Origin of the sequence: Candidatus Didemnitutus sp. (assembly GCA_019634575.1) — a bacterium.
GTDB lineage: Bacteria > Verrucomicrobiota > Verrucomicrobiia > Opitutales > Opitutaceae > Didemnitutus.
In genome coordinates this window covers 514,753-976,125 of record JAHCAY010000001.1, presented here as the reverse complement: position 1 = coordinate 976,125, position 461,373 = coordinate 514,753, and the positions used below count along the sequence as shown (strand labels likewise).

363 protein-coding genes, 3 tRNA genes and 1 pseudogene (2 of these 367 cut by a window edge) are annotated in these 461,373 nt (G+C 66.0%); 161 read left to right on the top strand and 206 right to left on the bottom strand.

Translation table 11 applies throughout. The features are described 5' to 3' along the window. The 6 genes in view from ftsA to KF715_04000 are tightly spaced (at most 42 nt apart) and all read left to right on the top strand, a layout consistent with a single transcriptional unit that may run on beyond the window. Positions 1-137: the 3' portion of a cell division protein FtsA gene (gene ftsA, locus KF715_04025; protein ID MBX3735836.1), read on the top strand. The gene continues 1,075 nt to the left of window position 1, outside the view; the window shows 137 of its 1,212 coding nt (coding positions 1,076-1,212); the start codon falls outside the window, past its left edge; its stop codon occupies positions 135-137. Positions 138-147: 10 nt separating this feature from the next. After that, entirely contained in the window at positions 148-1,446 is a 1,299-nt protein-coding gene (gene ftsZ, locus KF715_04020; GenBank protein ID MBX3735835.1) for a cell division protein FtsZ, read from the top strand. A 5-nt stretch (positions 1,447-1,451) separates the two neighbouring features. Next, positions 1,452-2,006, top strand: coding sequence for a serine hydrolase family protein (locus tag KF715_04015; GenBank protein MBX3735834.1), 555 nt, complete (start codon positions 1,452-1,454; stop codon positions 2,004-2,006). Positions 2,007-2,047: 41 nt separating this feature from the next. After that, positions 2,048-3,079, top strand: coding sequence for a GTPase ObgE (gene obgE / locus KF715_04010; protein ID MBX3735833.1), 1,032 nt, complete (start codon positions 2,048-2,050; stop codon positions 3,077-3,079). A 42-nt stretch (positions 3,080-3,121) separates the two neighbouring features. Beyond that, positions 3,122-3,610 carry a hypothetical protein gene (locus KF715_04005; GenBank protein MBX3735832.1) on the top strand — a complete coding sequence of 163 codons (489 nt, stop codon included), beginning with the start codon at positions 3,122-3,124 and terminating at the stop codon, positions 3,608-3,610. A 1-nt stretch (position 3,611) separates the two neighbouring features. Then, positions 3,612-5,339 carry a type II/IV secretion system protein gene (locus KF715_04000; GenBank protein ID MBX3735831.1) on the top strand — a complete coding sequence of 576 codons (1,728 nt, stop codon included), beginning with the start codon at positions 3,612-3,614 and terminating at the stop codon, positions 5,337-5,339. A gap of 12 nt (positions 5,340-5,351) precedes the next feature. On the opposite strand, the gene KF715_03995 is transcribed toward KF715_04000, so the two are convergent. Continuing rightward, on the bottom strand, positions 5,352-6,038 hold the full coding sequence (locus KF715_03995) for a histidine phosphatase family protein (GenBank protein MBX3735830.1): 687 nt from the start codon (positions 6,036-6,038) through the stop codon (positions 5,352-5,354). A 104-nt stretch (positions 6,039-6,142) separates the two neighbouring features. On the opposite strand from KF715_03995, the gene KF715_03990 reads away from it, so the two are divergent. Further along, a complete protein-coding gene (locus tag KF715_03990; protein ID MBX3735829.1) occupies positions 6,143-6,556 on the top strand; it encodes a GNAT family acetyltransferase in 414 nt (137 codons plus the stop codon). A gap of 12 nt (positions 6,557-6,568) precedes the next feature. Here the strand turns inward: KF715_03990 and KF715_03985 are convergent, their stop codons facing one another. Together KF715_03985 and KF715_03980 are read right to left on the bottom strand one after the other, a co-directional pair. Then, the gene (locus KF715_03985; protein ID MBX3735828.1) at positions 6,569-7,939 is read right to left on the bottom strand and encodes a DHA2 family efflux MFS transporter permease subunit; all 1,371 of its coding nucleotides are present in this window, start codon (positions 7,937-7,939) and stop codon (positions 6,569-6,571) included. A gap of 162 nt (positions 7,940-8,101) precedes the next feature. Then, on the bottom strand, positions 8,102-9,787 hold the full coding sequence (locus KF715_03980) for a hypothetical protein (GenBank protein MBX3735827.1): 1,686 nt from the start codon (positions 9,785-9,787) through the stop codon (positions 8,102-8,104). Between the two features lie 221 nt (positions 9,788-10,008). Between KF715_03980 and smc the strand changes: the two genes are divergently transcribed. From smc to KF715_03940, 8 genes are all read left to right on the top strand, one after another. Beyond that, entirely contained in the window at positions 10,009-13,866 is a 3,858-nt protein-coding gene (smc, locus tag KF715_03975) for a chromosome segregation protein SMC (protein MBX3735826.1), read from the top strand. A 379-nt stretch (positions 13,867-14,245) separates the two neighbouring features. Continuing rightward, positions 14,246-15,310: a LacI family DNA-binding transcriptional regulator gene (locus KF715_03970; protein ID MBX3735825.1), complete on the top strand. Its 1,065-nt coding sequence runs from the start codon at positions 14,246-14,248 to the stop codon at positions 15,308-15,310. A 199-nt stretch (positions 15,311-15,509) separates the two neighbouring features. Next, complete coding sequence (locus KF715_03965; protein ID MBX3735824.1) at positions 15,510-16,265, top strand: SDR family oxidoreductase; 756 nt, start codon at positions 15,510-15,512, stop codon at positions 16,263-16,265. A 7-nt stretch (positions 16,266-16,272) separates the two neighbouring features. Further along, a complete protein-coding gene (locus KF715_03960) occupies positions 16,273-18,468 on the top strand; it encodes a heparinase II/III family protein (GenBank protein ID MBX3735823.1) in 2,196 nt (731 codons plus the stop codon). Between the two features lie 8 nt (positions 18,469-18,476). Beyond that, positions 18,477-18,839 (top strand): cupin domain-containing protein, encoded by a 363-nt coding sequence (locus KF715_03955; protein MBX3735822.1) that lies wholly within the window; start codon positions 18,477-18,479, stop codon positions 18,837-18,839. Positions 18,840-18,842: 3 nt separating this feature from the next. After that, complete coding sequence (locus tag KF715_03950; protein ID MBX3735821.1) at positions 18,843-20,147, top strand: MFS transporter; 1,305 nt, start codon at positions 18,843-18,845, stop codon at positions 20,145-20,147. A 55-nt stretch (positions 20,148-20,202) separates the two neighbouring features. Further along, complete coding sequence (locus KF715_03945; protein MBX3735820.1) at positions 20,203-22,764, top strand: TonB-dependent receptor; 2,562 nt, start codon at positions 20,203-20,205, stop codon at positions 22,762-22,764. A 365-nt stretch (positions 22,765-23,129) separates the two neighbouring features. Beyond that, positions 23,130-24,083 carry an alpha/beta hydrolase gene (locus tag KF715_03940; protein ID MBX3735819.1) on the top strand — a complete coding sequence of 318 codons (954 nt, stop codon included), beginning with the start codon at positions 23,130-23,132 and terminating at the stop codon, positions 24,081-24,083. A 75-nt stretch (positions 24,084-24,158) separates the two neighbouring features. Here the strand turns inward: KF715_03940 and KF715_03935 are convergent, their stop codons facing one another. After that, on the bottom strand, positions 24,159-26,534 hold the full coding sequence (locus KF715_03935) for a CPBP family intramembrane metalloprotease (protein ID MBX3735818.1): 2,376 nt from the start codon (positions 26,532-26,534) through the stop codon (positions 24,159-24,161). Between the two features lie 21 nt (positions 26,535-26,555). Next, on the bottom strand, positions 26,556-28,460 hold the full coding sequence (locus tag KF715_03930; protein MBX3735817.1) for a tetratricopeptide repeat protein: 1,905 nt from the start codon (positions 28,458-28,460) through the stop codon (positions 26,556-26,558). 184 nt (positions 28,461-28,644) lie between these two features. Between KF715_03930 and KF715_03925 the strand changes: the two genes are divergently transcribed. Beyond that, the gene (locus tag KF715_03925) at positions 28,645-29,910 is read left to right on the top strand and encodes a serine hydrolase (protein MBX3735816.1); all 1,266 of its coding nucleotides are present in this window, start codon (positions 28,645-28,647) and stop codon (positions 29,908-29,910) included. Between the two features lie 142 nt (positions 29,911-30,052). Then, positions 30,053-30,613: a hypothetical protein gene (locus KF715_03920; protein MBX3735815.1), complete on the top strand. Its 561-nt coding sequence runs from the start codon at positions 30,053-30,055 to the stop codon at positions 30,611-30,613. A gap of 109 nt (positions 30,614-30,722) precedes the next feature. Here the strand turns inward: KF715_03920 and KF715_03915 are convergent, their stop codons facing one another. From KF715_03915 to KF715_03895, 5 genes are all read right to left on the bottom strand, one after another. After that, positions 30,723-31,208 carry a hypothetical protein gene (locus KF715_03915; protein ID MBX3735814.1) on the bottom strand — a complete coding sequence of 162 codons (486 nt, stop codon included), beginning with the start codon at positions 31,206-31,208 and terminating at the stop codon, positions 30,723-30,725. A gap of 36 nt (positions 31,209-31,244) precedes the next feature. Beyond that, positions 31,245-31,469 (bottom strand): DUF2132 domain-containing protein, encoded by a 225-nt coding sequence (locus tag KF715_03910; GenBank protein MBX3735813.1) that lies wholly within the window; start codon positions 31,467-31,469, stop codon positions 31,245-31,247. Between the two features lie 171 nt (positions 31,470-31,640). Beyond that, positions 31,641-32,324, bottom strand: a complete 684-nt coding sequence (locus KF715_03905; GenBank protein MBX3735812.1) for a hypothetical protein — start codon at positions 32,322-32,324, stop codon at positions 31,641-31,643. Positions 32,325-32,329: 5 nt separating this feature from the next. Beyond that, a complete protein-coding gene (locus KF715_03900; GenBank protein ID MBX3735811.1) occupies positions 32,330-32,986 on the bottom strand; it encodes a hypothetical protein in 657 nt (218 codons plus the stop codon). Then, a complete protein-coding gene (locus KF715_03895) occupies positions 32,983-33,420 on the bottom strand; it encodes a hypothetical protein (protein MBX3735810.1) in 438 nt (145 codons plus the stop codon). The genes KF715_03900 and KF715_03895 overlap by 4 nt, the downstream gene beginning before the upstream one ends. 1,060 nt (positions 33,421-34,480) lie before the next feature. Here KF715_03895 and KF715_03890 point away from each other — a divergent pair. Then, positions 34,481-35,590 carry a hypothetical protein gene (locus tag KF715_03890; protein ID MBX3735809.1) on the top strand — a complete coding sequence of 370 codons (1,110 nt, stop codon included), beginning with the start codon at positions 34,481-34,483 and terminating at the stop codon, positions 35,588-35,590. A gap of 179 nt (positions 35,591-35,769) precedes the next feature. Here the strand turns inward: KF715_03890 and KF715_03885 are convergent, their stop codons facing one another. From KF715_03885 to tadA, 3 genes are all read right to left on the bottom strand, one after another. After that, positions 35,770-36,810: a restriction endonuclease gene (locus KF715_03885; protein ID MBX3735808.1), complete on the bottom strand. Its 1,041-nt coding sequence runs from the start codon at positions 36,808-36,810 to the stop codon at positions 35,770-35,772. A gap of 27 nt (positions 36,811-36,837) precedes the next feature. Continuing rightward, complete coding sequence (locus KF715_03880) at positions 36,838-40,011, bottom strand: class I SAM-dependent DNA methyltransferase (protein ID MBX3735807.1); 3,174 nt, start codon at positions 40,009-40,011, stop codon at positions 36,838-36,840. A 566-nt stretch (positions 40,012-40,577) separates the two neighbouring features. After that, positions 40,578-42,779, bottom strand: a complete 2,202-nt coding sequence (gene tadA, locus KF715_03875) for a Flp pilus assembly complex ATPase component TadA (protein ID MBX3735806.1) — start codon at positions 42,777-42,779, stop codon at positions 40,578-40,580. A gap of 131 nt (positions 42,780-42,910) precedes the next feature. Between tadA and KF715_03870 the strand changes: the two genes are divergently transcribed. The 5 genes from KF715_03870 (at position 42,911) to KF715_03850 (ending at position 48,025) form a co-directional block, all read left to right on the top strand. Next, positions 42,911-43,375 carry a YraN family protein gene (locus KF715_03870; protein ID MBX3735805.1) on the top strand — a complete coding sequence of 155 codons (465 nt, stop codon included), beginning with the start codon at positions 42,911-42,913 and terminating at the stop codon, positions 43,373-43,375. 158 nt (positions 43,376-43,533) lie between these two features. Continuing rightward, on the top strand, positions 43,534-45,075 hold the full coding sequence (zwf, locus tag KF715_03865) for a glucose-6-phosphate dehydrogenase (protein MBX3735804.1): 1,542 nt from the start codon (positions 43,534-43,536) through the stop codon (positions 45,073-45,075). A gap of 115 nt (positions 45,076-45,190) precedes the next feature. Beyond that, complete coding sequence (locus KF715_03860; GenBank protein ID MBX3735803.1) at positions 45,191-46,153, top strand: glucose-6-phosphate dehydrogenase assembly protein OpcA; 963 nt, start codon at positions 45,191-45,193, stop codon at positions 46,151-46,153. A 211-nt stretch (positions 46,154-46,364) separates the two neighbouring features. Next, on the top strand, positions 46,365-47,108 hold the full coding sequence (locus KF715_03855) for a 6-phosphogluconolactonase (GenBank protein MBX3735802.1): 744 nt from the start codon (positions 46,365-46,367) through the stop codon (positions 47,106-47,108). 155 nt (positions 47,109-47,263) lie between these two features. After that, a complete protein-coding gene (locus KF715_03850; GenBank protein MBX3735801.1) occupies positions 47,264-48,025 on the top strand; it encodes a hypothetical protein in 762 nt (253 codons plus the stop codon). A 72-nt stretch (positions 48,026-48,097) separates the two neighbouring features. On the opposite strand, the gene KF715_03845 is transcribed toward KF715_03850, so the two are convergent. From KF715_03845 to vorB, 3 genes are all read right to left on the bottom strand, one after another. After that, positions 48,098-50,347 carry an acetate--CoA ligase family protein gene (locus KF715_03845; GenBank protein MBX3735800.1) on the bottom strand — a complete coding sequence of 750 codons (2,250 nt, stop codon included), beginning with the start codon at positions 50,345-50,347 and terminating at the stop codon, positions 48,098-48,100. A gap of 114 nt (positions 50,348-50,461) precedes the next feature. Then, entirely contained in the window at positions 50,462-51,895 is a 1,434-nt protein-coding gene (locus KF715_03840) for a 2-oxoacid:acceptor oxidoreductase family protein (protein MBX3735799.1), read from the bottom strand. An 87-nt stretch (positions 51,896-51,982) separates the two neighbouring features. After that, positions 51,983-53,398 (bottom strand): 3-methyl-2-oxobutanoate dehydrogenase subunit VorB, encoded by a 1,416-nt coding sequence (gene vorB / locus KF715_03835; GenBank protein MBX3735798.1) that lies wholly within the window; start codon positions 53,396-53,398, stop codon positions 51,983-51,985. Between the two features lie 316 nt (positions 53,399-53,714). Here vorB and sugE point away from each other — a divergent pair, with 316 nt between their 5' ends. The 4 genes from sugE (at position 53,715) to KF715_03815 (ending at position 60,055) form a co-directional block, all read left to right on the top strand. Beyond that, positions 53,715-54,032 carry a quaternary ammonium compound efflux SMR transporter SugE gene (gene sugE, locus KF715_03830; protein ID MBX3735797.1) on the top strand — a complete coding sequence of 106 codons (318 nt, stop codon included), beginning with the start codon at positions 53,715-53,717 and terminating at the stop codon, positions 54,030-54,032. A gap of 70 nt (positions 54,033-54,102) precedes the next feature. Then, positions 54,103-57,471, top strand: a complete 3,369-nt coding sequence (locus KF715_03825; GenBank protein MBX3735796.1) for an immunoglobulin domain-containing protein — start codon at positions 54,103-54,105, stop codon at positions 57,469-57,471. 75 nt (positions 57,472-57,546) lie between these two features. Next, positions 57,547-59,172, top strand: coding sequence for a VOC family protein (locus KF715_03820; protein ID MBX3735795.1), 1,626 nt, complete (start codon positions 57,547-57,549; stop codon positions 59,170-59,172). Between the two features lie 91 nt (positions 59,173-59,263). Continuing rightward, positions 59,264-60,055: a hypothetical protein gene (locus KF715_03815; GenBank protein MBX3735794.1), complete on the top strand. Its 792-nt coding sequence runs from the start codon at positions 59,264-59,266 to the stop codon at positions 60,053-60,055. Between the two features lie 18 nt (positions 60,056-60,073). Here the strand turns inward: KF715_03815 and KF715_03810 are convergent, their stop codons facing one another. Then, positions 60,074-61,366, bottom strand: a complete 1,293-nt coding sequence (locus KF715_03810; GenBank protein MBX3735793.1) for a tyrosine--tRNA ligase — start codon at positions 61,364-61,366, stop codon at positions 60,074-60,076. Between the two features lie 225 nt (positions 61,367-61,591). Between KF715_03810 and KF715_03805 the strand changes: the two genes are divergently transcribed. From KF715_03805 to KF715_03770, 8 genes are all read left to right on the top strand, one after another. After that, entirely contained in the window at positions 61,592-62,065 is a 474-nt protein-coding gene (locus KF715_03805) for a redoxin domain-containing protein (protein MBX3735792.1), read from the top strand. A gap of 64 nt (positions 62,066-62,129) precedes the next feature. Beyond that, positions 62,130-64,817, top strand: coding sequence for an aconitate hydratase AcnA (gene acnA / locus KF715_03800; protein ID MBX3735791.1), 2,688 nt, complete (start codon positions 62,130-62,132; stop codon positions 64,815-64,817). Between the two features lie 57 nt (positions 64,818-64,874). Continuing rightward, on the top strand, positions 64,875-65,390 hold the full coding sequence (locus tag KF715_03795) for an STAS domain-containing protein (GenBank protein ID MBX3735790.1): 516 nt from the start codon (positions 64,875-64,877) through the stop codon (positions 65,388-65,390). Positions 65,391-65,590: 200 nt separating this feature from the next. After that, a complete protein-coding gene (locus KF715_03790) occupies positions 65,591-67,021 on the top strand; it encodes a SpoIIE family protein phosphatase (GenBank protein MBX3735789.1) in 1,431 nt (476 codons plus the stop codon). Positions 67,022-67,282: 261 nt separating this feature from the next. Continuing rightward, a complete protein-coding gene (locus KF715_03785; protein ID MBX3735788.1) occupies positions 67,283-68,206 on the top strand; it encodes a hypothetical protein in 924 nt (307 codons plus the stop codon). Between the two features lie 10 nt (positions 68,207-68,216). Beyond that, positions 68,217-69,740, top strand: coding sequence for a hypothetical protein (locus KF715_03780; GenBank protein ID MBX3735787.1), 1,524 nt, complete (start codon positions 68,217-68,219; stop codon positions 69,738-69,740). 62 nt (positions 69,741-69,802) lie between these two features. Then, positions 69,803-71,017 carry a tryptophan synthase subunit beta gene (gene trpB, locus KF715_03775; GenBank protein ID MBX3735786.1) on the top strand — a complete coding sequence of 405 codons (1,215 nt, stop codon included), beginning with the start codon at positions 69,803-69,805 and terminating at the stop codon, positions 71,015-71,017. 64 nt (positions 71,018-71,081) lie between these two features. Continuing rightward, entirely contained in the window at positions 71,082-71,945 is an 864-nt protein-coding gene (locus tag KF715_03770; GenBank protein MBX3735785.1) for a YicC family protein, read from the top strand. A 53-nt stretch (positions 71,946-71,998) separates the two neighbouring features. Here the strand turns inward: KF715_03770 and lspA are convergent, their stop codons facing one another. From lspA to hemF, 10 genes are all read right to left on the bottom strand, one after another. Further along, positions 71,999-72,556 carry a signal peptidase II gene (gene lspA, locus KF715_03765; protein MBX3735784.1) on the bottom strand — a complete coding sequence of 186 codons (558 nt, stop codon included), beginning with the start codon at positions 72,554-72,556 and terminating at the stop codon, positions 71,999-72,001. A 61-nt stretch (positions 72,557-72,617) separates the two neighbouring features. Continuing rightward, positions 72,618-73,568, bottom strand: coding sequence for a TraR/DksA C4-type zinc finger protein (locus tag KF715_03760; GenBank protein MBX3735783.1), 951 nt, complete (start codon positions 73,566-73,568; stop codon positions 72,618-72,620). Positions 73,569-73,584: 16 nt separating this feature from the next. Beyond that, complete coding sequence (ileS, locus tag KF715_03755; protein MBX3735782.1) at positions 73,585-76,455, bottom strand: isoleucine--tRNA ligase; 2,871 nt, start codon at positions 76,453-76,455, stop codon at positions 73,585-73,587. Positions 76,456-76,630: 175 nt separating this feature from the next. Beyond that, on the bottom strand, positions 76,631-77,665 hold the full coding sequence (locus KF715_03750; protein MBX3735781.1) for a hypothetical protein: 1,035 nt from the start codon (positions 77,663-77,665) through the stop codon (positions 76,631-76,633). Then, the gene (locus KF715_03745) at positions 77,662-78,339 is read right to left on the bottom strand and encodes a response regulator transcription factor (GenBank protein ID MBX3735780.1); all 678 of its coding nucleotides are present in this window, start codon (positions 78,337-78,339) and stop codon (positions 77,662-77,664) included. Before KF715_03745 ends, KF715_03750 begins: the two co-directional genes overlap by 4 nt. A 115-nt stretch (positions 78,340-78,454) precedes the next feature. Next, on the bottom strand, positions 78,455-78,973 hold the full coding sequence (locus KF715_03740; GenBank protein MBX3735779.1) for a hypothetical protein: 519 nt from the start codon (positions 78,971-78,973) through the stop codon (positions 78,455-78,457). A 21-nt stretch (positions 78,974-78,994) separates the two neighbouring features. Next, a complete protein-coding gene (locus KF715_03735) occupies positions 78,995-79,600 on the bottom strand; it encodes a hypothetical protein (protein ID MBX3735778.1) in 606 nt (201 codons plus the stop codon). Between the two features lie 88 nt (positions 79,601-79,688). Continuing rightward, complete coding sequence (gene hemG / locus KF715_03730; protein ID MBX3735777.1) at positions 79,689-81,086, bottom strand: protoporphyrinogen oxidase; 1,398 nt, start codon at positions 81,084-81,086, stop codon at positions 79,689-79,691. A gap of 16 nt (positions 81,087-81,102) precedes the next feature. Further along, positions 81,103-82,128 carry a uroporphyrinogen decarboxylase gene (gene hemE / locus KF715_03725; GenBank protein MBX3735776.1) on the bottom strand — a complete coding sequence of 342 codons (1,026 nt, stop codon included), beginning with the start codon at positions 82,126-82,128 and terminating at the stop codon, positions 81,103-81,105. A gap of 114 nt (positions 82,129-82,242) precedes the next feature. Beyond that, positions 82,243-83,157 carry an oxygen-dependent coproporphyrinogen oxidase gene (gene hemF / locus KF715_03720; GenBank protein ID MBX3735775.1) on the bottom strand — a complete coding sequence of 305 codons (915 nt, stop codon included), beginning with the start codon at positions 83,155-83,157 and terminating at the stop codon, positions 82,243-82,245. A 407-nt stretch (positions 83,158-83,564) separates the two neighbouring features. On the opposite strand from hemF, the gene KF715_03715 reads away from it, so the two are divergent. Beyond that, complete coding sequence (locus KF715_03715; protein MBX3735774.1) at positions 83,565-84,272, top strand: hypothetical protein; 708 nt, start codon at positions 83,565-83,567, stop codon at positions 84,270-84,272. Positions 84,273-84,381: 109 nt separating this feature from the next. Here the strand turns inward: KF715_03715 and KF715_03710 are convergent, their stop codons facing one another. The 10 genes from KF715_03710 to KF715_03665 all read right to left on the bottom strand — a co-directional run bounded on the left by KF715_03710 (position 84,382) and on the right by KF715_03665 (position 97,635). After that, positions 84,382-85,713: an amidohydrolase family protein gene (locus KF715_03710; protein MBX3735773.1), complete on the bottom strand. Its 1,332-nt coding sequence runs from the start codon at positions 85,711-85,713 to the stop codon at positions 84,382-84,384. A gap of 252 nt (positions 85,714-85,965) precedes the next feature. Next, positions 85,966-86,550, bottom strand: a complete 585-nt coding sequence (locus tag KF715_03705; protein ID MBX3735772.1) for an HD domain-containing protein — start codon at positions 86,548-86,550, stop codon at positions 85,966-85,968. 101 nt (positions 86,551-86,651) lie between these two features. Then, complete coding sequence (locus KF715_03700) at positions 86,652-87,695, bottom strand: ROK family protein (protein MBX3735771.1); 1,044 nt, start codon at positions 87,693-87,695, stop codon at positions 86,652-86,654. Positions 87,696-87,752: 57 nt separating this feature from the next. Then, positions 87,753-88,007: a YecH family protein gene (locus KF715_03695; GenBank protein MBX3735770.1), complete on the bottom strand. Its 255-nt coding sequence runs from the start codon at positions 88,005-88,007 to the stop codon at positions 87,753-87,755. Positions 88,008-88,078: 71 nt separating this feature from the next. After that, complete coding sequence (locus KF715_03690; protein ID MBX3735769.1) at positions 88,079-91,438, bottom strand: hypothetical protein; 3,360 nt, start codon at positions 91,436-91,438, stop codon at positions 88,079-88,081. Positions 91,439-91,455: 17 nt separating this feature from the next. Further along, positions 91,456-92,253 (bottom strand): DUF2225 domain-containing protein, encoded by a 798-nt coding sequence (locus KF715_03685; GenBank protein ID MBX3735768.1) that lies wholly within the window; start codon positions 92,251-92,253, stop codon positions 91,456-91,458. Positions 92,254-92,392: 139 nt separating this feature from the next. Next, positions 92,393-92,953 carry a YdeI/OmpD-associated family protein gene (locus KF715_03680; protein ID MBX3735767.1) on the bottom strand — a complete coding sequence of 187 codons (561 nt, stop codon included), beginning with the start codon at positions 92,951-92,953 and terminating at the stop codon, positions 92,393-92,395. Next, positions 92,950-93,390 carry a hypothetical protein gene (locus KF715_03675; protein MBX3735766.1) on the bottom strand — a complete coding sequence of 147 codons (441 nt, stop codon included), beginning with the start codon at positions 93,388-93,390 and terminating at the stop codon, positions 92,950-92,952. The genes KF715_03680 and KF715_03675 overlap by 4 nt, the downstream gene beginning before the upstream one ends. Before the next feature lie 195 nt (positions 93,391-93,585). Further along, positions 93,586-94,353 (bottom strand): alpha/beta fold hydrolase, encoded by a 768-nt coding sequence (locus tag KF715_03670; protein ID MBX3735765.1) that lies wholly within the window; start codon positions 94,351-94,353, stop codon positions 93,586-93,588. Positions 94,354-94,590: 237 nt separating this feature from the next. Beyond that, on the bottom strand, positions 94,591-97,635 hold the full coding sequence (locus KF715_03665; protein ID MBX3735764.1) for an alpha-mannosidase: 3,045 nt from the start codon (positions 97,633-97,635) through the stop codon (positions 94,591-94,593). Between the two features lie 149 nt (positions 97,636-97,784). Here KF715_03665 and KF715_03660 point away from each other — a divergent pair, with 149 nt between their 5' ends. Next, positions 97,785-98,822: a LacI family DNA-binding transcriptional regulator gene (locus KF715_03660; GenBank protein ID MBX3735763.1), complete on the top strand. Its 1,038-nt coding sequence runs from the start codon at positions 97,785-97,787 to the stop codon at positions 98,820-98,822. Positions 98,823-98,832: 10 nt separating this feature from the next. On the opposite strand, the gene KF715_03655 is transcribed toward KF715_03660, so the two are convergent. The 7 genes and pseudogenes from KF715_03655 to KF715_03625 all read right to left on the bottom strand — a co-directional run bounded on the left by KF715_03655 (position 98,833) and on the right by KF715_03625 (position 108,870). After that, the gene (locus KF715_03655; GenBank protein ID MBX3735762.1) at positions 98,833-100,560 is read right to left on the bottom strand and encodes a glycoside hydrolase family 28 protein; all 1,728 of its coding nucleotides are present in this window, start codon (positions 100,558-100,560) and stop codon (positions 98,833-98,835) included. Positions 100,561-100,573: 13 nt separating this feature from the next. Further along, entirely contained in the window at positions 100,574-101,839 is a 1,266-nt protein-coding gene (locus KF715_03650; protein ID MBX3735761.1) for an MFS transporter, read from the bottom strand. A gap of 170 nt (positions 101,840-102,009) precedes the next feature. Next, positions 102,010-104,316, bottom strand: a complete 2,307-nt coding sequence (locus KF715_03645) for a TonB-dependent receptor plug domain-containing protein (protein MBX3735760.1) — start codon at positions 104,314-104,316, stop codon at positions 102,010-102,012. Between the two features lie 338 nt (positions 104,317-104,654). Continuing rightward, positions 104,655-105,677 (bottom strand): hypothetical protein, encoded by a 1,023-nt coding sequence (locus KF715_03640; protein MBX3735759.1) that lies wholly within the window; start codon positions 105,675-105,677, stop codon positions 104,655-104,657. 89 nt (positions 105,678-105,766) lie between these two features. Beyond that, positions 105,767-106,528, bottom strand: a complete 762-nt coding sequence (locus KF715_03635) for a flagellin (GenBank protein ID MBX3735758.1) — start codon at positions 106,526-106,528, stop codon at positions 105,767-105,769. A gap of 39 nt (positions 106,529-106,567) precedes the next feature. After that, positions 106,568-107,017, bottom strand: a pseudogene (locus KF715_03630) (flagellin). 173 nt (positions 107,018-107,190) lie between these two features. Next, positions 107,191-108,870, bottom strand: coding sequence for a peptide chain release factor 3 (locus tag KF715_03625; GenBank protein ID MBX3735757.1), 1,680 nt, complete (start codon positions 108,868-108,870; stop codon positions 107,191-107,193). A gap of 286 nt (positions 108,871-109,156) precedes the next feature. Between KF715_03625 and KF715_03620 the strand changes: the two genes are divergently transcribed. Next, entirely contained in the window at positions 109,157-110,323 is a 1,167-nt protein-coding gene (locus KF715_03620) for a class I SAM-dependent rRNA methyltransferase (protein MBX3735756.1), read from the top strand. 219 nt (positions 110,324-110,542) lie between these two features. After that, complete coding sequence (locus tag KF715_03615) at positions 110,543-111,343, top strand: esterase family protein (protein MBX3735755.1); 801 nt, start codon at positions 110,543-110,545, stop codon at positions 111,341-111,343. 202 nt (positions 111,344-111,545) lie between these two features. On the opposite strand, the gene KF715_03610 is transcribed toward KF715_03615, so the two are convergent. From KF715_03610 to KF715_03585, 6 genes are all read right to left on the bottom strand, one after another. Continuing rightward, complete coding sequence (locus tag KF715_03610) at positions 111,546-112,688, bottom strand: choice-of-anchor A family protein (protein ID MBX3735754.1); 1,143 nt, start codon at positions 112,686-112,688, stop codon at positions 111,546-111,548. An 89-nt stretch (positions 112,689-112,777) separates the two neighbouring features. Further along, positions 112,778-114,481: a hypothetical protein gene (locus KF715_03605; protein MBX3735753.1), complete on the bottom strand. Its 1,704-nt coding sequence runs from the start codon at positions 114,479-114,481 to the stop codon at positions 112,778-112,780. A gap of 342 nt (positions 114,482-114,823) precedes the next feature. Beyond that, positions 114,824-115,360: a hypothetical protein gene (locus KF715_03600; protein MBX3735752.1), complete on the bottom strand. Its 537-nt coding sequence runs from the start codon at positions 115,358-115,360 to the stop codon at positions 114,824-114,826. Between the two features lie 175 nt (positions 115,361-115,535). Next, complete coding sequence (locus tag KF715_03595) at positions 115,536-116,555, bottom strand: hypothetical protein (GenBank protein ID MBX3735751.1); 1,020 nt, start codon at positions 116,553-116,555, stop codon at positions 115,536-115,538. Between the two features lie 118 nt (positions 116,556-116,673). After that, positions 116,674-117,951, bottom strand: a complete 1,278-nt coding sequence (eno, locus tag KF715_03590; protein ID MBX3735750.1) for a phosphopyruvate hydratase — start codon at positions 117,949-117,951, stop codon at positions 116,674-116,676. A 108-nt stretch (positions 117,952-118,059) separates the two neighbouring features. Beyond that, positions 118,060-119,088 carry an ankyrin repeat domain-containing protein gene (locus KF715_03585; protein ID MBX3735749.1) on the bottom strand — a complete coding sequence of 343 codons (1,029 nt, stop codon included), beginning with the start codon at positions 119,086-119,088 and terminating at the stop codon, positions 118,060-118,062. Between the two features lie 112 nt (positions 119,089-119,200). On the opposite strand from KF715_03585, the gene KF715_03580 reads away from it, so the two are divergent. Beyond that, positions 119,201-119,623 (top strand): response regulator, encoded by a 423-nt coding sequence (locus tag KF715_03580; protein MBX3735748.1) that lies wholly within the window; start codon positions 119,201-119,203, stop codon positions 119,621-119,623. Beyond that, entirely contained in the window at positions 119,623-120,012 is a 390-nt protein-coding gene (locus tag KF715_03575; protein ID MBX3735747.1) for a response regulator, read from the top strand. The genes KF715_03580 and KF715_03575 overlap by 1 nt, the downstream gene beginning before the upstream one ends. Positions 120,013-120,294: 282 nt before the next feature. Here the strand turns inward: KF715_03575 and KF715_03570 are convergent, their stop codons facing one another. From KF715_03570 to KF715_03560, 3 genes are read right to left on the bottom strand one after another with little or no spacing between them, the layout of a single operon-like run. Next, positions 120,295-120,534, bottom strand: a complete 240-nt coding sequence (locus KF715_03570) for a hypothetical protein (protein ID MBX3735746.1) — start codon at positions 120,532-120,534, stop codon at positions 120,295-120,297. 15 nt (positions 120,535-120,549) lie between these two features. Beyond that, positions 120,550-122,013 carry an RNA polymerase factor sigma-54 gene (gene rpoN, locus KF715_03565; protein MBX3735745.1) on the bottom strand — a complete coding sequence of 488 codons (1,464 nt, stop codon included), beginning with the start codon at positions 122,011-122,013 and terminating at the stop codon, positions 120,550-120,552. 12 nt (positions 122,014-122,025) lie between these two features. Then, positions 122,026-123,027 carry a serine/threonine protein kinase gene (locus tag KF715_03560; protein MBX3735744.1) on the bottom strand — a complete coding sequence of 334 codons (1,002 nt, stop codon included), beginning with the start codon at positions 123,025-123,027 and terminating at the stop codon, positions 122,026-122,028. A 205-nt stretch (positions 123,028-123,232) separates the two neighbouring features. Here KF715_03560 and erpA point away from each other — a divergent pair, with 205 nt between their 5' ends. Together erpA and KF715_03550 are read left to right on the top strand one after the other, a co-directional pair. Next, positions 123,233-123,550, top strand: coding sequence for an iron-sulfur cluster insertion protein ErpA (gene erpA / locus KF715_03555; GenBank protein MBX3735743.1), 318 nt, complete (start codon positions 123,233-123,235; stop codon positions 123,548-123,550). Between the two features lie 21 nt (positions 123,551-123,571). After that, positions 123,572-123,769: a hypothetical protein gene (locus KF715_03550; GenBank protein ID MBX3735742.1), complete on the top strand. Its 198-nt coding sequence runs from the start codon at positions 123,572-123,574 to the stop codon at positions 123,767-123,769. Between the two features lie 25 nt (positions 123,770-123,794). Here KF715_03550 and ubiE read toward each other — a convergent pair whose 3' ends face one another. Beyond that, a complete protein-coding gene (ubiE, locus tag KF715_03545; GenBank protein MBX3735741.1) occupies positions 123,795-124,490 on the bottom strand; it encodes a bifunctional demethylmenaquinone methyltransferase/2-methoxy-6-polyprenyl-1,4-benzoquinol methylase UbiE in 696 nt (231 codons plus the stop codon). Between the two features lie 94 nt (positions 124,491-124,584). Between ubiE and KF715_03540 the strand changes: the two genes are divergently transcribed. From KF715_03540 to KF715_03530, 3 genes are read left to right on the top strand one after another with little or no spacing between them, the layout of a single operon-like run. Then, positions 124,585-124,953, top strand: a complete 369-nt coding sequence (locus tag KF715_03540; GenBank protein ID MBX3735740.1) for an integration host factor subunit beta — start codon at positions 124,585-124,587, stop codon at positions 124,951-124,953. A gap of 35 nt (positions 124,954-124,988) precedes the next feature. Continuing rightward, complete coding sequence (gene hisS / locus KF715_03535; GenBank protein MBX3735739.1) at positions 124,989-126,302, top strand: histidine--tRNA ligase; 1,314 nt, start codon at positions 124,989-124,991, stop codon at positions 126,300-126,302. Positions 126,303-126,340: 38 nt separating this feature from the next. Beyond that, the gene (locus KF715_03530; protein MBX3735738.1) at positions 126,341-127,138 is read left to right on the top strand and encodes an alpha/beta hydrolase; all 798 of its coding nucleotides are present in this window, start codon (positions 126,341-126,343) and stop codon (positions 127,136-127,138) included. Positions 127,139-127,281: 143 nt separating this feature from the next. Here the strand turns inward: KF715_03530 and KF715_03525 are convergent, their stop codons facing one another. The 5 genes from KF715_03525 to KF715_03505 all read right to left on the bottom strand — a co-directional run bounded on the left by KF715_03525 (position 127,282) and on the right by KF715_03505 (position 133,069). After that, the gene (locus tag KF715_03525) at positions 127,282-129,291 is read right to left on the bottom strand and encodes a M13 family metallopeptidase (GenBank protein MBX3735737.1); all 2,010 of its coding nucleotides are present in this window, start codon (positions 129,289-129,291) and stop codon (positions 127,282-127,284) included. Positions 129,292-129,409: 118 nt separating this feature from the next. Next, positions 129,410-130,600, bottom strand: coding sequence for a glycine C-acetyltransferase (locus KF715_03520; protein ID MBX3735736.1), 1,191 nt, complete (start codon positions 130,598-130,600; stop codon positions 129,410-129,412). A 133-nt stretch (positions 130,601-130,733) separates the two neighbouring features. Continuing rightward, positions 130,734-131,774: an L-threonine 3-dehydrogenase gene (gene tdh / locus KF715_03515; GenBank protein MBX3735735.1), complete on the bottom strand. Its 1,041-nt coding sequence runs from the start codon at positions 131,772-131,774 to the stop codon at positions 130,734-130,736. Between the two features lie 114 nt (positions 131,775-131,888). Next, a complete protein-coding gene (locus KF715_03510; GenBank protein ID MBX3735734.1) occupies positions 131,889-132,548 on the bottom strand; it encodes a DNA-3-methyladenine glycosylase 2 family protein in 660 nt (219 codons plus the stop codon). Further along, positions 132,545-133,069: a methylated-DNA--[protein]-cysteine S-methyltransferase gene (locus KF715_03505; protein MBX3735733.1), complete on the bottom strand. Its 525-nt coding sequence runs from the start codon at positions 133,067-133,069 to the stop codon at positions 132,545-132,547. Before KF715_03505 ends, KF715_03510 begins: the two co-directional genes overlap by 4 nt. A 173-nt stretch (positions 133,070-133,242) precedes the next feature. Between KF715_03505 and KF715_03500 the strand changes: the two genes are divergently transcribed. Continuing rightward, the gene (locus KF715_03500; protein ID MBX3735732.1) at positions 133,243-134,292 is read left to right on the top strand and encodes an EF-hand domain-containing protein; all 1,050 of its coding nucleotides are present in this window, start codon (positions 133,243-133,245) and stop codon (positions 134,290-134,292) included. Between the two features lie 25 nt (positions 134,293-134,317). On the opposite strand, the gene KF715_03495 is transcribed toward KF715_03500, so the two are convergent. After that, entirely contained in the window at positions 134,318-136,603 is a 2,286-nt protein-coding gene (locus KF715_03495) for a S9 family peptidase (GenBank protein MBX3735731.1), read from the bottom strand. A gap of 137 nt (positions 136,604-136,740) precedes the next feature. On the opposite strand from KF715_03495, the gene dgt reads away from it, so the two are divergent. Beyond that, a complete protein-coding gene (dgt, locus tag KF715_03490) occupies positions 136,741-138,012 on the top strand; it encodes a dNTP triphosphohydrolase (protein ID MBX3735730.1) in 1,272 nt (423 codons plus the stop codon). Positions 138,013-138,079: 67 nt separating this feature from the next. Here the strand turns inward: dgt and KF715_03485 are convergent, their stop codons facing one another. Continuing rightward, positions 138,080-139,762 carry a putative transporter gene (locus tag KF715_03485; GenBank protein MBX3735729.1) on the bottom strand — a complete coding sequence of 561 codons (1,683 nt, stop codon included), beginning with the start codon at positions 139,760-139,762 and terminating at the stop codon, positions 138,080-138,082. A gap of 170 nt (positions 139,763-139,932) precedes the next feature. Here KF715_03485 and KF715_03480 point away from each other — a divergent pair, with 170 nt between their 5' ends. Beyond that, entirely contained in the window at positions 139,933-141,198 is a 1,266-nt protein-coding gene (locus KF715_03480; GenBank protein MBX3735728.1) for a hypothetical protein, read from the top strand. Between the two features lies 1 nt (position 141,199). On the opposite strand, the gene KF715_03475 is transcribed toward KF715_03480, so the two are convergent. The 3 genes from KF715_03475 to opgC form a co-directional block, all read right to left on the bottom strand. After that, positions 141,200-141,697 carry a hypothetical protein gene (locus KF715_03475; GenBank protein MBX3735727.1) on the bottom strand — a complete coding sequence of 166 codons (498 nt, stop codon included), beginning with the start codon at positions 141,695-141,697 and terminating at the stop codon, positions 141,200-141,202. A gap of 113 nt (positions 141,698-141,810) precedes the next feature. Next, entirely contained in the window at positions 141,811-142,497 is a 687-nt protein-coding gene (locus KF715_03470; protein ID MBX3735726.1) for an HD domain-containing protein, read from the bottom strand. Further along, a complete protein-coding gene (gene opgC / locus KF715_03465; protein ID MBX3735725.1) occupies positions 142,481-143,635 on the bottom strand; it encodes an OpgC domain-containing protein in 1,155 nt (384 codons plus the stop codon). The genes KF715_03470 and opgC overlap by 17 nt, the downstream gene beginning before the upstream one ends. 147 nt (positions 143,636-143,782) lie before the next feature. On the opposite strand from opgC, the gene KF715_03460 reads away from it, so the two are divergent. Both KF715_03460 and KF715_03455 read left to right on the top strand, forming a co-directional pair. Then, entirely contained in the window at positions 143,783-145,915 is a 2,133-nt protein-coding gene (locus KF715_03460; GenBank protein MBX3735724.1) for a S9 family peptidase, read from the top strand. A 392-nt stretch (positions 145,916-146,307) separates the two neighbouring features. Continuing rightward, positions 146,308-148,443 carry a S9 family peptidase gene (locus KF715_03455; protein ID MBX3735723.1) on the top strand — a complete coding sequence of 712 codons (2,136 nt, stop codon included), beginning with the start codon at positions 146,308-146,310 and terminating at the stop codon, positions 148,441-148,443. A gap of 144 nt (positions 148,444-148,587) precedes the next feature. Here KF715_03455 and KF715_03450 read toward each other — a convergent pair whose 3' ends face one another. Next, positions 148,588-149,049, bottom strand: coding sequence for a response regulator (locus KF715_03450; GenBank protein MBX3735722.1), 462 nt, complete (start codon positions 149,047-149,049; stop codon positions 148,588-148,590). A 95-nt stretch (positions 149,050-149,144) separates the two neighbouring features. Here KF715_03450 and KF715_03445 point away from each other — a divergent pair, with 95 nt between their 5' ends. Further along, positions 149,145-149,609, top strand: a complete 465-nt coding sequence (locus KF715_03445) for a tRNA (cytidine(34)-2'-O)-methyltransferase (GenBank protein ID MBX3735721.1) — start codon at positions 149,145-149,147, stop codon at positions 149,607-149,609. Between the two features lie 174 nt (positions 149,610-149,783). On the opposite strand, the gene KF715_03440 is transcribed toward KF715_03445, so the two are convergent. From KF715_03440 to KF715_03420, 5 genes are all read right to left on the bottom strand, one after another. Further along, on the bottom strand, positions 149,784-150,098 hold the full coding sequence (locus KF715_03440) for a helix-hairpin-helix domain-containing protein (protein ID MBX3735720.1): 315 nt from the start codon (positions 150,096-150,098) through the stop codon (positions 149,784-149,786). 37 nt (positions 150,099-150,135) lie between these two features. After that, positions 150,136-150,858: a DUF3826 domain-containing protein gene (locus tag KF715_03435; GenBank protein MBX3735719.1), complete on the bottom strand. Its 723-nt coding sequence runs from the start codon at positions 150,856-150,858 to the stop codon at positions 150,136-150,138. 24 nt (positions 150,859-150,882) lie between these two features. Beyond that, the gene (locus KF715_03430) at positions 150,883-151,863 is read right to left on the bottom strand and encodes an ATP-binding cassette domain-containing protein (GenBank protein MBX3735718.1); all 981 of its coding nucleotides are present in this window, start codon (positions 151,861-151,863) and stop codon (positions 150,883-150,885) included. Between the two features lie 269 nt (positions 151,864-152,132). Beyond that, on the bottom strand, positions 152,133-153,113 hold the full coding sequence (locus tag KF715_03425; GenBank protein ID MBX3735717.1) for an ABC transporter ATP-binding protein: 981 nt from the start codon (positions 153,111-153,113) through the stop codon (positions 152,133-152,135). 10 nt (positions 153,114-153,123) lie between these two features. Next, positions 153,124-155,037: a hypothetical protein gene (locus tag KF715_03420; GenBank protein ID MBX3735716.1), complete on the bottom strand. Its 1,914-nt coding sequence runs from the start codon at positions 155,035-155,037 to the stop codon at positions 153,124-153,126. Positions 155,038-155,305: 268 nt separating this feature from the next. On the opposite strand from KF715_03420, the gene KF715_03415 reads away from it, so the two are divergent. From KF715_03415 to KF715_03375, 9 genes are all read left to right on the top strand, one after another. Further along, positions 155,306-156,295 (top strand): glycosyltransferase family 9 protein, encoded by a 990-nt coding sequence (locus KF715_03415; protein MBX3735715.1) that lies wholly within the window; start codon positions 155,306-155,308, stop codon positions 156,293-156,295. Next, positions 156,296-157,354: a glycosyltransferase family 9 protein gene (locus tag KF715_03410; GenBank protein ID MBX3735714.1), complete on the top strand. Its 1,059-nt coding sequence runs from the start codon at positions 156,296-156,298 to the stop codon at positions 157,352-157,354. 132 nt (positions 157,355-157,486) lie between these two features. Beyond that, entirely contained in the window at positions 157,487-157,975 is a 489-nt protein-coding gene (locus KF715_03405; protein MBX3735713.1) for an RNA polymerase sigma factor, read from the top strand. After that, a complete protein-coding gene (locus KF715_03400; GenBank protein ID MBX3735712.1) occupies positions 157,972-158,517 on the top strand; it encodes a hypothetical protein in 546 nt (181 codons plus the stop codon). The genes KF715_03405 and KF715_03400 overlap by 4 nt, the downstream gene beginning before the upstream one ends. Further along, positions 158,514-159,908, top strand: coding sequence for a hypothetical protein (locus tag KF715_03395; protein MBX3735711.1), 1,395 nt, complete (start codon positions 158,514-158,516; stop codon positions 159,906-159,908). Before KF715_03400 ends, KF715_03395 begins: the two co-directional genes overlap by 4 nt. Positions 159,909-159,993: 85 nt before the next feature. Continuing rightward, complete coding sequence (serS, locus tag KF715_03390) at positions 159,994-161,265, top strand: serine--tRNA ligase (protein ID MBX3735710.1); 1,272 nt, start codon at positions 159,994-159,996, stop codon at positions 161,263-161,265. A 173-nt stretch (positions 161,266-161,438) separates the two neighbouring features. Further along, positions 161,439-162,401: a tRNA lysidine(34) synthetase TilS gene (tilS, locus tag KF715_03385; GenBank protein MBX3735709.1), complete on the top strand. Its 963-nt coding sequence runs from the start codon at positions 161,439-161,441 to the stop codon at positions 162,399-162,401. A 94-nt stretch (positions 162,402-162,495) separates the two neighbouring features. Further along, the gene (ftsH, locus tag KF715_03380) at positions 162,496-164,502 is read left to right on the top strand and encodes an ATP-dependent zinc metalloprotease FtsH (protein MBX3735708.1); all 2,007 of its coding nucleotides are present in this window, start codon (positions 162,496-162,498) and stop codon (positions 164,500-164,502) included. Positions 164,503-164,764: 262 nt separating this feature from the next. Next, positions 164,765-166,132, top strand: a complete 1,368-nt coding sequence (locus KF715_03375) for a UDP-glucose 6-dehydrogenase (protein ID MBX3735707.1) — start codon at positions 164,765-164,767, stop codon at positions 166,130-166,132. 326 nt (positions 166,133-166,458) lie between these two features. Here KF715_03375 and KF715_03370 read toward each other — a convergent pair whose 3' ends face one another. From KF715_03370 to KF715_03325, 10 genes are all read right to left on the bottom strand, one after another. Next, positions 166,459-167,397: a hypothetical protein gene (locus KF715_03370; GenBank protein ID MBX3735706.1), complete on the bottom strand. Its 939-nt coding sequence runs from the start codon at positions 167,395-167,397 to the stop codon at positions 166,459-166,461. A 237-nt stretch (positions 167,398-167,634) separates the two neighbouring features. Continuing rightward, positions 167,635-168,870, bottom strand: coding sequence for a restriction endonuclease subunit S (locus tag KF715_03365; GenBank protein MBX3735705.1), 1,236 nt, complete (start codon positions 168,868-168,870; stop codon positions 167,635-167,637). Next, positions 168,867-170,465, bottom strand: a complete 1,599-nt coding sequence (locus tag KF715_03360; GenBank protein ID MBX3735704.1) for an SAM-dependent DNA methyltransferase — start codon at positions 170,463-170,465, stop codon at positions 168,867-168,869. Before KF715_03360 ends, KF715_03365 begins: the two co-directional genes overlap by 4 nt. Then, positions 170,449-170,664: a hypothetical protein gene (locus tag KF715_03355; protein ID MBX3735703.1), complete on the bottom strand. Its 216-nt coding sequence runs from the start codon at positions 170,662-170,664 to the stop codon at positions 170,449-170,451. Before KF715_03355 ends, KF715_03360 begins: the two co-directional genes overlap by 17 nt. Continuing rightward, complete coding sequence (locus KF715_03350) at positions 170,661-171,125, bottom strand: zeta toxin family protein (protein MBX3735702.1); 465 nt, start codon at positions 171,123-171,125, stop codon at positions 170,661-170,663. Before KF715_03350 ends, KF715_03355 begins: the two co-directional genes overlap by 4 nt. Positions 171,126-171,234: 109 nt before the next feature. After that, on the bottom strand, positions 171,235-173,619 hold the full coding sequence (locus KF715_03345) for a DEAD/DEAH box helicase family protein (protein MBX3735701.1): 2,385 nt from the start codon (positions 173,617-173,619) through the stop codon (positions 171,235-171,237). A 307-nt stretch (positions 173,620-173,926) separates the two neighbouring features. Next, the gene (locus KF715_03340; protein MBX3735700.1) at positions 173,927-175,192 is read right to left on the bottom strand and encodes a DUF1501 domain-containing protein; all 1,266 of its coding nucleotides are present in this window, start codon (positions 175,190-175,192) and stop codon (positions 173,927-173,929) included. A gap of 247 nt (positions 175,193-175,439) precedes the next feature. Further along, on the bottom strand, positions 175,440-176,936 hold the full coding sequence (locus KF715_03335; GenBank protein MBX3735699.1) for a DUF1800 domain-containing protein: 1,497 nt from the start codon (positions 176,934-176,936) through the stop codon (positions 175,440-175,442). 329 nt (positions 176,937-177,265) lie between these two features. Further along, complete coding sequence (gene alr, locus KF715_03330) at positions 177,266-178,420, bottom strand: alanine racemase (GenBank protein ID MBX3735698.1); 1,155 nt, start codon at positions 178,418-178,420, stop codon at positions 177,266-177,268. Positions 178,421-178,538: 118 nt separating this feature from the next. Next, entirely contained in the window at positions 178,539-179,222 is a 684-nt protein-coding gene (locus KF715_03325) for a peptidase M22 (GenBank protein ID MBX3735697.1), read from the bottom strand. A 229-nt stretch (positions 179,223-179,451) separates the two neighbouring features. Here KF715_03325 and tig point away from each other — a divergent pair, with 229 nt between their 5' ends. The 3 genes from tig to clpX all read left to right on the top strand — a co-directional run bounded on the left by tig (position 179,452) and on the right by clpX (position 182,780). After that, positions 179,452-180,774 (top strand): trigger factor, encoded by a 1,323-nt coding sequence (tig, locus tag KF715_03320; protein ID MBX3735696.1) that lies wholly within the window; start codon positions 179,452-179,454, stop codon positions 180,772-180,774. Continuing rightward, positions 180,771-181,391, top strand: coding sequence for an ATP-dependent Clp protease proteolytic subunit (locus tag KF715_03315; protein MBX3735695.1), 621 nt, complete (start codon positions 180,771-180,773; stop codon positions 181,389-181,391). The genes tig and KF715_03315 overlap by 4 nt, the downstream gene beginning before the upstream one ends. Before the next feature lie 78 nt (positions 181,392-181,469). Next, entirely contained in the window at positions 181,470-182,780 is a 1,311-nt protein-coding gene (clpX, locus tag KF715_03310; protein ID MBX3735694.1) for an ATP-dependent Clp protease ATP-binding subunit ClpX, read from the top strand. A 244-nt stretch (positions 182,781-183,024) separates the two neighbouring features. On the opposite strand, the gene KF715_03305 is transcribed toward clpX, so the two are convergent. The 37 genes from KF715_03305 to KF715_03125 form a co-directional block, all read right to left on the bottom strand. After that, complete coding sequence (locus tag KF715_03305; protein MBX3735693.1) at positions 183,025-184,092, bottom strand: M42 family metallopeptidase; 1,068 nt, start codon at positions 184,090-184,092, stop codon at positions 183,025-183,027. Positions 184,093-184,241: 149 nt separating this feature from the next. Beyond that, the gene (locus tag KF715_03300) at positions 184,242-185,639 is read right to left on the bottom strand and encodes an NAD(P)/FAD-dependent oxidoreductase (protein MBX3735692.1); all 1,398 of its coding nucleotides are present in this window, start codon (positions 185,637-185,639) and stop codon (positions 184,242-184,244) included. A gap of 47 nt (positions 185,640-185,686) precedes the next feature. Further along, positions 185,687-187,066: an exopolysaccharide biosynthesis polyprenyl glycosylphosphotransferase gene (locus KF715_03295; protein ID MBX3735691.1), complete on the bottom strand. Its 1,380-nt coding sequence runs from the start codon at positions 187,064-187,066 to the stop codon at positions 185,687-185,689. Between the two features lie 50 nt (positions 187,067-187,116). Continuing rightward, positions 187,117-188,298, bottom strand: coding sequence for a glycosyltransferase family 4 protein (locus KF715_03290; GenBank protein MBX3735690.1), 1,182 nt, complete (start codon positions 188,296-188,298; stop codon positions 187,117-187,119). 3 nt (positions 188,299-188,301) lie between these two features. After that, a complete protein-coding gene (locus KF715_03285) occupies positions 188,302-189,159 on the bottom strand; it encodes a glycosyltransferase family 2 protein (protein ID MBX3735689.1) in 858 nt (285 codons plus the stop codon). Then, positions 189,152-190,627: an O-antigen ligase family protein gene (locus tag KF715_03280; GenBank protein MBX3735688.1), complete on the bottom strand. Its 1,476-nt coding sequence runs from the start codon at positions 190,625-190,627 to the stop codon at positions 189,152-189,154. The genes KF715_03285 and KF715_03280 overlap by 8 nt, the downstream gene beginning before the upstream one ends. Beyond that, entirely contained in the window at positions 190,624-191,733 is a 1,110-nt protein-coding gene (locus KF715_03275) for a glycosyltransferase (GenBank protein MBX3735687.1), read from the bottom strand. Before KF715_03275 ends, KF715_03280 begins: the two co-directional genes overlap by 4 nt. After that, positions 191,733-192,890, bottom strand: a complete 1,158-nt coding sequence (locus KF715_03270) for a glycosyltransferase family 4 protein (protein MBX3735686.1) — start codon at positions 192,888-192,890, stop codon at positions 191,733-191,735. Before KF715_03270 ends, KF715_03275 begins: the two co-directional genes overlap by 1 nt. Then, positions 192,887-194,068 carry a glycosyltransferase family 4 protein gene (locus KF715_03265; GenBank protein MBX3735685.1) on the bottom strand — a complete coding sequence of 394 codons (1,182 nt, stop codon included), beginning with the start codon at positions 194,066-194,068 and terminating at the stop codon, positions 192,887-192,889. The genes KF715_03270 and KF715_03265 overlap by 4 nt, the downstream gene beginning before the upstream one ends. Positions 194,069-194,070: 2 nt before the next feature. Next, positions 194,071-194,913, bottom strand: coding sequence for an FkbM family methyltransferase (locus KF715_03260; protein MBX3735684.1), 843 nt, complete (start codon positions 194,911-194,913; stop codon positions 194,071-194,073). Then, entirely contained in the window at positions 194,910-196,406 is a 1,497-nt protein-coding gene (locus tag KF715_03255; GenBank protein MBX3735683.1) for a hypothetical protein, read from the bottom strand. Before KF715_03255 ends, KF715_03260 begins: the two co-directional genes overlap by 4 nt. Further along, positions 196,387-197,718, bottom strand: coding sequence for a hypothetical protein (locus tag KF715_03250; GenBank protein ID MBX3735682.1), 1,332 nt, complete (start codon positions 197,716-197,718; stop codon positions 196,387-196,389). Before KF715_03250 ends, KF715_03255 begins: the two co-directional genes overlap by 20 nt. Further along, a complete protein-coding gene (locus KF715_03245) occupies positions 197,715-198,347 on the bottom strand; it encodes a class I SAM-dependent methyltransferase (protein ID MBX3735681.1) in 633 nt (210 codons plus the stop codon). Before KF715_03245 ends, KF715_03250 begins: the two co-directional genes overlap by 4 nt. After that, on the bottom strand, positions 198,344-199,078 hold the full coding sequence (locus KF715_03240; protein ID MBX3735680.1) for a PIG-L family deacetylase: 735 nt from the start codon (positions 199,076-199,078) through the stop codon (positions 198,344-198,346). The genes KF715_03245 and KF715_03240 overlap by 4 nt, the downstream gene beginning before the upstream one ends. Next, positions 199,075-200,430: a glycosyltransferase gene (locus tag KF715_03235; GenBank protein ID MBX3735679.1), complete on the bottom strand. Its 1,356-nt coding sequence runs from the start codon at positions 200,428-200,430 to the stop codon at positions 199,075-199,077. The genes KF715_03240 and KF715_03235 overlap by 4 nt, the downstream gene beginning before the upstream one ends. Beyond that, positions 200,430-201,458 carry a glycosyltransferase gene (locus KF715_03230; GenBank protein ID MBX3735678.1) on the bottom strand — a complete coding sequence of 343 codons (1,029 nt, stop codon included), beginning with the start codon at positions 201,456-201,458 and terminating at the stop codon, positions 200,430-200,432. The genes KF715_03235 and KF715_03230 overlap by 1 nt, the downstream gene beginning before the upstream one ends. Then, entirely contained in the window at positions 201,455-202,252 is a 798-nt protein-coding gene (locus tag KF715_03225; GenBank protein ID MBX3735677.1) for an FkbM family methyltransferase, read from the bottom strand. Before KF715_03225 ends, KF715_03230 begins: the two co-directional genes overlap by 4 nt. Continuing rightward, entirely contained in the window at positions 202,249-202,905 is a 657-nt protein-coding gene (locus tag KF715_03220; GenBank protein MBX3735676.1) for a hypothetical protein, read from the bottom strand. Before KF715_03220 ends, KF715_03225 begins: the two co-directional genes overlap by 4 nt. After that, positions 202,902-204,161 carry a glycosyltransferase family 4 protein gene (locus KF715_03215; GenBank protein MBX3735675.1) on the bottom strand — a complete coding sequence of 420 codons (1,260 nt, stop codon included), beginning with the start codon at positions 204,159-204,161 and terminating at the stop codon, positions 202,902-202,904. The genes KF715_03220 and KF715_03215 overlap by 4 nt, the downstream gene beginning before the upstream one ends. Before the next feature lies 1 nt (position 204,162). Next, positions 204,163-205,113, bottom strand: a complete 951-nt coding sequence (locus tag KF715_03210) for a glycosyltransferase family 2 protein (protein ID MBX3735674.1) — start codon at positions 205,111-205,113, stop codon at positions 204,163-204,165. 5 nt (positions 205,114-205,118) lie between these two features. Then, positions 205,119-206,261 (bottom strand): UDP-N-acetylglucosamine 2-epimerase (non-hydrolyzing), encoded by a 1,143-nt coding sequence (gene wecB / locus KF715_03205; GenBank protein MBX3735673.1) that lies wholly within the window; start codon positions 206,259-206,261, stop codon positions 205,119-205,121. Between the two features lies 1 nt (position 206,262). Continuing rightward, the gene (locus KF715_03200; protein MBX3735672.1) at positions 206,263-207,486 is read right to left on the bottom strand and encodes a hypothetical protein; all 1,224 of its coding nucleotides are present in this window, start codon (positions 207,484-207,486) and stop codon (positions 206,263-206,265) included. Continuing rightward, complete coding sequence (locus tag KF715_03195) at positions 207,486-209,102, bottom strand: hypothetical protein (protein ID MBX3735671.1); 1,617 nt, start codon at positions 209,100-209,102, stop codon at positions 207,486-207,488. The genes KF715_03200 and KF715_03195 overlap by 1 nt, the downstream gene beginning before the upstream one ends. Then, a complete protein-coding gene (locus KF715_03190) occupies positions 209,099-210,034 on the bottom strand; it encodes a hypothetical protein (protein MBX3735670.1) in 936 nt (311 codons plus the stop codon). Before KF715_03190 ends, KF715_03195 begins: the two co-directional genes overlap by 4 nt. Then, positions 210,034-210,969 (bottom strand): glycosyltransferase, encoded by a 936-nt coding sequence (locus tag KF715_03185; protein ID MBX3735669.1) that lies wholly within the window; start codon positions 210,967-210,969, stop codon positions 210,034-210,036. The genes KF715_03190 and KF715_03185 overlap by 1 nt, the downstream gene beginning before the upstream one ends. Further along, entirely contained in the window at positions 210,969-211,802 is an 834-nt protein-coding gene (locus KF715_03180) for a methyltransferase domain-containing protein (protein MBX3735668.1), read from the bottom strand. Before KF715_03180 ends, KF715_03185 begins: the two co-directional genes overlap by 1 nt. A gap of 88 nt (positions 211,803-211,890) precedes the next feature. Further along, positions 211,891-213,678, bottom strand: a complete 1,788-nt coding sequence (locus KF715_03175) for a hypothetical protein (protein ID MBX3735667.1) — start codon at positions 213,676-213,678, stop codon at positions 211,891-211,893. Beyond that, positions 213,675-214,781, bottom strand: a complete 1,107-nt coding sequence (locus KF715_03170; protein ID MBX3735666.1) for an acyltransferase — start codon at positions 214,779-214,781, stop codon at positions 213,675-213,677. Before KF715_03170 ends, KF715_03175 begins: the two co-directional genes overlap by 4 nt. Continuing rightward, entirely contained in the window at positions 214,778-215,902 is a 1,125-nt protein-coding gene (locus KF715_03165; GenBank protein ID MBX3735665.1) for a glycosyltransferase, read from the bottom strand. The genes KF715_03170 and KF715_03165 overlap by 4 nt, the downstream gene beginning before the upstream one ends. A 4-nt stretch (positions 215,903-215,906) precedes the next feature. Further along, positions 215,907-216,851, bottom strand: a complete 945-nt coding sequence (locus KF715_03160) for a glycosyltransferase family 9 protein (GenBank protein MBX3735664.1) — start codon at positions 216,849-216,851, stop codon at positions 215,907-215,909. A 311-nt stretch (positions 216,852-217,162) separates the two neighbouring features. Beyond that, positions 217,163-217,834, bottom strand: a complete 672-nt coding sequence (locus KF715_03155) for a class I SAM-dependent methyltransferase (protein ID MBX3735663.1) — start codon at positions 217,832-217,834, stop codon at positions 217,163-217,165. After that, complete coding sequence (locus KF715_03150) at positions 217,831-218,424, bottom strand: class I SAM-dependent methyltransferase (protein ID MBX3735662.1); 594 nt, start codon at positions 218,422-218,424, stop codon at positions 217,831-217,833. Before KF715_03150 ends, KF715_03155 begins: the two co-directional genes overlap by 4 nt. Next, positions 218,421-219,344, bottom strand: a complete 924-nt coding sequence (locus KF715_03145; protein MBX3735661.1) for an alpha-1,2-fucosyltransferase — start codon at positions 219,342-219,344, stop codon at positions 218,421-218,423. The genes KF715_03150 and KF715_03145 overlap by 4 nt, the downstream gene beginning before the upstream one ends. Beyond that, positions 219,341-221,386, bottom strand: a complete 2,046-nt coding sequence (locus KF715_03140) for an FkbM family methyltransferase (GenBank protein ID MBX3735660.1) — start codon at positions 221,384-221,386, stop codon at positions 219,341-219,343. Before KF715_03140 ends, KF715_03145 begins: the two co-directional genes overlap by 4 nt. Continuing rightward, positions 221,383-222,621, bottom strand: a complete 1,239-nt coding sequence (locus KF715_03135; protein ID MBX3735659.1) for an ABC transporter ATP-binding protein — start codon at positions 222,619-222,621, stop codon at positions 221,383-221,385. Before KF715_03135 ends, KF715_03140 begins: the two co-directional genes overlap by 4 nt. A gap of 1 nt (position 222,622) precedes the next feature. Next, positions 222,623-223,456, bottom strand: a complete 834-nt coding sequence (locus tag KF715_03130) for an ABC transporter permease (protein MBX3735658.1) — start codon at positions 223,454-223,456, stop codon at positions 222,623-222,625. A 232-nt stretch (positions 223,457-223,688) separates the two neighbouring features. Further along, positions 223,689-224,234, bottom strand: a complete 546-nt coding sequence (locus tag KF715_03125) for a DJ-1/PfpI family protein (GenBank protein MBX3735657.1) — start codon at positions 224,232-224,234, stop codon at positions 223,689-223,691. Between the two features lie 157 nt (positions 224,235-224,391). On the opposite strand from KF715_03125, the gene KF715_03120 reads away from it, so the two are divergent. The 5 genes from KF715_03120 (at position 224,392) to KF715_03100 (ending at position 226,776) form a co-directional block, all read left to right on the top strand. Next, positions 224,392-225,288, top strand: a complete 897-nt coding sequence (locus tag KF715_03120) for an NAD-dependent epimerase/dehydratase family protein (GenBank protein MBX3735656.1) — start codon at positions 224,392-224,394, stop codon at positions 225,286-225,288. Positions 225,289-225,351: 63 nt separating this feature from the next. Continuing rightward, positions 225,352-225,660: a YbaB/EbfC family nucleoid-associated protein gene (locus tag KF715_03115; protein ID MBX3735655.1), complete on the top strand. Its 309-nt coding sequence runs from the start codon at positions 225,352-225,354 to the stop codon at positions 225,658-225,660. A gap of 82 nt (positions 225,661-225,742) precedes the next feature. After that, positions 225,743-226,339, top strand: a complete 597-nt coding sequence (gene recR, locus KF715_03110) for a recombination mediator RecR (GenBank protein ID MBX3735654.1) — start codon at positions 225,743-225,745, stop codon at positions 226,337-226,339. Between the two features lie 46 nt (positions 226,340-226,385). Then, positions 226,386-226,460 (top strand) — tRNA-Gly (locus tag KF715_03105). 121 nt (positions 226,461-226,581) lie between these two features. Then, entirely contained in the window at positions 226,582-226,776 is a 195-nt protein-coding gene (locus tag KF715_03100; protein MBX3735653.1) for a hypothetical protein, read from the top strand. Positions 226,777-226,866: 90 nt separating this feature from the next. On the opposite strand, the gene KF715_03095 is transcribed toward KF715_03100, so the two are convergent. From KF715_03095 to xseB, 3 genes are read right to left on the bottom strand one after another with little or no spacing between them, the layout of a single operon-like run. Then, a complete protein-coding gene (locus KF715_03095; GenBank protein MBX3735652.1) occupies positions 226,867-227,151 on the bottom strand; it encodes a hypothetical protein in 285 nt (94 codons plus the stop codon). A gap of 16 nt (positions 227,152-227,167) precedes the next feature. Beyond that, positions 227,168-229,087: a 1-deoxy-D-xylulose-5-phosphate synthase gene (gene dxs, locus KF715_03090; GenBank protein MBX3735651.1), complete on the bottom strand. Its 1,920-nt coding sequence runs from the start codon at positions 229,085-229,087 to the stop codon at positions 227,168-227,170. A 32-nt stretch (positions 229,088-229,119) separates the two neighbouring features. After that, positions 229,120-229,368, bottom strand: a complete 249-nt coding sequence (gene xseB, locus KF715_03085; GenBank protein MBX3735650.1) for an exodeoxyribonuclease VII small subunit — start codon at positions 229,366-229,368, stop codon at positions 229,120-229,122. A gap of 110 nt (positions 229,369-229,478) precedes the next feature. On the opposite strand from xseB, the gene KF715_03080 reads away from it, so the two are divergent. Beyond that, the gene (locus tag KF715_03080; GenBank protein ID MBX3735649.1) at positions 229,479-230,723 is read left to right on the top strand and encodes a M48 family metallopeptidase; all 1,245 of its coding nucleotides are present in this window, start codon (positions 229,479-229,481) and stop codon (positions 230,721-230,723) included. Here KF715_03080 and KF715_03075 read toward each other — a convergent pair. Continuing rightward, complete coding sequence (locus tag KF715_03075) at positions 230,720-233,353, bottom strand: response regulator (GenBank protein MBX3735648.1); 2,634 nt, start codon at positions 233,351-233,353, stop codon at positions 230,720-230,722. The two genes, KF715_03080 and KF715_03075, sit on opposite strands and share 4 nt — an antisense overlap. A 278-nt stretch (positions 233,354-233,631) precedes the next feature. On the opposite strand from KF715_03075, the gene KF715_03070 reads away from it, so the two are divergent. Continuing rightward, positions 233,632-234,543, top strand: coding sequence for an endonuclease/exonuclease/phosphatase family protein (locus tag KF715_03070; GenBank protein ID MBX3735647.1), 912 nt, complete (start codon positions 233,632-233,634; stop codon positions 234,541-234,543). 13 nt (positions 234,544-234,556) lie between these two features. Here KF715_03070 and KF715_03065 read toward each other — a convergent pair whose 3' ends face one another. From KF715_03065 to galK, 3 genes are all read right to left on the bottom strand, one after another. Continuing rightward, positions 234,557-235,231 carry a hypothetical protein gene (locus tag KF715_03065; GenBank protein ID MBX3735646.1) on the bottom strand — a complete coding sequence of 225 codons (675 nt, stop codon included), beginning with the start codon at positions 235,229-235,231 and terminating at the stop codon, positions 234,557-234,559. A 39-nt stretch (positions 235,232-235,270) separates the two neighbouring features. Further along, a complete protein-coding gene (locus KF715_03060; GenBank protein MBX3735645.1) occupies positions 235,271-235,741 on the bottom strand; it encodes a hypothetical protein in 471 nt (156 codons plus the stop codon). Positions 235,742-235,891: 150 nt separating this feature from the next. Next, a complete protein-coding gene (gene galK, locus KF715_03055; GenBank protein ID MBX3735644.1) occupies positions 235,892-237,049 on the bottom strand; it encodes a galactokinase in 1,158 nt (385 codons plus the stop codon). 125 nt (positions 237,050-237,174) lie between these two features. On the opposite strand from galK, the gene KF715_03050 reads away from it, so the two are divergent. Further along, entirely contained in the window at positions 237,175-238,599 is a 1,425-nt protein-coding gene (locus KF715_03050) for an exopolysaccharide biosynthesis polyprenyl glycosylphosphotransferase (GenBank protein MBX3735643.1), read from the top strand. A gap of 6 nt (positions 238,600-238,605) precedes the next feature. Here the strand turns inward: KF715_03050 and KF715_03045 are convergent, their stop codons facing one another. After that, complete coding sequence (locus KF715_03045) at positions 238,606-239,340, bottom strand: hypothetical protein (protein ID MBX3735642.1); 735 nt, start codon at positions 239,338-239,340, stop codon at positions 238,606-238,608. Beyond that, the gene (locus tag KF715_03040) at positions 239,337-240,152 is read right to left on the bottom strand and encodes an AAA family ATPase (protein MBX3735641.1); all 816 of its coding nucleotides are present in this window, start codon (positions 240,150-240,152) and stop codon (positions 239,337-239,339) included. Before KF715_03040 ends, KF715_03045 begins: the two co-directional genes overlap by 4 nt. Positions 240,153-240,262: 110 nt before the next feature. Here KF715_03040 and KF715_03035 point away from each other — a divergent pair, with 110 nt between their 5' ends. The 4 genes from KF715_03035 (at position 240,263) to KF715_03020 (ending at position 244,465) form a co-directional block, all read left to right on the top strand. Beyond that, positions 240,263-240,559 (top strand): septum formation initiator family protein, encoded by a 297-nt coding sequence (locus tag KF715_03035; GenBank protein ID MBX3735640.1) that lies wholly within the window; start codon positions 240,263-240,265, stop codon positions 240,557-240,559. Further along, on the top strand, positions 240,556-241,977 hold the full coding sequence (locus KF715_03030; protein MBX3735639.1) for a UDPGP type 1 family protein: 1,422 nt from the start codon (positions 240,556-240,558) through the stop codon (positions 241,975-241,977). The genes KF715_03035 and KF715_03030 overlap by 4 nt, the downstream gene beginning before the upstream one ends. Positions 241,978-242,072: 95 nt before the next feature. Beyond that, on the top strand, positions 242,073-242,453 hold the full coding sequence (locus KF715_03025) for a GxxExxY protein (protein ID MBX3735638.1): 381 nt from the start codon (positions 242,073-242,075) through the stop codon (positions 242,451-242,453). Between the two features lie 56 nt (positions 242,454-242,509). Then, on the top strand, positions 242,510-244,465 hold the full coding sequence (locus tag KF715_03020) for a phospho-sugar mutase (GenBank protein MBX3735637.1): 1,956 nt from the start codon (positions 242,510-242,512) through the stop codon (positions 244,463-244,465). A gap of 79 nt (positions 244,466-244,544) precedes the next feature. Here KF715_03020 and KF715_03015 read toward each other — a convergent pair whose 3' ends face one another. Continuing rightward, the gene (locus tag KF715_03015; GenBank protein MBX3735636.1) at positions 244,545-244,685 is read right to left on the bottom strand and encodes a hypothetical protein; all 141 of its coding nucleotides are present in this window, start codon (positions 244,683-244,685) and stop codon (positions 244,545-244,547) included. 172 nt (positions 244,686-244,857) lie between these two features. Between KF715_03015 and KF715_03010 the strand changes: the two genes are divergently transcribed. The 3 genes from KF715_03010 (at position 244,858) to KF715_03000 (ending at position 252,301) form a co-directional block, all read left to right on the top strand. Then, positions 244,858-246,582, top strand: coding sequence for a cation:proton antiporter (locus tag KF715_03010; GenBank protein MBX3735635.1), 1,725 nt, complete (start codon positions 244,858-244,860; stop codon positions 246,580-246,582). Positions 246,583-246,869: 287 nt separating this feature from the next. Next, positions 246,870-248,423: a hypothetical protein gene (locus tag KF715_03005; protein MBX3735634.1), complete on the top strand. Its 1,554-nt coding sequence runs from the start codon at positions 246,870-246,872 to the stop codon at positions 248,421-248,423. Between the two features lie 119 nt (positions 248,424-248,542). Next, positions 248,543-252,301, top strand: coding sequence for a choice-of-anchor D domain-containing protein (locus tag KF715_03000; protein ID MBX3735633.1), 3,759 nt, complete (start codon positions 248,543-248,545; stop codon positions 252,299-252,301). A 7-nt stretch (positions 252,302-252,308) separates the two neighbouring features. Here the strand turns inward: KF715_03000 and KF715_02995 are convergent, their stop codons facing one another. From KF715_02995 to KF715_02975, 5 genes are all read right to left on the bottom strand, one after another. Further along, positions 252,309-252,458, bottom strand: a complete 150-nt coding sequence (locus tag KF715_02995) for a hypothetical protein (GenBank protein MBX3735632.1) — start codon at positions 252,456-252,458, stop codon at positions 252,309-252,311. Positions 252,459-252,938: 480 nt separating this feature from the next. After that, positions 252,939-254,267: a pyruvate dehydrogenase complex dihydrolipoamide acetyltransferase gene (locus KF715_02990; GenBank protein MBX3735631.1), complete on the bottom strand. Its 1,329-nt coding sequence runs from the start codon at positions 254,265-254,267 to the stop codon at positions 252,939-252,941. Positions 254,268-254,324: 57 nt separating this feature from the next. Next, entirely contained in the window at positions 254,325-255,302 is a 978-nt protein-coding gene (locus KF715_02985) for an alpha-ketoacid dehydrogenase subunit beta (GenBank protein ID MBX3735630.1), read from the bottom strand. A 59-nt stretch (positions 255,303-255,361) separates the two neighbouring features. Continuing rightward, a complete protein-coding gene (gene pdhA / locus KF715_02980) occupies positions 255,362-256,459 on the bottom strand; it encodes a pyruvate dehydrogenase (acetyl-transferring) E1 component subunit alpha (protein ID MBX3735629.1) in 1,098 nt (365 codons plus the stop codon). A 174-nt stretch (positions 256,460-256,633) separates the two neighbouring features. Next, on the bottom strand, positions 256,634-257,140 hold the full coding sequence (locus tag KF715_02975; GenBank protein MBX3735628.1) for an NUDIX hydrolase: 507 nt from the start codon (positions 257,138-257,140) through the stop codon (positions 256,634-256,636). A 109-nt stretch (positions 257,141-257,249) separates the two neighbouring features. On the opposite strand from KF715_02975, the gene pilM reads away from it, so the two are divergent. Genes pilM through KF715_02955 form a run of 4 tightly spaced genes read left to right on the top strand, consistent with a single transcriptional unit; the run spans position 257,250 to position 263,432 of the window. Then, positions 257,250-258,857 carry a pilus assembly protein PilM gene (pilM, locus tag KF715_02970; protein ID MBX3735627.1) on the top strand — a complete coding sequence of 536 codons (1,608 nt, stop codon included), beginning with the start codon at positions 257,250-257,252 and terminating at the stop codon, positions 258,855-258,857. Between the two features lie 3 nt (positions 258,858-258,860). Continuing rightward, positions 258,861-259,805 carry an Amuc_1100 family pilus-like protein gene (locus KF715_02965; protein MBX3735626.1) on the top strand — a complete coding sequence of 315 codons (945 nt, stop codon included), beginning with the start codon at positions 258,861-258,863 and terminating at the stop codon, positions 259,803-259,805. Beyond that, positions 259,802-260,728, top strand: coding sequence for a hypothetical protein (locus KF715_02960; protein MBX3735625.1), 927 nt, complete (start codon positions 259,802-259,804; stop codon positions 260,726-260,728). The genes KF715_02965 and KF715_02960 overlap by 4 nt, the downstream gene beginning before the upstream one ends. Positions 260,729-260,735: 7 nt before the next feature. Continuing rightward, complete coding sequence (locus KF715_02955; GenBank protein ID MBX3735624.1) at positions 260,736-263,432, top strand: type II secretory pathway, component PulD; 2,697 nt, start codon at positions 260,736-260,738, stop codon at positions 263,430-263,432. A gap of 98 nt (positions 263,433-263,530) precedes the next feature. On the opposite strand, the gene KF715_02950 is transcribed toward KF715_02955, so the two are convergent. Further along, complete coding sequence (locus KF715_02950; protein MBX3735623.1) at positions 263,531-265,264, bottom strand: hypothetical protein; 1,734 nt, start codon at positions 265,262-265,264, stop codon at positions 263,531-263,533. Between the two features lie 290 nt (positions 265,265-265,554). Between KF715_02950 and KF715_02945 the strand changes: the two genes are divergently transcribed. Continuing rightward, on the top strand, positions 265,555-266,439 hold the full coding sequence (locus KF715_02945) for a 5'-3' exonuclease (protein ID MBX3735622.1): 885 nt from the start codon (positions 265,555-265,557) through the stop codon (positions 266,437-266,439). Between the two features lie 357 nt (positions 266,440-266,796). Here the strand turns inward: KF715_02945 and KF715_02940 are convergent, their stop codons facing one another. Continuing rightward, entirely contained in the window at positions 266,797-267,531 is a 735-nt protein-coding gene (locus KF715_02940; protein MBX3735621.1) for a response regulator transcription factor, read from the bottom strand. Positions 267,532-267,748: 217 nt separating this feature from the next. Between KF715_02940 and KF715_02935 the strand changes: the two genes are divergently transcribed. The 4 genes from KF715_02935 (at position 267,749) to rpsA (ending at position 272,207) form a co-directional block, all read left to right on the top strand. Next, positions 267,749-268,624 carry a carbon-nitrogen hydrolase gene (locus KF715_02935; protein MBX3735620.1) on the top strand — a complete coding sequence of 292 codons (876 nt, stop codon included), beginning with the start codon at positions 267,749-267,751 and terminating at the stop codon, positions 268,622-268,624. A 142-nt stretch (positions 268,625-268,766) separates the two neighbouring features. Further along, positions 268,767-269,825, top strand: coding sequence for an agmatine deiminase family protein (locus tag KF715_02930; protein ID MBX3735619.1), 1,059 nt, complete (start codon positions 268,767-268,769; stop codon positions 269,823-269,825). A gap of 43 nt (positions 269,826-269,868) precedes the next feature. Then, positions 269,869-270,339: a hypothetical protein gene (locus KF715_02925; GenBank protein ID MBX3735618.1), complete on the top strand. Its 471-nt coding sequence runs from the start codon at positions 269,869-269,871 to the stop codon at positions 270,337-270,339. A 206-nt stretch (positions 270,340-270,545) separates the two neighbouring features. Next, positions 270,546-272,207, top strand: a complete 1,662-nt coding sequence (rpsA, locus tag KF715_02920; GenBank protein ID MBX3735617.1) for a 30S ribosomal protein S1 — start codon at positions 270,546-270,548, stop codon at positions 272,205-272,207. A gap of 336 nt (positions 272,208-272,543) precedes the next feature. Here rpsA and KF715_02915 read toward each other — a convergent pair whose 3' ends face one another. From KF715_02915 to KF715_02895, 5 genes are all read right to left on the bottom strand, one after another. Continuing rightward, the gene (locus tag KF715_02915; GenBank protein ID MBX3735616.1) at positions 272,544-274,184 is read right to left on the bottom strand and encodes an HDOD domain-containing protein; all 1,641 of its coding nucleotides are present in this window, start codon (positions 274,182-274,184) and stop codon (positions 272,544-272,546) included. Between the two features lie 295 nt (positions 274,185-274,479). Continuing rightward, on the bottom strand, positions 274,480-275,571 hold the full coding sequence (locus KF715_02910) for an RNA polymerase sigma factor RpoD/SigA (protein ID MBX3735615.1): 1,092 nt from the start codon (positions 275,569-275,571) through the stop codon (positions 274,480-274,482). A 135-nt stretch (positions 275,572-275,706) separates the two neighbouring features. Further along, positions 275,707-277,140: an anthranilate synthase component I gene (gene trpE / locus KF715_02905; GenBank protein MBX3735614.1), complete on the bottom strand. Its 1,434-nt coding sequence runs from the start codon at positions 277,138-277,140 to the stop codon at positions 275,707-275,709. Positions 277,141-277,196: 56 nt separating this feature from the next. Continuing rightward, positions 277,197-278,837 carry a recombinase family protein gene (locus KF715_02900; GenBank protein ID MBX3735613.1) on the bottom strand — a complete coding sequence of 547 codons (1,641 nt, stop codon included), beginning with the start codon at positions 278,835-278,837 and terminating at the stop codon, positions 277,197-277,199. Then, complete coding sequence (locus KF715_02895) at positions 278,830-279,429, bottom strand: site-specific integrase (protein ID MBX3735612.1); 600 nt, start codon at positions 279,427-279,429, stop codon at positions 278,830-278,832. Before KF715_02895 ends, KF715_02900 begins: the two co-directional genes overlap by 8 nt. Before the next feature lie 228 nt (positions 279,430-279,657). Between KF715_02895 and KF715_02890 the strand changes: the two genes are divergently transcribed. Continuing rightward, complete coding sequence (locus KF715_02890) at positions 279,658-280,251, top strand: hypothetical protein (protein MBX3735611.1); 594 nt, start codon at positions 279,658-279,660, stop codon at positions 280,249-280,251. 51 nt (positions 280,252-280,302) lie between these two features. On the opposite strand, the gene KF715_02885 is transcribed toward KF715_02890, so the two are convergent. Beyond that, positions 280,303-280,677: a hypothetical protein gene (locus tag KF715_02885; protein MBX3735610.1), complete on the bottom strand. Its 375-nt coding sequence runs from the start codon at positions 280,675-280,677 to the stop codon at positions 280,303-280,305. Positions 280,678-280,828: 151 nt separating this feature from the next. After that, positions 280,829-281,059 (bottom strand): helix-turn-helix transcriptional regulator, encoded by a 231-nt coding sequence (locus KF715_02880; GenBank protein MBX3735609.1) that lies wholly within the window; start codon positions 281,057-281,059, stop codon positions 280,829-280,831. Positions 281,060-281,181: 122 nt separating this feature from the next. Between KF715_02880 and KF715_02875 the strand changes: the two genes are divergently transcribed. Both KF715_02875 and KF715_02870 read left to right on the top strand, forming a co-directional pair. After that, a complete protein-coding gene (locus KF715_02875) occupies positions 281,182-281,724 on the top strand; it encodes a hypothetical protein (GenBank protein MBX3735608.1) in 543 nt (180 codons plus the stop codon). Positions 281,725-281,900: 176 nt separating this feature from the next. Next, entirely contained in the window at positions 281,901-283,211 is a 1,311-nt protein-coding gene (locus KF715_02870) for a hypothetical protein (protein ID MBX3735607.1), read from the top strand. Positions 283,212-283,237: 26 nt separating this feature from the next. Here KF715_02870 and KF715_02865 read toward each other — a convergent pair whose 3' ends face one another. The 3 genes from KF715_02865 to glmS form a co-directional block, all read right to left on the bottom strand. Then, positions 283,238-283,489 (bottom strand): hypothetical protein, encoded by a 252-nt coding sequence (locus KF715_02865; protein MBX3735606.1) that lies wholly within the window; start codon positions 283,487-283,489, stop codon positions 283,238-283,240. 212 nt (positions 283,490-283,701) lie between these two features. Continuing rightward, a complete protein-coding gene (locus KF715_02860; protein ID MBX3735605.1) occupies positions 283,702-284,007 on the bottom strand; it encodes a hypothetical protein in 306 nt (101 codons plus the stop codon). Positions 284,008-284,558: 551 nt separating this feature from the next. Next, positions 284,559-286,415 carry a glutamine--fructose-6-phosphate transaminase (isomerizing) gene (glmS, locus tag KF715_02855; protein ID MBX3735604.1) on the bottom strand — a complete coding sequence of 619 codons (1,857 nt, stop codon included), beginning with the start codon at positions 286,413-286,415 and terminating at the stop codon, positions 284,559-284,561. A 66-nt stretch (positions 286,416-286,481) separates the two neighbouring features. Between glmS and KF715_02850 the strand changes: the two genes are divergently transcribed. Continuing rightward, positions 286,482-287,771, top strand: a complete 1,290-nt coding sequence (locus KF715_02850) for a glucose-1-phosphate adenylyltransferase (GenBank protein ID MBX3735603.1) — start codon at positions 286,482-286,484, stop codon at positions 287,769-287,771. 55 nt (positions 287,772-287,826) lie between these two features. Here the strand turns inward: KF715_02850 and lgt are convergent, their stop codons facing one another. Continuing rightward, on the bottom strand, positions 287,827-288,657 hold the full coding sequence (lgt, locus tag KF715_02845) for a prolipoprotein diacylglyceryl transferase (GenBank protein ID MBX3735602.1): 831 nt from the start codon (positions 288,655-288,657) through the stop codon (positions 287,827-287,829). A 56-nt stretch (positions 288,658-288,713) separates the two neighbouring features. After that, complete coding sequence (locus KF715_02840) at positions 288,714-289,769, bottom strand: HlyC/CorC family transporter (GenBank protein ID MBX3735601.1); 1,056 nt, start codon at positions 289,767-289,769, stop codon at positions 288,714-288,716. A 125-nt stretch (positions 289,770-289,894) separates the two neighbouring features. Here KF715_02840 and gcvT point away from each other — a divergent pair, with 125 nt between their 5' ends. From gcvT to KF715_02815, 5 genes are all read left to right on the top strand, one after another. Further along, on the top strand, positions 289,895-290,992 hold the full coding sequence (gcvT, locus tag KF715_02835) for a glycine cleavage system aminomethyltransferase GcvT (protein MBX3735600.1): 1,098 nt from the start codon (positions 289,895-289,897) through the stop codon (positions 290,990-290,992). Between the two features lie 70 nt (positions 290,993-291,062). Next, a complete protein-coding gene (gene gcvH, locus KF715_02830) occupies positions 291,063-291,446 on the top strand; it encodes a glycine cleavage system protein GcvH (protein MBX3735599.1) in 384 nt (127 codons plus the stop codon). Between the two features lie 61 nt (positions 291,447-291,507). Next, a complete protein-coding gene (locus KF715_02825; protein ID MBX3735598.1) occupies positions 291,508-292,614 on the top strand; it encodes an efflux RND transporter periplasmic adaptor subunit in 1,107 nt (368 codons plus the stop codon). Between the two features lie 3 nt (positions 292,615-292,617). Further along, the gene (locus KF715_02820) at positions 292,618-295,758 is read left to right on the top strand and encodes an efflux RND transporter permease subunit (protein ID MBX3735597.1); all 3,141 of its coding nucleotides are present in this window, start codon (positions 292,618-292,620) and stop codon (positions 295,756-295,758) included. A 44-nt stretch (positions 295,759-295,802) separates the two neighbouring features. Then, a complete protein-coding gene (locus KF715_02815; GenBank protein MBX3735596.1) occupies positions 295,803-296,294 on the top strand; it encodes a hypothetical protein in 492 nt (163 codons plus the stop codon). A gap of 194 nt (positions 296,295-296,488) precedes the next feature. Here the strand turns inward: KF715_02815 and typA are convergent, their stop codons facing one another. The 3 genes from typA to KF715_02800 form a co-directional block, all read right to left on the bottom strand. After that, positions 296,489-298,318, bottom strand: coding sequence for a translational GTPase TypA (typA, locus tag KF715_02810; GenBank protein ID MBX3735595.1), 1,830 nt, complete (start codon positions 298,316-298,318; stop codon positions 296,489-296,491). 1,505 nt (positions 298,319-299,823) lie between these two features. After that, positions 299,824-302,592: a sel1 repeat family protein gene (locus KF715_02805; protein MBX3735594.1), complete on the bottom strand. Its 2,769-nt coding sequence runs from the start codon at positions 302,590-302,592 to the stop codon at positions 299,824-299,826. A 20-nt stretch (positions 302,593-302,612) separates the two neighbouring features. Beyond that, positions 302,613-305,075: a PDZ domain-containing protein gene (locus tag KF715_02800; protein ID MBX3735593.1), complete on the bottom strand. Its 2,463-nt coding sequence runs from the start codon at positions 305,073-305,075 to the stop codon at positions 302,613-302,615. Between the two features lie 108 nt (positions 305,076-305,183). Between KF715_02800 and hrpB the strand changes: the two genes are divergently transcribed. Then, the gene (gene hrpB / locus KF715_02795; GenBank protein MBX3735592.1) at positions 305,184-307,772 is read left to right on the top strand and encodes an ATP-dependent helicase HrpB; all 2,589 of its coding nucleotides are present in this window, start codon (positions 305,184-305,186) and stop codon (positions 307,770-307,772) included. A gap of 59 nt (positions 307,773-307,831) precedes the next feature. Next, positions 307,832-308,584 (top strand): dienelactone hydrolase family protein, encoded by a 753-nt coding sequence (locus KF715_02790; protein ID MBX3735591.1) that lies wholly within the window; start codon positions 307,832-307,834, stop codon positions 308,582-308,584. A gap of 180 nt (positions 308,585-308,764) precedes the next feature. Here the strand turns inward: KF715_02790 and KF715_02785 are convergent, their stop codons facing one another. Then, positions 308,765-309,625 (bottom strand): alpha/beta fold hydrolase, encoded by an 861-nt coding sequence (locus KF715_02785; GenBank protein MBX3735590.1) that lies wholly within the window; start codon positions 309,623-309,625, stop codon positions 308,765-308,767. A gap of 221 nt (positions 309,626-309,846) precedes the next feature. Here KF715_02785 and ppc point away from each other — a divergent pair, with 221 nt between their 5' ends. Then, complete coding sequence (ppc, locus tag KF715_02780; GenBank protein MBX3735589.1) at positions 309,847-312,513, top strand: phosphoenolpyruvate carboxylase; 2,667 nt, start codon at positions 309,847-309,849, stop codon at positions 312,511-312,513. Between the two features lie 82 nt (positions 312,514-312,595). On the opposite strand, the gene KF715_02775 is transcribed toward ppc, so the two are convergent. The 3 genes from KF715_02775 to speA form a co-directional block, all read right to left on the bottom strand. Continuing rightward, positions 312,596-315,613 (bottom strand): DUF4982 domain-containing protein, encoded by a 3,018-nt coding sequence (locus tag KF715_02775; protein MBX3735588.1) that lies wholly within the window; start codon positions 315,611-315,613, stop codon positions 312,596-312,598. A 160-nt stretch (positions 315,614-315,773) separates the two neighbouring features. Continuing rightward, a complete protein-coding gene (locus tag KF715_02770) occupies positions 315,774-316,604 on the bottom strand; it encodes an alpha/beta fold hydrolase (protein MBX3735587.1) in 831 nt (276 codons plus the stop codon). Positions 316,605-316,665: 61 nt separating this feature from the next. Further along, positions 316,666-318,606 carry a biosynthetic arginine decarboxylase gene (speA, locus tag KF715_02765; GenBank protein MBX3735586.1) on the bottom strand — a complete coding sequence of 647 codons (1,941 nt, stop codon included), beginning with the start codon at positions 318,604-318,606 and terminating at the stop codon, positions 316,666-316,668. An 84-nt stretch (positions 318,607-318,690) separates the two neighbouring features. On the opposite strand from speA, the gene yajC reads away from it, so the two are divergent. From yajC to KF715_02745, 4 genes are all read left to right on the top strand, one after another. After that, a complete protein-coding gene (yajC, locus tag KF715_02760; GenBank protein ID MBX3735585.1) occupies positions 318,691-319,017 on the top strand; it encodes a preprotein translocase subunit YajC in 327 nt (108 codons plus the stop codon). Between the two features lie 85 nt (positions 319,018-319,102). Further along, positions 319,103-321,643, top strand: coding sequence for a protein translocase subunit SecD (gene secD, locus KF715_02755; protein ID MBX3735584.1), 2,541 nt, complete (start codon positions 319,103-319,105; stop codon positions 321,641-321,643). A gap of 81 nt (positions 321,644-321,724) precedes the next feature. Next, positions 321,725-323,440, top strand: coding sequence for a single-stranded-DNA-specific exonuclease RecJ (recJ, locus tag KF715_02750; protein MBX3735583.1), 1,716 nt, complete (start codon positions 321,725-321,727; stop codon positions 323,438-323,440). Positions 323,441-323,504: 64 nt separating this feature from the next. Continuing rightward, positions 323,505-323,581: transfer RNA gene (locus tag KF715_02745), tRNA-Arg, on the top strand. A gap of 328 nt (positions 323,582-323,909) precedes the next feature. Here KF715_02745 and KF715_02740 read toward each other — a convergent pair. From KF715_02740 to KF715_02695, 10 genes are read right to left on the bottom strand one after another with little or no spacing between them, the layout of a single operon-like run. Further along, a complete protein-coding gene (locus KF715_02740) occupies positions 323,910-325,538 on the bottom strand; it encodes a long-chain-fatty-acid--CoA ligase (protein ID MBX3735582.1) in 1,629 nt (542 codons plus the stop codon). Between the two features lie 37 nt (positions 325,539-325,575). Further along, positions 325,576-326,883, bottom strand: a complete 1,308-nt coding sequence (locus tag KF715_02735; protein ID MBX3735581.1) for a hypothetical protein — start codon at positions 326,881-326,883, stop codon at positions 325,576-325,578. Then, positions 326,883-328,592: a hypothetical protein gene (locus KF715_02730; GenBank protein ID MBX3735580.1), complete on the bottom strand. Its 1,710-nt coding sequence runs from the start codon at positions 328,590-328,592 to the stop codon at positions 326,883-326,885. Before KF715_02730 ends, KF715_02735 begins: the two co-directional genes overlap by 1 nt. 9 nt (positions 328,593-328,601) lie before the next feature. Further along, on the bottom strand, positions 328,602-329,870 hold the full coding sequence (locus tag KF715_02725) for an aminotransferase class III-fold pyridoxal phosphate-dependent enzyme (protein ID MBX3735579.1): 1,269 nt from the start codon (positions 329,868-329,870) through the stop codon (positions 328,602-328,604). Beyond that, positions 329,848-331,065, bottom strand: coding sequence for a hypothetical protein (locus KF715_02720; GenBank protein ID MBX3735578.1), 1,218 nt, complete (start codon positions 331,063-331,065; stop codon positions 329,848-329,850). Before KF715_02720 ends, KF715_02725 begins: the two co-directional genes overlap by 23 nt. A 2-nt stretch (positions 331,066-331,067) precedes the next feature. Then, positions 331,068-333,365, bottom strand: coding sequence for a TonB-dependent receptor (locus KF715_02715; protein ID MBX3735577.1), 2,298 nt, complete (start codon positions 333,363-333,365; stop codon positions 331,068-331,070). A gap of 15 nt (positions 333,366-333,380) precedes the next feature. Next, positions 333,381-334,226, bottom strand: coding sequence for an amidohydrolase family protein (locus KF715_02710; GenBank protein MBX3735576.1), 846 nt, complete (start codon positions 334,224-334,226; stop codon positions 333,381-333,383). Continuing rightward, positions 334,223-335,080 carry an amidohydrolase family protein gene (locus KF715_02705; protein ID MBX3735575.1) on the bottom strand — a complete coding sequence of 286 codons (858 nt, stop codon included), beginning with the start codon at positions 335,078-335,080 and terminating at the stop codon, positions 334,223-334,225. Before KF715_02705 ends, KF715_02710 begins: the two co-directional genes overlap by 4 nt. Further along, positions 335,077-335,730 (bottom strand): DUF1573 domain-containing protein, encoded by a 654-nt coding sequence (locus KF715_02700; GenBank protein ID MBX3735574.1) that lies wholly within the window; start codon positions 335,728-335,730, stop codon positions 335,077-335,079. The genes KF715_02705 and KF715_02700 overlap by 4 nt, the downstream gene beginning before the upstream one ends. A gap of 21 nt (positions 335,731-335,751) precedes the next feature. Further along, a complete protein-coding gene (locus tag KF715_02695) occupies positions 335,752-337,674 on the bottom strand; it encodes a hypothetical protein (GenBank protein MBX3735573.1) in 1,923 nt (640 codons plus the stop codon). 209 nt (positions 337,675-337,883) lie between these two features. Here KF715_02695 and KF715_02690 point away from each other — a divergent pair, with 209 nt between their 5' ends. The 13 genes from KF715_02690 to KF715_02630 all read left to right on the top strand — a co-directional run bounded on the left by KF715_02690 (position 337,884) and on the right by KF715_02630 (position 361,520). Next, positions 337,884-338,573, top strand: a complete 690-nt coding sequence (locus KF715_02690) for a FadR family transcriptional regulator (protein ID MBX3735572.1) — start codon at positions 337,884-337,886, stop codon at positions 338,571-338,573. Between the two features lie 141 nt (positions 338,574-338,714). Next, a complete protein-coding gene (locus tag KF715_02685) occupies positions 338,715-340,313 on the top strand; it encodes a long-chain fatty acid--CoA ligase (protein ID MBX3735571.1) in 1,599 nt (532 codons plus the stop codon). 280 nt (positions 340,314-340,593) lie between these two features. Then, on the top strand, positions 340,594-342,249 hold the full coding sequence (locus tag KF715_02680; GenBank protein ID MBX3735570.1) for a hypothetical protein: 1,656 nt from the start codon (positions 340,594-340,596) through the stop codon (positions 342,247-342,249). A 16-nt stretch (positions 342,250-342,265) separates the two neighbouring features. Next, positions 342,266-343,588, top strand: a complete 1,323-nt coding sequence (locus KF715_02675; protein ID MBX3735569.1) for an acetylxylan esterase — start codon at positions 342,266-342,268, stop codon at positions 343,586-343,588. A gap of 11 nt (positions 343,589-343,599) precedes the next feature. Continuing rightward, positions 343,600-345,009: an alpha-L-fucosidase gene (locus KF715_02670; GenBank protein ID MBX3735568.1), complete on the top strand. Its 1,410-nt coding sequence runs from the start codon at positions 343,600-343,602 to the stop codon at positions 345,007-345,009. Next, positions 344,972-345,694: an RNA polymerase sigma factor gene (locus KF715_02665; GenBank protein ID MBX3735567.1), complete on the top strand. Its 723-nt coding sequence runs from the start codon at positions 344,972-344,974 to the stop codon at positions 345,692-345,694. The genes KF715_02670 and KF715_02665 overlap by 38 nt, the downstream gene beginning before the upstream one ends. Continuing rightward, a complete protein-coding gene (locus tag KF715_02660) occupies positions 345,691-346,620 on the top strand; it encodes a FecR domain-containing protein (protein ID MBX3735566.1) in 930 nt (309 codons plus the stop codon). Before KF715_02665 ends, KF715_02660 begins: the two co-directional genes overlap by 4 nt. A 62-nt stretch (positions 346,621-346,682) precedes the next feature. Beyond that, positions 346,683-350,417 carry a TonB-dependent receptor gene (locus KF715_02655; GenBank protein ID MBX3735565.1) on the top strand — a complete coding sequence of 1,245 codons (3,735 nt, stop codon included), beginning with the start codon at positions 346,683-346,685 and terminating at the stop codon, positions 350,415-350,417. A gap of 72 nt (positions 350,418-350,489) precedes the next feature. Then, entirely contained in the window at positions 350,490-354,080 is a 3,591-nt protein-coding gene (locus tag KF715_02650; protein MBX3735564.1) for a choice-of-anchor D domain-containing protein, read from the top strand. A gap of 254 nt (positions 354,081-354,334) precedes the next feature. Beyond that, positions 354,335-357,160 (top strand): hypothetical protein, encoded by a 2,826-nt coding sequence (locus KF715_02645; GenBank protein ID MBX3735563.1) that lies wholly within the window; start codon positions 354,335-354,337, stop codon positions 357,158-357,160. A gap of 149 nt (positions 357,161-357,309) precedes the next feature. Next, a complete protein-coding gene (locus tag KF715_02640) occupies positions 357,310-358,242 on the top strand; it encodes an alpha/beta hydrolase (GenBank protein ID MBX3735562.1) in 933 nt (310 codons plus the stop codon). Next, positions 358,239-360,473, top strand: a complete 2,235-nt coding sequence (locus KF715_02635) for a GH92 family glycosyl hydrolase (GenBank protein MBX3735561.1) — start codon at positions 358,239-358,241, stop codon at positions 360,471-360,473. The genes KF715_02640 and KF715_02635 overlap by 4 nt, the downstream gene beginning before the upstream one ends. A 57-nt stretch (positions 360,474-360,530) precedes the next feature. Then, positions 360,531-361,520 carry an alpha/beta hydrolase gene (locus tag KF715_02630; GenBank protein ID MBX3735560.1) on the top strand — a complete coding sequence of 330 codons (990 nt, stop codon included), beginning with the start codon at positions 360,531-360,533 and terminating at the stop codon, positions 361,518-361,520. A gap of 34 nt (positions 361,521-361,554) precedes the next feature. Here the strand turns inward: KF715_02630 and KF715_02625 are convergent, their stop codons facing one another. Beyond that, complete coding sequence (locus KF715_02625; protein ID MBX3735559.1) at positions 361,555-363,480, bottom strand: hypothetical protein; 1,926 nt, start codon at positions 363,478-363,480, stop codon at positions 361,555-361,557. A 252-nt stretch (positions 363,481-363,732) separates the two neighbouring features. Between KF715_02625 and KF715_02620 the strand changes: the two genes are divergently transcribed. The 8 genes from KF715_02620 (at position 363,733) to KF715_02585 (ending at position 380,312) form a co-directional block, all read left to right on the top strand. Beyond that, entirely contained in the window at positions 363,733-366,024 is a 2,292-nt protein-coding gene (locus KF715_02620; protein MBX3735558.1) for a TonB-dependent siderophore receptor, read from the top strand. Positions 366,025-366,100: 76 nt separating this feature from the next. Continuing rightward, the gene (locus KF715_02615) at positions 366,101-368,029 is read left to right on the top strand and encodes a sodium:proline symporter (GenBank protein ID MBX3735557.1); all 1,929 of its coding nucleotides are present in this window, start codon (positions 366,101-366,103) and stop codon (positions 368,027-368,029) included. 3 nt (positions 368,030-368,032) lie between these two features. Beyond that, positions 368,033-370,933, top strand: coding sequence for a family 78 glycoside hydrolase catalytic domain (locus KF715_02610; GenBank protein ID MBX3735556.1), 2,901 nt, complete (start codon positions 368,033-368,035; stop codon positions 370,931-370,933). A 209-nt stretch (positions 370,934-371,142) separates the two neighbouring features. Further along, a complete protein-coding gene (locus tag KF715_02605) occupies positions 371,143-372,243 on the top strand; it encodes a LacI family DNA-binding transcriptional regulator (GenBank protein ID MBX3735555.1) in 1,101 nt (366 codons plus the stop codon). Between the two features lie 201 nt (positions 372,244-372,444). Further along, positions 372,445-373,308 (top strand): helix-turn-helix transcriptional regulator, encoded by an 864-nt coding sequence (locus KF715_02600; GenBank protein MBX3735554.1) that lies wholly within the window; start codon positions 372,445-372,447, stop codon positions 373,306-373,308. Between the two features lie 85 nt (positions 373,309-373,393). Then, a complete protein-coding gene (locus tag KF715_02595) occupies positions 373,394-375,997 on the top strand; it encodes a hypothetical protein (protein ID MBX3735553.1) in 2,604 nt (867 codons plus the stop codon). Next, complete coding sequence (locus KF715_02590; protein ID MBX3735552.1) at positions 375,994-378,153, top strand: beta-galactosidase; 2,160 nt, start codon at positions 375,994-375,996, stop codon at positions 378,151-378,153. Before KF715_02595 ends, KF715_02590 begins: the two co-directional genes overlap by 4 nt. A gap of 155 nt (positions 378,154-378,308) precedes the next feature. Then, positions 378,309-380,312: a right-handed parallel beta-helix repeat-containing protein gene (locus tag KF715_02585; GenBank protein MBX3735551.1), complete on the top strand. Its 2,004-nt coding sequence runs from the start codon at positions 378,309-378,311 to the stop codon at positions 380,310-380,312. Positions 380,313-380,426: 114 nt separating this feature from the next. Here KF715_02585 and KF715_02580 read toward each other — a convergent pair whose 3' ends face one another. Continuing rightward, positions 380,427-381,383: a helix-turn-helix transcriptional regulator gene (locus KF715_02580; protein ID MBX3735550.1), complete on the bottom strand. Its 957-nt coding sequence runs from the start codon at positions 381,381-381,383 to the stop codon at positions 380,427-380,429. 47 nt (positions 381,384-381,430) lie between these two features. On the opposite strand from KF715_02580, the gene KF715_02575 reads away from it, so the two are divergent. The 7 genes from KF715_02575 (at position 381,431) to KF715_02545 (ending at position 388,077) form a co-directional block, all read left to right on the top strand. Beyond that, positions 381,431-383,059: a fucose isomerase gene (locus KF715_02575; GenBank protein MBX3735549.1), complete on the top strand. Its 1,629-nt coding sequence runs from the start codon at positions 381,431-381,433 to the stop codon at positions 383,057-383,059. 2 nt (positions 383,060-383,061) lie between these two features. Then, entirely contained in the window at positions 383,062-383,808 is a 747-nt protein-coding gene (locus tag KF715_02570) for a class II aldolase/adducin family protein (protein ID MBX3735548.1), read from the top strand. Between the two features lie 160 nt (positions 383,809-383,968). After that, positions 383,969-385,246, top strand: coding sequence for a class II aldolase/adducin family protein (locus tag KF715_02565; protein ID MBX3735547.1), 1,278 nt, complete (start codon positions 383,969-383,971; stop codon positions 385,244-385,246). A gap of 163 nt (positions 385,247-385,409) precedes the next feature. Beyond that, positions 385,410-385,535, top strand: coding sequence for a type B 50S ribosomal protein L36 (gene ykgO / locus KF715_02560; GenBank protein ID MBX3735546.1), 126 nt, complete (start codon positions 385,410-385,412; stop codon positions 385,533-385,535). Positions 385,536-385,554: 19 nt separating this feature from the next. Next, positions 385,555-385,809 carry a type B 50S ribosomal protein L31 gene (locus KF715_02555; GenBank protein ID MBX3735545.1) on the top strand — a complete coding sequence of 85 codons (255 nt, stop codon included), beginning with the start codon at positions 385,555-385,557 and terminating at the stop codon, positions 385,807-385,809. 124 nt (positions 385,810-385,933) lie between these two features. Further along, positions 385,934-386,575, top strand: a complete 642-nt coding sequence (locus tag KF715_02550; protein MBX3735544.1) for an HAD-IB family phosphatase — start codon at positions 385,934-385,936, stop codon at positions 386,573-386,575. Positions 386,576-386,652: 77 nt separating this feature from the next. Next, positions 386,653-388,077 carry a putative Na+/H+ antiporter gene (locus KF715_02545; GenBank protein MBX3735543.1) on the top strand — a complete coding sequence of 475 codons (1,425 nt, stop codon included), beginning with the start codon at positions 386,653-386,655 and terminating at the stop codon, positions 388,075-388,077. A gap of 85 nt (positions 388,078-388,162) precedes the next feature. Here KF715_02545 and KF715_02540 read toward each other — a convergent pair whose 3' ends face one another. Further along, positions 388,163-390,043, bottom strand: coding sequence for a KUP/HAK/KT family potassium transporter (locus KF715_02540; protein MBX3735542.1), 1,881 nt, complete (start codon positions 390,041-390,043; stop codon positions 388,163-388,165). Positions 390,044-390,186: 143 nt separating this feature from the next. On the opposite strand from KF715_02540, the gene menB reads away from it, so the two are divergent. Together menB and KF715_02530 are read left to right on the top strand one after the other, a co-directional pair. Beyond that, positions 390,187-391,020, top strand: a complete 834-nt coding sequence (gene menB, locus KF715_02535) for a 1,4-dihydroxy-2-naphthoyl-CoA synthase (protein ID MBX3735541.1) — start codon at positions 390,187-390,189, stop codon at positions 391,018-391,020. Continuing rightward, positions 391,008-391,457: a GNAT family N-acetyltransferase gene (locus KF715_02530; GenBank protein MBX3735540.1), complete on the top strand. Its 450-nt coding sequence runs from the start codon at positions 391,008-391,010 to the stop codon at positions 391,455-391,457. The genes menB and KF715_02530 overlap by 13 nt, the downstream gene beginning before the upstream one ends. Positions 391,458-391,463: 6 nt before the next feature. Here the strand turns inward: KF715_02530 and KF715_02525 are convergent, their stop codons facing one another. The 10 genes from KF715_02525 to KF715_02480 all read right to left on the bottom strand — a co-directional run bounded on the left by KF715_02525 (position 391,464) and on the right by KF715_02480 (position 401,818). After that, positions 391,464-391,973: a zf-HC2 domain-containing protein gene (locus KF715_02525; GenBank protein MBX3735539.1), complete on the bottom strand. Its 510-nt coding sequence runs from the start codon at positions 391,971-391,973 to the stop codon at positions 391,464-391,466. Positions 391,974-391,984: 11 nt separating this feature from the next. Continuing rightward, the gene (locus KF715_02520; GenBank protein MBX3735538.1) at positions 391,985-392,365 is read right to left on the bottom strand and encodes a hypothetical protein; all 381 of its coding nucleotides are present in this window, start codon (positions 392,363-392,365) and stop codon (positions 391,985-391,987) included. 71 nt (positions 392,366-392,436) lie between these two features. Further along, positions 392,437-392,898, bottom strand: a complete 462-nt coding sequence (locus tag KF715_02515) for a hypothetical protein (GenBank protein MBX3735537.1) — start codon at positions 392,896-392,898, stop codon at positions 392,437-392,439. Next, positions 392,895-393,491 (bottom strand): sigma-70 family RNA polymerase sigma factor, encoded by a 597-nt coding sequence (locus tag KF715_02510; protein ID MBX3735536.1) that lies wholly within the window; start codon positions 393,489-393,491, stop codon positions 392,895-392,897. The genes KF715_02515 and KF715_02510 overlap by 4 nt, the downstream gene beginning before the upstream one ends. A gap of 37 nt (positions 393,492-393,528) precedes the next feature. Continuing rightward, complete coding sequence (locus KF715_02505) at positions 393,529-394,713, bottom strand: aminopeptidase (protein MBX3735535.1); 1,185 nt, start codon at positions 394,711-394,713, stop codon at positions 393,529-393,531. Further along, entirely contained in the window at positions 394,713-395,255 is a 543-nt protein-coding gene (locus KF715_02500; GenBank protein ID MBX3735534.1) for a hypothetical protein, read from the bottom strand. Before KF715_02500 ends, KF715_02505 begins: the two co-directional genes overlap by 1 nt. A gap of 93 nt (positions 395,256-395,348) precedes the next feature. Then, the gene (locus KF715_02495) at positions 395,349-396,581 is read right to left on the bottom strand and encodes a hypothetical protein (protein MBX3735533.1); all 1,233 of its coding nucleotides are present in this window, start codon (positions 396,579-396,581) and stop codon (positions 395,349-395,351) included. Positions 396,582-396,708: 127 nt separating this feature from the next. After that, positions 396,709-397,659: a ketose-bisphosphate aldolase gene (locus KF715_02490; protein MBX3735532.1), complete on the bottom strand. Its 951-nt coding sequence runs from the start codon at positions 397,657-397,659 to the stop codon at positions 396,709-396,711. A gap of 63 nt (positions 397,660-397,722) precedes the next feature. Next, the gene (locus KF715_02485) at positions 397,723-398,772 is read right to left on the bottom strand and encodes a hypothetical protein (protein ID MBX3735531.1); all 1,050 of its coding nucleotides are present in this window, start codon (positions 398,770-398,772) and stop codon (positions 397,723-397,725) included. 229 nt (positions 398,773-399,001) lie between these two features. Next, positions 399,002-401,818 (bottom strand): DNA topoisomerase 3, encoded by a 2,817-nt coding sequence (locus tag KF715_02480; GenBank protein ID MBX3735530.1) that lies wholly within the window; start codon positions 401,816-401,818, stop codon positions 399,002-399,004. A gap of 246 nt (positions 401,819-402,064) precedes the next feature. Between KF715_02480 and KF715_02475 the strand changes: the two genes are divergently transcribed. Then, positions 402,065-402,727: a hypothetical protein gene (locus KF715_02475; protein MBX3735529.1), complete on the top strand. Its 663-nt coding sequence runs from the start codon at positions 402,065-402,067 to the stop codon at positions 402,725-402,727. Beyond that, positions 402,727-404,241, top strand: a complete 1,515-nt coding sequence (locus KF715_02470; GenBank protein ID MBX3735528.1) for a hypothetical protein — start codon at positions 402,727-402,729, stop codon at positions 404,239-404,241. The genes KF715_02475 and KF715_02470 overlap by 1 nt, the downstream gene beginning before the upstream one ends. Before the next feature lie 73 nt (positions 404,242-404,314). On the opposite strand, the gene KF715_02465 is transcribed toward KF715_02470, so the two are convergent. After that, on the bottom strand, positions 404,315-405,946 hold the full coding sequence (locus KF715_02465) for a hypothetical protein (GenBank protein ID MBX3735527.1): 1,632 nt from the start codon (positions 405,944-405,946) through the stop codon (positions 404,315-404,317). 98 nt (positions 405,947-406,044) lie between these two features. Beyond that, the gene (locus KF715_02460; GenBank protein ID MBX3735526.1) at positions 406,045-407,121 is read right to left on the bottom strand and encodes an alanine--glyoxylate aminotransferase family protein; all 1,077 of its coding nucleotides are present in this window, start codon (positions 407,119-407,121) and stop codon (positions 406,045-406,047) included. 96 nt (positions 407,122-407,217) lie between these two features. On the opposite strand from KF715_02460, the gene lpxK reads away from it, so the two are divergent. The 4 genes from lpxK to KF715_02440 all read left to right on the top strand — a co-directional run bounded on the left by lpxK (position 407,218) and on the right by KF715_02440 (position 411,773). Beyond that, positions 407,218-408,453, top strand: a complete 1,236-nt coding sequence (lpxK, locus tag KF715_02455; GenBank protein MBX3735525.1) for a tetraacyldisaccharide 4'-kinase — start codon at positions 407,218-407,220, stop codon at positions 408,451-408,453. A 56-nt stretch (positions 408,454-408,509) separates the two neighbouring features. Further along, a complete protein-coding gene (locus KF715_02450; protein MBX3735524.1) occupies positions 408,510-409,628 on the top strand; it encodes an aminopeptidase in 1,119 nt (372 codons plus the stop codon). A gap of 75 nt (positions 409,629-409,703) precedes the next feature. Beyond that, the gene (locus tag KF715_02445; protein ID MBX3735523.1) at positions 409,704-410,699 is read left to right on the top strand and encodes an adenosine deaminase; all 996 of its coding nucleotides are present in this window, start codon (positions 409,704-409,706) and stop codon (positions 410,697-410,699) included. Positions 410,700-410,849: 150 nt separating this feature from the next. Further along, complete coding sequence (locus KF715_02440) at positions 410,850-411,773, top strand: RluA family pseudouridine synthase (protein ID MBX3735522.1); 924 nt, start codon at positions 410,850-410,852, stop codon at positions 411,771-411,773. A gap of 38 nt (positions 411,774-411,811) precedes the next feature. Here the strand turns inward: KF715_02440 and KF715_02435 are convergent, their stop codons facing one another. The 5 genes from KF715_02435 to KF715_02415 all read right to left on the bottom strand — a co-directional run bounded on the left by KF715_02435 (position 411,812) and on the right by KF715_02415 (position 416,410). Then, a complete protein-coding gene (locus KF715_02435) occupies positions 411,812-412,774 on the bottom strand; it encodes a phosphatase (GenBank protein MBX3735521.1) in 963 nt (320 codons plus the stop codon). 188 nt (positions 412,775-412,962) lie between these two features. After that, positions 412,963-413,685 carry a 16S rRNA (cytidine(1402)-2'-O)-methyltransferase gene (gene rsmI, locus KF715_02430; GenBank protein ID MBX3735520.1) on the bottom strand — a complete coding sequence of 241 codons (723 nt, stop codon included), beginning with the start codon at positions 413,683-413,685 and terminating at the stop codon, positions 412,963-412,965. A gap of 87 nt (positions 413,686-413,772) precedes the next feature. After that, on the bottom strand, positions 413,773-413,931 hold the full coding sequence (locus tag KF715_02425) for a hypothetical protein (protein ID MBX3735519.1): 159 nt from the start codon (positions 413,929-413,931) through the stop codon (positions 413,773-413,775). Further along, positions 413,928-414,809: a hypothetical protein gene (locus KF715_02420; GenBank protein ID MBX3735518.1), complete on the bottom strand. Its 882-nt coding sequence runs from the start codon at positions 414,807-414,809 to the stop codon at positions 413,928-413,930. The genes KF715_02425 and KF715_02420 overlap by 4 nt, the downstream gene beginning before the upstream one ends. Before the next feature lie 8 nt (positions 414,810-414,817). Next, the gene (locus KF715_02415) at positions 414,818-416,410 is read right to left on the bottom strand and encodes a glucose-6-phosphate isomerase (GenBank protein ID MBX3735517.1); all 1,593 of its coding nucleotides are present in this window, start codon (positions 416,408-416,410) and stop codon (positions 414,818-414,820) included. A gap of 127 nt (positions 416,411-416,537) precedes the next feature. Between KF715_02415 and scpB the strand changes: the two genes are divergently transcribed. After that, the gene (gene scpB, locus KF715_02410; protein ID MBX3735516.1) at positions 416,538-417,476 is read left to right on the top strand and encodes an SMC-Scp complex subunit ScpB; all 939 of its coding nucleotides are present in this window, start codon (positions 416,538-416,540) and stop codon (positions 417,474-417,476) included. After that, the gene (locus KF715_02405; protein MBX3735515.1) at positions 417,476-418,519 is read left to right on the top strand and encodes a Gfo/Idh/MocA family oxidoreductase; all 1,044 of its coding nucleotides are present in this window, start codon (positions 417,476-417,478) and stop codon (positions 418,517-418,519) included. Before scpB ends, KF715_02405 begins: the two co-directional genes overlap by 1 nt. A gap of 161 nt (positions 418,520-418,680) precedes the next feature. Here the strand turns inward: KF715_02405 and KF715_02400 are convergent, their stop codons facing one another. After that, positions 418,681-420,168, bottom strand: coding sequence for a TonB-dependent receptor (locus KF715_02400; protein ID MBX3735514.1), 1,488 nt, complete (start codon positions 420,166-420,168; stop codon positions 418,681-418,683). 170 nt (positions 420,169-420,338) lie between these two features. On the opposite strand from KF715_02400, the gene sppA reads away from it, so the two are divergent. Genes sppA through KF715_02385 form a run of 3 tightly spaced genes read left to right on the top strand, consistent with a single transcriptional unit; the run spans position 420,339 to position 423,219 of the window. Then, positions 420,339-422,180 (top strand): signal peptide peptidase SppA, encoded by a 1,842-nt coding sequence (gene sppA, locus KF715_02395; protein ID MBX3735513.1) that lies wholly within the window; start codon positions 420,339-420,341, stop codon positions 422,178-422,180. Between the two features lie 53 nt (positions 422,181-422,233). After that, positions 422,234-422,761: a putative Fe-S cluster assembly protein SufT gene (gene sufT / locus KF715_02390; protein ID MBX3735512.1), complete on the top strand. Its 528-nt coding sequence runs from the start codon at positions 422,234-422,236 to the stop codon at positions 422,759-422,761. A gap of 2 nt (positions 422,762-422,763) precedes the next feature. Continuing rightward, positions 422,764-423,219 (top strand): VOC family protein, encoded by a 456-nt coding sequence (locus KF715_02385; protein MBX3735511.1) that lies wholly within the window; start codon positions 422,764-422,766, stop codon positions 423,217-423,219. A gap of 9 nt (positions 423,220-423,228) precedes the next feature. On the opposite strand, the gene KF715_02380 is transcribed toward KF715_02385, so the two are convergent. The 8 genes from KF715_02380 to leuS form a co-directional block, all read right to left on the bottom strand. Continuing rightward, positions 423,229-424,347: a tRNA-dihydrouridine synthase family protein gene (locus tag KF715_02380; GenBank protein MBX3735510.1), complete on the bottom strand. Its 1,119-nt coding sequence runs from the start codon at positions 424,345-424,347 to the stop codon at positions 423,229-423,231. Positions 424,348-424,351: 4 nt separating this feature from the next. Next, on the bottom strand, positions 424,352-424,819 hold the full coding sequence (locus KF715_02375) for a bifunctional nuclease family protein (GenBank protein MBX3735509.1): 468 nt from the start codon (positions 424,817-424,819) through the stop codon (positions 424,352-424,354). Positions 424,820-424,889: 70 nt separating this feature from the next. Next, positions 424,890-425,729, bottom strand: a complete 840-nt coding sequence (gene lpxI / locus KF715_02370) for a UDP-2,3-diacylglucosamine diphosphatase LpxI (protein ID MBX3735508.1) — start codon at positions 425,727-425,729, stop codon at positions 424,890-424,892. A gap of 119 nt (positions 425,730-425,848) precedes the next feature. Next, positions 425,849-428,020: a polysaccharide biosynthesis tyrosine autokinase gene (locus KF715_02365; protein MBX3735507.1), complete on the bottom strand. Its 2,172-nt coding sequence runs from the start codon at positions 428,018-428,020 to the stop codon at positions 425,849-425,851. 8 nt (positions 428,021-428,028) lie between these two features. Then, complete coding sequence (locus KF715_02360; protein MBX3735506.1) at positions 428,029-428,646, bottom strand: polysaccharide biosynthesis/export family protein; 618 nt, start codon at positions 428,644-428,646, stop codon at positions 428,029-428,031. Between the two features lie 10 nt (positions 428,647-428,656). Beyond that, entirely contained in the window at positions 428,657-429,787 is a 1,131-nt protein-coding gene (locus KF715_02355) for an outer membrane beta-barrel protein (GenBank protein ID MBX3735505.1), read from the bottom strand. A 15-nt stretch (positions 429,788-429,802) separates the two neighbouring features. Further along, positions 429,803-430,711, bottom strand: a complete 909-nt coding sequence (locus KF715_02350; protein ID MBX3735504.1) for a FecR domain-containing protein — start codon at positions 430,709-430,711, stop codon at positions 429,803-429,805. Positions 430,712-430,815: 104 nt separating this feature from the next. After that, positions 430,816-433,413, bottom strand: coding sequence for a leucine--tRNA ligase (gene leuS / locus KF715_02345; GenBank protein MBX3735503.1), 2,598 nt, complete (start codon positions 433,411-433,413; stop codon positions 430,816-430,818). Here leuS and KF715_02340 point away from each other — a divergent pair. The 4 genes from KF715_02340 to KF715_02325 are packed head-to-tail and all read left to right on the top strand — an operon-like array spanning position 433,339 to position 437,750. After that, a complete protein-coding gene (locus KF715_02340; protein ID MBX3735502.1) occupies positions 433,339-434,763 on the top strand; it encodes a trypsin-like peptidase domain-containing protein in 1,425 nt (474 codons plus the stop codon). The genes leuS and KF715_02340 overlap by 75 nt on opposite strands. Beyond that, a complete protein-coding gene (locus tag KF715_02335) occupies positions 434,760-436,145 on the top strand; it encodes a PDZ domain-containing protein (GenBank protein MBX3735501.1) in 1,386 nt (461 codons plus the stop codon). The genes KF715_02340 and KF715_02335 overlap by 4 nt, the downstream gene beginning before the upstream one ends. A gap of 1 nt (position 436,146) precedes the next feature. Then, positions 436,147-436,752 (top strand): riboflavin synthase, encoded by a 606-nt coding sequence (locus KF715_02330; GenBank protein MBX3735500.1) that lies wholly within the window; start codon positions 436,147-436,149, stop codon positions 436,750-436,752. Next, complete coding sequence (locus KF715_02325) at positions 436,749-437,750, top strand: uracil-DNA glycosylase (protein MBX3735499.1); 1,002 nt, start codon at positions 436,749-436,751, stop codon at positions 437,748-437,750. Before KF715_02330 ends, KF715_02325 begins: the two co-directional genes overlap by 4 nt. A gap of 45 nt (positions 437,751-437,795) precedes the next feature. Here KF715_02325 and KF715_02320 read toward each other — a convergent pair whose 3' ends face one another. Beyond that, complete coding sequence (locus KF715_02320; GenBank protein ID MBX3735498.1) at positions 437,796-438,461, bottom strand: DUF1573 domain-containing protein; 666 nt, start codon at positions 438,459-438,461, stop codon at positions 437,796-437,798. After that, the gene (locus KF715_02315) at positions 438,458-438,814 is read right to left on the bottom strand and encodes an Hpt domain-containing protein (protein MBX3735497.1); all 357 of its coding nucleotides are present in this window, start codon (positions 438,812-438,814) and stop codon (positions 438,458-438,460) included. Before KF715_02315 ends, KF715_02320 begins: the two co-directional genes overlap by 4 nt. 153 nt (positions 438,815-438,967) lie before the next feature. Between KF715_02315 and metK the strand changes: the two genes are divergently transcribed. The 4 genes from metK (at position 438,968) to KF715_02295 (ending at position 442,876) form a co-directional block, all read left to right on the top strand. Continuing rightward, positions 438,968-440,185 carry a methionine adenosyltransferase gene (metK, locus tag KF715_02310; GenBank protein MBX3735496.1) on the top strand — a complete coding sequence of 406 codons (1,218 nt, stop codon included), beginning with the start codon at positions 438,968-438,970 and terminating at the stop codon, positions 440,183-440,185. Between the two features lie 12 nt (positions 440,186-440,197). Continuing rightward, complete coding sequence (ahcY, locus tag KF715_02305) at positions 440,198-441,634, top strand: adenosylhomocysteinase (GenBank protein ID MBX3735495.1); 1,437 nt, start codon at positions 440,198-440,200, stop codon at positions 441,632-441,634. Between the two features lie 76 nt (positions 441,635-441,710). Then, positions 441,711-442,073: a cupin domain-containing protein gene (locus KF715_02300; GenBank protein MBX3735494.1), complete on the top strand. Its 363-nt coding sequence runs from the start codon at positions 441,711-441,713 to the stop codon at positions 442,071-442,073. Between the two features lie 134 nt (positions 442,074-442,207). Beyond that, the gene (locus KF715_02295) at positions 442,208-442,876 is read left to right on the top strand and encodes an HAD hydrolase-like protein (GenBank protein MBX3735493.1); all 669 of its coding nucleotides are present in this window, start codon (positions 442,208-442,210) and stop codon (positions 442,874-442,876) included. Here the strand turns inward: KF715_02295 and KF715_02290 are convergent. The 4 genes from KF715_02290 to hpt all read right to left on the bottom strand — a co-directional run bounded on the left by KF715_02290 (position 442,855) and on the right by hpt (position 444,825). After that, positions 442,855-443,664 carry an ATP-binding cassette domain-containing protein gene (locus KF715_02290; GenBank protein ID MBX3735492.1) on the bottom strand — a complete coding sequence of 270 codons (810 nt, stop codon included), beginning with the start codon at positions 443,662-443,664 and terminating at the stop codon, positions 442,855-442,857. The genes KF715_02295 and KF715_02290 overlap by 22 nt on opposite strands. A 56-nt stretch (positions 443,665-443,720) precedes the next feature. After that, positions 443,721-443,811 (bottom strand) — tRNA-Ser (locus KF715_02285). Next, entirely contained in the window at positions 443,773-444,201 is a 429-nt protein-coding gene (locus KF715_02280) for a hypothetical protein (protein ID MBX3735491.1), read from the bottom strand. The genes KF715_02285 and KF715_02280 overlap by 39 nt, the downstream gene beginning before the upstream one ends. Before the next feature lie 51 nt (positions 444,202-444,252). Beyond that, the gene (gene hpt / locus KF715_02275; protein MBX3735490.1) at positions 444,253-444,825 is read right to left on the bottom strand and encodes a hypoxanthine phosphoribosyltransferase; all 573 of its coding nucleotides are present in this window, start codon (positions 444,823-444,825) and stop codon (positions 444,253-444,255) included. A 113-nt stretch (positions 444,826-444,938) separates the two neighbouring features. On the opposite strand from hpt, the gene KF715_02270 reads away from it, so the two are divergent. Together KF715_02270 and KF715_02265 are read left to right on the top strand one after the other, a co-directional pair. Further along, a complete protein-coding gene (locus KF715_02270; GenBank protein ID MBX3735489.1) occupies positions 444,939-446,015 on the top strand; it encodes an ABC transporter ATP-binding protein in 1,077 nt (358 codons plus the stop codon). A 7-nt stretch (positions 446,016-446,022) separates the two neighbouring features. Then, positions 446,023-447,657: an ABC transporter substrate-binding protein gene (locus KF715_02265; GenBank protein MBX3735488.1), complete on the top strand. Its 1,635-nt coding sequence runs from the start codon at positions 446,023-446,025 to the stop codon at positions 447,655-447,657. Here the strand turns inward: KF715_02265 and rpe are convergent. From rpe to KF715_02230, 7 genes are all read right to left on the bottom strand, one after another. Next, positions 447,649-448,308 (bottom strand): ribulose-phosphate 3-epimerase, encoded by a 660-nt coding sequence (rpe, locus tag KF715_02260; GenBank protein MBX3735487.1) that lies wholly within the window; start codon positions 448,306-448,308, stop codon positions 447,649-447,651. The two genes, KF715_02265 and rpe, sit on opposite strands and share 9 nt — an antisense overlap. Before the next feature lie 191 nt (positions 448,309-448,499). After that, complete coding sequence (locus KF715_02255) at positions 448,500-449,009, bottom strand: hypothetical protein (GenBank protein MBX3735486.1); 510 nt, start codon at positions 449,007-449,009, stop codon at positions 448,500-448,502. A gap of 15 nt (positions 449,010-449,024) precedes the next feature. Then, positions 449,025-450,077, bottom strand: coding sequence for an outer membrane protein assembly factor BamD (bamD, locus tag KF715_02250; GenBank protein ID MBX3735485.1), 1,053 nt, complete (start codon positions 450,075-450,077; stop codon positions 449,025-449,027). A 5-nt stretch (positions 450,078-450,082) separates the two neighbouring features. Further along, positions 450,083-451,069, bottom strand: coding sequence for a ketoacyl-ACP synthase III (locus KF715_02245; GenBank protein ID MBX3735484.1), 987 nt, complete (start codon positions 451,067-451,069; stop codon positions 450,083-450,085). A 12-nt stretch (positions 451,070-451,081) separates the two neighbouring features. After that, on the bottom strand, positions 451,082-452,110 hold the full coding sequence (gene plsX / locus KF715_02240; protein ID MBX3735483.1) for a phosphate acyltransferase PlsX: 1,029 nt from the start codon (positions 452,108-452,110) through the stop codon (positions 451,082-451,084). Positions 452,111-452,189: 79 nt separating this feature from the next. Next, on the bottom strand, positions 452,190-452,366 hold the full coding sequence (rpmF, locus tag KF715_02235; GenBank protein ID MBX3735482.1) for a 50S ribosomal protein L32: 177 nt from the start codon (positions 452,364-452,366) through the stop codon (positions 452,190-452,192). Positions 452,367-452,490: 124 nt separating this feature from the next. Beyond that, positions 452,491-453,525, bottom strand: coding sequence for an undecaprenyl-diphosphate phosphatase (locus KF715_02230; protein MBX3735481.1), 1,035 nt, complete (start codon positions 453,523-453,525; stop codon positions 452,491-452,493). Positions 453,526-453,608: 83 nt separating this feature from the next. On the opposite strand from KF715_02230, the gene trpD reads away from it, so the two are divergent. The 4 genes from trpD to KF715_02210 all read left to right on the top strand — a co-directional run bounded on the left by trpD (position 453,609) and on the right by KF715_02210 (position 457,819). Continuing rightward, positions 453,609-454,652 carry an anthranilate phosphoribosyltransferase gene (trpD, locus tag KF715_02225; protein MBX3735480.1) on the top strand — a complete coding sequence of 348 codons (1,044 nt, stop codon included), beginning with the start codon at positions 453,609-453,611 and terminating at the stop codon, positions 454,650-454,652. A gap of 3 nt (positions 454,653-454,655) precedes the next feature. Next, on the top strand, positions 454,656-455,993 hold the full coding sequence (gene glmM, locus KF715_02220) for a phosphoglucosamine mutase (protein ID MBX3735479.1): 1,338 nt from the start codon (positions 454,656-454,658) through the stop codon (positions 455,991-455,993). A gap of 156 nt (positions 455,994-456,149) precedes the next feature. Beyond that, on the top strand, positions 456,150-456,671 hold the full coding sequence (locus tag KF715_02215) for a hypothetical protein (protein ID MBX3735478.1): 522 nt from the start codon (positions 456,150-456,152) through the stop codon (positions 456,669-456,671). Next, positions 456,668-457,819, top strand: a complete 1,152-nt coding sequence (locus tag KF715_02210) for an MFS transporter (protein MBX3735477.1) — start codon at positions 456,668-456,670, stop codon at positions 457,817-457,819. Before KF715_02215 ends, KF715_02210 begins: the two co-directional genes overlap by 4 nt. Here KF715_02210 and KF715_02205 read toward each other — a convergent pair. Continuing rightward, positions 457,816-459,510: an iron ABC transporter permease gene (locus KF715_02205; GenBank protein MBX3735476.1), complete on the bottom strand. Its 1,695-nt coding sequence runs from the start codon at positions 459,508-459,510 to the stop codon at positions 457,816-457,818. The genes KF715_02210 and KF715_02205 overlap by 4 nt on opposite strands. A gap of 144 nt (positions 459,511-459,654) precedes the next feature. On the opposite strand from KF715_02205, the gene KF715_02200 reads away from it, so the two are divergent. Beyond that, positions 459,655-460,428 (top strand): transporter, encoded by a 774-nt coding sequence (locus KF715_02200; GenBank protein MBX3735475.1) that lies wholly within the window; start codon positions 459,655-459,657, stop codon positions 460,426-460,428. A 126-nt stretch (positions 460,429-460,554) separates the two neighbouring features. Next, on the top strand, positions 460,555-461,373 hold the 5' portion of the coding sequence (locus KF715_02195) for an Nramp family divalent metal transporter (GenBank protein ID MBX3735474.1). Its footprint extends 528 nt past the window's final position; only the first 819 of its 1,347 coding nucleotides appear in the window; it begins with the start codon at positions 460,555-460,557; the stop codon falls past the right edge of the window.

Below are 461,373 nucleotides of genomic sequence, written 5' to 3'. Positions count from 1 at the left end.
ACGAGTTGAAGGACCCGATGTTCAGCACCGTCCTCGGCGTCTTCCAATTCGGTTTCAAACACGCCTCGGAGCACCACGTGCCCGCCCGCCGCAAGGGCGGCAGCATCTTCGCGGGCTTGACCAAATTCTTCGGCTGAGGACTCGACGATGAACAACGAACTTCCCCTCGAGGCCCTCACGGATCGCGACATCGGCATCAAGCTCGTCGGCATCGGCGGCGGCGGCTCCAACGCCGTCGACCGGCTGAAAATGGAGAACCTCGACCGCCTCCAACTCGCCGTCATCAACACCGATTTCAAGGCGCTCAGTTCCTCGCCGGTGCAGGACAAGATTCTCATCGGCACCAGCGTCACGCGCGGCCTCAGCGCCGGCGGCGATCCGGTGCTCGGCTACCAAGCCGCCGACGCCGACCGCGAGAAGATCGCCGACGTCGTGCGCGGCAACGACCTCGTGTTCCTCGTCGCCGGACTCGGCGGCGGCACCGGCTCGGGCGCGACGCCCATCGTGGCGGAGATCGCCCGCGAGGCCGGCGCGCTCGTGATCGCGTTCGTCACGCTGCCTTTCAGCTTCGAGGGCGGGCGCCGCCGCAAGCAGGCCGAGGAAGCCCTCGACGAGCTCCGCAAGCAGTGCCACGCGGTCATCCCGCTCTCCAACGATCTGTTGCTGCAGGAGGGCACGGAGCAGACGAGCGTGCTCGACTCGTTCGCGCGCGCCGACGTGTGGATGGGGCGCGGCGTGAAATCCATCTGGGCCATGCTTTCGCAGACCGGCCTGATCAACGTCGACTTCCAGGCGCTGCGCACCGCCTTCCAGACGCGCGGCGGCAAGACGCTCTTCGGCCTCGGCACCGGCGAAGGCGAGAACGCGGCCGACGATGCGTTCGAGGATCTCAAGAATTGCCCGCTGCTCGCCACGCCCGAGTTCGCCCGCAAGGCTGACCGCCTGATGGTCAACATCACCGGCGGCGCCGACCTGAGCCTCACCAAGGTCAACCAGCTCATGACGGCCGTCACCGAGGAGTTCGGCCGCGAGGCACACGTGATCATGGGCGCGGTCATCGACGAGGCGTTGCAGGGCAAGGTCGAGGTCTGCGTCATCGGCGCGACCGACATCGGCGGCCGCACTTTCACTCGCGCCAAGCCGAACACGCCCGCGAAACGCCCCGAGCGCACGCCAGCCGCGAGCGAGAATGCGGAGGGTGAGTCCGCTCCAGCCAAGTCGGCCGCGCCCGCCGAACGCGAGCGCGCGGCGCGGTCCAGCAGCGCGTCCGCCAAAGCCGCGGTGCACGATCCGAACAAGCCGCAACAGGAGGAGTTCGGCTTTGGCGGCGTGGCCGAACCCGCGGCGAACCGCGGTTCGTTCGACAAGTCCGACCGCAATCTCTTCGAAGGCCAGGACCTCGACGTGCCGACCTACTTGCGTCGCGGCATCAAGGTGACGGTCTGAGCCCGATGTCCGGGAGCTTTCCGGTTTTGCTCGTGCCGGGTTACTCCGGCGGCGGACCGCGGCACTGGATGCGCGTCTGGCATGTGGCGAATCCGGAGTGGGCGCGGATGGCGCTGGCCGACTGGCTCTCGACCTCGCCGCAAGAGTGGGAAGAAGCGCTCGAGCACGCGCTCGCGGCGTTGCCCGGTCCCGCGGTCGTGGTCGCGCACAGTGTCGGTTGCATTACCGTAGCGCGCCACGCGGTGCGTTGCGGCGGCGGCAAGATCGCGGGCGCGTTCCTCGTTGCGCCGTCGGACGTGGAGCGCGCGCCGGATTTGCCGATGTTGCGTGGCTTCGGCCCGATCCCGCGCGAGCGCTTGGCGTTCCCAGCCCTGGTGATCGCGAGCACGGACGACCCTTACGCGAGCCTGACGCGGGCGACGGAATGGGCGGAAGGCTGGGGCGCGGAACTCCGGGTCTTGGAAAGGCTGGGGCACATCAACTCCGACTCCGATCTCGGGGCGTGGCCGGTGGGGCAGGCGCTTTGGCAGGAATTCCTCGGTCGCCTGTCGGGCGCCTAACTCCGCTTGGCAAGCGCGCGGGATTCTGCACCGTGGGAGGCATGTTCATCGACGAATGCACCATCAAAGCCCGCGCCGGCGACGGAGGCCGCGGTTGCGTGAGCTTTCGTCGCGAAAAATACGAACCGTGGGGCGGCCCGAACGGCGGCGACGGCGGTCGCGGCGGGCACGTCGTGCTGCGCGGCGACGACGACCAGAACAATCTCATCGATTTCAAATACAAGCCGCACTGGAACGCCGAGCGCGGCGAGCACGGCCAGGGCAAGGATTGCAACGGCCGCGAAGGCCGCAACGCGATCCTCCGCGTGCCGCTCGGCACGGTCGTCTACAATCTCGAGACCGGCGCGGTCGTCACCGAAATCCTCGAGGACGGCCAGGAGTTCATCCTCTGTCAGGGCGGCAAGGGCGGGTTCGGCAACACGCGTTTCAAATCCTCGGTGAATCGCGCGCCGCGCCAGCACGGCCCTGGCGAGCCGGGCGCGTTCGGCGAGTATCGCCTTGAGCTGAAGAGCATCGCGGACATCGGCCTCGTCGGTTTCCCGAACGCCGGCAAATCCTCGCTCACCGGCCTCATCACCAAGGCGCACCCGAAGGTCGCCGCGTATCCCTTCACCACGCTGCAACCGCAGATCGGCATCATCGAATACGAGGAGGAATACGACCGCCTCATCCTCGCCGACATCCCCGGGCTCATTGCCGGCGCGAGCGAGAACAAGGGGCTCGGCCACCGTTTCCTCCGCCACATCGAACGCTGCGCACTGCTGCTGATCATCGTCGACATGGCCGGCACCGACAACCGGGACCCGCGCGACGACTACAAGCAGTTGCTCAAGGAGCTCGAGCTCTACGACCCCGCGCTGCTCGAAAAACCGCGCCTCGTCGCCGCGAACAAGATGGACGAGGACGCCGCCGTCGCGAACCTCAAGAAGTTCAAGACGCGCTACAAGAAGGTGGAGCTCGTCCCGATCTCGTGCCTGAGCGAGGACGGCATTCCCAAGCTTAGGAAAGAACTGCTAAAACGCGTGCGGAAGCTGCGGAAAAAGCAAAAGGCATCGCCAGCGCCCGCGGCGTAACGCAACGTCGGCTCTCTCATGACGGAACATCGGCCCCTCCTCATGCGCGCCAACCGCCTCCTCGGCTCGGCGCTCGTCGAGCATAACCTGGTGAAGTTCGAGGACCTCGAAGCCGCCAACGAGCGCGTGCTCGAATTGGCGGGGCAGGGCGATCTCCGCCAGGCCTCGGTGCTCGGCATCCTCGCGCTGGAGCGGAAAGTCGTGCGCGAGGAGGACGTGCTGCACGCCGTGATGGAGGAACACCAGCTCGGCGTCGTCGACCTGCGCCACTACGATGTGCCGGACGACATCCGCAAGCACCTCGATCTCGGCATGTGCTGGGCCAGTTGGACCGTGCCCTACGACAAGGAGGAGGATTTCTGGCTCGTCGCGACGGCCTATTACCTGAGCCCCGCCGTGCGCACGGCCTGGGAAAAGAAGCTCGGCGGTCCCATCGTCTGGCACGCGACCACGATGGACGTGATCGCCGATTTCCTTGACCGTCAGCAAGCCGAGCGCGAAGCCGCCGCGCAGGCCCACCCCGCTTCCTGACATGCCGCTCGGACGCGTCCAGACCCACATCGTCGACAAGCTCGTCGAACTAGGCAAGCTGAGCGCCGAGGCGCGCGCGGCCGTCGTCAACCACCCGGACGACCTCAACGGCGACCAGCTCGACGCGCTGCTGCAGAGCGAGCACAAGGTCACGCCCTTCCCGCTCCACCTCGCGAAGTGCCGCGCGCTCGGCCTCACGCCGTTCAACGTCGGCCGCTACAAGCTGCACAACGCCACGTTCGAGAAGATCGATTTGGAGTTCTGCCAGAAGAACACGATCCTGCCCGTCGGCCAGGTCGGCGACATGCTGCTCGTCGCGTTCTCGAATCCCTTCGACACCCAGCTCGCCGCCAAGATTGCCGAGAAGACCGGCATGCGCGTCGCGCGCCTCCTCGGTGCGGAAAAGGACATCAAGGAAAAGCTCAAGAAGGACAACGCGCCCGAACAGGTGCAGTTCTCCGACGTCGTCGACCAGCTCGGCGCGCAATTTTCCGAGGACGAAGTCGAGATTCGCGAGGAAGACCTCACGCACGAGGACTCCGCGCCCATCATCCAGCTCGCCAACCGCATCATCGAGGACGCGTATTTCTCCGGCACGTCGGACATCCACATCGAGCCGCAGGAAAAGGACCTCGTCGTCCGCTACCGCATCGACGGCCTCACCCAGGAAAAGCTCCGTCTCCCGGCCAAGGTCACGGGCGCACTCGTCGCGCGCCTGAAGATCATGTGCAACCTCGACATCGCGGAGCGCCGCCTGCCGCAGGACGGCCGCATCGTCTTCAAGCAATACAACAAGAAGGGCGTCGACATCGACCTCCGCGTCTCCACCGCGCCGCTCAACCATGGCGAAGGCGTGGTCATGCGTATCCTCGACAAGCAGAAGTCCACGCTGCCGCTCCCCGCACTCGGCTTCACCGAGGAGAATTTGGCCAAATACCGCGAGTGCATCCGCCAGCCCTACGGCATGATCCTGCACTGCGGACCGACCGGCTCGGGCAAGTCGATGACGCTCTACTCGGCGCTGAACGAGATCAACACGCCCGACATCGTCATCCGCACCGCCGAGGACCCGATCGAATACACGCTGCCCGGCATCAACCAAATGCAGATGCACCGGCAGATCGGCCTGACCTTCGCCGCCGCGCTGCGCGCCTTTCTCCGTCAGGACCCGGACATCATTCTCGTCGGCGAAATCCGCGACAAGGAGACGGCGAACATCGCCGTCGAGGCCGCGCTCACGGGCCATTTGCTCATTTCCACGCTCCACACCAACGACGCCCCGAGCACCATCGCGCGCCTGACCGACATGGGCATCGAGTCGTTCATGGTGTCGTCCTCGCTCGTCTGCGTCTGCGCGCAACGCCTCATGCGCCGCGTCTGCAAGACGTGTCGCGTCGCCTACGAGCCGGACGGCCGTGAGCGCGACATCATGGAGCGCGCCATCGGCTGGACCGGCGGACACATTTTCAAACCCAATCCGAAAGGCTGCCCGAAGTGCGGTGGCACCGGCTACAAGGGCCGCGTCGGCATCCACGAGTTGATGGTGACGAACGAGGAATTGATCGAAGGCATCAACAAGGAGATGGAGACCGCGGAGCTGAAGAAGATCGCGATGCGCGGCGGCATGAAAACGCTGCACCAGGACAGCATCTACAAGGTGAAGGAAGGCCTCACCACGCTCGCCGAAGCGCTCAGCACCGTGCCGCAGGACATGGAGCTGCGCGGGTAGGGCGCGCTGGATTCAACGCCGCTCCGCTTGCGCCGGCAACGGCCAGCCCGGACCGTGTCCGCTCCAAGTCTGCTGCTCGCGCGGGATGTGCGAGACGTCATTGAACACCTGCAGGCGCGTGCTGCCGTCGGCGTTGATCTGGATGATCGTGACCGAGCAGTTGGCGATTTCCATTCTCGTCCAACGCGCGGGGTCGACGCCGAGCGCGCGGCAGACGAACCAGCGGATGACGTTGCCATGGCACGCGAGCACTTCGCTGGCCGCACCGGCCTTCGCGGGATGAGCGTAGCGTTGCCAAGCGCGCTCGAGCTGCGCCGTCGCGCCCGCGTCCACGTCCTTTCCTGCCACTCCGATTCCCGGCGGAGTGCATTCGTTGAGTGATTTGTCGCGGACACAAGCAAGGCCGAGCTGAGCAGCGATGGCATCGCCCGTTTCGCGCGCGCGGGTGAACTCGCTCGAGGTCACCGCGGCAAATTTGACCGGCAACGCTGCTAGGTAGGCGGCGACCTTCTCCGCTTGCGCGCGACCGGTGGCGTTGAGTGCATTGGCTGTTTTCGAATCTGCGCTCGCGACGTAGTCGTAGTAGCCGTGCCGCACGAGGTAGAGCGTGCGGGTTGCGGGCACCGTTTGCGCGACCGTCGTGAGCGTCAGCGCGAGCGCAGCACCGCAGGCGAACAGAAAGCGAAATAGGGAGGGCATGCCGCAGCGTCGCCCCGGCACCGCGTCGCGGCGAGGCCCAATCGCGCTTTGGGCTTTTGCCGTCACGAGAAAATCCGCACGCTCGCGCCGTGAAAACCGAGTGGATCATCCGTCGTTTTGAAACGCGCGACAGCGAGGCGGTCGTGGCGCTGTGGCAGGCGTGCGGGCTCACGCGTCCGCAGAATGACCCGCGCAAGGACATCGCGCGCAAGCTCAAGGTGAATCCCGAGTGGTTCCTCGTCGCCGAGCAGCGCGGCGCAATCGTTGGCAGCGTGATGGCGGGATATGAGGGACATCGCGGCTGGATCAACTATCTCGGCGTGGCGCCGGGATTGCAGCGCGGCGGACTGGGTCGCCGTCTGATGGAGGAAGCCGAGGTGCGCTTGCGCGCGGCGGGTTGCCCGAAGATCAATTTGCAGGTGCGGCCCGACAACAAGGCCGCGATCGCGTTCTACGAGCGCATCGGCTTCGCGATCGAGGGCGCAATCAGCCTCGGCAAACGACTCGAGCACGACTGAGCGCTCGGCGGTTCAAGCGGCGACGGCCTCGTCCTCGCCGGCGCGCGGGCGGTTGCTGACGTTATTGCCGTCGTCGCCGTGCAGACGCCAGAACATGAGCGAGGAAATCACGGTGAGACTGCCGAGCACCAGAAACGATTTGTGCAGGGCCGGGATGAGGAGCGCGCGGTCGGACTGCGGCGCGTGCCCGAGGAACCACGCGGCGCAGAGCGACGCGACGGCGACGCCGAACGAGAGCGCCATCATCTGCGCCGTGCTCGCGATGCTGGTGGCCATGGAGGCTTCGCGATCGGGAATGTCCGCGTAGACGAGCGAGTTCATGCTGGTGAATTGGAGCGCGGAGAAGAATCCCTGCGTGAACGCCAGCAGGAGAATCGCGAGGAGCGGCGTGTCTCCGTCCACCCTGGAGAACACCATCATCGTTACGCCGAACAAAACCGTGTTGGTGATGAGCACCTGACGGTGCCCGAAGCGTCCGAGAATTTTCTGACTGATGAGCTTCATCAGGATGGCCGCGAGCGCTTGCGGCATGGTGAGCAGACCCGCCTGCCACGGCGCGTAGCCGAGGCCGAGCTGGTAGAGCAAAGGCAACAGAAACGGCATGCCGCCCACGCCGAGGCGCGTGAGGATGCCGCCGAGCACCGCGAGTTTGAACGTGCGTGTCTTGAACAGCGCGAGCTCGAGCACCGGATGTTGCTCGCGGCTCTCGTGAAAGCCGTAGCCGGCGAGCAGCACGAGTGCGACCGCGAGCATGAACAGCACGGAGCCGGTCTGCATCGAGTGTTCGCCGAACACCTCGAGCACATACGACAGCAGCGCGATACCGCTGCCGAACAGCAGGAAGCCCGTGCGGTCGAGCGACGGCACGTCCGGATTGCGGAAGTCCGGCATGTGCCGCTTCACAAGCCAGAGGCCAATGAGTCCGAACGGCAGGTTGAGAAAGAAAATCGTCCGCCACGGCAGCCAGTGCACGATGAGTCCGCCGACGAACGGCCCGAGCAACGGGCCGATGAGTGCGGGAATGACGACGAAGTTCATCGCGGCCATCATCTCGGATTTCGGGAACGTCCGCACGAGCGCGATGCGCCCGACCGGCGTCATCATTGCGCCGCCGATGCCCTGCAGCACACGCGCGGCGACGAGCATCGGGATGTTGAGGGCGAAGCCGCACAGCAGCGAACCGAGTGTGAACGCCCACACCGCCCACGTGAACACTCGGCACGTGCCGAAACGGTCGGACATCCACCCGCTGACCGGGATGAACACCGCGAGACACAGCGTGTAGCTCGTCAGCACGGATTTCAGGCTCAGCGGCGCGACTTGCAGGCTCGCGGCCATCGTCGGCACGGCGGTGTTGAGGATCGTCGCGTCGAGATTCTCCATGAACAGCGCCGTGGCGACGATCCACGGGAGAAACCGTTTGGTCTCGGCGATATCGGCGGCGACGGTCGGGTTGCTCACGTCGGTTAGAAAATGCGCGTTCGCGGGCGCGGCAAGCCCACCGCGCCGACAGTAGCCGGGATTAACCGCCGCGCGGCTCACTTATCATTGGCGCTTCAATCGCTGCGCCCGCACTTCGGCGTCGGTCGGCTGGTCTTCCGGCGCCTCATCGACACGGGAGAGCGTGAAGAGCGGGCCATCGTGGACGGTGACGGCGTCTTCCGGCGTCGCACCTTCCGGACCCATGCCCGGCGGCGGCCCGAAGCTCGACGCACCGATCGCTCCGGGCGGTCCACCCCGGCCGTGCGGGACGCCGGACTTTTCACTCAGGTAATAGACATGCTCGTAGCGCTGCCAGTCCTCGCGACTCACGGCCATGGGCTGCGCGATGTGAGTGCGCAACGTCCAGGCGGTCCACCATTCGAGCCCGTGATGCGCGACGACGAGCGTGCGGTCGGGGGCGGCGATGAGCGGCGCGAGCGCACGCAGTTCGTCGCGCTGCTCGACGGTTAGGATCGTCCGTGCGCCGCGCCCGACGTAGAGCGCGCCGGTCAGCGCGGCGATGCAGCCTACGATGACGCCGAGCGCCACGCGCGGGAATCCGCGCCGGATTTGCGCGAACAGGAACGACGCTGCGATCGCCGCCGGCACGACGGCGATGAGCATGAGGCGCTCGGATTTCTGTTCGTCGAAAAATCCCCCGCCGAGCACGACTGCGCTCGCGCCGGCGGCGAGGGCCAGCGCGCGGTCGGCCGCCGGCAAGTGCCGCCAGCGCAGGAAGACGCCCAGCAGCGCGGCGAGACCTACGGCGATGAAAAGCACGCGCGGCGCCGCGCGCATCGCTCCGCCGGGGCGACCGGGCGCACCCGGCGGTGCGAAGCCGGGCGGCGGACCGCGATGAGCGCGGTCGGTTGCGTCGACGCGGCCATCGGGTGGCGCGAAACCCGGCGGCGGACCGAAGCCGCGGGCGCCGCGCGGGCCGCGGGTTTCGCTGGCCATACTGGAAGGCTCGGTGACGGCGCGCCAGAGTCGTTGCACGCGCGCCGGGTCGTAGCGGAAGGTCACGGCGGTCGCCGCGCCGAGCGCGACGCCGCCCGCGATCGCGACGATGAGCACGCGGCGTCGCACGCCGGCCGGTGCCGTGACGGTCGCGACGGCACCCAGCACCGCGAGGAAAACGAGCGCGGCGCCCAGCACCCCGACATGCGTCAGGCCCAACAGGACGAGTCCCGCCACGACGGCTGCGGCGCGCGCTAGCGTCGGACCGCTGAGGAACCGGTGCGCCGCCCACGCCGTGCCGGCGAGCCACACGAGCGCGAGCGAGTTCTTTTGGAAATCGCCCACCATCGACAGCGGTGCGGCGCTGGCGCTGGCGATGACGGCTGGTGCCAGCGCGGCGGTGAGCGACGGTCGTCCGTCCGCACGCTGCCAGCGCGCGCCGAGCCACGCGAGCGGCAACGCCACGAGCGGCGGCAGCACGGAGTCGGCGAATTTCACGGCGAATACGATCGCTTCGTCCTGCGGCCAACCTGTGAGCGCGGCCAGCAGGCGGGCGAGTCCGGCTTGCAGCCAGAAGGTCAGCGGCAGGTCCGGGATGCCGAGCCGGCCGTGTTCGAGCAGCGCGCGCGCTTGCACGAAGTAATACGCGCCGTTCATGCCCGGGGCGAGGGGAGTGCCGAACTGCAGCGTGGCGCGCGCCGCGATGGCGGCGGCGCAGAGCACCGCGAGGCCGGCCGGGGACCAACGGGCGAAGCCGCGGGAGGAAACGGTGGTGGCGCTGGAGGAAACCACAGGGAGAAAATTCGTTCGCGCTGTCAGACGCCGGCGGGCGCGCCAGGTTGCGTTGGCGCGGAGAAAATCTGCGTCCTGTCGCTCCCGTTGCGAGCGGCGCGGACCAACCGACGGAGGAAGAAAACGCGAGGCTTTTCGGCTGTGAATATCTTGTCCGGGTGGCCGTGTTTTTTCCGTTGCCGACGGTGAGGCCGGAGCCTCACTTATTCACTTTCCGCTCAATGCATCTCCGCGCGCTCAAGCTTAACGGTTTCAAGAGTTTTGCCGACCAGACGACCCTGAATTTCCAACCCGGCGTCACCGCCATCGTCGGGCCGAACGGCTGCGGAAAATCCAACATCGCGGACTCGATCCGCTGGGTGCTCGGCGAACAGAGCGCGAAGGCTCTCCGCGGCGGCAAGATGCAGGACGTCATCTTCGAGGGCGCGGACACGCGCAAGCCGTCGCAATTCTGCGAAGTCTCGTTGCTTCTCACCGAGTGCGAAAAGGCGCTCGGCAGCGAGTTCCACGAGATCGAGATCATGCGCCGCGTCCACCGCGACGGGCAGAGCGAGTATTACTTCAACGGCCAGCCGTGCCGCCTGAAGGACATCCACAAGCTTTTCATGGACACCGGCATTGGCCGGACCAGCTACTCGATCATGGCGCAGGGCCAGATCGACCAGATCCTGTCGTCGAAGCCCGAGGAGCGCCGTGTGGTGTTCGAGGAGGCCGCTGGCATCACGAAATACAAGAGCCAGCGCCGCGAGGCGATGAACAAGCTCGCGCTCACCGAGCAGAATCTCGCGCGCGTGTCCGACGTCATCAACGAAGTCGCCCGCCAGATCGGCTCGCTCCGCCGCCAGGCCGCGAAGGCGATGCGCTACAAGCGCCTCAGCTTCCGCCTCCGCCACCTCGCGCTTGCCCACGGCAATTACCACTGGATGCAGATGTCCACGGCGCTGGCCGAGCTCGAGGGCCGCGTCAGCGGGCTGCAGCACGACGCCGACACGCGCCGCGGCACGCTCGACGAGCGCACGCGCGCGCTCGATGAGCGCAAGGCGCACCGCTCCGCGCTCATGCAGCGCGTGCAGGACGCCCAGCAGGCGGTCTTCGATCTTCGCTCGCAAAAGGAGCAGGCCGAGAACGCCGCCAACATGGCGCATGTGAAGCGCCAGGGACTCGCCGAGCGCCTCGCCTCGAGCAACGACGACCTCGCCGAACTCGAGATGCAGATCCGCGAGCTCGCCTCGCAGGTCGACACCGGCGCGCAGGACAAGCAGATGCAGCTCTCGCTGCTCGGCAGCTCCGACGCGGTGTTCCAGGAGCGCAACCGTGAGCTCGCGGTTCTCGAAGGCGAACTCACGCGCGTCGAGCAGGCGCTCGGTCAGGACAAGTTTCATCTCCTCCAACTCGAGAGCGCGGTCGCGCGACACATCACCGAGAGCTCGTCGCTCGAGGTCGATGCCCGCACCAGCCAGCACAAATACGATCAGGTCGGCGCCGACCTCGAGGAAGTCCGCCAGGCGGTCGCGGCCGCCGCGCAGGCGCTGAACGAGGCGCGCACGCGCGTCGAGGAAGCTCGTGCCGAGCAGAGCCGCCAGAACAACGAGGCGCAAGCCGCCCACGTGGCGTTGCAGGACGCGACGAAGAATTTCCGCGAAGGCCAGCGCCGCCTGCAGGAGATCGACCGCAATCTCGCCCAGAAGACCGCGCGCCTGAAGCTGCTCCAGCAGCTCCACGAGAAGTGGGAAGGCTTCGGCGAAGGTGCGAAGGCGATCCTGCAGGGTCGTTTCGCGGCGATCTTCGGCGAGCAGAAATTCGTCCCGATTACGCAGGGACTCGAGGTGCGCGCCGAGTGGGCCAAGGCCGTCGAGGCGCTGCTCGGCTCGTCGGTCGAAGCCATCTCGGTCGCCGACGTCGACACCGCCCGCAAGATTCTCGCCCAGCTCGAAACCGACCAAGTCGGCAGCGTGTGCCTGCAGGTGCCCGGTTTCGTGGGCGGCGCCTCGAACGGCGAGCTGCCGGCCGGGCTCAAGCCCGCGACCGACGCCGTCGCCAACCTCGAGCCATCGCATCCGGCGGCGGCGCTCCTCTCGGCGTGCTATGTGGCCGACGACCTCGGCGCGTTCCTTGATTTCTGGAAGGCGAACCCGACCTTCAGCTTCCTGATGGTTGCGACGCCCCGCGGCGATCTCGTCGACCGTCGTGGTCTCATTTACGGCGGCCACCACAAGAAGCCCGCCAACTCGATCGTGCAACGCGAGGTCGATCTCCGCGAGACCGGCAAGGCCGTCGTCGCCGAGCAAGCCGCGCACGACGAGCAAAAGGCGCTGATCGAGAAGTTGAACACCGCCCTCGTCGAGGCGGAGCAGAATCTCGAACAGAAGCGCAAGGACGTGCTCGCCGCGTCGCAGCACGCCGCGTCGTTGCACACCGAGGAGAAAAACGCCCAACGCTCGCACGACGAGGCGGCGAATCGCCTCGGCCGCATGCAGAACGAGCTGGCGAACTTGCAGCGCGACCACCAGGAAGCGCTCGCCCGCCACGCCAAGGCGCAGGCGCAGCTCACCGAGGCCCAGGCCGAGGTGGAGGCGCAGAAGCAGAAAATCGCGCAGACCGAAGCGGAGATTTCCGGCAAGCGCGCCGAGCGCGACCAGAAGAAGGAATCCCTCGCGCAAGCCCGCCTCGAACTCGCGGAACGCCGCCAGAAGGTCGAAGTGCTGGATCGCGGCCTCTCCGAAATGGAGCGTCGCCGCGTGCAGCTCGCCGACCTCCACGACGAGCGCCAGATCGAGATCGAGACGTGGAACGAACAGGTTTCCCAACTCGAGAACGAGGCCGCCGGCCAGCGCGCCCGCGCCGAGGAAATCGGCACGACGCTCGCGATCGCGCAACAGAACGTGGAATCGGTGCGCAACGAACTCACGTCGATCGAATCCGAGATCAATTCCGGCGAGGCCGGCATGAGCTCGATCCGCACCGAAGCGGAGAGCGCGATGTCCGAGCTTTCCCGCACCGAGGTGAAGGTCGCCGAGACGCGCGCCCGCGTGCAGTTCCTCGTCGAGGAAGTGACGCACGAGTTCCAGACCGACGTCTCAACTCTCGATTGGAAAAAACTTCTCTGGCACTCCGACGACGAGCCGGAGGGCATGAAGGATCTCGACCTCGATGAAGAGGACGAGAGCGCCGCGGCCCCGGCCTTGCCCGCCGCCGCGCCCGCGGAGCCGGTCGTCGCCAGCGCCGAGGTGCCTGCGGACCCGAATGCCGCGACCGCTCCCGAAGCGGCCGCGAAGCCGGCGCGCCGGAAAAAGAAAAAGGAAAACAAGAGCGATCCGACCGAGGGCGACTTGGCCGCGCTCGAGAATACCGACTGGACCGCGATCAAGACCGAGGTGGACGCGCTGCGTCAGCGGCTGGGCTCGATGGGCGCGGTCAATCTCGTCGCGATCGAGGAATATTCCGAACTGAAGCAGCGCTATGAGTTCCTCAAGAATCAGGTCGATGACCTGACCAACGCGAAGACCGCGCTCCTCAAGGCGATCGACGACATCAACCACACGTCGCTCGAGCAGTTCAAGGTCACCTTCGAGCAGATCCGGAAGAACTTCGCCTACACGTTCAACATCCTGTTCGGCGGCGGCCGCGCGGAGATCGAACTTGTCACGGCCGAGGACCCGCTCGAGAGCGGCATCGAGATCGTGGCGCAGCCGCCGGGCACGAAGCTCAAGGGCATCACGCTCCTCTCCGGCGGGCAGAAGACGCTTACGGCCGTCGCGCTGCTGTTCGCGCTGTATATGGTGAAGCCGTCGCCGTTCTGCTTGCTCGACGAACTCGACGCGCCGCTCGACGAGTCGAACATTCACCGCTTCACGAACCTGCTGAAGCAGTTCGTCGACAGCTCGCAGTTCATCATCATCACGCACAACAAGAGCACCATCGCCGCCGCCGACGCGATCTACGGCGTCACGATGCAGGAGCGCGGCGTGTCCCGCACGCTCTCGATGAAGTTCGACAAGGTCAGCGGCGAGGCCGAGGCCCTGCCGACGACCGTCGCCGACGCCGTGCGCAACGCGAAGCCGAAGACGGTCGAGGCATAACGATTCGCTTCCGCCACGGCGCTCATGCGCCGCTGCGCGCGACCGGCGCAACGAGCCCGCGGAAACGCGGGCTTCTTTGTTCTGCCGTCCCCGCGTCGGCGCCACATTCCGCCCGTTCCAGCGCGAGCACCGCGGCATCGATTGTCACTTAAAGCGTGACCATCTCCGCCGAGTGCCCCAGCGGAATTGTAACCTATTAGGTTACAAATTCGGGGGGCGACTCACGTTGGCGACGTGAGTTGTTTCACTCGCTGTGGGGGCAGGTGTGGGTGAAACGAGGTGGATGGGGGAGTGCGCGTGTCTCGCGCGCGCCTCGGAGAAAAGACCGCGTCGCACACCTCGCTTGCCGTTCGACAGGCTTCTGGTATCAACGCATCCGATGGCGAGCAAACCGGTGGGACGAGTCACGATTCACGACGTCGCGAAGGCGGCGAACGTCTCCACGTCGACGGTGTCGCTCGTGCTCAACGGCAAACTCGACCGCATGCGTCCGGACACGCAGGAGCGCGTGCTGAAGGCGGTTGCCGATCTCGGCTACTCGACCAACGAAATGGCCCGCGCGCTGAAGACCGGTTACGTGCCGACCATCGGGCTCGTCGTGCCGACGGTGGCGAATCCGTTTTGGGGCGAGTTCGCGCGCTGCGTCGAGCACGCGGCGATGGCAAAAAATTACCAAGTGCTGTTGTGCAACGCCGAGGGCAATCCCGAGCGCGAACAGCGCTATGTGGAGTCGATGCTCGCGCGCGGCATCCGCGGCGTGATCCTCGGCTCGTCGCCGCTGTCACTGCGCCACATGGCCGGCGTGGTGAAGCGGGGCTTGCAGGCGGTGGCGTTCGACCGGTTGACCCTGAACGATGCCGGGCTCGAACTCGACAGTGTGCGCGTGGACAACGGTCTCGGCGCGAAGCTCGCCATCGAGCACCTCCTGTCGCTCGGGCATCGCCGCATCGCGTTCGTGTCCGGACCGATCAATTCCGCGAATCGTCGCGACCGCCTGGACGGGTATCGCGACACTTTGCGCTCTGCGGGCATCGTGCCGGACGCGCGCTTGGAGTGGACCGGAAACGCCAAGGCCGGAGACGACGAGGAGGTTGTCACCGAGATCGGGCGCGCTGCTGCGGTCGCGTTGCTGAAACAGCCGGAGCCGCCCACGGCATTTTTTGCGATCAACGACATGACGGCGGTCGGCATCTACGCCGGCTGCCGGGAGCTCGGATTGAGCATCCCGCGCGACATTTCGGTCGTGGGTTTCGATGACATCCACCTCTGCGAGATCATGGATCCGCCGATCACGACGGTCCGTCAGCCTTTGGTGGAGCTGATGAAATCGGCCGTCGAGCTCCTGATCGATCGCATGGAGGGGAAGCACGCCGAGCCGCCGGCACATCTGACGCTCACGCCGGAACTCGTGTTGCGGCGCTCGACGGGGCGTCCGGGTTTTTGACGGCGCAACGGAGCCTTGCATGCAGCTGGAAGCGTCTTATGGGCTGCATGTTGGGGAAACGATAGATGATTTCTGGAGGTGGCCTTGCGAGAAAAGTCAAACGTTACACTAAAACGATTGACTGAACCAAGCCAACCTCGCAACTTCCCCGCGTTCCCCGAAAAAGCTGTTCGTCACCTCGCATCAACCCCTCGCTCTCATGCTCGAACTCCAAGGCAAAACTGCGCTCGTCACTGGCGGCGCTCGTGACATCGGCCGGGCCACTTCGGTGCGCCTGGCGCAGCTCGGTGCGACGGTCGTCGTGAATTATCGCAGCAATCGCGAGCAAGCCGACGAGACGCTGCGCCTGATCGAGGCCGCCGGTGGCAAAGGCGTGCTCGCCCAAGGCGACATCGCAGTCGCGGCCGACGTGGCGCGCGTGGTGGAAACCGCCGGTCAGGCGGGCAACGGTCGCATCGATATCCTGGTGAATCTCGCGGGCGGGCTCGTCGCGCGGAAGACCATCGCGGACATGGACGAGGCGTTTTGGGACCAGGTGATGGCCCTCAACCTCAAGAGCGTGTTCCTCGTCACCAAGGCCGCGCTGCCGCTGATGCCGGACGGCGCGACGATCGTGAATGTCTCCTCGCAAGCCGCGCGCGACGGCGGCGGTCCCGGCGCGAGCGCCTACGCGACGGCCAAGGCGGGCGTCTCCAACTTCACGCGCGCGATGGCCAAGGAACTCGGCGCGCGCCGCATTCGCGTGAACTGCGTTTCGCCCGGCATGATTGCGACGCAGTTCCACGACACCTTCACCAAGCCCGAAGTGCGGCAGCGCGTCGCGGGCATGACGCCGCTCGGGCGCGAGGGCAGGGCGGACGAGGTCGCCGAAGCGATCGCGTTCCTCGCGTCGAGCCGTGCGTCGTTCGTCAACGGCGAGTCGCTCGAGATCAACGGTGGCATTTTCTTCGCCTGAGCGCGCCATGAAGCTCCTGCGCTCCGCCTTCGTTTTCAGCGCCGTGCTCGCGGCGCAGCTTGTCGCCTTCGCCGTCGGCACGCATCCGCGCCTGTTGCTGACACCCGCCGAAGTGAAGGATATCCGCGCGTCGCTGGGCCACGCGCCGCTGTTCGACCGGGCCTACGCCGAGGCGAAGGAGCGCGTCGAGCGCGCGCTCGCGGCGCCGATCCTGGTGCCGCAGCCGAAGGACGCCGCCGGCTTCACCCACGAGCGCCACAAGGCGAACTACGCCGAGATGCAGCTCGCCGGCTTTCTTTACCAGATCACCGGCGAGGCGCGCTATGCGGCTTTCGTGAAGGCGATGCTGGAAAAATATGCCGTGCTCTATCCGACGCTCGGCAACCATCCGGCCGCCGCCAGTTCGTCTCCCGGTCGCCTGTTTCATCAGAGCCTCAACGAGTGCGTCTGGCTCGTGCACACGTCGCAGGCCTACGACTGCATCTACGACACGCTCACGACGGACGAGCGGAAGAATTTCGAGACGCACATCTTCGAACCGATGGCGCATTTCCTCGCCGATGAGCGCGCGCACGAATTCGACCGCATCCACAATCACGGCACATGGGCCGCCACGGCGGTCGGCATGGCCGGCTACGTCATGGGCGACGACGAACTCGTCAAGAAAGCACTCTACGGTTCGAAAATGGACGGTAAGACCGGCGGCTGGTTCAAGCAGCTCGACGAGCTCTACGCGCCCGACGGCTATTACTGCGAAGGACCCTACTACGCGCGCTACGTCATCATGCCGTTCTACGTCTTCGCGCAGGTGATCGAGAACAACCAGCCGGAACTGAAAGTCTTCGCGCGCCGCGACAGCGTGCTGCGCAAGGCGGTGGATTCGCTCCTCCAGCTCACTTACCTCAACGGCGAGTTCATCCCCTTCAATGATGCGATGAAGGAGAAAACCTTCCAGTCGCCGGAGATCCCGCTCGCGGTCGACTGGGCCTACATCCACTACGGCCGCGACCCGCACCTGCTCGACATTGCCAAGCGCCAGGGCTCCGTCGCCCTCAATGCCGCCGGCCTCGCCGTCGCGCAGGCGCTCGTCGCCACGCCGCAGCCGCCCGCTTTTAAGTATCGCAGCGTCGCCTACGGCGACGGTCCGCATGGCGCCGACGGCGGCGTTGGCGTGTTGCGCGCGTCGTCTGGCAACAGCCAGTCGCTTGCGCTGCTGAAGTATTCCGCCTTCGGCATGGAGCACGGCCATTACGACAAGCTCAGCGTCATCTACTACGATCAGGGCCGCGAGATCCTCTCCGATTACGGCTCCGCGCGCTGGGTGAACGTTGAGCAGAAGTGGGGCGGCCGCTATCTGAAGGAAAACAAGTCCTACGCCAAGCAAACCGTCGCGCACAACGCCCTCGTCGTCGACCGCACCACGCAATACGGCGGCGACTACGATGCGGCTGAGCTCCAGCATTCCGACGCGCACTTCTTCGACGTGAGCAACGCGAGTTTCCAGATCGTCAGCGCGCGGGACACCACCGCCGTCAAAGGCGTCGCGATGCAGCGCACGATCGCGATGGTGCGCGATCCGAAGCTCCCCTTCCCGGTGCTCGTCGATGTGCTCCGCTCGACCTCCGCGACCGAGCACGACTACGATCTGCCGTTCTACTATCAGGGCCATTTCCTCTCGACGAACGTCCCGGTGAAAATCGCCACCACCGAGCGCAAGCCGCTCGGCAAATCCCACGGCTACGAGCATCTCTGGCTCGAAGGCGAGGGCGTCGCGACCGGCCCCGTGCAGTTCACCTGGATCAACGGCAGCCGCTACTACACGGTCACGTCGTCCGCCGACGCGAAGACGCAGCTCGTGCTCACGCGCATTGGCGCGAACGATCCGAATTTCAACCTGCGCAACGAAGCGGCCTTCATGCTGCGCACGCGCGCCGCGAATCACGTTTTTGCGAGCGTGCTCGAGCCCCACGGCGTTTGGGACGGCACGAAGGAGTTCACGACGGGCGGTTTTCCGACGGTGCAATCCGTCCGCGTCGTCGCGTCCACCGACGAAGGCACGGTCGTCGCCATCACGGGCAAGGATGGCCTCGCGTGGACGTTGATGATCACCAACCGCGCCGCCGATGCGCAAGCCGAGCATCGCATCGACGCGGACGGCCAAACCTACATGTGGACCGGCAACGCCGCACTCCGCCGCGACTGATTTTCCCGATGCATCCTCCGATGTTCGTTCAAAAGGAACAGCTCTTCATCGCCTTCGATTCCATCCCTTGGGAGGAGCAGGGCGGGGGAGTGCGACGCAAGGTGATGGCCTACGGCGACCAGCTGATGGCCGCCTATGTCGAGTTCACGGCCGGTGCTGTCGGTGCGCTTCACCGCCATCCGCACGTGCAGATCACGTTCGTGAAAGAGGGTGCGTTTCGCGTGCACATCGGCGGCGAGGAGCGCGTGCTGCGCGCCGGCGATTTCTACTACATCCCGTCCGACGTCCTCCACGGCGCCACCGCGATCGAGGCCGGCGTGCTCGTCGATGTCTTCTCGCCGATGCGCGCCGAATTCCTGCCGAAAAATTAGCTCATGCCGCAACGCACCCATCTCCGCTGGGGAATCATCGGCCTGATCGCGGTCGCGACCGTGATCAACTACGTCGATCGCACCTCGCTCGCGGTGATGTGGCCGAGCATCTCCGCCGACACCAACCTCTCGAAAAGCGACTACGCGAACATCGTTTCCGCGTTCATGGTCTGCTACGCGCTCGGGCAGGCGGTTTCGGGCCGCATCTTCGACCGCGTCGGCACGCGCTTCGGTTTCGTGCTCTCGGTGACGGTGTGGTCGATCGCCTGCGCCGGACACGCGCTCGCGCGCAGCCTCGCCACGCTCTCGCTCGCCCGCGGCGTGCTCGGCTTCAGCGAGGCGGGCAACTGGCCCGGCGCGACGAAGGCGGTCGCCGAATGGTTCCCGCGCCACGAGCGGGCGCTCGCCCAAGGCATTTTCAACGCCGGCGCGTCGCTCGGTGCGGTCGTCTCTGCGCCGTTGATCGCGCTGCTCTTCGCGCATTTCGGCTGGCGCGCCACGTTTGTCGTCGTGGGCGGCTTGGGGTTTCTCTGGCTCGCGCCGTGGTTGATTCTCGCCCGCTCGACGCCGGACAAGCACCCGTGGGTTTCGCCCGAGGAACGCGCGCACATTCTCGGCGAACGTCCCGCGAACACTCCGGCCGCTGCCGTCGCGGTGCCGACCGCGCCCGCGGCTTCGCTGCGCTCGCTGCTCGAATTTCGCGCGACGTGGGGCGTGATCGTTTCGCGTTTCTTTCTCGATCCGATCTGGTGGCTGTTCGTGAACTGGCTGCCGATCTACTTGGCGGATCGCTTCGGTTTCGATGTGAAGTCGATCGGGCTTTTCGCGTGGGTGCCCTACGTCGGCGCCGTTATCGGCAGCCTCAGTGGCGGCTGGATGTCCGGTCATCTCATCGGTCGCGGCTGGTCCGTCGATCAGGCGCGCAAACGCGTCATCTTGCTCGGCGGCGTGTTGACGCTGCCCGGTTTCCTCGCGGGGGCCTTCGCGCCGTCGCCGCTCGTGGCGGTGCTGGCCATCGCGGTCGTCCTCTGCGGATTCCAAGTCATGATTAACAACATCCAGACGCTCCCGAGCGACTTCTTCGCCGGTTCGTCCGTCGGCACCGTGGCTGGCGTCGGCGGCATGAGCGCGGTGTTCGGCGTGTTGGTTTTCTCGACCTGGCTCGTGCCGGCGCTGAGCCGCATCAGCTACGTCCCCGTTTTCCTCATGGGCGCGGCCCTCGTGCCCTTGGGTATCGCTGCGGTGTTCGGACTGTGCGGCACGATCCGCCGACTCGACACCTCGACTGCTGTTTCTGACCGGACCTGAGCGTCCAGTCGTTCTCCCCCAACCGAAAACCCGTGTGCTTCCGGCACCTTTCGCAATGACCACGAATACACCCCAATCCGTCAAACGTTCTACCGGACGTTCTACCACCGGCTGGCGCCTCGCCCTGCCGGTGTTCGCGTTGTTGTCCCCGCTCGCGTTCGCGCAGCAGGCCGCCCCAGCGCGCGACGACAGCGTCGTCACGCTGCCGACGTTCACCGTGTCGACCGACAAGGACGTCGGTTACCGCGCCGCGAACTCCGTCTCGGCGACGCGCATCGACACGCCGATCAAGGATCTGCCGTTCGCCGTCAGCGCGTTCACCGAGCAATTCATCAACGACCTCGGCGCGCTCGATCTGCAGGACGTGCTCCGTTACGCGCCGTCCGTCACCAGTGGCGACAAGAGCTTCGTCGCGGGCAACAATCGCTTCTCGATCCGTGGCTTCGACGGCGACGTGCCGCCGCAGCGTAACGGCTTTGCCGGCAACCGCAACACCGACAGCGCCAACGTCGCGCGCGTCGAAGTCATCAAGGGCCCGGCCTCGCTCCTCTACGGCCAGATCGTGCCCGGCGGCACCGTGAACTACATCACGAAGCGCCCCACGACCAAGCGTGCGTTCTTCAATTTGAAAACCTCCATCGGCGACCAAGGCGATTATCGCGTCGTCGCCGACGTCAACCAGCCCATCACCGACCGCATCGCCGCGCGCGTCATCGGCTCCTGGAATCAGGACCCGAAGTGGGCCGTCACCGGCGACACCCACACCTGGCTGGTCGCGCCGTCGCTCGCGTTTCAGGTCACGAAGAAACTCTCGCTCGTCCTCGACTACGAGAAACTCAGTCGTCGCGAAGAGCCGCCCGTCGGCATGCAGCCGAACGTGCAGATCGCCGGCTTCAACGCCGCGCCCAGCGCCTCGACCTTCGTGAAGGTCTCCGACCGCAGCTACCAGCAGGGCCTCTTCGACGCCGGCTCGATCAACCTCGGCTTCCTCGGCATGCCGCCGATCGATCGCGATTTCAATTATCAGGGCGACCACGACTACAAGAAAGCCGACTACGAGAACTTCAACGCCGAGATGAATCTCCAGATCGGCGACCACTGGGTCGCGCGCGCCAACTACAGCTGGAACGCCCGCAGCGTCCTCTACAAGCTCACCGGCCTCGCGCAGTGGGACGTCACGCCGACCGCCGCCTATCGCACGTCGACGACTTCGTATTTCGACTACCTCCACGAATACCTCGCGAACCCCAGCGCCGTCCTCAACGACCCGACGAAGACCGCGAGCGTGCTCCTCAACCGCCGCAAGCGCATCCAGACCAGCGCCGACGGTTACAACACCTACCAGGTCGATCTCTCCGGCAAATACGAGTTCGCCGGCATCAAGCTCAACCCGCTCTTCGGCGCCTATCGCCAATACTCGCGCAGCGGCGGCGGCATGACGCTCAGTTCCAGTTCTTCCTACGGCAACTACAGCGCCACCGACAACGCGCTGCCCTTCACGCCGTGGAACTACTTCGACCAATCCACTTGGGATCGCTCCGCCAACTACGACGAGTTCGCGCTCCCCGTCAGCAGCGCCGGCGGTTTCACGCGCGGACGCGAAGACGCCTACTACGGCGTCCTCACGGCGAAGGCGCTCGACGATCGCCTGATCTTCATCGGTGGCGCGCGCTACGACCGCTACCGCGCGGGCGGCGCTTCGGGTTACACCTATGACGTCAACAAGACCACGCCGCAGTTCGGCGCCGGCTGGCACATCACGCGCGACTCGCTGCTCTTCGCCAATTACAGCCGCTCCTTCCTCGTCGACGGCACCACGCTCACGATCGAGAACCCGAACTACAACCCGAACCTCCCGCTCAACACGTCGACCAATCCGCAGTCCATCCGCACGCCCGCCGCCCCGACGCGCGGCCTCGGCTACGAGTTCGGCTACAAGACCGACTTCCTCAACGGCCGCATTTCCGGCACCGCGACGTGGTTCCACCTCGAACGCGCCGACCGCATCGTCACCGTCCGCCAGCCCGTCGTCGGCCTCAACACCAGCGGCGTGCTCTCCACCACCGAAGTCACGTTCAGCAAACAAGGCACCGTCGACCAGAGCGAAGGCGTCGAATTCGAGTTCACCCTCTCGCCGCGCGACAACTGGCAAATCTACGCGACCTACACGTCGATGGACATCCGCACGACGAAGGTCACGCTGCCCACGCCGCGCCTCGCCACCGACCCGAAGGTCTCCGGCGACTACGCGTCCTACCTCTCCGGTTTCAACGAAGCCGTGCGCCTCCTCCTCGGCGCCACGCCCGAAGGCTCCGCCGAGCGCCTCGCCAGCCTCTGGACGCGCTACAGCTTCACCGACGGCTCGCTCAAGGGCCTGTGGATCGCTGGCGGCGGCAACTACACCTCGCAGAAAGCCCAGCGCACCGCCAACCCCACGCTCTTCCTCCCGGAATACACGCTCTTCGACGCCGCCATCGGCTACTCGTGGAAACGCAACAAGCAGCCGTGGGACGTGACGCTCAACATCAAGAACCTCACCGACGAGACCTACTTCCCGGCGAACCAATCCCGCGGCAAACCGCGCCAGTTCGTCCTCAGCGTCGGCACGACGTTCTGATGTTCTCCGACTGAACGGCGGCGGGCCGCAACCCGCCGCCCGCTCACTGTGTGCGCCATCCGCCAGCGTTGCCTTACCGTGCTCCCTGCGCGTTTCGCGACGCGATCTAGAACTACTACCCCGTTCGGGAAGTGCGCTTGCCCGGTAGCCCGCGACCTCCGGGCGCGGGAGTCAGAACGCGAGCATGCAAAATCCGTCCTCGGAGAGGCCGGGCTACCATGCTTCTTCCGAGAGAAAATAGGCACCTCACGGAGTAGTTCTGGGTGGGCACCGCCTTCCCCGGCGGCACCGCGAACGTGGCACGTGCTTCGCTGTCGCCGCCGGGACGTCGGCGACCATCGTGTGAACTGGCTTCTTTCCCTTCCATGATCACCCGTCCGCTCGCCTCGCTCTACCTGCTCGCCGCGCTCATCGTCGCGTTCACTGCGCCTCGTGGCGTCGCCGCTGCCGCCGAATCTCGCGTCATCCCGCTCTGGCCCGAAGGCGTGCCCGGCGCCTTGCCGCACGCCGGCGACGAATACGTGCAGGACGACCGCGTCTACAACGTCCAGGTCCCCACGCTCACGTATTTTCCCGCGCCCGCCGACAAAGCCGTCGGCACGGCCGCGATCGTCTGCCCCGGCGGCGGCTACGTGCGTCTCGCCGTGACGAACGAAGGCAACGGCATGGCCAAGTGGCTCAACTCGCTCGGCGTCTCCGTCTTCATCCTCAAATACCGGCTCAAGGAATACGGCCATCCCGCGCCGCTGCGCGACATGCTGCGCGCGGTCCGGCTCGTGCGTTCGCGCGCCGCCGAGTTCGGCATCGATCCGCACCGCATCGGCGCGTTCGGCTCGTCGGCTGGCGGCCACCTCGTCGCCTGCGCCGGCACGCTCTACGATCACCCCGACGGCAAGACCGGCGCCGCCCTCGATGCCATCAGCGCGCGCCCCGACTTCCTTGTGATGCAATATGCGGTCGTCTACACCGACGACGCGACGACTCACCGCGGTTCGCGCGAGGCGCTGCTCGGCAAGAACCCGACGCCCCAACTGCTCGACCTTCTCTCCGTCGACCGCCATGTCACGAAGGACACGCCGCCCGCCTTCCTCGTCGCGACGCAGGAGGACACCTCGGTGCCGCTCGAGAACTCGATCGCGTTCTACCGCGCGCTGCGCGCCGCCGGCGTTCCCGCCGAGCTCCACCTCTACGAGAAAGGCCCGCACGGCTTCGGCCTGCGCGCCGGCTACGGCCCCACATCCGAGTGGCCGCAGCGCGCCGCCGAGTGGATGCGCAGTCACGGCTGGCTCACGCCGCCGGTCGGGAAAGATCCTCACTGATTGCCCCGCGCCGGCGTTCCGGACACCTGCGCGGAACTCGTCCCCAAGCGCGGACTTCTTCCTCTGGCGGCGCGGCTAAACGCCTCCCCGTGTCATCACGAAGATGCACGCGAGCGCATTGTTGACGATGTGCACGACGATTCCCGGCAGCAAACCCCGTGAGCGTCGCACCAGCTCTCCGTTCACGAAGGCCAACGCAAAGAAAAACGGCGCGACGCGCATCTCCTCGTGCAACGCGAGGAACACGAGTGATTGGAACGCATTCGCGATCCAGAAGGGCAGGTGCTTGGCGAACGCGCCGAGCAAGATGCCGCGAAAGAGCGCTTCCTCGAAAATCGGCACGAACACCGCGACCAACGCGCAGAATCCCAGTGGTCCGAGCGTGCGATACGCCGTGCCGAAGAACTGCGTGCTCAATGGCGTGACTTCGGCCATGCCGAGCCCTTTCAGGCCCAACACCGTGATGTAGACGCCGAGACCGACCTTGAGCAGCAGCGCGAGTCCGCAGCCGAGCCCGCTGGCCTTGCCCCAGGACCAACTCCCCGGGCCGAGCAAGCTACCTTTGCGCGCGAGCAGCAGCAGCAGCGCCACTGTCGACAACGCCACGGACCACATGACGAATACTGGTCCCAGCAGCTCACGCGGTGCCAGCGCACGCACCGGAGGCCGCGCTTGTGCCTCGAGCACCCACGACCGCACCGTCGCAGGTTGGAACCACCAAATTCCGGCGAGCGCGCCGATCGCGACTGCTGCCAGTGCAAACCAAGCCGCGCGGAGGCCCCAGGGGGAAAGCGTCCACTCGGCGACACGTCCGCGAGCCCGCCGCCACAGTCCCCAGTAGTGAACCGGAGCCAGAACGACGAGTGGTAGCATCGCGGCGAGCAGAGTGAGAAATCCCAGCGCGAGAAACGATCCGACCTCGTCGAGGTGCCAGCCGGCCTGCGGATGCTTCAGCAGGAGCGACATCCGCTCGCGTGCGAACGGATCAGCTTCGAAACCGGCCGAGCGCAGCGCACGATAGGCGGTCGCCGCTTCCGCTCCGGTGCCATGCTCGAGTTCGAAGGCAAAGCGCTCCTGCGCGACGGTGCGTGCGTTCCATTTCTGCGTGGGGATGCGCGCATACGTCTGACGCGCGAGATCGATGCGCCCCGCGCGCGCGAGGAGTTTCGCGACTTCGGTGGTATGCACCTGCGCCGGGGCCGATTTTTCCAGGCGCTCCCACAATTCGATGCCTTCCGCTACCGCTCCCGCCTCCAGCAAGAGTTTCAGGCGCTGGTTTTGTTGCCACTCGGGGAGGTCGGCGAGGATGGGATGCAGCAGCACGGTCCGCGCCCCCGTGACATCGGATTTCTTCAAGAGACCGCGCGCATGGCGCAACGCGGCATCAGCCGTCGGGTTGGCCTCGAAGGCATTGGCGGCAAATCGGTCCTCCTCCGGTGAGCCCTCCGCGGCCCGCTGGGCGCGCAGCAGCCAGAATTGCGCGCGGTCGGATGCGTTCCACCCCGCGACGGCGGGCCACACGGTGTCGACCTTCTCATCGAATGCCTCCCCGTATGCCCGCTCCAACTGGTGGAGTTGCGTGGAGGGCGCCGCGGGGAAAGCGGTTTCGAGGTATGCTGTCGCTTCGGCGAGGTCCGATTCGGCGGAGGCGAACGTGAGATCCTCCGCGTAGGCGAAGCGCTCGATGAAACGCACGCGTTCGAGGGCGAGAAGCGCATCGTCGGGCCGTTCCGCGCAGGCCGCGGCGTAGCCGTGCACGATCTCGTGATAAGCCGATTCCTGTGCGTTCTCGATTTGCTTGATGAGTCGGACGTCACTGCCCCGCGAGAAGTCGAAGGCGGCGCGGGATGACGCGGCCGGAGGCGGGCGCGAAACAGTCAGACTCGCGGGGAGCGCGGGCCGGCCGGCGGCTGGAGCCGGGGTGGCGGTGCGATCCGCCACCGCCGGATTGCCGACCCGCCGCGGGACGTTGCGGTGCGCGGGATTGCTGACGAGCGCCAGCGCGATCAGGGCCCAGCAGGAGAGCAAGATGATGCACCGGCTCCTTCCGTTGCGGAAACGTCGGAAGAGCGAGAGAATGCCGAGAGGCACCGCGGGATAGAGCACCAATGCGCCGAGCAACATTCCGATGGTATAGGCCACGCCGCTGTTCTGGGGATCACGGTGAGCGGCATGCAGCACCACCACGGTCACCAGCAGGGCGGTCGCGATGGTGGCGGTGAGAAGCCACGGGCCGATCGCCTTGGGCGCGCCGGAGCCCTCCGGGTGTGGCTGCAGCGGCAGCGGCGGCGGCTCTTGGAGTGCGGAAGGCGCGAGCGTTGGCGGCCGCACAGTGCCGATGACCGGCGGCAGCCACTCGAAGTTTGGCGGCGGCGCCGCGGGTGCGGGCGCGGGATCGGCGGGTGGCGGGGGCGGAGGATTGCCGCGGGGCGCGGGATCGGTTTCGGGCATGGGCAGGGGAACCGGCGAACTTCAGGCGTAGCTGAGGGCCACGTTCTTTTGCACGGTCTCCATCATCTCGCGCAGCACCGCGTCGCGGTCGTGAAAGAGATCCCAGACGTCGCCGGCGAGCGGATCGGTGGCGGGGATGGGCACGCGTTGCACGAGGCGGAAGCGATCGTTCGGTCCCGGATGCGTGTCGTCCTCGGTGGTCGGCCGGTTGATGAGGTCCGCGAAATTTCTCTCCACCACGAGCGACGGCGCCGCGATGGAGTTGTCGTAGAGGTTCCGCAGCGGGCGCTTGTCCACCCGCGCGGCGGTGACCTCGAGGTCGGCGCGCGCCTCGAAGTCGACGGCGGCGCGGATCACGTGCCGGAGCCCGCCCTCAAAGGCCGCGGCGCCATAGGCCTGCGCCGCGACGCGGTCGGCCAACACCTCCTGCAGGCGGGTCGCGCCGTGGCTGATCCGCCGGAACAGGAAGTCGTAGAAGCGCAGGAAGTGAAACGCGGCGTTCAGCCACGTCGCCTGGCCGGCGCGGACCATCGCGTGCACGAACTTGATCATGTCATTCTGCACCCGCAGGGCGATGTCGCCGCCGGCGGTGTCGCGGTTGGCGAAGTGGCCGTATTCGTGCGCGAGGACGCTGCGGAAATGCTCCTGCTTGAAGTCGTTCAGCACGGCCGCGCCGATGACGAGCACGCGTTGGGCGCGGTTCTGCATCTTCTCGCGCCACGTGCCGCGCTCGTAGACGCAAAGGTCGGTGCCGACGGTGAGCCGGATTTCGTCGACCGGGCGGGTCTGCAGCCGGTGCGCGACGCTCTCGGCCAGTTCCCAGAGCCGGGGCGCTTCTTCGCGCCGGAGGGCGCGGCCCGGGTCGGTGGTGTTCACCTTCAGGAAGAGCGAGCGGCCCATCGCCCACACCGTCGCGACCGCGCCGATGACGATGATGATCGTCAGCTTGATCGGTATCGTGCCGAGCATCAGGAATCCGTAGACCAGGCCGCCGGACAGCCCGACGACGAGCACCGCCACGATCGGGAGCGAGACGTAGTAGTAGATGCCCGCGACGTTGAGCACGGCGCGGTAGAACTTCCGCAGGCGCAGTTCGCCGGGGTTCACCGGAACAGCCGGATCGGAGACCTCGATCTGGCGCAGCGTCGCGCGGGAGAGGAGGAAGCCGACGACGTAAAGCAGACCGAGTCCGCCCACCCACGCCACCACGGCCCAGAGGCTGACCTGCACCACGCGCCAGCCGAGGGCGCGCGAGCGGATGCCGGAGGCGAGAAAACGTTCCGCCGCTGCCGGGTCGAGTCCGAGTTCCTGGGCGCGGTGAATTTCATCCGAGGCGCGGATCCAGTGCTCGTCGATCGCAGCCACGATCGCGGCGAAGTAGTGGGCGGCGAAATCGTCAGGGTGGCGCTGGAGCAACGTCTCGGTCGCGGCCTTCGCCACCGCAGGGCGGTCGAGCTGGAAACCGAGCTGGGCGAGGGTGGCGAGCACGTCGCGGTCGTCGCCGCCCGGGAGCGTGCGGCACTCGAGGGCGAGTTCGAGGGCTCGTTCCCGCTCGGCGCGGGTGGCCTCGCCGTGGTCGGGATAGGCGAGCTCGCGGGCGAGCGAGATCAGGTTGGGCATCGTGCGCCGCACGGCGACTGCACGTTCGAGCAGCTCCATGCCTTCCTTGCGCCGGCCGAGGCGTGCGACCGCGGCGCCCAGGCGCCGCAGCGCGGCATCGAAGTCAGGCTGACTCGCGAGCACCTGGCGGTAAAGCGTCTCGGCCTTGGCGTAGTCGTCGGCGTCGAAGGCTGCGGTGGCGGCCACGAAGGTCTCGGCGGCGGCGGGCGCGGCGCGCCGCAGTTCCTCGACGATCGGTCCCTCGACCGCGGGATCGCGGGCGGGGCGGACCTGGGCGGCGGGGGCGTTGACAAGAGTGGCGAGCACGAGGCCCAGCCACAGGAGGCGGGTGTTTAGCGCATGCATGGGCGAGCCGCGCCGGCCCAGGCGCAATTCGCCGCCATGAAGCTGCACCGCGGCGCGGCTGGCAATCGCACAGTTTTGCGCCGACGCCGGTGCACACACTTCGCGCTTACCAAAGGCGCGCCGATGCGGTTGGCTGCACGGCATCATGCTGTGTGTCTCCGCCCTCCGTCGTCTCGCGGCGTGTTTCGCCGCGGTGGTCATGCTGTTTTCCGCGTCGCTCCGCGCCGCCGATCCCGCCACCCTCGGCTTCGATCCGGCGCGGCTCGCGCGGCTCGATGCGATGATCCAGCGCGAGATCGACGCCGGCAAACTCGCCGGCGCCGTCGCCATCGTGAAGCGCGACGGGCAGGATGCCGTCCTCAAGGCCTACGGCTACAGCGACGTCGAGAGCCGCCTCCCGATGCGCACCGACGCGATTTTCCGCGTCGCCTCGATGAGCAAGGCGTTCACGACCGTCGCCGCGCTCATGCTCTACGAGGAAGGCTATTTCCTGCTCAGCGATCCGATCAGCAAATGGATCCCCGAGTTCTCGCACTCCGTCGTCGCCGTGCCACCGCCGCCCGGTTCGCCGGCCGACGTGAAATACGTCACCGTGCCCGCGAAGCGCGGCATCACGATCCACGACCTGATGACCCACACCGCCGGGCTCACCTACGGCGATTTCCTTGCGAAGGAGGATTACCAAAAGGCCAGGTGCTATGGCTGGTATCTCGTGGACCACGACGAGACGATCGGCGACTTCGTGAAGCGCCTCGCGAAGCTCCCGCTCGCCACGCAGCCCGGCGAAGGCTTCGACTACGGCTACGGCAGCGACGTGCTCGGTTACCTCGTCGAGGTGATTTCCGGCCAGCCGCTGGACAAGTTCATCGAGGAGCGCATTTGCCGTCCGCTCGCGCTCAAGGACACCGGTTTCTATCTGCCCAAGGAAAAAGCCGACCGCCTCGCCGTCGTTTACGGCATCGTGAACGGCAAGCTCACGCGCATGGAGGACTCGACGCGCACCGATTTCATCGACGGCCCGCGCAAGCTCTTCTCCGGCGGCGCCGGCCTCGTCTCGACCGCGAGCGACTACGGCCGCTTTCTCCAGATGCTCCTCAACGGCGGCGAACTCGACGGCGTGCGCCTGCTCAGCCCGCGCACCGTGGCGCTCATGCACGTCAACCACACCGGCGATCTCTTCAAGTGGAGCACGCGCGCCTTCGGCCTCGGCTTCTGGGTCAACGAAGACCCCGGCAAGCTCGGCGAGAACATCGGGCAAGGCGCCTTCGGTTGGGGCAGTGCCTACTATCCCGAATACGCCGTCGATCCGAAGGAGCGCCTCGTGATGCTTCTGATGATGCAGCTCAAGCCCACCGACGGCGGAAACCTCAATCACCGCTACAAGCCCGTCATCTATCAGGCGCTGAAGTGAGGCGCGGCTAGGAGCATGTGCGCCGACGCACGGCACGAGCCGCACCAGTCGCCGGTTCGCCGTTTTCCGGCTTCCGCCCGCGCGGTCGTTCTGCGATGGCTGGGCTGCCCTCTGTAGTTCGTTCACCCCCAAAACTACCTCCATGCACCTCCTGTCCGCCCTCTGGTTGCCGGTGCTGCTCAGTGCAGTTGCCGTGTTCGTCATCAGCTCGCTCATCCACATGGTCCTCAAATGGCACGCCGGCGACTACGGCACGCTCGCCAACGAGGACGCCATCCGCGCCGCGATTCGCGCGGCCAATCCACCGCCTGGACGCTACGTCATCCCCGCCTGCGGCGACATGAAGGACATGGCGAGCGAGGAAATGAAACGGAAATACGCGGAAGGCCCCATCGGGCACCTGACCATCGGCCCGAACGGCCAGCCGAACATGGGAAAGTATCTCGGCCAGTGGTTCCTCTGGAGCCTCGTCGTGGCCGCGGTGGCCGGCTACCTCGCCGGCCGCGTGCTCGGCCTCGATCACAACCACGCCCGCGCCGCCGCGAAGCTGGTGGGAGCGGTGACCTTCATCGCGCACGGCTTCGGCACCGTGACGGAGTCGATTTGGATGATGCGGCCGTGGTCGAGTTCGGTGAAATACCTCGCGGACTCCGCGCTCTATGCGGTCGGCAGCGCGTTGGTCTTCCTGTGGCTTTGGCCGTAGGAAGCGGAGCGCGGCGCGAACCCCGCCCGTTCAGCCGCGCTTCCAGCCCACGTAGATTTCCTCCACCTTCGCGCGCGACTCCGGCGGGGCAGCCCGTCCGATTTGCCGCCTAGCTTGGCAATTCGCCTTGGCGCGCCTCGGCCTTCACTTTGGACCACTCTGTATTCGTATGGCTCTGCACGGCGGCGAGCAGAGCGCGGCATTTGAGCGCCGCCTCCGAGAATTTGCCGGCGCCGATCTGCCCTCGAATCTCATCCACCAGCTGCTGGATCAAGATGTCAGCCTCGTTGGGTTCGGTCGGTTGTAACAGCACTTGGATCCGGCGGCCTTGGGTGGCGAGCGCGATCAGAAGATCTTCGGCCTTGGTCGCTCCCGGCGATGGCGCCGCGGTCAGCGCGTCCGCGGTGCCGATAAACTCGGCGGTCGCGGTCCGCAGCTCCTGCACCCAGCGCAGACGCTCACCGGTTACGGTCACTGAGACGCGTTGGTGGCTCGCTGCGCGTCGAACGGCGAATAGGTTCCAGATGCTCACACCGAGGGTCAGTGTGCCGATGATTGCGACCCAGGCATCGATGGTCGTTTTTTCAGGGGACATCGGGCGATACTCCGAAAACAGACGTGCGGCGCAAGCTCACGCGCCGCGCTTCCAGCTGAAGTAGATTTCCTCCACCTTCGCGCGCGCCCACGGCGTTTTGCGCAGGAAGGTGAGCGACGACTTGATGCTCGGATCGAAAAGGAAACACCGCACCGGCACGCGCCGCCCCAACTCAGCCCAGCCGAATTCCGCCACGAGCTCCGTGAGCAATTTCTCGAGCGTGACGCCGTGCAGCGGATCGTGGGATTTGAATTCAGGCATGAGAGGGGGGCGGTAGCGAGTAGTGAGTAGCGGGTAGCGAGTAGACTCTCCGTCGCGGGAGCAAACCCGTAGCGACGAGCGCCGAGCGAGCCGACCGTCTGCGAATGACGAAAAGGACTCCGAGGTGCTCGCCGCCGTCCCCGGTGATGACATTGGCGCGGCGCAAAGAGCTCAACTGATCAGCAGCAAGCGCACGCCGCCCGGACCGAGCTCCGGCGCGCGATGCACGCACGGCGGCACCGGGTTGCCCGGATACTCCACGGCGATGCGCCAGAGATTGAAACACCCGAACGCGAACGGTTGTGCGCCCGGCCTCGCGGCGTAGTGCAGGTCGTAGGAGTGCTCCGCCAGGAACTCGCGGAAGCCGTCGTCGTCCGCGCCGCCGTATTGCCGGAGCAAGGCGGCGCGCGTGGGCGGATCGTCGACACGGCGCGTGGCGTCCTCGTTGCGCAGGCCTTCGCTCGTCGGGCCGAAATACGTGCACAGGTAGGTGTCGAGCGGCACCGGCGCCCGGTCGGCGTGCCACGAAAACACATCCGTCGCCACGATGGCGTCGGCATCGTCGTGGGCGGAACCGTTGATGAAGTTCAGCACCGGATCGAGCTGCCGGTCACGCAACAGCCGGAAGTCCGCCCGCATCGCGTCGAGGGCGAGACGTCCCGCCGCAGTCACGGGGAGCGCGCGCAATTCATCTGCCTCGAGGGTGTGGATGCCGGTTTCCTCGCGCGCGAGCCGCGCGGCGACTTCCGCGAAATCCCCCGGCAGCGAACGCGGCCAGCACAACGCGTTGAGCCCGTCGCACAGCGGCGTGCCGACCAGCTCGTCGAAACTGGAGACGTGGCGGAGATGTGACATCGATTTCAGGGATCGCGATCTCGCACCAAGCGATAGCGGTAGAGTTGTTCGTCCCAATATGCCAGCTCTGCACGCACCACGAGCTTCTCGGCGAACTCACCGTGCGGCAGCATGTAGTAGCACCGCACTTCAAAACGCTCCGGCGAGTCCTTTTCATGGCGCAAGGTGTATTCGAGAAACCAGATCGTTTCACTGAGCCGGCCGCCACTCTGTGCTGCGCTACCGGCCAACTGCGCCTGTTTCAAGAAGTCATCCAGCGGCAGCGGGTAAACAATCTCTTCAAGAGCTTTGGCGACGCGCGTGAGTCGATCGTCTGCGACACTGGCGGACGCGGATACTTGCAACATCGGCATGATAAAGTCGACGGCACCGCTATCGTCGTCGACTCGGAACCATGAATTCGGCGAGCCGTCAGGTGCCGTCGCATAGACTGTCCAGATGCGACGTCCTTTGTCCAAGCCCAGCGAGAAAGTCCACTGGCTGGTCGATGTAAGCGCATAGCTGCGGAGTTTGGCTTCCGACTGCACGCGGTCGGTGACCTGTGCGATCGTCATTCGCGAGCTGAGTCGCCCGGTCATCACGGGCGCGGGGCTTGGCACTTGGCAACCCGACAGCAGCGCCAGCCCTGCCAGCGCTCCGGCGGTCTTGAGCGGTGAGGTCATCGTGTCGGGGTCGCTTCGTAGGTCTCCACCACGCTCTCGCGCAGCAGCACGATCATCGTGAACACGCCGAGGGCCGTGCCGAAGGGGAACATCAGGCAACTGAGACCGGCGACCGCCAGCGAGAACACGCGCGCTTTCCGGCGCGCGATACACCGACCGGAAGCGAGCAGGAGTGCGCCGCCGCTCACCATGAAGAAGCCGCAGAAAACGTAGAACCAACGGAAAACCGCAAAGAACTGCGCGGGCGGCGGATTCCCGTTCTTTGCGGGCATCGACATCACCGCTTGCATGAGGGCCCAGTGCAGGCAGAGGAAGGCGATGCCGACGAGCGAGAGGCCCGCGAGCACGTAGTGAAACACGGCGAGCAATTTCAGATGATCCGCATCGATCTTGCGTTGATCGCGGAGGAGCGGAGGAAGGTTGGGGGAGTTCATGGAGGAACGGAGAAGGTCATCCGCCGGCCCAAGCGGTGCCCGCCAGCATCGCCAACGAAGCGGGGACCGCAAGTGCGAGGGCTGCGCGCTCGTCCGTTCCGACTGCGGCCGAGCGCCGGTCGTCGGTTAGATGCGGCGCGTGTCGCGCGGCTTTCGTGCCATCGCGTCGGGGCGGTTCGGTTCGCTCGGCTCGTATAGAGAAACGGCTCCGCCATGCGCGGCCCAGCTCGGCTCGGCGCAATTCTCTCCGCGCTACGGCAGAGTTCCTCGAGCGTGATGCCCGCCGAAGGATTGTTGGCTCGGGAGGCGTGGCTCGGCCGCGTTGCAAGGCCGGCCGCAGTGTGATGCGTTTGAGTCGACGCCGCGGAAGCGGCACCCGGAACCCCCGCCGATTCCCTCCAGTTTCAAGCTGTAGCTGGCGACGGCTGTGGCATTTAGGCGGGTCGGATAATTTGTGCGCAAGGCCGGCTAACTTTCTCTCAAGGAGAGACCCGATGGGCCGATGTTTCCCGCACGCTGAGTTCATCCTCCGATGGAACTACTGCGGTCGCGCTTCCGTTCGGGAAGAGAGGCCATGGGCAGCGAAAGTAATTTCACTCTCATGCGAACAAATCATTGGACCATTGCGCGCCGGATTGTCACCGGCGGCGCTCTCCTCATTGCACTCCTGCTCACGGTTGCGGCCGTGGGCTTCTTCTCCCTCCGTGCCGCCGCGGATCGGGCGGACCAGCGACTCGTCAACGATGCGGTGCCGGGAATTGTCTACGGCTCCGAAATGTTCGCGCAGTCACAGCGTCTGCAGGTTCGCGCCTTGCTGTTGGCGAGCTGCAAGGACCCGCAGGAAAAGCAGGAGCACCTGAAACACATGGCGCAGAATGCCGCCGAGTTCGACACCGCCTCCAAATCCTACGAAGCCGCGATCACCGATCCCAGCGATCGGGCGAATTTCGCCGACCTGCAAGTGAAGCACGCGCGCAACACGGAGGCCCGCCAAACCTACCTGAACCTGCTCGATGCGGGTAAACGGGAAGAGGCGGCCGAGTTCCTGCGCGTCACCTACATGCCGGCTTTCTTCGCTTACCGCGACCAGCTCGCGACGATGCTCAAGTGGAATCAGGACATCGCCGTAAAGGTCGGTAACGACATCCACGAGAGCGCGAACAACGCCGCCAACTGGGCCGGCAGCATTGCGCTCGGCGCGCTGGTCGTGGCAGGTGTTGTCGGCTGGATAGTGATTCGCGGCATCAATCGCGTGCTGCACGCCACGGCGCGAGCACTCGACGAAGCGTCGTCCCAAGTGGCGTCCGCGGCGGTGCAGGTTTCCTCCAGTTCGCAGTCCCTCGCCGAGGGCGCGAGCGAGCAGGCGGCCTCGTTGGAAGAGACGTCCGCCTCGCTCGAGGAGCTGGCGTCCATGACCAAGCGCAACGCCGAAGGCGCGACGGATGCGAAGCAAACCGCCAGCGCCGCGCGCAGCTCGGCCGATCGCGGCGCCGAGCAGATGCGTGCGATGCAGGCGGCCATGCAGGCCATCAAGCTGGCCTCGGAGGAAATCACCAAGATTCTCAAGACGATCGACGAGATCGCGTTTCAGACGAACATCCTCGCACTCAACGCCGCGGTCGAAGCCGCCCGCGCCGGTGAGGCCGGTGCCGGCTTCGCCGTCGTCGCCGAAGAGGTTCGCAATCTCGCCCAGCGCTCTGCGCAGGCAGCGAAGGAAACCGCCGCCAAGATCGAGGACTCCGTGACCAAGAGCGCGCAGGGCGTCCAAATCAGCACCGAGGTCGCGCGCAGCTTCGAGGAGATCCAAGGCAATATCCTCAAGCTCGACAGTCTCGTGGCGGAGATCGCCACCGCGTCGAGCGAGCAAAGCACCGGCATCGGTCAGGTGACCGGCGCGGTCTCGCAAATGGACAAGGTTACCCAGGCCAACGCCGGCAACGCGGAGGAAACCGCGGCGGCGGCCGAGGAGCTGAGCGCGCAATCGCAAGTCCTCAAGGAGAACGTCGGCGCACTGCAGGCTCTCGTCGGCGGTCGCGTCAGCGACGAGGCCCCGGCGTCCCGCCCAGCGATCCGGACCCCGTCCGCCCCGTCGCGCACGCGTCAACCTGCGATTCAAAAGCCGGCGCTCGGCACGGCCAAGGCGCCGGTCAACGATCCCCATTTCGTCTGATTGTTCGCAGACGAACGAAGCGGCAGGCGGCTCGTCCGCCTGCCGCTTTTCTTTGGCCCCGCTCAGTCTGCGCGGCGGCGCGCCAAAATCAGCCGCTCCAGCTCAACTCTGGCCGCGGAACGATCGGGAGCAGGCTGCGCGAGCATTTCCTCCTCCCGCGCAAAAATCATACGCGCAGGTCACTCTTCCTCTGCCGTCGCAACGGTCCAGACGCGCTTCAAGGGGAGCTCGGCGCGGATGTCTTCGTCGAGTTTGTCGTAGTGGGCGAAGATCGCGGCGAGCAGATCGTCCAGCGTCCAGAGGCGGACCTTGAAGAAGCTCGTGACCAGCTCGCGCTGGACGTTGGATTTGTAGCCGGAGCGCGATACGAACAGCCCTTCGTTGGCGCCGAATTTGGTGATCGCGCCGATCAATTTGTCGACCGTCGGACGATCGATCGCCGTGGCCCCCGATTTCACCTCGACGACGAGACGGTTGCCGCCGAATCCCATCGCGCCGTTGCCCGCCAGAATGTCCGCTCCGCCATCGGGTCCGGCAGGGCTGACATGCGTGGTGTAACCCTGAGCACGCAGCACCGCATCGACGAGGCGCGTGAAGTCGTGTTCCTTGAAACGCGCGGCGATCAACTTGGCGATCTGATCGCGACCCTGTTCCTCCAAATCCGCAAACGGCACGACCTCGTCCGTCTGGGTTTGCTCGGCGTCTTCGCCCTCGTAGCCGAGCAGCGGATCGGGTCCCCAATTGCTCTCGCGCATGGCTTGGATGCGCTCCTCGGCGTCGTTCCGCTTGATGCGGCAAATGGTCATGAAGGCTCCGAAGCTGTGCAGGAGGTCCTGGCGAAAGTGGGTGCGCGGCACGGCATCGCCGAGCCATTTGACGGCGCGCCAGTGGTAAAACGGCGCGGGGCCGTTCGGCTCGTAGCGGTAGTCGCCGGTGATCTCGCCGATGGCGACCGAGGGTTGCGCCTTCAACGGCAACACGACGAGGTCGCCTTTCTTGATCTCGTGCGCGAAGGGCCATACTTGGCTGACCCAGTTGTGCACCGTCTTGGGCTTCGCCCCGGGGTAAGCCTGGGTCATCGCCGCGAACAATGCGTCGCGATCCGGGAGTTTGGCGAGATTCGGGAGCTTGCGGTCCCAGGTGACGTAGACGCGGTTATCGACGCCGAATTTGATTTCGTGTTCGCCGTGCGAGCCGGCGCGGATGAGCCAGATTGCCATGGTGTGCGAGGGGGAAATTGTGCCGACTCAGATTAACTCGTCGTCGGATTTTTCGCGCTGGGGCTTGCGGGTCTTTGGTTTCGCAGTGGCGGCGGTCTCGGCGGCGGCACGCGAGAGATTCAACGCGAGGAGGCGTTCGAGAATTTGCTCGTCGCTGAGATCGGCGGGCCAGCCGTAGGCGGCGGCGACGGCGGCATCGAGTTTCTGATGCGCGTGGTCGAGCCAGGCGGGGCGCTCGTTATAGAGGGCGGTGAGCGTGCGCTTCTTCAACTCGGCGGCGCATTTCTCGTTGCGCGGTTCGAGGCGCGGGTAGCGGACGGTGCCGACGCCAGCGGCGTTGACGGTCGTGGTGTCGATGAAGCGCGACCACGGGCCGCCGACGGAGCCGGGGAATTCGAGCGTCACCGTCTTCGTCCACTCGGGCGGATTCAGCCAGCGCTCGCGGAGGTCGTTCAATTCCTTCGCGGCGGCGGCGATGGCGGCGCGGTGCGCGGCCTCGCCGTAGGGCGCGGCGGGTTCCTTGGCGAAGAAGTGGTGCGCGGACGCGGCCTCGGATTGCGGCGTGCTCTCGCCCTGCGGCAACGGATCCTTCAGCGCGAACGGGAAGGGGAAGGTCTCGAAGCAGGTCGTCGGCGTGTAGCGGAAACCGGATTCGCGTTCGCGAACTTGGGTGCCCTGTTTGCCTGCCCAAATCCTATGGTGTCGGGAGTGAAGAAATCCGAAAAGCGCGTCACCCGAATCCGCAAAGGCGAAGACCGCACTGTCCGGGAGCAATGGACGCTGCATCCAGACGAACAACTGATGCTTCGCGACGCGCGGCATGACCAAGAAGCGTGGCAATGGTGAAAGAGCGGCGTGGAGATCGGGTCGTGCCCGTTCATGCTGCCACCATGTTCCGACTGTGGTGCGGGATTTGGCTCTTTCCGGTTTCACGACCGTGAGCGCATGGGCGAATGGCGCTTTGTATTGCGCGCACCAAGATTCTTTCTTCCCCATCCCGAAGTCCACAATCCACATCGGAGCCAGTCGTCGGGTGACAGCCAATCCGTTGGCCCACGGAACCAGAACGTCGGAATTGGGCCTTCCGCTCGGGTTCGGTGCGAGAAGCCAGCTCTGCGCTGTGGAGTCGTCGATGTCGAACGAGCCGCCCTTGGTGTCACCCATGAAGGCGATGTCGGCCATCGAGGGCAGCCGCTGAGCGAGTGTCGTGTCGCCGGGTTGGGAGGTGAGATTGGAGTGGATTTGCGCCACAGCGGAGCCGTCGAGCTGACGGCTGGTCTCGCTGCCGTCGTCGAAGCCGACCAGCGAGGTATGGACATTTGCACCGTCGAGCACCCAATCACGGTCGCTGACGGCGAAGAAAATGTCGCCCGTCTCCTTGATACGCTTCAAGACCTCGCGGTTAGCTCCGCCGCGGATAGCTTGGGTGCCAAGCAGCCCGACGCGGCGGCATTCTTTTTTCTCGATCTGTTTTCGCGCCTTCTCGAACCAGTAGCAGCACAAGTCAGCTTGCGGTTCGACTCGGTGGTCGAATGTAGAGAACAGCGCTACAACGTAGTCGTCGCCAAGCATGCGACGTAGAAGCTTGCCGCCTTTCCATGGCGGATTGCCCACAATCACGTCGCACTTGGGCCATTCGCGCTCGGTGTAGAATTTCAGATTCGTATCGACGGTGTGCTCGTCGGCGCGAGCTTCCTTGAGGTTGCGGGGCTTGCGGCCGAAGTGAGGCTCGAGCAGCGCGTCCTCGTTGTGGAAACCGTCGAGGTTTTGCAGGACGGGCGTGCGGTCGTTTTCGAAGCCATTGTCGCGCCGCCACTGGAGGTAGCCGATCTGCACGGAGACCTGCGCGAGTTCGTAGGCGTAAGGGTTGATCTCGATGGCGCGGAGCTGCGACACGCCGACTTTCGGCGCGAGCTTGAAGCCGAGCTGCGTGGCGTAGGCGAGGACCTCCTTTTCGAGCGCGAGGAGGAGCTGGAGCGAGACGTAGAGGAAATTGCCGCTGCCGCAGGCGGGATCGAGCACGGTGGTGTCGGCGAGTTGCTTCTGAAACGCGGCCAGCTCGTCGCGCTGCGCGGGCGTGCCTTTGCCCTTGGCGTAGGCGTGAGCGAGCGTGCGCTTGAGCGCAGACCACTCGCGGCGCAGCGGGGCCATGAGCACGGGCTCCACGAGCGTCTTGATGTCGGCCTCGCTGGTGTAGTGCGCACCGAGTTGGGAGCGCTGCTCCGGCTCCAGCGCGCGCTCGAACAACGTGCCCATGATGCTGGGCTGGATGAACTGCCAGCTGTATTCGCCGGCCTCGGCGAGGAGCTTCAACTCGTCGTCGGTGAGTTCGAAGACGGTGGCTTCCTCGAAGAGATGGCCGTTGAAGTGGCGGATCTTGTCCTTCCCGAAAGTGCCGCCGGTGGCCATGACGGCGAAGAGGTTCTCCATCGTCGTGGCGAGGTGGTGCGGGTCGTCGAGGCCGCCCTTGAGGAGATTGGAGAAGAGATCGGGCGGGAGGAGGCCGGTGTCCTCGGCGAAGAAGCAGAAGACGAGACGATTCAGGAAGCGGGCGATGCGGAGATTTTTGCGCTGGGCAAAATTCATCTCGGCGCGCGTCTTCGCGTCGGCGAGTTCGACGGCTTCGCGCTTCTGGAGGGATTTGGCGATCTCGGCGATGTGGCGGGCGAGCGCCTCGGTGACTTCGGCGGTGGTGCGGACGGGTCGGAGCGACTCCGGATCGGTGAAGAGCGCGCGGAGGATGCGCCAGTTCTTCGGGTCGTCGATGCGTGTGAGGTGGAAGTCGTGGACCTCCTGCACCGTGCCGTTGAAATTGGTGCGGATGATGAAGTTTTCGAAATCGCAGACGACGAGCAGAGGCGGGTTGAGGAGCGACTCGCGGTAGCGCTGGAGCTGGCGGTAGGCCTCGTCGAGGTCCTTGTGCTTGCCCTTGTATTCCCAGGCGAAGGCGTCCTTGCGCCACACGTCGGCGAAGCCGCGTTTTTCCTTCGGAGCTTCGGAGCCGTCGGGCTCGACGGCGTAGAGTTCGAGGTCCTTGACGACGCGCTTCTGGAAGCAGAACCAATCGCTGCCGGTGGGGTCGGCCTCGGCCGGAGTGGGGAGGCCGAGAAGATGGCAGAGGTCGTTAAAGTGCTCCTGATAGGCGGAGGTCTCCTTGCCTTGGTAGCGGAGCCACTTCTTTTTGAATTCGGCGACGGTCATCGGATGCGGGGTGAGAGCAACGCGCGCACGCGCGGGAGGCAAGGCGGGAGCGCCGAGCGGAGGACGGCGAACCGATGACGGTGGGCGAACGCGAGAATGGCGGCGGGCGGGGCGGGGCATGACGGGAGCAGACGTTTCGCTCGGCGTGGCCCCGCCGGGCGTGGTGCGGTGGAAGTTTTCGCGCGCGGAGCGGGGGGGCGGCAAGGGGAAACCAGTAGCGGGTGGGGGCCGCGAGGTATTAGCGGGTAGCGAGTGGGTGGAGACGGACGGGCGGGGCGCGGAACGCTGGATGCAGAGGATTGCGGGCTGACGGCTTGCTTGATCGGGTCGCTGGCTCTCCCCGCTACGTGCGTGGCCGCCCCGCAATGGGGCGCGCGCAAGCGCGCTGCCTGCTGGACGGCGAATGGAGGACGGGGCGCGAAGGGCGATTGGGGACAACCGCACCTACCGGTGCTGAATTCCTGAACGCCGAAGGCTGAACGCTACGCTCGATGCTGAACGCAGAATGCCGAATGCTGTGCGCTGAACGCTGAATTCCTGATCGCTGACAGCTGAAGGCTGATCGCTTACAGGATCAGATCCGGCGGGACGTTGGCGAGGGCGTCTTCCATCGTCGTGAGGCCCATCTTCACCTTCAGCATCGAGTCCTGGTGGAGCGTCTTCATGCCGTTCTTCATCGCGACGCGTTTCAGCTCGGCGACTTCGGCTTCCTTGTTGATCGCCTCGGTGAGCTCCTCGGAATTTGTCATCAGCTCGTGGATGCCGACGCGACCCTTGTAGCCAGTGCCGCCGCAGATGTGGCAGCCGCCCGGGTTGGCTTTGAAAATTTCGGGCGCGTCGCCTTCGAGGCTGAGCGCTTTCTTGAGAATCTCCCACTCGCGGCCCTCGGGTTTGTATTTCACTTTGCAGTTCTTGCACACGCGGCGGAGGAGGCGCTGGGCGCAGACGCAGACGAGCGAGGCGGAAATGTTGAACACCTCGACGCCCATCTCGCCGAGACGCGCGACGGTGGACGGCGCGTCGTTGGTGTGGAGCGTGGAGACGAGCAAGTGGCCCGTGAGTGCGGCTTCGACGGCGATGCCGGCGGTCTCCTCGTCGCGGATTTCGCCGACGAGGATGACGTCGGGGTCCATGCGGAGATAGCAGCGGAGGGCGCGCGCGAAGGTGAGGCCGATCTGGCGGTTCATCTGCATCTGGTTGATGCCGCCGAGTGTGTATTCGATGGGGTCTTCCGCGGTCTGGATGTTGATGTCGGGCGTGTTGATCTCGCCGAGCGCGGAGTAGAGCGTCATCGACTTGCCGGAGCCGGTCGGGCCGCAGTGCAGGATCATGCCGTAGGGCTGGCGGATGCAGTCGCGGTATTTTTGGAGGTTTTCGTCGGAGAAGCCGAGGGCGGGGAGCGGCAGCGTGGATTTCTGTTTGTCCAGAATACGCATGACGACCTTCTCGCCGTGGTTCATCGGACCGGTGGCGACGCGAAGGTCGATGTCGATGTTCTTCTTCGTGTATTTCTTGAAGACGATGCGTCCGTCCTGCGGCAACCGGCGCTCGGAGATGTCGAGGTTGCACATGATCTTGAGGCGGGCGACCATGGCACCGACGACCTGCTTAGGGAGGCGGAGCTTCTCGATGCACATGCCGTCGATGCGGTAGCGGACCATGAGCTCCTTTTCCTGGGGCTCGATGTGGATGTCCGACGCGCCGGCGATGTAGGCGTCCTCGATGATGCGGTTGACGAGCTGGATGATCGGGGCGGAGTCCTCCTTGTCGAGTTCCTCGGCCTTCACCTCGGCGCTGCCGTCGCCGGAGTAGGCGCCCCCGATGAGGTCGGCGACTTCGGTGATGTCGACGTCGTCCTGCTCGACCTTGGGGCCGGCGGCGGCCTTGGAGTCCTTGAAGTGTTTCTTGAGCAGTTCCTCGAGGTAACTGGCGGGGATGACGCGCACGTCCTCGATGTGCAGCTCGCACGCGGTCTGGAACGACTCGCGCTTGGCGTAGTCGAGCGGGTTGGTCATCAGCACGCTGACGCCGGTGGGGCCGACTTTCTTGACGGGGAAAACCTGTTCGCGGCGGATGACGGCGTCGCCGATGACTTCGACGAGTTTTTCGTCGACCTCGCCGTCCTCGACTTTGGTGACGAGCGGGAGGTCGGTGAAGCGCGCGATGAATTTCGCGGTGTCCTCGGCGCTGAGCTGGAACTTCGGGTCCAGCATGCGCTGGATGAGCGTGGAGGAATACTCCGCGACTTCCTGCAGCATCCCGAGGTCCTTCTGCGTGAACTGGCCGTTGGTGCCGGCGGAGGGCTCCTTGTTGAGCACCTGGATGGCGCCGATGACGATGTTGGTCTTCAGCGGCACGGTGAGCATCGAGTGGACCTCGAAGCCCGTGTTCATGTTCTTGAGCGAAGCGGCCTCGGCGCCCTTGTTGCTGAAGAAAAGCGGTTCGCCGGACGAGATGACCTTGCCGACGTTGCCGGTGCCGGCGGGGAGCCGGAGCGCGAGGAGTTTTTTCGCGGTCTCCTTGAACTGGATTTCCTTGTCCTTGTCCTGGCCCCAGAGGGTGGGCGAATAGTAGACCTGTTTGAACGCGATCTCGCCACCCTCGACGAGGTAGAGCGTCATGGACTGGGCTTGGAGGGCCTCGACGACCTTGCTGGCGGTGAGCTCGATGACCGAGGCGACATCCTCGCGGCTCGGGGCCGGCTTCGAAATGACTTTGATGAGCAGCGAACGCCGAAGCGTGCCGGTGAGGTTGCTGGGATTGGCCATGTCAGGTCAGGTGACGCGGGAGCCGCGCGGGGATTAAGAGGCGGCGAGCTAAATCGCTCTTGCGTGTAGGTCAAAAAAACCGCGTCGTCGAGGGCGAACTACCCATGCTCGCGTGGCTCAACGATGTGTGGATGCGGATCGCGGCGCCGAGCGGAGAAACTCCCGCGGCCGCCGAGGCAGGGGCGCGTGGCGAGGCGGCGGCGGCGGATTTTTTGGCGAAGCGCCATGGCTTCGTGATCGTCGCGCGCAACTGGCGCAGCCCGCGCGACCGGCGCGACGAGATCGATCTCGTCGCGCGCGACGGCGACGTGCTCGTCTTCGTCGAAGTGAAGGCGCGCAGCGCGGACGCGCTCGTGCCCGGCTACTACGCCGTGGATCGCCGTAAGAAGCGCGTGCTCCAGCGCGCCGTGCACGCATATCTCAGCGCGTTGTCGGCGCCGCCGCGGACGTTCCGCTTCGACGTCGTGGAGGTGGCGTTGAGCGAGCGCTTGCCGCCGCAGTGTCTGCATTTCGAAAACGTGCCGCTCTTCCCGAAGGGTTACCACGTCGCGCGCCAGAGCGGATCGATCGATCAGGTGCGCGACAACGCGCGGTGACGCGCTCGCGCCTGAGCGAGGAGGGAGGCGCGCGCAAGCGCGCTGCCTACGAAGAGCCTCTGCGCCGCTGCGCGCCGTCCGGTCGCACGCGTCACACGCTCGTGTCATCGGGGAATAATTCCTTGGCGATTTTGACGCGGCGGCGCATGGTGCGACGCATGTCCGACCACGAACGGCATCCGTTCCTCCACGGCCTCAGTAAACACCGCGGCGCTCCGCCCACGGTGGTCGTCATCTTCGGCGCCTCCGGCGACCTCACGGCGCGCAAGCTCATCCCCGCGATCTACAACCTCGCGCTCGACGGCCTGCTGCCGGCGGACTTCTTCCTCATCGGCTACGGCCGCAAGCCGATGCCCGATGCGGAATTCCAGGCGCTGTCGGTCGGCGCGATCAAGGAATTCTCCCGCCGCGAACTGCGCGACGAGGTTTGGTCGCGCCTCGCCCCGCGCACGGTCTACGTCAGCGGCGGTTACGACGAGGCGGCGGCATTCGCCACGTTGGCGCGGAAAATTTCGGAGCTCGAAAAACAGATCGGGCAGGATGTGCAGACACTGTTCTACATCTCGACGCCGCCGTCGGTCTTCGCGCCGATCATCCAGAATCTCGGCACGAGCGGACTCGCCGCGCGCCACCTCGGACAAGTGACGCAGTCGAAGGTCATCATCGAAAAACCCTTCGGCAAGGACCTCGCCAGCGCGCAGGCGCTGAACCAGGAGCTGACGTCCGTGTTCGAGGAATCGCAGGTCTTCCGCATCGATCACTACCTCGGCAAGGAGACCGTGCAGGACCTGCTCGTGCAGCGCTTCGCCAACGCCATCTTCGAGCCGCTCTGGAACCGCAATTTCATCGACCACGTCCAGATCACCGTCGCCGAGGAAGTCGGCGTCGAGGCACGCGCCGGTTACTACGAGCAGAGCGGCGCGTTGCGCGACATGATCCAGAATCACACCATGCAGCTCGTAGCGCTCACCGCGATGGAGCCGCCCGTGTCGCTCGATGCCGAGGCGATCCGCGACGAGAAGGTGAAACTCCTCCGCGCGATCCAGCCGCTGCGCCTCGACGGTCCGCAAGCCGATGTCGCGCGCGCGCAATACGCCGAAGGCCTGCTCGCCGGCAAGCCGGTGCCCGGTTACCTGACCGAGAAGGACGTCGCGCCGACGAGCGCGACCGAGACCTACGCCGCGCTGCGCCTCAACATCAACAACTGGCGCTGGCACGGCGTGCCGTTCTACATCCGCTCCGGCAAACGCATGGCGCGCCGCGTCACGGAGATTGCGATCCGTTTCAAGCGCGCACCCGGAAACATCTTCGCCGAGTCGGACCGCTTCCAACTCGCCGCCAATACGCTCGCGTTCCAGATCCAGCCGGACGAGGGCATGAGCATGATCCTCAACGCGAAGATCCCCGGCCTCGAGACGCGCACGCAGCCGGTGAAGATGAACTTCAAATACGCGACGACGTTCGGTTCGAACACGCCCGAGGCCTATGAGCGGCTCGTGCTCGATGCGATGATCGGCGACGGCACGCTCTTCATCCGCGGCGACGAGACCGAGCGCTCGTGGGAGCTGATGACGCCGATCCTCGAACACTGGAAACAGCAGGGCCGCGCCGGCATGGACGCCTACAGCGCCGGCTCGTGGGGCCCGAAGGCCTCCGCCGATCTGCTCGCCGCGAATGGGCACAGCTGGAGAGAGCCGTGATGAGCCTCTGCCACCGCATCCTCTCCGTAGGGGCGCAGTCTTGCTGCGCCCTTGCCTCGAGCAGCGCTGTCGCGGGCGCAGCAAGACTGCGCCCCTACGAAACGCTCGGCCGCTGATGCACGCGATCTTCAACGCCCTGCCCGGAATAGAGGTGCCGGTCGGCGGCATCAACGCGGGTTTCCAGAAAATCTGGGCCGACACGCCGGCGAAGGACAGCCGCGCCACGCAGCTGAATCTCGTGCTGCATCTCGGAATCAACACCACGCCGGAGGACGCGGAGCAGCAATTCCGCACGACGGTCGAGTTCGCGCAACGTTACCCGTGCCGCGTCGTCGTGCTGTGTCCGGAGTCCGATTCCGCCGCGGAAAAACTTTTCCGCGCGAAGATCTACGGCGAATGCTTCCTCGGCAAATCCGGCAAGGACACGCGTTGCTGCGAGTTCGTCGTGCTCGCCTATCCGGTGGGCACGCACGACTTCCTGCAAAACCAAGTCTCGGTGTGCCTTTCGACCGACCTGCCGCTGTATTATTGGGCGCACCGGTTTTCGTCGAATCAGCGGCTCGCGGCCTACGATTACCTGCTGACGCGCTCGCGGCGCGTGCTGTTCGACAGCGCGGTCGTGCCGGAGGACGCCTTCACTTTCCCGTGGCCGAATCCCTCGGCAGTGCGCGATCTCGCGTATACTCGGACGCGTCCGCTGCGGCAGACGATCGGGCAATTTCTCAGCCGCTACGCGCCGGCCGACATCGTCGCGAGCCTGCGCGGCGTCACGATCCGGCATCGTCGCGATTTCGCGCCCGAGGCGGCGGCGATGAGCGGCTGGCTGAAAAAGGGCCTAGCGCGCTGCGGCGCGAACGCGGACGCGCTGACGTTCACCGTGACGGGGCAGGATTGCACGGGCTGCTTCTCGATCGCGTTCGATTACGGCACGACGGGGAAGCAGTTCGCCTGGTCGGCCGACCTCACGGATCGCGTGGCAGATTTCGAAGGCGATCTCGGCCACGGCCGCACGACGCTGACGGCGACCGCGCGCCTGCTCGAGCCGGCGGACGCGTTGAGCGAGGCGATGTTTTACTGAGCGGGGAGCGGTCAGCTTTCAGGAAGCAGGGGTAACGCTGTAGGGCGGGGTCTCCTGACCCCGCCGCGAACATGGCGACGGCGGCGGACGACGGCGGGGTCGGGAGACCCCGCCCTACAGGGGGGCGCTTACGCGGCGAGCGCGGAGCGAGCCGACGCTCTTGCCACTTGTTACTTGGCACTTCGAACTTTCCGCGCTGCTTTGAGCGCGGATGAAGGAACTCAGCTCCAGCTACGGTCGTGTGTTCATCGGCACGAAGGAAGATTGTTTCCGCACGGCGGTGTTCGTGGCGGAAGGTCAGCGCGGACAGACGCCGCCGAAAAAGCATTTCACGTGGGCGCTGACCGGCGGCTCGACGCCGAAGGAGTGGTATCAGTGGTGCGTGGCGAAGGACGCGCTGTCGCCGACGACGGTGGCGACGACGCACTGGTTCGTGAGCGACGAGCGCTATGTGCGGCCCGACTCCTTCGAGAGCAATTTCGGCAACGCCGACCGTCTGCTGTTGAAGCCGCTCGGCATCCCGCCGGACCGCAAGCATCCGTGGTCGACCGGCGTTCCGCCGGCGATGGCGGCGCTCGAATTCGGACGCATCAATGCGCCGTGGTTTGGCCGCGACCGGACATTCGACGTGTGTTTCGCGGGCATGGGCGACGACGGGCACACGCTGTCGCTGTTCCCGGGCAGTCCGTTGCTGCGCGACGATGGCGGAGCTTTTTTTGCCGCGATCGACGTTCCGGGAAGAGGCTGGCGACTGACGCTGACGCCGAGCGGATTGAAGGCCTGCGGGCTGGTTGTGATCATGGTGCTCGGCGCCGGCAAGGCCGACACATTGCACCGCGTGCTGGCGGGTGAATTCAATCCGCAGCAGATGCCGGCGCAGGTGACGAAGAGCATCCGCGACAAGGTCGTGTGGCTCGTGGACGAGGACGCCGCGGCGAAATTTCTGGCCGGGTGAGGCGGTCGCGAATCGTTGACGGCTGGGCGCTGCGGCGTCGCGGGTGAGCGCGCGTTCGCACGTGTTCGCGCTGCGCGGCCGAGGTTGGCACGTCCGTTGCAAGGAAGGTGTGGCGCGGGAATACCCCGGCAAATTTCTCCCCCTCAACTCCTCCAATGAACGTGTCCTCGTCTGGGTTTACCCTCTCCGAAACGACTTCAGCCCGAGCCGGCGACAGGCCGGAACGTCGGACCGATCTCGCCGAAGCTGCAAAAAATGCCGGAAGCGGCGAAGCGGCCGGCGCCGGCGGGCAGCAGGCCGAGTTCCGCGCTTGGATGGCGAAATATTTCCAACGCGGAATCAGCGATGACCGCCGGCAGGAGGTGGAGCATTACGCCGCGCAGTTCGAGCAGTTGATCCAACGCGCCGAGCAGGCCGACGCCGAGGCTGCGCCGGAGGAATTTCTGCGGGGGCTGTCTTCCGACGAACGAGCGGTGCTACAGCACATGCACGGCTTGGTGGACGCGATTGAACCGGGGAAACTGTCCAAGGAAGGTGCGGTCAATCTCCTGCGGTCACCGGGCAGCGCGCGGGACATTGATCGCGACGGCTTCCAGATGGTCGGAAAGGCGAAGACGTGGACCTTCCCGCCGCCTGACGCTCCGGCCTCGGTGAAGCAGGCGTGGGAGGACACCACGCGCGGATTGAGCGAATCGGACGTGTTTCTGCTGCAAGGGACTTTCCTGCCGATCTCCGTTCCGGGCTACGAGTCGCCGAGCGCGTATCAGGGTGCCGAGACGGACTACGTGGGTTTCGTGCGCCATGCGCTCGCGGCGGCGGAATACGGCCGGGCGTTCGACCAACCTTGGCAGGTCGAGACGCGCAATCGGCAAATCGTCCTGCTGCAGGACCTGATCTCCCACCTCGATTCGGCGTAACGCCGCGCGGCGACAGTCCGCGGTGTTGCGGACACGGCGCAGCGGACAACACGTCGCGCGCCGAGCGTGGCACTACAGCGTGCGCAGACCGAGCAGCGCCGTTTCGATGCGGTCGAAGGTCGGGACGTTCTCGGCGGCGAACGCGGCGCGATACGCTTCGTAGGCGGGACCGGCGTCGATGGCGACCGCGAGCGGTTTGCCGGCGACGCGGGCGAGCGCGGCGAGTTGCGACGCGAAGCGCGCGGCGGCGTCGCCGGCCGTGCCGAGCTTGCGCGTGAAGGGCACGAGGCCGACGACGAGCACGGCGCATTCGCGCAGCAGCAGCGCGGCGGCGGCGAGGTAGGCGGACTCGTCAGCCATGGGGGTTAGGTCGAGGGGCAAACGGGGACTGACGAGTCCGCCTAGATTTTTCGCGGCGAGCAAATGCGTGAGCTCTTCGGTGGCGGCGGTGCCCAGCGTGGCCGCGGGCAAGCCGGTGCCGAAGAGATCGGAGCCGTTCACGCTCTCGAAGCCGGCATTGGTGAGCAGCGCGACGGGACCTTTCGCGAGGCGCGGATACGCGCCGAGCCAGGCGAGCGCGGCGTCGAACTCGGCGATGTTCGCGGTGAAACGGACGCCGGAGCGTTCGAGGAGTTCGCGTTCGAGCGCGAGGTCGCCGGCCATCGCGCCGGTGTGGCTGGCGGCGGCGGCTTGTCCGGCGGCGGTGCGGCCGGCGCGGTGCAGCAAGACGCGCGCGCTGCGCGAGGTGAGGATGCGCGCGGCGGCGGCAAAAGGTGCGAGATGACCGGGACCGAAGCCTTCGACGTAGCACGCGACCGGGCCGGGTTCCTCTTCGTGGGCGAGCGCGGCGAGGACGTCGGGTATGGCGACGTCCATCTGGTTGCCGAGGGCGACGCCGAGGCCGAAGCGGAGCGACGGCTGACGCGAGCGACGGCAGAGCAGAAACGCGCCGCTCTGAGAAAGCAGGGTGAGTGCGCCGCCTGCGGTGGCGGGTGCGGCGAGTTTTTCGGTGGGGATGAACGACGTGTCGAGGTCGAGGGCGGGTGACCAGTGACCGAGAAAATTCGGGCCGAGCACGGCGGGCGTCCAGCGACCGGCGGCGCGCGTGTCGCGGAGCCGCGCGGCGAGTTTTGCGCCGAGGCCTTGCGTGTCCGCGCCGTCGCCGATGCCGCCGGCGACGAGAGCGACGCAGGTGGCGCCGCCGCCTTGGGCGATGAGCGCTTCGAGCGTGGTCGCGGCGGCGGGGGCGGGGAGCGCGAGGATCAGGAGATCGACCGGCGCGTCGCGGAGCGGGGCAACGTCGGGGACGCACGGGAACCCGAGGAAGGAATCGACGTGGGAAGGCGGAGGGCCTTCTGCGGAAGTCCGGCCGCTCTGAGGACGGGTTGCGTCGGCCGCGGGTTCATCCGGCTGCGACCCGCGCCCGGAGGTCGCGGGCCACCTTGCTTCGGCAGCTTGGCGTTTGATCAGAATCAGGTCGCCGGGTGGGAGCGCGTAGCGGCGGAGATTGTCGAGGATCGTGCGGCCGACGCCGCCTTCCTGGGCGGAGACACCGGCGAGGGCGATGCGGCGCGGCGCGCGGAGTGCGGCGAGAAAATCGGGCGACGGGGCGAGACGTTCGGCGGCGGGCGGAGCGTAGCGGCCCACGGCGTCGAGCGGGCGCGGCGTGCCGGTGGCGTCGAGCGCGACGGGATTCAGCTCGAGCAGCGCGAGACTCTCGGATTCGGCGAGCGCGGCGAGTTGCCAGAGCGATTCGAAGAACGCGCGCAGATCGTCGGTCGTCGTGAGCGGGTGCGAGTCCCGGAGCCGGCCGAGCCACGCGCGGCCGAGGAGGTGCTGCGAGAATTCCGTGAGCGCTTGCTCGGGCGTGACGACGTCGACGGGCCAGCGGCAGGGCGGGGCGAGTTCGGCGAGAGCGTTGGCTTGGAGGCCGCCGAAGCCGCAGAGCACGACCCAGCCGGCGTCGGTGCGCGAGAGGGAGACGAAGGCTTCGGAGGGGATGTCGCGGTTGCGCTGGATGGCGATGCGTTCGCAGACGAGCGCGTCGATCCACGCGAGGCCTTCGGCTTCGACGCGGCGGCGCATCGCGGCGGCTTCGTCGGCGAGGCGCGTGGCGTCGAAGGGCAGGAAGCGCACGCAACCGAGCTCGGACTTGTGCCAGAGTTCGTCACCGAGGCCTTTCAGCACGATCGGCTCGGCGGGGACGAAGGGAAGCGCGCCGCCGACGATGCCGTGGCGCGGCGCGCGGATGCCGGCGCGCGCGAGGAGTTCGTAGGCCTCGATCTCGCAGAGGAAGGGGGAGCGGGGCGGGGCGGTGAGCATCGGAGAGCGTGTTCTTTTCTCTTTCTCCTGATCTTTCTCCTTCGCTCGGGTGACGTGCGGTGCAGGGCGACGATCTGACGAAGGAGAAAGACTAAGAGGAAAGTGAAAGATCGATCAGACCGTGGCGGGCGTGACGGCGGCGAGGCCGGCGGCGTAGGCGGATTTGTTGAGCGGGAGGACGGCGGCCTTGTCCTTCAGCACGTGGGCGAGCGTCTCGATCAGCGCGTCGTCGGGGAGGAGCTTGGTGGCCGATTGGAGCGCGCCGAGGGCGACGACGTTTTTCACCATCGGCTTGCCGAGGTCGGCGGCGATCTTGGTGAACGGAATGCCGAGGATGTGGCGGCCGGCGGGCAGGTCGGTGGGCGCGACGGTGACGATCGTGCTGTCGTAGAGGATCGTGCCGCCGGGGACGACGGTGTGCGCGAATTTCGTGAGGCTCGGGGCGTTGAACGCGACGAGGACGTCGGGCTCGGGCGCGGCGGGGTTGAGCACTTCGGTGGCGGCGATGTGGACGTCGGCGTAGCTCGTGCCGCCGCGCGACTCGGGGCCGTAGGCCGGGATGTGCGTGGCGTCGTAGCCGAGTTCGATCGCGGCGCGGACGAGGAGCAGCGCGGCGGTTTGCGCGCCATCGCCGCCGGAACCGGCGAACTTGAAGGAGAGGTCGCGCTTGGCGACGTGCGCCGGCCACTCGGTGCGACGCTTCTCGGCGAGGGCGGGCTCGGCGCCGGCGAGGCCGAGGACTTCCTCGGGCACGTAGGAGGGACGCGGACCCTTGAACCACGGTTCGGTGGCGGCGCTGATGTCTTTCTTCACGCCGAGCGGGTAGACGGGCTCCATGTTTTCCTGCACCCATTTTTCGGCCTCGACGGGCGAGAGCTTCAGGTGCGTGGGGCACTCGGAGAGGACTTCGATGAACGAGTAGCCGCGGCCTTCGAGTTGGTTTTGCAGTGCCTTCTTGATCGCGCGGCGGGCCTTCACGCGGTTCTTGGCGTCGTAGAGGGCGACGCGTTCGACGTAGATCGGGCCGTCGAGTTGCGCGATGAGCTCGGCCATCTTGAGCGGCTGGCCGTGGGCGCGGCTGCGACCGTCGGGGCTCGTGGCGGTTTTCTGGCCGGTGAGCGAGGTCGGCGCGAGTTGTCCGCCGGTCATGCCGTAGATGGCGTTGTTGATGAAGATGACCGTGAGCGGCACGCCCATCTGCGCGATGGAGATGGTTTCGGCGAGGCCGATGGACGCGAGGTCGCCGTCGCCTTGGTAGGAGACGACGAGCGAGTCGGGTGCGGCGAGCTTGTGGCCGAGGGCGACGGCGGGCGCGCGGCCGTGCGCGGCTTGCGAGTTACCGGTGTCGAAGTAGTAATAGGCGAACACCGAGCAGCCGACCGGCGAGATGAAGATCGTGCGGTCCTGCGCGTCGAGTTCCTTGAGGATGTCGGCGATGTCGCGGTGGACGACGCCGTGGCCGCAGCCGGGGCAGTAGTGCGTGCTGTGGGCCTTGAGGCCTTCGCCGTGGGCGTGGCGCTCGAATTTTTCGTAGAATACACCGCTCATGAGGGACGGCGCCTGGCGGGCGCCAGTTGAAGTTTAAGTTGAAGTTGAAGCAACGGCGACGCCGACGGAGCGGCACCCTCCACGGGTTTAGGTGGCCGGGGTGCCGAGGAGTTGGTTGAGGATTTCGCGTTGCGAGGGGAGGACGCCGCCGTGACGGCGGACATGTTCGATGCGCGGCGTGGCGAAGCCGGCGTGGCTGAGCGCGAGGCGCAGCTCGTCCTCGAGCTGGCCGGGGCCGGCTTCGACGACGATGAGGCGCTTTGTTTGCGGCAGCAGATCGGCGAGCGCGCTGATGGGGAAGGGCCAGAGCGTGATCGGACGGAAGAGGCCGACTTTCAGGCCTTCGGCGCGGGCGACTTCGACGGCGCCCTTGGCCATGCGCGCGGGCGTGTTGCAGGCGACGATGACGACGTCGGCGTCGTCGCAACGGTAGAGGTCGGCGCGCTGTTCGCGGCGGGCGATGGCGGTGTATTTGCGGTTGAGGTGCTCGTTGCGTTTCTCGAGGTCGGTTTCGAGGAGCTCGATCGAGGAGATGAGATTGTGGCGGTGCTCGCGATCGCCGCAGACGGACCAGGAGGGCTTGCCGCGACGGAGCATCGTCTCGGGAAGTTTGATGACGCCCGTCATCTGACCGAGGTAGCCGTCGCCGAGGATCACGACCGGCGAGCGATAGCGGAACGCGAGCGTGAAGGCGTCGATGGTGAGATCGAGCATCTCCTGCGGCGTGCCGGGGGCGAGGACGATGGCGTGGGTGTTGCCGTGGCCGAGGCCGCGGCAGGCGAGTTTGATGTCGGCTTGTTCGGGGCCGAGATTGCCGAGGCCGGGGCCGCCGCGCATGACGTTGACGAACACGCCGGGCAGCTCGGCACCGATCATATAGCTGACGCCCTCGAGCATGAGCGAGAAGCCCGGGCCGCTGGTGAAGGTCATGCACGGCACGCCGGCGCCGCCGGCACCATACATCATGTTGACCGCGGCGGTTTCGGAGACGGCCTGGACGAAGGCGCCGCCGAGCTTCGGGAGAATCTTCGCCATGAGCTCGGCGCCTTCGGTCGAGGGCGTGATGGGATAGCCGAAGACGTGGCGGCAGCCGGCGAAGAGCGCGCCGATGGCGGCGGCGTAGTTGCCTTTGAGCACGAGCGGCTCGCAGGCCGGCGCGGCGATGACGGTGTCGCGTTCGTCCGCGGCGGGATCGATGGGGCGCGGCTTGGGGCCGAAGAGTTTCGCCGGATCCTGCAGGTCGAAATCGTCGCCGCGACCGGAGTGGTCTTCGTGCGCGCGCTCGGTCTCGGGGCGGAGGCCGAAGGGCTCGGGGCAGGCCTGCATGCAGAGCGAGCAGCCGTTGCAGGCGTCGAGGTGGAGCTCGACGGGGATGAGGCCGGTGGCGGGGTTGATCTCGGAGCCGGGTTCGATGCAGTGCTTGGGGCACGCGTCGACGCAGCGGAGGCAGCCTTTGCAATATTCCGGCTGAAGGAAGGGTTTCGGACGGGCGGGGGCGGTCATGGGGAGGGCGCCTGCGGCGCCGGTTGAAGTTTCAGGTTTAAGTTGAAGTGCTGGAACCTGGGGGCGGCGCGAGGCGGCGGGATTTTTAAGCAGTGTAGCCCGCGGAGTCGCGCGGCTCTGTGCAGGCTTTGCGCGACGATACGCAGAGCTTGGGCCGGGTGGTTACGCCGAAAGGATGAGGCGTGCGCGCGGCGCGGCGTGGCGCGAGGCAACGAGGATCGAGAGACCGGTATCAGCCGACGGTCGCGGGCGCGACGGGGGCGGGGCGCGCGCGTTGGCACTTGTTACTTGGGCCTGGTTGCTTCTTGTTCCGCGCATGCCTTGGCTCTGGCTCATCGTCGCCGGCCTGCTCGAGATTTCGTGGGCGGTCGGTCTGAAATACACGGACGGCTTTGCGAAGCTGGTGCCGAGCGTGGTGACGGTCGTGCTGATGCTGGCGAGCTTCTGGTATCTCGCGCAGGCGGTGAAGGGTCTGCCGCTCGGCACGAGCTACGCGATCTGGACCGGCATCGGCGCGGTGGGCACGGCGATCGCGGGTATCGTGCTGTTCAAGGAGCCGGCGACGGCCGCGCGGCTCGCGTGCATGGTGCTGATCGTGGCGGGCATCGCGGGATTGAAGTTCACGGCGCGCTGAAGGGAGGAGGCTGCAGTGTTGCCATGACGGGATAGCGGGTTCAGGTGCGTGGTTTGTCTAAAAATAAACCATGAGTCTCCTGCGGATGCTGTCTGGGGTTGAAGTCGAGCGCGTTTGCCGGTGGTGGTGCCGGATGGGGCGCGCGTTTTTGGGCGATGGACGATCGATCGCCGTGGCAGTGGTCGCGGCGCTGCCGACAGTGTTGGCCGCCCAAACGGCTCCGGCGATTACCCAAGCGCCTGCCTCGCAGTCGGTCGTGCAGGGGCAGAGCGCCACATTCACGGTCTCGGCGTCCGGCACGGCACCGCTGAGTTACCAGTGGTATCGCGGAGCGACGCCGATCACCGGAGCGACTGGCGCCAGCTACACGGTGACGAATGCACAGCCGGGCGATGCGGGCATCTACGCCGTCGAAGTGACCAACAGTGCCGGTTCGGCGCGCACCTACACGGGCTTCGGGGCCGCTTTTACCGCGGGAAATGGCTTGAGTCTGTTCACCGGTGCGGACGGGACGTTGTGGGGCGTCGGCTATAACGGACAGGGTCAGCTCGGCGATGGAGCGACCTCGCCGCGTTACACTCCGTGGCAGATGACGACGGGCGTCGTCGCGACCGCTGCTGGCAGCGGGCACACGCTGTTTCTCAAGACGGACGGGACACTGTGGGGCAGCGGCAACAACACAGCGGGGCAGCTGGGCGATGGCACCTCCGGCAGTCACTATGCGCCCATCCAGATCGCTTCGGGCGTCACGACCTTCGCGGCGGGAGCGAGCCACACCCTCTTTGTGAAGAGCGACGGCACGTTGTGGGGCACGGGCTATAACTACTACGGGCAACTGGGCGACGGCACGAGCAACAACCGCTACTCGCCGGTCCAGATCGCCACCAACGTCCGGTCGGTCGCGGGCGGCGGCAGCCAGACTTTCTTCGTGAAGACCGACGGGACGCTCTGGGCGATGGGCAACAATATCTACGGCACGCTCGGTGACGGTTCGACGACCACGCGGTATACGCCGGTGCAGATCGCTTCCGGCGTGGACAGCGTGAGCGCGGGGAATCTCCACGTCCTGTTCGTGAAAACGGACGGCACGCTCTGGGCTGCAGGCTACAACTACCCGGGCCAGCTCGGCGTCGGGAGCAACACGAGCTATGTCGCTACGCCGGTGCAGATCGCGGCGAATGTCTCGGCGGTCTCGGCTGGTTACGCATTCTCGTTGTTTCTGAAGTCCGATGGCACCCTGTGGGCCACGGGCGAGAACAGCTTCGGCCAGCTGGGTGACGGGAGCTTCACGCATCGATACCAACCGGTCCAGATCGCGACCGGCGTTGCTGCAGCCTCGGCGGGCTACAATCACTCGATTTTTCGGCGCACCGACGGTTCACTTTTCGCGGTCGGGCAGAACGCCTACGGGCAACTCAGCGACAACAGTCTCACGACCCGCAGCGTGCCGGTGCCCATCCTCAAGAGTAATGATGCCCCGGCGCTGTTGACCGTCCTGATCCCACCGACCGTCACCGTCATCTCCGCTCCGAGCTCGGTCGCGGCAGGAGGCAGCGTCACGATGTCCGTGAGTGCGGCCGGCACCGCGCCGCTCACTTATCAGTGGAAAAAGGATGGCGTCGATGTGACCGGTGCCACTGCGGCGACATACACGCTGTCTTCGGCCAGCATCGACGCCGCAGGCGTCTACAGTGTCGTCGTCACGAACGCCGCAGGCTCCGCCACCACGACGGTGACGACGCTCGGCTTCAGCGTGTCGCTGCTTGCGGAGCAGACGGCGATCGACGGCAAGGCAGTCGCCCTTCGTGCGCAGACCGGAGGACTTGGCTCCGTCGCTTGGCAGGTTTCGACCGACAACGGCGCCAGCTGGACCGATCTCGCCGACGGTGCGACCTACGCCGGCACACACTCGACGATGCTCGAGATCCTCAAACCGACGACGGCAATGAACAACCATCTCTACCGCTACGTCGTCACTCACGGCCAGACCGTCGCCACCAGCCCTGGCGCAAGGCTTACCGTGATCGCGAGTCCGCTCGGCTTGCCGACGGCCCTCGTGGTCGACAAAGCCGGCATTCTTTGGATCACCGACGCCGCCGCGCACACCGTGGCGAAGATCGGCGCCGATTTGCGGCTGTCTGCCGTCGCCGGCCAGCTCGGCCAAGCCGGAGCGAGCAACGGAGTCGGCACCGGTGCGCGATTCAACGAGCCAGGCGGCTTTGTCCTCGCCGATGACGGATCGCTCGTGCTCGCGGACACCGGCAACAACACGATCAGATCCGTCTCTGCCGGAGCGCTTGTGAATACGCTCGCCGGCACAGGCGCGGTCGGCGCGTCCGACGCCGAGAACGCGTTCGCGACTTTCAACGCCCCCGTGGGGATGAGCGCCGACCTTTCGGGCAACTACCTCGTGACCGACCAGTCCAACCACCTTGTGCGGATGATTTCCGCTGGCCGCGTCACCACGCTCGCCGGGCGTGCTGGTTCGCCCGGGTTCGCCGACGGCGCAGGTGCAGCTGCGGGATTGAATCTCCCCACCGGCATCGTCGTGCGCCGCGACACGTTCGGATCGATCGCGTGGAGCGGCGGCAACAACGGCTACGGCACCATCTTCGTCTCGGATCAGGGCAGCCACACGATTCGCGTCATCCTGCCCAACGGGCAGGTCGGCACTTACGTCGGTGCGCCCAGCAGCTCCGGCACCACGAACGGATCACGCACCGCTGCGCGGCTGAACAAGCCCACCGGCATGACGATGGACGGGGACGGCAATCTTTATGTCGCCGACACCGGCAACCACACGATTCGGAGAGTCGACACGACCGGTTTCGTGACGACTTTCGCCGGCACTCCGGGCGTGGCCGGACTCGCGGACGGGGCCTCGATGCAGGCGCTCTTCAACGCTCCCGAGGCGCTCGCATTCGATGGTGCGCGCAATCTCTACGTGGCCGACACCGGCAACGGAGCGATTCGCAAGATCACTCCCGGCGGCGTGGTTTCCACTCTGGCGGTGGTCGGCAACGTTCCCGTGATCGCGACGCAACCGGCCAGCATCAGCGTGAACACCGGCAGCTCCGCGACATTCTCCGTCAGCGCGACTGGAGAAGGCACGTTGAGCTATCAATGGAAGAAAAATAACGCCGACATCGCCGGGGCGACCGGCGCCGCTTACACGATCAGTTCGGTGGCGAGCAGCGATGCGGCGAGCTATTCGGTGGTGGTGACGAATTCGTGGGGCTCGACCACCAGCAACCTCGCCACGCTCACGGTGACAACGCCGAGCTCGCCGGCACCGGGAAGCGGCGGCAGTGGTGGCGGTAGTAGCGGTGGTGGTGGCGGCGGCGGCGGTGCGCCGAGCTGGCTTTTTCTTGCACTCGCAGGAGCGGCCACCGCATGGCGCATGCGATCGCCCAGGATGCAGTCGCGGATGCACGCCTGATCGCACAGTTGGGTCGTTGGACGAAGGCGTGGCTCCTTGCTTTCGCCGACTCGGGCGGTTTTCTGGGCGGTTCCCATGCCTGCTGTCCACGCCGACCAACTCGAGATGCAACACCGGCTCTTCGCCGAATTGTCCCGCATGTTTGGACAGGAGGTGCCGCTCTACGATCGCTCGCTGCTGGTGAATCGCGTGGTGAACGAGTCGATCTGCCAGTTGCTGGCACAGCTCTGGCGCGGCTTCGCGATCACGGCGGAACAACTGGAGAAAACCTGCGGCGAGCGGCACGGCGCGATCCGCATCGGCCGGCCGGACGAGTATCGCTGGGTCGGGCGGTTCTTCGCGCAGTTCGCGATGGAGCCGCACGCGTTCTACGACATGACGAATGTCGGTGCGAAGAGTCAGCCGATCGTCGCCACGGCGTTTCGCTCGCGGTCGCATCCCGAGCATCGCGTCTTCACGTCGCTGCTGATGACGGATTATTTCGACGCCGCCACGCGGGCGCGCGTCGAGGCGTTGCTGGCGCCGCGGCAGGTATTTTCCGCGCGCGCGAAGGAGCTGATCGAAAAAAGCGAGCGCAACGGCGGGCTCGCGTGGGCCGAGGCCAACGCGCTCATCGGCGAAGCGACGGAGCGGATTTTCAAGTGGACCGGGCGCGCGCGCGATCACGCGCTCTACACGGAGCTGAGCCAGGCGGGCTTCAAGATCGCGGCGGACATCGCGTGCTTCGAGTCGCACCACCTTAATCATCTCACGCCGAACACGCTGTGGATGGATCTCTACACGAGCGCGATGAAGTTCTGTTTCGGCGAACTCGGCGAGGCCGGCTTCCGGCAGCACGCGACGTTCGCACTCGGGCATTTTGTGGCGCAATGCGACCGCGACTACCTGCGTTTGCACTTCAAGCACCTCACGGCCGCGCAACTCGCCGCGCTCCAGCCGGCGCCGCTCGCGAAAGACGCGCTGGCGAGTTGCGTCGACGCGCTGGTGCAGCGGCTGACGCGCGACGATCTCAATCTCGCGCGGCAGAAGCACGCGGGTTTCAAGGACTCGACCGAGGGTCCGCCGACGAACGTGCCGGTGCTGCTGCGCCAGGATTCCTACAAGGCGCTGACGGAGCCGGTGCAGTTTGCGAATGCCGACGGCACGGTCGTGAATGCGACGCACACGGCGCGTTTTGGAGAAATCGAGCAGCGCTTCTACGCCACGACGCCGAAGGGGCGCGCGCTCTACGACCGATGCCTCGCGGCGGCGGATCACGCGAAGGCGGAGCACGCGGGACTGGCGAAGCAGGATTTCGCCGCCTACGAGCGGCTGGCGGCCGAGGCGTTCGCGCCGTTCCCGCAGACGCTGCTTGAGCTGGTGGAGCAGGGGCTGGTCTTCGCGCGGTTCAGCGCGACCGACGCCGGTCGCGCGGCGGCGAAAATGGGCCTGTTGAAGACGAGCGATCTCGTCGCGCTCGCGCGCGAAGGCTTCGTCGCGGTCGAAGGACTGCGCTACGAGGATTTTCTGCCGATCAGCGCCGCGGGCATCTTCGCGTCGAACCTCCAGCAATACGGCACGAAATCCACAGCGCACGCGAAGCCGACCTACACGCAGGCGCTGCTGGAGGAAATTCTCGGCCGGAAGATCATCGACCCGAACGAGACCTACGCCGCGATCGAAGCGGAGTCGCATGCGGCAACGTGGGCCGCTTTGGGTTGAGCCGGCTTATCGCCGACATCACACAGCCTTTAATCCGCGTCAGGTGTCGGCCAAGTGACCCCGGGAGGGCCTGGTTTTCGTTTCTTGGTTCGTGATAACTACGACACAACGGATCAGGAGGCATACGAGCCTCTGCCTATTTCCGCTGCTGCTTCTGCTGAGTGGCTGCGTCACAGCGAAGAAATACCGACTATCGGGCGCGGATGCGCCTCCGGCAGTTGCTGTTGACTGGCGCGCAGAGCAGGGTGGCGTGACAGTTCAGATTCAGAACGTAATCACGTTCAAGGGACCGGGATCATGGAAACAGGAAGCGCGTTGGGATGAGTATGCTGTGCGTCTCGGCAACACGTCCGCTGCGCCTGTTACGATCACTTCCGTCGAGTTGGTCGATCTGCATGGGCGGCCGCAGCAGCCTAGCACCGACCCGTGGGTCTTGGAGAAGGCGAGCTACACCAACTGGGAAAAATACGGCAAGACCGGTCTGAAACTCTCCGCCGGAGCTGGTGCGGTGATTCTCTATACCAGTGCCGCGACGGCCGCGGCGAGCGGATCCATTCTGAGTGGCGGAGCTGCCGCTGGCGGCTCTGTGGCAGCTATGAACATCCTGCCGGCCGTGGCATTGGTGGACATTACGGCGGTCGCGGTGATGAACCGTAACAATCGGAAAGCAGTGGAGACGGAGTTTGCCCGGCGGCGTATCGAGCTGCCACTCACGCTCGCGCCGCAGCAGCAGAAGCAGGGCAGCTTCTTTTTCCCGATGACGCCAGCGCCCAAAGAGCTGATCGTGCACGCCCGGGTCGGGAATCAGGAGATCGAGTTGCGCTTGCCGCTGCCCGCGCTCGCGAAGCTACACCTGAAACCTGACGAGAAAATGTCGCACTAACTGCGCGAGGCGACTGGCTCACCTCGCTGTGAGCACGGCGTAGGTGCGCTTGCCTTTGCGGAGGAGGAGATATTTGCCGAAGAGCAGGTCGGCGCTCGTGACGGCGCGCGTGTGATCGACGCGGACGTTGTTCAGGTAGACGCCACCGGCTTCGACGGATTTGCGCGCGGTGCCTTTCGAGGGTTCGAGGCCAGCGGCGACGACGAGGTCAATGATCGGCGAACCGGCACCGTCGAGCTTCGCGCGTTCGAGGTCCTTGGTCGGGACTTCGCCGACGACGTCGTGGAAGATTTCCTCGGTCACGCCGTCGAGCGAACCGCCGAAGAGGATCTCGCTGGCCTTGAGCGCGGCGGCGAGGGCGTCGGCGCCGTGGACGAGCGTCGTCATCTCGCGCGCGAGCGCTTTCTGGGCGGCGCGAGCGCCGGGGTTGGCGGCGAGCTCGGTTTCGAGGGCGGTGATTTCTTCGCGCGAGAGGAACGTGAGCGTCTTGAGGAGCTTGATGACGTCGGCGTCGTCGGCGTTCACGAAGAACTGGTAGAAGCGGTAGGGGCTGGTCTTCTTCGGATCGAGCCAGACGGTGCCGGTGGCGGTTTTGCCGTATTTCGTGCCATCGGACTTGGTGAGCAGCGGGAAGACGAGGCCCCAGACGGTGGTGCCGAGTTTCTTGCGGGTGAGCTCGGTGCCGACGGTGATGTTGCCCCACTGGTCGGTGGCGCCGACCTGGAGCTCGCAGTTGAGCGTCTTCCGCAGGTGGTAGAAATCGTAGCCTTGGAGCAGCATGTAGCTGAACTCGGTGAAGCTGATGCCGCTGGCGCGGTCTTCCATGCGGGAGCGGACGGAGTCCTTCGCGACCATGGAGTTCACCGTGACGTGCTTGCCGACGTCGCGGAGAAATTCGAGGAACGACATCGGGCCGATCCAGTCGCCGTTGTTGACGAGGCGTGCGGGATTGTTGGCCGGGGTCTTGGCGGCGTCGAATTCGAGAAACTTGGCGAGCTGGGCGCGGACGGCGGCGATGTTGTGCGCGACTTGCTCGGGCGTCTGGAGGTTGCGCTCGTCGGATTTGCCGGAGGGGTCGCCGACCATACCGGTGGCGCCGCCGGCGAGGGCGATGGGGTGGTGGCCGGCGAGTTGGAAGCGGCGGAGCGCGAAGAGCGGCACGAGGTTGCCGACGTGCAGCGAGTCGGCGGTGGGGTCGAAGCCGCAATAGAGGGCCAGCGGACCTTCGGCGAGGCGCTTGCTCAGTGCTTCGCGGTCTGTGCTGTCGGCGTAGAGGCCACGCCACTCGAGTTCGGCCAGGATGTCTTGCATGACGAGGGGCGAGTAAACGGGCGACGCCGCGCGGGAGGCAAGGGGAGAGTTGGCTATGCCGGAAGACAGGAACTTATGGGTGAGGCTGCGAAAAAAGTAAGCCGGCTCATATGGCGAAAAGGGGGTTGCCGCATGCTTGAGCGCGGCTCTACTTTCGCCCTTCTTTCGCGGCGGGTTCGCCTCACGGCGCCCGCTCACTCGAACACCCATCAACCCACACCCACCATGGCTCTCGCAGTCGGCACCAAGGCCCCGGATTTCACCCTCAAGACCAAGACCGCGGACGGTCTCAAGGACATCAAGCTCAGCGACCACTTCGGCAAGCAGCAGGTCGTGCTGCTGTTTTTCCCGCTGGCCTACACCGGCGTCTGCACGGCGGAGATGTGCGACATCTCGAACGGCCTTTCCGGCTACGCCGATCTCGGCGCGGCGGTCTACGGCATCAGCGTCGACAGCCCGTTCACGCATGAGGCGTGGGCCAAGGCCAACAAGATCACGGTCACGCTGCTCTCCGATCTGAATAAGAGCGTCACGAAGGCCTACGACGTGGTGTTCCCGAACCTCGCCGGCGTCGGCGACACGTCGGCCCGCGCCGCGTTCGTCATCGGCAAGGATGGCGTGGTCAAGTATGCCGAACAGACCCCGACGCCGAAAGACCTCCCGAGCTTCGACAAGGTCAAGGCCGCGCTCGCGTCCTGATTTTCCTCTGCGGCGCGCCCATCGACGGGCGCGCCGTTTTTCCGTCCACTTTCGATCTCGATCCATGAGCACCCTCCCGAATCCCTTCAACACCCTCCAGTCCTTCGACGGCGGCAAGAAGTTCTACTCGCTGCCCGCCCTCGAGAAGGCCGGTTTCAACGTCTCGCGTCTGCCCGTCAGCATCCGCCTCGTCCTCGAGTCCGTGCTGCGCAACTGCGACGGCAAGCGCGTGCTCGAGTCCAATGTGAAGGAACTCGCGAACTGGAAGCCCACCGAGGCCCGCACCGCCGAGATCCCGTTCGTCGTCGCGCGCATCGTGTTGCAGGACTTCACGGGCGTGCCGCTGCTCGTCGACCTCGCCGCGATGCGCTCCGCCGTCGCGAAGATGGGCAAGAACCCGAAGATCATCGAGCCGCTCGTGCCGGTCGACCTCGTCGTCGACCACTCCGTGCAAGTCGACTTCGCCGGCTCGGCCAGCGCGTTGCAGAAGAATCTCGACCTCGAGTTCTCTCGCAACCGCGAGCGCTACCAATTCCTCAAGTGGGGCATGCAGGCCTTCGACACGTTCAAGGTCGTGCCGCCGGGCATCGGCATCGTCCACCAAGTCAATCTCGAGTATCTCGCCAAGGGCGTGCTCAACGCGGGCGACGTCTACTATCCCGACACCCTTGTCGGCACCGACTCGCACACGACGATGATCAACGGCATTGGCATCGTTGGCTGGGGTGTCGGCGGCATCGAGGCGGAGGCCGGCATGCTCGGCCAGCCGGTCTACTTCCTCACGCCCGACGTCGTCGGCGTGCACCTCACGGGCGCGTTGCGCGAAGGCGTCACCGCCACCGACCTCGCGCTCACCGTCACGCAGCTCATGCGCAAAACGAAGGTCGTCGGCAAATTCGTCGAGTTCTTCGGCCCCGGCGCCGCGGCGCTGCCGCTGGTCGACCGCGCGACGATCGCCAACATGGCGCCCGAATACGGCGCGACGATGGGCTTCTTCCCGATCGACGCCGAGTGCGCCAACTACCTCCGCGCCACCGGTCGCGCCGAGAAGGACGTCGCGACTTACGAAGCTTACTACAAGGCGCAAGGCCTCTGGGGCATCCCGCAGAAAGGCCAGATCGATTACTCGCAAGTCGTCGAGCTCGACCTCTCAACCGTCGTCCCGAGCGTCGCCGGCCCGAAGCGCCCGCAGGACCGCATCGAACTCGGCAAGCTGAAGGAGAACTTCGTCACGGCGTTCTCGAAGCCGGTCACGGAAAATGGTTTTGGCAAAGCACCCGACGAGTTCGGCAAGCGCGTTGACGTCGCCGCCGACGCCGCCACCGGCAAGCTCGGTCACGGCTCCGTCCTCATCGCCGCCATCACGAGCTGCACGAACACTTCTAACCCGAGCGTCATGCTCGCGGCCGGTCTCCTCGCGAAGAAGGCCGTCGAGAAGGGCCTCAAGCCCAACTCGCTCGTGAAGTCGTCGCTCGCCCCCGGCTCGCGCGTCGTCACCGATTACCTGAACAAGACCGGCCTCACGCCGTATCTCGACCAGCTCGGTTTCCAGACCGTCGGCTACGGCTGCACGACCTGCATCGGCAACTCCGGCCCGCTGCACCCCGCGATCGAGGAAGTCGTGGTGAAAAACGACTTCGTCGCCGCGTCCGTGCTCTCCGGCAACCGCAACTTCGAGGCCCGCGTCCACCAGAACATCAAGGCCAACTTCCTCATGTCCCCGCCACTCGTCGTCGCCTTCGCGCTCGCCGGCCGCGCCGACATCGACATGTCCAAGGACCCGATCGGCAAGGGCAAGGACGGCGCCGATGTCTTCCTCAAGGACATCTGGCCGACCATCCTGGAAGTCCGCGACCAGATGCAGGCCGCGCTCAAGCCCGAGGTGTTCCGCCAGCTCTACACCGACTTCGCCGCGCAGAATCCGAAGTGGAACGAAATCCCGTCCACCACGGGTAACGTCTACTCCTTCGAGGCGAACTCGACCTACATCCAGGAGCCGCCGTTCTTCGCGAACTTCTCGATGCAGCCCGGCACGATCAAGGAGATCCGCGGCGCTCGCGCCCTCGGCATTTTCGGCGACTCCGTGACGACCGACCACATCTCTCCCGCTGGCGCGATTAAGAAGACCTCGCCCGCCGGCAAGTTCCTCCTCGAGAACGGCGTCGCGTTCGAGGACTTCAACTCCTACGGCTCCCGCCGCGGCAACGACCGCATCATGGTCCGCGGCACCTTCGCCAACGTCCGCATCAAGAACCTGATGCTCGGCGGCAAGGAAGGCGGCAACACGCTCGGGCCTGACGGCGCCGAGACCTCGATCTACGACGCGTCGATGGCCTATCAGGCCAAGGGCACGCCGCTCATCGTCCTCGCCGGACAGGAATACGGCACTGGCTCCTCCCGCGATTGGGCGGCCAAGGGCACGAACCTCCTCGGCGTGAAGGTCGTCGTCGCGCAAAGCTTCGAGCGCATCCACCGCTCCAACCTCGTCGGCATGGGCGTGCTGCCCCTGCAATTCAAGGAAGGCACCACCGCTCAGACCTTGAAGCTCGACGGCACCGAGACTTACGACGTCGTCGGCCTCAGCCCGGCCGTGAAGCCGCAGCAGGACCTCACGCTCCGGATCACCCGCAAGGACGGTTCGGTGCAGGATGTCGTCGTCACCTGCCGCATCGATACGCCCATCGAGATCGATTACTACCAGCACGGCGGCATTTTGCCCTACGTGCTGCGCCAAATCGTGACGAAGAATTGATTGCGCAACGAAGAGCGCGGCGGGAACGTCGCGCTCTTCCTCTTTTCCTCACTCCGGATGCCTGACTCCGCCAAACCCGTCTTTCTCGTCAACGCCTACTCGGACCCGGTGCTCGTCCGCATCGATGGTCGCGCGGCGTTCACGAACAGCGGCTGTCTCAAGGATTTCTTCAACGAGATGGTGCGACAGGGGAAGACCCGCTTCGCGCTCGATTTCCAGGCGTGCACGAGCATGGACAGCACCTTCCTCGGTGTCCTCGCCGGCGCCGCGTTGCAGATGCGCAAGCTCAGCCCGCCCGGCAGTCTGACGCTCGTGCGCGTCGGGGAGCGCAACCTCGAGCTCATCCGCAATCTCGGCCTCCACCGCCTCGCCACGGTCGACTCCGGCGTCGCGAATCTCGCCTTCGACGGTTCGACGGCGCAGGCGCTGACCGAGGCCAAGAAAAACGAGATCGAGAGCGCCAAGCTTGTCCTCGAAGCGCACGAAAACCTCGTCAGCGCGGATTCGGCCAATGCGGCCAAGTTCCAGGACGTGCTCGCCTTCCTGCGCAACCGGGTCGAGACCGGACGGTAAGCAGGCCCGTCTTCGCCCGGCGCGAAGGGGCGTTCGACCAGCCGAACGCATGGCTTCTTGAGGTAGCCCGTCCTCTCCGAGGACGGGTTTCGTATTTACGCGTCTTGGGACCCGCGCCCGGAGCTCGCGGGCTACCAGGTGCCGATCGCTGAAATCGGCTGGGCTTTGCGGCGCGGGGGTTTCAATTTGTCCGGACCATGATGTTGTTCCTCCTCGGCGCGATGGCCGGTGCGATGCTCGTCTACGCCTTCTATTGGCGGGCGAACCGCCAGGCGGCGCGGCTGGAGGAGGAGAAGACGTCGCTGCTCGAGGAGCGGCAGATCGTGCTCGATTACATGCACACGATGGTCGACGCGGTGGGCGAGCGGCTCTCGCGCGACGAGCTTTTCCAGCGCATCGTGCACGCCTCCATCCTCAGCACCGGCGCGCTCAGCGCGTGCATTTTCGAAAAGGGCGCAGACGACATGATGCGCGGCGTCGCGGTCGAGGGTCTCTTCCCGCCGCACCGGCCGATCCCCGACACGCAGCGCATGCAGATGGGCTCGCGCGCGAAGTTCATCGAGCAGGTGTTGCGCTCCGAGTCGTTCCCGGTGGGCGAGGGCATCGTGGGCCGTGTCGCGGCGACCGGGCGCGGCGAACTCGTCGTCAACGCGCCCGGCGATGCGCGCGTCGTGAAGCACGACGATCCCGCACTGGTGGTGCGCTCCGTCATCGCCGCGCCGATCATGGTGCGCGAAAACCTCATCGGCGTGCTCTGCGTGTGCAACGCGGCCGACGGACTGCCCTTCACCGGCACGGACTATTCGCTCGTGGAAACGCTCGCCGAACAGGCCGGTCTCGCGGTGCACAACGCCGATTTCGTCGCGCTCCAAGTCGAGAAGCAGCGCATCGATCTCGATCTCACGCTCGCGAGCGACGTGCAGCAGATGCTCCTGCCGCGCGAGATGCCGCTGGTGCCGGGCCTCGAAATCGACGCGCGCTACATGACAGCGCAGAAGGTCGGTGGCGATTTCTACGACGTGTTTCCGCTCGAGGGCGGTCGGCTGGGCGTCGCGGTGGCGGACGTCTCGGGCAAGGGCATTTCGGCGTCGCTGCTCATGGCGATCTGCCGCACGCAGCTGCGCGCGGTCGCGCCGCACCACGCGTCGCCGGCGGCGGCGTTGCGCGAGTTGAATCGCGGGCTTTCGCCCGACATCCGCGCCGGGATGTATGTGACGATGACCTACGCGATCATCGACGCGGCCCGGTCGTATTTGGTTTTCGCCCGCGCCGGACACGAGTTGCCGTTGCTGGTGCGGACGGTGGGAGCGGAGTTCTGGCACGAGTTTGTTGGTTCCGAGGGCATGCCGCTCGGGTTGGTGGACAGCGACGTGTTCGATGCCGTCATCGCCGACCGCGAAGTGGGCTTCGGCGTCGGCGGCACACTGGTCCTCTTCACCGACGGACTGACCGAAGCTCCGAACGAGGACGGTCGCGAGTTCGGCAATGCACGTCTCGCCGACACCGTGCGGGCCAACCGCGACCAATCCGCGGCCATCGTGAACACGGCAATCATGAAGGCCGTCAGCAGCTTCAGTCGCGGCGAACCGCGGGACGATTTCACGCTGCTCACGATTCGCCACCGCGTCTGAAGCGAGCCGGAGTGCGGCGGCAAAATGCGCGGCCTCGCGCATTGCTCCCTTTGTCTGCGGTGTCGTTGCGGGATGTCGCGCGCTGGGACACTCGGTAGGCATACCGCGGCGCACGCCGGACTCGGCGCTCGGTGATTGGCCGGCCGATCCTAGGCCCTAACGAATAGGGCCTAGTGGCCATGTGCACATGCGTGGTTTTCAAGTGGGGGGAAAACCTGCCACTTCTGCGGCAGGATGAATTTCACCCACGCTGCCCGCCGCATGGCCCGCATACTCCTTGGTGGAGTGGCGGTTTGGGCTGGCGCAAGCGTGGTCCGCGCTCAGTCGGCGATCAGCGTCACTTCGACGAGCTCCACCGGCTGGAACGCCTGGTATACCGGCGCGGGAGCGGTGATGACCGACCCGCAGAACGATCAACAGACAGGCCAGCATACGGACGACTATGTGGGCGACGCGACCCATTACGGCATGCAGCAGACCGCCGGCACGATCGGCGGCACTGACTACGTGGCTTGGCGGTTCCGCTTCGACGATTATTCCGGGGCGGACAAGTTCGGCGGCAACGGCGGCAATGCCGGCCTCGGCCTCGATCTCGATGGCAACGGCTCGGTCGATGTCATGATGGTGATGTCCGAAGGCTCGGGCAACGTGAACAACCGCGCGCGCACGGTCTACTTCGGCACGCCCGGGGCCGGCGCCAACACCGGTCCCAGCACGACGACGTGGACGATCGACACGAACCAAACCACGGCGGTCAGCCTCACGGTCAACACGACCTACGATCTTCAGGCCACAAACGACGGCTTCAATTTCGCCGGCACGCAGGACTCATGGCTGACCTTCGCCGTGAGCTTTGCGAACATGCAGGCCGGCATCCGTGCCTATGCAGGACCGGCGTTTTCGAATTTCGTCTACGACTACACGACCAAGATTTCCTACATCGCGTTCACCAGCACGCAACTGAACGCGCTCAACCAGGACCTCTTCGGCGCCAGCAAGGCCGCACTCACCAACGGCACACCGGAGAACACCGCGACCTGGGCGGACCTCGGCGCGATCACGCCGCAGATCGACGCCTTCGGCCGCGTGCCGGAGCCGGCAACCTACGCGCAACTCGGCGCGCTTCTGCTCGCCGGCGGAGTGGTCGCCTATCGGCGCCAGCGTCTCGCTGCGCGTCGCCGCTGAGTCGCGCAGCATGCTGCGACGTTTTTCCCGCTGGCTGGCCGACTGCGTGCGTTTGGTCGTAGCCGCGTTTTATTGGAACACCCGCAAGAGCGCCTACGTCCTGCGCGGGCGGCGCACTCGCTGTCCCTGCCAGAACGAAAGCGATCACGGACGCGGCCGGATGGTCGGCTGCGACGCGGTGCTCGGCTGGAACGAGCCGGAGCGCTTCCGGCGCGTTTGTCCGCTGCTCTTCGGCACCGACGAGGGCTGGGTGTGCTCCGTGCCGGCGACGCAGGTGCGGCCGTTCTGGGGCCGCGTCGTGCTGGGTTTGCTCGCAGTCGCGCTCGGAGCCTACATGGGAGCGACGCTCGTGGGCTTCACCGTGCTGCGCGTCATCGGCCGCGTGCCGGTGAACTATTGGCAGGTCGCGTTGCCTTCGCGCTGGCCGGAGATCCGGCCCGCGCAGGCGCAACGGATGTTGGAGCGGGCGAGCGAGGCATTTCTTGGTGGTCGGTTGAGCGAGGCCCACCTCGCGCTGTTGTCCGCGCAGGAGCGCGATCCGTCCAACTATCCCGCCTCGCTCATGCTCGCGCAGATCGCGATGTTCCAAGGCAGCTTCCTCGCGGCGGACGCGCAATTCGCGCGGCTGCTCACGCGGTTCCCGGCGAACGCGGACCGCACCGCAGTGGTCTACCACGATACGTTGCTCTCGCTCTATCGCCTCGCGCCACTCGTGGGCTTCAGCCTGGCGCGGGCACAGGCGGACCAGGCGCACGCCGCAGTGTGGGTGCGCGCGGCATTGTTGGGCGTGCGCGGAGCGGAGGCGGCGGAATTGGCGCGGCAGAAACCGGAATGGGAGCCGCGCCTCAAACTCCTCGCACCGCATGCGCAAACGCTGATGCGGGCCGAGCTCGCCGTGCGCGCGGGACAGCTCGCACAGGCGCGCGCGCTGCTCGCGTCGCCGTATCGCGGGCCGCACAATCCGTTCTACGTCCGATTCCAGGTGCTGCGCTGCGCGGAAATCGGCGACGCGGGGGCGGCGCAGACGCTGCTCGATTTCTACGGACCGGTGCTCGGGGAGTTCGAGCACGCGCTCACACAGTTCGAGCTCGCCGCCACGATCGGGGACGATGTCGGCACGGCTGCGATCTGGCAACGGTTGCTCAAGCTGCGCCTCGATCCGGCGCGTGCGGAGCGGATTGCGGCGGCGCTCATCGCACATCCGGACGCGCGACGCTTCCGGGATTTCAGCAACTGGACGCGGCGGGAAAATGCGCTCGCGGTCGCGGTGGACGGTCCGGCGATGTGGGTGGCGGGTGTTGTCTGCGGCGCGCCGGCCGAGGCGAAGCACTGGGAAAGTCACGGGCGGCAGCCGACGCTCGCGGGGTATCCGCCGATCCAGCGGATCGACTTCACGTCCCGCGACATCCTCGCGGAGACCTCCGCGTTGCACGTGTTGAACGTCCTTCCGCTGCCGCGCGAAGTCATCCTCGCGTTGCTGGCGCGCGTCGCTCCGCCCGAGGCCGCCGCACGCGTGTCCGCGCCGCAATCCTGAGCGACTGGCATAACGGGAAAACGCGTTTGCGTTTGCCGGTCCCGAGCCTACCCGTTGGCCCGATGTCCGCTCCCGTCGCCACGTCCGAAAAGCGCTTCCACCAACCCGACGCGTCGGGCCATTTCGGCGCCTACGGCGGCGTCTACGTGCCCGAGACGCTGATGACCGCGCTCGAGGAGCTGACCGCAGCCTACGCCGCGGCGAAGGACGATCCGAGTTTTCAGGCGGACTTGAAGCGGCATCTCAAGGAGTTCGCCGGGCGTCCGACCGAGTTGTATTTTGCGGAGCGACTGACGCAGCACTGCGGGGGCGCGAAGATCTATTTCAAGCGCGAGGATCTGCTCCACACCGGTGCGCACAAGATCAACAACGCGCTCGGCCAGGCGCTGCTCGCGCTGCGCATGGGCAAGAAGCGCATCATCGCTGAGACCGGCGCGGGCCAGCACGGCGTCGCGACCGCGGCGGTGTGCGCGAAGTTCGGTCTCGATTGCACGGTCTACATGGGCGCGGTCGACATGGAGCGGCAGGCGCTGAATGTCTTTCGCATGCGCCTGATGGGCGCGAAGGTCGTCGCGGTCGAGTCCGGCCAGAAGACCCTCAAGGACGCCGTGAACGAAGCGATGCGCGACTGGGTGACGAATGTGCGCAACACGCACTACATTCTCGGCTCTGCGCTGGGTTCGCATCCGTATCCGATGATGGTGCGCGATTTTCACCGCGTGATCGGTCTCGAATTGAAAGAACAGATCCTCGCGCGCGAGGGCCGGCTGCCGGACGAGATCGTCGCGTGCGTGGGCGGCGGCTCGAACGCGATCGGTGCGTTCTTCGAATTTCTCGACGACACCGGTGTGACGCTGACCGGCGTCGAAGCCGGCGGCCGTGGCATCCGCAAAGGCGAGCACGCGGCGCGCTTCGAAGGCGGCCGGCTCGGCGTGTTGCAGGGCGGCAAGACCTACATTCTCCAGAACGAGGACGGACAGATCGAGCTGACGCACTCCGTGAGCGCGGGACTCGACTACGCCGCGATCGGACCGGAGCACGCGTTTTATCGCGACCTCAACCGCATCCAATTCGCCTACGCGACCGACGACGAGGTGCTCGCGGCGTTCCAGCTGTGCTCGCGCCTCGAAGGCATCATCCCCGCGCTCGAATCGACGCACGCGCTCGTCTACGCCGTGAAGCGCGCGAAGGAGATGAAGCCCGGGCAAATCCTCGTCGTGAATCTCAGCGGCCGCGGCGACAAGGACGTGCAGCAGGTCCAGCGGATGCTGGGCTGATGGTGCCAGGCCGGCGGTTGGTTTTTGCTTTGGCCTTTCCGGATTTGGAGGTTGGAGTTCGGTCATGAATTCGATGACCGGCTTCGGCCGCGGATCCGCCCAGTTCGGCACACACGCGATCACCGTGCAGGTGAACTCGGTCAATCGGCGCGGCCTCGACCTCACGATGGCCCTGCCCGACGCCTGGGATGCGATGGAGTCCGCCGTGGCGGAGGCCGTGCGCAAAGTCGTCGTGCGCGGCAAGGTCCACGTCGTCGTGGAAGTGACCGGCGGATTCGAGGCCGGTTGGGACGAGGAGGCCATCACGGAAACGCTGGATCGGCTGCGCTCGCTGGCGCAGGCGCGCGGCGTGCCGTTCGCGCCGACGGCGGAGTTGCTCTGGGAGATCGCCAGTTCGCAGGGCGGCGGCGGCAAGCTCGGCACGGTGGAGCAGGCGTGGCCGGCGGTGGAGCAGGCGTTGTTGGCGGCATTGCGCGGGCTCGGGGCGATGCGCGCGAAGGAGGGCGAGGCGCTGCTGGTGGATTTTCTCGGGCGGATCGAAAAACTGCACGGGCACGTCGAGGCGATCGCGCAGCGTGCCCCGCATGTGGCGCCGGGCTACCGTGAGCAGCTGATGCAGCGCTTGCGCGCGGCGGGGCTCGAGCTGGACGTCAGCGACGAGCGCGTGCTCAAGGAGGTGGCGTTGTTCGCCGACCGTTGCGACGTGACGGAGGAAATCACGCGGCTGCGGAGCCATTTCGGCCAACTCAGGGAGCTGTTGCGCTCGGAAGGTGAAGTGGGCCGCAAGGCGGAGTTCATCATCCAGGAGATCGGTCGCGAGATTCACACCATCGGCAGCAAGGCGAACGACCTGCAAATCAGCCAGCGCGTGATCGAGTGCAAGAACGAGCTCGAGCGTGTGCGCGAGCAGATGGCGAACGTGGAATGAGGTAGGGCGGCGAGTCCCTTCGCCGCCGCTCGGAGCGGAACGGAGTCGGCGCCCTACCGCCCGGATTCCGCCGGTTGCTTCAACGACCAGAGAATGTAGCCGAAGACGCCGCACACGATGCCCATGTCGGCGACGTTGAACGACGGGTAGATGTAGCTGCCGAAATGGAAGTCGAGGAAGTCGACCACGTGGCCGACGCGGAGGCGGTCGGTGAGGTTGCCGACGGTGCCGCCGCAGAGTCCGCCGAAGCAGAGTTGCACGATGCCGTTGCGCAGCCCGAGCGTGTGGCGCCAGAAATAGATCGCGATCAGGGTCGCGACGGCGAGCAGGCCGAGCCAGTGGCCGCGACCGCTGAGAATGCTCCAAGCCGCGCCGGTGTTGCCGACGTGCACGAGGTTGAAGAACCCGTCGATAACCGGGACGTGCGCGGGTGGGCCGTAAGTCGGGTAGGGCAGACGCGCCTCAATCGCCAGCTTCGTGAGCTGGTCGAGCACGTAGACACCGAACGCGACAAGCCAGAGGCGGCGATAGGCGAGGGTGCGCTCGATTTTGGATTTCGGATTTTGGATTTGGGATTGGGCAGGCGCTATCGCGGGCTTGGTCACGGACATCGGAATGCCTGGATCAGAGCTCAATCTAAAATCGAAATACCAAAATCCAAAATCAGCCGCGTCACTCGTCGCCGCCGCCGTCGTCGTCGGAGGCTTTGCCGCCGCCTTCTTCATCGCCCGCGTCGCCGAACAGGCCGCCGCGCTGTTGCGAGCGGTGGGAGTGGCGTTCGACGTCCTTTTGGGCTTCGGCGGAGTAGCGGGTGAAGGGCACGGCGAGCAGGCGTTCCTTGGCGATGGGCTTTTGCGTGGATTCGCAGATGCCGTAGGTGCCGTCGTGGATGCGCTTGATGGCGGCCTCGATCTCGGAAAGGGCTTCCTGCTCGCTCGAAACGAGCGAGAGGGCGAAGTCGCGGTCGAAGGTGTCGGTGCCCGCGTCGGCCATGTGCTGACCGTAGCCGGAGAGGTCGCCAGAGTCGTCCTTCGAGGACTTCATCAGCGTGTCTTCGGTGTGCTCGCCGAGCTTCTCCATCACGTGGGAGCGGAGTTCGGTGAGCATCTTGTAGTAGCGGCGGTATTTTTCCGGGACTTCGTCTTCGTGGACGATGACCGGTTTGTGAGATTTCTTGCCGGGGGCGAAGCCGAGGATGTCGGCGAGCGAGGCGGCCTTCACGTGGTTCGGCTTGTGCGGCTTGTCGTGCTTGGCGTGGGCGTCGGCGATCTTGCCGGTGGCGGACTTGGCCGTCTTCGCGGTCTTTTCCGTGGAGGGGACGGTCGATTCGTTCTTCTTCGCGATCTCGCGGACTTCATCCAGCGAGAAGGAAATGGATTTCGCGGGGCCCGCGGATTTCCGCTCGAGAATCATGCGCTTCAAATCGGCCGCGCTCATCGCGCCTTTAGCCTTGGGCGCGGGGGCCGGGGCTGATTTGGAAGGCTCGGGCTTGGCCGCGGCAGGCTTGGCCGCGACCTTGGTGGGCGCGGGAGTTTTCTTGGCCGGGAGAGTTTTCGCCGGCTTGGCGGATTTCGTGGGAGTCGCTTTCTTCACAAGCTTTTTGGCGGGGTGCTTCTTGGCCATGGGGAGTTCGGGGGGGTCAGGAATTAAGAGCGTCGGCACAGCGAGGGCAAACCTCTCCGTGCGATGTGGGCGCGAGAGTCGGAACCCAGCGCCAGCAGCGCGGGCAGCGGACAAGGCCCTGTTGTCCGCTTGGTGCGATGGAGACGGCTAAGTCAACATCAGCCTTTGCTGAGGGGTGAACGTTGACACCCGAGACGATGAAAAGTTCAGGCAAGGATGTCTGATGATCTTTCAGAACACTGGCGTAGGGTGAAAACGGAGACGGCGACAGGATTACCGAGGCGTCTAACGATTTGCCGATCTGACCGGCAACCCGGAGCGGCTCTATACTTTCGGTGACCTGAGACCTTGCGCGGAGAAGAACAGCAAAATCCTCTTCCAGCTTGTTGTCCGTCCACTCAATGGGCGCGGTCGGCCAGTCCTGCAAATGGATCGAATCCTCGGCGTATTCCCTGCCCGTGGTGGCGAAGCTCCACGCCTCGTCGGCGGTGAAAGTCAGGACGGGCGCGAGGATTTTCACGAGGGTCGTGAAGATGGCGTGGATCGCGGTCTGCGACGAGCGGCGGAGCGGGTGCTTCGCGCCGAGCGTGTAGAGGCGGTCCTTCAGGATGTCGTGATACGTCGCCGAAAGCGTGACCGAGCAGAACTGGTTGCAGAGCTGGTAAACGCGGTGGAATTCGAACGCGTCGTAGGCCTGCGTGCACTCCGCGAGGAGCTTAGCGGTCTGGTGCAGTGCCCAGCGGTCGAGCGCGTCGAGTTGTGCGTAAGGCACGGCGTGCTGCGTCGCGTCGAAGTCGAACAGGTTCGAGAGCTGGAAGCGGAACGTATTGCGGAAAAGGCGATACGCCTCGCCGACGTGCTTGAGGATTTCCTCGTCGACCGGGATGTCGTCGCGGAAATCCTGCGAGGAAATCCAGAGGCGGATGACGTCGGCGCCGTGGTCCTTGATGTAGGCCTCGGCGGTCTGCGGCTTCTGGTAGGTCGAGCTTTTGGAAATTTTCTGGCGGTTCTTGTCGACGATGAAGCCGTGCGTGAGGACGGCCTTGTAGGGCGCCGCGCCGAACGCGATGACGCTCGTCCAGAGGGAAGACTGGAACCAGCCGCGGTGCTGGTCGCTGCCTTCGAGGTAGAGGTCGGCGGGCCAATGCGTGCCGCCCTGGCCGCGCTTCAGGACTGCGGCGTGGGTCGAGCCGGAGTCGATCCACACGTCGAGCGTGTCGCGGCCGCAGGTCAGCTCGGTCGTCGCCGGCCAGCCGGCGGGCAGCGAGACGCCGTCGAGGATCTCGGCGGCGGAAGCGGCATACCAGAAATTCGTGCCGCGCGTGGCGATCTTGTCGGCGACGGCGCGGATGACTCCGCCGTCGATGAAAGCCTGCTTGTTCGGGCCGTAGAAGGCGATGATTGGCACGCCCCACGAGCGCTGGCGGCTGATGCACCAATCCGGACGCGATTCGACGGCGCCGCGGATGCGGGCTTCGCCCCACGCGGGAATCCAGCCCTGCGTCTGTGCGATCTTCGTGATCTCACCGAGCGCGATCTGGCGGTGGCCGGCCTTGTCGAGCGAGACGAACCACTGGTCGACGGCGCGGAAGACGATCGGCGTCTTCGAGCGCCAGCAATGCGGGTATTGGTGCTCGTAACGCTGCTTCGCGAGGAGCGCGCCGGCGGCGTCGAGTTTCTTCAACACCGCGATGTTGGCCGGCGAGGTCTTCTTGGCGGCGAGGTCTTCGACGCTCTCGAGCGTCGTGAGGCCGACCATGTCGGCGGGCACCTTGCCGTCGTCGAGGTAGCGGCCGTCGTCGCCGACGGGGCAGTAGATCTCGAGTTTGTATTTGAGACCGGTGAGATAGTCCTCCGCGCCGTGGCCGGGCGCGGTGTGCACGCAGCCGGTGCCGCTGTCGGTCGTGACGTAGTCGGCCAAGACGATCGGCGAAGCACGGTCGATGAAGGGGTGGCGCGCCTGAAGGCCTTCAATTTGGGCACCATTACCGTTCCAAGCCCGATTCAGTATCGCGCTCTGAGGCAGCTCCAATTTCGCGGCGAGCAGCGTCGGGCCGACCAGTGAAAGGGCGATCAGTATTCGCTCTGGCCCGATATCGACGGTGGTGTATTGCACTTCCGGGTGCACCGCGATCGCGAGATTGGCGGGGATCGTCCACGGCGTGGTCGTCCAGATGACGACGAAGAGCGGCTTGTCGGTCGGCAGGCCGAACTTCGCAGCCTGATCGGCCGGCACGGCGAACTTCACCCAGATCGAGGGCGAGACGTGGTCCTTGTATTCAATTTCCGCTTCGGCGAGCGCGGTTTCGAACGGGATCGACCAGTAAACGGGTTTCTTCGAGCGATAGACGAGGCCCTGCTCCACGAACGCGGCGAAGGTGCGCAGGATGTCCGCCTCGAACGCGGGCGCCTTCGTCTTGTATTCGTTGGCCCAGTCGGCGAGGACGCCGACGCGCTTGAATTGCGCGGTCTGCTTCGCGATCCAGCTTTCGGAAAACGCGTCGCACTTCGCGCGCAACTCGGCGGTCGTGAGGTTAAGCTTCTGCTCCTGGATTTCGCGGCTGACCTTCTGCTCGATCGGCAGGCCGTGGCAGTCCCAGCCGGGCACGTAGGGCGTCGCGTAGCCGCGCATCGACTTGTAGCGGTTGACGAAGTCTTTGAGCGACTTGTTCAACGCGGTGCCGATATGGACGTCGCCGTTGGTGAACGGCGGGCCGTCGTGCAGCACGTATTTCTTCCCGGAGCTGGCGCGCTTGGCCTGGATGCGACTGTAGAGGCCGAGCTTGTCCCAGTGCTTAATTCGCTCCGGCTCACGGGACACGAGATTTGCCCGCATGGGAAAATCCGTCTTCGGAAGCAGGAGCGTATCTTTAAGTTCTTGGGCCATTTCGAGAAAAGCGCCGGACGCTACTCCACGCCGAAGGGGAGTCAAGGGGCGAGACGGGCATCGGTTTTCGTCTTTCGGCGAGCGATCTATGAGAGGAGAAATGCGGCTCGGAGCAGCAGGCGGGAAGGCCTCCGCAAAGGGCAAAGCTGTTCGCGGTGCACGCCGCCGTTGCACCCTAGCGGCCGGGCGAACGCAGGCGCAGGCTGGCGGCGAATTGTCCCTCGGCGGTCGGACCGGCGGTCAACTCGACGGCGAGTGCGGTCGCGAGCGCACGGGCGAGGCGCAGGCCGATGCCGTTGCCGGCCGATGTCGCGGCCGGACCGGAGCGCACGCGGTTGAGCACTTGGCAAATCGCGCTGCCGGCCTCGGTGCGGACGCGCACGACGATGGTGCCTTCGCCGTGGCGGAGCGCGTTGCTCAGGACCACGTGCAGCAACTGACGCAGATAACGGGGGTCGGCGTGCGCGGTGGCCTCGCTCGCCGCCCAGTCGATGCTGCGGTGCTCCTCGCGCGCGAGGAGCGCGTAGGCCTCCACGACGTCGCCGACCACTTCGCGCAAGTCGAGCGGCGCCGGCTGGGTTTGGAGCCGGCCCTGCTCGGCCGTGGCCAAGAGCAGGCATTGGTCGACATAGTCGGAGAGGCGCTTCAGTTCTTCCTGCATCGACTCCGCGAGCGTGGGCTCGATGCGACCGGCCGCCTCCTCGATCTGCAGACGCATCAAGGTCAGTGGCGTGCGCAGCTCGTGTGCGACCTGCGCCGAAAAATCCGAGAGCTGCTGGAACGAGGTCTCGAGGCGCACGAGCAGACCGTTGATGTTTTCGCCGATGGCGCGGATCTCGTGGTCGGCGCGCGTCACGTCGACGCGCGCTCCGAGATTGCGCGCCCCGATGCCCTGGAGCTGGCGGTTCATCTCCTCGACGGGCCGAAAGGCGCGCCGCGCGACGACATAGCCGGCCGCCATGGCCAGCAACAGCACCGGCGTGGCGTAGAGCAGCGAGAGCGACCACAGCTCGCCCACAATATCGGCGACCTCCGACTCGGAATAGCTGCCATGCAGCGCCCAGTCCGCGTTGCGCTCCTGGGTGCGTTCCCACTTCTCGATCCGCAACTCGTGGCGGAGATGGAGAAAGGTGACGCCGACGAAAACCACCATCACCGCAGCGACGCTCGCGGCGAACCACAACGCGACCCGGAGGCGCAGCGATTTCATGCGCCGGGCTCCCGCAGGGCGAAGCCGACACCGCGCACGGTCTGGATCAGCGGCGCGCAGCCGGGGCGATCGATTTTCTCGCGCAGGTATTTCACGTAAACGTTCACGATGTTCGTGCCGGAGTCGAAGTGCTGATCCCAGACGTGTTCGACAATGGCGGTTTTGCTCACGGGCTTGGGCGAGGAGAGCATCAGCAGCTCGAGCAGCGCGAATTCGCGATTGGTGAGTGCGATGGCGTCGCCCCCGCGGTGCGCGGTGCGGGCGCGGAGATCGAGCTCGAGATCGGCGACGCGCAGGCGGTCCACCGGTTCGGGGCGCTGACGCCGGAGCACGGCGCGCAAGCGGGCCAGCAGCTCGATCATCGAAAAGGGCTTCGCGAGGTAGTCGTCGGCGCCGGCGTCGAGGCCACGGACACGGTCTTCGAGTTCGTGGCGCGCCGTGAGGAGGATCGCGGGCACGTGACGGCCCTGGTGGCGCAGTTGCCGCAGGACGCTGACGCCGTCCAGTCCCGGCATCATGACGTCGAGCACGAGCGCGTCGTAGGCGTTGTTCTCCGCGAGCCAAAGCGCTTCGGTGCCGTCCGCCGCGACATCGACGGCGTAACCGACCTCCTCGAGGCCGCGCCGCACGTGAGCGGCGACTTTGGACTCATCTTCGGCGACCAAAATGCGCATGAGCGAACTTAGCAAAGGTGCGCGGACGAAGGCGAGCGCCGCGTCATGGCCGGCCGGTGCGGGGCGCACACATCACCCGTGACACCGGCCGGCATGAGCTGCGCGCAAAGTCCGCTCAATTGTCGTCGTCGTCGCGTCGCTGCGCGCGCGCGGGCACGGTGCTCTTGGCTGTGCCATCCGCCGTTGCCGGGGCGAGATTCACGCCCGCGCCGTGGCGATAGACGAGTTGACCGCCGTAGTGCCCGGTCTGCACCACAGAAAACGTTGCGGCCACCGCCACGACGAGGCTCGCCAAGCCCGCGCCGCGCGCGACGCGCGGCCAATGCAGCGTGGCGCCAGCGGCCGCCAGCGCGCAAACGCCGGCGACGATGCTGAACGCGAGAGTGCGATCAGCCCATTGCTCGTGCAGGTCGAGCACGGCGTCGACGCCGGCGACGTGCTCCACCGCTTCGCCATCCTCTTCGCCGGTGGCGAGGGCGGCTCCGGTGCCGGCGGCGCCGAGTGCGAGCAGGATCGCCGCGATCCAGCGGAGATGCCCGCGCGGCGTGAACACGGCAGGCAGGGCGACGAACGTGCCGAGCAGAATCAGCACGATCGGGAAGTGGACGAGGGCGGGGTGCAGCGGAGAGGGCATGGCGAGGGAGGCGAGGGTGGCTCAGCTGATTTTTTGGAACTTGGACGGATCCTCGCGGCAGACGGGGCATTCCTTGTTCGGGCGTGCGACGGTCGTGAAACCGCAATCGCGGCACACGTAATATGCCACCTCGGTCTTCTGACCGAGCGTGTCGAGGGCCTGTTGGAAGAATTTCGCGTGCTCCTTTTCGGCGGCCATCGCGGCGTTCAGCGAACGGACGGCCGGACGTGCGTCGTCGGCCTTGGCTTGGGCGATGAACGCGGGATACATCGTGTCGCGCTCGTAGCTCTCGCCGGCGATCGCGGCGCGCAGGTTTTCGGCGGTGGTGCCGACCTTGACCTCGTCGAGTTTCACGTCGTCGCCGGCGCCGCCCAATTTCTTGAGCGCGGAGCGGTGGCGTTCGCGGTGGATCTGCTCGGATTTCGCCGCGGCGCGGAAGAGCGTGGCGACCTGCGGATAGCCTTCGGCGTCGGCTTTCTGCGCGAAGGCGGCGTAGCGGTTCGCGGCGTTGGACTCGCCGGCGAAAGCCTGGCTGAGATTTTCGATTGTCGTGGCGGCGTGGGCGGCGGCGGTTAGGGCCAGCGCGGCCAGCGTGGAAGCGATCGGGCGGAGGAAGGTTGTTTTCATGCGCCCGCAGCATAGCGGGACGCACGTTAGAAACCCGTGCGATGCAGGTTAGACTTTTCTAATCCGCCGACTCGCCGCGGCGGCGGGCTTACGATGCGAAATCGGCGACGCGCTGCGCGAGTTTTTCGCCGCTCTTGCAGCAGTCCGGGAGCGAGATGCCGTCGCGGCACTGGCCGCCGATGAAGAGGCCGGGCGTGCGGTTTTCGAGGCTGGTCATGGTCTCGAAATGGCGCTCGTAGCCGATCTGGTATTGCGGGATCGCGCGCGGCCAAAAGGTGTGTTTCACGAACACGGGCTTGCCCTTCACGCCGACGAGCTCGCGCAGGTCGCGGTCGACGCGTTGCAAGAGCTGTTCGGTGCTGAGGCGTGCGTGTTCGGGCTGGCGCATGCCGCCGGCGAAAACGGTGAGGCCGACATGACCTTCCGGCGCGCGGCCAGGGAAGAGCGTCGACGAAAACAGGATGCCGAGGACATCGCGGCGCTCTTTTTCCGGGGTGAGTCCGCCGAAACCGTCGAGCGGGTGAGCGACGTCCTCGCGCTTGAAGCCGAGGAAGAGCGACGAAACGGGCGGGTGCGTGATGGTGTCGAGCGTGGCGAGCGGGCGCTCCGCGAGCGTGCCGAAGGTGAGATGCGCGAGGGCGGGCGCGGGGACGGCGAGCACGACGTAATCGAACTCACCGCCGCATTTCTCGGTGCCGCGCGAGCAGACGAGGCGATGCGGCTGCCCCGGGATGATGGTCTCGACGGTGGTGTTGAGCGAGACGGCGTCGGCGGGGAGTCGGGCGACGAGCGTGTCGGTGAGTTGCTGGAGACCGAGGCGGAAGGAGATGAGGGGCGCGGCACCTTTTTTCTTCGGCGCGCCCGTGGCGAGGCGTTTGGCTTTCGCGGCGGCCATGAAGCCGCGCGGCAGCGAGCCTTTGAGGCGTTCGGCTTCCCAGAGACTGGGGAAGGCGTTTTTGACCGAGAGTTTTTCGGGGTCGCCCGCGTAGATGCCGGCGACGAGCGGATTCACGGCGTAGTCGACGAGCTCCTGCGTGTAGTGGGAGCGGACGAGTTCGGCGAGGCTGACGTCGGTGTTGCGGATGCGCGGGCGCGAGAAGAGTTCGGTGAAGAGCGAGAGCTTGGTGCGAGCGCCGAAAATCGGCGTGGCGAAGAAGGAGCCGGGCCCCATCGGCACGGGCATGAACTTGCCGTGGCGGACGATGAAGCGCTTTTTCGCCGCCGGGTTCGCGATCTGGAGATCGGGCTCGAGGCCGATGTCGGCCACGAGTTTCTTGAGCTCGGGGGAACTGTATTGGACGGAGTTGGGGCCGGCTTCGGCCAGCCAGCCGTTCTCCCGGATCGTGCGGATGGAGCCGCCGGCCTGCGCGGAGCGCTCGAACACCCTCACGCGAAAACCGCGCTCGTGCAGCCGGTAGGCGGCAGTGAGGCCGGCGATGCCGGCGCCGATGATCGCGACTGATTTTTGCGGGTTCGAGGTGCTCATGACGAGGAGGGTAAACTCATTTCCACTGCGTGACGGTGTCGACGAGCGCTTGCATGCACTCGAGCTTTGCGGAGGGCATGATGCCGTGGCCGAGGTTGAAGATGTGGCCGTTTTGGCCGCGCATCGTCTCCAAGAGGCGCGTGGCTTCGCGGCGGACGATCTCGGGCGTGGTGTTCATCAGCACCGGGTCGAGGTTGCCCTGCAGCGCGACGTTGTTGGGCACGAGGCGGCGCACGACGCCGAGGTCCACGGTCCAGTCGACGCCGAGCACTTTCGCGCCCGAGAACGCCATGTCGGTGAGCTGCATCGGGCAGCCCTTGGCGTAGAGGATGACGGGGAAGCCCGGCGGCATCGCGGCGATGATCTGGCGCATCCAGCGGAGCGAGGCGGCTTCGTAATCCTGGCCGGCGATGATGCCGCCCCACGAGTCGAAGATCTGGATCGCGTCCGCGCCGGCGCGGATCTGCATGTGGAAAAACTCGATGACGGCGGCGGTGAGTTTTTCCATCAGCGCGTCGAAAAACGGGCGGTCGGTGAAGAACAGTTCCTTGATGCGTGAGAAATCCTCCGAGCTGCCGCCCTCGATCATGTAGGTGGCGAGCGTCCACGGCGAACCGCCGAAGCCGAGCAGCGCGCGTTCGCCCTTCAGCTCCTTCTTCACGAGCGCGAGCGACTGCGCCATGTAGTCGAGCCGCTCGGCGACGCCGGTGACGTTGAGGCGGTCGAGCTGGGCGCGGTTTTCGAGGCGATACTCCATCGCGATGCCGCCCTCGTCGCGGAACTTGTAGCCCTGGCCGAGCGCCTCAGGGATGACGAGGATGTCGGAGAAGATGATCGCGGCATCGAGGGCGAAACGGCGCAGCGGTTGCAGCGTGACCTCGGCGGCGAGCTCGGGCGTGCGCACCATCTCGAGGAAGGACGACTTGGCCTTGAGCGCGCGGTATTCGGGTAGGTAGCGGCCGGCTTGGCGCATCACCCAGATCGGCGGGCGGTCGAGCGGTTCGCAGGCAACGGCTTTGAGGAAACGTTCGCGGGAGGTCATGGATTTTTAACCACAGATGGACACAGAAGAGCACAGATCGGCGTAGTGCCGGATGAAGGTGTTATCTCGGTGTGCGTGGGAATACATCTGTGTGAATCGGTGTTTATCTGTGGTTCAGGTATGGTTCGCCCAGTCGTGGGGCTTGAGAAACACGTTGTAGAGTCGCGCTTCGGGCGAGCCGGGTTGCGGCTGGTAATCGTAGCGCCAGCTCACGAGCGGCGGCAGCGACATCAGGATGCTTTCGGTGCGTCCGCCGCTCTGGAGGCCGAAGTGCGTGCCGCGGTCCCAGACGAGATTGAATTCCACGTAGCGGCCACGGCGATAGAGCTGGAAGTCGCGCTCGCGCTCGCCGAACGGCGTGGCTTTGCGGCGCTGCACGATCGGCACGTAGGCCTTCAGGTAGGCGTCGCCGATGCTGCGCAGAAACGCAAAGCTCTCATTCGCACCGAGGGCGTTGAAGTCGTCGAAAAACACGCCGCCCACGCCGCGGGGTTCGTTGCGGTGCTTCAGGAAAAAGTAGTCGTCGCACCATTTCTTGAAGCGCGGATAGAGCTCTGGGCCGTGTGGAAAACACGCGTCGCGCGCGACGCGGTGCCAGTGCACGCAGTCCTCCTCGAAGCCGTAATAGGGTGTCAGATCGAAGCCGCCGCCGAACCACCAGGTCGCCTGCTCGCCTTCGCCGGCGATGAAGAAGCGGACATTCGCGTGGCTCGTGGGCACGTAAGGGTTGCGCGGGTGGATGACCAGCGAGACGCCCATCGCGTGGAACGGCTTGCCCGCCAGCTCCGGGCGATGCGCCGTGGCGGAGGCGGGCAGGGATTTGCCGGTGACGTGGGAGAAATTGACGCCCGCCTTCTCGAACACCGCGCCGTTTTCCAGCACGCGCGAGCGACCGCCGCCGCCTTCGGGACGCGACCAGCGATCCTCGCGGAACTCGCCGCCATCGTCTTCGCGTTCGAGCGTTTGGCAGATGGAGTCTTGGAGGGCGAGAAGGTAGCCGCTGACGGCGTTGAGATCGGGAACGGACATGCGTGGAAGAGGTTAAGAAAGCCGACCGCGAACGGCCGGCAACAACCTTATCCAACGGTAACAAAGCCGGGGCCGGGCGTGCCGCGCAACAGTTGCCGGGATTCGCGCGTGGTTTGTCGGGGGCGGGTCTGGTGGGTGGGCAGTGTGGGAGCGAGCTTGCTCGCGACTGGTTCGGACGAGTCGCGAGCAAGCTCGCTCCCACAGGAGCCGACAAAGCGCGGCGAGTGCGAGGTAGCCCGCGACCTCCGGGCGCGGGTTTGCGATTCGCGAACCGAGCACCCGCGCTCGGAGATCGCGGGCTACCGCGAGGCGCCGAGGGGGGACGCGCAACCGCTTGACGACTTTGCTAAAGTCAGGATTCGACACCGGCGGCGTCCGCCGATTCGCTGAACTTTCCGCCTCTTCCCATGCTCGCCACTCTCGCCGCGACCGGCTTCACGGTCGCCTTTTTCCACGCCGCGATTCCGACGCACTGGCTGCCGTTCGTGCTCGTGGCGCGGGCGCGCGGTTGGGCGCGCGGGAAGACGTTTGCGGTGTCGATGGCCGCGGGACTCGGACATGTGTTGCTGACCAGCCTGCTGGGGTTGGGGATCGCGTGGGTGGGCCAACACCTCGTGGAGCACTACGGCGAACTGTTTAACCGAGTCGCCGGCGCCGCGCTGCTGGTGATCGGCGGCTGGTTTTTCTGGCGGCAAGCACGCGGGGGCGTGCTGCACCATCACGCCGGTGGGCACCACCACGAGACCGAGCATTGCGGACACGCGGACGATCACACCCACATGGAAGAAGAGATTGCCGACTCGAAACTGGTGTCGCGCCAAGCGGGAGATTGGGCGGCGATCGGCGGGTTGTTCATGATGCTGACGCTCTCACCGTGCGAAGGCTTCCTGCCGGTCTATCTCGAAGGCGTGCATTACGGTTGGCGGGGCTTCGTGGTGCTGAGCGCGATCCTCGCGGCCGGCACGCTGATCGGCATGCTGCTTTTCACCTGGCTGACGCTCGTGGGCTTCTCGAAATTGCCGCTGCAGAAACTCGAGCGCTACGAAGCGGCGCTGCTCGGGACGATTTTCGCGGTGCTCGGGTTGATGATGCTGTTCATCGAGCACGGGCATTGAGGGTAGGGTGCGGACTCCGTTCCGCGCCGCGCTACCTTGAGGCTCGACCCGCGCCCGGAGGTCGCGGGCTACCGGGCGTAGAACGCGACGCCCGTCAGTTCGCGGCGTTTTACTCGAACTGCTTTACCGGTTGGCCGGCGATCGCATCCTTGTAGACCTCGCCGCCTTTCATGACGAAATCGATTTTCTCCAGCACGGTGACGTCGGCGAGCGGGTCGCCTTTGACGGCGATGAGATCGGCGTAGAAGCCGGGCGCGATCTGGCCGACCTTGGTCTGCCAGCCGAGCAGATCGGCGGCGGCGACGGTGGCGGACTGGATGGCCTGCATGGGCGTCATGCCCCACTTCACCATGTGGAAGAACTGTTTTCCGTTCCAGCCGTGCGGGTAGACGCCGGAGTCGGTGCCGTAGGCGATCTTGCAGCCGGCTTTCACGGCCTTGGCGAAATTCTCGCGCTGCGTGCGGCCGACCTTGCGCTCCTTCTCGATGATTTTGTCCGGGTAGCCCATGCGCGAATACTCGGCGAGGATGTAATCGTCGTTGTAGATGTCGGGCACGAGGTAGGTGCCGCGTTCGAGGGCGAGCTTGATGCCTTCGTCGTCGATGAAACTCGCGTGCTCGATGGAGGCGACGCCGGCTTTGATCGCCATCTTGATGCCTTCGGTGCCGTGGGCGTGGGCGGCGACCTTCCGTCCCCAGAGCGCGGCCTCGTCGACGATGGCCTTCATCTCGTCGAGCTGGTATTGCGGTGCGCCGACGGATTCCTCCTCGGACAACACGCCGGCGGTCGCGAGCATCTTGATGACGTCGGCGCCGTATTTGACGTTCTCGCGGACTTTTTTGCGGACCGCGTCAACGCCGTCGGCGACACCGTTGATGTCGCCCTCGAAGCGCACGTAGGGCGACATGCCGTTTAGGTCGCCGTGTCCGCCGGTCGCGCTGAGCGCGGGGCCGCTGGCTTGCATGCGCGGGCCGGCGACTTCGCCTTTCTCGATCGCCCGGCGGAGCGCGAAGTCGACGTAGTTGCCCGCGCCGACATTGCGGATCGTCGTGAAGCCCGCGAGCAGCGTGCGGCGCGCGTAGAGATGCGAGGTCGTTGCCTCGTCGATGGGGCTCTTACGGAAGATGTCCTCGTAGAAATTCTCCGGCTGGCCCGTGACGTGCGTGTGGCAATCGATCAGCCCCGGCAGCACGGTGGCGTTGCCGAGATCGATCAGGTGTGCGCCCGCTGGGAGCGTCGTCGCGGCCAGCGCGGTGACAGCGGTGACCTTGTCGCCGGTGACGGTGATGACCTGATCCGGCAACACCGTGCCGGACTTGGGGTCGATCACGCGCGCGGCCTTGATGTAGGTGACGGCGGGTGCCGCGGGAGTGGACGTTTCGGCGGCAAAGGCGGTGGTCGCGCAGACCGCGGCGACGAGGGGGGCAAGGCGGCGAAGCATGCGGGCACGAAATCGGATTGCGGGGGCGAGGCAAGCGAGCGGTTGAGACGCGGCTGCCGGCTGGTGCGAGCCGCATGCCGCGAGCGACCCGCGCCCGGAGGTCGCGGGCCACCGCGCAACGAGCGTCGGATTGCACGGAGCGGTGGGTGTCGGCGTCCCGGCTGACGCCAGTCGTCGCGGAGGGCCGGCAACGACGACCTTTGAGTGCGGGGCGCTAGAGTCGAGACGCGCGCCCAACTGCCGGATTCCAGCTCAGAGCGGTGGCGGGCGATCGCCGGCGGCGCGGGCCTGCGTTTCGGCGTCGAGGATTTCGCGGAGCTTCACGATCACCGGGTGGCCGGCGGTGTATTGCTGGCCGTAGGGCAAGTTGAAGGCGTAGTCGAAGGTCGCGGGGTTGCGGCCTTGGTTGTGCTGGAGGATCGTCTCGAGCTTATCGACGGCTTTCACGAACTTCGCTTCGGGCGTGGCGGCGGAGTTGTATTCGTCGAAGAGCGCGAGGAGGTTGGTGCGCACCGAGTCGGGCGCGTCGCCGAGCAACTGGATGAGGTCGCGGCGTTCCTGCTCGTGTTTCGGCGGCGCGCCGACTTGGAGCACGGCGGAGATGTCGCCGCTGACCGCTTCACCGAGGTCGTGCACGAGCGCGATGGCGAGCACGCGCTCGAAATCCAGCTCGGGAAACCACGGTTTCACGCTCAGCGCGAAGAGGCAGAGGCGCCAGGTGTGCTCGGCGGTGCTTTCCTGTTTGCCTTCCGAAGTCCACGAGGTGCGCGTGACGGTTTTCAGCCGCTCCGCGCGACGGAGAAACGCGAGCAGGGAGTGGATATCCGCGGTTTGCATGGCGGTGGATTGAAGGGCGTCGACGTCGCGCGGCAACCGCCGAGTCGGGGCGCGGCGACCTGACCGGCGGACGGGAGGGCGCGAGGCCCGCGCCAATCGGCTCAGGCCGGCGTGGGGAATGAGAGGCGCGCGACGAGCGCGGCGCCGATGGCTTGGGAGAGCTCGCCGAGGGTGGCGGGAACGATCTTGAGACGCGCCTTTTGCGGCTCCCACAGATAGGGCTCCGCGGCGGCGCGGATGCCCTCGAGGTAGCGCAGGCGGAAGGCGGGGGTGGTCGCGCCGGGATCGATCAGGCCGCCGCCGATGACGACGTATTCGGTGTCGAGCGCCATGAGGAGGTTCGCGATGTGCAGGCCGAGCGCGCGCGCCTGGAAGTCGAAGATCGCGAGGGCGAGCGGATCGCCTTGCTGCGCGAGACCGCGGAGCGACAGCGCCTTGTCCTTGTCCGGCGCGGGCGACGAGGCGAGCGGATGCTGCGGGAAGCGCGGCAGGAAGTGGGCGAGCAGTTGGGGCAGGCCGGAGATCGTCGTGTAGGCCTCGACGCAGCCCCAGTCGCGTCCGCAGCCGCATTTGAAGGGCGCAATGTTGCCGAGCAGGTGCAGCGGAGCGGGCATGTGGCCGCCTTCCATGCCGGAGATGGTGTCGCCGTCGAGTGGCGCGCCATCGATGCCGACGTAGGCGGCGCCGAGGCCGGAGCCGGGGGCGAGCATCAGCACGGAGGCTTTGCGGCCGGCGAGCACGCGGTGGGCCTCGCCCACGCCGCCGTAGTTGCCGTCGTTGCCGACGACGAGGGGCACGGGCCGGCCGGCGGCTTCGGCGAGGGCGGCGGCGTAGTCGTTGTGGAAATTCCACCCGAGGAACGAGCGCGGCAGATTGGCCGCCTGCCCCATGATGCCGTAACTGAGATAGGGGCCGGGAATGGCGAGGCCGACGGCGCCGACCTGATCCCAGGTGAGCTTGTTCTCGGCGAGGAAACCCTTTGCTCCCTCGATCCAGCCGCGCACGACGGCGTCGGTGCCGGCTTGGGAGTTCGTGGAGCTCTGGCGGAGCTGATGGGAGATGATGGTGCCGTCGGCAAAGATGCCGCCGGTCTTGGAGGTCGTCGCACCGCTGTCGGTGCCGAGATAGATTTTGGCCGTGCTCATGGGGGTGCGTCTAGTGGAGCGGAGCGGGGGAGCCGGCGCAATCTCCCGTTGCGTGCATCAGTGCTGGCAGACGTGGTGCGTGTTGACCGTGAAGCCTTCCTCGGTGCCGACGAACTTACCGCGGGCGGCGAGGAAATCGACGAGTTCGGCGGCGGTCATGCCTTCGGCCGAGCAGGTGTGGTAGCGCGTGCCGAAGCCGAATTTCCCCGTGAGGAAATCGGTGGCGGTGTCGCGGGTGAAAAGGCGACCGGAGGCGAGCATGGCATCCATCACTTCGTGGCCGTGGACGCTGGGAGTGAGTTGCGGGTGCATCCGCCATTCAAGCAGGCGCGCGCCGCCGCGGCTGCGCGCGCCTTGCCGAGCGCTGGCGGGATTTTGCGGCTTCAGGGCGCGGCGCAGGGCTCCTTGGTGCTGCCGGGATCGAGTCCGAGCCGGATCTCGCGCTCGTGGATGGCGGCAATGAGCTCGCGCAGGCGACGGCCGGAGGCCTCGGTGGCCTTGAGGAAATCGTCGCTGTTGCGATTGAGCTGTTTGAGGCGACGCCAGGCGATGACCTCGGCGCTGACGTCGTAGGCGGAGGTGACGAGATCGTCGGCGGCCTCGTAGAAGGCGATGGCGCGTTTCAGGCCCCACTTCTTTTCCAGGTAGTCCTTGATGCGCTTCTCGACCTCGCAGATTTCCATGATCTGCTTGATGCCCTCGACGATCTCCTCGCGCGTGAACTCCTCCTTGGACGCCCAGTCGGAGAAATCGCGCGTGGTGTAGGCGTCCTTGAAACGGTCGACGAGCCGCAGGGCGCGCTCGATCTTCGCGCGCTCGGCCGGATCGGTGACGGTGGCGAGTTTCTCCTTCAGGATGTCGCCGGGGAAATCGACGCTGAATTCCTCGAACTTCTCCTGCGCGCGCTTCAACGCGCTTTCATAGGCGTCGTTCGTGACCTTCTCCCACTCGGCACGCTGGTCGAGGTCGGATTGGATGGTGGCGTTGAAGCGCCGGAGTTGCGTCTGGATGCGGCAGAGCTCGGTGCGCAGCTGCGTGATTTCGCCGCGGATGCGGGCGCGCTCCTCGGGGTCGACGGCGGGCCGCGGCTTGGCGGGCGGCGCGGCGGGCGCGGCGGCGACCGGTGGAGGCTTCGGCAATTGGTTCCAGTCGCCGTTGCGCAGGAGCTGCACGACTTGGCGGGTGGGCAGCGGAAACTCGCGGATGGTAGCGAGGGTTTGCAGCTGCTTCAGATTGCCCTCGCCGCGATTCCACTGCTCCAAGGCTTCGGCGCGGGGCAGGTCGCCGACGCCGGTCTGGCGGAGGATTTTTTGGGCGCGCTCCATCAAGTCGATGTTCTGGCGGGTCTGCGCGAGCATCTCGCCTTGCAGCAACACGGCGTCGACCGGAGAAGGCGGGGAAGCCTCGGGGATGCCCACCAGCGCGGGGTGTCCGGTGAAATCGAAATCCCCGGTCATCGCGCGGGCGCTCTGGTCGGCGAGGGCGCGGGCGGACTCGAGGTCGCCCTTCGCGGCGGCATCGACGGCCGCGCGGCCGAGGCCGGCGCTGGCGAGGAGTTGTCCCGCCGCGCTGGTTTTCAACGCGGGATCGATGCCGGCCTGGACCCACCCGTTGCCGGCGTCGGGGCCGAAGTCGACGCCGCCGATGGCGACGAGACCGAAGAACGTCCGTCCGCCGGACGAGTCGAAGTTGCCGGTCCAGAAACCGCGCTGGAATTGCGCGGGCAGCGGGGCCACCGGCGCGGGCGGGAAGGGCGGCGCGAGCTTGGTGCCGCGCGCCTGGGCCCAGCGGACGAGCGCGAGGATTTTGGCCGCCTCGCGCAGGCGATGCAGCTCGGGCAACGCGCGCGCGTAGTCGGCGTAGCGGGTCGTGAGCATCGCGGCGTAGCCTTGCATCGCATCTTCGGCGAGGCGGCGCGCGGCAGTGGAGTTGCAGCGATCATGGCTCATGATCCGCGCGCGGACGCCGGGGCGCGCGTCGCCGAACGCGATCACGCTGCCGTCGGGCGCGGCGCTCAGCGGCACAGCTTCCGGCACGAGCCAGAAGCGCACGCTGAGGTCGCCCAATTCGTGGACATCGCGCTCGGCTTCGAGGCGGGCGCTGAATTGGCTGGGCGTGACGTGGCCGGGCACGCGCGTGGCGAGCTCGGGTGTCGTGCCGAGTGTCTTCAGCGTCCAGTCGGCCGCGAGGAAGGTGCGCGCCAGTTCGGAGGTGGGGGCTAGGCCGTCGAGGAAGACGGGTGCGACTTCCAGCGCGGGCATCCGGTGTTGGGCCTGGAGGAACGATTCCGAGAGCACGAGGCCGTTCAGCCAAGGCTCGATGATGCGTTCGCGCACGAGGTTGGCGTTCACCTCATCGGCCACGGCGCGAAACGCCGTGATGTCGCCACTCCGGCCGGCGCGGTCACCCGCGCTCTGCCAGCGTTGGCTGGGCACGCCGCAATTGCGAAAAATTGCTCCCCAGATGGCGACCTCGGCCTGGGCTTGCGCCTGTGACTCGGAGAGCGCGCCGGACTGTTTCTGCTGACGGATCGAGTTGATCGTGGGCAGCACGCCGAGCAGATCGAGCGCGATGCTCAGGCCGGCGGAGTCGTTGGCGGCGCCCGCGCGGACGAAAGTGGCGCCGCCCAGGCTACCGAGTTTGGTGTAGCAATAGGACCAGAAAAGCGCCCATTCCGGCGAGCCAGCCGGCGCCTGTCCGAGCATGCCGCGCACGCAGCCAGGGATCTCATCCGCCGACGCGCCGAGCAGCTCCACTCCGCGCGCCACGAAGCGGCGCCGGTCGGCTTCGAGGTTCGGGTTGGTGAGAAGCTGGTTGAAGATACCGAGCAGCCACGCCTTGCCGGCGGCGAGGTCGCTCAGGTTGGTCTGCATCTGCTGGTCGAACTGGCGGACGAACGCGGCGCCGGCGGCCTTCGAGGCGGCGGTCGGCTCCAAGCTGAACGAGGGCGCGGGGCTGCGCAGCGCATCATGCAACAGTGTCGAGTAGTCGATCGGTCCGGTCGCGAACGCCGGATCGTAGACGCCCGCAAACGCGAGTTCACCGGTGGCGGGATCGATGAAGACGCGCCGCAGGACGTTGATGCCGGTGCGATCGGCGGAGCGCGGCGCAAGCCCGGGAATCGTCCAGGGATCGGTGAGGTCGCCGCGGGCCAGCGTGACCGGCTGCTGGCTGGCGGCGAAGCGACGTCCACGCACCGCCTCGCGCTTTGCGTTCTGGACCTGAGTGGCTGCGGCTGCTGGCGCACCGCGGCCAGCAGCGGTGCGGCCTTCGCTTCCGGGGAGAGGCGGGCGGACGGGACGCGCGGAGTTGGCGGTCTCGCGGAGCGGGTAGAGGAAGAACTTCAGTTTCGCCTTCCCGCGCGAGAGGAGCAGCGACAGCGCCCCGTCCTGGTTCGTGGTCCACGCCTCGATCAGTTGCGACGCTTGCTCGAGTGAGTTGACGGGCTGGTCGTTGATGTGGGTGAGCACGTCGCCCGTCTTCAGTTCCATCTGAGCGGAACGCGTGCCGGCGTGGATCTTGTCGATGACGATGATGTCCGCGCCGCGGGAGCTGACGATTTTCAGACGCAGCCCGATGGTGGTGTCGGTGACGGTCAACCCTTCCGTCGCCGCCGGTGCGGTCCGTCCGCCGCGCTGGGCTGACGCGGTCGGGGTGGCGATGCCCGTGCCGAGCAGGAGACCGCCAAGGAGGAGAGTGCGGCCGACGACCGACCGCCACAAATGACGAGGCAGGGTTTTCATGAGAAGGGGTATCCGCCTCACCGCGGCGCGCGGGGCGGCTCGGCGCGGCCGTCATCGGGCGCGGCATCGCGCGCGGAGATGCGCCGGGCTTGCGCGGCAAGCGCGCGCGGGAGCCAGGGCAGCGCTTCGTCGTGCGCCGAAGAGATTTTCGCGAGGCGTTGCTGCGCGTCGTCGAAGCGGCCGAGGCGACGGCAGAGTTCCACGCCGAGATAGCGGGCGACGAGGCAGTCGGTGCGGCGTTCGGTTTGGTCGCGGAGATCGGTGGCCGCGCGGTCGAACCAGGTCAGCGCCCGCTCGGCGGCGCGCGCGTAGTCGCCCTGTTCGTCTTCCGCTTCCCAACTCGCGTGCAGATACGTGCGCCCGATCTCGAAGGGATCGGCGCGCAGTTCCTCGCGGAGGATCCCGAGGGCAAACCAAGGCGAGGCGGGACGCGCCTCGGTGCGGAAGCGTTCGCCGGCGACGATCTCGCGCAGGCGGGCGATTTCCTGAGCGGTGGGATACTTGGTGAAGAGGGGAAATCCGCATTGCGGGCAGCGTGCGAGCGCGGGCGGCTGGCTGATCGGCCCAATTTTTTTCAGGTCGAGTCGCTGGCCCTCGGCGTAGCCGGAGAAATCCTGCACGGCTTCGAATTCCGTGCCGTCGAGCGGACAGGTTTGGCGGACCACCGCGCGCTCGCTGGCGGCGGCGCTGACGAGACCGAGGGCAAGCAGGATGCGACCGACGATGCGTGCCGGCCACTGGGACGCGCGCGGGCGCGCCGGGGTGAGCGTGAACCGGGACGATCCGCCCGCAGCGGGCGCGCGATGCCGTTTCATCGCGGTAGCATACGCTGCGCGCGACCGGGCGGCTCCGCATATCGTGCGCTCACGGCGGAACGCAGCGCGCGTGATGCCGGGCATTAGTGCGAGCGGGAGGGCCGAACGGCCCGAACGGATCGGCGACGAAATCGGCCGGCTACTCGAGGCGTCGGCCGGCGGCGGAGGCGGCGATGAGTTTCGCGAGCCGGCGCGCGCGCGTCGCTTCCTGCTTGGCGGAGGCGACGTGGAAGGTGGCGAGGCGGCGGTAGCCGGGCGGCTGGGCGTTGAAGAATTTCCACGCGGCGGCGTGGGCCGCGAACTCGCGACGGAGGGCGGGTGGAAATTCGGGAGGGGTCACGCGCTCGAAGGAGTAGATGCCGGTCTTCGCGGGCGTGCGGGCGGCGAAGGCGGCGAGGCCGGCGGGGGCCATGCGGCCTTCGCGGGTGAGGCGCTCGACGTGGGCGACGTTGACGTTGCTCCAGGTGCTGCCGGATTTGCGCGGCGTGAAGCGCTGCATGTGGCTCGCGTCGTCGATACGGCGCATCACGCCGTCGATCCAGCCGAAGCAGAGCGCTTCCATGAGGGCGTCGTGATACGTGATGCCACGGTGGGCTTGAGCTTTCTTGTAGAGGCCGACCCAGAGTTCGGTGACGCGGGCGTGGTTTTGCTCGAGCCAGGCGCGGAAGGCGGCGGGGGTCCTGAAGAAACGGGGAGTCATTTCGCGGAGCGGCGGCGGCGCAGGCGCGTGGAGCGGGCGATTTTCGGGGCGCGGCGTTTTTTGGGCGGAGGCACGACGCCGAGGCGCGGATCGCGGCGACGGACGAGGGTGACGAGGGTTTGCGCGGTGCGCTCGAAGGACGCGGACGCTTCGGGAAGGTAAAGCCATTTGCCGAGGACCGAGTGCACGGCGAGGTCGGGAAAATCGGCGCGCAGGGCGGCGTGGTGCTCGCGGTGAGTCGGCACGAGCAGGCCGCGCCAAGGCTCCTCGCCGGTGCTGAAGCAGAGCACGATCTTGCCGTCGAGGTAGACGGCTTTGGCGCCGAACATGGCGCGGAGGACGAAGCCGGGCTCGCGCTCGAGCGGCTCCCACAACCAGGCGTGCGGATGGGCGGGACGCGGGGCGAACAGGCGGTCGGAGGGGGCGGGGCGGGGCATTTTTAGCGGGATTGTGACAACAGAGTGACGCGATTGCGGCGGCGCGGTGAACTCTCGCGCAGAAAGTGCGCGGACGCTTGAACGTTTTCCGGCGGTCGTGCGTCTTTCTCCACGTTCATAGTGTTTGCTTGGTGTTAGGGTGAAGGCCGCCTAGGGGTAGGCGGCCTTCTCATTTTCCGGGGTGCGAGTCGCGGATCAGCGCAGCGTGCCGAGGAGCTCGGCGGTTTCGACGGGTTTGTGCCACTGCGGGTTGTGGTCGGCTTCCATGATCGTGACGGGCCAGCCGCGGGTGCGGGCGCGTTCGGCGGATTTCCAGAAGGCGTCCTCCTCGGGCTTTTTGCCGGGGTCGACCGTGAGAATGTAGACGGTGGGGATTTTTTCGCGCGCAGGATTCTTGAGGGCGAGGGGATCGGTGAAGGTCTTGGCGGGGTGCGGCACGTCGTTGGGGTAAGTCCCGGCGGGCTTGGCCCAGGGTGGGACGATCATGCCGTCCTTGGTCATGCTTTTGATCCAATCGGAGATGCCCATGACGTCCTGGGCGCATTCGCCGTCGTTGGGGACCATGGCGTCGAGGTAGACGAGTTTCTTGATGCGGTCGGGGAGGCGATCGGCGACGCCGGTGACGACCATGCCGCCGTAGCTGTGGCCGACGAGGATGATGTCGTGGAGATTTTCAAAAAGGATGACGTTCACGACGTCCTGGATGTGCGTCTCGAGGCCGATGTCCTTCGAGGCGAGATGCGAGCGCTCGCCGAGGCCGGTGAGCGTGGGGCGGCGGACGTCGAAGCCCTTTTCGCGGAGGAGCGGATCGACCTTGGAGAACTGCCACGCACCGCCCCACGCGCCGTGAACGATGAGCATGACGGGTTTCGCGGCGGGAGCTGCTGCGACGGGAGCGTCGGCGGCGCGCAGGGTCGGGTGGACGGAGAGGAGGGCGAGGCAGGCGAGGAGGAGGATTTTCATTTTCGGCGATCTCGACGGAGGAAAGGAGCGAAGTGAGGCGCTGACGCAAGGCGGAGACGGGCTCCGAGCCGGTGGCGGAGAGGTGGAGATCGATCCACGCAGAGCGAAACAGGGCGTGCTGGCGCGGCGCGCATGATGGGCGCGCGGGATGCCGGCACTCAATGTCGGATTCGCGTCGTCCGCGCGCGGCCGCGACGCCGAGGGAAGGCGCTGAGCTGCTCGAGGCCGGCTGCCGAGTTAACGGCGCTCTTTCCGCGTCGGTGCTTCGAGGCGCACGCTGACGATTTCGTAGGGTCGGTAACGCCAGGCGGAGGCTCGCCCGGCGGGGCGGCCATCCAGGTGGCAGCGCAGTGCGCGCCACCCGGGCGCGAGGCGCAGGCGCGCGGTGCCGGATTGTCCGCTGACTTCATGCAGGCGAAGAACCCAAACACCCGCTTCGACCGGCATCGCCCAAGCGGGCACGAGCGTGGGCGCTTCCTCGATCGCGAGCAGACCCGCGGAGACGGGCGCACCGCGGTAAGCGATCGGCGACGTGAAAAGCGTATCGGCCAGTGCGGCGGGTTGCGCGGCGGTCGGCGCGCCGGCGTCGTAGGCGGTCAGCGCGAGACGGATCAGATGGCGACCTTGATCGGAGAACGGAGAGGCGGGAGCGTGCCGGCTCAAGCCGAGCGGCACGGCGTAGCGATGGTCGTCGGTGCCGGTGATGCGGGCGGCGCGCAGGAGCGAGACCGTCAACTCGCCGTCGTGGGCCGCGAAACCGTATTTCGCCTCGGTGACGAGCGCGAGTCCTTCGCGTTCGCCATCGTGGGCGACGGTCGCCCAGCGGCTCGCGGGGACCTCCCACTGGGCGTCGGCGGCGGGCGCACCGGGTTGCTGGCTGCGCAACACGCTGCCGAAGGGCGTGCCGAAGCGTGCCTGTTGGCCGCGGTAATCGGTCGGAAAATGCAGTTTCAACCACGCCTGCGATTCGCGCCAGTCGACCTCGGCTTCGAGGCGCAACACGGCGGCGCCCGCTTCGAGGATATAGCGGAGCGTCAGGCGACTCGCGCGGCCGAGCGCGCGAGATACGGCGAGCACGACCCGCTCGGGTCCGGTTTCTTCGGCGACGAATTGCGGCGGCGTGCGCACGGGGGCGCCGAGCGCGAGCGAATGCCGGTCGACATCCCACGCATCGTAGTTGGCGGGCACGTCGGGGCACAACATCGCCACGGCGGCCGGGCCGCGCAGCGCGATGCGACGTCCGCGCACGGTGAGGGCGCGGAGTTCGCCGTGCGCGTCGACTTCCGCGCGCACGAGAGCGTTGCTGAGCGTGCGGCCGACGAGGGAAGCGGGGGCCGGCGGCGTGCCGCGGTCGCTCCATGGCCGGCTGGCCAGGGGGGGCAACTCCATCCATTGGGCCGGCGTATTGTGCCGGCGCCGCACCCAACCGCTCCACGGTTGCGGCAAGGGATTGAACACGTGCCAGGCACCGCGGCCGCGCGTCAAAGCGGCTTGGGCGGCGCGATGCTGGGTCGCCGCGAGGCGGCGGAGCTCCGGCACGCCTTCGGCATACACTTCGGCCACCGAACTGCCCGGGATGTAGTCGTGAAATTGCGCGAACACGAGCCGCCGCCAGGTGTCGCGCAGATCCGGCGCGAGACCTTGTGCGGCTGCGACCGCTTCGCGCACCTGCAGGGCTCGCTCCAAGCCGCGAAAAGCGGCCTTCACGTCGCCGTGCGTCGTGAAGGTGCCGCGGTGATACTCGAGGTAGCACTCGCCTTGGAACACCGGCAACTGCGCGCGGCGTCGGGCGAGGCGGGAGAAGAAGGCTTCAGGATGGTCCCAGCTGAGCGCGGGCGTGCCGGCGAGGCGGCTGAGACGACGGGCGCGTTCGCACATTTCCTCGGTGGGGCCGCCACCGCCGTCGCCGAAACCGGTCGGGTGCAGGAACTCGGGATGGACGTCGGATTGGACATGTCCCTGCGCGTTGGCGCGGAGTTCGCCGAGGTCGAGTCGGTTGTTGTAGCCGGCGTTTTGGGTGACGTGCGCGACGACCTCGCTGCCGTCCGCGCCGCGCCAGATGAAGCTGCTGAACGGAAAGCGCGTGACCGCGCTCCAAGTCAGCTTGGTGGTGAAAAACCATTCGACGCCCGCGAGGCGCATGAGTTGCGGCAGGCACGCGCTGTAGCCGAACACATCCGGCAGCCAGAGCAGGCGGCTCGGTGTGCCGCGCAAGCGGCGGAATTCCTCCTGTCCGAGCAGGAAGCTGCGGGCGAGCGCCTCGCCGCAGGGCAGCTGCGTGTCGCTTTCGACTTCGAGCGCGCCGGTGAGTTGCCATTGGCCGCGCTGCACGCGCTCGGCGACGGCCCGCGCGAGGACCGGAGCGCGGCGCTCCAGCGCGCGGTGTCCGGCCGGTTGACTGGAGGCGAAGCGGAACTCGGGATACAGCGCCATGAGGCGATTCACGGTGGCGAAGGTGTGCACGGTTTTCGCCTCGCCGATCCGCTCCGGCCACAGCCAGACGAGGTCGATGTGCGCATGTCCGGTGAGGACGGCGTGGGCGAAGGTGCGTTCGGTCCGCAACTCGGCGAAGAGCGCCGCCAACGCGCGGCGCAGCGCGGGGAGGCCGCGGAGTTCGTGGGCGTCGAGTGCCTGATCGAGCAAGCGCAGGAGCCGGCGGTAGAGCGGTGTCGCCTCAGTGAGCGGAGGCTGGAGCCCGACGCGTGCGAGTTCAGCGGGCGGACGGGAGGGCTCCTGCGCGCGCAGGTGCAGCATGACATCGAAGGCCGCTTGCAGGTCCATGGCGGCGGCCCAGGTTTCTTCGTCTCGCGCCAGCAGACGCGCGCTGGTGAAGAGGCTGCCGCGCGGCGAAAGGCCGGTGGCATCGGGGTGCCAGATGGCGGTCTGGCAGCAATAGCTCTCGATCCAAGCCTCGCGCGCGGTCGCGGGCAGCGCCACCCGGCGATGAGCCACGTCGAAGCCGTAGTAGGGCGCGTCGTCGACCCACAAGGTCGCTTCGCCCTGATCGAGCCATTCCAGGTAGCGCGGCGCGGTCGTCGAGGTCGTCGGCAGCACGAGGCGGAACCAGCGTTGATCGAACAATCGTCCCCAGGCCTCGCCCGCCCGGACGGGGCGGAGCGGCTCGCGGCGGGCGGCGGCGAGGGAACGGTGTTCCGCGCGAGCCGGCGTGCCGTGAACGGCGAGGACGCGAGTCTCCCGCCAGATCTGTTCGTGCAGGCGACGCAGCGTGGCTTCGACGCGATTAGGGATCAGCTGGGGAAACGGATGGGGGCCGCGGGGCATGGCGAGAGTCGTTAAGCAGAGGAAATCACGGGCCGGACGGCAATCGTCGCGCGGGGCTGTGCGACGAGTTGCACATATTGGTTCGGCGGTGCGGACGGCAGCAGCAAGCGAAGCTTGGCAGGGGAATGGCCGCGCGGCACGCTGCGCTCATGTCCGCCGTCACCCTCGCCGATGTTGCCCGCGCCGCTGGCGTCCACAAGGCGACGGCAGCGCGTGCGCTCAACGAGGACCCGCGGATTACGTCGGAGACGAAAGCTCGGGTGAAGGCGGCGGCGGAGAAGCTGGGCTATCGGGTGAATCATCTGCTCGCGGCGTGGATGAGCACGCGGCGGCGCGGCGTGCCGGTGGCGAGCGCGACGATCGCCTATGTGACGGGGCATCCGACGCGCTACGGTTGGCGCCCGCCGCACTCGGACCTGCCGGATTTTTTTCCCGGCGCCAAAGCGCGCGCGGAAGCGGCGGGTTTCAAGCTCGAGGATTTCTGGCTCCGGGAGCCGGGGATGACGCCGGCGAGATTTGTGCGCATCTTGCGGGCGCGCGGCATCCAAGGCGTGCTGATCGGTCGGATGCCCGGCTGGGAGACGACGCTGATGGAATACGATTGGAGCGGCTTCTCGGTCGCGGCGCTCGGAATCTCGCTGAAGGCGCCGCTGTTTCACCGCGTGCGGGAAAATCATTTTCAGACGACGAGTCTTGCGGCGGTCCGGTGTTTCGAGCGCGGCTATCGGCGCATCGGACTGGCTTTCGACCGGGCGGACGACATCGGCCGGATGAACGACATGTGGGTGGGTGGTTTTCTCAGTGAGCAGGTGAAGTGGCCGCGGACCTGTTACCGCGTGCCGCCGCTGCTGAGTCCCACGTCGAATCGCGCCAGCTTCGAACGCTGGTTGAAGCGGCATCGGCCGGACGTGGTTCTGGTGAGTCAGGCCGATCCGGTGCGGGGCTGGCTCGCGGCGGCGCGACTGCACGTGCCCGGCGACGTCGGCTTGGTCGACCTGCGCTGCTACGATCCGGCGGCCGGTATCTCGGGGGTGCATTACGATATCGCGCGCACGGGCGCGGTCGGGGTGGAGACGTTGATCGCCTTGCTGCACCGGCAGGAGCACGGGGTGCCGCCGCGTCCGCAGGAGGTGCTGCTCGAAGGCGAGTGGGTCGAGGGCACAACGCTGCGTCCGGCGAAAGCGTAAGAGGGCGCGCTCATGGCGTCGGGCCGGCTGCAGGTGCGGGCAGCGTGCGGATTTTTTCGCGTGCTGCGGCGGGGAGTGCGAGCGAGTCGAGGCCGGTTGCGGTGGCGCCGGCGAGCACGATGGCGGGCGGCTCGTGGGAAACGGCGGTGATACTGCCGCCGACGAACGTGAGGTCGGCTGAGCGGTCGGCGACGAGGGCGGGGCGATAATCGGCCGCGGTTTGGATGAGGCGGACGTTTTCCAGGCGGACGCCGCGGGCGTGACGGACGTAGAGGCCCCAGGCGGGTAGTTCGCCGAACACGGAGAACTCGGGGTAGTTCTCGCGTTTTTCCGGCACGGTGCCGAGGGCGTCGAGCGGGACCGCGGCGCGGGTCGGATCGCCGCCGCCGGCGTAGCGGATGACAATGTTGCGGAGGACGACGTCTTCCACCGGGCGATCGGGCAGGCCGGCGATGGACGAGGGGATGACGTTGACCGGGAGTTTGAGCGGCGGGCCTTCGTGCGGGTAGCCGGCGTCGGGTTTCGTAGCAGGGACGTCGACGTCGAGGTCTTCGATCACGACGTGGCGGAGAGTGCCAGGAGCTTTGGCAGTGTTGCGTTGGCCGATGCGGAGAAACAGAGCGTTGCCGGTGTGGCGCGCCTGGATGCGGGAAATGCAGATGTCTTCGAGCACACCGCCGTCGACCGTCTCGAGCGCGACGGCGGAGCGATAAGTGTCGTGGATCGCGAGATCCTCGACGCGAATCCGCCGGAAACCGTGGTGGGACGCGGTGCCGAGCTTGAACGCGCTGGCGCTGCTGCGGATGCGGCAACGGCGGACGGTGATGTCCTCGCAGAGCTGGCCGGTGGGCGACGGGTCGGACTTAAGGCAGATGCCGTCGTCGGCGGCGTCGATGTCGCAGTCCTCGATGAGGACGCGGCGGGAGTTCACGAGATCGAGGCCGTCGTTGTTCCAGTAAGTGACGCTTTCGACGCGGACGCCGCGGATGGTGACGTCGTCGCATTCGCGATAAGTTTGGACCCAGTTGGCGGCGTGTCGGAGCGTGATGCCGGAGACGCGCACGCCGCGACATTGCCAGAATTCGAGGAGTTGCGGGCGGACGAACTCGTCGACGCGCCAGGTGGCGACATCCTCGCGGCTGCGCGGGGCGACGCGGGCGGCGAGCGTGCCGGCGCGTTGCATCGCGTGCGGGTCGATCCAAGGTTGCTGGTCGGTGCCGATGCCGGTGAAGACGCGCTCGCCCTCCTTGAGGCCGGGGAAGAACGCGAGGTGGTCGCCGGATTCGTAGAGGCGAATGGTATCGGCGGCGACGGCGGTGCCCTGGCCGTCGATGACGCCGGTGCCGGTGATGGCGACGTTGTCCTGATCGCGGGCGAGGATGAGCGCGGGCCAGTTGCCGCGGCGGTAGTCAGCGATGTGCGGGCTGCCGAGCAGGGTGGCGCCGGCGTCGAGGTGGAGCGTGACGCCGGAGAGAAGACGGAGCGAGCCGGAGAGATAGGTGCCGGCGCCGAGCGTGACGAGGCCGCCACCGGCGGCGTGGGCGGCGTCGATGGCGCCTTGGATCGCCGCGGTGTCGAGCGTCTGGCCGTCGGCGACGGCGCCGAAGTCGCGCGGCGACCAAGTGCGGGCGGTTGCCGCGGGGGAAGGCGGCGACTCGGAGGGGAGCGTGGCGTTTTCCGTGCTGGCGAACGCGATCGAAACTGAAAGCAGGGTGGGCAGGAGAAGACGCGCGAACATGTGGAGAAACGGGTCAGGCGGTGACGGGGCGCGCCCGTGCGGCGCGCCGGAAATGCCAGGCAAGCAGGCCGGCGGCGAGCGGGTGGAGGCAGGCACCGAAGTAGAAAGGCACGTCGTAGCCGAAGCGGTCGATGATCGTGCCGACGACGGCGTTGAAGGCGATCGAGGTGCAGCCGCCCAGTGCGCTCATGATGGCGATGGCGGAGGCAAGCGAGTGGCGCGGCACGAGCGCACCCATGAAGACGGAACTCATGTTGAGCCACGTGGCGCACATGACCCAGACGGCGGTGACGAGGGCGAGGGCGGGGAACTCACCGCGGACGAGCGGCAGGGCGAAGGCCGCCGGGGCGAGGGCAGTGGCCGCGAGAATAAGCATCAGACGCGCGCGCGGCGCGGGCCAGCCGCGGGCGACGAGCCGGTCGGAGAATGTGCTGAGCAACAGGGCCGCGCCCATGTAGATCAGGGGCGGAATCCAAGTAAGCTGGCCGACGCGGGCGAGGCTGAGGCCGACACGTTCCTGAAGAAAGGGGGTCTGCCAGTATTGGAAAAAGAACCAGAACGGGTCCGAGATGATGCGGGCGAGGATGAGGATGCGCACGGCGGGCAGGGCCCAGAGTTGCCGCAACCGTCCGAGGAGACCGAGATGGTCCGCGGTCGTGGGACCGGCTTCGGCTTCGGGCGGCGGCGGTGTGCCGGCGGCGCGTTGACCGAGCCACCAGGCGAGCGCGATGGTGAAACCGGCGAGACCGGGGATGAGGAACGACCAGCGCCAGCCGAGCGTGAGGGCGACGAAGGCGACGAACGGCGGGCTGAGAATGTAGGCGGTCTGCTGAACGGTGTTGGCCAGCGAGTAGGCGACGGCGCGGCGGGCGGAGGGGAACCAAGTGAAGATGGCGAGTGTGATGGCGGGCACGACGCCGGCCTCGGCAAGACCGAGCAGGAGGCGGGACGCGAAGAGTTGCCCGAGGCCGTGGGCGGTGCCGGCGAGCACGGTGGCGGCGGACATGCCGAGCGTGCAGAGGAGCAGCAGGCGGCCGGCGCCGAAGCGGTCGATAGCGCCGCCGACGAAGAAATACATCGCCGTGTAGGGCACCATGAACGCGGTCACGAGGAGCGAGTAACCGGAGTTCGAGAGGCCGAGCTCGGTGGCGAGCGTGGTCTTGAGGATGCCGAGGATGGCGCGGTCGCCGGCGAAGAGCGCGAAGATGAGGCCGAGCAGCGCGAGGAGGCCCCACGCGGCGCGGGGAGTGGAGCGGAGGGGAATGGGCGCGTGCGACATCGAGCGGTGGGGCGCTTCCGTCAGCCGGGTGTGAGCGTGGACCTGGGGGCGCGAGAGAAAGGGAGCGGAAGGTCAAAGGGACCGTCGCCGGTTGCACGACGACGGTCCCGCAAGGGCGTGGTAGAGTAAAGCGGTGAGTGGAGGCGTGGCCCCCGGGTTCACCGCCGAGCCTAGAATTTCCAGGTCACAGAGCCGGTGACGCTGCGCGGATTGCCGATGTAGACGAGGAAGCGGGTCTGGCTGGCGGCGTAGTCTACCTTGTCGAAGAGGTTGTTCACCGCGAGGCGGTAGGTGACCTTGCCGCGGGTGTAACTGAGGTTGGCGTCGGTCAGAGTGCGCGCGGGCAGGTAGAAGGAGGGCTGGTTGGGAATGATGACGGTGTCGGTGGAGGCGGAAGTGAGTCCGGAGGCTTGGTCGCCGGCGCGTTTGCCGAGGTAGTTGGCGCCGAGGCCGGCGGCGAGGCCGTCGAGCGTGCCGCCCTTGAAACGGTAGTGGATGAAGGCGGAGGCGGATTTCTCGGCGGCGCCGCGGAAGGGGACGCCGTTGGGGTCGCGATTGGTGCTGTCGTTGTAGTTGGCGACGAACGACAGATTTTTCGTGAGGCTGGCGAAGATCTGGTATTCCCAGCCCTTGGCGATGCGGTCGACGAGCAGAGCCGGGAGGAGAGTGGTGGGCGGTGGGCTGGTGAGGTTGGCGGGATTGGCGATGGAGTAGTTCGTCTGGTTGATCTTGTAGTGGGCGACCGAGAAGGTGAGGCGGTTTTCGAGGAACTGGGCTTTGACGCCGAATTCGTCCTGCTTGCCGACGGAGAAGCTGATGTCGCGGCCGTCGAGCGCGAGGCGATCGGCGACGGATTGGAAGTTGGTGGTGGGAACGGCGCTCTCCGAATGGCCGAAATAGAGGGAGATGTTCGGGAGCGGTTTGGCGACGACGCCGTAGTTGAACGTGGTTTCGTTGCCGGAGCCCGGATACATGCGACCCGCGATGCCCGTTTGGGCGGCGGTCGAGACTTTGGAGCCGAAATAGCCGCTGTAGGAAAGATTCGCGACGCCGGCGGAGGCGATGATCCGCTTTTGGAGAAACTCGGCCTTCTCGGTCAGATAGAACTGGGTGCGTTCGAGTTCGCGGCGGCGCGCGCTGCTGAGGGATGCGGCGGGCGTGGGTGCGGTGGTATTGACGACGAAGTTCGTGATGCTGAAGGGCTGGGCCGTCCAGTTGCGGGAGTCCTGATTCTGGTGCTCGAAGCCGTAGGCGAAGCCGGCCATCGTGGTGCTGTCGACCCAGCTGGCTTTGGCGAGGTAGACCCAGTCGTTTTGGAAATCGCGATAGCGGAGATGCTGGTCGGAGCTGGTGCCGGTGTGGTTGTAGGTGGTGCTGAGGGCGGGCGCTGCGGTGGTGGCGTAAGGCGCGGTGGTGGCGTAGATCAGGCCGCCTTCCCACAGACCGGTGAGCGGGTTGCGACTGCCGCCTTGCGTGTTCGGTCCCCAGACGTAGCCGGTGTCAGGCGTGTTGTCTTCGGAAACACGAGCGGCGACGCGGACGGAGAGATTGTCGGTGATGGTCGAGGTGAACAGCATCGTGCCGGTGTGGGATTCGATGTGCCGGTAGGAGTAGTCGTCCGACAAGGCGGGAGAGAAATCGAGCGGAAGGCCGGGCAGGACCTTGAAGCCGGTGTTGGTGCCGATGGAGGGATCGACGGGGATGCCCTCGAGGTTGGACGACTTGAAGTTGTAGTATTCGTAGCGGAGGGTGAGCTGCGCATTTCTGGCGATGCGCCAGGTGAGGGACGGCGCGAGGAAAAACGATTTCCGGGATGTGCGCGCGACGTAGCCGTCGCTGTCATGATAGGCCGTCACCAAGCGATAGGCGAAATTCTGGGCCTGGCCGAGCGGCCCGGTGGAATCGAGTTCGACCCGGTTCGCATCGTATTGTCCGGCCTGCACGGTGATCGAGTCGGCGTGGTGGAATTGCGGGCGCTTCGTGACGAGGTTGATCGTGCCGCCGGGGACGCCGGTCGGTTGGAGGAGCGCGTCGGGGCCTTTGATGACTTCCATGCGCTCGATGCCAGCGGTGTCGTAGTTGGCCTGGTCGGTCCATGAAAAGCCGTCGACGCGGCGGCCGTCGGATTGGAAGCCGCGGATGTTCACACGATCGAGCGCGTTGGGGATGGTGGCTTCGGAAACGCCGGCGACGTATTTGGCGGCGTCGAGCACGCGGAGCGCGCCGACGTCTTCGATGAAGTCGCGCGGGAGCACGGCGACGGTGGCGGGCGTGTCCATGACGCTGGTGCGAATACGGCCGCCGGAGGCGGACTCGTCGGCCTGGTAGCGGCCGGGCGCCCGTGTGGAAACCTCGAACGGCGAGAGCACGAATGTCTCTTCGGTCGGGGGGACGGTGGGCACGCTCGTTTGCGCGAACACAGGGGCAGCCAATGCAGCGGCGAGGAGCGCGCGTGAGGCGGTGAGGGTATTCTTCATGAGGAGTTGGGGGTTCAACTCGCGCGGCGCGCGAGGGGGATTCGAGCACCCCGCAAATCATCCAGGCGGCGCGACGGAGCAATCATCGCTCTGTGCGCCTCGTCGCATGGAGCGGCGCGAACGGTCGATCGCAAGTCGCCTGGCTCGTCCGGTGGCGGTGCAATCGTGGCGAGATGCCGCGGCACCGCGGTGCGTCGCGGCTGCGCATGGTGTCGGCGCGCGGCGCGACTCGGCGCTGTATTCGCTCTGGAGGCGCCACTGGACGGCTTTGAATTGCAGCGGGCCGACGGTGGCGCTCGGCGTCGGGTTGACGGAGAGGAGGGCGAGGGAGAGGGCTTTTATTTTTCGGCGATCTCCACGGAGGAAAGGAGCGAAGTGAGGCGCTGGCGCAGGGCGGAGATGGGCTCCGAGCCGGTGGCGGAAAGGTGGAGATCGATCCACGTGCCGGCGCGGGTCAGCTCGGCGCGAAGGTGGCACATGCGGGTGCCGGGTGAGAGCGTCTGGTGGTAGAAGATGACTTCCCAGCCGGCGAGCTGGGCGAACTCCACGCCTTGGGGCTTGAAGCCGTTTTTTGTGAGCGCGGCAGATTCGCCGTGCCAGAATTCTTTCAGGCCGTCGTAACGTTCCGCTGGCTCGAACCAACCGCTGGCGATGCGGGAAACGGTGCGGTCGGAGAGTTTGAAGTAGTTGGGTTTGGAGTCGGCGCTGTCTTCGATCATCTGCGCATCCGAGATCCGCAGCAGAAGTTTGCTTTGCGGCACCGTAAATTCGAATGGACCGGTGCGTGCGACAGGCTCGGCCGCGCGCACGGACTCGTCGCGATCGAAACGCATGCTGCGCACCATCGCCATCATGTCGCTGAGTTCGCTGCCGTCGGGGTCGTCGAATTGGAGCGTGATGACGACGAGCGCGCGCGGATCGAGGGCGGCGACGGCGTTGCGCATCGCCTTGAAGTTGCCGGGCTGGGGCGGTTTGCCCACGAGCGAGCGATCCGTGAGGTGGACGTAGTAGCCGACGCCTTGGGTCAGCGGCAGCGGCACAGGGGTGAATTTTTTCTCCACCGATCCGGAGAGATAGCTCTGCGCGACGCGTTGGAGGAGCTGCGGCAATTCGGCGGCATCCGTGGGCTTCATGCCTCGCTTGGCCGCGAGCGTAATCTGGAGCTTGGCCGCGGCGCCGGATTTCGGCTTCGCATTGAAGGCGTAACCGATTTCCTCGGCTTGTTTGCCGACCATCCTCCACGAGTCGGGCACATCGAAATGAATCGTGCCGTGACCGGGCCAGATGAAGTCGGTCGCGTGGCTGAGGCCGGCGAGGGCGAGGGCGCTCAGACCGGTGACAAGGAGGCGAGGGAGGCGCATGGTGAACGTGCGGAACGGCCCGCGCCGAAAATTGCGCGTGAAGACGCCTGCTTCAATGTTCGATTCGCCCGGCAACCCGGATACCGCGCTTAGCCGAGCAACTTCAGCGCCATCTGCGCGGACTGGTTGGCTTGCGACAGCATGGCCGTGCCGGACTGCACCAGAATATTGTAGCGGGCGAGCGTTGTGGATTCCTCGGCGACGTCGACGTCGCTGAGGCGGCTGTTGGCGGCCTCGATGTTGGCTTTATTGACGCGCAGGACCTCGTCGGCGAATTGGAAGCGCGACTGCTCCGAACCGTTGGTGGCGCGGAGCGTGGCGACCTGCTGGATCGCGTCGGTGACGTCCGCGAGGTCGAGCGTGCCGAGATCGGTCGCGGTCGCCACGGTGGAGGTCTCGCTCGCCGTGCTGGCGCCGGTCGTGACGGCGAAATTGCTGACCTTGCCGGTGCCGCCGGAGGTGTTTTGCAGGACGAGGCCGGTATTGTCGGTCAGGCCGGACATGGTTTGCGCGACCGAGCCTGAGCCGTCGAGATAAGTGGAGGCGCTGCCGGAACCGTCGAACACGATGCGGACCGAGTGCGCAGAAGTGTCGTTGATGAGGGCGCCGTAGCTCAGATCGCTCGCCACGCCGCCGCCGAGATAACCGAGCTGAACCTGCGACCCGGCTCCACTGAGTTGGACGGTGAAGGAGACTTCGAGGGCGCCGCTGAAGCTCTGCGACGAGCCGATGCCTGCACTGTTGCCGAGCGACAGCACATTAGCGGCGACCGAGGGCGATCCTATTTGGGTGGGCCAGTTGCTCAGGTCGGCGAAATTGTCCGAAAAGGTCGGAGTTGCGGCGGTGCCCATGAGGGCGGCGGCGCCGAAGCTCACGGTGGAGCCGCTGCTGCCATCGGCGGTCACTCCCACGGTGAGTCCGGTCGATCCGAAGAGGTCCACCCCGTTGAAGGTCTCGTTGCCCAGCGAGGTGAGTTGCGTCTGCAGTTCGCTGAACTCCGACTGATAGTTCGCGAGGTCGTCGCTGTTTTTGGTGGGGTCGGTGTAGAGCGTCTTGAGTTCGCTGATGCGGCTGAGGACTTTGCCGGCGACTTGGAGGGCGCCGTCCTGCGTCTGGAGGAAGGAGACGGCGTTGCCGATGTTGGCGGAGGCGGCGTTCTGGCGCCGGGCGGTGGCGGCCAGTTTCATGGACACGGCGAGGCCGGCGGCGTCGTCCTGCGGATTGACGATCTTCGAACCGCTGGAAAGGCGATTGAGGCTGCGCTGCAACGAGGTGGATGCGGCCGAGAGATTGTTCGCGGCCAGCGTTGCAGCATAGTTCGTGTTGATCACGACTGACATGGACTTCCTTGATCCGAGGGTGAGCGTGGATGCGGCATCCGTGCCGCGCGGAGTCACTCGTGCAACTTAGCGACGGGAAAATGATCGTCCGCGATTCACGCGGCTTTAGGTCGCGCTAATTTTTTTTAACTTCCGCTCAAGGGCGAGCGGTGCCGACCGACACTCGGTGGAGTCTACGCGCCCTGTTCGGGCGGCAAATCGAGCAACTTCAACTCGGGGTTTTTCTCGACGAAGTAGCGCGCGGTCCAGTCGTTCGGGAAAAGGACGACGGGATTCTCGAATTTGTCGGCGCCGAAGCTGACGCCGGTGGCGACGACGATGCGCGAGCTGTCGAAGCCTTTCGGGCCGCGCATCGTTTCGGGGATCACGACCCATTTGAGGACGGTCCACGGCGTCGGCGAGAGGCGCGACTCGGCGTTGTATTCGCTCTGGAGGCGCCATTGCACGACTTCGAATTGCAGCGGGCCGACGGCGGCGAGGAGCGTGGCGCCGGGGGGCGCGTTTTTCGCGGTGAAGGATTGGACGACGCCTTCCTGGAGAAGTTGCTCGAGGCCGGCGCGGTATTTCTTAGCGTCGCCGGCGGTCGGGTTCGAGATGTAGGTGAAGACCTCGGGCGGGAAGCGCGGGATTTCGTTGAAGAGAATCGTGCGGTCCTCGGTCAGCGTGTCACCGATGCCGAAGGCGTCGTGGCCGACGATGCCGATGACGTCGCCCGGCCAAGCTTCGTCGACGGTCTCGCGCTCCTGGCCGAAGAGCTTGTGCGAGGAGGAGAGGCGGACTTGTTTGCCGGTGCGCTGGTGCGTGACGACCATGTCGCGCTCGAACTTCCCGGTGCACACGCGCAGGAACGCGATGCGGTCGCGGTGCTTCGGGTCCATGTTCGCCTGAATCTTGAAGATGAAGCCGGAGAACTTCGGATAATCGACGGGGATGACGCGCGAGTTCTCTTCCGTTTTCGGTTCGGACGCGGCTTTGGCGATCTCTTCGAGTCCGACGCCGCTCACGGTCATCGCGCGACGCGGCGCGGGCGGGACGGAGTCTTTGAGGAATCCGTTCAGGAGGAGTTCGATGCCGAAATTGTTCACGGCGCTGCCGAAGTAGACGGGCGTCTGCTGGCCGGCCTGGACGGCGGCGAGGTCGAAGGGGTGGCCGGCACCGTCGAGCATCTCGAGCTGTTCGGTGACGGCGGCGTAGGTGTCGTCGTCGAGCTTGGCGCGGACGGCGGGGTCGTTGAGCGAGGTGACGTTGACCGGCGCCTGGAACGCGCCGCCGGGCACGCGCTCGAAGAGGTGCACCTGCCGCGTGCGGCGGTCGAACACGCCTTTGAACGACGGGCCGTTGCCGAGCGGCCAGATGACGGGCGACGATTGGAGACCGAGGACGCTCTCGAGTTCGTCGAGCAGCTCGAGCGGGTTGCGCGTCGGCCGGTCGCACTTGTTCATGAAGGTGAAGATCGGCACGCCGCGGCGGCGGCAGACTTCGAAGAGCTTGCGCGTCTGCGTTTCCACGCCCTTGGCGGCGTCGATGACCATGAGCGCGGCGTCCACGGCGGTGAGGACGCGGTAGGTGTCTTCGGAGAAGTCCTTGTGGCCGGGCGTGTCGAGGAGGTTGACGGCGCAGCCGGCGAAATCGAACTGGAGGACGGTCGAGCTGATCGAGATGCCGCGCTGCTTCTCGAGTTCCATCCAGTCGGAGGCGGTGGCGCGCTGGTTCTTGCGGTCCTTCACAGCGCCGGCGAGGTGGATGGCGTTGCCGTAGAGGAGGAATTTCTCGGTCAGCGTCGTCTTGCCCGCGTCGGGGTGCGAGATGATCGCGAAGGTGCGGCGGCGGGCGATTTCTTGGGCGGGCGACATTGCGGAGGACGGAGGACTGAAGTCTGAGGACGGATAGAAAAGAGGAGTCGGTCAGGAAACGGGGCGGCGTGGGGCGAGGGAAGCCTTTTTTGGGGTTACAAACGGCCGGCTCAAGGGAGGCGCTCGCCGAGCCGATTTCGGGACATGGACCCCATCAAGCAAAAGCTGTGGGCCGATCTGCGCGAGGTGCTCGCGGAGATCGCGCGCGCCTGGCATCTGAGCCGGCGGGCGCTGCGGTAGCATTTTGTGCTTCCGCGGGCGAGGGAACCGGCAACGATGCCGGGCTGTGCTCAACTCGCTCAAACTGAAACCGAACGCCAAGGGGCGCGTGCTCGAGGGACATCCGTGGGTGTTCGCGAACGAAGTCGAGGCGCTGTTGCCGGCGGAACACGACGGCGAGGTCGTCGAGTGCCGCGATCGCGCGGGACGGTTGCTCGGCACGGGCATCTATAATTCGAAATCGCAGATCGTCTGGCGGCGGCTCAGCCGCGAGCGCGTGGGGTTGGACGAGGCGTATCTGCGCGAGGCGCTGACGGCGGCGATCCGCCGTAGGGGCGCAGACTTGCTGCGCCCCTACATGCGCTTGGTCTGGTCGGAGTCGGACGGCCTGCCCGGTGTCGTGGCCGACCAGTTCGGCGAGGCGATCGTGCTGCAGATCCAGACGCTCGCGATGGACAAGCGCGCGGCGTTGATCGGCGACCTGTTGGCGGAGTTGACCGGCGCGAAGGAGATCATTTTCCGCAACGACTCGAACCTGCGCCGCCTCGAAGGTCTGGCGATGGAGACGCACACACGCAGCGGCGCGGCGTGGGAGCCGCGCTGGGCGACGATCGACGGTTTCGATTATTGGCTCGATCTGCAGAGCGGACAGAAAACGGGATTCTACCTCGATCAGCGGTTGCAGCATTCGGCGGTGGCGAAATACGCCGCGGGCAAGCGCGTGCTCGATGCGTTCTGCAACCAAGGCTCGTTCGCGCTGCACGCGGCGCGTGCCGGCGCGGCGCGCGTGCTCGGGCTCGACAGTGCGTTTGATGCGATCGGTCAGGCGAAGAAAAACGCGGAGCGCAACGGCGTGACCGCGGAGTTCGTCGGCGCGAATGTTTTCGACTGGTTCACGGCGCAGCGCGAGGCGGCGCCGGCGTGGGACCTGATCGTGCTCGATCCCCCGCCGTTCGCGAAATCGAAGAGCGCGCTCGAGAATGCGCTGCGCGGCTACAAGGAACTCAATTTGCGCGCCATGAAGGCGCTGACGCCCGGCGGCGTGCTCGCCACCTACACGTGCTCGCACCACATGCATGACACGGAGTTGCGGCAGGTGCTGGCGCAGGCGGCGAACGACGCGAAGCGTCGCGTGCATGTGCTCGAATGGTGTCACCAGCCGCCGGACCATCCGGTGCTGGCGACGATGCCGGAGAGCGAATACCTGCGCGGGTATATTTTGCGCGTGGAGTGATGGCGTTGGTTGGTGCGTGCTGGCGACCTTGGGTGCGTCTCGCCCGAGCGGGCGCGAGCAAGCTCGCTGCCTACGAGCTGACGCGAAGAGTGTGGGCGCGCTCGCGGCCGACATTTCGCGGCGCGAACTACCCGGCGCGGGCAGGCGATTTCCGGAAGGGGTTTGCGTGTCGCAGCGGGCGCTTGCGCGCGGCGAGCGGCTGGATTGAGTTTGCGGCCTATGCCTTGGGCCCAAGTTCACTGGCGCAGCGATGTGCTCGACAAGCAGACGGAGATGCAGGTGTTGCTGCCGCGTGTCGGTCGCGGGCCGTTTCCCGTGCTCTATCTGCTGCACGGCATCGGCGGCGATTCGACGACGTGGATTCGGCAGACGCGGATCGAGTGGTATGTGCGCGAATTGCCGCTGATCGTGGTGATACCGGACGGCTACCGCGGTTTCTACACCGACAACGATCATGGTCCGGCCTACGCGCGGCATTTCGGCGTGGAGCTGGTGAACTTCGTCGACGGCAATTTTCAGACGCGGCCCGAGCGGGCGGCGCGGGCGATCGGCGGACTGTCGATGGGCGGCTACGGTGCGTTGCGGCTCGGGCTGGGTTTCGCGGAAAAATTCTGTTCGGTGAACAGCCACTCGGGCGCGCTCGGGCGGTCGAATGCGGACTTCAGCCACGAGGCGGAGCAGGCGGGGCGGCATCGGGACAAGTCGCGCGAATTTCTCGCGGAGTTGCGGCGCATTTTCGGGACGAAGCCGAACGACACGGAGCACGACATCCTGCGGCTCGCGCAACGGGCGCAAAAGGCAGGCAACCTACCGCACCTGTTGCTCGATTGCGGCACGGAGGATTTTCTCCTCGAGGATAATCGCGATTTCCACCGGCAGCTCACCGCGGCTGGGGTCCCGCACGAATACCGCGAGCACAAGGGCGCGCACGATTACGACTACTGGGATCGGCATGTGCAGGACGCGCTGAAGTGGCACTGCAAGCATCTCGGCGTGGAGAAGGCGCCGATGTCGCGGTAACGGGCGCACGCGGGCGGGGAGAGTGGTCGCGGCGCGGCGTCGCGTTTTTTCGAGTTCGGCTGGATCGCCACGGCCCACTACGCGGGCCTCGCGATGACAATCCGGAATGATCGGGCGGCGATGCGCGAGCTTCTGTGGGACAGGGGAGTTGCACGCGCGCGCGCAACCTACATGCGGGCTCTGCGGCCGCGTTCGTGGTCGCTCACGAAGCGTCGGTGCGGTGCGAGCGGCGGCGGTGCCAGACGAAACCGACTCCGCCGAGGACGGCGATGAGGACGGCGTAGGCGCTCGGCTCGGGGACAGGCGAGAAGCTCACGGGCGCGGAGTAGCCGCCGGCGTAGTGGATCTCGGCGCTGGTTTGGGTGAGGCTGTTGCCGACGAATTGGCCGTTGAGGTAACGGTTGTTGCTCTGCACATCGACGAGCGGGGCGAGGATGCTGCCGTAGAAGTTCGTGCCGAGGTTGAGGATGTCGGCGGTGCCGCTGTTGCCGTCGGGGATGATGTTCCAGAGCAGATGGTCGTTGTTGGTGCCGCTGTTGAAATTGTTCACGCCGTCGAAGAGGATTTTGCTGCCGTCGGCGCTGGTGGCGTTGGTGACGTTGACGACGAAATACTGATCGGCGTTGAGGTTCGCCTGGATGTTGCTGAGGCGCTCGTTGTTCTGGTCGTAGAAGCCGTCGTTGTTGATGTCGTAGATGCCGTTGACGATCTTGCTGGCATCGATGTTGAAGACGACCACGCCGGAGCTGTTGCTGGTGAAGGTGAGCGTCTGGCCGGCGATGGTGGCGGTGCCGTTCACGGTCGCGGCGGCGAGAGTGGCGGAGGCGTCGATGAGCGCGCTCTGGGCGGTGGACCAATTCCAGCCGGCGGGGGCGGAGAGCGTGCGCGGGTCGACGTAGGCCTGGGCGTCGGAGGTGTTGTAACTGAGCGTGTAGGTGCCGTTGGTCAGCGCGCGCTGGTTTTGGTTGTTCTGCGGGTCGTAGGTCCAGGTGAGGGAATTGGAGAGGTTCGGCGTGGCGGCGTAGCCGCGGTTGAACTGGGCGTTGCCGGCGAGGATGATCTGGCCGTTCACGTAGAGCGACGGATCGGAGCCGATCGAGGGCGAGTCCTGCATCGCGATGATGGAGCCGTTGCTCACCGTGAGATTGCCGCCGACCGCGATGCCGCCGTCGGTGTGCGTGCCGTTGAGCGACAGGTTGCCGAAGGTGACGACATTGTAGTTCCGCGTGTAGTAATCGTAGGCGGCCAGTGCCTGTTCGCTCACCGTTTGGGCGTGCAGTCGCGTCGCGAGTCCGGTGGAGAGGACCACGGCGCAGACGAGGGCGACGCGACGCAGGAGATGCATTTCGGCCCCAAATAAAAATAGGGTGAAACCCCTGTCAATCTGGCAAGTGGTCGTTGTGTGCACGCGTTGAGCGAAAAGGAAGCTCCGTGCTATTTATCGACCTGTTTACCAAGTAACTTAAGCAAAGACCGCTCTTCGGGAAAAAGCTCCTGCGGCTTCTGTGTCATTATCTGGACGGCGGTGGTGTCGCCTCCGGCCAAGGCTCGGACGAGGATAGCCTCCGGAAGGTCGCGAGCGGCGGGGGGAAGAGCGGCGATGATGCGCTGTGCGGTCTCCGGCTGCGTGCGCGCGAGGATGAGCGCATGAGCGAGTTGGACGAGTGGTGTGGCCGGGGCAGCATTGGCCGGCGCAGCGACGCGCTGTTCGAGCGCGGTGTCGACTCGGCCGAGGGCGACGGCGGCGCGCACGCAACCGAAGAGGACAGCCGGGCGGTCGGGTTCGACGGCAAGCCAGGTGTGGTAGTGGGCCAACAATTTCGCGGTATCGCCGCGCGTGAAATAGATGTCGCGCAGCTCGCGGTTGGCCCACGGCGAGCGGGGCTGGCGTGCGAGGGCGGCTTTGGCGGCGATCTCGACGCTCTCGTCATCCTGCCAAAGCCGGGCGAGGCGCGCGAGGTTGCGGAGAGCGACGGGCGATTGTTCGGCGTAGCGGACGGCCTCCTGCCAGCGCGTGCGCGCCGCGCCGGGATGCTCGGCGAGTTGCTCGGCGTGCGCCGCGAGGGCGGCATCGATGCTCTCAGCCGGCCACGGGCCCCACGCTCCGGCGACGAGCAGTCCGCGCGCGCGGGACGCGTCGTTTGCGCGCGCTGCGAGATCGGCGGCGATTTCGCGCACGGCGGGAGCGGCGAGCAATTCGCCGGGCAACTGAGCGAGCCAGGCCAACGCCTCGTCCGTGCGGCGAACGGAAGCCATCCATTGTGCCACGCGGGAAATGTCCGCTTCGCCACCGGCGAGGGCGGCGCGTTGGAGTGTGGCGAGCAGGGCGGGCCACGGGTCGACCGCAGGGGCGGCGAGGTTGGAGCCGGCGCGCGCGTTGATCGCATTCACCACGGTGCCCGCGAAAGCGGGATCGCGCCGGCGCGCGGCGACGCGCAGAAGCTCGAGCGCGGCGCGCACGCGCACGCGCGAATTTTCGAGCAGCGCAAGCAGGGCGTCGCGGCCCGCCGACTGGTCCGCGGGGGATGGTTTCACAACTTGGAGGGCGGCCAAGTTGAACCGGATGTCCGCGTCGTCCGGCTGGAGGCGCGAGAGTTCGATCAGGTGGGCTTCGTAAGCGGGCAGGTCGTCGAGTTCGCGGGCGAGTTCGGCGGAAAGGCGCAGGTAGGACTCGCGCTGGGCGGGATCGCGCGCGAGCTCCTCGAGTGCGCGGCGCGTCGTCTCGGCGGAGCCGAAGCGGAGTGCGGCGGCGGCGAGGGCGGCGCGCGCCTGTGCGTCGTCGGGCGCGAGGGCGACGATGTTCTCGTGGGCGACGAGGGCGTCGCTCGCGCCGAGAGCGTCGAGCGTGCGCGCGACGCGGCGCCAGGTTTCCACATCGTCCGGAGCGATCTGCGTGGCGCGATGCAGTGCGAGCACGGCGCTGCGATAATCCTGCTGCTGCTCGAAGCGCTCGGCCTGCGCGAGGGCCTGGCGATGGCGCCAGTGGTTCACGTGCGGACGCGCGGCGACGTAGAGGACAGGAGCGCAAAGCGCGAGCAGCGCCAAGATCGCGAGGGTCTGCAAGCGGCGTTGCTGGCCGTAGGAGAGTTCCTCCCAACGGCGGTGCCAGCGGTGAATTGGATTCCTGGGGGCGGACATCGGAGCGACCGGCGACGGCGCGGGCAAATTGGGTGACGCATCGGCGGGCACCTGCAAGCGCCGAGATTTCTTCGCAGCGTGAATTCGTGTCCTGCGCGATCTTGAACGCGGTGGGATCGTCAGGACGGGCCGCGCGTTTCGCGTGGCGATCGGGATGCGACGCTGGCGCGAGGGCGATGGTTGTGTGTGGCTGGTGAGGCGGCGGAGAATTTGCCGCGATTCCGATGCGGCGGGCGAAAGGTGGGAAAAGAAAAGGCCGGGCTTCTCGCGAAGTCCGGCCTTCCCTTGGTTGCTTGGTGTGTGCGCCGGTGGCGGCCTAGGGAAGCCGCGGCCGGAATTCGTTCAACGCAGCGCGTCGTCGAGATTGCGACGGTAGGTGCGCTGGTCCTCCACGAGACGTTCGAGCATGGCGCGGTCGTCCTTGGTGAGCGGGGTGCGGAGGGTTTCGAGAATCTGGAGTTCCTTCTCCATCGAGTCGATGCGGACGGCGGCGACGGAGGCGCGTTGCGCGGTGGATTTGCCACCGAAGATCGCGGCGGCTTTCGCGACTTTCTCGCCGTTCAGCGACTCGTCGAGGTTGCTCTTCTCGAGCTGTTTTTTCTCGCGGGAAATCTGTTTTTCGAGGCGCTTGATGGTGACGTCGATCTCACGCAGGCGCTCGGCGCTGACGGTGAAGACGGGCATCTTCACGGTCTCGCCTTCGACTTTGAGACCGGCGGCTTTGGGGTCGGCGGGCTCGGCCGGTTTTGCGGCGGGCGAGGCGGGGGCTTTCTCGGCGGATTTTTCCGCGGAGGCGTCCGGCTTCGATTCAGCGGCAAAGGTGATCGTGGCGAAGGCCAGGACCGCGGCGCCGAGGGAAAGGATGCGTGTGGTGGGCAAGGGATCGTGCGGTTGAGTGTTACGGGGCGCGCGGACACCTTTGCGGCGTCGGGCGACAAAAGCAAGGCGTCCGGGACGACCGCAGCGCGCGACGATGTCGGTGGCTTTTCGCTCGCCGACAACAAAAAGCCCGCCGGAAACGGCGGGCGCGAATTAATCGAGGCTGAAGTCGAGTTTAGTTCGGGCTGGACGAACCTTGGTTCACCGGCGTTTCGACGGGAGCGGGAGCGTCGTTGATAGTCGTCGTGGTCGTCGGTTGGTTCGGATTGAGAATGGCGTTGAGCTGGGAGGCGTTGGAGGCATTGGCTTGGCCAAGCGCCGTGTTTTGGCTCGCCGCGGTGATGGTTTGGCTGACGCTGGTCGCGGCACCGGGCACGGCTGCCGTGACGGTCGGGGACTTGGCGGCGGCGTAGGCGTTGGCGAGCACACTGACGGCGGCTTGCGGCGAGGCTTGGTAGACGGTCGGAGTGGTGACAAGGTTCGCAACGCCGGTAGCGATTTGAGCCACAACAGCCGGCCCCGCATTTTGCGCGACGGGCTGCACCGCGATGCGGGCAGCAGTTTCAGCGACTTGGAGGGCTTGCGTCGGGCTCGACGAGGACACGCTCGAGGAAGACACCGCGGCAACGGCGGTGGCGGCGAGTTGAACGGCGGCGGCCGGATTGGTGGTCAAGACCTTCTCGGCGGTCGTCACTGCGGCGGTGGCGACGGAGGCGACGAGAGCGGAGTTGGCGGTCGTCTGGGCGGCTTGGAGGGTCGAGGTGGCGACGCTGGCGGCCAGCGCGGGCGCGACCTGTTGCACGGCCGGGTTGACGAAGATTCGGGCCGCGGTGGTGAGAACGGTTTGGGTCTGCTGCGGAGAAGACTGCTGCACTGTGGTCGCTCGCACCGACTGCACGGCGGCGCTGGCCACATTGATCGCCGTTTGGGGATTCGTGGCGACGAGGCTTTCGGCGGCGCTGATCACTGAGGCGGCGAGTGCGCCGGCTTGCTGCGGGTTGCCGCCGCTGAGGGTGCTGATCGCGGCCTGGACGGCGTTGGCGTTACCGCTCAACACCGCGGCGCGCAAGGCGGGCGGAAGGGATTGGACGCTGGGGGTCTGTGCCTGAGCGGCGACGGTGAACCCGAGAGCGAAGGTGAAGATTGCGATTCGAAGGATCGTGGATTGGCGCAGGTTGAACATGGAGTGGGACATTGGCGAAGCGGGAGCGTATCCCCGTGTCATCGACGGGTGGACTGCTTTTTTAAGGCGGAAATGAATGACCGGGCACTGTGAGTGCCCGGTCGAGAAGACGAGAGGACTCCGAAACGTCTCAGAGCTTGCCGCCGTAGATCGCGGACTTGCCGAGCTCTTCCTCGATGCGGAGGAGCTGGTTGTATTTCGCGACGCGGTCGGTGCGGCAGAGGGAGCCAGTCTTGATCTGGCCGGCGTTGGTCGCGACGGCGATGTCGGCGATGGTGACGTCCTCGGTCTCGCCCGAGCGGTGCGAGATGACGGCGGTGTAGTTGGCTTCCTTGGCCATCTCGACGGCGTCGAAGGTCTCGGTGAGCGAGCCGATCTGGTTCACTTTGACGAGGATCGAGTTAGCGGTGCCGGTCTCGATGCCCTTCTTGAGGAACTCGGTGTTGGTGACGAACAGGTCGTCGCCGACGAGCTGCACGCGGTCGCCGATGGCGTCGGTGAGCTTCTTCCAGGTGGTCCAGTCGCCTTCGGCGCAGCCGTCTTCGATGGAGATGATGGGATACTTCGAGGTGAGTTTCTTGTAGAACTCGACCATCTCGTCGCCGGTGAGGATCTGGCCGGAGGACTTCTTGAAGATATAGGACTTCTTGTCCTTGAGGTAGAACTCGGAGGAGGCGACGTCGAGGGCGAGGTTGATGTCCTTGCCGAGCTTGTAGCCGGCGTTCTTCACCGCGAGGGCGATGGCGTCGAGGGCCGCCTCGGCGGACTCGAGCTTCGGAGCGAAGCCGCCTTCGTCACCGACGGCGGTGGCGAGGCCCTTTTCCTTGAGCACCTTTTTCAACGAGTGGAAAACTTCGCAGCCCATGCGGAGGCCTTCGGAGAAGGACTTCGCGCCGGTGGGCATGATCATGAATTCCTGGAAATCGATCGGGGCGTCGGAGTGCGCGCCACCGTTCATGATGTTCATCATCGGAACGGGGAGGACCTTCGCGTTCGGGCCGCCGAGGTATTTGTAGAGCGGCTGGTTCAGCGCGCCGGCAGCGGCTTTGGCGGTGGCCATGGAGACGCCGAGGATGGCGTTAGCGCCGAGCTTCGACTTGGTCGAGGTGCCGTCGAGCTTGAGCATCGCCTTGTCGACGCCGACCTGGTCGGTGGCGTCCATGCCGAGGAGGGCGGGGGCGATCTTGGCCTTCACGTTGGCGACGGCCTTGAGCGTGCCTTTGCCGCCGTAGCGCTTCTTGTCACCGTCGCGGAGCTCGATGGCCTCGTGTTCGCCGGTGGAGGCGCCCGAGGGCACGGCGGCGCGGCCGAGTTGGCCGGAGGCGAGGCGAACGTCGACCTCGACAGTGGGATTGCCGCGGGAGTCGATGATCTCGCGGGCGGTGATGGCGGTGATGGTGGTATTCATCAGAAACAGCGGTAAGCAGTAAGCTTTAAGCGATAGGCTCGGAAGAGTTGAACGGACAAACCGGCAAAGTGCAGCAGGCCAGGCGCGGCGCTGCAATGCTGGCGTCTGTCAAGTGTGCGGCGGGCGCGCCAAGCCGATCTTGTAGAGGAAACGCTGGAAGGCGTTGGGCTCCTTGGGACGGAAATCGTCGGGCAACTGGTCCGCGTGGCCGTGGCGGATGGCGGCGCCGATGGGCGTGCCGCCGTTGTAGTTGCGGATGAGCATCGTGGTGCGGTTGAAAAACTCGCGCGGGATCTGGTTGAGGTGGCCTTCGACGGCGGCGGCGTGCAGCGGGGTGTCGCCGAAATCGTTGCGCGAGATGAGCAGGTCGATGCTGAGCGCGTGGGGCGGGATCTGGTTCAGGTAACCGGATTCGGCGGCGGCGTGGATGACGGTGTAGCCGGCCTTGGTGGCGAGGAGGAGATTGTCGTGCGTGAAGAGCGCGGCAGGAATCTGGTCGAGGTGACCGGAGATGGCGGCGGCGTGCAGGACGGTGTCGTGGTTGGCCGTCTTGGTGAGGAGGTTTTCCGCGGTGAGAAATTCGGCAGGAATTTGCTGGAGGTGGCCGTTGAAGACGGCGACGTGGAGGACGGTCTCGCCGGAGATGTTCGGCGCGGTGAGGGTGTCGCGCGTGATGAACTGGTGCGGGAAGCGGTCGAGCGTGCCGGCTTCGGCGGCTTCGTGGAGGAGTGTGTTGCCGTGATCGGTCTTCAGCAGCACGGTCTCGAGATCGAGCAGGCCGGCGGGAATCTGGTCGAGCGTGCCGGCGGAGGCCGCGAGGTGGAGCGGAGTGAAGCCGCTGTTCGAGCGCAGCAGGAGGAATTCCCGAGTGAGGAGCGCGGCGGGGATTTGGGTGAGGCGGCCGGCGCGCGCGGCGAGGTGGAGCGGCGTGTAGCCGGCGTCGTTTTTCAGCGTGAGCGTCGCAGTAGTCAGGACGCTGAGCGGGAGTTGATCGAGCGAGCCGTATTTGGCGGCGAGATGCAGCGGCGTGTTGCCGGAGGCGTTGCGCGCGGTGAGATTTTCCGGCGTCAACTGATCGGCTGGCACGAGGGGGAACGTGCCTTCGCGGGCGGTGGCGAAGAAGTCGGTTTGGGCCATGCGAGCTGGCGGAGCGAAACACGGCGCGGGAAGGGCAGGCAACCCAATTCCCGAGCGGCGGAGCCGTGTTTGGGTTTGCCAAGAAATTACGCGGCAACAACTCTGGGAGCCGATGACAGCCCCGACCAACGCTCCGTTCAACGCGGCGAAGAAAGGTGCGGTTCTGCTCGTGGACGACGAGCGGCCGCTGATCGCACTCTACGCGGAGGCGTTGGCGCCGTATTTCGAGTGCGATCTCGCCGGGTCGGCGCGCGAGGCGGGCTTCATGCTGCACAAGAAGCAATACAAGGTGATCGTGTGCGACCACCTGATGCCCGGCGGCAACGGCCTGAGTTTTCTCGTGCATGTGCGCGAGGAGTATCCGAACACGCAGCGCATCCTCGTCACCGGCTACATGAAGCCGGAGATGCTGCTGCGCAGCGTGAACGAGGCGGCGCTCTATCGCTACTTGCTCAAGCCGGTGTCGCTGCCGGAGCTGGTGAAAACCGTCCAGGAGGCCGCCAAGCTGCACGATCAGGCGGTCGCCGCGTCCTGATGTCCGAAGCCGCCACCAGGAAGCCGGTGGTGTTGCTGCTCGACGACGAGCTCGAGCTGCGAATGGTGATGGCGCGGATGCTCGAGGATCAATTCGAGGTCGAGGGCGCGGCCAACGTGGAGGAAGCGCGGATGCTGCTCGCGTCGCGGCCGTTCGATGCGCTCGTTTGCGACCACATGATGCCGGGCGCGATGCAAGGGTTGGATTTCCTTGTGCAGGCGATGACGGTGCAGCCGAATGCGAAGCGGATTTTGATGACGGGCTACATGAACCCGGAATTGCTCGCGCGCGGCGTGACGCTGGCGCAGCTCAGCGCCGTGCTGCTGAAGCCGTGTTCCGCGCAACACATCCGCAAGGCGCTGCATGATGCGTTGGGGTTGAGTGCGTGAGTGATCGGCGGTGACGGACGAGACTTGCGTTGATCGGCGTTTTTCTTCTCTGCGTTCTCTGTGACCTCTGTGTTTAAAGTGAGCCGGTAGCAGAGTGAATTGAACACAGAGGTCGCAGAGAGCACAGAGAAGACATCCCGTCCCTTAGGCTTCTGTTTATCATCGCACGCCCGACGCTGTCGGGCGTGGCGATCCAAGATCGCTGGATTGCTTCGTCGCTGCGTTCCTCGCAATGACAGCAGGGAAAATGAGTGTCTCGAGCTTGAGGGGCAGCGGGCTCAGTCACACTGACAGTATGAAATCCAAGACAAAGGACATGCAGCGTTTGCCCCAGGCGCCAATTGCTCCGCAGAGGCACGCGACCGGTAGCACAAAATATAGGCCCTCTCTTATCGCCGAAATGAGTCGGGTATCGGTGCTGTTGAGCATGCCGACAAGAAAGCCGACTATGGCGCCGATCAGAAAGCACCAACCGAATCTTACCCAGGCCTTGTCGGGCAGATCGCTGTGATGCTCTGGCATGTTAGCGCCTCCAGTTTAGTCGTAGCGGCGCCGCAGGTTGCTCGGGAGGAGGCCGAGTTCTTCGCGGTATTTGGCGACGGTGCGGCGGGCGATCTTGAGGCCTTTGCCGACGAGCACGCCGACGATGTCCTGGTCGCTGAGCGGGGCGCCGGGGTCTTCGCCGGCGACGATGTCGGCGATCATTTCCTTCACGCTCGTGTTGGCGACGGCTTCACCGGCGTCGGATTGGTAGCCGGAGGTGAAGAAGAACTTCATGTCGAAGACGCCGTGCGGGGTCTTCATGTATTTGTTCGCGACGGCGCGGCTGACGGTTGTCTCGTGCACGCCGATGATGTCCGCGATCTGCGTCATCGTGAGCGGCTTCAGTTTCGAGACGCCTTCCTCGAAGAATTCCGTCTGGTGCTTGATGATCTCGCGCGTGATGCGCTCGATCGTGCGCTGGCGTTGCTCGATGGCGTTGATGATGAATTTGCCCGAGCGGAGCTTCTCGCGGAGGTAGTCGCGCTCCTGTTTGTTGAGCGTGCCTTTCGCGATGAGATCCTTGTAGGTGTTCGAGAGGCGGAGGCGCGGAATGTAGTCGGCGTTGAGCTGGATTTTCCACTCGGTGCCTTCCTTCTCGACGGTGACGTCGGGGACGACGACGCGGTTCGAGTCGTCGGCGAAGCGCCGGCCGGGCGACGGGTCGAGCGTGCCGATTTCCTCGATGGCTTCCTGGATCGTCTCGGGCGGCAGGCCCATCTTGCGCGCAAGGTCGGGGATGCGGCGACGGACGAGGAGCTCGAAGTGATCGCGGATGATGCGGGCGGCGACGGATTTCTCGCGGCCTTTGTGCGCGAGCTGGATGAGGAGGCTGTCGCCGAGGTCGGCGGCGCCGATGCCGGGCGGATCGAAGGTGCGGAGAAGCTTCGAGGCCTGCTGCACGACGTCGAGCGGCAGGCCGGACATCATGGCGATGTCCGAGAGCGACGAGGTGAGGAAGCCGCGGTCGTCGAGCGAGCCGACGAGGAACTTCATCGCGGTCTTCACCTCGAAGGGCGCGTCGGCGAGCTCGGCTTGCTGGATGAGGTGCTCGGAGAGCGAGGTTTCGGAGGTGAGCGATTCGAGGAAGTGCTGGCGGCGCTCGTCTTCCTCGGGCGACATCTGGCGGACGCCGCCGGTGTCGCTGAGGTGATCGCGCCAGTCGTCGTTGAGTTTGCCGAGGATCTCGAGGTCCTTGTCTTTCGAAAAATCCATCGCCTCGGTGGCGCCGCCGTCGGCGGAGGCATCGGAGTCGGAGTTGCGCGTGTCGCGTTCGAGGCTGACGCCCTCGGTGGGGAGTTCCTCGAGCGTGGGGTTGGCTTGGAGTTCTTCCTGGATCGTGGCGCGCAGGTCGAGCGCGGCGACTTGGAGAATCTTCAGCGACTGCCGCATTTGCGGCGCAAGCACGAGTTGCTGCGTCTGCCGCTGCTGGAAGCTTTGTGAGAAACCCGGACCACTCATAGGCGCAAAAGATTACCGAAGGCGCTCAATCGGGGGCGGGGGTAGGGGCGGGGAGGACAGCTGGGGGGCGTGGGACGAAGCGGTCGGGGAGTAAAGTTCGCGCAGGTAGACCGAGAGTTTCTCGTTCGTGGGGCCGTAGCGGTCGCTGTAGAGGTAGAGCTCGAGATCGGTCATCATCTCGGCGGCGTTTTGATAGCGCTGGTTGCGCTCGCGGTGGAGGGCTCGCTGGAGGATGGCGTCGAGGCGCGGATCGATTTCGGGGCGCAGCGTGCCGAAGCGCGGCACGGAAAGTTGGAGGATGTTGCGGCGCGACTCGATGCGGTTGGCGGCGCGGAAGAGGTTTTTGCCGAGCAGTAGTTCCGATAGAACGATGCCGAGCGAGAAGAGGTCGGAGCGCGCGTCGGTCACGGCGTAGCTGGCGCCTTCGGGGGAGAGATACTCGTCCTTGCCCGGGATGACCTTGCCTTCCTCGTTATACATCAGGTCGAGGGCCTTCGCTATGCCGAAGTCCGTGAGCTTCACGTCGCCTTCGTGGGCGATCATGATGTTCTTCGGGTTCACGTCGCGGTGGACGATGCCGAGCAGGCGGCCGTCGGCGCCGCGTTTGGCGTGGGCGTAGCTGAGGCCGCGGCAGACGCGGGAAATGATGAACGCGGCGAGATCGACCGGCACGGGGCGCTTCAGCTCGGCGTGACGCTCGAGGAACTGCTCGAGGTTCACGCCGTTCACGTATTCCATCGTCATGAAATACTGCCCGCCGATCTGGCCGAGGTGGTAGGTCTGGACGATGTTGGTGTGGATGAGGTCGGCCACGAGGCGGGCTTCGCCGATGAAGTTCTTCTGGAATTCCTCGATGGCGGAGTATTCCTCGCGAATGAGTTTGATCGCGACGACCTTGCGGAACTGGCCGGCACCGCGCTGCACGGCTTCGTAGACGACGCCCATGCCGCCTTCGGAAATTTTGCGGGTCAGCTCGTAATGCAGCTCGTTGAAGATGTGCTTCAAGGAAGACACGAGCCTCAGAAAACCGGCCGCGCGCGAGTGTGGCAAGAACTCAGCTGCGAAATTTGCACGATTCCTGCTCAGGGGTTGACGCCGCGCGATTTTGCGCGCGGTGCGGGTCGCGAAAAAGCGCGTGCGGGTTACTTGAGGCAACGCGAGCGACGCTCGCGGCTGGCGCGCCGATTGACAGCGCGGACTTCGCTCCTACGTTGCGCGCATGATCACGCTGACGCCGCGCGCCGCGCAACAAGTCCGGAAAATGCACGCCGACCTCGGCGATGCCCAGAAGAAGCTTCGCGTTTTCATCGAAAACGGCGGCTGCTCCGGTTTCCAATACGGCATGTCGTTCGACGTGGCGAAGGACGGAGATCAGGAATTCGTGAGTGAGGGCGTGCCGGTTCTGATGGATCCGACGAGCCTCGTTTATCTCAACGGCTCGAGCGTCGATTTCGACGACGGGCTGCAAGGCAAGGGATTTGAGATCAAGAATCCCAATGCGCAGAGCACGTGCGGTTGCGGGAAGTCCTTCAACTGAGGCCGAAGTCGCGGGAGCTTAATGAAACGCATCGTTGGCCTCGTGGTTTGGTGCGCGTTGGCGTCCGCTCTTTTCACCGGCTGTCGTGGCGTGCGCTTCTCCGAATCGACCCGTCCCAAGATCGGCGAACGAAGTGAGGACGATCGCCAGCGGCAGGCGGATCAAAAGGCGATGCAGCTTGGCCAGAAGCCGGCGCCGGTGAATTACACCCGCGAGTGAACCGCGGAGCGTTACGGCCGCGACGTCAGACCTGCGCTTCGTGCAGCGCAACAATGCCGAACGTCAGCGGCGTCGCGCGCACGCTGCGGAAACCCGCGCGCATGATCTCGGCGCTCATCGCCTCGCGATCCGGGAACTGTTCGATCGAGCCGCAGAGATATTCGTAGGCGCCTCGATCGCCGGTCACGACCGCGGCGATGGAAGGCAGCACGAATTTGAGATACGTGTAGTAAACCGGCCGGAACCACGCGAACGGTTGCGAGAATTCGAGCACGAACAGACGGCCGCCGGGTCGCAGCACGCGCCGCATCTCCGTCAGCGACTTGTGGCGGTCGGCCATGTTGCGCAGACCGAAGGAAATCGTGAGCGCGTCGAATTGCGCGTCGCCGAGCGGCAGCGCCATGCCGTCGCCTTGGCGAAAATCGATCGGCTGCCAGCGCGAGCTGCCTTCGCGCTTCTTCACCGCCTCGTCGAGCATCGGCTGGCAAAAGTCCATGCCCGTGATGCGCACGCCGGGCGGCAAACCGTCCGCGAGCGCGAAAGCCACGTCGCCACTGCCAGTTGCGAGATCGAGGATGTCGCGCGGAGCGGTGTCGTGGACCCGGCGCACGAGCACGCGACGCCACCAGAAATCCACGCCGCCGCTCAGCAGGTGATTCGCGACATCATAGCGTCCCGCGATGCGGGAGAACATGGAGCGAACTGCGTTGGCGTCGGGCATCGAAATTAGGGTTAAGGCCTTACGCGGGTTTGCCGTTGACGCAAGCACGCGCTCATGAATTATTTGTGCCGTCAAACCTCAACCCCGCCACGCCATGTCGACCAACCTCACCAAACGCGAAATCGTCCTGGAGATCTACGAGAAGACTGGTTTCCCCCAGAAGCAGATCCAAGACACGGTCCAGATGACCCTCGACATCGTTATGGAAGCCCTTGCTGCCGGCCGAAATGTCGAGCTGCGCAACTTCGGCGTCCTCGAAGTCCAAGTGCGCAAAGCCCGCGTCGGGCGCAATCCGAACAAACCGGAAACGGAAGTCGTGATCCCCGAGCGCGCCGTCGTGAAGTTCAAGAGCGGCAAGATTTTGAAGCAAAAGATCAAGGCGCTCAACCTCGAGCAGCTCAAAGCCAACCCGCCTGCGCCGGCCTCGGCCGACGATGGCGACGATGACGAGCCGACGTCTTGACGTCGTGACGCTGCGTCCTCGCTCTTAACCGCTTCATGGCCGGTTTTCAGTCCCTTCCAGGCTTCCGGGAATTTTATCCGGAAGACTTCTCTCGTCGTCAGCACATCTTCCGCGTCTGGCGCCAAGCCGCCACCAGCTACGGCTTTCAGGAATACGACGCGCCCGTCCTCGAGCCGCTCGAGCTCTACACCACGAAGTCCGGCGACGAGATCGAGGGCCAGCTCTTCTCCTTCACGGACAAGGGTGGCCGCGACGTCTCACTGCGCCCGGAGATGACACCGACGGTGTGCCGCTTGGTTGGCGCCAAGGCCGGCGCGCTGAAGCGGCCGATCAAGTGGTTTAGCATCGCGGAATTTTATCGCTACGAGCGCGCGCAAAAGGGCCGCCTCCGCGCCTTCAACCAATTCAACGCCGACATCTTCGGCGAAGCCGGGCCCGAAGCGGAAATCGAACTCATCGCGCTGCTCATCCAGTGCATGACCGGTTTCGGCCTCACGAAGGACGATTTCTACGTCCGCCTCAGCGACCGCGATCTGTGGTTTTTCTACCTCGAGGCGCTCGGTTTCAACGACGCGCAATCGCGCGGCATCCTCGGCGCGATCGACCGCTACGAGAAGATGGGCGACGATGCCTTCAAGGGTTACGTCGAGGTGCACGGCGCGCTCGCCGACGACAAGAAAACGCGCGTGCTCGCGTTTCTTCAGATCAAGACGCTTGCCGACCTCGAAGTCGCGCTCGCGCCGTTCGCATCGGAAAAGCTGAACACGCGCCTCGCCGACTGGCGCAAGGTCCTCGGCGGCCTCGCCGCGATGGGCCTGAGCGACTTCGTGAGCGTCGACCTCGCTGTCGTGCGCGGTCTCGCTTACTACACCGGCTTCGTGTTCGAGGCGTTCGACCGTAAAGGTGACCTGCGCGCGCTCGCCGGTGGCGGCCGCTACAACGATCTCGTCAAGAAACTCGGCTACGCGGATCTGCCCGCGGTCGGTTTCGCCATCGGCGACGTCACGACCGGCCTGCTGCTCGAGCAGCGCGGTCTCGCGCCGACTTTCGTCAACGCGCCGGACATCTATGCCGTCATCGGCGGCGAAGCGGAACGCGCGGCGGCGTTCGCCGACATCCGCGCGCTGCGTGCGGCCGGTTGGCGCGTCGAGTATCCGCTCAAGGACGTCGCCTTCGGCAAACAGTTCAAGGCCGCCGCCGAGTCTGGCGCGAAGCTCGCGCTGATCTATGGCGGCGATGAACTCGCCAAGGGCGTGGTGAAAATCCGCGACTTGACCGATCGCTCCGAACGCGAAGTGCCACGCGACCGCGTCGCCGAGGCGGTGCGAGACGCGTTGGGCGGACACTGAGAGTCATGCGCCACTATTCGGGGGCGAATCCAGATCGCATGGCGCTGCACGACTATGGGAGAATTGGGTGCTGGCTCATCGTCGCGGGACTCGTGCTTTACGTCGCGCTCACGGCTCTCGCGGCCGGCATCGTCGACGGGATGCTCTATTATCCGGACTACGCCTCGCGCAAGGAACCGGCGAACGTGATTCGCATCCCGACGCCCGGCGGCGGCTCGCTCGCGGCGGTTTATCTGCCGAATCCCGCGGCGAAGCACACACTGTGGTTCTTTCACGGCAACGCGGAGGATCTCGGCTCGCTCGAACCGTTCCTGCGCGAGATGCACGCGCGCGGTTACGCGGTGTTCGCCTACGACTATCCCGGCTACGGTGTCAGCACCGGCAAGCCGAACGAGAAGGCAATCTACGCGGCGAACGCCGTCGCGGCGCGCTACCTGCAGGATAAACTGAAGGTGCCGCTCTCGCAGGTGATCCTCGTCGGACGCTCGCTCGGCGGCGGACCGGCGACCGATCTCGCCACGCGCGAGCCGGTCGCGGGGCTCGTGCTGCAGTCGACCTTCATGAGTGTCTATCGGGTGATGACGCGGGTGCGGCTGCTGCCGTTCGATCAGTTTGAGAACCTCCGCAAGATCGGGCGCGTGAAATGTCCCGTGCTCGTGATGCATGGCACGGCGGACGAGGTGATCGCGTTTCCGCACGGCGAGAAGCTCTACGCGGCCGCGACCGGTCGGAAGTCGCACCTCTGGATCGAGGGCGCGCAGCACAACGATTTCGTCGCCGTCGCCGGTGAGCGGTTTTGGACGGCGCTGCGAGAGTTCGATGCCTCGCTGCCGTGAGTCAGCGACGGTCGTTGGAGGGCGCGGCTACTGCCGCGCCGTTGACGTGCGAAGCTGGTGTGACGTCCGTGGCGCGGCAGTGAAGCGCCGCGCTTGGCAGCGGCGCCCACGATCGAGCGAATCCTTTCAGCGAGCCTCTTATCTCACCAAACTTCCGGCAACAGGTTCGCCGGACGCGGCTGGGCGAAGGCGTCGTAGAACTCGGGGAAGTTCGCCACCGGGCCGAGCACGCGCCACTTGATCGGGCTGTGCACGTCGGACTGGATGCGGGTGCGAATGTCCTCGGGGCGCTGGTTCGTGCGCCAGCCTTGGGCGAAGGCGATGAAGAAGCGCTGGTCGGGCGTGAAGCCGTCGATCGGCGCGAGGCGCTTGTTTGCGGTGGCGAGCTTGAACGCTTCGTAGGAGATGCGCAGGCCGCCGACGTCGGCGATGTTTTCGCCGAGCGTCTGCTTGCCCTCGATATGCAGGCCGGGGAGGGGCTCGAAGGCGTTGTATTGGGCGACGATGTTGTCGGCGAGTTTCTCGAAGCGCTGCACGTCGTCGTCGTTCCACCAGCCGTGGAGGTTGCCGTCCTGATCGTATTGGCGGCCTTCGTCGTCGAAGCCGTGCGTGAGCTCGTGGCCGATGGTGGAGGCGAGCGCGCCGTAGTTCGCCGCGTCGTCGGCCTTCTCGTCGAAGAACGGCGGCTGCAGGATGCCGGCGGGGAAACACATTTCGTTCAGCTGCGGCGAATAGTAGGCGTTGTTCGTCTGCGGGGTCATGAACCAATCGTTGCGGTCGACGGGCTTGCCGAGCTTTTCCAGGTCGCGGTGGTAGTTGAACGCCGACGCGGCGATCATGTTGGCGAGGTAGGAGTCGCGTGTGATCGTGAGCGCGCTGTAGTCCTTCCAGACGTCGGGGTAGCCGATCTTGCTGCGCATCGTCGCGATTTTTTTGTAGGCGGCCTGTTTGGTCGTCTCGCTCATCCAGGTCGAGGCGGCGATGCGGTTGTGCATCGCCTGAAGGTGAAACTTCACCATCTCGAGCGCGCGGGCTTTGGCCTCCGGGCTGAAGGCGCGTTTCACGTAGAGCTGGCCGAGGTCGAAGCCGATGGCACCGTCGGCGGCGGCGAGCACGCGCTTCCAACGCGGGCGCAGTTCGGTGCGGCCGGTGAGTTTTTTACCGTAGAAGGCGAAACTTTCGTCGACGAAGGCGTGGCCGAGGTAGTTGGCGGAATCGTGGAGCAGTGACCAGCGCAGGTAGGTTTTCCACGCGGCGAGCGGCTCGGACTTCGTCAGCTCGGCGAAGGCGGTGAAAAATTCCGGCTGTCCGACAAGCACGGCTTGCTCGCTCGCGGGCAACTGCGCCGCGGCGAAGAAGCCTTTCCAGTCGAAGCCGGGGACGGCGCCGTCGAGCTCGGTCAGCTTGAATTTGTTATAGTTTTTCTCGGGGTCGCGGAGGTCGACGAGCTTGCGCGAGGCGCCGGCGAGTTTCGTCTCGAACGCGAGGACGGTTTGCGCCGCGGCCTTGGCCTGCTCGGGTTGCTCACCGGCGAGGGCGAACATGCGCGCGATGTGCGCTTCGTAGGCCTGGCGGATGTCGACCGATTTCGGATCGGTGCGGAAATAGAACTCGCGCTCGGGCAGACCGAGGCCGCCTTGGGCGAAGGCGGGGATCATCGCGGTGCTGTCCTTGTCGTCGACGGTCGCGCCGAAGCGGAAGCCGCAGTCGGTGCCTTGGACGTAGAACTTGCCGAGGAGCGGGACGATGTCGGTGGGTTTTTCGAGCGCGTCGATTTGCGCGAAGTAGGGGGCGAGGGGACGGAGGCCGGCGGCTTCGATGGCGGCTTCATCCATGCCGGCGGCGTAGAAATCGCCGACGCGCTGGGCGATGGTGCCTTTCGGGCCGCTGGTCTTTGCCGACGTTTCGAGAATTTCCTTCACGATGGCGAAGTTCCGTTCGTCGATCTCCTGGTTGACGCCGTAGGCGGAGTATTCGCCGGGAATCGCCACCTTGTTGAACGCGCCGTTGGCGTAATCGTAGAAATCCTTCGCCGGATTGACAGCGAGGTCCATGTAGCTGCGGTCGACGGCGGTGATCGGTTTGGCGGGCGTTGCCGGCTGCGCGGAGGCGATGACGGCGACGAGTGCGGTGAGGGGGACGAGCGATTTCATAGGGTAATTTTGCGACGAGAAAAACGCACGGGCGCCGCGCTGTCACGCGGCGATTGCGCTGACGCGGCGAATGCAGGATTCGTCGCGTTTTTTTCGGGTCTGGTCGGACGCTGAACGCTCAGAGTCCGAGCTCGCGCTTGGTGGCGGCGAATTGCTCGATCGCGAACGCGAGGTCGTCCTTGCTGTGCGCGGCGGAGACTTGGGTGCGGATGCGCGCGGCGCCTTGCGGGACGACGGGGTAGAAGAAGCCGATCACGTAGACGCCTTTCTCGAGCATCTTGGCGGCGAATTTCTGCGAGAGCGCGGCGTCGCCGAGCATCACGGGCACGATCGGGTGCGTGCCGGGTTTGATGGTGAGGCCGGCCTTCGCGAGGCCTTCGCGGAAGAAGCGGGTGTTGTCCTCGAGTTTGTCGCGCAGCGCCGTGGAGCGGCCGAGGATTTCAAGGCACTTGATCGACGCGGCGGCGATGGTCGGCGCGATGGTGTTGGAGAAGAGATACGGGCGCGACCGCTGGCGGAGCAGATCGATGATTTCCTTTTTGCCGGAGGTGTAGCCGCCGCTGGCGCCGCCGAGGGCCTTGCCGAGCGTGCCGGTGAAGACGTCGACGCGGCCCATGACACCGCAGTGTTCGTGCGTGCCGCGGCCGGTCTTGCCCATGAAACCGACGGAGTGCGAGTCGTCGACCATGACGAGCGCGCCGTATTTGTCCGCGAGATCGCAGATGCCCTGGAGATTGGCGATGAAGCCGTCCATCGAGAACACGCCGTCGGTGGCGATGAGCTTGAAGCGGGCTTTGTTGGCGTCGGCTTCCTTGAGCTTCGTTTCGAGGTCTTCGAGGTTGTTGTTCTTGTAGCGGTAGCGTTGCGCCTTGCAGAGGCGGACGCCGTCGATGATCGAGGCGTGGTTCAACTCGTCGGAGATCACGGCGTCCTCCGCACCGAGCAGCGTTTCGAAGAGGCCGCCGTTGGCGTCGAAGCAGGACGAGTAGAGAATGGTGTCCTCGGTGCCGAGGAACCGGGAGATCGCGGCCTCGAGGTCCTTGTGCAGCTGCTGCGTGCCGCAGATGAAGCGGACCGAGGCGAGGCCGTAGCCCCAGCGGTCGAGGGAGTCGCGCGCGGCGGCGATGAGCTCGGGGCTGTCGGCGAGGCCGAGGTAGTTGTTCGCGCACATGTTGAGCACCTTCTGGCCGCTCGCGACGGCGATGTGGGCGGTCTGGTGCGTGGTGATGATGCGCTCGCGCTTGTAGAGGCCGGCGGCGTCGATCTCGCCGAGGGTTTTGCGGAGGTGGTCGTAGTAGGCGGAATTCATCGGTCAGGGTTTTGAACCACGAATGGACACGAATTGACACGAATGCCGGGCCCAGCGCGCAGGTGGCGATGGTCGGCTGTCTGTCATTCGTGTCTCTTCGTGTCCATTCGTGGTTAAGCAGATGGTTTTGGGTTTATTCCCAGTTCAGGACGATCTTGCCGGATTTGCCGGCGCCCATCAGCTCGAAGCCTTCCTGGAAATTTTCGACCGGGAAGCGGTGGGTGATGACGGGCGTAATGTCCATGCCGCCCTGCACGAGCGCGGTCATCTTATACCACGTCTCGAACATTTCGCGGCCGTAGATGCCCTTTATGTGAAGCATCTTGAAAACGACCTTGTTCCAATCGATCGCGACCTCGCCGGGCATGATGCCGAGCAGCGCGATGCGGCCGCCGTTGACCATGTTGTCGATCATCTGGCGGAGCGCCGCAGGATTGCCGGACATTTCCAAGCCGACGTCGAAGCCCTCGGTCATGCCGAGTTCCTTGTGCCAGACGTCGGCGAGGTTTTCCTTTGCGACGTTGACGACGCGAGTCGGATTGAGCTTCTGCGCCAGGGCGAGGCGGCCGTCGTTTACGTCGGTGATGACGATCTTGCGCGCGCCGGCGGCGCGCGCGACGGCGATGGCCATGCAACCGATCGGGCCAGCGCCGGTGATGAGCACGTCCTCGCCGACGAGGTCGAAGGAGAGCGTGGTGTGCACGGCGTTGCCGAGCGGGTCGAAGCACGAAACGACGTCCGTGTCCATCCCGGCGGGCACCTTCCAGACGTTCGATTGGGGAATCGTCACGTAGTCGGCGAACGCGCCGTCGCGGTTCACGCCCACGCCCTTCGTGTTCGGGCAAAGGTGGCGGCGGCCGGCGAGACAGTTGCGACAGTGGCCGCAGACGATGTGGCCTTCGCCGGTGACGAGCTGGCCGAGCGTGAAGCCCTCGACGCCCGCGCCGACATCGACGACGGTGCCGACGTATTCGTGGCCGATGATCAGCGGCGGCTTGATGGTCTGAGACGCCCACTTGTCCCATTTGTTGATGTGCACGTCGGTGCCGCAAATGGAGGTCTTCTTGATCTTGATCAGGACGTCGTTGACGCCGGGCGTGGGCACCGGGGCTTCGGTCATGATCAGGCCGGGACCGGCCGTGGGCTTCACAATGGCGCGCATTTTCGCGGGCATGGCAGGGGGTGGGTTGAGATTGCGGGTGAAGCTACGTGGCGCTCCCAGCGAAACAACCCCGAAGCGACCATCGCGGCGGGTTCCAAGCCGGTCTTATCGTGGGGGCTCGCGGCCTTAAATCTCGTCCGCGGTATCGATCGGCAATTCGAGCGAGCGCCACAGATACCAGCTCGCGACGCTGCGATACGGCTGCCAGCGGCGCGCGTGTTTCAGGATCGTGTCGGGTTTCGGGTCGCGTCGCTTGCGGTAGAGTTTTTGAAAGGCGAGTCGAATGGCGAAGTCGCCGGTCGGCATCACGTCGGGTCGTCCGAGGTGGAAAATCAGCAGCATGTGCACGGTCCACGGTCCGATGCCGCGCACGGTGGTCAGGCGTTCGATCAGTTGCTCGTCGCTCAACTTGGGTATTTCGGCCCACGCGGGCACGGTGCCGTCGAGGCATTTGGCGGCGAGGTCGCGGGCGGCGGCGAGTTTGGCGCGGGAGAGTCCGGCGGTGCGCAGCTGCTCGTCGGTGGCGTGCGCGAGAGCGGCGGCGGTGGGACCGCCATGATCTTCGAGAAGCTGCAGCACGCGCTGGTGGATCGTCGCCGCGGCCTTGGCATGCAGCTGCTGGTAGACGATCGAGCGGAGCAGCGCCTCGAACAGATTCGCGGCGGGCAGCAGTTCGAGGGCGAACGGGCCGACGCGTCCGATCACGTCGGCGAGCGGCGCGTCCGCCGCGCGCAAGTGCTCGACGGCCTCCGCTGGGTCGAATTGCAGCCGGTGGCGGCGGCTCATTCGGAAATCAGCTCCGCGCCTTCGAGCGCGAGCAGGCGGGTCTTGGTGCGCACGCCGCCGGGCGCGGAGAAGCCCGTCATCTTGTCGCTCGCCGACACGACGCGGTGGCAGGGCACGACGAGCGGCCAGGGATTCGTGGCGAGGGCGACGCCGACGGCACGCGCGGCTTCGTTGCCGAGTCCCATGGCCTTGGCGATCTCGCCGTAGCTTCTCTTGTATCCGGGTTTGATCGCCAGCGCGTGGAGGTAGACGGCCTGTTGGAAATCGCTCACGCGCGACCAGTCGATCGGCGCATCGGCGAAGTCCTGGAGTTTGCCCTCGAGGTGCGCCTGCACGCGCTCGATCAGACGGCGCAGCCACTCGGGGCGCGGTTCGTCGGCCGCCTTGCTGTGGGCCTTTTGGGCGAGATGCCGCTCGGTTTCCTCGACGTCGGCTTCGGGCAACTGAAATCCGGTCAATCCGTGCTCGTTCCAGGCGACGCCGCAGGTGCCGAAGGCCGTGGGGAAGAGCGTGTGGGGCATGGCGAGGCTGATAGCGCGCGCGAACATCGCGCGCAAGTCAGCGCCCGCGGTTTTACGGCGCGATGACGAAAATCGGGCGAGGAATTCGCCAGGCGCGGTCCGACAGGGACGAAGCGGGGGTTTCCCGATGTGGACGGGCGTAACTCCGGCATGGCCAGTGCGTCTCCTTTCGCATGGGTGGGCTGCCGCACAAGATCATCATCACGGGGACCGGACGCGCCGGAACCACGTTTTTGGTGCGGCTGCTCACCGAGCTGGGATTGGACACCGGTTTCACGCGCGAGAACTGGCGCGAGCACGTGCATGCGCACTGCTCGGCAGGGATGGAAAAGGATCTGACTGCGCCAGACGCGCCGCGCGTCGTGAAGGACCCGGATTTGTGCGAGCGGTTGCCGGCGATCCTGGCGGAGGGGCGCATCGTGGTGGAGCACGCCCTGGTGCCGGTGCGCGATCTCGCGTCGGCCTCGGCGAGCCGCGTGCGGATTGGGGCCGACGCGCCGGGCGGTATCGTCGGCACGGGCGACGCGCGGCAGCAGCCGGCGGTGCTGGCCGAGCGGTTTCACCATCTGGTCGAAACGCTCGTGCTGCACGACATCCCGCATACGTTCCTGGCGTTTCCCCGCTTCGCGTGCGATGCCGGTTACTGTTACGAGCGCCTGCGGTTTCTGCTGCCGGGTGTCTCGGCCGAGGAATTTGCCGTCGTGTTCGCGCGGGTGTCTGATCCGAAGCTGATCCACGATTTTCGCCAGAGCACGCCGAGCGGCGAGGTGGGACGTCCGTCGCGTGCGTATCGGTGGGGGGCGCGGCTGCGCAAGTGGCCGCGGCGTCTGGCGGTCGCGGCGGCGCTGGTGGCGGTGGGGGTGGCTGTGGGCGCCCGGCGGGCGCGTCCGCTGCCGTTGCCGCCCGTGCTCCCGACACCGGCCGCGCTGGCCGCGACGGAGAATGCGCGCACGGATTTCTTCGCGCAGCTGCATCGGGCGTTTTTGGCGGCCGACGACAATGCTGACGGCTATATTTCCGCTGACGAGCTGGCGTGGCTGGCGGCCATCGATCCTGCATTCGAACAGGAGCTGCAAGTTATCGAACACGGAGTGCCGATGAAGTGGGACCGTGTCTACGCGTCGTTCGACCTCAACCGCGACGGCCGCGTGAGCGAGCCGGAGTTCGTCGCAATGGTGGCCGGTGCCGATCGGCGGAGCGCGACCGGGAGTGCCGGGGAGTAGGGCCGCCGCTCAGGCGCGCGGCGGGTCAATTCTCGCCGATGTAGCGGCGGAAAAATTCTTCGTAACGCACAAGGCTATCGAGCCGCTGCTTCGGTTCGCCACTGCGGCTCATCTCGTGCGTGGCGCGCGGGTAGCGCACCGATTCCACGTCGCGGCCGAGCTGCTTGAGGCTGCGGAGAAGCATCTCGCTTTGCACGAAGCCGGTGCGGCGATCGTTGTCGCCGTGTTGGATGAGCAGCGGCGTCTTGATGTTCGCGACGTAGGTGAGCGGCGATTGCTCGGTGAGAATTTCGCGCAGGCCCGGCTCCCACGGATAACCGCCCCACGCGAGCGGGACGAGGCGCCAGGCGTTGCCTTCGCCGAAAAAAGTGAGGAGGTCGTAGACGCCCCGCTGCGCGACGGCGGCCTTGAAGCGTTGGTCGTGACCGATGATCCACGCGGTCAGATAGCCCCCGTAGGAACCGCCAGTAACGACTTGCCGCGCGGGATCGACGAACGGCTGCTTCGCCGCCTCGGCGGCGGCGGCGAGGACGTCGCTCGCCGGCCCTTTGCCCCAGTCGCGGTAGTTCGACGCCTGAAAATCCCGGCCGTAGCCGCCGGAGCCGCGCGGATTGGCGAACACCACGGCGTAACCGCGCGCGGCGAAGAACTGGAATTCGAGCCACATGCTGTCCTCGCCCGGGCCCCACATCGCGGAGGGGCCGCCGTGGATTTCGAGGAGGAGCGGGTATTTCTTGCCGGATTCGAGCGCGGTGGGCGCGAGCGTCCAATACTGCACGGTCTGGCCTTTGTCGTTGGCGAGCGTGTGCTCCGTGACCGCGGAAAGCTGGCGCTCGGCGAGCCACGCGGCGTTGTGGGTCGTGAGGGCGTGGTAGCCGAGCTTCGCGTTGGTGTCGCGGTAGAGTTCGGACGGATTTTCGGGCGTGGTGAGAACCTGAACGCAGCCGTGCGCGCCGACATCGTAGTCGCGCACGCCGAAGGTCGGCGATGCGGTGACGGTCTTCGCCTCGGTGCGGTCGAGGGCGACGTTGTAGAGTGGAAATCCGCCGCGGTCCGCCGCGATGAAGTAGATACTCTTGCTGTCGGGCGCCCACTTGAGGTTGCCGGCGCTGCGGTCGAGCTTGGCCGTGAGCACGCGATGCGCGCCGCCGGTGGCGCGCACGACGCCGACGGCGGCTTGCTCGTAGCCGAACAGGCGGCCGCGATTGATCGTGAACGCGACCCATTGGCCGTCGGGTGAAGGTTGCGGGTTGAGGACGGAGTGGTCGGCGACCTTCAGAAAATCGCGCACGCCGCCACCCGCAGCGTCGACGAGGTAGAGGCTGGCGGTGAACGAGCGGTCGGGATTTTCGTCGGGATCGGTTTGCGACGTGCAGACGATGGACTTGCCGTCGGGCATCCACTCGGCGCCGACGTAGCCGGTGTAGCCCGGCGTGAGGTCGTGTGCTTCGGCGCCTTCGCGGGCGTCCTGCACGAAGAGGTGCGTGAACGAGAAGTCGGGATTGATGTCGGACTCGCTCTGGAAATTCAGGCGGGCGAGCGCGCGCGGGTTGCCGTCGGCCTCGTTGCGGGCGAGCCATTCGCGACGCTCCTGGAGCGTGCCGTCCGCCTTCGCGAGGGCTACGGCGGACAGGTCCGTTTCAGATTGGGTGGCGGCGGATGATTTCGTCTCGGGTGCTGATTTCGCGGCGGGACCCTTCTTGGCGGCGGCGTAGTTCTGGGTGTCGTTGGCGCTGCGTCCGGGGCGTTCGACCGGCCATTTCGGTTGGGCGGGTTGGCCGGCTTTTTCCAGCGCGGCGCGGACTTGGGCGTAGTCCAAATTCGAGGTGAACAGAATGCGCGAGCCGTCGGGCGACCACTTCGGGGCGACCGCGCCGGTGTCGATCTTGGTGAGCGGTGCTGCTTCGCCGCCGGCAAAGGGCAGCAGGTGGATCTGCGGCTTGCCGTCGACCGTGCGCACGAACGCGATGCGGTCGCCTTGCGGGCTCCAGGCGGGCGCGGCGGCACTGCTGCCGTGAGTGAGCTGGCGCGGGGCGCCGGAGCCGTCGGCGGCGACGAGCCAGAGATTGGTGTGGTAAACCCAGTCGTCCTTCGCGTCCGGCTTGGGCTCGATCGAGCGGACGACGTAGACGATCCACTTGCCGTCAGGGGAGAGGGCGGGCGACTCCAGTTGTTTGAGCTTCAGCAGATCGGTCGCGCGGATGAGCGACTTGGCGGGCGGCGCCTCGGCGGCGCGAAGAACCGGGAGGCTCGCGACGAATGCGAGCACGCCGGCGACGACCAGCAAGCGGGGCAAAGTCAGACGTGGCATGGCGGGGCACTCTGCGCAGGCGGGCGGACGAGTCGAAGCCATTCTACGGTGGAGAACTTCGGCCTCGGCTGCCCGGCCCGGAGCCACGCCCTGTTTTCTCGTTGCGACCGGCGGGCCTTTGCGGGACGAAAGCGCGGATGCCGCAAAACAAGTTCTACAACGCCTTCGACGTGCAGGAATGGGGCGGGGGCCGGAAGCCCGACTATCGCAGCCCGTTCCAGATCGACCGCGACCGCATCATCCACGCGCACGCCTTTCGGAAACTGCAGTCGAAGACGCAGGTTTTTCTCAGCGGCGAATACGATTTCTACCGCACGCGCCTCACGCACTCGATGGAGGTCGCGCAGATCGGACGCTCGATCTGCCACTTTCTGCTCAGTCGCGGCGCGCCGCTGAAAGACGACTTTTTCATCGACTCCGACTTGGTCGAGGCGAGCTGTCTCGCGCACGACATGGGCCATCCGCCGTTCGGGCACTCAGGCGAGCGGACGTTGCAGGAGTTGATGAAGCGCCGCGGCGGCTTCGAGGGCAACGCGCAGACGCTGCACCTCCTCTGCGAGACGATTTACCAGAACGAGACCGGCGTGAAGGGCATGCAGCCGACCCGCGCGCTCCTCGACGGCATCCTGAAATACAAGAAGCTCTACACGGAGTTCGCGACGCCGCCGATCAACCACTTCATCTACGATCCGCAGGAGCCGATCCGCGAATGGGTCTTCGAGGGCAACCGCATCCCGGGCTCGCTCATGCGCGGCAACGCGCTGAACGAGTTCAAAAGCGTCGAGTGCCAGATCATGGACTGGGCCGACGACGCCGCGTATTCGCTCAACGACATCGTCGACGGCGTGCGCGCGGGCTTCCTCACCATCGAGCGCGTCGAGCGCTGGGCGGCCGGCGAGGAGATCGACGCCGCGAAGCAGCGCCACATGGACTCGCTCTTCGACGCGGTCCGCGCGGACCGGCTGGAGAACGTGTTCTCGCAGAAGATCGGCGCGTTCATCCAGGCGTGCCGCCTGAAGGAGCGCGACAATTTCATGGCCGCGAAGACCAACCGCTATGCGTTCGAGCTCGTCGTCGACGCGGCGGCGGTCGAGGAATCGATGTTCTTCAAGAAAATGGCGAACGACGTGATCTTCGAGAGCCCGCAACTCGAGCAGCTCGAGCACAAGGCGCGCGTCATCCTCAATGCGCTGTTCAACGCCATTTGGGAAAACTACGCGCAGCGCAGCGAACGCGTGATCACGATCCTGCCCGGCAACGTCAGCCGCCTGATCGACGCCGAGAAGACGCTCGACGGCAAGGCGCGCCGCATCTGCGACTACCTCGCCGGACTCACCGACGGCATGATCGTGCGCACGTATCGCCGGCTCTTCGATCCGGAGTTCGGATCGTTCCGCGACCTCAGCTGAGGCGATGCTCGCCGCAGTGGTCGGGTAGGGGCCGTTGCCCTCAACGGCCCCACACAGGCGCCTGGCTTCAACCGCCGTTCGCCACGCGCCAGAGGATGAACACGAGCAGTTGCGCGGTGAAAACGCGCAGCAGCATCACGAGCGGATAGACGGTCGCGTAGGCGACTGCCGGAGCATCGCTGCCGGTGGATTGCTGCGAGAAGGCGAGCGCCGGCGGGTCCGTCATCGAGCCGGCGAGCAAGCCGCACAGTTCGGTGTAGTTCACTTTCTTCCATGCGCGTGCCACGAAGGCCACGATCAGCAGCGGCACGATGGTCACGGCTGCGCCCCACGCGAGCCAGGTGAGACCGTTGCCGCCGAGCAATACGCTCACGAAACGCTCGCCGGATTTCATGCCGACCGCCGCGAGGAACAGGGTGATGCCCATCTCGCGCAGCATGAAGTTGGCGCTGGGCGGCAGGTGCCAGACGAGCGAGCCGGTGTTGGCGAGACGCGACAGGAAGATGGCGACGAGCAGCGGGCCGCCGGCGAGGCCGAGTTTCACGGCTGCTGGGAGCCCGGGGATGACGAGAGGAATCGAACCCACGACCACGCCGAGCACGATGCCGAGGAAGAAGGGGATGGGGTGCGGGTGTTCGAGTGCCTTGGTGGAATTGCCGACGGCCACCGCGACGGCGTCGAGCCCGCGCTCTTCGCCGACCGCCATCAGAATGTCGCCGAACTGGAGCTTGAAACCGGGGCTGGCGGAAAAAACCAGCGCGTTGCGGGTGACACGCGTGATGACCACGCTGTGCTGGGTCAGCACGTCGAGGTCGCCGATGGGTTTGCCGAGGACGGCCACCTTCGTGACGAGCAGGCGGCGGTTCGCGACGTGTCCTGGCACCGATTTCAGATCCACGCCGGCCTCGGCGCCGATGACGACGCGGAGCGCGTCGACTTCCTCCTCGGGGCCGACGACGTGCAACACGTCGCCGAGTGCGAGTTCGGTTTCCGGGCGCGCGACGTCCACCACGCCGCCGCGGGAGAAACGGGAGACGACGACGCGAGAGCCGCGCAGGCTCGGGATGGCTTCGATGCGGCGGCCGACGAGATTCGCGTTGCGCACCTCGAGGCTGCGGCCGGTCGGCGGCGGGACGTTGGGGCGGATGGCGGCCTCGGCCTCGCGGACTTCCTTGGCGACGTCGACGCGAAACACTTTTCGCACGAGCACCATGGCGATGATGATGCCGAGGATGCCGAACGGATACGCGACCGCATAGGCGAGACCTTGGATGGCGGTGGTGTCGGGCGGCGCGGCCATCTGCTTGAACGCCTCGCCGGCAGCCGCGAGCGAGGGCGTGTTGGTCGTCGCACCGGAGAGCAGGCCGACGCCGGCGGCGAGGGGCACGGTGTGCGTGAAGATCAGCGTCGCGGCGATGAGCGAGCCGCCGAGCACGATGCACGCGGCGAAGCCGTTGAGCGCGAGGCCGCGCTCCTTCAGCGAGGAAAAGAAGCCGGGGCCGATCTGCAGACCGAGCGTATAGACGAAGAGGATCAGGCCGAACTCGCGGACGAAATCCAGCACCTCATGGTTCGGCGCGAGCTTCAGGTGCCCGAGCAGCAATCCCGCAAAAAGCACGCCGGCCACTCCGAGGCCGACGCCGCGCACTTTCAGTTTTCCCAGGGCCGTGCCGACTGCGCCCGCCGCCGCGAGCAACATCACTGTCCGCGCTACCGAATCCTGGGTGAGAAGTGAGGTCAGGGTATCCACATTTTCCAGCGTAGCGCGGGTGTGTGGCGCCTCCTGTGCAGTTCTTGGCCAAACCCAAGCGTGCGCGCGCGCAACTGTGTCATGGTCGCTTCTGTGTCATCGGCAAGATAGTGCGCACATTTGCCAAACTCCGCCCCGTGCCGCTGCGTCGCGCGCGCTAGGCTGGGAGCATGGACAAGCGTGCTTTGTTTCTCGTGGGAATTCTGGGCGCCGCGCCGGCAGCGCTGAACGCGGCCGATGCGCCGGCGAAGTTCGTCGCGGAGGCGGCGGCACGCGTGATCTACGATTCCAACGTGTTTCTCCAGGATGGCGGCCCGCTGCTCGCGGGGGCGACCACGTCGGCGCCTGCGCGCGAAGGCGCGTGGGTGACGAGCACGGCGGCGGGTGTGGCGTGGATCGGTCGCGCGGGCGACGCGGGGAAGTTGGAACTCGGCTACCGCGCCGAGGTGTTTCGCTTCGACGGGCTGGCAACAGAAAATCACGACGACCATCGGGTGCGCGCGGCGCTGGCCGGCGCGCGCGGTGCGGCGACGTGGGATGTCGCGGTGAGCGAGTTGTGGACGAACGGCGCGCACCTCGCGCCGCTCTACAACGTCGTGGGCGGCGGTCCGGCGATCGGCGGCGAGCCGGTGCGCGCGCGCCGGTCGCAATCGATCTTCAAGGGTTCCGCGCGGCTGACCGTGAAGCAGACCGGCGGGTGGTGGCGCGCGATGGCGGCGGGGCTCGCGCAGGATTTCCACACGGGTTTCGCGAGCGGGTGCGCGTCGTATGTCGACCGCGCCGAATACTCGGCCGGGGCGGAATTCGCGCGGGAGCTGCGGCCGGGTTTGGCGTGGGTGATCGGCGCGAGGGCCGGCCGGCAGGAGCAGAAGGACCGGCCGCCGACGGTGGCGCTCAACTCGACGAACGATCTCGTGCGCGTGCTGGCGGGCGTTGAAGGCAGGTTGTCGCCGCAGTGGAAAATCGATTTGCGCGCGGGGCCGGATTTCCGGCGCTTCACCGCGGCGCAGCCGGCGGCGCTCGGGCGGAGTCGCGTGCCGCCTTACGTGGAGGCGGCGATCGCGTGGACGCCAGACGCGGCGGACACGGTGTCGCTGAGCGGGCTGCATCGGCTGTGGCCGGCGTCGAGCGGGCGTGGCGTCTACGAGGACTCGACGTGGGAGCTCGGTTGGAAACACGCGTTCGACCAGGTGTGGGCGTTGCGCGCAGCGCAGAAGTTCGCCGACGCCGACAACCACCGCGATGCGTATCCCGGCACGAAGGCGTGGCACGACCAGATCCTCACGACGACGTGCGCGGCGGAGTATCGCTGGAGCAAACACGTCGTGCTCGACGCCGCGATCGCACGCGAAGCGGGCGAGGGGTTGTTGCCTAATACGCCAGGCCGGGCCTACACGCGCGTGCTGTGTTCGCTCGGCGCGACGGGGAGCTGGTAAGTCAGGCGCCGCGGCGGCCGCGCACCAGCACGCCGGCGGTGTAGGCGAGGTAGTAGCCGGCGGTGACGCCGAAGATCAGCAGCGTGAGCGGGCTTTGGAAAAGCGGCGGGGGGGGCGCGCCAATTTCCGGCGGATTCGCGAGCAGGACCGTGAAGCGATAGACGAGGCGTCCGACGAACAGGAGCGTGAGTCCGATGCCGAGCAGGGCGTTCGGTGTGTAGAAGTTGCCCGCTGATGTCATTTCCCAGCGCGTGAGGCGCAGGCCGAGAACGGCCAGCGCGACGCCCACGATCAGGCCGCCGACCTCGGCTTCGAGCGACGTAAGAAAAGGTGCGGCGAAGATGGTCACGAGTCCGACGATGCCGGTATAGATCGCGAGCCGAACGGCGAGGCCCGCGGGGCGGAGCGGCTGGCGTCCGATGTTGCGACGCGCGCGCACGTAGATGCGCCAGACGACGAACGGAATGAGGATGGCGGGTGCGAGTTGCGTGGAAGTCATCGCGGCAAGACTAGACGGGGCGCGGGAACGGACTCAATCCCGGGCGGGCCGGAGGTCGCACGGGAGGCGCGAACGGAAATTTGCCGGGTTCGAGTGGAGCTCCGCCGATTCGCTCACGGGGCGGGAGTCTTGGCCAGGGCGCCGGTCGCGACGGCGGCGTCGAGTATCTGTTGCGCGTAGGCCCAGAGCGCGGTTGAGCCTTCGCGCGCGTGCTGGTTGCGGGCGACGACCTTGTCGTAGGTCACGCCGTGGTGGCGCCAGCGCTCGCCGCCGGTGAGGCAGTTGAGCAGCATGGGATGGAAGCGGTCGCAGGCCGCGGCGAATTTCGCCTCGGGTGTCGTGCGCGCTTCGAACTCGTCCCACAGCGCACGGAAGTCGGCCGCTTGGTCCGGCGGGAGCAGGCCGAAGATGCGCTCGGCGGCGCGGGCTTCGCGCTCGTGCTGGTCGGCCATGTGCTTCGTGTCGTAGGCGTAGGTGTCGCCGGCGTCGATTTCCACGAGGTCGTGGATGAGCGTCATCTTGAGCACGCGCAGGACGTCGAGCGGCTGGTGGTTCGAGTGCTCGGCGAGCGTCATGACCATGAGCGCGAAATGCCATGAGTGCTCGGCGCTGTTCTCGGCGCGACGGCTCTGGGTGTTGAGGGTCTGGCGGAAGACCTCCTTCAACTTGTCGGCTTCGATGATGAACTGCATCTGGCGCGCGAGGCGCTCGGCGGGCGAAAGTGGGATCACGGGCGCAGCGAAGCACGAAGTAGCGTCGGCTTCCAGCCTGCAACCGCGGCAATCAGCGCGGCGCGACATGCGCCATGTTGCGCGGCGGCGGCTTCGGCGCGGGGGCGCGGAGCAGCCGCGCGATGGCCGCCTCGATGCGGCGCGTGCGCTGCCAGTGCTGGAAGGCGGCGACGCCGAACACCGCGCCGAGCATCGCCGCCGTGCCGATGGCGCGGCCGAGCGCGGTCGTCGCGAAGAGTTCCGGATAGGTGGTGAGCGCGAGCGCCACGAGGCATTGCGCGGCAAAGGCCGGCAGGGCGAATTCGCCGACGAGGGCGAGCGGACGCCAGGTAAACGCCCCCGGAAAAACGGTGGCGGCGCTCGCGACGAGGTAGGCGACGAGCGCGAAGTCGGCCAGCCGCAGCGCGCCGAGCGTGGTCTTGTTGGTCAGCACGGCGAGTTGGTCGACGGGCAACGGAGCCGGCACGATGCCGTGCCGCACGAGCCACAGCGCCACGGCCGCCGCGAACGCCAGCGCGAGCGGCCAGGCGCGCGGCTCGAGCAGGCGCACGCCCATCGCCTTGTGCGCGCCGAGGACGGCGCCGGCGACGAAAAGGAATTGCCACGCGAGCGGATGCAACGCCCCGAGATCGATGCGTCCACCCCAGGCCCAGATGCCGCCCGAGGCGGATTGAGTCACCGCCCAGATAAGAAAGCTCAGGGCGAGCACGACGAACCCGCTCCCGCGCAGCGACGCGCGCAACACCCAAGGCAGCGCGAGCAGGAGCACGCAATACATCGGCAGGATGCCGAGCAGTCCGGGTTGATAGAGCAGGGTGAGGCCGAGCCAGACGGAGTTGAGCGGCTCGGTGACGAACCACGGCGGCAGATGCGGCGAGACGGCATGCGTGTAGAGCGTGTAGAGAAGCGTCCACACGAGCGCGACGAAGTAGGTCAGCAGATGCGTGCGGTAGACCGTGCCGGCGCGCCGCGCGCTGGCCGCGCACGCCGCGGCGAAGCCGCGCTCGAGCAGGCGGCGCGCATACACCCAGCCGGCGACGAGTCCGGACATGAACACGAAGCCCTCGGCCGAACTCACGAAGCCGAGCGCCTGGTCCGTCGCGCCGCGCAGGTCCGAGGCGATGTGATTTGTCGCCATCAGCACGACCAGCAATCCCCGCAACGAATCGAAGCGGCGGTCGCGGACATGGCCGGGCGTGACGGGCATGCCTCTCAGTGCGCGGCGGGGAACCGTTGGTTCCGCGCAATGTCGGTTCCGGGGAGAAAATCCCGCCGTTCGTCCCGGTGAAACGCGTTCGTCGCATTTCCCGGGCGCGGGCTTGCGAGCGCGCGGCTTTCCGTTTTTCTCCGCCGGATGCGATTCACCGCTCTTACCCCGTTGGCGGCGCTGGTGCCCGCGCTGGCCCTCGCCGCGAATTATCCTGTCAGCCAGACCGTCGAGCACATCGACGACTATCACGGCACCAAGGTCGCCGACCCGTATCGCTGGCTCGAGGACATCGACTCCGCCGACACGAAGGCGTGGGTGAAGGCGCAAAACGACTACACCGACGCGCAGCTCGCGCAGATGCCCGAGGTCGAGCAGGTGCGCCGCCGCCTGACCGAGCTGTGGAACTTCCCGCGCGCCGGCGTCCCGTTCAAGGAGGGCAAGTGGTATTTCTTCACCCGCAACGACGGCCTGCAAAACCAGTCGCCGCTCTACGTGCAGGAGGGACTCCACGGCACGCCGCGCGTGCTGATCGATCCGAACACGCTGGCGGCCGACGGCACCGTCGCGGTGACCGTCACGTCGCCTTCGCCGGACGGCAAATGGCTCGGCTACGGCCTCGCGCGCGCCGGTTCGGATTGGAACGAATTTTATCTGCGCGACATCGCGACCGGTCAGGACGCGCCCGATCAGATCAAATGGGTGAAGTTCTCCGGCATGAGCTGGTCGCACGACGCGCAGGGCTTCTTCTACACGCGCCTGCCGGAACCTCCCGGCGGCAACGCGAAGGTTTTTTCCAAGATCGAGAACCGCAAGCTGCACTACCATCGCGTGGGCACGGCGCAGAGCGATGACCCGTTGATCTTCGCGCTTCCCGAGCACCCCGAGTGGGGCTTCGGCGGACAGGTCTCGTCGGACGGCCGCTATCTCGTCATCGGCGTCACGCAGCCCGGCAAGCTCGGCAACTCGGTTTACTACATCGACCTCGTGGACGGGCACGCGCCGCAGCTCGGCGGCGCGGTGGTGAAGCTCGTGGACGAATTCGCCTCGAGTTACGGCTTCATCGGCAACGTGGGCCGCACGCTGTATTTCTCCACCAACGCCGACGCGCCGCGCGGCAAGGTGATCGCGGTCGATCTCGACGCCGGCCTCGCGGCGGCGAAGACGATCGTGCCGGAATCGACGGACACGCTGGAAGGCGTCCGCATCTCCGCGGGCAAGATCGTGGCGACCTACATGCACGACGCCGCGAACCGCATCGCGCTCTACGAACTCGACGGCAAATCCGCGGGCGAAATCGCGCTGCCGGGCCTTGGCTCGGTCACGAGCGTCTCCGGCAAGTTCAAGGACCCTGAGCTGTTCGTCGGCTTCGCGTCGTTCCTCGCGCCCGGCACCGTGCTGCGCCACGACCTCGCCAGCGGCCGGACCGAGACCTTCGCGGAGACGAAAGTCGGCTTCGATCTCTCGGCCTACGAGGTGAAGCAGGTGTTTTATCCGTCGAAGGACGGCACGAAGATCCCGCTCTTCCTCGTCCACAAAAAGGGCCTCAAACTCGACGGTTCCGCGCCCGGCTGGCTCTACGGCTACGGCGGTTTCAACATCTCGCTCAAGCCGTCGTTCGCGGTTCCGCCGCTCGTTTGGATCGAGCGCGGCGGCGTCTACGCGGTCGCGAACATGCGCGGCGGCGGCGAATACGGCGAAGCGTGGCACAAGGCGGGCACGAAGGAGCGGAAGCAAAACGTGTTCGACGACTTCATCGCCGCGGCCGACTGGCTCTGCGCCAACGGCTACACCTCGCACGCGAAGCTCGTGCTCGACGGTCGCTCCAATGGCGGCCTGCTGCTCGGCGCGGTCGTGAACCAACGCCCCGACCTCTGCGCGGCCGCCGTGCCGGCGGTCGGCGTGATGGACATGTTGCGCTACCACAAATTCACCGTCGGTGCCGCGTGGGCGAGCGACTACGGCAACTCAGATACCGCGGAAGGCTTCGCCTATCTGCGCGCCTACTCGCCGCTGCACACCGTGAAGGTCGGCGCGAAATATCCCGCCGTGCTCGTCACGACCGGCGACCACGACGACCGCGTCTATCCCGCGCATTCCTACAAATACACCGCGGCGGCGCAGGCCGGTGCGGCGGCGGGCAGCGGTCCGATCCTGATCCACATCGAAGCCAACGCCGGCCACGGCGGCTCGAGCGGCACGTCGCCGGTCTCGAAGACGATCGCCGACTGGGCGCTGCGCATGGGCTTCGGCGCGCACTTCGCGGGCTGGGGCAAATAACGCACTCGCGGTTCTCACTGGAGGGCGCGGCTACGGCCGCGCCGTGCGGCGAGGCGTCAGAGGTATTCGCGGCGCGGCGGTAGCCGCGCCCTCCCGGCAGGTGTTCGAGGTGGTCGCCGCCGTCCCCGGCGGCGACGAAGCGCACGAACGAGGCATGCGCCGCGCTCGCTCCGCATCTTCGGCACAAATTCCGGTTGCGACACGCGCCGCGCTGCGAGGCCGTGGCTTCGTTCACGGCGCGGCTACAGCCGCGCCCTTCCATGTGGTTTTCCCGGGGGGGATGGTGTGAAGACCGCACCATTCATCATGCAAATCGACCGCTTCATTGGGCCAAAGGGAGCAATCGGCCTCTTCGGCTTGCACCGGGCGCGGCGGTCCGTTGCCTAGGCCGTATGAAGTTGAAGGCCCTGGTTACCCTCGCGGCCGCGCCCGTGTTGGCGTTCGCCGCCCAGTTCGAATACCCCGCCAGCAAGACGGTCGACCAAGTCGACGACGTGCATGGCGTCAAAATCGCGGACCCGTTCCGCTGGCTCGAAGACGTCGACTCTGCCGACACCAAGGCGTGGGTCGACGCGCAGAACAAGATCACGTTCGACTTCCTCAAAAACCTGCCGAAGCGCGACGCCATCAAACAGCGCCTGCAGGAGCTGCTGAACTTCCCGCGCTACAGCCTGCCGGGCAAGACCGGCGGCCGTTATTTCTACACCTACAACACCGGCCTGCAGAACCAGTCGCCGCTCTTCGTGAAGGACTCGCTGACCGCCGAGGGCCGTCTCGTGATTGACCCAAACACGATGTCGAAGGACGGCACCGTGGCGCTGTCGACCATTGCGCCGTCCGAGGACGGCAAGTGGGTCGGCTACGGCATCGCGCGCGCCGGTTCGGATTGGAACGAGTTTCGCGTGCGCGACCTCGCCACCGGTCAGGACACCGAAGACGTGATCAACTGGGTGAAGTTCTCCGGCTTCAGCTGGGCCAAGGACAGCTCGGGCTTCTTCTACTCGCGCTATCCCGAGCCGCGCCGCGAGGGCAACCAGGTCTTCAGCGACCTCTCGAACCAGAAAATCTATTTCCACCGCCTCGGCACGAAGCAGGCCGACGATCTCCTCGTCTACGAGCGTCCCGATCAACCGAAGTGGGGCCTCGGCGGCGGCGTCACCGAGGACGGCCGTTATCTCATCATTAATGTCTCCGAGGGCACCGATCCGCGCAACCGCCTCTATTACCTCGATCTCCAGGACGCGAAGAAGCCGGTCGTGCAGGGCGAAGTCGTCCGCCTCATCGACGTGCTCGAGGCGAGCTATAACGTCATCGGCAACGACGGTTCCACGCTCTTTCTGCTCACCGACCTCGACGCGCCGCGCAACAAGGTCATCGCGATCGATCTCAAGAATCCCGACCGCGCGAACTGGAAGACGCTCGTGCCCGAGTCGAAGGACGTGATCTCCAACGCGGCCTACATCGGCGGCAAGTTCGTCGTGAACTACATGCAGGACGCCAAGAGCGTGCTCGCGGTTTACGCGAAGGACGGCGCGTCGCTCGGCAACATCGCGCTGCCCGGCATCGGCAACGTCGCCGGCCTCAGCGGCCGCGAGGACGAGAGCGAGATGTTCTTCTCCTTCGCGTCGTTCACGTATCCGACGACCAACTTCCGCGCCGACCTCGCCACCGGCAAGGTCGAGGTTTTCCAAGCGCCGAAGGTCGCGTTCGACCCGAGCGTCTACGAGACGCAGCAGGTGTTCTACACGTCGAAGGACGGCACGAAGGTCCCGATGTTCATCACGCACCGCAAGGGCATCAAACTCGACGGCTCGCATCCGACGCTCCTCTACGCCTACGGCGGCTTCAACATCTCGATGCTGCCCACGTTCTCGACCTCGAACCTCGCTTGGATGGAACTCGGCGGCATCTACGCCGTGGCCAACCTGCGCGGTGGCGGCGAATACGGCCGCGAGTGGCACCTCGCCGGCACGAAGCTGAAAAAGCAGAACGTCTTCGACGACTTCATCGCCGCCGGCGACTACCTCGTCGCGCAGCACTACACCTCGCACGACAAGCTCGTGATCAGCGGCGGCTCCAACGGCGGCCTGCTCATCGGCGCCGTCGTCAACCAGCGCCCCGACCTCGCCAAGGTCGCGTTTCCCGCCGTGGGCGTGATGGACATGACGCGCTTCCAGAAATTCACGATCGGTTGGGCGTGGGCGAGCGACTACGGCTCCGTCGACGACAGCGCCGAGATGGCCGCTTATCTGAAAGGTTACTCGCCCGTGCACAACGTGAAGCCCGGCGTCCGCTACCCGGCGATCATGGTCACCACCGGCGACCACGACGACCGCGTGCACCCCGGCCACTCGTTCAAATACGCCGCCGCGCTCCAGGCCGCCAATCCACAGAACCCGCTCCCGATGTTCATCCGCATCGAGACGAACGCCGGCCACGGCGCGGGCAAGCCGATCTCGAAGCAGATCGAAGAGACGGCCGACAAGTTCGCCTTCGCGCTCTACTACACGGGCGGCGCGGCGAACTGAGCGCGCTCAACGCCTCCGCCAAAACGAAGCCCGCCGCGAGGCGGGCTTTTTCATTGCCGTGCCGGACCGATGAGACGGCCTCCGTTTCGCGCCGAAAGGCGTTGTGGTGGGGATGCGGTGGCCGGCGTCCGCGGTCCGGGCGCTTCAGCGCACGAACGGGAACGGCGGACGCGAACCCATCCAGTAGCGGTTGATCTCCTCGGCGAGCGCGGTCCATTTGAACGGCTTGCGCACGACCGCCTTCAGCGCTGCCACGCGAGCCGCGCGCCCGACGCCCAGCTCGATTTCGTGCGCCGTGATCATGACCGCGGGCAGGTGCGGCTTGATCGCCTGCACGGCGGTGAGAAATTCCAAGCCGTCCATCCCCGGCATGTGGTAATCGGTGACGATCAGCCCGACGTTCAGTGTCGGCAGTGCGGCGAGCGCTGCGGCGGGACGCGAAAAGCTGTGCACCGGGCACGCGAGATGTTCGCCGAGCAGTTGCTGGAGCAAATCGATGTAGGCCACCTCGTCGTCGAGCAGCATCACACCCATGCCAAACGGCGCGCCGCTGTCGGACACGGCGGCCGACTGCGAATTGGGCGAGGGCGAGGACGCGGACTGCATGGGGATTGACGCGGCGGCCCCAGGCCCGGGCGCCGGGTGACAATGGGATGGAATATGCGCTTGGGGCTGGCCAGCCTAAATCCGCCCGCTGCGCCATGCTCCACGTCATCCTCTTCCAACCGCAAATTGCCCCGAACACCGGCAACATCGGCCGCATGTGCGCCGTGACGAAATCGCGCCTGCACCTCATCCATCCGCTGGGCTTCAAGATCACCGACGCGAACCTGCGCCGCGCGGGCATGGACTACTGGTTCTCGCTCGACGTGCACCAGCACGAGAACTGGGAGACCTTCAAGGCGAGTCCGGCCGCACCGCAGCGCCTGTGGCTGTTCACGACGCACGCCACCCGGACGTTCTGGGACGTGAAGTTCGCGGATGGCGACGGCCTGCTGATGGGCAACGAAGGGGCGGGCGTGCCGGATTGGCTGCACGCGGAGTTCGGCGACGAGCGCCGGTTGAAAATCCCGCACGCCAACGGAGAGCTGCGCTCGCTCAATCTCTCGACGGCCGCCGGCGTGGCCGCTTACGAGGCGCTGCGCCAGATTGGCCTGCCGAAGTAAGGCCTGCGCGGCGATGCCGCGGAGCGCCGAGCACCTGTGGGAGCGAGCTTGCTCGCGACTCCCGGCGCGGTCGCGAGCAAGCTCGCTCCTACAAAAGCGGCCTCGGGCGAAAAACGCGCGGAACGCGCTGCGCGATACTCCGCGCTGGGCGCTATCGGGAAACCGGCGCCCACCTCAATGGCGCGCGCGCTGCGCCTTCTTCACCGGCGCGTCCTGCCAGTTCCACCAGAGGAGCTTCTCCGGGCGCGGGCGTTTCGTCTTCGCGAAGTAGACCGCGCAGCGGAAGGTGTAGAGCACGCACCGATCCTGCTTCGACGCGGTCAAGCGCTCGAGCCCGCGGTAGAGTTTCTCGGGATCCTTTTTCTTCAGATCGGCGACGCGGCGGACGCCGAGCGAGTAGAGGTCGAGGGCGAGGCTCGGCCCGATGCCTGGGATGGTGCGCAACTCGCGCAACGATTCCTGACGGGCGGCGAAGGGATCGGTTTTCATGGCGTGGAATGTAGCCGAGTCCCCTGACAGCGGCCTGTCAGTTGGCTTTCGCGGGTTCGGGCGCCGGCGCGGCTTTCCTGGCCGCCTTTTCCGCCTGGACCTTCTGGACGTAGGCGCGGAACAACGCCTTCCAGTCGCGGCCGCGCGAGATCAGATACTGTTCGGACTTCGTCTTGTAGATTTCGAAGATGGCCGAGATCTGCGGCATGCTCTTGTAGTCGACGGCTTCCTCGCGCGCCTGCTGCAGAAAACCGAGGATGATCTTTTCCTCCTCTGCGGTGAGATCGGGCACGATCGCGTGGTAGCCCTTCAGGGTGAAGGCGACCTTGCCGACCGTGTATTTGTCTAGGATCGCCTCGACTTGCGCCTCGGTCAGGTCAGCGCGCAGGCCGGACATCAGCGCGGCGTGGACCGTTTTGGGCATGGCGCCGTCGGCGATCATCTCGCGGTCGAGTTTGCTGAGCGGTTTGCCCGTCGCGGGGTTCACGCCCTCGGGCACGGTGGTGTAGGGGTGGGCGTTGTGCCAGTCGCGGACCGTGGTGAGGTGCGCGGCAATGACGGCGCGGACGCGTTCGGATTTCGCCGGGTCGGCGAGGCCGAGTTCGCCCACCCAGGCAGCGGCGCGTTTGAGGATCGCGGGATCGGTTTTCGCGGGTGCGACGGCGCCCGGTTCCGCGGCGCGCAGGATGGCGGAGCCAACGAGCGCGACAGCGAACGCGACGAATTTCAATCCACGGGAGAACGGGCGGGAGATGTGCATCGCCGAGAGAGACGCCGGGCGGCGTCAGTCGATTTCACCGAGACGCACGCAGGCGGCGGTATGACCCGGTTCGACGGCCAGGAGCGGCGGGCGGTCGCGGAGACATTTCTCCTGCGCGTAGGGACAGCGCGGATGAAACGGGCAGCCGCCCGGCGGATGCATCGGCGAGGGCGGATCGCCCGCGAGCACGATGCGCTCGCGGCCGTCTTCGGGACGCACCGTGGGAATCGCGCTGATGAGCGCGCGGGTGTAGGGATGCCGTGGGCTGTCGATGACGGCGGCGGCGGGCCCGAGCTCGACGATTTTGCCGAGATACATCACGGCGACGCGGTCGCTGACGTGTTTCACCACCGAGAGATCGTGCGCGATGAACAGCAGCGTGAGGTTCATCTGCCGGACGAGCGTCGCGAGGAGATTCAGGATCTGCGCCTGGATCGAGACGTCGAGGGCCGAGACCGGTTCGTCGGCGATGATGAGCTGCGGCTCGAGCGCGAGCGCGCGCGCGATGGCGATGCGCTGGCGTTGTCCGCCGGAGAATTCGTGCGGGTATTTCCGCGAGAAGCGAGAGGCGAGGCCGACGAGCTCCATCAGGTGCGCGACGCGCGCGGGAATCTCGGCCGGTGGGCAGACCGCGTGCACACGCAGCGGCTCGGCGAGCGCGTCGAACACGGTCATGCGCGGATTGAGCGACGCGAACGGGTCCTGGAAAACCATCTGCATGCCGCGGCGGGCCGTTTTTACTTCCGCCGCGGAAGCCGTGGTCAGGTTCCGGCCGGCGAGAATCACGCTGCCGCCGGTCGTCGGCACGAGCTGCATGACCGTGCGGGCGAGCGTGGACTTGCCGCAGCCGGACTCGCCGACGAGACCGACGACTTCGCCGCGCGCGATCGTCAGCGACACGCCGTCGACGGCTTTCACCGTGCCGGTTTGCCGGCGCAGCAGGAAGCCGGACTCGACCGGGAAGTGAGTCTGCACGTCGCGGAGTTCGAGGAGCGGTTCAGGCATGGAGAAGGCCCACGGAATACACGGAACGCACAGAATCCGGTTTGGCCGGACGCTTGTCTGCCAGTGTGTTGAAAGTCATTCGAGAATCGCGGGTGGAGGGCGCTGCTCCGACCGCGGCGCGAATGTTCTCGGCGGCGACGCAGCGCCGGCTTCCATGGCTCATCCACGAGCTCGGCGGTGGCGTCGCGGTCGGTTGCTTGGATTCTTCGCTGCGCTCAGAATGACAGCTGCGGGAGATCATTTCCGTGTGTTCGGTGTGTTCCGTGGGTCTACAGCTTGAGTTCCCCGCGTTGCACACGCAGGCAGGCGCTTTCCTGTTCGGGGTGGACCGGCAGCAATGCGACCGGTTCGCGGTGGCAATAATCGACGGCGTGCGGGCAGCGCGGGGCGAACGGGCAACCGGCGAGCGGTTTCGAGAGATCGGGCGGCAGACCGGGAATCGTGTGGAGCGCCTCGCCTTTTTGCTGGAGCGCGGGAATCGAGCGTTGCAGGGCGTGCGCGTAGGGATGGCTCGGCGCGGTGAACAGCGTGCGCGTCGGCGCGCGTTCGACGATGCGGCCGGCATACATCACTTGCACGCGGTCGCAGAGGCCGGAGACGACTGCGAGGTCGTGCGTGATGAAGATCACCGCCATGCCGTGCTGGCGTTGGAGTTTCTTGATCAGCTCGAGAATCTGTGCCTGCACCGTCACGTCGAGCGCGGTGGTCGGCTCGTCGGCAATGAGCAACTCGGGATTCGTGATGAGCGCCATCGCGATCATCACGCGCTGGCGCATACCGCCGGAGAATTCGTGCGGGTATTGTTGGAGGCGGCGGTCGGGTTCGTTGATGCCGACCTCGTCGAGCATCGCGCGGGCGCGGGCGAGGGCGTCGGCGCGGCTGATCTTTTCATGGATGAGCAGCGGCTCGATGATCTGTTCGCCGATCCGCAGGTAGGGGTTCAGCGAAGTCATCGGATCCTGGAAAATCATCGCGATGCGCTTGCCGCGGATGGCGCGCGCTTCGGCGGGCGAGCAGTGCAGCAGATCGGTGCCGTCGAAAAGCGCACGTCCGCTCTCGATGCGGCCGGGCGGCTGCGGGATGAGGCCCATCAGCGAGTAACAGGTGACCGATTTGCCCGAGCCGGACTCGCCGACGATGCCGAGCGTCTCGCCGCGTTCGAGGGCGAAGCTCACTCCGTCCACCGCGCGGTAGACGCCGCTGCGCGTGTGGAAATGGGTGCGGAGATCGGTGACGGCGAGGAGGGGCAAGGAGCGGAGTCTAGAGCTGAGAGTCTAGAGCTGAGAGTTGAGAGCGCACGGCGGCGACGACAGTTTCGGGTCGAAGGTCGGCGAGCGAGCCGCCACCGGTGCACGGGCAGCCGGGCGGTTGAAGGAGAACGCGCGGCGCGTCGAAAACCGGGCCGGTGCGCACGGGGTTCGTCGGGCCGAACAAGCCGATGACCGGCACGCCGAGCGCGTTGGCGAGGTGCAGGCCGCCGGTGTCGTTGGCGACGAGCACGGCGCAGGCTTGGAGGCGTTCGGCGAATTCGACGAGGCCGGTCTTGCCTGCGAGATTTTCCACGCGTTCGCCGAAACCGGCGGCGATCGCGTCGGTGATCGCGCGGTCGTTGGGCGTGCCGAAGAGCGCAAATTTCCGGTCGGGCAACGCGGCGATGAGCGCACGCCAATGCTCCACGGGCCAGCGCTTTTCGGGCGTGTTTTCCGAGCCGCAGATCAGGCCAATTGGGGAAGCTGAGAGCTGAGGGCTGAGAGCCGAGAGCTTGAGCGGCGCGAGGTTGGCCGGCTGTTCGAGGCCGAAGCGGCGGAGAAAATCCGTCCAGAGCGTGAGTTGGTGATTCTGCGCCTCGTCGAAGTTGGACGGCAGTTCGAAACGGTGCGTGAGCAGCGGACGCGGGTGGCCGCGCCGCACGAGGCCGAAGCGCTGGCGCGCGCCGGTGCACCACGCCTCGAGGTCGCCGCGCGTGGAGTTCGTGAAGAGCAGGTAGCAGTCGGGAAATTCTGCGCGGGCGCGGCGGAATTCCGCGAAGTAGGCGAGACCGTCCGCCTTCGGCAGCGCGCGGTGGCGGTCGGCGAGCGCGAGTTTCTCGAGGAGCGGCAGGTAGGCCGCTTTGGCGATGAACGTGATCTCGGCGTCCGGTCGCGCGGCGCGGATCGCTCGGAGCAGCGGCAGCGCCATGACGACGTCGCCGAGCCAGTTGGGCAGGCGCACCCAGAGGCGCGTGCGGCGGGGCAGGGCGGCGAGGCCGCGCAGGCGGAGCTCGTCGGCGAGGAAGTTGCGCTTCTGCGCGAGACGGAAGCGCGCGTGCGGTGCGTCCTGGTTTTTCCAGCGCTGGTGGCCCCAGAGCCACGAGGTGCACTGGTTTTCGTCGGCGCGGAGTTTGTCCTCGAGCCAGCGGTTGAGCGCGATCGTCACGCCTTCGGGTGTGCCTTCGTGGACGAGGCGTTCGACGTGCAGCTCGACGCGCCAGAAGCCGAGGTAGCGCGGGTAAATGACGTAGACAACGGCGCCGAATTTCGTGGCGAGCAGGCCGGGCAGCTCGGTGGTAGAGCAGACGCGGTCGCAGAGCAGCGTGAGCGCGCCTTGGTCGCCGGCGTTCTGGTCGTGGAGGATGCCGATGAAGCCGTTGCGCCGGAGAATTTTCACCGCCTCCTGAAACCCCTGCTTGCGCGACAGCAACCGCATGCCGAAGCGCTCGCGCGTCTGCCGGATGAATTCATCCGCGGATGGATTGTCGATCGGCCGGAAGATCGACGCGAACTCCGGGAACGGTCCCTCGACGAGGAGCGAGAGCGCCGTCTGCGCTTCCCAATGCGCGAAGTGCGGCGAGCAGAACAGCGTGGCCTGCGGTTGGGCGCGATGCGCGGCGAAGGCGGCGCGGAGCGAGTCGGTGCCGCGCACGATCTCGCGCACGCGATCGGCGCTGAGATACGGGCTCGCGAGCGAGTAGAACGCCGTCTCGACGAACCGCCGGATGCACTCGCGGGCGGCCGCGCGGCGCCACTCGCCGCTGCGCTCGGGAAACGCGTGGTGCAGGTTCGCGTGCATGAGCCGGCGGCGGCTCGGCACGAGGTAATAGAACGCGACCGCGACCAGCCGGGTGAGCGCGCGCAGTGCGGCGAGGGGCAGGTGAGCGAGGACCCAGCCGGCGAATTGGAGCCCGAGCTTAACCATGGCGGACCGCAGCGCGCACAAATGCTGCGGGGGTGGTCGCCGCCGTCCCGGCGGCGACGAGCGCGTGAGTTTCGGCGCCGGCGACGGAACGTGCGCACCTGCCCGCTGGCGCCGTCGGGGACGTCGGCGCCCACCTTCCGATTGCGCGCGGCGACGCGGTGCTAAATTGCCTCAAATTTTTCCTGCTCAAGGTGTTTGAATTTGCCTTCGGCGAAGTCGGATGAAACCTAACTCGCGGGTGGTTGAAAGGAATTTCTCCACCGGCTCCATGCGCGAACTGCTCATCATCCAACCCGCCTCGCTCGCCGACATCGTGCACGGCTTGCAAGTCACGGCATCGCTGAAGGCCCAACAGCCCGACTGGCGCGTGTCGTGGATCGTGCGCGACGTCTTCGCGCCGCTGGTGCGCTCGAGCAGCGTGGTGGATCAGATCTTCGTGTTCCGCCGACTCGGCGGCGTGCGCGGGTTTTTCCAGCTCATGCGCGAGGTGCGCGCGCGGCAGTTCGACGTCGTGATGGATTTCCAGGGGCTGCTCCGCTCCGGCCTGATGGTGAAATGGACGCACGCCAAGCGCCGCCTTGGCCGCGCCGACGCGCGCGAGGGCGCGACCCTGTTTTACTCGGAAAAAATCTCCGCGCCGACGCCCGGGCCGCACCACCCGTTGGCAACGCTGTTGCAGTTCCTCGTGGCCGTCGACGCACAGCCGGAGCTGCACGGTCCGCTGCACTTCCGCGATTTCGGCAAGCTGAACCTCTCGTTCATGGAGAAGCGCAACGGCCTGCGTCCGGTGCTGATGTTCCCCGAGAGCCGCCGCGAGGACAAACGCTGGCCGGAGTTCGCGCAGCTTTCGTCGCTGCTCGTGCGCGAGGCCGGCCGCAAGGTCGTGTGGGCCGGCTCGCACTACCTGCCGTGCAAGGAGGCGTTCCCCGACGGCGCGTTCGTCAACCTCACGGGCAACACCAGCCTCAACTCGCTCGCGGCGCTCATCACGCACGCCGAGTGGGTGATCTCGAACGACACCGGCCCGCTCCAACTCGCCGCGGCGCTCGGCGTGAAAACGCTCGGCATTTTCGGGCCGACCGATCCGCGGCTGTCCGGACCGTATCCGCTGACGAGCACGTCTAATTTCTACATCCAGGCGCCGGTCGGCGATCTGCGCCTGCTCGCCGCGCGCGACGTGTTCGCGCGCCTGAAGCGCCGCATGGAGACCGAGAGCGGCCCCGCGCGCGTGCCGTCCCCGTCCGCTCGGACGAGCTGAGTGCAACCGACCGCCGCCCCGCGCCGCCTCTGCCTCGTGCGCCTCTCGGCGCTCGGCGACGTCGTGCTCGCCACCGCGCTCGTGCAGACGTTGCGGAAGAATTTTCCCGCCGCGCAACTCACCTGGATCACGAGCGGCATGACGCGCGAGCTGCTGCTCGGCCTCGAAGGCGTGGAATTCATCACCGTGCCGCGGCCGATGAAGCTGGGCGACTATCTCGCGCTGCGCCGGACGCTGCGCGGGCGCGACTTTGACGTGCTGCTCGCCGCGCAGGCGAGTTTCCGGGCGAACCTCGTGCACGCGTGCGTGCCGGCGCGCCGGAAAATCGGCTTCGATGCGCGGCGCGCGCGCGATCTGCACGGATGGTTCGTCGGCGAGCGCGTGCCGCCGTGCGACGAGCATCTCGCCGAGGGCTTCCTCGCGTTTGCCGGCGCGCTGGGCGTCGCGCCGGAGAATTATGTGCGCTCGCTCACGCTGCCCCTCGGTTCGATGGACACGACGGCGGCGCACGCGCTGGTCGGCTACGGCAGGTATTTCGTGATCAATCCCGCCGCGAGCAAGCCGGAGCGCAATTGGCGCGCCGAGCACTACGCCGCCGTCGCGATGCATGTCGCGCGGGCAACCGGCTGGCGCATCGTGCTCACGGGCGGCGCAGGCTCCGCCGAGAAGGCGCTGACGGACGCGGTGAGCGCGCAGTTGAAGGATATGCCGCTGCCTCCGCTCAATCTCGCGGGACGCACCTCGGTGCGCACGCTCGCGGCCGTGCTGGCCGGTGCCGAGGGTCTGCTCGCGCCCGACACCGGCCCGGTGCATCTCGCGGCGGCGGTCGGCACGCCGGTCGTGGGACTCTATGCGGTCGCGCGTTCGGCACTGACCGGGCCGTGGCCGGAGCGCCGGTTTTGCGTCGATCGTTACGCGGACGCCGCGCGGCAGTTCCTCGGCACCGCCGAACCCGGCTGGCACCAGCGGGTGCATGATGCGCGGGCGATGGACTTGATCACGGTCGAGGAAGTTTGCGCGCAGGTGGACCGATTGATCGCCGAACGCCGCGGGCGTTGACCGACGCCGCGAAGCCGCGTGCTCCGCGCGGAGCGATGGGCGCCGGAATTTTTTTCGCTCCGGCGAACTTTCGGCCCGTCTTTTGCGAGGTAGGGGAGTAGGAAAGCCCAACCTTTCTCCGCCCTGCGCTCGATGAACCCTGCACACCGCCAACTCGAAACCCTCTACCGGGAGACGGGCGCGAACCTGCTCGCTTACTTCCGCAGCCGGCCGACGCTGGCGTTGCAGGCGGAGGATTTGCTGCAGGACACCTTTGCGCGGGCCCTGCAACACCCGGAGCGGCTGGCCGCCGCGCTGTCGCCCCGCGCGTATCTGTTCGGCATCGCGCGGCACGTGGGGCACGACGCGCTGCGCCGGGCGGCGCCGGCAGTCGCGCTGACCGACGACGAGGAGTGGACCGCCGAAGTCGAAGACGCTCGGCTCGCCGACATGCGCGAGGCCGTCGGACGGTTGCCCGCGGCGCAACGCGAGACGCTGCTGCTGAAACTGCGCCACGATTTGAGCTACGAGGAAATCGCGGAAGCGCTCGATATTCCGATCGGCACCGTGCGCTCGCGGTTGCACGCCGCAGTGCACGCGCTGCGCGCCACGCTCAACCCCGCTTCACCCACGCGCCCATGAAATCCGAAGAACTCGACTCCCTGTTCATCGACCGCACCGCCGGCGAACTCGCGCCCGCAGTGGTCGCGCTGTTGGACGAACACCTCGCGCGCGATCCGTCCGCCGCCGCCCGCGCCGCAGAGTTGGACGCGACGATGCGCCAGGCTCGCGCTGCCGTTGCCGCACGGGCGACGGAGGTTCTGCCACCGCTGCGGGTGCTCGGAACCGCGTCCGCGAGTCCGCCACGGGCGTTGCGAGTGCCCGGCGGCGAATGGCTGCGCCTCGCCGCGGCGATCGTCGTGGGGCTTTCGGCGGGAACCGGTGTCGGCTTGAAACTGCGCACGCCGGACCGCGCCGCGATCGCGGTCGTGGCAACGGCCAGTGCCGCTGCGGATGCGTCCGCACCGGAGCGCGCGGAGCCGTCGTCGCGCTTTTGGTCGGCCTCGCGTCGCACGGCGGAGCTGTTGCAACCGGCGGCCCGCAAGTCCGGCGGGGCCACGGCGCGGTCAGCGCTTCAATGGCTGCCCTCGCGCGCCAACCCGATTTCGGAGGAAAAACCATGAAAACCGTTGCCTTGTTCGCCGGCGTTCGCCGGCTCTGTGTGCTGCCGCTCGCGGTCGTGCTACTGCTGCTTGCGGGATGTTTGGAGAAAAATCTCCTGTGGTCGCCCGACGGCCGTCGCGCGGTCGTCTTCGGTCAGGAAGGACTTTATCTGACCGACGCGGACGGTCGCCTGTCGCCGTTGCTCGTGCCCGGCGCCAACCTGGCGGCTTGGCTCGGCGACTCGCAGCAGCTCGTGGTCGCGCGCAGCCAGCGCGTCGGCTCGTGGGACGAAGCCGCCCGGCATCTCGGGGCCGAGCGCGCCGGAAAGTTTGCCGCTCAGGTCGAGCAGCTGTGGCAGAAGTCGCCGGCGGAGACGTTGGCCAAGGCGCGGCTGCAGAAGGTTTACAAAGCGGAGCCGGCTTGGTGGCAAATCTACCTGCGCGATCGTCATGGACCGGAGGTGCGTGCCCAACTCGACGCGGACACCTGGAACGCGTGGAAGACCGCGCAGGTCGAGGTGCACGAGTTGGTCATGGCCAAGATCGAAGGCGACACGCTCGTGACGGGTGCGGCGCTTTACGCCGGTGCCGGCGAGATCGAGGAGATCCGCGTCGCGGCGGGCGACCGCGCGATCGCCTGCGTTGCCAAGCCGGGTCTCGCCCCGGAACCGCAGGAAAACGAATTTCAGTTGTGGGTGGCGCGCTTGGGTTCGCCGAGCGCGCCGGAGTTGATCGCGACGCGTGTGGCGGCTTACCCGGATTGGACCGCCGACGGACGCGACGTCGTCTACGTGCAGGCGAACGCCGGCGCGGAGCACGACCAGTTGCGGCTGGGCACGCTGGTGCAGCGGCCGGTGTTCGATGCGGCGGGCGCTGGGCTGAAGGCGCCGGAGCCGCGGGAGCTCGCCGGTTTTGTGTTTTCGGAGCAGGCGCGGGTGCGGTGCCTGCACGATGGCCGGATTCTCTTCAACGCCGCCGAACTCAGCCTGCCGGTCGCCGCGGAGGATTTCGGCGACACGCGCGAGCAGCTGTTCGCGCTGGATCCGGCGCGGCAGGCCACGCTCACGCGTCTGGTGCCGCGCAAGCACGAGGCTAATCTGCCGCAATCGCTCGCGTTCTTCGAGGTCAGCCCGGACGAGAAGCAGGTGCTGTTCGGGGATTTTCACGGCGCGGTGGCGGTGCTCACGCTCGCGAGCGGCGACGTCGCCCAAGTGCAGGAAGCGGGCAAGGACAACTTGCAGGGGCAGCCGGTGTGGCGCGGCGCGGGCGAGTTCAGCTACACGCGCCGCGTCGCCGACCGGGCGGCCGTGCGCAAAGCCGAGATCGTGCTGCGCGCGGCGGACAAGGATCGCGTGTTGAGCGCGAGCTGGCCCGACGAGATGGTGAACCGGCTGTTCAGCGAGAAGAAGTAGCGCCGGCGGCGGACGGCCGGGGCGCGTTCTAGCTCCCAAAATCGCCTTGCTGGGGCGCGGCGTTCCCCGGTTAATCGTCGCTCCTATGCTCGATCCCAAAGTCCTTCGCGAAACGCCGGATGTCGTCCGCGCCGCCATTGCCAAGAAGCACCTCGACGTCGACCTCGACGCGGTGCTGGCACTCGATCACGCGTGGCGTTCGCAGCTCGGCGAGGTCGAGCAGCTCCGCGCCAAGCAGAAGGCGGCCAACAACGAGATGGCCGCGCTGAAGAAGGGTTCGCCGGAATTCCTCGCCAAGGTCCAGGAAATGAAGGCCGTCTCCGCCGAGGTGAAGGCGCGCGAGGAAGGACTCAAGACGGTCGAGGAGAAATGGCGTGACGCGATGCTCACGCTGCCGAACGTCCCGCACGCCTCCGTGCCCGAGGGCAAAACGCCCGAGCAGAACGTCGTTTTCGCCACGCACGGCGACGTGAACGCCGTGTCGCCCGCCGCGCAGCCGCATTGGGAGATCAAGGGTTTCGACAACCTGCTCGATTTCGGCCGCGGCGCGAAGGTCACCGGCGCGGGTTTTCCGTTCTACGTCGGCGACGGCGCGAAGATCGTGCGCGCGCTGTTGCAGTTCTTTTTGGATGAGGACGTGAAGGCCGGCTACACCGAGGTCGCGCCGCCGATCTTCGTCAACGCCGCCAGCGCCACCGCCACCGGCCAGCTGCCGGACAAGGAAGGGCAGATGTATGAGACGACGCCCGACCGGCTCTTCGCCGTGCCGACGGCCGAGGTGCCGCTGACGAATTTCTTCCGCGACGAGATCGTCGAGGAAAGCGCGTTGCCGATCAAGCGCTGCGCCTACACGCCCTGCTTCCGCCGCGAGGCGGGCAGCTACGGCAAGGACGTGCGCGGCCTGAACCGCCTGCACCAGTTCGACAAGGTCGAGCTGCTCAAGTGGGTGCATCCGACGCGCAGCTACGAGGAACTCGATGCGCTCCGCGACGACGCCGAGCGCCTGCTCCGGAAGCTCGAGCTGCCTTACCGCGTGCTGCTGATGTGCGGCGGCGACCTCGGCTTTTCCCAGTCGAAGAAATACGACCTCGAGGTCTGGGCCGCCGGCCAGAAGCGCTGGCTCGAAGTGTCCAGCTGCTCGAACTTCGAGGCCTTCCAGGCGCGCCGCGCGCAGATCCGTTTCCGCAATCAGGAAACCGGCAAACCCGAACTCGTGCACACGCTGAACGGTTCCGGTCTCGCTGTGCCGCGCGTGCTCGCCGCGCTGCTCGAGAACAACCTGCAGGCCGACGGCCGCGTGAAGATCCCGGCGGCGCTCGTGCCGTATTTCGGCAAGGAGTTCCTGAGTTTCAAGTAAGCGGGCATCCTGTAGGAGCCTGCTCGCAGGCGACCCACTCGCGTCCGTATCGCCTGCAAACAGGCTCCTACATGAAACGCCGCCGCAAACCCGCCCGCGCCCAGCCCGATTGGCCCGCCATCGCCGCGGCGTTCGTGCGGCGCATCGCGCACGGCGCGTTGCATCCGGCGGCGATGAATTACGCCCTCGCCGACTGGGAGCGCGAGAAGCGCCGACGACCGCACGTGAAGCACCCGCGGTGGGCGCTCGCGTTTTCCGGCGGCGCCGACTCGCTGGCGTTGCTGCTGATCTTCTGGGCGGAAGCGGAGGGGCGCTGGGGGCGGGAGTTCGTCGCGCTGCATTTCAACCACCGCCTGCGCGGGCGCGCGGCCGACGCGGACGAGAAATTCTGCCGCGAGGTCTGCGCCGCGCTCGGCGTGAAGTTCGTCAGCGCCCAGTGGGCGAACGCCGTTGCGCACGCGAGCGAGGCCGCCGCGCGCGAGGCGCGCCACGCATTTTTCGCCCGCGAGATGAAGCGGCGGAAGCTGCGTCTGCTCTGGCTCGGACACCAGCAGGACGACATTGCCGAGACGATGTTGATGCGCCTCGCGCGCGGCAGCGGCACGAGCGGGCTCGCGGCGCCGCGGCCGGTGCAGGAGCAGGCCGACGGGCGCGTGCATTTGCGGCCGCTGCTGACGCTGAAGAAGGCGGACATCGTGGCGGCGTTGCGCGCGAGCGGCGCCCGCTGGTGCGAGGACGCGACCAACGCGGGCGAGGCTTTCTGGCGTAATCGTGTCCGCCGCTCCGTCCTGCCCGCGTGGACGAAGGCCGCAGGGCGCGACGCGCTGGCCGGGGCCGCACTCGCGCGCGAACGTCTCGAAGAAGACGACGCGGCGCTTGAAGCGTGGCTCGACGCAGTCGCGCCGCTGCGCGGTCGCACGCTCGACTTGGCGCGGCTGGCGGGCAAGCCGTTCGCGTTGTGGCGACGGGCGCTGCATCGTTGGATGGTCGCGAACCAGCCGGCCACGGACCTTTCCCGCCAAGGTTTCGAACAACTGCTCGCCGCCCTCCGCCGCGGCCGGGACACGAAATTCAGCCTGGGCACGCAGGCTTTTGCGGTCGTCCGCGCCGGGAAACTGTCCCTGCGGCGGGCGTGAATTTCGTTCCGATTTCGGGACGAAATTCCTCCGGGCCTTCATTTGACTTATCCCAGGGGAACCTCCACGTTGCCCCTCCAGTCCCAAAACCCGAATGTCCGACTCAGACGACAACAAGAAACGCCGCCCCCTGAAGAACCTGCCGCCGGAGAGTTTTCAACCGAAGGTGCTCCTCATCTGGGTGGCGATCATCGGCGCCATCGTGGCGCTTTTCATGTTCAATCCGGGACGCGCACCGCAGCCGGCCTCGCTGAAGATGCAGCAGGTCGTGGAACTGGCGGAGCAGGGGAAGCTGCTCACCGGCACGATCCAGCCTGACCCGTCGCAAGGCCGCGACTGGTATTCGGTCGCCGGCAAGCTGAAGGAGTCCAGCCTTCGCACGGAAGCCGGCACGACCGACGCGTTTGTGGCGACCGGCCGGTTGACCGACGGTAATTTCGAGCGGCTTCAGCGCTCGCAGGCTTTCGTCGAAAAGCCCGCGACCACTGCGATGACCCAGCTCATCTACAACATCCTGCCGTTCGTCATCGTCATCGGTCTGCTCTATTTCCTCTTCGTCCGCCAGCTGCGCAACGCCGGCAAGGGCGCCCTCAGCTTCGGCAAGAGCCGCGCCAAGCTCCTCACGCGCGAGAAGGATCGCATCACGTTCGCCGACGTCGCCGGTTGCGACGAGGCCAAGGAGGAGGTCAGCGAAGTAGTCGAGTTCCTGAAGGATCCGAAGAAGTTCCAGAAGATCGGTGGTCGCATCCCGAAGGGCATCCTCATGGTCGGTCCTCCGGGCACCGGCAAGACGCTCCTCGCGAAGGCCATCGCCGGCGAGGCCGACGTGCCGTTCTTCTCGATCAGCGGCTCGGACTTCGTGGAAATGTTCGTCGGCGTCGGCGCGAGCCGCGTGCGCGACATGTTCGAACAGGGCCGCAAGAACGCGCCCTGCCTGATCTTCATCGACGAAATCGATGCGGTCGGCCGGCAGCGCGGCGCGGGTCTCGGTGGCGGCAACGACGAGCGCGAGCAGACGCTCAACTCGCTGCTCGTCGAGATGGACGGCTTCGACACCCAGGAAGGCATCATCATCATCGCGGCGACCAATCGCCCCGACGTGCTCGACAGCGCGTTGCTCCGCCCCGGCCGCTTCGACCGTCAGGTGGGGATCGATTTGCCCGACATCGTCGGCCGCGAGCAGATTCTCCGCGTCCATGCCCGCAAGATCGCGCTGGCCGACAACGTCGACCTCTCCGTCATCGCGCGCGGCACGCCCGGCCTCTCCGGCGCCGAACTGGCCAATCTCCTCAACGAGGCCGCGCTCCTCGCCGCCCGTCGCAACAAGAAGAAAGTCGACATGACCGATGTCGACGAAGCGCGCGACAAGGTCCTCTGGGGGCTCTCGCGCCGTCGCGTGATGGACGACAAGGAGAAGCGCGCCCTTGCCTGGCACGAGGCCGGACACGCCGTCGTGGGCGCCGTGCTCGATGACGGCACCATGCCCGTGCACAAGGTCACCATCATCCCGCGTGGCCAGAGCCTCGGCAGCACGACCTATCTTGCCACCAAGGACATTCTCGGCCGCACCAAGAAGCAGTATCTCGACCGCATTTGCACCTCGATGGCGGGCCGCATCGCCGAGGAATTCGTCACGAACGACATCAGTGACGGCGCCAGCGGCGACATCAAGCAGGCGACCAAGATCGCTCGCTACATGGTGTGCGATTTCGGCATGAGCGAGCTCGGCCCCATCGCGATGGGCGAGAACCAGGACACGGTCTTCCTCGGTCGCGACATTACCCGCTCGCAGCATCTCAGTGAGGACACGGCGCGCAAGATCGACCTCGCGGTCTCCGCGTTCGTCACCAGCGAATACCAGCGCGCGGAAAAGATCCTGAAGGATAATCGCGCGGCCTTGGACAAGATCGCCGAGGCGCTGCTCGAGCACGAGACGATCGAGGGCAAGCACGTCTTCGAAGTCCTCCAGCACGGTGAGATCAAGTCCCCCGTCGTTTCCAGCAAGCCCGCTCCGCGCGACGGTGCGGCTGCGAAACCTTCCGGCACTGCCGCCGCGTCCGATACTTCGGGAGCGCCGGCTCCTGCGCCGACGCCCGCCTGAGCGCGCGGGCGCTCCTGCGCCGCCTTCACCGAAGCCGAGGCCATCGTGCCTCGGCTTTTTTGCGCCCGTCGCGACGAGCGGAGCGGGAGCTCCCAGCTCCCGTTGCCTTCCGATGCCGAACCTGGGAGCCGGAAGCTCCCGCATCCTTTCAATGCCAGCCGCGGCGGCGGCGCGCCGTTGGCCGGCCTTGGGGGAGGCGGGTGGCCCGGGAAAATCGTCCTTGGATTTGCGCGGTGCGGCAGCCAACCTGCCTCTTTCCCCTATGAAAATCTGCTGTATCGGTGCGGGTTACGTTGGCGGGCCGACCATGGCCATGATCGCGCTCAAGTGCCCGGACATTCAGGTCAACGTCGTCGACATGAACGCCGCGCGCATCGCCGCGTGGAACAGCGACAAGCTGCCGATCTACGAGCCCGGCCTCGACGAAGTCGTGCGGCAGGCCCGCGGGAAGAACCTCCATTTCACCACCGATGTCGCCGGCAACATCAAGTCGGCCGACATCATCTTCGTCGCCGTCAACACGCCGACGAAGACCTACGGCGTCGGCGCCGGTCGCGCCGCCGACCTGCGTTACATCGAGTCCGTCGCCCGGACGATCGCGCAACACGCCACCGGTTCGAAGATCATCGTCGAGAAATCCACGATTCCGGTCAAAACCGCCGACACCATCCGCTCGATCCTCGCGTCGAACGGCTCCGGCCTGCAGGCGCAGGTGCTCTCGAATCCCGAGTTTCTCGCGGAAGGCACCGCCGTGCAGGACCTCATTTTGCCGGATCGCGTGCTCATCGGCGGCGAGCGCACGCCCGAGGGCGACAAGGCCGTGGAGTCGCTCGTCTCCGTCTACGCCCGCTGGGTGCCGCGCGAGCGCATCATCACGACCAACCTGTGGTCGTCGGAGCTCTCGAAGCTCGTCGCCAATGCCTTCCTCGCGCAGCGCATCTCCTCGATCAACTCCATCTCCGCCCTCTGCGAAGCCACCGGCGCCGACGTCGACGAAGTCGCCAACGCCATCGGCAAGGACAGCCGCATCGGCCCGAAATTCCTCAAGGCCTCGGTCGGCTTCGGCGGCTCGTGCTTCCAGAAGGACATCCTGAACCTGACCTACCTCTGCGAGTCCTTCGGCCTCCCCGAGGTCGCCGCTTATTGGACGAACGTGGTCGGCATCAACGATTGGCAGAAGAAGCGCTTCGCCGCCCGCATCGTGAAGGAGCTCTTCAACACCGTCGCCGACAAGAAAATCGCCGTGCTCGGTTTCGCCTTCAAGAAGGACACCAACGACACGCGCGAGACCGCCGCGATCAACGTCTGCCGCGACCTGCTCGCCGAGCACGCCAAGGTGTGCGTCTACGATCCCAAGGTCCCGTCCGACGAGATCGTGGCCGACGTGCTCGGCAAGAGCGGGTCCGACGCGCGCCTCAGCATCGCGCAATCGGCCTACGAAGCCTGTGCCGGCGCGCACGCCATCGCGATCGTGACCGAGTGGGACGAGTTCAAGAAACTCGACTACGCGAAGATCTACGCATCGATGCCGAAGCCCGCGTTCATCTTCGACGGCCGCAACATCCTCGACCTCGCCGCGCTCCGGAAGATCGGCTTCAAAGCCTCCGGCATCGGCAAACCGACGGAGTAAATCGCCCATCCGTTCCGCGGAATCTCCCGGTAGGGGCGCTTACTCTCAAGCGCCCTCAACTTCGGCCCACGAATCAAACAAGGCCGCGCAAGCCGACGCTGCTGCCGGTGGGGGGGCCGATGCAAAAGTCGCGGTGGAGTTTGCGCCCGCGGAACCGTCCTCCCTCGTGGCGCGGTCGTTCGCCGCGCACTTCCGCAGGGTCGGCGCGCGCGAGCGACGAGCAAAAATCGACGTGGCGCGCTCCGGCATCGTGCGGCTGCGCCATTAGGGATTCGTCGCGAAGGCAACGGCGGTCCCCGACCTAACGCTCGCGGCGGGCTTGGGGTTCAGCGAGCGGGCGCGCGTTTGTAGGTCTGGCGATGGACGGCCTCGCTCCATTTCGCGTCGATACCATCGAGCTCATCTTCGCGTTTCGAGCGGAGGAGGCTGATTGAGACGACCGCGTAGACCAAAGCGACGATTCCGATGATATAGGCCAGCCAAGTCTGCCAGTTTTGGCCGTTGTTATTCCCCACGACCCCGAAAACGGCGACGGTGAGGAAAAGAGCGATCAAGATCAGGTGACGCCGTTGAAGACGGTTGCTCAGCAGTCCGCGTTCGGCATCCCCGACGCCCCACCATTGTTCAATGCACTGGATGCCTTGCTGGAGAAACGGACGGGCGATGGCGGGGGCGTAGTCGTCGCATGCCTGCTTGGCCTGCTTCACCGCGTGGTCGACTCGCGACATCACGACGAAGAATCCGATGAAGTTGATCGCATAGGTGAGCGCGCCGGCGATCCCGAAGTAAAGCGGATGGAACAGCGCCGTGAAGCAGATCGAACACACCAGAAATATCTGGGTGATGATCGTGAGGCGGTGGTTGTTGTTGAGATTGTGCTTCTGTGTGGGGGTGACGAGCCACGTCCGCAGCGTTTCGAGATCCTTCTGGGGATTGGTCGCCCAACTCCAAAGATTGTAGCCGCCCGCCAGGATGGCGGCCCACTTCAGGAAGTTGATGCCGTTCGAGGTCGCATCGAACTTGAAGATGTCGAGGTGGAGTTTGTCGGCGATGGAGAGCCCGCCGGTGATGCCGAGAGTGCCGAGCACGAGGCCGATGGCCTTCCAGCCGTCGACGATCGCATGATCGGATGCGCCCTTGCCCACGCAGACGTCCACCGCGGGGAGCCCGAGCACCTCGCGCTGGAGGTAGGAATGATAGTCTCGGATCGAGCGCGGGCTATCGAAGGCCGGGGTGTCGGAACTGGCAACGGGGCTGGTGCTCATGACATCAGGTGGCGCGCGAAACTCCTACCCTGCCGCACCATGCCGCACAATGCTCCAGTGTGGATACCACGGCCAGTCGGCCCGAGTCGGGGCTCCCACACGGGAGAATGGGGCCGCTTCTTTTCGAGCGAGACGCGCGTGAATTGGCCCGGAGCAGGCGTCACGATCGAAACGGATCTCACTCAGTTGATGCCCGGCGTGTTCATGCCGCAATCCTACCAGGCCGCGGGGCAAAATCTAGGGGCGCCGCGGGGAAATATTCACCGTCGTCGCTGACCCGCAGAGCTCGCCCTTGAAGGCGCGGTCGAGGAGGGCGGGGAGGAGGGCGTCGAGTTCGGCGGCGGTCTCGGCTTGGTGGCGTTTCAGCGCGTCCACCTCCGCCTGCAACGCGTCGAGCTCGGCGACGATGCGGCGTTGGACGGGGAGCGGGGGAAAGGGAAGCTTCAGCGATTTGATGTTCGTGAGATTCAACCCGGGTTTTCCTTGTCCGTAACGCTGTCCCAGCAATTGGGATTGCCCGAATGGACTACGCAGCGCCCACAAAGCGAATTCAGGATCGATCGCACTCTGCGGCAGACGGCAAATCGCGACGTGCTGACTAACAAATCCAGGTTCGAGTCCTCCACGGAAGACGCACGCGCGGCCGACGGTCGCACCTGTAATCACAAGCATTAGGTCGCCGGTTTGGAGGGTGGCTGAGCGCCCTTGGTTGCCCGGAGGAGGAGTGATGAAAACCTTAGAGTCTTCGATTACCGAGCCAGATGGACCGATGTCTTGAGCACGATAAAAGCGAGCTCCTGAAGTCTCGTAGTGTTTTGCCCAATTGCGTGGGCCGCTGGTGACATGCGGTGAGAAACTACCGAAGTCTCGAGCTTCATGTTCGCGGCTCAGGCGCTCAAAGATTTTGCCGGCTTGATTCTGCACAAGCGCGTCGGCTTCTTCGGTGGCTTGGTGGCGGAAGGTGCGGGCTTCGTGGATTTGGGCGGCGAGTTCCTCGATGCGCGCCACCACCCGCCGCTGCTCCGCCAGCGGCGGTAGCGGGATTTCTGCCGCCTCGAACTGAGTTGGATGCAGGCTTTGGCGGCGAACATTCGTTCCGGAACTTTGACTGCCGATAGAACGCCAGTGGTCGGGAACCTTGAAAAAATAGCCGAGGAAGCGTTCGTCGATTCGATCTCGATGCAGCTCATACGCGACAAACGCACCGGACATGACACAGTTGTCTGCTTCGGCAGGAACGAGACCGAAAGCTCCTTCCCAAGCCATGATCTTGCAGTAGACGAAATCGCCCTGACGAACACGTTGGATTTTCGGTAGGGCGAACGTGGAGCCGAGTTTCCGTTCTCCGACGAAGATTCCACGTGCGAAACTGTAGGTGCCCGCAAAGGGATACTCTGTTAGCTCGTCGCGTGGCTCGAAACGCTCAACGCGCCGCAGCACCTCGCCAAGCCTCACTTTCGGCCACGCGCTCATTTGCCGGAGCGCGCGAGGAGTTTTTGGATGCGGCCCATGATCTCGGCGATGCGCTGTTCCTTCTGGAGAATGCTGGCGGCGAGCTGTTCGGGCGGGAGGTGCGTGATGTCTTCCTTCGCGCTCGGGTTCTTGCGGTCGAGGTTGCAGCCGGCGGCGAGGAGTTCCTTGGCGGAGACTTTCCAGGCGCGGTCGTTCTTCCGGCGTTTGTCCCACCACGCGAGGCAGTCGGCGAATTCGTCGAACTGGATGGGCGCGGTCTTGGTGTAGTTTTTCCGACCCTCGGGGAGCGGCTGCTCGTAATACCAAACGTGCTCGGTGGGGCCGGAGCGGTCGAAGAAGAGGATGTTCGTCGGGATGCTGGTGTAGGGCGCGAAGACGCCGTTGGGCAGCCGGACGATGGTGTGGAGGTTGAACTCGGTGAGCAGCTCCTGTTTGAGGCGGGCGCAGACGCCGTCGCCGAAGAGCGTGCCGTTGGGCACGACGACGGCGGCGCGAGCGGGGCCAAAGCCGGTGCGCGGCGCCTTGCGGAGCTTGCGCATGATGAGCTGGAGGAAGAGCAGCGCGGTCTCGGCGGTCTGCTTGTCCTCGGGGAAGTTGCCCTGAATGCCTTTCTCCTCCTCGCCGCCGAAGGGCGGGTTGGTGAGGATGACGTCGACGCGGTCCTTCTCGCCGAGCTCGGTGAGCTTGAAGCGGAGGGCGTTGCCCGGGTCGATCTGCGGGGCGTCGAGTCCGTGCAGGAGGAGATTCATCTGGCCGAGCAGATACGGCAGCGGCTTGGGCTCGCAGCCGTAGAGGGAGGTTTCCTGCAGGATGCGCCGTTGCTGCACGGTCTGCGCCTGCGGCTTCAGGTGTTCGAACGCTTCGACGAGGAAGCCGCCGGTGCCGGTGGCGGGATCGAGCACGCGCTCGCCGAGGCGCGGATCGGTGGCGCGGACGATGAAGCGCACGACGGCGCGCGGCGTGTAGAACTCGCCGGAGTCGCCGGCGGCGTCGCGCATTTCGCGGAGCATCGACTCGTAGAGCGCGCCGAGCGTGTGCAGTTCGTCGGAGGCGGTGAAGTGGATGGCGGCGATCTTGTTGACGACGTCGCGGAGCAGGTAGCCGCTGACCATGCGATTCTGCACGCCCTTGAAGACGGTCGCGATGACGTCACGGCGGTTGTCGCCGTTGCTGGAGGTGAGCCGGCGCAGGTAGGCGAAGAGGCCGGGGCCGCGCTTGCCGTCGGGGCCGGTGGCTTCGTCCTGGTTGACCCACTGAATGAGCGCGTCGCCGGTCATGCCCTGAGGGTTGGCGGCCCAATCGCGCCAGCGGTAAGGCGGCTCGATGGCGGGCTTGAAGCGGGTGCCGCGGAGCTCGGCCTCCTGCTCGCGCTGCGTCTCGAGGTCGTCGAGGAACTTGAGGAACATGATCCACGTCAGCATCGGCAACCGGTCGAGGTCGCCGTTGAGGCCCTTGTCCTTGCGCATGATGTCGCGCGCGGACTTCAGCAGGGAGCCGAGGGATTGGGCGGTGGTCGCGGCCTTCGCGGAGGCAGCGGCGGACGACGGAGCGGGCGAGAGCGAGGCGGCGGGAGCGGGCTTAGCGGCGCGGGGCATGAGGCTTCTTCGCGTAAGGGGCGGGAGATTCCTGGACGGCGGTTGCGGCCGCGGAGACGGGCAGCCACACGGCCTTGCCGTCACGCCAGACTGCCAGCGGGCGGCCCTGGCGTCGGTGCTCGTCGACGACTTTGGCGACGGCCGTGTCGAGGGCGCGGACGGCCTTCTGGGTGAGGGTGAGCGGAGAAGTTCTTTTCATCGCGACAGCGAGGACTGGATTTCAGAGTAGAGGAGTGAATCAACGACCGTCGTTTTTCCAGCTCGGTCTTTGAAAACGAGCCGAGGGACATCGGACGAGTTGTCGAAGAAGTGCACGGTGTCGCAGAGGGGGCGGTAGAGCGTGAAGAAGTTGCGCAGGCTGCGGTCGAAGCGGCGCCGCACGTCGTGCTCGGGCACATCGTGGCCGCCGTTTTCCACTCGGTCGCGAATACGCAGCAGCGCGAGATCGGGGTCGGGAATCCAGAGGTAGAAAAGATGGATTCTGAAGCCGCGGGCCCGCAGCCGGCGAAGGACTGGAACGTAGGTCCGACCCGAAAGCGTGGTCTCGAAGGCAAAGCCGGTGCGGGCAGCCTCGAACTCGACGATGCGCTCCAGAACCAGACGACCCGCCCGGACGAGGCTCGCGGCGGGGTCGAACGGCGACAGGCCGCGGGCGATCAAGTCGGCGTTGACGAAGTTCGTGCAGCGCGCGTGTCGCGGCAGAAACTCGGTCGCGAAGGTGCTCTTGCCCGCGCCGTTGGAGCCGGCGATTACATGGCAGTCCGGTGCCTTACGAGGCATAGAGCGAGTTCTGCAGCTCGGTGACGGCCGCGCGGAGCTTTTCCGACGAGCCGAAAAGTTTGATGATGTCGCCGATCTGGCCGTGCTCGGAGAGCGGCGGGACTTTGAGAATGTCCGGCAGCACGAACTGCGCGTCGCCGTGCTCGGCGTATTTCTCGAGCAATTCGTCGAGGACGGCGCGAGCTTCGGGCGAATAGCGCGCGAAGTAGTCGGGCTTGTTCTGTTTGAGCTGCTGGGCGCGCTCGCGGCGGGTGCGCAGCGGGGCGTTGAAGGCGAGATGGCAAAGCAGGTCGAACGGGTCGGCCTCGGGTTGCTTGGCCTGCGCGGCGAGTTCGTCGAAGCTGATGCCGCGCTCTTGCAGCTTGGCGATGATGTCGGCGCGTTGCGCGGGGTCGGCCCATTTGGCGCGCAGCTCCGGAGTGCTCGGCACGAGATCGCGGACTTTTTCGGCGGTATAGTCAACGTAGCGGACGACGCGGAGCTGCTTGCCGTCGGGATCGAGGTGATAGACGAGGTGCGCAGCGATCGCGACCTGACCGCCGTCGAAGTAGTATTTGCGGCGCTCGCCGCCGGGCGGAGGATCGATGATGACGCCGCCGTCGTCCGGCGGTGGTTCTTCGGAGCCGCCGTCGTCGTCTGGAGGGGTTTCCGGATACGGGCCTTCGAGGTCGCTCTCGCTGAGGCGCGCTGGCTCGCCATCGAAATCAGGATCGGCAAAGAGGCGCGTGGCCGAACCCGTGTAGTCGATGATGTTGAACCACAGCTTGCCGTAGTCGTCGCGCACGCGGGTGCCGCGCCCGATGATCTGTTTGAAATCGGTCATCGAAGACACGATGCGAGCCAACACGACGTTCTTGCAGGTGGGCGCGTTCACGCCGGTGGTGAGCAACTGCGAGGTGGTGAGAATGACGGGTGTTTGCGTCTCGATATCCTGAAATTTGCTCAGGTGTCCGCGCCCGATCGCGCCTTCGTCGGCGGTGACGCGGCAAACGTAGTCGGGATGCTTCGCGACGAGATCGGCGTTCAGGTTATTGAGCTCGCGACGCATCTCGTCGGCGTGCTCCTGATCGACGCAGAACACGATCGTCTTGGCGAAGCGGTCGGTGCGCTGGAGAAACTCGGTCAGATGCCGAGCGATGGCTCGGGTGCGGGCGCGGAGAGCCACGGCGCGCTCGAAATCCTGCGTCTGGTATTCCTCGTCCGGAATGGCGCGGCCATAACGATCGAGGTCGCCGGCGCTCGGGCGCCAGCCGGCGGCGTCCCATTCCGTGACGACGCGGTGCACGCGGTAGGGAGCGAGGAAACCGTCTTCGATGCCTTGGCGGAGCGAGTAGGTGTAGATGGGGTTGCCGAAATAGCGGTAAGTGTCGCGGTTGTCGTCGCGCAGCGGCGTGGCGGTCATCCCGAGTTGGGCCGCGGGCTCAAAATAGGTGAGGATATCGCGCCAGTTGGAATCGGTGCCAGCGCTGCCGCGGTGGCATTCGTCGACGATGATCAGATCGAAGAAATCGGCGGCGAACTCCTTGTAGAAGGCGCGCGTTCCCGGTTTGGTTTTGTCGGTGCGATTCGGATCCGGCGGCATGAGCGCCTGGTAAGTCGCGAAATACATCTCACGCCCGAGGTTCTTGACGCCGCCCTCGATCTTCCAGCGTGCCTCGCCGAACACCGCGAACTCCTTGTCCTTCGGGTCGTCGACGAGAATGCTGCGATCGGCGAGGTAGAGAATCTTCGGTTTGCGGTGCTCGCCCTTGCGATTCCAGCCGGTGCTCCAGAGCTTCCAGCAAATCTGGACTGCCACGGCGGTCTTACCGGTGCCAGTGGCGAGCGTGAGCAGTTGGCGACGGCGGCCGGTGACGATGCCGGCGACGGCGAGATTGACGGCGATTTCTTGGTAGTAGCGTTCGCCTTTCTTGACCTCCCGGTTCATCGGCGCGGCCAGCCGTGCGGCCGCGTCGTCGTCGGTGAGGTTCATCGCCGCGCGATATCGCGCCCAAAGTTCCGTGGGCGTGGGGTAAGCGGAAACGAAAGTCTCTTGGCCGGTGACGAAGTCGAACTCGACGATCTCGGCGCCATTGGTCGCGTAGGCGAATTTCAAGCCGAGCGTCTCGGCGTAGTCCTTGGCCTGTTGAAGACCGTCGCCGGCGGTCTTGTAGTCGGCTTTGGCCTCAACGACCGCGAGGGGCAGGTTGCGCTCGTAGCAGAGCAGGTAGTCGACGCGCTTGGGCGGCTTGCGGATGAAGCCTTTTCCAACCGGAACGATGCGCCCGTCGGTGATGCTGCGCTGTTCCGCGATGGTGTGCGGCGAGTTATCCCAGCCGGCAGCTTGGAGCATCGGCACGACCAATTTTCGACAGGTATCGGCTTCGTTCGACATTCGGGGCACGGGGGCTGCGACCTGCCCGGCTTGGCCCAGCCGAACGGTTCCGCACGGGCCAATTTCGGAAACGCTGGAAAAAGCCGCAAGGCGGAAGTCGGGGGCGCTCGGTCGGGTGGCGCGGCGATCGACCCGCGCCCGGAGGGCGCGGGCTACCGGGCGCGGTCTCGCGAGGGGAATCGAAACGCGGTTTGGGCGTTGCGGCGCGGCGCGAGGGGAGGGCGGTTGGGGGCAACCGCCCCTACCGGTTGGGCGCTGAAAGCTGACCGCTGATCGCTGGGAGCTGAGCGCTGAACGCTTCGCCACGTCACACGAACGTCAGCGGGGCGAATTTCGTGCCGAGGATTTTTTGCGAGTCGCAGGCGAGCCAGCGGTCGAGGACGGTGGCGTAGACGGCGCGGAAGTCGGTCGAGAAGGTGAGGTCCTGGTTGTGCTCCACGGCGAGGCTCGGGGCGGTGCCGTGCAGGCCGGACTTCACGTGCGAGCCGAGGACGAAGAGCGGCGCGGCGGTGCCGTGGTCGGTGCCCTTGCTCTCGTTCTCACTCGGGCGGCGGCCGAATTCGGAGAACGTCATCGTGAGCACCTGACCGTCGAGTTTCTTGCTCTCGAGGTCGCGCTGGAAAGCGGCGAGGCCTTCGCTGAGTTGCTTGAGCAGATTGGCGTGTGCGCCGGCTTGGTTGGCGTGGGTGTCGAAGCCGCCGAGCGAGACGTAGTAGACGCGGGTGGCGTTGCCGGCGGCGATGAGCGCGGCGACGTTGCGCAGCGAGCCGGCGAAGGCGTTGCCGGGATACTCGGCGCCGGGGCGGTAGTCGGCCAGGATTTGCTGGAAGCGTTTCTCGGTGACGAGCGCGTCCATCATCGTGTGGCGCAGGTAGCTCGTGTTGTCGTGCTCGTGGTCGTCGGGGCCGCTGGCGGCGACGGCCGGGCGTTGGAGCATGTTTTCGAGCAGCGCGAGATTTTCGCGGCCGCCGCGGCCGCCGCGCGCGCCGGCGGCAAGGTTGAAGGTGGCGTGGTTCTGCTCGCTGAGGAAGGCCTGCGGCACCTCGTTGCCGATGCTGACGGCGCACGGCGTGCCGGCCGGTGTGCCGGCGCAGGCGTTGTCGAAGTAGCGGCCGAGCCAGCCGGTCGCGAGCGTCTGGTCAGAGTTGGCGGCGGTTTCCCAGATCTCGGTCGAGCGGAAGTGCGAGCGGTTCGGGTTGGGGTAGCCGACGTTCTGCACGATGCCGAGCTTGCCGTCCTGGAGCAGCGCGTGGAGCGGGGCGCAGGCTTTGTGCAGGGCGATGCCGTGGCCGACGGTGAGGAGATCGGACTCGGGCAGGCCGAGCGTCGGGCGGAGGCGGCGGTAGTTGGGATCGGCGTAGGGGACGACGGTGTTGAGGCCGTCGTTGCCGCCGGCGAGTTGGACGAGGACGAGGATGGTGCGGTCCTTTTCCGCGACGGGCGCTTCGGCGGCGACGGACTCGACGATGAACGACGGCGCGAAGCGGCTGAACGCGAGCAGGCCGATGCCGCGGCTGGTGTAGCGGAGAAACTCGCGGCGCGTGGAGGGGAGGAACGGGTGCGGGTTGTTCATCGGGAAGAAAAGCTGGGAGCGGGGAGCTGGGAGCGAGAGGAGCGGGGAGGAACGCGTCGAAGTGAGAAATTCGGTTCAACCACGAATGGACACGAATAAACACGAATGAAATGGCGAGGGAACGGGCCGGAGCCGGGCGGTGCGAGGAGGCTTCTCGCGCGCGCATCTTGGCCTGTCGGTTCGGGATTCGTGTGAATTCGTGTCCATTCGTGGTTCCTTCTGGTCCGGCTGAAGCCTGACCGCTCGCTCAGCAGAGCTGGTAGTTGGGCGATTCGAGGAGCGTGGCGAGGGCGGTGCGGACGCGGGCGCGCGGGGCGGCGTTGCCTTTGGCGAGGAAGCCGGCGAGCTCGTCGGCGAGCGCGGGGTCGGCTTGGGACGGTAGCGCGAGGTCGAGGAGCGCGCGGGCGGCGGCGGCGGGCGGGAGCTTGGCCCACGCGTCGAGGCGCGTGGGGGCGAGCGTGAAGTTCGAGACGCCGTTGGTGGCGGCGACGTCGAGTTCGAAGAGCTCGTCGGCGTTGAGCGTGGACTCGTTGAGCGGGTTGAGCAGCGCGTTGGCGACAACGCGGCGCGTGGAGAGCGTGGCGGAGTTGATCCAGTTGCGGCCGCCGACCCAACCGCGGACGTTGGGCGGGTTGAACGGCATCTGGCCCATCGAGCGCAGCGCGCCGATGACTTGGCGCGCGAGCGGCGCGGGCGTGAGGTCGAGGTCCTGCGTGAGGCCGAGGAAGTATTGCAGCGGGCTCTTGATGAAATTGCCGCGGAATTCCTCGGCGTAGAAGAGGCGGCTGCCGAAGAAGGCGCCGAGGAGAGCGCCGAATTTGTAGCCTTGCTGCGCCCACCACGCGCCGAGGGCGTCGGTGTATTCGGCGGGGAGCGCGGTCTCGCTCAGGTAGAACTTCACCATCTCGCGCGGGATGAAGGTGCCGGCGGCTTTTTGGCGGAAGACGAGGTCGATGATGCCGTCGCCGTCGAAGTTGCCGGTCGTGCCGAAAACGGTCTTCGCGCCGGTGTCGTGCTGGCGGCGTTGGAAAATGAATTTGCCCGCAACCTGCCGATAGCCGGTGAAGGCGCGCGCGGCCTGCTTGATGTCGTTTTCGGTGTAGTTGCCTTCGCCGAGGGTGAAGAGCTCGAAGAGTTCGCGGGCGAAATTCTCGTTCGGCGCCTCGGCTTTGCTCTGCTGCAGGTCGAGGTAGAGGATCATCGCGGGCGAGCGGGACATCGCCTTTGCGAGGAGCGGTGCGGTCGAGAGCGCGGCGCGGCGGATCCAATCCTGGTGTTGGTAGAGGAGGGCGGAGTTCTTGACCTTCTCGGCGCCGACGACCCAGACGTCCTGGAGAAAGAGGCACCATTTTTCGAAGGGCGCATTCGCGGGCTGCGCGGCGAGTTGGAGCCACTGCACGGTCATGTCGGCGAGCGCCTCGCGGGAGCGCTCGCGGGCGTCCTGGGCGGCAAGGCGTTTTTGCTCGGCGTCGCCGCGGCCCATGGCGCGGAGGAGTTCGGGACCGTCGGCTTCGAGCTGGGCGATGAGGGCGGGCTTGGGGAACGCGACGGGGTGGGCGAAAGCGCGTTGCAGGGTCGCGGCGGGGCCGTCGTGGAGTGCGCGGGCGGTCTCGGCGGGCGTGGCCGACCAGCCGATGCGGCGGAGGAGGTGGCGGGCGGCGGCCTCGTCCCACTCGGTGGCGGGGAGGGGTTGCCAGGCTTCCTGAGGAGAGAGCGAACGCAGCGAACGAGTGGCGGTGGCCATGGGCGCGAGAGGTTGTCGAAGAGACGCGCGGGGGCGAAGAAAAGTTTCAGCGGAATAGCGCGAGCGTGGATGGCGGCGAGAGCGGCGCATGCCGCGAGGGAATTTTTGCCTTACCACGGATGGCACGGATGAAAGGCACGGATGGTGCGATGACGAGCGGGAGCGTGATCCGTAAAACCGTGGTCACATAGAACTCGGTCGGGTGGCACCAGGCGACGCGCTGAGAGTCTTGTGGGAGCGAGCTTGCTCGCGACGGGGAGCGTGTTTGGCGAGCACGGCGCAAATGTCGCGACCGAGGTCGCTCCCACAACGATCTGCGGCAGGCGGGTTCACACGCCCAACGCGGTCTTGTAGCGGCGGGCGACGCGTTTGGTGACGGAGGTGAGGGTTTCCCAGGGAATCGTGTCGGCGGCGGCGCTGAACTCGGCGAGCGTGATCTGGGCGTCGCCTTGGCGGCCGACGAGGACGACGGGATCGCCGGCGCGCGGTGGGACGGAAAGATCGGTGACGTCGACGATGGTTTGGTCCATGCAGACGCGGCCGAGGATCGGGCAACGTCGTTCGCCGACGAGGACGGTGCCGCGATTGCTGGCGGCGCGGGGCAGGCCGTCGCCGTAGCCGGCGGTGACGATGGCGACGCGCGAGGCGCGGGTGAGGCGGTGCGTGCGGCCGTAGCTGACGGTGGCGCCGGCGGGGAGGTTCTTCACGAGACCGAGGCGCGCGTGGAAGCTGAAGACCGGCTCGGTGTGCACGCGGGCGAGCAGGGAGTGCGGATGCGGGAGGACGCCGAATTGGAGGAGGCCGACGCGCACGGCGTTGAAGGGGCTGCCTTGGCCGGGCGTGGTCTCGAGGCCGGCGCTGTTGTCGGCGTGGATGAGCACGCGCGCGGGATCGAGGCCGGGGCAGTGCGCGAGAGCGCGGAGGAAAAGCGCGCGTTGGTCGGCGGTGAAGGCGGGATCGTCGTCGGCGCTCGCGAAGTGCGTGAACACGCCGGCGAGGCGGAGATGGGCGGAGTCGCGGATGGCGGCGTGGAGCTCGGGGACGCGGTCGGCCCAGACGCCGAGGCGGCCCATGCCGGTGTCGATCTTGAGGTGGACCGCGAGCGGTTTTCCGGCGGAGCGGGCGGCAGCGTCGAAGCGGTGCACTTCGTCGAGGCTCGAGACGGTGGCGGCGAGATCGAGTTCGGCGAGGAAGCGGTCTTCGTCGGGCAACGTGGCGCCGAGGAGGAGAACGGGAAAATCGGGGCTGAGCTCGCGGATGGCGGCGGCCTCGGCGATGTTGGCGACGGCGAGCAGGTCGGCGCCGGCGTGCATGAGGCGCGCGGCGGTTTGCGGGAGGCCGTGGCCGTAGGCGTCGGCCTTGACGACGGCGACGTAGCGGATGTGCGGCGGGAGCGAGGCGCGGATGAGGCGGAGGTTGCGCTCGAGCGCGGCGAGATCGATCTCGGCCCAGCAGCGCAGCGGGAGTTGGGCGGAGGCGGTCATCGTGCGGCGTCTGATCCGAGGCGGAAGGGCGCAGTGTTGCTGCGCTCGAACTGCGGCGCGTTCGCGGAAAGGGCGCAGCAAGGCTGCGCTCCTACGAGGGAAGCCGCGCCCGCTCGGTTCATTTCGGATGCGCGGTGGCGGCGCTGTGGACTTGCGCGGACCACTTCTTGTATTCGGGGGCCTCGTGCTGGAAGGCGTCGGGGGCGGCGGTGGCGGTGAAGAGATCGGCGTCGGGGTGCGCGGCGAGCAGCGCGGCGAGGTCGAAGGCGCAATCCTGCGCGGCGCGGGGCGATTGGCTCCAGACACGGAAGGCGGTGGGTTGCCAGAGCGAGGCGGTGCCGGCGGCGAGTTCGGCCGCGGGAACGCGGCGGAGCGGCGCGACGCGGTCGGGCGCGGTGAATTCGACCACGTGCCACGTGTCGCGTCGGGCGTCGGCGATGACGGCGCCGGCGTGGCCGGCGCGGGCGAGATCGCGGGCGAGGAGGGCGAGGCTCTGGAATTGGTAGGCGGGACGGGCGGCGAGGGTTTGCCAGGTGCGCAGGGCCATGGCGACCGTGCGCACGCCGAGCATGGAGCCGGGTCCGGTGTCGAAGACGAAGGCGCGGATGTCGGCGAGGTTCAGATCGGCGGCGCGGAGGAGGGCGTCGGCGAGGGCAAAGAGGGCCTTGCCCGCCTCGTCGGAGCTGGTGCGCCAGAGCGGCGGATGGTCGGCGCGGAGCAGGCCGACTTGGACCGTGGTCGAGGCGGCGTCGACGGCGAGGATACAGCCGTGTTGGGCAAGGAGTTGAGCGAGGTTGGCCATCAGCTCGGCGAACAATGGGGAAGGGGAGCGAGCGCTCCAAGCTCTCAAATCTCAAACTCCAAAAGGCCAAACGCCGAAATGTCGGCGGGGCGGTCGAGCGCTGGCGTCGGGAGTTTGCGGTTGGGGATTTTCCGGCGCTGGGCGACCGTTTGAAACGGCTCTTGACCGGGCTCGCGGCGACGACTTACCTCGACCTCTTTTCATTCAGAAAACGCCCGAATTTAAAGCCGTGAACGTTCAAATCACCGACACCAACGAAACCCGCAAGATTCTCACCGTGACGCTCGACAAGGGCGAGGTGGACACCGAATACAAGACGCTCGTCGGCGAGTTCGCCAAGCAGGCGAGCCTGCCGGGCTTCCGTCCCGGCAAGGCGCCGGCCGCGATGATCGAGAAGCGCTTCGCGAAGGAGCTGAAGGAAGAGTTCAAGGGCCGGGTGGTGAGCAAGGCTTACCGCCAGGGCCTCGAGGAATCGAAGCTCGATGTGATTTCGATCGTCGACGTGGAAGAGGGCGAGTTCGCCCCCGGCCTGTCCGCCGCCGTGAAGGTCACGGTCGACGTGCGTCCGGAGATCAAGTTGCCCGAGTATGTGGGCATCACCACCGAAGTCGCCTCGACCGAGCCGACGGACGAGGAGATCGAGAAGGTCATCGAGGGTCTCCGCAGCGAGCGCGCCGACTTCAAGGTCGCCGAGCGTCCCGCCGCGAAGGGCGACTACGTGCGCTTCGGCTACACCGGCACGCTCGACGGCCAGCCGTTGACCGAGGTCGTGGGCGACAAGGCGATCTACGCCGCCGCGCCGCAGACTTGGGAAGAAGTCGAAGGCGCCAACGAGGGATTGCTCCCGGGCGTCAGCAAGCTGATCGCGGGCCTCGCGAAGGGCGACAAGAAGGACGTGACGGTGACGTTCCCGGCGGATTTCGCCGCGGTGCCCGCGCTGGCCGGCAAGTCGGTCGTTTACGCGATCGAGGTGCAGGAAGTCCGGGAGCGCGCGCTGCCGCCGCTCGACGAGAAGTTTTTCAAGGACAACCAGGTCGACTCGCTCGACGCGTTGAAGGCCCAGATCAAGGCGAGCCTCACCGGCCGCAAGGAATACGAGAACCGCGCCAACCAGCGCCGCCAGATCACCGACGCGCTCATCGCGCAGGCGAACTTCCCGGTGCCGGAGAGCCTCGTCGCCAGCGAGCGCGACGGCGTGCTCCGCCAGTTCATCGAGGAGAACATGCGCAACGGCGTGCCGCAGGAAGAATTCGAGAAGAACAAGAAGGAGCTCTACGACAGCGCGTCGAAGGCCGCCCTCTCGCGCGTGAAGGTGCAGCTCGTCCTCGCGAAGATCGCCGAGGTCGAGAAGCTCAAGGTCGACGAGAAGGACCTCAATAATTGGCTCATGCGCGAAGCGATGCGCTCCGGTCAGAAACCGGACAAGCTCGTCAAGGAACTCGGCAAGGACCGCGAGCAGTTCCGCGCGATCCAGCAGCAGATCCTCTTCGACAAGTCCCTTGATTTCCTGGTGTCCAAGGCTACCGTCAAACCGGCAGCCGCCACCAAATGAGCTACTACGTTCCCATCGTCCTCGAAAACACCGGCCGCGGCGAGCGGTCGATGGACATCTACAGCCGCCTGCTGAAGGATCGCATCATCTTCATCGGCACCCCGATCGACGACGTGGTCGCGAACTTGGTGATCGCGCAGATGCTGTTCCTCCAGATGGAAGATCCGAAGAAGGACATCCATCTCTACATCAATTCGCCCGGCGGCGTCGTCACGGGCGGCATGGCGATCTACGACACGATCAACTTCCTCCAGTGCGACGTCGTCACGTATTGCATCGGCATGGCCGCGAGCATGAGCACGGTGCTCCTCGCCGCCGGCACGAAGGGCAAGCGCTTCGCGCTCCCGAACAGCCGCGTGATGATCCACCAGCCCAGCGGCGGCGCCGGCGGCCAGACGGCCGACATCGCCATCGCGGCCAAGGAAATCCTCCGTTGGCGCGAGACGCTCAACAACGTCATCGCCAAGCACACCGGCAAGACCGCCGACCAAGTCGAAAAGGATTCCGATCGCGACTACTACATGAGTGCCGACGAGGCCAAGGCCTACGGCATCGTGGACCACGTCGTCACCTCGACGCGCGACGCGCAACAGATTGCTGGCACCGCGACGGCATAAACCGCGCGGCATAAGGCAAGACTAGGCGGGAAAAATCCCTCGACTAAGCGGCTCTAGGGGCCGATACCTAATTACACCATGGCCAAATCGTCGCGCATGACCCTGTGCTCGTTCTGCGGCAAATCGCAGGCGGAGGTCCGCAAAATCATCGCGGGCCCAGGGGTTTACATCTGCGACTCCTGCGTGAACGTCTGCAAGACGATCATCGACCGCGAGGTGAAGTCCACCCCGGCCGACGCTCCGACGACCAACAAGCCGGCCTTCCGCCTGGTCAAGCCGTCGGAGATCAAGAAGGTCCTCGACGACTTCGTCATCGGCCAGGACCACGCCAAGAAGGTCCTCTCCGTCGCTGTCTACAATCACTACAAGCGCCTCAATTTCGACCCGAGCCAGGCCGCGCGCGATGGCATCGAGATGCCCGCGGAGTTCACCGACGTCGAGGTCGAGAAGAGCAACATCCTGCTCGTCGGCCCGACCGGGTCCGGCAAGACGCTGCTCGCCCGCACGCTCGCGAAGATCCTCGACGTGCCGTTCGCCATTTCCGACGCCACGACGCTCACCGAAGCCGGCTACGTCGGCGAAGACGTCGAGAACGTCGTGCTCCGCCTGCTCCAGTCGGCGAACTACGACGTCAAGAAGGCGGAGTGCGGCATCATCTACATCGACGAAATCGACAAGATCCGCCGCACCACGGAAAACGTCTCGATCACGCGCGACGTCTCCGGTGAAGGCGTGCAGCAGGCACTGCTCAAGATTCTCGAAGGCACCGTGTGCAACGTCCCCCCGCAAGGCGGCCGCAAGCACCCGAACCAGGAATACATCCAGGTCAACACCTCGAACATTCTCTTCATCTGCGGCGGCGCGTTCGTCGGCCTCGATCAGGTCATCAAAAAGCGCGTCGGCCATCGCTCGCTCGGTTTCCACATCAACGACAAGGACCACGAACTTTCGCCCGACGAGATGATGCGCTCCGTCGCGCCCGAGGATCTCGTGCGCTTCGGCATGATCCCGGAATTCATCGGTCGTCTGCCGGTCGTCTCCGTGCTCGACGAGCTGAAGGTCGAGGATCTCGAGCAGGTGCTGCTGAAAACCAAGAACGCGATGGTGAAGCAGTATTCGAAGCTCTTCGCGATGGACGGTGTGCAGCTCTCCTTCACGCGCGACGCCGTGCGCGCCATCGGCAAGAAGGCGATCGAGCTCAAGACCGGCGCCCGTGCACTTCGCGCCATCCTCGAGAAACTCATGCTCGAGGTCATGTATGAGCTCCCGCAGCGCGACGACGTCGTCGAGGTCGTGATCGATCAGGCCGTCGTCGAAGGCCGCAAACGGCCGACGCTCAAGAAGGCGTCGAAGAACTCGTCGACTTCCTCGAGCAAAGATGCGGCCTGAGCGCCGCAGAGCGCGAGAGTCAGGCAAACAAAAGGCGCGGTGAAAACCGCGCCTGATTCGTTTTGGGACCGGCCCTTGTCGCCGAACCGATGGCGTCAGAGTAGCGGGAGCTGGAAGCTCCCGCTACTCTGACCGGGTCTCCTCGCGAAGGTCGGCTCAACAGTCACAGACGAAAACGAAAAAGGGCCGGCGGAAGCCGGCCCTACTTGGCGCATCACGGAGTCGCGGTGGGTAACGCGACGCGTCACCAGTTGAAGCTCTCGTCCTTCTTCACCGACTTCGCGAACTCGACGAAGAGCTTCACGCAGTTCTCCACGTCCTCGAGGTCGACGACCTCGCTCGGCGTGTGCATGTAGCGCAGCGGAATCGAGACGAGGCCGCAGGCCACGCCGCCGCGGGCCATTTGGATGGCGCGGGCGTCGGTGCCGGTCGGGCGCGGGTCGGCCTCGAGCTGGTAGGGAATCTTCGCCTTCTTCGCGCATTCGACGAGGCGCGTGTAGACCTTCGGATTGATGTTCGGACCGCGGCAGATGATCGGGCCGCCGCCGAGCTTGGTCTCGCCGAAGCGGCGGTTGTCGCAGTCCGGATGATCGGTGGCGTGGCCGACGTCGACCGCCAGCGCGACGTGCGGGTCGACCGCGAACGCCGACGTGGTCGCGCCGCGCACGCCGATTTCCTCCTGCGTGGTCGCGACCGAGACGAGTTTCGCGCCGAGCTTCGCCTTTTCCTTCTTCAGACGGACGAGCGCTTCGCCGACGACGTAGGCGCCGACCTTGTTGTCGAAGGCCCGCGCGGTGCCGACGCTGCCGTGGATGAGTTCGAACTCATGGTCGTAGGTCGCGACGTCGCCGATCGCCACGCGCTTGAGCGCCTCGGCCTTCGAGCCGGCGGCGATGTCGATCCAGATCTCGTGCTTCTTCGGGACTTTCTTGCGGTCCTCGTCGTCCATCAGGTGAATCGCGCGTTTGCCGGTGACGCCTTTCACCGGACCGTTGGCGGTCTGGATGATGACGCGGCGGCCGGAGATGATGCTGAGGTCGTGGCCGCCGATGGTGTCGAAGTAGAGATAGCCGTCCTTGTTGACGTAGGTGACGATGAGGCCGAGCTCGTCGATGTGGCCGGCGAACATCATCGTCGGCGCGCCCTTGGCGTTCAGCGTGGCGTAGCGGCAGCCGAGGGCGTCGTTGGCGTAAGCGTCGGCGTGCGGCTCGACGAATTTGTCGTAGACGGCTTGGGCCTGCGCTTCGGCGCCGGAGGGCGACTTGGCGTGGAGCAACTCGGTGAGAAAAGCGGGAGCGACGTAATTCGACATGGCTCTACCTGTGTTTCAACGCGGCGCGTGCCGCAAAAGGAAAATCGCCGGAGCGAACCACGGGCGACAGGCCGTTCGCGCGCGCTTCGGGACAAAGCTGCGCCCCATGGAGGCCCGTTTTGCGGGCCGAACGGGCAACCGACGACAGCTCAACTCGGCCGGACTTTCTCCGCGATCTCCTCGAGCGGATAGGTGAGGATTTCCGCGAGGGTCGGGTGATACCACGGCGCGCGGAGCAGGTCGAAGACGGTGCTGCGCTGCGCCAGGGCGATGGAGAAACAGTGGATGAGCTCGCCAGCGTCCTTGCCGACAATCTCCGCGCCGAGGATGCGTCCGCGCTTCGGTTCGGCGATGACCTTCACGTAGCCGTATTTCGCCTCCATGAGGATCGACTTGCCGTGGTCGTCGAACGGGTAGGAGGCGGTCAGATAGTCGATCCCGTCCTCTTGGAGTTGCGATTCGAGCCGGCCGACGGTGGCGAGTTGCGGGTCGGTGAAGACGACGTTGAGCAGGAGAGAGTAGTCGATCGGCTTGATGCCCTTGATGCCGAAGGCATGGCGCACGGCCAGCTCGGCCTGCTGGATGGCGATGTGGACGATCTCGGCGGGACCGGAGCAATCGCCGGCGGCGTAAATGTGTGGTGCGGTCGATTGCTGCCAGCGGTTGATGACGATCTGGCCGCCCGGGCGGGTGCGGACGCCGGCGGCGGCGAGGCCGAGCTGGGCGGTGTTCGGCTCGCGGCCGAGCGCGTTGAAGAGGTGCGCGGCGCGGCGGACGATCCGCTTGCCGTCGTGTTGGAATTCCACGGTGGTGCCGCGCGCGTCCTGCTTGATCGCGGTGATTTGCGTGCCGGCGAAGAGCTCGATGCCTTCGTCGACGAAGGCGCGTTGCACGACGGTCGAGGCGGCTTCGGAGTGGTCGCGCAGGATGTTGCGGCTGCGTTGGACGAGCGTGACCTTCGCGCCCATGCGACTGAGGAATTGCGCGAGCTCGCACGCGACGATGCCGCCGCCGAGGACGATCACGCTCTTGGGCAGGAAATCGAGATCGAGCACGTCGTCGCTCGTCCAGAATTTGGCTTCGGCCAGCCCGGGCACGGGCGGCACGGCGATCTTCGAGCCGGTGCCGATGAGGAAGTAATCGGCGGACAGCCGCTGGCCGTTGGAGAGCTCCACGGTGTGCGCGTCGACGAATTTGGCGTAGGCGCGGTGGAGGTCAAATTTCCCGCCGGCCAGCGCTTGCTGCCGGTAGGCGGCGAATTCGCCGATGATCTTCACCTTGCGGGCGTGCACGGCCTTCATGTCGGCTTCGGCGCCGCGCACGCGCAGGCCGAACTTCGCCGCGTGGCGCGCGTGGTGGAGGATTTCGGCGCTGTAGAGCAGCGTCTTCGAGGGCATGCAGCCCTTGAGGATGCACAGGCCGCCGAGTTCCGGGGCGCCATCGACGATGGCGGCGCGTTGGCCGAGGGAGGCGGCGAGGCGGGCGGCGTTGAAGCCGGCGGAGCCGCCGCCGAGGCAGATGAGGTCGTAGGATTTGGTGCGAGCCACGGGAAACGGATAGTCAGCCGCGCGGATTATTCCAGCGCGCGACCGGTTCAGCGCCCCTTGCCGAAGAGCATTACGTGAATCGTCTTCAGCACGATCGACGCATCGAGGACGAACGAGAAGAACCGGATGTAGTAGAGGTCATACTCGAGCTTGCGCATCGTGTCCTCGAGATTGGCGCCGTAGGGATAATTGACCTGCGCCCAGCCCGTGATGCCGGGCTTCACGAGGTGGCGGAAGTGGTAGCACGGGATCTTCTGCTCGTATTCCTCGACGAGTTTCACCCACTCGGCGCGCGGACCGATCAGGCTCATGTCGCCGCGGAACACGTTCCAAAGCTGCGGCGCCTCGTCGAGCCGCACGGCGCGGATGAAGCGTCCGATCGGCGTGATGCGGTCGTCGTGCTCGCGGGTGTAGGGATCGCCGGCGTGGTGCACGCGCATGGAGCGGAGCTTGTAGGCCTCGAAGAGCACGCGGTTGCGCCCGACCCGGGTCTGGTGAAAGAAAATCGGTCCGCGATCGGTCAGCCAGATGATGGCGGCGAGGATCGGCAGCAACGGCGCGAACAGCAGCAGCCCGATGCCGGAAAGCACGATGTCGCTCAGACGCTTCATGCGCTCGAAGACCGGCTCGCGTGCGATCTGGAAACCTTCCTGGAAGAGCCACGTTTGGTTGAGCCGGTAGAGGGGAATCTTGCGCCAGTAGACCTGGTGGAAGAGCTCGAGGGTGTAGGTCGGCACGCCGGAGAAGCTCAACTGGACGAGGCGCTGCGCGACGGCGGAGGGGAGCTCGTGGCTGGATTCGCGCAGGATGATGGCGTCGATCTGCCCGGAGTATTCCTCGAGGTAGTCGACCACGTCGCCGAACGGCGGAGTCGACACGCTCTCGCTACGGGGGCGAGCGAGGGGGGAGCGAACGAACGTCTCGTGCGTGGCGTAGAGCACCGATTGCTTCATCGCGTTCTTCCGGCACTCCTCCTTGAAAGCGAGGCAGGCTTCAGGGCTGCCGAGGAAGAGGAAGTAACGCTGCTGTTCGCCTTGGTGGACGTTTTGGTAGAAAATCCGGCGATACCAGAGCGACACCGGGATGATCGCCAAATAGGAAACGGAGGTGACGAAGCGGCTGGATTGCAGCTCGAAACCCGCCGGGATGAACGCGTAGGTGAGCAGCAACGTCAGCAGCAGAACCCCGACCTGCGCGATCACGTGCAGCGAGGCGTAGGTGATCGACAGCATGTCGGTGCGCGCGCTGTAGCCGTCGATGAGATAGACGCCGAGGAAGTGAATCACCACCGGCAGGATCAGCGGTGCCACGATCCACTCGTGTCCGTAGCCGACGCCATACAGCCACGCCACGAGGTTGAACGACAGCGCGACGGCCAAGGCGTCGAGAAAGACGAGCGCGATCGTGACTTGGCGGGCCTTGGTCATGCGGTGACGGGAGCAGCTAAGCGGGCGGGAGTCGGTCGAGGCAACGTCGATTAAGCCCGGCCGACGAGCGAACCGAGCAGCCGCTCCCACTCAGCCAGGCGGGTGCCAAACGCGAATCCGCCGGTAAATTCGGCGCGGGCGGCGCTATGCAGGCGCGCGATCTCGCCGGGATCAGCCCGCCAGTCGCGAATCGTCCGGGCAATCTCCGCTGCATCGCCGGGGGCGAAAGCCCGGCCGGCGTGGCGGGCCAGCGTCGCGCATTGCGAGTCGGGCGCGCCGACGAAGATGACCGTGCGACCGGCGGCGAAGATGCCGGCGAGCTTGCTCGGGAAGACGCAGCGCTCGAAGCCCGGCCGCAGCGTCACGAAGTGCGCATCGGCTGCCGCGAGTGTCGCCGCGAGCCGCGCGCGCGGCTGCGGCGGCAGTAGGCGAACATTCGTGAGCGCATGGCGGGCGACGAAGTCCGCGACCTCCGGCCAGCGCGCGCCCGAGCCGCTGAGCACGAAGTGGATCGATGGTTCGTCGCGGAGCTGCAACGCGGTGGCGAGCAGCGTATCCATCTCATGCACGCGGCCGAAGTTGCCCGAATAGGCGACGACAAATCCGTCGCCGACCTGCCACTCGGCGCGCACCGTTGCGATCTGCGCCGCGGTGGCGGGCGTCTCGAGTTCACGCGGGGCCCAGTTGTTGGAAATCAGCGAGCGTTCGCGCGGCACGCCGGCGGCGCGCACGGCCGCGAGCATGTCGTCGCTCAGCACCACGCAGGCGTCGGACGCGCGCCACGCGGCGTTGCGCGCAAGCTGCAACGGCCAGAGCAGCGGCGCCGCCCAGATGCCGAGATGCCGCCACACGACTTCCGGGTAGATATCCTGAATCCATTGCACGACGTGCGCGCCGCGCGCTCGCGCGAGTCGCGTCGCGGCCACGGCGAGCAGCGGCGGATCGGTTTTCAGCACGACGATGTCGCCGGGCGAGACGAGCGCGGCGAGTTGCCGGCGTGCGGCCAGCAGAAAGTGCGAATAGCGTCCGACGCGCCCGGCCGGCTCGGCGCCGGTGCGATGGATCGTGATTTCCGGCGGCACGCCGGCGGCGGGTGTCGTGCCGCTGGCGATGACGTGCACGTCCCAGCCGCGCGCGCCGAGAGCGAGGGCGAGATCGGTGAGCAGCTGGGCGGTCGCCGCCTCGCTGGGCCAGAAGACGCGATTGACGAAGATGATTTTCCCGCGGAGCACGGGTCAGTTTTTCTCGCGGCGGAGCTCGGCGGCCTTGGCGGCGCTGAGGAATTCATACCAGCCCATCAAACGGCAAAAGACGAAGCCGCGATAACCGTCGAGAAAGCCGGCGCGCCAGACGTAGTGGTAGAGGAAGCGCAGCGTCGGACGGAACGGCAGGCGCCAGGCGAGCTGACGCAGGCGCCGCTTGCGCGCGAGTGCCGCGTCGATCGACGGATCGCGCGGGCCGCCGGAGACGGCGAGTTGCTGGCGCGCTTCCCAGTTGGAGTAGCGGTTGTGCTTCTCGACCCAAGTGGCGATGTCGGGGAAGGCGTAGTGCTCCATTTCGCCGCGCAGGTAGCCGGCGGTGCCTTCGAGGAGCACGTGCTCGTGGACCTCGTTGTCGCCGCTGCCGGTGTCGCCGGTGGCGGCGGGGCGTTCGTAGCGGCCGAGGCGATGGCGGAAGAAGCGCAGGTTCCAGCTCGGGTAGTAGCCGCAGTGGTTGAGCCAGCCGTCGAGAAACCAGAAACGGCGGTTCACGTAGTAGCCGGCGTGAGGCGGATTCGCGGCGGTGGCGATGGCGCGCATCTCGGCGGCAAGTTCGGGCGTGGCCCGCTCGTCGGCGTCGATGATGAAAACCCAGTCGTTGCGCCACGGCACTTGGGCGAGCGCCCAGTTTTTCTTTTTCGGAAATTCGCCGTTCCACGCGAAGTCGACCACGCGCGCGCCGGCGGCTTCGGCGATGGCGCGTGTGGCATCGGTGCTGCGCGAGTCGATGACCACGACCTCGTCGCAGAACGCGACCGAGGCGAGGCAGGCGGCGAGGTTGGCCGCCTCGTTTTTAGCGGGGATCAGAACGGAGATCGGGGCGCGGTCAGTCATTGACGAAAGTGCCGTCGCGCCGCTGGGCGAGGAGGTCGAGACGGGCGTAGGCGGCGGCGGTGTAGAGCGTGACCCAGAACGCGATCATCACGGACGGATTGGCGAAGGGGAATTCCACCCACGCATAGAGCAGCACGATGCCGCAGCCCGCGAGCAGGTAGCGCGGGACGGGCGATTCGACGCGGCGCCACGGGACGTTCCACAGCGGCATCGCGCCGAGGAGCAACAGCAGACCGGTGCCGGCGAAACCGACCTCGGCGAGCGATTGCAGCCAGTCGTTGTGCGCCTCGGCGTAGAACGGCTTCCAGCCGCCCGGGCCGGGATCGGGCGCGGAGTTGTAGATCATGAAGACGTTCGCGTAGGTCTCGAGACCCCAGCCGAACACGGGTTTCGCGGCCGCCATGTTCCACGTGTCGCGGTAGAGGCGCAGGCGCGAGTTCAGCGTCGCTTCGCCGTGGATCTCCTGCAACTGGCGCACGGTGGTCTGCGTGCGGACGGCGATGACCTTGCGGCTCAACGCGACGATGCCGACCGCGGCGATGAGCGTGACGAGCACGACGCCGGCGATGGGAATCACGAGCGATTCGTGATGTTCCCGGCGCGTGCGCACGAGCCGGAAGAGGAAGTGAACCACCGCTCCCATCACGAAGGCCGCGAGCAGCACCGAGCTCGAGCGCGAGCCGCTGAGCGGTGCGGTGGCGGCGAGCAACCCGGTCGCGACCGCACCGGAAAGGACGGGCGAATGCCAGAGGTCGCGGGAGCCTTCGCGGCGCAGGGTGTGGAAGAGCAGCGCGAGACACGCCGCGGTGTTCAGCACAGTGAAGGCACCCCAATGGTTGTGATAGATGAACGAGGCGAAGAAGAATTCGTTCGGGGATTTCACGCGGCCGAACCAGATGCCGTCGGAGTGGACGAGTTTTTGAAACGTGCCGAAGATCGCGAGCACGACGGCGTTGGTCCCGAACACCACGAGCAGACGGCGCAGGTGGCGGCGGCCCTGGATGACGAACAGAATGTTGTAGGCCGAGAGCACGATGCCGTTGAACTGCCACAACTCGCGCAGCGAGAGCTCGGGCCGCGCGCTGCTTGGCAGCCATGGCCAGCGCGGCGTCAGATGGCGGAACATCGTCTCGCCCAGATAAACGACCTTCTGTGTGCTGGGATTGAAGTAGCTGAGCAGCACCAGCGCATCGAACGCCAGCAGCGGCCAGAGGTGGCGCGACAAGGCGCGGGTGGCGTCGCCGCGCGACGAGCGGCGCCCCGCGGTCATCAGGAAAAGCGCGATGCCGATCGAGCCGAGCACGAGCAGCAGGTGGCGCGAGAACGGCGCCTGGCCGCCGTAGCCCCAGGAAATCGCGACCACGAGCAGCGAGACGTGGGCAACGACGACGCTTTCCCAAAGTCCCTCCCGGCGCGACCGGATGGGCGCGGGACGGAAGGTGCGTTCGTTGGCGGAGGCGGAAGTCATCGCGGCAAACTGGCGTAGAAATCGAGCAGCGTGCCGGCCGCGCTCGCCCACGTGAATTCGTCGGCCACCCAGGCGCGGCCGCGCGCGCCTTGGGCCGCGAGAGTTTCGGGAGCGGCGGCGAGTGCGCGCGCCAGCGTCGCGTCGAATCGCTCCCACGCCACGCAGGCACCGGCGTCGTGCCGGTCGAGGCCCTGCCACGGCGTCGTGTCCGTGACCAACGCCGGCACGCCGGCCGCGAGCGCTTCGGCGACGACGAGGCCGAAATTCTCCGAATGCGACGGCAACAGGAAAAGCTCTGCGGCCGCGAATGGCGCGGGACGTTCGCGGCCGTCGACCACGAGCACGCGCCCCGGCTCGGCCCACTGCGCGACCTCCGCGACCGAGTATTCCTCCGGCACGCCGGCGACGAGCAGCAGCCAGTCGGCGGGCGCGCGGGCGAGCCAGAGTTCGACGAGTTCGCGGAGGCGCTTCTTGCGGTGGAAACGCGAGTAGAACACGGCGACCCGGCGCTCGCGGAGCACGGGGAACTCGTTGCGCCACGCGGCGCGCGCGGCGGCGAGTTCGGCCGGGGCGGGAATTTCGACGCCGTTGGGCGCGACGCAGATCGGCTGGGTGAAGCCGCGGCGGCGGATGTCGTTCGCTTCGTCGGCGCTCGTGGCATGCCAGCCGGCGGCCGCGCGGAGCGCACCGGGATGCACGAGCCAGTCGGCGATTCGTTTGCGCCAGCGGCGGTGTTGCCAGGCCCATTCGGTCAGCATGCCGCGCGGCGAGATCACGAGCGGAGCGCCGTGGCGGAGCGCGGCGTCGTGCGCGTAGCGCAGAGTCAGCAACCACAGTGCGTGCGAGTGGACGACGTCGTAGCGCGTGGCGCGCAGATGGGCGGCGAGTCCGGCGGAGCGGCAGAGCCAGCGCGGCGCCTCACGGGGAAACACGGTGACCGGCGCGGCATCCTGCGGGCCGGCGGGCAGCATCGACTGGCCGGGCTCGAGCGTGGTGAGGAGCGCGGTCGGCGTGCGGGCGGCCATGGCGTTGGCGAGTGCGCGCACGGATTTCGAAGGGCCGCCGTGGCGGTCCTCGAGGCTGGGCACGACGTGACAGAGCGGCATCAGCGGATCAACGAGGCGAAATCTTCCAGCAGCGCGTCGGCGAAGACCGGGAAGTCGAAGCGCCGGACGTCGGCGCGCGCCGTGGCGGCGATTTGCTGGCGTCGTGCGCCGTCGCGCAGCGCGGTGCCGAGGGCGGCAGCGAGGCGCTCCGCGGCGTCGGGTGCGGCGTGGTCGAAGACGAAGCCGTTCTCGCCGTCGCGGACGAAGTCGCGGAAGCAGGCGAGGTTCGAGACGACGGGCACGGCGCCGGCGGCCATCGCCTCGGCCACGGCAACGCCGAACGTCTCACCCTCGGCGGCGAGGCTGGGGTAGCAGAAGACGTCCATCCGTTGGTAGATGGCGGCGAGCATGCGGTCGTTGAATTGCGGATCGAGGAGATGGAAACGCTTGCTCGGGAGCGCGACGGAGAGGCGTTGAAGCAGGCCGTTGCGGAAGGCCGAACCGGAGCCGCCGCGAGCCACGTCGGCCGGACCGCAAAGCAGGACGCTCCACGGTGGCAGATCGGATTGCGCGGCGAGGATTTTTGCCGCGTCGGCAAGCAGCATGAGGCCCTTTTCGGAGTGGATGCGTCCGACGAAGCCGATCGTGAGTTCACCCGGGACGCGCGGCGGCAGCGAGGCGGGCTCGGGTTGATGGGTCGAGAGCTGCGACCAGTTGATCGGGTAACCGGTGATGCGGATGGCATCGGCGAGCGCGGGATTTTCCTCGATGAGGCGTTCGCGGACGAGGCTGCTCGGGGCGAGCACGCGCGCGAGCGCACGGTAGCGGCGGTATTGGCCCTTGGGCATGCGGCCGCACATCACGACGACGCGACCGGAAGAGGGACTCCAGCGTCCGAGCCACATGGGCAGCGAGACGGCGTTGCAGATCACGATGTCGGCGGGCGGCAGGGCGCGGAAGGCGCGCCAGCTCCAGACGAAGTCGTGGAGGAGATTTTTCCAGAGCTGCGAACGATGGTCGTGGCCCGGCAGACGGCGATAGGTGACGCCGTCGAGTTTTTCGACGGCGGGGTGGCCGGTCCATTCGCGCGAGAGGGAAACGACCTCGTGGCCGCGCGCGGCGAACTCGCGGCCGAGGGCGAACCACGTTTTCTCGGTGGAGCCGCCGCTGATCGGGGGCACGGGAAGAAAGAAGCCGTTGACGATCGAGATCTTCATCCGCGAGGGGGCAGGCTCGCGAGGGCGGAGACGAGCCCGGCGGTGGTTTGCGGGTAGGTGTAATCGGCGACGCGCTCGCGGGCGGCTTGGCCGAGGCGATCGAGTTCCTCGCGCGGCGCGCGCAGGGCGGAACGCAGCGTCTCGGCGAGGGCGGCCGAGTCGTGGGCTGGGAAAACCCAGCCGGTCTCGCCGGGCGTGACGAGGTCGCGCTGGCAGCCGACGAGATCGGAGACGAGGCACGGCAGGCCGAGGTGCATCGCTTCGTTCACGGCGAGGCCCCAGGTTTCGTAGAAGCCGCGCGAGGGAAGGGCGAAGATGTCGGCGGAGAGATAGCGCGACGGCATCTCGGTCTGGTTGGCGAAGGGCAGGAAACGCACATCGCGGTCGCGGCGGGTGCGGGCGAGTTCCTCGAGGCGCGCGCGCTCCGGGCCGTCGCCGACGAAGACGAGGGCGTCCGCGCGGGTGCCGACGGCGTGGAAGGCTTGGAGCAGCTCGAGCGGTTGCTTGCGCTCGTGGAATTTGCCGGCGAACAGGACGACGCGGCGGCTGTCGAGCCCGAGCTCGCTGCGTAGGCGGGCGGCGGCGGCGCGCGTGGCGGCATCGCCGGCGTCGAAGCGCGCGGCGTCGACGGAGTGCGGCGCGAGGAAGATTTTTTTCGCGGGCACGCCGAAGGCGCGGAAGTAGTCGCGATTTGCCGCGCCGACGCTGGCGAAGGCGGCGAACTGGCGGAAGAGCGTGCCGAGGGCGAGGCGGCGCAGGAACGTGGGCGCGCCGCGGCCGAGGAGGTGCGAATCGCCGCGGAGGATGACGGGCACGCGCGCGCGGCGCGCCCACCAGAGGGCGCGGAGGTGCGAGCGCCAGTTGTAGCCGAAGAGCAGGAGCGCGTCGGGTTTCCAAGCGGCGAGCCGCGCGGAGAGCGCGGGGTTGTCGAGGCCGTTGAAATGATGGGTCCCGGGATCGCGGGCGACGTTGGGAACGAATTCGGATTCGTAGCCGGAAAGCAGGTCGAGGTCCCACTTGATGGTTTGTTCGAACTGGGGATCGCGTTGGGCGGTGACGCCGAATTCCCAGAGGTAGAACACGCGGAACTCGAGGACGCGTTGCGCAGCCATCCACTGAAACCACGGGCTGTAATACTGCACCGGGTGGGAGAGGACGATCGCGAGGCGGCGCGGCACGGTCAGGCGGGCGGGAGGAGGCCGCTGGAGGGGTGGATGAACACGGCGTTGTCGCCTTCGCCGGAGAGGACGCCGGCGGCGGGGACGAGGCGGTTGCGGCGCGCGACGTAGGGCACGTAGCCGTGGGAGCGGAGCGTTTCGCCGACGCCGGGGCCGGAGTCGCCCATGATCTCGGCGTGCACGGCGCCGATCTTGCCGGCGGCGAGGGCGCGGGCGGCGCCGGCGAGCGCGCCGGGTTCCGCGCCTTCCATGTCGAGTTTCCAGAGGTCGATGCGGTCGAGGCCGAGGCGCGCCATCTCGTCGTCGAGCGTCACGAGGGGAATCGCGTCGCCTTCGATGGCGTCGAGGCGGTTCCACGAGCCGTGGGTGGTGGCGTCGCCGACGGAGCGAAGGAACGCGGTGCCGGGCGCGGCGGCGAGGCCGTGCGAGCTGATGGAGACTTGGGCGAGGCGGTTGGCCTCGACGCAGCGCGTGAGCCAGGCGCGGGCGTCGGCGCCGGGTTCGTAGGCGAAGATGCGCGGCTGCGTGAGCAGTTGGGAGAAGTAGAGCGTGGTCTGGCCGATGTTGGCGCCGGAATCGACGACGGTGCGGATGCGGTCGCGGTTGGCGAGGAGCCAGCGCCAGAAGGCGTAGCCTTCGTAGTAGCCGTAGACGATCCAGCGGTGCGGCGGGGTGGCGAGGTCGAGTTCCCACGGGATGCCGGCGTTGGTCTCGATCCACGCGACGCCATGGCGGGCGAGGGTGCGGGAGAAGAGGCGCTCCATGAGGCCGAGTTTGCCGGGGAACTCCCACGGGCGCAGGCAGCGCAGCGGGAGAGGGAGAGGAACGAGCTCGGGGATTTTCATGAGCCGAAGGAGCGGATGAACATGGGCACGCCGAGGACGGCGACCAACGCTTGGAAGAGCGAGCTGAGCCAGATGCTGAGGGTGAGCTCGACCTGGAAGCTCCAGGCGATCAGCACGACGAGGAGGAGGCCGCCGTAGGAGACGAGCGGACTCTCGGAGCCCCAGCTGGTGACTTTTTTGAGGATGGAGCCGATGAGCAGCGCGAGCGTGCCGATGCCGAACAGGCCGAAGTTCGCGTAGGCTTCCGAGAGCATCCCGAAGCCGATGGTGGTTTTCTGGGTGTCTTCCTCGGTTTGGAGGCCGAAGTAGCGCGAGAGGGTGTTGGTGCTGATGTGGCCGACGGGTTTGTCGGGCCAGAAGAAGCGCGGCACGAATTGCCCGGGGATGTGCTTGTAGGTCTCGCCGTAGAGGTAGGGCTGGCGGTCCGGGCACGACGAGATGACGAGACACATGATGTGGAAGAGGGAGGTGCGCTCGAGGAGCTTGGTGGTGGAGGCCTTCTTCTTCTCCTCGTCGCTGGCGATGCTGATGCCGTTCTCGATCCACTCCGCGTAGAAGGAGGGCAGGTCGGTGATGCTGATGCCTTGGGCGTCGGGCGCCCAATATTTCGCGCGCAGCTCGGTCTTGCCGTTGTGGAGAATCGCCAGGAAGGGCACGACGGCGATGAGCAGTCCGAAGGGCAGGCGGCGCGCGGCGGAGACGTAGCCGAGCAGCGCGAGCACGACCATGGAGATGCCGCCGACGAGGAAGAGCGACGCACACTGCAGGATGAATTGGATGATGAAATTCGTGGCGAAGAAACTCATGTCGCGCCGGGCCAGCGTGCCGGCACCCCAACGGCGCGAGGTCAGGAACGTGGCGACGATGCCGATGCCGTAGAACGCGGCGCGCAACACACCCTCCGTTTCGGTGGGGATGAACTTGAAGAGCAGGTCGCGATAGAAGGTGCTGAGCGCGGTGTAGATCGTCGTCAGCGTCATGCCGTAGGCGAGGTAGCGGCTGAGTTTTTCAGTGACGATCGGTTGCGTCCAGAAATCGGTTTTGCGCGGCTCACCGCGCACGAGGAGATAGGAGAGGATCGCGAGGGTCTGAAACAGGATGACGCTGAGCGCGGCGGTCGTGATGATGTCCGGGTGATAGAGGCTGAGCTGTTGGTGGCCGCTGAGCAGCGGGATCGCGTAGGCGTTCACCGTGGTGAGCATGAACGTCTCGAAGATGGGGAACGGCTTGTTGTTGCCGCGGGCCCAGAGCAGGGCAGGGAGGCAGCCGAGTGCGAGAATGATGAGCCCGAAATAGAGATGCAGCGGGTCCTCGACGTGCGCGGACTTCGCGTAATACAGCGTGAGGAAGGCCAGGCCGATCAGGCCGAAGCGGAACAGGCTGGGGTCCTCGCGCTGGCCGGCAGGACGCGGGGCATTCAGGTAGTCGACGACCGCGGCGTCGGGTGACGGCTCGGGCGGAGGCGGAGGAGGTTCAGGATTTTGCGGGAGCATCGGCGGAGCGGGCGAGCGCGGCGTCGAACAGGGAGCATTGCCGGCGGGCGAGCGCGGCGGCGGTCAGTGTTTCGGCGAACCAACCATCGCAGCGGGGGGAATGCAATGCCGCGCGCTCGCCGGTGGCGGAGGCGCGGAAAACCGCGGCGACCTCGTGCGCGGGCTGGATTTCATGGCCGGGGCGCATGAGCGTGACGACGCGGGCGCATTGCAGACGTTCGAGGAGGCGGAGCAAGAGACTGCCGTCGTGCGCCAGCGCGAGGATCGGGCGCTCGGCGAGGTAATACGGGTAGAGCTTCGAGGGCGAATACGCGAGGTCGTCGGTGCCGAGCAGCAGCAAACCGTCGGCGGCGCGCATCAGGCGCAGCGACTCGAGGTAGCCGACGCGCTGGGGCATTTCGGCGACGAGGTCGCCGACGTCGTAGGCTTCGGCGAGATGTTGGGCCGATCGTGTCGCGCGGCTCGGGTCGGCGTAGGAGGTGCCGATGAGGTGCAGTCGGATTTTCGCGGCCAGTTCGGGTGCGCTTTGACGCAGCAGGCGCAGCCCGGAAAACAACACGCGCAGCGAATGGCTGAACGATGGCCCGAGGCTGCCGGTGACGACCCAGTTGAACTTGTCGGCGGGCAACTCGATGGAGAGCGGCGCAGGCGGCGCGGCGCGGAGGTAGTCGAAATCGGCTTGCGGCGCGCCGAACGGAATCACGGCGTGCGGCGGCAGCGCCTTGCGAGTGTAGCGGCGGCGCAGTTCGCTGAAGTAGTGGGGCGAGACGCTCATCAGGCCGGCCGCGTCGTAGAAGGTGCGCTCTTCGAAGAGCCAGGCGGTGAAGCGGGCGAACTGGTATTTCCAACCGCCGGGCGGACGCGGCGCGCCCGGGCGGTCGTAGTAGTCGCTGCGCCAGGGATCCTGCAGGTCGACGACGTAGGGCACGCCGTAGCGGCGGTGCCAGAGCCGGCCGAGCGGCGTGACGAGGTATTGCGTGGTCGTGAAGAAAACCAGGTCGAAGCGCTCGCGTTCGAGCAACGGGATGGCGGCGCGATTCAGTTGGGCGACGCAGCGGAGGCCGAGGTTGTTGATGCCGACCCAGCGCGTCACCTCGCGCGCGAAGGCGTCGCAGTAATGCACGCGCACATCGGTCGGCAGGCTGGGCAGCAGCGAGTCGTCGTGCCAGTCGGCGCGGTGGCGTGGGTTGACGGCGAGCACGACGGGTTCCCAGCCGTGGGCGCGATAGTAGGGCAGGCTCATGCGCACGCGCTGGCAATCCGGTGCGTTCACCGGCGGAAAATGCGGGCTGACGATGAGGACGCGTTTCACGAACGAGCGGGGCGCGGACGCAGCACGCGGACGTCCCAGATCTGCTTGCCGTCGGCGCTCATGACGGCGGTGGCGTGGATGGTCTCGCAGACGGTGGCCATGCGGCGCCATTGGGCGGCGTAGGCGCCGAAGCGGAAATGGGAGAGGAAGAACAGGCCGCCGGGGGCGAGGTGCCGCGCGAACGCCTCGAGCGTGGCCGCGGGGTCGTGCGCGTAGCCGATGCATTCGTTGAACGAGATGGCGTCGAACTCGCCATCGGGCCGCCACGTCTCGTAGTTGCCCTCGATGAATTCCATGCGGGCGAGGTTGAGCGCCCGCGCGCGGGCGACGGCTTCGGTCGAGAGATCGACGCCGAGAAAGCGTGCGAACGGATAGTGGCGAAACACGGTCGCGAGCCGGCCGCTGCCGCAGCCGAGGTCGAGCACGCGCGGCGTCGAGGGGAAGTGATGATTGATCGCGCCGGCGAGCACGAGGTTGCGCGGCAGTTCGTCCCAGCCGAAGAAGTGATCCCAGTTGCCCGAACTGTATTCGCGATCGAGCGCGTCCTTCGCGATGGGGCGACCGAAGCCGGCGGGGTCGCGGACGAGGCGTTGCAGGAGACGGTCTTTCAGGCGGGCGAGGGATGTCATGGGAGGTGGGTGCGATTGAAGTAGAATTCGTGCTCGGCGAGCGCGGCGGCGACGAGCGCGGCGGGCAAGGCGGCGGCTTGCGACGCGTGCGCCTGCCAGGCGCGGCGTTTCGCGTCGAGCCAGGGTGCGGTGGCGAGGCGGTAGTTTTCGCCGCGTCGCAGAAGTTGGCTGCGCAGACGAAGGGGATTCCACCACGCCCACACGGGGTATTCCCAAATCTGCAGGCTCATGCCGGCGAGCACGCAGGCCTCGCGGGCGAGCCAGAAGACCGCGTCGTGCTCCGTGCTGCCGCCGCCGAGGAAGGGAACGAGCACGCGCGCGGGGCGGTGGCGTCGGAGGACTTCGGCGAGCGCGCCGAGCACGCGCGTGCGCACGTCGGCTTCGAGGCGGTCGAGGTCGCCGTCGGGAGCGTCGAGGAAATCGGCGCATGCCGGCGGCAAGCCCAGGAAGCCGAGCGCAGCCAGAGCTTCGGCGCGGCGGTGCGCGGCCCGCGCGGGGCGGGTTTGGCCGGGCGCCCAGTCGGCGCTGGCGCTGTCGGAAACGAACACGACGTGCGTGGGCGTGCCGCGCGCGGCACGCGAAGCGAGCAACGCGCCGCAGCCGAGCGTCTCGTCGTCCGCGTGCGGGGCGAGCACGAGCAGCGGAGCGGAATCGGACGGGAGGACCCGGCTATTGGCGGCGAGGAGGCGGCGCAGCAGGCGACCGAGCTGGAGGCGCGCGAATTCCTTCACCGGGTGCCTCCAATGGGATTCGACAGGTAGTCGTCGATGTCGAAGTCGTCTTCGGGCGGCAAGGAGTCGCGGAGCACGCGATTGAAAATCCGCAGCTGGCGGATGGAGACGGCGGCGGCGGTGTATTCCGCCTCGAGGCGCGCGCGGTCGAGTGGCGGCAATGCGGCGGCGCGCTGCTCCGCGAGTCGCGCGATGGTTTCGGCGATGAGATCGGCGGCGGCGGTGGGTTGCGCCGGGTCGAAGGGAGCGAGCGCGGCGCCGCCGAGCTCGTGGATCTTCGCTTCGAGCACGCTGTCGCGCGGGGCGATGGCGAGGGCGGGCGTGCCGGAAAGCAGCGTGGGGTAAACCTTCGAGGGCGAGTAGGCGCGGTCTTCGGAGCCGAGGAGGAGCGCGATGTCGGCTTCAAGGAGAAGTTGGAGCGCGTCGAGGTAGCCGATGCGCGCGGGCCGCTCGTGGATTTGCGCGCTGATGCCGTGCTTGGCCGCGAGCGCGGTAGAGGTTGCCACGCCGGTGCCCGCCTGGGCGTAAGAGGTGCCGTAGAAGTAAAGGCCGACCCGGCGATCGGCGAGCCGCGTGCGCGCGATGCCGGCGAAGAGCGCATCGAGCGCCGGAAGCATGTCGGGACCGAGGCGGCCGGCGTAGGCGATCTTCAGCTCGGGCGTGTCGGGCAGGATGCGGGGCACCCGGGGCAAACGCTCGTGCACGAGCGCGAAATCCGCGTCCGGCGCGCCGAAGGTCACGACGCTCGCGTGGTGGGCGTCGAACCACGCATAGCGCCGCCGCAGCACCTCGATGTAGGCGGAGGAGACGCTGATCACGTGCGCACAGTTCCGGAGCGTCCAGCCTTCGAGCAGCTTGGCGGAAGCGTAGGTGAAGAGGTATTTCCAGCCGCCGGGCGGCTTCGGCGCGCCGGGCTGGCTGTAGTATTCGTTCAACCACGGGTCCTGCAGGTCGATCACGTAGGGCACGCCGAACTCGCGTTGCCAGAGGCGTCCGAGCGGACAGAGGACGAATTGCGTGGTGGAAAAATAGACGAGGTCGAACTTCTGCTCGGTGAGCAGACGGGTGCCGGCCTCGTAGAGAAACGGCAGCGAGCGCAGGCCGAGGTTGTTGATGCCGACGAAGCGGGTCCAGCGGCGCGAGAAGATCGGCGCGCGGACGATGTGGATGGGCTTGGGCAAGGTGGCGAGCAGGGCGGGCTCGAGCGGCGCCATGGGCTCGCGGTCGTCGACCGTGAGCACGACGACTTCCCAGCCCGCGTCGACGAAGTGCGGCAGGCTCATGCGCACGCGCTGCATGTCCGGGGCGTTCACCGGCGGGAAGTGGGCGGAGACGATGAGCAGGCGCGGCATCAGTGCACGAGGGAGCGGTAGACTTCCAGATAGCGCGGCGCGACGGTGGCGAGGCTGAAACGGCGCTCGACGTCGCGGCGGCACGCGGCGCGGTCGAGGTCGCCGAGACGGCCGACGGCGGCGACACCGTCATCCACGCCCGTGATGAAGAATCCCGTGCGGCCATCCTCCACGATCTCGGGCAAGGCGCCGCGCGCGCAGGTGATCACGGGCGTGCCGCAGGCGAGCGCCTCGGGGAAAACGATGCCGAACGGCTCGTTCCAGCGAATGGGCACGATCATCGCGGCGGCGCGGCCGAGCAGGTCGTTTTTGCGGACGTCGTCGACTTCGCCGATCCACTCGACACCGTCGCGGCCGAGGTGCGGCTCGACTTCGCGGCGGAAGAAATCGGCCTGCGGACCGGACGTCGCGTGATTGCCCGCGATGAGCAGGCGCAGACCGGCACGGCGCGCGATGGCGATGGCGAGGTCGGGGCCCTTGATGTCGTCGACGCGACTGAGAAACACCAGCGGCGCATCGGCGGGCACATGCGGCACGAAGGTGAATTTCTCCAACTCGACGAAATTCGGGATCGCCGTCCAATCGCCACCCTGCGGCCGGCCCATGCCGCAGATGAAATCGCTGCAGCCGGTGAAGCGCAGCGTGCGGCCGCCGAGGCGGGCGACGAGTGCGAGCTGACGGCCGCCGGTGTGGCGCTGGTAGGACATCACGACCGGCTGCCGTGTCGCGAGCGTCGGCAGCAGGTAACCGAGACGCGAGAAGCTGTGCACGACATCGGGGCGGAACTCGCGCACAGCCCGACGCAGAGCGAGGGCGTTGCGCAGCGTCGGCAGTGCGCCGGCGATGCGTTGATCGGGCCATGTGAAGAGTTTCTCCGCCGGCGCGGTGGAGTCGCGATGGGCGAGCAGCCCGGTCGCATGCCCGTCGGCGGCGTAGCGGCGGATGAGGGCGTCGACAATGCGCTCGATGCCGCCGTAGCCGAGCGGCGGCACGGGAATCATCGGGTCGCAGGTGAAGAGAATCCTCATGGAGTGGCGGCGGCGGGAATCCAGACCAGGCCGCGCGTGTCGGGCGCGTGCGAGTAGCCGCACGAAGTCAGGAAATTCGGGATGGCGGCGGGATCGAGGCCGCGTTGTTGCAGAAGGTTCGGGTGCAGCTCGAGGAAGAGCGCGCGGACGCGTTGCTCGCGGAAGATTTCCGGACTGCCGAGGATCGCTTCGTGCTCCCAGCTCTCGATGTCCATTTTGAGGACGAAGGGGCTGTCGATGGCCAAGCGGGCGAGGAAGGCGGAAAGCGTCAGAATCTCGATCGACTGCTTTTTCAGCGGGTAGCGCGTCGCGGTGACGAAGCCGGTCGAGCTGTTGTTCATGTCCGGCGCGAGCTGAAGTTCGGCAGTGCCGGCGTGGTCGGAAATCGCGACCGCATGCGTTTCGACGCGAACGGTGTTGAGCGCGAAATTGCGCTGTAGCACCGGTTGCAGACGGAGTTGAGGTTCGACGGCGACAACGCGGCCGGTTGGGCCGGTGAGGCGAGCGGCGGGCACGCAGATGAAACCTTCGTTCGCTCCGACGTCGACGAACGTGTCGCCGGGCCGGAGGAAACGGGCGAGGAGACTTTCGGTGGCGACGTCGTAGTGGCCGTGGGTGGCGACGCGCTGGCCGGCGTCGCTGGCCGGGTCGATCCAGAACGTGCCGGCGGGTGTCGTGATGACACGGCGGCGGAGGAAGAGCAGGCGCTTGATGGCGACGGCGAGCGGCGCGGGGCGCACGGAAAGGAGCGCGCGGCCGAGCCGCAAGGCGAAGGAATCGGCAATTGTGCTCATGGGCGTCCGGCGGCTTTTTTCACGAGACGAAGCAAGGTGGTGCGGTCGGCGGCCTCGGGCGGCGCGAGATCGGCGGCGATTTCCGCCTGGACGCCGTAGCGTGCGGCGAACGAAGCCGCGATCTCGGTCGTCGCGGCGGTCAAGTGCGCGGCGCGAGGCAGCATGGTGGCAAGAATGATGCGGACGGCGGAGCGGAGCACGGGATCGGCCGCGGGATCGGTCGAGGCGTCCGCGAAGAGCGCATCGAGGTCGGCGCCGAATTTCGCGTGCGTGCGGTCGGCCGCCGTGGCGGCGGCGGCGATGCCGGCGACGCGGTGGCCGATGTAGTAGTGCGCGTCGACTGCGGTCGCGGCGGCGGAGAGTGATGCGGCCTCGTCGCCGTGGACACGGAACGCGGTCTCGAAGGTGGCGAATGGAGCGAGCGGCAGCAGCCGGCGGGCAAGACTGCGGCGGAAGCCTCCTAAGCCGGCCGGAGCGGCAACGGCCGTGCGGTCCCACATTGCGTCGCTGCCCGGCGCGCTCGCGCCCTGGCCGTGCACGACGTGCACGCGATAGCCGGCGGCTTGCAGCGCGTCCGCCTGCTGCGCGACGCGCAGGGCGTCGGCGAGCGGCGCCGACGTGACGAGGCAGATCAACTTGGGGGCATCACTCATCCGAACAGTCCTCCTTCGCGCAGGACGGCGGCGAGGCGCGCGCGGTAGTCGGACCATTGCCAGCCGGCGGCGGTGCGCAGCGCGGGTTCGCGCATGGCGCGCAGCTCGGCGCGGTGGGCGAGGCACCAATCGACGCTGCCGGCGATGGCGGCGGAGTCGGCGGCGGGAATCAGCAGGCCGTTTTCATTGGCGCGCAGCAGGTCGGCGGCGCCGGCGGAAGTCGTCGTGATGACGGGCACGCCGCGCGACCACGCTTCGGTGACGACCATGCCGAAGCCATCGCACAGCGTCGGGAAGATCAGCGCGTCCGCGCGGTGCAGCGCGGCCATGAGTTCGCTGTGCGGCACCGCGCCGGCGAATTCGATGCCCTCAGGCACAGGTTGCACAAGACGGTCGGGCAGCGGGACGGAGCCGTAGACGCGCAGGCGGGCGTGGCGGCCGAGGCCGTGCGTGCGCCAAGCGTCGAGGAGGTAGTGCGCGCCTTTGCGGACGGAAAATGTGCCGGCCCAGACGAGCTCGAGCGGGCCGTTGCGCGTGCCGCCACTGAGGGCGAGTTCGCGGTCGACGACCGGTGGCGCGCCGTAGGGGACGACGCGGACTTTAGACACGTCGAGGCCGGCGGGCGCGAAGCTGTTGCGCGTGAACTGCGACGCGGCGACGACGAGATTGGAGCGTGTGAATTCGGCGTGGCGGCGCGCGATGCGACCTTCCTCGCGATCGGCGGTCCATTGGTGCCACGGCGTGATGAGCTCGGGGAATTTCGCCGCTTCCCGGTCGAGCAGCGCTTGCACGAAACGCGGCTCGGGCGCGGGCATGTCGTAGGCGACGCGGATGCCGAGGGCGTTGGCGCGCGTGATCGTGGCGAGCGAACTGTATTCGAAGGCGTAGACGCCGGTGAGCCCGGGATGGAGGCCGCGCGCGACGGCAGCGTCGAAGGCGTGCTCGGCGCGCTCCCAGACAAAATCGGTGAGGCGGCCATCGCGGTCGGCGCGGGCGGTGGCGACGCGCAGCAGTTCGCCCCACGGGCGCGAGACGACTTTTTCGAGCGGCACGGCGGAGACGGTGCGGCGGCGGAATTCGCGTTCGAGATCGAGGCCGACGAGGCGCCCGGCGGCGAAGGCGGCGCGCTGCGCGGCGCTGGAGGCGTCGTAGCGAATGCTCGTGATGTAGGAATCGAGCTGGCCGGCTTCGTGGAGCGCGCGCGCGGCTTGTTGCACGAACGGCGCGACCATCGGATGAAAAATGCGGACGCTCATGTCAGGCGCGGAAGCGGCCGGCGGCGACTTGCAGGCGGCGCGCCAACTTCCAGCCGATGAGGCGGCGGAGGAGTTGAAACGTGCCGCCGCCGAGCGGTTGAAACGCGGCACCGCCGAGGCTGCGGGCGAGTTGTTCGGCGTCGCGCACGAGATCGGGCGCGGCGGGGTAGTAATCGTAGGCGAAGCGCTGCGCGAGGTCGGCGGCGGCGCGGCGCATTGCGGGCGTGTCGGCGAGGAGCGTCATCTCGTCGACGATGAGCTGCACGGCGAGGTGGCCGGACTCGAGGTGGCGGCGACTGCGTTGCGCACTGAGGCTCGATGGGAGCGCGGAGCGGTAGAGCGAAACGGCGTCGGGACAGTAGGCGATGCGCGAGGCGGCGGTGACGATGCGGGCGAAGTATTCGCCGTCGTCGTTGAGCGAGAGGCGCTCGTCCCACGGGCCGGCGGAGTCGGCGATGGCGCGCGGCACGAGCCACGCGGCGGGATGCATCATGCAGTCGTGCGAACCGTAGCGGACGAGGTAATCCTCGGACGAGAGATCGGCGAAGAGCGGATTCGCATCGTGAAAGTGCGGCTGCGCGGGATCGGTGGTGAAGCGGCCCCAGCGCCCGGTGAGGACGGTGCCGGCCGGCTCGCGGGCGGCACGGGCGAGCTGGGCGGCGATCTTGCCCGGCGCGAGCAGGTCGTCGGCGTCGAGGAACTGGATGAACTCGCCGCGCGCGGCTTCGAGGCCGCGGTTGCGCGCGGCGGAGGCGCCGCGGTTGGGTTGCGCGATGACGGTGACGCCGCGCGCCTCGAAGCGCCGAGCGACGGCGAGGCTGTCGTCGGTCGAGCCGTCGTCGACGACGATGAGGTCGAGCGTCGCGCCGGTTTGCGCGAGGCAAGACTCGAGCGCGGCCGCGAGCCACGGCGCGGCGTTGTAGCAAGGGACGATGATCGAGACGGTCGGCACGCGCGTCAGGATTTGAACGCGAGGAGGGATTTCACGCAGCGGGCGGCGGCGGCGCCGTCGCCGTAGGGGAAGGTGGGCTTCAGCGCGCGGCGGGCGCGACGACTAGCGGCGAGCGCGGAGCGGACGGCGGGAAGGAGACGCGTGGGTTGGTGGCCGACGAGTTTCACGAGGCCGGTTTTCAAGCCTTCGGGGCGTTCGGTGGTGTCGCGGGTGACGAGCACGACTTTGCCGAGAGCGGGAGCTTCCTCCTGCACGCCGCCGCTGTCGGTGACGATGACGTGGCTGAGGTCGAGCAGCTGGAGAAACTCGGGGTAATTTTTCGGCGCGGTGAGCACGATGTTCGGGACGCGGCCGAGCATTTCCTCGACGGTGGTGCGGACGTTCGGATTCGGGTGAACTGGATAAAGGAAGAGCGCGCGCGGGTCGGCGGCGGCGAGGCGGGCGAGCGTGCGGCAGATTTGGCGGAGCGGCTCGCCGAAGTTTTCGCGGCGATGGCCGGTGACGAGCACGAAGCGGTGGCGCTTATCGGCGGCGAGGAACGCGGCGATGCGATCGCGGTCGGCGTCGGGCACGGGTGCGGTGCGGAGCCGCGCGACGCCGAGGAGGAGCGCGTCGATCACGGTGTTGCCGGTGACGACGATGCGCGCGTGCGGCAACGGCATCGCTTCGCGGCGGAGCGCGCGGGCGGAGGCGGCAGTCGGCGCCCAGTGGAGCGCGGCGATTTGGCTGATGAAACGGCGGTTGATTTCCTCAGGGAAGGGCGAGTCGATGCGATTGGTGCGTAGGCCGGCTTCGAGGTGGGCGACCTTGATTTTGAGGTAGAACGCGGCGAGCGCGCAGGCCATCGCGGTCGTGGTGTCGCCTTGGACGACGACCCAGTCGGGCTGCAGTTCGCCGAGGACACGGTGCAGCTCGGTCACGGCGCGACTGGTGAGCGACGCGAGCGACTGGTTGGGCTGCATGAGATTGATGTCAACGTCGGCGCGGATGTCGAAGAAACCGAGGATCGGCGCGACGAGGTCGGCGTGTTGTCCGGAGAGGACGACGGTGGTGCGGAAGCGGCGCGGGTCGGCGCGGAGCGCGAGGATGAGCGGCGCGAGCTTGATGGCTTCGGGGCGGGTGCCGAGGACGAGGGCGACGTGGATCATGTCAGGCGGGGAGGATTTCGCGGACGGCGGCGACGAGGCGGGAGCTTTCGGTTTCCCAGTTGTAGATGTCGGTCGCGAGAGACCACGCGCGGTCGCGGAGGGCGGTGAGGCGCCCGGGCGTGCCGGCGAGTTGGGTGAGCTGGTCGGCGAGCGTGAGCGGGTCGTCGTTGGAGAAGGTGAACGCCCAGCCGTCGTGCGCGGCGAGGAGGCGACGGTGCGCGGCGGTGTCGGTGAGCGCGAGGGCGCAGCCGGCCATCATGCCGGTGAAGACCTTGTTGCCGACGGCGAGTTGGTGGAAGAGCTGCGTGCCGGGCTGCGTGCCGAAGCAGATGTCGTGTTCGCCGGCGAGCGGCACCATGTCGCGCGGCGGGGCGCCGGGTGCGAGCGCGAGCGCGTCTGGGATGCGCAGCTCGGTGGCGAGAGTGCGGAGTTGCGCGAGGTAATCGGGACGTGGATTCGCGCCGCGGAGGGTAAGCCGCGCGGGGAAGGGCAGCGTGGCGATGGCGCGGAGAATCACTTCGGCGCAAGCGTGCGGGCCGACGGTCTGGCCGAACCAGTAGAGCGCGAGTGGTGCGTGCACGGGACGTGCGGCGGGCGGCGGAAGCGCGGCGCGTTCGGCGAGCGTCATGCAGTTGTGCAGGACGACGGGCGGACGCTGGAGGCGATGCAGCTCGGCGAGGCGATCCGCGGCGGCGTCGGACATCGTCGTGAGGAACGCGGCGCGCGGGAGGTGGCGGTCTTCGATCGCGCGGACGAGCGCGGTGGGTTCGTCGGTGCAATCGGAGACGAGATCCTCGACATCGACGGCGAAGCGCGCGCGGTGAGTCTGCGCGGCGGCGACGGCGGGGAGGACGACCATCTGCTGCTGGGCGAGGTAGAGGTCGGCGGGAACGGTGCGGGCGGCACGGGCGAGTTCGGGACCGAAGTAGCCGTAGGCGCGATTGCGGGCGAAGTCGGAGGAGAGCGGGAGTTTTTCCGCGAGGCGGCGGCGGAGGCGGGCGAAGCGCGCGTGGAGGCGGCCGCGTGGCGTGCGGCAGAAATCCAGCGCGACGGTTTTCCAGCGCGCGGCGGCGATGAGAGCGTCGTCGTGTCCGCGGAAGCGCGCGAGGTGGTCCGGATAGATGACGGTGACATCGTGGCCGGCGGCGGCGAGGCAGTCGGCGTTGCGCACGAGGCGCGGATTACTGCCGAGCTGATTGGGACCGAGAATGACGATGCGGGCCATCAGCGGGAGTCGGACGAACGCCGATAGAGGGTCGCGAATCCTTCCGCGGGCGAGGAGACGGCGTGCCAGTGGCGGCCGTCGGCGAGTTCGGTGGGCGGCACTTTGTCGCCGTAGAGACCGATGAACAACGGGGCGCGGCCGAGCGCCGCTGCCGGCGCCGGGCCCGCGGGTTGATAAGGCGAGCCGACGTGGCCGAGGAAGTGCAGCGCGATGGTCTGCGGGCCGCGGCGCCACACGGAGAAGTCGGTCGGGGCTTGCGGACGAAAGCCGGCGGCGAAGAGCTCACGGAGCGCGAGTTGCTCGGGGAGCCACCCGGCGAAATAGAGGGTTTCGCTCGACGAGCCTTCGACAAAGGAGCGGATTTCGGCGAGGCAGGTTTGCTGGTGGAGTTTTTCCTGGCGCCACGTCTCCGCGGCGAAGAGGTGGCCGGTGCGGAGACGGAAGCCGTCCTCGTTGGGAATCACGTCGCCGCCGCCGAGGACGATAGTGATGGTGCGAGAGCCAAGCGGAAGCGAGACAGAGAATGCGGCCGGCGCTGCAGAGAAGAAGCGCGCTTCACTCGGCAGCACGCAGATGCCGGCGACCGCATCGGCGGTCGCGGCGAGCGCGACGAGAGCGAGCGCGATGCGATGGCGGCGCGTGAGGAGGTCGGAGATCAAGAGCAACGCCGGCACGAGCGCGAACGGGATCGTGTAGTAGAGATATTTGGTGCTCACGAGCGCGTCGCGATAGGCGAGCGCAGAGGGGACGAGGCCGGCGGCGACGAGGGCGAGATGCGTTCCTTTTTTGCGCGCGACCAGTCCGACGACGCCCGCGATCGAGGCGAGCAGGAGCGCCGGCGAGAGCAGGGTCAGCAGCGCGTCGCGCGTCATGCGCAGCGTGCCGGAGTCGGCGGTGCGACCGGCGAAGGCGGTGACGGCGGCGGAGAGCGGAGCACCGCTGAGCTGGTGCAGGCCGAGAAAGACGAGAACGGCGACGCCGGCGGCGAGCGTGGTGTCGCGAAACGTCCTGGCACTCCAGCCGTCGTGAAGGGCGAGCAGCGGCAGCGCGGTGGGCGCGACGAGCAGCGCGTCACCGCGCAGCCAGCCGGCGATGCCGAGGCCAGCGCCGCCGACGAGCAGCAGCGGCAGTCGCGCGCGCCGGGCGAAGGGCACGAGTGAGAGAAGCACCACGCCGCCGGCCAGCGCGCTGGTGTTGAGGTAGCAGGCGGCGGAGACGGTTTCCTGGCAGGCGAGCATACCGAGGAGCGCGAAGACGAAGGGAATCGAGAGAGCGGCGGAGAGCAGCCATGCACCGGAGGCGGCAAAGAGCGTAGCACCCACGACGGTCGCGGTGGCGAAGACAGTTTGCGCGGAGACGCCCGTGAGACGGACGGCGGCGGCGAGCGCGTCGTAGGAACCCGGTTGAATGGGGAAAAGGTAGCGGCGCGCCAGCAGTGCGGGCGAGGACGAGACCATGCCTTCAACACCGAAGAGCACGCCCTGCTCGTCGCCCTCAACGGGCACGATGGGCCAGATGCCGCGGCTGGCGATGAGCACGAGTGCGGCGCACGCGATCCACGCGCTGCCGCGGAGGACAGCGGGCGAGGTGGATGAAGCGGGCGCGGAGACGTTCACGGGCGTTGCAGGGCGACGCGCCAGCAGTGGCGGAAGTAGGCGGGTTTCGAGTCGGCGACGTAATGATGCATCACGGCGCGGCACTCGACGGACTCGGGCGGGCGCGGCAGCAGCACGTGGTCGGCGGGGGGCGGCACGGCGCAGGCGCGGCCGGCGAGGTGCAGTGCGACGAGCGCCTGTTCCTGATAATAGTGCGTGCCGGCGCGGGCTTGAAGTTCGCGGCACCAGAATTCCATGCGCTCCCAGTCAATCTCGTCGCTGCGCAAGCCGAGCGTGCCGGTGTTGACGCGTTCGCTGACGCGCTGCCCGGCGAGTTCGTCGAGGAGCGAGAGCGGGTAGCCGTAGGCGTTTTCGATATCCTCGCCGCGGAGCGGAGTCGTGGGTGCGTCGTGCCAGTCGAGGAGGAAGCGCGGCTCGGCAAAGAAGAGGAGGTCGGAGTCGAGGAAGAGTTTCCAGCCGCTGAGGCCCGCGTGGAGGTCGGTGATTTTGCGCAGGAGCGGGAAACCGACGCGACGCGCACGGAGCGTCGGGAAACGTGCGGCGGGCAACGCGGCGTCGAGGCGCGCGGTGATGTCGGCGTCGGTGAGGAAACGCGTGTTCGGGAAGAGGCGGCGGAGCGGCGCGCGGAATTCCTCGGTGAGCGAGCCGTCGTCGAGAATGACAGGGGCGAGCGGGCGGCGCGCGTGCCGGGCGAAGGTCCAGAGGCAGAACGCGGTTTGATACCAGTAGCGGCGGCCGGTGAGGAAATGCAGCTCGACCGGCGCGCCGGTGGCGGGCGCGGGCAGCGGGAGCGTGTGCGCGGCAGCTTCCATCGCGGCGCGGCCGCGCGCGGTGCGCCAGACCTCCAGCGGTCCGCCTGCGTCGGCGACGCTCCGCAGGTAGCCGATCGGGCGGTGGTAGAGCTGGTAGGCGATTTGGCCAGGGAGCGACATCAGTGCAGTTGCGCGAGGCCTTCGAAGTGGCCGCAGGCGCCTTGCCAGCGGATGCGGGCGAGGTCGCTGGACCACGCGCGGTAGACGAACCAGGCTTTCAACTGGCGCAGCGGGACGGTCCACGACGCGATGGGCGGCCAGGGATTGGCGTCGTATTGATGGAGGACCTGCACCCACGAACGCGCGATGCCGCGGTTGAGGCGCGCGACGTAGTCAGGTTGCACACGGCCGCTCGGGATGAGGTGCGTGAGGACGAGGGCGGGAAAATAGCCGACCGACCAGCCGGCGCGCAGGACCGAGAGGACGATGTCGTTGTCGCCGCTGGAGGAGAGTTCGTTGCCGCGGCGGTCGGGCAGGCGCGCGGTGGAGTCGTCGGCGAGCCACGCGGCGAGCGCGGTGCGGCGCAGCGCCATGCCGGCGCCGACGGGAGCGCAGAGCGGGTATTCGTTGCGGCCCGTGCTCGGGTCGAAGAGCGCGGGGCAAATTTGCGGCGCGTCGCCGAGGTCGCGGCAGGCGAGCAGGCCGTCGAATTCCGGCTGCCACCACGCGGGGCGCGGCGACTCGAACTCGCCGAGGTTCTTGCCACCGGCGGCGCCGAGTTTCGAGTGTGCGGCGAAGAGCGCGACGACTTGGTCGAGGTAATCGGGCGCGAGAACGTTGTCGTCGTCCACGAGCACGAGCAATTCGCCGTGCGCCTCGGTGAATCCGCGCCGGCGCGCCGGCGTGAGGCCGAGCGATGGCTCGCGGACGATGCGGAGGTTGGCAGGTCCGAGCGTGGCGAGTTCGGCGGCGTCGAGCGCGGGCGCGGAGGCGTTGTCGACGAGGATCGTTTCCCAGTTTGCTGCGGGCATCGTCTGCGCGCGCAGGCCGGCGAGGGTGCGCGCGAGGCGGCCGTGGTGCGGGTTGTGCGTTGGAAGGACGACGGAAAGGAACATCAACGGGGCGGTGGGAAGCCGGGGCGATATGGCGCGGAGAGCTCGAGCATCTCGCGGAGCCACGCAGACGGATCATCGGCGCGCTGGCCGCGCATTCGCCATTTCAGGCCGCGGAGCCGACGGATGGTCGGATCGGTGATGCGCTCACGAAACGTGGGCGCCGCGGCGCGATAAAATTCCTCGGCGCGGGCACGGGCCTCGTCGTTGGTGAGCAGACGCCATTCGAAGGTGTCGGTCCACGCGAAGTGGATATCGTGAGCGGCACCGGCGTTCACAAGGCGTTCGCAGGCGAGGAGCGGGAGGGCGTAACGCGAGCGCGGCAGCGCGGCGGTGGCGGATTTCGGCGAGAGCTCGAGGCGTTGGCCGACGACGTCGAGAATCCAGTGGTGGTGCGGGTGTCCGCAGAGCGAGGTGATGCGGTCGCGCACGCCGATGGATTGCTCCTTGAGTCGCGTGGGCGATTCGATGACGCCGGCGCGGGCGACGCGGCGCATTTCGCGGAGGAGCGGTTCGGGCGTCGTGAGGTCCTCGACGGTCTGGCCGCAGAACGCGAAGTCGAAGAACTTGTCCGGCACCGGCAGACGGAAGGCCGGCGCGGTGAAGTCGGCCAGCATCCATGTGTCGGCGGTGAAACGTTCGCCGGGCAGCGGCGCGAGGTTCAGGCGGCCGAGGCGTGTCTGGTAGGGCATCGCGTCGGCGACGTGCGTGGCGCGCGAGAGCGGACAGAACCAGCCGCCGAGGTCGAGGACGCGCGCGTCCGGCGGGAGCGCTTCGAGGCGGGCGCGCAGGGAGGCGCTGCCGGAGAAGTTCGCGAGGGACGGCGAGTCGCTCATGTGCCGCGCAGGTGCGTGGGGCGCGTGCTGCTTTGCCAGCCAGCGGGGGCGTCGCGGCCGGTGAGGCGCAGGAACGCGACGAGGATTTTTAGGCCAATTTGGCGAATTGCTTGAGCCATGTGAGTTTCTCCTCGCGGGTTTTCTGGAAGGGATTGCGGAAGAGCTGGTCGTTGAGCACGAGCAGATCGATATCGGTGTTGAGGAAGCATTCCCACGCTTCGGCGGCGGTGCGGACGATCGGCTGGCCGGAGACGTTGAAGGACGTATTGATCAGGATCGGAACGCCGGTCTGCCGCTTGAAGGCGGTGAGCAGGCGGTGCATGTCCGGGTGGTTTTCGCGGGCGATCGTCTGGAGGCGCGCGGAGTAGTCGACGTGCACGACGCTCGCGATCTCGCTGCGCGGGAAATCGAGGCGCTCGCGGAGCGAGGCGAACTGCTCCGGCTGCGGCGTGCGGCGCGCGGGGACGAGGTTCGCGGTGTATTGCATGAAGTCGCTCGGCTCGTCGGTATCGAACCACTCGGCGCAATCCTCGGCGAGCACGAGCGGCGCGAACGGACGGAAGGATTCGCGGAACTTTACCGCGAGGTTGAGGCGCGATTGCATGCCCGGCTGGCGCGCGTCGGCGAGGATCGAGCGGGCGCCGAGGGCGCGCGCGCCGAGTTCCATGCGGCCGCGAACCCAGGCGACGATTTTGCCTTGGGCGAGCTGGCTCGCGACGAAATCGTCGAAGTCGCCGGTGACGGTGACGCGCCAGGGATTCGCCTCGGCGGGGATTGGGCCCGGCTCGCCGCCGAGATAGAAGCCGTTGTGCGCGACCTTAAAGAGCGAGCCGCGGCGTTCGCGCTCGAGCAGCAGCGCGGCGCCGAGGCCGGAGCCCATGTCGCCGCCGACGGGCGAGTTGAAGACGTTTTTGAAAATCTTCGCGGCGCGGAGCTTGCCGGCTGTGACGCAGTTTTGCGCGCAGCCGCCGCAGAACACGAGGTTCTCCTCGCCGGTCTCGGCGCGGATGTAGCGCGCCATCTTGAAGACTTCGTCCTCGAAGATCTGCTGGAGCGAGGTAGCGATGTCGATGTAGTCGTCAGTGAGCAGGTCCTTCTTGTCGCGCGCGGGCAGGCCGATGGCGGCGGCGACGTGCGGGAGTGCGCCGAGCAGGGAGAGCTCGTTGAACTGCACCGGGAATTTCAGGCGGAAGCCGCCGCGTTCGTCGGTGGTGAAGAGGCGCGAGAGTTTTTCGACGAAGCGCGGCGTGCCGTAGGGTGCGAGGCCCATGACCTTGTATTCGGAGCCGAAGGAGTGGAACCCGAGATACATCGTCACGAGCGTGTAGAACATACCGAGGCCGTTCTCGTAGGTTTGCTCGGCGCGCAGATCGAGGCGGCCGCCGTCGATCACGCCCATGCTGGCGCTGTAGTCCTCGCCCTTGCCGTCGACGCAGAGAAACGCGGCGCGCTCGAACGGCGAGGTGTGGAAACCGCCGGCGACGTGCGTGAGGTGGTGCCACGCGAAATGGAACTTCGCCGTCTGGAACAGCGCGCGGGCGGGATCGGTGAAATAGCCGGCGGTGCGTTCGGGGAGCAGGCGGCCGAGGGCGCGCGTGAAGGCGTTGCCGGGGCGCGTGGAGAGGTTGAAGAGGAGGCTTTGCAGCGGCTTCTCGGCGAAGACGACGTCGGTGACGTCGGCGGGTGTGACGCCGCCCATGGCGAGCGCTTCGGCAATGGCGCGGTGCGGGAACGAGCCGTCGTGCTTGAGGCGCGTGTGGCGCTCCTCTTGCGACGAGGCGATGAGGCGGCCGTCGATGAGGAGCGCGGCGTTGGCGTCGTGGCCGAGGAGGCCGCCGATGCCGAGGATGACGGAGCGTGAGGTGGGCGAACTCATGACTTGGCGGCGACGTTGCCGGACGGAGAGAGGGTAGGGTTGGCGCGGCCGACGTTGCCGCGCGCCGAGAGGAACCGTCGTTCGATCAGAAACCAGCTGGCGACGGCGCAGCCGAGCGAGATGACCAGCGATGCCGCCAAGAAAGTGAGGCGAGACCAACCGTCATAGTGGGCGGCGAGCACCTGTTGGACCGGAAACGAATAGATGTAGAGGCCGTAGGAAAAGTCGTGCGGCAGGCGCACGCGGGCCACGGCTCCGGCGAACACCACGGCGAGCGCAACGACGATTGGTCCGGCCAGATCGAAGCCGCCACCGCGCAGAAAAAACAGGAGAGCCGCGCCTAATCCCAGGGCGACGGCGCGCGACGGAACGAAATGTTCGCGCCAGGCGTAGAGCGTCACGCCGACCGCGAAACTGAGATAGATGTCGGCTGCGATGAACAGAATGAGCGGAGGGATCGCCGCACCGGCGGCGGCGACGCCACGAAAGCACAACAGAAGCGCGAGTCCGACCAACAAGAGAGCGCGGTTGGCTCGCAGAAGTCCGGTGGCGCCGACGACCGCGAGGCCGAGGTAGCAGAGGAATTCGGGACCGAGCGACCAAAGGCTGCCGTTGAGCAGTGCGAGTTCGGCGGGTTGATCTGCGACCACGCTGCCGATGGACGGCTGACGGATGTTGAGAAAGGCATTGCGCCACACGTAGCCGAAAGCGTCCGCCGGTTCGGACCACAGCGAGGCGAGCGGGATGCTGCGTCCGAGCGCGATGAGCGGTGCTGCGACGAAAGCGGTTGCAAGCAGGCAGACCCAGAAGGCGGGAAAGATGCGGCGCACGCGTTTCAGGAGAAAGGACCACACGCCGGACGTGCGGTCGCAGCTCGCGGCGACGAGAAATCCGCTGAGGCCGAAGAAGCCCAGCACGGCGATTTGTCCGATCGGCTTTTGGTAACGGAAAAACGCATCGAAGGGACTCGTGCGGTCGCCGACGAAGAGAAAGGAGTGACCTGCGATGACTGTCGCAGCCAGCAACAGACGGAGAAGATCGTAGGCGTTTTCTTCGCGATAGAGGCCCGGCGCGGGCGCAGACACAGGTCGGGTGACGCTCATACGAGGAGAGTCAGGTGGTCTTGCGGCAGATAGCGCGCGTGGGCGGCGGTGGCGGCGGCACGGCCGAGGGCGGGCCAGCTGGCGCGGGAGGGCGACAGAAGGGCGCGCTGGAGCGTGGCGGCGAGCAAGGGAACCGTGGGTGCGGGACAGAGGTAGCCGTTGACGCCGTCGGTGATCCAGTCGTTCGCGCCGCCGACTTCGGTCGAGAGGACGGGACGTTCGCAGAGCATCGCCTCGGGGATCGTCATCGGCACGCCGTCGTCGACTGAGGCGGAAACGAGGAGGTGATTCGCGGCCCAGATGTCGCGGAGATTTTTGACGTAGCCGCGAAAATGGACGCTGGCGGTGAGACCGAGATGCTCGGCAGTTGCGCGGAGGTAGGCTTCGGCTGGGCCTTGACCGTAGATGTTCAGTCGGAAATCCGGGCGCGGCGCCATCGCGGCGAGCGCGTGGAGAACGAGGTGGATGCCTTTGCCCTCGTCGAGGCGCGAAACGGTGGCGAGCTGCGCGAGCGGCGAGTCTGGCCAAGGCGAGACGTCGACGGGTTGCCAGCGCAGGGGGTTTTGGATGACGCGGGCCCGCGGCAGTGGGTCGAGCAGGTGGCGGCGCGTAACGGTGAGGTTGCGCGTCGAGACGAAGCAGACTTGCTCGGCGAGGGTGAGCGCGCGTTTGGCGGCGTGCCACTCGGGCTCGGTGAGCGAAGGGTTTTCTGCCTGCCAATTGGCGATGAGGCGGACGCGCGTCTGGTTTGCGGCGAACCAGTCGACCCAATCGTGGTGAAGGATGAGGTCGTAGGTGCCGCCGAGGCTGATGATGACGAGGTCGGGGCGGAACGCGGCGAGTTCGTCGACGAGGCCGTCGCCGGCGCGGCCGAGCGTGCGGCGAATTTTTCCGGCGACGCGCGCGCCGAGGGAATTCGGCACGGAGGCCGGGACGCGTTCGTGCAGCCGTGCGCCGGCGTCGACGAGTGCGGCGACGCGCGGGCTGGCGGCGACGACGGGCGAGACGGAGATCAGCAGTTCGTCGCCGCGGCGTTGGGCGGCTTCGGCGGCGTTGGTCCACAGCGTGTCGGCGCCGCCCCACGGGTAGCCGAGAATGGTGGAGACGAAGGCGATTTTCATGATCTCAGGCCGCGATGGCAAATTCGTCAGCGCGTAGCGGGCGCGGGTGTGCGGCGGCGAGTTGGGTGCGGACGGCGGCGAGGACTTGCTCCGGCGTGATGGCAGTGAGGCAGCGACGGTCGTAGTCGCATTGCGAATAGCGCCAGCAGGGCGCGCACGCGGGGCGATTGGCGAGATTCACATTGCAGGAATAGCCGGTGATCTCGGGCGGCTCGCGGCCGCCGTAGACGATGACGGCGGGGCACTCGACGGCGCGCGCGAGGTGCATCAGGAAGCCGACGAGGCCGACGAAGAGGTCGCAGCCGGCGAGTTCGCGTGCGGCGTCGAGCAGCGGAATGCCGCGGCGGTCGAGCGCGCCGGGGAGATCGGGATCTTGCGGGCTGCCGAGTTGAACGAGGTCGGCGAAGGCGGCGAGTTCGCGCGCGACGGCTTGCATGCGCTCGACCGGCCATTGCTTGTTGGCCATCGGGTAGCGCGCGGTGAGGCAGCTGGAGTGGATCGCAATGCGCGGGCGCGTCCGTTTCGGCAGCGGCGCGGGCGTGACGGCGGGCAGGTAGGGACGCAGCGTGACGTTGCCGGTGATGCCGGCGCGGCGGCAGAGCGAGGCGATGCTGGGCTCGTGCAGCGGGGCGTCGCGGTTCTCGGCGTGGAGGAATTCCTGATAAAAGAGCCGCTGTGGGCGCGAGCCGCTGAGGCGCGCCCAGGGAATGAGGCCGAGGTCGAAAGGGACGGTCGCGGTCACGTCGGCGTTTTGCGCGAAGAGTTCGGGCGATTGGCTGAAGAACCAGATGCGTTGCGGGCGACGGCGCTGGAGTTCGCGGGCGACGGCGGAGCAGAGGAGTTGGTCGCCGATGCCGCCGTAGAAGTAGAACAGGCGGTGCGGACGGCCGTGGCGGCGGACGAGCGAGAGCCAGCGGCGGAGTCCGGCGAGGTGGGAGCGAACGTCCATTCAGTCTAAAGAGTGCATTCCAATCCCGGCACAGAGGACAGAAGAGGCGGCACAGAGGTCACGGAGAATGAGTTTTCGAAATTCGCATGCTGCGTGATTCGCTCGCTAGTCTGATGAGAAACGTTTGGGACGATTTCGGATCTCCACACTCGGTGGTTCTCTGATTCGCCTCTGTGTTCTCTGTGCCTAGCATCGGAGTTTGGGTTCAGCACGGAAGGTGGATGGATCGCCACGGCCCGCGGTGCGGGCCGTGGCGATGACAAACCGATGGAAAGACGCGGGACAAACGGAGGGCTGGCTACAGGCTGGCGTTATTTCAGCAGCGGGAGGCCGCCGACGGGGCGCTGGACCATCGTCAGGCCGCAGTCGCGGTCGAGCGTGATGCACGGATAGCCGGCGCGGCGGAGTTCGTCGACGAAGCGCGGCACGCCCATGTCGTCGCGGTAGCGCGGGTCGTCGTGCTTGTGGAGTTCCCACGTGGTGTCGTGAAAGATCGTGACGGCGGACGGCGTGAGGAACGGCGAGAAGAGGTCCCAGTCGGCTTTCACGCCTTCGTAGGAGTGGTCGCCATCAATGAAGAGGAGGTCGATCGGGCGGCTCCAGTTTTTCGCGGCGGTGCGCGAATCGGCGCGGACGACTTCGACGTAAGGATCGAGGCCCATCGCGGAGACGTGGCGGCGGAAGACGTTCAGCGAGGCGTCGGGGCCGCCGCTGTCGTTCCACTCGGTCGAGGAATGCGGGTCGATGGCGTAGAGTTTGCCGCGGACGTTTTCGCGGAGCGCGAGGCCGATGTGGCAGGCGGACCAGCCGCGAGCGGAGCCGGTTTCGACAACGACATCGGGCGCGAGCGAGCGGACGAGGCCGTGGAGCAGCCACGCAGACGGACCGAGACCGGTGCGGTAGTCGCCCGTCGAAAGTTTATAGCGCGGCCACACCATGAGCAGGTGATGACGGAGGTAACGCAGACGCTCGGAGAGGTTCATTGGGTGGAGGGGAGTTTTTCGACGACGAGGTCCCAGGAGTAGATATCGACGTCGGGGTTTTCGTAGACGAGGCGCGTGCCGCCGATCTGCGTGAGCAGGCCCTTCACGTAATCGAGCGAGAAGTGCGCGTGGACGTGGTGCGGGTTGTAGGGCTGGCCCGTGCGGTTGCAGTGGGCGCGGAAGCGCTGCTCGTCGGGGCAGAAGATGATGAGACGGCCGCCGGGTTTGAGGACGCGCAGCCATTCGCGGAGGACCGACTCGGTGTCCTGAAAATCCTCGAGCAGGTGCGACGAGAAGATGAAATCGAGCGCGCCATCGGCGAACCAGACGAGGCGCGCGGCGTCGCCGCGGAGTTGCGCGGGGAATTGACCGACGGTGCCGTATTGGTTCGGCATGTCCATGCGGATGGCGGCGGGCGTGATCGGGTCGCCGCCGAAGCCGAGGTCGGCGCCGTCGCCGACGCAGTAGGGCGCGAGGCGCGCGCGGCACTTGGAGGTTTCGCTCGGCCAGCGGCGCGGCGGCGAGACGGTGCGCTTCAGCGCGTGCCACGCGGGGCGGAACGTGTTTTTGAACGAGTCGAAGAGGCTCATGGGTTGATCGGGAGTCGGGTCCAGCTGTCGGGGACGACGTCGCTCGAATTGTGGATGCTGTTGGCGAACCACGGATCGGGGGCGATGACGAGTTTTGTGGGCGAGGGGTTCAGCCACGCGGCCCACCAGGAAAAGGTGCTGTTCGCGATGGCGATGTGGTCGCAGAGCGACATGAGGCGGATCTTGTCCCACGGGTGCCAGTGATGGACGGCGCGGACGAAGACGTGCGGGCCGGGCACGCGGTATTCGCGTTCGATGGCGTCGATGTCGTCGGAGAAAATGTAGAGCGTGGCGTCGGGGCTGCGCTCGCGGAGGAGCTGGATGGCGCGGTCGTAGTAGGCCGGGCCGATGACGCCGATCTTCTGGTTGAAGGTCTGGTTCCGCGTGTAGTCGCCGCGGCGGAAGTGCACGGCGGCGGACGGGCCGCTGCGGATGCGCGCGGCCATCTCGGCGACGGCCGCCAGCGGCGGGAAGCGGAAGCTGAAGTGCAGGCGGATGTGATCAGCGACGGGCGCGAAGAATTTTTCCGACTGCCACCAGCCGGAGATCATCGTGTTGTCCGGGAGATCGAAGAACTCCGGGTAGAAGTGAAACGACTTCGCGTCGTGGAGCTGGCCGGTCGCGGTGTGGCGCGCGACGTAGTCGTTGAGCCGGAGGCGACGAGCGATCGGCAGCGCGCAACGTTCGGCGAAGGTGAGCGGGCGGCCGCAGAGGCGCGTGCTCTCGTCGGCGGTGGCGAATTGCTCGAGGATGTTGAAGCAGTGCAGGCCGTAGATGTTGTGCGCCTCGAACTCCTCGTAGTGGCGGAACCACGAGACATCGAGCTTGAGCACGGTGCGGCGCTGATGCGCGAGCGCGAGACCGGCGGCGTATTGGAACATCTGGTTGCCGAGACCGCCGTTGAGCCAGGTGATGATCATGGGTTGGGGTGGCCGAGGAGACGGTTTTTCAGGGCGCCGAGAGAGAAGCGGGCGCGGGAAAACGAATCGCCGGCGCGTTTGGCGATGAAGTAAGGCCAGACGCGCGCGTGGCGTAGGTTGACGTAGAAATGATCGCCCTCGCCGGTGCCATTGCCGAGCAGTTCGACGTGCGCGAGCGCGAACCCGTGCGCGCGCATGAAGGCGGCGATGTCGCGGTCGAGCGCCTGGCCGCGGTAAAGTTCGGTGGTGGAAACCTCGAGCCAGATGGCGGTGATGCGCGGGAGCATCTGCTCGGCGCCGCGAAGGACAAACAGCTCGGCGCCTTGCACGTCCATATGCACGAGGTCGATGGCGGCGAGGCCGCGCGCGGCGCAGAAGCGGTCCAGCGTGTCGGTCGGGACCTCGATGCGATCCTTGAATTCAATCCAGCCGTGCATCGGTGCGGAGCCGGAGGCGGGAGGCAGCAGTGAGCTGGACTTGTTGCCGTAGTTCCAATCTTCGCCGGCGAAGAGCTCGGGCGGCCGGCCGGACGAAACGTGGAAGGTGGCGGTGCCCGCGCGATCCGAAAGCGCGAGTGGCACGAGTTCGGCGCGGTCGGTGCCGTAGCGCGTGAAATTTTCGCGGGCGAGGGTTTGGTTGGACGGGAGCGCTTCGAACGCGAACACGCGCGCGGCGGGGAACAGGCGGCTGAAGCGGATCGAGTCCTCGCCCTCGCATGCGCCGATGTCGCAGATGACCCGCGCGGTCTGCGCGGGCACCAACCGCTGAAACTCCGTTGCGGCGGCACTGGGTTGGGCCAGGTAGGAGCCGAGATCGGGCGCCGATGCGGCGGGCAACGGCGGCGTCGTCACTGGAGGCGGCGCGACGAACTGTGGAGCCGGACCGGGGACGAGACGGTCCACGAGAGCCAGGTAGGCGGCGACGGATTTTTCCCAGGTGCGCTCGGCGTGGCGTTGGGCGGCGGCTTGGCGGAAGCGCTCGAGCTCGGGCTCGGGCATGCTGGCGGCGGCCGACAGTTGCGCGGCGAGCGAGTCGTCGTTGGCGGGGTCGAGCCAGAGCGCGGCGTCGCGGGCCATGTCGATTTGCGAGCCGAACTGCGCGCAGATGACAGGGCACTCGTAGCTGATCGCCGTGCGCACGACGGCGGAAGTAAGATAGTGACGCCCGGGCATGACGACCCAGTCGGCGGCGCAAAACAGGGCGCGGAGTTGCTCGTTTTCCAGAAACCCGGTGAGGAGCCGGACGTTGGCCGGCAGTTCAGCGGGAAGAAAATTGCGCGCGTTGGCGCTGGCGATCAGGAGATGGTGGCCGGCCGGGAGGCGGGCGAACGCGGTGACGAGATCGCGCGGGTTACGGCGGGCGGATGAGAAGCCGGCGTAGATGAAAACGCGGCCGCTGGCGGGCAGGCCGAGCGAAGCGCGCGCCGCGGTGCGCGGGATGGCGGTTCCGTGGAAGAGGTCGAAGCCGCCGAGACGGCACGTCGCGATTGCGGCGGGCGGCGGGGCGTCGATCTCGGCGAGGCAACTTTCCTCGTTCACGACCCAACCTTGGGCGTGGGCGAGAATCACGGATTTGATCGCGCGGTCGAGGCGGTGGGCGGCGGGCGGTTGGAGCCAGTTCGAGGTGAGGTCGTGGACTTGGTAGACGACGGGGCGATGGCGGAAGAGCGGGCGCAGGCGGCGCCGGGCGGCGGCGCGCAGCAGGGCATCGGCCGGGCTTCCGAGCCGGATCGTGGCGCGGGCGGCGAGGCGGAGCCAGCGCTGGCCGAAGTAGAGTTCGCGGGTGAGCAGCTCGGTCCAGTTGATGTGGACGAGGTCGACCGCGAGCTGGGCCGGCTGCAGCAGTTCCGAATTCGAGAGGCCGGATACGGCGCAGCCGCGCGCGCGGAGCATCGAGTTGAACTGGCGGAAGAGATTGTGGCTGGCACCGGCGCGGTTCGCATCGGAGGCGGCTTCGGGCTCGGGGAACATACCGATGCGCAGCGGTCCGCGGGCTGGCGCGGAGGCGTGTTCGGCGACGGAGGTGGCGGACGGAGTGGTCACTCGGGCCGGTGGAGCGGCGCGATGGAGGTCTTCATCGAGTTCAGCACGATGCCGAAGCCCGAGGTCAGCGGGAAGAAGCCGTGCGGTTCCTCGCCGGAGATGTCGATGCGGCCGGCGCTGATTTGCTGGATGGTTTGGTTTTCGGTGCTGAGGCCGAGGTTCATCGTGTAGCCGCCGGCTTGCAGCCAGACGGTCTGCTCGAAGGTGACTTCGTAGTCGCCGGCCGCGAGGTCGACGGGAGGCAGCCAGGCGGTTTGCACGCCGAGGCCGTCAGTGCTCATGAGGCCGAAGCCGGTGACGAATTTCGGATACGGGCGCGCGAGGTGGATGCGGATCTTGGCGCGCCAGCCCTGGCCGACGGAGAAGATGGTGTTCGGCCGGCCTTGGAGATCCTCGAAGCTCAGGCCGGTGACGTAGGCGCGGTCGCGCAGCTCCGGCGCGGGCGCGGGGATTTGGGTTTCGCTGCTGCTCGCGGTGTCGAGGTAGGCGTCGAGGACTTTGGCGACGGGACCGGCGGCTTTGAGTTGTCCTTCGCCGAGGAGGATGCCGGTGCGGCAGAGCTGGCGCACGGCGTGGATGTTGTGCGAAACGAAGAGGACGGTGCGGCCTTCGCCTTGCGCGACGCTCTGCATCTTGCCGAGGCATTTTTTCTGGAAGGCCATATCGCCGACGGCGAGGACTTCGTCGACGATGAGGATTTCCGGCTCGAGGTGCGCGGCGACGGCGAAGGCGAGGCGGACATACATGCCGCTCGAGTAGCGTTTCACCGGCGTGTCGAGAAAGCGCTCGATCTCGGCGAAGGCGACGATCTCGTCGAACTTCCGCGCGATCTCGGCGCGCTGCATGCCGAGGATGGAGCCGTTGAGGTAGATGTTTTCGCGGCCGGTGAGGTCGGGATGGAAGCCGGTGCCGACTTCGAGCAGCGAGGCGACGCGGCCACGGAGGCGGATCTTGCCGAGCGTGGGCTCGGTGATGCGGGAGAGGATTTTCAGCAGCGTGGATTTGCCGGCGCCGTTGCGGCCGACGATGCCGACGACTTCGCCCGGTTGGACGGAGAACGAGACGTCGCGCAGCGCCCAGAATTCCTCCTTCTCGAAGCTCGTGCCCCAGCGGTAGCGGCGCCAGAGCTGGCGCGCCTTGTGGTGGAGCGTGTCGCGCAGGCTGTCGTGCCGCGACTCGTGTTCGATGACGTAGCGTTTGCTGAGTCCGGTGACTTCGATGGCGGGAAGGCTCATGTCAGACGACGTCGGCGAATTGGCGTTCGGTTTTGCGGAAATACCACAAGCCCGTCACGAGCAGGACGAGCGCCACGGTGATCGAGACGGCGAGCCCGGGCAGGTGCACGTCGACGCGGCCGCCGAGCAGGCACCAGCGCACGCCGTCGATGACGCCGGTCAGCGGATTCAGCGCGAGCAAATCGCGCCAGTTGGGCAGCGTGTCGGTGCGGTAGCCGACGGGCGTGACGAACATGCCGACTTGCAGGATGAAGCCGGTGAGGAAGCGGAAGTCCCGGTATTTGACCGTCAGCGCGGTCAGCCAAAGACCCGAGCCGAGCGCAATGATGAGCGCGAGGAGCAGGAAAAGCGGGAGCAGGAAAATCTGCCAGCTAGGCCAGATGCCGAACGCGGCAATGGTCGGGATCGCGATCACGAGCACGATGCCGAAGTCGATCAGCGCGACCGCGAGCGAAGAGAGCGGCACGGTGAGACGCGGGAAGTAGACCTTCGAGATCAGGTGCGAGTTGCCGACGAGGCTGTTGCCGGCGCCGGTGAACGCGTTGGTGAAAAGCTGCCACGGCAGGTTGCCGCAGAGCACGAGGAGGAAATACGGGACGCCGCCATCGGGCATTTTTGCGAGCTTGGCGAAGACGAACGTGAGCAGCGCGGTCTGCACGACCGGCTGGATGATGGCCCAGGCGGCACCGAGCACGGCCTGCTTGTAGCGGACCTTGATGTCGCGCCAGGCGAGGAAGCCCATCAGCTCGCGATAGCGCCACAAATCCCGCCAATAGTGCTGTTCGACGCGGCCGGCCTCGATGGTGAGGTCAATGTTGGGAGCGGGTGCGGACATGGAGGAAATACGGTTGGTGCGAGCCCGACGTCAGCAATCTGCGTCGGCGCCGCTCGAGCGTCCAGCGTCTAGGAGTAATCCCCTAACAAAGCTTCGCCGCGTCACGTCCAGTGGGAAGCGGCGGAAATCAGGGGGGCATCGGTTCCGTAGGCCAAGCGGCCGGCCGGGGGCAGGCCGATAGGATGCAACCCCTAGCTCGCGTCGGAGGCAATGCGCTTTTTCGCGCAAAGCCTTAGAAACAAATGGCTTTGCTTATTTCCTTGGCTTTTTCGTCGCCGCCCAGCAAGCGGACGAGGTGGAGCCCAAAGTCGAGGGCGGTTCCGGCACCGCGCGAGGTGGTGATCTTGCCGTCGGTGACGACCCGTTCGTCGGCGAGGATTGCCGGGAGTTCGGCCGCGACGGAGAAGTGCGCGGTATAACGTTTTCCCGCGAGGAGGCCGCAATCGTGCAGCACGGTCGGAGCGGCGCAGATCGCGGCGAGCCAGTGGTTGGCGGCGGCGTGGCGCAGCACGCTTTCGCGCACGCGAGCGTCGGCGCGCAGGTGTTTCACGCCGGCACCGCCGGGCAGGAAGACGAGGTCGAAGAGCTGGTCGGTGACGGTGCCGAGCGCGACGTCGCCATGGGCCACGATGCCGCTGCGTCCGGTGGCGTGACGGTTGTCGTTCAAGGTGGCGACGGTGACCTCCACGCCGGCACGGCGCAGCAGATCGACCGGCGCGAACGCTTCGATTTCCTCAAAACCGTCGGCGAGCAACGTGAGCACGGTGGGCATGGCCAAGAAGTATCCAGGAACAAGGGTTAGGAACAAGCGGCGACTGCTGGAGTGCGGGAGCTCGGACCGAGGGCGGTGCACGTCGACGGCGAGCGTGGTTGCCGGAAAATCACGATGACTCTGTCTTGTTACTTGAAGCCTTGTCCCTTGATACTTCCGCGCGATGTCCTCCTCGGCGGTTCGTCACCTCGTCATCTTCGGTTGCGGCTACGTCGGCTCGGCGCTCGCGGAGGCGGCACTGGCGCGCGGGATGCGAGTGACGGCGTTGACGCGTAACGCGGAAAAGGCCGCGGCCTTGCGTGCGCGCGGCGTGGCGGTCGTCGAGGCGGATTTGGCGAGCGCAGAGTGGCATACGCGAATCGAGCGGGCGGATTTTGCGGCGAACACCGTCAGCGCGGCGGCACCGACGCCGGAGGGTTACCGCGCCTCGTATGTCGACGGCATGCGCTCGATCCTCGCGTGGGCGTCGCGCGCGCCGGTCGGCACGCTGGTCTACACGAGCAGCACGGGCGTTTATCCGCAGGGCGGGGGAGCTCGCGTGGACGAGAGCGCGCCGACCGAGAGCGCGTCGCCGACGGGGCGTGTGCTCGTGGAAGCGGAGAATCTGTTGCGCGGCGCGAGTGCGGCGACGGCCGCGCGGTCGTTCGTGCTGCGTTGCGCCGGCATCTACGGGCCGGGCCGGCACTATCTGCTCAATGCCCTGCGTGCGGGGCAGACGCGTTTTGGCGGCGAGCCGGGCTGCCGGATGAATCTCATCCATCGCGACGACATCGTGGCGGCGCTGCTGGCGTGCTTCATGGCACCGGCCGAGGCGGCGAGCGCGGTGTTCAACCTCAGCGATGGTGCGCCGGCGACGCGGGCGGAAGTCGTCGGCTGGCTGGCGAGCGCGATCGGCGCGCCGGAGCCGCAATTCGACGGCGCTGCTGCAAGCGCGCGCCAAGGCGGCGAACCGACGCCGGACCGCATCATCGTCGCGGACAAGATACGCCACGCACTGGGATGGGCGCCGGTGTTCCCGGATTTTCGCGCGGGCTACGGTTCGCTGCTCGGAAAACTCTAGCCTTGCCTCGCTCCGCGGCGCGCGGCGCAATTTCGGCTCTTTCATTTTCAACCCGAACTCACCATGGCCGGCGTAGGCAAATTGCTCAAACAAGCTCAGAAAATGCAGCGGCAGATCGAGGAGATGCAGAAGGCCCTCGAAGCGCGCGAGATCGATGTCTCCTCCGGCGGCGGCGCCGTGCAGGTGAAAATCAGCGGCTCGGGCAAGTTCCTCGCGCTGAAACTCGACCCCGAATTCCTCAAGGAAGAGCCGAAGCTCATCGAGGAAACCGTGCTCAACGCGGTGCAGGAAGCGGCCACGAAGGCGAAGGAGCTGAACGATTCCGAAATGCAGCGCATCTCATCGGCGTTCCAGATGCCGGGCATGTTCTGATTGCGGAGTTCGGAATGCGGAATGCGGATTTTTCGCTCCGCCAATCCACAGTCCGCAATCGCCAATCGCCAATCGCAATTCCATGACTCCCGCGCTCGAGCATTTGCAGAAACAGCTGAAAGGCTTGCCGGGAGTCGGCTATCGCTCGGCGGAGCGCATCGCGCTGCACCTGCTGGTCGAGAAACCGCAGAAGCTGCCGGAGCTGGTGAACGCGCTGCAGGCGGCGGCGAAATCCGTCCGGCGCTGCGCGAAGTGCGGCAACCTGGCGGAGGAGGAAGTTTGCCCGATTTGCGCCGACGAGCGCCGTGCCACGGGTCAGGTGTGCGTCGTGGAAAATGTGCCCGACCTTGCCGCCATCGAACGCTCGGGCGCCTATCGCGGCCGCTACCATGTGCTGCATGGAAAGCTGTCCCCGATTCGCGGCGTGGCGCCGGAAGACCTGAACTTGGGCACGCTGCTCGAGCGCCTCACTGCCGGCGAGATCAACGAGCTGATCCTCGCGCTCTCGAACGACGTCGAAGGCGAGGCCACCTGCCATTTCCTGACCGAGCGCCTGCCGAGCGGGGAAAGCGTCAAGGTGACGCGCATTGGTTTTGGCCTGCCGAGCGGCGGCGGCGTGCTCTACGCGGATGCCGTCACCCTGAAAAGCGCGCTGGAGGGCCGGCGCGACTATTCGTGACTTGCCCGCGCCATCTGCGCCGCTATGGCTTCAGGACCGTTCTTTCGCGGGTATAGTATATCGGCTATTATGCGGCTTTCCCAAAGCTGAGAGGAGGGTTCGACTCCCTCTACCCGCACCAAACCCCTTCGTTGCTCGTCGATTGAATTTTCCCCGGCCGTAGCCCGTCTCAAGGGCCTCCATTCGGCGGTGAGCATCGGTCACCCCAAAAATCGAAACTGGTCATCCTCCTCGTCACCCACATGAGAACACTGCGTCTTTGCGCCATCATCGTCCTCGGCATCGCTCTCGGCTACTTGGTCTCCGACGCAGCAGAGGGAAGGCGGGCTCCCTGTTGTGAAAAGGCGGCCAAGCAGGGCCACTCGTGCGACCACAAGTGCTGCATTGAGGCCGCGAAGCACGGCAAGAACTGCGAGAAGTGCGGCGGGAAGAACTGAGCCGCCTCCCTTCCCCTAGGGATTTCGAGCCGCGTGACATCACGCGGCTTTTCTTTTTGCCGCGCGGAGACGGTTCGGCCGCGCGGGTCCTTAGAAAATCAGAAGCGCAAGACCCGCACAGGCTGCCACCAGACAGCCGATTCCCCACCAGCGGTAGCCGCTGGCGGCCAGCGTGGTCGTGAGTGAAAGGGCGATGGCGACGAGCCAAATGAGTGCAGCAAATACCGTCAAGTGTCCCACGGGATGGATCACCGGCTTTCCTTGGTCGGCCCAACCAACATAGCAGTGCGCGACCACCCCGAGCACGGTGCATGCGAAGGCGGCGATCGATAGGAACGCGAGTCGCGCGGGATTCTTTCTGCGATGCTCTTTCATCGCGCGAGTCTAGTTCTCACACTTCCGCCTCTACCGTCGCCGTGCCGAGGCGTTTGTAGCGCTCCTTGATGCGGCGGACGATGTCATCGGTGCCGAGGCCGTAGTTGGCGCGGAGGATTTCCACGCTGCTGCCGTGTTCGACGAATTTGTCGGGCCAGCCGATGCGCTCGACGGCGGGATGGCAGTCGCCTTCCTGCAACGCTTCGAGCACCGCGCTGCCGAAGCCGCCGGCGACGACGTTGTCCTCGAGCGTCACGATCAGCGGGATGCAGGCGGCCTGCGAGAGCAGCAGTGTGCGATCGAGCGGCTTCACGAAGCGTGCGTTCACGACGCCGACGGAGAGGCCTTCCTCGGCGGCGATGCGATCGGCGACCTTGAGCGCTTCCTGCACCATCGGGCCGAGCGCCCAGATCATGACGTTGGACCCTTCGCGCAGCACTTCGGCGTGGCCGATCGGCACCGCGGCGGGTTGCGCCTTGATCTTTGCGCCGGTGCCGGCGCCGCGCGGGTAGCGGATGAACGCAGGCGAGGGGAGCTGCAGCGACGTGTGCAGCATGTCGGTCAGCTCGTCCTCGTCCTTCGGCTGCATGATGACGGCGTTCGGCACGCAACGCAGATACGAAATGTCGAAGAGGCCGTGGTGCGTCGGGCCGTCGTTCGGCGAGAGGCCGGCGCGGTCCATGCAGAAAGTCACGGGCAGGTTCTGCAGGCAGACGTCATGGATCACCATGTCGTAGGCGCGCTGGAGAAACGTCGAATAGATCGCGCACACCGGGCGGAAGCCCTTCGTGGCGAGGCCGGCGGCGAAGAGCACGGCGTGTTCCTCGGCGATGCCGACGTCGAAAAATTGTCCGGGCACTTCCTTGCTCAGCTGCGTGAGACCGGTGCCGCTGGGCATGGCGCCGGTGATGCCGAGGACCTTCGGGTTTTCGCGGGCGAACTTCGTCAGCGCGGAGCCGAACACATCCTGGTAGGCGGGCGGCGTGCCGGCGGCGCTCTTCACGCTCTCGCCGGTCGCGGGGTCGAACGGGCTCGCGCCGTGGAATTTTTCCGGGTGCGCGATGGCGGCTTCGAGGCCTTTACCCTTCTTCGTCAGAACGTGGACGAGCACCGGGCCGTCGCAGTTTTTCGCGAACTCGAGGTTCTTCACCAGTTCGTCGACGTTGTGCCCGTCGACCGGGCCGACGTAGCGCAGGCCGAATTTTTCGAAGAGGGACGAGTTGACGAAGAAGTCCTTCGTCTCGCGTTTCCACTTCAGATAAAACTGGTTCATCTCGCCGCCGTGCGGCAGGCCGAGGAAGAATTTCTCCACGTCGTGGTGGAGCTTGTTGTAGGTCGGGCTCGTGCTGAGCTTGTTGAGATACTTGGCGATGGCGCCGACGTTCTTGGCGATCGACCACTCGTTGTCGTTGAGGATGACGACGAGGCGCTTGGTGGAGCTGACGACGTTGTTGAGCGCCTCCATCGTCACGCCGCAGGTGAACGCCGCGTCGCCGCACAGGGCGACGACGTGCTCGCTGCTGCCGCGGAGGTCGCGCGCGGTGGCCATGCCGAGCGCGGCGGAAAGGGCGGTGCCGGCGTGGCCGGCGCCGAACGCGTCGTGCGGGCTCTCGCGGCGGTAGAGGAAGCCGGAAGCGCCATCGGTCTTGCGCAGGCCTTTGAAAAATTCGCCGCCACGACCGGTGAGGAGCTTGTGGACGTAGCCTTGGTGCGCGACGTCGAAGACGAACTGGTCCTCGGGCGTGTTGAAGACGCGGTGCAGCGCGATGGTGAGCTCGACGACGCCGAGATTGGGGCCGACGTGGCCGCCGTTTTTGGCGGTGACGGCGATGATGTCGTCGCGGATTTCCTGCGCGAGCTGCGGGAGCTGGGCGGGCGCGAGGGCCTTGACGTCGGCGGGCCCGGCAATGCGGTCGAGGAGGCGGGATGAGCTCATTCGGTTGACTGGGCGGGAAACAGCGCGGCGAATCACTCGCTGCGCGCGGGCTCGAACGACTCGAAAGTCGCGGTGCCGTCCTTCTGCTTTTTCAGCTTCTCGATCTTCAGTTCGGCATCCTTGAGGCGGGCTTCGCAGACTTTGAGCAGCTTCGTGCCCTCCTCATACTTGGCCAACAAGTCCGCCAGCGACACTTCGCCCTGTTCCATCGAGTCAACGATGGCTTCGAGGCGGGCGAGGGCCGTTTCAAAGCTGGGTTTGGCGTTCTTGTCAGATTCCACGACGGTCACTGTGCGTCGGGGCAAGGGCTTTTCAATCAATCTTTGACCCGGAGGGAGGTCCAACCGGTTCGGGCTCGCGCGGTCCGCGAAACCTGTTCTGCATCTTCACCATGCATGGGCTGCCGCTCGCGGTTACTGTCCTCCTTTCCCTGCGCCTCGCGGCGCAACTCGCACTCGAGTTCCTCAACCGTTCCGAGACGCGCCTGCACGCCGGCGTGCCGCCGGGACGGCTGACGGACATCATGGACGATGCGACCTTCGCGCGCGCCAGCGACTACACGCTGGCGAAGAGTCGGTTCGCGGCGGTGGAGTTCGTCTACGACGCCGCCGTGCTCGCCGCCGTGCTTTTCAGCGGGCTGCTGCCGGTGCTCTGGGCGAAGTTCGACGCGCTCGCGCCGGGCGCGGCGTGGAGCGGCGCGCTGTTTTTGGTCGTGACGTTTCTATTGCTCAGCCTGCCCGGTCTGCCGCTGGAATGGTGGGCGCAGTTCCGCCTCGAGGCGCGTTTCGGTTTCAACAAGAGCACGCTCGGACTTTGGGTCGCCGATCAGGTCAAAGGCTGGGCGCTGGGCCTCGCGCTCGGCTTCCCGCTCGCGTGGGCGTTGCTGAAACTCGTGACGTGGGCCGGCGCCTCGTGGTGGATTTGGGGTTTCGCGCTCCTGTTCGGCTTTCAGCTGTTGATGCTCGTGCTCTATCCGAAACTGATCCTGCCGCTCTTCAACAAGCTCACGCCGCTCGGCGAGGGCGAGCAGCGCGACCGTCTGCTCGCACTGGCGGATCGCACGGGCTTCCACGCCGAAACCATCGAGGTGATGGACGGTTCGAAGCGCTCCGGTCACTCGAACGCGTTCTTCACCGGCTTCGGTCGCTTCCGGCGCATCGTGCTGTTCGACACGCTCATCGCGCAGCTCTCCCAGGCCGAACTTGAGGCGGTGCTCGCGCACGAAATCGGCCACTACAAGCGCGGCCACATCCCGCAGCGGCTGATCACGGGCGCGCTGCTCCAGTTCGGCGGTTTCGCCGTGATTGCGTGGCTCGTGCAGGCGCCGTGGTTCAACACCGCGTTCGGTCTGCCGGCGGGCGCGCTGGCGCCGACGTTCCTGCTCTTTGCGCTGCTCGGATCGCTCGCGACGTTCTGGTTCTCGCCGATCGGCAACTGGATCTCGCGCAAGCACGAGTATGAAGCCGACGCGTTCGCGAAGGACGCGATGGGCTCCGCGACGCCGATGGTCGGCGCGCTGCACAAGCTCGCGCAGAAAAATCTCACGAACCTCACGCCGCACCCGCTCTACAGCGCCGTCTACTACTCGCACCCGACGATCGTCGAACGCGAGCGCGCGCTCACGTCCCGTCGTTAGAGCTGCGGCTGTCCGGTCGCGCGGGCGATCGCGGCGAGCAGCGACGCGGTCGTGTAGGGTTTGCAGAGGAAATGGGAAATGCCGGCCTGGGCGGCTTTGATCTGGTTGTTGTTGTCGTTCAGACCGCTGGCCGCGATCACCACGATCTGCGGGTCGATGCGGCGGAGCGCGGCGACGAGGGCCGCGCCGTCCATGATCGGCATCATCATGTCGGTGAGGACGAGATCGATTTCCTCGCGATGGCGATGAAACAGGGCGAAACCCTGCGCACCGTCGTTCGCCGTGATCACGCTGTAGCCGGCAAACTCCAGTGCGCGGCGGGTGACGTCGCGGATCATGTCCTCGTCCTCGACGAGCAGGATCGTTTTGCCGTCGCCGCTGAAAGGAGCCGCGGTTTCGTTGGCGACGGGATCGGAAGCGAGCGCGGCGGTGCTGGCGGGCAGATAGATTTTGAACACGCTGCCGTGGCCGGGCTCGCTGTAGACGTTCACGGCGCCGCCGTGGGCGCGCGTGATGCCGAGCACGGTGGAGAGCCCGAGACCGGTGCCCTTGCCGCGTTCCTTGGTGGTGAAGAAGGGGTCGAAGATTTTCTCGATGATCTCGCGCGGGATGCCGGTGCCCGTGTCCGCGACCTCGACCACCACGTAGCGACCGGGCGCGATGTGGTGGTTTATCCCGGAGAATTGCTCGTCCAGTTCGACGTTGCGGGCGGCGAGAGTGAGCTGGCCGCCCTCGGGCATGGCGTCGCGGGCGTTGACGCAGAGATTGAGGATCACCTGGTTGAGCTGTGTCGGGTCGGCGTGGACGAGCCAGAGGTCCTTCGCGCAATCGAGGCGGAATGTGATGTTGCGGGGGAAAGTGCTCTGCACGATAGCGGCGACTTCGCGGGCGACGTAGCGGATGTGCACCGAGACGCGCGCGCCTTCCTCGCCGCGGGCGAAGGACAACACCTGCCGGACGAGGGCGGTGGCGCGGGTCGAAGCTTGTCCCATCAGGTTGAAGATGCGGTGGTCCTCGGCGCTGCGCGGCGAGGATTTGAGCAGGTCGAGACCGACGACGATGGGCGAGAGAAGGTTGTTCAGGTCGTGCGCGATGCCGCCGGCGAGAGTGCCGATGCTTTCCATGCGTTGCGCGCGCAGAAACTTCGATTCCATCTCGCGGCGTTCCGTGATGTCGGTGTCGGTCGTGAGGATCGATTGGGGGCTGCCGTGTTCGTCGCGGAGCAGCGTCCAGCTGCAGTCGAGGACGCGGACTTTCCCGGACCGGGTCTTCTTCTCCACGTGGCCGAACCACGAGCCGGTGTGCAGGACGCCTTCGATGCCGGCGCGCACCAGATGTTCGTCGATGTGGAGCAGTTCGTGCAGGCGCCGGCCGATTGCCTCCTCCGCCGTCCAGCCGTAGAGGCGCTCCGCGCCGCGGTTCCAGAAGCGAATCACGCCCTCGAGGTCGCAGACGAGGATGCCGTCGTTGGTCTGGTCGAGCAGCGCGGCCTGTTGGGCGAGTTTCAATTCGCTGGCCCGCACCTCGGCGAGGCTGCGGTTGAGTCGCTCGAGCCCGGCGGCAAAAATGGCTGCGAGCACCGCGGCGGCGACGACGCACGCGACGATGAGGGCGAGAATGATCAGGCGCATCCGCTGGGCCGGTCCCGAGAACTCCGCTTCCTCGATGGAGGCGGCGATGCTCCAGCCGGAGAGCGGTTCGGGCGCGAACGCCGCGATCTTGCGGGCGCCGTCATTCAGGACGTAAGCCTCCACGCCGCTTTCCCCGCGCTGCATTTTCATCCCGAGGGTGAGGGCGCCGGGGACATCCTCGACCCTCTGCTTGAACGCCCGGGCCGGATCGGGGTGAATCACCAACAATCCCTGGCGGTCGATCGCAAAAGGATATCCCGTCTCCCCCAAGTGCTGGCTGCTGATCACGCCGGCGAGATGTCCGAGTTCCACCGATAAGCCGAGCAGGCCGACGAACTCTCCCTTGGAGTCGAGAATCGGCACGGCGACGACGACGATCGGCACCCCGCCAATTTTGGAATGGAGCGGGTTGCTCACGACCGGCTGCCGGAGGTTGCGCACGGCGCTGAAATAGGCGCGATCGTTGATGTCGATGGCGGCGTAGGCGTTGGCGGGACCGTCGCGGAGTGCCCCGGCGAAAGTGTGCCCGTCCGCGTCCGCGAGGAAGATGCCTTGGTAGTGATGGGCGGCGAGGCCGCGCAGAAGGGCCGAGATTTGGCGGTTGGCCGAGGCGAGTCCCTTGGCGTCGAGTTCGCCCGCATGCCGGCGCAACACGGCGGTGGCGATGGCGTCGACCTGGGCCAGGCTGCGCGCCGTTTCCAGGTGGCGCTGCATTTCGTTGTGCGTGAGATTGACGAGATCCTGCGCGACCTGCCGCAGGTAGTTGTGTCCCTGGCGCGTCAGCGTCCGCTGGACCTGCACGGGCAGAATATAGAGTGCGATGAGCAGCGGCAGCGTGCCCAGCACCAAGACCGTGACGAGTAGCTTGGCGCGCACGACGCCGCGCGTCGCGTGGCTGCCCATCAGCGCGCTGGCGAGGAGCAAAAGCACGCGGAATACCGCCGCTTCGGCGCGGCGGACAAGATGGACGGGCGAGTCGGATGTGGCCGGGGCGGGCATGACGCTCGCTCAGTCCGGGCGCGTGCGAATCCCGGGCGCGTGCAGACGCCGGGCACTGAAAATGGAAAAGGAGTGCGAGGACAAGGGCGGGGCGGGGGACGGATGTTGGCCACGCGCCTAGGCCCGACGCGCGGCGTATTCGGTTTTATCGGCCCGTTTGCCGTATCGGATTACGCACCCGTGGCGAAATGTTGTGTATTCCTTGCCCGGAAGGGCGCGGAGCGCCGTCGGGTGAAACGAAGTCGACGTGATCGCCGAATCGTCTTTGGCTGCCCGCCATGCTTTCCGCCACCCTTCTGCGTCGCTGCGTTCTGGGATTGCTGACGCTCACGTCGGCTGCACTCGCGTCCGCGCTCACCGTCGCGGCCTACAACGTCGAGAACTACAACATCTCCGACCGCATGGCCGACGGCGTCTACCGCAAGGCCTACCCGAAACCCGACAGCGAGAAGCAGGCGCTCGTGCAATCGCTCCAAGGCTTCGCCCCGGACATCCTCGCCGTCGAGGAGATGGGCGGCCCGCCGTTCCTCGCGGAGTTCCAGGCCGATCTCAAGGCCGCGGGACTCGATTATCCGCACGCCACCGTGCTCGAAGGCGCGGACACCGAGCGCCACGTCGCGATCCTCTCGAAGCTCCCCTTCAAGGACGTGAAGCGCCACACGCAGGTGCCGGTCAAATATTTCGGCCAGGCCGACGTGGTGAAGCGCGGCGTGCTCGAGGCGACGTTCGCGACCAGCGAGGGCGATCTCACGGTTTTCGTCATCCACCTGAAGAGCAAACGCACCGAGCGCCCCGACGATCCCGAGGGGACCTTGCAGCGACAGCTCGAGGCCGAGGCCGTGCGCGATCTCGTCTTCACCCGCTTCCCCGATTCCGCGGGGGCGAAGTTCCTCGTCTGCGGCGACTGGAACGACTCGCGCAACAGCAAACCCATTCGCGCGCTCGTCAAACGCGGCAACCAGCCGCTCGGCGAACTGCTCCGCGCCTACGATTCGCGTGGCGAGATGTGGACGCATTTCTACCGGGCCGAGGACAGCTACAGCCGCATCGATTTCATGCTCGTTTCCGCCGGCCTGAAGCCGTTCGTCGCCGGCAAAGGCAATGCGCGCATCCACGACGGCGCCGGCGTGCGTGACGCGAGCGATCATCGCCCCGTCTACGTGCAGCTGAATCTCGACGCCGCCAAATAATCGCGGCGCGCTCTCAATCAGCGAGGGCGGGGAACGCCTCCCGCCACACCCGCGCCCCATCGCGTTCGACGACTTCGCCGTGCCCCGGCACGATGCGGTCGAAGTCCCACGTCGCGATTTCCCGCAACGCCGCTGTGAACGCGGCGCGATCCTTGACGTTGATGCGTCCGAAGCGCGATTGGCGCGGCACGCCGCCGCCGATGTCGGCGAGCGAACCGACGAGCCGCGCGAGCAGGCCCGCGGGCGGCGGCACGTTGAACAGCGCGTCGGCGACGATCAGCGTGCGCGAGGCGCGGTGCAGAAAAATTTGTTCGTCCATCTTCGGCATGCCCGCGAGGAGCAGCGAGCCGAAGCCGGCCAGCTCCGGCGTGTCGGCGGCGATCTCGTGCAGCGGCCAGTTCGGATGCTCCGTGATCACGCCGCGATTGCCGAGAAACCGCGCGCTGGGAAACGCTTCGAAATAGTCGGGGAAAAACAGGTCGTGGAACCGGCTCGGCACGACGAACGCGGCGACATCGCCGAGCTCCCGCAGCGCGGCGATATTTCGCGGCGAACCGCGCAGCGGCGAGAACACGACGAGCCGGCCCGCCGCGTTGCGCGCGACGCAGGCGCGTCGGCCGACGGGAAGCCCGGCCAGCTTGAGCGGACTGTAGTCGGTCCAGAGCAGATCGGCGTGGAGCGCTTGCATGCCGACAGAGTCGCGTGCGCCCCGCCGTGAGGCAAGCGGTCAGCGAGGCGACGGCACCGGGACGGCCCGCCGCGCGGCGAGAGCGATCGGCACGCCGATGAGAAACGTGTGCACGATCAACCCCGTGATTGTCGCCGCCGGCGCGAAGGTCACCTTGCGCGGGAAGGCCGACAGCGGCAGCACCACGAGGTTCATCAGCCAGAAGATGAGGAAGCCGTAGATCGCTCCGCTCAGAAACGCGCGCCGCCCGAGCACCGCGACCTGCCCGCTCGCGAGCACGAACGCGCCGGCGAAAATCAGCGCGATGAGGAAATGCAGCGCGAGGCCGAGCGCCGCGGTGGTCGCGCCGCCGTTGAAGGCGTCCGCGCCGAGGAGACCGCTGGCCACGGACTGAAGCACTCGCGCCGGCGCGACGCCCCGCAGCGCCCAGAAACCGCAGGCATACGAAATGTCGCAGAATCCGGCGATGCCGCCGCCGATCAGAATCGCGCGCAAGCGTGGGGTGAGCATGCGCGCAACATGCGGCGCGGGGCGCGGCAAGGCGAGTGTGCTGCGACGACCATTGGGAAATCGCCGCAGATCAGCGCAGCGGCTCGGACGATGGCCGATAATCCGCCTCGAACGCGCGCTCGGCTCGGTTGCGGCGCGCGCGGGAACAGGTCACGTCAACGGAATGAGTTTCGCGCCGTCGCCTGTGTGCAGCTGGATCACTTCGGGCTGCGGGTGCTGGCGCGCTGCGTGCCGGGCGGCGATTTGCGCGGCCGCCTCGGCGTCGAAGCTGCGATCGGTCAGCGCCATGACGGCGCCGCCGAAACCGCCGCCGGTCAGGCGGGCGCCGTAGACGCCCGGCGCGGCGCTGAGCAGTTCGACAAGGGAGTCGAGCGAAGGCGTGCTGTTCTCGAAGAGCTCGCGCGAGCTGCGGTGCGAGGCTTTGAGCAGCTCGCCGACGGAGCGCAGGTCGCCCGCCTCGAGCGCGCGGACGACGGCGGCGACGCGGTCGTTTTCCGCGATGACGTGGCGGGCGCGCGCGGCCTGCGGCGGTGGCAGGCGATCGGCGCGGGCGTCGAAATCCGCGGGCGAAATCTGCGTGAGCCACGTCGCGCCGAGCGCGGCGGCGGCGGCCTTGCATTCCTGGTGGCGGGTGGCGTAGAGACCGTCGACGAGCGCGTGTTTTTCGAGGCTGTTGAACACCCACAGGCTGACCTCAGCCGGCAACGGCAGGAGCGAGAACGACGGCCCGCGGCAGTCGATGTGCACCAGCTGGCCGGCGCGGCCGAAGGCACTCGTGCCCTGATCGAGGATGCCGCACGGCACGCCGACGTGGATGTTTTCCGCGTGCCGGCCGATGGCGGCGAGCGTGGCGGGCGAGATCGCGGGTGCGCCGGCGAGCTGCAGCAGCGCGAGCGCGGTGGAGAGTTCGAGCGCGGCGCTGCTGGAAAGGCCGGCGCCGGTCGGCAGGTCCGAGGCGACGAGCAGGTCGAACGCGCCGGGGGCGGGCAGGTTGAAATCGGCCAGCGAGCGCCAGACGCCGCGCGGGTAGTTGATCCACGCCTCGGCGCCGGTGAGCTTCGCGCTGTGCGCGGCGGGAATCTCGATGGTCTGCCCGTCGACGCCGGAGGCGAAGCGGAGGCGTTGGCTGTCGTTCGCCGGCGCGGCGGCGATCCAGACGTAACGGTCGATGGCGGCGCCGATGACCGCGCCGCCGTTGTAGTCGGTGTGATTGCCGATGAACTCGATGCGGCCCGGCGCGCGGGCGATGACCTGCGGCGCGCGGCCGTAGCGTTGACGGAAGTTTTCCTGGAGCAGGGGGGCGTTCATCGGGGAGGGCAGCAAAATCGCGCCGCCGCGCACTGGCCAGCGGGAAGTGCGTGTCAGCGCGGACGCGGCGGCGGATCGACGCGGAAGCTTGCCGGGCAAGGTCCGCCGTGTAGCGTCCGCCGGGAATGCTGCTCAACCGTCACCGTGGGCTCGCGGAACTCCACAGCGCCGTTGCGTTGCTGTTGGTGGCGTTGTTTTTCTGGGTCTACGCGGAATTCACGATGCAGTTCCTGTCGGAGATCGTGCGGCTGACGCCGGAGACGGTGCTGATGCCGTATTTCGTGAGTGTCGTGCTCGGCATGTTGCTGGCGGGTCGGGCGGTGGGCGCGCGGGGCTGGCGGCTCACGGAGCTCGGTGCGGGTGGGGCGCTGGCGCTGGCGTCGCAACAGGTCGCGGTGGTGGCGTTGGTGGTGTTTGCGATGATGTTCGCGACGCAGGATCGGAGCATCAGCCGGCTCTTTCTCGGCACCTTTCTTGTTTTCATCTGGGGCGGGCTGGCGATCCTGCACGTCGTGTTGCCGCGCTGGCTGGCTGGGCTGGTCTACGGCGGGGGGGCGCGCATTCCGGCGCTCGTGCTCGCGCGGGCGGAGAACATGCCGGAGATCGAGGCGTGGCTGGCGGGGCGCAGGCATCTGGGCTTGGAGGTCAGCGGATACGTGTCGTGGCAGGCATTGCCGGAGGGCTCGGTGCCGCCGTTGCGTGGCTGGCTCGGTGCGAGCGGCGAGCTCGCGGAACTGATCCGGCGGACACGGGCGGGGCAGGTGATTTTTTGGGAGTTGCCCGCGGAGTCCGCGCTCGTGCGCGGCGCGGTGGAAGTCTGTCAGGCCGAGGGCGCGCGGGTGTTGCTGCGCCAGGACATCGATGAGCGGCTCGGACATCCGGCGGTCTCGGTCGAGGTCGGCGGACAGCACTACTTCACGCTCCACGACGAGCCGCTCGAGGAGCCGCTGAATCGGGCGATGAAGCGGGCGTTCGACCTCGCGGTGGCGTTGCCGGTGGTGTTGCTCGTGTTGCCGCCGCTGGCGCTGGTGGTGTGGCTCGTGCAGCGCCGGCAATCGCCGGGCCCGCTCCTGCACATCCGCGCGCGGGCGGGCGAGCAGCGGCAGCAGTTTTCCATGCTGAAGTTTCGCACCATGCACGTCGCGTCCGCGGATGAGCGCGCGGAATCGATGCAGGCGAGCCGCGACGACGCGCGCGTGTATCCCTTCGGCCGGTTCCTGCGGCGGCACAGTTTGGACGAGTTTCCGCAATTCTGGAACGTCCTCATCGGCGAGATGAGCATCGTGGGACCGCGGCCGGTGATGCCGTTGCTCGACGAAGAGTTCGAGCGGCGGGCCAAGGCCTACCGCACGCGGCACTACGTGAAGCCGGGGATCACGGGTCTGGCGCAAAGCGAGGGCTTGCGCGGGGAAATCACGAGCGCGGAACTGCTCGAGGAGCGCGTGCGTCGCGACCTGCACTACATCGCCGAATGGTCCATCTGGCTCGACGTGCAGATCACGCTCGCGACATTGCGGCAGGTTTTCCGTCCGCCGGGCTCGGCTTATTGAACGGGCCTAGAAATTCCGCGTGTAGGTCGCGCCGGCGGAGTCGCGGAAAGTGAGCGAGTTGGGCGTGGCGGCGATGAGCTTGATGCCGAGGGAATGGTCGACGGTGTCGCCGAGGCGGAAGACGCGGTCGTTCATCAACACCTTGGCGTCGCTGCCAGCGCCGGCGCGGATGCCGGTGACGCGGAAGCCCTCGATCGCCTCGACCATGCGGGTCGACGGTGTGGGCGGGTCGCTCTGGACGACGGGGGCGGGAGAGACTTGAGCCGGCGCTGGGGCTGGCGCGCTTGCGGCGGACGATGCGGGGTCGAGGGTTGAACCGGTCGACGGCGGAGCGGACGTCGGTGTGGTGGCGGCGACGGCGGGCAGCTCGATCTTTGCGACGGAAGTGGGTTCAGCGAGTTTTGCCGGTGCGGGAGTCGACAGCGTCTCCGCGGCGGGGGCGGGGGAATTGGCCGCCGGCACCGACGCAGATGTCGGCGAATCGGTCGTGCGGGGCTCGCGCGTGGCGGCGATGGCGGGAGTGGACGCCGGGCGGAGCCACAGGACGGTGCCGAGTGCGACCAGCACGCCGAGCAACGCCCCGGCGCCGAGGAGCAGAAATTTGGGATTGGGGCCCGCGCTCTTCGTGCTCGCGCGGGCGGTTTGGGCGCTGCCGCCGCCGGGCATCGGTGCGTTCGAGACCGAGGGAGTTTCGCCGCGCTCTCGCTGGGCTTTTTTCAGGGCGTCGTTGATCAGGCTCATTCGGTCAGGCGATCGAGGTCGCGCGAGGCGCGGCGGGCGTCCCAGTAGGTGACTTCATCGGAGTCGCGAATGAAGGCGGAGAGGAGCGACTTGTCACAAAGATTGTTGATGATGCGGGGAATTCCCCGGCTGTGGCGATAGAGGTGGCGCAGCGCCCATTTCGTGAAGTGCGGGCGGCCGGAGCTGCCGGCGAGCGTGAGCCGGTGCTGGATGTAGTGATCCATCTCCGGGCGGGTGAGCGGCCGCAGCTCGTAGTGGACGAGGATGCGCTGGCGGAGCTGGCGGAGTTCCTCCTGGGCGAGCTTCTCCTTCAGCTCGGGCTGGCCCATGAGGACGATCTGGAGGAGCTTTTGCTTGTCGGTTTCGAGGTTCGAGAGCAGGCGGACCTGCTCGAAGACTTCGAAGGAGAGATTCTGCGCCTCGTCGATGATGAGCACGATCTCGCGGCCGGCGGCGATGCGGGCGAGGAGCACCTGGTTCATCTGCGCCACGAGGTCGTTCTTGCTGCGCGCAGGGTGCGTCTCGCCGAGCTCGGTCATGATCGCCTTGAGCATCTGCGTCTCGGTCAGGCGCGGGTTGAGCACGAGTGCAGTGTCGTAGTGCTGCGGGTCGAGTTCGCTGAGGAAACGGCGGCAGAGCGTGGTCTTGCCGCAGCCGACTTCGCCGATGAGCACGATGAAGCCTTTCCGCTCGGTGACGCCGTATTTGAGGTGTTGCAGCGCTTCCTGGTGGGGCGGGCTCAGGTAGAGGAACTTGGGGTCCGGAGTGATGTGGAAAGGCATCTCCGTGAGACCGTAGTAACTCTGATACATCGGCCGGGGAGTATCCGGCCGGCCTCCGAAAACGCACGAAAATTCGCTGTGAACTAAGCTTCAAAAAGCGTTGCCGCGCGCCGCGCGCGCCCGCTTAGCTGACGGCCTTCTTGAACTGGAACAAGGTCATCACCTCCGTCTATGTGGCGCTGTTCGCGGGTGTGGCGATTTGGGCGGGACTCTTCTTTCTCGAGCTCTATCGCGATCTCTCGCTCCTGCGTGCGCAGGAGGCGCACAACCGCCGCAAGCTCGACGAGGCGGAGGCGAAGCTCGTGGAACAGCGCCACTACCTCGAACGCCTCCAGCACGACCCTGCGCTCGTGGAGGAAGTCATCCGCAAGAAGCTCGGCTACGTGCGCGAGGGCGAATTCATCTTCCGTTTCCCCGACGACAAACGCACGCCATGACGCAGCACGACGAACTCATCGCGAAATTCAACGCCGCCGGCCAAGGCCAGGTCTTCGCCTTCTGGGCCCAGCTGAACTCCGCCGAACGCGCCGCGCTCGCGGCGCAGGCGGCCGAGATCGATCTCGCGGAAATCGCGCAGTTGCATCGTTCGCTCGTCGTCGAGAAAGCGGCGTCGGCCGCCAACGTCGCCGGCCTCGCGCCTGCGCCTTATGAACCGCTCCCCGCGCACGGCGGCGATGCCGCAAAATGGGCGAATGCCCGCGCCGTCGGCGAAGCGGCGCTGCGCGCCGGACGCGTGGCGGCCTTCGTGGTCGCGGGCGGGCAGGGCACGCGCCTCGGTTACGACGGTCCGAAAGGCACGTTCCCGGTCACGCCGGTGAAACGGAAGCCACTCTTCCAGGTTTTCGCCGAAAAACTCCTCGCCGCCGGCCGCCGTTACGGGAAGCCGCTGCACTGGTTCATCATGACCAGTCATGCGAACCACGCCTCGACCGAGGAGTTTTTCGTGCAGCACCATTTCTTCGGTCTCGACCGCGGCCACGTGCATTTCTTTCGCCAAGGCCGGATGCCTGCGGTGAACTTCGAGGGCAAGATCCTCCTCGAGACGAAGAGCAGCATCGCGCTCAGCCCCGACGGCCACGGTGGCTCGCTGCGCGCGCTGCACCGCAGCGGCGCGCTCGACCTCATGGCACGCGAAGGCATCGACACGCTCAGCTATTTCCAGGTCGATAATCCGCTCGTGCGCTGCATCGACGCGGAGTTCGTCGGCTTCCACCTGCTCGCGCGCTCCGAGATGTCGAGCAAGATGGTGCCGAAAGCTTACGCCGAGGAAAAGGTTGGGCACTTCTGCGTGCAGGACGGTCGTCTCGTTGTCGTCGAATACAGCGACATGCCGATGGCGATGCAGCGCGAGACGCGGCCGGACGGTGCACTACGCTTCATCGCCGGCAGCATTGCGATCCACATCCTCGACCGCGAATTCGCGCGCCGGATGGCCGCGGGCGGCGCCGGCGTGGCGCTGCCGTTCCACCGCGCCGACAAGAAGATTCCCACCGTCGACGCGAGCGGAGCGCCCGTGAAGCCCGAGAAACCGAACGGCGTGAAGTTCGAGATGTTCGTCTTCGACGCGCTGCCGTTTGCGAGCAATCCGATCGTCATCGAGACGAACCGCGCGGACGATTTCAGCCCGGTGAAGAACGCCGAGGGCGTCGATTCCCCGAAGACCTGTGCCGAGGACCAGCAGCGGCAATTCGCGCGCTGGCTGAAGGCTGCGGGCGCGAGTGTCGCGACCGATGCGAGCGGCCTGTCGACGCAGAAGCTGGAAATCTCCCCGCTGTTCGGCTACGACGCCGACACCGTGAAGGCCTCGTGGCAGCAGCGACCGGTGGCGATCGCGAACGATCTTTACCTCGAGTGATTGGGTTAAACACAGAGGTCGCAGAGAACACAGAGGTCGGAATTGTGTTCGAGACGGTTGATCGGCATTGGGTGGAGGTGCGGGCTGCCACCAACATGAATCCCATCAACGAACTCACTGAGAAAATCATCGGCGCAGCCATCGAAGTTCACCGCGCCAAAGGTCCGGGGCTGCTGGAATCGGCTTACGAAGGTTGTTTGGCGCGCGAACTGTTTCTGCGCGGCCTGGCATGTGCGCGGCAGGTGGCCGTTCCACTGACCTACAAAGGTGAGATCATCGATGTGGCGTTTCGCGCCGACTTGATCGTTGAGGATACAGTGTTGGTCGAGCTCAAGGCGATCGAGACAGTGCTTCCCGTTCATCGAGCCCAGGTGCTTTCCTATATTCGAGAGACCGGCCACCAAATCGGTCTGCTCATCAACTTTCACGTCCCGCGACTCGTCGATGGCGTCACTCGCCTGGCGAACGATCGCTAGCTTCTCTCTGTGTCCTCCGCGTCCTCTGTGTTAAATAACTAGATCAATTTCATCTCATGAGCACTCCGCTGTCCTCCAAAGTCCAAGCCGCCGCGCAGGCGGGTCAACTGCTTCCCAGCACCGTCGAGAATCTCACCGCGTGGTGGCAGGGCGGGCTGCCCGCTTGGGCGCAGCAGAGCATGGCCGAGCTGATCGAGCGCGAGCAGTGGCCTGAATTGAACGACCGCTTCTACCGCTACCTCGAGTTCGGCACCGGCGGCATGCGCGGGCGCACGATCGGCACGGTCGGCGCGAAGGCCGAGACGGGCACGCTTTCCGCCTCCGGTTCGCCGGAGCACGCCGGCGTGGGCGCGAACATGCTGAATGACTTCACGCTCGTGCGCGCCGTCGTCGGCCTGCACCGCTACGTCGCGGAGTATCTCGCCGCGCAAAAGAGCGCCGCGAAGCCGCGCATCGTGATCGCACACGACGTCCGCCATTTCTCGCGCCACTTCTGCGAATTGGCGGCGTCGACTTGGACGCGCCTCGGTGGCGAGGCCTACATTTTCGACGGCCCGCGCTCCACGCCGCAGCTGAGCTTTTCGGTGCGCTGGCTGAAGACGCATTGCGGCGTGGTGATCACCGCGAGCCACAATCCGCCCCACGACAACGGCTTCAAGGCCTACTTCGACGACGGCGCACAGGTCATTGCGCCGCACGACAAGGGCATCGTCACCGAGGTCAACGCCGTGCCGCTCTCCGCGGTGGGCGAGTTCCTCACCGCCGACATCGCCAAGGTCACCACGCTCGGCCGCGACGCCGACGAGGCCTACCTCAAGGTCGCCGCGCAGGCCGCGATCGACCACGACATCGTGCGCCAGGCGAACCTCCGCGTTGTCTACACCAACATCCACGGCGTCGGCGGCGTCTCGACGATGCCGTTGCTCACCTCGGCCGGCGTGCAGGTCACGCAGGTGCCGGAGCAAGCGGCGTTCGACTCGCGTTTCCCGACGGTAAAGTCGCCGAATCCCGAGAACGCAGAAGCGCTCGCAATGGCGGTCGCGCTCGCCGAAAAGGGCGGGCACGACGCCGTGCTCGCGACCGACCCCGACAGCGACCGCATGGGCGTCGCCGTGCGCAATCGCGCCGGCAAACTCGAGCTGCTCTCGGGCAACCAGGTCGGCGCGCTGCTGGCCGACTACCGCGTCTCCAAATACAAGGAACTCGGCTGGATTCCGAAGGAAGGCACGCCGAACGCGTGTCTCGTGAAGACCTTCGTCACGACGCCGCTGCAGGACGCCGTCGGCAAGGCGCACGGCGTGAAGGTCATCAACACGCTCACCGGGTTCAAGTGGATCGCCGGCAAGATGCGTGGCTACGAGCAGAAGCTCACCGCCGCGATGGGCACGGGCTTCGACTACGACGCCACGCCGTTCCGCGAGCGCGCGAAGCTGCTGCAGCAGCACAGCACGTTCTACCTCTTCGGCACGGAGGAAAGCTACGGCTACCTCCCGAACGATTTCCTGCGCGACAAGGACGGCAACGCGGCCTGCCTGATGTTCGCCGAGCTGTGCGCGTGGGTGAAATCGCGCGGCCTCACCGTGCCGGAGTATCTCGACGAGATTTATCTGCGCTGCGGCTTCTACCTCGAGGGCGTGATCAACATCTACTACGAGGGCGCGAGCGGTGCGGCGAAGATCAAGCGCATCCTCGACACCTACCGCGCCAGCCCGCCGAAAAATTTCGGCAGCGTCGCCGTGACGCGCTTCCAGGATTTCGGCCGCGAGAAATTCTTCGACGCGGACGGCGAACAGATTCCGGCGCAAGACCTCTACCTCGTGACGCTGGCGAACGGCTACTCGTTCGCCGCGCGCGGCAGCGGCACCGAGCCGAAGATCAAGTTCTACCTCTTCGGCACCGAGCCGGTGAAGGGCGCTGCAGACCTGCCCGCCGCGAAAGCCAAGGCGCGGAGCACGCTCGATACGCTGCGCGCCGCAATCGAGGCCGATGCGCGCCAGCGCGCCGAGGGCTGAGGTTCCGGACGTTCGATGGCAATTCCTGAGGCGGCGCGGCGGCCAAACCGTCGCGCCGGCGGGCTGCGGGCGCGGTGCGCTACAGCAATCCGATCACGAGACCGACCATGCCCACCAACAGGGCGAAGCCGAAGGCGAGACTGGTGAAGGCGGTTTTGAGCCGCTCGACGTTCTCGGCTTCGACCCAGGCATTCTCGTGCGCTGCGAGCTTGTGGAACATACCACACCTCGCATCGACACGACGGCGTCGAACTTGAGTGGCGTTGCCTCGCGACGATGGGCGCGGCTGGGCAATCCATCCGCGTCGCGCCCCGCGGTCGGATGCGCAAGCTCGGGGAATTCCGGAGCGTTTGCTGTTGTCACTCTCGTCCGAGGCTTTGAGGTCGGGGGCGATGCACGAAATCTCGCTCATCACGACCATCGCGTTCGGCCTCACCGCCGCGCTTTTCTGCGGCTTGCTGGCGAAGCGTGTCGGCGTGTCGCCGATCGTGGGCTATCTGATCGCGGGCATGATCGTGGGGCCCTACACGCCGGGTTTCTCCGGCGATGTGGGGCTCGCGCTGCAGTTGGCGGAGATCGGCGTGATCCTGCTGATGTTCGGTGTCGGCCTGCATTTCCATATCGGCGATCTGCTGGCGGTGCGGGCAATCGCGATTCCCGGCGCGCTCGGGCAAAGCGCGGCGGCGACGCTGTGCGGCGCGCTCGTGGCGGTCTGGCTGGGATGGACGTGGAACGCCGGCATCGTGCTCGGCATCGCGATCTCGGTGGCCAGCACCGTGGTGCTGCTGCGGGTGCTGATGGACGCAGGAGCGGTCGAGACGACCGAGGGACGCGTCGCGGTGGGCTGGCTGGTGGTGGAGGACATCATCACGGTCATCATTCTCGTGTTGCTGCCGGCGCTCGCGACGCCGGCGGGCGAAACAGTGAATGCGAAGGCCGTGTTGCTCAGCGGCTCGATCGCGATCGGCAAGCTCGCGGGGCTCGGGGCCATCATGGCCGTCGTCGGTGTGCGCGTGGTGCCTTGGCTGATGCTGCGTGTGGCGAGCCTGCGGTCGCGGGAGTTGTTCACTTTGACGGTGCTCGTCATCGCGATGGCGGTGGCGACGGCGGGCTATCTGGCGTTCGGCGCGTCGATGGCACTGGGGGCGTTCCTGGCGGGCATGGTGGTGGCGCAGTCGAAGCTCAGTCATCAGGCCGCCGCGGATGCGCTGCCGATGCGCGATGCGTTCGCGGTGCTGTTCTTCGTGTCCGTAGGCATGCTCTTCGACTGGCACGCGATTCTGCATGCGCCGTGGCTGATCGTGGGCACGCTCGCGGTCATCCTGGTCGTGAAGCCGTTCGTGGCGCTAGTGATTGTCCTGGCGGGAAAAAACTCCCTGCGCACCGGCCTCGTCGTGGCCGGCGGTCTCGCGCAGATCGGCGAGTTCTCGTTCATCGTCGCCGAGGCGGCCAAGAAGCTCGGCATCCTGCCGGGCGAAGGCCACCACGCGATCGTCGCGGCGGCGATCGTCTCGATCAGCATCAACCCGTGGCTGTTCACGCAATTTCAGCGCGTGGAGGACTGGGTGAATCGCTGGCCCACGTTGCGCGACTGGTTGAACCGGCGCGCGGCGGCGAAGGGGGCGTCGGCGAATCTCAAGCATCTCAAGCGCGTGCACGATGCGGCTGAAGTGGTGATCGTCGGCTATGGGCCGGTCGGTCGCGCGATCGAGCACCGCGTCGAGGAAATCGGCCTTTCGCACCTCGTGATCGAGATGAGCGTGGACACCGTGCTCGCGTTGCAGGGGCAGGGGAAGCGCGCTCTCTACGGCGACGCGACCAACAGCCAGATTCTGGAGGAGGCGGGCATCCGGCACGCGACCTACCTCGTCGTCACGCTGCCGGACGCCGCGGTCGCGTATGCGATTCTGAATGCCGCGCGGGCACTCAATCCGAACATCAAGAGCCTCGTGCGCGCGCGCTATTTGAACGACCGCGATTTGCTGGAGCCGGTGAATCCCGACGCCGTGTGCTACGACGAGGCGGAGGCGGCGACGGCGCTCTCGATCCTGCTCCGCGCGCACGCGCGGGCGGACGGTCTGCGACCGGAGAAAAAGCCGGCGCCGACCGAGGGTTGAGGCGAGAGGCGTGTTTCAACACGACACGCGCGGGAGCGGTTTGCCTGATGGCGCGGGAGCATTTCGGCGATGGCGCCGGTGAAGAGGAAATCCGAGGCGCGGCAGATCGTTGAACATTTCGCGAGGAACTGATGAAGTGCGTGGCTCGGCGCAGCGGGGCTGCGCATGCTAATAGGGCCGTTTGCGCCGCAATGTCTGCGGAGACGGCATGCGAGGTGGGTGTATCATGCGACTGCGGCTGCGTCCGTGCGGGTGTGAACGGGCGTCGTGCTCCGCAGACTCGCTTTATGAAAACGATCCGGCTGTTTCTCGTCCTGATCCCGCTGGCAGGCGCGCTGCTGTTGCGTGGCAACACGGCGCCCACGCCGGTGATCAACTCGGCGGTGATGCGCGCGGGCACGACCCTGCTCGACGTGAATTTCCGGGTGAACGATCCAGACGACGCGACAGTGCAGGTGCGCGCGCTGGCCTTCATCGACGGGGTGCGCTCGTTCGCGAAGGTGATCAAGCCCGTGACGTTCGTCGAAGGCACGGCGAGCAAACTCGGCGACGCGATCGCGACCAACACGAATCATGTGCTGACCTGGGACGTGGGAGCGGAGTGGGCGACCGATCTGGGGCAGTTGAAGTTCGAGATTCTTGCGCTGGATGCGCGGGGGCTGCTGGCATTCGATTGGATCACGATTCCGGCGGCAGGCGGGCATGCTGCACTGACGATCAGCAAAGACGCGCCGACGAGTGCGAAGGTGCTCGATGCGCTATTCTGGCTGTATGCCTCGGGGGATCCGGGACTGAGCTTGGCGGGAGGCATCCTCACTGGCACGGCGGCGGCAGGCAATTTTTCGGGGTTGCAGTTGGTCAACGGGGCGACGGTGCAGACTTACGCGGCGCCGTATGTTTTCAAAAAAATGAACCTGGATCCGGCAACCTACATGGAGGTCGCCTATGCAAGTGGCGATGCGCGTGCGGGCCTGCTCACCACGGGCGGATGGCACGCCGCAAACCGGGCCTACGCCGGCATCAGCATTGTTTACGCGTGGGGGAACAACAACTCCAGTCAGGCGACGGTCATCCCCGGGCTTACCACCGCGATCCGGACTGCAGCTTCCAGTCACAGCTTGATTCTCATGGGCGACGGAACCGTCGTCGCGTGGGGATCCAATTCTTACGGGCAGGCTACGGTTCCGGCCGGTCTCACGGGGGTGACGGCGATCGCGGCGTCTGGCCACAGTTTGGCGCTGAAAAGCGACGGCACTGTGGTGGCGTGGGGCTACAATAGCAACGGTCAGTCCACGGTGCCTGCCGGTTTGAGCGGTGTGACGGCGATTGCCGCGGGCGGGACGCACAGTCTGGCCTTGAAGAATGACGGCACCGTGGTGGCGTGGGGGAACAATGCCAACGGCCAAACGACGGTTCCGACTGGACTGACCGGCGTCACCGCCATCGCGGCGAGCGCCTACACGAGCTTCGCGCTGAAGAGCAACGGCACGGTGGTGGCATGGGGCGGCAATTCGCAGGGTGAGGGCGTGGTGCCGGCGGGACTGTCCGGGGTCGTGGCCATCTCATCGGGAAACCTGCACTGCCTCGCGTTGAAGGGTGACGGGACTGTGGTGGCGTGGGGCTGGGGGTATTATGGGCAGACCGCCGTTCCGGCCGGATTGACCGGCGTGATCGCGATCGCGGCGGGTTCCGGGCATAGTGTGGCGTTGAAGAGTGACGGCACGGTCGTGGCCTGGGGCTACAACGACAATGGTCAGTCCACCATTCCAAGCGGGGTCGATAGGATAGCTTTCATCGCCGCGGCAGGGCACAATCTCTTCCTGCGCGGCCGGGCGCCCTGAGTCGCCGTCGTCTTGGCGCCGCGAACGACATGGGCACGAACGTGATTCCTCGCTGGCTACTCCGCTGCGGCGCGGTGGTGGGGCTGCTTCTGCCCCTGTGGCCTTTGCACGCGGCCCTCGTGAACCACGTCGAAACGTCCGTGAACGATGCGGACGGGACCACGATTGGCGCCGTGGCGTCGAACCAATACCTCGAGCTCAACGCCACCTATTCCACCGCGACGGCGGCGGCCAGCTGGTCGAGTTATCGCTTCACCCACTGGACCGACAGCGGCTCGCCGGAGGCGATTTATCGCGACGCGTGGGGTCGCTCGGTGAATCCTGCGAGCTTCGTGCTGCTCGGCGCTTCCACCGCGACGGCGCACTACCTGCCGGCAACGCGCGACACTGACGGCGACGGCGTGCCGGACTGGTTCGAGATGGAATACTATGGGACGCTGGCCAACGGCGCGGCGTCGGACACCGATGGCGACGGTGTCACTCTTGCCGGGGAATACGCCGCCGGCACGAATCCGCTCTACGGCAACAGCACCAGCGAGGGCGGCGTGGCGACGGCGGATACGGCGCTCATCACCTGCAATCTCGCGGGCTACGCGACCTACACATTACGCAGCGTGCCGGCCGGGACTGTGAGCCAGTCAGCGGTCGTGCCGCCCGGCACGGTCGTCACGACGAGCGATCTGGCGGGCAACACGGCGTTCGGCTACTGGACGCTCGACGGCGTGCGGCAACAAGATGCGTGGGGCGTGGCGCGCACGCAAATCACCTTCACCGTGACCACGAGCGACCGCGAAGCCGTGGCCTACCTGTTCACCGGCGACACCGACAGCGACGGCGTGCCGGACGCGTTCGAGCAACGCTACTACGGCTCGATGACCAACGGCGCCGCCTCCGACACCGACGGCGACGGCGTGACGCTGTTGGCCGAATACACCGCCGGCACGAACCCGCTCTATGGCAACAGCGCCTCGGAAGGCGGTGTCGCCTGGACCGAAACGGCACTCATCACCTGCAATCTCGCAGGCTACGCGACCTACACGCTGCGCAGCGTGCCGGCCGGAACGGTAAGCCAAAGTGCGACAGTGACTCCGGGCACGACGGTCACGTCGCCCGATCTCTCCGGCAATGCGACCTTCGGCTACTGGACGCTCGATGGCGTGCGACAGCAAGACGCGTGGGGTGTGTCGCGCGGGCAGATCAGCTTCACGGTGACCGGCGCTGATCGCGAAGCCGTAGCCTACCTATTCACCGGTGACACCGACAACGATGGCGTGCCGGATGCGTTCGAGCAGCGCTACTATGGCACGCTGGCCAATGACGCGGCCTCAGACTCCGACGGTGACGGCGTGACGCTGCTGGCCGAATACACCGCCGGCACGAATCCGCTCTACGCCAACAGCACTTCTGACGGCGGCGTCGCGTGGGCCGACACGGCATTGCTCACGCTCGATTTGCAGGCCGACATCGTGCTCGAGCAGCCGGTCGGGACGGCGCTGGCGGACGGAGGGGCGCGGGATTTCGGCGACGTGCCGGTGGGGCGCACTGCGGACCTGACCTTCACAATTCGCAATGCCGGCGGTCGCCCGCTTGCCGCTTTGGCTGCGGCGCTCGACGGTGCGAACGCGGCGGAGTTCAGCGTGGTCACGGCGTCGTTGCCGTCGCTCGAGCATAACGGCTCGACCACGCTGATCGTCCGCTTCGCGCCCGTCTCGCTCGGCGCGAAGTCCGCAGCGTTGCACCTTGCCAGCAACGATCCGGACGAGAGTCCGTTCGACGTCACGTTGAACGGATACGGCGTGAACAACCCGCCGACGATTGCGCCGCTTGCCGCGCGCGACACGGCGCGCAATACGCCAGTGAGTTTCACGATTGAGATCGGCGACATCGAAACGGCGGTCTCCGCGCTTGTGGTATCCGGTGCATCATCCAATCCGACATTGCTGCCGGACGCAGCGATCGTGTTCGCCGGCACCGGCGTCCGCCGCACGGTCACGCTCTCCCCAGCGGCCGATGCCACAGGCGTCGCGCACGTCACGATCACCGTGAGCGACGGCGCTGCGACCGCCGAGGCGGCGTTCGATCTCACTGTAGTCGCATATCCGCCGGGTGCGACAGTGCTGGCGGCGGACGATGTGACGTCGAATGCGGCGACGCTGCACGGCACGGTGACGGCAAGCGGCTTTCCCGTCGCGGCGCGTTTCGAGTGGGGCGCGACAAGTGCTTACGGCCAGACGGCGACGGCTTCGTTGACGGCGCCGGACGGCGCGGGCGCGCAAGCGGCGAGCGCAACGCTGGCGGGATTGGAGCCGTGGACCGTCTATCATTATCGGCTCTTGGTTCTCGGCAGCCAAGGCACGGCAACCAGTGCCGACGCGACGCTGCGCACCGCGGGCGTGGCACCGTCGATCAGCGGGCAACCGGCACCGCAGACCGCGATGGTCGGAGGCGAGGCGAGTTTCGCGGTGACCGCCTCGGGCGTGCCGGCGCCGAGTTATGCGTGGTGGAGGGACAGCGTCGAAATTCCCGGTGCGACTACGGCGACGTTGCACCTGACGGATGTGCAAATGAGCGACGCGGGCGCCTATCGCGTGGTGGTGTCGAATGCCGCCGGCAGTGTGACGAGCGACTCTGCCACACTGACCGTGAACCGTCGCGCGCAGAGCATCGCCTTCGATGCGATTCCAAACGCGAAGCTGGGCGACGCGGCGTTTGCGCTGAGCGCGACGGCGAGCAGCGGTCTGGCGGTGAGTTATGCGAGTTCGGACCCAACGATCGCGACGATCGCGGGCAACCTCGTCACACCGGTGGGAGCCGGCACCGTCACGATCACGGCCAGCCAGCCCGGCGACGCGACGTATCTGCCGGCGGCCGACGTGAGCCGCAATTTTGTGGTGAGCGGTGGCGATGCCGTCGTGACCGCACTGGTTGCCGCTGATTTCAGCGGCAGCGCAGGTGCGACGCCGGATGCGGCGCTGTTTGAGTGGAGTGGCGACGTGGCGTTGAACGGCGCGGGTCAGTTGGGATTGTCGACGAATGTCGCGAACACCACGTGGCTCCGCACGCGCGCCGGCAAGGCAGTGGCGGTGGGCGACACGCTGCTGCTACGCTTTCGCGCGTATGCCTACGCGGAGAATTGGTATCCCGGAGTGTATGGCGACCAGCAGCCGCGCGGGCTGCGCGTCGGCACCGATCCGAACAATGCGATCGAGTTCTACTCCGCCGCGCGCACCTTGCTCGGCATGCGCGTTGTGAGAAACGGCGTGCCAGCCAGCCTGACGAGCGCGTTCCCTGCGGGCGTGGACTCGATGCACGAGTATGAGATCGCGGTCACTGCGACGGAGGCGACGTTTAAGGTGGACGACATTGTGGTCGGCACGCTCGCGGGCAGTCCGCCATCGGACGTGCTCAATGCGTTCTTCTCCACCTACGATGGTGGTTTGGGCAACGTGCCGGTGACGATCGACAGTTTGCTGCTGGCGGCCAACGCGAGTGGCTACGACTTGTGGCGCATCACGAAGTTCAGTGCGGCGGAGCTGCTCGACGAGAGCCTGAGCGGGCCGGGCGCGAGTTACTCCGGCGACAGCTTGCCGAATCTGGTGAAATACGCCCTCGGGCTTGACCCGAAGCAGCGTCACGCCGGACCGGTGCTGGCGCTGAGCGTTGTGGCGGGCGAGTGGAGATGCACGTTCCAGCGTGCATCCGACACGACGGATGTGAGCTGCGCGGTCGAGGTGTCAGCCGATCTCGCGGGTTGGTCGACCAACGCGGTGAATTTGCAGAAAGTGGCGACCACCGCCGGCGTCGAGACGTGGCAGGCGAGCGCGCCACTCAACGGGACCCCGCGGTTGTTTTTCCGACTCCGGGCAACGCGACCGTGATCGCCGCTCAGTGGGAGACGATCGCGTAGATGGCGAAGCCGATTCCGCCGGCCAGGGCCGCCACCAAGACGAGCGTGGCGAGCACAAGCTTGGTGCGCTCGCGTCGATCGGATTCGATCCAGGCGTTGTCGGATTTACGACGGAAAGGCGGCAACATGGGGGCGAAGAAAAGTGAAACCTCGCGCGACGGAAAAGCTTTTGCGTCGTCGACGTCAATTTTCACGGCGAGTTTGCCAATGCCTGCAATACGCGCTCATCGATTCCCGGTGTCGACTCGGCTGATAAGGCGTGCGGGTCGGCGCTCATTGCTGCGGCTTATGTTTTTTCGGACGTGTGCGAGTGCTAGCGGGCAATGCTCGCTTGGCGTTGGGCAGTGGCGCCGCGCGCTTGGCCGGACGCGCACGCGCGTTGCTTCGACGACACTGGTTTTCAAGACGACCGACGTGGCTCGGCGGGTTGGAGATGAGTTCAAGTGCTGTGATCGGCCTGGTCGTGGCGCGATGCCGGAGGCGAGCGGCCGCAAACATCGGCGAAGGCGCTGGCGTGCATTTGTCGCGGCGAGGTTGTCGGTGGGCGGCGACGACAAAAAAGGCGCGCCGGGGCGGCGCGCCTGAAGATGCGGGAGCAGCGGTGCGGCTCAGACGAGCAGCAGCGCGGGCTTCTCGAGCAGGTCCTTGATCGCGGCGAGGAATTGCGCGCCGAGCGCGCCGTCGACGACGCGGTGGTCGCACGAAAGCGTGAGTGTCATCGTCTGGCCGACGACGATCGCGCCGTTCTTCACGACCGGCTTGGTGACTGTCGTGCCGACGGCGAGGATCGCGGAGTTCGGCGGGTTGATGATGGCGGAGAACTTCGTGACGCCCATCATGCCGAGATTCGACACGCAGAACGTGCCGCCGGTGAACTCGTCGGGCTTGAGCTTCTTTTCCTTGGCGCGTTTGCCGAGCGGTTTGGCCTCGGCGCTGATCGCGAAGACGGACTTCGTGTGCGCGTCTCGGATGACCGGCGTGATGAGGCCGTCCTCGATCGCCACGGCGAACGAGACGTGCGCGGCGCCGAAGTATTGGATGCCGGTGCCGGTCCACGAGGCGTTGACGCACGGGACGCGGCGGAGCGCCTCGGCGCTGGCCTTGAGGACAAAGTCGTTCACGGAGAGCTTCACGCCTTCGGCGGCGAGGCCTTCATTGAGCTGCGCGCGCACGGCGAGCAGCGGCTCGGCGTCGACTTCGATCTCGAGGTAGAAGTGGGGGATGGTCGTCTTGGCTTCGAGCAGGCGCTTCGCGATGGTCGCGCGCATGTTCGTGGCGGGGACGGTGCGGTCTTCCTGTAGCGGGCCGGTGCGCGACGGCGTGCCGCCGGTGAACGATTTTGTCGCCAGCGAGCTCGCTCCCACGGACGGAGCAGACTTGGTCTGGAGAAGCGCAGGATTCGCGACGGCGGCGAGGACGTCGGCCTTCACGATGCGGCCGTGCGGACCGGTGCCGGCGAGACCGGCGACGTTGAGGTTGTTTTGCGCGGCGATCTTCTTCGCGAGCGGGGAGATTTTTATGCGACCTTCCGGCGCGGGAGCGGCAGCTACCGAAACGGGTGCCGGAGCCGGAGCCGCGACTGGAGCGGGCGGTGGAGCGACCGGCGTCGGAGCCGGAGCAGGAGCTGCAGGAGCCGGCACGGCCGCCGCGGGAGCGGCGGCTTTGGGCGCGGCACCGGCGGGAGCGTCGACCTTTTCGCCGGGCTGGCCGACGGCGCAGAGCGGGGCGCCGACGGCGATCTGCGAGCCGGCGGGGGCGAAGATCTTGATGAGCGTGCCGTCGAAGAACGACTCGAGTTCCATCGTCGCCTTGTCGGTTTCGACTTCGGCGAGCATGTCGCCGGACTTCACGGCGTCGCCTTCCTTCTTGAGCCACTTGACGAGCGTGCCCACCGACATGGTGTCGGAGAGCTTCGGCATATCGATAATGTTGGCCATGGCGGGGCGCGCGCTTCGCGCGCGCAGTTGAAGTTGATAGTTGAGGTTTAAGTTGAGTCAGCGGAGTGCTTCGAGGGCCGCGTTGAAGATGCGGTCGACATTCGGGAGCTGGAGTTTTTCCAGCGGCGGACTGTAGATCGCCGGCGAGTCGATCGAGGTGAGGCGCTTGATCGGGGCGTCGAGGTCGTCGAAGGCCTTTTCCGCGATGATGCAGGCGAGCATGGCGCCGACGGAGCAGAAGGGCTTGGACTCTTCGACGATGAGGACGCGGTTCGTTTTGCGGACCGAGTTGAGGACGGTTTCCTCGTCGAGCGGCCGGATCGAGCGGAGGTCGACGACTTCGGCGTTGATGTTGTGCTTTTCCTTGAGGAGGTCGGCGGCCTTGAGGGCCATCTGGATCGGGCGGCCGTGGCCGACGATCGTGAGGTCGGTGCCGGCGCGCTTCACGTCGGCCTTGCCGAGCGGGATGAGGTATTCGCCGTCCGGCACTTCGCAGGACTCGCCGTAGAGCATGGTGTTTTCCATGAACATCACGGGGTCGTTGTCGCGGATGGCGGACTTCATGAGGCCCTTGGCGTCGTAGGCGTTGGACGGGACGACGACCTTGATGCCGGGGTGGTAGGCGGCGATGCCCTCGGGCGTGTGCGAGTGCGTGGCGCCGACGTTGGTGCCGCCGTTGGCGGGGCCGCGGAGCACGATTGGGCAGTTGATGAGGCCGCCGGACATGTAGCGGATGTTGGCGGCGTTGTTGAAGATTTGGTCGAAGGCGACCGAATAGAAGCTGAAGAACATCAGCTCCATGATCGGGCGCATGCCGAGCATGGCGGCGCCGACGCCCATGCCGATGAATCCGGCTTCGGAGATCGGCGTGTCGATGACGCGTTTCGGGCCGTATTTGGCCAACATGCCTTCGGAGACCTTGTAGGCGCCGTTGAACTGGCCGACTTCCTCGCCCATGAGCACGACGTTCTCGTCGCGCTCGATTTCCTCGCTCATGGCGTGGCGGAGGGCTTCGCGGTAAGTGATAACTGGCATTGCTGCGGAAAAGTTGAGAGTTGAAAGATGAGAGTTGAGAGCGGCGGACTCGCGGCGGCTCAGTCGAAGAACAGGCTGCCGACGGATTTGCGGTCGGCGGGATTGTCCGCCTCCCAATACACGTGCTTCTTGATGTCCTCGACGGTGGGGAAGGGGCTCTGCTCGGCGAATTGCGCGGAGGTCTCGGCCTCGGCGCGGGCGGCTTCGTCGATCTGGCGGATGAGCACGTCATTCAGGACGCCTTCGGCCACAAGCGTGCGCTCGTAGGTCATGAGCGGGTCCTTGGTCGCCTTGTATTCCTCGATTTCCTTCTTCTCGCGGTAAGTGGTGTCCGGGTCCGCGACGGAGTGGCCGCGGTAACGATAGGTGCGGATCTCGAGCACGCTCGGCTTCGACTCGTCGTGGGCGAGCTTGAGCAGGCGGGCGAACTTGTCGCGGATTTCGAGGACGTCGTGGCCGTTCTCGGAAATTTCCCAATTCATCCCGTAGGCCTCGGCGCGCTGCGCGAGCGACGGGCCGGCGGACGAACGCGCCTGGCTCGTGCCCATCGAGTAACCGTTGTTCTCGACGACGAAGATCACCGGGAGATTCCAGAGCGCGGCGAGGTTGTAGGCTTCGTGGACCGCGCCTTGGTTGACCGCGCCGTCGCCCATGAACGCCATCGCGGCGCCCTTGCGGCCCTTGTATTTCAGCGCGAAGGCCAGGCCGGTGCCGAGCGGGATCTGCCCGCCGACGATGCCGTGGCCGCCCCAGAAATTGCGCGTCGGGTCGAAGTAGTGCATCGAACCGCCTTTGCCCTGCGAGCAGCCGGTGACTTTGCCGTAGTTCTCGGCCATGCACTCGTTCATGCCCATGCCGACGGCCAGCGCGTGACCGTGGTCACGATAGGCGGTGATGATATGGTCATCCTTCGCCATCACCGAGGCGCAGCCGACGGCGATCGACTCCTGGCCGATGTAGAGGTGAAGGAAACCGCCGATCTTGCCCTGCTGATAGGAGCGCAGGCAGCGCTCCTCGAAGCGGCGGATGCGAACCATGTCGCGGTAGAACTTGAGCAACTCATCCTGACCGAGCTTCGCGTTCACCGGAGCTTGGCGGGAGTTGTAGGCGGGTGCGCCCTCGTCGGGCTTCTTGGGTGTGGTGGCTTTCTTGCTCACAATTAGTTCGAGTTTGAAATGATTTTCGGACGCCAAGGTCCTAAGTTGGGGATGCGCGCAGAAACACAAGCGAAACTTCGGGCGCGGCAGCTTATTACACGCCGAGCCTCAACCTCGCGCGCACCGGGGATCGACGGACGAGGCTCGACGCACCGCGAGGCGCGAGCCGCGCCCTCAGCGAGCGCCGGTAATCTGCTCAACCGTGATCGCAATCGGCGACACCGAACAGTCCGCGCGCAGCGAAACGAAGGTGTGGCGATACTGATCGTAGATCGGCCACAGCGCCTTCGCGTCGGTCTCCGGAATCTCGAGCGTCTTGATCTGCTCGCGCGTCCAGAAGGCGAATTTGCCCTCGGTGATGTCCGGCGGCAGCGCTTCGAGCGGCAGCTTGCAGTTGAACAAAAACATCAGCCAGTGGTTGTGGCCTTGATAGGCTTTCTCCGCGATCATCGCGAAGAGGTGCAGATCGCGGTCGCGCACTTTCAGGCCGACCTCCTCCTCGATCTCGCGCACCGCGCACTGGAACGGCGACTCGCCGGTCGCCATCTCGAGCTTGCCACCGATCGGCGACCACACGCCGAGGTTCGGCTGCTTCGCGCGCAGCATGAGCAGCAACTCGCCGGCGCGGTTCTCGAGAAACACGAGCACGCTGATCTTGTAGGGCAGGGCGGTGGCACTCATCGGGCGAACCTCATCGCCCGCGCGCCGCCCGCGCAACCAGATTGTCGCCTTGCCACGCACTCTAGCCTTGCCGCTCCGAAACGCAGCGGAACACTCGGCGCTGAACCCGATGCGCTCCTCGCGCGTAGCAGTCCTCGATTGTGGCGCCAGCCACGTTGCCGCTGGCGTGTTTTCGCGCAGCGGCGGGAGGCTTCGTCTCGAGCAATTTGCTTGGAAGGCCTTCTCGATCGCTTCCGGCCGCGAGGAGGAATGGCACGATGCGCTCCTCGGCGCGCTCGGGACGGTGGCGATCCAGCTGCGCTACCGTGGCCCGGTGACGGTCGTGCTGCCCGGTCATCTCGTCCTGACCAAATTCATCAAGACCCCGCGCGTCGACGCCGCAAAACGCGAGAAGGTCATCCGCTTCGAGGCGCAGCAGAACATCCCCTACGCAATGTCGGACGTGGCGTGGGACCACGTCGTCACCGGCGAATCCGACCTCGACCTCGATGTGATGCTTTGCGCGGCGAAGCTCGAAGCGGTCGACGCCCTGTGTGCCGCCGTCGAGTCGGCCGGACTCCAGCCGCGCGTGCTCGTGCCGGGCGTCCTGGCGCTGCGCGCCGCGCTCGACTCGCGCGCCGCGACCGAGCCCACGCTTTACGCCAACCTCGGCGCGCGCTCCACGACGCTGCTCTTGGTGGAGAACCGTCGCGTCCACGCGCGCACGCTCGCCATGGGCGGGCAACACGTCACGCAACAGCTCGTCGAAATCCAGGACTGCGACTGGGCCGACGCCGAAGAGTGGAAGACTTCCGGCCGCAACGCCGCCGTTGTCGCTCCCGCCGTCGAATCCTTCGCCACGCGGCTCGGGCAGGAAATCACGCGCTCGGCCGTGCACTTCAAGCGCCAGTCGGGCGCCGCGAGCCCCACGCGCATCGTGCTCACCGGTGGCGCGGCGCGCGCGGCCGGTTTGCCGGAGTTGCTCGGCGCGCGGGCCAATGTGCCGGTGGAAATCTTCGATCCGCTTGCCGCCGTGGAAATCCAGCGCGCGGCCGCCGACGCGGGCGTGGCCGACGTCGCGCTGCACCTCGCCGATCTGGTCTGCGCCGCCCAACAGCAACTGGCGGGCGCCGCGCCGACGGCCAACTTGCTCCCGCCGCGCCTGCGCACGCGCGAGGATACGCGGCGCCGTCAGCCGTGGTTCGCCGTGGCGGCCGTGCTGGTCGCGGCCGCGTTCGTGGCGCCACTGCTTTACTACCGCGAATGGGAAACGGCGCTCCGACACAAGATCGTCGCCGTCGACGCCGAGATCGCACCGCTCCGCGCCCGCGAGGCGCGCAACCGCGCCAATCTCGAGCAACTCGCCGCGCTGCAGGAACAGGTGAAGGCGCTCCAAGGCATCGCCGCGCGCCGGGCAAACTGGCAGCAGCTGTTCGCGGACCTGCAGGACCGCTTCGTCAAGGTCGAGGATGTCTGGCTCGAGCGCGTGCAACTTGCCTCCGGCGCCGCCGACGCGAACGCGCCGCTGCGCATCGCCGTTTCCGGTCGCATGCTCGACCGCACCAACCCGCTCGCGAACGTCAGTCCCGACATCTACCGCCGCGTCACCGAGCTCCTCACGAGCGTCGTGGACTCGCCCTATGTGTCGGCGGTGGAGAACGAGCGCTTCGACAACCGCCAGCCCGGCATCCTGCATTTCGACGTCGTGCTCGTCGCCGAGCCGGCGCGTCCGCTCTGAGCCATGGATGCGTTGAAAAAGCACCCGCTCTTCGCCGCGATTCTCCTCGCGAGCGTGGTCGCGTGCGTGGCGCAAGGCTGGTTGATCTACACGACGCGCGAGCGGGCCAAGCGCGCCGCCATCCAGCTCGAGGCCAAACGCCAGGAACGCGACTGGCTCGCACGGCAAAAGCCCGCGCTGAGCGAGGAGAACGCCCGCGCGATCGAGGCCGATGTTGCGACCGCGACGAAGCGCGTCGCCGAGCTCCGCGCCACGCTCACCGGCAAGGCCTGGCTGCCGACGCCGCCCGCGCGTCCGATCGACGCCTATTTCACCCTCGCGACTTTCACCGAGAAAATGCGCGCGCTCGCCGTCAACCAGCAGGTCGGCCTGCGCGCCGAGGAGCGTTTTGGCTTCTCGACCTACGCCAACGAAGGCCCCGAATCCGATCTGCTCGGCGCTGTGCATCGTCAACGGGTCGTCATACAGCATCTGCTCGAGACGCTCTTCGAAGCGCGCCCGACCACGCTCGTTGCCGCCGTGCGCGAGCGCCCGCTGACCGACGCGCAACGCGCCGCCCGTCGCACCGCGGCGGCGAACGCGAACGGTGCGGAGGCTTCTTCCGGCAGCGCGCGGAGCGCGGGACAACTCGCGGATTTCTTCGAGCCCGACGCACGGCTGCGCTTGCAGGCGCCCGGTTTGGCCGAAGGCGAGTTGTATCGCGTGGAGTTCACCGGCCAGACGCAGGCGTTGCGCGCGTTCCTGAATTCGCTGTCCGCTTCGCCGCTGCCGTTGTTCGTGCGCGCGGTCGAAGTCGAGCCGTCGGCGGAGGTTTCCGCGGCCGCTGTCGCCGCGGCCACCGCGCCGTCCGCCGCGCCCGTGCCGCTCGTGACGCAGAATTTTTCAAAGTTTGCCGTGGTGGTGGAATGTGTTGATGTCCTCCCGGTTTCCTCCGCTCCGTCGTCATGACTTTGCCCCGCTTCGTCTCGTTCGAAAAATCGCTCGCGTTGCTGGCTCTCGCCGGCGTCCTCGGTTCGGCGGCGTGGTGGTGGCAGCAGCAGCCCACCTTGCGCCGCCTGCGGGTCGAGCGCGTGGGCACGGATCTCATCGATGCACCGTATGCGACCGCGGCGTTGCCCGCGCTCGACGCGGTGCCGGCCGCGTGGCGCAAGCCGGCGGCCCAGTCCTCGGGCGGCGACTGGATCTACGAGCTCTTCACCCCGCCGGTGATCTATTACCACGCGACGGCGCGGGCGTTCACCGTGACGCCGCCGAGCTATCTCGCGGAGAAAAACAACCTGCCGTTCGGCCTCGAGCTGCTCGCGGTGAAGCGCGAGCCGTTCCGCCTGCAACTGGTCGGCTACGTCGGCGCGCCGGGCGACATCGTCGCGGCGTTCGTCAGCCAGCAGACGCCGGAGACGCTCCTCGCGCGCACGGGCAGCCGTTTCGAGCAGCTGGGACTCGCCTTGAAATCGTTCGAGGTGCGCAAGGTGAACCTCGCCCCCGGCGCCGAGCAGCCTGTCTACGACGTCGCGGGCGTGGCCACGCTGCGCGACGAGCGGACGGGCGCGGAGGTCACGCTCGATACGCGCGGCCCGAAGCTCACCGACACGCCGCTGGCGGTGCTCCGCGCCGTGACCGACGCGAAGGCGAAGCCGCGCACACTGCACGTGGGCGACACGTTCCAGCAGGATGACGCGACGTTCCGCATCGAACACATCCAGCTCGATCCACCGGAAGTCGTCGTCGCCAAGCAAACCGCCGGTCTGCCTTACCCCGAGACGCGCGTCCTGAAGCCCGAAGCGACCGCCAAGACGCCCAGCCCCGCCGCGACCGCGCAACGTTTCCGCGGCACCGCCCAGCCCGGCGTCGCCGAGGCCGCCCGTCCCTGATTTTCGCATGCCCCGCCGTTTCCTCGTCCTGTTCGCCGCCGTCGCCCTCCTGGCCGGCGGAGGTCTCATCGCCCGCCAGTCCGACACGAAGCCCGACGCTTCGGAGACCAAGATCCGCCTTCTTTCCGATGCGCTCCGCGCCCGCGACAGCGGCAACATCGCCGAGGCGCGCGCCAAGCTTGAGGAGCTGGCCAAACTCACGCCCGGCGACGCGACCGTCACGCGCCTGCTCGCCACTCTCGGCCAGGTGGCGGAAACGAAAGTCATGGTCAGCGGCGGCGTGGTGACGCCCCCGAACGAGGCCGAACTGCTTGCCGCCGAGGAAGAGAAGAAACTCGACCAAACCCTTGCCGCCGCACACGAGAGCGTCCGAGTCGCCCGCGGGCTTGCCACCGACCAGCAATTCAGCGCGGCCCTCGACAAGCTCGCGCAAGCGCGCCGTTCCCTCGCGGAAAATCCCGCCACGCAGGCCACGCTCACCGAGATCGACGTGGCGGGCGCGGAGATCACCCGCGCGCGCGACGAGCATCTCGCTGCCGTCGCGGCCGCCGCGGCGAAAAAGCCGGTCACCGCTGCCGCACCGAAGAGTGAGCCCGCCCAACCGGAGACCCCCGCACCCGAGCCGGCGCCCACGCCGCGCAAGGCGGCGAAAAAGGTCGTGGTCGCGTCCGCGCCGGCTGCGGAGCCCGTGCCCGACACCGAAGTGCAGGCCCTCGTCAAACGCGGGCGCAGCCAATATCTGGCCGGCGACCCGTCCGCCGCCGCGCAGACCTTCGCCCGCGTGCTCGAGTTGGAGCCGGGCAACGCCGACGCCGAAAATTTCATGCGCCGCATCGCCGCCGACACGGTTGACCGCAACGTCGACCGCACCCAGACTAGCGCGCAGTTGCTCAACGAAGTCGCGCGCGCGTGGCAGCGCCCGGGTGTCTACAAGGAGCCGCCACCGGGCGCCGCGCTCGGCGACGGACCGTCGCCATTGCTCGAGAAGCTGAACAAGATCGTGCTCCCAAGCGTGAATTTCAGCGGCATGGAGCTCGGCCGCGTGATGACGACGCTCAGCGTCGTGTCCGAGGAATTCGACCAGAGCGGCACGGCACCGAAGGGCGTGAACATCGTGTTGCTCGACCCGACCGGCGCGAACCCGGTCGTGAACAACATCAACCTGCGCAACCTCTCGTTGAAGCGCGTGCTCGACCTCGTGACGCAGTCGGTCGGCTACCAATACGAGGTGCAGGCCGACGCCGTCATCGTGCGTTCCGGCGGCGAGCAGACGACGCTCGACACGCAGTTTTTCCCCGTGTCGCGCTCGACGGTGCTGCGCATGACAGGCCGCGGCGGCGAGGTGAACGGCGGCGGCGGCAGCGATCCGCTCGCGGGCGGCGCGAAGACCGCCGCCACGTCTTCTTCGAGCAACGTGGAAGGCGAGGGACAGTCGATCCGCAATTTCCTCCAACTCGCCGGCGTGAGTTTCGAAGGCACGCCGGGCAGCACGCTCGCGTTCGACGGTTCGCAGCTGATCGTGACGCAGACCGGCCGCAATCTGGAGCGCATCCGCAACATCCTCGCGCGCTACAGCGACGTGCGGCAGGTCGAGATCGAGGCGAAGTTCATGGAAGTGCAGGACGGCGCGCTCGAGGAACTCGGCGTTAACTGGAACATCGGCAAAAAGGCGACACAGCACAGCGGGGCAAGCGTGACGAACTACACGACGAGCAATCGGTCGCTCGAGAGTGCCTTCACTAATAGTGTGAGCACAACGCAGGGGCAGATTTCACGACCGTCTTCTCCCGGAGTCTACCGCGACAACAACGCCAACGGTGTATTCGACGACGGTGACACGCTCATCAGCGAGCCAACCGACGGTATCAACTTGCCGATTCAAAATGGCGCGCCCGCTATCCCCGGGACGAACAATCTAGGCAAAGGCGCGAACGCACTTGCCGCGATCACCGGTATCCTCGGTGAATTCAATGTGAACGCCGTCATCCGCGCGCTCTCCCAGCGCAGCGGCACGGAACTCCTCAGTGCGCCGAAGCTCACGGTGCTCTCTGGCAATCCCGCGACGATCACGGTCGCGCAGGAACTGCGCTATCCGCAGTCGTATGGTCAGGTGCAGAGTCAGGTCGGCACCGGTAGTGCGAGCGGTGGCGGCTCGGCGGGCGTGACGATCACGGCGGGCACGCCGCAGGAATTCACGACGCGCAACATCGGCGTGGAGCTGAAGGTGACGCCGACGGTCGAAGAGGACGACTACAGCATCAGCCTCGACCTGAATCCGAAGGTGACGGAGTTCGAAGGCTTCGTCGAATACGGCGGCCAGAGCGTCGCGGTGTCGGGCAGCACGACCGTGACGGTGCCGTCGGGTTTTTATCAGCCGATCTTCGCCGTGCGCGAGTTGACGACCAAGGTGACGATCTGGGACGGCGCGACGCTCGTCATGGGCGGGCTCACGCGCGAGGACACGCGCAAGACGAACGACAAGGTGCCGGTGATCGGCAACCTGCCGGTGCTCGGGCGACTGTTCCGCAGCAACGGCGAGAGCGCGCAGAAGCGCAATCTGCTCATCTTCGTGACGGCGAATCTGGTCAGCCCCGGCGGCTCGTTGAAGAAGCAAGCCGTGCGCGGCGCGCCGGTCGGGACGATTTTCCAGAACCCGACCATCGTCACGCCCGCCGGCGCCGCCGGCCGCGAGGCGAAGAAGTAACGCCAGCCCGTGCGGGGCCGGACCGGTTTCGAGCGCGTCGGTAATCGTGTGCGCGGCGAAGTCCGGTCCGGCGTGTGCGAGCGCGGGGCGCGCGCGGATCAGACGTTTTGGGCGAGCGAGCCGGAGCAATTCAGGCCGCCGCTGCCGTTGGGCCAGAGGAAGAGGAGGCCGTTGCCCTTACTCGCGCCGCCTTGCACGCCGTAAGGCGTGCCGGAATTCGCGGCGTGGTGAATGCTGAAGACATTGCGGACGTTGCCGTGGCAGACGACCACCGTGCGGTTGGGCGGATACGCGGGCGCGCCGGAAGTCACGCCCGAGATGGTGAACGTGTCGCAGTAGTTGTTTTCGAGGCAGTAGATGTGGACCGCGTCGGTCAGGCCCGAGCCGTCCGCGCAATGCAGTCCCGTCAGTGTGACGGCGCAGCAGTCGATGAAGTTGGCGTGCACGCCGGTGGTCGTGCCGACGTTGCCGCCGACGGAGTAGATGTTCGAGATGGTGAACGACGAGACGTTCTTGCCGGAGCCGAGGTCACGGCCGTGGAGGCGAATCGCGTCCTGACAGCCGTTGACGTAGAAGTTGCTGACGGTCCAGCCGGAGACGTCCGAGGAGCCGTTGCTGCGTCCTTCGGCGAGGAGTCCGATGGTGTCCTGTTGGGTGCCGATGCTCGAGGTGGTGTCGATGAATACGTTGGTGATGAGACCTTCGTGGACCGGACCGTAGCGGGAAGACAGGACGATGGTGGAGGCGGTGCCTCCGCCGTCGTAGGTCGGGAACGGCCCCTGACCCTTGAAGCTGCAACTGTCGATGTGCAGCGAGGTCTGCGCGCCGCCGCTCGGGTTGGCCTGCACGATGCAGCAGGGGCGGACGGTCTTGCCGGCGCCGTTGCCGGCGCTGAAGAAGCAGTTGCTCACGCGGCCGCCGCAACTCTCGACGAGCAGCTGGCAGCCGTCGAGGTTGGTGGTGACGACGCCGCTGATCTGGGCGAAGCCGTTGCGCAGATGCAGGCACGCGTCGTTGGTGAAGGCGCTGAAGTGCAGGTTGGTGGCGCGGAGATTGCCGTCGCGGAGGAAGACGCAGTCGTTGGCGTTCGGCGAGCCGTTGCCGTTGATGAAGCCGATGTCATGCAGGCCGGTGTTGCCGGCGATCTCGATCATGCCGGAGTTCGACATGACGTTGTAGAAGATCGTCGAGGACGGACCGTCGCCTTTCAGCGTGAGGTTGCCGGGAGCGTTGGCGGCGAGGGCGAGTTTGCTGCCGAAAACATAGACGCCGGCAGGGAAGTAGAGCGTGCCGAATCCATTGGTCGGCAATGCGGCCGCGGCGGCGGCGAGGTAGGGAGTGACGTTCGAGGCGTAGTCGGGGATGGCCCCGAACCAGCGCACGTCGAGCGTCGTGGAGATTTCGTTGTAGGTTGTGCCGGGCCCGATGCGCCAGAGCCGGCCGGTCGATTGGCCGTTGAGTTGTATGATCGTCCCGGAATTGTCGGTGGTGGTGTCAGTGGCGTGCCACGCGAAGAGTCCGCCGCCACCGTCGCCACGGAAGAAATAGCCTTCGAGCACCACAATGGCGCCGTCATCCCAACCGGTGGGGCTGAGCGCGCGCATACTCGCCATGGTGAGCGCGGTCGCGGCGAACTCGAGGAGCGAACCGCCGGCCGGACCGGCGGCGGCGGCGCGGTTGCCGAAGGCCGTCAGCCCGAGGAGCGCGGCGCCAGCGCCCATGAGACGCAGCGAGTCGCGGCGGGACGGGAAGGCCGGCTCACCGGTTGGCTGCGGAGCGGGTGATGCGGAGGCCGGGACGTTTTGATCGGAGGATGGTATCGATGGATGCATGGTCGGTATCTCAGTTTTGGCGCGCGAAGCCGTGTCGCCGCGCGCGCGTGGGTTTTGGTTGTTTCGGCGGAGCCGAAAAGAACGGGAGGTGACCGATCACGCACCAGGCACGGACTGCCGTGATGGCGTGTGACGTGAAGCAAGACAGCCGGATTTGAAATCTCCGCCAGTGCTTGGTTTCCGCCGTCGTTTTTTTGCGGAAAATTGATAACCGAGTGAGGGATGCCGCTCAGAGCGCGCGCGGTGGATACCTCTTGAATTTACCGGGCGACGCCGACAGCAGTTGTCGCATGGCGAAATGGCTGCTGCTGGATGGCTACAACCTCGCATTCCGCGCGTTCTACGGGATGCCGGAGCTGACACGTGCGGACGGGTTTCCGACGGGCGCGTTGCACGGCTGGGTGAAGAGCATCTGGCGCCTGCAGGATCAGGAGAAGCCGGACTTCACGCTGTGTTTCTTCGATCTCGGCGGCGCGCAGGACCGGCTGGCGCTGCATCCGGAATACAAGGCGCACCGCAAGGAGACGCCGGAGCCGCTCGAGAGGCAGATTCCGGTGATCAAGGAGATCACGCGCGCGATGGGCTTGGTCGGCATCGAACTCGACGGCGTGGAGTCGGACGACTTGCTGGCGTCGCAGGCGCACGTGCTGGCGGCGGCCGGGCACGAGGTGTTGATCGTGAGCGCCGACAAGGATTTCGCGCAGTGCGTGAACGAGCGGATCAAGATCCTGCTGCCTCCGCCGACGGCGAACCCGAAGCTCGGCTGGCGCGTGCTCGACGCGGCCGGGGTGGTGGAGAAGTTCGGCGTGCCGCCGGCGAAGATCGCGGAGTATCTCGCGATCGTCGGCGACGTGTCGGACAACATTCCTGGCATCGACGGCTGCGGACCGAAGACGGCGACGAAGTGGCTGGAGGAGCACGGCTCGCTTGAAGGACTGATCGCGGCGGCGACGACGCTGAAGCCGGAACGGTTCCGCGAGCAAGTCGCGGCGCGCGCGGAGGATTTGCGGCGGAATCTGAAGCTGACGACGCTGCGCACGAGTTCGCCGATGCCGTGGGTGGAGCCGGGCGAGCCAGACACCGCGAAGCTGCTTCCGCTGCTCGAATCGATGGAAATGCGCTCGACGCTGGCGGAAGCGCAGAAGCGCTACACGGGACAGCAGGAGTTGTTCTGAGGGGCGGCTGAAGTCGGTGTGTGTCGAATCGCGAGTTCAGCGCGTGCCGCGAACGGACGTTGTGTTTAACCACGGATAACACGGATGGCACGGATCACGTTGCGTGTGATGGGGCGCGATCTTGCGGCGTCCGTTCGGTTCGTGGGCGTCGGCCGGCGCGGCACATGATTTCACCGCGAGGCGCGAACTGTATGCTTCCATCCGTGAATATCCGTGCAATCCGTGGTGAAAACAGGCGGCCTAGCGCGGCGGTGGCAGATTCGCACGCCAAGCTCGCGCATGAAAAAGGCCGGTCGGAGACCGGCCATACTTGAACTTCAACTTCCAACTTCAACTTGCGTGAAGCGCGTGCGCGCCTCAAGCGGCCGGTGGCTCGAAGATGTAGCCGATGCCGTGGACGGTCTTGAAGCTGTCGAGTGTCAGGCCGTTTTTCGCGAAGGCGGCGCGGACTTTCACGATGTATTGGTCGAGGGAGCGGCTGCGGACGTCGGCGTGGATGCCCCACACGGAGTGGATCAGCTCCTTGCGCGTGATGACGACGTGGCGGTGCGTGTTGAGGTAGGCGAGGATGCCGAGTTCCTTGCGGCCGATCTTGTGCGCGACGTTGTTGGGGAATTCGATTTCGAGGCGGTCGGGGTGGACCTTGGCGCCGAGGAACTCGAAGGGCTGGTCGACCGTCTTGACGTTCTTGGTGAGGTTGAAGTCGGTCTTCGATTCCGCGCGGCGGAGCACGGCGTTGATGCGTGCGACGAGTTCGGCGTAGCTGAAAGGCTTGGTGACGTAGTCGTCGCCGCCCATGTTGAGGCCTTTGACCTTGTCGGCTTCGGCGGCGCTGCCGGTGAGGAAAATCGTGGGGACGTGGATGTCGTGCTGCTTGAGCGTGGAGAGCAGATCGAAGCCGGTCGTGTCGGGCAGATTGAGATCGAGGAGGAGCAGGTTGGCGAAGTTGCGCTCGAGGAAGCGCAGCGCGGGGGTGGCGCGGTCGTAGGGCTGGGTTTGCATGCCCGCGTCTTCGAGGTGCTGGCAGATCAGCGAGCAGAGCTCTTTTTCATCTTCGACGACGACGATCAGGGGACGGGGAGCAGCGCACATGGTGTGAGGTGACAGGTTGCGGGCCGGCGGGTAGGGATGTCCGGCGTGGACAGCACCGGCTGGGGAAGCCTTTTACAATTGCACGGTGACTTGTCAAAACCTTGTTCGTCACGGGGAAAGTTGCGCATTTCCGCGCAGAGTTTACTTGTGTTCGGGCGGTGCGGACCGTTCCCTCCGCGCAATCATCGGCACACGCCGCCACTCGAAATTTTTTGCGATGAAAGTCACGCTGGGTCTGCTCCAACACGCCTGCTCCGTCCATCCGGCGGAGAACCTCAAGAAGACGCTCGCGCTCGCCGAACAGGCGGCGAAGAAAGGCGCGAAGATCATCTGCACCCAGGAACTGTTCCGCTCTCAGTATTTCTGCCAGGCGGAGAACCACGACTACTTCAAGCTCGCCGAGCCGATCCCCGGACCGAGCACGGCGGCGTTTCAGAAGATCGCGAAGAAGCACAAAGTCGTGATTGTCGCGTCGCTCTTCGAGAAGCGTGCGAGCGGTCTCTACCACAACACCGCGGTGATCATCGACGCGGACGGCTCGCTCCTTGGCATCTATCGCAAGATGCACATCCCGGACGACCCACTCTACTACGAGAAATTCTATTTCACGCCGGGCGACACCGGCTTCAAGGCGTGGCAGACGAAATACGGCAAGATCGGCGTGCTGATTTGCTGGGACCAATGGTATCCCGAGGGCGCGCGCCTCACGGCGATGGCCGGCGCGGAGATTCTTTTCTACCCGACGGCGATTGGCTGGCATCCGAAGGAAAAGGCCGAATACGGTGCGAACCAGCACGGCGCATGGGAGACGATCCAGCGCGCCCATGCAGTCGCGAACGGTTGCTACGTCGCCGCGGTGAACCGCATCGGCACCGAGACGCCCGAGGGCGGCGACGGCATCGAATTCTGGGGCCAGAGCTTTATCGCCGGCACCAGCGGCCAAATCCTCCAGAAGGCCAGCGTCGATAAGGAGGAAATCATCCTTCAGGAAATCGATCTCGAAAAGGTCGACGTTACGCGCACCCACTGGCCGTTCCTGCGCGACCGCCGCATCGACGCCTACGGCGATCTCACGAAGCGTTTCCGCGACTAAGGAACGCCGTCGCCAACCGAACCCTTCCGCCCCTGACGAACGCGCGCGGATTTTGCCGCGCCCTCGCCCGATGCCCGCCAAGAAATCCAAGAAAACAGATCCAAAACCGAAGATCGAAACGCCGGCTTCGCTCGGCTTTCGCATGCCGGCGGAGTGGGAGCCGCAGGACGCCATCTGGCTTTCGTGGCCGCACAACTACGATTCCTGGCCGCGCCAGTTTCGCCCGGTGCCGTATGCCTTCGCGCGATTCGTCACGCAGATCAGCCGTTTCGAGGAGGTGCGCATCAACGCCGCCGCACACCTGCACAAGCGCGCGCGACGTTTCTGCGAGAAGGCCGGCGCCGATCTCTCGCGCGTCACGTTCTACGATCACCCGACGAATGACGCATGGTGCCGCGATCACGGTCCGATTTTCGTGAAGAACGATGCGACCGGCGAGGTCGCGCTCACCGATTGGACCTACAACGCGTGGGGCGGCAAATACCCGCCCTACGATCTCGACAACCAGATCCCGTCGAGCATCGGCGCCAAGCTCGGGTTGCGGCGCTTCGAAAATGAGATGGTGCTCGAAGGCGGTTCGATCGATGTGAACGGCGAAGGTCTGTTGCTCACGAGCGAGCAGTGCCTCCTGAACAAGAACCGCAACCCGCACCTCTCGCGCACGCAGATCGAGAAGAACCTGAAGGATTTTCTCGGCGTGAAGCAGATCCTTTGGGTCGGCGACGGCATCATCGGCGACGACACCGATGGACACATCGACGACATCACGCGTTTCTACAAGTCCGACGGCTTCATCACCTGCGTCGAGCCGAACGACCGCGACAAGAACCACCCGATCCTCGCCGAGAATCTCGAGCGGCTGAAATCGTTCCGCACGCCGGCGGGCGGCAAGTTCTCGATCGTCGAGCTGCCGATGCCGAAGCCCTTCGCGTTCCAGCGCCGACGCGTGCCGGCGAGCTACGCGAATTTTCTCATCATCAACGGTGCGGTGCTCGTCCCGACGTTCCGGCAGAGCGTGCGCGACGCGCAGGCACTGGAGATCATCGCGAGCTGTTTCCCGGGTCGCCAGACGATCGGCGTCGACTGTTACCACATCATTTGGGGGCTCGGCACGCTGCACTGCCTGTCGCAGCAGCAGCCCGCCGCCGCCAAGGCGACCGCAGACAAGCCTGTCACGGGAAAACCGGTCGCCGTAGCCTGAGCGCGCGGCACCACGGCGCGACGAACTTGTCCCAATCGACTCCATGAAAACTCCGCTCGCTCTCGTTCTCGTCGCGTTCCTCGGTCTGCTCGCCGGTTGCGAGTCGCTCGAATCACGCGTGCGCGACCGCTTTGCCGAGGTGCCGCCGAAGACGCAGGTCGTCGACGGCGAGGCGCGCGCGGTCTACGCGGCGGTGCAGGCGGCGTTCAAGCGGCTCGACTTCAATCTCACGCGCTCGTCGATCACTGACCTTCGCGTCGAAGCCGCGAGCCGGATCAACACGAGCGTGGCGTTCGCCGACTCGCGGCAGCTCGTGGCGCAGGTGACGATCGCTGACGTCGGCCCCGCGCAATCCGAGGTCAGCATGCGCCTGACCGAGCAGGTCGAGGCCCAGGGGCTCGGCGGACCGACCGAACGCGCGCTGCGCGAGCATGGCTTCTACGAGACGTATTTCGCTGTCTTGCAGCAGGTTTTGGCCGAGCAGAAGGCTGCGCCGGCCGGCCGGAAAAACTAGATTTTTCCGCTTGCGGGGCGGGGGAGCTTTCGGGACTTTCGTCCCCTTTCGCGGCGTTCTTCGTCACAGCCGGTGCTGCCGCGGCACTCCCACCGGCCTTAGCCAGAAACAATCAACCCACGGATCCGCAAGGGTCCACCGCTTGGAAGGCGTGCGGCGTCGGAGTGCGACGTGCGTCTTCGGCACACAGTCAAATGAGTTCGTTAATGGAACAGCTGCTCGAGCAATCCTCCTTCGACAAGTTGAAGGAAGGCACGATGGTCCCGGGCACGATCACCGAAATCCGCGCCAACGAAGTTATCGTCGATATCGGCGGCAAAGCCGAAGGCGCCATCCCGGCCAATGAATTCTTCGACCTCGGCGAGCTGCAAGTCGGCTCCGCGATCGAAGTCCTCCTCGAAAAGCTCGAGGACAAGGAAGGCAATCCCGTCCTCTCCTACGAAAAGGCTCAGCAGAAGAAGAATTGGGAAAACATCCTCACGCGTTGCAACGAAGGCTCCATCGTCTCGGGCCGCGTGAAGGGCAAGGTCAAGGGCGGCCTCCTCGTCTCCATCGGCGTGGACTCCTTCCTCCCGGCCTCGCACATCGACATCCAGCCGCCGAAGAACCTCGATCAGTATCTCGGCCAGACCTACGACTTCAAGGTCCTCAAGATTAACCACGAGCGGAAGAACATCGTTCTCTCCCGTCGCGAGCTTATCGAAGAGCAGCGCCACAACAAGCGCCGCGAGCTCCTCGAGAAGCTCCAACCCGGCCAGGTCCGCAAGGGCGTCGTCAAGAACATCACCGACTTCGGCGCGTTCATCGACCTCGACGGCATGGACGGCCTGCTCCACATCACCGACATGTCCTGGGGCCGCATCGGCCATCCCTCCGAAATGCTCAAGCAGGGCGAGGAGATCGAGGTCATGGTCATCGACATCAACCGCGAGAAAGAGCGCGTTTCCCTCGGCCTCAAGCAGACCAAGAACAACCCGTGGGACAACATCGACCACAAGTTCCCGGTCGGCGCGAAGGTCCGCGGCAAGGTCGTCAACCTCGTCCCCTACGGCGCGTTCATCGAACTCGAGCCGGGCGTCGAAGGCCTCGTCCACATCACCGAGATGTCCTGGACCAAGCGCATCACCAAGCCCTCCGAACTGCTCAAGGTCGGCCAGGAGCTCGACGCGGTCGTCCTCGGCATCCAGAAGGAAGAGCAGAAGATCTCGCTCGGCCTCCGCCAACTCGAGCCCAACCCGTGGGACATGGTCCGCCACAACTATCCGGTGGGCGCTCGCGTCCGCGGCAAGGTCCGCAACATGACCACCTACGGCGCCTTCATCGAACTCGAAGAAGGCATCGACGGCATGGTGCACGTCTCCGACATGAGCTGGACCCGCAAGGTCAACCACCCGTCGGAAGTCCTCAAGAAGGGCGACGAAGTCGACGCCATCGTGCTCGACGTCGATCCGAACCAGCAGCGCATCAGCCTCGGCATGAAGCAGCTGATGACCGATCCGTGGACCGACATCGATGCGCACTTCCGCATCGGCGACGTCGTCCAGGGCACCATCTCGAAGATCGCCAACTTCGGCGCCTTCGTGGAGCTCAAGGACGGCATCGACGGCATGGTGCACATCTCGCAGATCAAGGAAGAGCGCGTCGAGAAGGTGAAGGACGAGCTCAAGCCCGGCCAGCAAGTCACCGCGCGCGTCGTGAAGATCGACCGCGAAGGCCGCCGCATCGGTCTCTCGATCAAGGCCGCCAACTACTCGGCCGAGCAGCTCGCGCAGGAGACCGCTTCCTACGAGCAGTTCACCAAGCAGAGCAGCGGTTCCGACCTCACGAACCTCGGCGATATCTTCGACGAGGCCGCGAAGAAGGAATAACCTCCTCCGCTTCGCGACTCTCGCGAAACACTCTCAAGGCGCCCGCAGCAACGCGGGCGCCTTTTTTGGGGGCCGGAAAATTACCCGGATTGTCCTCCACGGCCCTCCCGCGCCGCGTCGATCCGTAGGTGCACTTGCAAGACAGCCCGCGATCGCCGAGCGGGGTTGCCTGACACACCTTGCGTATCCCGAGTGCCAGCGACGACCGAACGGAGCAGCCCGATCGTGTTTTCGAGAATCAACGCCGCCGCCGGAAATCCCGGTGGCCGCGAGCGCCAGCGAGCGGTTGGCGTTTCCATTCGCTGGTGTCGCGGCTACGGAGTCACTGCGACCGCCCTAAGCGTCGGAATGGAAGCGCTGCTGCGCCTTGCAGACGAACGCGATTGTCGTGCGGATCGCATGCACGTGATACGAAGGCAGAGTGATTTGGCACGCATCGGGCCAGCCGATGAGCAGCACACCTTGCGGGTGCACCGCGTCGGTGAACGGGAAGAGCACGAAGGCGCCGAGTTCAGCCTGTCCTTTGAACCACGCGGGGAGGTAGGTCGCGATCTTGGGATCGTGCGCGTGGTGGATGTTGACGTTTTCGTTGCGCTGTAGGCAGACGCCGAACACGGTCCGGTCGCCGCGGTGGAGCAGGGGCGGAGTTCCGCTGCGCGCGAGTCGTTCGTGGAATTGCCCGAAGCCCTCGCTCAGCGGGAAGCCGGTGTGCTTCGGTCGGTGCAGGAACAGCAGGGATTCCGTCGAACCGAGGCCGGCGCAGATGACGGCGAGCATCGTCTCGCGCAATTTCGCGCGGGTCATGCCCGGCTCGGCTAGGCGACCGGCCAGCAGCTTGATGCTCGCCTGCCAGTCGTAGTCAGGGAGTTTCAACGCGGCGAGCGAAGGCTCAGGTGCCGCGACAGGGCGAGGCGCGGGGGGCGAGGCCATGCTCGGGTTCGCCGACTGCGGGGTGCGCTCGGTGGATGGAGTCGCGGTGGCGGGCGCCGTCGAGATCGGGGGCGCAGTGGAAACGTTGGCGCTTTCGAACGGCGGAGCGGTCGGTGCAGCTGCGGCCGCCGGCGCGGCGGCGGCGGCGGCGGCTTGCGCCTGTTGAGCGGCGATACGCTCCGGATCGATCGAGTTGCGGCACGAGCGCAGTCGCGAGATCGTCCGCGTGGGCAGATTGCGCAGGCGGAAGGTGCGCACGATGTAGTCGAGCTGGTGCGTGGCCGCTTGCATCAAACCGTGCAGCTCGTCGCCGAGATCCGGGAGTGCGTTGCCGAAATGCCGGACCAGCTCGGCAGAGCGGTTGGCAAATTCCTCGATAGGTATTTGGGGGTCGCACGCAAGATCGGCGAGACGATCGGCGCATTCGCAGACGGCGAGCATCTGTTCGTCCGGTCGCTGCTCGAGGGCCGCAAGCGCCTCCGACGGGAGCGAGCGGAGCGTGACGAGAATTTCCTCGGGCAGGTTCGCGGCTTGCAGCAATTGGTAGCCGAGTTCGAGCGGAGTCAGGCCGAAGACGCGACGGTAGTTCTCATCCTCCGATCCGTCCTGCTGCTGTGCCTGCTTGTAATCGTCGAACATGCAACTCGCCATCACGATATGGCCGAAGCTGCGCATACAGCCGCAGACGAAGGCGCGGTCCTTGTCGAGCAGGCTGCGTTTGGCGGCCATCGATTGCGCGAGGCAGCCAGCGGTGAGTGCTTGGACTGTGATGACGCGCTGCTCTTCGGCGGTTTGGCCGCGGGCGGCCTGTTCCGCCATCATCAGCGACATCGCGACGGAGCGGATGCGTTCGAATCCGATCACGTGGATCGCCTGGATGACGTTGGAAACGGCGACAGCGTTGGGGTTGTAGTAGTAGGTGTTCGCCGCGGCGATCACCTTGGACATCACGATGGGATCGTTTTGGATCACCTCGGCCAGCTCCATGACGGAGACCTCGTCGGTGTTGCCGGAGAGTGTGTTCAGCAACTTGACGATTTCGGGCAAGCAGGCGATGCGCGTCGTCTGCAAAGCAGCGGAAGCGCGATCCAAAGTTCGTGCGGCGAGTTCGGTCACCATCGGGGGCTGGTCTTCACTGTTCTTCGTCTTTGATGCGTTGGACTTTAGGCAAATACCTCATCACGCAGCGGGATACGGCCGAAATCGTCGGAAAATTGTGCTGTGCGCCGCGGGTTTCGCGGCTGGCGCGCTGCTTGACTGCGGTGTTTCGGCAAACCGCGCGCAAAAAAGGCGCCTCCGTTTGGGGAGGCGCCTGCAGCAGCGGGAGTGGTGCGGTTATCCGTCAGTCGTTGGTCTTGCCGTTGCGGGCGAGGTAGTCGCGGATGGTTTGGGCACGTTCCTCGGCGCGGGTTTCCTGATCGATCTCGTCGGCGGTGCGCTGCTTGTCGTGCTTGGCCATCTGGCGGCGGATCTTGGAGAGCGCGAGATACTCGAGCTGGCGGATGCGCTCGCGGGTGACTTTGAACTTTTTGCCGACTTCCTCGAGCGTGAGCTCGTCCTTTCCGTCGAGACCGAAGCGGAGCCGGATGATCTCGGCCTCGCGCGGTTCCAGGGAGTCGACCATGGCGCGGAGATTTTCGCGGAGGTTGCGTTCGCCGAGGTCGGCGTCGGGCGCGATCGTGCTTTCGTCGCCGACGAGGTCGCCGAGCGTGGCGGAGTCGCTGTCTTCGCCGACGGGCGCATCGAGCGAGGCCGGGCGCACGCTGACGGTCTTGAGCAGGGCGATCTTGTTGATCGGCATCTGCATCTCGTAAGCGATCTCCTCGTTCGTAGGCTCGCGACCGAACTCGTCGGTGAGCGCGGCGATGGTGCGGCGCATGCGGGCGATCTTGTCGACGAGGTGGACGGGGAGGCGGATCGTCTTGGACTGGTTGGCCAAGGCGCGCTTCATGGACTGCTTGATCCACCAGGCGGCGTAAGTGGAGAGCTTGCCGCCCTTGGCGGGATCGAAGCGCTCGACGGCCTTGATGAGGCCGAGATTGCCTTCGGAAATGAGGTCCATGAGCGGCAGGCCCATGTCCTTGTAGTCGTAGGCGATTTTCACGACGAGGCGGAGGTTCGCCTTGATCATGTGGTCGCGGGCGGATTTGTCGCCGCGCTTGATGCGGGCGGCGAGCTTGATCTCCTCCTCGATGGTCAGGAGCGGCGTCTGACGGATTTCGTTGAGGTAGAGTTGGAGATTCGAGCGTTCGTCGCGACGGTCGACGGGGGAGGCTTTGTCGAACTCGGACTGGGCCGCCGTCGGCGCGGGTTTGATTTCGGGACGGACCGTCAGACCTTCGTCGACGGACGGGATTGAAACAGTCTGAACGCGCACTGAGGCGGTTTCTCCGACAGCCGGCGCAGCGGGGAGGAGCTTTTTGCGATGAGGCATGGCGTGGATGGATTGAGACACAGTGGTCATTTCAACCGGTGTCCTGCACATTAGATGCCGGACCCCGCGTGGAAATTCCCAGCGTGGCTGTTTGACCCGAAATACGGGTGTCTGTGCCGCTCGGACGCGCTCCGACTAGATTTTTTCGGCCAAGGCGATGGCCTTGAAGAGGGCCGAGGCCTTGTTGATCGTCTCCTGATACTCGGTCGAGGGCACAGAATCGGCCACGAGGCCGGCACCGGCTTGGACGTGCACTTGCCCATCCTTAAGCAGTGCCGTGCGGAGGGTTATGCAGGAATCCAGGTTGCCGTTGTAACTGAAATAGCCGAGGGCGCCGGCGTAGGTGCCGCGTTGGGTGCCTTCAAATTGGGCGATCAACTGCATGGCGCGGACTTTCGGCGCGCCGCTGACCGTGCCAGCCGGGAAAGTTGCCCGCATGAGGTCGAAGGCGGAGCGTTCTGGCGCAAGTTGTCCCTCCACCTGTGACACGATGTGCATCACGTGGGAGTAGCGTTCGATGGTCATGAACTCGGGCACCTTCACGCTGCCGTAACTGCAGACGCGGCCGAAATCGTTGCGCGCGAGGTCGACCAGCATGAGGTGCTCGGCCTTCTCCTTTTCGTCGGCGAGCAGGTCCTTTTCGAGCGCGGCGTCCTCCTCTGGCGTTTTGCCGCGCGGGCGAGTGCCGGCGATCGGGCGGATCTCGGCGTGGCGCCCGGTGAGGCGGACGTGGACCTCGGGAGACGCACCGACGAGCGAGAACTCGCCCGTCTCGAGGATGAACATGTAGGGCGAGGGATTGACCGTGCGGAGCGCGCGGTAGAGATCGAGCGGGGTCTTGCTGAATGCGCGGGTGAAGCGCTGCGAGAGCACGATCTGGAAGATATCGCCGGCGCGGATGAACTCCTTCGAATCCTCGACCATCTTCTCGAAGCTGGCCTGCGAGTGATTGCCGGGCGGAACGGTGATGTGGTCGGCCTCGCCGAATTCAGCCGGAGCGATCGGGCAGGGGGCGCGCAAGACCGCGCGCAGGCGTTCGATTTCCGCCACTGCGGCGTCATAGGCGGCTCCCGCATCGGCCGCGATGTGGGCGTTGACGATCAAGCGCAGCGTCTGGCGCGCGCGGTCGAACACGACCAGCGAGTCGCAGAGCATGAACCACATCATCGGCACGCCGAGCTCGTCGCGCGCCGCCAGCGGCACCGTGCGTTCGACGCCGTGGATGAACTCGTAGCCGAGGTAGCCGACCGCGCCGCCGGTGAACGGCGGCAGCCCCGGCAATTCGACGGGGCGGTATTGCTTCATCTCGCGTTCGAGTTCCTGCAGCGGATCGCCGTCGCCGGCCCGGGCGGAGATGATCTTGCGGGGATTGCAGCCGACGAAACTGTAGCGCGAGAGGTGTTCGCCGCCCTCGACGGATTCGAGGAGGAAGGCCGGGCCTTTGGCGCGCAGCTTCGCGAAGGCCGAGACCGGGGTCTCGAGATCAGCGAGCAATTCGGCGGTGACCGGGATGACGTTGCCGCGCGCGCTGAGCGCGAGGAATTCGGAGCGGGGAGGGGCGACGCGCATCACTTCACTCGACGGTAGTGGAGTAGTTTCCCTGTAACATATGCCCTCCGAGGCAATTAAGCTGAGGTGTTTTTTTTAGCGTCATCTTCGTCTACAGGTATGTCCACCGTCTCGGTCCCGCCGGTTATCGCGCCGCCCTTGGAACGAACCTTGGGGTCAAGGTAATGGAATTTCGCTCCGTGATACGGCTGCTTGAACGTGATCGTCAAGCGATGGCGGCGGGTATCGACGGTTGTGACAGAAATCGTCTTGATGACGCCGTCTAGAACCTTCCGCCGCTCTTCACCTTTGAGGTCACGCTTTTTTGCGAGGTCTTCGCTGTATTCGGTCAACCAATTAACCCACTTAACTTGGGCTCTCTTGGCCTGAATCTCAGCGATGAGTTTTGACCGATCCGCCTCTAAGCCCAGTTTCAATCCAGTGATGTCATGGACGATTTTGGCAACCTCTTCGGGTGATTTCTGGCTGGCCGTGTCCCCAGATTGGACAGCCAGGATGGCTGTGGCGTAGCCCTCGATTTCACGATCAATCCCGCGCAGCTTCTTTTCCAAGCGATTTGCCTCACGCATTCGCTCACCGTAGGATTGTTTCTCGGTGAAAATCTTCTCTTTGAAGTGGGACTTGAACAGCTCCGACGTGCTTAAGACGTCCATGACTGTCTTCCAAATTAGGTCATCGGTCTCCGCAATTTTGAGGTAACGACCGTTCGAGCATTTTCGAGCCTGAGTGGGATCGAGGTTTGCATGATTCCGCTCCCGCCTCGGGCAGTAATAGACCGAGCGATACTGTTTGGCGTAGGTCCGCCCGCTAAGTTGGCATCCACAATGCCCGCAGAAAAGTAAGCCGCGGAGCAGATAAAAATGCTTTTGACTGCTCTCTTTGACCCGATGGACCGAGCGCTTTTTTTTCGCCTCGGCAACCGCCTGCGTGAGAGATATCGGTAGGATCGGATCACAGGTTGAAGAAATCACCTCGCCCGATTTTTTGTCGGTGACGACGTAGTGCCCCGAGTAGTGGGTATTGGTCAGCAAAGCTTCGATGGAAGCCGAACTCCAAACTGTCTTTCTCCGGCGTGTCGCGACGCCGTTTTGCAGCAATTTCTTCCTGATCTCGTTTACCGTCTTACCGTCGCGGTAGCTTTCAAAGATAAACTTCACCCACTGCGCTTCGTCCTTGTCGGGAACCAAACGTTTGTTTTGGACCGTGTAGCCGTAGGGAGGAGGACCTCCCATCCAATAACCTTGGCGGATTCTGTTCAGCTTCCCAAGCCGACTACGTTCTGTTCGGAGCGCGTTGTCGTATGCGCTAATCTCAGAGAGCACGCCGAGTATCAATTTGTCGGTCGGGTCCGACATATCGAATTCTCCGCTGGTGGTCCACAGGGTCACGTTCTGGGCCACCAGTTTCAGGCGGATTAGACTCCATGCCGCTTGAGTTCGTGCTAGGCGGTCGGTGTTGAAGACCCAGATGTGTTTCGCCTTTCCAGCGTCAACGGTTGAAAGAAGCTGCGTCAGGATGGGGCGATCTGCGAAGTTGTCATCGTTGCTGGAACCGCTGCCCTCGTCCCAAATCTTTGGGGTCATTCCGAGCGCCTTTGCGGCCTTTTCACCCATTCCTCGCTGGGTCTCTAGCGACGTGCCATCTTGCGCCTGCGATACCGAGCTTACCCGGGTGTAAATGTGAAGCGTCTCAGACAAGGTTCACCACCTTCCGCTGGCACTCTGTGTCGTGCTCAATGTATCGCTGCGTGGTTTGAAGGTTACGGTGACCAGCCATCAATTGGATGTCCCTGAGCGATCCACCGACGGAACCGATTCGCCGCGCCGCGTTCGTGATGAAAGTGCGTCGCCCTGAATGGGAGGAGCATCCGACGTAACCCAGATCTCGATACCAGCGGAAAAACATGTTCACCACTGCCTGCGGGCTTGTCCGATTGGACCGCTCAGACCGGACGACGAACCACGAGGCAAGATCGAATCCCGGAGCGTTCCGCTGCCTGTCGTATAGGCCCTGCAAAGCGTCCTTGAGATTGCGATTGAGCGGAATCACCCGCCCAGATTGGCCTTTCGATGCATCGTCGGTCAAATGGATCGCGTCGGCTAATTGCCCGTCAGGGTTCACCAGCATGGACCAGCGCAGACAGGCTATCTCCTTCGACCGGAGACCGGCTTTCACCGAGAGAAGGAATACCGCTCGGTTGCGGATGCCGTTTCGACGACGAGTTAGATAGGCAAGCATGGCTTCGGTCTGCTTGTCCGTGACGATCTTCGACTGTTTCCCAAGGGACATGGTAGGATAAGTTGAGGTTATGTTCTGTTCTCATCCTATTATTCCATAATCAGTTACGGAGTGAATCCCGAAGTGCTCCAATCGAGCCCATTGGCTGCCAAGGGACTAGGGAATCTGATTATCTTTTGGTAATTCGATAACCAGTGGACTCAAGGGCGGCCGATAAAATCGCACGGAAAATGCGCGAATTTATGACATGGGGCCGAGGCCGAAGCTAATTACTAGTGTATGAGTATTACCCAAACAGTTCGTGAATTAGCTCCCCAAGAAATTGGGGTTTTTGAAACCGCGCGGGCGCTTGAAGGCATCCGCTGTGCTACGTTCCGTGAAGAAGAAGCCATGACGGAAGCGTTCGAGGCTGCATCCGAATGGGCCCACCTACGTGGATCGAGCGACTATCGCCCAAATACAGAGGAAGATGAAATGTCGCCGGGGGAGGACGCCTTCATCGAACGCCTGATTTCCTACTGGCGATACCTCGAAGAGGAGAGGTGGGAAGAGGATTGGAACCTGACCAAGGCGATCAAAGCCCTCCACGCGGTTCCGGCGATGGACTGGGTCTACGGTTTGGGGTTTAGCTCATTCAGTCCGCGCGATCAACTTCGAGTGAAAGCCTTGAAATTTTTTCAGGCGGCGAAGGAATGCGGTCCCGATAACTGGGATTACTGCGCCCAGGAATGCCGCGATATTTTGAGCGACCCACTGTGCTCGGAAGCACTTCCCCCGGACGACATCCGAAAGGTGATCGAACTCGCGGTCGCCGCATACGAACAGGAACTATTCGATCTCCTTCCCTCATTGGTCGCGCGACCTGCGGCATAGTCAATCACCACCCGTCCCCCGATGCCATCGACGTCGAGTCGGTGGCATTTTTTATTGCTCGTCCGAGTCGTCCTGTTCGAGTTTCCGACGCAAATGGTGGTCCCTAGGCAACGGATCTATTGGCCGGTCCTTGTAGGCTTCAATCTGCTCGTTGGTCAGTCCGATTCTCTGAGCTATCCCCAACTCGATCGCTAGTCGTCTTCTGAAAGGGTGGATCATCTTCCGAATCGCCTTCGCCTTAATTTGCGAGATACGTCCCGGACTCACGCCGAACGCCTCGGCCAATGCCTGTCGACTGTGTTCATCTTGGAGACACAGAATCTCGCGTTCAGCCATGCCTAGTTCGAATGCCTTTTTCCAGAGGGCACCGATCCTGATTGTTTCCCTCCTGCTCATTATTTTCTTCTCTGGGGTTCGCTTTTTCATGCGCTTCGATCTCCGACAAATGGAAGAGAACCGCGCCCCGTTAGCCCCCGGGGCGTGGCTCTGGCCCACAGGATAAAGCGACCGTTACGAAGCCCGGTCAAGTCGCGACTGAGTTTCGGGAGAGTGCTCGTCGTCGCACCGTCCCACTCGGTCACAGTCCGGCGGTCGAAAACAATTTCGACGGTTTGATTTTTAGGCCGCGGGCAATCTTCAAAATGTTTTCGAACGAAATGTTTTTCTCACCGCGCTCAACTTGCCCAATATAGGTTCGGTGGAGGTCGCACAGTTCCGCGAAGTCCTCTTGGCTGACATCAAGCGCCTGTCTGTGTCGGCGAATTCCTTCGCCAAGCAGCCGTAGGTCTTGGGTCACCGCCTTCTCCATTGGTTCCCCATTCTAGTTTGGTGACGCCTATGAATCGACAGCCGTTAGATAGCATTTTAAGGTTTACGAATCTCACGTGTCGCCCTATTCGTTCTCGGGAAACCGAATCCCAGCCCCCAAAAATGAGCAGCCTGACCAAATGTAAGACCTGCGGAAGCGAGATGGCCTCCGACGCCAAGAACTGCCCGAAGTGCGGAGCACCAAACAAAAAGGGAGGCTGCCTTCGGTTGATCATGTATGCAGGCGGTGGGTTCATCGCGCTGTGTGTTGTTGGCGCGATTTTCAGCGGTGGAGGCGGTGACAGTGGCTCCAAGAGTTCTCCGGCTGCCGCTGTTCAGCCCGCTACGGCCCCGGCCCCAAAACAGGACTCGCTAGCCACGATCGACGCGGAGACGCTCTACAAGGCCTACGAGGCGAACGAGGTGGCCGCCGACGAGCAGTTCAAGGGTAAGACAATCAAAGTGTCGGGAGTGATTAACGACATCGCTAAGGACATCATGGACAATCCCTATGTGATCCTTGGTGACGACATCGGTGTCCAATGCACATTCCCGGACCGCGAAGACTACCGAAAGCGCCTAGCTCAGCTGAAAAAGGGTGAAAGCATCACCGTGACCGGGACAGTCGAGGGCAAGATGCTCCACGTTCAACTAAAAGTCCGCTAAGTGCCGCGGCGACACTCTGAGGCATCTCAGGAGTGATTTGAGCGTTCGGGTATTGGATTACCCCTTCGAATTGTTTCGGTTCACTGAGAAGGGACAGAATGGGAACGGAGGGCATGCTGCGTCCGCTTGTCCTGTTTCCAATTGAACCTCGGGTTTCCTAGGGTAGTCTCGCTCGCGTGGTCGTTTTCTTAGACACCAACGTATTTCTTCACTACCGACGGTTCACAGAGATCGATTGGTTAGCTGTGGCTGGGGAGCGGCAAGTGACCATCACCTTTCCGCCGATCACGCTGCGAGAGCTCAACGAAAAGAAGGATGGCGGTGCCAGTCAGAAGATCAAACGCCGCGCTCAGGCTGCGTTAATGGACATCGAAAGATTATTCCGCTCCGAGCTGCGGGCCACGATAAGGGAAGGCGTATTTGGGGAATGTATCACCTCGGAGCCGCAGATCGATTTTGCCGCGCATCAGTTGCGAACCGACATTCAGGACGATTGGTTGATCGCATCGGTGCTTGAACAGAAACGGCGAGACGGAACGCAGCACTACGTGTTGGTTACGGCCGATCTTGGCCTAAAATTGAAATGCCGTGCTCACAAGATCGAGGTGCTTCAGTTGTCCGACGACTTGAAATTACCCGAGGAGGAGGACTCTGAAGCGAAACGAATCCGGTTGCTCGAAGCCGAAGTTCTCGCGCTGAAATCTACGATTCCGGAGTTGAGCCTTTCATTCGTTGATGGAACGTCTCTCTTAAGACTTAGCTTTAAGGAGGAGATGCCCTTCGACGAGAGGAATGCCATCGAGCTGCTCGAAGAGGCGAAGCGGACCCATAAAAAGCTTCGTGTCCGGGAAGAGAGTTCGGCTGAACCAGAGACCGTGTCGATGCAGGTTGCGAAGTTTTTGGAGCAGCTGCACGGCTATCACCCGGAGGACGCCAAAAGATACAACGAGGACTTGGAGGAATATTGGGGTTGTTTCATTGAGAACAGAAAAAAGCAGCATGCCTATGAGAACTATCTGCGCCGAAGCTACCCGATAAAAATAGGCGTAAGCAATGATGGCACCGCGCCGGCGGACGATATAGTTGTTCACATGCATTTTCCCGACGGGTTCTTTCTTTGCGAAAAGAATGAATTTCCCGAGGCACCCGACCTGCCGGCCCCTCCCGACCTCCCGCTTAAACCATCTGAGAAGTGGCAAAATCTTTCCCTTCCGGTAGCTTACCCTTCGAACCTAGCTGCATTGCGGGACGCGCCTGTGGTCGCACGTATGGACGCGAAGAGATCCCTCCGCATTAGAAAGACGAACAGCTTCGACGTGGATTTCAAAGTTCGAAAGTTAAACCACGGGTTTACGGAGGAGTTGAATGAAATGATCCTCACTCTGAACGCGCCGGCGACGCGGACCTCGTTCCAAGTGGATTACGAAATCCACGCGGCCAACTTGCCGAAGCCTCGGCGTGGTTCATTGCATATAGTCATCGAGTAACGTTAGGCGGTGTAACCTGGCGGTGGTCACGAAAGCGGGAGTCCAGTATTTGGATCGATTAGCAGGCGGCGCGGTTCGGCGCGGTTCGTGTCGAGGCGGTGTTTCATCCGCTCGAGTTCGACCGTCTCCCAATGGTCCAGTTTGAGGAATTGAGTCACGAAACGGACGAGTTCCGTGGACATCCGGGTTCGTCTACGGCGGCAGGTGTCGCGGAACTGGATTTTAAGGTCCGAAGGGATGCGAAAATTCATCAGGAGCATTGGTGTGGCGTCAGTCATCTTAGGTTCTCGTCCGTTGTTTTTCGATGTGGTCGATTTGGGTCAGGTGTTTTCAGAAATGATCAGGTTCGGGCAGTGAATGGATTTGATCCTGTCTGATGTTCGTCTGGTGATCTCTGGATTGGTCTGAGGAATTGGGTAATAAGATTCCATCAAGGATTCGCGTGAGTGATTCCTTGGCGGCTGGGAGATGGAGCAGGAGCTTTAGCCCGTCAGTTCCAGTGATAGGTCGCCCAGTCTATGCCATCGCTGGCGGTCTTGGTCTTGCTGATGTAGTCCGTCCAACCGTGGTCTATCTGCTGGTGGACGTGAGTCTCGAAATACCCGAAGGGCGTTTTGCGCCATTCGGTTTCGATGAGCCGCTCGAAAAGCTCGGGCGTGTCGGGATATGGGTTTTGAAGAACGAGGTGGTAATGGAGGCGGCCAGTGGATGATCGCTCGATGACCGGAATGACGCGGAGACGGACTCCATGCCGCTGGAACCGTTTGCCGAATACGGCATAGTTCAGGCGGTTCATGAAATGCCGGAGGTTTTGGGACGCTCGAATCTCATCGAGCCAAATGCCTTCGTTATGCTGCTTCATGGTGAGTGAGACCCCAAAGCAGTCGCCCAACGGCAAGGTGCGAAGGTGAGCGCTTAAACCCGCGCGGAGCGCCCCTGAAAAATCTCCATTTCCTCGAATTTCCATAAACACGCTGTATTTATGCAATCCGAGGCTTTGAACGTTAGATAAGGTATGTTAATACAGCAAATTACGAATTTTGACGGAAACGGGGTGCAGAGACTGTCACGATCACTTTTCCGCGCCGTTTTTTCCTCAGAAGCAGCTTCCGCCGGGTCACCTCGACGAGTTTCGCGTAGTAGGTTTTGCCTCGCGGGGTCTTTATCCCGAGGCGATTCAAGTAAGTTGCGATTTCGGCGGGGCCATACCCATGCCAGTAAAGGCTTAGTATAATGTCGTGCCTCTCTTGGTTGGCCTCGGAGATGTAGTTCAGACCGAGGTGCTGTGCCTCGATCTGAACCTCGAATTCGCCAGTCGCGCCCTCGATTGAGGGTGTTATAGGGAAATCACTCCACTGTAACGGATTTCGCCAGGTTGCGCGGCTTGTCGACGTCGCGGCCGAGTTCGACCGCGATGTAATAGCTCAGCAGCTGGACGGGGATGGTGGCGACGATCGGCAGGACCGCCTCGTGGCACTCGGGGATCGGAATGATTTCGTCCGCGAGGCCGTCGGGCAATTTGCAGGCGTCGGTGCAGACCGCGATGATCTTCCCCTTGCGGGCTTTGATTTCCTGCATCGAGGAGACGACCTTGTTGAACATCTCGCCGCTGGAGACGAAGAACACGGAAGGGCAGTGCTCGCTGATGAGCGCGATCGGGCCGTGCTTCATTTCCGCGGCCGGGTAGCCCTCGGCGTGCACGTAGGAAATTTCCTTCAACTTCAACGCGCCTTCGAGCGCGATGGGGAAGAGCGACAGGCGGCCGAGGAACAGCATGTCGTGGTAGTGCGCGTAGCGTTTCGCGATGCCGCGGATGTGATCGGCCTGTTTCAGGGCGGTGCGGACGAGGTCGGGCGCGCTTTTGAGCGCTTGGACGATCTGCGCGCCGTCGCTGAAACTCATGTCGCGCATGCGGCCGATATAGAGCGCGAGCATCGCGCCGATGAGCAGCTGCGAAGTGAAGGCCTTCGTCGAGGCGACGCCGACTTCGGGGCCGACGTGCTGGTAGATGCCGCCATCGGCCTCGCGTGCGATGGTGGAGCCGACGACGTTGTTAATCGCGAGGACCTTGTAGCCCTTGCGCTTCGCTTCGCGCATGGCGGCGAGCGTGTCGATGGTCTCGCCCGACTGGCTCATGGTGAAGAAGAGCGTCGCGGGATCGAGCGGGGTGTTGCGATAGCGGAACTCGGAGGCGTAGTCGCATTCGACCGGCACGCGGGCGAAGCGCTCGATCTGATGCTCGGTGACCATGCACGCGTGCAGCGCGGTGCCGCAGGCGAGGAATTGGAAACGCTCGTAGCTGCGCAGCTCGCTCGCGGTGATATTGAGTCCGCCGAACTGGGCGGTGCTGCCGTCCTCGGAGAAGCGTCCGCGCATCGTGTTCTCGAGCGCCGTGGGCTGCTCGAAAATCTCCTTCTCCATGAAATGGGCGTAGCCGTTCAGCTCGGCGTCGGAGATCGACCAGGTGACCTTGTCGATGACCGGCGAAACGTCGCCGGCGTTCAGGGTCGTGATGGCGAAGTTCTTCGGCGTGAGGTGCGCGATCTCGCCGTCCTTGAGATAAACGACGTTCTGGGTGCGGCTGACGATTGCGGCGACGTCGCTCGCGACGAGGCTCTCGCCGTCGCCGATGCCGAGGATGAGTGGCGAGCCTTTGCGGGCGGTGACGAGTTCACCGGGAACGTCGAGGGCCATGACCACGATGCCGTAAGTGCCCTCGGCGTGACGGAGCGTCTTGCGCACGGCGGTGACGAAGCGGCTTTCCGTCGGATCGGACGGGACCGGCTCCTTCGCGTAGTGGTAGGCGATGGCGTTGCAGAGGACCTCGGTGTCGGTCTCGGACTTGAAAGTGAAGCCGCGACCGGCGAGGAATTTTTTGATCGAGACGTAGTTCTCGATGACGCCGTTGTGGATCAGGGCGATCTTGCCGTCGCTGCTGAGATGCGGGTGGGCGTTGGCGTCGGTGACGCCGCCATGTGTCGCCCAGCGGGTGTGCCCCATGCCGTAGGTGCCCGTGAGGCGGAGCTTGGCGGCCTCCGGTTCGAGGCCGGCGACGCGGCCGATTTTCTTCGCGATGGCGAACCCTCCGTCCTGCCAAACGGCGACGCCGGCGGAGTCGTAGCCACGATATTCGAGGCGCTTCAGCCCCTCGAGGATGAGGGGGGCTGCTTTGTTTTTTCCGACGTAGCCAACGATGCCGCACATAAGGGTTTAATTTGTCTGGCGATTTGAGAAGTCGCCGGAATGATAAGCAAGGCCTTTAGCTCTACCATGTCTGACTCCAAACGGGTTTTGTCCGTCATCATGGGCGGCGGTCGCGGCACGCGGCTGTTTCCCCTCACCAAGGAACGTTGTAAGCCGGCCGTGCCGCTGGCGGGGAAGTATCGCCTCGTCGATATTCCGATCAGCAACTGCATCAATTCCGGCTACAATCGCATCTTCCTGCTCACACAGTTCCTGACCGCTTCGCTGCACCGGCACATTCAGAAGAGTTTCCACTTCGACGCGTTCAACGGCGGCTTCGTCGACATCCTCTCCGCCGAGCAGACGGAGAAGAGCAACGCGTGGTATGAGGGCACCGCCGACGCCGTGCGCCGCAACCTCGTTCACTTCAACAGCCACCGGCACGAATACATCCTCATCCTCTCCGGCGACCAGCTCTACCGGATGGACTTCGCGAAGATCGTGCAGCAACACATCGAGACGAAGGCTGACGTCACGATCGCCGCGATCCCGTTTGCGACCTCGAAGGTCGAGGGCCTCGGCCTCATGCGCGTGGCGGACGATCTCACCATCTCCGAGTTCGTCGAAAAGCCGAAGGACCCCGCGATCATCAACGGTCTCGCGATGAGCGATGCGCTCGAGGCTCGCCTCGGCACGAACAAGACCGGCGAGAAGCGCTGCCTCGCGTCGATGGGTATCTACGTGTTCAGCCGCGACGTCCTCGCCCGCGCGCTCGACAACTCGATGAAGGATTTCGGCAAGGAAGTCATCCCGACCCTCCTCGGCAAGGCCAAGCTCTGCAGCTACATCTTCGAGGGCTACTGGGAGGACATCGGCACCGTGCGCGCGTTCTTCGAGGCCAACCTCGCGCTCGCGCAGCCGCTCCCGCCGTTCAATTTCTTCGATCGCAACGCCCCGATCTACACGCACGCGCGCTACCTGCCGGCGTCGAAGATCAACCATTGCGACATCGACCACGTCGTCATCGGCGACGGCTGCATCGTCACCGATTCGCGCCTGCGCCACTGCCTCATCGGCATCCGCTCCATCCTCGGCGAAAACTCCGATCTCGAGGACGTGGTGATGATGGGCGCCGACTATTACCAGACTGACGTCGAGCAGGAAGCCGATCGCAAGGCCGGCCGCCCGCATTTCGGCGTCGGCCGCAACTGCAAGATTCGCCGCTCCATCATCGATAAGAACGCCCGCATCGGCGACAACGTCACGCTCTCGCCCGATGGCAAGCCGGACGGCGAGTATCCGCATGGCATCGTCATCCGCGATGGCGTGCTTTGCGTGGTGAAGGGCGGCATCGTGCCGTCGAACTTCACGCTCTGACCCGTCGTCCCACTCCGGTTTCCGCAAAGGCGCGCTGCTCGGCGCGCCTTTTTGTTTAGCCCACGGAAATCTTCGGGCGACGCGTGAATGCAATGAGGACGAGGCCCGCGGCGATCAGGAAGACCGAGTAGAACGTCCCGCGGCTCAGGCCCATGATCAGTGCCGCGTCGGGTTCGCGAAAGAGTTCGCAGAACATGCGCACCAGCGCGTAGGCGATGAGGAATTCGCCGGCCAGCCGGCCCGGCTCGCGCTGCACGACGTCGGTTTTCCACAGTCGCCACTGCGCGAAGGCGAACAGCAGCAATCCTTCCGTCGCGGCTTCGTAGAGTTGCGACGGATGGCGCGGCAGGATGAGGTGCGCCGGCATGCCGGGCTCGGCGCTGTGCGGGAAGATCACCGCCCACGGCACGCGGCTCGGTTTGCCCCAGAGTTCGCCGTTGATGAAATTGGCCACGCGTCCGAGGAAGAGCCCGACCGGCGCGGTGCTGACGACCAAGTCCCCGATGTGCAGGAAAGACACCTTCCTGCCGCGGGTGAAGAGCCAGAGCGCGACGGTCACGCCGATGAAAGCGCCGTGGCTCGCCATGCCGCCTTCCCAGACTTTGAAGAGCGCGATCGGATTATGCAGCAGGATCTCGGGCTGGTAGAAAACGAAGTAGCCGATGCGGCCGCCCAGGATTACGCCGGCGACGATCGCGACCACCAAGTCGGTCGCGGTTTCCGGTTCGAGCGGCGTCTTTCCGGCGCGATGGTAGCGTAGAAAGAGAAATCCGGCGGCGACGAAACCGAGCAGATAGGCGAGGCCGTAGTAACGGATGCCGAAGTTGTCGCCGAAGCGGATGAGAAACGGGCTGAGATCGTGAACCCAGAAGGCGAGAAGTGACACGGTTGGAAAAAGGCTGGGGAAAGAGGACAGGAGCGGGGCTCGGAAGTGCGGCCGGCTTAGGATTTGGTGGGCGTCTCGCCGCGGCGCGTCCGGGTGAGTTTTTGCGATTTGGCACGGGCGAGTTCGCGCATGTCGACGGCGACGTCGTCCTTTTCGAAGATCTCTTTGCCGAGGATGTGCTCCATGATGTCCTCCATCGTGAGCACGCCGGTGGTGGCGCCGAATTCGTCGACGACGACGGCGATCTGCTGGTGGGTTTTCAGAAACTGTTGGAGCGCCTGGGCGACGGTCACCGTTTCGGGGATGAACTGCACCTCCTGCATGAGTTTCTCGACGAGCTCGAAATCCTGGTCGTTGGCCTTCGACTTCAGCAGGTCGCGTCGGCGGACGAGGCCGACCATGTCGTCGAGATTCTTGCCGTAAACGGGAATGCGCGCGAAGGGCACGTTCGGGTATTCGCGGAAAACTTCTCCGATGGTGGAATTGCGGGGCAGCGCCGTCACGACGATGCGCGGCGTCATGATCTCGTCGACGCGCACGTCGTCGAGCGAGAGGGCGTTGGTGATGATGCTCGATTCGCTGCGCGAAATCGTGCCCTCCTGCGCGCCTTTTTCGGCGAGCAGGATGATTTCGCGGTCGGCTTTCTGGTGGAGTGCCTTCTTGCCGACGACGATCTTCACGACCTGCTTGCAGAGCCAAGTGATCGGGCGCAGGACACGTGTCATCCAGAGCAGCGGATAGACGACATGCGGTTGCAGGGCCGGGCGGTGGACGACGCCGAGGTTCTTGGGGATGACTTCGGAAAGGATGAGGATGCCGAGCGTCATGCCGCCGGAGATGAAGCCCAGCGAGGCGTGGCCGAACAGATCCGCGCCCAGCGCGCCGACGATGACGGAGCCGAGGGTGTGCGCCATCGTGTTGAGGGTGAGGATGGACGAGATGGTCTCGTCCATGTTGGTGCGGAAATCCTCCAGCAGCTTTCCGCGCGCGGGCTTGGCGCGCTTCAGCGCCTCGACCTCGGCGGTCGTCGTGCTGAGCACGAGCGCCTCCAGCAGCGAGCACCAGAAGGAGATGCCGAGCGTGAACAGGACCGCGAAGACGAAGCCGAACATGTCGCCAAGGTGGGCAGCCGCCCGGGCGCACACAATTTCTTTTAGCCGGGGGTGCGGTCCGTAATGACTAGGCCGCGGGCCAAAGTTTCCTTGCCCGGCCGCGACGCGCGGAGCTTAGTGGCCCGATGAGCGCACCGAAAACGACACCCCTCAACGCGTTTCATCGTCGGAACGGCGGCCGTATGGTCGATTTCGCGGGCTGGGACATGCCCGTGCAATACAAGAGCATCCTCGACGAGCACAAAGCCGTGCGCCAGCGCGCCGGCCTGTTCGACGTGAGTCACATGGGCGAGGCCGACGTGCAGGGCCCTGACGCGCTCAAGTTTCTCCAGCGCCTCGTCACCAACGACTGCACCAAACTTTTCCCCGGCCGCGTGCTCTACACGACGATGTGCTATCCGCACGGCGGCGTCGTCGATGACTTGCTCGTCTACATGCGCGGCACGGACGACTACTTCCTCTGCATCAACGCCGGTAACATCGACAAGGACATCGCCTGGATGCAGGAGCAGGTAAAGGGCTTCAACTGCACCGTGGTGAACCGCTCCGCCGACTACGGCCAGATCGCCGTGCAAGGTCCGCGCGCGATCGAGATCGTCCAGCCGCTCACGAAAACGAATCTGGCGGACGTGAAGTATTACCACTTCACCGACGGCGAGGTCGCCGGCGTGAAGTGCATCATCAGCCGCACCGGCTACACCGGCGAAGACGGCGTGGAGCTTTACTGTGCTGCTGGCGAAACCGAGAAACTTGCCGAAGCCGTGCTCGCCGCCGGCCAGCCGCTCGGACTCGAACTCGCCGGTCTCGGCTCGCGCGATTCGCTGCGTCTCGAGGCGGGTTTCCCGCTCTACGGCCACGAGATCACGCAGGACATCAACCCGATCAGCGCCGGCCTCGGCTGGGTCGTGAAGTTCGACAAAGGCGGCTTCACCGGCTCCGACGTGCTCGCCGCCGAAAAGGCCAACGGCCCGAAGCAACGCGTGGTGTTCTTCAAGACCGGCGACCGCCGCATCGTGCGCGCCGAGACGCCCGTGCTGAACGCCGCCGGCGCGACCGTCGGCCGCGTGCTCTCCGGCACGCTCTCGCCGATTCTCAACGAGGCGATCGGTTCTGCGCTGGTCGACGCCGCCGCGGCGAAGGAGCAACTCCTCGTCGACATCCGCGGCACGAAGCTCCCGCTGACGCTCACCAAGCCGCCGTTCGTCGCGCTGAAGAAAAATTGATTGTCCGCGCGCCGCTTCACGCGGCATGTTCTTCAGGAAAATTTCCCGAATCACTCCACTCGACTCCCTCATGAGCAACATCCCCTCCGATCTCAAATACGCGAAGTCCCACGAATGGCTGAAACTCGCCGGTGACGGCACGGCGCTCGTCGGCATCACCGATCACGCGCAGGCCGCGCTCGGCGACATCACGTTCGTGCAGCTTCCGAGCGTCGGCAAGGCGCTGAAAGCCGGTGAGTCGTTCGGTGTCGTCGAGTCCGTCAAGGCCGCGTCCGACATCTACGCGCCGGTCGCTGGCACGGTGGTCGAGGTCAACAAGGCACTCGATGCGAACCCCGAAAAGGTGAACCACGCGCCTTACGCCGAGGGCTGGATGCTGAAGCTCAAGCTCGCCAATCCGGCCGACGCTGAGGCGCTGCTTTCGTCAGACGATTACGCCAAGGTCGCCGGCTGAGACGCAGTGTTCACAGAATCCCCCTTGCCTGAGTGGGGCTTTTGACTGACTTTCGGGGCGAATGCGTCCCGTTACCCGACTGTTCGCTGCCGGCTGCGCCGGTTTGTTTCTAATTGCCTCCGGCTGTGCGAAGAAAGACGCAGCCGGTCCGGTGGCGAGCGCGGCCAAGGCCAAGCAACCGGTCGAGGTGGTGACCGTGGCCCGGCGCGACCTCGTGGAGTCGCTTTCGCTCGTAGGTTCGCTGGCGCCGAACGAGACGGCGCAAATCCGCGCCGAAGTTTCCGGACAAGTGCGCGCGGTGCTCTTCGAGGAAGGTGAGTCGGTGGCCAAGGACAAGGTGCTCGTGCGCGTCGACGATGCGGAGTTGCGTGCGCAGGCGGCGCAGGCCGAGTCGCGTTTCCGTCTCGCGGAGCTGAATCTCAAGCGCTCCGAGGACCTCACGCAGGCCAAGTCGATGTCCCAGGCCGAGGCGGACCGCATGCGTTCCGAATACGCCACCGCGGAGGCCGAATTGCAGCTGCTGCGCGTGCGTCTCGCGAAGACGGAGATCAAGGCGCCGTTCGACGGCATCGTCGGCGCGCGCACGATTTCCCCGGGCGACTACATCACCGCGGCGACCGTCATCACGACGCTCGACGATCTCAGCCGCATGAAGGTGGAGTTCCAGGTTCCGGAGCGCTTCGCCGAGCGGGTGAAGCAGGGTTCGGAGTTCTCGCTGCGCGCGCAGACGCCGACCGGTGAAGCGCGCGCGAAAGGCGAAGTCTATTTCGTTGCCTCCGTCATCGATCGCCTGACCCGCTCCACTCAGGTGAAAGGCTACATCGGCCGGGACATCACGGGGCTCAAGCCCGGCATGTTCGCCAACATCGACCTGGTGCTCCAAGTGCGCCGCAACGTGCTCACTGTGCCGGAAGGCGCGATCCTCACCACGCCCAAGGGCACGCAGATCATCGTCGCGCGCACGAAAGGGGCGGACCAAGTCGCCGACATGGTGCCCGTGACGCTCGGCTTGCGCGAGAAGGGTTTGGTCGAGATCACGCCGCTGAAGGCCGACGCGATCGGCGTCGACGAGCCGGTCGTCGCCTCCGGTGTCGGCGGACTGATCATTTTCCCCGGCACGGTGCTCGAGCCGCGTCCGCTGCGGCAGGAATTCCGCGTGGGAGAGTGAGTCATGCTTCTCTCCGACGTTTCCATTCGTCGCCCAGTCGTCGCGCTCGTGGCGTCGATCATTGTGGTGTTGGTCGGGTTGCTGAGTTTCGTGCGCCTGCCGGTGCGCGAGTATCCGTTGATTGATTCGCCGATCGTCACGGTGCAGACCTCGTATCGCGGTGCATCGGCCGAGGTCGTGGAGGCCAAGGTCACCGAGCCGTTGGAGCGCGAGATCGCGTCGATCGACGGTATCCGCGTGATCCGCTCCGATTCGCAGGAGGAGGAGTCGCGCATCACGGTGGAGTTCGATCTCGGGCGTAACGTCGACGATGCGGCCAACGACGTGCGCGATCGCGTCAGTCGCGCCCGCGGCCGGTTGCCCGATGAGATCGAGGAGCCGCAGGTGACCAAAGCCGACGCCGATTCCTCGCCGGTCATCACGCTGGCATTCAACTCCGAACGTTACAGTCGCCTTGAGGTGCGCGAAATGGTCGAGCGCATCGCGCTTCAGCGCCTGCAGACGATCCCGGGCGTGGGCTCGGTCAACGTCCGCGGCCCGCGCTACGCCATGCGCCTGTGGGTCGACAGCGACCGCCTCGCGGCGCACAGCCTCACGATCGCCGATGTCGAGAACGCGCTCCGTCAGCAGAACATCGAAATTCCCGGCGGGCGCATCGAGTCGGCCGCGCGCGAATTTCCCGTGCGCATCGAGGGCCGCATGACGCAGGTCCGCGAATTCGAGAACCTCGTGCTCGCGACGCGCGGCAGCCATCAGGTGAAGTTCTCCGACGTCGGACGCGTCGAGCTCGGCGCCGAGGAATACCGTTCGGAAAGCTATTTCAAGGGCCAGCCGACGGTCGCCGTGCAGGTGCTCCGCCAGGCGCAGGCCAACGTCCTCGACGTCGCGAACGGCATCAAGGGACTCATCCCGTCACTGCAGCAGGATTTTCCCGAGGGCGTGACGGTCGCGGTCGGCTTCGACAGCTCCGTGTTCGTCGACCGTTCGGTGAAGGAGGTCTACAAGACGCTCTACGAAGCTTCGATTCTGGTCGTGCTGATGATCTTCCTCTTTCTTCGCGACTGGCGCGCGACGATGGTGCCGCTCGTGGCGATCCCCGTTTCGATCATCGGCGCGTTCGCGGTGATGAGCTGGATGAACTTCACGATCAATACGCTCACACTGCTCGCGCTCGTGCTCGCGGTGGGTCTCGTGGTCGACGATGCGATCGTGATGCTCGAGAACATCTACCGGCGCATGGAGGAGGGCGAGAGCCCGATCCACGCCGCGGTCTTCGGCGCGCGACAGGTGGCGTTCGCGGTCATCGCGACGACGCTGACGCTCGCGGCCGTGTTCCTGCCGGTGGCGTTCCAGTCGGGCCAGACGGGCCGGCTGTTCTTCGAGTTCGGCATCACGCTGGCGGTGTCGGTGCTCGTCTCGGCCTTCGTGGCGCTGACGCTCACGCCGATGCTGTGCTCGCGCTTGCTGAAAACCAAGCTGGTCGACGGCCACGCGAAGCACGGCTGGTTCTACGAGAAGACCGAGCCGTTGTTCGTGAAACTGAACGGCGCCTTCGAGGGCACGCTCCGTGCCGCGATGCGGGCCCGCACGCTCGTGCTCGGCGGCGCGCTGCTGTTCACCGTGCTCGGCATCGGCCTGTATTTCCAACTCCAGCGCGAACTCACGCCGCTGGAGGATCGCGGCATTTTCACTGCCAATCTCATCGCGCCGATCGGGGCGACGCCGGAATACCTGCGGACCTACTCCTACGACATGGAGCAGATGATCCTCAAAATCCCGGAGATCGAGCGGACTTTCCACCGCACCGGCGACGGCGGTCGCGCCTTCGTCTTCGCGACGCTCAAGCCGTGGGAGGAGCGTCACCGCAAGACCCAGGAAGTGGTCGCCGACCTGCGCCGGCAGTTCCAGCGCGAGGTGACGGGCGGGCAGGCGGTGGCGAATCCGGTGCGGCCATTCGGTCGCGGGCGCGGCGGCAGCGGCGTGTCGTTTGTGCTCCTGGGAAGCGATTTTGCGGAGTTGCAGCGGCTTGGCGCCGATTTCCTGTCGCGCATGCGCGACAGCGGCATGTTCATCCAGCCCCGCGTCGACCCGTCGCCCACCAAACCGCAGCTCGACGTGCGCATCGACCGTGCGAAGGCCGCGGACTTGAAGGTGCCGATCAGTGCTATCGCCTCCACGCTCGAGTCGTTGCTGGGCGGTCGCCGCGTCACGGAATTTCAGCGCGGCAACCAGCAGTATTACGCCATCGTGCAGGTCACCGACGAAAACCGCGCCACGCCGAGCGATCTCGCGCGGCTCTATGTGCGTTCGAACGACGGCGTGCTCGTGCAGCTGAGCAATCTCGTGAGCTGGTCCGAGAACACCGTGCCCGAGAGCTATCCGCACTTCAACCGGTTGCGCTCGGTCACGATCTCCGGCCAGATGGCCGAGGGGAAGACAATCGGCGACGGCGTGAAATTCATGGAGGAAGCCGCAACGCAACTCATGCCCGCGGCCTATACCTACGCGTGGGACGGTGAGACGCGGGAGTTCGTCGAGAGCGGTAACGACACCATCGTGCTCTTCGCTCTCGCGCTCGTATTCACGTTCCTGATTCTCGCGGCGCAGTTCGAGTCGTGGATTCACCCCGCGACGATCTTCACCGGCGTGTTCATCGCCGTCGCGGGCGGCTTGTTCGTGCTGTATTGCACGCGGTTCTGGGGCGCGCCGATGACGGACAATCTGTTTTCGCGATTCGGCCTGATCATGCTGATCGGCTTGGTGGCGAAGAACGGCATTCTCATCGTCGAGTTCGCCAACCAGCTCCAGGTGGAGAAGGGCGTCGGGGCGGCCGAAGCGGCCTTCGAAGCCGCGACGATCCGCTTCCGACCGATTCTGATGACGTCGATCTCGACCGTGCTCGGCGCGGTGCCGATTGCTTTTGCCCACGGCGCAGGCGCGGAGACGCGCAATCCGATGGGTATCGTCGTCGTCGGCGGACTGATGCTGTCGACGGTCATCACGCTCTACGTCATCCCCGTCGTCTACGTTCTCATGGACAAGGCTTGCGTGAAGCTCACCGGCAAGCACAGCGCGCACGGACTCGTGAAGGCGCGGCAAATCCAGGAAGAGACCGAGGCCGTGGCGGCGAGCGCGACGCACTGACGGTCGGCAGTTTGACCAAGTCCGCTTTCAGGCCATCGTAGGGCATGGCTTGGATGGAAACTTTGGAGGCGCTCAGCTATGCAGTCACCATCGTCGGCTTGCCGCTGGCGATCGTGGTCTACGTGCTCGACCGGCGGAAGGAACGTCTGAACGACGACGAGGAGGTTTATCTCCAACTGGCAGACGACTACGACAAGTTCCTGAGGCTGGTGTTGGAGAACGCCGACTTGCGGCTGATGACGGCGAAGGTCGGCGCGGTGCAGTTGACCGCGGAGCAGGTCGAGCGACGGGACGTGCTGTTCGAGATCCTCATCGCGCTGTTCGAGCGGGCCTACATTCTCGTCTACGAGGACAAGATGAGCCGGCAGGCGGCGCGCCTGTGGCAGACTTGGGAGGACTACATGCGCGCGTGGTGCCGTCGCGCGGATTTTCGCGCAGTGCTGCCGACATTGCTCGAAGGCGAAGACGCGGACTTCGCACGGCACATCACGCGCGTCGCGGAAGAGGAGAAGCGGCACGGGGGCGCCGCGGCATAAAATTCGCGGCGGTCACGCCAATGCGTGACTCAATTTGCGGGAGCGAGCTTGCTCGCGACTCGGGGCGGGAAACCGTCGCGAGCAAGCTCGCTCCCGCATCCTTTCACGCGGGGAGCCGGAAAACGAAAAGGGCGGCCGTCGGGCCGCCCTCGGTAATGAGGTGAATCGCGCGCGTCGTGTCGGTTGCGGCGAGCTTACTCGTCGCTCGCCTTGCGGGCGGCACGCTCGAGTTTGCGGCGCTCGGTTTCCTTAAGGACGCGCTTGCGCAGGCGGATGTTCGACGGCGTGACTTCGACGAGTTCGTCGGCGGCGATATATTCGATCGAGCGCTCGAGCGAGAGCTTGGTGGCCGGCGTGAGGGAGTCGGCGACGCCTTCGCCTTGCGAGCGGAAGTTGGTGAGCTTCTTTTCGCGGACGGCGTTGACGGCGATGTCCTCGTTGCGCGGGTTTTCGCCGATGATCATGCCTTCGTAAACGCGCTCGGCCGGGCCGACGAAAAGCTTGCCGCGTTCCTGGCACATCACGAGGGCATAGGCGGTGGTCTCGCCGGCCTCGGTCGCGATGAGCGTGCCGGTGAGGCGGGTGAGGACTTCGCCGGCGTAGGGACCGTATTCCTTGAAGAGGTGCGACATGACGCCGCGGCCGCTGGTGGCGTTGACGATGTCGATTTCGAGACCGATCAAGCCGCGGGTCGTGATGGTGGCCTCGATCATCGTCGTGGAGTGATGCTTCTCCATGTTCGTGATCTGGCCTTTGCGGTTGGCGAGATTCTGCATGATCGTGCCGACGCACTCGTCGGGCACTTCGATCCAGACGCTCTCGTAGGGCTCGTGGCGTTTGCCATCGACGATCTTCTCGATGACGGTCGGGCGGGAGACGGTGATCTCGAATCCTTCGCGGCGCATCGTCTCGACGAGCACGGCGACCTGCATGGCGCCGCGCGCCTTGAGGTTGAACACGCCGGCGCGGTCGGAGTCCTCGACGGAGATTGAGACGTTGGTCTTGATCTCGCGGAAGAGGCGCTCGCGGACCTGGCGCGAGGTGACGAGCTTGCCTTCGGTGCCGACGAGCGGACCGTCGTTGACGCCGATCTGCATCTCGAGCGTCGGCGGGTCGATCTGGGTGAAGGGGAGGGCGTGGCCGTTCTCGTCGGCGGTGATGGTGTCGCCGATGTCGACGTCCTCGAAGCCGGAGATGCCGACGATGTTGCCCGCGGTGGCGGTGGCCGACTCGTTGGTGCCGAGGCCGGAGTATTCGAAGACTTTCGTGATTTTCGCCTTCACGCGCGCGCCGTTGGCGTTGCGGATGACGTGGACGGTGTCGCCGATTTTGGCGCTGCCGCCGAGGATCTTGCCGATGGCGATACGGCCGACGTAGTCGCTCCAATCGATGTTGGAGACGAGCATGTGGAACGGCTCGTTCGGCTTGGCGAACGGGGGCGGGACGTGCTCGAGGATCGTCTCGAAGAGCGGCGTCATGTCCTTCTTCTCCTCGCCGAGGTGATACATCATGTAGCCGTCGCGGCCGGAGCCGTAGACGACGGGGGCGTCGAACTGCTCCTCGGTGGCGTTGAGCTCCATGAGAAGCTCGAGCACCTTATCATACATCTTCACCGGGTCCGCGTTGTCGCGGTCGATCTTGTTGATGACGATGACGACCTTGAGGCCGTGCTGGAGCGCCTTGCGGAGCACGAAGCGCGTCTGGGCCTGCGGGCCGTCGTAGGCGTCGACGAGCAGCAGCACGCCGTCGACCATGCGGAGGGCGCGTTCGACCTCGCCGCCGAAGTCGGCGTGTCCGGGCGTGTCGACGATGTTGATCGTCTTGTCCTGCCAGTGGACGGAGGTGTTCTTCGCCTTGATGGTGATGCCCTTCTCCTTTTCGAGATCCATGGAATCCATGGCGCGCTCCTCGACTTGCTGGTTGGCGCGGTAGGCGCCGCCTTCCTTGAGGAGCTTGTCGACGAGCGTGGTCTTTCCGTGGTCGACGTGGGCGATAATGGCGATGTTGCGGATGTTCTGGTTCATGCCGGGCGGCGGTTTGTGAAAGGGAAAAAGGGTCACGGTGCGGCTCGCGCCGAGGCTTGGCAAGAAGGAACCTTAAAGCAATCCGTTGCACGCCGGCACGCGTTACGGGATTCCCAAAGTAGCGGTGGCATCTTGCTACTGCGTTTGACGGAAACAGCGAAACGGGAGCTGGAAGCTCCCGCTACTTCGCCGGCTGGGCGCAGACGTCCAGCTGGTTGCCGCGCAACAAAAAGGGCCGACCCCGGAGGATCGGCCCAACTATGGCAAAAAATATCTCGAACCCACGGACAGCGCGCCGGGCCAAGCTTTTAAGCTCGTGGTTCCGGGCAAAAGTTTCTGCCCGGCGCGCTGTCGAAAGGGTTCTACTTAAAGAAAAAGGCCCGGACTCCTTGCGGAGCCCGGGCCAAATTCGGGGGTGGGCGTTCGCCACGCACTCTTTCCCATTCACACTTGTTAGGCGCTCTCGCCGGTTGGCGGGCCAAGTGTTTCCCGACGCTACTCACCGCGGCAAAGCGATGCTCTCGGTCTCATAGCGGGACCGTCCCGGCCCTTTCAGGCACAGGATCTATCGAGTGAGGCCTCTACGCCCGGTTCGGTGACCACCTGCCGGTGGTTCGCTCGCCGGACGGGTGCTGGGACGCCTGCAAGAATACAGTCGCACCGGCACCTTGACCACGGGGACGGCCACCGCTTTTGGCAGTGCGTTGGCCCCGTGCGACGGGTCTGACCTCTTACCTCTCAGGCTGCGTTCGACTTGCAGTTGGGTGATCCCGGTTTGCGGGACCGCCCCATCTTGGAAGGCTGGCGGGTTGTTGCCATCCCGCGCCGCTCCACGCCGCGCTCGCTTCTTTGCGCGCCCCGCCGATTGCGTCGGCCGGGCCTTTTGGAGTGCTTTCGCCCTCCCGAAACGATCGCTGCGTCCTGGTCGTGCAGTAGCAGCCGTAACCCTCTGGGTAACTGCATCAGTGCAAGGCCCGAAACTGGCCTTGGACCTGACTCGGCTCGGACGCGGTTTCTACTTCGCGCCTCGCCGCACAGTTCCTAGTCGCAGAACTGGATCGGTTGCGACACCGTCCAGAGGAACTGGTGACATATGCCTGCGCTCCGCTATTCGCAGAGGAGGGGAGGACCGCACCAGTTGCGGCCGCCCTTTCCCCGGTTGCCCGGGATTATCCCAGCCGCGCCTTCAACGGGTTTTTCATGCCGTTGCGCAGCGACTGTTCTATCAAGGAACGCGGATAATGTGCGCGCGCTCCCATCGGAAGTCTACCGGTTCTTACCACCAAGTTGCTCACCTGTGCGCCCGCGGCGATGCAGTGAATAACTTCTGAGCGCGCGCTTGCTCGCAGGTTGTTCACAACAAATCCTGCGCAGCGCGTTTCTTGCCGTTGCCGGTGAAAGCGCCGTTAGACGAGGAAGATGGGCGCAGGCCGTCGGCCGGCCCGCAATGCAGTCGGTCATCGGGCGTGCGACTTTCTAACGGCCTCGCGCGTGCGGTGATGGAGTCAAGATGCGCGTGCTCGGGCGGATTGCTCGGTGGGGCGGGCGTTTTCCTTTAGTCGCTGTTCGAGTCTCGTGCGGAGCGCGGCCGCCTTCGGATGGCCGAGAGACTCTGCCTGCGTGGCGAACCGCACCGCCTCCTCGAGGCTGGGTGCCCCCGCGGCGCCGTTGAAGGTGAGACCGGCGAGGAAATACAGCGCTCCGGCTTGGCCGCGCTCCGCTGCGGTGTGCAGGTAGGCGAGGGCCTTGGCTTCGTCCTTGGGAACGTCGGTGCCGAAATAGTAGAGCTGTCCGAGGTAGAAATTCGCATCGCGCGATTTCGCCGCCGCGCGTTCGAACATCGCGACGCCCTCGGCGGCCTTCTTGTCCTTCATCAGGTCCATGCCGAGTTTGGTGAGTGCCTCGCTGTCGCCCTTCTTTACGGCGACATCGAAATATTTCTTCGCCTTCGCGGGATTCGGCTTCACGCCCCAGCCGGCGAGGTAGCATTCGGACAGGCGGTTGTTGGCGTAGCCGGCGAGGACATCGTTGTCGCTGTTGGCCAATTGGCGCAGGATCTTGAGCGCGTTCTCGAAATCCCCTTTGTGGATGAGGATGTCACAGGCGGTCGGGAGGGCGCCGGGATGGAATAACGCCAGCCGGCGGAGCCAGAACATGGCGCGGTCGAGGTCGGTGGACACGCCGCGGCCCTCGATGTAGAAATTCACCAGGCGGCGGAGCGCCTCGAAATTGCCGGCCAGCGCCGCCAAGCGGTAGTGATAGGCCGCCTCGGTGAGCGTGACCGGGACGCCTTGGCCGAGCTCGTGCATATCGCCGAGGGTTAGGTGCACCATCGGCAAGCCGAGGCCTGCGGCCTGCTCGTAATAGCCGTAGGCGCGCCGGTAGTCTCGTGGCGCGATTTCACCCTCGCGATAAATGTCGCCGAGGTTCTTGGCTGCCACGGCCTCGCTGCCCGCCGCCGCGGCCTCGAAGTGCTCCAGCACCTTGGCCACCAGCGCCGCGCGTTGCTCGGCTTGGCCCGGGGTCTGCATCGTGTTCAGGCGCGAGCGGTAGAGCACCGCGAGATTGTTGTGGGCGGCAGTGTAGTCGGGGAGCAACTGGAGGGCGCGCAGGTAAAGCGTCTCTGCGCGCTCGGTGTCGCGCGGCACGCCGAGGCCGTCGCTGAGGAGGAGCGCATAGTTGTTCATGCCCGGCACATCGTTCGCCTCGGTTGCTTGGCGGTAGCACTCCGCGGCTTCCTTCAATCCCTGTTCGCGGGTCTCGCCGAGGCGCCAATACAGTCGCTCGTGCAGGTAGCCGAGCTGGCGCAGGGCAGGACCGTCCTTCGCCTTGGCGCCTTTCTTGATCCAGCGCAGGCCGTCGTCGAAATCCGCGTGCTCGTAGCGAGCGTCCATAAGGAGCAGGCCCCAGAGGAACTGGGCGTGCGGATCGCTCTTCTTCTTCGCCCAGGTCTGCATGAGTGCGATCAGCTGGTCGCGCGTGATGAGCGCCGTGGGCGCCTGGCCGATGGAGCCGAGGTGGCAGACGAGGTCGTTCTCCTTGAGCTTTTGGAAGATCGCGCCGGCCTTCGCCGAGTCCTTGGTCGTGCCGATGCCATTGGCATAGCAGAGCGCGAGGTTGGCGGCGCCGAGGAAGTCCTTCGGCTTGTCGCCGCTGCCGGCCTTTTCGAGCCACTCGAAGGCCTTGGTCAGGTCCGTCTTGCCGAGGCTGCCGTCCGCGTGGAGGAAGGCGAGCTGGACCATGGCCCAGCCCTCGCCGTTCTGCGCCGCGAGCTCATACCAGCGGGCGGCTTCGGCCGGGTTGTAGTCCTTCGATTTCTTGTCTGCGAACTGCGCGGCGATCTTGAATTGCAGGCCGGTCTCGACGCGCCGGGCTGCGGCGTCGGCGTCCTGCTCGAGGTCGGCGATGGCGAACTCGTCGACGAGTTTCAGCGTGGAGTAGTTGTGGATGAGGTTCACGCCGAGCCGGGCGGTGAGATGGCGGCTGCGTTCGAGCATGGCGTGCGCCTTGTCGAGATCGCGCGGCGTGCCGTGGCCGAAGGCGAAATTGAGCGCGGCGGTCACCGCGGCCTGGAAGACGCCGTCGCGCCCGTCGGGACCCGCGCTGGCGGCAGCGACGAAGTGCTCCTGGGCTTCCGCGTCCTTCTTGCCCTTGGCCAGCAACACGCCCAGCAGGAAGTGGGCGGAGGCGCGCGCGCCATTCGCGGGATCGGCGGCCTGCTGGCCCACCACGCCGTCCGTCTCGGTGTCGGCGGCGAACTCGAAGTCGGCGGGCGGCGTCGGCCGCGAGAAGTCCGCCGCCGGGGCGAGGGCCGCGCGGAGCCACTCGGCGGCCTTGGTCTCGTCGGTCCGGATGCCGGTGCCGCTCGCGTAGCAGGCGCCGAGGCTGACCTGGGCGAATCCGCTGCCGCGCTCGGCGGCGAGACGGAGGAGGTTGATCGCACGACGCTCGTCCTTCTTGAATCCATAGCCGCCGGTGAGGTGGCACTGGGCGAGCTGGACCTGGGCGTGCAGATACTCGAGGTCCGCCGCCGCCTGCAGCGCGGTGCGCCCGGCTTCCTGCTCGGCGGGCTTCTTGCTGCCGAGCAGCTTGATGGCCTGCCAGTATTGTGCGGCGGCGGGGTCGGGCTTCGGCGCGGCCGGGGCGGGGGCGTCGTCGTCCTGCTCGGCGACGGTCGGGCTGGGCGCTGCCGGCGCGGTCGGCGCGGGCGGGTTTTCGGCCAGGGCGGACAACGCCCAGAGGGCGGCCGCGACGGGGAACAGGAACTTCTTCATGCGGAAAGCTGGAAAGGAAATCACGATTGCGGATGGCCGGCCCATTCGGCGGCGAGGCGGAGCGCCTCGCGCAGCGGCACGTCGAGGGCGGCGTGCTCGCGCGCCAGCTCCGGGTCGATCGCGGGGAGGGCGCCGAGGAGCGCCGCGAGTCCGTGGGCCAGCTCGTCGTCGGTCCACTGGTCGGCGGGGAAATGACGCCGCGCGCAGGCCTGCCACGCCGCGGCGTGACGCTCGCGCTGGAGACTGAAGTCACAGAGTAAGGCGCGCACCGCCTCGGGATCCGCGGTCTTCCCGGCGCTGCGGGAAAAGGCCTGCGCGAGCGCGGCGGCATCGCCGGAAAAGCGGGTGAAATCGACCGTGCCGGCCCGCAGTTTCCGGAGCCGGTGCTGCTCGGTCTCGACGATGACCACGCCGGGTGCGGCCTGGGCGTCGACCGCGCGCAGCGCCCGGTCGCTCTGCTCGAGTGCGCTCGTGACCGCCTGGAGATTGCAGGCGGTGCCCGGCCACGCGGCGACAGCAGTCAACTTGCGTCGCTCGCGGCGCAATTCCTCACGCGCCGTGGTTTCCTCCTGATGCGACGCTTCGCGCGCGGCTTGCTGCAGCGGGTGTTTCTCGGTGCGCTGGCGGTCCCGCAGCGCACTCTCGCGTTTCCACAGCGACCATTCGGGCAGCTCCTTCTCGTCCCGCTCCCAGCGGGCGCGGAGCGCGGTGAACAGCGCGGCGTCCAATTGCCCCTTGCCCGCGGCGACAGCGGGAGTGACCGGAGGCGCGATCGGAGTGGGCTCGTTGGCCAGCGCACCCGGCAGGTCTGCCTCGCGGGGCGGGGACTCGCCGCCCGGACCGGGAAACTCGAGGTCGGCCGTGACGCCCGTGCGCTGCACCGTCGCGCCGTCGGGCAGGTAGAATCGTTGGGCGGTGAGGCGCAGCGTGCCCCAGCTGGCGGTTTCGGCCTTGGGCAGGCGCGCGGCGGCGGCGAGCTCGATGTAGTTTTGCACCGTGCCCTTGCCGTAGGTGGAAGCGGCGCCGGCGATGAGGGCGCGGTGGTGGAATTTCAGGGCGCCCGCGAAGACTTCGCTGGCGGACGCGCTTTGCGCTGATGTCAGCACGACGAGGGGGCCGGTGTAGAGCGGCGCGGCGTCCGCCGCGGTGCGTAGGGTCTCGGGTTGGGCTCCAGCCTGCCGGGTGTGCATGACCACGGAGCTCGGTGGCAGGAAGAGTCCGCTCAAGCCTACCGCTTCGGTGAGCGCGCCACCGGGATTTTCGCGCAAGTCGAGGACGAGGCCGTCGAGTTTCGCGAGATCCATCGCGGCCAGGAGCTCGCGGACGTCGCGCGTCGCGCTGGTGGCGTCGGTGTCGCGGCCTGCGGCGTAAAACGCCGGGAGCCGGATCCAGCCGACGCGGCGGGAAACAGTTCCGTCGGCCGGCACTTCAAGCACGGCGCCGGAGGCGCGGTCGCGGGGCGAGACGATCTCGGCCCGCGTAAGGGTGATCTCGCGACGCTCGTTGCCGCCGCCGGGAGCGTAGGCGAGGCGCAGGGTCGTGCCGGCGGAGCCGCGGACGCGGCGGACGATGTCCTGCAAGCGGAGTGACGCGACATCCTGCCAAGCGCCGTCAGGATCGGCGAGGGCGAGGACCGTGTCGCCGGGTTCGAGCGGGGAGTGCAGGTCGGCCGGACCGCCGGCGTCGACGCGTTCGACGACGCAGCGACCTTCGCGCTTGCCGAGTCGCAGGCCGATGCCGGCCAGTGTCCGGCCCATCGTCACTGCGAACTCTCCGGCGGAGTCGGCCGAAAAGTAGCCGCTGTGGGGATCGTAGGTGCGGATCACGGAGTCGAAGAACCGCTCGCGCACCAGCAAGGGATCTATGCCGGCGACGTTGCGCTGGAACTCCCGGTAGCGCCGCGTGAGCTCGGTCTTCGCCTCGTCGGGCGTCCGGCCGGCGACGATCTCGTCGAGGATCTCGTCCTTGAGGCGCAGCTCCCAGCGCGCGTCGGCCTCGGCGGCGGTCTTCGGCGGATGCTTCGCGGCTTGCTCGTCGCGCTCTCCGTCGAGCGTGAGGTCGAGCGGTTGGGTGACGCGGGTGGCGATCCAGTCCACGCGCGCCGCGACTCGCTCCTGGTAAAGATCGAAAATCTCGAATGCGGGCTGGAGGTCGCCGCGGGCGAGGTAGACCGATTTCAACGTCTGGCCGAAGCGGCGGAAGATGAACTCGCCGTCCGACTCGAGCAGGAAGCTGCCGTCGGGATCGAGTTCGTTGAGGAAGCCGCGGAGCAGGTCCTGGTTCTTGAGTTCGAGGAAGGCGCGGCCCGAGTAGTGGTGGTTCTGCAGCAGCTCGAAGACGAGGCGCGCCTCGCGTTGCAGCTGGCGGGCTTCCGTCGCCGTCAGGCCATCACGCAGGCCGGCCGCGCTGGACAGCGGGAAGCAGGCGGCGAGCAGAGTGAGCGTTAAGGTTGCAGGGCGGAGAATCCACGGACGTGCGAACATGAGGTGGCCCGGTGGAAATTTGCGTGAGGCGCCCCGGGCGCGTCAATCGCGGGTTACCGCGCATCCGCCTTGCGCTCGCCGGGGCGCGGCGCTCAATCGTGCCGCTTCATGCCCGATCCGCGCCAGCTGCCCATCTACGAACTCGAGCAAAAACTCGTCGACTCGCTGCGCGCGCAAGGTCGCCTGATCGTCCAGGCACCTACCGGTTCCGGCAAGTCCACGCAGGTCCCGCAGATGCTGCTCGAGCACGGTCTGCTCGGCCAGCGGGGCGAGGTGGTCGTGCTCCAGCCCCGCCGGCTCGCCGCGCGCATGCTCGCAAAACGCGTGGCTGAGGAAGTCGGCGCGCGGCTCGGTGACGTCGTCGGCTACCAAATCCGCCTCGACTCGCGCGTGAGCGACGCGACGCGCATCCGCTTCGTCACCGAAGGCATTTTGCTCCGGCAGATGTCCTTCGATCCCACGCTGCGCGGCGTCAGCGCGATCGTGTTCGACGAATTCCACGAGCGCCACCTCTACGGCGACATCTCGCTCGCGCGCGCGATCCAGATCCAGCAAACGCGCCGGCCCGACCTGAAGCTCGTCGTCATGTCCGCGACACTCGACGCCGCGCTGCTGAAGGACTACCTCGCGCCCTGCGACGTGCTCACCTCGCAAGGTCGCACGTTCCCCGTGCGCATCGAATACCTGCCCAAAGCGGTCAACTTCGAGCACGATCCCGTCTGGGCTGTCGCCGCGCGCGAGTGCGAACGCATCGCGGCGCAGACGACCGGCGATCTGCTGGTGTTCATGCCGGGCGCATTCGAGATCGGCCGCACCGTGCAGGAAATCCAAGGCTCGCACGCGTTGCGCGGCTTCGCGTGTTTCCCGTTGCACGGCGAGCTGCCGCCCGACGCGCAGGATCGCGCCGTGGCGCGCTACGACGCGCGCAAGATCATCGTCTCGACGAACGTCGCCGAAACCTCGCTCACGATCGACGGTGTCGCCGCGGTGATCGACAGCGGCCTCGCACGCGTCGCGCGCTACGATCCGCATCGCGGCATCAACACGCTCCTCATCGAGAAAATCTCGGTTGCGTCCTCCGACCAACGCGCCGGCCGCGCCGGCCGCACCGCGCCGGGCGTGTGCTTGCGACTGTGGACCGAGCGCGAGCACGCGCAGCGTCCGCTCCAGGAATTGCCCGAGGTTAAGCGCCTCGACCTCGCCGAGGTCGTGCTGACGCTCAAGGCCGCCGGCATCGATGACATCCACGGCTTCCCCTGGCTCGAAATGCCCGACCCGAAAGCACTCGAGCGCGCGGAAACACTGCTGGAGGATTTGGGTGCACTAGGTGGTCGTCACGCTCCACGTGACGACCGTCCGCGCGCGGAGCGCACGGACCACCTTGCCATCACCGACGTCGGCCGGAAGATGCTGCGCTTCCCGATGCACCCGCGTTACGCGCGCATGTTCCTCGCCGCGCAGGAATACGGTTGCGTGCGCTCGGTCGCGCTGATGGCGGCGCTCACGCAGGGGCGGAACTTCCTGCTCCGCGGCGTCGACCGGCGCACCGAGGAGGCGCGCGAGGAGCTGTTCGGCGCGGAGAGCGAGTCGGATTTTTTCCTGCTGATGGGTGCCTGGCGCTACGCGGACAAGGCGAACTACAACCTGGATGCCTGCCGCCGTCTCGGTATCCACGCGCAGGCCGTGCGGCAGGTCGGGCCGCTGTTCGAGCAGTTCCTCGAGATCGCCGCCGGCGAGAAGCTCGACGTCACCGAGCAGCGCGTCGACAGCGTCGCCGTGCGCAAGTGCGTGCTGCTCGGCTTCAGCGATCATCTCGCCCGTCGCCTCGACAAGGGCACGCTTCGCTGCGAACTCGTGCACGCGCGCAAAGGCGTGCTCGCGCGCGAGAGCGTGATTCAGAATTCGCCGCTTTTCGTCGCCGCTGAGATCACCGAGATCGAGAGCCGCGGCGAGGTGAACACGATCCTCAACCTCAACACCGCGATCGAGGAGGCGTGGCTCAAGGAGCTTTTCCCCGACGATTTTCAGGACGCCGGCGGCGTGGTTTACGATGAGCTGCAACGCCGCGTGCTCGCGCGCAAGGAGCGGCGTTTCCGTGATCTCGTGCTCGAGTCCAAGCAGACCGCCGACGAGCCGCCGGCGGGGCAGGCCGCGGCGCTCCTCGCCCGCGAAGTTCTCGCCGGTCGCATCCAGCTCACCGAGTGGAACGAGTCGATCGAACACTGGATCACGCGCGTCAACTGCCTCGCGAAGTGGTGGCCGGAGCTCGAAGTGAACCCGATCGCCGATGCCGATCGCGCCACGCTGATCGAGCAGATTTGCTACGGCAGCTATGGCGCGCGCGAGCTGAAGGACAAAGCCGTCATGCCCGTGCTCCGCGACTGGCTCTTGCCGGAACAACTCGCCGTGCTCGACGAGTATTTGCCCGAGCGCATCGAGATGGCCAACGGCCGCAAGGCACGCGTGCGCTACGAAAAGGACGGTCCGCCGGTGCTCAGCGCGCGCATCCAGGAGCTCTACGGCGTCAGCTCCAAGTTCACGCTCGGTCACGGCCGTGTCGCCGTGAAAATCGAGGTTCTCGCGCCGAATCAGCGACCGATCCAAGTCACGGACGACCTCTCGAATTTTTGGCGCGAACAGTATCCGAAAATCAAAACCGAGCTCTCCCGTCGTTATCCGCGCCACGAGTGGCGGTGAGCCGGGTGTCGGCGGGCGTGGCTTGCCGGCTGCCGGCGTTGCGGCCAAGACTTGAGCCGATGAAACCCACCGTCTGCATTTTGGGCCTGATCGTTCTGCTCTCTGGCTGTTCCTCCGCGCCTCGGCAGCCGGCGACACCGGCGAAGTCGGGCGCGGATGCGATCACGCTCAGCGTCGAGTGCACTTGGCACTACCTCGTGCAGTTGCCGAAGGAATACCGCGAAGACGGTCCGGCGTGGCCGTTGGTGGTGTTCCTGCACGGCTCGGGAGAGCGGGGGAGCGACCTTCAACTCGTCGCGCGCCACGGTCCGCCCAAGCTCGTCGCGCAAGGCCGGGAGTTCCCCTTCATCTTGGTTTCGCCGCAGTGCCCCGAGTTCGGCTGGTGGTCGGCCGCGTCCATCGATGTTTTCGTCGAGCAGCTTTCTCGGCGCTACCACGTCGATCGTCAGCGCGTTTATCTCACGGGCTTGAGCATGGGCGGTTTCGGAACTTGGGATGCTGCCGGGCTCAACCCGGCGCGTTACGCGGCGATTGCGCCGATTTGCGGTGGCGGTGAATTGCCGCCGGCGATCCTCGGTGAGCGACTCAAGAATCTGCCGGTTTGGGCCTTTCACGGAGCGAAGGATCCGCTGGTGCAGCCGGCCTTTTCCCAGGAACGGGTCGACGCCATCAACGCTGCCGGCGGGCACGCCAAGCTGACCATGTATCCCGACGCGGGGCACGATTCGTGGTCCGAGACCTACGCGAATCCCGCCTTCTATGAGTGGTTGCTGGCGCAGAAGCGTCCGGCCCCGACAAACTCCGCCAAGTGAGCGCGCACCGCGGCGGCGCGGATTGCCTCGTCTTGCTTTGACGTGGGCGCATCGCGTGACGGTCGCGATGCGGGTGTCGCACCAAAGTTCTAGGTTCTGCTCGGCGAGGGGTGCGAGTCGCCGAGGCCTAGTCGCCGTCGCGCCGGCGTCCGGGGCAGCTTTCGCGCTGCTGAACGGCGCTTACTTGATGTAGTCCTTGCTGTCCGGACGAGTGAAAGGCTCGTGGAAAAAGGTTTCGAGCGTCTGATCGAACAACGCCGGTTTTTCGCTGGAAACGCCGTGCGTCGCACCCGGGAAGATAGCGAGGTGTGCGTGCGCCAAGTGCTCGAAAATTTGCTGCGTGTGCTCGGGGCGGATGACGTCCTTGTCTCCGGCCATGACCAGGACGGGCGCGGTGATTTTTTCGAGATCGCTCAGTGGGATGTGCGGGTGGTTCGCGAGCAGATCGAGGTGCTGTTTGCGGACGGGCAGGAACGCGCGCTTGTCGCCCTGCGCCAACAGCTCTTCGACTTGTTTGCGTTTGCTGTCGACCCACTCGAGCACCCACGGGTAGGCGCCGGCCGGATTCAGGTTCGCTCCCATGATCGCGAGTTTCCCGACCTTGTCCGGGTGATGGATGGCGAGGAGCAATCCGATGATGCCGCCGTCGCTCTGGCCGAAGATGCAGGCGGACTTGACCTGCAAGTGGTCGAGGAGGGCGTTGAGATCCTCGGCCATCAGCTCGTAGGTCAGTTCGCCCGCGACGACTTCGCTTTTGCCGTGGCAGCGCGAATCGACGGCGATGACGCGATAGCGAGGGGAGAAGAATTCGATCTGGGCGGCGCGGCCGGAGATCGAGCCGCCATTCCCGTGGATCATGAGCAAGGCCGGACCCTCGCCGTAGATTTCGTAGTAGAGTTTGACGCCGTTGACCTGCGCGTAGGCGCCGGCGCTGGGGTTGGAGCCATACGGGATGGCCGGGGCGGACTGCTGCGCGAGCAAGGCCGACACGAACACGCAGAGCAGCACCGAGTAGGAGGCAAAAACACGTCGGAAACGCATGGCGCAAGGCGATGGGGCGCTGACGATCCCGGCAAAGCGATTTCGACAACCTGCGACGCTGGCGCGTCACACAGCGAATAGCGCCGTCGAAGACATGGGCGTGCAGTCCGACGGGCCGAAGCCGCTTTCGTCGCGTCGCCGCGCCGCGAAAGGCCTCGGGCTATGACGCCACGCGACGTTGAGCGGCTGCGCGCTCGGGCGCAACTTGACCGCGCCCCTCGATGCCCACCGCCCACGCCGCCCCACGCCACGCTGCCGACGAACTTCCCCTGTTGCGCGCCGAAGTCCGCACGCTCGGCGCCCGGCTCGGCTCCATCATCGAGCGCCTCGAAGGCGCTCCCACGCTCCAGCTGGTCGAGGAATTGCGTTTGCTCGCCAAGGACAGCCGCGCCGGCAAGACCGCCGCCGCCGGGAAACTCGCCGCGCGCGTGCGCCGGCTCTCGCCGAAACAGGCGCTGAATCAGGCGATGGCGTTCACGCTGTTCTTCGAACTCGTCAACTTGGCCGAGGAGAACTTCCGCATCCGTCTCCTTCGCGCCCGCCGCGCGGATGCCGAGCAACGCAAGGAGTCGATTGCCGCCGCCGTTGCCGAGTTGAAGCGCCGCGCCGTGCCTGCCGACGAAGTGCAGGCGATCCTGGAGCAGCTCGACATCGAGCTCGTCTTCACCGCGCACCCGACCGAGGCCAAGCGCCGCACGCTGCTCACGAAGCTCGCCGCTCTGGCCGATGTGCTGCGGCACACGCCGGTCGGCGAGATGGCGGACAGCCCCGAGATCGAGCGCGAGATCGTGTCGCTCTGGCTGACCGACCGCGGCCGTCCGACGCCGCCGACGGTCATCGACGAGGCGCGCACCGGACTCTGGTATTTCGAGCGCACGCTCTATCACGTCCTGCCCGAGTTGCAGCGCGACCTCGCGGCGGCGCTGGCGAAGCATTACCCGACCGTGCGTCCTCCTCAGGGGTGGCTGCGCTTCGGCTCGTGGATCGGCGGCGACCGCGACGGCAATCCGTTCGTCACCGGCGACGTGACTCGCTCGGTGCTGAAAATGGAGCGCGATCTCGCCCTGACGGCGATGGGCCGCGGCCTGCAACGACTGGGTTGGTCGCTGACGTTGTCGTCGCTCCGCGAACCCGCGTCGCCGGCGCTCGCCCGCGTGGCGCAGAAGCTGGGGCAGCACTCGGCCGACTGGGACGAGATCAAGCGCCGCCATGAATTCGAACCGTATCGCCTGCTCGTGTTCACGCTGCGCTCGCGGCTGCGCGACGCGAAGCATCCGCTGACCGAGTCCGAGCTGCGCGAAGCCCTCGCGGCCATCGACGCCAGCCTGCGCCGGAGCCGCGCCGCGGTGATCGCCGACGGCACGTTGCGCGATGTCGAGAGCCGAGCCGCCACCTTCGGACTGCACACCGCGCGCCTCGATCTCCGGCAGCATTCGGCCTGGCATGCCCGGGCGGTCGCGGCGTTGCTCGCCCGCGACGACTATCCCGAGTTGCCGGAGGACGAGAAGTGCCGCCTGCTGGCCAGCGCGATCAAGGCCCCACCGCCGGCGCCGGCCGACGCGACCGGCGACCTGAAGGCCGCGCTGGAGTCGCTCGACGCCGTGCGCGGGGCGCCGTCCGAGGCACTCGGCATCTACATCGTCAGCATGACGAACGACGTCTCGGACCTGCTCGAAGTCGTGCTGCTCCAGACGGTGGCCGGCACGTGCCTGCCGGTGTCGCCGCTGTTCGAGACGCTCGAGGACTTGGAGAACGCGCCGCGTGTGCTGGAGCAGTTGTTCGACCAGCCGGTTTACCGGCGCTGGCTGAAGCGCCAGGGCGACCACCAGCACGTGATGCTGGGCTATTCCGACAGCAACAAGGACGCGGGCTTCCTCGCGGCGAACTGGGCGCTCTACGAGGCGCAGGAGACGATCTCGGCCGTCGTGCACGGACGCGGCATCGGCCTGACGCTTTTCCACGGCCGCGGCGGCAGCATCGCACGCGGCGGCGGCCCGGCGGCCAAGGCCGTGCTGGCGCAACCGGTGGGCCTGCGCAACGGCGGCATCCGCATCACCGAGCAGGGCGAGGTGCTCTCGACGCGCTATCACGACCTCGACATCGCGCACCGCGTGCTCGAGCAGATGGCCTACGGCGTCATCCTCGGCTCGCAGGCGGCGCGCTCCGAGCGCAAGCCCGTCGATCCCGCCTGGCCGGCGGCGATGGCAGCGATGAGCGCGCACAGCACCGAAGTCTACCGCGCGCTGGTGCACGACCCGGAGTTCCTGACCTTCTGGCAGCAGGCGACGCCAATCGACGAGATCGGCGAGCTGAAGCTCGGTTCGCGCCCGTCCTACCGCAAGGCCGGCCCGCGCACGTTGGCGGACCTGCGCGCGATCCCCTGGGTCTTCTCCTGGATGCAGAGCCGGTTCAACCTGCCCGGCTGGTTCGGCCTCGGCTCAGCGCTGGAGCAATACGCCGCGCGCGACGCCGGGCTCGAGCAGCTGCGCACGATGTATCGCGAGTGGCTGTTCTTCCGTCTCCTGATCGACAACACCCAGCTCACGCTCGGCAAGGCCGACCTCGGCATCGCGCGCGTCTACGCCGGCCTCGTCGAGGACGCGACGCTGCGCGAACGCATCTTCGAGCGCATCGCCGCTGAGTTCCGCCGCACCGAAAAATGGGTGCTGGCGGTCGCGGGGCAAAATCACCTGCTCGGCGGCGAGCCGGTGCTCGCGAACTCGATCAAGCAGCGCAATCCCTACATCGACCCGCTGAACTACCTGCAGGTGGAGATGATTCGCCGCCTGCGCGCGGGCAAGTTGAGTGACGCTGAACGCCGCGAGGCGAAGCGCGTGATCGAGCTGACCGTCAGCGGCATCGCGGCGGGGTTGAAGAACACGGGGTGACCGCGAGTCGAGGTAGCCCGGGCTCCCCGAACGCGGGTCAGGCGCGGATGTAGTCGCACGACCCGCGCCCGGAGGTCGCGGACTACCGCACAAAGACCAGATACATCGCCGCCTGCTTGGGGTTCGCCTGCTCGGTGTTTGGTCCGAGCGTGAGGCTGCCGGCGGTGGCGAGGCGGCGGGTGAAGAGCGAGAGCGTCACGCCGTTGACCACGAGCTTCTCGTTCGTCGGCGCGAAATCCGCGAGCCACGGCGGGCGCGGCAGGCGGTCGTCGTGGGCGATGGTGACGACGGCGGGCCCGGCGGTGGCGAGTTCCATCAGGTCGACGGCGTGGTAGCGGGCGTCGCGATTGTCGACCTGCACCCAGTCGGCGCCGACGAGCGAGGCGGGCAGCTGCCTGAACGGCGATTCGACATCGACGTAGGCGTTGCGTCCGTCGCGTGCGTCGGTCTCGACGTGCACGATGGTCGCGTTCGGGCCGGAGTAGTTGAACGCTTTGATGAAGCGCCCGGCTTGGCCGGCGGGAATCGCCGGAGCGGTCGCGCCCGCGCGCGGCGCGAGTTCGGCCGGTTGGCGCTGCGGAGCGTTGGGTAGCGTGAACTTCGGCCACGCGGGCGGCGCGTCGGCGGCGACGGCGTGCGCTTCGAGCGTGAGCGTGGCGGCAGCGAGGCCGGCGGAGGTGGCGCGCACGGTCACGCGGCCCGTTTGCGGCTGGCTGCGGAGTGCGACGCGGTTGATGCCGGCTTCGAGGTCGAGGAAGGTGTGATTGATCGAGTCGAGTTTGCCGCTGTTGTAGCCGCCGCGCCAGACGGCGGGACCGTCGACGGCGAAGTCGACGCGCTGCTGGAAGGTCGGCACGCGGTCGCCGCGGGCGTCGATGGCCTCGACGTCGAGCAGGGCGATGTCGGCGCCGTCGGCGCGCCAGCCGTCGGGACCGGTGATCGGAGTCAGCCGCAGCGCCACCGCGGGACCCACGGTGTGCTGCGCGGCGGTGGCGGCGACGCGGCCGGACTTGTCGTAGGCCAAGGCCTTGATTTCGCCGGGCTCGAACGTGACGTCGCGGAAGGTGTAGAGGAAGCGGTTCTCGGGCTGCGCGCGGCCGACGGAGCGGCCGTTGACGAACAACTCGACGTCACCGCCGGTATTGGCCGCCACGTAGACGGTTTTCCTTGTGCCGGCCGGATAGGACCAGTGGCCGATGACATGGACGCGGGGCGTGTAGGTGAACATCACCTGGCAGACGAAGTAGGCCTCCTTGGGCAGGCGCACGCCGTCGACTTCGCCGCTGGCGCGCGCGACTTCCACGGCGACGCGGCCGCCGCTCGTGCTGTCGGAGAAAATCCAGTTCGCGCCGCCGGCGTGGTTGTCGGCGCCGAGCTTGGTGACGTAGTGCTTCACCTGGTTCACGGCGAATTGCTCGGACGTGAGCTGGTAGGTCTGGCCCTTCGCCTCGGGGTAGCCGAAGTTCGGCGGCGAGGCGTCGTCCCAGACGCGGCGCGGCGACTCCTCGCGGTCGTATTCGCCTTCGACGACGGGCAGGCGCGCGATCTCGCGGCCGCCCTCGGTGCCGATGCCGACGTCCATGAACTCGGCCGTGATCTGGTCGGCGCGGCGGTGGGCGTAGGCGCGGCCGCCGTGCGGATCGTAGCGGTCCATCAGCGCGCGCAGCGCGGCGGCGTGCTCGCGCGTGACCTTCTGGTTGCCGCCTTCCCAGATGAAGATCGACGGGTTGTTGCGGTAGTAGATCAGCACGTCGCGGAAGTTCGCCAAGCGCAGTTCCCAAGCACCGCCAACGGTGTCGTGCTCCCCGTCGCCGGCGGGTTGGAGCGTGACGATGCCCAGCTCGTCGCCGGCGCGGATCTGCGCCGGGCCGGCGGGCGTGTGGCCCCAGCGGATGAAGTTGCCGCCGGCGTCGCGCATGAGTCGCGAGGTGTAGGCTTGCAGCCAGTCGGGGAGGGCGGCGCCGAGCCCGGGCCACTCGTTGGTGGGTTTCTGACCCCAGCCGTGGAGCTTGGTGTGCGCGCCGTTGATCCAGAGGCCCGTGGCGGCGTCCCAGCGAATGGCGCGGATGCCGAGCGGGATCTCGGTGCGGTCGATCACCGCGTCCTTGGTGCGCAGCTCGATCACGCAGCGGTAGACGTGCGGGTAGCCGGGCTCCCAGAGGCGAGGATGCGTGAGGCGGGCGGCGAACTTGAAGGTGTTCGCTTCACCGGCGGCGAGGGCGACGTCGTCGGCGCCGCGCCAGACTTCGCGGCCGTCGGCGTCGAAGAGCGCGGCGGAGACGGTGAAGCAATCGTCGGTCGTGCGCTCGTTGTGCGCCGGGACCTCGAGGGCGAAATCGGCGGAGTCGGCGGAGACGTTCGTGGCGTAGGCGTAGGGGCCCTCGGTTTGGAGAAACGAGTAGAGCGGGAGCGTGATGTGCAGCGGGTCGGTGACGATGAGGCGGACACTGCGGTAGATGCCGCCGTGCGCGGGATGCCAGTGGGGATTGTTCCAGGGAATCTGGTCGGCCTGCAGCTCGTCGAGCGTGGCGGGGATCTGCTCGTTGAATTGCTGGGAGAGCTGGCCGAGGTTGGGATGCGTCTTCTCGTTCGTGGCGGCCTGCGGGGCGAGCGAAGGATCGAGCGGGTCCTTGGCGAAGCGGTTGTCGACCATCACGGCGAGGATGTTCGGTGCGTCGAAGCGGAGATGCGGCGTCAGGTCGAAGCCGAAGGGCGTGAAGCCGCCCTTGGCGACGCCGAGCTTGGTGCCGTTGAGATAAACTTCGGCGACTTGGCGCACGGCCTCGAATTCGATGAAGACCTTCCGGCCGCGCCAGGTGGCGGGGGCGGGGAAGTGTTTCCGATACCACGTGCGACCGCTCCATTGCTGCTGCTCGCCGCGGTGGCCGGGGAGCGACCAGTTGTCGAAGGTGTCGACGTCGTTGAACGTGTGCGGCGTGGAGACGGTTTCCCACGCGGCGTCGTCAAAGGCCGGCGTCGCGGCGGCGGCGGGGTCGGATTTCGTGAAGCGCCAGTCGGGGTTGAAGTTGAGCGTGAGGCGCTCGGCGCGGAGGGCGAGCGGCGCGGCGAGCGCGAGCAGGACGAGGGGCAGACGACGCATAGCGGGGTGTGGTGACGGTAGGCGAACGCGACGGCACAACAATCGCGAAACCTTGTTGTTTCATCCCTCAATCGGGGGATGCGTCAAGGGCGAGCATCTTGCGCGGCGCTCGCAACATGGCGTTCGTGAGCTTGTCGCCGCCGGGACGGCGGCGACCACCTTAGGGTGCGGCGAGGAACTCGGCGACGACGCGGTTGAACTCCGCGGGGATCTCCTGGAGTGCACCGTGGCTGGCTCCGGGAAAAATGTGCAGCTGCGCGTGCGGCAGGCCGGCGGCGATGGCGCGCGTGTGCGGTTCGGGAATCATGTCGCGCTCGCCCGCGAGCACGAGGGCGGGGCAGGTGATGCGGCGCAGATCTTCAGCGGTGATCGTAGTTTGGTCCACCATGAGCACGAGGTGTTGCTCGAGTTGGAGGTTGCGCGGTGAGCGGTCGCCGGCGGCGAGCTTGGCGCGGACTTCCGCGAGCCCGGTTTTCATGCCGGCAAAGTCGTCCGGCTTGAGGGCATCGGCCACGAGGTTGGCGCCGGAGAGCGCGATGCGGCGGACGCGGTCGGGGTGGCGCAGGGCGAGTTGGAGCGCGACGATGCCGCCGTCGCTCCAGCCGAGAATGTCGGCGGGCGCGGCGTGAAGTTGCGCGAGCAGGGCGGCGACGTCGTCGGCGATTTTCTCGTAGGTGAGGGGAGTGGCGCCCATTTCGCTGCGTCCATGGCCGCGGCTGTCGATCGCGATGACCTGCCGCGTGGCGCGGAAGAAATCGATTTGGAAGTGCATCGCGGCGATGCTGCCACCGTTACCGTGGAGGAGGACGAGCGGCGCGCCGGTGGCGGCTCCGTAGGTCTCGTAGTAGAGGCGGATGCCGTTGACGGGCGCGGTGTGGCCGTGGGCGTCGTCGTGGCCGTAGTTGGGCGCGGCGTGCGGAGGCGTATTCGCGGCGCGGAGGAAGGGCGCGAGCAGCAGGGCGCTGAGGAGGAATGGCAGGCGCAGGTGCATCGTGGTTTTGGCGGCGGGATCGGGAGACCCCGCCCTACATCCGAGTGCGGCGAGGTCGGCGCTACTTTTTCTTCCCGGGTTTCGGGACGATGTTCAGGTAGGTCTTGGCGAGCATCTGCGATTCGTAGAACTCGACGAGGCGCACGCCTTCGCGCGGCTTGATGAGGTCTTTCTTGGTGGCGTGGTCAACTTGCTGTTTCACGCGGCGGCAGAGTTCTTCCCACTGATATTGCACGCCCTCGATGACGTCGGCGACGCGGGAGCCGGCGAGGGCTTCCTCGATGTAGTAGCCGTTGGGTTCGTCGTCTTCGAGGAAGACGTGGACCTCGTTCACGCGGCCGAAGAGGTTGTGCAGGTCGCCCATGATGTCCTGGTAGGCGCCGGTGAGGTAGATGCCGAGGTAGTAGGACTGGCCGTTTTTCAGCGGGTGAAGCTGGAGGTAATCTTTCTGATCCTGGAGGTCGATGAAGCTGCCGATCTTGCCGTCGGAGTCGCAGGTGATGTCGACGAGGATGGCGTTGACGGTGGGTTTCTCGTTCAGGCGGTGCAGCGGCGTGACGGGGAAAAGCTGCTTGAGCGCCCAGGAATCGAGGAGCGACTGGAAGACCGAAAAATTGCAGACGTATTGGTCGGCGAGGAGTTTCTTGAGGTCGTGCAACTCCTCGGGCTGGTAGCCGGACTTGTTGCCCTCCTTGTCGATCTGCTCGCAGATTTGCCAAAAGATCTGCTCGGCGGCGGCGCGGTTTTCGAGATCGAGGTAGCCGAGGTTGAAGAGCGAGAACGCCTCTTCCTTCTTCTGCATCGCGTCGTGGTAACGCTCGAGGCGACCGAGCTTGGCCTTGTTTTTCAGGAGGACCTCGAGGTCGGTGACTACTTTATGCGTCGACTTCGGCTGGTGCTGCTTACCGAGGGATTCGCGTTTGTTGATACGTTCGAAGACCTCGACCACGAGCATCGAGTGCGGGGCGGCGACGGCGCGGCCGGACTCGGTCACGATGTCGGGCACTTTCACGTCGGCGGCGGTGCAGATTTCGCGGACGTTGAAGACGATGTCGCGGGCGTATTCGTCGAGGGAGTAGTTCATCGACGACTCGAAGTTCGTGCGCGAGCCATCGTAATCGACGCCGAGTCCGCCGCCGACGTCGAGGTAGCCCATCGGAAAACCCATTTTCGAGAGCTGGCAGTAGAAGCGCGCGGCTTCGGTGACGGCGGCTTTGATCGTGATGATGTTCGGCACCTGCGAGCCGATGTGGAAATGCACGAGGCGCAGCGATTGCTGCATTTTCGCGGCGCGGAGTTTCTCGACGGCGAAAAGGACTTCGGCGGTGTTGAGGCCGAACTTGGCATTGTCGCCGGTAGAGGAGGACCATTTGCCCTCGCCGCGTGTCTGGAGCTTCACGCGGAAGCCGATCATCGGTTTCACGCCGGTCTCTTTCGCGAGGCGGATGACGGTGTCGACCTCGGAGAGTTGCTCGATGACGATGATGATCTTCTTGCCCAGCTTGCGGCCGAGGAGGGCGAGCCGCATGTAGTCGTCGTCCTTGTAGCCGTTGCAAATGATGAGGCGCTGCTGGCCCTCGTGCATGGCGAGCGCGATCATGAGCTCGGGCTTCGAGCCGGCTTCGAGGCCGTAGTTGAAGTCCTTGCCGGCGGCGATGACCTCGTCGACGACTTCGCGCAGCTGGTTGACCTTGATGGGGAAGACGCCGCGATACTCGCCCTTGTAGCCCTCGTCCTTGATGGCCTTGCGGAAGGTCTCGTTGAGCTGGACGACGCGGTGGCGGAGCTTGTCCTGGAAGCGGATGACGAGCGGGGCTTTCAGGCCCATGCTCACGGCCTCGTCGACGACGTCCAAGACGCGGATACTGCGGCCATCGGCGATGGGCTCGACCTGCACGAAGCCCTCCGAATCGACGGAGAAATGATTGGCACCCCAGCGCTTAAAACCGTAGAGGTCCTCGGATTGAGCGGCGGACCAGTTGGAGGCGGATTTGTTCTTCAATGCGGTGTGCGAACGGAGGCTTGCTTTTTGTTGGGGCGGTTAGATTAATCGACGTTTTCATTTTTCAAAACAGTCGAAGTTTCAATGACCAAATTCTCCACCTTCCTCGCCCAAGCCCAACCCGCCGCTCCCGGTGGCGCTTCGATGCTCATGCAGATGCTGCCTCTCGTGCTGATGTTCGGCGCGATGTATTTCCTGCTCATCGCCCCGCAGCGCAAGAAGCAGAAGGAGCACGAGAAGATGCTCGGAGCCCTCAAGTCTGGCGACGAGATCGTCACGACCGGTGGCATCTACGGCACCATCACCAGCGTGAAGGAAGACCGTTTCATCGTGCGCATTGGCGAAAACCAGAAGGTCGAAGTCGGCAAGGGCTTCGTCCACGCGGTCGTCAAGAAGAGCGACGCCGCCTGAGCGCACGGCGCGCCGCGCCGCGTGGCGCCGTGGCCCGCACCCGCCGCGCTCCAGCGCGGCATCTACCCTTTAACAACCACACCCAATGTTCCGTCGTAATCTCTGGAAACTGATCCTGTCCACCGCGCTCGTCGCCTGGGCAGTGTCTTCGATGCTCCCGCTGAAGGACCGCGACTTCGGCCAATACGTCCGCAACGAAGCCGAGGCCAAGCAGGCCGACTTCAACAAGCTCATGACGCGAGTCAGCGAGCGCGTGCAGTCGAATCAGGCCCCGAGCGTGTTCGTGGCGCTCAAGCAGATCGCCCGCGAAGAGAAGATCGATCTCTCGCAATATTTCCCGCAGGTCCGCCTCGAGGCGAACCTCAAGAACGTCGAGAAGCGCAACTCCATCCTCCTCGACGAGCTGCTGCGCCGCTCCAAGGGCCGCCTCCAGCTCGGTCTCGACTTGAAGGGCGGCGTCGCCTTCACCCTCGAAGTCGACGAGCAGGTCGCCGCCAAGTTCAACGAGAACACCCGCAAGGAAAAGCTCGAGAAAGCGATCGAGATCATCGGCGCGCGCGTGAACAGCCTCGGCGTTTCCGAACCCATCATCCGTCCCGTCGGCGACACCCGCATCGAAGTCCAGCTCGCGGGCATCAGCACCAAGGATAATCCCGAGGTGATCAACGCCGCCAAGAAGCCGGCGCGCCTCGATTTCCGTATGGTGCATCCCTACGCCGCCCCGCCGCAGGAAGTGCCGCCGGGCTACGAGGCCATGACCCTCGAGAACGAAAGTCGCGGCGGCGAAACCTACGCCGAGGAGCTCTTCGTCAAACGCATCCCCGAAATGACCGGCTCCGGCGTCTCCGATTCGTATCCGGTCATGGATGAGTTCGGCCGCTTCAAGATCATCCTCCGCTTCAACAAGGAAGGTAAGGAGAAGTTCGCCCAAGTCACCAAGACCATCGCCGACGAAGGCCAGCGCGCCGGCCGCCTCGGTCGCCTCGCCATCGTCCTCGACGGCAAGCTCTACTCCGCTCCGACCGTCCGCGATCAGATCAACAGCGACAGCGCGGAAATCTCGGGCTCGTTCACCCAACGCGAGGCCATCGACCTCGCCAGCGTGCTGAACAACCCGCTCGACCTCCCGCTCGTCGTGAAGGAACAGAACGAAGTCGGACCCTCGCTTGCCGAGGACGCCGTCTCGAGCGGCGTGCGCGCCTCGCTCATCGGCACGGTGCTCGTCTGCGCGTTCATGGTGACCTTCTACGCCACCGGCGGCCTCGTTGCCGTCGCCTCGCTCGCGGTCAACATCGTCATCATTCTCGGCACCATGGCCGCCCTCGGCGCGACCATGACCATGCCCGGCCTCGCCGGCATCGTGCTGACCATCGGTATGGCGGTCGACGCGAACATCCTGATCTTCGAGCGCATGCGCGAGGAACTGTCCGTCGGCAAGTCGCTGAATAATTCCAACCAAGCCGGCTTCGAGAAGGCGCTCACCACCATTCTCGATGCCCACTTGGTCCAGCTCATCATCTGCGCGATCATGATCTGGCTCGGCACGGGCCCGATCAAGGGCTTCGGCTTCACGCTCCTCATCGGTGTCATTTCCACGCTGTTCTCGGTGCTGATCACCGGCCACATGCTCATGGAAATGCTCGTCGATGCCGGCCTGCAGAAGATCACGATGCGCCGCATGCTGGGCGACCTGAAGGTCGACTTCGTCAAATACGGCAAGCCCGCCGCCATCGGCTCCGTGGCCCTCGTGGTCATCAGTCTCGCCTATGTCGTCTACCAAGGCGACCGCATCTACGGCATCGACTTCGCGGGCGGCGACCAGATCACCGCCAACTTCACCACCAAGGTCGACCCCGGCGCGATTCGCAAAGTCGCCGAGCAGAGCGGGGTGGGCGAGGTGAACATCACCTACGCCAGCGACCTCGGCAGCGGCAAGGAGCAGCTGAAATTCGAGACGCCCTACGGCAAGTCCGAGCAGCTCCTCTCCGCCCTGCAAAAGGCCTACCCGAACGCCGGCCTCGTGAAGGCGGGCGGCAGCCAGATCGGCGCGACGATCGGCAAGGAAATCAAGTGGAACGCCATCCTCTCCGTCGGCGTTTCGATGGTCGTCATTCTCCTCTACATCGCCTTCCGCTTCGAGTTCGGCTTCGGCATCGGCGCCATGGCTTCGACGCTGCACGACATCCTGATGAACATCGGCATCTTCGTGCTCTTCGGCCACAAGTTCTCCGCTCCCATGGTGGCGGCGATCCTGTGCGTCGCCGGCTACTCGATCAACGAGACCGTCGTCGTGTTCGACCGTATCCGCGAGGAACTGAAGCTCAACCCGACCGGCAATCTCCGCGACATCATCAACGGCGCCATCACGAAGGTCTTCGCCCGCACGATCATGACGGCCACGACGACCTTCCTCGCCGCGCTTTCGCTGTGGATCTTCGGCGGCGGCCAGTTGCACGACATCGCCTTCACCTTCCTCGTCGGTATCGTCACCTCGACGTTCTCGGCCATCTTCGTCGCCGCCCAGGTTTTCTACTGGTGGCACAAGGGCGACCGCAAACACGTCGAAGCGCACCACGACATCGCGCCCAAATACGAGTGGGCCGGCTCTTCCCGCGCTTCGGAATAAGCTGACCGGGCGCCTCGCGTCCGCCTCAGCTGATTCCCGCAAGCGCGGAGTCGGCCGAGGTGGCGTGCGCCCATCAGTCCCATGCGCTGGAATTATACGCCGGTCCACGCGGAAAGCGTGGCAGCCCTCGCGCGCCAGCTCGGCACGAGCGAGGTGGTCGCGGAGTTGCTCGTCCGCGTCGGCCACCTCGAGCCGGAGCCCGCCACGCGCTTCCTGCAGCCCGCACTCGCGACGCTCGCCGATCCGTTCCTGGTCGCCAACCTGGACGCCGCTGTGGCGCGCCTCATCCGCGCGATCGAGCGCCGCGAGAGCGTCATGGTGCTCGGCGACTACGACGTCGACGGCGTGAGCAGCACCGCACTGCTCGTCGACGTCCTTCGGCGCCTCGGCCTGCAACCACGCTACGTCGTGCCGCGCCGACTCGAGGAAGGCTACGGTCTCACACGCACCGCGATCGACCGCGCGCTCGAGACCGCGAAGCCGGACCTGTTCGTCGCCCTGGATTGCGGCACGAATTCCCACGACGAGGTCACGCACCTGCGCACGCTCGGCGTGGAGGTGATTGTCGTCGACCATCACCGTTCGAAAGAGACGCCGACCTTCGATGCGCTGCTGATCAACCCGCATGTGCATGCCGCCGAGGGCGACCACGCCTGGCGGCACTGCTGCACCGTCGGTCTCGTCTTCAAGCTGCTCCACGGCCTGCTCAAGAGTCTGCGCGCGCAAAACTATCCCGGCGTGATGGAAATCCGCCTGCGCGACTACCTCGATCTCGTCGCGATGGGCACGATCGCCGACCTCGTGCCGCTCGCGGGCGAGAATCGCATTTTTGCCAAGCACGGCCTGCAGGTCCTCGCCGGCACGCAGCGGCCGGGCTTGTGTGCGCTGATGTCCGTGGCGGGCTTGAAGCCCGAGAACGGCCTCACGCCAGTCGATATTTCCTTCCGCCTCGGGCCGCGCATCAATGCCAGCGGGCGGCTCGCGGATGCGTCGCTCTCGGTCGACCTGTTGCTCAGCGCCGATCCGTTCTTCTGCCGCGACATCGCGAAGCAGCTCGACGACCTGAACAAGGAGCGCCAGGAAATCGAGCGACTCATCACCGAGCAGGCGGAGGCCTACGTCGAAAAGCAGTTCGCTGACGCGTGCGGCTTCGTGCTCTTCGACGAAGGCTGGCATCCCGGCGTCGTCGGCATCGTGGCCGGCCGCATTTCCCGCAAGTTCAACCGTCCCGCCATCGTGCTCGGCAACGAAGGCGAACTCGCCAAGGGCTCCGGGCGCGGTGTCAGCGGCGTCAATCTTGTCGAGTTGCTCAGCGGTTGCCAAGCGCACCTCGAGAGCTGGGGTGGGCATCCGATGGCGGTGGGCGTTTCACTGCGCAAGGCGCGGATCGAGGAATTTCGCACGCAATTCAACGCCGTCATCCGCGAGCGGCGCGGGCTCGATGCCTGCGAGCCCGTGATCGAACTGGCGGGCTGGCTGGACGGCGAACAAGTCACCGAGCGCCTGATGGACGAGCTCGACCAGCTGCACCCGTTCGGGCAGGGCAACCCCGAGCCGATCTTCGGCGTGCGCGGGCTGCGCCTGCGCGCGCGTCCGGAGGTGTTCAAGGAGCAACATTTCCGTTTCACCGCCGAGGACGGACGCGGTCGCCGCTTGAGCGGCGTGGCGTGGAAACTGGCGGAGAAACTCCCGCCGGTCGGCCAGCCGCTGGAGCTCGCGGTGCAGCTCAACTGGAATTTCTACGCCGGCCGCAAGCAGCTGCAGATCGAGCTGCTTGATTGGCGCGTCGCGCCGTGAGGTTCTCAGAAAAATTCTGCTTGCCGCCCGGTGGCGAAGTTCGCTTAGTTCGCCGCTCTGTTACGCAGCCGTAGCTCAATTGGATAGAGCATCTGACTACGGATCAGAAGGTTTGGGGTTCGACTCCCTACGGCTGCGCCACTTTCAAGCCCCGGCAAACCAATGGTTTCCGGGGCTTGTTGTTTTTCGACACCGCGGATCGTGCGAGGACAAGAGGCTATCCGAAAACCGGGTTCCAGCGTTGACCGCGTGCTGGCACGCGCGCGTTGCTTTCTGGGCCGCGGCCAAAGTCGCCGCCTACCGCATCGGCAAAGCGCGTTTTCAGATAACCTCAGGGCATTTTAAAGACATGTCCTGGTATCGCTTCGGTCGCGTTAAATCGGAATCAGTCGCCGTCGCGGTAGGGGCGGAATGCGAGCGCCGGTTCGGTCTTCGGTGCGTCGGCACCGCAGCCGCGGCGGCTCCGGTCTCAGGCGCCAATCTTTGCCGCTCCGTAGTGCGCGCGATAGGTTTCGCGCAGAACGGTTTTCTGCACCTTCCCGGTGCCGGAGACGGGCAACGCGGACACGAAGACGACGTCCTCCGGCAGCCACCACTTCGGGACGCGTGACTCGAGATGGCGGAGGATGTCCGACGCTGTGGCGCTCTGGCTCGCTTTCAGCACCGCGATGACGAGCGGACGCTCGCCCCATTTTTCGTGCGCTACGCCGATGACAGCGGCCTGTGCGATCGCGGGGTGCGCGGCGACGGCGTTTTCCAGTTCGATGGAACTGATCCATTCGCCGCCGGATTTCACGAGGTCCTTCGTGCGGTCCACGATCTGGAGGAAGCCGTCGGCATCGATCGTCGCGACATCGCCGGTCGGAAACCAGCCGTCGTCGCGCAGCGGGTCGCCGCCTTCGCCGCGAAAGTAGCTCCGGCAAACCCAGTGCCCGCGCGCGAGCAGTTCGCCGCGGCTGCGTCCGTCGTGCGGCACGGTGCGGCCGTCGTCGTCCACGATGCGCAGCTCGATACCGGCGAGAGGACGGCCTTGGGCGCGCTGCGGCTCGTCGCCGCGCGTGTCGAGCGGCGCGCGGCTGGTCGGCGTGTTCACGACACCGACGGGGCTGAGCTCGGTCATGCCCCAGCCGTGACGGACTTCGATGCCGTGATCGTCGCGGAGAGCGCGCGCCATGGTGGGTGGGAGCGCAGCGCCGCCGATGACAGTGCGGTGCGGCAGCGGCAGGCGCTGGCCGAATTTTTCGAGATGCTGCAACACGCCGAGCCAGACCGTCGGCACACCGCAGGAGAAAGTGACGCGCTCCTGCGTGTAGAGTTCGGTGAGGTTCGCGCCGTCGAGGCCGGCGCCGGGGAAGATGAGCTTCGCTCCGGTGAGCGGAGCGGCGTAGGGGATGCCCCAGGCGTTGACGTGGAACATCGGCACGACGGGCAGCACGGTGTCGCGCGCCGAAAGGCCGAACGAGTCGGGCAGGCTCACGGCGTAAGCGTGCAGCAGCGTGGAGCGGTGCGTGTAGAGCACGCCTTTCGGGTGGCCGGTGGTGCCGGACGTGTAGCAGAGCGCGGCGGCGGCGAGTTCGTCGAGGTCGGGCCACACGAAGTCGTCGCTCTCGTCGGCGACGACGCTCTCGTAGCAGAGCAACGGCAGCGCGCTGGCCGGCAGGTGCGTGCGGTCGGTGAGCGCGATCCAATGCCGGACGTGTGCGCAGCGTGGCGCGATGGCCTCGACCTGTTTCAGGAACGCGAGGTCGAAGAACACGACACGGTCGTCCGCGTGGCCGACGATGTAGGCGAGTTGGTCGAGCGAGAGGCGCGGGTTGATCGTGTGCACGACGGCACCGGAGCCGGAGGCGGCGTAGTAAATCTCGAAGTGCCGGTGCGTGTTCCACGCGAGCGTGCCGACGCGGTCGGTGCGTTGGACGCCGAGCACGGCGAGCGCGCGGGCGAGCTGGCGCGCGCGGCGGTGCGCGGCGCGATAGTCGTAACGGTGAATGCCGCCTTCGGGGAGACGGGTGACGATCTCGGTGGCGCCGTGGCAACGCTCGGCGTGTTGGAGCAGCGACGAAGTCAGCAACGGCTGACGCATCATCAGGCCATGCATGGCGGGATGTGGGGTTGGGGTAGTGACGTGGAAACGGTCAGCGCGCGAGGAGCGTGCGTAGGCCGAGAGGAATCGGTTCGGGCAAGTGGCCGACTTCGCGCGCGAAGCGCTGGCGGATAGCGGGCGTGAGCGAGCGCAGCGACATGATCAACGCGGCGCGCCAGTCGACGCGGTCACCGCACACGGCGAGCCCGCGCGCGAGCGCTTCGACCGGCAGCATCTCGTGGACGTTGCTCGGGGCGAAGGCGCGCGTCTGCGCCGCGAGGTTGTCGAGCGCGAGTTCGAGCGCGCGGCGCGCGGCCGGTTCCTCGGGCGCGTGGGCGGCTGTGAGCGCCTCGACGTAGTCGGCGAGCGCGGTGGCGAGGATGGAGTGGTATTGCGTGCGCGCGTTGTGCGGATCGAGCCAGCGGCCGGTCTCGGTCTGGCCGGGCAACACGCCGAGCTCGAACTTGCGCCGCGCGGCGTCGAGATAGCGCGACTCGTGCGTGACGAGGTAGAGGCGGGCGAGCAGGCGCGCGGAGAAGGCGTTGTAGTTCCAATTCGTCACGAGCGGACGCTGCATCGCCCACTCGCCGGCGCGACGCGCGCTGTCGAGCAGCGCGGTGTCCTTGCTGAGTGCGTAGCCTTCGAGCAGTGCGAGGCCGCACACGCCGTTGTCGAACTGGAGGTCGCCGTGGTCGAGGTCCTCGATCATCCACACACCTTCGGTCATCGTGCGGCCGAGGCGCTGGCCATCGGCGACGCGCTCGGCGGCCATTTTGCCGAGGCGATCGGTGCGCGCGGCATCGTAGGGATAGCCGAAGGCGCCGCTCTTCGTTTGAACCGACTGGAGATAACGCAGGCCGTCGAGCGCGCGGGCGCGGAATTTTTCGGCGATCGCGGCGTCGTCGAGCAGGCGCGCGGTGTCGAAGTAGGCTTCGATCATGCGCACGCTGTCGCGCAGGCGCTCGGGGGCGCGGCCAGCTTGCAAGGCGGCGCGCGCGACGTCCCACGGTTCGCGGCCGACGCGCGCGGCGCAGTCGGCGAGCCAGAGTTTTTCCACGTCGTCCAAGCTCGGCGCATCGGCGGCGGGCGGCAGATAGTCGGTCTTTGCCTCGGGCACGCTCACGTCGCGACCGAGCGCAGCGCGCAGCGCACGCACGGCGGCGTCCACGGCGGCGCGGTCGCCGGAGCGCAACGCGGCGCGGAGCTGGTCGTTCGCGTCGCGGGCTTCGCGGGAACGCGTCGCGGTAGGCTCGTGCCATTTGGCCGGATCGAGCGAGAAAATGTTCGGCGTGGTGGCGTGGGCCGAACCGAGCAAGGCGGCGGCGAGGAGCGGCAGGAGGCGTGGAGACGGAAAACGCATCAGGAACGGCGACGAGGTTGGAGCGCGAGCGCGGCCAAGCCGAGAGCGGCAAGGCCGCCGCCCGTCCAGGCGACGGCGGGCCACTCGGCACGCGTGGCCGGTTGCACGAGGGTGAGGAGCGTCATCGCGGCGGTGACGAGCACGCAGGCGCCCACGACGTTGAGCGGCGCCGGGAAGCCGCGATCATCGCCCGCGAGTTCGGCGGCGGGGTGGCGGAGCGAGTCGATGAAGCGGCGGGATTTCTCCGCCTCGTCCGGCGTCGAGCGCCACCACGCGCGGCTGACGAGGAAGACGGTGGCGCTGACGAGCGCGGTGCCGGCGTTTTGCAGCAGTGTGACGACGGTAGGCGAGCAGCCCCATTGGCGGGGAAAATAGTAGGCGAGCCACGCGGTCAGTGCGCCGGCGATCATCGCGGCGAAGGCACTGCGCGAATTCGTTTTCCAAGTGAAGAGGCCGAGAAGCATCGGCACGGCCATCGGGATGACGAAATACGAGGCGATTTGCTGCGCGGCGTTGAGGATGAGGCCGGCGGAGTGCAGGACGAGGATGCCGATGACGATCGTCGCGGCACCGGAGATGAGGACGGTGGCGCGGCCGACGAAGACGAGGCGGCGCTCGTTGGCGTGCGGGTTGATCCGGGCGCGGTAGATGTCGAAAGCGAAGACGCCAGAGAGCGAGTTCAGCTCGGCGCTGATGGTGGACAGCGTGGCGGAGAACATCGCGGCCACCATGACGGCGACGAGGCCACCGGGCAGGATTTCGCGGCAGATCCAGCCGAAGGAGGATTCGGGATGGATGGCGGGATTGAGCGCGCGTGCGACGAGCACCGGGAGCATGGCGAGTGCGATGTGCGGGAAGTAGAGCGCGCCGGCGAGCACGCCGGCCTTGGCGGCATCTTTTTCGCTGCGCGTGCCGAGGTAGCGCGTGATGAGGCCCCATTGCGCGGCGTTGTAGTCGCAGAAGAAGATCACCGCCCAAGCGAGGAACCACAGCCACTCGCTGCTCGCGAGCGAGGGTAGGCGGAAGAAATCCGCCGGCAGCAAGTGCAGCGCGCCGTCGATGCCGCCGATGCGGCCCCACGAGAGCGCGAAGAGCGCGATCAGCGCGGCGAACAGAATCACGAATTGGAGAATGTCCGCCACCACCGCGCCGTAGAGACCGCCGAGCAGCGTGTAGAGGATGACGACCGCCACGCCGCCGATGACGACGGCGTCGGGGATGGTCAGGCCGGCGGCGAACGGCGCGGTGCGTTCGTAGCCGAGGATCGCGGTCATCAGCACGGCGAACGCGGCGATGCGCACGCCGTTGCCGAGCGGGCGCGAAATCAAACCGAGCCACGCGAACACCTCCCGGAAGCGCGGCGAGTAGCGCACGGCGAAGTATTCGATCGGCGTCGTGAGGCCGGTGCGTCGCCAGCGCCGGCCGAAGGTGAGCGCGCCGACGATGAGCATCGTGGGCGGCAGGCAGGTCCAGAGCAGGCCGAAGGCGCCCTTGCCGTAAACGACGCCCGCGATGACGACGAACGAGTAGGCGGAGAAACTCGCCATGTATTGCGAGAGGCCGACGGCCCACCAGGGGATGATGTTGCCGCCCTTGTAGTAGTCCGAGGTGGATTTGGCGCTGCGCGCGAAGGCCGCGCCGATGGCGACGAGCAGGATGAAGTAGGCTCCGACGACGGCGACGACGAGCTGGTTCGTGGAAAGGTCCATGCGGGGAAATCAGGGCCGGGCGGCGGGCGCGGCGAGGAGCAGGCCGCAGGCTTCCTCGATCACGGCGAGGGTGTGCGCAATCTGCTCGGGCGTGTGCGCGGCCATGAGGCAGAGCGAAATCCCTTTCGGATCGCGGCGGAGCAGAACGCCGTGTTGTGCAGCGTGGGTGAGCACGATGGTCTGCACCTGCGCGAGCGAGAGACCGGGCACAACGGGCTGGAAAACGACAGCCGGCACCGCGTCGCCGTGCGTGAGCCGCACGCCGGTGCGGCGCGTGATCGCGACGAAGCCGTCGTGCAGCGCCTGCGCGGTAGCGTGTAGCGCGGGATAAAAACCGTCGCGCGAGAGCACGTCGATCGTGGCGAGCGAGGCGCGGATCGAGAGGAGTTCGCCCGAGTAGGTGGAGCTGATCCAGTTGTTCTCAATCGGGTCCATCCACTCGGCGCGGCCGACGAGCGCGGAGATGGGCATGCCGTTGGCCATGCTCTTGCCGAAGCAGGCGAGGTCGGGCGTGACACCGTAGCGTGCTTGCGCGCCGCCGAGGCTCCAGCGGAAGCCGGTGATGATCTCGTCGAAGATGAGCGGGATTTTCGCGGCGGCGGTGTGGGCACGGATCGTCTCGAGAAAACCGGTCGGCGGGTGCGCGCCGTAGAGCGCGGGCGTGAGGATGACGGCGGCGAGTTCGCTTTTGTTTTCGGTGAACTTGCGCTCGAACGCAGCCGTGTCGCCGAAGGGGAAGTCGATGGAGTAGGCGGCGAGTTCGGGCGGGATGCCGCCGGTCTTGGTCGTGACCGCCCACCAGTCGTGCCAGCCGTGGTAGCCGCAGGTGAGGATCTTGCCCTTGCCGGTGACGAGGCGCGCGGCGCGCACGGCGGCGGCGGTGGCCTCGGCGCCGGTCTTGAGCAGGCGCACACGCTCAGCGCAGGGGATGATGGCGCGGAGTTTTTCGGCGAGTTCTACTTCGAGCGTGCCGGGCAGCGAGAACAGGATGCCGTCGTCGAGTTGGGCGCGGATGGCGGCGTTCACCTCGGGGTGGTTGTAGCCGAGGATGATCGGGGCGAGCGCGGCGATGTAGTCGATGTAGTCGTTGCCGTCGGGATCGGTGACGATGGCGCCGTGCCCCTTGTTGAGGAACGCGGGGAACACGTCGGCGGAGGCGAACTGGCCGACGCGTTTGCTGATGGTGTGCGTGCCGCCGGGCGCGACGGCACAGGCGCGCTGCCACCACGCGCGAGTGCGCGGGAGGCCGGCGGGATTAGGGCTGAGCACGGTGGGCATAGTCGAGGTAGGCGGCGGCGTAGGGGCCGAGTTCGGAGGACGGCGCGCGGCGGGCGAGACCGGTGGAGGCGAGCGCGTGCATCGCGGCGGTCCAACGCGGCGTGGTGCGCCAGCGCGAGAGCGCTTGCGCGAAAACTTCCGTGGGCACGGTGACGACGGAGACGCCGGCGCCGAGGATTTCGTCGGCGGCGTTGTCGAGCCCGAGTGTGGCGGCGCGTTCGACGGCGGCGTCGGTGATGTCGAAGGCGCGGTTGGCGACGGCGAGTTCGACGAGGGCGCGGCAGAGGATGGCGTGATAGACGAGCTTGGCGTTGTGCGGGTCGAACCAGCGGCCGTTGTCCATCTGGCCGGGCAGCACGCCGAAGCGGCAGCGGCGCGCGGCCTCGTCGAGCCAGGCGCGGTCCTTCGTGACGAGCGCGAGGCGGGCGAGGAACCAGACGCTGAAGGAATTGTAGTTCCAGTTGGTGACGATGGGCTGCGTCTTCGCCCATTCGGCGGCGCGGAGCGCGGCGGCGAGGTAGCGGGCGTCGTGCGTGAGCGCGTGGGCTTCGAGGAGCGCGACGCCGCAGAGGCCGTTGTCGTATTGGAGGTCGCCGCGGCCGCCGTCGGAGACGAGCCAGCCGTCGGCGATGGCGTCGGGATGGGCCTCGAGGAGCTTGTCGATCATCTTGCCGAAGAACTCGCTCTTGGCGCGGATGTCGGGGAAGGCAAAGAGGCCGTTCGGGCGCTGCACGCTGCACAACGCGTCGGCGAGCCGCGGGATCTCGGCGTGCTCGGCGGGGGCGGCGTCGCCGAGCGCGGCGACGGTTTGGGCGTCGGCGATGAGCAACACGGCGAGCTGGCGGAGGCCGGCGGGGAGTTTGGTGGGATGCGCGATGTCGCGCAGGTAAGCCTCGATGTCGGGGGCGATGTGCGCGCGATATTTGACGAGGTAGGCGGCGGCGAGCTTCGCGTCGGCGGGAGCGGAGGCGTCGGCGGCGACGCGTTTGGGCGTGCCGCCTTCGACGGTGCCGACGAGATCGCCGAGTGCGGTGCGCCACTCCGCCGCCGCGGCGCGCACAGCGGCGGCATCGCCGGCGGCTTGGGCGGATTGGAGCCGGGCTTGCGCGCGACGGACGGCGGTTTCGTCGGCGCGAGTGCAGGCAGCGAACGCGACGAACGCGAGCGCGAGGGCGGAGAGGCGGCGGAGTTGCATGATCAGAAGCGCACTTCGTAGCTGAGGTAGAATTCGCGCGGGATGCCGGCGAAGGGTCCGCCGCGATAGTATTCCTGGTCGAAGGCGTTGCGGACGTTCACGTCGAGGCGGTGCTTGAAGCCGAGCGCCTTCCAGCCGTAGCCGATGCCGAAATCCCAGAGCGTGTAGCTCGGGATGAAGAACATGTTGCCGGAGGCGTCCACGATGGACGGTGAGATCGCGGCGCGACCTTGGTAGCGCGCGGCGGCGCGGACGTTGAGGCCCTTGAGCGCGCCGGTGGCGAATTCGTAGCGCGTGGTGACGGCGAGGTTTTCCAGCGGCACGCCTTCGGGCGGGCGGCCGACGAGCGATTGCGAGCGCGGGGCGAGCGGCGAGATCTCGGCCCAGTGGACGTTGTTCTTGCCGTAGGAAACGCCGAGCAACCAGGAGCGCGACGGGATGTAGGTGAGGTCGAACTCGACGCCCTGGGAGCGCTGTGCGCCGGTGACCTTGTAGCTGCCCACGCCGCTCGCGGGTGGGAGCGAGACGCCGGAGGCGTTGGTGGCGGTGAAGGGAAGGTTGGATTTCTCAATGCGGAAGACGCCGGCGGTGAAGTTCAGGTGCGAGTCGAGGAGGCTGGCCTTGAGGCCGGCCTCGAGGCCTTCGCCTTCCTGATTGCCGATGGGATTGCCGTTGTAGTCGAGGTCGGTGGCGGAGCCGGGATTGAAGGACTCGCTGTAGTTGGCGTAGAGCGAGACGTTTTCCTTGGGTTTGAAGAGCAGGCCGGATTGGAGCGTGGTGGCGGTGATCTTGGGCTGCACTTGCGCGGTCTGGAGGACTTGGGCGCCGGCGGTAAATTTGCGCGGCGTGAGCGTCTGCTCGATCTCGTCGCGGCGGGCACCAATGAGGAGGTGCAGGTGATCCTGGAAGAGGATGGCGCGCTCGCTGACGAGGAGGCCGCGAATGGTGCGGTCGTCGATGCGGTTGCGGAGAGAGTCGGTGAGGTAAGGCGGGATCGAGAGGATCGGCCCGATGCGCGTGTAGTCTGCGGCGTCGACGCGCTCGGCGGGGAGGACTTGGGCGAGGACCATGTCCTCGTTTTTCACCGTCAGATAATCGTAGGTGGCGAGGAGCTTGTGCTTGGTCGGGCCGAGTTCGAACTGCGCGAGGACGTCAAGCTGGGCGACCGTCTGGCGTTCGTGGAGGTCCTCGTAGTATTGAATCCAGCTGGTCTTGTTCGCGAGCGAGGCGGTGGACAGCGTGACGGTGTCCACGACGGGAGTGCCGTTTACGCCGAGGACGTTTTGCTTGCGCGTGCCGTGGTTGACGACGAGGCGCGAGGAGAGGTGGGAGTTGAAGGTGTGGCTGATGCTGAGGTCGCCGGCGTTGACCTTGAGTTTGTTGAAGCTGGCGGAGCCGACGAAGGTCTGGCCGTAGTATTGTTCGCGTGGGAAGGCGGCGATGTCCTGCACGCCGACGATGCCGAGGACGGCTTTCGTCACGGCGTCCTGCGCGACGGGCTGCGTGATGGTGGACGGCGTGGTGGACTCGATGGTCTCGACGCTGTATTCGATCGTGGTCTTGGGCGTGACCTGCCAGCGGCCGGCGGTGTAGGCGCCTTTCTGGCGGGAGTTCCAGTAGTGGACCGCGCGCTGCTTCGAGTCTTCGCGGTAGGCGTCGACGCGGAGCGCGAGCTTGCCGTCGGCGAAGACGTCGTTCGCACCGAAATAGTAGCGCGAGTAGTCGTCGGTGCCGACGGTGATGCGAGCTTGGACTTCGCGTTTGGCGCGCGGTTTGAGGAGGACGACGTTGCGCAGGCCGGAGGGCTCAGTCTGGCCGTAGATGGCGGCGTTGGCACCGCGGATGAGTTCGATGCGCTCGACGAAGGCGGTGCCGAAGAGGCCGGTGTCGCGCACGCCGTTGATGTAGGTGCTACGACTGGCGATGCCGCGCATGAAGAAACGGCCGGTGCCTTCGGACGGGCTGAACGAGCTGGCGAAGGACGCGGCGTCGTTGAAGTCGTAGGCGAGGAAGTCGTCCATCATCGCGCGGTCGAGCAGCGTGACGGGGAACGGAATGTCCTTGATCGCGACGGCGTAGCGGGAGCCGGTGCCGACCTCGGAGGCGAGGTATTTGGACGGATCGGCGTTCACGACGAACGGATCGAGCGAGTAGGTGTCACCGCGGGGCGGCGTGGCAGTGGCCGGCGCAGCGGTCTGTGCGATCGCGGGGAGTGCGAGTGCGAGGCCGACGAGAAGGCCGAACGAACGGGCGGTGAAACGACTCACGAGGGGCAGGGGTGCGGGAGGCGACTGTTTCATGGAGGAGGTGCAGGGTTAGGGCGACTGAGGAAAACCGGTGTGGGTGGAGAGAAGTGGAAAGGCGCGCAGGGCGTTGTGCGCGAAGACGCGGCGCTTGGTCTCGAGCGGCAGGCGGGCCAGGGCGACCTTCGCGAACTGTGCGCCGACGCTGAGGTAGGTGGCGTCGCTGCCGTAGAGCAGGCGGTCGGCGCCGGTGGCGGCGACGAAGTCCTCGACCGCGCCCGGCAGGCTTTGCGAGAGCGAGGTGTCGGTGAAGATATTCGCGTGCGCGGCGAAGAGCGTGGCGGCTTCGTCGGGCCGCGGGCGAAGGTGGGCGCAGAGGAAATTCAGGCGCGGGTGGCGGCGTGCGACCGCGGCGAGGTCGGCGATGGTGTCGGCCGGGTGCAGGTGAACGAGCACGGACAGGCGGAGGGCTTCGCAACGATCGAGGAGCGGTGTGAGCACGCGGGATTGGAGACGCACGTCGTGCAGTTCGCCGTGGAGCTTGGCGCCGACGAAGATTTCACCCGGCTTCAGGGCATCGAGGCGCGCCGCGGTCTCGCGCGGGAAATGCGGGTGGAGCACGAGGTGGGCGGAGAGGCGACCGGCGCTACGCCGGACGACCGCTTCGCTGTCGGCGTGCGCGGCCTCGAGATCGGAGGCCAGCGTGGCGCGGAGGGCGTTGAGGTGGCTGAAGGTGAGGTGGCGCGTGCCGACGCGGTCGGCGGCGGCGAGAAGCGCCACGGCGGAGCGGGGCCAATAGGGCACCGTGTCGTGAGGGGAGGACCACGCGTCGACGTGGGCGTGGATGTCGAGAATCAGTTCGCGCTCGACCGGCGAGGCGGCGAGGGCGGCGGCGGCGAAAAGGTCGGGCGCGTTCATGGCAGGCGGAGGAGGCGGCGGAGGTTGCCGCCGGCGATTTGGCGGCGTTGCGCGAGCGGCAGGGCGGCGTAGGCGACGGCGCCGCGCGCGATGGCGGGGTCGTTCCACGGCGCGCCGGAGCCGAAGAGGAAGCGCTCGGCGCCGAACTCGGCGACGAACGACTCGAGTTGCCCAAAGAGTCCGAAGCGCGTGATCGCGAGGTGGAGATTCTTCGCGCGAGCCAGTGCGGTGTAGAGCTGGCGCTCGATCGCGTAGGGCGCGTGGAGCAGGACGACGGGCAGCGTGGGATGGCGGCGGCAGAGTGCGACGACGTCGTCGAGGCCGTAGGCGAAGCGCGAGTCGCGGACGGGAAAGTGCGCGGCGGGCACGAAGAGCGGGAGACGTTTCCGGGCGAGAAGGGACCAGCAGGCGGCGGCGTCGGGGAAGCGCTCGAGTTCGAGTGCGCCGGAAGCGGGCCCGACCTCGCGTTCGAGGCGGAAGGCGCGCGCTCCGGTCGCGACGAGTTCGCGAACGAGCGAGAGAACGCGTTGGCCGCGGCGGAGCGGGAATTGCGGCAGGACGACGCAGGCGTGAAGACGCGGTTGGGCTGAGGCGGCGTCGAGCGCGATGCGGTTTTGCGTGGCGAAGGCGTCGGGGCCGAGGGCGTGACCGTAGACCAAGGCTTGGGTGACGCCGCAGCGGGCGAGCTCCGCGACGGCGCTCGCGGCATCGTAGCCGGCGAGGCCGGTGCGCAGGGGCGAGCCGAGCATCAGGTCGCAGTCGAAGAATTCGAGCGGCGCGGCGGAATCGCTCGCGGCGGCGCGGCGCGGTGGCGGGGATTTCTGGGCAGGAGGTCGGGAGCGGCGGGCGGTCATCGAAGGGCGGCGTGCAGCGTGATCGTGGCGGTGCGGCCGTCGGCGAAGGCGACGGGCACGGCGATGGGCGAGAAGAGCGGGCTCGTGTCTGCGAGCGGGGCGACGCGGATGAGGTAGTTACCGGGCGCGGTCGGATCGGCTTCGAGGCGCGCGGAGAATGCGCCGGATTTTTCCACGCGCGGCGCGTCGAGGCGGGCGGCGATGCCGTCGGCGAGTTCGAGGCGGACGGTCTGCTCGGTGCGCGGCGTGCGCGGCGCCCAGACGAGCGACGGGCGGTCGAGCTTGAACCAGACGGGATGTTCGATGGCGAAGGAGACGGTGTCGCGGCCGGCGTCGGATTTGACGACGATGTCGCGATGGACGGTGCCGGAGCGGCCGCCGGCGCGGTAGGTGGCGTGGAGTTGCGCGGTGCCGCCGACGGGAATGACGCGCGGTTCCACGGCGGCGGTGGTGCAGCCGCAGGAGGGTTCGACGGCGTTGATCGTGACCGGTGCGGGGCCGGTGTTGCGCACGTGGAAGGTGAGCGCGATTTCCTCCTGACCGGGAGCGAGGCGCGCGGTGAGTTGCGCGGGGCTCCACTCGAGGGCGCCGCCGCGCGCGTTGGACGCGAGCGTGGCGGCGAGGAGGCAGGTGGTCAGGAGGCGATGCATCGCGCGTTACGGCGAAGCGGGTCAGGAGCCGTTGAGGCCGACTTCGACTTTCTCGATGTAGGCGGTGTGGGTGAGCAGCGTGCGGTTGTGCGAGACGCCGACGCGGATGTTGCCGTCGGAGTCGCGGTAGTTGGCGAGGCCGCTGGAGACGGTGATGGAGAGATCGGACTCGGCGGTGCCGACTGAGCCGGAGGCGACTTGCACCCAGGCGGTGGAGGTGAAGTTCCAGAGGTAGATCTTGCGCGTGATGCCGGAGTTCACGCTGTCCTTGGAGCGGACCTTGACGCGCAGGCTGGTGAGGGTGCCGGTGCCGACGTAGTAGTCGATGCCGACGGCGGGCGCGGCGGCGCTGCCGATGGTGTAGTAGTCGTTGTCGTCCGCGGTGAACGAGCTGCGTTTGCCGGCGGAGTAGGTGCCGCTCTCGATCGTGTAGCCGGTGCAGGCGGTGAAGAGCGTGCCGGAGGGGGCGGGCGGTGTGGTGCGGCTCGCGAGCGGCGTGTAGGGGACGCCGGCTTTGTAGAGGAGGTAGAGGCCGGCGTTGACGGTGTTGTCACCGTAGGAATTCATGAGGCCGGAATTCCAGAGCGCCCAGGCGGCTTGTTCCCAATTCGCGTGCGTCTCGCTCTCGTAGGCGGCGATTTTCCAGAGGCCGATGAGGAAGGCGTAGGGGATCTCTTTCTGGCCGACGCCGACCTGGGGGATGCCTTTGTTGACGATTTCCCAAGCGAGGTTGTCGAGGGTGGCGACGGCGTAGGGCTTGAGCGCGGCGGCTTGCGCGGTATCGCCGCGGTCGCGGAGCGCGACGTAGGCTTCGACGAAGGCCCAGGCGTTCATGGGCTGGTATTGCGGACGGGCGTTGTGACCGTCCCAGTAGCGGCCGGGCACGCGGGCAATCTCGGTGAGACCGGAGAAGGGCTGGCTGGACATGCCGTCGACGAGTCCGTCGGCGTTGGCGTCGAAGAGCACGCCGGGTTTCAGATTGCGGTCGAGCTTGTCGAGCATCGCGGTCTTGGCGGCGGTGTCGCCGTCGCGGGCGTATTTCTGGGCGAGAATCCAGACGAGTTTGGCCGTGTAGTTGTGGTCGCGGACCGGCGGCTCGTTTTCCGCCCAACCAACGGCAGGGGCGAGGGAGGTGCTGGCGCTCGCGCGCAGGGTGGCGACGGGGTGTTGGAGGGTCGACTCCATCATCATTGCGCCGACCCAGCCGTGATCGTAGGCGAGTCCGCCGTCGAAGACGCCGAGCTCGGGGATGATGTCGGCGATCATGAAGCGATCGCCGGAGTAGAGTCCGGCATCGAAGATCGGAAAGAGTGTCGGCTTGGCGGAATAGAACGCCTCGACGCCGGGGCCGACCGACGAATCGTAGCACGCATCCGTGGTTGGCACGCGGAGCAGGCCGTAGGCGCCCACATAGACGCCGGAGTCGGAGACGGGCGGCCAAGGGGCGTTGGCGTCGACGTATTGCGTCGCGATATACATCTGGGTGATGTCGCGCAGCGCAGAGAGTCGCGAGGCGTAGCCGGCGAGGTGGGCGTAGTAACCGCCGAGCGCCGGACCGGCGCCCTTGCGGCCGATCTCCGGGCAAGTGATGAGGAAGTCGCGCAGGCCGGGCGCGTGGACGTTTTCCCATTTGCTCGCGATGGTGGCGAGGGTCGGGACGGTGAAGTTCGGGGTAATGTAGGTGTAGAGGAGGTCGGGGCAGCCGACGGAGTCGCCGCGGGTGGCTTTGGCGTTGGTGATCGCGGTGGTGACGTCGGTCGCGGTGCCGGCCCACATGGCGAGCTCGATGGCATCCATGTCGGCCGAGCTACCGTAGCTGTTGCCGCAAGGTGGGGTAGGCGCAGCGGAGGAAGAGGTGAGAATTCCAGCGAGCGCCGCGAGGGCGCAGAGGTGCAAACGGGCGCAGCGACCCGGAATCTGAGCGAGTAGGGGGAGTGTGCTCATGGGTAAGGGGGAACGAGCTGGTAATTGGGGTTAGGCAATCAGTGTGTCAAGCTATATGATAGGTATGATTGAGAAGTGACCTTCTTGACTAGGCTAGGGCAAAAGAGCGTAGTTCCCTGTCTATGCGCGAGTAGTGCAATCGCCTATCCAGTTGTGAATCTATAAGATAGCTTGACAGAAAACAATTTACTGCCGAAAAATGCCCTGTAATGAGCCTCGCTCCTCTGCAAAAAGAAAGCCTCGTCGATCAAGCGGTGCGTTCGATTTTCGGACACATTCAGAAGAACGATCTGAAGGCGGGCACGGTGTTGCCGGCGGAGGGCAAGCTGGCTGAGTTGCTGGATGTGAGCCGGCCCGTTGTGCGGGAAGCGATGCGCACGCTTGTCGGCAAAGGTGTGATCGAAATGGTCAACGGCGTGGGTGCGGTCGTCCGCCCACTGGACGCGCGCTCACTCGCCGAAGTGATTGAGCGACTCGCCGCCACGCGCGTGAACAATGCCTGGGAAATCGAGGAGGCGCGCCATGGCCTGGAAATGCACGCAGCGATGCTGGCCGCGCAGAAGCGCACCGAGCAGGACTTGGCGGATTTGGAGGACATCGTGCAGCAGATGCGCGGGGCGATGGACGACAAGTTCCGCTACGCGTCGCTGAACTCGGAATTCCATCGCCGCATCGCGCAGGCTACGGGTAACCCGCTGCTGTATACCTTGGTTTGCGCGCTGCTCGATGTGTTGGGCGGCGTCATGACCGAGATCTACGGACAGGTCATCCCGGACGATCACTGGGTCGCGATCCACCGCTACCACGAGGAAATCCTCGCTCACATCCGCAACCGCGATGCGGCGAAGGCGCGCGACGCGACGCTCGAGCATCTGCTCTTCGCGGTGCGCAAGCTGTGATCTCGTGCGGTAGCGCCGAGGCATTCGGCTGCCCGAATCGATAAACGGAACGCGTTGTCGGCGCTGGAGTCCGCTGGCGTCGTAGCGGCGCTCCCACGCGCCTGGCGTTACCCCTTTTTCGCCGCGTCGAGGGGAAAACCTATGCCTGCCCCCGACCTGCTTTTGCCGCAGTTACTCGCGCGGACGTGCGCCCGTGTGCCGGATCGCGCCGTTTTCGTCTGTGAGTCCCGCCGTGTTACCTACCGGAATTTCTGCCATGACGTGCGCGCGGTCGCGGCCGGTCTCCAAGCGCGTGGCATTCGGAAAGGAGATCGAGTGGCGCTGATAATGCCGAATTCGATCGAGTTCGCCGTGGCGCTCTTTGCGCTCTGGGAAATAGGAGCGATCGCCACGCCGACTTGCACAATCTACACGCGCCCGGAAGCGAGCGCGCAGTGGAGCGACGCGGCCATCGCGCTCGTCCTGTCAGATGCCAAATGCGCGGAGGTGGCCGCTGCCGCAGCGAACGAGTGTCCACATGCGCCGACGGTCATCGTCGTCAACGGCGCCGCGCCCGGTGGAGACAGCGCAAGCTGGCCCGAGTGGCTGGCGCGAGGAGGGCAACCGGTCCCTGTGAAACTCGAGCCGCACGACCTCGCCTGCCTGCAATACACCGGCGGCACAACCGGCGTCTCCAAGGGGGCGATGCTCACGCAGGCGAACATCGTCGCAAACGTGTTTCAGTCGGCCGCGTGCGTGGGGCTCGGGCGCGCCGATCCCGAGGTGTTGGTGGGAGCGTTGCCGTTCTTCCACATTTTTGCGCTGACGTGCGTGCTGGCGGCTGGCGTGGCGCACGGCGCGACCGTGATCGTGTTCCCGCGTTTCGAGCCGCGAAATGTCGTGGAAACGTTCCGCCGGCATCGCCCGACGATTTTTCATGGCGTGCCGACGATGTTCATCGGTTTGCTGAACACACCGGAGGCGGCGCCGGAGGACTTCGACTCGGTTCGCGTCTGCATGAGCGGAGGCGCGGCGCTGCCGGTCGAGGTGATGCGGAATTTTCAGACTAAACTTCTCCGTCGCGGTCAGATTTCCGAGGGCTACGGGCTGAGTGAAACATCTCCGGTCACGCACGCCAATCCGCCCGACGGCCCGGTCGTCGCCGGCAGCATCGGCCGCCCGGCTCCGGACACGGAGGTGCGCATCGTGGATGTCGAAACCGGCACGCGTGATCTGCCCGACGGTGAAGCGGGCGAGGTCGTCGTGCGCGGCCCGCAAGTGATGGCCGGCTACTGGCGCGCGCCGGAGGAAACGGCCCGCGTCCTGCGCGACGGTTGGCTCCACACCGGCGACATCGGCTATCGCGACGCGGCGGGATATTTTTACCTGATCGATCGCAAGAAGGACCTCGTTATCGCGGGAGGATTCAACGTCTACCCGCGCGAGGTCGAGGAGGCGTTGTTCCGTCACCCGGGCATATTGGAGGCAGTCGTGATTGGCGTGCCCGATCCCTACCGCGGCGAGACGGTGAAAGCGTTCGTCGTGCTTCAGCCGGCGGCGACGCTCGATGCCGAGGCGGTGATCGCGCACTGTCGGCAGCATCTCGCCGCCTACAAGGTCCCGCGTCTGGTCGAGTTTCGTTCGGCGCTCCCCAAGTCGGGGGTCGGAAAATACCTGCGCCGCGAGCTGCGCGCCGAGGAGATCGCCCGCGCGCAAGCGACCCCGGCGGATCGGCCGAGACGGACGGCGACAGGAATGTAGGTGTGGCATTCCGTGCGAGTTAACCCGCCTCGCCCCGCGCCTGTGCCACGCTTACTCCGTCCCCGTCTGACGCGGCCCGGTGCAACACTGCCGCATGTCATGCCATCGGACGACTCGAGGCAGAACATTCTTGTAGGGAAACCGACGGGGGGGCGCGTCTAGTTATCAGATGCCTCGTCACCCCTCGCTAGCGCCTCACCCCCAGCGCCGTGGATTGTTTGCTTGGACGCGCCCCGCACTGCGCCGGCTCGGAGTTTTGCGCGGCGCGACCTTGGCTTGTATGCTCTGCCTGTCGCTGTCGTGCGTGGGCGCTGCCAAGGTCAGCCGCTTGGCGGGCCCGCCGCCGCTGGTGCCTCGGTGGGCGTTCGAGCCTTGGGTTTGGGAGGATTCGCAGAACACCCGCGCGGCGACGGAAGGCCTGGTCGACGGTTACCTCAGCCGCGGGATTCCGGTCGGGGCGGTCATTGTCGATAGTCCGTGGAGCACCGCCTACACGAACTTCGAATGGGACGCGCGGCGATACCCCGGCGCGGCCGAGATGGTTCAAGGCCTGCACGCGAAGAACGTGCGCGTGATCCTCTGGCTGACCGGCTGCCTCAACATCACCAGCAAGGACGTGCCGCAGCCCGATCCGGAATACGACCGCGTGCAGGCGCTGGGCTTCGCGGTCGATGACGGACGCGTGATCGACTGGTGGAAGGGGCGGGGACGTCATCTCGACTTCACCAGCGCGGCTGCACGGGCGTTGTGGGCGAAGCGCATGGACCAAGTCGCGCGGCTCAAGATCGACGGCTGGAAGGTCGACCAAGGCGAGGCATACCTGCCGGAGCGGTTCCGCACCTCGGTCGGCGAGATGGACCGCGACACGTTCAAGAACTGGTATTACTCCGCGATCCATGACTACGCGGTTTCGCGGAACCCAGAGGCGATCACACTGGCGCGGCCTTACTCGCATCAAGACGGTTGGGCCGCTCCGATCGCGAAATGCTCGGTGGGTTGGTCGGGGGACTTTTCCGGCGACTGGGGCGGGATCCGCCTGCAGCTGGACAATCTCTATCGCAGCGCGGCGGCCGGTTACGGAGTGCTCGCCGTCGAGGTCGGCGGATACTACGAAAAACCCCCGTCGAAAACCGAGCTGATCCGCTACGCCCAACTCGGTGCGCTGATGCCGGTGATGTCGAACGGCGGATCGAACGGCGGCCTCAAGGAGCACCTGCCGTGGTTTCACGACGAGGAGACCGTGCGGATCTATCGCGATTTCGCGACGCTCCACAGCGAATTGGGAGACTACCTTTTCTCGTGCGCAGTGGATGCACATCTCGGCCGCGGGTCGGTCGTGCGCCAACCGGACTCGGCGCGGCGGCAGCACCTGCTCGGACCGGATGTGTTCGTGTCGGTGGTAGCCGGACCGGAGTTGACGAAACAGGTTCGGACGCCGGCGGAAGGGACTTGGATCGATTGGTGGCAACAAGACCGCACCTACGCGCCGGGAACGGAGTTCGCCTACGACGTCCCGCTTGAGCGATACCCGATCTTCGTGCGCGCGGGGGCCGTGATCCCCATGGCGACACGGTTGGGCGCACTGGGCAATGGCAACGAAGCCGACGCGAAGCGCCGAGCTTTGCTGGTGTTTCCGGCGGGTCGATCGCACCGCCTCTGCCACCTGCCACTCGGCACTGGAACCGAGTATGCAGACGCCACCATCGAAGTTGACGAAGACGCGGGCACAATCGCGGTTGCGAGTCAGCACGAAAGCCAGTGGCGCTTGCGGGTGAAGACTTTTGCGCAGCCGGCGGGCGTGATCGGCGCGACGCGCTGGAGCTACGACGCTGCGGCGGCGTGGCTGACGATCGACGCGGCCGGAGCGGACGTGGCGCTCAAGATCGTCGGTTTGGTCGGCTACGGCGCACGCGCGCGAGAGCGGAGTTCACGATGATCGAACCGTTTTCCCCATGAATCGATTGCTACTCGGTTTTTTGCTGCTGACCTCCGCGTTGCGCGCGGTGACAGCTCTGCCCTTCGGCGGCGAGCGCGTGGCCGCGACCCAATTGCAGGTCGTCCCGGATCGCGCCGGCTGGACCTATCTTCCCGGCGAGAAGGTGATTTTCCGGGTGCGCGCGAGTTGGGATCAGGAGCCGCTCCGCGGAGTGGAGATCAAATACCGCGTCGGATCCGAGATGATGCCGGCTGATGAGCGCACGGCGAAACTGGCCGACGGCAGCGCCGAGATCGATGGCGGGACGCTGACTGCGCCGGGATTCCTACGCTGCATCGTGACCGCGAGCGTCGGCGGAAAAACCGTGCGAGCGCTCGCGACGGCAGGCTTTTCTCCCGAGAAAATCGCCGCGACGCAGCGCGAGCCGGAGGACTTCGATCGGTTTTGGGCCGAAGGGAAAACCGCGCTCGAGCAAGTGCCGCTCGATCCGCGAGTCGAACTGCTTCCGGCGGAGTCCACCGGCGCGATTAACGTGTATCACGTCAGCGTCGCGACACTGAATGCCGCGGGCACGGGCACGGCGCGCGTTTACGGCATTTTGTGCGAACCGAAGGCTCCGGGAAAATACCCCGCGCTGCTGCGTGTGCCGGGAGCGGGCGTGCGCGCCTACACCGGCGACCGCGAGTTGGCGGAAAAAGGGTTCATCACCCTCCAGATCGGCGTGCACGGCATCCCCGTGAATCTTGCCCCCGAGGTTTACACGAGCCTGGCGACGGGCGCACTGGACGCCTACAACGTGCTCAATCTCGATCAGCGTGATCGATACTACTATCGCCGCATCTACCTCGGATGCCTGCGAGCGAACGATTTTCTCGTCAACCGGCCGGCATGGGACGGCCGGCATCTTCTGGTCACCGGCGGCAGCCAGGGCGGGCAGCTCTCTCTCGTCACGGCGGGACTCGATTCGCGCGTGACCGCCGTAGCGGCGTTTTATCCGGCCTATTGCGATGTCACCGGCTATCTGCATGGGCGCGCCGGCGGCTGGCCGCACATGTTTCGGCCCAGCCCGGACGGCGCGCCCGCGCCGCTCGCGACTCCCGAGCGCATCGCGACGACGGGCTACTACGACGCGGTGAATTTCGCGCGCCGGATAAAGGCGCCGGGTTTCTACTCCTGGGGCTACAACGACGAAAGCTGTCCGCCGACCTCCGTGTTCGCGGCCTACAACAGCATCTCCGCCCCGAAACAAATGTTGATCGCGCTCGAGATGGGGCACGCGGCCACACCAGAGCAAACCGAGCGCGCGAAGGAATGGTTGATTGCGCAAGGCCGCCGCTGACCTCTCCGGCCATGAACCGATTCAGCCAAACGTTCCTCGCTGCCATCGCTCTCGCAGTCAGTGCCGTCGCGCCGCGTGCATCGGAAAACGTGAGCTCGCCGGATGCTGACGCGGCGGCGCGCGAGATCCGGCTGCGCTGGTTTCGCAAGGGCAAGTTCGGGTTGTTCATCCATTGGGGACTTTACGCGCTGCCCGCCGGCTACTGGAAGGGCGAGCGTTCGCCCGGCATCGGCGAGTGGGTGCAGCACCGCATGAAGATTCCGGCGTCGGAATACGCGGGGCTCGCGCGCCAGTTCACGGCGGCGCGGTTCGACGCCGACGCGTGGGCTGGCCTCGCCGCCGATGCGGGCATGACCTACGTCGTGTTGACGGCGAAGCACCATGACGGCTTCGCGCTGTTCAAATCCGAGGCGAGTTCGTTCAACGTCGTGGACGCGACGCCGTTCGGGCGGGATGTCGTGCGTGAGCTCGCGGCGGCGTGCGCTCGGCGTGGCTTGCGCTTCGGCGTCTATTATTCGCAGGCGCAAGACTGGCATGAACGGGGTGGGGCGGGGAACGACTGGGATTTTCCGCCCAACGCGGAGAAGGAGCGCGACGGCTCGTTCGACGCCTACCTTCAAGGCAAGGTGGAGGCGCAGTTGCGCGAGTTGCTCACCGGCTATGGCCCGCTGGCGCTCGTGTGGTTCGACACGCCGCACATGATGGCGACGAACGGCCGGGCCGATCGCTTGGTCAAACTCGTGCGCGCGCTGCAGCCGGATTGCCTGATCGATGGTCGGCTCGGCGGCACGGGAGACTACGTCAGCACCGACGACAATGTCGTGCCGAATGCCGGCTCAGCGACGGCGTGGGAAGTGCCGGCGACGATGAACCAGACGTGGGGATTTCGCCGCGACGACCGCAACTGGAAGTCGCCCGGCGAAGTCGTATTCCGTCTCGTTGACGTCGTCAGCAAGGGCGGGAACTACCTGCTCAATATCGGGCCGATGGCCGATGGGACGGTGCCGGAGGTTTGCGCGGAGAATCTGCGCGCTGTCGGCGATTGGTTGAAGGCGCACGGCGAGGCGATCTACGGCGCGGGGCGATCGCCGTTCGGCGAGGAGTTCGGCGAGCCGGCCGCGCACCTGCGCCGCCCGTCGGGCACGGCGCCATTCCTCGCCTTCACCGATTGGCGCTGCACGACCAAGCCGGGGCGGCTGTATTTCACGGTCTTCCACGTGGAGCGCGACCGCACTTTCGCGCTGCCGGCATTCAGGAATCGCGTCATCAGCGTTCACCGCCTCGACGATCCGCGCCATGAGTCGATTCCGGTGCGCGTCGATGCGTCGGGTGCGCGCTCTTTCGAAGTGTCGTGCGAAGTGAACGACCTGATGGGGACGGTCTATGTCGTCGAATTCGAGGGTGGCGCAATCGAGCGGTGAACAGGACATGGACGAGATTTCATCATTCCCGCAGACCTCCGCATCCGAGCCGCCGAGAAGCGCCGGCGCGGACGAGGACGCGGACGACAGTTGCGCCTTTGCGCTGGCGTTGAATGATGGCGCCACCTCTCCGCACCCTGTCGCGATGCCCCACACCCCTGAACACCGGCGCTGGTTCTCCGAGGAGGTCCAGCCGCACGAACCGATCCTGCGCTCGTATCTCCGAGGATCCTTTCCGGCGGTGCGCGACGTTGACGATGTAGTCCAGGAATCCTACCTGCGCATTTGGCGCACCCATCTGTCGACGCCGGTGCGCTCGGCGCGCGCCTTCCTGTTCACGGTGGCGCGGCGTCTCGCGCTCGATTGGGTGCGGCGGAACCGAACGGCGCCTTTTCTCTCCGAGCGCGAGGCTGGCGGACTCGAGGTGGTCGAGGAAAAGCCGAGCGCACAGGAGCAAATCGACACGGAGGAAAAAATCGAGGTGCTGGCCGAGGGGCTCGTGGCGCTGCCGCGGCGCTGCCGCGACGTTATTGTCCTCTATCGCTTGAAGGGGTTGCCGCGTCAGGAGGTCGCGCAGCGCCTTGGCATTTCGCCGAAAACGGTGGACGAGCAGGCGGCGCGCGGTGTGCGTCGCCTGGAGGAATTTTTCCGGGCCCAAGGTTATCAACGCTTGTTCGAACGATGAAATCCCGTCGCAGCAAAACCGTTCCTCCGGGGAATAACGATAAGGATGTCGCCGCGGGCGACAGTCAGCACGCGCTCGATTGGGCGGTGTCGCAGGGTGCCGTGGACCGCGTGTTGTCGCGCGTCGCAGGCAAGCTCCAGCGGCGGCGCCGTCGCCGCTGGGGTGTGGTCGCGGGCGTGGCGGGCTTGGTGGTGTTGTGGGGACTCTTCGCCTATCGCTCGGAGCCGAACGCGCCGATCCCGGCGGGCGTGCAAGCTCCCGCGCCCGTCATCGCGCGGGCTCCCGGTCACCAAGTCCTGCCCGATGGCACGGCGGTCGATCTCCGGGAAGGAGCTGAGCTCCGGGTGGCCTTTGAACCGGCGGTGCGCCGTGTCGTGCTCGAGCGCGGCGAGGCGCATTTTCAAGTGCAGAAGGACCCGCAGCGCCCCTTCGTCGTGGTCGCGCACGGCGTCGAAGTGCGCGCGGTCGGCACGGCGTTCGCCGTGCAAATCGGAGGCGGCGCGGTCGATGTGCTGGTGACCGAAGGCATCGTCTCCGTCGAAAAGCCGGAGCAGGATCGCTCGGGATCGGCGGCGCCTTTCCGCTACGCGCGAGTGACGGCTGGCAATCGCACGGTCGTGAACGTGAGCGCGCCGCCCGTGCCTACGGCCGTGGTGCCGGTCGGCGCGCGCGAGATGGACGAGGCGCTCACCTGGCGGATCCCGCTGCTCGAGTTCGATGCGGCGCCGTTGTCGGAGGTGGTGGAGTCTTTCAACCGCCACTCGACGGCGCGTCTCGTGATCGCGGATGCGGATCTGCGCTCGCTGGAACTGAGCGGCATCTTGCGGGCCGACAAGACCGAGTCCCTGCTGCAACTGCTGAAAAAGGATTTCGGTGTCGTCGTCGAGCGGCGCGAGCACGAGATCGTGCTGCGGCGCGGACGTTGACCGTGACGCGGAAAATTCGCGGCGGAGTAGGGAAACGAGCGCGCTGCCGCGTCTGACAAAGCATGAGTCAACCCCAGTGCCTACCCCGCAGTGCGTGCACGGTATCCCCCGCCGTCCGCCCTCACCGTTTTCCCTGGCTGCGCCTCGGATTTCTCGTCCTGTGCGGAGCTCTCGCGACCGTAGTCGCGCGCGCCCAGTCCGTGGAGAAGAAATTCGGCTTCAATGTGCCCGCGGCGGCGGCGGATGTCGCCTTGCGGCAATTCGCGACTCAATCCGGGGCGGAAATCCTTTTTGCCACCCGCGCGGTTGCGGGGGCGCGAGCCAACGAATTGCGCGGCGAATTCACGCTGCGCGACGGTATCTCCCGTCTCCTCGCGGGCTCCGGTCTCGAGGCGCAACAAGACGCTCGCTCCGGCACCTGGACCGTCTCCGTGGTCCCAAACGTCGATCGGGCGGCGCCCGCGAAGAAAAGCGACCGCCCGTTGGAAAAAGCGATCACGACTAGCACCGGCGAACCCGAGACCTTTGTGCTCTCGCCGTTCGAGGTGTCCGCGGAATTGGACAAGGGCTATCGCGCCGGTGGCACGCTGGCGGGCACGCGGCTGCGCAGCGACCTGCGCGACATCGCGGCGTCGGTGTCCGTGATCACGAAGGATTTCATGAACGACATCGGCGCCTCCGACCTGAGCAGCCTGCTCAACTACACGCTCGGCACCGAAGTCACCGGCGTGAGCGGCAACCTCTCGGGCGCGCAGGCGCAGTCCGCCTTCTACGACTTCGACTCGATCATGCGCCAGCCGTCCCCGGCGACGCGCATCCGCGGACTCTCGTCGGCCGATACGACGCGCGACTTCTTCCTCACCGACACGCCGATGGACAGCTACAACGTCGAGCGCGTCGACATCAACCGCGGGGCGAACTCGATGCTCTTCGGCCTCGGCAGTCCGGGCGGCATCGTCAACAGCACGACGGTGCGCGCCAAGCTGGGCCGCGACGAAACCACCGTCAGCACGCAGGTCGGACGCTTCGGCTCGCAGCGCGAGACGCTCGATTGGAACAAAGTGCTCATCAAGGATCGGCTCGCGTTGCGGATCGCCGCGCTGCACGCCGACCGGCGTTTTCAGCAGGAGTTCACCTTCGGCCGCGATCGGCGGGCCTTCGGCACGCTCACCTGGCGTCCGTTCAAGGACACGACGCTCCGGGTAAACGCGGAGAAATCCCGCGTTGACGAGAACCGTCCGCAGACGCGCCCGCCCTATGACCAATTCACCTTCTGGTGGGCCTACGGCAAACCGACGTTCGATCCGGTCACGAACAAGGGCGTGATGCTCGGCACGCCGCTCAACGCGTCGATGGCGGGCATCACCGCCACTGGATCAGCCGGCAGCGTCCTGAGCACCGGACTGGGTCGCTCGTTCACGACGAACATGGGCATCGTCTATGAAAACCCCAATTCGGATGTGGCCGGAATCACCGGATTGCCCGCAGGCACGAATGCATTCGAAGCGGTCAACGAGCGGCTCCTCGCCGGCGGCGGCACGGGCGGCATGCGCCAATTGCGCGAGGGACAGGTTTACCTGCAGTTCCTCAATGGCGGCAGCGCGAATCCCGCGTTCGCTTTCTGGCGCGACCTCCCACTCACGGATACGAGCGTCTTCAACTATTTCGATCACACCCTCGAAGGACCCAATAAACACGAGTGGTCGGAGTGGAACTCCTTCAACGCGACACTCGAGCAAACCCTGTTCGACGGGCTGGCCGGAGTGGAGTTGAGCTACGACCGGCAGAACCTCGATTACGGTTCGCTGCAAAGCCTCGCGGGACGCAACTACACGATCAACATCGACATCAATACCAAGCTGCCCAACGGCGCCGTGAACCCGAACTTCGGCCGGCCGTTCGTCGAAAACACGGGCTGGGCCAATTCCGCCGGCAGCAATCGCGAGGCCGCGCGAGCGACCGCTTATCTCGACATCGATGCGCGGCGCTATTCGAAGAGCCTGTGGGCGAAGGCGGTCGGTCGGCACACGTTGACGGCCAACTACACGAACCAGGAATTCCGCGGCTACTCGGCCTTCTCCGGTCGCGCCGCGCTCACCGGGCTCGATTATTGGGAGGCGGAAAATGCCACCGTCCCGACCAGCGTCCTCTCCAGCAACGGCCGCCGCTCGCTGTCGCGGATCGCCTACATCGGACCCAGCCTGGCGAATCTGTCGAGCGCGTCCCAGGTGTCCGGCTTGGGCGGAGTCACCGCCGGCTCGCTCCTGCAGCCCCTGAGTTCGCTGAACGCGCTCTACTACCAGTCACCCGCCACGAATGCCGGCGCGCCCGCGCCGTTCACCTACCGGACCTTCGGCGTCATTCAGAACAAGGGAGAACTCGTCACCGAGACCACCGCCTTCACGCCGTCGCGTGTGCGACAGGTGTTCGAATCGGAGTCGGCGATTTTGCAGAGCCGCTGGTTCGACGGCTGCCTGGTTTCCACACTCGGTGTGCGCCGCGACGCCTATCGCACCTACGCGACCAGCAGCGTGGTGACCGATCCGGTGACCGGCATCGCCTCGACGCAGCCGCAAGACCTCGTCCCCCTGAAGCAGCTGGACGACACCGCCTCGACGTTTTCCTACGGCCTGGTCCTGCACACGCCCCGCACAGTTCAGCGCCGCCTGCCGCTCGGCGCCGACCTGAGCCTCACCTATAACAACTCCGATAACTTCCGGCCCACCGCGCAGCGCTTCACGATCTACAACGAGCGCATCGACCCCGAGACCGGGAAAACCCACGAATATGGCGCACTGATGACGCTCTTCGACGGACGCCTCGAACTGCGCGCGACGCACTACGAATCCAGTTCCAGCCTGGCGACCAACGCCAACCTGCGCAGCTCACTCGCGCAGATCGCCGTCCTCGGCAGCCAGATGATCGGCATGGTCGCCAACAGCACTTGGAACAACGGCACCGATCCGTCGATGACGCCGACTCAACAGGCGACGTTGCAGGCCGCCAATTCGGCCTGGCAAACCTGGACCGCCTCGAGTCCCGACTGGGCCCAGTTCCTCAAAACCTTCAACGTCCGCGTCACCACCGCGGCGAACGGCGCCGTCTCCGCCGTGATCGACCAGCGCACCGATCAGGTCGTCGCGACCTCGGACGTCGTGTCGAAAGGCTGGGAATACGAGATGGTGATCAATCCCACCCGCCAATGGCGCATCGCGGTAAACGCCGCGCGACAGGACGCCGTGCGGACGCATACCGCCGCGGATTTGGCGTATTTCATGGCCCAGCTCGATCCCATCTGGGCCGGCACGGCGGGCGACCTTCGCTACGACAACACCACGTCCACTCTGCGCACGAACTTCACTGGCATCTACGCCGCCGTGAAGCGCGAGCTCCAGCTCGACGGCGGGAGTTCACCCGAAGTGCGGAAGTGGCGCTTCAACGCGGTCACCAACTACACCTTCTCCAACGAGAGCCGCCTGCGCGGTTGGAGCGTCGGAGCGTCTGTCCGCTGGCAGGATCGCGTCGCGATTGGTTATCCCGTCGTTTCCGACTCGATCGGCGCGCACTACGACACCGCGCGCCCGTATTTCGGGCCGGAGGAAGTGAATTACGACGCCTGGCTCGGCTACGGTCGCAAGCTCTCCAAGAAGGTCCGCTGGCAAGCTCAGCTCAACGTCCGCAACCTCGGCGTGCAAAACAAGCTGATCCCCATCGCGGCCCAGCCGGATGGCAGCATCGCGGCGTATCGCATCGCCGAGCCGGTCGTTTGGACGCTCACGAACACGTTCAAGTTCTGAGTCCCGTTCGTTTCCCCCTCAGTGGTCGCCATGACTCGGCGTGCGCGGCCATCACCCCAACGCCTCCTCCCCATGCATCTCTGTCAGCTACGCACGCTGTGCGCCTTCGCTTTCGCCTCCTTCGGCTTTGTCTCGGGAGCGCTCGCCTACACTGAAAATTTCGACGACGGCGCGGCCCAAAACTGGAGCGTCATCTCCGGCTCAAGTTGGGCCGTGAACTCGGCGTCCTATTACCACAACAAGGGAAGTCCGACCGACGCGGTCGGGCTCGCCCTCTACGACCCCACGACTTGGACGACCAATTTCGTCTTCAGCTCGCGCCTGCGCTCTGACCTGACCTCGACCGTCGGCACCATTCGCAAGGTCGGCCTCGTCTTCAACTACGTCGATAGCGGAAACTACTACACCGTCCTCTTCGCTCCGGATCAGACGAGCGGCAACGTCGAGTTGCTGCAGACGGTGGGCGGCACGACCACGACGGTCGCGACCGGCACCTTCGCCGGCGCGGCGGGCACATGGTTCACAGCAGTGGTTACGCGTCTGAAAGCGAGCACCAGCGTCGCGGTGAACGGTGTGACCGTGATCAACAGCGCGGCCAACCAGACGCTCGGCGGCGGCAAAGTGGGCGTGACCGACCGCACCAACTTCTCGCGCTTCGACGATATCACTGTGTCGGTGCCGACCGTTGAAGTGCGTGGGTTAGGCGTCGCCATCGCCAACGGCGACTCCACGCCCGCCACGACTGACGACACCGATTTCGGCAGCCTCGACATAACGACGGGCGCCACGACCCACACGTTCACGATCCTGAACACCGGAGAGGCCGCGCTCAGTCTCGACACGTTCACGTCCACCAATGCCGAGTTCGCCATCAGCGCCCCCGGCGCGACGACGGTTGCGCCCGCCGGCTCCACTACATTCACGGTGACGTTCAACCCCTCCGCAACCGGCACCCGCAAGGCGACGCTCCGTTTCAACAACAGCGATCCGGCCGCGGGCCAGAGTCCGTTCAAGTTCACGGTGCAAGGCGTCGGCACGACCTCGGTGTCGGGCGATCCAGCCATCAACGTCAAGGGCGCCGGCGTGACGATCAGCGATGGCGACACCTCGCCGAGCTCCACGGACGGAACCGATTTCGGCAGCGCCGCGATCGGTGGCGGACTGGTGACGAAGACGTTCACGATCGAGAACACCGGCTTGGTTCCCCTGCCTGTCAGCAGTCTGGCGTTCATTCCGACGGGCGACTTCTCCCAATCCGGCTCGTTGCCGAGCAGTGTCGCAGCGGGCGGCAGCGCCACGTTTTCCGTGAAGTTCGCTCCCGCCGCCACCGGATTGAGGACGACGACCTTGGTGCTCAACAACGGCGACCCGGCGCACGCGCCCTATCAATTCAATTTGCAGGGCACCGGCACCGGCACGGGCGCGCCAGAGATCGAGGTGGATGGCGATGCCGGCTATTTCGACGGCACCAATTACGTGATAATCACCACGGGCGACACCACGCCCTCGATCCACGATCACACCGATTTCGGCTCCGCTGACATTCGCGACGAGGGCGAGGTGCGCACCTACACCATCCGCAACACAGGCAACGGACCGCTGACGGTGGGAAGCGTCTCGCTCTCGGGCGCCAACGCTTCTGACTTCACGGTGATCGCACAGCCCGATTCGTCGGTGGACGGACGTCGCAAGACCACCTTCAGCGTCCGATTCAAACCCACCGCGACCGGCACACGGACCGCGACCGTCACCTTCACCAACAGCGATTCCAACGAAGGCACCTACACGTTCGCGATCCAGGGCACGGGCACCGCATCCGTCGCCTACGCGCAGGATTTTTCCGGCACAGCGCCAGAGTGGACCGTCGTCGCGGGCACGAGCTGGGCGCCGGCGTCCGGCTCGTATTTGCACAATAAGGGAAATCCGACCGACGCCCTCGGTCGCGCCATCGCGACGACCGGATCGTGGGCGACGGACTACGTCTATTCGCTGCGGATGAAATCGCAGCTCCAGTCCACCGGCGTGACCTTCCGCAAGGTCGGCGCCGTCTATAACTATGTCGATGCGTCCAACTTCTACGAGGTGCTGTTCACGCCCGACACGGGAGCGGCGGAATTGCGCCAGACGATCGCGGGCACGCAGTCCACGCTGGCCACCGGCACATTCACCGGGGCAGGGCAGGACATCTGGTTCGACGTGACGATCATCCGCTACGGCACCCGCACGACGATCAAGGCCAACGACACCGTGGTGTTCGACGACATCGGCGGACAAACGCTCGGATCAGGTCGAGTTGGTGTCGTGGACCAGGTGAACAACACGCGCTTCGACGATGTCGTCGTGCGCCTCGCTCCCTTCAAGCGCCGCTTCCCGCGCATCGGCGGGATGAATATCAGCGGACAGCCGGGCACCGGTTTGAAGAACTACAACGACAGCGCCTACCAGCATGACCTCGCAAAGCTGGATCTCGCGATCATCGGCTTCTACGACGGCTGGAATTACACCGGCTCAGGTCTCACCGCCGGTCAGGCGCAGGCGCAGGTGGTGGCCAACATCAAGGCGATGAACCCGAATCTGGTGCTCGGCAATTACACCATCATGCCGAACATTTCCGATTCGAGCGCCTACGCGTCGGTGCGTGCGGCGCTGTCGAATGGCGTCGGCCCCGGCGGCAACCCGAACTCGCCCGTGAACAACGATTGGTGGGCGCGGACCAGCAACGGTGACCAGACCACTTTCGAAAGCAGCGCGACGTTCGTCACCAACATCACCTCGCATGTGACGCCCGCACCCAACGGCGACCGCTTCCCGCAATGGATGGCGAAGAGCCGCAAGGCGGCGTTCTTCGACGCGGTGCCGGACTACGATCTCTGGTATTCGGACAACGCCTTCTATCGTCCCCGTGTTGACGCCGACTGGAATCGCGACGGCACTGACGACTCCAAAGACGATCCCGCCGTGCGCGTGGACTACCGCAACGGCATGGTCGCCTACTGGAGCAAAATCGCCGAACTCCGCCCGGACATCATCGTCATGGGCAACGTGGACGGCAAAGACAGCTTCGGCGGTCTGCGTGAGCCGGAGTATCAGCGCGTCCTGGGCTCCGCCTTCCTCGAGGCGGGCATGGGTCAGAGTTTCTCCGAGGAAAAACCCGGCGGTCTCGGCTGGTATAGCCTGAAACAGACCTTTCACAGCATGATGGACAACACCATCGCGCCGCACCTCGTGACGATGGGCATCTACGGCGATGTCACCAAGTCGCCCGGCTACGCCCAGTTCCGCTACGGTCTCTGCACCGTGCTGATGGAGAACGGCTATTTCAACTACACGCACACGCCGAACAGCTACTGGGGCGTGCAGTGGTTCGACGAATACGACCTCGCCGGCACCAGCAACACTGGCTGGCTCGGCGAGGCGATCGATCCGCCCCAGCGTTCCCCATGGAGCAACGGCGTATTCCGCCGCCGGTTCACCAACGGCGTCGCTCTCGTCAACCCGCGCACCAATCTCGATGGCACGTTGCGCGCGGCCGCCACCGTGGACCTGACCGGGCTCGGCTATCGACGCATCTCGGGCACGCAGGATTCGGCCGTCAACAACGGCGCCAATGTCACGACGCTCACGCTCGCGGCGGGCGACGGCATCGTCTTGCGGCGCCAGTGAGCGAAAGTCTTTACGCTGTGTGCGTTCACGCCGGCGGGTGCGCCCCCAGGGGTGGTGGCCCCCGCCGGCGCGTTCGCGCGGCAAGCCTGGCGCTCCTGCTCGCCGCGGCGGGCTTCGGAAGTTTCGCGTCGGCTGAGGAACCGATTACCGCCGTCGGCGCGACGCTGTCGCTCGATGGACGATGGGAGTGCGGCCTCGATCGGGTCTATTCGCGGAGCGTGGAGGTGCCCGGCCTCGCCGGTGCACCGACAGAAATGTCCCCTGCGACCGTTTGGCTGCGCCGACAGGTGCGTCTGCCGACGGGAGACTGGAATCGCGCGGTGCTGCGGCTCAAAGGAGCGCGCTTCGCACCGGAGGTTTGGGTGAACGGCGAGCGTGTTTCGGGCGCTGCTGGCGGCATGGCGCCGACCGAACACGAGTTGCCGGCTTCACAGCTCGCTCCCGGCGGTGCCGTCAAACTCGAGGTCGCCCTGCGCTCGTTGCGCGATCTCGATCCCGCCGACGCCTCGGCGGTGCCCGTCGCGGATCGCTGGCGCTCGAACATTTCGTCCGGGCTGTGGGACAGTGTCGAACTGCATCTCTATCGCGACGCGCGGCTCGTGCGACTGCTGCCGTCCTACGAGCCGGAGCACGGGCAGCTCGCTTTGCAATGGCAGGCATCGGCGCCGGCGCGCGCCGGCGCGGCGCGGCGTGTGCGACTGGAACTGATGCGGGACGCCGACGGGACCGTGCTCGCCACCGTCGATGCGCCGGCGCCGGCGATGCAGGGTAGGGTGGCGCTCGCGCTGCCTGAGGGCTGCGCGCTGTGGAGCCCCGAACATCCGGCGCTCCACCGCTTGCGTGTGACGCTGCTCGACGGCGATTCTCTATTGGACTGGAGCGAGTTCACTTGGGGGCGTCGGGATTTCCGCGTCGAGGGAAAGCAGCTGCGACTGAACGACGAACCCGTGCGCTTGCGCGGAGTGTCCGTGGTGTGGCACCGCTGGCTGCGCGATCCCGAGGCGGCGGCGCTCGCATGGGACGTGGACTGGTTCGACCGGCAGATCGTCTCCCGCTTGCGCACGCTGGGCGGAAACTACCTGCGCTTTCACCTCGGCCTCCCGCCGGAACGTCTGCTGGATCTTTGCGATCGGCGCGGTTTGTTGGTGCAGATCGAGTGGCCGTTTTTTCACGGTATCCCCGCGTCGCGTCGGAGCATGGAGGAGCAGTGGCGCGCGTGGCTCGACGTCGCCGCGCGCCATCCCAGCGTCGTGTTAGTGCAGCCGTGGAATGAAACCGAACCCGACGCGCTGCGGGATGCGCCGGCGGCGTTGGCGGCGATCCAAGCGGACTATCCGCGGCTGGTGATCGCGCACCGCGATATGATGCCGGTGCACAAATACTGGTGGAGTCTGTTCGAGAACCTTGGGCTCTACTACGACTCGGCGGAGCAGTTCCCGCAGGCCGTGGTCGTGGACGAGTTCGGCGGCAATTATCTCGACGGCCAAGGCGAGCCCGGGGCCTACCCGACGGTCAAGGAAAGCCAGCGCCGTTTCCTCGGAGCGCGACCGACGCGCGAGCAGCGTCTCCAACTCCAAGCCGACTCGTGCGGTCGGGTCGCTGAATACTGGCGGCGTCTTGGCGTCGCGGGCTTCGCGCCATTCTGCGCGCTCAGTAGCCCGGCCGATGGCAACCACTGGTTTCTTGGTCCGCTGAGTGAGGGACGGCCGAAGCCGGTATGGGCCGCGCTGTCCGCGGCGTTCGCGCCAGTGAGTGCCAGCATCGATATGTGGGATCGAAATTTCTCCTGCGGAGATCGCGTGCCCGTGCCCGTGCAAATTTTCAATGACACCTCATCCGAACTGTGCGTGCCCGTGCGGGTGTGCGTCGTCGCGGTCGGTGAGGTCATTCGCGAGGAGGCGAAGCTCGTGCAAACGGTCCCTGCGCACGGCACGGTGCGCACGTCGGTCAGCGTCCAGCTCCCGACGACTCCCGGTGAATGGCGGCTGGAGGCCACAGTCGTCTCGGCCGCGAATCCGACGTTGCAACCGTCCGTCTCCACTTGGCGTGCGCGCACGATGGACGTCGTGGTGCCACCTGCTCTCGCCGGGACGAAAATCGCATTACCTGAAAACGAAACCGAGCTGCGGGCTTTTCTCACGCAAAACGGCCTCGCGTGTGTGGGTCTCGGCGATCCCACGGCGCGACTCGTCGTCACTTCGGCGGCGAGTTGGAGCACTCTCGCGAGTTCGTCCCCTTTGCGCGCTGCCCTAGACTCGGCCATCCGGGCGGGTCAATCCGTGGTGATGCTCGATGTTGGTCCCAAATTGCTCGGTCCCGGCTATCCCGATCGAGGAGAAGTGCCGCTGGAGAAATTGCGCACGGTCGTCGCGCCGCGGCACGAGAGGCGAGCGCTGGTGGGCGGCGTGATCGTCGATTTCCACGAGGTGACGGAACCCGAGAGTCACCTTCATCCGGCGGAGAACGATGCCTCGCTTTGGTGGCACTTGCCGCAGGAGGCCACTTGGTTGTGGAACGGGCTGCGCGGAGGCCTGATCGCGCCCGCCGCGGAGATGGAAATCTCCGGCCTGGGCGCGACCGGCAGCGCCATGCTTTGGACGCAGCGCGGAGCCGACTCGGAAGCCCTCCGTGCCGGTCGCCCCATTTACGCCTACGAGATGGCCGGTTACTACGAGTTCTCGGCTTCCCCGGACGACAAGGCGGCTGTTGAACGCTTGAACCAGCGGGTGCGATTCCTGATTGAGGACGCGCCTTCGCTGAGTGCGCGTATCGAGCAAAGCGGTGGGTTACGGGTGGTCGATTTGCGAGCGACTCTGAACCAAATCTCCGTCTCGGCCCGCGCCACGCGAGTGGTGCCGCTGGCACATTGCGGCAACAATCTCGCTCGCACGCCGGTGGTGGGGGTGGAGTTCGGCGTTGGAGAAGGAACGCTGATCGTCTCCCAGGTTCTGACTGCCGATCGGCTCAGCCGTCGCCGCGCGCCCGCGCCCGACTGGCGGGTGAAGCATCACGACCCGGCAGCCGAGCAATTCGTGCTGAACCTTCTCGCGCGGGCGTTGCCCAAGAACGACAGGCGCTAATCCCAGTGCGTTGGCCGGTGGCCTAGGCATGCCGCCATCTTGGCGCCAAAACAGATATGCCGAAAATCGTCCCGACAGCATTGTAGGCGTGAAATGCGCCGCCGGGCGGCTACGGTCGGGCTTCCGGTGTGCTGTCTCCGGTTTCCCGCATGAACCTCCCTGCCGTCGCCCTCGCTCTCGGTGCCGCTGTGCTTTGCTGTCCCGCATTGCTTGCTGATCAAGGAGCCTCTCCCGCTCCCGTGCCCGATGCGGCCGACGTCCACTATGGCGCGCATGAGCGTCAGGTGTTCGATCTCTGGCTGCCGAAGCCGACTGGGCCGGACGCGCCATTGATCGTGTTCATTCACGGCGGAGGATTCGTCTCCGGCGACAAGAGTCTCGTGCTCGGCATGCATGGGATGCTGGAGCGGTTGCTGGCGCAGGGATTCGCGGTCGCTTCGATCAACTATCGCTATTGCGGTCCGGGCGTGCCGCTGCCGGAGCCGATGCGCGATGCGGCGCGCGCCGTGCAATTTCTCCGCGCCAACGCGCCGCGGTGGGGCATCGACCGCCGGCGCGTCGCGCTGTGCGGTGGTTCGGCCGGCGCCGGCATCGCGCTCTGGCTGGCGTTTCACGACGATCTCGCCGAGCGACGCAGCGCCGATCCGGTGGCGCGGCAGTCCACCCGCGTCTCCTGCGCCTTCGTCTGGGATGCGCAGACGTCCTACGATCTGCGCTTCTTCCGGAAATACATCGGCGGACACCTGGACGAGAACGAACTCGGCCCGATCCTCTACCAGCTGCCGCGCGAGCAGTTCGAAACGCCGGCGGCGCACGCGCTCTTCCGCGAGATTTCGCCGATCGAATTCGTCAGCGCAGGCGATCCGCCCGTGATGCTCTACTACGAGGTGTCGTGCACTCCGCTCCCGTCGGACGCTCCGCCGAGCGAAGGCGCGCATCACCCGGCGTTCGGTCCGCCGTTGCAGGCGCGCGTGCAGGAAGTCGGCGGCGTGTGCCTGCTGCGGCACAAGGATGACTACGCGGCGCAGGGCGGCTCTTGGGCGGCGGATATCCACGCGTTTCTCGAGCGTTACCTGCGGTGAAGAACGACATGGGCCGGGATGCCGAAAAAAACATGGGCGGTTCGTTGCTCGACTGGGTCGACACGCGGCAGGGCACGGACTCCGATCCGGATTTTTCCCGGGGCAATACGCTGCCGCTGACGACGGTGCCGCACGGGGCTGTCGGCTGGACGCCGCAGAGCGCGAGCGGTCGCTGGATATTCGACCGGCGCGCCGCGAAATTGCAGGGCTTCCGCGCCGCGCGTCAACCGAGCCCGTGGATCGGCGACTACGGCGAATTCCTCGTGACTTGCGCCGGCGGTCACGCCGCTCCGACTTCACCCGGTGTCGTGGATTCCTCCTATGACGCCGCGACGACGGTGGCGCGGCCGGACTATTTCCGCGTGCACTTGCGGCGCTACGACATCCGCGTGGAGATCACACCCACGGCGCACGGTGCGTGCCTGCGGTTCACTTTCGCCGGTCCGGGAGACGTGTGGCTGGCCTTTCAATCCGGGCGCGGCGAAGTGACTCGGATCGATGGCGCGCGTAGCTGGATCAGCGGATACTCGACCTCCAACCAAGGCGGCGCGCCGGAGAATTTCCGTGCACACTTCATCGCGGAAGTGGATGCGCCGATTCTCGACTCAGGAAATTTTCCTTCGACTGGCGCCACCGTGCCGGGTTTCACGGGCACCGGTTTGTGGCTGAAGTTGCGCCGTCCGCGCGGCGGTGTCGTGACGGTGCGCGTGGCCACGTCGTTGATCGACGCCGAGCAGGCCCGCTGCAACTGGCGGCGCGAGTTGCAGGGCCGCAGTTTCGCGCAAGTGCGGCTCGCCGCCCAACGCGAGTGGGAGCGCGCGCTCGGCACCGTGCGAATCGACGGCGCGGACGCGGCGCAGTGCCGGACTTTCTATCGCTCGCTCTACCGCTGCTGGCTTTTCCCACGGCGCATCGACGAAACCGACGCGGCCGGGCGGCGCCGACACTACAGCCCGTTCGACGGACGCGTGCACGACGGGCCGCTCTACACCGACTGCGGATTTTGGGACGGCTACCGCGTCTTGTTTCCCTTGCTCAGCCTGATCGCGCCCGAGGTGCTCGGCGACATGATCGCGGGCTGGCTGAACACCTACCGCGAGGGCGGTTGGCTGCCGAACTGGGCGAGCCCGGGCTATCGCGCCTGCATGGTCGGCTCGCACGGCACGGCGGTGATCGCCGACGCGTGGCTGAAGGGTATCCGCAGCTTCGACCCGGAGCTGGCGCTTGAGGCCCTGCTCAAGGACGCGACGGCCAACTCCGACACGGCGCAATTCGGACGCGTCGGCGGCGCCGACTACGCGGCGCGCGGTTATGTCGCGGCCGATCTCACCGCGCACGCGGTCGCGCGAACGCAGGACTACGCGCACAGCGATTTCGCCATCGACCGGTTCGCGTGCGCGCTCGGTCGCGGCGAATTGACCCGCGCCATCGGCGCGCGTGCAGCGAATTACCGTCACGTGTTCGACCGGCGCTCCCGTTTCTTTCGCGGACGTCTGACCGACGGCAGTTGGCGGGCGCCTTTTTCGCCGTTCGAATGGTCAGGCGATTTCATCGAAGGCGGCGCGTGGCAATACGCCTGGGGCGCGCCGCACGACGCGGCGGGCCTGATCGCCCTCCACGGTGGCGACGCGGCGTTCGTGCGGCGGCTCGACGAGATGCTGGCGCTGCCGCCGCGTTTCGAGACGGGATGCTATCCGCACGAGATTCACGAGATGACGGAGATGGCAGCGGTGCTGTTCGGACAATACGCGCACTGCAATGAGCCGGTGCATCATGTGCTGTATTTGTTCACGAGTGCGGGCCGCCCGGATCGCACACAGCACTGGGTGCGGCGCGTAGTGGACGAGCTCTACACGCCGGAGCATTTTCCCGGGGACGAGGACAACGGCGCGATGGCGGCGTGGTATGTCTGTTCGACGCTCGGCCTTTTCCCGCTGACGTGCGGGCATCCCGGCTACGTTCTCGGCGCGCCGCGCTTCCCGCGTGCGACGCTGCGCGTTGCGGGCGGAGAGCAGCTCGTGATCGAGACGCGCGGTGGGCGTCGCGGTGTCGTGCCGCCGTATGTCGCGCGAGCAGCGGTCAATGGCCGGTCGCATGACAGCCTTGAAATCCCCCACGCGCAGATCGCCGCGGGCGGACGCCTCGATTTCCAGATGACGACCGATGCATTGCGGGCCGCCGAGCGCGGTCGCCTGCGGAAGCCGTTCAGCGCTTCGACGGCGATGTCGTGAAACCGTTGAGAGGGCGGAAAAAGGCATCCCGGCGACCGGAAGCGGCATGAATTGTCCGTGGCTCGCACCCTGCCGGCGTGGTTGTTTGCGCGCACCCGGTGCGCGGCGCTAGTGCTTGGGCCGGGCTCTATCCCTATGAAACGTCTTCTGTTCATTCTGCCTTGGATTGCGGTTGTCGCTGGCGCGGCCACGACCGCCCCGGAAAAACCGCAGCCGTATCTCGCGAACATCCACTACGGCGAACACGAGCGGCAAGTGCTAGACTTGTGGATCGCACCCGCGGCCGAGAAGGCGCCGACGCCGCTCGTGATCTTCATCCACGGCGGCGGCTTTGTTTCGAGTGACAAGTCAATCATCACTCCGGATATGCTGCTCGGTCTGCTCGGGCAGGGCTACTCGGTCGCTGCGATCAACTACCGGTATTGCGGGCCTGGTGTGCCCTTGCCGGGGCCGATGCTCGATGCGGGCCGGGCGTTGCAGTTCCTGCGCGCGAATGCCGCGAAGCTCCACCTCGACCCGAAGCGCGTTGCCTTGTGCGGCGGCTCCGCCGGCGCGGGCATCGCGCTATGGCTGAATTTCCATGACGACCTTGCGCAGCCGCAGAGCGTCGATCCCGTCGCGCGCGAGTCCACGCGCGTGTCGTGCACCTTCGTGTGGGGTGCGCAGACTTCTTATGATCTGCGTTTCATCAAGAAATACGTTGGCGGACGTCTGGCGGAGATCGACCTTGGGCCAATCATCTTCCAGCTGCCGCGCGAAGAGCTCTATACAGAGAAAGCGTTTGCGCTTTATCGCGAGGTGTCGCCCTACGATCACGTCACCGCGGGCGATCCGCCGGTGTTTCTCTATTACGACGATCCTCTGACGCCACTAGCCCCAGACTCGTCGCCGGAGAAAGGCATTCACCATCCGTCGTTCGGTCCGCCGATGAAGGAGAAGATCGAGTCGGTCGGCGGCTACTGCTTGCTTCGGCACAAGAACGAGTATGCGATTACAGGCGGCAATTATCCCGCGGAAATCTTGAGTTTTCTGAAGCGCTTCCTGTGAGTGCGGCGCGAGCCCGCCGCACTCGCGGGCAGCCTTAGTAAGCGTCGGTGCGAAACGGCGCGGCCGGGAGGCCGGCACCGTTGACTAGGTTGGTTGTCGGGCTGTCGGCCCACGCGTAGCGCACGTGCCGTGGTGCCGGCACGGCGGCGGTGTTCACGATCACCGTCTCGCCGTTGATGTGGGCGGTGGCCCGGTGAAATTTGCCGTCGGCACCCGCGAGTTCGAAGCCGGACACTTCGGTCACGCGGTCGCGCGTGCGCAGTCCACGCGCTGAGTTCCAGTGGATGCGCGCCTCGGCACCGTCGATCTGAACGCGCGCGAGTGTTGGCCCTACCGCGACGATTTCGCTTTCTCCGTAGGTGCCCGCGCGTGTCAGCAAGGCGAGGCGACGTCCGACGTCCTGTTTGTTGCGCGGATGGATGTCGTGTGGGTCGCCGATGTCGATGGTTACCGCCATACCGGTTTCGGGTTCCGCGAGCGTTCGCGTCTGCGCCTCGCGCAGCTGTGGCCAGAGTCCGTTTTGCTCGAAGTTGGCGATCTGCACGAAATAGAATGGCAGCTGTCCTTGCTTCCACCGCCCGCGCCAGTCGCGGATGAGCGCGGTGAAGCGCGCTTGATAACTATCATGCTGGCCGACGTTGGACTCGCCTTGATACCAGATGAAGCCGCGCAACCCGAATGGGACGAGTGGCGCGATCATGCCGTTGAAGAGCGCAGCGGGTTGATTCTGAAAATTGATTTCCGGCGGCGGGGGCGGGCAGGTGGCGAAAACGCTGTCGGGGACTTTGGGGATCGTGCGCTCGACTTGCCAGCGCCACGGGCCGGCGAGTGGCTGGCTGAAATCGCCGCTGCTCGCGACGAGCGCGCGGGCCGGCCCCATGAAACCGCCGAGTCCATAGTGATCGAAGACGCGCACCGCGACGACGTTTCGTCCCGCGCGGACGAGGCGGGCGGGCACGGTGTAGCGACGCAGCACTTCGTGGCAGTCCGGCGTGTCGATGTCCGTGCGTCCCACGAGCTCGCCGTTGAAATAGGTGTGGTCGCGGTCGTCGATGGCGCCGAGTTCGAGCACGAGATCGCGGCCGGCGGATTCGACGGGCAGATCGAGTTCGCGACGGAACCAGAAGATGCCGTTGTCGGCGTGACCGGCGCTTTGGATGGTGGCAGGAAGCTCGATGTTCGCCCACGCGCGGTCATCGCAATCGAGAGCGGCCCATCCGCGGGTGAATCCGAGGTTTTCCGTGTCGCGCGGAAACGCGGTTCCGATCCATTGCTGCATCGCGCGATGATAGTCCGCTTGGATCTTCGGCACCTCGGACGCAGTCGCCGCGAGGTGGGCCAGCTCGACATCCACGCCGGGCCAGACCGCGCGCAAGCCCTCGGCGCTCGCCCACGCTTCGACGCGGGTGCCGCCCCACGACGCATCGATCACGCCGACCGGAACACGCTGCGAGCGATGAATCTCGCGGGCGAAGAAGTAGCCGACGGCAGTGAACCCCGCTGCCTCCTTTGACGTGGCGAGCTTCCATTCGACCTGCACGTCGGAGGCGGGGGTCATGCCGGTGCGTTGGGGAACCTTGGCGATGCGAATGGCGGAAAATTGTGCGTCGCGCACTTCCTTGGCCGCGTCGATCACGCCGCCGACGGGAAATTGCATGTTGGACTGTCCGGAGGCGAGCCACACGTCGCCGACGAGCACATCTTCCAGCACGCGCTCGCTCGAACCGGTGACGCGGAGTCGATACGGGCCGCCGACCGGGAGGATGGGGCAGTGGAGGGTCCAGCGCCCGTGTTCGTCGGTCACCGTCGAAGCCGTGACGGGCAGCGGGGGGCCTTCGACCGTGAGCGTAATGGTCTGTCGGGGACGGTCGGTGCCCCAGATTGGGTTGGCGCGGTCACGCTGGAGGACCATGTGGTCCTGGAACAGGCCGCTGAGTGAGAGAACGGCAACGAGCATCATGGGAAGGGATGGAGGCTGAACCGAGGCGGAGCCGTAGCGATTGGCGGCGATTCGACAACCGGAAGTTCATTTCCAATTCGGCATTTTGCGGTGAAATTTTCCTCGAGATTCGCGAGCGTAGGATTGCCTGCTGGCGAGTGAAGGATTCACCGTGGCAGCTCTTGCTGCGGGTTGGTCATCGGCGCAGAGCAGGTGTCCAGCCCTGAACGCATCCGCGCCGGGGCGGCACCAACCCCGATCCCAACCAGCCCAATGCAGACCCCGTTCGCCCCCGCACTCCGTGTGCTCCGCCGTCGAGGACAGGCTCTCGCCTGCGCCGCGACGCTCGCCGCTTTGCTCCACCCCGGATTGGCCCGCGCGCAATCCGCCATCCCCGCCGAGTCCGCCAAGGAAAAGGACGGCGAAGTGCTCACTTTGCCGCAGTTCGTCGTCACGACCGACAAGGACCGCGGCTATATGTCGACCAACGCCAGCTCCGGCACGAAACTCAACCAATCGTTGCAGGAAATCCCGGCCACCATCTCGATCGTCAATCAGGAGCTCATTCGCGACCTCGGTGCGAACACCGTGCAGGAGCTCCTCCGTTACGCGCCGGGCGTCACGACCTCGGATAACAAGACGGAAGATATCCAAGTGCGTGGCTTCAACATCCTCGTGCCCCTGCTCGACGGTTTTCGCGAACCGCAAGGCGTGCCCTCCGAGCAGATGCATGTCGAGCGTGTCGAGATTCTCAAAGGCCCGGCCGGCATTCTCTACGGCAACACCTTCGGCCTCGGCGGCATCATCAACCGCATTTCGAAGAAGCCGGACTTCAGCAAGCCGATCACCGAACTCTTCGTGCAGGTGCGCGACAACGATTACTATCAGGCCTCACTCGATTTCGGCCGCAAGCTTGGCGACCGCGCCGCGTATCGCGTCATCACCAACTGGATCGATTCGCACGACTTCCAGGACTTCGTCACCCTGAAGCGCAAATACATCCGACCCACGATCGAATGGCGCCCGACGCGCAACACCACGGTGCGTGCGACCCTCGAATACGGACGCCAGATCACGCACGCCGAATACAACGCTGACTTCTGGAATCCCTACACCGATTCGCTCCTCAAGCTCCCGCAGAAATTCAATCCCGGCGAGGATCTCTCCGAGGAAAAATCAACTCGGCGCGCCTTCAATCTCGAGGTCACGCAGCAACTTGGTCGCCAGTGGGTGTTGCGCAACGCGCTCCAGCTCACGCGCCACAAGGAAGATAAAGGCGGCATGACCTTCGGCTTCGCCACCGCCGGCACGGCTGCCGCCGTGATCGTCGCCCCGGACGGCACCCCGCTCATCGGCGGCGTCCCGGCGAATGTGCCCGCCAACTGGCTCGTCCGCAGCCCGCAATACACCGACCGCCTCGTCGGCAACTACTTCAACCAGCTCGACCTCGTTGGCAAATTCGACACCGGCTCCGTCGAACACACCTTTACGACCGGCGTGGAAGTCACGCAGGACGTCGACGATCTCACGCTCTATAACGGCCTGCTTTCCAGCATCGATCTCTCGAACCTCTCCTACGGCGCGCTCTCCGGACAATACGGCGACAAGGTGTTCAACAACCTCCGCTACGGCCACCGCCGCACCGAGACGTGGTATTGGGCCGGTTACGTGAGTGATTCGTTGAAGCTCTTCAACGGCAAGGTCGGCGTGAATCTCGCGCTGCGCTACGACGACTTCCAGCAAATCTCTGCGACCCAAATCAAGTGGCCGTTGCCGCCGCAGCAACCGGTCACCGACCTCGATCTCGGCCGCAACAAGTTCTACGCGAAGCCCAACTACATGCCGCGCGGCGGCCTCGTCTACAATTTCAACAAGGACGTGGCGCTCTATGCCGGCTACAGCGAGGCCTACATTATCGTCACCAACTCGAATCCCGACGGCTCGATCCTCAAACCCGAGACCGGTGAACAGTATGAAGTCGGCCTCAAGGCCGCCGCGCTGGGCGGGCGCCTCGCGACGAACCTCTCCGTCTTCAAGCTGAAGCGTGGCAACATTGTCGAGTCCGACCCGGCCCGCGCCGGCTTCCTGCGACAGATCGGTGAGCAGGAGTCGCAGGGCTTCGAGGCCTCTTCGATCGCGGTTCTCTCGAAGAATATCCAGATGATGGGCAGCTACGCCTATACCAGCGGCAAGACCTCGTCCTCCACCGATGCCAGCCAGATCGGCCTGCCGCTGCAAGGCCTCGCCCGCCATCGCGCCAACGCGCTCGCTCGCTACACGATCACTGAAGGCGAGTTGAAGGGCCTCGGCTTCGGTCTCGGCATGAACTACGCCGCGGGCCGCAAGGTCTGGACTCCCGCGTCGCTCGTCACGCGCCGGTTCGCCTCGCTGCCCGACGCGACCGTGGTGGATGCGATGTTCTACTACTCCGCGGGCAAGCTCTGGGATGTGTCCCTCAACATCCGCAACGTCTTCGATCGCGACTACTATGCGACCGGCAACGAAGCGGGCTGGCTGCGTGGCACGCCGCGTGGCTTCGTGTTTTCGGCTCGGCGTCGCTTCTGATTGCGGGTGAAACCATGACCGGGCGGCCTGTGCGGGTCGCCCGGTTTCTCATCTCCGCCTCGTCCCTCTCTCCCCTGTGCACGTCCTCGACTGGTTAGTGATGCTGCTGCCGCTGGCCGCGATTATCGCGGTGGCCATCTACACCCAGCGCTGCATGCGCAGCGTGGCCGCCTACATGGCGGGCGAGCGACTGGCCGGGCGCTATCTCCTCGGCGTCGCGCGCGGTGAGTTGCAGGCGGGCGCGGTGGTGTTCGTCGCGCTGTTCGAGGTGCACCGGCACTCGGGCTTCACCACACTGTGGTGGAGCTGGGCGAACTGGCCGGTCGGGCTCATCATCGCGATGCTCGGCTTTGTCTACTATCGCTTCCGCGAGACGCGGGCCATGACGCTCGCGCAGTTCTTCGAGCTGCGCTACGGCCGCAGTTTCCGCGTGTTCACCGGCATGCTCGCCTTCGTGGCGGGCATCCTGAATTTCGGCATCATTCCGGCGGTGGGTGCGCGGCTCATGGTGCACCTGCTCGGCCTGCCAGTGCATTTTCAGCTCGGGGCGTTTGTCTTGCCGACCAACGTTGCGATGATGGGGCTGCTGCTGAGCCTGAGCGTGTTGATCACGCTCTCTGGCGGCGTGATCACCGTAATGGTGACGAACTGCCTTGAAGGCATCTTCGCGCAAGCGACGTTCGTGGTCCTGATGATCGTCCTCGCGCAGAAATTCGAGTGGCGGCAGATCGTCGAGACGCTGACCGCAGCGGCGCCGGGACAGTCGCTGCTCAATCCGATGGATTCCGGCGGGCTCAAGGATTTCAACGTCTGGTTTATTCTCATGAGCACGTTCTTCGGCGTCTACGGCACGATGGCGCTGCAAAATTCCAGCTCCTACAACGCCGCCGCGCGCACACCGCACGAGGCGAAGATGGGCATCCTGCTCGCGCGCATGCCGGAGATCGCGAAATACGCCGTCATCTCGGTCCTCGCCGTCTGCGCGCTCACCTGGATGACGCACCCGGATTTCGCCGGCCGCGCCGGGGCGATGGCGTCGAGCTTGCAGCAGATCGACAACCCGCAGGTGCGCCAGCAAATGGAAGTCCCGGTCGCGATTGCAGAGTTTCTGCCGATCGGGGTGCTGGGATTGTTCTGCGCCGCGATGGTCATGGGCATTTTCGGCGGCGACTCCACGCATCTGCATTCGTGGAGCAGCATCTTCGTGCAGGATGTGCTCGTTCCGCTGCGCAAGGAGCCTTACTCACCACAACAGCATGTGCGCGTGCTGCGCTGGGCCGTTGTCGGCGTGGCGGCTTTTGCCTTTATCTTCGGGAGCCTGTTCAAGCAGACCGAGTATGTCGTGATGTGGTTTCAGCTCACGACTGGCATCTACGTCGGCGGCGCCGGTGCTGCGATCATCGGCGGGCTGTATTGGCGCAAAGGCACCGCTGCCGGTGCCTGGGCGGCCGTGCTTGCGGGCATGGTCCTGTCGACCGCGGGCATCTTACTGCGTCAGTTCTACGGCGACGCTTTCCCGCTGAACGGGATCGAGATCTACTTCTGGGTCGCGATCGTAGCGACTGCACTCTATGTTTTGGTTTCGCTCGCCACGAGCCGCGGCGATTTCGACCTCGAAGCGATGCTCCACCGCCACGAGACGAAGCGCGATACCGTCGAGACGAAGCTGCCTTTCTGGGAGCGCTTGCTCGGCCTCGATGTCGATCACACGCGGAGCGATCGGTGGGTGGTCGGCGGAATTTTCGCCTTCACCATGGGGATGTCGGTGATCGCGCTGGTCGGCACACTGTGGTGCTGGTTATCGCCGTGGTCCGTTGATCGGTGGTCGATTTTCTGGAGAATCTTCGGGCTCGGCGTCCCGCTGGTGGTCGCGACGGTCACGACCGTTTGGTTTTCCTGGGGAGGCTTCCGCGACCTGCGGGATTTCTTCGCCCAGATTCGCGCGAAACCCGTCAACCACGCCGACGACGGGCGCGTGCTCGGCCAGCGCAACGCGGGCGAATAACTCATGCCGTCCGATGCCGCCGTGACCGCCGGCGCGCAGTGGAATGCGCCGTGGATTTGGACGCCGGAGCCGGTGTGGGCTGCGAACGCCTTCGTGCGTTTCCGACGTGAGCTCGACCTGGAGTCGCCGGCGGGCGTGCGCATTGAGCTCACCGCCGACGCCCGCTATTGGCTCTGGGTGAACGGCGTCTTCGTCGGCGCCGGTCCCGCGCGCGGCTGGCCGGAGCACTGGAGCTACGACCGGCACGAGCTCACGCCGCATCTGCGCCGTGGGCGGAACACGATCGCGGTGCTCGTGAATCATTGGCGCTCGGGCAATTTTCAATATCTCGCCGCGCCGCCGGGATTCACCGCGCGCGTCCTTGGAAGCGACGATGCGCTGCTCGACGTCACGGGACCGCACTGGAAGACGGCTCGCGCTGTCACGGAGTCGGGGCACACGCCACGCATCTCTGTGCAGCTGGGCTTCGAGGAACACCACGACGCCCGTGCCGAGGACGGCTGGCGCTCGACGGGGTTCTCGGCGGCGCACTGGCGTCGCGCGGTGCCGGCGTCGACGGCGGTGCGCAAACTGGAACCGCGCGACATCGCGCACCTCACGGGCGAAACCGTCCCGGCGCAGACGGTGCTGCGCGAGGAGGAAGTCCGCCCGGCTGCGCATGTCTGGAACCTCGACCTGAAGCCGCTCTTCGCGCCGCGCGACACGTCGTCCAATTTCTGTTTCGTGCGCGGATTCGTCGTCACGAGCGTGCACTCGCCGGCCGATCAGACCGTGGAGCTCATCCGGCCGCATCACCACGCGGGACCGTTTCTCGTCGGCGCGAAGCGGTATCCCGCGCTCGCGTTGCCGCCACGCGAGGATGTGGTTGCCGAACCAGTGGAACTGCAACGCGGTTGGAATCGGATTGTGTTTCCTTACCCCGGTTACCACGACGCACTGGCCGCGGATTTACCGGCTGGTGGCGTGCACTTGCCGGTCTTCGTGTTGACGGTGCGCGCGGCGAGACGGCTGCGCTGGGATTATCGCAACGGCAAGGGTGGGGCGCCGTGGGCGTTCGCCGGTCCGTTCCCGCTCGGCGAAACGCGCACGGCGGCGATGCGCGCGCAGGTGGATTACCCGCGCGTGGTGCAGGCGGAGCGATTCCCGATCGGCGCGACACTCGCGCAGGCAAAGCGCTGCGAGCAGGCGGACGGCGCGCAATGGGATGAGTGGGCAGACGCGCGCTGGGTGCACCCGCTCACTGCCGAGGAATGTCTCGCGCACGACGTCTTCGCCGAGTGGTGCGGTGACGAGCTGCGAGCGCGGCGCGGCGCGAGCGCGGGTCACGCGTTTCCCGAGTCAGGACTGGAGATCGGCGCCGCGGCCGACAGGAGCGATGTGCGCGTGCTGTTCGACTTCGGTCGCATGGTCGTGGGGCGCGTGGGATTCGCTGTCGTGGCGCCGCGTGGCGTGCGGATCGATGCGCACGGCTTCGAGTTCATCCAGCCCGACGGCCGGCACAATCTCGCTACGGGAATGAACAACACGCTGCGTTACACCAGCCGGGGCGGCGCGCAGGAGTTCCGGAGTCTTCAGCGGCGCGGCTTTCGCTACCTGTGGCTCGTCGTGCGCGGGATGCGTGGCCGAGCCGTGCACGTGCGTCGCCTCGACGTCGAGGTCAGCACGCATCCGCAGCCGGCGCGCGGTCGCTTCAAATGCTCGGATGAGTTGCTGAACAAGATCTGGGCGACCGGGGCGCACACACTGCGCTGCTGTGCTGAGGATACCTACACGGATTGTCCGACCTACGAGCAGACGCATTGGGTCGGCGATGCCCGCAACGAGGCGCTGGTGGATTGGGTCGTGAACGGCGACCCGCACCTGTGGCGTCATTGTCTGTTGCAAGCGGGCCGCGGACTCGAGCGCCTGCCACTCGTGCCGAGCCATGTGCCGAGCTCGTGGGAAAATCTGCTGCCCGCGTGGACTTTTCTGTGGCTGCGCTCCTGTCGCGAATATCTCTGGTGGACCGGCGACCGCGTCGGCGCGGCAGAATTGTTCGGTTGGGTCCGCAAATGTGTCGCCGGCATCGAAGCCAATCTCGGGTCCGATGGTCTCTTCCGTCTGCGTGCATGGAATATGTTCGACTGGGCGGCGATGGAGACGCCGGCCGACGGCGCGGTGACGCACCTGAGCTGTCTCGCGGCGCAGGCGCTCGACGACGTCGCCGAACTCGCGGATTGGCTCGGAAGCGGCGCCGAGTCGGCGCGCTGGCGCGAGACCGCCGCGCAACTGCGCGACGCGGTCAATCGGCACTTGTGGGACGAGGGCACGCGCGCCTACGCGGATTGCCGACACGCCGACGGCCGGCTCGGCACCGTGCGCAGCCAGCAAACGCAGGTTGCGGCGCTGCTGGCCGGTGTCGCGCAGGGAGGGCGCGCACGGCACTGTCGGCGGATCGTCGCGCGCGCACCGGAAGGTTTCGTCCGCGCCGGCAGTCCCTTCTTCGTGTTTTTCCAACTCGAGTTGCTTGCGCGTGGCGCCGACGGCGCGGGGATGCTCGAACTGATGAGCCGTGCGTGGGGTTTCATGCTGCGGGAAGGCGCGACGACCTTCTGGGAGCTCTGGTCGCTGACCACGGGACGGCTGACGCGCAGCCATTGTCATGGTTGGTCGTCCGCGCCGACGTATTTTCTCAGCACGGCGATTTTAGGTATCACGCCGGGAGCGCCTGGTTCTCGGGTGATCCGTTTCCGCCCCGCACCAGGCGGCTTGCGCCGAATTAGCGGTGCGGTGCCGACGCCGTGGGGCTGGACGGAAGTCGAGGGGCGGCGTGCAGGGCGCGTGTGGCATTACACTCTGGCGGTGCCCGCCGGTTGTCGCGTGGAAACGGCTCTGGACGCAGCCGATTCGTTGAGCGTGCGCTGAATCGCGGTCGGAGGAATCCGGGCGCGACGAAAATGGATATGCGCTCGCAAAGTTGGATATGGGTCGAGCGGTGACGAAAGAGATATGCCAGCTCAGCGTCTCGTCGGCTTAGGACTGCGCCCCCTCGCGGTCCGCTGGATCGGTTCCACACCTGCGGTGGAAACGGATATCCGCACCTCTCTCACCCCACACTCGTCTCGTTCCCCGTCATGGTTGAATCGATGCTGTCGACGCCTTCGCTCCCGTTGGAGGATTCGTCTTCCGAGCGCCCCACCTTGGCCGCCGTGGCGCGAGCCGCGAACGTCTCGCTCGCCACCGCTTCGTATGCGATCCGCGGCGACCCGAAAATCTCCGGCGCGACGCGACAGCGCATCTGCGCGATCGCAAAACGCATCGGCTACACCCCCAATCCGGAACTGGGTCGACTGATGTTTTTGCTGCGGGACCGGCACCGTCCGCAAATCAAGGCAACGCTGGCGGTGCTGACGCTCAAGGGAAACTCGACGGTGTTGGGCGAGTTCGGCGGCGAGCTGCGGCGGGGAATGCGCGAGCGCGCCGAAGCGCTCGGCTTTGCGCTGGATACGGTGGAGGTCGATCCGACGCAGATGGGGCGCGCCCGGGTGACGCAGATCCTGGCATCGCGTGGCGTCCGCGGCGTGATCCTTGGTCCGTTGGCGGAGGCGGTGGATTGCCGGGACTTGCTCGATTGGGATCAGTTCTCCGCCGTCGCGGTGACGAATCTCGTGCGTTCGCCGAGCCTCGCGCGGGTCACCCCGCACTATTTTCAAATCGCGGAGCTCGCGCTTCGGCGCCTGGCCGGGGCCGGCTATCGCCGGGTGGCGTGGGTGGGCCGTGGCGCCAGCGAAGAGAGCGCCGGTGCGCTTTCGCTCGCCGCACACAGTCTCGCACAACGCGGCGTCGGGGTGGATCTGGTCTCGCTGCCTCCGGGCGTCTGCGCCGACGAGATTGCGGCGCAGCTGCGTCGATCGGATGTGGATGCGCTGCTCGTGCCGGACGCGAAAGCAGCGGAGGAGGTGGCGGGCATTGGGCGCGCCGCCGACGTGGGGCGCTTGATCTGCGCGCTCGACGTTCCATCGGGCGGGCGGTGGAGCGGTGTGATCCAAAAGCCGCGCGCGGTCGGTCAGCTTGCGCTCGAGGCGCTCGCGCGCCAGATCCAAGTCGGCGAACGCGGCTCCGCGTCGGGAGCGGCAGTCACGATGATCGAGGGCGTGTGGACTGACGCGGCGCCCCAATCTTTCAAAAATGCCACGCCTCTCGCCCCTGCGGGCGTGCGGGCGCGCGCTTCCTGAACCACCCGCCTTCTCAACCGGCGCAACACCCCGACGCCGATGACTGACACGCCGTGCACACCTGCCACCGCAATCCGCCTTGCCCGCCGCTGCGACGACCGGAAAACTGTCCTCGTGGCGAAACCCACAGCTCATCGTCTCGCTCGCGCGCGGTCCAAGCGATCGCGCCAGGCGGTGTTTGCGAATCCGAATCCGGCGATCGTGCATTTGAATCGCGCGGACCGTGCGCGCGACGAGGAGCCGGGAGCGATGTGCCAGCCGGTCTTCACGCAGTTCATTCTAAACCGCATGGCGGAGCCCTATGTGTTCCGCCGGCATCAGCACTCGGAGTTCGAGATCATTCTGGTGCTGCGCGGGCGTTATCGCTGCCTGCTCAACGATCACGAGCTGAAGCTCGGCGACAACTCCGTGATCGTCGTCCAACCGGGCGACTGGCACGAGGATTTCTGCGAGCCGCCACTGGACTACGCGGGCTTGCGGTTCTCGTTTCCGCGGACGGCGGTCGGAGCGGAGGCCTTGCGCTTCTTTCGCCCCGAGGTGACGCCGGAGCAACAGTGCACGTCGGCCCCGGCCGAGACTTATGTGCCGTTGCTGGACAAAATCTCCGACGAGGCGCGCAGTCCGGACCGTGCGTCGGCGCATATTCAGGACGCGGTGATGTCGGAGCTGTTTTGGCGGCTGGTGCGCGCATTTCCGACGACCGTGCTCGCGCCGTGGCTCGCCCCGGTGCCGGCGGAGACGCGTTTCATGGAGCGGTTGCACGAGTGTTTCACGCAGCACATGCACAACTCGCCCTCGGTGCCGGAACTCGCGCGCAGGTTGGGGGTGAGCCAGCGCGTGCTGAGTCAGCGCTGCGCGCGCTTCTTCCAGACGTCACCGGCGCGTGCGTTGTTGCAGCTGCGCGTCCAATACGCCCAGCAACTGCTCACACAGACGGAGATGTCGGTGAAGGAAGTCGGCTACCGGCTCGGCTTCTCGAATCCCTATCACTTCTCGCGCGTCTACAAGCAGATCGTCGGCCGGCCACCCTCGGCGGACAAATCGGGGCATCAACCTGCAACGTAGCCGCGCGCGGACCGAGTGCCGCGGCTCTGCAATCGGCCCGCCGGGCGTGCGGCGCGTGGCGCGTGCGTGCCGGGCTTCCTTCGCGATGAACATCGTCTCGCTCAACCACCACGCCTGGCAATTGAAGGGCTTCTGGCCCTGGGTGCCGCTCCAAGGCCGGAGCATGGAGACGGCGTCGGAGCTGATGGGCGTCACCGATTGGCTCCCGGCGACGGTGCCGGGCGGCGTGCACTACGACCTGTTTCGCGCCGGGCTGATTCCGCACCCGTATGTCGATGCGCAGAGCCTCGCGTGCGAGTGGGTGGAGAATCGTTGGTGGCTCTACCGCACCACGCTCGAGCGCCCGGCCGATTGCGGCGACGGCGTGGAGCTGTATTTCCGCGGACTCGATTACGAGGCGACCATCTATGCCGATGACGTGCTGCTCGGCGAGCATCGCGGGATGTTTCACCCGGCGGTGTTCGATCTCACCGCAATCTTCGCGACGCGTGAGCGAGTCGAGTTGCGCGTGCTGCTGCGCGGCGTGCCGCCGGAAATGGGCCAGATCGGTCGCACGTCGCTCACTTCGACGCAGAAGAGCCGCTTCGGCTACAAATGGGATTTCTCGACGCGACTGGTGAACATCGGCCTGTGGGACGACGTGCAGTTGCGCGTGCATCGCCGTGCTACGATCACGGCGCTGGATCTCGCAACGGATGTCGTGGATGGTCGCGGCGAGCTGAGTGTCGGAATGGAATTCGCGCGCGTCGCGACGCCGGACGCGCGTGCGGAATGGGAAATCACGCTGCGCGATCCTGACGGACGCGAGCTCGTCGCCGAGCGACACTCCGTCGAGAGCGACGGCGCGGTGCTGCGCCGGACCTTGCAGGTTGCCCGCCCGCAGCTGTGGCAGCCGAATGGTTGCGGAGCGCAGCCGCTCTATGCGTTGCGGCTCGCGCTCTACGTCGCGGGCGAGCTCGTGGACGAGCGGGTGCGCCGGATCGGGTTCCGCTCCTTGCGCTACGAACAGAACCCCTGCGGCCCGGCGGACGCGTTGCCCTACACCTTCGTCGTGAATGGACGCCGGCTGTATGTGCAGGGCGTCAACCTCACGCCGCTCGATCACCTCTACGGCAACGTCACGACCGGACACTACGAGTGGATCGTGCGCAGCATGGTGGCGGCGAACGTCAATCTCGTGCGCGTGTGGGGCGGGGGAGTGATCGAGCAGGAGCGCTTCTACGATTTGTGCGACCGCCACGGCATCCTTGTCTGGCAGGAGTTCATCCAATCCAGCTCAGGCGTGGATAACATCCCGTCGCAGCGCCCGGAGTTTCTCGCCTTGCTGCGCCAGTCGGCCGAGGCCGCGCTGCGCGAGCGGCGCAATCACACCTGCCTCGCAGTGTGGAGCGGCGGCAACGAGCTGATGGACGCCAACAACGTTCCGTCAACGCTCGCGGACCCGAACCTCGCAATGCTGCGCGATCTCGTGCAACAGCACGATCCGACGCGGCTGTTTTTGCCGACCTCCGCTTCCGGTCCGGTCGAGCACATGACGACGCGCAAGGGCGTGATGCACGACGTGCACGGCCATTGGAAGTATTCCGGCCCGGTCGACCACTACGCGATCTACGGCGAGTCCGACAGCCTCTTCCACTCGGAGTTCGGCGTCGATGGGTGCGCTGACGCGCGCAGTCTGCGGAAATTTCTCACACCAGTGCACCAGCAGCCGACCGACGTAAAACGCAGCCTGGTCTGGCGGCATCGCGCCGAGTGGTGGGACACTGCGCAGCGCGACCGGGATTTCTTCGGTTCGGTCGAGGATCTCGGCACCTTCGCGGATTGCAGCCAGTGGATTCAGGCGGAGGGTCTGCGTTTCATTCTCGAGGCGAACCGCCGCCGTCAGCCGCGGAACAGCGGCAGCATCATCTGGCAGCTCAATGAGCCGTGGCCGAATATTTCCTGCACCAGCCTCGTCGACTACTACGGAGGGAAGAAGATGGCGTATTACTGGGCGCGCAAGGCCTTCGCGCCATTGCATGCTTCGCTCGACTATCGGCGGTTGAGCTACGGTGTCGGCGAGGAATTCGTCGCTGCGGTGCATCTGCACAACTCCGGCGGAGCGTGCGACGTGGAATTGTGCGTGGAGTTGCTGACGTTCGGCGGTGTGGTGCTGGCACAGCGAAACTGGCGTGTGCCGGCGCCGGAAAACGCTTCCGCCATGGTGGATCGTTTCGCGTTGAGGATCGCGTCCGAGTGCACCGAGTTGTTCTTCGTGCGGCTGCGGTGGAATAAGGCGGCCGCCCCCACGCTGGAGAACGTCTACCTCTTCTCAACCAGCACGCGTGAGCCTTACGCTTCCGCGCTACGTGCGACGGCGCGGGGATTGGTTTATCGTCGCGAGGGCGAAATCCGCGCGGAAGCGAGCGGCGCCTATGCCTGCGACTATGCGATCAGCAATCGCGGCACCGAAGCGGCGCTGTTTGTGCGTGCGGAGGAGACGACCGGCGGCTGGTGGGTGGAGGCGGATTGGGGTTTCGAGCCGCTGTTCCCCGGTGAAGAGCGCCGCGTGCGGGTGCGCTGCTGGCCGAAGTCCGCCGGCGGCTTCCTCGAGGTCGAGCGTCCGTGCGCGGACGGAACGCCTGTCATTACTTTCCGTGCCGGACCGACGTCCGGCTCAACTACCGCCAATTTTGCAGCCGTCACATGAGCGAGCATCCTTTCATTCTGGGAGCACAGTATTACCGCGCACCGACACCGGACGAAAATTGCTGGGCCGACGATTTGCGCGCGATGCGCGAGCTCGGGCTGAACAGCGTGAAATTCTGGGTGCAGTGGCGCTGGTCGCATCGGCAGGAGGAGAGCTTCTATTTTGCCGATCTGGATCGGTTGATGGATCTCGCGGCGCGCGAGCGACTGGCGGTGCATCTCAACGTGATCTTCGACGTCGCGCCGCATTGGCTCTACACGAAGTTTCCCGACGCGAAGCAGATCACGGCGCAAGGTCGCGTGATCGAGCCGCGCGTGGCGGCGCATCGCCAGATCGGCGGCGCGCCCGGCCCGTGCTACAACCATCCCGGCGCGCGGCGCGAGCGTTACCGCTTCCTGGCGGCGGCGGTCGCGCATTTCGACGCGCATCCGGCACTCGCGATGTGGGACGTGTGGAACGAGCCGGAGCTCTGCTATCCCGTGCGCCAGCCGGAGGTCTATCAAGACGGCAGCAATCTCGTGTGCTACTGCCCGCATTGCGCGGAGCAGTTCAACCGCTGGCTCGAGCGAAAATACACGACGGTCGAACGGCTCAATGCGGTTTGGGGGCGCTGCTACGGCGCATGGTCCGAAGTCGAGCTGCCGCGGAACGGCGACGGCATCGCGGACTTCGTGGACTGGCGGGAGTTTCAACAGGATTCCCTCACCGCGGAGGCGGAGTGGCGTCTGGCGTGCGTGCGCGCCAGCGACACCCGGGCACGTCCCGCCTACTTGCACGTCGTGCCGAACACGATGCGGGTTTTCAATTCGATCACCGGCCCCGACGACTCGGCGATCCTGCGCCAGTCGTCCTACTACGCCTCGACGGCGAGCGCCGAGCCGATGCAGCTCGTGCAATGTCTCTCCGCCGCGGGGGGGCGACCGATGTATAACGTCGAGAGCCATCTCAACTGCGGGATGATGAACATGCATCAACCGGTGAACCGCCTGCCCGAGCTGCTCGCCGACTGGCTCCCGCAGATCGGCGCGGGGTTTCGCGGCTTCATGTTCTGGCAATACCGCCCCGAATCGCTTGGCCGCGAGGCGCCGGCGTGGGGCTTGGTGAATCCCGATGGCACGCCGCGACCGGTCACGGAGGCGATGCGCGCGTTCGTCGCGAAAATCACGCCGCATCTCGGCGGGTTGATGCGGAGCCGAGCAGACGCGCCGGCGGTGGGCATCTGGAAGAGTCGCAAAAACGAGTTCTTCCATTTCGCGCAGCATCAGAAGCTCGAAGCGCTGCGCACCAGCGTCGAGAGTTACGTGAACACGCTTTATACGGCCAACATCCCGGTGCGTTTCATCGATCAGGCGGCGCTGGAGCACGGCGCGTTGGACGGCGTGAAGCTGCTCATTTTGCCCAGCTGCTACTATCTCACGGCGGGCGAAATCGCCTCGCTCGATCGCTGGGTGGGCGCTGGGGGTGTCGTGCTGGTGGAAGCGCATCTCGCCGGCTACAATGCCGCGACCGGCCGGCACGAAACGACACTGCCGGGCGGCGGCCTCGCCGAGAGCTGGGGATTGCGGGAGAGCGAGACGACCTCGGCCTATCACCTCGATACGAGCGAGGGAGACTACGAATTGACGGCGTTGTCCGACGATGTCCGCAAGGCGCTCGTGATGCGCGGCCCGAAGGGCGGCAAGAGCTTTCCGATTTCGCTGCGCGGCGAGGCCGGCGTCGTGTGGGGAGCGGAACGCTTCGCAGTGCTCGACGGCGGAGAACTCGAGACGATCGGCGTGTTTGGCACGCAGCCGTGCCTCGTTACCAAGCAGGTGGGGGCCGGCACAGTCTTCTACGCCGGCACCAATCTCGGGGAAGGAAGCGCGACCGACAGTGCGGGCTTCCGCGCGATCCTGCGCCGTGCGACCGAGTGCGCCGGCGTGCGTCCGACCCTTGAGCCCGCTTGGTCCGATGCCGGCGTGCGCATCGACGCGCTAGGCGAGCAGGGAGAGCTGCGTTATCTCGTGATCGCCAATCTGCGCGAAAAGCCCGCGAAGGTGAGCTGGACGCAGCCGCGGCGTTGGCGCGGCGTCTTCACCGGCTTCGTTTTGGATGTGGCCGCGCAGATCGAGTTTCCCGCGCGCTTGGTCGATCTGTTCGTTCCGCTGAACGATTGAGCGGTGCGCCAAGCGGAGCGGTTCGTCCGCCGAAATCGGCAAATGAAGTTCCGAGGCGGACATTCCCGAATCGTGCCGTGCACGTTAGAGTCACGGCGTCGCTTGGCAGCACGATCAAGTCGTGTGCCGAGGATATCTTCAACCCCGCTAACCCCATGAAACTGATACCCCGTCAGCTGCTCCGCAGCTTGGCGCTCGCGGCTGCGTTCTGCATGCCGGCGATCCAAGCGCTCGCCACGATCTACTACGTCGATGCTGCCGCCGGCAACGACTCGAATAACGGCACTTCCTCGACGACGCCTTGGCAAACGCTGACCAAGGTCAGCGCCACGACCTTCAGCGCCGGCGATCAGATTCTCCTGAAACGTGGCGCGACGTGGAACGGTCAGCTCTACCCGAAAGGCTCGGGCACGTCCGCGGCGTGGATCACGCTCGGCGCCTATGGCACCGGCAACGCACCGGTGATCAACGGCGGCAGCCTCGCGTCCGGCGCGGCGGTTTATCTCAAGGACCAAAGCTATTGGGTGATCCAGAATCTCGAGGTCACGAACGATTCGGGCACCGACAACTCCGGCACCGCGACCACCGGCGGCGTCGCGCGCTACGGCATCCTCGTCGAGGCGACGTCGGTCCAGAACGGCATCAAGATCCAATACAACTCCGTTCACCATGTGAACGGCTCGTTCAACAATTCGCAGATGGACCCTCACATCAACGGCGGTATCTCGGTCCATTCGATCGGCTCCTCCGGCAAGTTCAATGGCGTCACCATTCTCGACAACACCGTGGATCGTTGCGGCCGAGTCGGCATCGTCGCGTGGCACGAGAAATACTACAATTTCTGGATGACCACCATTGACCGCACTAAGATGAGCACCGGTCTCCTTGTGCAGGGTAACGTCGTCTCGAACTCGGACGGCGATGGCATTCTCGTCTTCGGCTACGTCGGCTCCGTGATCGAATACAACGTCAGCAAAGGCGCGGGTCTGAAATCCATCTCCGGATTCAATATGAACGCCTCCGCCGGCATCTGGCCGACGCGCTCCGCCGACACGGTCATGCAGTTCAACGAGTCCAGCGGCTGCCGCACGAACGAGATCGACGGCCAAGGCTTCGACGTCGACCTGCTCAGCGACAACACGCTCGTCCAATACAACTACAGCCACAACAACGAGGGCGGCTTCCTCCTGCTCATGGGCGGCTACAACTCGAACGTCACCGTCCGCTACAATCTCAGCGTCAACGACGGCCCGCAGAAGGGCATTTTCACGCTGTCGTGGGGCACCCCGACGGGCCTGAAGATCTACAACAACACGATCTACATCGGCTCCGGCATCGGTGCGGTTCGCCCGATCTACACCGACGGCGACGCGAGCACGAACAACTACGAATTCACCAATAACATCGTCTACAATCTCGGCTCAGGCGAGTGGGAGCTGCCGACGGTCAACGGCGTCAAATACGGCACGTTCGACTACAATCTCTTCTACGGGAACCATCCGACCTCCGAGCCCGCCGACGCACACAAGCTCACAAGCAATCCGCAGCTCGTTTCGCCCGGCACGAGTGGCGACGGCTACACCGCCACGCTCGGCTACCAGCTGCAATCGACGTCGCCCGCGATCAACGCCGGCACAGCAATCGCGAACAACGGAGGCCTCGATTTCTGGGGCAACACCGTCTATCCCGCGTCCGCCCCGAACCGCGGTGCGCACAACGGCTACGCCACCAATCTCGGCTATACCGACCTCTGCGCCGACTTCACCAAAGTCGTTTCCCGCACGAGCAACACCGCCGTGGATACCACGTCGCCGGCGAACTTCGCCGGCGATGCCGCGCGCTTCAAGCGCACGACCACCGCCACCGGCTCGTTCGCCTACAACGTGACCGGCTGCAAGCGCTTCAACGCGACGATCTACAAGTTCTCCACCGACGATCTCACGAAGGTGAAGTTCTACAGCTCGCCCAACGGCACGACGTGGACGCTCGTGGCCACCACCAACACCACTCCGGTGGCGCAGCCCAACGCGTGGTATTCCACGACCTTCACGCCCACGGCGGATTTGCCGACCGGCACGATCTATCTCAAGGCGGAGTTCACCGCCACCGCCGTCGCCTACTCGCCGCAACTCGGCCAGATCAGCGTCACGCCGAACTGAGGCTGCTACGCCTCATTGGGATGTCGAACCCCCGCGCACACCGCGGGGTTCTTTTTTTGATCAAGTCGCCTCGCTGGGGTGGAGATGCCGGGCTTCCCGCCCCGTGTCGCGAGCTCAGCGTGGGCGCGCGGCGAAAAGCGCCGAAAGCGCGTTCGGGGACAGGCCGTGCACGCTCTTGAAGCATCGCGAGAAATGATACGGATCGTCGAAGCCGACACGCGCGGCGGCCTCCTTCACCAAGCCGCCTTCCTCGAGCAGGATTCCAGCCGCGATCGTCATCTTGCGGCGCGTGAGTTCCTGGTAAGGACTCGTTCCCTGAAAGCGCCGGAACAGGCGACAAATGCTCGAGGGGTCGAGGTGAACAAGGGCGGCCAGCTCCTCGAGCGTCTGCAAGGACGCGGCGCGCTCCTCGATCAGGTTTTTGCAGCGGATGAAGTTCGCGCGGGCGCGGTCGTCGTCGGGGCGCGGCCGGTCCGCCGGCGCGGCCTCGCAGCGGAGCAGGAATAGCTCGAGCAGCTTCACGCAGATCGCGGTGGTGTGCGAATGATGGCGCTGGCCTTCCCGGATCAGATCCTCGGCCACCACGATCGCCTCGGCTGGCAGCGCGATGTGCCGCACCGTGCCGGGCGTGAGGTGCGCCGCGGCGAGCCGTGCGCGAACCTGCGTGCCGGCGAGGGCGAAGAAGAATTTGTCGAGCGGGTCGCCCGGATCGGTTTTCAGCCAGCAAGCCTGGTCGCTCGCGCAGCTGAAGACGGCGCCGGGGCCGACGCGATGCTTGCGTCCGCCACCCAGACGGACGACGCCGCTGCCGCGCACGATGAGTTCGACGACGTGAAACGGATAGCTCTCGCGGTCGACGAGGTAGTCCGGGCTGCAACGCTCCCGGCCGGCCAAGGCGATGGTCCACGCTGCGCCCCGTTTCGGCGCGAGGTCGGGGAAAATGTAGCGTGAACCGGCGACGTGCGAGGCCAGCAGGCGGTCGAGAACCGCGGGCGAGGGGGGCGAGCGGTGCGGCGGATGGCGGTCGGGCATGCGGTCGAGAATGTCCATCGTCGAGTCAGAATTGTCCATTCAAAGCCGCTAGAGCGCCGGCTATGATATCCATCTCCATTCTCCCCATGAAAAAATCCTCGTCGAAGACCGTCCTGCTCGTCGCGAACGGCGACCTGCGTCAATCCGCGAACGAAAAGTGCTGGCCCGCGCAAGCGGCCATGGAAGCGCAGCTCGCCGCTGCGTTGAAGCGTTTCGGTTACAAGCTGGAGCGAGCGCATCCGTATGATGCGGCGCGCAAGCACGGTTTCATTGGCTCGCAGAAGGAAGGTCTGGCGGTGTTTGCCCAGATCGACCCGCAGAAGCCGCTGATCGTCGCCGAGTCCGTCTGGCAGTATTCGCATCATCTCCTGCCAGGACTCGTCTCGCATCGCGGACCGATTCTCACCGTGGCGAACTGGTCGGGCACGTGGCCGGGCCTGGTCGGCATGCTCAACTTGAACGGCTCGCTGACGAAGGCGGGCGTCGCCTACTCGACGTTGTGGAGCGAGAACTTCGATGACGCCAAGTTCCTCAGTGGTCTCGAGCGCTGGCTGAAGACCGGCAAGGTCGCGCATCGCACGAATCATGTGCGCTCCCTCGCACGCTGCCGCGTGCCGGCCCGGGCGCGGCAGCTCGCCCGCGGACTCGCGCAGGAGCTGCGGACGAAAAAGAGCATCATGGGCGTGTTCGATGAGGGTTGCATGGGCATGTTCAACGCCATCATCCCGGACGAGCTCCTGTTTCCGACCGGCGTCTTCAAGGAGCGCCTGTCGCAGTCCGCGCTCTACTACGGCGCCACGCAGGTTTCGGACAAGGAGGCGCAGGAGGTTTTCGATTGGTATGTGAAGCGCGGCTTGAAGTTTCACTTCGGCCCGGACGAGGAGACCGATCTCACGCGCCGGCAGGTGCTCTGGCAGTGCAAGACCTACATCGCCGCCGTGCGCATCGCCGACGAGTTCGGCTGCGACACGATCGGCATCCAATACCAGCAGGGACTGAAGGACCTGTTGCCGGCCTCCGACCTCGTCGAAGGCACCTTGAACAACGCCGACCGCCCGCCGGTGCGTCGTGCCGACGGCAGCATCATCCGCGACGGCGAGCCGATTCCGCATTTCAACGAAGTCGACGAATGCGCCGGCCTCGACGGATTGCTGACCTATCGCGTGCACCGCGCGCTCGGCCAGCCGGTCGAGAACACGTTGCACGATCTGCGCTGGGGCGACTTCGACCGCTCCGGCACCACCGACGAATACGTCTGGGTGTTTCTCATCTCCGGCAGCGCTCCGCCCGCGCATCACGTCGGCGGCTGGGCGGGCAGCGATTCGCATCGCCAGCCGGCGATGTATTTCCGCCTCGGCGGCGGCACGCTGCGTGGCGTCGCGAAGCCGGGCGAGATTGTCTGGAGCCGTTTCTTCATCGAGAAAGGCAAACTCAAGCTGGACCTCGGCCGCGCGAAGGTCATCGCGTTGCCCGAGGCGGAGACCGAGCGCCGCTGGAAGGAAACCACCTATCAATGGCCGATCATGCACGCGGTCACCTACGGCATCGATCGCGATCGCATGATGGCGCGCCACAAGGCCAACCACATTCAAGTCGCCTACGCCGACTCCGCCGCCGCCGCCGATCTCGCGCTCTATACGAAGGCGGCGCTCGCTGCCGATCTCGGCGTCGAGGTCTCGCTCTGCGGCACGAAAGCCGACGGTTCCGCGTTCTGACCATGAGCCTCTCCACGCTGCTCGGTCTTTCCCGGGAACTCGGCGCTCCCGAGCGACAGCTCGCCATCCTCGGCGAGGGCAATACTTCGTGCCGGCTCGAGAGCGGAGATTTTCTGGTGAAGGCCAGCGGCAGCACGCTGGCCACGCTCGCGGAGGCAGACGTCACGACGTGCGATGCCGCGCCGCTCGTGGCGTTGCTCGACGACACCTCGGCCGGTGATGCGGAAGTCGAAACGGTCTTGCTGCGCTCGCGGCGGCAGCCACAGGGCAAAAAGCCGTCGGTCGAGGCGGTTTTCCACGCGTGGCTGCTCAGTTTGCCGGGCGTGAACTTCGTCGGGCACACGCATCCGATCGCGGTGAACGGCGTGCTGTGTTCCGAGCATGCGCGTGCATTCGCGGCGAACCGCCTCTTCCCGGACGAGATTGTGTGCTGCGGGACAGCGAGCGTCTTCGTGCCCTACACGGATCCGGGGCTCGCGCTCGCGCGGGCGATCCGGTGCGAGACGCTCGCGTTTCGGGAAAAACACGGGCAGCTGCCGCGCGTCATTCTGCTCGAAAACCACGGCCTCATCGCCATCGGGCCGACTGCGGCAGCCGTCCAAGCCGCGACGCTCATGGCGGAGAAAGCGGCGCGCATCCTCATCGGTGCCGCCAGCATCGGTGCGGTAAAGTATCTTTCGCCCGAGCAGGTCGCGCGCATAGCAGGTCGCGCCGACGAGCACCACCGGAGGAAGGTGCTCGGGATTTGAGTCCGGCCTTCGCGTTCGGATAGGCCCAAGACCGCGCCGCCAAAAGCATCGAACCGTCAAGCGGCGCCGAGCTCGCGATGCGCGGAAGGGTGGGGCATTACTCGCTTGCATCGGCCGCGCGCAGTGCGCGTTCCGTCCGTTTGTCCGACTTTCTCCAATTATGAACTCCAGCTGGCTGCATCCTCGGGAACAACTCGTAGCGACGATGGCGCGCATCTATCGCCTGCGCATGACGACCACTTCGGGAGGCAATCTCTCGATCCGCGACGAAGATGGCAGCATCTGGATCACGCCGTCGCGGGTCGACAAGGGCAACCTGACTCCGGGCGACATCGTGCGCGTGCGCCCGGACGGCACCGTCGAAGGTCTCCATCCGCCGTCATCGGAGTTGCCGTTTCATGCCGAAATCTACCGCCGCCGTCCGGACCTGAAGGCGATCGTGCATGCGCATCCCGGCGCGCTCGTGGCGTTTTCCATCTGCCGTGAGCTGCCGGACACGCGCGTGCAGACGCACGTTTTCGACGTGTGCGGAAAAATCGTGTTCGCGCCCTACGCGTGCCCGGGCACGCAACAGCTCGGCGACAACATCGCGGCGGCGTTCGCGACCGGCGCGGCGTCCGTCCTGCTCGAAAACCACGGCGTCGTGGTCGGTGGCTCCGATTTGCAGGACGCCTTTCAGCGCTTCGAGACGCTGGAATTCCTCGCGCAAACGCTCGTGCGCGCCAGCGGCCTCGGGCCGCGATTGGTCGCCCCGGCATCGGCGCTCGGTCGCGATACGGTTCCGGAACTCGCGGCGCTCCCGCCGCACGTGCCGGGCACGACCGAATTGCAGTTGCGCGGAGACATCTGTCGCTATGTCCAGCGCGCCTACGCGCAGCGTCTGCTGATCAGCACGGCGGGCGCGTTCTCGGCCCGCGTGCAAGGCGATGCCTTCGTCATTACGCCGCGCCGGCGTGATCGCCTCGAGTTGGAGGCGCCCGGCTTGGTGCGCGTCGAGAACGGCGCCGCCACGGCCGGCCAAACGCCGAGCCGCGCAGTGCGGCTCCACGCGGAAATCTACGCGCGGCACCCGAAAGTCGGAGCGATCATCAATGCGCAACCGATCCACGCGTCGGCGTTCTGCCTGACCGATGCGCCGTTGAATCCGAATACGATCCCCGAAAGCGCGGTCGTGTTGCGACAGGTTTTGCGGCTGCCGTTTCTTCGTTTGGTGGAGGACGCTGCGGAAATCGCGGGCCGGATTTCGCTCGAGGAGGCCCCCGCCGTGCTCATCACCAACGAGGGAGTGCTCGTGGTCGGACGGACCTTGCTCGAGGCGTTCGATCGGTTGGAGGTGCTCGAAGCCACCGCCGAGGCCTTGCTGCTCGCGCGGCCCATCGGCCGGCTCGTGCCGATGCCGGAGAGCGCGATCGAGGAGCTGCGGCGGGTTTTCGGCTGATTTCGCCGTCCGGCCGCGAGCGACTCGCGGCGTGCCGGGAGGCAAAAGTGCCGCCCGGCGACGTGTTTAGGCGCAGGTTCTTGCGGAATTTCCGCGGTGACCGTCGCCGGCCGGAGATTTCCTTTGACACCCCCCGACGCGACTCTCTTCTTCTATCGCTTTTATGAAAGTCGTTTCCTCCATCAAATCCGCCAAGACGCGTCACCCGGACTGCCAAGTCGTCCGCCGCAAGGGCCGCATCTACGTCATCAACAAGACCGACCCGCGCTACAAGGCGCGCCAGGGCTGATTAACCTGAATTTCCTGCCATGAAAGCCCAAGGCCATCCCGCTTTGAACAACGTTTGCTTCCTCGATATCGGCACGGGCAAGCGTTTCCTCACCAAGTCCACGATGAAGTCCGCCCGCACCGAGAAGATCGACGGCGAGGACTACTTCGTCATCGTCCGCGACGTCACGATGGACTCGCATCCCGCCTACACCGGCGAGAAGCGCCTCGTCGACACCGCCGGCCGCGTCGAGAAGTTCACCTCGAAGTTCAAGCGCGGCGCCGCGAAGAAATAAGCGCGCGCGAAGCGACTTTCCCGCAGCCCTCCCGTCGTGGAGGGCTTTTTCTTTGGCCGGATTCGGGCGGCATGGGACACGGAAAAGAGTGGGCGCGGCGCGCGCCGGGTGTTTTGGTCGGCGCGTGTCCGACGTGAAACTCCTCTGCTTCGACTGCGATTCCACGCTCAGCGCCATCGAAGGCGTGGATGAATTCGCCCGCCTGCGCGGCGAGGAATGCTTTCGCCAGAGCGAGCGGATGACGCGCGACGCGATGGAAGGCCGCATCCCGCTCGAGCAGATTTTCGGCCAGCGCCTCGAACTGATCCGCCCGGCGCAATCCGACGTCGCGCGCGTCGCGGCGCTCTATCTGCGCGAGATCGAGCCGACGGCCGCGGCGACCGTGGCGGCGGCGAAGGCGGCCGGCTGGACGCCGCTGATCATCAGCGGCGGCTTCGTGCAGGCGATCCGCCCGCTGGCGGATTTCCTCGGCATCGATCGCATCGAGGCGGTGGAACTTCAGTTCGACGCGGCGGGGCACTACGCGGGCTTCACGCCGCACCCGGCGTCGCGCAAGGGCGGCAAGCCCGAGGTGGTGCGCCGCCTGCGCGCGGAATTGCGGCCGGGCCGCGTGATCGCGATCGGCGACGGCGCGAGCGACCTGGAGATGCGCGATGAGGTTGACGTTTTCGTGGGCTTTGGGCGCTATGCCGAACGTGCCGCTGTGAAGGCAGGCGCGCACCGCTTCGCCTACCGCCTCGACGATATCGTCCCCTTGCTCGCGTGATTTCCCGTTTGATTCGCTTTGGATTCCTCGCCGCGTTGCTCGCGGCCGGTTCGCTTTTCGCCGCCGCCGATGCGCCCATGGAGGCGTTCCCGCGGGCGATCGAGAGCTATGCGTCCATGCCGGGTGCGTCGGCGTGGGCAGTGGTCAAGGCGCGCGCGGTTGCGGAGCCTTTCAACGTCGTGGCGACGGTCATCTTCGTCCTGGCGGTCCTGCACACCTTCGCCAGCGCCAAGATCCGGCACTGGGCGCACGTGCTGGAGGAGCGCCATGCGGCGAGCCTGGAAAGGAAAGCGGCGCGCACGCCGCTCGCCGACCGCGACGATGACGGTCTGCCGGACGAGGTGAGTTTCTGGGGACAGATCCTGCATTTCCTCGGCGAGGTGGAGGCGATTTTCGGTTTCTGGGTCGTAGTCTTGTTGGGCGCGATCGTGTGGTTCAAGGGGCTCGACACTGGCATCCACTATTTGAGCAACACGGTGAACTACACCGAGGCGCTGTTCGTGGTCATCATCATGACGCTCGCGTCGACACGGCCCGTGTTGCGGCTGGCGGAGCAGACGCTGCGGCTTGTCGCCTCGCTCGGGCGCGGCCGGCCGGTGGCGTGGTGGCTTTCGATTCTCACCGTGGCGCCGCTGCTCGGCTCGTTCATCACGGAGCCGGCGGCGATGACCATCGCGGCCTTGCTGCTGGGCAAGCAATTCTACGCGTTGAATCCCAGTGGGCGGCTGAAATACGCCACGCTCGGCCTGTTGTTCGTGAACGTCTCCATCGGCGGCACGCTGACGCATTTCGCGGCGCCGCCGGTGCTGATGGTGGCGGCGGCCTGGCAATGGAACATGGCTTACATGTTCACGCATTTCGGCTGGCATGCGATCATGGGTATCGTGCTGTCGAACGCCGTCTATTTCCTCGTGTTCCGCCGCGAACTGCTCGCGCTGAAACCCGCCGCCGATGCGGGAGCGGATGGCGAGCCGGTGCCGGCGTGGGTGACGGCGGTGCATCTCGTTTTTCTCGGTTTCACGGTCTGGATGGCGCATCACCCGGCGCTGTTCATCGGCGGCTTCCTGTTCTACCTCGCGTTCGCGCAGGCGACGGCGCACCACCAGAGCCGGCTCGATTTGCGCGGGCCGCTGCTGGTCGGTTTCTTCCTCGCGGGCCTGGTCGTCCATGGCGGATTGCAGGCGTGGTGGATTCAGCCGGTGCTGGGCAGCCTCGGCGAGCTGCCGCTCTTCGTCGGGGCGACGATTCTGACGGCGTTCAACGACAACGCCCTCATCACGTATCTCGCGACACTGGTGCCGGGATTCACGGAGGAATTGAAATTCGCCGTCGTGGCCGGTGCGGTGACGGGCGGCGGCCTGACGGTCATCGCGAATGCCCCGAATCCCGCGGGCCAATCGATCCTGCAGCGGTATTTTCCGGAAGGCGTGTCGCCGCTCGGGCTGCTCCTCGGTGCGCTCGTGCCGACGCTGATCGTGGCGTTTTCGTTCTTGGTGCTGTGAGTCGGCGCGTTTGCCGCAACCACGGGGGAGAGTAGCGGGAGCTGGACGCGCCCGCCACTTTGCGCGCCGTGGCGCGCGTTGCCGCTCAGAGCTGGATGGGCATGCCGACCTCGATGATCTGCATCGGTGGCAGGCGATAGTAGTCGCGCGCCTGGCGGGCGTTGCGGCTGAGGAGCGCGTAGAGGCGTTTTTCCCAATGCCACATGCGCGACTCGCCACCCGTGATGATCATCTCGCGGTTGAAGTAGTAAGTGGCCTCGTTGAGCTTGATCGGCACGCCGCCGGTCTTGACCTGCTCCATGAGGCGGGAGACGTCGGGAGACTCCATGTAGCCGTAGCGGCCGACGGCGCGCCAGACGCCGTGGCCGATTTCGGCGACGGTGAGACGTTCGTGGTCGGGGATGTGCGGCACTTCCTCGGTGACGATGCTCAACAGGACGACGGTCTCGTGGAGAACCTTGTTGGCCTTGAGATGGTGCAGCAGCACCAGCGGCGTGCCGGTGGGGTTGCCCGCCATGAAAACGCCGGCGCCACGCACACGCGTGATGTGCTCGCTGCGGGCGATGGAGCGGAGCTCGTCCTCCGTGACACCATTGGCGTAGATACGGCGGAAGATCTCCTCCTTGCCGGTCTTCCAGGTGTGCATGACCGCGATCACGCCGAGTGCGATGAGCACGGGAAACCAGCCGCCGTCGGCGAATTTGTGGAGATTCGAGGCGAACAACGGGACGTCGATCGCGAGGAAAAACGCGCAGAGGAGGACGGCGCGCCACACGGGCCATTTCCAGTTCAGTCGCAGGACGGCGTAGAAGGCCAGCGTCGTCACGACCATCGTGCCCGTGACCGCGATGCCGTAGGCGGCGGCGAGGCGTTCGCTGGAGCGGAACGCGAGCACGACGTAGATCGAACCGGCGGCGAGGAGGCCGTTCACGAGCGGCAGGTAGATTTGGCCGGATTGGTCGGGGTTGGTGTAGTTGATCATCAACCGCGGAAAATAGCCCAGCTGGATCGCCTGGCGCGTGAGCGAGAACACGCCGGAGATCATCGCCTGGCTCGCGATGATGGCCGCGACGATCGAAAGCAGCGTGAGCGCGAGGCGTGGCGCGCCCTCCGGCACGAGCGCGAAGAACGTGTGCGTGGTGTCGTCGGGGTGGGCGAGGGCGCGTGCGCCTTGCCCGAAGTAATTCAGCACCAGTCCGGGGAAGGCGCAGAAATACCACGCCCGCGCGATGTGGCGCCGACCGAAGTGGCCCATATCCGCGTAGAGCGCCTCGGCACCGGTGATTGCCAGCACCACCGAGCCGAGCAAACCGGCGGATTCCTGCGGGTGCGACAGCAGCAACCGGATGCCGAGGCGTGGGTCGAGGGCGACAAAGACCGCCGGATTCTCGATCACATGCCAGATGCCGAGCAGTCCGAGCACGATGAACCAGATCAACATCGCCGGACCAAAGATGCGTCCGATGCTCTTCGTGCCTTTGTATTGCACTGCAAAAAGTCCGCCCAAAACGATCGCCGACAGGAACGGCACCCAGCCGGCGAAGCCCGGCGTGAACGTGTTGATGCCTTCCACCGCGCCCATAACCGAAATCGCCGGCGTGATGATGCCGTCGCCGTAAAGCAGCGCGGCGCCGAGCAGGATGAGCACGGTCATCACGCCCATTTTGCTGCGCTGCCGCTGGCCGTGACCGAGTGCGAGCAGGGCGAAGATGCCGCCCTCGCCGCGGTTGTCGGCGCGCGTCACGAACACGAGATACTTCACGATCACCACGAGCACCATGGCCCAGAAGACCAGCGAAAGCGCACCGAGCACGCCTTGCGCGCGATCGACCGGCGGCAGGTAGTTCAGGCACTCGCGCAACGCATACAGCGGGCTCGTGCCGATATCGCCGAACACGACGCCGAGCGCGCCCAGCGTCAGTCCCGCACCTGCCGCAGCAACATGGCCTTTCCCTTCTGCTTGCATTGAACGGGCGACTGTTGGGCAACACCCCGCGCCCCGCCAGCCGTTTTCTGCGCCGAGGAGTTACCGCTTGACGCGCGTTGGTAAAAAATAGACGCACCCGCGAAAACGTTTGCCGCTCAGCTGTTTTCGCGGACGGTGGAGACATGATTCCCGCCTGGAAAACCGCCAAAAACTACGAGGACATCATCTACCAGAAGGCCGACGGCATCGCCAAAATCACGATCAACCGGCCCGAGAAGCGCAATGCGTTCCGTCCGCAGACGGTGTTCGAGCTGCATGAAGCGCTGCTCGACGCACGCGAGGACCAGAAGATCGGCGTCGTGCTCCTCACCGGCGCCGGCCCGGCCAAAGACGGCAAATACGCCTTCTGCGCCGGCGGCGACCAGTCGGTGCGCGGCCACGGTGGCTACATCGACGCGAAAGGCGTGCCGCGCCTGAACATTCTCGAGGTGCAGAAACTCATCCGTTCGATGCCCAAGGTCGTCATCGCGCTCGTGGCGGGTTACGCCATCGGCGGCGGCCACGTGCTTCACGTGATGTGCGATCTCACCATCGCCGCGGACAACGGCATCTTCGGCCAGGTCGGCCCCAAGATGGGCAGCTTCGACGGCGGCTTCGGCTCCAGTTACCTCGCGCGCATGGTCGGACAGAAGAAGGCCCGCGAAATCTGGTTCCTCTGTCGCCAATACAACGCCCAGGAGGCGCTCGCGATGGGACTCGTCAACAAGGTCGTGCCGGTCGCCGAGCTCGAGGCGGAGGGCGTTGCGTGGGCCCGGGATATCCTCCAACGCAGCCCGCTCGCGATCCGTTGCCTGAAGTCGGCTTTCAACGCCGAACTCGATGGCCAGAGCGGCGTGCAGGAACTCGCAGGCAACGCGACGATGCTCTACTACATGACTGAAGAGGCGAAGGAATTCATGACCGCGCAAAAGGAGAAGCGGAAGCCGAAGGCCGAGCAGTTCCCGTGGCTGCCGTAGGCGACACGCCGATCATCGTTCGATCGGCTGTCGTAGCCGACGTGCCGGCGTTGTGCGGGCTCGTTCGCGAGCTTGGCTATACCGGCACGACCGAGGAAGTGGGCGAGCGGCTCGCGCGTATTCTCAGTGACGATGCGCAGGCGGTTTTCGTCGCGGCGCGAACCGGCGGTGTGGTCGGCTGGTTGCAAGTCCAGGCGACCAACCTGCTGGAATCGGAACCGCGCGGCGAGATCGTCGGATTGGTGGTCACGGCGGCGGAAAGGGGGCGTGGCGTCGGCACGGTCTTGGTCGGTGCGGCCGAGCAATGGGCGCGCGGGCGAGGCCTGGCGCTCATGGGCGTGCGTTCCAATCAAGTGCGGCTCGACGCGCGCCGTTTCTACGAGCGACTGGGATACGCCGTCACGAAGACCCAACTGAGTTTCCGGAAGAAGCTCTAGGGCAACTCAACCCGAGGTGTGGCCCGTATCGGCGCTCTCGGCCCAGACGACGAGCCAGCCGCTCTCTTTGTCCGAATAGACAATCGGAGTCGCGCTTGGATCGGCGACATCGACGTAGTCGACGCGCGCGGCGAATTCCGCGCCGCTGGCGTTCGCGAGTTCGTCGCTCGGCACCGGGCGACCGACGAAGAGCGTCAGCGCCACGGCGGCGGCCGCGGCGAGGGGAGCGGAAATCCAAACGACCGGTGCGAGCCGTCGTTTTTCACGGCGCGGTGCGGAGGCGCTGCGCGTGGCATCGATCTTGGCCTGCACCGCACGCCATTCGGCGTCGATGTCCGGCAAGGGCGCGGCCTGCACATCGGCCCGCAGCGTCTCCAAGGCGGCTGCGAGCTCGGCGCGGTAGGCGCGGCACGCCGCGCACGACGCGAGGTGCGAAGCCAGCTCGGCGTGCTGAGCCGGAGTAAGCACGCCGTCGTTTTCGGTGAGCAGCAGGGATTGGGCGCTGCGACAGTTCATTGCTTCAAAAATTACCAGCGGCGGTAGCCGCGATCGTTGTAGGCGACCCACACGCGCTCGGTGCGGATTTCGTAATGGCCCTCGACGTAGCGGCGATAGGGGCGGCCCCAATGGTCGCGCTCCATCGTCCAGAAGCCCGCCACCCAGACGCGGGTGTGAACGTCGCGCCAGTAACCGCGCGGCGCGTCGTAACGGTGACCGTCGCGATAGCCGGCTTGAACGACGACGGTGTCGGGGCCGCGGTGGTTGTCGGCGAGGACGCTGCCGACGATCACGCCGCCGATGAATCCGCCGAGGACTGCGCCGGTGTCGTTGGCTTTGGCGGTCTGCGGAGCGGCGAAGGCGGAAAAGGTCACGAGCGCGAGAGCAAGAGCAGTGAGTTTGGTCTTCATGGGTTGTTCCCGTGTTGGGTTGCTCATGTGACGCGTGCCTTAGCGGGCTTATTCAAATTTCCGCGGCGTCCTTACTCCGCCACAATGAAAACCGCATAAACCTCTCCGGGGACGCGACCTGTGGGTGGACCGCCGAGCACGGCGGGCACGCCGGGGCGCCGGAAAGTGATGCCGGTGTTGATGAGGGTCTTTTCGCCGATGTTCGCCGACCAGCGCACACGCAGCTGGTGGGGATTCTCGCCCGCTTCGAGGGTGAGTTCGTGGCCTTGGCCGACCAGCAGCGTCACCGTCTCCTTCGGGCCGATTTCGCCGCGGTCACTGCCTTGGTATTCGAAGGATTCGAAACGCATCAGGCGGCGCAGCGTGGGCTCGTAGTTCGCAAGGCGAGGGTCGCTCTTCCCGTCGCGTTCCTGCGAGGCTGTGATGAGGAACGCGTGCAACCGCACGCGCTCCGCGGCTTGGGAGCGCACCGCCGGGGTCAGCGCCAGACCGAACAGGAGCAGCAGGATGAATGTGAGACGGTTGGTTTTCATCGGGAAGGTTTCAGTTTCTGGGCGAGCATTTTCCGTGCGTGATAGAGGCGCGACATGACGGTGCCGATGGGCAGCTCCATTGCCTGCGCGATTTCCTCGTAGCTGAGGCCTTGCACTTCGCGGAGCGTGAGGACGGCGCGGTGTTTGGGCGGCAGTGCGTCGAGGGCGCGCTGGAGTTGCTCGCGGCGCTCGCCACCCTCGGCCTCGTCGCGGGCGGTGGTCTCGGTCGATGGCTCCGCGACCATCACGGCCTCGGGCGGTGCGTCTTCGCCCGCGCTGGCGAACGGCAGGAACCGGTCGAACCAGCGGCGGCGCTTGCGGAGATGATCGAGGGATTTGCGCACGGCGATGGGGTGGACCCAGGTCGTGAACTTCGCGTCGCCGCGGAAGCGCGGCAATTCCTGCCAGACCTTGACCCACACCTCCTGTGTGACGTCGCGCGCGTCGTGTTCATTCCGCAAAATGCCGAATACCGTCCGGAAAACCGGCTCGTAGTGCGCGCGCATGAGCTGGCCGAACGCCGCTTGGTCGCCGGCGCTGGCGCGCAGGAGCAAGTCGGGATCGTTGGCGGGGCTGGGGGGGGAGTCCGGCACGGGACGCGATGGACAGGGAAGGGCGGCGCGCGGTTCCTTAACTGAGCTCCGCGCGGGCGTCGAGCGGCAGGTCGACGTGCACAAGGCTGCGATTCACGGCGCGCTTCCACCAACCGCGGTGACAGAACGGATACGCCTCGCCGAGCGCGATGTGGTTGGCCGCGTTTTCGTCGAGCAGGGGATGGTGAAACACCGCGCGCGTGGCGGGCCAGGACGGGGGCGGCGCGCCGAGTTCAGCAGCGAGCAATGCCACCTCGCCGAGCCGCACGGCGCCCTCGTCGGTGGCGAGGAGCTCGCGGAGCAGATCGGCGTTCGTGCGAGCAGCGGACGCGACAACGCGTCCGGCGCGGAACTCGAGTTCGATGCCTTCGATCGTGGTGCCGGCGTGACAAACCGGGCGAGCGACGCGGATGCGGCCATTCGCACTGCGACAATCGGGGGCAGTGAAAATCTCCTCGGTCGGCAGGTTAATGACGTGGCGCACGCCGCGTTTTGTGTGCTGCGCGGCCGTGCACCAGTGGTGTTGGGGCGGGAGCTTGAGGATGAGATCGGTGCCTGCGCCAGTGAAGTGCACGACGGTGCGGCGCGCGGCGTTCAGTTTGTCGGCCGTCGCGACCAGGCGGTCGAGGTGCTCGTTCCAATAGTCGGTGGCGCGACCGTCACCGGTCGCGCGCGCGCTGTCGAAGACGCAGCGCCACAGTGCAGCGAGGCGTTGTTCGCTCGGCAGGTCGGCGAAGGTCAGCGCAGCCCAGCTCGGCGAAGGGGCGGGAGCGATGCACCACTGCGCGGCGCCGCGGACGAGCTGTTGCACGATCGGCCCGAAGTGGCGCCAAGTGATCTCGTGCTGGGCGGCGAGGTTGGCCGCCGGCACGCCCTCCATCAGTCGCGGCTGGCTGCCGGTGAGAAAGAGGAAGGCGCCGCCGCGGCGGAGATGATGCGCGAGCCGTGACGTGTTCTGTTCCACGAGCCGGTCGAAGGTGCCGCGCTGGTCGGCCTCGGCCATCGCGCGGATTTGCGTGCTGGGGCTCCAGAGCACTTCCACGCCGCCGCCTGTTCCGGTTGCGGCGCGCTGAACGGCTTCGACCAGCACTTCGGCGCTGCGGGCGACGCCCTGTTGGTCGTAAGGATCGGTGACGAGCAGCTTCTGGCCGGGTTGGAGATTGACGCCGACGCGCACGATGGCGTCGGCGTAGTCGTTCAAGCGGACGGCGAAATCGTTCATCACGCCGTGAGGAGATGGAAATGTTCCACGATCCGTCGCGCGGCGTCGGGGGCGGTCATCCGCCCGGTGTCGATGCGCAGATCGGTGCGCGGGATTTTCGGCTGATCGAAGGCGCCGTCGGCGCGCAGTTGTGCGTAGAGCCGGACATCGGTGAGCTTGTGAAATTGCCGCCGTTGCGCCGAACCGAGCCGGTCGGCGATCTGCGCCTCGCTGGCGTGGAGTTTGACGGAGTGCAGCACGACGCCCTCGCGCGTGCCGAGCTCGTGAAAGAGCCAGTCGATGAACGCCGCGGGGACGGTGTTCTCGGGATTGAAGGTGGAAATCAGTCCGGGCGGTCGGCGATCGACCGCGAGCTCGAGGTGCCCGCGCCAGCCGGCATCGCGCTCGGCGATGAATTCCGGCGTCCCGAAGGCGTGGCGGCGCAGCACCGCGTCGACCACGATGTGGTTGTGAAACAGCTCGTAGCCCGTGAGCGCAGCGAGCTCGCGGCCGACGGTGTATTTGCCGGTGGCGGGCGCGCCGTGGAGGAAGACGAGGTTCATGCGGACTCGATTTAGGCTCACGGCCGGCCGCAGGGATGACGAGCGCTTACTTGCCGACGAGAAGGTCTCGCTTCGGCGAAAGCGGACCGGCGATCATCGCGGCGGCGTGCTCGCCGCGCGGCGAATGGCGAAGACCTGAACGGCGTCGAGTGCGCCGTAGTCTTTGGTGCCAGAAAAGTCCAAGCTGCCGATGGTGGTGGCCAGGGCAGTGTCGCCGATGCTGAAATTGCGTTCAGCGAGTTCTGTTCCAGGGGGAGGCTGAACCCGCGTGGCAGCGAGGTTGAGTCGTTGGCGAGCATCGATGAACTGTTCGTAATCCTCCGCGGGGCTCGGATTTGGTCCGAGATCAACAGTGGGAGATGTGACCTGGAAATCGTCGAGATTCAGCTCCCCTGAGGTTTGTCCACCCACCACGTAGATGCGACCGTTGTGAGCGATCGCCGTCGAGCCACGGGCGGCCTGATAGTCGAGGGCGTAAGGTTCCGAGCGTTTGGTCTTCAGATCATAGGCGATCAAGTCCGTTTCGCCGAACAACAGGAGGTAGTGATCGGCGAGTGTTGCGGAGGTCGTGCTGGTCGCCCGGTGCAGCGGTGGCAGGATGCGCCAGATATTCTCGGTGGGAATGTAGACCTCGACGTCTCGCAACTCTCGCCGGGAACGGGTTCCGCCGGCCACAATCGCGAAACCGGTGACGACGGTGGCGGCACACTCGCGTGCGGTGGGCATTGTCATGCCGACGCTCCAGCGATTCTGATTCAGATCGAAGACTTCAACCGAGTTGGTGTCCACGATATGGCCGTTGCGGACCTTGGCACCGCCGAAGACGTAAAGCCGACTGCCGATCGCGACGCATCCGAAATTGGCCTTCGCCGTGGGAAGCGGTGGACCGAATCGGCTCGTTCCACTCGCGAGATCGACAATCTCCATGGAATCCTCGAACACACGGGAGGAACGAATGGAACTGCCGCGGTAGCCGCCGACCACGTAGAGCTGTCCATTCGAGATCGCGACGGCGTGATTGCGTCGAGGGATGGCTAATCGGGCTACGATCTCGGAGGTGTTGCGTTCAAGGTCGAGGCGCTCGATCTCGCCAATGCTCTGCCCGTGCGTGTTGGCGCCGCCGACGACATAGATATATCTGCCGTCTGCCACGAGCGCGGCACCGTAGCGGGCCACGTGCAAGCGGAGCGGCACCTCTACTTTAACGATCGGTGCCGTCGGCGCCCGAACGGGGAAGTCGGGTAAGTTGACGATTTTCTCCGGAGCGGCCGCCATCGCCGCGCAGCAGATGAAATGCAGTAGAGCGATACGGAAAACGACTGGCACAGACGCGATAGAGCGAATGTAGCACACGAGGGGAAGTCCGAATTGCGCACCCGCGGAAAGGGCAGCAAAAAAACGCCGCCTCGGGCGAGGCGGCGTCGGAAGGAGGCGGCGAGCGCGATGTGCGCGCTTACTTGCCGAGGCTCTGGCGGAGGGCGTCGAGCTGGCCGGCGGAGCCGAGCAGCACGTTGCGCGAGGCGATGAACTTCGCGTATTCCTCGATGAAGATCTTGCCCGGCGGGCGGAAGTCGAACTCGGCGGGCTTGTCGCGGAAGAACTCGCGGTGCACGCGCGTCCAGACGAGGCGGCCGTCGGTGTCGATGTTGATCTTGGTGACGCCGAGCTTGGCGGCGGGGAGATACTCGTTCACGTCGACGCCCATCGAGTCCTTGATGGTGCCGCCGGCGGCGTTGATGCGGTCGACTTCGTCCTTCGGCACGCTGGAGCTACCGTGCATGACGAGCGGGAAGCCGGGCATGCGGGCCTTGATCTTCTCGAGCACGTCGAAGTGGAGGGATTGCTTGCCCTTGAACTTGAAGGCGCCGTGCGAGGTGCCGATGGCGCAGGCGAGGGAGTCGCAACCGGTCTTCTTGACGAAGTCCTCGGCCTCGGCCGGGTTGGTGAGAGTGGCGTGGCCGTCCTCGACCTTGATGTCTTCCTCGACGCCGCCGAGCATGCCGAGTTCGGCTTCGACGGAGATGCCCTTGGCGTGGGCCGCGTCGACGACGCGCTTGGTGATCGCGACGTTCTTCTCGAACGGATCGTGCGAGGCGTCGATCATCACGGAGCTGTAGAAGCCCGAGTTGATGCAATCGTAGCAGGTCTCCTCGTCACCGTGGTCCAGGTGCACCGCGAAGATCGCCTCGGGGAAGATCTCGTCCGCCGAGCGGATGATCGCCTCGAGCATCTTCTTGTCGGTGTATTTGCGGGCGCCCTTCGAGATTTGGATGATGAAGGGGGCCTTCGAGCTGATGCAGCCCTTGAACAGGCCCATGGCCTGCTCCGCGTTGTTGATGTTGTAGGCGCCGATGGCGTATTTGCCGTAGGCGTGTTTGAAGAGCTGGGCGGTTGTGACGATCATAACGGGGGAGAGAGCCCAAGATTTAACTCTCCGCGCGAAACAGCGACAAGCTGTAAGTTTGTGTCAGCCCCGCGGCGGCGTGGGAATCTGCGCGGGCGTGGTTGTGGAGGGTGCGCCTGTGCCGGTGCTCGTGCCGGGGCCGCCGCGCCGCTGGAACTGCTCGCGCATGAGCTTGGCGAGCTGCGCCTGCGCCTGTTGCTCGGCTTGGAGCTGTTGCAGCGCCTGTTGCTGGCTGGCGGACAGGACCGTGGCGGACTGTTGGAGGGCGTTGTCGGTGATTTGCGCACCGCCGTTGCCGCCGAAGCCGAGGCGGCCTGCGGGAGTGCGAACGCCGCCGGCGCTCGGATTTTTTTGTTCGGTCGTGGTGGCGAGGAGCTGCACGAGCTGTTCCGATTGCGCGTCGGTGAGCGGCGCGTCGGTGTAGCTCAGGCGCTGCTGGAGCTGGGAAACGACGGTGCGCTGCGGCTGGGTCTGCTCGAAGTTCTGATACTGCGCGAACGCGGCGTCGCCGATCGTGGCGCGGATGTTGTTGTCGACTTCGTTCTGCGCGTTCTGCACGAGCGCGCGGAGTTCGTCGCGGTTGTCGCGGCCGGTCAGGCCTTGCGAGCGGGCGGCGGCCATCACGTCGGCGACGGACGTGCGTTTCTCGACGAGGAGGTTTTTGAACTGCTCGAGCTGCGCGGGCGTGAGGTTGAGGTTTTTGAACAGCGTGGCGTAGCGGGAGTCGAGCGCGCCGCGTTGCTGTTGGGCCATCAGGCGCTGGATTTCGGGATTGTCCATCATGGCCATGAACCGGCCGAACGGGCCGCCTTCGGCTTCGCGCGCGAAACGGATCGTGGCGTCGACCGCGGCATTTTCGACCGAGCCATCGCCGGGGCCAGGCTCGCCGTCAGATCCCGGGCCGCCGCGACGATTGCGGAGCTGCGCTTCGAGTTCGCCGCGGCGTTTGTCGGCGTCCCAGAGTTTCTTGCGGAGATCGTTGCGTTCCTTCTCGAGCGACTCGGCGGCGTTGCGGGCTAGTTTCAGCGCTTTCTGCTGCTGAAAGGCGTAGAAAACACTAGTGGCGGCAACGAGGGCAAAGACAATGACAGACAGGCGAAGCAGCGTGCGCATGGCGGGAGAGGTGCGCCACTACGCCACGGTTTCAGTCGAGGCGCGAGGGGAAAGGTGACGTGAGGAGAGGGCGCGGCGCACGCGCCGGACGCAGTCTCGCGTCGAAGCGAGCGGGAGCGGCGGGGCTTTGCCGCCGCGGGCGGGCGCGGCGAAATTCCGACTAATTCCGCTACGACGGAGAGGTGTTTCCTGGCGAAGTGCTGACGAACTTCGCTACGAGGTGAACAATCTACCGTGGTGGGAACTCGAACTCGGCCTTGTCCTTCTTCGCGGAGAGCACGAGGTAGGCGCTGAACTTGTTGCCGCGTTTTGACACGAAGCCCTCGATGAGGTCGCTCTTGCCGTCGGCGAGGAGCTTCTGGACAACCGCAGGCGCGATGTCGTGCTCGCAGAGTTTCTTCGCGAGTTTGAAGACCTGGCGGTTGTCCTGCTCGGGCTTGCGCACGTAGTAGGCCTCGCCGAGCTCGACCAACTCGCCGCCGTCGTGCGCGGGGCTCTTGCCGAGGACGGCGGCCTTCGAGAGGTCGACCTTGGCGCGGGCTTTGCGCTCGATGGGCTTGCCGTCCTTGTCGAGCTTCGGGGCGCGCGGCGGGAATTCCCACGCGATGCGCGCGCCTTCGTGTTTGAGGAACGCATCGAACGGACGGCCTTTTTTCGAGATGAAGCCTTGGATGAGGCCGGTCTTGCCCTTCGAGATGAGGTCGATCGCCATTTCGTGCGTGATCGGCTTCTGACAGAGGATGCGGCCGAGGCGGAACGTCTGCTTCCAACCGCCCTCCGCCGCGGGATCACGCTCGCGGAGGATGAAGCTGCTGCCGTTTTCGCAGAGCTCGGCGCCGGTTTCTGGATGCGTCCAGAACGGCGTGAGGCCGCTGATGTCGGCCTTGTCGCCGAAATCGAACTCGGTCTTCCACTTCTTGGTCTTCGTGCCGTCTTTCTCCTCTTCCTCGACTTGGTTGAGCTTGAGGAGCGCGGAGAAACGGTTGCGTGTCTTCGCGGAAATGAAGCCGTCGAGCGGACCGACTTTGCCGGTGGAGACGAGTTCCTTGACCTCGTGCTCCTCCATGCGGCGACCGCCGATGACCTTGTAGATCATGAGTTCGCCGTCCTGCGACTTGTAGCCGCGGAGCGTCTCGCGCAGGGGCTTGCCGTCGGTGGGCGAGGGGATGTCGGTCTCGCGCGCGATCGAGTCGTCTTCCTCGAAACCCTTCACGCGTTCGACGATGCCCTTCGTCTCCTTGACGATCTCGGCCATGAATTTCTCGCGCGGGAATTTTCCGTGCTCCATCTGGCGGAGGTTGAACTCCCACTCGCCGGTCATCGCGGGCGAGGTGATATCCTCGGCCTTCACGGCGCTGAGAAACTGGATCAGCTGCTCGGCCTTGGCACTCGGGACGAGTTCGCGCTGATTGCGGTCGAGATACTTCTGATAGATGAGGCCGTCGATCGTGTCGGCGCGCGTCGCGGGCGTGCCGAGGCCGCGTTCCTTCATCGCCTCGGCGAGTTCGTCGTCGTCGACAAGCTTGCCGGCTGTTTCCATCGCCGAAAGCAGCGTGGCTTCCGTGTAGCGCGGCGGCGGGCGGGTGGCTTCCTCGTGCAGTTCGGTGGAGAGAGTCTTGGCTTTGCCGGCGTCGTCGGCGGACATCGCGGGCAGCGCCTTCGAGTCCGGTGAATCCTCGTCGACCGTGCTCTTGCCATAGACTTCGAGCCAGCCGGGGACGGTGAGGACCTTGCCCTCGGTCTTGAAATTATGACCGGCGACCGTGCTCGTGCGTGTGGTGACGTCGAACTCCGCCGCAGGGAAGAACGCTGAGACGAAGCGCCGCGCGATCATGTCGAAGATTTTCGCTTCGGCCTCGTCGAGGTGCTTCGCCTCGTGCTCGGTCGGGATGATGGCGAAGTGGTCGGAGACTTGCGCGTTATTGAAAATGCGCTTGTTGAACTGGACGTAACCCTGTTCGAGCGCCTTGTGCGCGTGCGGCGCGAGGGCACCGTGTAAGTTCTGGAGCGTGCGTCGCACGACGGGCAGATAATCCTCCGGCAGCGCCCGCGAGTCCGTGCGGGGGTAGGTGATCATCTTGTGCTTTTCGTAGAGCGCCTGCGCGATCTGCAGCGTGCGCTTGGCCGGAAAACCGTAACGGCCGTTCGCCTCGCGCTGGAGGGTCGTGAGGTCGTAGAGGCGCGGGGCGATCTGCGAGCTGGCCTTCTTTTCCTCGGAAACGGCGGCGAGCGGCTGGCCGGCGCAGGCAGCGACGATCGCCTCGGCCTTGGCTTTCTCCCAAAGGCGATCGATGCGGTCGTGTTCGTCGTCGCTCTTCTTGAAATCCGGGCGCTGGTAGGTGCCTTCGTATTCGCCCTTCGCGATGCCGAACTTCGCCGTCACGCGCCAGTAGCCGCGCGGCTTGAAATTACGGATCTCGAGCTCGCGCGCGTAGACGAGCGCGAGGGTGGGCGTCTGCACGCGGCCGACGGACGCGACGTTGCCGGCGCGCGAGCCGAACATGCGCTTGGTGATGGCGCGCGTGCCGTTGATACCGATGAGCCAGTCGCTCTCGCTGCGGCAGCGCGCCGCATCGGCCAGGCCTTGCATCTCCGCGTCGTCGCGCAGGTGCAGGAACGCCTCGCGAATGCCCTCGTTGGTCATCGACGAGAGCCAGAGGCGCTTCACGGGGTGCTTGTTCTTCGCGAGCAGCGCGAGGTTCTTGAAAATGAGTTCGCCCTCGCGGCCCGCGTCGCAGGCGTTGATGACTTCTTTGATGTCCTTCCGGGCGATGAGCTTCTTGAGGAGATTATAGCGATCCTTGGAGCTCTCGATCGGCTTCAGCTCGAATTTCTCCGGAATGATCGGGAGCGTCTCGAGGCGCCAGAAACCGTATTTCTTCTTGTCGATGTCCTCGGGCATCTGGAGTTCCACGACGTGGCCGACGGCGGAGGAGATGACGTATTCGTCGTTCTCGTAGTGGTCGCCGTGCTTGGGAACTTTGCCGAGAGCGCGGGCGATGTCAGCAGCCACGGACGGCTTCTCGGCGATGATGAGGGACTTCATTGGGAGGCGAGCGGTTACGGGGCGCCGCCGCCGATTTCAAGCACTACTTTTTTGCAAGAGCCGCGCGTGCTCGTCGGCGCGCCCGCGCGTGAGGGACGAAACCCGCGTGCGTTTTGCGTCGGAGCCGAGCCGCGGGTTCGGTGTCTGGCTTGACGCAGGCAACGTGGCTCCGCACAAGAATTTCAGTCGGCGCGCCACCGGTCGTCACCTCCCGCGGCAGTTCGCGGATATCGGGCCAGCGCGGCCGTGCTCCATCGTTTCATGCACAAACGCGTATACAGGGCTCTGGCGGCGATCGCTGCGCTCCTGGCGTTGGTGCTCTGGTTTGGATCGCGCTGGGGGTGGCAGGTGGATTCCACCGAGCGGGACGATCGGAGAGGGAAACACGAGGCGCGGTCCGAAAATCTTCGCGTCCCGGCGGCGGACACGAAGTCCGGCCGGCCGATCGACAAGGGGGCTGCCGCCTCGCTGTCTTCCCGCACACCGGCGATGCCTGTGGAACGAAAGCGCGAACTCCGGGCTTACCGCATCGCGGTGCGCGGCGGCGGGCTCGTCCTCGACGGCGTGGAACCTGTGTTCGGCGATTTCCACCATCGTCGCGGGGCGCTGCCCTGGATGGCTGGCCTGTGGTGCGTTCGCCTGCTGGATGCGAACCAGCGGGTGTTGGCGGAGGATACGGCGAAAGCCCCCGACGAGGTCTGCGTGGTGCTCGATCCGCAGCGCCGCGATGGCAGCGGCAATCCGCGCGCCGCGCAATTCGCCGGCGCTGGGGAAGAGGCGATGCTCCAGGTTCGCCTGCCGTCGCTGCCCGAGGCCAAGTGGTTGAAGGTGTATTCGCTCTCCAGCGCGGAGCGCGCGGATTGGAACACGGAACCCGCGGGCAGATTGCTGGCGACCTTTCCCCTTTGATGAGACTTCGACTCATTGGCCTCTGTTTTATTGCCGCGGTCGCGGCGCGCGCGCAGGACTCCGCGCTCTTCGCCGTGCAGGAAACCGGTCCGCGCAGCGAACGCATTAACATCGTCTTCCTCTCCGAGGGCTACACGACAGCGGACATGCCAAAGTTCGCCACCGATGTCGTCAACGCGGTCAATTTTCTCTTCTCCAAGGAGCCCTGGGCCCAATACCGCAGTTACTGCAACGTCTATCGAATCGAGGTCGCATCCAACGAGAGCGGCTGCGATAACGGCGCCACGAGCGGCGCTGGCGGCATTCGCGACACCTATTTCAACGCGGGCTTCAATACTCCGTCCGTCACTCAGCTGCTTACGCTGGGCTTGGGTGGCTCGACGAAAGCCTACGCTTTGCTCAACACGCATGTGCCGGAATACGATCTGCCGATCGTCATCGTGAACGACGCGAAATACGGCGGTGCCGGCGGCACCATCGCGGTCGCGTCCGCACACAGCCAGAGTGCGGCCGTGGTCGAGCACGAGATCGGGCACTCCTTCGCGCTCCTGGCCGACGAATACGATACGGAGTATCTGATCTACACGCCTTCGGAGAAACCCAACACCACGGCGGAGACCAACCGCAGCCTCATCCGTTGGAAGCACTGGATCGACGACACCACGCCGGTGCCGACGCCGGAGACCTCCACCTACGACAGCCTCGCGGGATTGTTCGAGGGTTCGATGTATCGCACCACCGGCTGGTATCGGCCTCACTACAATTCATTGATGAAGTCGCTGAATCGCCCCTGCGGACAGATCAACCGCGAGCAATTCGTGCTACAAATCTACTCCCGCATCCAGGCGATCGACGGCTACGCACCGTCCACCACGTGCCTGTCCGTGACTGCGCCCGCGAATCTCACTTTCTCCGTCACGCCCAAGGCGCCCACCAGCGGTCCGGCGCTCACCGTCGCGTGGCAAATCGACGGCGTCACCCAAAGCGGACAGACGAGCGCGAGCCTGAGCACGTTGTCCGATGTGATCGGCAACGGGAGCCACACGGTCACGGCCGTAGTGCAGGATCCGACCGCGTTCGTGCGGCTCGATTCCTCCAACCTGCTTCGTTCGACGACGACATGGTCGCTGACGCTCTCCGGTCAGATGCCTGCGACCTTGGCCAACTGGCGCACGACCTACGGAGCTGATACCGCGGTTGTGAGCAGCGACGGCTTACCGAATCTCGTGAAATACGCGCTCGGCCGCGCGGCGGATGTCGCGTTGCCGGCCGACCAAGCGCTGACGACGGCGGTGGCGGGCGACTACTTGACGCTCACCGTTCCGCGCCGCCTGCGGCGCAGCGACGTGAGCTATATGGTCCAAGTTTCCAGCGATCTCGTGAACTGGAATTCGGGCGCGGGCTACACGGTCACCGTGCAGGACACCGACACGCTGCTGGTGGTGCGCGATGCGACTGTGCTCAGCGCCTCGCCCGCGAGGTTCATGCGTCTCGCCGTTGGGGGCATCCCCTGAGCAGAACGCGTGCGCAGGAGCAGGTTTGGGGATATCACAAATGTGCGGTCGGTTCGCGGGGCAGATGCGCTGCCTAGCGCAAAGGCGTGGGATCAAAGCGCGCGGCGAGATTCTGGAGTTGCTCTGCTTCCCGCGAATAGCCCCATCGTGCGTGCAGCTCCGCCGCTTGCTTCAAAAAACTGCTCGCGCGCGGGAACAGCCGCTGGGCTTCAAAGCAGATGGCTAGGTCTTCTCGGCTGGGGCGAAGGCCTGCTGCCTCCCAAGTCGCGAGGGCAAGTTCATAGGTTTCGAGCACGGCCGGTTGCTGGAGCCTCGCTTCGCGCAGGGCCGCGAAGACCGCGGCGATATCGCGTTCGGACAACGGCGGCCGCTCAGCTTCAGATTTTGCACGGTTTAGGGTCGCGCGGACGAAGGCACGATTCAGCGCCGAACGTCGTTTGGTCGCGTCGAGGCCAGTGGCCAGTTGGAGAGCATTCGCGGGATCACCAAATTCGTATTCGTAGAGTGCGAGCGTGGAGACGAGCACGCTGTCTGCCGGGTCCCGTTCGTAGCCTCGGCGGAGGGTGCGCTCTGCTGCTTTTCGGTAACGGTCACCAAGAGCGGGCTCGGCAGCTTGGAGCGCACGGGCCTCTGCCAACTCCCATTCGCCGCGAACGCGGGCGATTTGCGCGGCATCAGCGGCGCGGAGTTCGTAGCGAGGCACAACCGGCGGATCGACGGCATAGATGGCGCGTTGTGCGATCGCGAGTGGCAGGAACCAGCAAAGCTCGGACTCGACCTCTTCATAGGACATCGAGAAGTAGCGCCGGAACATCGCTTCGTTAGCGGGAGTGCAGGCGCTTTCCTGAGCGAAGTTCCAAAACGCGTGGAACCACCGCCCATTTTCACTGAACAGCGCCCAGCGCGCCCACAAAGCGAGCGTCGCTTCTTCGCGCAGCGAGTAGGCTCGATCATTTTCAAGAATTGCGCCAAGCGGAGCGATCAAGCCTGACACGGGCGAGGGCATGCCTTGCTGGGGTCGCGTCGTGCGTTTTTTCTCGGCAGCGACTATCGCACGGAGCGCGGCGAGCTTTTCCCGGTCTTCTGAGATCGGCCATTTCGCCGGAAAGAGGGACACGGCTCGATCGCCGATGCGGTAACGAACATCCTCATCGTAGATTCCATCTGCGCCCCACAACGCCGAGCGCAGCCAGCGCGGAGTAGCCGGACGAACGCCATCGAGGAGGGTCCGCATTTCGAGACGGAAGGCAGAGGTGTAGCGAAGGTTTCCGCCCCAGAGGTTGATGGCGAACACTTCGCGGTCCGAAGTCATGCGCTTGATGATGTTTTCAAAATGAGCGTATCGATCACCTTCGCCGCGGATGCGCTCGAGTTTCTGGGCTTTGGCACTGTCCGGTCGTTGGTCGAAAATCAGGATCGCCATCGGCAGGGAATAGGTTGGACGCATCGCTGGTGGAAGGGTGAGCCGCCGTCCTCGGAAAATCGCACCAACGACCAATGCCGTATCCTCGTCGTTCGCCTGCGTGAGAATTTCGTATCCGGGAATCACGGCGTAGCGCCAACTCGGGCCCCAACGCGACTCCGTCACGGTGAACGGGGCCATTTCCACCACATTGTCCGCGGTTTCGCCCTCGAGAACTGTTGCGCTCCCGAGCGTCAGAATCGAAGCGCACAGCCAAAGACAATGCAGGCGGACGTTTTCCATCGGGAGCTAGGCGCGTTCCTTGCCAGAATTCGAACACCGCGGCAACAGCCGCTTACTCATTCGGCGGCTGCAAAATGGACGCCTGCGACGCCGCGCGCTTACGCACCGATCTCCGCCAGCGACGCGTCGAGGGCGGCGAGGAGTTCGGCGATGGTGGCTTCGGTTTCGTCTCCCATGTTCGAGATGCGGAAGGTCTTTCCCTTCAGCTTGCCGTAGCCGCCGTCGATCAGGAAGCCGCGCGCCTTCAATTTCGTGTTCAGCGCGGGCAGGTCGATGCCGCGCGTGTTCGCGAAACAGTTCAGCGAGACCGACGCGAAGCGCTCTTCCGGAAACAGTTTGAATCCTCGCGCATAGCCCCAGTCGCGCACCGTGCGGTTGAGGCGCACATGGCGGGCGTAGCGGGCTTCGAGTCCCTCGGCGGCGATGTCGTCGAGCTTGGAGCGCAACGCGTAGATCAGCGGGATGACCGGCGTGCTGGGCGTCATGCCGCCTTCGTGGTTTTTCTCGAATTCGAGGAGGTCGAAATAGTAACCGCGCGTCGGCGACGTCGCGGCGCGCTCGCGCGCGCGCTTCGAGACGGAAAACACCGTGAGGCCCGGCGGGAGCGCGAGCGCCTTTTGCGAACCGGCGAGCACGATGTCGAGGCCGAGCGCGTCCTGGTTGATCGGCACGGCGCTGAAGGAGCTGACGGTGTCGACGATCGCGATTACGTCGGGAAACTCGCGCAGCACCGCGGCGAGCGCGGGCAGGTCGCTCATGCAGCCGCAGGAGGTTTCGTTGTGAATGATCGTGACGGCGTCGTAGCCGCCCTTGGAAAGTTCGGCGCGGAGCGCGGCGGGGTCGACCGGCTGGCCCCACTCGAATTGCAGGCCGGCGGCGTCGAGGCCGCAGCGGCGCGCGACGTCGAGCCACTTGTCGGAAAACGCGCCGTTCATGCAGCAGAGGACTTTTTTGCGCACGACGTTGCGGAGCGTGCCTTCCATGACGCCCCACGCGCTGCTGGTCGCGAGGTAGACGGAGTTTTGGGTGCCGAACAACGCCTGCAACTGCGGCGTGAGCGTGCGGTAGAGCGCGATGAATTCGCTGCCGCGATGGCCGATCATCGGCTGCGCCATGGCGCGCAGGGTTTTCTCGGAAACGGCGATCGGACCCGGGATGTAGAGCTTGTAGGGCATGGGAAGGGCGACGCCGGAGTTGCCACTTGCGCGGCCGGCGTCAACTTGCCCATAAAAGCAGTCGCGCGCGTCGCGCGGTCAAAGCCATTTCACGTCATGCCCAACCGCTGGTTTCGCACCAAGCTCAACGAATTCGAGCAGTTCGGCATCGACGTCATCATGGGGAAGCGCGAGGGCTTCGGCGCGCTGGTCTTCGCGGGGTTCCTGCAGATGTGCTCGTATCTTTTCAGCGGCATTGCGCAGGCCCGGCTGTGGCTTTACCGGAAGCGCATCTTCCACGACACGCCGCTCGGCTGCCTCGTCGTGGTGGTGGGCAACCTCACCGTCGGCGGCACCGGCAAGACTCCCGTGGTGGAGATGTTCGCGCGTGCGCTGCGCGACCGCGGGCGCAAGGTCGCGATCCTCAGCCGCGGCTACAAGAGCAAGGCGCCGCCGCTCTGGAAGCGGCTGTGGCACGACTTCACGCACCAGGAGGCCGAGCCGCCGCGCATCGTGAGCGATGGCGAGCGGCTGTTGCTCGACTCCGAGCTGGCGGGCGACGAGCCGTTCATGCTCGCGAAGAATCTCCCCGGCGTCGTCGTGCTCGTGGACAAGGACCGCGTGAAGGCCGGCGCGTATGCGATCAAGCGTTTCGGCTGCGACACGCTCGTGCTCGACGACGGCTTCCAATACCTGCCGCTCAAGGGCCGGCTCAATCTGCTGCTCGTCGACAAGACGAACCCGTTCGGCAACGGTTTCCTGCTGCCGCGCGGCATTCTGCGCGAGCCGGTGAAGCACCTGAAGCGCGCGTCCTACGTTTTCCTCACCAAGTCGAATGGCCACCGCGACGAGGAACTCGAGCACCTGATCCGTCACTACAACCCGCACGCGGAAATCATCGAGTGCGCGCATCGGCCGCAGTTCCTCCAGCGCGTCGGCAACGGCGAGAAGCGGCCACTGGAGGATCTCAAAGGGCGGCGCATCGCGGCGTTCAGCGGCATCGCGACGCCGGAGAGTTTCGAGCGCTTCCTGCGCGAGGGTGGGGCGCACCTCGTCTACGCGCGACGGTTTCTCGACCACTATCGTTTCACGTCGGACGATTTGCGCGAGGTCTACGCCGAGGCGGAGGAGGCCGGCGCAGAGTTCATCGTCACGACCGAGAAGGATGCCGTGCGCATCGCACCGGCCGATGCGGCTCCGTCGCGCCCGCTGTATTTCCTTCGGCTCGAGATCGAGATCCTGCGCGGGGCGGCGGATTTTCAGGAGGCGGTGGGGAAAATCTGTTTTCCGCGCGGGCTGCCGGCCAACGAGCTGCCGGAGCCCGACGACGAGGCCGCGGTCGCGGCCAAGTGAGCCCGCCGGGTGGCTTTGGAGTTGAACGCCGGTTCCGCTCCGGCGATAGCTTGCGAATGGCTGATCCCCGCTACTCGCAACTTGCCGAAGTTCTCACCGGTTTTTCCACGTCCCTGAAGAAGGGCGAGCGCGTGCTCATCGACGCGTTCGACATTCCCGATCTGTTCGTGGTGGCCCTCGTGCGCGCCGCCCGCACGCGCGGCGCGCTGCCTTACGTGAACATCCAGCGCGCGCGCATCACGCGCGAACTGCTCCAAGGCGCGCAGGCCGAGCAATACCAGATCTCCGCCGATGTGGAGCTCGCCCGGATGCAGAAGATGGAAGCCTACATCGCGGTGCGCGGTTCGGATAACATTTTCGAGACGTCGGACGTTCCCTCCGAGAAGGTCCAGATGGTCGCGAAGATCATGAAGCCCGTGCTCGACCACCGCGTGAACAAGACCAAGTGGGTCGTGCTCCGCTGGCCATCGTCCGCCATGGCGCAACAGGCGGGCATGAGCACCGAGGCGTTCGAGGATTTCTATTTCCGCGTCTGCACCTTCGACTACCGCCGCTATGGCCCGGGCATGAAGGCGCTCACGGATCTGATGAACAAGACCGACCGCGTGCAGCTCAAGGGCCCGGGCACCGATCTGCGCTTCTCGATCAAGGGCATCGGCGCCGTGCCGTGCGGCGGCTTGCGCAACATCCCCGATGGCGAGGTGTTCTCCTGCCCGGTGAAGGACAGCGTCGAAGGCACGATCAGCTACAACGCGCCGACCGTCTACCTCGGCACCGCGTTCGACAACATCAAGCTCACCTTCAAGGCCGGCAAGATCGTCGACGCCACGAGCAACAACACCAAGCGACTGAACGAGATTCTCGATACCGACGCCGGCTCGCGCTACATCGGCGAGTTCGCCATCGGCTTCAACCCGCACATCCAGCAACCGATGCGCGACATCCTGTTCGACGAAAAGATTGCCGGCTCGTTCCACTTCACGCCTGGCCAGGCCTACGAAATCGGCGGCAACGGCAACAAATCCGCCGTGCACTGGGACATGGTCTGCATCCAGCGTCCCGACTACGGCGGCGGCGAGATCTGGTTCGACGACAAACTCGTCCGTAAGGACGGCCTCTTCGTGCCGAAGGCGCTGCAGAAGCTGAATCCGGACCAGCTGCTCAAGGTGAAATGAGTTCTGCCCACGGAACACACAGAACACACGGAATGGCCGTGTTTGTTTCCGTGTGCTCCGTGTTATCCATGGGCCATGTCTGAATCGCTGCGCGAGTTCATCCAATCGCTCCCGAAAACGGAGACGCACCTCCACCTCGAAGGCGCGCTGCCGCTCGAGTTGCTCCAGCGCGTGCGACCGGAGTTCGTCGGTCGCACGCCGGCGTCGTGGGCGCCGGATTTCAAGTTCGCCGACTTCGCGCATTTCGAGCGCGAGCTGCTCGACATGGCGTTCTCTTGGTTCACGTCGCCGGAGCGTTACCACGAGGCCGCGAAACTAATCTTCGCGCGCCACGTCGCGCAGAACGTCCGCTACGTCGAGACGAGCTTCGCGTCCGGCGGCATCGAGTTCCTCGGCTTCGATGGCCGCGTCGTGTTGGAGGCGATTCGCGCCGCGGTGCCCGCCGGACTCGAGGTGCGGATTTTCCTCGGCATCCACCATGACGGTGCGGGCGACAAAATGCGTGCAGTGCTCGAAGACGCGCTCAGCTGGCCCGGCCTCGCCGGCATCGATCTGCACGGCTTCGAAGACAAGCCGGTCGAACCGTGGACGGCAGAGTATTGGGCCGCCGCGCGGCGCGCCGGCAAATACACCAAGGCGCACGCGGGCGAGTTCATGGGCGCGGACTTCGTGCGCCTCATCCTCGACGAGCTGAATCCACACCGCATCGAGCACGGCGTGCGCGCCGTGGAGGACGCTGCGCTCGTCGCGCGCCTCGCACGCGAGGGCATCGGCCTTGATGTCTGCCCGATCAGCAATCACAAGCTCATGCCCGGCGTCACACTCGCCACGCATCCGATCCGTGCGCTGTTCGACGCCGGCGTAAAAGTCACGGTCAGCACCGACGACCCGATCTCCTTCGGCAATACACTCACCGACGACTACGTCGCCCTGGCCGAACACCGCGGTTTCACCTGTCGAGAACTCGCGCAGGTCGCGCGGCATGGCTTCGAACTGGCTTTGCTGCCCGACGCGCAGAAAGGGCCGCACCTTGCGCAACTGGACGCGCTCGCGACCCAGCTTTGGGCGTAATGCTCGACGTTATGGAGGGCGCGGCTACCGCCGCGCCGTTGAGTAGCGGAGCGTCGCGGACGTTTGCGGCGCGGCGGTAGTCGCGCCCTCCGCGAAGGGTTCCACCTTGGCATTGCGTGCGTGTGGCGCGCTGCTCAGCTTGAGCGCCACTTGACCATCCATACCCACACCGTTCCCGAAGGCGCGCGCCGCGGACGCATCGACAAGGTGCTCGCGGCGGCTTTTCCCGCGCATAGCCGCGTTGCGTTTCAGCGCGCGCTCGAAGCGGGACTCGTGAGGGTCGACGGCAAGGTCGTGGCGCAGAGCGACGACGTGCGCGGCGGGCAGATGATCGAGTTTTCGTTGCCTGAGGTGAAGCCGGCTGAACTCAAACCGGTCGACATCCCGCTCGATGTCGTTTTCGAGGACAAGCACCTCATCGTGCTCAACAAACCGGCCGGCATGGTCGTGCATCCGGGCGTCGGCACCGGCGAGGATACCGCCGTCCACGCGCTGCTGGCGCATTGCGAAGGCGAGCTGAGCGGCGTCGGCGGCGTGGAGCGCCCCGGCATCGTGCACCGCATCGACAAGGAGACGACCGGCCTGCTCGTCGTGGCGAAGAACGACGCGGCGCACCGCGCGCTGTCGGATCAGTTCGCCTCGCGCACGTTGCTCAAGGAATACGTCGCGCTCGTCAGCGGCGTGCCGAAGGCGATGAGCGGCGTGATCGATCGCGGTATCGCGCGCCATCCCGTGCACCGCCATCGCATGACGACCGGCGAGGGCGGACGGCCGGCGCGGACGGATTGGGTCTTGTTGGAGAAGTTCGGCGAAGCGGCGGCATTCCTGCGCTGCCGCATCCACACGGGCCGCACACACCAGATCCGCGTGCACCTGAAATCGGTCGGTCACCCGCTGCTCGGCGATCCGACTTACGGCTGGAAACAGAATTCCGCGATGCCGCCGGTGCCGCGCGTAATGCTGCACGCCGAGCACCTCGTCCTGACGCATCCGATCAGCGGCAAGACGCTGGATTTGCACGCGCCGTTGCCGGCGGATTTCGAGGCGCTGCTGGAGGCCTTGCGAAAAGGATAGGTGGCGATCCACCTCCGGCGACTCCGCCCTACATTGCGTCAGGGCGTCAGGAGCAGCTCCGCGGCGAGACCGTAGCGGAGGTTGTAGAAACTGTGGTGGAACTCCGTGAAGCCGCCGGCTTCGGCGACCGCGATGATTGTGGCGAGCGCGGTGGGAAAAACGTCGGCGCGTGTGGCGGGCAGGCCGGCGACGCCTTGCCGCTCGGCGAGCGGGAGCGCAGCCAAGAAGTCGAGCAGAGCGCGGATTTCGGCGAGCGTGACGATGGACTCGGTTTGCTCCGCCTCGATACCACGGCGGGCGCCGAGGATTTTGCGGATCGTGGCGACCGTGCCACCGGTGCCGATGGCGCAGCGAGTCGCACCGAGGCGGAAGCCCGAGGAGTCCAAGGTGGCCGCAACGTGGGCCATGATCAGGGCGCGGCTTTCCGTCGAGAAGGGCGCGGAGGTGTCGCGCACGAATTTTTCGGTCAGGCGCACGCAGCCGAGTTGGAGGCTGAGTTCCTGTTGGATTTCGCGGTTGCGGAACTCGAGGCACTCGAGCGAGCCGCCGCCGAGATCGAAGACATAGAAGTCACGCAGGGCGGCGAGCGCGGGGTCGGCAGTGAGGCCACGGCCGATGCCGTTCGCCTCTTCGCGTCCGGTGAGAATGCGGATCTCGTGACCGGTCGCCGTGCGGACGCGCGCGCGGAACTCGGAGCCGTTGGCGGCGTCGCGCACGGCGCTGGTCGCGACGAGCAGCGTGCGCGCGGGAGAGTAAGGCGCGGCGAGCGTGAGCAGTTCTTGGATGGCGGCGAGGCCGCGCGTCATGCCTTCCTCGCTCAGGCGCGGCGTGGCGGCGCTGATACCGGCGCTGATGCGCGCGTCGAGCGATTCGTGTTTCAGCACATCGAGCCCGCCGTCTGCGGCGCGCGCGGCGACGAGCACCTTGATGGAGTTGCTGCCGATATCGATGACGGCGACTGGAGGAGAGTTAACCACAGATGAACACAGAAGGACGCAGATGGACCCAGTAGGCGGCGGTCATGTCCGAACGAAGGATCGTTTCGAGGGGCCACAAAAAGCGCAAAAGGCACAAAGGGTTTCTGCGCCTTTTGTGGCCAACAGGATTGGCCCACGGCTTGCCACTCCGAGCGACAGCCTCACGGACTTTTCAGAGCAGTATCTGTGTCCAGCTGTGTTCATCTGTGGTTTTACGGCGTGAAGTCCTTCGGTGCGATCAGGACGACGAACTCGCCCTTCAGGCTGCCTTTCATTAGGCGGGCCTGCACGTCGGCAGCGAGACCGATGAGGAAGGTTTCGTGGAGTTTGGTGATCTCCTTCGCGATGCAGATCACGCGGTCGGGGCCGAGGTGCTCGACGATCTCGGCGGCGAATTTGTCGATGCGGTGGCAGCTTTCGTAGAGCGCGATCGTGTAGTCGAAGTCGCGGTGCTTTTGGAGAAACGCGATGCGTGCGGCGGATTTGGGGGGCAGGAAGCCGGCGAAAAGGAAGCCGTTGGTCGGCAGGCCGGCGGCGCTGAGCACGGCGGTGAGCGCGCTGGCGCCGGGAACGGGGACGACCGGGAGATTGCGGCGGCGGCAGGCGCGGACGACGCGGAAGCCGGGATCGCTCAGCGCGGGTGTGCCGGCGTCGCTGACGACGGCGACGGATTTGCCGAGGCCAACGAGGTCGGCGAGGCGGTCGGCGGCTTCGGTCTCGTTGTGCTCGTGATAGGGGACCAGTTCCTTGTGCAGGCCGAGGCGATGCAGCAGGACGCCAGTGGTGCGCGTGTCTTCGCAGGCGATGACGTTGACGCCGGCGAGGATGGCTCGGGCGCGGTCCGTGATGTCGGCGAGGTTGCCGATCGGCGTAGCGACCACGTAGAGGTGGCCGGGCTGGGGGACGAGCGAGGTGTTTTCAGCCGGAGTGGTCATCGCGGCTTCGTCAGGTCGCCTGTAAGCAGGCTCCTACAGCGAGCGAGGTGTTCTCGGCCGGCGCGGTCATGGCGGCCGTCACACGGGTTATTTGCCGATGCCGGGGATGCGGCCTTCCCAATCGGCGGGGCGGCTCCACGGAATCGACGAGTCCTGCTGCGGCGAGGTGCAGCCAGCGAGGCCGGCGAGAGCGAGGGCGGCGAGCGCCAAGGCGAGGAGGGCTTTGCGGAGAGTGGGCATGCTCATTTGGCTATTAGGACAAAATCGCCGGGCTGCAACTGTCGTTTCAACGCGGCGGGCAGAACCTGCGCGACGGAGAATTTGGCGCGGGCATCGGAGATTTGAACGCGGGCGACGACGGTGGTTCCGCGGTGCAGCGTGAGTTCGTCCCCAATTGTCGCGCCTTCGTCCCGGCCGTAGTCGACAATGACAAAGGCGTCGTGCGGTCCGACGCGGACGACGCGGTAGCCGGGCGCCGGCGGAGGTTGCGCGGCGGGCGCGACAGCGGGGGGGGCAGACGGCTCGGCCAGCGCGCGGGTCAGCAAGCTGGTGAGCTGCGACTCGAGGGCGGCGATGCGTTCGCGGTAGGCGTCGAGGTCGGCTGCGGAGGGCTCGCCGACCGTCGCGGACGAGGGAGGAACCGGCGCGTTCGGCGGCAGAGCGGAGCCGGCGGCGAGTGTGTTGGCGTTGGAAGCGGAGGTGGCGAGCGTCGCGCTCGATGGCGCCACTGGAGCGGGCGCGGAAGCCGATGCCGTTTCGGCGAGCCGCATTTGCTGGCGCAGCGCCTCGATCTCGGACAGCAGCGCGACTTCGCGTTGCTGTCGTTCGGTGAGGGAGGATTTCGTGGCGGTCAGCTCGCGCGCGAGTTGCGTGTTCTTGGTCTCGGTCGCGGTGGTGCGCGTCTTGGCGTTGCCGAGTTGGGTGTCGAGTTCGGCGGCCTTAGTGGAGAGTTTTTGGGCGCGCTCGTGCTCCTGGGTGGCTTCGGCGCGGACGCGCTCGAGATCGCGTTCCAGCGTGGCGGCCCGGGCGGCGTGTAGCTCGGCCTGGCGCTGGAAGAAAACGGTGCCGATCGCGCCTGCGACGATCAGCACCGAGAGCGTTACGAGAAGCAGGCGCGTGGGCATGCGTGGCTTTACGCGTTCGCCGCGTATGTGCTTTCGAACCACGGCTTCTTCGCGGTTTTCGCGACGCCGTTGCCGGGGTTGGCGGCGAGGTGTTCGAGGACTTTGAAGACGAGCTCGGCTTTCGCGGTTTCGCCGATTTGCGCGGCGAGGGCGTCGGCGGTGAATGCCTGTCCGGGCGCGGCTTTGAGGGCGGCGACGATCTGGCCGCGGAGCGCGATGACGGCGGTGGCGGCCTTCTTGCCGGCCTCGACGCCGGGCTGATGGTAGGCGTTGATGCCGACGAGGGAGGCGTAGAGACCTACGGCGCGCTCGTAGAGGGCGATGAGCTGGCCGAGGGTTTTCGGCGAGACGTCGGCGACCGTGACGGTGATCGAGTGGCGGTCTTTCTCGGAGAGCGCGTCGCGCGTGCCGAGGAAGAAGCCTTGCAGGTAATCGCCGCTGGTGATGCCGCCGGCTTCGACTTCGAGGGCGTCGCCGCTGCGGTCCTTGAGGACTTCGATGAAGGTGACGAAGAAGTTGTTCACGCCTTCGCGGAGCTGCTGCACGTAGGCGTGCTGGTCGGTCGAGCCCTTGTTGCCGTAAACGGCGATGCCTTGGTTGACGACGTTGCCGGCGAGATCGAATTCCTTGCCGAGCGACTCCATCACGAGTTGCTGGAGGTAGCGCGAGAAGAGCAGCAGGCGGTCCTTGTAGGGGAGGACGACCATATCCTTGGCGCCTTTGCCGTCGGTGGCCCAATACCAGGTGAGCGCGAGGAGCGCGGCGGGGTTTTCGCGGAGCTTCGGCTTGCGGGTGAGCTCGTCCATCGCGGCGGCGCCGGCGAGCATCTGGTCGATCTTGATGCCTTGGAGCGCGGCGGGCAGGAGGCCGACGGCGGAGAGTTCGGAGGTGCGACCGCCGACCCAGTCCCACATCGGGAAGCGGGCGAGCCAGCCTTCCTTTTGCGCGATCTGGTCGAGCTTGGAGCCTTCGCCCGTGACGGCAACGAAGTGCTTCGGGTAATCGAGGGCGGCCTGCTTGAAGGCGGCGGCGGCTTCGAGCATGCCGTTGCGCGTTTCGACGGTGCCGCCGGATTTGGAAATGACGACGACGAGAGTCTGCTTCAGGCGCGAGCCGAGTTCGGCGAGCACGTAGTCCATGCCGTCGGGATCGGTGTTGTCGAAGAAGGTGACGCGCATCTTGTCGCGGCGGCCGTTCGGGCGGCCGAGGGCGTGGTTGACGAGTTGCGGGCCGAGGGCGGAGCCGCCGATGCCGACGACGAGCAGGTCCTTGAACTTGCCGCCGGAGGGCGGAGCGATGTCGCCGGCGTGCACGGCGGCGACGAATTCCTTGATCGAGTCGACGGTGCGCGTGATGGCGTCCTTCAGCTCGGGCGTGGGCGCGAGCTCGGCGTTGCGCAGCCAGTAGTGGCCGACCATGCGGTTCTCGTCGGGGTTCGCGATGGCGCCTTTTTCGAGGGCGGCCATGTCGGCGAAGGCCTTTTCGAGGCGTGGAGCCATCGATTCGAGGTAGCCGTCGGGGAACGGCATCCGGGAGATGTCGAGGCCGAAGCCGAGCTTCGGCGCGTGGAAGTAAAGTGACTTGAAACGGTCCCAGCTCATGAGGACTAAACAGGTAGCCCGGGACGCGCGGCGCGGCTAGCCGGAAAAGCGTCACAGACTCACGGAAGGCTTGTGAGCAATTCGGGATTGTCAGCCTGCGCGGGGCGACCCTCACTCGTGGGCGACAATGGCCTTCGATCTCAAACGTGTGCTCAAAGTGATGCTGTTCGCCTCAAACGGACCGCTCGCGGTGAAAGACATCCAGACCGCTTTCACGCGGTTCCACGAGCAGGCGGACAGCCTGCCGTTTGAGAGCGAGAGCGAGGCCGCCGAACCGGTCGCGGAAGTCGCCGGTGAGGTGGCTGCGGTCGCGACGGAGGCGGAGATGGTGGCGACGGATGCGCCGGCGGCCGAGACCGCACCGGCGGCTGAGACCGCGCCGGTGACGGAAGCCGCCGAGTTGGTCGTGCCGCCGACCGAGGAAGACGAGATTTATCGCGATGTGCCGTCGCTCATCACCACCGCGCAAATCCGCGAGGCGATGGATGCGATCTCGCAGGAATTGCGCGACACGAACAGCGAAGTGCTGATCGTCGAGAACCACAGCGGCTGGCGCCTGGTCACGCATCCGCGTTATGCGCGCTGGGTGCGCTTGCTGCGCAACGAGCCGCCGCCGGTGCGCCTGACGGCTTCGGCGATCGAGACGCTAGCGGTTATCGCTTATCGCCAGCCGACGACGCGCGCCGAGATCGAGCAAATCCGCGGCGTGTCGGCGGAGGCCGGCATCGCGAAGCTGCTCGAGCGCGACTTGATTTACGTGGTCGGGCGCGCGGATTTGCCGGGCCGGCCGACGCAGTTCGGCACGACGGATGCGTTTCTGGAATTTGTCGGCATCAAGTCGCTCGACGAGTTGCCGGCGTCCGATGTCCTTTCGCCGCGGCAGATCGATGCGTGGCTGAATACGTCCAACAACCCGCGGCCGGCCAGCGATGGCGACATGGGTCTCGACGAGACGCAGCCGAGCCAGATGACGCTCGACCAGGCGCCGGCTGTCGCCACCGAGGGCGGTGAAGCGCCGGTCGCAACCGACGACGCACCGGCCGAACGCGAGCCGAAGACCGAGTGATGAGCGCGGCGCGACTTCGGGTCGGCGTCATCGGAGCCGGCGCGAACACGCGCGCCAAACATTTGCCGCTGTTGCGCGCGATCCCCGGCGTGGAAATCGTCGCGGTGGCGAACCGCTCGCGCGAATCGAGCGAGCGTGTGGCGCGGGAGTTCGGCATCGCGCGCGTTGCGCCCGACGCGCAGGCGATCATCGCGGCGGCGGACATCGATGTGGTCGTGATCGGCACGTGGCCTTATTTGCACGCGGAGCTGTCGATCGCGGCGCTGCGCGCGGGCAAGCACGTGCTCACGGAAGCGCGCATGGCGCGCGATCTCGCGGAGGCGCAGGCGATGCTGTCGGAGTTGAGGAAGCATCCGCAACTGGTCGCGCAGATCGTGCCGGCACCGTTTTCGCTGCCGTTCGATGCAACGATCGTCGACTGGTTGCGCGGCGGAAAGCTCGGTGTCGTGCGCGAGGTGCACGCGACGTTCACGCACGGTGCGCTGGCGAATCCGGCGGCGCCGTTCAGCTGGCGGCAGGATTTCGCGTTGAGCGGCAAGAACACCATGTTCCTCGGGATTTTCTACGAGATGGTGCGGCGCTGGCTCGGGCGCGATCCGGAGAGCGTGGTGGCGGACGCGGCGATTTTCACGAAGACCCGGCGCGACGAGCGCGGTGCGGAGCACGAGGTGAAAATCCCCGAGAGTGTGAGCGTGCTGGGTCGCTACGCCGACGGCGCGCGGCTCGTGATGCACTTGAGCGGCGTGGAAACGAGCGCGTCGCGGAATGAGATTCGCGTGAACGGCAGCGATGGCGCGGTGCGGGCGGATTTTGCGGCGGACGAATTGTGGTTCGCACCGCGCGGCGGGGCGGAGCGGCGTGTGGAGATCGCACCGAAGAAACGCGGCGAGTGGCGGGTCGAGGCGGATTTCGTGGACAGCATCCGCGAGGGGAAGCCGGTCACGCTGACGGATTTCGCGAGTGGCGTGCGCTACATGGCGTTCACGGACGCCGTGTGGGAGTCGTGGAATCGCGGCGGCGCGCGAGTGGCGCTGCCGGAGTGAGGACTTCGGATGGATCGCCGCGGCTCGCGGTGCGGGCCTCGCGATGACAATCAGGTCGCGTGGTGGATCGAGCGAGGTGCCGGCCGATTCGACGGTCCAGTTTCGGCGGTCATGGACCGCGCTACAGGTTCGGTGCGGCTTTGCCCCGGCTGGATTCGCTGCTACTTCGCGGCGACGGGAGCAGGTTTGGCGTCGACGTAGCCGAGGAGTTTGCGCGCCTTGATGAGGGCGGCGACTTTGGAGGGGACGAGGCGCTCCCAGGTCGGATCGCCGGTCTTGATCATGCGCAGCACTTCGTTCGAGAAAATCGCGAGGTAGTCGTCGTTGAAGCCGGTGATCGAGTCGATGGCGTTGTTTTCGAGCAGATGGCGGTAGAGGTAGCGCAGGTGGCGCGCGACATGGACGTTCTTGGCCGTGATGAGTTCGGTGGGCGAGGTGGCGTCGCCGGCCTGATGCTCGGTGCCGGCGGTGATGAGTTTCTCCGAGGTGGCGGCGCGCATCGGGTAGACGTAGAGTTTCACCGAGTGGCGGAACATGCGGCCCATCGATTCGAGGATGCCGCCTTCGAGGTGTTCGTAGTATTTCTCGTTGAAGATCTCGAGGAGCGTGTTGATGCCGAGGGCGATGCCGATCATCTCCTTCGTGTAGCGGCGGAAGTAGGTCGAGAGGCGGTAGAACTCGGAGTAGTTCGAGATGAGCACCGTGAACCCGATGTGGCCGAGCATGTCGACGCGCGAGAGAAAGTCCGCGATGTCGAGTTCGCCGCCGGCGAGCAGGTTGTTCATGGTGATTTCCATGAGGACGACGATGTCCTTGCCCTTGACGGTGGGTTCCTGGAGGAACTGCGCGGTGGCGCAGTTGAGCATGTCGACGTTGACGTGCGTGACGGGGCGGAAGCTGCCGCGTTCGACGAGAATCGGGCGGTTGTAGAAGGCTTCGGACGGCTGGAGCATCTCGCCGCCGGGCGAGAAGAGCACGGCGTTGGTCAGACCGTGCTTTACGAGGTAGAGGGCGAGGAGGCGGTTGTCGACGTGGCGGAAGGCCGGGCCGATGAGCTTCACCATGTCGACCTCGATGCGATCGGTGCCGAGGTTGTCGGCGAGCGAGGTGATGAGCAGTTCGGGGTCGTCGAGGTAGTAGAAGGCGGCGTAGATGAGGTTGGTGCCGACGATGCCGAGCGCTTCCTGTTGGAGGACGTTCTTTTTGTCCCACATGCGGACGTGGATCATGATCTCGCTCGGTTCGGCGAGGGGCTCGTGTTGGAAGCGGATGCCGAGCCAGCCGTGGCCGTCGGCGACCTTGGCGGACTTGGCGGCGACGGTGTTAGCGAAGACGAAGAAGCGCGTGCGGTCACCGCGTTTGTCGGAGAGACGTTCCTTCAGCAGCGCGTATTCGTGGTGCAGCATCGTCTGCAGGCGCTCGCGCGAGACATAGCGCGGGGCTTTGCCGTAGATGGCGTCGCTGAACGTCATGTCGTAGGCCGACATGGTTTTCGCGATGGAGCCGGAGGCGCTGCCGGCTTGGAAGAACACGCGGGCGACCTCCTGACCGGCGCCGATTTCGGCGATGGTGCCGTAGCGCGTGCCGTCGAGATTGATCGTCAGCGCCTTGCGGTTCGTGGTGAGGAGTTCTTTCTTCTCGCTGCTCATGGAGGCGGGTGGGCCAAGGTATGACACGGCTCCATCGGCACAAGGGAAAGTTCGTGGAGCATGCCGCGCGCACGACGCCGCCCGTGGAGCACGGAGGCCGTTCGTCCCAGTTGGTTGCCTGAGAACGCTTTTCGCTGGCGGGGCTGGCGACGCGGGCTAGCTTCGGCGCCATGAAGAATTTCTTCACGTCGTTTTTCGCGACGCTGTCCGCCTTGCTGGTGTTCTGCTTCGGCAGCGTCGTCGTGTTTTTCATTTTCGTGGGCATGCTCGCCGCCCTCGGGGGCGATAAAAAGGTCACGGTGGCGCCCGGTTCCTATCTGGTCGTCGACCTGAATGCGAACATCCAGGACGCGCCCGAGCAGATGGAGGGTTTTGAGAAATTCGCGGAGGTCTTCGGCGGCCGCAGCAACACGACGCTGCAATTACGCCAAGTCACGCGGGCGCTCGAGGCAGCGGCGAAGGACAGCGACATCCGCGGCGTGCTCCTGCGCGGGCAGCTGTCGCCGGTGGGCTACGGCACCAGTCTCGCGAGCTTGCGCGAGGTGCGGGGCGCGCTCGAGAAGTTCCGGGCGTCGGGCAAGCCGGTGAAGGCCTATCTGTCGTTCGCGACCACGCGTGAGTTCTATCTCGCCTCGGCGGCGAGCCAGGTGACCCTTGATCCTTACGGCGGCATTCTGCTGCCCGGCCTCGCGTCGCAGCCGATGTTCTTCGCCGGAGCGTTCGAGAAATTCGGCATCGGTGTGCAGGTCACGCGCGTGGGCAAATACAAGTCCGCGGTGGAGCCCTACACGCGCAAAGACATGAGCCCGGAGAACCGCGCGCAGATTCAGAAGCTGCTCGACGATGTTTGGGGCGAGTTGGTCACGAGCATCGAGCAAAGTCGCGGTCTCGCCGCTGGCTCGCTACAGAAGGTCGTCGATACCGAAGGCATTCTCCGTCCCAAGGCGGCGATCGAGGCGAAGCTGGTGGACCGCGAAGCCTATTGGGATGTCGTGCTCGAGGAGCTGAAGGCCGATACGGGCCGCAAGGGGGGCAAGGAAACGTTCAAGCAGATCGGCCTGAAGGAATACGCGAAACTCGTCCCCGGCGACGGCGTCGTCGCACGGCGCGCGACAGAGGTCAAAATCGATCCGAGTGCGAAAGGCAAAATCGCGATCGTCTACGCCGAAGGCGAAATCGCCGATGGCGACGGCCGCGAGCAAGGCGTGATCTACGGCGACAAGGTCGCGCGCCAGCTGCGTGAGTTGCGCCTCGACGATTCGATCAAGGCGGTCGTCCTCCGCGTGAACAGCCCGGGCGGCAGCGCGTCGGCTTCGGAGACGATCCAGCGCGAGGTGCGCCTCGTGCGCGAGAAGAAGCCGATCGTGGTCTCGATGGGCGGGCTGGCGGCTTCCGGCGGCTATTGGATTTCGACTTATGGCGACCGCATTTTCGCGGAGCCGACGACGATCACGGGATCGATCGGCGTGTTCGGCATGTTCCTGAATTTCCAAGGACTCGCGACCGACAAGCTCGGCCTGACCTTCGACATGGTGAAGACCGGCAAATTTGCCGACGCGCTCACCGTCACGCGTCCGAAGACGCCGGAGGAACTGGCGATGTTCCAGCACATGGTGGATTGGATCTACGACGAGTTCACCCGCAAGGTGGCGGAGTCGCGCAAGCTCGACATCGCGGTCGTGCGCGAGATCGCGCAGGGTCGCGTATGGTCCGGCGCCGAAGGCAAGAAGCTCGGCCTCGTCGACGAGATCGGCGGATTGCAGGACGCCGTGAAATACGCCGCGCAGAAGGCGAATCTCGGCGAGAAGTTCCGCGTCGTCGAATTGCCGCGCAAGAAGCCGTTCGCCGAGGCTTTGTCCGAGGCGCTGGACAACCGCCGCCATGAACAGGCGGTGAAGGGGCCGGCCGGATTGCTCGTGCAGCAAATCACGACCGAGCTGGAATCGCTCTCCCGGTTCAACGATCCGCAGGGCATCTACGCGCGCCTGCCGCTCAATCTGCGACTCCAGTAACGCGCGATTGCGTCACGCCCGTCCGCGTGCATCGTGGCGGGCGCATGAACGAAGTGCACACGCTCCTCCGCGATACGCCCGCCACGGTCATCCCCGCGGGCGACAAGGTCACGCTGCCCGCCGGGCTGAATGTCTTCATCACCCAGACGCTCGGCGGCAATGTCACGGTGCGCACGGAGCAGGGGCTTTTTCGCATCGCGCGGGAGAACGCGGACGCCATCGGCGGTTTCCAGGCGACCGCGGAGACGCATGCCGCCCCGGTCGGCGAGTTCAGCGAGCAGCTCGTGTGGGACACGCTGAAAACCTGCTTCGATCCTGAGATTCCAGTGAACATCGTCGATCTCGGTCTCGTCTACGACCTTGCTGTCGAGAAAGCGGCGGCAGGCGGGCACACCGTGCAGGTGAAAATGACGCTCACTGCGCCGGGCTGCGGCATGGGGCCGGTAATCGCCGAGGATGCGCGCGCGAAAATCGCCGCGCTGCCGACCGTCGAAAAAGCCGAGGTGCACATCGTGTGGGACCCGCAATGGACGCCGCATATGATCTCGGACGTGGGCCGCAAGACGCTCGGGCTGGAGTGAGCATGGACGGCGTGCGTTTCGGCCATGTGAATCTGGTCGCGGCCGATTGGCGGCGGTTGGTTAAGTTTTATTCGGACGTGTTCGGCTGTGTTGCCACCGGGACGGAACGCGATCTGCACGGCGAGCTGCTCGAGCGCGGAACGAAACTGCCCGGTGCGCACCTGCGCGGAATGCATCTGCGCCTGCCGGGGCACGGCGAGAGCGGGCCGACGCTGGAAATTTTCTCCTACGAACAGAACGCTTCGAACGCGGCGCCGGCGACGCCAAACCGGGTGGGCTTCGGGCACATCGCGTTCGTGGTGCCGGAGGTGAGCGGGGCAATTCGCTCGGTGCTTGCTGCGGGCGGCTCGCAATACGGCGAAGCGGTCACGACGGCAGCGAACGGGCGAAAAGTCACCTGGGTCTATATGCGCGACCCGGAGGGCAACTTGGTGGAGTTGCAGGCTTGGAGTGATTGAGCGCGCCGCTCAGGCAGTGATTGTGTCGAGCGAACAGCTTGCGTGCGGCGTCTCGCAGTTCGGCCGGGCGATGACGCCAGCGTAGGGCTCGTCGGCGAACGGCCGATCTGGCTCGGAGAGCAGGTGGCGGTCGCAGACGGCGAAGAGCTCGGCTTCGGTCATGGCGCGGCGCATGTCGTGCAGGAACGCACCTTGCGCGTCCACGGATTGACCGACGAAGTTCAGATATTTCTTCATCTTCGCGACGTGGGCGGCTTCAGGAATGTCGGCTTGGCGCGTCTCGCGGTAGAGGTGATCGATGTAGCCGCGGACGTCGCGGAGCGCTGGCGCGTAGACTGGCGTGGCGGCGAAGCGTTCGCGGCATTGGCGGAAAATCCACGGATTGCGAATGGCGTGGCGGCCGATCATGAGGCCGGCGGCGTGTGTCTCGGCGATGACGGTGGCGGCGCGGGCGGCGGACGTGACGTTGCCGTTGGCGAGGACGGGGCAGGGCACGGTGCGCGCGGCTTCGGCGATGAAGTCGTAATGCACGTCGCTGCGGTAGCCTTCCTTCACGGTGCGGCCGTGGACGCTGAGGAGATCGACGCGGTGCTTGGCGATGAGGTCGAGGATGCGGCGGTAATTGTCGGTCGAATCGAAACCGATGCGCATCTTCACGGTGAAGAGGCCGGGGACGCTGGCGCGGAGAGCGCCGAGGAGCTCGTCGATTTTCGCCGGATCGCGGAGCAGGCCGCCGCCGACGTTCTTCTTGTAGATCTTCGGGGCGGGGCAGCCCATGTTGAGGTCGATGCCGGCGACGGGGAGCTTGAGGAGCTCGCGCACGGTGCGGACCATGTGGCTGATTTCCTCGCCGATGAGTTGGGCAAAGACCGGGCGTCCGGTCTTGTTCTCGACGATGGAGCGGACGATGTGTTTCTCCGGACGCGACTGGGCGTGGACGCGGAAGAATTCGGTGAAGAAATAGTCCGGCGCGCCGTAGTGCGCCATGACGCGCATGAAGGGCAGGTCGGTGACGTCCTGCATCGGCGCGAGCGCGGTGAGCGGCTGGCCGGGCGCGATCGGCGGCGGCAACGTTTGCGGCAGCGCGACGGCGGGGCCGGTCGCGGCGGTGGGCCCCTGAGCGGTCATGCGCCTACTGCTCCTCCTCGCCGGTCTGTTCTTCCTTCTGCTGCTTGAGCACGCGCTCGAGGATCTCGGTCATGTCCTCGACGGCGTCGAACACGCGGTGCGAGACGAATATCGGGCGCTTCTGCTGGAGCGCGAGGACGATCGAGTCGCTGGGGCGCGAGTCGAGCTCGAGGATCTTGCGACCGAGCTCGTTTTGCATCGTGAGGATGATGCGGGCGAAATAGGTGCCTTCGTTGACGTCGTTGATGACCACGCGCTCGAGGCTGATGCCGAAGCCGAGGAACAGATGCCCGATGAGGTCGTGGGTGAGCGGGCGCTCCTTCTTGACGTTGTTGATCGTCATCGAAATCGCGCTGCCGACGCTGGGATCGACGTAGATGACGAAGGTCTTGTCGTCGTTGCCGAGGAACACGGCGCAGCCGTTGGCCGTGGGCATGAGGCCTTTGATTCCGACTTCGACGACGTCACTCATGAGGGCGGAATGTGCGCGGGCGGCGACAAAGTGCAAGAGCGGCGAACGTGTCGCCGCTCGCGGGGGCCGCTCAGAATCCGTAGAGCGAGATGCCCCAGGTTTTCGCCTGCGCGAGCACGGCGGCTTTGTCGAGGACGATGACCTTGCCGGCTTCGAGCGCGGCGGCGGCGAGGCCGGCTTCGCGCATGGTTTCCAGCGTGCGGAGGCCGAAGACGGGCACGTCGAAGCGAAAGTCCTGTTTCTCCTTCACGACTTTGACGAAGAGCGTTTCGTCGGTCTTGAACGCGCCGGCGCGGCGGAGCATCTCGTCGGTGCCTTCGAAGGCCTCGACGGCGAGCACAGTGCCTTTGCGCACGACGCAGCCTTGGCCGATGTCGAGGCGGGCGATTTCGCGGGCGATGTGGATGCCGTGGTCGAGATATTCGCGGTCGACGGGGAGTTTCTTGCCGGCCATCGGGCCGGCGTGGGCCATGTGGTCGTCGATGAAGGCGCGGGCGTCGAGGAGCGTGATCCCGAGTTTCTCGATCTCGGCCGCGATGGCGCCGAAGATGGTCTCGGCGTTGCGGCGTTTCAGTGAGAAGAGGATTTGCGCGGCTTTCAGATCGGGTGTGAGGCCGTGGAAGAGTTTCTTGGGTTTGACCTGGCCGGCCATGAGCGCGTAGCCGGCGCCGAAGTCCTTCAGTGCACCGAGCATTTTGCCGAGCTGGCCGGCGTTGACCTCGATGCGTTCGGCGGCGGGAACGCTGTCGAACAGCTCGGGCATCGTCTCCTCCTCGATGGCGATGAGGCGCAGCGGGACGCCGGCGGCGCGAATGGCGTTGGCCGTGAACAGCGGGTAATGGCCGCGGCCGGCAATGAGGGCGACGGGGCGGCGCGGGTCGAAGTTCGGCGGCAGGAAGGCGGAGAGCACAGCAGGAGCGTGAGCGAGCGGCGGCGCGGTTTGAAGCGGGAAGTTGGGCGAGTGACGGCCAAGAAAAAGCCGCGTCTCGCGACGCGGCTCGGTGGCAAAGAAAGGAATGGCGCGAGCGCTCAGGACTGGGCGCCGTAATATTTCTTGTAGCTCCGGTAGTAGCGGTAGTTCGAGTAATACTCGATGCGGCGCGGCGAGAGGCCGTTGAGCACGACGCCGAGCAGCTCGTTTTTGCCGTCGCGGAGCGACTTGATGTAGAGGCGAATGTGTTTCCGGTAGGCGCGGTTGAAGCGGCAGACGTAGATGATCTCGTCAGTGTGGGCGGAGATCAGCAACGAGTCGGTGACGGCGCCCATCGGCGGGGAGTCGATGACGACGAGATCGAAGTGGTGCTTCAGGGATTCGAGGAACTGGCCGAAGATCGGGTTCTCGAGCAGCTCGGTGGGGCTCTTCGAGCGGCCGCCGGAGCGGAGGAGGAAGAGGTTCTCGTCGACCTTGGTGAAGCCGAGGGTCGGGTCGGCAACGGGATCGTCGGGGATCTTGGCACCGGCTTCGAACCAGGCGATGAGGCCGGTTTCGTTGGTGAGCTTGAAGTGGCGGTGCAGCATCGGGCGGCGCATGTCGCAGTCGATGAGGAGCACGCGTTTGCCGTGGCGCGCGAAGGAGGCGGCGAGGTTGCAGCTGATCATCGTCTTGCCTTCGCCGGGGATGGTGGAGGTGACGAGGATCGACTTGGGGAAGTCGAGTTTCGACTGGATCTTCACCGAGCTGTAGACGCTGAGGAACGCCTCAGAGCCCGGGGAGGCCTTGTTGCTGGTGACGAGGTTGTGTTTCTCGCCCTCGGGGATGTCGGCGAGCTCGGGGATGATGCCGAGGAGGTTGACGCCGATGAAGCCTTCGATGTCCCAGGCGCTCTTCACGCGGTCGTCGAGGAAGCTGAGGCCGACGGCGACGGCGGCGAAGACGACGAAGCCGAGGCCGGCGCAGGTTTTGACGATCTTGCGGATGTCGGGCGTGTAGGGAGAGCCGGCGGGAGTGGCGGCGTCGAGCGGCTTGACGGGGATGTTCTCGAGGTTCTTCGAGGTGGTGGTCTGGTTGAGGCGGTCGAGGATCTGGATGTAGTTGTTCTTCGCGACCTGGGCCTGGTTCTCGAGGGATTTGAATTCGACGGAGAGTTCGCCGAGGCGGAGCTGGTCGTTTTCGGCGAGCTTGTATTCGCGTTCGAAGGATGCCTCGGAGTCTTTGACCTTGGTGAACTGCGTGTTCAGGTCGGCGATGGCCTGCTCGATGTTCTTCTGGATTTGTTGCTGGAGGACGTCGATCGAGTTGGCGAGGTCGATCATCTTCGGGTGTCGCTCGAGATAACGTTCGCTGAGCACCGATTGGGTCTTGGTGAGTTCGGCGAGCTGGGATTTCAGCGACTGGATGGTGCCGTAGGAGGCGATGTATTGGACTTCGAGGAGGTTGCCGCCCTCGGCTTTCATGCGTTCGATCTGCTTGATCGTCACCTCGAGGTTGAGGCGTTCGAGGCGGACGCGGGTGAGCTCGCCGTTGATGGACTTCAGGCGGTCGGCGACGATGTCGACGCTGTTGGAGAGGGAGACGAGGTTGTTCTTGCGCTTGTAGTCCTGGAGGCGGGCTTCGGCGGCTTCGGATTCCTTGCGCAGTTCCTCGGCGCGGGTGCGGAGGTAGTCGACGGCGAACTCGTTTTTGCCGCCGGAATACTCGATGAGGTAGCGCATGAACTGGCTGACGTAGGCGTTGGCGACGATGGCGGCGCCTTCGGGGTCGCGGTTGGCGACGTTGACCGAGATGAGGAAGCTGTTGCGGAGCGATTGGACGCTGACGCTGCCGATGCACGCGCCGACAGGGGGCGGCGTGGCGCCGGGGGGGAGTTCCTTCAGGTAGGGGCGCTGGAGTTTCTGCACCTGCTCGGGTGTGAGCGATTGCACGACCATCGAGCGGAGGCGGCCGCTGTCGAGGATGCGCAGGTAGGTGTTGAGGTCGATTTCGGAGCGGACGCTGGTGTCGATGACCTCGGTGGTGGTGACGACGCGATCCGGGCGCTCGAACTGCATCGTGGCGGCGGCGGAATACATCGGGGTCTCCTGCGCCTGATAGTAGCCGAGGGAGACGGCGACGAGGAGGGCGATCGGGAGGGCAATCCAGAGGCGTTCGCGGAGAATGATGTAGTAGTCGCGCAGCGTGCGGCGTTCGACGACGTGGTCTTCGTTGCCGTGGAGCGAGGCCGGTTTTTTATCCGGCGGAGGTGCGGCGATAGGGGAGGCCATTGGGAAAATCAGATGAGTCGTTCGGGGATGTAGACGTTGTCGCCGGGCAGCAGGAGGATGTTGTCCTCCGCCTTGGCGTCTTTCGCTCCCTTGATCAGTGCGTCGACGTTCACGGTGAAGACCTTCTTGGTGCCGTCGGCGAGGAAACGCGTGATGGTGACGGCGGTGCCTTTGCCGATGTCGGTGATGCCGCCGGCCTTGGTGACGAGTTCGACGATGGTGTAGGTGGACTCGTTGGGGAGGGGGAAGCGGCCGGGGTTGCGAATCTGGCCGGAGATCGAGACTTCGCGCGGTGCGTATTCCTCGACGCTGACGGTGACTTGCGGCGAGCGGAGAAAGCGGCCTTCGCGGAACGCATTCTGGATCGCTTCCTGGGCCTCGACGATGGTGAGGCCGCCGATCTGGATTTCCTGGATGAGGGGGAGATTGACCATGCCGCGGGCGTCGATGCGCGCGAGGGTCGTGAGATCTTCCTCCTGATAGACGGCGACGCGCACGCGGTCGGCGAGTTGCAGGCGGTGCACGTAGGCTTTCTTGGCGTCGGCGGGATTGCCGGACTGCGCAAAGACGGGGCCGGCAAGCGCGGCGAGCAAAAGAGGGAGGAGGAAACGCAGCAGCGGTTTCATGACAAAAGGATCAGTAGCGGGAGGAGATATCGATGGAGTAGCCCGTGCGCTCGAAGTCCGAGAAGCTGATGGACGACCAGTTGTGGAGATAGTTGTAGGAAATGCCGACGTGGAGGTGCTCGCTCCAGGTTGCGCTCAAGCCGACATCCCACGAGAAGAAGTCGTCGCGGCGACCGCGCGTGGTGCCGTCGAGGAATTTGTTGCGGCCGTAGCCGAGGCCGCCGTTGGCCTGGTATTTGCGGTTGAAGTCGTAGGCGGCGCGCAGCTGGGCGGAGAGCGTGTCGACGGAGCCGCCGACGGCGGTCGTGCTGAAATCGCGTGCCGCGATGGCTTGGAGGTTGAATTTGCGGGTGACGGCCCAGCCCAGATCGGCGGAGAGCGTCCACTGCGTGAAGGTGTCGCCGGTGGAGTCGATGGAGCGGCGCTGGACGCCGGCGCGGAGGGAGCCGTTGATCTTCGGGATGATCTGATTGACCAAGCCGATCATGAGGGATTGGTCGGTCGACGTGTCGAGCGTGGTGTTGCCGACGCGGATGCGGTAGGAGAGGGAGAGGTCGGTCTTGCTGGTGTAGACGTAGAGCAGGTCGATGCCTTCGCTGTAGTCGGTGTAATTGAGGAGCGTCGTGTTGTCCGTATAGCTGCGGCGGAGGTAGCCGCTGGTGGACGTGATGTAGAAGTTGTCGTTGACGGGATACTTCACGTTCAGACCGAGCGGGAAGTTCCAAGTCTGCGTGCGCAGGTTGACGGCGCTGTCGGCGCGCGAGGAGCGATAGGCGTTCACGGTGAACGCGCCGGTGGTGCGGCCGGTGGTCTTGTTGAGTTCGAGATAGAACGTGGGATTCCAGGCTGACTGGGTTTTGTTCTTCTGGAATTCCTGACGGTCGATCACGGCGCGGGCGTTGACCGAGATGATGCCGGCGCGTCGCTTCAGTTCGAGGCCGGCTTGGGCGCTGTAGAGGGTGTCGCCGCTGCCACCGGCGGCGGAGAAGATATTCGAGTCGTAGCCGATCGTCAGCTTGCCGAAGACGAAGACCTGGTTGCGTGTGCCGTCGATATTCAGCAAGGCGAACGCACTCTGCGGGGCCCACAGCAGGGCGGCGCACAAGGCGAGGGCGAGTTTCAGCGACGAACGAGGCGGCACGGGGAGAATGGGCTTTTATTGTCCGCCGGGGAGCGCGGCCGGGCTGACGGTGATGTTGGTGGGGAGCTCCGCGGGGGTCGTGGGTGTCACGACGATTTCCTGCGTGGGCTCTTCGGGCGGAGGCTGGGGCGATCCCGGGGGCAGATCCTGCTGCTTTTCGCCCTCGGCGCCGAACTCGGACTTTTTCTCGATCGTCTCGAACGACACGGTTTTCTTCGCGGCGCAGGCGGCGCCGACCTTGTCGTCGAGGGCCGGCAGGAGATTCGATTCGATGGGGGCGACGGTGACGATGGGCGGCCGGCCGGGCGGGCCGGGGCGGATCGTCGCCTTCTCGCCGGGACGGAGCAGGGTGCCGCCGGTGTCCCTGCCGCCGGTGCGGACGGTGACGTCGCCGTCGAGCAGGTAGATCGTGGACTCCGTGCCGTTGGTGGAGACGGCCATCTTGCCGCCGCGGATATTCACCGACGCGTTGGGCGTGGAATAGTTCATCGTCGAACCGGAAACCATCTGGCTCGTGCAAATGTTGACCTGGCCGCGCGAGACGAAGACGTCGCTCTGGGAAATGGAGGGCTCCGTCTCGGTCGATTTCTCGCGGTCGGGTCGGAAGGGTTCCTGGACGAAGCGATCGACTTCCACGCGGGTGTTCTCGTCGACGAGCATGGCGGTGCCGTTCGAATACACGAACGCCTGGTGCGAGTCCTTGCCGGTTTCGATGACCGTGCCGGGCGCGTCGAAGGCGGTGGCTTGCTTGGCGGTGTGCGATTTGCCTTCGGTGGTGATGTTGCCTTCGCCGACCGATTCGGCGAGGAACAGCTTGCTGGTGGGACCCTTTTTCTTGCCGAGCTGGCGTTGAGCGAACGCGGACGGCGCCGCGACCACGGCGAGCGCGAGCGATGCGGCGAGGAGGCGAAGAAGAGTTTTCATGGCGGAGAGGTTCGATGGGGCAAATTTGCCCCAGTCGTCGCGAGCTAAATAGGGGAATACCCCTACATCAAGCTTTAAACCGAACTTTTTATCCACCTAAGACTTTATCCTACAATGAGGTTCAGGAGCTTGCCTTTGACGTAAATGGTCCGCTTGAGGGCTTTCCCGGCGAGATGCGGAGCAACTTTGGGGTGCTCTTGGGCAGTTTTGATGAGGTCGGCTTCGCTGCTGGCCACGGAGACTTGGGTGTCGCCGCGGTGCTTGCCGTTCACTTGGAAGACGATGGTCATCGTGTCGGCGACGAGTTTTACGGGGTCGAATTTCGGCCAGGCCGCGTTCATCGCGGTGTCGGTGCCACCGAGACGCGACCAGAGTTCCTCGCCGAGGTGTGGGGCGAAGGGCGCGAGCATCTGCGCGAACTCCAGCAACGCCACGCGTGGGAGCGCGGGCTCTTTCTGGAGTGCGTTCAGATAAATCATCATCTGCGAGATTGCGGTGTTGAAGCGCATCGCTTCGAGATCCTCGCCGACTTTCTTGATCGTCTCGTGGCGGAGTTTCTCGGTGTCGGCGGTGAGTGCGGCGGTGTCGGAGACGCGGCTGTTCAACTTGCCGTCTTCGCCGAGGCACTCGCGCCAGAATTTCCGCAGGAAACGGTGCACGCCCTCGATGCCCTTGGGATTCCACGGCTTCATCGCTTCGAGCGGCCCGAGGAACATCAGATAAAGGCGCAACGTGTCGGCGCCGTAGCTGCGGATGATGTCGTCGGGATTCACGACGTTGCCGCGGCTCTTGGACATCTTCACGCCGTCCTCACCGAGGATGATGCCTTGGTGGAAGAGTTTCTTGAACGGCTCGGCTTGCGGCACGGCGCCGAGGTCGAAGAGCACCTTGTGCCAGAAGCGCGCGTAGAGCAGGTGCAACACCGCGTGCTCGGCGCCGCCGACGTAGAGATCGGGCACGCCCCAATAGGCGAGCGCGTCCTTGCTTGCGAAGGTGTCGGCGTTTTGCGGATCGAGGTAACGCAGGTAATACCAGCACGAGCCGGCCCATTGCGGCATGGTGTTCGTCTCACGGCGGCCGCGCACCCACGCGTCACCGGCGGGCTTCGGTTGCGAAGCGGGCACGGCGGCGCCGGTCTCGGCGTTGAACCAGATTTCGAGCCACTCGGGGACATTGGCGAGCGGGCTCTCGCCGGTGCCGCTGGGCAAATACGATTGCACGTCGGGCAACTGCAACGGCAGCGCGACTTCGGGGAGCGGCAGCGCGTAGAGCGTGACGCCGCTTTCGACGAACGTCACCGGCTGCGCCGGTAAGTCGCGACGCAGTTTCGCCGCGCGCGCGTAGTCGGCTTCGCTGACCCACACGATCGGGAACGGCTCGCCCCAGTAACGCTGGCGCGAGAACAGCCAGTCGCGGAGCTTGTAGTTAATCGTGCCCTTGCCGATGCCCTTCGCGGCGAGGTCGGCGGTGATCTTCTTCTTCGCTTCTTCCCAAGTGAGACCGTCGTAGCCGGGCGAGTTGATGAGCTTGCCGTCGCCGGTGTAGGGGAGCTTGTCGCTGCCGTCCGGCGCGGCGATGACGCGCGGGATCGGGAGCTGGTATTTTTCGGCGAACTCGAAATCGCGCTCGTCATGCGCGGGCACGGCCATGATCGCGCCGGTGCCGTAGCCCATGAGCACGTAGTCGGCGATCCAGATGGGCGCGCGCGCGCCGTTGACAGGATTGATCGCGTAGCTGCCGGTGAAGACGCCGGTCTTTTCCTTCGCGGCGTCGGACATGCGATCGACGTCGCTCTTCGACGCGGTCGCCTTGCGGTAGGCGTCGACGACTTCGCGTTGCGCGTCGGTCGTGAGTCCGGGCACGAGCGGATGCTCCGGCGCGAGCACCATGTAGGTGCAGCCGAAGAGCGTGTCGGGACGCGTCGTGAAAATCTTCAGGTCACCGAGCGCGGCGTTCTCTAACTTGAACAACACCTCTGCGCCTTCGCTGCGGCCGATCCAGGCTTCCTGCATGCGCTTGGTCGAGTCGGGCCAGTCGACGTCCTTGAGGCCGTCGATGAGCTGCTCGGCGTAGGCCGTGATGCGCAGCACCCATTGCCGGAGATTTTTGCGCTCCACCGGGAAACCGCCGACCTCGCTCTTGCCGTCGACGACTTCTTCGTTGGCGAGCACGGTGCGCAGTTCCGGGCACCACCAGACCGGACGCTCGTCGACGTAGGCGAGGCCTTTCTTGAAGAGCTGGAGGAAAATCCACTGCGTCCAGCGGAAGTATTTCGGGTCGGTCGTGTCGACCTCGCGCTCCCAGTCGTAGGAGAAACCCAGCGCTTTGATCTGCCGGCGAAAATTCGTGATGTTGTTCTGAGTGTTCGAGGCCGGGTGCGTGCCGGTCTTCACCGCGTGTTGCTCGGCAGGCAGGCCGAACGCGTCCCAACCGATCGGGTGGAGAACGTTGAAGCCCTTCGCGCGCTTGTAGCGGGCGAGGATGTCGGTCGCCGTGTAGCCTTCGGGGTGGCCGATGTGCAGGCCCGCGCCGGACGGGTAGGGGAACATGTCGAGCACGTAGTATTTCGGCTTCGACGAGCCATTCTCGGCTCGAAATGGGCGGGTCTGCTCCCAAATTGACTGCCAATGCGGCTCAATCTTGAGAAAGTCGTAATCAGTGCAATCAGTAGGCTTCACGTGAAATCGGTCACTGTGCGACATTCACCATTACCGTCAATCATCCTCCCGGTCGTTCTCGCGGCCGGGTTTTTGTTCGCCGCCAACTCGCTCGCGGCGGCCGGCGGCGTCAGTCGCGGCTTCACGCGTTTGCTCGATGCGGTCGTGCGCATCGACGTGACCGAGACGACCTTCGACGAGGGCACCAAACGCACCGAGCGCGGTATCGGTTCGGGTGTCATCATTTCCGCGGACGGACTCATCCTCACCAACGCTCACGTCGCCAGCCCGCAAGCGGTCGAAATTTCCGTCACGCTCGCGAGCCTCGAGCGTGTCGGCGCCAGGCTCGTCGGCTGGGATCACTGGACCGACCTCGCGGTCATCCGACTGAACATGCAAGAGGTGAAGGCGCGCAAACTCACCTTTGCGCACGCCGATTTCGGCGACAGCGACGACCTGTTTCCCGGTCAGACCGTCTACGCCGTCGGCACGCCGCACGGTCTCACCCGCACCGTCACACGCGGCATCATTTCCAACAACCGTCGCTACTTCGAAGACTCGCGTGCCGTGCGCGGTTACGAGACCGGTTCGTTCAACACCTGGTTGCAAACCGACGCCGCCATCAATCCCGGCAACAGTGGCGGCCCGCTCGTCACCGAAGATGGCAAGGTCGTCGGTATCAACTCGCGCACCTACATGGGCGCCGACAATCTCGGCTTCGCCATCCCGTCGGCCGTCGCGCAGCGCGTCGCCGAAGGCCTCGTGAAAAACGGCAGCATCACGCGCAGCTATCTCGGCATCCGCCCGCGCGAGTTGCAGGACCTCGAGCGCTTCTACTCGCTCGCCGCCAACACCGGCTTGCTCGTCGACAGCGTCGATCCCGGCTCGCCCGCCGCGCGCGCCGGCGTGCGCCCGAGCGACATCATCCTTGCGCTCAACGGCCAGAAACTCGACGGCCGCTTTCCTGAGCAACTCCCTCCGATCCAAAACATGATCGCGAATCTGCCGGTCGGCGTCGCCGTGAAGCTCACCGTCAAACGCGGTGCGCAGACGCTCGATCTCACCGCGACCACGGAAAAACTCGAGAGCCGCGTCGGCGAGGAATGGGCGTTCGAGAAATGGGGCCTCAGCGTGCGAAAAGTCTCCCGCGCCTACGCGCGCGAGAACCAGCTGCCCGATGCCAGCGGCGTGCTCGTCATCGGCGTGCAGCCCGGCTATCCGGCCGCGCAGTCCGGCATCGCGCGCGGCGACATCATCACCAAGGTCGGCGGAGAAACGATCAACGACCTCGCGCGCATGAAGGAACTCCACGCCGCCTACGAAGCGAAGCCGGAGCCCGTGCTCGTCGAGGCCCAGCGCAACCGCCGCATCGCGCTCTACGTTTTCAAACCATGATCACCGCCCGCCGCGTCGCTGCGGCTCTTGTTGTTTCCCTCCTCACGCTGCACGCCCTCGGCGCCGATCTCGCCTCGCTCCTGCCGGAGCGGTTGAAGTCGATCGTCGCCGTCGAGTTCACGATCCAAACCGAGATCGAGCGCCGCCAAGTCACGATCGCTGGCACGGTCATCGACGACAAGGGCACGATCATCATTCCCGGCGCCAACATCCCGGGCGGTCTGGCAGTCGACCAGCTCAAGGACTTCAAAGTCTACCTGCCCGAGCAGGACGAATCGACGCCCGCGACTTACCTCGGCCAGGACGAGCTCACCGGGTTTCACTTCGTGCGCGCGACGGACGGCCTCGTCGCGAAGCTGAAGCCGATCACATCGTTCGCCAAGGCGCCCGAGCCGCCGCTCGGCACCGAACTCTGGGGCCTCGGCCTGCGCGGCAAGGACGAGGACTTCAAGCCCTACGCGCTCAGCTCGCGCGTCGCGATGCTCACGACGCTGCCGAACAAGACTGCTCTCACGGGACAGGATTTGGGTGCGCCGGGCTTGCCGGTGTTCGACGTCGAGGGCCGGCTTGTCGGTCTGACGCTGAGTTCTTTTGGGCAAAACTACCTGCTGTTTTCGCGCACGCAGCACGGCACTCCGGTGATGCTCGTGAACGCGGACGAGAGCAGCGTCGTGCTGCTCGCGGATGAATTTCTGCCGTTCCTCAATCGCGTGCCGACGTCGATCACCGGTCGCCCGGTGACGTCGATCGGCATCTATGGCTTGCAGCCCGTCGACCCCGACGTCGCGAAACTGCTCAAGCTCGAGCGCCAGTCCGCGCTCGTGGTCAGCGACATTCTCGAGGGCAGCCCCGCCGCACAGGCGGGCCTCCAGGATCGCGACATCCTGCTCGCGATCGACGGCAAGATGCTGCCGCGGCTGCGTCCGGACCGGAGCATCGTCGGTTATTTCGGCCAGGAGGTGCTCAAGCGCAAAGCCGGCGACGTCATGAAACTCACGGTGCTCCGCGGCAGCGAGCGCAAGGAGCTCGCCGTCACGCTCGGCGAAGAGCCGAAGATGGTGCGCGAGGCCGAGCGGCGCTACTTCGAGCGGCTCGGTTTCACGGCGCGCGAGTTCCTCACCGCCGATCTCGTAGCCCAGCGCGCGAAGACCGCGGAGATGGGGGGCGCGGTCGTGAATTTCGTTCGTCCGAACAGTCCTGTTGCGAACGCCGGCCTGCGACCCGACGACTGGATTCGCGAGATCGACGGCGTCGAGGTGCACAGCTACGCCGAAGCGGTCGACAAACTCGCGGCGGTCGAGAATGACAAAGCGCGGGCGGAATTCGTGTTGCTCACGCGGCGCGGCGGAGAGACGCAAGTGCTCCGCGTAAAGCTCAACTAAGATGTTCACCGGAATCGTCGAAGAAACAGGCCAGGTCGTCTCGTTCACCCGCGGCGCGAAAGCGTGGTCGCTCCACCTTTCCGCGCAGCTCGTTGCCACGGACGTGAAACTCGGCGACAGTATCGCCGTGAACGGTTGCTGCCTCACCGTGGTGAAGCACGACGCGGCCAATCTCTGGTTCGATCTGCTGGAAGAGACGGTGCGCCTGACGAGTTTCTCCGAACTGAAACCCGGCTCGCTCGTGAATCTCGAGCGCAGCATGCTGCCGAACAGTCGCATGGGTGGACATTTCGTCAGCGGCCACGTCGACACGCTCGGGCGCGTGGAGGTTTTCGAGCAGCGTGGCGCCGACCATTACCTGAAGGTCCGCGGCCCCGCGGGCAGCGGCCGTTATCTGATTCACAAGGGCAGCATCGCGATCGACGGCATCTCGCTCACAGTCGCCGAAGTCGATGGCGACGCACTCGCCGTCTGGCTCATCCCGCACACGCTGGCGGTGACCAATCTGCGCGAAAAGCGCACGGGCAGCGGCGTGAATCTCGAGTTCGATCTGCTCGGCAAATACGTCGAGAAGCTCATCGCCGCACGTCTGCCCGCACACTCATGAACGTCCGCGAACATCTTCTCTGTCTCACCGACGAGCTCCGTCGCCTGAAAGGCGAGGGCAGCCGCACTGTCGTGGTGAACGAGGAGAGCCTCGCGGAGTTGCGGCGCGCCATCGAGGTCGCGCGCGCCGAGCTCGCTGGCGCTCCAGCCGCGTCCACCGCACCGCGGGAAGCCGCCGTGCAACACGAGGCTCCGTCGGCGCGGTCCCGCGAAAGCTCCGTCGCCGAACCGGCGCCGAGTTTCGCATCGACCGCGTTCGCTCCGCCGCCGCCGCGCGTGGTGCCGGCCCATGCCGCGCCAAGCCTCGGCACGCCGCTGCCGCTGAGTTTGCCGAGCGGCACGAAACAGGAGCGCTGGAACGCGCTGCGCGAGATCGTGCTGAACGATGCGACCTGCAAGGCGCGGGTCTACGCGGGCAAGCAAGTGGTCTTCGGTGTCGGCAATCTCGATGCGTCCGTGATGTTCATCGGCGAGGCGCCGGGCGCGGACGAGGAAGAGCAAGGCGAGCCGTTTGTCGGGCGCGCCGGACAGTTGCTCAATCGCATGATCAAGGCGATGGGGCTCGAGCGCGCGCAAGTCTACATCGGCAATATCCTCAATTGGCGGCCAGAGATGGGCGCGCGTTCGGCAGACGGTTTTCAGACGGGCAACCGTCCGCCGACCCTGGACGAGATGGCGTATTGCCTGCCGTTCATTCGCGCGCAGATCGAGATCATCCAGCCGCGGGTGCTCGTCGCGCTCGGCAAAACCGCCGTCGACGGACTGCTCGGCGCGGATCGTTTCAAGACGATGGGCGCAGCGCGCGGCTCGTGGCATTCCTACAACGGCATCCCGCTGCGCGCCACGTATCACCCGTCTTATTTGCTGCGGCAGGAAGGACTGCGCTCCGAAGCGGCGTTGAAGATCAAGCGCGACGCTTGGGAGGATTTGCTCGCGGTGATGGAAAAATCGGAGCTGCCGATCAGCGAGAAGCAGCGCGGGTATTTCAAAACCGGTTGAGCGCGACTGACGCGCCTTCCGACGCTGGCGGCGCGGCGCGATCCGTCAGTTGACGTTCGCGTAGGCACTGACGACCACGTCGTCGCCGGACTCAGCCTTGCCTTTGAAACGGATCGCCGCGCTGGCCGCTTCGGTAGTCGCCAGCGGCTTGACGAACAAGCGATAGCGGCGGCCGGCTTCGAGGGTCTCGAAGCGTGCGGAGAACGACGGTGCGGAGACGAACAGCTCGGTGAAGTTGATTTGGATTCCCGGCGCCACGGTGATCTCGACCGGCTTCTCCTCCGCGCGCGCGCCGGAATTCCAGTCGAGGATGCGCGGTTGGACGGCGGCCAATTCGGGGACCTCGATGTGCACTCTCAGGTGTTGTGATTTCGCGCCGTCGTCCGTGACGACCGTCACGCCGCGTTCGTAGGAGCCGATGCGATCGCCCACGGTGAAGTGCGCGTTGATCGTCCCGCTTTCTCCCGGTTGGTAGACGGTCTTGTCCGCCGCGGCCGACATGCAGTCGCAGCTGACCGAGACGTCGCGAATGGTGACGGGCTGGGTGCCGGTGTTTTTGAAACCGAAGGAGACGGAGAGCGTTTTTTGCAGCGGTTTGGTCGCACTCGAGATCTCGGTCTGCGTCCAAGTGAGCTTCGCTTGCGCGGGCACGAGCGCGAGGCCGAGCAGGACGACACCGAGGAGGCTGGAAATGGGGCCGCGCGGGCTCATGAGTTTCGCAGCGCGAGCAGCGCGCCTTGGACGGCCGCGAAGGCCTGCTCGAGTTCGCCGAAACGCGCCGCGACGGCGGCGAGTTGGCTGGATTTCGCGAGGGTTTCGAGTTCCAGCGCCAGTTGCGCGAGGTTCTGCGCCCCGAAATTCCCGGCGCTGCCTTTGATGCTGTGCGCGGCACGGACGGCGGCGCCAGCGTTGGCCGCGTCGACGGCGTTTCGCAGTTCCGCAATGCGGATCGGGGTGTCAGCCAGAAAGATATCGATCAGCTCCCGGAAAAACGCGCCTTCGTCGTCCGGTGAAACCGCGCGGAGCGCTTCGATGGCCTCGGGTCTCAGAATGGGCTCGGACATGGGGGTAACGCCCCGCATGCAACCGTCGCCGCCGCACGACGCAAGCCGGATGCCGCCGGGATGCTAACGCGTCTTCGTATCATGGAATCCAGATACGTTGATAATCTACTTGCTCCCGCTCGACACGCTGTCTTTCTTCGCCGCTCACATTCTATGGCCAATCACTTCGTTTTCTCCTCCGAGTCGGTCGGTGAAGGTCACCCCGACAAAGTCGCCGACCTCATCTCCGACAGCGTGCTCGATGCATGCTTGAAGATCGATCACACCTCGCGCGTCGCGTGCGAGACGTTCGTGAAGTCCAACATCGTCGTCGTGGGCGGCGAGATCACCATTCCGAAGCTGCAGGATGCCAAGAAGGGCACGACCAAGCCCATCGAAGAGGCGATCAACCTCGGCAAAGTGATTCGCGATGCGATCCGCGACATCGGCTACGTGAACGACGACGACGTGTTCCACGCCGACAAGGTTTTCATCAATAACTACCTCACCGCGCAGTCGCCCGACATCGCGCAGGGCGTCGACGCCAAAAAGGCCGAGGGCAAGAAGACCGCAGAGCAGGGTGCCGGCGACCAAGGCATCATGTTCGGCTACGCCTGCAATGAGACGCCCGAGCTCATGCCGACGCCGATCATGTTCGCGCACCGTCTCGGCCGCGAGTTGACGAAGATCCGCAAGTCCGGCGCCGTCTCTTGGCTCCGCCCCGACGCGAAGACGCAGGTCTCCGTCCGTTACCAGAACGACAAGCCCGTCGAGGTCGTGAACGTCGTCATCTCTACGCAGCATGCAGCCGATGCGAAGCACGCCACGATCGAGAAATTCCTCATCGAAAACGTCATCAAGAAGGTCATCGACCCGAAGCTGCTGACGAAGAACACCGAGTATCTCATCAACCCGACCGGTCGCTTCGTCGTTGGTGGCCCGCAGGGCGATTCCGGCCTCACCGGCCGCAAGATCATCGTGGACACCTACGGCGGCTGGGGCCGTCACGGTGGCGGCGCCTTCTCGGGCAAGGATCCGTCCAAGGTCGACCGCTCGGCCGCCTACATGGGCCGCTGGGTCGCGAAGAACATCGTCGCCGCCGGCCTCGCCACGCACGCCGAAATCCAATTCGCCTACGCCATCGGTCACCCGAAACCGGTCTCGGTTCGCGTCGAGACTTTCGGCACTGCCAAGCTCGGCATTTCCGATGAGCAGATCACGGACGCCGTGCAAAAGGTGTTCTCGTTCAAGCCGGCCGACATCGTCGCGCAACTCGACTTGCTCCGCCCGATCTACCGCCAAACCACGAATTACGGCCACTTCGGCAAGAAGGGTCTGCCGTGGGAATCCACCGCGAAAGCCGCCGAGCTCCGCGCCGCGATCAAAGCCTAATCACCTTCCACCATGGCCAAAGCCAAGAAATCTTCCGCTGCGAAAACGCAGGATTACCACGTCAAGGACATCGGTCTCGCCGACTGGGGTCGCAAAGAAATCTCCATCGCCGAGCACGAAATGCCCGGCCTGATGTCCGTCCGCGCCAAGTTCGGCCCCAAGAAGCCGCTCAAGGGCGTGCGCGTCACCGGTTCGCTGCACATGACGATTCAGACGGCCGTCCTCATCGAGACGCTCGTCGAACTCGGCGCCTCCGTGCGCTGGGCGTCGTGCAACATCTTCTCGACGCAGGACCACGCCGCGTCCGCCATCGCGGCCGCCGGCGTGCCCGTCTTCGCCTGGAAGGGCGAGACGCTCGAGGAATATTGGGATCTCACCTGGCGCGCCGTCAGCCACCCGAACGGCACGGGCCCGCAGCTCGTCGTCGACGACGGCGGCGACGTCACGCTCCTCCTCCACAAGGGCTACGAAATGGAGCAGGGCAGCGATTGGGTGAACAGCGCTTCCGGTTCGCACGAGGAGCAGGTCATCAAGAACCTTCTCAAGAAGATCAAGAAAGCCCAGCCGGGCGTCTTCACCGCGATGGTGAAGGAGTGGCGCGGCGTCTCCGAGGAAACCACCACCGGCGTCCACCGCCTCTACCAGCTCCACGAGCAGGGCAAGCTCCTCGTCCCCTCGATCAACGTCAACGACTCCGTCACCAAGTCGAAGTTCGACAATCTCTACGGCTGCCGCGAGTCCCTCGCCGACGGCCTCAAGCGCGCCACCGACGTCATGATCGCCGGCAAAGTCGCGTGCGTGTGCGGCTACGGCGACGTGGGCAAGGGCTCCGCGTTTTCGCTCAAGGGCTTTGGCGCGCGCGTCATCGTCACCGAGATCGACCCCATCAACGCCTTGCAGGCCGCGATGGAAGGCTTCGAGGTCAACACCGTCGAATCCACGCTCGGCATCGCCGACATCTACGTCACCACGACTGGCAACAAGGACATCATCACGCTCGAGCACATGGCGAAGATGAAGGACCAGGCCATCGTCTGTAACATCGGCCACTTCGACAACGAGATCCAGGTCTCGCGTCTCTACGCCGCCAAGGGCGTGAAGCGCACGACGATCAAGCCGCAATACGACATGTTCACGTTCCCCAACGGCAACAGCATCTACCTGCTCGCCGAAGGCCGCCTCGTGAACCTCGGCTGCGCCACCGGTCATCCGTCGTTCGTCATGTCGAACTCCTTCACCAACCAGACGCTCGCCCAGCTCGATCTCTGGAAGAACAAGGATGTCTACAAGGTCGGCGTCTATCGCCTGCCGAAGCACCTCGACGAAGAAGTCGCCCGCCTCCACCTCGAGAAGATCGGCGCCAAGCTGACCAAGCTCTCGAAGTCTCAGGCCGAGTATCTCGGCGTCCCGGTCGAAGGCCCCTACAAGCCCGAGCACTATCGCTACTGAGTGTTTTCTTTCAAAGCCGCGGAGCGATCCGCGGCTTTTTTGTGCCCGATCCGTTCGCCCACTCTACTCATCCGCCATGGCTACTCTCATTTCCAACCCCACCATCATCGAAGCCGCCGGCAACAAGCCGAAGCTCATCGAGGAATTCTTCGGTCGCGTGAACTCGAAAACCGACGCCGTCAGCATCGCGCGCATGCGCAGCCCCGGCGGCTGGGTCGAACCAGGCCAGACGCCCGAGTTCGACGAATACACCGTCGTCCTCCGCGGCGAACTTCAGGTCGAAACAAAAACCGCCACACTCACCGTCCGCGCCGGGCAAGCCGTCCTCACGCCGAAAGGCGAGTGGGTGCGCTATGCCTCGCCGCACGCCGATGGCGCCGAATACATCGCAGTCTGCCTGCCCGCGTTTTCACCGGCGACCGTGCACCGCGACGCGTGACGAAAGGTGGCCCGCGACCTCCGGGCGCGGGGCTTCGAGCGAACCCGCGCGATTCTTCCGCGGAGGAGAGCGGGGATACCAGCCTCCGCGTCGTCGCGCTCGTCAGAGCGCGTTGAATCGCCCAGCCTCCCACCATGTCGTCCCACCGTTGGATCACCTTCGACTGCTTCGGCACGCTCGTCGACTGGCACACGGGCTTTGCGAACATTCTGCGCCCGCTCGCCGGTGAACGTGTCGGCGAACTGATCGCCGCCTACCATCGCTACGAAAGGCCGCTCGAGCACGAACGTCCGCACCGCCTCTACGCCGACGTGCTCCGCGAAGGCGTGGCGCGCGCGGCGCGCGAGATCGGCCTGGCCGTGCCGGACCACGACGTGAACGCGTTGCCGGACCACTGGGGCACGCAGCCGGTGTTCGCGGACGTCGAGCCGGCGCTGGCGGAGCTGCGCGCGACTGGTTGGAAATTGGCCGTGCTCACCAACTGCGACCGGGCGCTCTTCGCGCAGACGCAGCGCGGATTTCGTCAGCCGTTCGACTTGGTGGTGACGGCGGAGGAAGTGAAAGACTACAAACCGTCCCTCGCGCACTTCCGGCATTTCTGGCGCGTGAGCGGCGTCGAACGCGAAAACTGGGTGCATGCCGCCTGCAGCTTTTATCACGATGTCGGTCCGGCCCGCGAAATGGACATCACGTGCATTTGGGTCGACCGCGATCGCACCGGCGAGGACCCCGCTGCGGCCACCGCGCGTATCGAGTCGCTCGCGGCATTGCCTGCGACCGTTCAGCGACTCACCAAATCGTAGTGCCCGCGCGTGCGGACGAGGCGCAGCGGCGCGCTGAACAGCGCGGATAGAGAAGCCGTGCTGAGCACGCGCGGTGGCGGCCCGTCGGCGACGATGCGACCGTCGCGCATCAGGAGCACGCGGTCGATTTCGGGGACGAGGTCGGCGACGTTGTGGGTGACGAGCACGACGCTTTTGTTGCGCCGGCATAGCGTGCGCAACGTGCGGCGAAACTCGATCACCGCCGCCGGATCGAGGCTGGTGGTCGGTTCGTCGAGCAGCAGTGCGGCGGGATCGTGGACGAGCGCGCGGCCGATGAAGCAGCGGCGTTGCTCGCCGGAGGACATTTCCTGGAGCGAACGAGTCGCGAGGTGAGGGATTCCGAGCTCGCGCATGACCGCTCGCGCGCGGCGCCGCTGGGTGGGCGAGGGCCGCATGTGCGGCCAGAGACCGATGCTGTCGAAGAAGCCCGAGAGCACCAACTCGAGGCCGGTGACGCGACGCTCTGTCACCTCGTAGGAGAGCTTCAGCATCTGGTCGAGCGCAACGAGGCCGAGCTTGCGGCGGAAATCCGTGATGTCGGCGAACTCCTCGCCGAGGAGCTGGAAGCGGTAGCCGGGAGTGTCGGTGGTCGGGTAGAGTTCGCGGGTGAGCGTCTTGATCAGCGTCGATTTGCCGCAGCCGTTCGGGCCGAGGATGGCTACGTGTTCTCCGGCGCGGAGCTGAAGATCGAGGCCGTGGAGAGCGCGCCGTTCGCCCCGGTAAACGGTGAGCTGACGGAAATCGAAGAGCAGCGGCGCGGCGGGCATCGGACGATAGAGCGGGGATCGGGCGGGAGGCAATCGTTTCGCGCGTCAGCGGAAAGTGGCGGAGGGGAGAGGATTCGAACCTCCGAGACCCTTTTGGGGTCTGGGTCTTTAGCAAAGACCTGCCTTAGACCACTCGGCCACCCCTCCGTCGGAGTGGAGCGCAGAACAAAGAGCGCGGCTTCGCCGAGCGCAAGGCATTTTCCTTCCGCGAGAGGCGCGATCGCTGGCAGAGACAAAGTTGGCGTCCACGTAGCGAGTAGCCCGGTAATTGTCGTAGGCGTTGGCAAGCACCCAGAGGGTCGCAATCAATGCCCAAACACCGATGGCGACGACGCGTTCCCTGCTGCGCAGTTTCCAAACCAGCAGCGCGAGCGCGATGACGTTGGCGACAACGAAGAAGGCGAGAAACGGCAGGAGGCAAAAGGCCCACCAGAACGCATCTCCAGTGCCGCCGGGCGAACCCAGCTCGGAAGTGGAAGGCCACAATTCCGAGGCAAGTCTCAGGTAGATAATTATCCCGAGCAGATTGAGCGGCACCCAGCTCCAGCGTCGGGCGACTTGCCGAAAGCGCACGGCCGAGAACCAGCCTCAGATTTTTCCCGAATAGAACTTCGGCTTCAGCACGCCGATGCAGGGCAGGTTGCGGTAGCGCTCGTTGAAATCGAGGCCGTAGCCGACGACGAACTCGTTGGGGATTTCGAAGCCGACGTATTCCGCCTCGAAGGGCACGACGCGGCGCGCCTTCTTGTCGAGCAGCACGCAGGTGCGGACCGACGCGGCTTTTTTCGCGAGGAGCAATTCGTGGACGGCGGAGAGCGTGTTGCCGGTATCGAGGATGTCGTCGACGAGCAGCACGTGCTGACCGGCGATGTCCAATTTCAGATTGTCGATGATGACCGGCTTCCCCGTCGCGGAGGTGCCGGCGTGGTAGCTCGAGGCGCGGATGCAATCCAGGCGCAGCGGCGAACGCATGTGGCGCAACAGGTCGGCGGTGAAAATAAGGGCGCCGTTCACGACGGCGATGACGGTCAGGTCCTTGCCGCGGTAGGCCTTGTTGATCTGCTCGGCGAGCGCGCCGACGCGGCGACGGATGGCGGGTTCGCTCACGAGCACGTGATCGAGGTGCTTGAGCTCGGGAATCGAGGGCTTGGTGCGGGCCATGGCGCTTTAAGGTCGATTCGCCCGCCGATGGCAACTCGTTAGCGGACCGGCGCGGGCGCCAATCCCTTTGACTCCGCAGATTTCGGCCGGTTGCCTCTCGCGGTCGCCCTCCGATGATCTCGATCCAGGTCCAGCAACTGACAAAGCGCTTTGGCGACGTCGTGGCGCTCCATGGGCTGGATCTCACGATCGCGCCCGGCGAGCTGTTCTTCCTGCTCGGCCCGAGTGGTTGCGGCAAGACCACGTTGCTGCGTTGTCTGGCCGGATTCTACCTCCCGGAGGCGGGAAAAATCGCCTTCGGCGCGGAGGACGTCACTCGCCTCGAACCGCACAAACGGAACACCGGAATGATGTTTCAGAGCTACGCACTCTGGCCGCATCTGACGGTGGCGGAGAACGTCGCCTTCGGCCTGCATGAACGGAAAGTGCCTGCTGCGGAACTCAAGGAACGCGTCCGCGAGGCGCTCGCCTCGGTGCGGATGGAGAGCTATGCCGACCGCAAGCCCAACCTGCTCTCCGGCGGTCAGCAGCAGCGCGTGGCGCTTGCGCGCGCGCTCGTGATCCGGCCGCGTTGCCTCCTGCTCGACGAGCCGCTCTCGAACCTCGATGCCAAGCTCCGCCTCGAGATGCGCGCGGAAATCCGCCGCGTGTGCAAGGAGTTCAAGCTGACCACGGTTTACGTCACGCACGACCAGAAGGAGGCGCTGTCGATCGCCGATCGGATGGCGATCCTCGACCAAGGGCGCATCCTCCAAGTCGGCACGCCGCGCGAGGTCTACAAGCGACCAACGACGAAGGTGGTCGCGAATTTCATCGGCGAAACGGATTTCCTGCCGGGAAAGGTGCTGCGCTGTGGTGACGGCACCGTGACCGTTGAAACGGCCGCGGGAAATTTTGACGGCATCCCCGGCGATCCGGCCATCTTGCCCGCGGTCGGGGCGACCGTCACGGTGTCGATCCGGCCCGAGTGCTGGGAGCTGCATCGCGAGGCGCAGTCGCGGAACTGCGTGCGTGGCCGTATTGGCGAATCGGTCTATCTCGGCGAGGTGGCGCAATACGAGTTCGTGACATCGGGGGAAGGCGCGCGCTTGAAAATCTTCGAGCGCAACCCGCGTTTCGTGGACGGCGCGCAGCGCGGCGAGCTGTTCGCCGCCGTGCAGCCCGAGGACGTGGTGGTGTTGACCGCGTGAGGCGCCGATGAAACGGGCTGTGATCGTCGTGGCGTTGCTCGCGGTGCTCGCACTGCCGTTTGCGCTGCGGACGCGTCGGGTCGCGACGGTGCGCGATGCCGATGACCGCGTGGTGATCGTGACGCCGAACAACGAGGCGACCCGCTACGAATTCGGGCGCGCGTTTCAGGGGTGGTATCGCGCGCGGACCGGTCGGAGCGTCGAGATCGACTGGCGGGTGCTCGGCGGCACGAGCGAGATCGCGCGCTTCCTCGAGAGCGAATACATCACGGCCTTTCGTAATCATTGGGTGAACGAACTGGGCAAGGCGTGGAGTCGCGACGTGCAGGCAGGTTCGCAGAACGGTCGGCTGCCGGCCGACGCGCCCGCGAGCGCGCGAGAAGCGCGCGCGGCGTTCCTCGCGTCGGAGGTTGGATGCGGCATCGACGTTTTCTTCGGCGGTGGCACTTACGATTTCGAGCGGCAGGCGGTCGCGGGCCGATTGGTCGCGTCGCGGGTGTTCGAGACGCATCCGGATTGGTTCACCGATGCGGTGATACCGCGCGTCTACGGCGGGGAGGAGTTCTGGGATCGGGAGCACCTCTGGATCGGGTGCGTGCTCAGTTCCTACGGCATTTTGTTCAATCGCGATTCGCTTGCGCGTCTGGGCGTGCGCGAGCCGCAGCAGTGGGACGATCTCGCGGACTTTCGCTTCTTCGGCGAGGTGGCGCTGTGCGATCCGACGAAGAGCGGTTCCATCGCCAAGGCATTTGAAAACATCCTTCAGCAGCGGATGCAGCGGAGGGCGCGCGCGGCGGGCGAGTCCGATCCGGCCGCGCGCGAAGCGCGTGCGGTTCGCGCGGGCTGGGAGGATGGCTTGCAGCTGATCCAACTCGTGGGTGCCAATGCGCGGTATTTCACCGACACGTCGCAGAAGCCGCCAATCGACGTGGCGGATGGCAATTGCGCGGCGGGCATGTGCATCGACTTCTACGGACGCGCCCAGGCCGAGGCTGCGAGCACGCGCGGTGGCACGGCCCGGCTCGGCTACGTTTCGCCGCCGGGCGGCTCGGTCAGCTCCGTCGATCCGATCGGCATTCTGCGTGGTGCGCCGCATCGCACCCTGGCCGAGGCGTTCGTCGAGTTCGTGCTTTCAATGGAGGCGCAGCGGCTGTGGAACGAGAAGCCGGGCACGGCCACCGGCCCGCAACGCTACGCACTGCGGCGGCTGCCGGTGCGGCGGGATTACTACGCGCAGCGCGAGTGGCTCGCCCTGCGCAGCGATCCCGACGCGAATCCGTTCGCGACCGAGGATCCGTTGATCTACCGGCCGGAGCGGACCGCGGCGGTGTTTCGCGAAATGGCCTTCATCGTTCGCGTGATGTGCCAGGATACGCACGAGCAACTCCGTGCCGCGTGGCGGGCGATCAATGCGCCGGACGTCGATGCGGCTCGAAGAGGCGCCGCATTGGCGGTGCTGCAGGACTTGAGCGACGTGAGTTACGAACGAGCGCTGAATGAGATTCATCGCGCGCTGACCTCGAAGAACAAGGTCGACGAGGTGCGGCTGGCGAGCGAGTTGGCGGCGAAGTTCCGCGCGCGCTACGCGCACGCAGCGGATATCGCGTGCGGCAAAGTAGTTTTCAGCCCGGCCTCAGAGTGACGCGAACGTCGCGGCGAACGCGGCGCGGTCGCTCGCCTTGAAGAAGGACGTGCCGGCCACGAAGGTGTCGGCGCCGGCGGCGCGGCATTCCTTGCCCGTGACGAGGTCGATGCCGCCGTCGACTTCGAGACGAAAGCTCAGGCCGGCCTCGCGCCTCCAGGCGTCGATTTGCTGGAGTTTCGGGAGCATGTCGCGGCGGAAGGGTTGGCCGCCGAAGCCGGGTTGCACCGTCATCACGAGCACGAGGTCGACGTGGGGCAGCAACGCGCGGATGGACTCGGCCGGTGTGCCGGGATTCAGCACGATGCCGCACTGGCAGCCGAGCTCGCGGATGCGGCGCAAGGTCGCTGCGTGGTCGTAGGCGGGCTCGATATGGATGCTGATGAGATTGGAGCCGGCTTTCGCGAAGGCTTCGACGTAGCGGTGCGGCTCGGAGAGCATCAGGTGCGTGTCGAAGAAAGTCATCACGCCGGCGCGACGGAGCGCGGCGAGCACCTCGGGGCCGAAGGTGAGGTTCGGCACGAAGTGGCCGTCCATCAAATCGAGGTGCAGCCAGGGTGCGCCGGAATCGGCGGCGAGCTGGGCGCTGGCGCCGAGGGCGGCGTGATTGCCGGCGAGGAGCGAAGGGGCGAGGACGGGCGAAAGCGGCATCGGATCAAAGCAAGCCGCGCTCGCGCAGCAGGCCAAGCAGTTTTCCCGGCGTGGGCCGGCAGGCGCAATGCGTGCGGTGCTCGAGGTGCCAGGCGAGACGTTGCTCGAGGGTGGCGCGCGGTGGCATGCGGTGCGCCAGATGCCACTCGCGATTCAGGCGGGGCCGGGCGGCGCGGGGCATGCATGCCTCCTTACCAGGTGTCGAGCACGGCGTGCAGCGCGCGCTCGGCGAGTTGCTCGGCGAGCAGCGGGAGCAATTGGTATTCGGATTGCAGCTGGCCGCTGTCGGTGAAGGCGCCGCGGGTGACTTTCAGGGGGCGATTGGCGAAGACGGTTTGCTTGGCGCGTTGGTCCACGAGGGCTGCGCGGGCTTGCAGGACGACATCGAAACGGCGGGCGAGGCCGGTGTCGTCCGCGCGCGCGACCGTCGCTTCGCGGTGGTAATCCTCGAGCGTGAGCGTGAGCACGGCGTCGGCTTCGGCAGCGGTGTCGACGAGGCGCACACGTCCGTCCTTGATGAAGGCTTCACGCACTTGGGCGGTGACGGTAGCGACCGCCTGAGGAAGCAGCGTGTCGCTCTTCACGACGGCGACGTGCAAAGTAGCGTAGCGGGTCTCGCTGCCGGTGCCGAGGCGGTAGTTCGCGCAGGAGGCGAGGCCGAGAGTGAGGACAGCGAGCGAGGCGAACAGCGCGAGGCGCATGGGCGAGGCGCGCGCTCAGAAGAGCCAGAAGCGCTTTTTCTTCTTCGGGGCGGCGGGCTGGTCGTCCTTCACGTCCTGCGGCTTGTTGCCGGCGAGGCGGGAATCGACTTCGACGAGCATCTTGCGGGCGCGGGCGGCGACGGGCGAATCGGGATAGGTGGTGATCGCCTCGTTGTAGAAGACTTTCGCGGCGGTGTAGTTCTTGCGGTATTTGAAGTAGTAGTCGGCGAGGATCATTTTGCTCTGGGCGAGCATGGACTTCATGTCGCCGAGGCCTTTTTCCGCGGTGCCGGCGCCGGAATCGCCGGGGAATTGAATGAGGTAATCCTCGTAGTAGGTGATGGCTTCCTTGGTGGAGGCTTGGTCGTAGTAAGCGCCATCGACGAGGGAGGAGTGGGTCTGGGCGAGCTTCAGGTAAGCGTCGGGCGTGAGGACGTTCTTCGGGTAGTTGTTGATCATCCGGTCGAGGGCGTCGATGGCTTCCTCGGTGTTACCCATTTTCTGATGGGCGCGCGCGATGTTCATCAGGGAGAGCGGCGCGTAGTCGGAGTAGGGCGCGTTGTGGACGATCTGTTCGAAATACTCGACGGACTTCTCGCGGTTCTTGAAGCCGGGAATGACGCCCCACATGTAGGAGCGGGCGCCGTCGAGGAGGAGCTGGGCGATGCGGTATTGCTCGGCGATGACCTGCGAGAACTTCTGGCTGCTCGGATACTTCATCACCATTTCCTGGAAGGACTCAAAGGATTTGAAGTATTGCTTCCGCTTCTCGTAGAGCAGGCCGATGCGGTAGAGCGCTTCGCCGGCGTAGAGGGAGTTCGGGTATTTCTTGGCGACCTTCTCGTAGGTCTTGATGGCGGAGCGCGTGGAGCCTTTTTCCTCGGCGTTGCGCGCGGTGTTCATCATCTCCAGCGCGTTGTGACCTTCCTCGCCGGAGAGGCCGGCGAGGGCGCCGCCCTCGATGCGCCAGCCCTGGCCGGGCGTCCAGACGAGGTCGGCGCTGAGGCGGGCGGCGCCGAACAGCGCGATGACGACGGCAACAAAGGCGGAGAGGGTGCGACGGGACATGAGGATTACCAGCGAATGAGGGTAGAGCCGTAGGTGAAGCCGGCGCCGAAAGCAACAAGGAGCGTGTAGTCGCCAGGCTTGATCTTGCCGGCCTTGCGGGCTTCGTCGAGGGCGAGGGGAATGGAGGCGGAGGACGTGTTGCCGTAGCGATCGATGTTCACGTAGAAGCGATCCAAGGGCACACCGAGGTTGCCCGCGAGCGCTTCGACGATTCGCACATTCGCCTGGTGGGGGATCACGAGGTTGATTTGGTCAAACGTGAGGCCGTGTTGTTCCACCATTTCGCGCGCGACGGTCTCCATGACGCGGACGGCGTTCTTGAAGATCTCCTTGCCCTTCATGCGCAGGAAGTGGCCTTTCTCCGCGACGGTCTTGGGCGAGGCGGGGCAACGCGAACCACCGGCGGGCGTGTAGAGGTATTCGGCGAGTTCGCCGTCGGCGCCGAGGTCGGAGCCGATGATGCCCACGCCGTCCTGATCGCTCTTCTTCAACACGGCGGCGCCGGCGCCGTCGCCGAAGAGCACGCAGGTGGTGCGGTCGGACCAGTCGGTGATGGAGGAGAGTTTCTCCGATCCGATGATCAGCGCGCACTTGTAGCGGCCGGTGAGCAGCTGGCCGTAGGCGATCTCGAGGGCGTAGACGAAGCCCGAGCAGGCCGCCGCGATGTCGAAGGCGGTCGCGTGCGGCGGGACGCCGAGCTTGTGCTGGACGACGCAGGCCGTGGACGGGAGCGGGTAGTCCGGAGTGGCCGTCGCGATGATGAGGAGGTCGACCTCCGAGGCGCTGACCTTCGCGTCGGCGAGGGCACGCTGGGCGGCGATGAGAGCGAGGTCGGAGCACGCCTGATCCGGCGCGGCGATGTGTCGCTCGCGGATGCCGGAACGAGTGCGGATCCACTCGTCGGACGTATCGACCATTTTGGTGAGATCCTCGTTGGTGAGGATGCGTTCGGGCGCATAGGCGCCGACTCCGGCGATGATCACGGAGGCCATAGGTAAAAGGGGTTAGTTATTCGTCGGCGAGATGCCGGGCGCGACTTGGATAAGCTCGTTGGCCTTGGCGACGTCGTCTTCGATGCGGTGGTAAAGGTCCTGGCGGATGATTTTGCCCGCGGCGCGGATGGCGCTGGCCCAGGCGTGGCGGTTGGAGGAACCGTGGGCCTTGAGAATGTTGCCGCGCACGCCGAGGAGCGGCGCGCCGCCGTAGCGGTCGGGGTTCATGCGGTCCTTCAAGGCGCTGAAGGCCCCCTTGGCGAGGACGGCTCCGGCCATGCGGACGGGGCTCTGCTTCAGCTCGTCCTTGAGCATGCCGGTGATGAATTTCGCGAGCGACTCCCACGTCTTGAGGAGCGTGTTGCCGACGAAACCATCGCACACGACCACGTCGACGTGGTTGCGGAAAACCTGGAAGCCCTCGATGGGGCCGACGTAGTTCACGACGCCGTTGATCTTCTTCAGCAGCTCGTTCGTCTCGGTGATGAGCGCGTTGCCTTTGCCTTCTTCGGTGCCGATGGTGAGGAGGCCCACGCGCGGGTTTTCGAGGCCGAGGATGACGCGGGCGTAGTCGGCGCCGAGGATGGCGTTGTGCATCAGGTGCTCGGGCTTCGCCTCAGGATTGGCGCCGGCGTCGATGAGCACGAAGTGCCCGCCTTCGCGCGGAATGACCGCGGCGAGCGCAGGGCGGTCAACGCCGTTCATCATGCGCAGGCGGAGCGTGCCGCCGGCCATCAACGCGCCGGTGTTGCCGGAGCTGACGGCGACCTTGGCCTCGCCCGACTTCACGAGCTCGATGGCGCGCACCATCGAGGCGTCCTTCTTGGTCTTGAGCGCCTTGAGCGGTTTGTCGTCCATCGTGATCACCTCGGAGGCGTGCACGATCGACACACGCGGGCTGCCGGCGAGGCCGGCTTCGGCGACGAGCGGGGTCAAAACCTCCTGCTGGCCCACCAGGACGATGGGAGCGAGATCCTGATCCTCGGCAAGGGCGAGTTTGACCGCCGCGACTACTTCCGCAGGGCCCAAGTCGCCACCCATGGCATCGACGGCGATGCGGGGCGGCAACGGCGTGGAACTGGCGGCTTCGGGTTGGATAGCAGGAAGCTGCCGACTGAAATCAGACGGTGACGTCGAGCACCTGACGGCCGCGATACATACCCGTCTTCGGGTTCACGCGGTGCGGGCGGAAGGCACCGCCGTCGCTGTCTTTGGCGACCTGCGGGGCTTTGAAGGCGTTGGCCGCGCGGCGGTTGGCGCTGCGGCGCTTGGATTGCTTACGTTTCGGATTGGCCATGGTAAGTGATTGAGTAGTGCGGCCCGACGCGTGGACTGGCCGCTAGTTTTGGTTGGAAGGTCGAGGAGGTAAGGTTCGGCCTGCGACCCCGTCAAGACGTTTAACTGCCCGGGCTGACGCAGCCTTAGAACAGGTAGAAAGCGGCCAACACCACCGCCACCGCGATGCGGTAAAACGCGAACAGCGCGAGGCCGTTGCGGGACAGGAAGCGCACGAAGAATTTCACGGCTAGCGCGGCCGAAACCGCGGCCACGACGCAGCCCAGCAGCACGCTGGACCAACCGAAAACCTCGATCATCGCCGCGCCGGACTTGTAGGACTTGTAGACCGCCGCGCCGGCGAGCGTGGGCAAGCCGACCAAAAAGCTGAACTCCGCCGCCTTCACCGGCGTCAGTCCCGCCAAATAGCCGCCGACGATCGTCACCATCGAGCGACTCGTGCCCGGCCACAGCGCCAGGCACTGCGCGAAACCGATGCCGACTGCCTTCCCCTGGCTCATGTCGGCCGGATCGGATTTCGAGAAACCGATGCCGGAGTTCTTTTTCCGCCAGCGCTCGGCCCAAAGCATGAGCAGCGCACCGCCGATCTGGGCCGCCACCACGGCTCCGATCGAAAACAGGTATTTGTCGATCAGATCGTGCAGCAGCAGACCGATCACCGCGACTGGCACGAAGGCCAGCAGCACATTCCGCAGCAGGCGGAAACCCGAACTGCTCCGCCCGAACAGGCCGAGCAGCATGTTCACAAGCTGCGACCAATACATGAAAACCACGGCGAGGATCGCGCCGACTTGGATGACGACCGTGTAAGTGTCCGCTGCGAGCTTCAGCGTGAGCGGCTCGCCCTCCGGGTGTTTCTCGGACGGCTTCTTATGCCAGAGCGGTTCGCCCGCGGCATTCGTCAACGGCTTGTCCGATTCCAGGCCGAGCATCTGGCTCGCGATGATCAGGTGTCCGGTCGAAGAGATCGGCAGGAACTCCGTCACGCCTTCCACGACGCCGAGCACGATCGCGTCGGTCGCACTCAGCTCGGCGACCGGTTTGGGCGCCGGCTCGCGCGGCGCTCTTTTTTTCGACGCCGGCTCGGCGGCGTGCGCGACGCTCAACGCGACGCAGGCGGCTATGACAGACAGGAGGCGACCCGGAATTCGACGAAACACAGAGCGAGCGTTCGCCAACCGTCGGGGCGTGTCGAGAATTATGCTTTGCCGTCCCGCGGGCGCTCCGCCTTTGATGCGCGCCGATGTTGCTCGAGCAACTGACACCCGAACTCCACGCGCGTCGCGACCTCACCCCCGTCGACGCGCGCTCCGCCGCACTCGCGCTGGCCAGTCCCGACATCGCCGAGGTCGTGAAGATCGATTTTCTCGCCGCGCTCGCCGCCAAGGGCGAAACCGCCGAGGAAATCGCCGCCTTCGCCCGCACCTATCGCGAAGTCGCGCGCGATCCCGGCGTGCAGGAGTGGGCGCCGCGCGCGCTCGACATCGTCGGCACCGGCGGCGACCACGCGGGCGGTTTCAACGTCTCGACGCTCGTCACGCTCACGCTCGCCGCTGCGGGCGTGCCGGTGATGAAGCACGGCAATGCCGGCATCACTTCGAAATGCGGTAGCGCCGACCTCATGGCGTCGTTCGGCCTCGATCTCCAGGCCTCGCCGGAAAAGACGCGCGCCGCGCTGCGCGAGCTGGGCTTCTGTTTCTTCTTCGCGCCCGCGTATCACCCGACGTTCAAGCACATCGCTCCCGCCCGCAAGGCGCTCGCTGCGCGCGGCCAGCGCACGATCTTCAACATCCTCGGTCCGCTCATCAACCCCGGCCGGCCTGCGCACGTGATGCTCGGCGTCTACGCGCCGGCGTTGGTGGAGAAATTCGCGACGACTCTCGCCGCCCTCGATTGCCCCGCTGGCATCGTGGCGCACGGCGTCATCGAGCCGGGGCGCGGCATCGACGAATGGACGACCGCGACCGACAATCTCGTGGCCGGCGTCGGCCGCCTGAAAAATGCCACCGCCAACTGGACGCCAGCGGACTTCGGCTTGGAACGCGCGCCGTTTGCCGACTTGATCGGCGGCGACGTCGCGACCAACCGCGCGCTCACCGAAGCGATTCTTGCCGGAAAGGCACCGCGCGGGCTCATGGACACGATCGTGGCGGTGGCCGCGATGGGCTTGTGGATCGCCGGGCGTCAGCCGGACCTGCGCAGCGGCGTGCCGGTCGCGCGCGAACTGCTGTTCGGCGGAGCGGTCGCCAAAAAGATTGCCGACACTCGCGAATTCTATCGTTCGTAGGGGATGGGTTCGCGGAAGTATTTCGGCACGGACGGCGTGCGCGGTGCCTACGGCAGCGCGACGATGAACGAGGCATTCGCCTGGCGGCTCGGCGCGGCCGCGGCGCGGTTTGCGCGGGAGAACGGAGCTGCGTCGTCGGTCGTCTACATCGGGCGCGACACGCGTGCGTCCGGCGCGAGCCTCGAGGCCGCCCTCGCCGGCGGGCTGGCGGCGGAAGGGTTCAAACCGGTGAGCCTTGGCATCGTGCCGACGCCGGCCGTGAGCCTCGCGCTGCGGTCCGCGCCGGCGGCGTTCGGCGTAGTGATCACCGCCTCGCACAATCCCGCCGCGGACAATGGCATCAAGTTTTTCGGTCCGACCGGCATCAAGCTCACCGACGACGAGGAGTCGCGCATCGAAGCGTTGCTGCCGGACGCGTCGGCGCTGGCGCACGGTGCGCTGGAGAATTTTGACGCGCGTTCGCTCTACATCGCGACCGCCGTGCGGCTGCTGCCGGTCGGCGCGTTGCGCGGTTGGAAAGTTGTGCTCGACGCGGCGAACGGCGCCGGGTGTCACACCAGCCACGCGGTGCTCACGCAACTCGGCGCGGACGTCGTGACGATCGGTTGCTCACCCGACGGCAACAACATCAACGCCGCGGTCGGCAGTCAGCACCCGGAGCAAATGGCCGCGGCGGTCCAGGCGCACTGTGCGCGCCTCGGCATCGCGCACGACGGCGACGCGGATCGCTGCATCCTGTGCGACGAAAACGGCGACGTCCTCGACGGCGACGAGATTCTTACGGTGCTCGCCTTGCATGCGTTGAAGTGTGGCCGGCTCGCGCACGGGCAGCTCGTGATCACGGTGCAAAGCAATCTTGGCGTCGACGCGGCGTTGGCGGCTGCGGGCGGCAAGGTCGCGCGGACGCCCGTGGGCGACCGTTACGTGATCGAGCGCATGCTCGCGGACCACGCCACGCTCGGTGGCGAATCGTCGGGCCATGTGATTTGCGCGGATGTGTCGCCGACCGGCGATGGCCTCGTCGCCGCGCTCAAGGTTCTCGAAGTCATGCTCGCGACCGGCCAGCCGCTTTCCCAGCTGCGGCGTCAGCTGCGGAAATTTCCCCAAGTCACCGCCGCGCTCAAGGTGCGCGAAAAGAAACCGTTGGATCGCCTGCCGACATTGCCCGCCACGATCGCCGCGCTGGAGCGTGAGCTGGGCAGCAGCGGCCGCGTGCTCGTGCGCTACTCGGGCACCGAGCCGAAGCTGCGCCTGCTGGTCGAAGGGCCGACCGACGAAATCGTCGGCGCGGCGCTGGCGCGGCTCGAGCAGGCGACGCGCAGCGATCTCGAGGTGCTGTAAGCTGCGCTTGCGTGCGGCGCGCCGCGCTGGCATCCCGCTGCCATGGCTGAACAATCCGTCGCGTCGCTCGAGCCCCGGTTGCAGAAACTCGTGGAGAGTGCGCGGACGGCTTTCGAGCGCGGCAATTTCGATTACACGATCGAACTCGCGCGCGACGTGCTGGCGGTCGCGCCCGGTTGCCTGCCGGTGCGGAAACTCCAGCGCGCGGCGCAGCTCAAAAAAGGCGGCGCGGGCAAGGGCGGTTTTTTCGCGAAGGCGTTCGGCAGCGTTTCCACGGCGCCGTTTCTGCTCAGCGGGAATTCCGCGCTGGCCAAGGATCCGGCGAAGGCGCTGGCGAGCGCGCAGAAGATGCTGGATGCCGATCCGGCGAGTGCGCCGGGGTTGCGATTGCTCGGCAACGCGGCAAGCGCACTCGGCTGGCACGAGACGGCGGTGTTTGCGTTCGAGGCGTTGCGAGAACTGGAGCCGGACGAGCTGGAAACGCTGGTGGCGCTCGGGCACGCGCACCTCGGCGCAGGGCGCGCGGAGGCGGCGGTGCGTTGCGCCGAGGCGGTGTTGGCGCGCGAGTCGATCAACGGTCCGGCGCAGGCGCTGCTCAAGGACGCGTCGGTCGCGCAGACGATGAAGGCGGGCCGATGGGAAGAGGGCGGCGATTTCCGGGCAAAGGTGAAGTCGTGACCGCGCGCGCCGCTCCGTCGCCAGCGACGATCTACTGGACGGCGTTCGTCGGACTGTTCTTCGATTACTACGACCTTTACCTGTTCGTCTATCTCGAGCGCGCGCTGGCGGACGAGTTTGCGCTGACGCCGACGCAGAGCAGTTGGCTGCAGTTTGCGGGACTCGCGGGCGTCGGTGTCGGTTCGCTGATCTTCGGGTTTCTGGCCGATCGCGTGGGACGTGGTCGTGCGATGCTGGCGACGTTCGCGCTTTATGGCGCTGGCATCACGGGCATCAGTCTCGCTTGGAGTGCGGGGAGCCTGCTGGCGTTCCGGTTGCTCGCGTCGCTCGCGCTCGGGGCGGAGTGGGGAATCAGTCACACGTATCTCGCCGAGCGGGTGGCGGGCGCAACGCGGTATCGGTTCTCGGCCTGGCTTCAGTTTTCGATCCTCGGCGGGCTGCTCGCGGCGATGGCGGCGCGTTTCGCATTGCCGATCGTCGGGTGGCGCGCGCTGTTCGCGGCGTCGCTTGTGCCCGTGGCGGGTTTGGCGCTGTGGCGGTGGCGGGCGCTGGCGGAGCCGGTGGTGGAGGAGAAGAAATCGCCCGACGCGGCGCGCGCGGTATGGCGGTCGCAGGGCGGCGCGTTCGTCGTCTGCTTCGCGATGGCCAGCCTGACGATCGCGAGCGGCACGATGAACGTCTTCTATGCGCGTGAGCTGCCGCAGTCGCCTTGGTTCACGGCGCTGTTTTGGTTGAACGTCGCGCCGGGCATGGCGTTCGGTGCGTGGCTGGTCGGTCGGGTGGGCGTGACGCGCGCGCTGTGGCTCTACGCGGCGGGTTTGACGGCGCTGTCGCTGGCGTGCTGGCAGTGGACGTGGACGGGGCGCAGTTTGTTTTTCGCACTCAGCCTGCCGTTGTTGAACGGCGTGCCGTTCGGATTGATGGGCGCGTATTTCAACGAAGTGTTTGCGCGGTATCGCACGACGCTGTCCGGCGCGGCGTATAATCTCGGGCGGATTCTTGCGGGCTTCGCGCCGGTGCTGATCGCGGCGCTGGGCCTGCACGAAGGCGGGCGCTATTTCCTGTTCACCGCGGCGCTCGGGTTGGCGGTGGCGGCGTTGGGTTTCGTGCTGCCGCAGGCGGCGGGAGCGAAGGACCGCGCGGACTAGACGCGGAAGATGGCACCGAGCTTGCGGCCGAGCAGGATGCCGAGCCCGGCGATGGTGATGCCGAGGAAGGCCATGGCCCACGCGCCGAGTGCGGAGGCGAGGAACTTGCCGTCGCCGAGCAGTTGGAAGAGCTCGTAGATGGCCTTGGTGATCGGATAAAAGGCCTGCTTCTGCGCGAGGATGAGCGAGTCGGACACCTCGAGCATCGCAAAGGAGAACGCGAGCAGTCCGCCGGCGATGAGGTTGGCGAGGATGAGCGGGAGCGTGATCTTGACTGTCGCCTTGAGCGGCGGGCAGCCGAGGTTTTGCGCGGCTTCTTCGAGCGTCTCGCTGGTTTGTTGGAATCCGGCGGCGGCCGAGCGCACCACATAGGGCAGGCGGCGGACGGAGTAGGCGATGATCAAGAGGAGCGTCGGATTTGCGATGGGGTTGAGGAAGGAAAAGAACTTTCCTTCCTGACTCATGGCGAGGTAGCCGAAGGCCAGCACGAGGCCGGGCACGGCGAGCGGCAGCATGGCGAGAAAATCGAGCACCGCGCGGCCGGCGATGCGGGAGCGCACGATGACGTAGGCGAGGGCGGTGCCGAGGAGGAGGTCGATGATCGTGGCGGCACTCGCGTATTTGAGGCTGTTGGCGATGGCGGGAACGGTGAGGTCGTGGCCGAGCGCGAGTTGGAAATTCTCCGTCGTGAGGTGCTGCGGGAGCACGGTGCCATACCACTCGCGCGAGAAGGCCACGGCGATCACGCCGAGATGCGGCAGCACGGCGACGAGCGTCACGCCCGCGAACAGCGTCGTCGCCGCCCAGGCGGCGAAGCCGTGGAGCGCGCGCGGTCCGCCGGCGTGCGTGGCCTTGGCCATCATGGCGTGGCTCTGGCGGCCGAAGAGGCCTTTCCCGAGCGCGTAGATGGCGACGGAGGCGGCGAGCGTGATCGCCACGAGCGCGAAGGGGAACGGGTTGCCGCCAATGTCCTTCAGCCCGTGAAAAATCTGGACCGGCGTGACCCGCGCGTAGTCGAAGATGAGCGGCACGCCGAGGTCGGTGAAGGACCAGATGAAGACGATCGTTCCTCCGGCGAAGAGCCCCGGCGTGATGAGCGGCAGCGTGATCTTGCGGAAGCGGCGCAGGCCCGTGCAACCGAGGTTGGTCGCGGCTTCCTCGAGGGCGGGATCGATGTTGGCGAGTGCGGCGACGGCGTTGAGGTAGATGATCGGGTAGAGCGCCAAAGCGTTGACGAGTGCGATGCCGAGAAACTGGTTGGCGCCGAGCCAGTCGAAGGCCCAGCCCGACGGACGCAGGCCCAGCGCGATGATCAGGCTGTTGAGCGCACCGGATTGACCGAGGATTTGCTTGATGCCGATGGCCCCCACGAAGGGCGGCAGAATCATCGGCACAAGCACAAGGGCACCGAGCAGGTTTTTGAAAGGAAAGGCGTAGCGATCGGTGACCACCGCGAGCGGCAGCGCGATCCCGAGAGCCAGCGCAGTGGTGGTCAGCGCGAGGAGAAACGAATTGGCGAGCGCTCCGACATAGATGGGATCGCGGAGCAGGGCGGCGATGTAGGCGAGTGTGAGATGTCCGTCGGCGTCGACGAAACCGCCGCGAAGGATCTGGGCGATCGGCCAGAGAAAGAAGGCGGCGAAGAAGAGCAGCGTGCCGAGGAAGACGAAGCGCGCGAAGCTCTGGGACATGTCAGGCATGTCGCCCGAGGTGCGAACGCGCGGCAAGGGCGAAAAGCATGCCGTCGCGGGAGGACGACGAAGTTCAGGTTGCATTCAGGAACGGCACTTATCATGTGCCTCCAGCCTGCCATCGGCCGTGCCGATATGGGAAATATGCGCCCTGCTGCTCGTCTCTTTTTCCTGCTTGTTGCGACCGGATTCTCGTCCACGCGACTGGCGGCGCAGTTCACCGATGCGCCGCAAACCGTCGCGCGCGGCGAGTGGCTGGTGGAGACCGACCTCGCGACCGGCGCCTACGATCGCTATACGCCGGCCCGGGATGGCGTGCGCACGCGCAGCGTTTCGCTGGCGGTGGCGCAGCTCACCACCGGAGTGATGGAAAACGTCGATGTGCAGATCGGGATCGAGAGCTGGCGCGACGAGGATTCCTCCGGCGCGGGTGTGGACGAGTGCGTGCGCGGCACCGGCGGCGTCTATGTGCGCGCGAAGTGGAAATTCTGGGAGGCGGCCGACGGAACCGCGCTGGCGTTGCTGCCTTACTATCAGTTTCGCGACACCGTGTCGTCCCGCTTGCGGCCGACCGTTTCGCAGTTCGGTGTGATCGTGCCGTTCTATCGTCCGCTGGACGAAGCCTGGTCGTTCTCCGCGCAGGCCGAGGTCGATTGGCTCGACAATGGCGCGGGCGCGCGGGAGGACTGGTGGGCCGGCTACGCGGTCTTCGCGCGCACGCTGAACAAGCGCTGGAGCTGGTATTGGGAAACGACTGCGAGCGCCGCCGGCGGTCGCGGGCGATGGGCGACGCAATCGGGACTGGGGATCGTCTGGCAAATGACTGAGAAGTTCTCGTGGGACGCGGCGCTTTACGCAGGCGTCAATCGCGCGGCACCCGACTGGTATCCCGCTTTGCGGTTCGTCTGGGCGTTTTGATCACGCGGGGAAACTGGGGAGCTGGCAGCTGAATGGCAGGGCGGTATTCGCGCAGGCAGTGAAAATTAGGAAAGACTAAATCTGTCTTGCGCTCCTGCGTTTTGCCGTTTCGCTGCCGTTCCGCCGATGGACACCGAAACCGCATCATCTCAATCCGAGGCCGGCTGGCGGCACTCTCGCGCCGCGCGCAGCCTGCCCGAGGCGCACGGCACCGTGTCCGTGCCGGCGGGTGCGAGTTTCTGGCGCAAGCTTCTCGCGTTCTCTGGGCCGGGCTACTTGGTGGCGGTGGGATATATGGACCCGGGCAACTGGGCCACCGATCTCGCGGGCGGATCGCAGTTCGGCTATACCCTGCTGAGCGTCATCCTGCTCTCGAACCTGATGGCGATCCTGCTGCAGTCGCTGTGCGCGAAGCTCGGCATCGCCACCGGCCGCGACCTCGCGCAGGCGTGTTGCGACCACTACCCGCGGCCGATTTCGAATGCACTGTGGTTCCTCTGCGAAATCGCGATCTGCGCCTGCGATCTCGCCGAAGTCATCGGGACGGCGATCGCGCTGAATCTGCTGTTCCACATTCCGTTGCTGTGGGGCGTGATCCTTACGGCGCTCGACGTCATGCTGGTGCTTTTCCTCGCACATCGCGGCTTTCGCTATCTCGAGGCGGTCGTGGTATCGCTTGTGACGTTGATCGGTCTGTGTTTCGGCTTGGAAATACTTTTCTCGCGGCCCGATGTGCGCGAGGTGCTCGGCGGCTTTCTGCCGACGACGCAAATCCTCACGAATCCGGAGATGCTCTACATCGCGATAGGCATCCTCGGCGCGACCGTGATGCCGCACAATCTCTACCTGCATTCGTCGATCGTCCAGACGCGCAAATACGAGCCGACGCCTGCGGGCAAACGCGAGGCGATCAAGTTCGCCACCATCGACTCGACGCTCGCGCTG

What these genes read in the sequence shown, in the direction of transcription:
- ftsZ (MBX3735835.1), top strand. Translation starts at nt 148, where the DNA reads ATGAACAACGAACTTCCCCTCGAGGCCCTCACGGATCGCGACATCGGC.
- KF715_04015 (MBX3735834.1), top strand. Translation starts at nt 1,452, where the DNA reads ATGTCCGGGAGCTTTCCGGTTTTGCTCGTGCCGGGTTACTCCGGCGGC.
- obgE (MBX3735833.1), top strand. Translation starts at nt 2,048, where the DNA reads ATGTTCATCGACGAATGCACCATCAAAGCCCGCGCCGGCGACGGAGGC.
- KF715_04005 (MBX3735832.1), top strand. Translation starts at nt 3,122, where the DNA reads ATGCGCGCCAACCGCCTCCTCGGCTCGGCGCTCGTCGAGCATAACCTG.
- KF715_04000 (MBX3735831.1), top strand. Translation starts at nt 3,612, where the DNA reads ATGCCGCTCGGACGCGTCCAGACCCACATCGTCGACAAGCTCGTCGAA.
- KF715_03995 (MBX3735830.1), bottom strand. Translation starts at nt 6,038, where the DNA reads ATGCCCTCCCTATTTCGCTTTCTGTTCGCCTGCGGTGCTGCGCTCGCG.
- KF715_03985 (MBX3735828.1), bottom strand. Translation starts at nt 7,939, where the DNA reads ATGGAGAATCTCGACGCGACGATCCTCAACACCGCCGTGCCGACGATG.
- smc (MBX3735826.1), top strand. Translation starts at nt 10,009, where the DNA reads ATGCATCTCCGCGCGCTCAAGCTTAACGGTTTCAAGAGTTTTGCCGAC.
- KF715_03970 (MBX3735825.1), top strand. Translation starts at nt 14,246, where the DNA reads ATGGCGAGCAAACCGGTGGGACGAGTCACGATTCACGACGTCGCGAAG.
- KF715_03965 (MBX3735824.1), top strand. Translation starts at nt 15,510, where the DNA reads ATGCTCGAACTCCAAGGCAAAACTGCGCTCGTCACTGGCGGCGCTCGT.
- KF715_03960 (MBX3735823.1), top strand. Translation starts at nt 16,273, where the DNA reads ATGAAGCTCCTGCGCTCCGCCTTCGTTTTCAGCGCCGTGCTCGCGGCG.
- KF715_03955 (MBX3735822.1), top strand. Translation starts at nt 18,477, where the DNA reads ATGCATCCTCCGATGTTCGTTCAAAAGGAACAGCTCTTCATCGCCTTC.
- KF715_03950 (MBX3735821.1), top strand. Translation starts at nt 18,843, where the DNA reads ATGCCGCAACGCACCCATCTCCGCTGGGGAATCATCGGCCTGATCGCG.
- KF715_03945 (MBX3735820.1), top strand. Translation starts at nt 20,203, where the DNA reads ATGACCACGAATACACCCCAATCCGTCAAACGTTCTACCGGACGTTCT.
- KF715_03940 (MBX3735819.1), top strand. Translation starts at nt 23,130, where the DNA reads ATGATCACCCGTCCGCTCGCCTCGCTCTACCTGCTCGCCGCGCTCATC.
- KF715_03935 (MBX3735818.1), bottom strand. Translation starts at nt 26,534, where the DNA reads ATGCCCGAAACCGATCCCGCGCCCCGCGGCAATCCTCCGCCCCCGCCA.
- KF715_03925 (MBX3735816.1), top strand. Translation starts at nt 28,645, where the DNA reads ATGCTGTGTGTCTCCGCCCTCCGTCGTCTCGCGGCGTGTTTCGCCGCG.
- KF715_03920 (MBX3735815.1), top strand. Translation starts at nt 30,053, where the DNA reads ATGCACCTCCTGTCCGCCCTCTGGTTGCCGGTGCTGCTCAGTGCAGTT.
- KF715_03915 (MBX3735814.1), bottom strand. Translation starts at nt 31,208, where the DNA reads ATGTCCCCTGAAAAAACGACCATCGATGCCTGGGTCGCAATCATCGGC.
- KF715_03910 (MBX3735813.1), bottom strand. Translation starts at nt 31,469, where the DNA reads ATGCCTGAATTCAAATCCCACGATCCGCTGCACGGCGTCACGCTCGAG.
- KF715_03905 (MBX3735812.1), bottom strand. Translation starts at nt 32,324, where the DNA reads ATGTCACATCTCCGCCACGTCTCCAGTTTCGACGAGCTGGTCGGCACG.
- KF715_03900 (MBX3735811.1), bottom strand. Translation starts at nt 32,986, where the DNA reads ATGACCTCACCGCTCAAGACCGCCGGAGCGCTGGCAGGGCTGGCGCTG.
- KF715_03895 (MBX3735810.1), bottom strand. Translation starts at nt 33,420, where the DNA reads ATGAACTCCCCCAACCTTCCTCCGCTCCTCCGCGATCAACGCAAGATC.
- KF715_03890 (MBX3735809.1), top strand. Translation starts at nt 34,481, where the DNA reads ATGCCGGCTTTCTTCGCTTACCGCGACCAGCTCGCGACGATGCTCAAG.
- KF715_03885 (MBX3735808.1), bottom strand. Translation starts at nt 36,810, where the DNA reads ATGGCAATCTGGCTCATCCGCGCCGGCTCGCACGGCGAACACGAAATC.
- KF715_03880 (MBX3735807.1), bottom strand. Translation starts at nt 40,011, where the DNA reads ATGACCGTCGCCGAATTCAAAAAGAAGTGGCTCCGCTACCAAGGCAAG.
- tadA (MBX3735806.1), bottom strand. Translation starts at nt 42,779, where the DNA reads ATGGCCAATCCCAGCAACCTCACCGGCACGCTTCGGCGTTCGCTGCTC.
- KF715_03870 (MBX3735805.1), top strand. Translation starts at nt 42,911, where the DNA reads ATGCGGATCGCGGCGCCGAGCGGAGAAACTCCCGCGGCCGCCGAGGCA.
- zwf (MBX3735804.1), top strand. Translation starts at nt 43,534, where the DNA reads ATGTCCGACCACGAACGGCATCCGTTCCTCCACGGCCTCAGTAAACAC.
- KF715_03860 (MBX3735803.1), top strand. Translation starts at nt 45,191, where the DNA reads ATGCACGCGATCTTCAACGCCCTGCCCGGAATAGAGGTGCCGGTCGGC.
- KF715_03855 (MBX3735802.1), top strand. Translation starts at nt 46,365, where the DNA reads ATGAAGGAACTCAGCTCCAGCTACGGTCGTGTGTTCATCGGCACGAAG.
- KF715_03850 (MBX3735801.1), top strand. Translation starts at nt 47,264, where the DNA reads ATGAACGTGTCCTCGTCTGGGTTTACCCTCTCCGAAACGACTTCAGCC.
- KF715_03845 (MBX3735800.1), bottom strand. Translation starts at nt 50,347, where the DNA reads ATGCTCACCGCCCCGCCCCGCTCCCCCTTCCTCTGCGAGATCGAGGCC.
- KF715_03840 (MBX3735799.1), bottom strand. Translation starts at nt 51,895, where the DNA reads ATGAGCGGTGTATTCTACGAAAAATTCGAGCGCCACGCCCACGGCGAA.
- vorB (MBX3735798.1), bottom strand. Translation starts at nt 53,398, where the DNA reads ATGACCGCCCCCGCCCGTCCGAAACCCTTCCTTCAGCCGGAATATTGC.
- sugE (MBX3735797.1), top strand. Translation starts at nt 53,715, where the DNA reads ATGCCTTGGCTCTGGCTCATCGTCGCCGGCCTGCTCGAGATTTCGTGG.
- KF715_03825 (MBX3735796.1), top strand. Translation starts at nt 54,103, where the DNA reads ATGAGTCTCCTGCGGATGCTGTCTGGGGTTGAAGTCGAGCGCGTTTGC.
- KF715_03820 (MBX3735795.1), top strand. Translation starts at nt 57,547, where the DNA reads ATGCCTGCTGTCCACGCCGACCAACTCGAGATGCAACACCGGCTCTTC.
- KF715_03810 (MBX3735793.1), bottom strand. Translation starts at nt 61,366, where the DNA reads ATGCAAGACATCCTGGCCGAACTCGAGTGGCGTGGCCTCTACGCCGAC.
- KF715_03805 (MBX3735792.1), top strand. Translation starts at nt 61,592, where the DNA reads ATGGCTCTCGCAGTCGGCACCAAGGCCCCGGATTTCACCCTCAAGACC.
- acnA (MBX3735791.1), top strand. Translation starts at nt 62,130, where the DNA reads ATGAGCACCCTCCCGAATCCCTTCAACACCCTCCAGTCCTTCGACGGC.
- KF715_03795 (MBX3735790.1), top strand. Translation starts at nt 64,875, where the DNA reads ATGCCTGACTCCGCCAAACCCGTCTTTCTCGTCAACGCCTACTCGGAC.
- KF715_03790 (MBX3735789.1), top strand. Translation starts at nt 65,591, where the DNA reads ATGTTGTTCCTCCTCGGCGCGATGGCCGGTGCGATGCTCGTCTACGCC.
- KF715_03785 (MBX3735788.1), top strand. Translation starts at nt 67,283, where the DNA reads ATGGCCCGCATACTCCTTGGTGGAGTGGCGGTTTGGGCTGGCGCAAGC.
- KF715_03780 (MBX3735787.1), top strand. Translation starts at nt 68,217, where the DNA reads ATGCTGCGACGTTTTTCCCGCTGGCTGGCCGACTGCGTGCGTTTGGTC.
- trpB (MBX3735786.1), top strand. Translation starts at nt 69,803, where the DNA reads ATGTCCGCTCCCGTCGCCACGTCCGAAAAGCGCTTCCACCAACCCGAC.
- KF715_03770 (MBX3735785.1), top strand. Translation starts at nt 71,082, where the DNA reads ATGAATTCGATGACCGGCTTCGGCCGCGGATCCGCCCAGTTCGGCACA.
- lspA (MBX3735784.1), bottom strand. Translation starts at nt 72,556, where the DNA reads ATGTCCGTGACCAAGCCCGCGATAGCGCCTGCCCAATCCCAAATCCAA.
- KF715_03760 (MBX3735783.1), bottom strand. Translation starts at nt 73,568, where the DNA reads ATGGCCAAGAAGCACCCCGCCAAAAAGCTTGTGAAGAAAGCGACTCCC.
- ileS (MBX3735782.1), bottom strand. Translation starts at nt 76,455, where the DNA reads ATGGCCCAAGAACTTAAAGATACGCTCCTGCTTCCGAAGACGGATTTT.
- KF715_03750 (MBX3735781.1), bottom strand. Translation starts at nt 77,665, where the DNA reads ATGAAATCGCTGCGCCTCCGGGTCGCGTTGTGGTTCGCCGCGAGCGTC.
- KF715_03745 (MBX3735780.1), bottom strand. Translation starts at nt 78,339, where the DNA reads ATGCGCATTTTGGTCGCCGAAGATGAGTCCAAAGTCGCCGCTCACGTG.
- KF715_03740 (MBX3735779.1), bottom strand. Translation starts at nt 78,973, where the DNA reads ATGCCCTCTCCGCTGCACCCCGCCCTCGTCCACTTCCCGATCGTGCTG.
- KF715_03735 (MBX3735778.1), bottom strand. Translation starts at nt 79,600, where the DNA reads ATGAAAACAACCTTCCTCCGCCCGATCGCTTCCACGCTGGCCGCGCTG.
- hemG (MBX3735777.1), bottom strand. Translation starts at nt 81,086, where the DNA reads ATGAGCACCTCGAACCCGCAAAAATCAGTCGCGATCATCGGCGCCGGC.
- hemE (MBX3735776.1), bottom strand. Translation starts at nt 82,128, where the DNA reads ATGACCTCCCGCGAACGTTTCCTCAAAGCCGTTGCCTGCGAACCGCTC.
- hemF (MBX3735775.1), bottom strand. Translation starts at nt 83,157, where the DNA reads ATGTCCGTTCCCGATCTCAACGCCGTCAGCGGCTACCTTCTCGCCCTC.
- KF715_03715 (MBX3735774.1), top strand. Translation starts at nt 83,565, where the DNA reads ATGCTCGCCACTCTCGCCGCGACCGGCTTCACGGTCGCCTTTTTCCAC.
- KF715_03710 (MBX3735773.1), bottom strand. Translation starts at nt 85,713, where the DNA reads ATGCTTCGCCGCCTTGCCCCCCTCGTCGCCGCGGTCTGCGCGACCACC.
- KF715_03705 (MBX3735772.1), bottom strand. Translation starts at nt 86,550, where the DNA reads ATGCAAACCGCGGATATCCACTCCCTGCTCGCGTTTCTCCGTCGCGCG.
- KF715_03700 (MBX3735771.1), bottom strand. Translation starts at nt 87,695, where the DNA reads ATGAGCACGGCCAAAATCTATCTCGGCACCGACAGCGGTGCGACGACC.
- KF715_03695 (MBX3735770.1), bottom strand. Translation starts at nt 88,007, where the DNA reads ATGCACCCGCAACTCACTCCCAGCGTCCACGGCCACGAAGTGATGGAT.
- KF715_03690 (MBX3735769.1), bottom strand. Translation starts at nt 91,438, where the DNA reads ATGAAAACCCTGCCTCGTCATTTGTGGCGGTCGGTCGTCGGCCGCACT.
- KF715_03685 (MBX3735768.1), bottom strand. Translation starts at nt 92,253, where the DNA reads ATGAAACGGCATCGCGCGCCCGCTGCGGGCGGATCGTCCCGGTTCACG.
- KF715_03680 (MBX3735767.1), bottom strand. Translation starts at nt 92,953, where the DNA reads ATGACTCCCCGTTTCTTCAGGACCCCCGCCGCCTTCCGCGCCTGGCTC.
- KF715_03675 (MBX3735766.1), bottom strand. Translation starts at nt 93,390, where the DNA reads ATGCCCCGCCCCGCCCCCTCCGACCGCCTGTTCGCCCCGCGTCCCGCC.
- KF715_03670 (MBX3735765.1), bottom strand. Translation starts at nt 94,353, where the DNA reads ATGAAAATCCTCCTCCTCGCCTGCCTCGCCCTCCTCTCCGTCCACCCG.
- KF715_03665 (MBX3735764.1), bottom strand. Translation starts at nt 97,635, where the DNA reads ATGCCCCGCGGCCCCCATCCGTTTCCCCAGCTGATCCCTAATCGCGTC.
- KF715_03660 (MBX3735763.1), top strand. Translation starts at nt 97,785, where the DNA reads ATGTCCGCCGTCACCCTCGCCGATGTTGCCCGCGCCGCTGGCGTCCAC.
- KF715_03655 (MBX3735762.1), bottom strand. Translation starts at nt 100,560, where the DNA reads ATGTTCGCGCGTCTTCTCCTGCCCACCCTGCTTTCAGTTTCGATCGCG.
- KF715_03650 (MBX3735761.1), bottom strand. Translation starts at nt 101,839, where the DNA reads ATGTCGCACGCGCCCATTCCCCTCCGCTCCACTCCCCGCGCCGCGTGG.
- KF715_03645 (MBX3735760.1), bottom strand. Translation starts at nt 104,316, where the DNA reads ATGAAGAATACCCTCACCGCCTCACGCGCGCTCCTCGCCGCTGCATTG.
- KF715_03640 (MBX3735759.1), bottom strand. Translation starts at nt 105,677, where the DNA reads ATGCGCCTCCCTCGCCTCCTTGTCACCGGTCTGAGCGCCCTCGCCCTC.
- KF715_03635 (MBX3735758.1), bottom strand. Translation starts at nt 106,528, where the DNA reads ATGGGCACCGCCGCAACTCCGACCTTTTCGGACAATTTCGCCGACCTG.
- KF715_03625 (MBX3735757.1), bottom strand. Translation starts at nt 108,870, where the DNA reads ATGTCGCCCGCCCAAGAAATCGCCCGCCGCCGCACCTTCGCGATCATC.
- KF715_03615 (MBX3735755.1), top strand. Translation starts at nt 110,543, where the DNA reads ATGCCTTGGGCCCAAGTTCACTGGCGCAGCGATGTGCTCGACAAGCAG.
- KF715_03610 (MBX3735754.1), bottom strand. Translation starts at nt 112,688, where the DNA reads ATGCATCTCCTGCGTCGCGTCGCCCTCGTCTGCGCCGTGGTCCTCTCC.
- KF715_03605 (MBX3735753.1), bottom strand. Translation starts at nt 114,481, where the DNA reads ATGTCCGCCCCCAGGAATCCAATTCACCGCTGGCACCGCCGTTGGGAG.
- KF715_03595 (MBX3735751.1), bottom strand. Translation starts at nt 116,555, where the DNA reads ATGTCCCACTCCATGTTCAACCTGCGCCAATCCACGATCCTTCGAATC.
- eno (MBX3735750.1), bottom strand. Translation starts at nt 117,951, where the DNA reads ATGAATACCACCATCACCGCCATCACCGCCCGCGAGATCATCGACTCC.
- KF715_03585 (MBX3735749.1), bottom strand. Translation starts at nt 119,088, where the DNA reads ATGGCCCAAACCGACTTCTTCGCCACCGCCCGCGAAGGCACGTTCCCC.
- KF715_03580 (MBX3735748.1), top strand. Translation starts at nt 119,201, where the DNA reads ATGACAGCCCCGACCAACGCTCCGTTCAACGCGGCGAAGAAAGGTGCG.
- KF715_03575 (MBX3735747.1), top strand. Translation starts at nt 119,623, where the DNA reads ATGTCCGAAGCCGCCACCAGGAAGCCGGTGGTGTTGCTGCTCGACGAC.
- KF715_03570 (MBX3735746.1), bottom strand. Translation starts at nt 120,534, where the DNA reads ATGCCAGAGCATCACAGCGATCTGCCCGACAAGGCCTGGGTAAGATTC.
- rpoN (MBX3735745.1), bottom strand. Translation starts at nt 122,013, where the DNA reads ATGAGTGGTCCGGGTTTCTCACAAAGCTTCCAGCAGCGGCAGACGCAG.
- erpA (MBX3735743.1), top strand. Translation starts at nt 123,233, where the DNA reads ATGATCACGCTGACGCCGCGCGCCGCGCAACAAGTCCGGAAAATGCAC.
- KF715_03550 (MBX3735742.1), top strand. Translation starts at nt 123,572, where the DNA reads ATGAAACGCATCGTTGGCCTCGTGGTTTGGTGCGCGTTGGCGTCCGCT.
- ubiE (MBX3735741.1), bottom strand. Translation starts at nt 124,490, where the DNA reads ATGCCCGACGCCAACGCAGTTCGCTCCATGTTCTCCCGCATCGCGGGA.
- KF715_03540 (MBX3735740.1), top strand. Translation starts at nt 124,585, where the DNA reads ATGTCGACCAACCTCACCAAACGCGAAATCGTCCTGGAGATCTACGAG.
- hisS (MBX3735739.1), top strand. Translation starts at nt 124,989, where the DNA reads ATGGCCGGTTTTCAGTCCCTTCCAGGCTTCCGGGAATTTTATCCGGAA.
- KF715_03530 (MBX3735738.1), top strand. Translation starts at nt 126,341, where the DNA reads ATGGCGCTGCACGACTATGGGAGAATTGGGTGCTGGCTCATCGTCGCG.
- KF715_03525 (MBX3735737.1), bottom strand. Translation starts at nt 129,291, where the DNA reads ATGAAATCGCTCGTCCCCCTCACCGCACTCGTCGCCGTCATCGCCTCC.
- KF715_03520 (MBX3735736.1), bottom strand. Translation starts at nt 130,600, where the DNA reads ATGAATTCCGCCTACTACGACCACCTCCGCAAAACCCTCGGCGAGATC.
- tdh (MBX3735735.1), bottom strand. Translation starts at nt 131,774, where the DNA reads ATGCCCGCGAAAATGCGCGCCATTGTGAAGCCCACGGCCGGTCCCGGC.
- KF715_03510 (MBX3735734.1), bottom strand. Translation starts at nt 132,548, where the DNA reads ATGAGCCGCCGCCACCGGCTGCAATTCGACCCAGCGGAGGCCGTCGAG.
- KF715_03505 (MBX3735733.1), bottom strand. Translation starts at nt 133,069, where the DNA reads ATGCCCCACACGCTCTTCCCCACGGCCTTCGGCACCTGCGGCGTCGCC.
- KF715_03500 (MBX3735732.1), top strand. Translation starts at nt 133,243, where the DNA reads ATGGGTGGGCTGCCGCACAAGATCATCATCACGGGGACCGGACGCGCC.
- KF715_03495 (MBX3735731.1), bottom strand. Translation starts at nt 136,603, where the DNA reads ATGCCACGTCTGACTTTGCCCCGCTTGCTGGTCGTCGCCGGCGTGCTC.
- dgt (MBX3735730.1), top strand. Translation starts at nt 136,741, where the DNA reads ATGCCGCAAAACAAGTTCTACAACGCCTTCGACGTGCAGGAATGGGGC.
- KF715_03480 (MBX3735728.1), top strand. Translation starts at nt 139,933, where the DNA reads ATGGACAAGCGTGCTTTGTTTCTCGTGGGAATTCTGGGCGCCGCGCCG.
- KF715_03475 (MBX3735727.1), bottom strand. Translation starts at nt 141,697, where the DNA reads ATGACTTCCACGCAACTCGCACCCGCCATCCTCATTCCGTTCGTCGTC.
- KF715_03470 (MBX3735726.1), bottom strand. Translation starts at nt 142,497, where the DNA reads ATGTCGCGCCGCGCTGATTGCCGCGGTTGCAGGCTGGAAGCCGACGCT.
- opgC (MBX3735725.1), bottom strand. Translation starts at nt 143,635, where the DNA reads ATGCCCGTCACGCCCGGCCATGTCCGCGACCGCCGCTTCGATTCGTTG.
- KF715_03460 (MBX3735724.1), top strand. Translation starts at nt 143,783, where the DNA reads ATGCGATTCACCGCTCTTACCCCGTTGGCGGCGCTGGTGCCCGCGCTG.
- KF715_03455 (MBX3735723.1), top strand. Translation starts at nt 146,308, where the DNA reads ATGAAGTTGAAGGCCCTGGTTACCCTCGCGGCCGCGCCCGTGTTGGCG.
- KF715_03450 (MBX3735722.1), bottom strand. Translation starts at nt 149,049, where the DNA reads ATGCAGTCCGCGTCCTCGCCCTCGCCCAATTCGCAGTCGGCCGCCGTG.
- KF715_03445 (MBX3735721.1), top strand. Translation starts at nt 149,145, where the DNA reads ATGCTCCACGTCATCCTCTTCCAACCGCAAATTGCCCCGAACACCGGC.
- KF715_03440 (MBX3735720.1), bottom strand. Translation starts at nt 150,098, where the DNA reads ATGAAAACCGATCCCTTCGCCGCCCGTCAGGAATCGTTGCGCGAGTTG.
- KF715_03435 (MBX3735719.1), bottom strand. Translation starts at nt 150,858, where the DNA reads ATGCACATCTCCCGCCCGTTCTCCCGTGGATTGAAATTCGTCGCGTTC.
- KF715_03430 (MBX3735718.1), bottom strand. Translation starts at nt 151,863, where the DNA reads ATGCCTGAACCGCTCCTCGAACTCCGCGACGTGCAGACTCACTTCCCG.
- KF715_03420 (MBX3735716.1), bottom strand. Translation starts at nt 155,037, where the DNA reads ATGGTTAAGCTCGGGCTCCAATTCGCCGGCTGGGTCCTCGCTCACCTG.
- KF715_03415 (MBX3735715.1), top strand. Translation starts at nt 155,306, where the DNA reads ATGCGCGAACTGCTCATCATCCAACCCGCCTCGCTCGCCGACATCGTG.
- KF715_03405 (MBX3735713.1), top strand. Translation starts at nt 157,487, where the DNA reads ATGAACCCTGCACACCGCCAACTCGAAACCCTCTACCGGGAGACGGGC.
- KF715_03400 (MBX3735712.1), top strand. Translation starts at nt 157,972, where the DNA reads ATGAAATCCGAAGAACTCGACTCCCTGTTCATCGACCGCACCGCCGGC.
- KF715_03395 (MBX3735711.1), top strand. Translation starts at nt 158,514, where the DNA reads ATGAAAACCGTTGCCTTGTTCGCCGGCGTTCGCCGGCTCTGTGTGCTG.
- serS (MBX3735710.1), top strand. Translation starts at nt 159,994, where the DNA reads ATGCTCGATCCCAAAGTCCTTCGCGAAACGCCGGATGTCGTCCGCGCC.
- tilS (MBX3735709.1), top strand. Translation starts at nt 161,439, where the DNA reads ATGAATTACGCCCTCGCCGACTGGGAGCGCGAGAAGCGCCGACGACCG.
- ftsH (MBX3735708.1), top strand. Translation starts at nt 162,496, where the DNA reads ATGTCCGACTCAGACGACAACAAGAAACGCCGCCCCCTGAAGAACCTG.
- KF715_03375 (MBX3735707.1), top strand. Translation starts at nt 164,765, where the DNA reads ATGAAAATCTGCTGTATCGGTGCGGGTTACGTTGGCGGGCCGACCATG.
- KF715_03370 (MBX3735706.1), bottom strand. Translation starts at nt 167,397, where the DNA reads ATGAGCACCAGCCCCGTTGCCAGTTCCGACACCCCGGCCTTCGATAGC.
- KF715_03365 (MBX3735705.1), bottom strand. Translation starts at nt 168,870, where the DNA reads ATGAGCGCGTGGCCGAAAGTGAGGCTTGGCGAGGTGCTGCGGCGCGTT.
- KF715_03360 (MBX3735704.1), bottom strand. Translation starts at nt 170,465, where the DNA reads ATGCCCCGCGCCGCTAAGCCCGCTCCCGCCGCCTCGCTCTCGCCCGCT.
- KF715_03355 (MBX3735703.1), bottom strand. Translation starts at nt 170,664, where the DNA reads ATGAAAAGAACTTCTCCGCTCACCCTCACCCAGAAGGCCGTCCGCGCC.
- KF715_03345 (MBX3735701.1), bottom strand. Translation starts at nt 173,619, where the DNA reads ATGTCGAACGAAGCCGATACCTGTCGAAAATTGGTCGTGCCGATGCTC.
- KF715_03340 (MBX3735700.1), bottom strand. Translation starts at nt 175,192, where the DNA reads ATGAACAACCCGCACCCGTTCCTCCCCTCCACGCGCCGCGAGTTTCTC.
- KF715_03335 (MBX3735699.1), bottom strand. Translation starts at nt 176,936, where the DNA reads ATGGCCACCGCCACTCGTTCGCTGCGTTCGCTCTCTCCTCAGGAAGCC.
- alr (MBX3735698.1), bottom strand. Translation starts at nt 178,420, where the DNA reads ATGACCGCCTCCGCCCAACTCCCGCTGCGCTGCTGGGCCGAGATCGAT.
- KF715_03325 (MBX3735697.1), bottom strand. Translation starts at nt 179,222, where the DNA reads ATGGCCAACCTCGCTCAACTCCTTGCCCAACACGGCTGTATCCTCGCC.
- KF715_03315 (MBX3735695.1), top strand. Translation starts at nt 180,771, where the DNA reads ATGAGCTACTACGTTCCCATCGTCCTCGAAAACACCGGCCGCGGCGAG.
- clpX (MBX3735694.1), top strand. Translation starts at nt 181,470, where the DNA reads ATGGCCAAATCGTCGCGCATGACCCTGTGCTCGTTCTGCGGCAAATCG.
- KF715_03305 (MBX3735693.1), bottom strand. Translation starts at nt 184,092, where the DNA reads ATGTCGAATTACGTCGCTCCCGCTTTTCTCACCGAGTTGCTCCACGCC.
- KF715_03295 (MBX3735691.1), bottom strand. Translation starts at nt 187,066, where the DNA reads ATGACCAAGGCCCGCCAAGTCACGATCGCGCTCGTCTTTCTCGACGCC.
- KF715_03285 (MBX3735689.1), bottom strand. Translation starts at nt 189,159, where the DNA reads ATGACTGACCGCGCCCCGATCTCCGTTCTGATCCCCGCTAAAAACGAG.
- KF715_03280 (MBX3735688.1), bottom strand. Translation starts at nt 190,627, where the DNA reads ATGACTTCCGCCTCCGCCAACGAACGCACCTTCCGTCCCGCGCCCATC.
- KF715_03275 (MBX3735687.1), bottom strand. Translation starts at nt 191,733, where the DNA reads ATGCCGCTCTGTCACGTCGTGCCCAGCCTCGAGGACCGCCACGGCGGC.
- KF715_03270 (MBX3735686.1), bottom strand. Translation starts at nt 192,890, where the DNA reads ATGAAGATCTCGATCGTCAACGGCTTCTTTCTTCCCGTGCCCCCGATC.
- KF715_03260 (MBX3735684.1), bottom strand. Translation starts at nt 194,913, where the DNA reads ATGAAAATCCCCGAGCTCGTTCCTCTCCCTCTCCCGCTGCGCTGCCTG.
- KF715_03255 (MBX3735683.1), bottom strand. Translation starts at nt 196,406, where the DNA reads ATGCTCCCGCAAAATCCTGAACCTCCTCCGCCTCCGCCCGAGCCGTCA.
- KF715_03245 (MBX3735681.1), bottom strand. Translation starts at nt 198,347, where the DNA reads ATGACATCCCTCGCCCGCCTGAAAGACCGTCTCCTGCAACGCCTCGTC.
- KF715_03235 (MBX3735679.1), bottom strand. Translation starts at nt 200,430, where the DNA reads ATGCCGCGCCTGCTCATCGTCTCCGCCCACTTCCCGCCGGTGAACGCC.
- KF715_03230 (MBX3735678.1), bottom strand. Translation starts at nt 201,458, where the DNA reads ATGAGGATTCTCTTCACCTGCGACCCGATGATTCCCGTGCCGCCGCTC.
- KF715_03225 (MBX3735677.1), bottom strand. Translation starts at nt 202,252, where the DNA reads ATGAGCACAATTGCCGATTCCTTCGCCTTGCGGCTCGGCCGCGCGCTC.
- KF715_03220 (MBX3735676.1), bottom strand. Translation starts at nt 202,905, where the DNA reads ATGAGTGATGCCCCCAAGTTGATCTGCCTCGTCACGTCGGCGCCGCTC.
- KF715_03215 (MBX3735675.1), bottom strand. Translation starts at nt 204,161, where the DNA reads ATGAGCGTCCGCATTTTTCATCCGATGGTCGCGCCGTTCGTGCAACAA.
- wecB (MBX3735673.1), bottom strand. Translation starts at nt 206,261, where the DNA reads ATGATCCACGTCGCCCTCGTCCTCGGCACCCGCCCCGAAGCCATCAAG.
- KF715_03200 (MBX3735672.1), bottom strand. Translation starts at nt 207,486, where the DNA reads ATGGCCCGCATCGTCATTCTCGGTCCCAATCAGCTCGGCAGTAATCCG.
- KF715_03190 (MBX3735670.1), bottom strand. Translation starts at nt 210,034, where the DNA reads ATGTCGCTCCCTGGCCAAATCGCCTACCAGCTCTACCACCGCCCGATC.
- KF715_03185 (MBX3735669.1), bottom strand. Translation starts at nt 210,969, where the DNA reads ATGTTCCTTTCCGTCGTCCTTCCAACGCACAACCCGCACCACGGCCGC.
- KF715_03180 (MBX3735668.1), bottom strand. Translation starts at nt 211,802, where the DNA reads ATGAGCGACTCGCCGTCCCTCGCGAACTTCTCCGGCAGCGCCTCCCTG.
- KF715_03175 (MBX3735667.1), bottom strand. Translation starts at nt 213,678, where the DNA reads ATGAGTTCGCCCACCTCACGCTCCGTCATCCTCGGCATCGGCGGCCTC.
- KF715_03170 (MBX3735666.1), bottom strand. Translation starts at nt 214,781, where the DNA reads ATGAGCGTCACCCGACCTGTGTCTGCGCCCGCGCCGGGCCTCTATCGC.
- KF715_03165 (MBX3735665.1), bottom strand. Translation starts at nt 215,902, where the DNA reads ATGAAAATCGCCTTCGTCTCCACCATTCTCGGCTACCCGTGGGGCGGC.
- KF715_03160 (MBX3735664.1), bottom strand. Translation starts at nt 216,851, where the DNA reads ATGGACGTTCGCTCCCACCTCGCCGGACTCCGCCGCTGGCTCTCGCTC.
- KF715_03155 (MBX3735663.1), bottom strand. Translation starts at nt 217,834, where the DNA reads ATGAACCTCTCCGAGCGTCTGCGTTACCTCCGTCATCACCTGCTCATG.
- KF715_03150 (MBX3735662.1), bottom strand. Translation starts at nt 218,424, where the DNA reads ATGAGCCTCTTCGACTCGTTCAAAAACACGTTCCGCCCCGCGTGGCAC.
- KF715_03145 (MBX3735661.1), bottom strand. Translation starts at nt 219,344, where the DNA reads ATGATCATCACCTGGCTCAACGGCGGTCTCGGCAACCAGATGTTCCAA.
- KF715_03135 (MBX3735659.1), bottom strand. Translation starts at nt 222,621, where the DNA reads ATGAGCCTTCCCGCCATCGAAGTCACCGGACTCAGCAAACGCTACGTC.
- KF715_03130 (MBX3735658.1), bottom strand. Translation starts at nt 223,456, where the DNA reads ATGTCCGCACCCGCTCCCAACATTGACCTCACCATCGAGGCCGGCCGC.
- KF715_03120 (MBX3735656.1), top strand. Translation starts at nt 224,392, where the DNA reads ATGTCCTCCTCGGCGGTTCGTCACCTCGTCATCTTCGGTTGCGGCTAC.
- KF715_03115 (MBX3735655.1), top strand. Translation starts at nt 225,352, where the DNA reads ATGGCCGGCGTAGGCAAATTGCTCAAACAAGCTCAGAAAATGCAGCGG.
- recR (MBX3735654.1), top strand. Translation starts at nt 225,743, where the DNA reads ATGACTCCCGCGCTCGAGCATTTGCAGAAACAGCTGAAAGGCTTGCCG.
- KF715_03100 (MBX3735653.1), top strand. Translation starts at nt 226,582, where the DNA reads ATGAGAACACTGCGTCTTTGCGCCATCATCGTCCTCGGCATCGCTCTC.
- KF715_03095 (MBX3735652.1), bottom strand. Translation starts at nt 227,151, where the DNA reads ATGAAAGAGCATCGCAGAAAGAATCCCGCGCGACTCGCGTTCCTATCG.
- dxs (MBX3735651.1), bottom strand. Translation starts at nt 229,087, where the DNA reads ATGAGCTCATCCCGCCTCCTCGACCGCATTGCCGGGCCCGCCGACGTC.
- KF715_03080 (MBX3735649.1), top strand. Translation starts at nt 229,479, where the DNA reads ATGCATGGGCTGCCGCTCGCGGTTACTGTCCTCCTTTCCCTGCGCCTC.
- KF715_03075 (MBX3735648.1), bottom strand. Translation starts at nt 233,353, where the DNA reads ATGCCCGCCCCGGCCACATCCGACTCGCCCGTCCATCTTGTCCGCCGC.
- KF715_03070 (MBX3735647.1), top strand. Translation starts at nt 233,632, where the DNA reads ATGCTTTCCGCCACCCTTCTGCGTCGCTGCGTTCTGGGATTGCTGACG.
- KF715_03065 (MBX3735646.1), bottom strand. Translation starts at nt 235,231, where the DNA reads ATGCAAGCGCTCCACGCCGATCTGCTCTGGACCGACTACAGTCCGCTC.
- KF715_03060 (MBX3735645.1), bottom strand. Translation starts at nt 235,741, where the DNA reads ATGCTCACCCCACGCTTGCGCGCGATTCTGATCGGCGGCGGCATCGCC.
- galK (MBX3735644.1), bottom strand. Translation starts at nt 237,049, where the DNA reads ATGAACGCCCCCCTGCTCCAGGAAAACTTCCGTCAACGCTACGGCCGC.
- KF715_03050 (MBX3735643.1), top strand. Translation starts at nt 237,175, where the DNA reads ATGCTGCTCAACCGTCACCGTGGGCTCGCGGAACTCCACAGCGCCGTT.
- KF715_03045 (MBX3735642.1), bottom strand. Translation starts at nt 239,340, where the DNA reads ATGAGCCTGATCAACGACGCCCTGAAAAAAGCCCAGCGAGAGCGCGGC.
- KF715_03040 (MBX3735641.1), bottom strand. Translation starts at nt 240,152, where the DNA reads ATGTATCAGAGTTACTACGGTCTCACGGAGATGCCTTTCCACATCACT.
- KF715_03030 (MBX3735639.1), top strand. Translation starts at nt 240,556, where the DNA reads ATGACGCAGCACGACGAACTCATCGCGAAATTCAACGCCGCCGGCCAA.
- KF715_03025 (MBX3735638.1), top strand. Translation starts at nt 242,073, where the DNA reads ATGAATCCCATCAACGAACTCACTGAGAAAATCATCGGCGCAGCCATC.
- KF715_03020 (MBX3735637.1), top strand. Translation starts at nt 242,510, where the DNA reads ATGAGCACTCCGCTGTCCTCCAAAGTCCAAGCCGCCGCGCAGGCGGGT.
- KF715_03015 (MBX3735636.1), bottom strand. Translation starts at nt 244,685, where the DNA reads ATGTTCCACAAGCTCGCAGCGCACGAGAATGCCTGGGTCGAAGCCGAG.
- KF715_03010 (MBX3735635.1), top strand. Translation starts at nt 244,858, where the DNA reads ATGCACGAAATCTCGCTCATCACGACCATCGCGTTCGGCCTCACCGCC.
- KF715_03005 (MBX3735634.1), top strand. Translation starts at nt 246,870, where the DNA reads ATGAAAACGATCCGGCTGTTTCTCGTCCTGATCCCGCTGGCAGGCGCG.
- KF715_02995 (MBX3735632.1), bottom strand. Translation starts at nt 252,458, where the DNA reads ATGTTGCCGCCTTTCCGTCGTAAATCCGACAACGCCTGGATCGAATCC.
- KF715_02990 (MBX3735631.1), bottom strand. Translation starts at nt 254,267, where the DNA reads ATGGCCAACATTATCGATATGCCGAAGCTCTCCGACACCATGTCGGTG.
- KF715_02985 (MBX3735630.1), bottom strand. Translation starts at nt 255,302, where the DNA reads ATGCCAGTTATCACTTACCGCGAAGCCCTCCGCCACGCCATGAGCGAG.
- KF715_02975 (MBX3735628.1), bottom strand. Translation starts at nt 257,140, where the DNA reads ATGAGTGCCACCGCCCTGCCCTACAAGATCAGCGTGCTCGTGTTTCTC.
- pilM (MBX3735627.1), top strand. Translation starts at nt 257,250, where the DNA reads ATGCGCTCCTCGCGCGTAGCAGTCCTCGATTGTGGCGCCAGCCACGTT.
- KF715_02965 (MBX3735626.1), top strand. Translation starts at nt 258,861, where the DNA reads ATGGATGCGTTGAAAAAGCACCCGCTCTTCGCCGCGATTCTCCTCGCG.
- KF715_02960 (MBX3735625.1), top strand. Translation starts at nt 259,802, where the DNA reads ATGACTTTGCCCCGCTTCGTCTCGTTCGAAAAATCGCTCGCGTTGCTG.
- KF715_02955 (MBX3735624.1), top strand. Translation starts at nt 260,736, where the DNA reads ATGCCCCGCCGTTTCCTCGTCCTGTTCGCCGCCGTCGCCCTCCTGGCC.
- KF715_02950 (MBX3735623.1), bottom strand. Translation starts at nt 265,264, where the DNA reads ATGCATCCATCGATACCATCCTCCGATCAAAACGTCCCGGCCTCCGCA.
- KF715_02945 (MBX3735622.1), top strand. Translation starts at nt 265,555, where the DNA reads ATGGCGAAATGGCTGCTGCTGGATGGCTACAACCTCGCATTCCGCGCG.
- KF715_02940 (MBX3735621.1), bottom strand. Translation starts at nt 267,531, where the DNA reads ATGTGCGCTGCTCCCCGTCCCCTGATCGTCGTCGTCGAAGATGAAAAA.
- KF715_02935 (MBX3735620.1), top strand. Translation starts at nt 267,749, where the DNA reads ATGAAAGTCACGCTGGGTCTGCTCCAACACGCCTGCTCCGTCCATCCG.
- KF715_02930 (MBX3735619.1), top strand. Translation starts at nt 268,767, where the DNA reads ATGCCGGCGGAGTGGGAGCCGCAGGACGCCATCTGGCTTTCGTGGCCG.
- KF715_02925 (MBX3735618.1), top strand. Translation starts at nt 269,869, where the DNA reads ATGAAAACTCCGCTCGCTCTCGTTCTCGTCGCGTTCCTCGGTCTGCTC.
- rpsA (MBX3735617.1), top strand. Translation starts at nt 270,546, where the DNA reads ATGGAACAGCTGCTCGAGCAATCCTCCTTCGACAAGTTGAAGGAAGGC.
- KF715_02910 (MBX3735615.1), bottom strand. Translation starts at nt 275,571, where the DNA reads ATGCCTCATCGCAAAAAGCTCCTCCCCGCTGCGCCGGCTGTCGGAGAA.
- trpE (MBX3735614.1), bottom strand. Translation starts at nt 277,140, where the DNA reads ATGCGCGTCGCCCCTCCCCGCTCCGAATTCCTCGCGCTCAGCGCGCGC.
- KF715_02895 (MBX3735612.1), bottom strand. Translation starts at nt 279,429, where the DNA reads ATGTCCCTTGGGAAACAGTCGAAGATCGTCACGGACAAGCAGACCGAA.
- KF715_02890 (MBX3735611.1), top strand. Translation starts at nt 279,658, where the DNA reads ATGAGTATTACCCAAACAGTTCGTGAATTAGCTCCCCAAGAAATTGGG.
- KF715_02885 (MBX3735610.1), bottom strand. Translation starts at nt 280,677, where the DNA reads ATGAAAAAGCGAACCCCAGAGAAGAAAATAATGAGCAGGAGGGAAACA.
- KF715_02880 (MBX3735609.1), bottom strand. Translation starts at nt 281,059, where the DNA reads ATGGAGAAGGCGGTGACCCAAGACCTACGGCTGCTTGGCGAAGGAATT.
- KF715_02875 (MBX3735608.1), top strand. Translation starts at nt 281,182, where the DNA reads ATGAGCAGCCTGACCAAATGTAAGACCTGCGGAAGCGAGATGGCCTCC.
- KF715_02865 (MBX3735606.1), bottom strand. Translation starts at nt 283,489, where the DNA reads ATGACTGACGCCACACCAATGCTCCTGATGAATTTTCGCATCCCTTCG.
- KF715_02860 (MBX3735605.1), bottom strand. Translation starts at nt 284,007, where the DNA reads ATGAACCGCCTGAACTATGCCGTATTCGGCAAACGGTTCCAGCGGCAT.
- glmS (MBX3735604.1), bottom strand. Translation starts at nt 286,415, where the DNA reads ATGTGCGGCATCGTTGGCTACGTCGGAAAAAACAAAGCAGCCCCCCTC.
- KF715_02850 (MBX3735603.1), top strand. Translation starts at nt 286,482, where the DNA reads ATGTCTGACTCCAAACGGGTTTTGTCCGTCATCATGGGCGGCGGTCGC.
- KF715_02840 (MBX3735601.1), bottom strand. Translation starts at nt 289,769, where the DNA reads ATGTTCGGCTTCGTCTTCGCGGTCCTGTTCACGCTCGGCATCTCCTTC.
- gcvT (MBX3735600.1), top strand. Translation starts at nt 289,895, where the DNA reads ATGAGCGCACCGAAAACGACACCCCTCAACGCGTTTCATCGTCGGAAC.
- gcvH (MBX3735599.1), top strand. Translation starts at nt 291,063, where the DNA reads ATGAGCAACATCCCCTCCGATCTCAAATACGCGAAGTCCCACGAATGG.
- KF715_02825 (MBX3735598.1), top strand. Translation starts at nt 291,508, where the DNA reads ATGCGTCCCGTTACCCGACTGTTCGCTGCCGGCTGCGCCGGTTTGTTT.
- KF715_02820 (MBX3735597.1), top strand. Translation starts at nt 292,618, where the DNA reads ATGCTTCTCTCCGACGTTTCCATTCGTCGCCCAGTCGTCGCGCTCGTG.
- KF715_02815 (MBX3735596.1), top strand. Translation starts at nt 295,803, where the DNA reads ATGGCTTGGATGGAAACTTTGGAGGCGCTCAGCTATGCAGTCACCATC.
- typA (MBX3735595.1), bottom strand. Translation starts at nt 298,318, where the DNA reads ATGAACCAGAACATCCGCAACATCGCCATTATCGCCCACGTCGACCAC.
- KF715_02805 (MBX3735594.1), bottom strand. Translation starts at nt 302,592, where the DNA reads ATGAAGAAGTTCCTGTTCCCCGTCGCGGCCGCCCTCTGGGCGTTGTCC.
- KF715_02800 (MBX3735593.1), bottom strand. Translation starts at nt 305,075, where the DNA reads ATGTTCGCACGTCCGTGGATTCTCCGCCCTGCAACCTTAACGCTCACT.
- hrpB (MBX3735592.1), top strand. Translation starts at nt 305,184, where the DNA reads ATGCCCGATCCGCGCCAGCTGCCCATCTACGAACTCGAGCAAAAACTC.
- KF715_02790 (MBX3735591.1), top strand. Translation starts at nt 307,832, where the DNA reads ATGAAACCCACCGTCTGCATTTTGGGCCTGATCGTTCTGCTCTCTGGC.
- KF715_02785 (MBX3735590.1), bottom strand. Translation starts at nt 309,625, where the DNA reads ATGCGTTTCCGACGTGTTTTTGCCTCCTACTCGGTGCTGCTCTGCGTG.
- ppc (MBX3735589.1), top strand. Translation starts at nt 309,847, where the DNA reads ATGCCCACCGCCCACGCCGCCCCACGCCACGCTGCCGACGAACTTCCC.
- KF715_02775 (MBX3735588.1), bottom strand. Translation starts at nt 315,613, where the DNA reads ATGCGTCGTCTGCCCCTCGTCCTGCTCGCGCTCGCCGCGCCGCTCGCC.
- KF715_02770 (MBX3735587.1), bottom strand. Translation starts at nt 316,604, where the DNA reads ATGCACCTGCGCCTGCCATTCCTCCTCAGCGCCCTGCTGCTCGCGCCC.
- yajC (MBX3735585.1), top strand. Translation starts at nt 318,691, where the DNA reads ATGACCAAATTCTCCACCTTCCTCGCCCAAGCCCAACCCGCCGCTCCC.
- secD (MBX3735584.1), top strand. Translation starts at nt 319,103, where the DNA reads ATGTTCCGTCGTAATCTCTGGAAACTGATCCTGTCCACCGCGCTCGTC.
- recJ (MBX3735583.1), top strand. Translation starts at nt 321,725, where the DNA reads ATGCGCTGGAATTATACGCCGGTCCACGCGGAAAGCGTGGCAGCCCTC.
- KF715_02740 (MBX3735582.1), bottom strand. Translation starts at nt 325,538, where the DNA reads ATGCATGGCCTGATGATGCGTCAGCCGTTGCTGACTTCGTCGCTGCTC.
- KF715_02735 (MBX3735581.1), bottom strand. Translation starts at nt 326,883, where the DNA reads ATGCGTTTTCCGTCTCCACGCCTCCTGCCGCTCCTCGCCGCCGCCTTG.
- KF715_02730 (MBX3735580.1), bottom strand. Translation starts at nt 328,592, where the DNA reads ATGGACCTTTCCACGAACCAGCTCGTCGTCGCCGTCGTCGGAGCCTAC.
- KF715_02725 (MBX3735579.1), bottom strand. Translation starts at nt 329,870, where the DNA reads ATGCCCACCGTGCTCAGCCCTAATCCCGCCGGCCTCCCGCGCACTCGC.
- KF715_02720 (MBX3735578.1), bottom strand. Translation starts at nt 331,065, where the DNA reads ATGCAACTCCGCCGCCTCTCCGCCCTCGCGCTCGCGTTCGTCGCGTTC.
- KF715_02715 (MBX3735577.1), bottom strand. Translation starts at nt 333,365, where the DNA reads ATGAAACAGTCGCCTCCCGCACCCCTGCCCCTCGTGAGTCGTTTCACC.
- KF715_02710 (MBX3735576.1), bottom strand. Translation starts at nt 334,226, where the DNA reads ATGAACGCGCCCGACCTTTTCGCCGCCGCCGCCCTCGCCGCCTCGCCG.
- KF715_02705 (MBX3735575.1), bottom strand. Translation starts at nt 335,080, where the DNA reads ATGACCGCCCGCCGCTCCCGACCTCCTGCCCAGAAATCCCCGCCACCG.
- KF715_02700 (MBX3735574.1), bottom strand. Translation starts at nt 335,730, where the DNA reads ATGCATCGCCTCCTGACCACCTGCCTCCTCGCCGCCACGCTCGCGTCC.
- KF715_02695 (MBX3735573.1), bottom strand. Translation starts at nt 337,674, where the DNA reads ATGAGCACACTCCCCCTACTCGCTCAGATTCCGGGTCGCTGCGCCCGT.
- KF715_02690 (MBX3735572.1), top strand. Translation starts at nt 337,884, where the DNA reads ATGAGCCTCGCTCCTCTGCAAAAAGAAAGCCTCGTCGATCAAGCGGTG.
- KF715_02685 (MBX3735571.1), top strand. Translation starts at nt 338,715, where the DNA reads ATGCCTGCCCCCGACCTGCTTTTGCCGCAGTTACTCGCGCGGACGTGC.
- KF715_02680 (MBX3735570.1), top strand. Translation starts at nt 340,594, where the DNA reads ATGCTCTGCCTGTCGCTGTCGTGCGTGGGCGCTGCCAAGGTCAGCCGC.
- KF715_02675 (MBX3735569.1), top strand. Translation starts at nt 342,266, where the DNA reads ATGAATCGATTGCTACTCGGTTTTTTGCTGCTGACCTCCGCGTTGCGC.
- KF715_02670 (MBX3735568.1), top strand. Translation starts at nt 343,600, where the DNA reads ATGAACCGATTCAGCCAAACGTTCCTCGCTGCCATCGCTCTCGCAGTC.
- KF715_02665 (MBX3735567.1), top strand. Translation starts at nt 344,972, where the DNA reads ATGTCGTCGAATTCGAGGGTGGCGCAATCGAGCGGTGAACAGGACATG.
- KF715_02660 (MBX3735566.1), top strand. Translation starts at nt 345,691, where the DNA reads ATGAAATCCCGTCGCAGCAAAACCGTTCCTCCGGGGAATAACGATAAG.
- KF715_02655 (MBX3735565.1), top strand. Translation starts at nt 346,683, where the DNA reads ATGAGTCAACCCCAGTGCCTACCCCGCAGTGCGTGCACGGTATCCCCC.
- KF715_02650 (MBX3735564.1), top strand. Translation starts at nt 350,490, where the DNA reads ATGCATCTCTGTCAGCTACGCACGCTGTGCGCCTTCGCTTTCGCCTCC.
- KF715_02645 (MBX3735563.1), top strand. Translation starts at nt 354,335, where the DNA reads ATGTCCCCTGCGACCGTTTGGCTGCGCCGACAGGTGCGTCTGCCGACG.
- KF715_02640 (MBX3735562.1), top strand. Translation starts at nt 357,310, where the DNA reads ATGAACCTCCCTGCCGTCGCCCTCGCTCTCGGTGCCGCTGTGCTTTGC.
- KF715_02625 (MBX3735559.1), bottom strand. Translation starts at nt 363,480, where the DNA reads ATGATGCTCGTTGCCGTTCTCTCACTCAGCGGCCTGTTCCAGGACCAC.
- KF715_02620 (MBX3735558.1), top strand. Translation starts at nt 363,733, where the DNA reads ATGCAGACCCCGTTCGCCCCCGCACTCCGTGTGCTCCGCCGTCGAGGA.
- KF715_02610 (MBX3735556.1), top strand. Translation starts at nt 368,033, where the DNA reads ATGCCGTCCGATGCCGCCGTGACCGCCGGCGCGCAGTGGAATGCGCCG.
- KF715_02605 (MBX3735555.1), top strand. Translation starts at nt 371,143, where the DNA reads ATGGTTGAATCGATGCTGTCGACGCCTTCGCTCCCGTTGGAGGATTCG.
- KF715_02595 (MBX3735553.1), top strand. Translation starts at nt 373,394, where the DNA reads ATGAACATCGTCTCGCTCAACCACCACGCCTGGCAATTGAAGGGCTTC.
- KF715_02590 (MBX3735552.1), top strand. Translation starts at nt 375,994, where the DNA reads ATGAGCGAGCATCCTTTCATTCTGGGAGCACAGTATTACCGCGCACCG.
- KF715_02585 (MBX3735551.1), top strand. Translation starts at nt 378,309, where the DNA reads ATGAAACTGATACCCCGTCAGCTGCTCCGCAGCTTGGCGCTCGCGGCT.
- KF715_02580 (MBX3735550.1), bottom strand. Translation starts at nt 381,383, where the DNA reads ATGGACAATTCTGACTCGACGATGGACATTCTCGACCGCATGCCCGAC.
- KF715_02575 (MBX3735549.1), top strand. Translation starts at nt 381,431, where the DNA reads ATGAAAAAATCCTCGTCGAAGACCGTCCTGCTCGTCGCGAACGGCGAC.
- KF715_02570 (MBX3735548.1), top strand. Translation starts at nt 383,062, where the DNA reads ATGAGCCTCTCCACGCTGCTCGGTCTTTCCCGGGAACTCGGCGCTCCC.
- KF715_02565 (MBX3735547.1), top strand. Translation starts at nt 383,969, where the DNA reads ATGAACTCCAGCTGGCTGCATCCTCGGGAACAACTCGTAGCGACGATG.
- ykgO (MBX3735546.1), top strand. Translation starts at nt 385,410, where the DNA reads ATGAAAGTCGTTTCCTCCATCAAATCCGCCAAGACGCGTCACCCGGAC.
- KF715_02555 (MBX3735545.1), top strand. Translation starts at nt 385,555, where the DNA reads ATGAAAGCCCAAGGCCATCCCGCTTTGAACAACGTTTGCTTCCTCGAT.
- KF715_02545 (MBX3735543.1), top strand. Translation starts at nt 386,653, where the DNA reads ATGGAGGCGTTCCCGCGGGCGATCGAGAGCTATGCGTCCATGCCGGGT.
- KF715_02540 (MBX3735542.1), bottom strand. Translation starts at nt 390,043, where the DNA reads ATGCAAGCAGAAGGGAAAGGCCATGTTGCTGCGGCAGGTGCGGGACTG.
- menB (MBX3735541.1), top strand. Translation starts at nt 390,187, where the DNA reads ATGATTCCCGCCTGGAAAACCGCCAAAAACTACGAGGACATCATCTAC.
- KF715_02525 (MBX3735539.1), bottom strand. Translation starts at nt 391,973, where the DNA reads ATGAACTGTCGCAGCGCCCAATCCCTGCTGCTCACCGAAAACGACGGC.
- KF715_02520 (MBX3735538.1), bottom strand. Translation starts at nt 392,365, where the DNA reads ATGAAGACCAAACTCACTGCTCTTGCTCTCGCGCTCGTGACCTTTTCC.
- KF715_02515 (MBX3735537.1), bottom strand. Translation starts at nt 392,898, where the DNA reads ATGAAAACCAACCGTCTCACATTCATCCTGCTGCTCCTGTTCGGTCTG.
- KF715_02505 (MBX3735535.1), bottom strand. Translation starts at nt 394,713, where the DNA reads ATGAACGATTTCGCCGTCCGCTTGAACGACTACGCCGACGCCATCGTG.
- KF715_02500 (MBX3735534.1), bottom strand. Translation starts at nt 395,255, where the DNA reads ATGAACCTCGTCTTCCTCCACGGCGCGCCCGCCACCGGCAAATACACC.
- KF715_02490 (MBX3735532.1), bottom strand. Translation starts at nt 397,659, where the DNA reads ATGATCGTCACAACCGCCCAGCTCTTCAAACACGCCTACGGCAAATAC.
- KF715_02485 (MBX3735531.1), bottom strand. Translation starts at nt 398,772, where the DNA reads ATGCGCACGCTGCTTCGCCTGTCTGTCATTGTCTTTGCCCTCGTTGCC.
- KF715_02480 (MBX3735530.1), bottom strand. Translation starts at nt 401,818, where the DNA reads ATGAAGTCCCTCATCATCGCCGAGAAGCCGTCCGTGGCTGCTGACATC.
- KF715_02470 (MBX3735528.1), top strand. Translation starts at nt 402,727, where the DNA reads ATGAGACTTCGACTCATTGGCCTCTGTTTTATTGCCGCGGTCGCGGCG.
- KF715_02465 (MBX3735527.1), bottom strand. Translation starts at nt 405,946, where the DNA reads ATGGAAAACGTCCGCCTGCATTGTCTTTGGCTGTGCGCTTCGATTCTG.
- KF715_02460 (MBX3735526.1), bottom strand. Translation starts at nt 407,121, where the DNA reads ATGCCCTACAAGCTCTACATCCCGGGTCCGATCGCCGTTTCCGAGAAA.
- lpxK (MBX3735525.1), top strand. Translation starts at nt 407,218, where the DNA reads ATGCCCAACCGCTGGTTTCGCACCAAGCTCAACGAATTCGAGCAGTTC.
- KF715_02450 (MBX3735524.1), top strand. Translation starts at nt 408,510, where the DNA reads ATGGCTGATCCCCGCTACTCGCAACTTGCCGAAGTTCTCACCGGTTTT.
- KF715_02445 (MBX3735523.1), top strand. Translation starts at nt 409,704, where the DNA reads ATGTCTGAATCGCTGCGCGAGTTCATCCAATCGCTCCCGAAAACGGAG.
- rsmI (MBX3735520.1), bottom strand. Translation starts at nt 413,685, where the DNA reads ATGACCACTCCGGCTGAAAACACCTCGCTCGTCCCCCAGCCCGGCCAC.
- KF715_02425 (MBX3735519.1), bottom strand. Translation starts at nt 413,931, where the DNA reads ATGAGCATGCCCACTCTCCGCAAAGCCCTCCTCGCCTTGGCGCTCGCC.
- KF715_02420 (MBX3735518.1), bottom strand. Translation starts at nt 414,809, where the DNA reads ATGCCCACGCGCCTGCTTCTCGTAACGCTCTCGGTGCTGATCGTCGCA.
- KF715_02415 (MBX3735517.1), bottom strand. Translation starts at nt 416,410, where the DNA reads ATGAGCTGGGACCGTTTCAAGTCACTTTACTTCCACGCGCCGAAGCTC.
- scpB (MBX3735516.1), top strand. Translation starts at nt 416,538, where the DNA reads ATGGCCTTCGATCTCAAACGTGTGCTCAAAGTGATGCTGTTCGCCTCA.
- KF715_02405 (MBX3735515.1), top strand. Translation starts at nt 417,476, where the DNA reads ATGAGCGCGGCGCGACTTCGGGTCGGCGTCATCGGAGCCGGCGCGAAC.
- KF715_02400 (MBX3735514.1), bottom strand. Translation starts at nt 420,168, where the DNA reads ATGAGCAGCGAGAAGAAAGAACTCCTCACCACGAACCGCAAGGCGCTG.
- sppA (MBX3735513.1), top strand. Translation starts at nt 420,339, where the DNA reads ATGAAGAATTTCTTCACGTCGTTTTTCGCGACGCTGTCCGCCTTGCTG.
- KF715_02385 (MBX3735511.1), top strand. Translation starts at nt 422,764, where the DNA reads ATGGACGGCGTGCGTTTCGGCCATGTGAATCTGGTCGCGGCCGATTGG.
- KF715_02380 (MBX3735510.1), bottom strand. Translation starts at nt 424,347, where the DNA reads ATGACCGCTCAGGGGCCCACCGCCGCGACCGGCCCCGCCGTCGCGCTG.
- KF715_02375 (MBX3735509.1), bottom strand. Translation starts at nt 424,819, where the DNA reads ATGAGTGACGTCGTCGAAGTCGGAATCAAAGGCCTCATGCCCACGGCC.
- KF715_02365 (MBX3735507.1), bottom strand. Translation starts at nt 428,020, where the DNA reads ATGGCCTCCCCTATCGCCGCACCTCCGCCGGATAAAAAACCGGCCTCG.
- KF715_02360 (MBX3735506.1), bottom strand. Translation starts at nt 428,646, where the DNA reads ATGAAACCGCTGCTGCGTTTCCTCCTCCCTCTTTTGCTCGCCGCGCTT.
- KF715_02350 (MBX3735504.1), bottom strand. Translation starts at nt 430,711, where the DNA reads ATGAAAACTCTTCTTCGCCTCCTCGCCGCATCGCTCGCGCTCGCCGTG.
- KF715_02340 (MBX3735502.1), top strand. Translation starts at nt 433,339, where the DNA reads ATGCGGCTCAATCTTGAGAAAGTCGTAATCAGTGCAATCAGTAGGCTT.
- leuS (MBX3735503.1), bottom strand. Translation starts at nt 433,413, where the DNA reads ATGTCGCACAGTGACCGATTTCACGTGAAGCCTACTGATTGCACTGAT.
- KF715_02335 (MBX3735501.1), top strand. Translation starts at nt 434,760, where the DNA reads ATGATCACCGCCCGCCGCGTCGCTGCGGCTCTTGTTGTTTCCCTCCTC.
- KF715_02330 (MBX3735500.1), top strand. Translation starts at nt 436,147, where the DNA reads ATGTTCACCGGAATCGTCGAAGAAACAGGCCAGGTCGTCTCGTTCACC.
- KF715_02325 (MBX3735499.1), top strand. Translation starts at nt 436,749, where the DNA reads ATGAACGTCCGCGAACATCTTCTCTGTCTCACCGACGAGCTCCGTCGC.
- KF715_02320 (MBX3735498.1), bottom strand. Translation starts at nt 438,461, where the DNA reads ATGAGCCCGCGCGGCCCCATTTCCAGCCTCCTCGGTGTCGTCCTGCTC.
- KF715_02315 (MBX3735497.1), bottom strand. Translation starts at nt 438,814, where the DNA reads ATGTCCGAGCCCATTCTGAGACCCGAGGCCATCGAAGCGCTCCGCGCG.
- metK (MBX3735496.1), top strand. Translation starts at nt 438,968, where the DNA reads ATGGCCAATCACTTCGTTTTCTCCTCCGAGTCGGTCGGTGAAGGTCAC.
- ahcY (MBX3735495.1), top strand. Translation starts at nt 440,198, where the DNA reads ATGGCCAAAGCCAAGAAATCTTCCGCTGCGAAAACGCAGGATTACCAC.
- KF715_02300 (MBX3735494.1), top strand. Translation starts at nt 441,711, where the DNA reads ATGGCTACTCTCATTTCCAACCCCACCATCATCGAAGCCGCCGGCAAC.
- KF715_02295 (MBX3735493.1), top strand. Translation starts at nt 442,208, where the DNA reads ATGTCGTCCCACCGTTGGATCACCTTCGACTGCTTCGGCACGCTCGTC.
- KF715_02290 (MBX3735492.1), bottom strand. Translation starts at nt 443,664, where the DNA reads ATGCCCGCCGCGCCGCTGCTCTTCGATTTCCGTCAGCTCACCGTTTAC.
- hpt (MBX3735490.1), bottom strand. Translation starts at nt 444,825, where the DNA reads ATGGCCCGCACCAAGCCCTCGATTCCCGAGCTCAAGCACCTCGATCAC.
- KF715_02270 (MBX3735489.1), top strand. Translation starts at nt 444,939, where the DNA reads ATGATCTCGATCCAGGTCCAGCAACTGACAAAGCGCTTTGGCGACGTC.
- KF715_02265 (MBX3735488.1), top strand. Translation starts at nt 446,023, where the DNA reads ATGAAACGGGCTGTGATCGTCGTGGCGTTGCTCGCGGTGCTCGCACTG.
- rpe (MBX3735487.1), bottom strand. Translation starts at nt 448,308, where the DNA reads ATGCCGCTTTCGCCCGTCCTCGCCCCTTCGCTCCTCGCCGGCAATCAC.
- KF715_02255 (MBX3735486.1), bottom strand. Translation starts at nt 449,009, where the DNA reads ATGCGCCTCGCGCTGTTCGCCTCGCTCGCTGTCCTCACTCTCGGCCTC.
- bamD (MBX3735485.1), bottom strand. Translation starts at nt 450,077, where the DNA reads ATGTCCCGTCGCACCCTCTCCGCCTTTGTTGCCGTCGTCATCGCGCTG.
- KF715_02245 (MBX3735484.1), bottom strand. Translation starts at nt 451,069, where the DNA reads ATGGCCTCCGTGATCATCGCCGGAGTCGGCGCCTATGCGCCCGAACGC.
- plsX (MBX3735483.1), bottom strand. Translation starts at nt 452,110, where the DNA reads ATGGGTGGCGACTTGGGCCCTGCGGAAGTAGTCGCGGCGGTCAAACTC.
- rpmF (MBX3735482.1), bottom strand. Translation starts at nt 452,366, where the DNA reads ATGGCCAATCCGAAACGTAAGCAATCCAAGCGCCGCAGCGCCAACCGC.
- trpD (MBX3735480.1), top strand. Translation starts at nt 453,609, where the DNA reads ATGTTGCTCGAGCAACTGACACCCGAACTCCACGCGCGTCGCGACCTC.
- glmM (MBX3735479.1), top strand. Translation starts at nt 454,656, where the DNA reads ATGGGTTCGCGGAAGTATTTCGGCACGGACGGCGTGCGCGGTGCCTAC.
- KF715_02205 (MBX3735476.1), bottom strand. Translation starts at nt 459,510, where the DNA reads ATGTCCCAGAGCTTCGCGCGCTTCGTCTTCCTCGGCACGCTGCTCTTC.
- KF715_02200 (MBX3735475.1), top strand. Translation starts at nt 459,655, where the DNA reads ATGCGCCCTGCTGCTCGTCTCTTTTTCCTGCTTGTTGCGACCGGATTC.